This window comes from Streptomyces sp. NBC_00096 (assembly GCF_045041305.1).
GTDB lineage: Bacteria > Actinomycetota > Actinomycetes > Streptomycetales > Streptomycetaceae > Streptomyces.
The window spans coordinates 4515409-4973740 of sequence record NZ_CP108221.1 but is presented as its reverse complement, the minus strand read 5'-3'; the positions used below and the strand labels follow the sequence as shown (position 1 = coordinate 4973740).

Sequence of the window (458332 nt, the reverse complement as noted above, 5' to 3'; positions counted from 1 at the left end):
GCTGACCGCCACCGCCACCCCGCTCGACCTCGGCGGCGGGCTGTCCGTCCGCTCGTGGGCGTACGGGGACCGGCTCCCGGGCCGCGAGGTGCGGGCCACCGCGGGCGGCACCCTCGCCCTGACCCTGGCCAACAACCTCCCCGAGGCCACCTCCCTGCACTGGCACGGCCTGGCCCTGCGCAACGACATGGACGGGGTGCCGGGGCTGACCCAGCGGGACATCGCCCCGGGCGGCTCGTTCACGTACCGCTTCGCCGTCACGCACCCGGGGACGTACTGGTTCCACCCGCACTCCGGGGTCCAGCAGGACCGCGGGCTGTACGCGCCGCTGATCGTCGAGGACCCCAGGGAGCCCCTCTCCTACGACAAGGAGTGGGTGGTGGTCCTGGACGACTGGCTCGACGGGGTGGACGGCTCCACCCCCGATGCCGTGCTCACCGAACTCCGCAAGGGCATGGGCCCGGGCACGGGCGGCGGCGGCCATGCGGGGCACGGCTCCCCGGGCACCTCCGCGCCGGGCACCTCCGCCGCGGGTGCGGGCGGCGGCCCGTCCCGTGTCCTCATGGGCGGCGACAGCGAGCTGCTCGGCAAGGACGCGGGCGACGTCGCGTACCCGCACTACCTGGTCAACGGCCGCACCCCCGCGGACCCGTCGGTCTTCACCGCCCGCCCCGGCGACCGGATCCGGCTCCGGATCGTCAACGCGGGCGGGGACACCGCCTTCCGGATCGCCCTGGGCGGGCACGAACTGACGGTCACCCACACCGACGGCTTCCCGGTCGAGCACGCCCGGGCGCGCTCGCTGCTGCTGGGCATGGGCGAGCGCTACGACGTCCTGGTGACGGCGGGCGACGGGGTGTTCCCGCTGACCGCGCTCGCCGAGGGCAAGGGGGACACGGCCTCGGCCCTCGCGCTGCTGCGCACCGGCTCCGGGACCGCGCCGACCGCGGCGACCCGGCCCGCCGAGCTGTCCGGGCGGCCGCTGACGGCGGACGCGCTGAAGGCCGCCGAGCCGGCGGCACTGCCCGCGCGCGAGCCGGACCGCACGGTGCGGATCCGGCTGACGGGCGGGATGGCGAAGTACGACTGGGCCTTCGACGGCAAACCGTACGCACCGGACCGACGGCATCCGGTGCGGGCGGGGGAACGGGTCCGGCTGGAGTTCGACAACTCCACGGCGATGTGGCACCCGGTCCACCTGCACGGGCACACCTTCGCGCTGGGCGGCCGGGCGGGCGGGGCCCGCAAGGACACGGCGGTGATCCTGCCCGGCGCGAAGCTGACGGCTGACTTCGACGCCGACAACCCGGGGCTGTGGATGGTGCACTGCCACAACGTCTACCACGCGGAGGCCGGGATGATGACCGTACTGGGCTACCAGCGGTAGCCGTCGCCGCCGCGAACCGGCCCGGTGGCGCGCGGAGTTCGACGCGCCACCGGGCCGGGGGCCGGCGGGGACCTCGCGGGGGCCGTGCGGGGGCCGTGCGGGGGCCGCGCGAGGCCGCGCGAGGACGAAATGCGCGGCGGGGAGGCCGGAGTCCATGACAGGCTGGTGATCGTCACGCCCCAATTGCGACCTGAAGGACTGCCCGCCGGTATGAGCACCCCGCCGAACCCGCCCAGCACCCCGTCCGGCCCGCCGACGGAGCCCGCGGGCACCCCCGCGCCCCCGGCGGCCCCCATACCGGCGCCCGCCCGACCCCTGTCCCTCGAGAAGCCCCCGGCGGAAGCCCCGCCCGAGATACCGGCACCGGCCGAGGCATCGGCTGCGGCCCCGGCCGAGGCCCCGGCCCCCGCACCGGCCGAGGCACCGGCACCGGCACCGACCCTCGCCGAAGCCCCGGCCGCCGCCGAAGCCCCGGCCCCCGCCACCGCGCAGCCCGCCGCCCCGGCTCCGGAAGCGACGCCCGTACCGGCCGCGCCCCCGGGCTCCTTCGCCCCCGTCACCCCCGCCGCCGCTCCCCCGCCGCCGTACGGAGCCCCGTACGGCGCCCCGGGCGCCCACGGCGCGCAGGCCCCCGGCAACCCCTGGGCCACGCCCGCCGCCGGTTACCCCGCCCCGCACGCGGCCGGCTTCCCGCCGCCCCCGCCCGCCACCAACGGCCTGGCCGTCGCGGCCCTGCTGCTCGGCCTGTTCGGCATCTTCGTCGGTCTCATCCCGTTCTTCTTCTGGGCCGGCGCCCTCCTCGCCCTGACCGGCCTCGGTCTCGGCATCGCGGCCGTCGTCCGCTCCCGCCGCGGCGCCCCGCGCGCCACGCTGGCCGCGGTCGGCACCGCCATCAGCCTCCTCGCCATCGGCGCCTCGGTCGGCGGCTGGTTCATCACCACCTCCGTCATCGACAAGATCGACAAGAAGGTCGCCGAGGAGCGCCGCAACGGCGGGTACGACAGCGGCTACGAGGACTACGACGACGCCCCCACCCTCCCCGGCACCCCGGCCAGGCCGACCCCGAAGTCCGCTCCGTCCGAGGTCCCGGGCAAGACCTCCGCACTGCCCTGGGGCAACTCCTTCGTCTACCCGGACGGCGTCGAGCTCACGGTGGAGGGCGCGACCCCGTACACCCCGTCCTCGACCGCGTACCCGCCGGAGGCCCGCAACGGCAACGCCGTCAAGGTGAAGGCGAAGATCACCAACAAGTCGGCGGCCACGCTCGACGTCAGCCTGGCCCTGCCGCACGCCCGTGACGACAAGGGGTCCGAGGCCGCGATGGTCTTCGACGGCTCCGCGGCGAAGATGTTCAAGGGCTCGCTCCTGGCCGGCGAATCGATGACCGCCACCTTCGTGTTCAGCGTTCCCGAGGACACCAAGAGCCTGCACTTCGAGCTCTCCCCCGGCACCCAGTACGACGACGCGATCTGGAGCGGTCCGATCGGCTGAACCGGCGACTCCCAGGACATCGCGTCAGAAAGACGATTAGACTGGGCCCGTGCCTCAACTACGCCTCGCTCTGAATCAGATCGATTCGCACGTCGGCAACATCGCCGCCAACGCCGACTCGGTCGTCCACTGGACCCGGCACTCCGCCGAACAGGGCGCCCACCTGGTCGCGTTCCCGGAGATGGTGCTGACCGGGTACCCCGTCGAGGACCTGGCCCTGCGCGGTTCCTTCGTCGACGCCTCCCGCACGGCGCTGCGCGAACTCGCGCGGCGCCTCGCGGCCGAGGGCTTCGGGGACCTCCCGGTCGTCGTCGGCTACCTCGACCGCACGGAGCGGGCCGTGCCCCGGCTCGGCCGCCCCGCGGGCTCCCCGGAGAACGCGGCGGCCGTGCTGTTCGGCGGGGAGGTCGTCCTGCGCTTCGCCAAGCACCACCTCCCCAACTACGGCGTGTTCGACGAGTTCCGGTACTTCGTGCCGGGCGACACCCAGCCGGTGATCCGGGTGCGGGGCGTGGACGTGGCCCTGGCCATCTGCGAGGACCTCTGGCAGGAGGGCGGCCGCGTCCCGGCCACCCGCTCCGCCGGGGCCGGGCTGCTGATCTCGATCAACGCCTCCCCGTACGAGCGCAACAAGGACGACCTGCGCCTCGAACTGGTGCGGAAGCGCGCCCAGGAGGCCGGCTGCACCCTCGCCTACCTGGCGATGATCGGCGGCCAGGACGAGCTGGTCTTCGACGGGGACTCGATCGTGGTCGACGCGGGCGGCGAGGTCATCGCGCGCGCCCCGCAGTTCTCCGAGGGCTGCGTGCTGGTCGACCTCGACCTGCCGGCCGCCTCGGCCACGCCCGTCGAGGGCACCGTCGACGACGGCCTGCGCATCGACCGGGTGATCCTCTCCGAGGAGCCGGTGGAAGCGTACGAGCCGGTCGTGACGGGCGGGTACGCCGACCGCCTGGACGACGACGAGGAGATCTACGACGCGCTGGTCGTGGGACTGCGCGCGTACGTGAAGAAGAACGGGTTCCGCTCGGTCCTCATCGGCCTCTCCGGCGGCATCGACTCGGCGCTCGTGGCGGCCATCGCCTGCGACGCGATCGGCGCGCAGAACGTGTACGGCGTCTCGATGCCCTCCAAGTACTCCTCGGACCACTCCCGGGGCGACGCGGCCGATCTGGCCGAGCGGACCGGACTGAACTTCCGGACCGTGCCGATCGAGCCGATGTTCGACGCGTACATGGGCTCGCTGGGCCTGACCGGGCTCGCCGAGGAGAACCTCCAGTCCCGGCTGCGCGGCACCATGCTGATGGCCCTCTCCAACCAGGAGGGCCACATCGTGCTCGCCCCGGGCAACAAGTCGGAGCTGGCCGTCGGCTACTCCACCCTGTACGGCGACTCGGTCGGCGCGTACGGCCCGATCAAGGACGTCTACAAGACGGATGTGTTCCGCCTCGCCGAGTACCGCAACCGTGCGGCGGCCGAGCGCGGCGAGACCCCGCCGATCCCGGAGAACTCCATCGTGAAGCCGCCGAGCGCCGAGCTGCGCCCGGGGCAGGTGGACACGGACTCGTTGCCGGACTACCCCGTCCTCGACGGGATCCTGGCCCTGTACGTGGACCGCGACCAGGGACTGGAGGCGATCGTCGCGGCCGGCTACGACGCCGAGCTGGTCGCGAAGACCCTGCGGATGGTGGACACGGCCGAGTACAAGCGGCGGCAGTACCCGCCGGGCACGAAGATCTCCGCGAAGGGCTTCGGCAAGGACCGCCGGCTGCCCATCACGAACGGCTGGCGCGAGCGGGCGTGACCCCGCCGGCGGCCCCGCCCGCGGCCCGTACGCGTGCCGGTGCCCCGGCCGCTCCCCGAAGGGCGGCCGGGGCACCGGCACGAGCGGGTACGGCGAGGGGTGCTACGGCTTCACGGTGACCCGGGCCGCGATCGGGAGGTGGTCGCTGCCCGTGCGGGGCAGGGTCCAGGAGGCCTCGGGGGTGACTCCGCGGACCAGGATCTGGTCGATGCGGGCCATCGGGAACTGCGCGGGCCAGCTGAAGCCGAAGCCGTGGCCGGACGCGCCCTGGGTGGAGCGCAGCTGTGAGGTGACCTCGGACAGGGCCCGGTCGTTGACGGTGCCGTTGAGGTCGCCGAGCAGGATGACCTTCCCGAGCGGTTCCCCGGCGAGCGCGGCGCCCAGCGCCTCGGCGCTGTTGTCGCGCTGGTTGGCGGTGAAGCCGGCGTTGAGCTTGACCCGGACCGAGGGGAGGTGGGCCACGAAGGCGGCGACCTCGCCGTAGGGGGTCTGGACGGTGGCGCGCATCGCCCGGGTCCAGCCCATCTTGATGTCGACGGGCTGGCTGGAGATCAGCGGGTACTTGCTCCAGAGGCCGACGGTGCCTTCGACGGAGTGGTACTTGTACGTACCCGCGAGGGCCTTCTCGTAGACCGGGACGACGCTGCCCTTGAGCTCGGTCAGGGCCAGGACGTCGGCTCCGGACTTGGCGACCGAGGCCGCGGTGCCCTGCGGGTCGGTGTTGTCGGCGTCGACGTTGTGGGTGGCGACCGTGAGGTTGCCGCCGGTGCCGCCCTTGTCGGTGACCAGGCCGCCGAAGAGGTTCACCCAGACCACGGCGGTGAGCAGTATCGCGATCAGCGCGGTCGCCGATTTGCGGAAGAGGGCGCCGGCGAAGAGGAGCGGGACGGCCAGGCCCAGCCAGGGCAGGAAGGTCTCGGTGAGGCTGCCGAAGTTGCCGATGTCGTTGGGCAGCTCGGCGTGGAAGATCATGACGAGCGAGATCAGCGCGGCGAACGCGGCGAGCACGATACCTCGGCGCCAGATGCCCCGGTCGTGTCGCAGATCGGCCAGCCGGCGCCCGAGACCCGGGCGGGAAGGCTCGGGCTCCAAGTCGCCGCTCCCCGTCTCCGTCACATACGCCTGTGCCATGCCACTGCCCTCGCTGCCGTGCTCGCACTCCGTCCCCGCCTCTTGACCCTAGGCGATATACGGAGCGTTCCGTGCCGATTGTCTCGGCCGTACGTCCGGGAGGACGAACGTCCTGGCGGTATGGGTTCCGGTTGTCACGAAACGCGCACATTGGCCTGCCCGGGCCGAACAGGTCCTCGTGCCACTTCCCGCCCGGGCCACAGGGGTGCCACCATGGTGGATGAGTCCGGGGACGCCGTGAGGGCGCCTCGAGATGAACATCAAGGAGCAGTTGCAATGACGCATGCCGTTTCGCCTGCCCGCGAAGCCGCCTCCCCCACCCTGTACGGAGGCTCGGGCACCCGGCGCATCACCGTCCGCGACCTCACCCTCGCCAAGGAACGCGGCGAGAAGTGGCCCATGCTCACCGCCTACGACGCGATGACCGCCTCCGTATTCGACGAGTCCGGCATCCCGGTCATCCTCGTCGGCGACTCGATGGGCAACTGTCACCTCGGCTACGAGACCACCGTCCCGGTGACGATGGACGAGATGACCATGCTGTCGGCGGCCGTCGTACGCGGCACCAGCCGGGCCCTGATCGTCGGCGACCTGCCGTTCGGCTCGTACCAGGAGGGCGCCGTGCAGGCGCTGCGCAGCGCCACCCGGCTCGTGAAGGACGCCGGGGTCGGAGCGGTGAAGCTGGAGGGCGGCGAGCGCTCCCTGGCCCAGACCGAGCTGATCGTGCAGTCCGGCATCCCGGTCATGTCCCACCTGGGCCTGACCCCGCAGTCCGTGAACGCGATGGGCTACCGGGTGCAGGGCCGCGGCGACGAGGCCGCGCACCAGCTGCTGCGCGACGCGAAGGCGGCGCAGGACGCGGGTGCCTTCGCGGTGGTCCTGGAGCTGGTCCCGGCCGAGCTGGCCGCCGAGGTCACCCGGTCCCTGCACATTCCGACGGTCGGCATCGGCGCGGGCGCGGAGTGCGACGCGCAGGTGCTGGTGTGGACCGACATGATGGGGCTGACCAGCGGGAAGCTGCCGCGCTTCGTCAAGCAGTACGCGAACATCCGCCGGACGATGGTCGACGCGGCGAAGGCCTTCGCCGAGGACGTGGTCGGCGGAACGTTCCCGCAGGAGGAGCACGCCTTCCACTAGTCCCGCACCGGTCCCCGGCGGCCCGCCGGCGAGGTGCGGGCGGGCCGCCGGTGGGCCGTGGACGGGCTACCGGTTCGTTGCCGGTGCTTTGTCGGTGGGCTGTCGGTGCTTTGTCAGTGGCGGCTGGTCCCATGGTGGACATGACGCGAAACGACAAGAATCCCCTGAACGGCTCGAACGCCGTGGAGGTCCGGGGGCTGGTCAAGCACTACGGCGAGACCAAGGCCCTCGACGGTGTGGACCTCGATGTCCGCGAGGGCACCGTCCTCGGGGTGCTCGGCCCCAACGGCGCCGGCAAGACCACCCTGGTGCGCTGCCTGTCCACCCTGATCACCCCCGACGCCGGCACGGCCCGGGTGGCCGGCTTCGACGTGGTCCGCCAGCCCCGGCAGCTGCGCCGGACCATAGGCCTGACCGGCCAGTACGCCTCCGTCGACGAGAAGCTCTCCGGCTGGGAGAACCTCTACATGATCGGCCGGCTGCTGGACCTGTCCCGCAAGGGCGCCCGCAGCCGTGCCGACGAGCTGCTGGAGCGGTTCTCCCTCACCGAGGCCGCCAAGAAGGCAGTGATGAACTACTCCGGCGGCATGCGCCGCCGGCTCGACCTGGCCGCCTCGATGATCGGCAGCCCGGCCGTGCTGTACCTGGACGAGCCGACCACCGGTCTGGACCCCCGTACCCGCAACGAGGTGTGGGACGAGGTGCAGCGGATGGTCGCCGAGGGGGCCACCGTCCTGCTCACCACCCAGTACATGGAGGAGGCCGAGCAGCTCGCGAGCGAGCTGACGGTCATCGACCGCGGCAAGGTCATCGCCAACGGCAAGGTCGACGAGCTGAAGGCGCGCGTCGGCGGCCGGACCCTGCGGATCCGTCCCTCCGACCCGGCCGACCTCCCGGGCATGGCCCGCTCCCTGGCCGAGGCAGGCCTGGACGGCGTGGCCGGCTCCCAGGCCGTCCCCGACGAGGGGGCCCTGCTGGTCCCGATCCTGGCGGACGAGCAGCTGACCGCCGTGGTGGGCCTGCTGGCCGCCCGCGGGTACGGGATCGCCGACATCGGCACCTACCTGCCCAGCCTGGACGAGGTCTTCCTGTCCATCACCGGACAGAAGCCCACCGTCCTGGACACCGTCCCCACCGAGCAGACCGAGGAGGTCGCGGCATGAGCACCGTAACCACGACGAAGCCCAGCACCGCCGCGGCCGCCCCGGCCGGCGGGCCCGCCCTCGCCGACGAGGGCCGGATCGGCCTGCGGGGCAACCTCCGCCACATCGGCGCCCTGGCGCGGCGCAACGTCCTGCAGATCAAGCAGGACCCGGAGTCGATGTTCGACGTCCTGTTCATGCCGGTCATCTTCACGCTGCTGTTCGTCTTCGTCTTCGGCGGTGCGATCGCGGGCAAGGGCAACCAGAGCGAGTACGTCAACTACGTGGTCCCGGGCCTGATGGCGATGATGGGCATGAACATCGCCATGGGTGTCGGCACCGGGGTCAACGACGACTTCAAGAAGGGCGTGATGGACCGCTTCCGGTCCATGCCCATCGCCCGGTCCTCGGTGCTGATCGCCAAGATCGTGGTCGAGCTCGGCCGGATGATGGTCGCGATCGCGATCCTGCTCGGCATGGGCTTCCTGCTCGGCCTGTCCATCAAGTCCTCGGTGCTGGACCTGTTCCTGTCCATCGGACTGGCGGCGATCTTCGGATCCTCGCTGATGTGGATCTTCATCCTGCTGGGTCTGACCATGAAGACGGCGCAGGCCGTCCAGGGCATGGCGATGCTGGTCCTGATGCCGCTCCAGTTCGGCAGCTCGATCTTCGCCCCGCCCACGACGATGCCGGGCTGGCTGCAGAGCTTCACCGACTTCAACCCGCTGTCCAACCTGGCCGACGCGGCCCGCGGCCTGATCAACGGGACCCCGCTGGGCAACTCCGTGTGGATCACGCTGGCCTGGTCGGTCGGCATCACGCTGGTCACGATGCCGCTCGCGGTCCGCAAGTTCCGCCAGAAGACCTGATCCCGGACGTTCCGTTCGGATCGCGTCCCGGACGGAACGCGCACGGGGGAACGGGATCAGACGAGGGCGGTGGCCTCCTCCAGGGTGAGGCCACCGCCTTCGGCGTACGCGGCCTCGTACGCGGCCCCGCCCAGCGCGGCCCGGGCCAGGCGCTCGGCCAGCTCGGCGTCCGCGCGCTCCGTGGTCACCGGGAAGTGACCGGCCGGCAGGAGGGCCCGGTAGGCGCCCAGGAGGCACGCGGCCCGGTGCTCCCGGTCCGGGCCGCCGAGCCGGACCAGGGAGAGGGCTCCGGTCATCAGGTACACGGCCGGGAGCTGGGGGGCGATCATCATCGAGAGCGGCTCCCCGACGGCCTCGATGGCCCGGCGGATCAGGCCGAGGGCCTCCTCGTACTTGCCCTCCTGGTTGTCGAGCCAGGCCATCGTGCCGAGCAGGAACCCGTCGAAGACGGCGTACGCGCCGAAGGAGAACTCGTCCCGCAGGGACTGGAGCTGGGCGCGGGCCTCGGGGATGCGGCCGGTGCGGCCGTAGATGCCGGCGAGGAACATCCGGGCGGCGGGCACGGCCTCGTTGCCGACCTGCCGGAGGGTGGCGAGCAGGCCGGAGAGGAGCTCCTCGGCCTCCGCCAGGTGGCCGTCCTCGGCGAGGGTCCCCGCCATCCGCACCTGCAACACCGTGACCTGCGCCTTGGCCCCGAGCCGCCGCGCGTGCTCGATCGCCGCGCGGTAGTCCTCGGCGGCCCGGGCGTACTCGCCGAGCTTCTCCAGGGATTCGGCGCGGGCGGAGAGCGCCTCGGCGCAGCCCCAGTCGTCACCGAGGGACTCGTAGATCGCGAGGCTCTCCTCGGCGTCGCGGGAGGCGTTGCCGGCCCAGTCCGCGCGGTTGGCGAGGATGTTGGCGCGCAGCTGGAGGGCGGAGGCCAGCTCCCAGCGGTAGCCGAGCGCGCGGGCGGTCTCGACGGTCGACTCGCTGACGCGCTTGAGGAGTTCGGGATCCCCGGCGATCATCACGGCGTAGATCCACATCGCCGAGGGGGTCCGGCAGGTCTGCGGGAGCCCCGGCCGGTAGGCGGCGATCATGCCGTCGACCTGGGCGCGGACCTCGGGGGTGGACCAGGTGTCACTGGTCTGGTCGCGGGAGGCGAGGCACAGCATCTGGATGCCGCGCCAGGCCTCGGTGAGCAGTTCGCCCCCGTAGGGCGGGGGCGTGTCGACGATCCGCTCGTAGACGGGCGGGGCCGGGACCACGGGCGGGGCGAACGGGTCGGGGCCGAGGGCCGCGGCGGCGCCGGACCAGTGGCGGGTCTCGGCGCGCAGGTCGTGCATGTGCCAGTACCAGACGAGGGAGTGCACCAGGCACAGGACCTCGCCGACGTCCTTGTCGGCGACGGCCCGGCGCAGGGCGGTACGCAGGTTCTCGTACTCGGTGGCGAGCAGGTCGGCGGCCGCGCGCTGGCCGTGGCCGCGCAGCAGCGGCTCGGTGGTACGGGCGAGTTCCCGGTAGTGGGTGAGGTGGCGGCGCTCGGTGTCCGCCCGGTCCCGGCCGGCCTCCGCGAGCCGGTCGGTGGCGTATTCGGCGACGGTCTCCAGGAGGCGGTAGCGCATGCCGGCGGGGCCGTCGGGGGCCGCGACGACGAGGGACTTGTCGACGAGGGACCCGAGCAGGCCGGCGACTTCGAGGCGGTCGACCCCGGCGGGGGCGTCGGGTCGCGCTTCCGCTTCCGCTCGCGCGTCGGCGCAGACGGCCTCGGCGGCTTCGAGGTCGCAGCCGCCGGCGAAGACGGACAGGCGGCGCAGCACGGCCCGCTCGGGCTCGTCGAGGAGGTCCCAGGACCAGTCGACCACGGCGCGCAGGGTCTGCTGGCGGGGGAGGTGGGTGCGGGCGCCGCCGGTCAGGAGCCGGAAGCGGTCGTCGAGGCGGTCGGCGATCTGGCGCGGGCTGAGCAGCCTCAGCCGGGCGGCGGCCAGCTCGATGGCGAGCGGCATCCCGTCGAGCCGGCGGCAGATCTCGATGGCGGCGGCCGGGTCCTCGTCCACGCTGAACCCCGCCCGGGCGGCGGCCCCCCGGTCGTCGAGCAGCCGGAGCGCGACGGGGTCGGGCAGCGGGTCCACCGGGCGCAGGGTCTCGCCGGGCACGCCGAGGGGTTCGCGGCTGGTGGCCAGGATCTGCAGGCCGGGACAGCGCGCGAGCACCTCTTCGGCGAGCCTGGCGGCGGCGTCGACCACGTGTTCGCAGTTGTCGAGGATCAGCAGCATCCGGCGGCGGGCGCAGTGTTCCACGAGCCGGTCGAGGGCGCGGTCGCCACCCCGCTCGGTCAGCGCCCGCATCTCCTCGGCGGACGCGCCGCGCAGCTTCGTCTCCCGCGCACCGAGCGCGGCGAGCACCGCCTCGGCGACGTCCTGCGGATCGTCGACGGGAGCCAACTCCACGAACCACACCCCGTCGACCCACCCCACGGGCCCGGGTGCGGGGTGACCGGACGAGGGGTGGCCGGACGCGGGCCGGTCGGCCGACGCGTGGGCCTCGGCGGCCTCCTGCGACAGCCGGGTCTTCCCGGCGCCGCCGGGCCCCAGCAGGGTGACGAGGCGCGACCGGGCGAGATCGGTCCCGATCACCCGGATGTCTTCCTCCCGGCCGACGAAGGTCGTCAGCCGCACCCGCAGGTTGCCCTGGCCGGGCGGTACGGGAACGCCCCCGCCCGGCAGCTCCGGCCCGACGGCAGCGTCCGCGCCGGTGCGGCTCCCCGCGGAGAACGGCGGGGTCACGGTGCCCCACACCGGCGGGGCCGCAGCACCCGCCGCGGACGCGTTCTCATCGCCCGGCACCGACGGATCCACCGCACCCAGACGGGACGGGTTCCCTCCCCCTGGGAAGGACGGTGTCACGGTGCCCGCCAAAGGCGGGGTCTCGCCGCCTGCCCGGGTCGGGGCCTGGGTGCCGAGAGGTGGTGTCGCAGTGCCTGCCGCCACGGGCACGGTCTCACCGCCCGGCACAGGCGGAGCCGCAGCGCCCGGCACCGGCGGGTTCGCAGTGCCCGCCACGGGCGGGGTCGCAGCGTCCTGAACCGGCGGGGTCACGGTGCCGGGAGACTGCGGGGCCGGAACGCCCGGCCCCGAAGGGGTCACGGTCCCCCACGCCGACGGGGTCGCAGCACCCGGCAGGGGCGCCGCCGCATTGCCGGACACCGGCGGGGTCACCGCGCCCGACGGGGGCGGGACCGCAGCGCCCGGCAGGGGCGGGGTCTCGCCGCCCGGCAAGGGCGGGGTCGCAGTGCCCGGCAAGGGCGGGGTCGCAGTGCCCGGCAGGGGGTCGGGCTTCGGGGGTGGGGTGGGGTGGTCGGGTGGGGTCAGGAGGGCGGCGTGGAGGGTGCGCAGGGTGGGGCCCGGGGTGGTGCCCAGGCGGGTGGCCAGGTCCCGCCGGACCTCTTCGTAAGCGGCCAGCGCCTGCGCCGGGCGGCCCGCGTCTCGCAGGGCGCGGATCCGCAGGGCCTGCAGGGGTTCGTCCAGCGGCAGCCCCGCGCACAGTGCGGTCAGCTCCGGCAGCACCCGCTCCGCCTCGCCCAGCGCCAGCGCCGCGTCCAGGCGGCCCCGGCGCGCGTCCAGCCGTAGCGCCTGCCAGCGGGCGGCCTCCGCCCCGGAGCCGGGCAGGGAGCACAGCGGCTCCCCGCGCCACAGCGCGAGGGCCTCGTCGTACAGGTCGGCCGCCTCCGCCGGGGAGGCCTGGGCCGCCGCCCGGGCCAGCCGCTCGAAGCGGTACAGGTCGATGTCGTCCCGGGCGGCGAGGAGCACGTAGCCGCCCTCCCCCGAACCGACCGACTCCCGCCCCAGCGCCCGCCGCAGCCGGCCCACCAGCGCCTGGAGCGCCGCGAGGCCGTCGGCCGGCGGGTCCCCGTCCCACACCTCGTCGATGAGCGAAGCCGCCGGCACCGCCCTGCCGGGCCGCAGCGCGAGCGCGGTCAGGAGCGCGCGCAGCCGCGCCCCGCCGATGGGGACCGTGGTCCCGTCGGCGCGGACGGCCTGGGTGGTGCCGAGAATCGCGTAGCGCACCGGCCCATTGTCTCCGTACCCGGGGCTCCTCCGGGCCAGCACGCGGGATAGGTTCGCCGCATGGGTCCCCTGGGCAGTCAGAACCGTAGTCAGCACCGCGAAGAGCGGCGGATCAGTCCCGTCTTCCTCGGCATCTTCGCCGTGATGGCGGTGACGGGGTGGGCCGTGTGGACGGGGTACGCGACCAGCACCGGGCTGGCCGTCTTCCTCTTCGTCACGTCGGCGTGGATCGTCTCCCTGTGCCTGCACGAGTACGCGCACGCCCGCACCGCCCTGCACAGCGGCGACCTCAGCGTCGGCGCCAAGGGCTACCTGACGCTCAATCCCCTCAAGTACACGCACGCGCTGCTCAGCATCGTCCTGCCGGTGCTCTTCGTGATCATGGGTGGCCTGGGTCTCCCCGGTGGCGCGGTGTACATCGAGCGCGACCGGATCGAAGGCCGCTGGCGGCACAGCCTCATCTCGGCGGCCGGTCCGCTGACGAACGTCGCCTTCGCGGCCGTGTGCACCGCGCCGTTCTGGCTGAACGCCCTGGACGGGGTCCCGTTCGCGTTCCGCTTCGCGCTCGCCTTCCTGGCCCTGCTCCAGGTCTCGGCGGCGATCCTGAACTTCCTGCCGGTCCCGGGCCTGGACGGCTACGGCGTCATCGAGCCCTGGCTCTCCCACCGGGTCCGCCGCGAGGTGGCACCGCTGGCGCCGTTCGGCCTGCTGGCCGTCTTCGCGCTGCTGTGGATCCCCGAGGTCAACGGGTACTTCTTCGACCTGGTGTACGCCGTGCTGTCGGCGCTGGGCGTGAGCGACCTGGAGGCCGGCTGCGGCCACAACCTCTACCAGTTCTGGCAGGACACCAACGGCTTCTGCCAGATCGGCTAGGCCGCGCTGCGGGTGGCCTTCTCGATCTTCGCCTTGCGCACGTAGAACCACGCCATGTTCGACGTGATGCCGGCCATCAGCACCCACACGATCCCGAGCAGGTTGCCGTGGACGAAGGAGACGACGGCCGCGGCCACGGCGAGGGCGCAGAGGACGATGGCGAACACGGCAAGGCGGGGCATGGTGCGGGCTCCTCGGGGCACTGAAGCGGTTCGAGCCCCTCCAGTGTCCCCCATGCCCCCGCGTGCTCCCGTCCGGTCACTTTCGGCCATTCCATGATCTTTTCCTCCCCCGGGGTACGAAACCGGCCTCGCGGGACTGGCGACGGACTTCGGCATCCCGGTGCTGGAGGAGTCCGAGGAAGCGGCGGCGGAGCCCGCCGGGGATGCCGGGGAAGGTGCCCGGGCCGCGGGCGCGGGCGCCGCCGCGGAGACGGCCACTGAGACAGCCACGGAGACGGCCGCGGAGACGGCCCCCGCGCCCGAAGCCGTTCCCGAAGCCGCGCCCACGCCCGCCCCCGCGTCCGGGACCGCCGATCCGGCCCCCGCCCCTGCTGCCGGGACCCCCACCGCCGGAGCCCTCGCTGCCGTACCGGCCCAGACCCGCGGTCGTGGTCCCCGTACGACCAGGAAGAAGGTCACCCTGCCCAAGGCGGCCGGGAAGTCCCTCGCCGAGAACGAGACCTGGAGCCGGGCCCGGCTGTTCCCCGTCCCCTCGCTCAAGAGCGACAGGGAGCGGGAGGTCCGCGCCACCTCGGTGCTCCTGTCGGTCATGGCGCAGGTGCCGGAGTTCGGCCGCCGTCTCACGGCCGGGTTCGGCGCGCCCGCCGGCCGGATGCAGACCTTCACTGAGGTCTCGCTCGCCCACGGGGACACGCCCCGCCGGCCGGACGGGGTGATCCGGGTGGAGCGTGCGGGCAAGCTGTGGACGGCGCTCGTGGAGACCAAGACGAACGGCAACCCGCTCAAGGCGGAGCAGGTCCAGGCGTACATGGACATCGCCGCGCGCCGGGGCTACGAGGCCGTGATCACCCTCTCCAACGACGTGGCCCTGGAGGGCCGCGCCATGCTGGAGGTGAGGTGGACGGCCGGCGCAAGCACAAGGTCAGCCTCTGGCACCTGTCCTGGGCCGAGGTGGCCCACCAGGCGCAGATGCTGATCCGGCACGAGGGCGTGGGCAACGCCGCGCACGCCTGGCTCCTCCAGGAGCTCCTGGAGTACCTCCAGCACGAGCAGTCGGGCTGCCACGGCTTCCAGAACATGGGCGCCTCCTGGGTGCCCGTGCGCAACGGCATCGAGGACGAGACCCTCGGCCCCGGGGACGCCCGGGCGGTGGAGGTCGTGGAGAGCTGGGAGCGGCTGATCCGCCAGGTCTGTCTGCGGCTCGGCGGGGAGCTCGGGCAGAAGGCCCTGCCGGTGCAGCGCTCCCGGCGGGGCAGCGATCCGCAGGCCCGGCGGGTCGCGGCGGCGGAGCGGCTGTGCGGCGACGGGAAGCTCTCCGCGGAGCTCCGCGTCGACGGGACCAGCAGTGTCATCGCGGTCGGCGCCGATCTGCGGACGTCCAAGGTCCGCACGTCCGTGGAGGTGCCGGCGCCGGAGGGGGCGTACCCGCTGGTCGTGGTGAAGCGGCTGCTGAAGCTGCTCGCCGAGGCCCCGGCGGACCTGCACGTGGAGAGCCTGGTCGAGGCGGGGAACGGGCCGCGCGGGACTCTGGAGCGGCTGCGGCCCGAGCCGGGTGACCTGCTGCCCGTGGACGGCTCGGCGGTCGTGGGCTTCCGGCTGTCGCTGCTCAAGGGCATGGGCAGCACGCGCGGGAACGCGGAGTCCGGGTTCATCCGCAGTGTGGACGACGCCGTGGACCGCTTCTACCAGGGTGTGGTGGCCCACCTGGGGCCGGTCGAGGGGCGCGCCGGCCGCCGCGGCTGACCGGGCGCGGGGCCCGTCCGGCCGGCCCCGTTGAGGGGCGGCCGGACGGGTGCGCGGGGCGGCTCGGGGCGGGCGCGGCCGCCGCCGCGGCTCAGACGTCCGTGACGCGCAGGCCCGCGTGGGCCTTGTAGCGGCGGTTGGTGGAGATGAGGTTGGCCACCAGGGACTCGACCTGGTGGGCGTTGCGCAGGCGGCCCGCGAAGACTCCGCGCATGCCCGGGATGCGGCCGGCGAGGGCCTGGACGATGTCGGTGTCGGCGCGGACCTCGCCGAGGACCATCACGTCGGTGTCGATCTCCTCGATCGACTCGTCCTGGAGGAGGACCGCCGAGAGGTGGTGGAAGGCGGCCGTGACCCGGGAGTCCGGGAGCAGGGCGGCGGCCTGCTGGGCCGCGCTGCCCTCTTCGACCCGGAGGGCGTACGCGCCCTGCTTGTCGAAGCCGAGCGGGTTGACGCAGTCGATCACGAGCTTGCCCGCGAGGTCCTCGCGCAGCGATTCCAGGGTCTTGGCGTGGCCCTCCCACGGCACCGCGATGATCACGATGTCGCTGCGGCGCGCGCACTCGGCGTTGTCCGCGCCCTCCACCCCGAGCCCGAGCTCGTCGGCGGCGGTCTGCGCCCGGTCGGCGGCGCGGGAGCCGATGATCACCTTCTGGCCGGCCCGGGCGAGCCGGTAGGCCAGGCCCCGGCCCTGGTCGCCGGTACCGCCGAGGACGCCCACGACGAGGCCGGAGACGTCGGGAAGCTCCCACGGATCTTTGGCGGGAGCCTTGGCAGGAGCGGTGGCGGGAGCGGTGGTGGGGGGCGTGACGGGGGGCTGCGTGCTGTCTGTGGAGGTCATGGGGGCGAGAGTAACCGCGTGATCGTCAGAGTCGAACGCCCGGTGTGCGTGAGATGCGCTGCGGGCGCGGGACGCGTGGCGCGTGCGGGCCGTGCGCGGACCCGCCCTCCCCCCGTGCGTGCGGGCCGTGCGCGAACCGCCCTCCCACCGTGCGGGTGAGATGAGGGGAACGGCTCCCGTATGTCCCTTCCATGCGGCAGGATGCCGGTATGGACGCCGTGAGAGTCGCGCTGCTGCGCGAAGTGCTCGCCGGTACGGAGTGGCCCGGCGCCGCGCGCCGGTTTGCCGGAACGTTGCGGCGGTCGGTGGTGCCGGCCGGCGGGAACCTGCTGCTGGTCGGGACCGAGCAGTACGAGCCCTGGCACATGGCCGCGCACCTGGTCGACGAGGCCGCCTGGTCGGGGCTGCCGGAGCTGGCGCCCACGCTCGTACGCCACCACGTGCTGCCCGGTGACGCCCCGCACCTCTCGGTCGGCCTGAGTCGGCTGGAGGCGGCCCGGCGCGGTCACACCCTGCTGGTGGTGGCCCCGGAGCAGCCGGGCGAGGGGCTGCTGGAGCGGGTCCACGACGCCCGGCGCGCGGGGGCGACCGTACTGTCCCTGGACGGCGGGGACGCGGATCTCGGGACGCTCGCGCACGAGGTGCTGTCGGTGCCCGACGGAGCCGCCCAGGGGGCACCTCCCAGCGGTAGCCGGGGGATGGACCTGGACACCGTGCAGCACCTGGTCAGCGCGGCGGCCGGGGAGAACAGCCTGCCGGCGCAGCGCGGGCCGCGGCGGTTGCGGGACCGGCTGGCGCGGCTGGCCGATCAGCTGGCCGCGCCGCCGCCCAGCCGCTGGTAGGAGCGGGAGACGGGGAGTACCGCTAGGGAGTGTCCTCTTCGGCCTCGCGCGTCTTGTCGTTCCATTTGGGGTCGTTCTGCCATTCGAGGTTGCGTTCCTGCGCCGTCTCCATGGCGTGGGTCGCTTCCTCGGGCGTCTCGTAAGGGCCGAACCGGTCCTTCGCCGGGCATTCGGGGCCTTCCTCGACCTTCTTGTGGACCAGGCAGTAGTACCACTCGCCCGGCTTGCCCACCTGGCGCTTCTTGAACAGGGCCATCGTCAGGCTCCTCTCTCTGTCGCCATGCTGCCCCATACCCGCTCGATACACTCGCTTGTATGTCTGGCCAGTCGCTGCTCGTACCAGGCGAGCTCACCCCCGTCCGTTCCGTTCCCGGAAACATCCGCCGGCCCGAGTACGTGGGCAAGCCCGCGCCCACTCCGTACACCGGACCGGAGGTGCAGACGGCCGAGACCATCGAGGCCATGCGCATCGCCGGCCGGATCGCCGCCCAGGCGATGGAAGAGGCCGCCAAGCTGATCGCGCCGGGGGTGACCACCGACGAGCTGGACCGGGTCGCCCACGAATACATGTGCGATCACGGCGCCTATCCCTCGACGCTGGGCTACCGCGGCTTCCCCAAGTCGCTGTGTTCCTCGCTCAACGAGGTCATCTGCCACGGGATCCCCGACTCGACCGTCCTGCGGGACGGCGACATCGTCAACCTCGACGTGACCGCCTACATCGGCGGGGTGCACGGGGACAACAACGCCACCTACCTGTGCGGGGACGTGGACGAGGAGTCGCGGCTGCTCGTGGAGCGCACCCGCGAGTCCCTGAACCGGGCCATCAACGCCGTCAAGCCGGGCCGTCAGATCAACATCATCGGCCGGGTCATCGAGTCGTACGCGAAGCGCTTCGGCTACGGCGTGGTCCGGGACTTCACCGGCCACGGGATCAACTCGTCCTTCCACTCCGGCCTGATCGTTCCGCACTACGACAGCCCGCACGCCACCACCGTCATCGAACCCGGGATGACCTTCACCATCGAGCCGATGCTGACCCTGGGCACCCACGAGTACGACATGTGGGAGGACGGCTGGACGGTCGTCACGAAGGACCGCAAGCGCACCGCGCAGTTCGAGCACACGCTGGTGGTCACGGACACCGGGGCGGAGATCCTGACGCTCCCCTGAACCGGAGAAAATCGATTCCCACAGGTTTTTACCGACAAGGCGTCGGGAACACATTGACTTAGGTAAGCCTAAGTAGGAGGATCGGGTGTGGCGGCACGGCCGCCACGCCCCGCTCCCCCTTTTTCTTCCGATTCCTCGGAGGTCCGTCTTGGACGCCTTCTCCACCGTCATCCGTGTCGCCTCGCACGAGCAGCACACCGAGGCAGAGACCTCGTCCTTCATGAGCGACCTGCTCGGCGGCCGCCTCGGGGTGGACGCGTACACGCGATACACCGAGCAGCTCTGGTTCGTGTACCGCGCGCTGGAGGACGCCGCGGAGGCCCTCAAGGACGACGCGGTGGCCGGCCCGTTCATACAGCCCGAGCTGATGCGCGTGAGCGAGATCGAGCGGGACCTCGCCCACCTGCGCGGGCCCGAGTGGCGCGAGACGCTGGTCGCACTGCCCTCCACCGAGGCCTACGCGGCCCGCGTGGCCGAGTGCGCCGCCTCCTGGCCCGGCGGTTACGTCGCCCACCACTACACCCGCTATCTGGGTGACCTCTCCGGCGGCCAGATCATCCGCGACAAGGCGGAGCGGACCTGGGGCTTCGAGCGCAAGGGCGACGGCGTCCGCTTCTACGTCTTCTCGGACATCTCCAACCCGGCCGCCTTCAAGCGGACTTACCGCGAGCTGCTGGACGCGATCGCCGCGGACGACCTGGAGAAGAAGCGCATCATCGACGAGTGCAAGCGGGCCTTCGACTTCAACGGCGCGGTCTTCCGCGAGCTGGGCGAGCAGTTCCCGCTGAGCGCGTAGCGCCTGCGGCGGGCTGAACGGGGAAGGGGGGCGGGCCCGATGGGGCCCGCCCCCCTTCCGTTGGCGGCCTGCGGCCCGCCACGGCACGGCGGGAGGGACCGCCGGCCCGCGCCGGCGGCCACGGGTGATCCCGCCGTGCGGGGTGCGTCAGGTGGTGGCCGGGGCGAAGCTGACTCGGCCGCCGATCTCCACCGTGCCGTCCGGGCCGGGGGCGGTGAGGATCTGGGAGCCCGCGCCCTGGGTGATGTTCAGGGCGCGGTTCAGCTCGGCCGTCAGCAGGATCGCCGCCGAACCGGTGGCCTCGTCCTCGGCGATGACCCCGTCGGGGCGGCGCGGGAAACCGCGGGCCCGGATCCGGCCCGCGGTCTCGTCCTCCCACGCCCAGGCGTACAGCCAGCCCTCGCCCGGCGGCGGCGCGGGCAGCGCGTCCACCTCCGCGGGACTGGCGTACTGCTCGGTGCGCTTGCCCTCGACCCACTCGGGGCGGGCGGTGATCCAGGTGAACTCCCCGTCGTCCCGGGCCCATACGCTGCCCGCCGGAGGCTGGAGCTCCTCGATGTCGAGCAGCCACGCGACCCCGACCAGCGGGTGCCCCGCGAAGGACATCCGGGTGCCGGGAGTACGGATGTCGACGACCCCGCGTTCGGGGTCGTCGACGAACACCGTCTCGCTGTAGCCGAGTTCGGCGGCCAGTGCCTGCCGGGACGCGTCGTCGGGGCAGGCACGGCCGTCGCGTACGACGCCGAGCAGGTTGCCGTGGCTGCCATCACCCGCGCAGAAGACCTTCAGGACATCGAGATCGTTCACGCGGGCATTGAAGCACGGCTCAGTTCTGGGCCGTACGCCGCCTGCGCGCCATGTACACCGCGCCCGCTCCCGCGGCAACGATGGCGGCGGAGGAACCGAGCAGGGCGCCGGCCGGGATCTCGGAACCCGTGGTGGCGAGGTTGCCGCCGACGCTGCCGCCGGCGCCTCCGGTGGTGGCGGGGCCGGTGGGGGCCGCCGTGCTGGGGGTGCCGGTGGGCAGGACGGCGTCCTTGTCGACGGAGACGGTGAGGTTGACGTCGTCCACCCGGTCACCGGGCTTGTACATGGAGCCGGTGGTGTCGTTCGCGAAGGCCGCGGCGCCCTCCGCCGTGAGCGCGGTCCGTACGGCGTTCAGGGAGAGCAGGCCGTCCTTGGTCTTGTACTCGGCCTTGGACAGGTCGAGCGTGGCGAAGGGGATGTTCGCCTTGACCGCGGTGGCCGTCTTCACGTCCAGGACCAGGGTGCCCTTGTCGCCCTCCGTGTTGATGCGGACGTTGCCGAAGCTCATGTCGATGCCGTGGGCCGCGTACTGGAAGCGCAGGTTGCCCGCGAAGGAGGCGTTCAGCTTCTGCGTCTTGGTGTCGAGGGTGCCCTTGCCGCCGCCGAAGGCGAAGCTGTCGCCGCTCGCGACCGCGCCGTCCGTGGGGGTGACGGTGCCGCCCGCGCCCTGGACGTACTTGCGGAAGGACTCCTTGACGCCCCAGGCCAGCTTGCCGCTGAGGATCTGCTGCGGGCCGTCGGTGGCCGGGGAGCCGGCGGAGGGGGAGGCCGGCTTGGACGGGGAGGCCGACGCCGAGGCGGACGGGGAGGGGCTCTTGGAGGGGGAGGCGGAGGCGGAGGGGGACGGGCTCTTGGAGGGCGGCGGCGGGAACTCCAGTACGGCGGTCAGCGGGTCGCCCGCCTTGTCCTTGTAGCCGTCCGAGCCCAGGAGCGCGGCGGCCTCCGCGGTCAGGGTGGTGGCCAGGCCGGTCATCGACTGCCCGCCGAAGGCGACCTTGGCGAAGGGGACGTCCGCCGTGAGCTTGCCGTCCCGGGTGACGTCGGCGATCAGGAGCTTCTTGCCGGTGTCGATGCGCAGGTTCGCGAGCTTCACCTCGAAGTGGTGCAGGTCCGACTTGAAGGTGACGCTGCCCTTGAATGCGGCGGTCACGATGTGGCCGGCCGGGTCGTACTGGCCGGTGGCCGCGCCGAACGTGAAGCCCTTGTCGGTCTTCTTGGCACCGTCCGCGACGGTGATCTCGCCCTTGGCCATGCCCGTGACGTACGTGCGGTAGCTCTCCAGCAGACCCCAGTCGAGGGTGCCGCCGACGACCGGGATCGACGCGGGCGCCGCCGCCGGTGCGGCCGCGCCGGGCGCGCCGGCCGCGCTTCCCGCCGCGGTGGCGGGCAGCGCGAAGCCGGTGGCGCCTATCGCCGCGGCGGTGACGACGGCTGCCGCGATGGCGGCGGGGCGACGGGTGGATGACATGGCAGAGATCTCCTGAAAGGGGGGTGAAGGAGGGGAAGGGAAAGAGAGGGGGGAGCGGAAGGAAAGGGGGCGCCGGGTCCGAGCACGGGCACGGGCCCGGACCCTGATCGCGGGTCAGTCGCGCGGGGCGGCTTCGCCGGTGGCGTCGGCCGGCCCGGAAGCCGCTGCCGTCGCTGCGGGTTCACCGGCTGCCGCGGCCGCTGCCGCGTCCGTACGGCGCTTGCGGACCACCAGGAAGGCGGCCCCGCCGGCCAGGACCAGTACGGCCACCGCGAGGGCTGCGTACAGGCCGGTGTTCGAGGTCCCGGCGGTCTTCGCGGCGGTGGCCGGGGCGGGGGCGGCCGGGGCGGCGGGCGTGGCCGTGGAGCCGAGGTTCGGCAGGGCCGGGAGCTTGGCGGCGCCGTCGAGGGCCACGGCGAGCGAGACGGGGTCCATCTCGGTGCCCGGTTTGTACATGGAGTTGAAGGCCTGGGCCCCGCCCTCGGTGAGGGTGGCCGGGGCCTCGGCGAGGGTGGCGAGGCCGCCCTCGGTCTTGAGGCCCTTGGCGTCGAACTCGACGAGCGGGACGGCGTTCTTGGTGTCCGCGCCGGTGGTGACGTCGGCGGAGAGCAGGCCCTTGCCGTTCTCCACCTTGACCGTGACCTTGGCGAGCTTCAGGTCGAGGTGGGCGCCGGTGAAGTGCACGGAGCCTGCGAAGGCCGCGTCAAGAGTGCCCTTCGCGCCGTCGTACGCACCCTTGCCCTGCGGGAAGCGGAACAGTGCGCCGCCGTCCTGGGCGCCTTCGGCGAGCTCCCATTTGCCCTGGCCGATGGAGCCGGAGACGTACTCGCGGAAGGTGCGCCGCACGCCCCAGTCCACGGCGGCGTCGGTGAACGCGCCTCCGGCCTGCGGGGTCTGGGAGGCCTCGGGGGTTTCGGCCGGGGTGCTCGGCGCCTGCGAGGGCTGCCCGGCCGCGGGGGCGGCCTTGACGTCGACGGAGAGCGAGACCGGGTCGAGCTGCGCGCCGGCCGCGTAGTAGCCGGCGAAGGCCTTGGCGCCCTGGTCGGTGAGGGTGGCCGGGATGTTGGTGAGGGCGATCGGGCCACCGCCGCCCTTCATGTTCACCCCGCCCAGGCTCAGCCTGGCGAAGGGGACCTGGGAGGCGGTGGTGACCGCTCCGCCCTCCTTGGCCTTGCTGGAGACGTCCACGTAGAGGGTGCCGCTGCCGCCGCTGATCTTGACGCTTGGGCGGCTGATGCTGAGGTCCAGCTCGTATGTGCCGTCCGGCTTCTGGTGGCCCTGGAAGGTGACCCCGCCGCTGAAGGCGGCCTGCAGGGAGCCGCTGTCGGGATCGTAGGAGCCGGTCGCGGAGTGGAAGCGGAACAGGCTGCCGCCCGCGGTGGCCGCGCCGTTCCTCAGCTTGAACGCGCCTTTCGCCACCGGCCCCGTGACATAACTCTGGAAGGAGGATTTGATGCCCCAGTCAAGTCGGCCGCCCTCCACGGTGCGGCCCGCGGCCTGAGCGGCGGTAGCCGGGAGCAGGGCTCCCAGCAGGGCCGCGAGGGTCGCCAGCAGGGCGACGGCGGACGCACGGGCGGGTCTTGCGGACATGAATGTCCCCTCCAGGGTCTAGCGAGCGAGGTTAGGCAAACCTAAGCTACGTTCGGCCAGGTTGAAACCCCCTGGTCCCCGGAACCTCGGACCGGGCCCCAACTTCCCAGTCGGACGATCAGGACGGTGCCTTCGTGCCTACGCCCGCCGCGTCAACCCGCATGTCCCGCTTCGCAGTTGCCCTGACCTCCGTGGTCCTGGCATTCGGCGTGAGCGCCTGCGGAGGTACGGCAGCCCCCGCCCACTCCACCGGAGCGGGCGCCCCGGCCGTACCCGACCGGGTGGAGCCGCTCGCCCCGGCGCCGGTACCCGCGCTGCCCGCGACCGTGGCCTCGGCGGACGGCACCCAGGTCACCATCGCCTCCACGGACCGGGTGATCCCGCTGACGGGCAGCCTCAACGAGATCGTCCAGACCCTCGGTCTCGGCCCGAAGGTCGTCGCCCGGGACATCACCGCCACCTTCGAACAGGCGGCGGACCTCCCGGTGGTGACGCGGGGCCACGACGTGTCCGCGGAGAGCGTGCTGTCGCTGCACCCCACCCTGGTGCTGGCCGAGACCACATCCGGCCCCGCCGAGGCGATCCAGCAGATCCGCGACGCGGGCATACCGCTGCTGGTGGTGGCCCCGGCCAAGTCCCTGGACGACGTGGCCAAGCGCACCAGCACGGTCGCCGCCGCCCTGGGCGTCAAGGAGGCCGGGGCGCAGCTCAACCAGCGCACCGCCGAGCGCATCGCCGCCGCCCGCCGGTCCCTGCCGGCCTCGGGCAAGAAGCCCCGCGTGGCCTTCCTCTACCTGCGCGGCACCGCCTCCGTGTACCTGATGGGCGGTTCCGACTCGGGAGCCGGCTCCCTGCTGGAGGCGGCCGGCGCGGTGGACACCGGCCCGGAGTCGGGGCTCGGCAAGGACTTCACCCCGATCACCAGTGAGGCCCTGGCCGCCGCCGCGCCCGACGCCATCCTCGTGATGTCCAAGGGGCTGGAGTCCGTGGGCGGCGTGGACGGCCTGGTGAAGATCCCGGGCGTGGCCCAGACCCCGGCCGGCCTGGACCGGCGGGTGATCACCGTCGACGACGGGGTCCTGCTCAACTACGGCCCGCGCACCGACCAGGTGCTGACCTCTCTGATCACCCAGCTCTACGGCAAGGCCTCCTGACGTGTCCCTCTCCTACGACGAAGCCCCCGAGGCGCCGCCCGGCGCGGGCCCCGCTCCCGGACGGGCCCCCGCTCCCGCTCCCGCGCCCGCTCCCGGACCGGCATCGCCCGCGACCACTCCCGCGCCCGCGGCGGAGGCCGCCGCGCCGCGCGGGCGCCGCTGGGGCTCCGCCTGGCTCACCGGCGCGCTCCTCGCCGTCCTGGTCCTGCTCGCGCTGGTCTCCGCCGGGGTGGGGGCCTACGAGATCCCGCTCGGGGAGGTGCTGGGGTCGGTGCAGCACCGCCTCGGCCTCGGGGGCGCCGCCCTCGACCGGGTCGGGGAGAGCGTGCTGTGGAACGTACGGCTGCCCCGCGTGGTGCTCGCGCTGCTCGTCGGGGCCAGCCTCGGCTGCGCCGGAGCCCTGATGCAGGGGGTGTTCGGCAATCCCCTGGCCGAGCCCGGGGTCATCGGGATCTCGGCGGGCGCCGCCGTCGGCGCGGTCGCCGCGATCGGGCTGGGGCTGTCCTTCTTCGGCAGCTGGACCATCACCGCGTGCGCGTTCGTCGCGGGGCTGGTCACCGTCGGCGCCGTGTACCTGCTCTCCCGCAACGGCGGCAGGACCGAGGTCGTCACCCTCATTCTGACCGGCATCGCCGTCAACGCCTTCGCGGGCGCCCTGATCGGCCTGTTCGTCTTCTTCGCGGACAGCGGCCAGGTCAACCAGATCACCTTCTGGCAGCTCGGCTCCCTGGCCCAGGCCACCTGGCCCAAGGTCCTCGCCGTGCTGCCCTGCGCCCTGGCCGGACTGGCGCTCGCCCCCTTCTACGCCCGCAAGCTCGACCTGCTGTCCCTCGGCGAACGCCCCGCGCGCCACCTCGGGGTGGACGTGGAGCGGCTGCGGCTCGCGCTGATCCTGGTCGTCGCGCTGCTGACCGCGGCCGCGGTCGCCGTGGCGGGGATCATCACGTTCGTCGGACTGCTGGTGCCGCACCTGCTGCGCATGGCCAACGGCCCCGGACACCGCTTCCTGGTGCCCGGCAGCGCGCTGGCCGGAGCCGTGGTGCTGGTCGCCGGGGACCTGGCCGCGCGGACCCTCGCCCAGCCCGCCGAGCTGCCGCTCGGCGTCCTGACCGCCCTGCTCGGCAGCCCGTTCTTCTTCTGGCTGCTGCGCCGCACCCGCCGCAAGCAAGGAGGCTGGGCGTGAGCGTCCCGTTCCGATTCGGCTTCGCCGCACTGCGCGGCAGCAAGCGGGCCGTCCCGGCCCGCCCGGCCCCCGGCGCCCCGCTCGCCGAGGCCGTGGACCTCCACGTACGGCTCGGGCAGCGCGAGGTGCTCGCCGGGATCGGACTGACCGTCCGGGCCGGGGAGGTGCTGGCCCTGGTCGGGCCGAACGGTGCGGGCAAGTCCACCCTGCTGGCGGCGCTCTCCGCGGACCTGCCGGCCGCCTCCGGGGAGGTCCGGATCGACGGCCGCCCGGTGGGCGGGTGGTCGGCTCCCGATCTGGCCCTGCGCCGGGCGGTGCTCCCCCAATCGGCCGCGCTGTCCTTCCCTTTTCCGGTGGAGGACGTCGTGCGGATGGGCCGCGCCCCCTGGGCGGGGACCGCGCTCTGCGACTCCGACGACGAGGCGGTGGCCGCCGCCATGGCCGCCACCGAGGTGACGGGCTTCGCTGCCCGGCCCTTCTCGGCGCTCTCGGGCGGCGAGCGGGCCCGGGCCGCGCTGGCCCGCGTACTGGCCCAGCGGGCCCCGCTGCTGCTGCTCGACGAGCCGACGGCGGCACTGGACCTGCGCCACCAGGAGCTGGTGCTGCGGATCTGCCGGGAGCGGGCGGCGGCCGGGGACGGGGTCGTGGTGGTCCTGCACGACCTGGGTCTGGCCGCGGCGTACGCGGACCGGGTCGCGGTCCTGCACGACGGCCGGATCGCGGCGGACGGACCGCCGGCGGAGGTGTTCGAGGACGGGCTGCTGAGCCGGGTCTACCGCCAGCCGGTGGAGGTCCTCCCCCACCCGCGCACCGGGGCTCCGCTGGTGGTCCCGGTGCGGGAGGACCGTTCTGCCGGGGACCGCTGCGGAGGGAACCGTTCCGCCGTACGGAACGACTCCATGGGCTTGACCCCCGCTTGACCTTTCCGTGGAGCGGCCATGGGGCACCCGTGATGCCTCCGTGTCCGGTGGTGGCAGGTGTGGGCTGAATCACTGGACGTACGGGTATAGGTCAGGTAAGCCTCGGTTAAGTTAGGTCCGCCTCACCGGCTGCCCCCACCCGATCGGGGCGGCCGTCTGCCGAACGCCAGACTGCCAGGAGCCCCCTATGCGACCCGCCCGCCTCACCGTCCTCACCGCGGCCGCCGTCGTGGCCGCCCTCTCCGCGGTCACCGGCTGCTCCGAGAAGAGCGACGCGTCCGGCGACGGCACGATCAAGGTCGCGGCTTCCGACTCCGCCTGCGAGGTCTCCGCGAAGGAGTTCCCCGCGGGCAAGGTCGCCTTCGAGGTGGAGAACAAGGGCTCCAAGGTCACCGAGCTCTACGTCCTCTTCCCCGACGACCGCATCGTCGCCGAGCGCGAGAACATCGGCCCCGGCACCAAGGCCACCATCACCGCCGAGCTCAAGGCGGGCGACTACGAGATCGCCTGCAAGCCCGGCATGAAGGGCGACGGCATCCGCCAGTCCGTCAAGGCCACCGGCTCGGGCACCGCCGAGAAGCGCAGCCCCGAGGCCGACGCCGCCGTCGCCGCGTACCGCAAGTACGTGCAGGAGCAGGCCGACGAGACCATCCCCAAGGCGCAGGCCTTCGCGGACGCGATCAAGGCCGGCGACGTGGAAGCCGCGAAGAAGGCGTACTCGCTCTCCCGCGTCGGCTGGGAGCGCACCGAGCCGGTCGCCGAGTCCTTCGGTGACATCGACCCGAAGGTCGACGTCCGCGAGGACGGCCTGGAGCCGAACCAGGAGTGGACCGGCTGGCACAAGCTGGAGAAGTCCCTGTTCGCCGACAACAAGATCGACGACGCGGACAAGAAGCTCGCCGAGACCCTGATGACCGACCTGGCCGAATGGCAGAAGAAGGTCGGCCAGGCGGAGATCACCCCCACCTCGATGGCGAACGGCGCCAAGGAGCTCCTCGACGAGGTCGCCACCGGCAAGGTCACCGGCGAGGAGGACCGCTACAGCCACACCGACCTGGTCGACTTCAAGGCCAACGTCGAGGGTGCCGAGAAGGCGTACGAGCTGCTCAAGCCCATCGCCGCGAAGAACGACCCCACGCTCTCCACCGAGCTCGACAAGCAGTTCGCGGCGCTGAACAACCTGCTGGAGAAGTACCGCCCGAACAAGGCCGCGTACGAGTTCACCGCTTACGACAAGGTCGGCGAGGCCGAGCGCAAGGAGCTCTCCGACGGCGTCAACGCGCTGGCCGAGCCGCTCTCGAAGCTCGCCGCCGCGGTCGCGAAGTAACACCGGTATCAGCAGAGCAGGCGGGAGAGGCCCCATGAGCGAGTCAGTGTCCGAGCCGGGACCCGAGCAGGGTTCCGCGGGAGACGGCGCGCCCGACAACGCGCCGGAGCAGGCCAAGGGCGCGCCCTCGCGCCGCTCCGTCCTGGGCTGGGGCGGCGCGGGCCTCGCGCTCGGCGCCGCGGCGGCCGGCGGTACGGCCGCCGCACTGCACTCGGGCCCCGGCATGGTCTCGGCGGCCTCGGCCGGCGCGGCCGTGCCGTTCCACGGCGAGCACCAGGCCGGCATCGCCAGCGCCGTCCAGGACCGCCTGCACTTCGCCGCCTTCGACGTGAAGACGAAGGACCGCGCGGAGCTGATCAAGCTCCTGAAGGACTGGACCGAGGCGGCCCGGCTGATGACGGCCGGCCACCCGGTCGGCGAGGGCGGCTACGGCGGCCTCCCGCAGGCCCCGCCGGACGACACGGGCGAGGCGCTCGGGCTGAAGGCCTCCCGCCTCACCCTGACCATCGGTTTCGGGCCCGGCCTGTTCGCCAAGGGCCGCTTCGGCCTGGAGGGCAAGCGCCCCGACGCCCTGGTGGAACTGGAGGCCTTCCCCGGCGACAACCTCGACCCGGCCCGCTCGGGCGGCGACCTGTGCGTCCAGGCCTGCGCCGACGACCCGCAGGTCGCGGTGCACGCCATCCGCCAGCTCGCCCGCATCGGCTTCGGCAAGATCGCGGTGCGCTGGTCGCAGCTCGGCTTCGGCAAGACCTCCTCGACCACCCCGGACGCGCAGACCCCGCGCAACATGATGGGGTTCAAGGACGGCACCCGGAACGTCTCGGGCACCGACGCCGCGGCGCTGGACAAGCACGTGTGGGTCGGCGCGGGCGACGGCAGCGACTGGCTGACCGGCGGCTCGTACCTGGTCGCCCGGCGCATCCGGATGCACATCGAGACCTGGGACCGCACCTCGCTCGGTGAGCAGGAGGACATCATCGGCCGCGACAAGGGCGAGGGTGCCCCCGTGGGCAAGTCCAAGGAGCGCGACGAGCCGTTCCTGAAGGCGATGAAGCCGGACGCGCACGTCCGCCTCGCCCACCCGGACAGCAACAGCGGCGCGACGATCCTGCGCCGCGGGTACTCCTTCACCGACGGCACGGACGGGCTGGGCCGCCTCGACGCGGGCCTGTTCTTCCTGGCCTACCAGCGTGACGTCCGCAAGGGGTTCATCACGCTCCAGCGGAACCTGTCCAAGAACGACTCGCTCAACGAATACATCCAGCACGTGGGTTCGGCCGTCTTCGCCGTCCCGCCGGGCGTCCGTGACAAGGACGACTGGTGGGGCCGGGCGCTGTTCGCGTAAGGGACGGGGAGAACCGAAGTGTTCAGCAACTATCTGATCGGTCTGCGCGAGGGGCTGGAGGCCAGCCTCGTCGTCTGCATCCTCATCGCGTACCTGGTCAAGACCGGCAACCAGAACAAGCTGGTGCCGCTGTGGCTGGGCGTCGGCCTGGCCGCCGCCTTGTCGCTGGCCTTCGGCGCGGGTCTGGAATTCGGCACGCAGGAGCTGGACTTCAAGGCGCAGGAAGCCATCGGCGGCAGCCTGTCGATCATCTCGGTCGGGCTGGTCACCTGGATGGTCTTCTGGATGAAGCGCACCGCGCGGAACCTGAAGTCCGAGCTCCAGGGCAAGCTCGACGCCGCGCTCGCGATGGGCACCGGCGCCCTGGTGACCACGGCGTTCCTGGCCGTCGGCCGGGAGGGCCTGGAGACCTCGCTGTTCGTGTGGCGTTCGGTGCACGCGGCCGGGAACGGCGCGGGCCCGCTGATCGGCGTACTGCTCGGCATCGGATCGTCGATCCTGCTGGGCTGGCTGTTCTACCGGGGCGCGCTGAAGATCAACCTGTCGAAGTTCTTCACCTGGACCGGCGGCATGCTGGTCGTGGTCGCCGCGGGCGTGCTCGCGTACGGCGTGCACGACCTGCAGGAGGCCGACTTCCTGCCGGGGCTGGGCGACAAGGCCTTCGACATCAGCTCGGCGATCCCGCCGGACAGCTGGTACGGGACCCTGCTGAAGGGCACCTTCAACTTCCAGCCGGACCCGACCGTGTTCCAGCTGGTGGTGTGGGCGCTGTACCTGATCCCGGTGCTCACGCTGTTCCTGGCCCCGTCGCTGGTCAAGCGTGCCAAGCCGGAGACGGAGACGAAGCCGGAGCCCAGCCGCTCCTGACCCGGCCGGGCCGGTCGCCGCTCACCAGAGCCGGTCGAGCGTCCCCGGGTGGAGCGGGACACGAATGCCGGTGAAGGCCGCGCGGACCCGGTCCGCGCGGCCTTCGGCGTGTCCGTGGGTTTCGGCGTGTCCGTGGGTTTCAGCGGTTCCGTGGGTTTCAGCGTGTCCGTGGGTTTCAGCGGGTCCGGGGTTTTCGAAGAACGTCCCGAGGACGGTCTTGTCCATGCCCGGGGCGTCCGTCGCGAGGGGGTCCGCGGGGGTCCCGCCGACCAGGACCGTGCCGGGAAGGACCTCGAAGCCGGCCGCCTCGTAGAACGGGACCAGTTCCCGGTCGCAGCTGAACAGCACCAGGTCCACCGCCGGATCGGCGGCGAGCGCCGCACGGGCCGCCGCCACCAGCCGGGCCCCGTACCCGCGCCCGCGTACGTCGGGGCGCGTGACCACGGCGCTCAGCCCGGCCGCGCGGTACGTGCGCCCGTCCGCGAGCCCGACCGTCTTGTACAGCAGCGCCAGCGAGGCGGCGACCCGCCCCTGCCCGTCCAGCAGCAGCACCGCGAGCGGGTCGAGCGCCGGATCGTGTCCGGGGCTCGACCCCGGCCAGGCCTGCTGCTCCAGGACCGCCACCTGCGCGGCGAGCCCGGCGGGCAGGGTCTCGTGGAACTCGACGGACATCCCGGCCGGCACTACGGGATCCTCGTACCCGCGCCGCCGACCCGGACCCGGGGATCCCCGGAGCGCAGCTCGACGGTCAGCAGGCCGGGGCGGCCCATGTCCGCGCCCTGGTGGAGGGTGAGGACGGCGTCGGCCGGGACCAGGCCGAGCTCGCGCGCGTACGCCCCGAAGGCGGCCGCGGCGGCGCCGGTCGCCGGATCCTCGACCACGCCGCCGACCGGGAAGGGGTTCCGTACGTGGAACTCGGCCGGGCCCGCCCGGTGCGCGAGCTGCACGGTGGTCAGGTCGAGGCGCCGCATCAGGGCCTCCAGCCGGGCGAAGTCGTACGAGAGCTCCGCGAGCCGGGCCCGGGTGGCGGCGGCGAGCACCAGGTGGCGGGCCCCGGCGTAGGCGATCCGCGGCTCGAAGGCCGGGTCCAGGTCGGCGGCCGGCCAGTCGAGCGCGGCCAGCGCCTCGGCGAGATCGGCCGGGTCCAGGGCCTCGGTGTGCGGCTCGACGCTGGTCAGGGTGGCCCGCAGCCCCTCGCCCTCCCGGGTCACCGACACCGGCACCGTGCCCGCCCGGGTCGCGAAGACCAGCTCGCCGGGGCCGATCCGCTCGCCCAGCGCGACGGCGGTGGCCACGGTGGCGTGCCCGCAGAAGGGGACCTCGGCCTTGGGGCTGAAGTAGCGCACGGTGAAGGCCCGGCCCTCGGCGCCGCCCAGGTCCTCGGGCGGGGCGGTGAGGAAGGCCGTCTCGCTGTAGCCCAGCCCGGCGGCGATCTCCAGCATGGCGGCCCCGTCCAGACCGGCCGCGTCGAGCACGACCCCGGCGGGGTTGCCGCCGGCGGGGTCGTCGGAGAAGGCGGTGTAGCGCAGTACCTCAGTCGTCATGATCGGCTCAACCCGGGGCCCCCGGTGCCGCATTCCCGGATCCGGCCGGGATCCCGCGGGCCGGGACGGGGCCCGGCGTGCGGGCGGACCGGGGGGCGGGTGCGGAAGGGGTCAGCCGCGCCCGATGTACGGCATCGCGGTGGCCATCACCGTCGCGAACTGCACGTTCGCCCCCAGCGGCAGCTCGGCCATGTGGAGCACGGTGCGCGCCACGTCGGCGGCGTCCATCACGGGCTCCACCGCGTACTGCCCGTTGGCCTGCATGATCCCGCTCTGCATGCGCTCGGTCATCTCGGTGGCCGCGTTGCCGATGTCGATCTGCCCGCACGCGATCCGGTACGGGCGCCCGTCCAGCGACAGCGACTTCGTCAGGCCGGTCATGGCGTGCTTGGTCGCGGTGTAGGCGATGGAGTTCGGCCGGGGCACGTGCGCGGAGATGGAGCCGTTGTTGATGATGCGGCCGCCCTGCGGGTCCTGGGCCTTCATCACCCGGAAGGCCGCCTGCGCGCAGAGGAAGGCGCCGGTGAGGTTGACGTCGACCACCGAGCGCCAGTCCTCGTAGGAGATGTCCTCCAGCGCGACCCCGGCCGGGCCGAAGGTGCCCGCGTTGTTGAAGAGCAGGTCGAGCCGCCCGTAGCGCTCGCGGACGGCCGCGAACAGTGCGGCCACGTCGTGCGGATCGCTCACGTCGGCCCGTACGCACAGCACGTCGGCGCCCGTGTCCGCGGCCCTGGCGGCCGCGGCGGTCTCCTCCAGCGGCTCGGTGCGGCGGCCGGCCACGGCCACCGACCAGCCGGCGGCGGCGAGGGCGAGGGCCACGGAGCGGCCGATCCCCGAGCCGGCCCCGGTCACTACGGCGGTCTTCTTCACACGTGCGTTCATGGGGCCGCAGGTTACGTCACATGCGGGCGCGGGCCCGGGACGTTCCGATTGCTGAGAGCATGGGGCGGCAGGGGTGCTAAAAAATGATGACAAGACTGGAGTTCCGCATGCCGGAGAGAGGCCCCGCGACAGCGCCCTCGAAGGACCCGTCGCCCTCGAACCCCTCCCCCACCACCACCGCGTCCCTGACGACCGCCCGCCGGACCGGACTGCTGGTCACCTTCATCCTCGGCGGGCTGACGGCGCTGCCCCCGCTGTCCATGGACATGTACCTGCCGGCACTGCCGGCGGTGACCACCGCCCTGAACAGCCCGGCCTCGACCGTCCAGCTCACCCTCACGGCCTGCCTCGCCGGCATGGCGCTGGGCCAGCTGGTCATCGGCCCGATGAGCGACAAATGGGGCCGCCGCCGTCCGCTGCTGATCGGCATGGTCGTCTACGTCCTGGCCACCGCCACCTGTGCCTTCGCCCCGACCGCCGAGCTGCTGATCGGCTTCCGCCTACTCCAGGGCCTGGCCGGGGCGGCCGCGATCGTGATCGCGCGGGCCGTCGTGCGCGACCTGTACGACGGGGTCGAGATGGCCCGGTTCTTCTCCACCCTGATGCTCATATCCGGCGTGGCGCCGATCATCGCCCCGCTCATCGGCGGCCAGGTGCTGCGCTTCGCCGACTGGCGCGGGGTGTTCGCCGTCCTGACCGTCGTCGGGGCCGTGCTGACCCTCACCGTCTGGCGGGGACTGGACGAGACGCTGCCGCCCGAACGGCGTCAGACCGGCGGTGTCGGCGCCGCGCTGCTGACGATGCGGGGGCTCTTCGCCGACCGGGTCTTCACCGGCTACACGCTGGCCGGCGGGTTCTCCTTCGCGGTGCTCTTCTCCTACATCTCCGCCTCGCCCTTCGTCGTGCAGGAGATCTACGGGGCCTCGCCGCAGACCTTCAGCCTGCTGTTCGGCATCAACTCGGTCGGCCTGATCGCGGTGGGCCAGGTCAACGGCAAGCTGCTGGTGGGCCGGGTCAGCCTGGACAAGGTCCTGGGGTACGGCCTCGCGGTCATCACCGCCGCCTCGGTGGCGCTGCTGCTGATGTCGGCCGGGGTCTTCGGCGAGGTCGGGCTCTTCCCGGTGTGCGCCGGGCTGTTCGTGCTGATGTCCGCGATGGGCCTGGTGCTGCCGAACACCAACGCGCAGGCGCTGATGCGCGCCCCGCACGCGGCCGGCTCCGCCTCCGCCCTGCTCGGCACCTCCTCCTTCCTGGTCGGGGCGGTGGCCTCGCCGCTGGTCGGGATCGCCGGTGAGGACACGGCGGTGCCGATGGCGGTGGTGCAGCTGACCTGCTCCCTCCTGGCGGTGCTCTGCTTCACCGTCCTGTGCCGCCCCTGGCGCTCCGGCTCCACCGCAGCCTGAGCCCCGGCCCCCGGGGCTCCACCGCAGCCCGAGGCACGGGACCCGGGCGGAGCCCCGGCCGTCGGCCCACGGCCGGGCCCCGGCCGTGGGCCCGGCCGTGGGCCCGGCCCCGCCCGAGGCGCGGGGACTCGGGCGGGGCTCCCCGTGGGCCCCGGCGCCGCCTCAGGCGCGGGGGCCGGGGCGGAGCCCCGCATGTCGGCCCCGGCGCCGCCCGGGGTGTGGGGTCCGGGGCCCGGCCAGGGCAGCCGCGCCGTAAACTTCGCGGGTGAACCACTCCGCCCCCACCTCCTCCGACACCCTCCGCAGCGCGCTCGCGGGACTCCTCGACGGACTCCCGCCGAAGCAGGCCACGGCCGCAGTCGACCGGCTCATCGCCAACTACCGCGGCCAGACCCCGACCAACGCGCCCGTCCTGCGGGACCGCTCGGACGTGGCGGCGTACGCGGCGTACCGGATGCCCGCCACCTTCGAGGCCGTACGGTCCGCCCTGGACGCGCTCGCCGAAGCGGCGCCGGACTGGTCCCCGGCCTCGCACGTGGACGTCGGCGGCGGTACCGGCGCCGCGGCCTGGGCGGTGGACGCCACCTGGGACGGGCCGCGGGAGACCGCGGTGCTGGACTGGGCGGACCCGGCGCTGGTCCTCGGCAAGGAGCTGGCCGCGGCTTCCTCCTCCCCCGCGCTGCGGGGCGCCGAGTGGCGGCGGACGGTCATCGGGGCCGGGCTGACGCTGCCCGCGGCGGACCTGGTGACGGTGTCGTACGTGCTGGGCGAACTCACCCCGGAGGCCCGCCGCGAGGTCATCGCCGAGGCGGCGCGGGCCGGACAGGCCGTGGTGCTCGTGGAGCCGGGCACGCCCGAGGGCTACCTGCGCGTCCGCGAGGCCCGCGACCAGCTGATCGAGGCCGGGCTGCGGGTCGCGGCGCCGTGCCCGCACGACGGGACCTGCCCGATCGAGGTCGGAAAGGACTGGTGCCACTTCTCGGCCCGGGTCAGCCGGTCCTCCCTGCACCGCAAGGTCAAGGGCGGCTCCCTCCCGTACGAGGACGAGAAGTTCAGCTACGTGGCCGCGACCCGGTTCCCGGTGGAACCGGCCGCCTCCCGGATCACGCGCAGACCGCAGATCCGGAAGGGGCTGGTCCTGCTGGAGCTGTGCGGCCCGCAGGGCGAGGGCCTGACCCGGGTCAACGTGACCAAGCGCCACGGTGACCTGTACAAGTCGGCGCGGGACGCCGACTGGGGCCAGGAATGGCCGCCTCCGCAGGAGGCGTAGGCGGCCGGGCAGCCAGGGCCGCTAGGGCCGCAGCTCCTGCGTGCAGCACTTCACGCTGCCACCTCCCTTGAGCAGCTCCCCCAGGTCCATCGGGACCGGCTCGAACCCCCGCGCCCGCAGGGGTGCGAACAGTCCGGTGGCCTCCTGCGGGAGCAGTACGTGCCGGCCGTCCGAGACGGCGTTGAGCCCGAGGGCGGCCGCGTCCTCGGCTTCGGCGATCAGCGCGTCCGGGAAGAGCCGGCGCAGTACCGCCCGGCTGCCCTCGGAGAAGGCGCCCGGGTAGTACATGATCTCGTCGCCGTCGAGCACGGACAGCGCCGTGTCCAGGTGGTAGTAGCGCGGGTCGACCAGGTCGAGACCGATGACCGGGCGGCCGAAGAACTCCTGGGCCTCGTCGTGCGAGAGCGGGCTGGAGCGGAAGCCCCGGCCCGCCAGGATGTAGGTGGCGGTGACGGCGAAGTCGCCCTCGCCCTCGTTGACGTGGGACGGCTCGTGGACGTCCTGGAAGCCGTTGCTCCGGAACCAGTCGAGATGGATCTCCGCCTCGGCGGCCCGTTCCGGATAGGCGAACCGCGCGCCCAGTACGCGGCCGTCGACGACGAGCGCGCCGTTCGCCGCGAACACCATGTCGGGCAGCTCGCGGTCGGGGACGAGGGTCTCGACGGTGTGGCCGAGGGCCCGGTAGCGGTCGCGCAGGTCCTCCCACTGGGCCTGGGCGAGGGGCAGGTCCACCGGTTTCGTGGGATCCATCCACGGGTTGATGGAGTACGTGACCTTGAAGTGTGCGGGCGGGCACATCAGGTAGCGCCGGGGTGTGGCGTCTCTGCGCAACGAAGGCTCCTCACGGTGATGAGAAGAGAATCGTCTCTCCTCCGCGCTGGCGGCGCAGTGAACTGATTGGGTGGTTTTCTGAACGGCTGAAAGACGCGAGGTACCGGGTTGGCGGGTTGCCGAAATGAGCCACGGCCCCCGCGCGCGCCCTGACCGGGGCCGCTGACGTACCGGTGGCTGCTGCGCACGGCGCCGCTCACGCACGCGTATGCGGACGCGCTCGTGGACTCGGTTCTGGGCGGGGCGGGCGCGGCGCCCGGCCGGGGACCTGACCGGGCCCTGACCAGGGCCCTGACCAGGGGCGGGACCGCGGTGGGCCCGGGCGGGGCCGGTGTGGCGGCGGACGTGGGAAAGGTCATGACCCACCCATGGCCGAGAACATACGGCCGAATTCTGTGGTTATGTGGGAGCCCGGACCGGGGGGTGCGGTCACCCGTCACCCAGGATGGTGGGACCATGTGAGGGTCTGCCGGGGCAACGGTGTAGGTGAGGGGATAGATGGGGTCTGAGTCGGGCCGCGTCAAACGCGGCGAGCAGAGCAGGATTTCCCAGTGGCTGCGCCGCAAGCCGAAACCCGACGCCGAGGACCCCGGACGAGAACGCGAGGCCCTGCTGCTGGCCGCCGCCGCGGCGGGTCTGCCGCTCTCGCCGGCCGCACATCCGGCCGGCTACCGATGTTCGTGCGACCGGATCGGCTGTCCGACGCCCGCACGGCATCCCATCTCCTTCGCCTGGCAGACGCAGTCCACGACGGACCGTGCGCAGATCGAGCGCTGGGCGCACAATCAGCCCTCGGCCAACTTCATCACCGCGACGGGCATGGTCCACGACGTGCTGGACGTGCCGCTGGAGGCGGGCCGCAGCGCGCTGGAGCGACTGCTGGCCGCCGGCATCGAGGTGGGCCCCGTCGCCGAGTCGGGCGGTACGGGCGACCAGGCCCGGATGCTCTTCTTCACGGCCACCCGCGGAACGCCCGAGGACGAGGACGAGTGGTGGCCCTGCGAACTGGACTGCCACCCCGAGACGATGGACGAGCACCCCGGACTGCGCTGGCACTGCCGCGGCAGCTACGTACTGGTGCCGCCGGCCGCCCTCCCCGGTGACCTGTCGGTGGCCTGGCTGCGCGGCCTGGAGCACCCGCTCGTCGACCCGCTGACCCTGCTGGAGACGCTGACGGACGCGTGCGCCACGTACGCGGGCACCAGCGGCCACGCCCCGGCGGCGGTGGCCTGGCCCCTGGGCCGTTAGTCCGCCCCTTTCGGATCTTGTCGGTCGAGCCTGCGGCGCGATCCGAAAGGGCCGGCCGCTTCCCCCAGGGCCGGCCTCGTATCCCGGGGGCCGGCCGTGGCCCCGGGCCGGTCGGCGGCCCGGGGGACGGCGAGCCGCCGGATCAGTGGATCTGGGTCACGACCACGTCGAGCGACCAGGCCTTGCCCGCCTTCGCGGGGGCCTCGGCCTCCACCGTGAAGCCCAGGTCGCGCAGGGCCGTCACGAGCTCCGCCGGGGAGGCGGGCACCGCCCGCGCCGACAGCAGGTCGCGGACCAGGCGGCCCTTGGTGGCCTTGTTGAAGTGGCTCACCACCGACCGCTTCTCCACGCCGTCGACCAGCTGCGAGTGCAGCACCCGGACCGTGGCCGTCCGCCCCGCCACCTCGCCCTTCGGCTTCCACGCGGAGGCGTACGCGGAGGACCGCAGGTCCAGGACCAGGCCCTCCCCCGCCGCCTGCGGCATCACCGAGGCCATCGGTTCGCGCCAGAACGCGCCGAGCGCCCCCAGCCCCGGCAGCTTCACGCCCATCGAACAGCGGTAGGAGGGGATGCGGTCCGCGACGCCGACCGCTCCCCACAGGCCCGAGAAGACCAGCAGGGATTCGGAGGCCAGGGACGCCGCCGCGGGCGTCAGGGTCGACAGGCCCAGCGCGTCGTAGAGGACGCCCGTGTAGATCTCCCCCGCCGGGCGGGCCACCGCGGTCAGCAGCTCCGTGTTCTTGGCGACCTCACCGCGCAGGCCCTCGCTCAGACCCAGGACCTCACGGGCCTTGAGCTCGTCGCCCACGCACAGCTCGACCAGCTCCTCCAGCACCGCCGCCCGCGCCGCGGCCAGCCCCGGCAGCGACAGCGTTTCCGGCTTCAGCGGTGCGCCGGAGCCGCCGGCGGCCTTTCCTTCGGACGGCGGCAGCAGCACGAGCACGGTGGTTCTCCTTCGGACGGGCACGGCACAGCGGCGGGGGTGCGGCCCCGAACCAGGGTAGACGGCTCACCGTGCCGCCCGGGCCCACCGGCCATAGGCTCGGCTCATGCCACGCCGTCACATGATCATGACCGGCGCAGACGGGACTGCCCTGCGGGCCGCGCTGCGTGAACTGCGGACGAAGCTGGAGGTGCCGGAGGAGTTCCCGGCGCCGGTACTCGCCGAGGCGGAGCGGGCGGTGCGCAACCCGGTCCTGCCGGAGTTCGACGCCACCGATCTCCCCCTCTTCACCATCGATCCCCCGACCTCGCGCGATCTGGACCAGGCCATGCACCTGGCGAAGCGTTCCTCCGGTGGCTACCGCGTGCACTACGCCATCGCCGACGTCGCCGCCTACGTCACCCCCGGCGGCGCCCTCGACGCCGAGGCCCACCGCCGGGTCACCACCCTCTACTTCCCCGACGAGAAGGTACCGCTGCACCCGGCCGTCCTCTCGGAGGGCGCGGCCAGCCTGCTCCCCGACGAGACCTGCCCGGCCCTGCTGTGGCGGCTCGACCTGGACGCCGAGGGCCGGGTGGAGCACACCGACGTCCGCCGCGCACGGGTGCGCAGCCGGGCCAAGCTCGACTACGACGGCGTGCAGAAGGCCATCGACGCGGGCACCGCCGAGGAGCCGCTGGCCCTGCTGAAGGAGATCGGGCGGCTCCGCGAGGCGCTGGAGGCGGAGCGCGGGGGCATCTCGCTGAACGTCCCCGAGCAGGAGATCGTGGAGCACGGAGGCTCGTACACCCTGGCCTACCGGGCCCCGCTCCCGGCCGACGGCTGGAACGCGCAGATCTCCCTCATGACCGGCATGGCGGCCGCCGAGCTGATGCTCGCCGCCGGGTCCGGCATCCTGCGGACCCTGCCGTCCGCCCCCGACGGGGCGGTCGGACGGCTGCGCCGGGCCGCGAAGGCACTGCGGATCGAGTGGCCGCACCACGTCCCGTACGCGGAGCTCGTGCGCGGGCTCGATCCGCACGTGCCCGCCCACGCCGCCTTCCTCCAGGAGTGCACGGCCCTGCTGCGCGGCGCCGGCTACACCGTCTTCACCGGCGGCGAGACCCCGGACCCCGTCCTGCACGCGGCGGTCGCGGCCCCGTACGCCCACTGCACCGCGCCGCTGCGCCGGCTCGTCGACCGGTACTCGGGTGAGCTGTGCGTGGCCGCGGTCGCGGGAACCGAACCCCCCGGGTGGGCGCTGACCGCGCTGGCCACCCTGCCGAAGGAGATGGCGGACGGCACCCGGCTGGCGAACACCGCGGAGCGGGAGGCCGTGGACCTGGTGGAGGCGGCGCTGCTCAAGGACCACGTCGGGGAGACCTTCGAGGCGACGGTCATCGACGTCAAGGAGCGGGAGCCGCTGGTGGGCACGGTCCACCTGGAGGACCCGGCGGTGGTCGGCCGCATCGAGGCGACCGCCGGGACGCTGCCGCTGGGCGAACGGATCAGGGTCCGGCTGACGGAGGCGGACCCGGGGCGGGCGAAGGTGCTCTTCGCCCCGGCCTAAGCCGGGGCCCGCCGGGAACGCGGCGCGGCCGGTCCCCCGCTGGTGCGGGGCGACCGGCCGCGTGCCTGACCGCCTGCCCGTCGTGGGCCGGGTGCGCGGATCAGGAGTAGACGTTCCAGTTGAGGGTGCCGCTCCAGGTGAGCCTGGTCTCGCTGAGGTCGGCCGCGGCCGCCAGGCAGAAGACGGTGCCCGCCTTGAAGTTGGAGCCGATCAGGTGCCGGCGGCCGTCGTTCACCTCCACGTCCGCGCCGTGCACGGAGCGGTCGTCGCACTTGTACCACTTGACCTTCGTGCCCAGGCCGAGGCTGTTGATCTGGAGGTACACGTTGGAGCCGTTGGCGGTGATCGTGCGCCCGGTCCCGTAGTACGTGTAGCTCCCGCCGACCGTGCCGGAGACGTTCGTGGAGGACGCGTACGCCGGTCCGGCGGCGAGGGCGAGCGCGCCGGCCAGAGCGGCGCCGGTGACGAGGACCTTGCTCTTGGTGCCGTGGAGGATGCGCATGGTTGTGGGGGCTTCCTGTGTGAGGGGTGGTCAGGACTTCGGGGGTCAGCGGTCGGTGGCCGCCGCCGCGGCGGCGGCCGCGGCGGGGCCGGGCCGCATCAGTAGTCCCCGGTGCATTCGACCTGGTTGTCGTTGTCCCAGACCCCGCACGCCCAGGCCTTCACGTCCTTGTCGTTGATCATCACGCTGAAGTAGGTACCGCCGCCGGACGGGCCGTTGGTCGTGTACTTCTTGCCCTGGTTGTTCTTGATGTCGATGTGCGAACCCTTCGGCGCGTTGGGGAACCGTCCCCAAGCGGCCCGGCAGGAGGGGCTGTAGCGCAGTTCCACGCCCCGGAACGGGCCGGTCAGCACGGTGCGGGCGTCGTTCTGGCAGGTGGTGTTGGCCGGGTTGAGCCCGTTGCAGGTGGCGCCGAGACAGCTGGTGGCGGCGGAGGCGGCCGGGGCGCTCATCAGGCCCCCGGCGACCAGGGCGGCCGTGGTCAGCGCGACGGACAGCTTGTGCTTGGTGGTGGACTTCATCAGATCTCCTCGGACGTGCGGAATGGGACGTGGCGGGGCTCAGTGGGGCGGGGCGGGGCGGGAGGCGGGGCGGGGCGGGAGGCTGGGCGGGGCGGGAGGCTGGGCGGGGTGCCGGCCTGCGGCGGGGCCGCCGCGGATCAGGCGCTGGCCGCGTTGGTGCAGGCCGTGGCGCCGCCGCAGAAGGTGATGTCGAAGTGGTTGCTCTCGCGGGCGTAGACGTTGCCCGCCGAGGAGCGCCAGCGCTCCGCACCGTCGCTGCGGGTGGAGATCTTCGTGAAGCTGTTGTGGATGTAGTTCGTGATGCAGGTGTTCGGGTTGATGTCCGCCTTGTAGCCGTTGTAGTGGCTGTAGGTGCCCGCCGCGTGGCCCACCTCGGTGCCGCCGGTGACGTTGATGGCGCAGCCGCTGGCGCTCTTGAGGGTCTTGAGCCCGTCCACCGTGGCCTGGTTGATCTGGTCGTACGAGGTGCAGGTGCCGTTCGAGCGGGTGGTGCAGCCCCCGCTGGAGGAGTGCGTGACCCCGGCTCCGCCGAGGGCGGAGGCCGCCGCGGACTGGGACAGCTTGGAGACGGCGAAGGCGTTCCCGGGCAGGGCCAGGACGGCCGCGGCGGCGATGGAACCGGCCGTGAGGGTGGCGCGGCGCAGGTTGGTACGCATGGTCATGTCCTTTGCTAGACGGATGAACCGGGTGGGTGCGGGCACACGGGTGCCCGGAGGGATTTCGCTGAGGGGGTGCGGGGCGGTGCGGCCCAGTACCGGTGCGGCCCAGTACCGGTGCGGCTTAGTACCAGTGCGGCGAGCGGGCCTTCCAGGTGTCGTAGGCCTTGCACGGGGTCCCGTACCGCTCGTCGATGTACTTCAGGCCCCACTTGATCTGGGTGACCGGGTTGTTGGCCCAGTCCCCGCCGCTCGCGGCCATCTTGTTGCCGGGCAGCGACTGTGGGATTCCGTACGCCCCGCTGCTGGGGTTGGTGGCGTACACCTTCCAGTTGCTCTCGCCGATCCACAGGCTCTTCAGGCAGCCGAACTGCGCGGAGACGGTCCAGTCGTGCGCCCCGAACTGGCTCTGCGCGACCTGGTAGAGGGTGCGCGGGACGCCCATCTCCGACATCGTGGCCGGACCGGCGATCCCGTCGGCGCCCTCGCCGTGCGCGCCCTGCCAGCGTTTGACCGCCGCCTTGGTGCCGTCGCCGTAGAGTCCGTCCGCCGCGACGCCCGCCTTGCGCTGGAACGCCTCGACCTGGCGGTGCAGGGCGAGTTCGCTGCGGTCGCCGTAATCGCCGTCCTCGGCGAGGCCGTTGTCCTGCTGGAACTCCTTGAGCGCGGCCCGGGTGCCGGGGCCGTCGACCCCATCCACGGCGCCGGATGCGAGGTAGCCGAGGCCGGCCAGGTTGGTCTGCTCCCAGCGCACCGTGTCGACGGCGTGCGCCTGGGCGGCGCCGAGTACGGGGACGAGCAGGGCCGCGGTGAGCAGTGCGGCGGCCGTGGCGGGTATCCGGCGGCGGAACGCGGCGGGGGTGCTGCTGGCTCTCACTGGGTGGCCTTCCTTGACTGGTTCTCACTGGGGGGTCGGCGAATCGGGCGTGCCGAAGGGGGTGGTGGCGCCGGGGGCATCGGCGGTGCCGTGGATGTCGAGAGGGAGGTCCCGCGCCGCCCAGCCGGTCAGCAGCGGGGAGGTGGCGAGGGCTCGCCGTACGCAGTGCAGTGCCGCGGAGCGGGCCTGTTGCGCGGAATCGGCGAGGCAGTAGAGGACCAGGTCGGCCCGGCCGTGCGTGGTCAGTACGGTCACGTGTTCGGGACGGTCGGCCGGGTGGGCGCAGGCCCACAGCACGTCGGTGAGCAGGGCCGGGTCGAGGCGTTGGTTCGGTGCCCCGGGGCTCGCTGTCAGTTCGACCGCCGCCATCGTGAGGTGCATGCGGCGTCAGTCCCAGATGAGGCCGAAGAAGGCGAAGAGCATGGCGGGCCACTTCCTTTCGTATCCGTTGCCGGTGGCGCTTCTTTCCTTGCTTTCGGCCCGTGTTCTCCGGCCGCAGCAGAAGCATCGCCGCCGCCCGGTACCCCCCGGAAGGCGTTCGGGGTGAGAGCAAGTGGTCCTGAACGCTTGGTGTCACGGAGCCCGTCTGCCGGACCGCTATGGCCATTGCGCCCCGGGGGCTGCCATCATCGGCCGACCGCGCGGTACGACCGGCCGCACAACAGCGGAGGGAGGGCCCGGACATGGGTTCCGTCGATGTGATCGATGTGGTCGACCTGCGCGGAGCGCCGCCCGCTCCCGCATCGGGCAACCGCTCGGCCCGGCGCCGCCGGCCGGCCGTCCCCCTGCGCCCGCTCGTCATCAACTACACGGGATTCCAGACCGAGTTCACCGCCCCGAGGCGTCGGCTGGAACTCCCCACGGGCTGCGTGACGCTGGTCTTCAACTTCTCCGAGGGCCTGTGGGTGACGCGCACGGAGGACCTCGGCACGACCGGGCTCCGGCCCGCCCCCCGGGCCATGATCAGTGGCCCGCGCACGGTCCCGGCGATCGGGGTGCACGCGGGCGTGGTGTACGGGATGGAGGTGAACATGACGCCGCAGGGCTGCTACCGGCTGTTCGGCGTGCCGATGTGGCACTTCGAGGACGCGCACGTGGACCTGGAGGAGGTCCTCGGAGCGCAGGGCCGGTACCTGGCGGAACGGCTCCAGGCGCTCGGCTCATGGGCGGAACGCTTCGCCCTGCTCGACGAGGTGCTCTGCGCCCGCCTCGCGTACGCCCCCGCGCCCACCCCCGAGGTCTGCGGGGCGCTCTCCCGCCTCTGGACGGACAGCCGTTCCCTGACCCGGGTGAGCGCCGCGACGGGGTGGAGCGCCCGCACCGTGCGCGCCCGCTTCCGCGAACAGGTGGGCCTCTCCCCCAAGGCCATGGCCCGGGTGTTCCGGCTGCAGCACGCACTGCGGATGCTGGCGGCGGGAACGGCCGCCGCGCAGGTGGCCGCGGCGTGCGGCTACCACGACCAGGCGCACCTGAGCCGCGAGGTGAAGGCGATGACGGGGCTGCCGCCTTCGCAGTTCGTCCGCCTGCGCGGCGGCCTGGCACCGGGGTCGGTCCTGGACCGGATGCCGGGCCGGATCAGCAGCGTGCTGCTATCGGGCTGAGCCGCCCCGTCCGGGTGCTCGGTAGCGGGCCGCGGACGCCAGGGGCCCGTAGTGGCGGCCCCTGACGGGCCGGAGGGGGTTTCCGTGGAAGCCGTACTCCTCGTGGCGCCGGGTGTGTACGGCCGCGTCCTCCACGAGGGTGCGGACGTTGGGTGCCGGGGCGCCGTACGCTCCGCGCGAGGAGCGGGAGTTCACCCGCCGGGACCGCCGCCCGTCCCCGATCGGCCCGCTTCCGGTGGCGGGCGCGCCGATTTTGACAAGACAGGCGCGCGGCGGCTTGTCACGCTCGGCGCACGACTCCTCGTCCCCCACGGAGGATCACCTTGTTCGCGACGCTCGGGCTCGATCCCGCCACCGATGCCGTCTACCGACTGATGGCCACCCGCCCCGAGGGCTGGGGCGTCGAGCAGATCGCCGCGCACCTCGGGAGTCCGGAGACGGACGTGCGGGAGGCCCTGGACCGGCTCGCCGAGGCCTCGCTGCTGCGCCGCTCCCGGGCGGTACCCGGCACCTGGCGGGCGGTCAGCCCGGAGCTCGGCATGCAGCTGATGCTCCGCCGCCACCAGGAGGAACTGGACCGGCGGCAGCGGGAGATCGCCGAGAGCCACGAGACGGTGTCCCGGATGATCTCCGGCCTGCGCCGGGACCCCGGCCCGGAGGCGTCCGGGGAGGGTGCGGACGGCGGGGCGGAGCGGCTGATCGGCATCGACGCCGTGCAGGCCCGCCTCGAACTCATCGCGGACCGGGCCGAGTCGGAGATATGCACCTTCATGCCGGGCGGCGGCCAGTCCGCGGCCGCCATCGAGGCGGCCCGTGAGAACGACACGCAGCTGATGTCGCGCGGGGTCGGCGTCCGCACGGTCTGTCTCGACAGCGTCCGCGGCAACCCGCCGACCCTGGACTACGCCCGCTGGCTCACCGACAACGGCGGCGGCGTACGGACCGTGCCCACCCTCCCGCTGCGCATGATCCTGGTCGACCGGGCCCACGCCCTGGTGCCGCTGGACCCGGCCGACACCCGCGCGGGCGCCGTCGTACTGCGGCTGCCCGGCGCGGTCGCGGCACTGACGGCCCTCTTCGAGCAGGTCTGGGAGGCCTCGCTGCCGCTGGGCTGCGACCGGCCGCGCGACGAGTGCACCGGCCTGACCCCGCCCGAGCGGGAGCTGCTGCGGCTGCTGAGCCAGGGCATGACCGACGAGGCGGCCGGCCACCAGCTGGGGGTCTCGCTGAGCACGGTCCGCCGCTCCATGGCGGCCCTGATGGAACGGCTCGGCGCGCGCAGCCGCTTCGAGGCGGGCCTGCGCGCCTCGCAGCGCGGGTGGCTCTGACGGGGGCCGGGGGGACAGGCCGGGGGGGGACAGGCGGGGGGACAGGCCGGGGGGCATGGACAGCACTGCGGCAGCCCGTCACGGGGGTGTGGGCTGCCGCAGTGCGCCGACCAGCGTGTCGACCAGGGCACGGGGCTCGTCCGCGTGGAAGCGCAGCACGCGGGCCTCGGCGCGGACGCCGAGCGGGCGGCGGAAGGCCAGCGGGCGGGCCAGTTCCACCGTGACGGTGGTCTGGCTGCCGACGATCAGGTCGAGCACCCCGTCCTCGGAGAGGGTGACGAGCCGGCCCTCGGGGTAGCGCCGGTCCACCCGGACCGAGGCCACCGCGTCCGGCGGGACGGTCAGGTCGAAGAGGGCCCCGTAGCGGATGCGCAGGGTCCCGTCGGGACGCACGACGTGCGGGCGGGTGACGCAGGCGGCGTGCATCGCGAGCACCAGCACCACCCCGTACACGTCGAGGACGAGCACCACCCGGTGGACGGCCGGCCAGGGGATCAGGACGGCCAGCCCGACCGTCTCGATCAGGGAGACGAACAGCAGGCCGTACATCATGGCCGTCTGCGGCCCGGTGTACGCGGCCGCGTGGTCCGCGGGGCGCACCCCGTGCGGCGGCCTCCGCAGCGCCCACCGGCCCAGCGCGGCGCCCGCGCGCAGCTCGTGCAGCAGCAGGCGGCGTACGGGCCGGGGCACGACCGCCCGCAGCGCCGCGCGGCGGGCCGTGCGGGGATCGGCGCCGCGGGCGCGCGAGGCGGCGTACAGGGAGTACAGGACGCGGCCCTCCAGCAGGAGGACCGCGCACACCAGCGCCTCGGCGGCACCGAGGACCCAGCCGGGCGGCCGGACGCCCGCCACCAGGCACACCAGCAGAGCCAGCTCCCCGGGTAACACGGCGGCCACCGCCACCCGCGCCGCGCGTACCGCGCTCATCCCCGCCCCCTGATCCTGCCGGTCCTGCCGGTCCTGCCGGTTCCTCCGTCGGAACGGTCGTTCCTGACGATGTCCGTGCACTCCGCCATCACCCGGCGGACGACCTCCGCCTGCGCCGGGGCGTACTCCGCGAGCAGGGCCTCCATGAAGCCCGGCGCGTCCGTCCTGCCGTCGCCGGCCGGGATCGCCGCGAACGCCCCGGCGGGCACCGCTGCCACCAGCTCCGCGGCGAGCGGGCCGATCCGCGGATCGTCGACCGCCGCGTCGGCGAGCTCGTCGAGCCTCTCGTACAGCCCGAGCACGGCCGGATCGGCGGCGACCGTGCCGAGGGCGGCGTAGAGCTCCTCCCCCACGGCCCCGGACGCGTCCAGCAGGCTCAGGTGCTCGCGGTCGAGCGCGGCGGACGGCGAGGCCGTCGCGGGCGCCCTGGCGAGCAGCGCGGCGAGCGCGGGCGAGACGGGCTCGACCTCCCCCGGCGGGGCGGCGAGCAGCACGGCCAGGCGCCGCCTGCGCTCGGCCAGTTCGGCCTCCTGACGGGCGAGGTCGGCATCGAGCTCCTCCAGTACGTCGGCCAGCTCGCGCCCCGCGTCGTCCGCGAGCACGTCGCGCACCTCGTCGAGGCTCAGCCCGAGCTCGGTCAGCCGGCGTACTCGGGCCAGCCGGACGGCGTCGCGCACGCTGTAGGCGCGGTAGCCGTTGGGCCGCCGGTCCGGCTCCGGGAGCAGGCCGACGTGGTGGTAGTGCCGGATCGCCCGGGTGGTGACCCCGACGAGCGCGGCGATCTCTCCGATGCGCATACGGGCAAGTAGAAACCCTGCCGCTGCGTCAAGGTCAAGTCGCGATGACGCAGCCGGTAACATGGTCGGCACGACAGACGAGTCGGCTGGACGGCCGCGTCGGGATCCCCGGATCCCGCCGAGGAACGTCCGGGCTCCACAGGGCAGGGTGGTGGCTAACGGCCACCCGGGGTGACCCGCGGGACAGTGCCACAGAAAACAGACCGCCTGGGGCTTCGGCCCCCGGTAAGGGTGAAACGGTGGTGTAAGAGACCACCAGCGCCTGAGGTGACTCAGGCGGCTAGGTAAACCCCACCTGGAGCAAGGTCAAGAAGGGCCGTTTTCGGACGGCCCTGCGCGAACGTCCGAGGGCTGCCCGCCCGAGTTCGCGGGTAGACCGCACGAGGCCGGCGGCAACGCCGGTCCTAGATGGATGGCCGTCTCCCCGGTGACCGCGAGGTCTCCGGGCGACAGAACCCGGCGTACAGGCCGGCTCGTCTGTTGTCTTCGACGCGTACGACGACGAGGCCCCCGCCCGGTACCGGGTGGGGGCCTCGTCGTGTGTCCGGGCCTCGTCGGGTGTCCGGGCCCCGTCGGGTGTCCGGGCCCCGTGGGTCAGCGCAGGTGGGACGTGTCGTTCAGGAGGCGGACCGAGGCGTTGCCGTCCGCGTAGTAGGCCACCGCCGACAGGGAGGCCGCCGACAGTTCCATGCGGAACAGTGCCTCCGGCGGGGCGCCCAGGGCGAGCCGGACCAGGATCTTGACCGGCGTCACGTGCGAGACGAGCAGGACCGTGCGGCCCGCGTGCTCGGCGAGCAGCCGGTCCCGGGTCGCCGAGATGCGGCGGGTGGCGGTCTGGAAGCTCTCGCCGCCGCCCGTGGGGGCGGCCCGCGGGGAGTCCAGCCACGCCTGGAGGTCCTCCGGGAAGCGCTCGCGCGCCTCCGCGAAGGTCAGCCCCTCCCACGCGCCGAAGTCGACCTCGCGCAGCCCCTCTTCGACGGTGACCTCGAGCCCGAGCCGGTCGGCGACGGCCTGCGCGGTCTCCCGGCAGCGCCGCAGCGGGGAGCTGATCACCGTCTCGATGGTGCCGCGCGCGGCCAGTGACTCCGCGACCGCGGCGGCCTGGCGGCGGCCCGCTTCGGAGAGCTCCGGGTCGCTGCCGCCGCTGCCGGAGAAGCGCTTCTGCGGGGTGAGCGCGGTCTCTCCGTGGCGCAGCAGCACGAAGGTGGCCGGGGCACCCAAGTCCGGGCCCCAGCCGACGGTGGGCGCGGCCGCGCTCTGGTCGGCGGCCCGGCCGGGCCGCGGCGGCGTGGACGGTGCCGGTCCCGCCGGGCTGGAGCCGGGCTCCGCGAAGAGGGTGTCGGCCCCTGCGTCCACGAGCGCCGGCGCGGTGGCCGACGTACGGGACGGGGAGGAGGCGAGGGCGGCCCGGACGGCCGCGGCGCCCGCCGCGGCGTCGCCCGGGGGGCCCGCCGGAGGAGGGGTCGCCAGGGCGCGCGCCGCCGAGGCGTCCAGTGCGGCCGAGGAGTTCGCGGGCTCCCACTGCTTGCCGCGCTTGCCCGCGTCCATCGCCTCGTTGGCGAGCCGGTCCGCGTGCTTGTTCTGCTCGCGCGGGATCCACTCGTACGTCACCTGCGCGCGCGGCAGGACCTTCGCCGCCTCGGCCGCGAGCGGCTTCATGTCCGGGTGCTTGATCTTCCAGCGGCCCGACATCTGCTCGACGACGAGCTTGGAGTCCATCCGTACGAGGACCAGCGCGTCCGGGTCCAGCTCGCGGGCGGCCCGCAGCCCGGCGATGAGGCCCTTGTACTCGGCCACGTTGTTCGTCGCGACGCCGATGTACTCCGCGCGCTCGGCCAGCGTCTCGCCCGTCGCCGGGTCGAGGACGACGGAGCCGTAGCCGGCGGGCCCCGGGTTGCCCCGGGAGCCGCCGTCGGCTTCCACAACGAACTTCGGCATCAGATGCCCGCGTCGGCCATGCGGACCAGGATGCGGCCGCAGCTCTCGTGGCGGACGACCTCGTCGCGGGCGGCGGCCTTGATCTCGTTGACCTCGGCGAGGTCGAGCTCCAGGCGGCAGCCCTCGCAACGGCGCTGCGAGAGGCGGGCGGCGCCGACGCCGCCCTGCTTGGCGCGGATCTTCTCGTACAGGGCGATCAGCGCGGCCGGCATCGTGGAGACGATGACCTCGCGGTCCTTGGCGATGCCCGCGGCCTCGGCGTCGAGCTCGCCGGTGGCGGCGTCACGGCGCGCGGTGGCGTCGGCCAGCTTGGACTCCAGCGAGGCGACCCGGTCGGTCAGCTCGTTGACGCGCTCGGTGGCGCTCTCCATGCGCTCCATGACCTCGAGGACCACGTCCTCCAGGTCGCCCTGGCGCTTGGCGAGGGAGACGACCTCGCTCTGCAGGTTGGCCAGGTCGCGGGCCGAGATGCCGGCGCCCGAGTCCAGGCGGGCCTGGTCGCGGGCGGCGCGCTGGCGCACCTGGTCCACGTCCTGCTCGGCCTTGGTCTGCTCGCGGGCGGCGTCGCTCGCCTGCGTCTGGGCGGCGACGAGGAAGTCCCGCTGCTGGGTGAGGTCCGAGGCCAGCGAGTCGACCTCGGCGTGCTCGGGCAGCGTGTTGCGCTTGTGGGTGAGCTGAGACAGCCGGACGTCCAGGGCCTGGACGTCGAGAAGTCGGATCTGGTCGGCGGGCTCGGCGTTCAGTTGGGGGCTCCAGGGTTGTGAGAAGGGGGTGTCACGGACGGCGCGTGCGCCGTCCAGGGGTCGGTGACCGTGCGCGAGACGTGGGTGCGAAGGCCCCAGCCGTTGCGCTCGGAGATGGCGTCGAGCTGGGCCGCGGCCTGCTCGCACCAGGGCCATTCGGTGGCCCAGTGGGCGGCGTCGACGAGGGCGAGCGGGTTCTGCTCGCGGGCCTCGGACACCGGGTGGTGGCGCAGGTCGGCGGTGACGTAGGCGTCGACGCCCGCGGCGCGCACCTGCGCGAAGAGGCTGTCGCCGGAGCCGCCGCTGACGGCGACGGTGCGGATCAGCGCGTCGGGGTCGCCGGCCACGCGGATGCCCTGGGCGGTGGGTTGGAGCCAGGCGGCGGCGCGCGCGGTGAACTCGCGCAGCGTCTCGGGACGGTCCAGTTCGCAGATCCGGCCGAGGCCGCGGCGCCCGGCGGGGTCGGTCGGGTCGGGGACCAGCGGGCCGGTGACGCGCAGGTCGAGGGCGCCGGCGAGGGCGTCCGAGACGCCCGGGTCGGCGCTGTCGGCGTTGGTGTGGGCGACGTGCAGCGCGATGTCGTTCTTGATCAGCGTGTGCACGACGCGGCCCTTGAAGGTGCCGGCCGCGACGGTGGTGGTGCCCCGCAGGTAGAGGGGGTGGTGGGTGACCAGGAGGTCGGCACCCAGCTTCACCGCTTCGTCGACGATCTCCTGGACGGGGTCGACGGCGAACAGGACCCGGGAGACCTCGGCGTCGGGGTCGCCGCAGACGGTGCCGACGGAGTCCCACTCCTCGGCCCGCGAGGGGGGCCACAGAGCGTCCAGCGCGGCGATGACTTCAGAGAGACGGGGCACGGGCCAAGGCTACCGTCCGTGGCGACCGGCCCGGCTCTTCCCGTCCCATCCCCGGGCCGATGCGGATACTGTCTGCGGCGGCAGGGGAAACGGGGGGATCCATGCGTGCCGGAGAAGTGCTCGACGCCCGATATGAGCTGGTCCGACGCCTGGATGTGGGCGGCATGGGCGAGGTCTGGGAGGGCGTCGACCGGCGCATCCGCCGCAAGGTCGCGATCAAGCTGATCCGCGAGGAGGCCGATCCGGCGCTGGTCCCGGAGCTGGTGTCCCGGCTCGGCCGCGAGGCGACGGCCGCGGGACGGCTCGCGCACCCGCACATCGTCGCCGTGTACGACTACAACAGCGTGGCGCAGGACGACGTACCGCTCGTCTACATCGTGATGGAGCTCGTACGGGGCCGCTCGCTCGCGGAGTAGCTCGCGCAGCGGCTGCCCGCACTCCCCCAGGCGCTGGCCTGGGCCGAGCAGATCGCGCTGGCCCTGGAGTCGGCGCACGGCCCGGAGGCCGGGGTGGTCCACCGCGACCTGAAGCCCGGCAACGTGATGGTCACCTACGGCGGGCTGGTCAAGCTGCTGGACTTCGGGATCGCCCGCTTCCTGGAGGACAACGACACCCACCACACGAAGCTCACCGGTGCCCGGATGGTCGGCACCCCCGCCTACATGGCGCCCGAACAGTGCGAGGGCCGGCCGGTGGACGGGCGGACCGACCTGTACGCCCTGGGCTGCCTGCTCTACACGATGCTCACCGGGCGGCCTCCGTTCACCCTGGACCGGGGCCTGCTCCAGGTCATGTACCAGCAGGTGCACGAGGTTCCGCCGCCGCCGAGCGAGTACCGGCCGGTCCCGGCGCCCGTGGACCGGCTGGTCATGGACCTGCTGGCCAAGGATCCGGCGGACCGGCCGGCCGACGCCGCGCAGGTGGTGGACCGGCTGCGCGGGCTGAGCCGGGCGCTCGCGGCGGCCGCCGCGCCGGCGGCTCCCCCGGGGGCGGCGTTTCCCGGGGCGGGGGCCGCGGGTGCGTACGTGCCGACCGAGCCGGACCTGCCGCCGCCCCCGCCGCCCGCGGCGGCCGCAGGGGTGGAGGAGGACGGGGAGGACGGGGACTTCGACGAGGTGCTGGAGGGCGAGTACGCCGATCCCGACCCCGGCGAGGTCTTCAGCGCCCGGATGCGGGCCGCGCTGGTGGAGCGCGGCCGGGTGGCGCGCGCCGAGGACGACCCGGGCATCGCGCGGCTGGCCCTGGGCGATCTCCTCGCCGACACCATCCGGCTGTTCGGCCCCGAGGACCCGCTGACGTGGAGTTCGGCTTCGACCTGGCCTGCGCCTGCGCCCGCGACGGACTCTTCGGGGAGGCCTCCGCGCTGCTCGGCGAGATCGTGCCGCGCATGGCTTCCCTGTACGGGCCCGAGGACCGGCGCACCCTCTACGCCCGCTGCCTGCTGCCCTGGTACCTGGGCAGCGCGGGCGCCGGACGGGAGGCCGCCGGGCTCTACGGCGACATCGTGCGCGATCTGCGCCGGGTGCTCGGGGAGAGCGACAGCCTCACCCTGCACACCCGCTACCAGCACGTCGTCCAACTGGGCAGGGCCGGTGACGACGTCGGCGCGGTCCAGCTGTGGCTCTCCCTGATCCCGCGGCTGGACGCCGAGCAGCGGACGGTGGGGGCGCTGGGCACGGACGCGCGGCGCGAACTGTGCGACTGCGTCCTGCGGCTGCGGGGAAACACGGAGGCGGCCGGCCGGCTGCGGATGCTCGTACCGAATCTGGTGCACCTGCTGGAGGCCGGGCTGGGGCAGACGTACGCGGCCCGGATCGTGATGGTCGGGTGGATCGGGGACGTGGGCACCGCGCAGGAGACGCTGCCCGCCTGGCGGGTGCTGATCAGCGACTGCACCGCGGCGCTCGGGGAGGAGCATCCGCTGACCCTGCTGGCCCGGTTCCGGCTCGCCGAGCACACGGAGGCCGCGGGCCTGGCGGCGGAGGCGCGCGCGCTGCTCGTGGAGCTGCTGCCGGCGCTCACCGAACAGCAGGGCCCGGCCGGGGAGCTGGTGCTACGGGCCCGCTACCTGCTGGCGCTGACCGCGCGGGCACTCGATCCGGCGGCGGACCTCGCGCAGTGGGAGGCGCTGGCGCCGGACCTGGAGGCGCTGCTCGGGAGCGGGGACCGGCTGACGGTGGACGCCTGGTTCCGCCTGGCGCTGGCACTGGCCGCGCAGGACCGGCCGGCGGAGGCGCTGCCGCTGCTGGACTCCGTACTGGTGCGCAGGGGCGAGCTGTTCGGGGCCGACGAGCCGGTCACCCTGCGGGGGCGGTGCGCGCAGGTGGAGGCGGTGCACGGGGAGGGCGTGGCGCGTCCGCTGTGGCGGGAGCTGCTGGCGGAGCTGACGCGGGCGCTGGGCGGCCGGCACGACCTGACCCGCGAGGTGCGGCGGCGGCTGGGACTGGCGCCCGGGCCCGGGGAGGCGCTGCGGGCGGACGGGCTCGGGGTGCGGACGGTACGCGCCACGTGAGGGGCGGCGTGAGCGACCAGGCGACGGGCGGTGTGAGCGACCAGGCGACCGGCCGCGTGACTGACCACGTGACCAACCACGCGACCGGCCGCGTGACCGCTACTTGACCAGGAAGCTCCGCAGGTCGTCGAGGACCTTGTCGGCGGCGGTCACGCCGAGGCCCAGGTACCAGGTCTCGTCGGGGACGTCCTTCGCCCGGCCCTGCTTGACGGCCTCCAGGCCCTTCCACAGCGGGTTGTCCTCGGCGGAGTCGCGCTTGGTCTTGTCCTTGGCCCCGTAGACGCCGGTGAAGATCCAGTCGGCGGCGGCCTCGTCCATGCGCTCGGGGCTGATCTCCACCGCGAGGTCCTCGACCTGCTGGTTCTGCGGGCGCGGGATGCCGGAGTCCTTCAGGATCGTGCCGATGAAGGAGGCGCCGGCGTACAGGCGGGTCTTGCCCGGCATGTAGCGCAGCATCGTGACGGTCGGCTTCTTCTCGCCGAGGTCGTCCCCGAGCTTCTTCGCCTTGGCCTGGTAGGCGTCGAGCTTGGCCCTGGCCTCGGCGGTCTTGTCCAGGGCGGCCGCGTTGAGGAGGTAGTTCTCCTTCCACGGGAAGCCGGGGCGGATGGAGAAGACGGTGGGGGCGATCTTCGAGAGCGCCTCGTACTTGTCCGCGGAGCGCAGCCGGCTGCCGAGGATCAGGTCGGGCTTGAGGGCGTTGATCGCCTCGAGGTTGAGGTTGTTGATGGTGCCGACGGACTTGGGCTCGCCCGCGTCCTTCTTCAGGTAGGCGGGGATGCCCTCGTCGCCCTCGGTGGGCGCGTAGCCGACGGGCTGCACGCCGAGGGAGACCACGTTGTCCAGCTCGCCGACGTCGAGGACGACGACCCGCTTGGGTGCGGCCTTGAGCTCGGTGGAGCCCATGGCGTGGGTGAGGGTGCGCGGGAACTGCCCGGCCGCCGCGGTGGTCCCGAAGGCCGCCGTCTTCTTCGCCGCCTCCGAGAAGTCCTTGCCGCCCTGGGCGGCGGCCTTCTTCTCGGTGCCGCCTGCGGCCCGGGCGTCCTTGCCCGCCTTGTCGTCCTGGCCGCCGCAAGCGGTGAGGACGAGTGCGGCGGCTGCGGCGAGGGCGACGGCGGCTGATCCGCGGCGTCGGAGGGACATGGGACGTCTCCTGGGGATGGGGAGCGGGCAAAGTCTGGAAAAGGCGGTTAGGTATGCCTAATCGGCCTCCTCACCCTAAACGCCCCGATATCGCACAGCACAATCGCCGCCTTCCGCACAGTCGAATCACCACCCCTCCACCCATATGTGTGAAGCGAGGGTTGTCGCGTTGTCCAGCGGGAAGCGCGATCACTACGTTCCTCCCCGGAGGTGCCCGCAGATGACTGTCTGTGCCATCGAGAAGACCACCGCGGCCCCGTTCACCATCGCCGCGGACGGCTCCTACGCCGCCCGGCTGGCCGGGGACGGCGAGGCCCGTTTCCCGGAGCGGTGGACGCTGACCGGGCCCGAGCCGTACGCGGTGCCGCTGCCGCTCGCGCAGCCCGAGGAGGCGGACAGCGAGGTGCTGCCGCTGGCCGACGGGCGGGTGCTGATCCACCGCCGGGTGGCGGAGCGCCACGGCTTCGCACTGCTGTACCCGACGGGCGGGGGCACAGCGGGTGCGGGACCCCGGACCGGGGAGCTGGAGCTCGGCGCGATCGCCCCGCAGGACGACCCGGGGGCGGGTGACGGGACGGCGGACGGCGTACGGGTCACCCTGCTGCCGCCGTCCCCGGACGGGCGCGGGGCCTTCGCCCTGGCCGTGGGCGCCGCCGCGACCACGGTGTGGCAGGTGGCCGGGACCCCCTTCGGGCCGGAGCGCGTCGCCCGGATCCCGGGGCGCTGTTCGGGTGGGGTCTGGCTGGACCGGACGGGCCGGCTGCTGGCCCTGGACCGCGAACTGGACGGCCCGCGGGGGCCGATGACCAAGGCCGTGGTGGTGGACCTGGAGCGGGCCGGGGAGGTTTCGCCGCTGCTCCAGATCGCCGAGGGCAGCGATGACCGGCTGCTGCTGGCCGACCCGGACAGCGGGCTGCTGCTGATCCGCTCGGACGCGCCGGGCGAACCCCGGCTCGGGTGGGGGGTCCTGGGCAGCGCCCGCCCGGTGCGCTTCCCGGAGTGCCTGCGGGCCGTCGGGGCCGCGGCGACGCCGTTCGCGGTGCAGCCGGGGCAGGTGCTGATGCCGGAGCACTGCGGGGTGGCGCTGCGGGTGGACGAGGCCGGCGACGGCTACGGCGGTGACGTGGCCGGGCTCGCCCTGTGGCGCCCCGCCGACCGGCACGTCTTCCGGCTCGGCGCCCCGGCCGGCTGGCTCGGCGGGACGGGCCGGTGGAGCCCGCAGGGCCGCCTGCACCTCCCGTACGCGACCCCCGAAGTCCCCTGCGGGGTCCTCGGCATGAACATCCCGGTCTCCCCGCCCCCGCCCGTCCGCCTGGACCCGATCCCCCTGCCGCCGGCCCCCAAGCCCCTGGCCCGCCCGGTACCCCTCCAGCAGGCCCCGCTGGGCTGATCCCCGGCCGGGCCGGCTGACAGGTACGCACGACGCCCGTGGGGCGGCGGGTCCGCGGACCCGCCGCCCCACGGGCGTCGTGCGTACCTGTCAGCCGTCGTGCTTGAGGCCGAGGACCTCCGCCGCCGCGAAGGTTTCGTTCGCCGGGCGGGAGTCGTAGTGCGGGGTGAGGAGACCGTCGAGCTCCTCGTAGGAGAAGGACTCCTTGGTGGTGTCGAACTTCGCCGCCACCTTCGGGCGTTCCATCACGACCACGATGCCGCCGTGGACCACGAACAGCTGGCCGTTGGCCTTCGCCGAGGCCGGGGAGGCCAGGTAACCGACCAGTGGGGAGACGTGCTCGGGGGCGAGGGCGTCGAGCTTGCCCTCCTCCGGGACCTGGAAGCCGGCGAAGACGTCCTCGGTCATCCGGGTGCGGGCGCGCGGGCAGATGGCGTTGGCCGTGACCCCGTACTTGGCGAGCGCCAGGGCGGTGGAGGTGGTCAGGCCCACGATGCCGCCCTTGGCCGCCGCGTAGTTGGGCTGGCCGGCCGAGCCGCCGAGGAAGGCCTCGGAGGAGGTGTTGATGATCCGGCCGTAGACAGGGCCGCCCGCCGCCTTGGACCGCTCCCGCCAGTGCACGGAGGCGAAGTGGGTGGTGTTGAAGTGGCCCTTGAGGTGGACCCGGATGACCGAGTCCCACTCCGCCTCCGACATCGAGAAGACCATCCGGTCGCGCAGGATGCCCGCGTTGTTGACCAGGATGTCGAGCTTGCCGAAGCTGTTGACCGCCAGCTCGACCAGCTCGCGCGCCTGCTCGAAGTCGGCCACGTCACCGAGGTGCGCCACCGCCTGCCCGCCCGCCGCCCGGATCTCCGCGGCGACCTCTTCCGCCGGGGCGGCCGAGGCCTCCCCCGAGCCGTCGCGGCCGCTCTGGCCGAAGTCGTTGACGACCACGCTCGCGCCGAGGCGGGCGAGCTCGACCGCCTCGGACCGGCCGAGGCCGCGGCCGGCCCCGGTGACTATGGCGACGAGTCCCTCAAGTGGCAGTGACATCCGTACGGTTCCTCTCGAAACGGGTCAGAGTTCGATGCAGGTGCGCAGGGCGACGCCCGTGCGCATCTGGTCGAGCGCGTCGTTGATCTCGGCGAGCTGCACGCGGTGCGTGATCAGCCCCGCCAGGTCCACCCGGCCGGCCCGCCACAGGGCGATGGTGCGCTCGTAGGAGCGGAGCACGTCACCGCCGCCGTACATCGAGGGCAGGATCTTCTTCTCGTCGAAGAAGAGGGAGAACATGTTGATCGAGTAGTTGTCGTCGAGCGCGCCCGCGCCGACCACCACGACGGAGCCGCCGCGGCGGGTCATCTCGTACGCGGTCTGCGTGGTCTGGGACTTGCCGACGACCTCGAAGACGTAGTCGAAGCCCTCGCCCGCGGTGATCCGGTTCTTGGCGTCGGCGAAGGCCTCCGGGGAGACCGCCTCGGTGGCGCCGAAGCGCAGCGCGGCCTCGCGCCGGGAGGCGACCGGGTCGACGGCGATGATCTGGGCCGCGCCCTGGACCTTGGCGCCCTGGATGACGGAGATGCCCACGCCGCCGCAGCCGATGACGGCGACCGAGGAACCGGCCTCCACCTTGGCGGTGTTGATGGCCGCGCCGAGGCCGGTGGTGACTCCGCAGCCGATCAGGGCGGCGATGTCGAAGGGCACGTCCTCGGGAATGGGTACGGCGCAGCCCGCCGGGACCACCATCTCCTCGGCGAAGGTGCCGGTGCCGGCGAAGCCGAAGATGCTGCTGTCGCCCCGCTTGAAGTTGGGGGTGGCGACGTTGCCGAAGGCCTCCAGGCACAGGTGGCCCTGGCCGCGCTTGCAGGACGGACAGTGTCCGCACGGCGGGAGCCAGCAGACCAGTACCCGGTCGCCGATCTTGTGGCTGGTGACCCCGTCGCCCACGTCCGTGATCACGCCGGAGCCCTCGTGGCCCGGGATGAAGGGGGCGGGCTGCGGGAGGACGCCGCTCATGGCGGAGAGGTCGGAGTGGCACAGACCGGTGGCCTTGATGCGGATCTTGACCTTGCCCGGGCCGAAGCCCACGGCCTCCATGTCGTCGACGACTTCGAGCTTGTCCTGGCCTATCTCGCTCTGGAGTGCTGCGCGCACGGTGCGGCTCCTTCTGTGGGTCTGTGGTGTGGTGCGTGTCTGCTGGGCCGTCTAGCCGTGTTCGACGACGGTGTCGGCGAGGACCGGGGCGTCGTCGCGGTCGGCGGCCGTCACCGAGACGAGGACGCGGCCGGGCTCCTGCCACATCCGGATCCGCAGGGTCTCGCCGGGGAAGACGATCCCGGCGAAGCGCGTGCGGTAGGCGCGGACGCGGGACACGTCCCCGTCGAGGACGGTGTCCACCACGGCCTTCAGGGTCATCCCGTACGAGCACAGGCCGTGCAGGATCGGCTGGTCGAAGCCGGCCAGCTTGGCGAACTCGGGGTCCGCGTGCAGCGGGTTCCAGTCCCCGGAGAGGCGGTACAGCAGCGCCTGCTCCTCGCGGATCTTCCGCTCCTCCACCCGGTCGGGCGCCCGCTCGGGCTGCTCCGCCCGGACGGAGGGGCCGCGGTCGCCGCCGAAGCCGCCTTCACCGCGTACGAAGATCTGCGCGTCCGAGGTCCACAGCGGCCCGTCCGCGTCCGCGACCTCGGTGCGCAGGACGATCACGGCCGCCTTGCCCTTGTCGTAGATCGCGGCGACCTTGGCGGTGGAGGCGGCCTGCCCCTTGACCGGGATGGGCCGGTGCAGCTCGATGGACTGGCCGCCGTGCAGGACGGCGGCGAGGTTGACCTCGATGCCGGGGGCGGCGAGGCCGCCCATCATGGCCATGCCGGCGCCGGCGACGGTCGCGAAGCTGGGCAGCACGTGGAGCTTGGACTCCAGGGTGTAGCGCAGCTCGTCGGGGTCGGTGGCGGCCCCGGGGTTGTTCGGGGAGGTCCCCGCGCCGAGTCCGAGGTGGTAGAGCTGGATGTCCTTGTGGTCCCAGACGATGTTCCCCTGGCGGGGTTCTGCGGCGAGGGCCTTGGCGGCATCGATCGGCATGGGCGTGCTGCTCCCTGTCTTGGAGACACCGTCTTCGGAAACCGGGCCCCTGGGAAACGGGGCCCTGGGAAAGCTGGATCCTGGGAAAGCTGGGTCCTGGGAAAGCTGGGTCCTGGGAAAGCTGGCTCTTCTGGAAGACCTCGGCGCGGCCGTCCGCACCGTCGGCCGCACCGAGGTCGTATACGGGACCGGCTCTCTAGAACGCGTTCTAGGTTGCCGGTGAAGGAATGTATAACGCACGCCCCAGCAGTTGGGAAGACTCCTGACTCTCTGTCAGCTCCACTTCGTACGGGGCGCGTTGCCCGGGGATCGAATCCTCCGCCCCTACCCTGGCCGAGTGGACGAAATGCCGGTTTCCCAGCGCCCTGCCCGGTCCCTGCGGGTCCTCCTGGACCCTCCGAACCCGGCCCTGTCGGTCCTTCTCGGACTCCAGCCGGACATCGAGGTGGTGGCCTCGGCGATGTTCCGTCCGGCGGTGGCCCTGACCGAGTCCGTGGACCGGGTCCCCGAGCTCCTGGCGGAGGATCCGGAATGCCGGATCCTGGTCCTGGCGGGCTCCGCCCACCCGGGCCTGGCCGAGGCCGTCCTGGCCGCGGGCGCGGCGGGGCTGGTCCTGCGGGACGGCCCGGTCGAGGACCTCGCGGACTCCGTACGCCGCGCCTCGCGCGGGGAGTCGGTGGTCGATCCCGCGCTGGAGGCCCCGTAGGGCGGGCGCGGACGCACGTGCGCCCGCCCTGCCCGGTCCGGGGGGGATCGGGTGGGGCGGGCGCACGACCGGCCACGGACGGCGGGGGGGGGCCTCCGTGGGCGGGGCTTCAGGGGCCGGGACTTCAGGGTCCGGGGCCCGGGCGGATATCCGTATCGGTATCCGCCGTATCCGTATCGGTATCCGTCACCCTCAGGCGGGCTTGGTCCAGTCGTCGACCGTCCGCGACGGGTCCAGCGCGACCGGCAGCCGCTCCAGCCCGCGGAACGCGGGGAACGGCCCCTTGAGCCACTCCTCCCCACCCGCCGCCGGCGTCGCCAGGACCACGTCGGGGAATCGGTCGAGCAGGGCCGTCAGGGCGGTCTCCAACTCCATGCGGGCGAGCGGGGCGCCGAGGCAGTAGTGCGGCCCGTGGCCGAAGCCGAGGTGGGTGCTCTGCAGGCCCTTGCGCGTCACGTCCAGGGTGTCGGGCGCGGGGAACTTCTCCGGATCGCGGTTCGCGGAGGAGAGCGCGATCTGGACGAGGGCGCCCTTGGGGATGGCCACTCCCCCGATCTCCAGGTCCTCCAGGGCGTACCGGAAGGTCGAGGTCTCCACCGAACACTCGAAGCGGACGAGCTCCTCGATCGCCTGGGGCAGCAGCTCGCGGTCCTGCTGGACGGCCGCCAGCTGGTCGGGGTGGGAGAGCAGCGTGAAGACCGCGTTGCCGATCTGGTAGGTCGTGGTCTTGTGGCCGGCGAAGAGCAGGACCCACATCATCGACACGAGTTCGTCGTCGGTCAGGGCCCCCTCCTCGTGCTCCGTGTCGATCAGCACGCTGAGGAAGTCGTCCGAGGGGGTGGCGCGCGTGCGGGTGACGAGGCCGGAGAAGTAGTTCCGCAGCCAGTCCTCGGCCTCGGCCAGGTCGCCGGCCATGTCCTTGCTGAACCGGGAACGCGTCACGTTGCCGAACCACTTCAGGACGTCCGCGCGCTCGTCCCCGACGATCCCGAGCAGTTCACAGATGACCATGACCGGAAGCGGAAGGGCGAACGAGGCCATCAGATCGACGGGAGAGTCCGTCGGGCAGCGGTCCAGCAGCTCACCCGCGAGCTCCTCGATGCGCGGGCGCAGCCCCTTGATGTGGCGCGGCGTGAAGGCCTTGTTGGCGATGTGGCGCAGCCGGGTGTGGCGAGGGGGGTCGGCGAAGAGGAGGTTGTCGTCGAGTGCGTCGCAGGTGTTCCCGAAGACGGCGTGGTAGATGTCGAGGCCCTCGTGCATGTCCTTGCCGATGCGCGGATCGGAAAGGGCGAGGCGGGCGTCGTCGTACCGGGTGATCAGGTACGTCTCCACCCCGTGCCGGGTGGTCAGCCGAGCGACGGGGGCCTGCTCGCGCAGCGCCTGGTAGACCGGGTACGGGCACGTACGGTACTCCGGCGTGCCCATGGACGCCGCCATGACGGCCTCGTCGACGGGGAGGCCGTCACTCACTGCCACTGCGGGTTCGGTCGTCACGCGCTCAGACCTCTCATGGGACTCGTCATGGGACTCGGCATCGGGCTCGGAATTCCGGCCACACCCTCCTCCCGCGGGGCCCCGGACGGGAAACGCCGATTACCCCGTTCGGTCGCGAAAGTACGGCCTCCTGAGCGGATCCGGCGGGTCTGCGACCGCTCCGGCGAGCGGCCGCGCAACGCCTCCCTAAGGTGCTCCCATGCCGGAAATCGCACTGCCGGGGATCACGCTGCCGAAGATCTCAGATCTGCACCTCACAGCGGCGGACGACCACGACGACGGAAGCCGCACGCGGATCGACGTCCACCACCACTTCTGCCCCCCGCAGTGGCTGGAATGGGCCGGTCGCCAGGGGCTGGTGAACCCGAAGGCCCTGCCGCCGTGGGCGCGCTGGGACCCTTCGGCCGCCCTGGACGTGATGGAACGCGCGGGGATCGCCACCGCCGTCCTCAAGCCCATGCTCCCGGCGCGCTACGAGACGTCCGCGCAGCTGCGCGAGGCCATCACCGTCGTCCTGCGGGCCGCCACCGAGGTGGTGGAGGCGCATCCGGGGCGCTTCGCGTTCCACGCGCCGCTGTTCCTGGACGAACCCGAGGTCTCGACGTGGGCGCTGCGGCACGGTCTCGACGACCTGGGCGCGGTCGGGGTGAACGTGACGGCCAACTACGGCGGGGTCTACCTCGGTGACGCCGCCTACGATCCCGTGTTCGCCGAACTGAACGAGCGGGCCGCCGTGGTCGACACCCATCCGCACAACCTCCCGGGTGGCCCGCCGGGGGCGGTGCACGTCCCCGGGATCCCGAACTTCCTGTGCGACTTCCTGCTGGACACGACGCGGGCCGCCGTGAACATGATCCACAAGCGGACGCTCGACCGGTTCCCGAACCTGTCGGTGATCCTCCCGCACGCGGGCGGCTTCCTGCCGCACATCGCGACCCGGGTGCAGGCCTTCGCGGGGGCGTTCGCTCCGCCGGTCGAGCCGGCGATGGTCCGGGACCACATGAGCCGCTTCTACTACGACACGGCGGGCCCGATGTCGCCGGCCGCCACCCTGCTGGCCGCGGCGGGCCCCGACCGGATCCTCTTCGGGAGCGACTGGCCGGCCTGCCCCGCGGACATGATCACGGACATCGCCGTCCCCGCCCTGACGACCGACCCGGCGCTCACCCCGGCCCACCACCGCGCCATCAACCGCGACAACGCCCTCCGCCTGATGCCAACCCTCCGGACCGAACCCACCCGGTCCAACGCCTGAGGCACCCTCCAGCCCCACCGTCGTGCACATGTGGGCCGACGCCAGGCAAATCCAGCCCCTCCGGCATGCACGTGCCGGCCGACCCCAGCCAAAATCCAGCCCCGCCGGCGCTTGAGGCGACCCTTCCGCACCACCGGCATGCACATGCGGGCCGAGGCCGGGCAATTCCAGCCCCGCCGGCGCTTGAGGCGACCCTTCCGCACCACCGGCATGCACATGCGGGCCGAGGCCGGGCAATTCCAGCCCCGCCGGCGCTTGAGGCGACCCTTCCGCACCACCGGCATGCACATGCGGGCCGACGCCGGGCAATTCCAGCCCCTCCGGCGTTTGAGGAGCGGGGGTCCGGGGGCTGGCCCCCGGCAGCGGCGCCGCGCGGGGGGCTGTCCCCTACCCGCCCTTCCACCGTTCCCTGGGCTCCGCCCAGACCCGACTGAAGGCTCCGGGCCGCGCCCGGGGCCCCTGGGGCTCCGCCCCAGACCCCGGTCCTCAAACGCCGGACGGCTGAAAGGACTCCGGCGTCGGCCCGCACGTGCGGGCCGACGCCGGCCAAAAACCAGCCCCGCCGGCGCTTGAGGCGATCTTTCAAGCCCCGCCGGCGATTGAGGCGCCCGGCCCCCGCCTATTTCCGGAGCAGGGTCACCACCGCCGCGCCCCCCAGCCCGATGTTGTGGGCCAGGCCCACGCGGGCTCCGGCGACCTGTCGGGGACCGGCCTGTCCCCGGAGCTGCCAGACGAGTTCCGCCGCCTGCGCGAGCCCCGTCGCGCCCAGCGGGTGGCCCTTGGAGATCAGCCCCCCGGACGGGTTGACCACCCACCGCCCCCCGTACGTCGTCGCACCCGACTCCACCAGTTCCCCGGAGGCCCCGTCCGCGCACATGCCCAGCGCCTCGTACGTCAGCAGCTCGTTGATGGAGAAGCAGTCGTGCAGCTCGATGACGTCGACGTCGTCGATGCCGAGACCCGACGCCTCGAAGACCTGCCGCCCCGCCGCCGCCGTCATCGGCTTGCCGACCACGTCGATGCACGATCCGGAGGAGAAGGACGCCTCGGTGTCCGTGGTCATCGACTGCGCGACGATCTCCACCGCCCGGTCCCCGAGCCCGTGCTGCTCCACGAAGCGTTCCGAGACGACCACCGCGGCCGCCGCCCCGTCCGAGGTCGGCGAGCACTGGAGCTTGGTCAGCGGCTCGTGGATCGTCTTCGCCGCGAGGATCTCCTCGACCGTGTACACCTCCTGGAACTGCGCGTTCGGGTTGTTCGCCGAGTGCCGGTGGTTCTTCGCGCCGACCGCCGCGAGCTGCGCGGCCGTGGTCCCGTACCGTTCCATGTGCTCGCGCGCCGCGTTCCCGAAGATCTGCGCGGTCGGCGGGGACATCTCGAAGCCGTGCCCGGCCGCCATGATCCCGTAGTGCCGGGCGACCGGCGAGGTCTTGAAGTCGCCCCCGTCCGCGCCGCCGCCCAGCGCGCCCTTCTTCATCTTCTCGAAGCCGAGCGCGAGCACGCAGTCGTTGATGCCGCCCTCCACGAACTGCCGCGCCATCATCAGCGCCGTCGAGCCGGTGGCGCAGTTGTTGTTGACGTTGTAGACGGGGACCCCGCTCAGGCCCAGCTCGTACGCCGCCCGCTGGCCGGCGGTGGAGGCCTGGAAGCAGTAGCCCACCGGCACCTGTTCGACCAGGCCGTAGGCGACCCCCGCGTCCGCGAGCGCCGCCGATCCGGCCTCCTTCGCCATGTCCCAGTACTGCCAGTCCCGCGACTCCGGCTTCTCGAACTTCGTCATGCCGACGCCCACGATGTACGACTTGATGCGACTCACTGGAGTAACGCCCCTTCGGTCAATCCCTGGGAAGGCCGAGGATGCGCTCGGCCACGACGTTGAGCTGGACCTGTGTGGTGCCTCCGGCGATGGTCAGGCAGCGGGACATGAGCATCCCGTGCACCGCCCGCCTCCCCGCCCCCTCACTCACCGCGCCCGCCGGGCCCAGCAGTTCGAGCGCGAGCTCGGCGGTCCGCTGCTGGTGCGGGGTCTGTACGAGCTTGCGTACGGAAGCGCCCGCGCCCGGCTCCAGTCCGGAGACCTGCTGGAGCGTGGTGCGCAGTCCGATGCAGGCCAGGGCGTGTGCCTCGGCGGCCAGCGCCCCGATCCGCACCCGGTACCCGCCTTCGAGTTCGGCGGAGCGCGCGAGCAGCGCCTCCAGGCCGGTGTCGAAGGTCATCTGGTCGGCCATGTGGACGCGTTCGTTGCCGAGGGTGTTGCGGGCGACCTTCCAGCCCCCGTCGGCGGCGCCGACCAGGGAGTCCTCGGGCAGCCGCACGTCGTCGAAGTAGACCTCGTTGAAGAGGGCTTCGCCGGTGATCTCCTTGAGCGGCCGGATGTCGATGCCGGGGGTCTTCATGTCGACGATGAAGTAGCCGAGCCCCTTGTGCTTGGGGGCGTCGGGATCGGTCCGCGCGAGCAGGATCCCGTAGTCGGCGCTCTGCGCGGAACTCGTCCACACCTTCTGCCCGTTGACGATCCAGCCGCCCCCGGACCCGTCCCCGGCCGCCGTCCGCTCCGCCTTGGTCCGCAGCGAGGCCAGGTCGGAGCCGGCCCCCGGCTCGGAGAAGAGCTGGCACCAGGTGACGTCCCCGCGCAGCGTCGGGAGCAGGTGGCGCTCCTGCTGCTCGGGGGTTCCGTAGGCGAGCAGCGAGGGCACGACCCAGGTGGCGATCCCGAGGTCGGCGACCTTGACCCCGGCGGCCTTGAGTTCCTGCTGTACGACGAGCTGTTCCACGGGCCCGGCGCCGAGTCCGTACGGCGGCGGCAGGTACGGGGCCGCGTACCCGGTCGGCGCCAGCACCCGCCGTGCGGTGGCGGGGTCGAGGCCGGCGGCGTCCGCGATGGCGGTACGGGCCTTCGCGCGGTGGGCCTCGGCCTGCGCGGGCAGCTCCAGGCGCAGCTCGCGGCGGGCTCCGGCGGCGGCGAGCCGCACGGCCCGCACCCGGTGGCCGTCGCCGGAGCCGAGGAGCTGGCGTGCGACGAGCGCCCGCCGCAGGTAGATGTGGGCGTCGTGTTCCCAGGTGAAGCCGATGCCGCCGAGCACCTGGATGCAGTCCTTGGCGCAGGAGTACGCGGCGTCGAGCGCGGTCCCGGCGGCCAGCGCGGCCACCAGCGAGCGCACCTCGGCCGGCTCCTCGGTGGCCTGGGCGGCGTCCCAGACGAGCGCCCGGGCCTGCTCCACGCGCACCAGCATGTCGGCGCACAGGTGCTTGATCCCCTGGAACTGGCCGATGGGCCGCCCGAACTGTTCGCGGACCTTCGCGTACTCGGCGGCGGTCTGCAGTGCCCAGGCGGCGGTGCCGCAGGCGTCGGCGGCGAACAGCACGCAGGCGAGGTCCCGGACGAGCGCGGCGTCGAGTTCCAGCAGCCGGCCCGGACCGGCGGTGACCCCGCGGGCGCGCACCTCGGCGGTGGGCCGGGTGGGGTCGGCGCTTTCCTGGGTGCGGATGTCGAGCGCGTCGGCGTCGACGGCGAACCAGCGGGTCCCGTGCGCGGTCTCGGCGGCGAGCAGCACGAGCTCCGCCTCGCCCGCGCCCAGCACCGGCGGCGCGGTCCCGTCGAGGAGGTACCCGCCCTCCACGGCCACGGCGGTCAGGTCCCCGGGTCCGAGCGCGACGGCTCCGACCCGCCCGCCGAGGGGATCGGCCCCGGCCCGGTCCAGGAGTACGGAGGCCAGCGCGCTCGGCAGGTACGCCCCGGGCAGCGCCGCCCGGGCGGCCTCCTCCACCGCGACGGCGAGGTCGAGCAGGGTCCCGCCCTCCAGGTGCGGCTCCAGCAGCCCGGAGGCGAGGAGTCCGTCCCAGTAGGCGGGGCGGGAGCCCGTCTGCGGCGGGGTGTCGAGGAGTTTGCGCACCTCCTCGGGCGGCACGGCCCGCGCGACCCAGCCGCGTACGGCCCCGGCCAACTCCCGCTGTTCCTGTGTGATTCCGATGCCCATGCGCGGCAGAGTAGAACACGTTGCATTCTGACGGAAGGTCAGAACTGGAACGTGTTCTCACTTCGTGGACCCGTGCCGGGCCGTCCCGTGAGGGCCCGCCCTGAGACGATGAGGAAGCGGTGCGGCGGTGCGGACACGACCCGCGGCTTCCGTGATCACACGTTCTTGAGGATCGGGGCATGAGTGAGCGGCCATACCGAAGTCGTACGGGGCCCCGGAGGCGAGCCGCTCGCCCACTACGAGGAAGAGAGCCGCGACGGCATCCGCTGGGCGGACGATCTGCGCCTGGCGGACGGAGCTTCGCCCGCCGCCGCCGCGGAGCGGGTCGTGGTGGACCTGGCGGGGTGGGGAGTGACGACGCGGGCGCCGCTGGGCGCGGAACTGGCCGGGCGGGGCGCGCACGCCGAGCGCCGGTTCGACACCTACACCCACGCGCTGCGGGCCTCCCCGCGGCCGCCCGAACCGGTTCGGCTGCCGGAGGACCTGGCCCCGCTCCCGGCCGCGGCCGTGGACCCGGCGGCCCTGCGGGCCGCGTACCGGGCGGCCTACCCCGCCGACCACCCCGACCACGGCATGAGCACGCCCGGGGACCTGGAGGCGCTGATGGACGGCACCTTGATGGGACCGCTCCTGCCCACCAGCACCGTGCTGATCGACACCGCACGCAGGGCCGCGGTCGCCGCGGTGCTCGCCCACGACTGCCCGGGCGCCCCGCCCCTGGAAGGCCCCTGGATCTCCGAGGTCTTCCGCGACCCCGCACCCGCCTACCGCGGCGCCGGCTCCCTGCTGCTGCGCCACGTCCTGTGGCTGTCCGCCGAGGCCGGGCTGCCCGCCCTCGGCCTCTCGGTGACCGCGGGGAACCGCGCCGCCCGGACGTACGAGAGCGCCGGATTCATCCGTACCGCGCAGTGGGCCGACCTATGCATCCACTGAGGCGGGGTGCGTACGCCGGCGGACGGGCGAAGCGCTCCGGCGGCGGTGGTGGTAGGCCACCGTGACGACCGCGAGCAGCGGTCCCCAGGCCACCAGGGGCAGGTAGCAGGCCGTCATCACCCCGTACGCCAGGCCCGTCGGGGCCCCGGGGGCGCCCATGTTCCCCGGGGCGTTCCAGCCGATCGCCCCCATGACCCCGAGCAGGGTGAGCGCGGCGGCGCCCAGCCCGGCGGGGACCACGGCGGCGAGCGGCGGGACGCGCCTGCCGCCGATCAAGGGCAGCCAGTGCGGGGTGACTTCGCCCCACCGCTGCACGAGGCCCAGCGCGAGGAAGCCCAGCATTTCGGCGAACACGCTCAGGCCGATCATGTAGAGCGAGAACCCGCTGCCGAAGCTGATGTCCGCCATCGCGTCGTCCCCGGTGAAGCCGAGCGGCACTCCGCACGCTCCGGCGATCCGCCACAGCCCCGTGGGCAGCGGGGCGAGCGCCGCGAGGTGGGCGAGCCGCACCGCGAGGCGGCTCGGTTCGCGCTCCATGGCCGCTCTCATTCCTGGTCCCCCGGCTTCCCGGCGGTCTGCGGCTGCTCCGACCCCGAGTTCGGCTCCGAGTTCGACTCCGAGTTCCCCGACGGGTTCGGCGGGAGCACGTGCACGACCTTGAAGTCCCCGCTCTCGACGGTCTCGTACGGGGCGGCGCTCAGGCACTTCGGCACCTCCGGCCCGTCGAAGCCGGACACGGCCCAGCTGTAGCCGACCCGGTCCTTCTTCCCGTCGCCCTTCCCGTCGTAGACGGTGAAGCCGACGCGCTTGCCGATGGCGCCGGGGGGCAGGTCGGAGCTGGTGATGATGCCGGTGGCGGTCGCGACCGGACCCCCGGTCAGCAGGCAGTCGATACGGCCTTCGGCGTACGCGCCCTGCTTTCCGTCGGCCGTGTAGTGGCTGAACCGGAAGGTGCCGCGCGAGGTGCCGGCCGGGGCGTCCGGCTCATCGGGCTCGGCCGGGGCGAAGCCGTGTGCGTCGAAGGAGAAGCGGACCTGCTGGCCGTCCGCCCGGTACATCTTGGCGGAGCCGGTCAGGCTCGATTCCCTGGGCACTTTCCGCGCCGCGTCCGAGCCGGAAGCGGAGGCGGGGGCGGCGCCGGAAGCTGAGGCGGAGACGGCGAGGCCGCCGATGACCGCCAGCGCGGTGATGCCGACGATGGACGTACGGAGGGTGGTGGTGCGCGACATCCTGATCTCCTGTGTTCCGGCGGCCGGTCGAGCCGCTGTTCGGTGTGGCATCAGCCTCCGTCGGCAGGGCGGTCCGCGGCCATCGGCCGATGGGGAGATCCGCTCCGGGGCCGGGCCGGCCTGCTATGCCGTTCGGCAGAGGCCGCCGGGCGGGACAGCGCCTACGGTCTAAGGTCGGGGAGGTGAAGATCATGGACATGACGCACCGGGACCGTGCCGTCATCGGCCTGGTGGCCGCCGCGTGTTGCGCCGCCGCGCTCGTCCTGGGCGTACGGCCGCTGCCCGCGCTCGCTGCCGTCGCGGTCGCCCTCGGGACCTTCGGCTGCTGGCCGCGGTCGCGCGGGTGGACCGGGGTCGCCGCGGGCGGCGCCGGAGTCCTGCTCCTGGTGGCCACGTTCGCCTGGCCGGGCCGTGGAACGGCCGAGGGATCGGTGTGGCACCTGGTGGCCGTGGGGGCGGTACTGCTGCTCCTGACGGCGGCGGTGCGCTGGTCGCCCCGGCGCCGGCTCCTGGCGGGCGGCGGGCTCGGCGCCCTGGCCGTCGCCCTGTGGACCGTCCCGCTCGTACCGGACGCCTCCTTCTTCGAGTCCCTCGGCCTGATGGCCTTCTGGTCGGCGCCGGTCCTCGGCTCGGCCGTCGTCGGCGGCTATCCCCGCCTGATGGAGGACCGCCGCCGGCAGGCGGTGCTGGCCGCGCGCCGCGCCCAGCAGCTCGAACTCGCCCACGATCTGCACGATTTCGTCGCCCACGACGTGAGCGGCATCGTCGTGCAGGCCCAGGCGGCCCGGTTCGTGGCCCAGCAGGATCCGGCGGCCGCGGCCCGGGCGCTGGAACGGATCGAGCGGGCCGGACTCGCGGCACTGGCCTCGATCGACCGGACGGTCCGGATGCTGCACACGGCCGAGGAGAGCACCGGCCGGGACGCCGGCGGGAACGGCGGCGGGAGCGGCGGTCCGACCGGGGACGAGCCCGCGGGCGGCGCCCGTACCGTCCTGCCCGGCATCGGCCAACTCGCCGAGGTCGTGGACCGGTTCAGCGACACGGGGCCGGTCCGGGCCCGCCTCGTCCTGGCCCCGGGCGTCGCCGACGCGCTCTCCCGGGAGGGGGCCGCCACCGTCCACCGGGTCGTGGTGGAGGCCCTCACCAACGTCCGCAGGCACGCGCCGGGAGCGGCCGGGGTGCGGGTCGGGCTCAGCGCGGACCGTACGACCGTCGAGGTCAGCGTGACCAACGACGGCGGCCGCGGCCGCACTTCGCACCTGCCCGCGCTCCCCCGCCCCGACCGGGGCCTCAGGGCCGCCAGGGGCGGCGGCGGACTGCTCGCGCTGGCCGAACGCGTCCGCGCCTGCGGCGGCACCTTCACCTCGGGCCCGCACCAGGACGGCTGGCGCGTGACCGCGACCCTGCCCGCGGCCGCCCCTCCCGCCGCGACCCCTCCCACCGCGGCGCATCCATCCGCGGCGCATCCCGCCACGCCCCGTCCCGCCACCGGACCGCACACCACGGCATCATGATCACGTGACCACCCGCATCCTGATAGCCGACGACCAGGAAGACGTGCGCAACGGCTTCCGCCTCATCCTCGACTCGCAGCCCGACATGACCGTCGTCGGGGAGGCCGCCGACGGCGCGACGGCCGTCGAACTCGCCCGTACGCTGCGGCCCGACGTGGTACTGGCCGACATCCGGATGCCGCGCCTGGACGGGCTGGAGGTGACCCGGGTCCTGGCGGGCCCGAGCGTCGAACACCCCATCCGCGTGGTCGTCGTCACGACCTTCGACCTCGACGACTACGTGCACACCGCACTGCGCAACGGCGCGTGCGGCTTCCTGCTGAAGCGGTCGGGCCCCAACCTGCTGATCGAGGGCGTACGGGCGGCGATGGCCGGAGACACCCTCATCAGCCCGCAGCTCACGGTCCGCCTGCTGCGCAGCCTGTCCGCACCGCAGGCCGTTCCGCAGGCCACAACGCAGGCCGTTCCGCAGACCGCACCGCGACCCGCCGCTGAGCCCGCCGCCGAGGACCCCCTGACCGCGCGGGAGCGCGAGATCGCCCTGCTCGTCGCACGCGGACTGACCAACGCCGAGGTCGGGGCCGAACTGTTCATTTCGCCGGGCACCGCCAAGACCCATGTCGCCAACATCCAGGCGAAGCTGGCGGTCCGCAACCGGGTGGGCATCGCCGCGTGGGCCTGGGAGACCGGCCTGGCGAACGGCACCTGACACCGGCGGGGCGCGCGGCGGGACGTCAGTTCTGCCGGTGCGGCCCGAGGTCGCTCAGGACGGCCGCCAGTTCCTCCACGGTCGGACCCGGGCCGGGCAGGTCCGCCGTGGGCCGCGTTCCGGCCCGCAGGCCGTCGAGGAAGAGCGCCAGCTGCCGGCGCCAGGCGTGCGGGGGCGCGGCGGCCGCGAGGGAGGGGACGGTGCGCCCGAGCGTGGCCAGGGAGAGGAGCACGTCCTCGATGGTGACGTCGGCACGCATCGCGCCGTCCTGCTGGGACCGGCCCACCAGCAGGGTCATCGTCTCGTGGTTGTGCGCGTGGATGGCGTCGAGGGAGGTGACGCCTTCGATGGCCGTGGTCATCAGGTCGTTCGCCCCCCGGTCGGTGGCCAGCACCGTGAAGACCGCCTCCAGGTAGCCGGCCAGTGCGGCCCACGGGTCCGCGAGGGCCCGGGCTTCCTCTCCGGCGGCGATGGTGCTGTGGAGCGCGTTCTCGAACACCGCGTCGATCAGGGCGGCCCGGCCGGGGAAGTGCCGGTACAGGGTGGCGTTCCCGACGCCGGCCCGGCGGGCGATCTCGTCGAGGGGCACGTCCAGGCCCTGCGCGGCGAAGGCCTTGCGCGCGGCGGCCAGCAGCAGCTCGCGGTTGCGCCGCGCGTCGCGCCGTACCGGCTCCGGCCGTTCAGTGCCCGCGCTCATGTCCGCTCCTCGCTTCGCCGGCGATGTACCGGGGACGGTCCCCCGGTACGGCTGCCCACGGATGCTACCGGTCACGCGGGGAGCTGCCGCGTCCACCGTGCGGGCAGGGCGGCCACGCCCCGGAGCATGGCGTGGGGGCGGCGCACCAGGGAGCCGGGGTCGGCGTCCAGGGCGAGGTCCGGGAGTCGCCGCAGCAGCGTCGTCAGGGCGGTCCGCCCTTCGACGCGGGCCAGCGGCGCGCCCAGGCAGTGGTGGATGCCGTGGCCGAACGCGAGGTGCCCGCGGGCGGGGCGCCGGATGTCGAAGCGGTCGGGGTCGGGGAAGTGCCGGGGGTCGCGGGAGGCCGCCGCCAGCGAGAGCATCACGGTGTCGCCCGCCGGGATGTGGACCCCGTCGATCTCCAACGGTTCGGCGGCGTGCCGGAAGGCGGCGACGGTGACGGGCCCGTCGTGGCGGAGCATCTCCTCGACGGCGCCGTCGATCAGGCTCGGGTCGGCCCGCAGCGCGGCGAGCTGGTCCGGGTGCCGGAGCAGGTTGAGGAGGCCTCCGGAGATCAGGTTGACCGTGGTCTCGTGCCCGGCGACGAGCAGCAGGAAGGCCATGCCGAGCAGTTCTTCGGGGGACAGCCCGCCCTCCTCGGAGGAGGCCCGGACCAGGGCGCTCATCAGGTCCTGCCCCGGGTCGCCGGCCTTGGCGGCGATGAGCGAGGCGAAGTACGCGGCCATCTCGCCGCCGGCGGCCGCGGCCGCGGCGGGTGAGGTCGGTGCCACCAGCTCGGCCGACCAGTCGTGGAAGAGGCCCTGGTCAGTGGTGGGCACTCCGAGCAGTTCGCAGATCACGGTCAGCGGCAGCGGCAGGGCGTAGCCGGCGACCAGGTCGGCGGTTCCGGCCTCCGGGAGGGCGTCGAGGAGCTCGTCGGCGATCCGCTGGACGCGGGGCTGCAGCGCGTCGACCCGTCCGGCGGTGAACTCGCGGGCCACCAGGGAGCGCAGCCGGGTGTGCTGGGGGGCGTCGACCTGGAGCATGTTCAGCCCGATGGCGTGGCCGCCGTCGCTGTCCCACGTCGAGGAGTGCCGGATGTCGTTGCGCAGCCGGGGGTCGGTCAGACCGGCGCGCACCTCGTCGCGGCCGAGCACGAGCCAGACGTCGCCGCTGCCGGGCGCGTGGATGCGGTGCACGCTGCTCTTCTCGCGCAGCGCGGCGAAGGCGGGGTACGGGTCGGCGGTGACGTCGACGCCCTCGGGAGCGAGGTCCTGAAGTGTGGGTGCGGACATGGCAGTTCCCCCTTCGAGCAAAACGGGGTCGACTCCCCGTTTCATGGAGAGGACGCTACCACGAAATGGGGAGTACTCCCCGGATAGCTCTCGGAACTGTCGTACCGGACCGGCGCGCGCCGGATCAGGACCGTGCGTAGTAGTAGCCCTCGCCGTGCGCGGGGCCCACGTTGTGCTGGAGCCCGGCCGGCTCGCTCTTGGTGAAGAACGACGGGTCCAGCGGCCCGCAGAACTGGCCGTTGGACTTGCTCTTGTCCACGGCCGCGGTGCCGACGTTGATCCGGTTCCCGCCGGAGGCCACCGAGGTCACCTTGGCGATGTTCTCGCAGTGGCCCAGGTTGGAATCGGTGATCAGGCGGACGGCCCCGGACCGCGCGATGACGACCGTCACCGGCTGGTCGATGTTGAACTGCCCGCCGTAGGTCCAGGATCCGGCGAAGAACGCGGGCACCGCGTCACCGCCGGAGGAGCCGCCGCCGCTCGGCGAGCCGGAGCCGCCGGGCGTCGAGCCCGAGCCGCCACTGGGGTTGGAGCCGCCGGCGCCTCCGGCCGCGGGGCCCGAGCCGGTGCCCTTGGTCGGTCCGGTTCCCGCACCGCCCGCTCCGCCCGGGGTGCCCGCGCCGCCGCCGGGCGTCCCCGCACCCTGCGCGCCGCCCTGCGCCCCGCCCTGCGCGGCGGCCCCGCCCGGGCTCGCGGCGCCGCCGACCTGGCCGCCGACCTGCCCTCCGACCTGGCCGTCCGGTGCCGGGGCGGTGGGGTTCTGGGCGCTGGGCGCACCCGGAGCCGGCGAACCGGCCGCCCCGGACGGGGAGCCCGGGGAGCCGGGCGTCACGGGACCGCTCGCGGCCGGGGGCGAGGACTGCGCGCCGTCGCCGTCACCGCCGCCGAACGGCTGGATCAGGGCCACCGTGCCGCCGCCGACCGCGAACACGAGGACGGCCGGCACTGCGACGGTCCACCGCCGCCGGCGCCCGGACCGCTCACCGCCGGGGGAGCTTCCGGCGGCTCCACCGGCGGCTCCCCCACCCGTGGCACCTCCGGCGATGGCACCTCCGGCCACGGGCCCGGCAGCGGGTCCGGCAGCCGGACCGTCCGCGGGCCCGGCTGCCGGACCGACCGCAGGCCCGACCACCGGACCGACCGCGGACCCGACAGCCGGATCAGCCGTCGGCCCGGCAGCCGGATCGGCCACCGCACCCGCCACCGCACCCGCCGCCGGTCCGGCCGCGGGCCCCGCCACCGCCCCGCCCGAGCCGCCCTTCGGCCGCAGGTCGGCCGTCTCCCGGTCGGTGCCCCCGGGACCGCCCTGCGCCGACACCTCGCGCTCGGGCTCCGCCTCCGCGTCGAGCAGCCGCGCCGCCTGCTGGGCCAGCCGCGCCACCACCTTGGGCGGCAGCCACGCCCCGCCGACCTTCGCCGGGCGGACCCGCTCGGGATCCTCCAGCAGCTCGTCCACGCCGGGCCGTTCGTCGACGTCCTTGGTCAGGCAGCGGCCGATGAACACGCGCAGGGCCTCGTCCCCGACCTTCTCCAGGGCCGGCTCGCCCTCCACGATCTGGAACATCACCGCGTGCTGGTTGCTGGCCCCGTGCCCGAAGGGCAGCTCGCCCGTGGCCGCGTACATCAGGACGCAGCCGAGGGTGAACACATCGCTCTTCGCCCCCGCGCGCCGCCCGCGGACCTGCTCGGGCGACATGAACCCGGGCGAGCCGACGACCATGCCGGTGCTGGTGAGCAGCGATTCGACGGAGGTCTCCAGGGCCCGCGAGATCCCGAAGTCGATGACTCGGGTGCCCTCCACGGTCAGCATCACGTTCGACGGCTTGAGGTCCCGGTGCACGATCCCCGCCGAGTGGATGTCCTGCAGCGCGCGCAGCAGTCCGTCCGCGAGGGCGTGTACGGATTCCACGGGCAGGGGGCCGTGCCTGCGCACGATCTGCTCCAGCGAGAGCCCCGGGACGTACCCGGTGGCCACCCAGGGCCGGTCGGCGTCCGGGTCCGCGTCGAGGACGGGCGCGGTGTACCGCGCGCCCACCCGCCGGGCGGCGTCGATCTCGTGGCGGAAGCGGGCCCGGAACGACTCGTTCGAGACGTGCTCCTCGTGCACCACCTTCACCGCGACCGTACGCCCGCCCTCGGACCGGGCCAGGAACACCCGCCCCATGCCCCCGGCGCCGAGCCGCCCGAGCAGCAGGTACGGCCCGATCCGGCTCGGGTCCCCGGCCGCGAGCGGCTTTATGCCGCCGTCGACGTTGTCGTCGTCACTCAGTGCACTGCCCATGCTGCCCGTCCCCCGGTGATCCCCCTGCGGCCGGCCGAACCGGCCCGTCCAGTCGAACGGGCCTCAGCCTAGAGGCAGTTCGTTGCAGGATGAAGGCAAGGGTGGCTGACACAGGGGGTCCCGGGGGACGGCCCCGCTGCTCCGATCGCCTCGGGGCGCCCGGAGCAGCGCATGCCGGATGCGGTCAGAGCCCGCGCACGAACTCCGCGAAGGCGGCCGGGCTCACGGTGAAGGCGGGGCCGCCGGGGTCCTTGGAGTCCCGGACGGCGATGCGGCAGGGCTGGGGGGCGACCTCCACGCACTCGCCGCCGGTGTCACCGCTGAACGAGGACTTGTGCCAGGCGGCGGCGCCGAGGGGGGCGCACTCCACGCATTGGCCGCCCGTGTCGCCGCTGTACGAGGACTTACGCCACCGCGCGCCCGTCAGGTCCTGGATGCTGTCCATAGCGTTCCTCCATTACACGGGCGATCCGTGCCACCGAGTCCTCCACGGAGAGGGCGGCGGCCTGCAGGTGATCGTAACGGCTCGAACCCTCCCTGATGGCCTGCGGATTGGCCGTCATGTGCCCCTGGATGAAGTCCTCGGTATAGATGAGATCCGGGTCCTTCTCGAACCGCAGCAGATTGAACGAGCCCAGCAACCCCACATGGGCACCCACCTCAAAGGGCAAGATCTGTACCTTCACCCACTCCCGGTGCCGCAGCTCCAACAGATGGGCCAGCTGGTTCCGCATCACCTCTCGCCCGCCGACTTCCTGATGCAAAGCAGCCTCGCTCATTACCACCCACATCAGCGGCGGCTCGCTGCGCTCCAGGATGCGCTGCCGCTCCATCCGAGCAGCCACCTTCCCGTCGAGCCCCTCCTCGCCCCGGACACCCAGGAGTGCCCGCGCGTACACCTCCGTCTGCAGCAGACCGTCCACGATCTGCGCCTGGAACGACGAGATGTACGTCGCCCGTGCCTCCATCTCCGCATACGCCTGGAACCACACCGGCAGCTGGCTCCGCAGCACCAGCCCCACCAGCCGGGAGAACACCCCGCCCGTGTTCAGCGCCGCGTCAACCCGTTCCGAGAAGTCCCGGGTCGGCACCTTCCGCGCCGTCTCGATCTGGCCGATCAGCGAGGCCGCGCAGAAGATGATGTCGCCGAGCTGCGCCTGTTTCAGCCCGGCGGCCTCCCGCAGGCGGCGCAGTTCCGAGCCGTAGTAGTCCAGCGGAGAGGCGCTGGGGTCGAGACTGCGGATGTTGACCATGGAGCGGTCACCCCCAAGTTCACGCCGTGCAGCGTTCGTTTCGGTCCATAGCCGAGCGTAACCATCCCGCTCCAGCCTGGTGCCATGAATCTCACAACTTGGCACTCCGGGGACGAAGTTGACGCCAGTTATCGCATGGGTTTCACCGTCGGTGACCATTCCGCCCGCCACATGCGCCGCATCCTGCGGATGTTCCTGACCCGCTGGGAGCTCGACGGGCTCGCCGACGCCGCCGAGCTGGCGCTGACCGAGCTCGTCGCCAACGTCGTACGCCACGTGCCCGGCCGGAACTGCGCGGTGCTGATCCTGCGCCGCCCGGACGGGCTGCGCGTCGAGGTGTCGGACGGCTGCCCGGCGCCCGCGCTCGTGGCCCGGACCCCCGGCGAGTTGGACGAGGGCGGCCGCGGGCTGCTGCTGGTCGAGGCGGTGGCCGACCGGTGGGGCACGGACCCGAACTCCACGGGGAAGACGGTGTGGTTCGAGTGCGACGCCCGCCCTCCCCTCCCCGGCGGCTAGCGGAGCTGCGGCCGGCGGGCCCGTGCGTGCTCGACCGCCGCCGCCGCGAGGCCCGCGATCAGGGGGTGGGCGCGGGTGCCGTCGCCGTCCAGTTCGGGCTGGAAGAGGGTGGCCAGGAAGAAGGGGTGGGCGGCGAGTTCGGCGATGCGGATGTCGCCGGATGCGTCGGCTCCGGTGAAGGTCATGCCGTGCGCCCGCAGGAGGTCCAGGTGGAGCGGGTTCGGGCCGTAGTTGCAGTGGTAGCGCGCCCGGGTCCGGTCGGAGCCGAGCAGGCGGGCGGCCCGGGAGCCGGGGGTGAGCCGTACGGTGTCCTCGTGGCCGACGAGCGAGCAGGCCAGCGGGACGACCACAGCGTCCTCGTGCGCCGCCCCGGGGTCGTTCTCGGCGTGACCGGCCCGGTCCAGGCCGCAGACGGTACGGGCGAACTCCAGCAGGGCGTGCTGGAAGCCTGCGCACGTCCCCAGGAAGGGGATGCCGTTCTCGCGGGCGTCCTGGATCGCCGTCAGGACCCCGCCCTCACTGCGGTAGGGGCTGCCGGGCAGCACCCAGACGGCGTCGAAGCCGTCCATGCCCTCGCCGGCCTCCTCGGTGGGGATCCAGTAGGCGTCCAGGTCCAGCCCCTCGCGCAGTCGCAGCGCCTCCAGCAGGCCGGGGATCCGGGCGTGGGAGCGGACGGCTTCGGAGCGGTCGCCGACCAGGGCGATGCGCGCGGTGGGGTTCACGGCCGGGATCGCGGTGTCGTTCACGGCCGGGGTCGTGGTGTCGTTCGCGGTGCTGATGCTCATGGGAGCCATCCTGCGGACTGACCGGGCATCAGGTCCAACGATGATTCCTGGTCCGAGCATTAGCGATACTGATGCACATGGATCCGCATCTCCTCCGCACCTTCGTCGCGGTCCTCGACCACCGCTCCTTCTCCGGCGCCGCCTCGGCACTCGGCTACACCCAGTCCGCCGTCTCCCAGCACATCGCCGCCCTCGAAGCCGATCTGGGCACCCGGCTGGTCGAGCGCCGGCCCGTCGCGCCCACGCCGGCCGGCGCCCGGCTGATGGAGCACACCCCCGCGCTGCTCCTCCGCCTGGACGCCGCCCGCGCCGACGTCACCCGCCTGGACCGCGCACCCACCGACCGGCTGACCCTGGCCTGCTCCCCCGCCGCGCTGGGCGCCCCCGTGGCGCGGGCCCTCGCCCGGCTGCGTACGGCCGCTCGGGTGGACGTCGAAGTACGCGTGCTGGGGCGGGAGGCGGTGATCGAGGAGGTGCTCACGGCACGCGCCGACCTCGGACTCGTCGACGGCGTCGCCGCCCCCAGCGACCCCCTGCCCCTGCCGGACCTCGGCCCCACCGTGACCCTGGTGGCCGCCGAGGAGCCCCTGGCGGTGCTCTTCCCCGACGGCCACCCCCTGGCGGGGCGCGCCTCGGTGCGGCTGACCGACCTGTCCGAGGCGCAGTGGATCGACGCCCCGGACACGGCCGTCCCCCTCGACCGGCTGCGCGCCGTCTGCGGCGCCGGCGGATTCCTCCCCCGGATCCGCCACCTCGGCACCGACGTCCACGGCCTCGCCGCCCTCACCGCCGCCGGCCACGGGCTCGCCGTACTCCCCCGGTCCCTGGCCTCGGCGCTCCCCGGCGTCACGGCGGTCCCGGTCCGGACCCCCCGCCTGGTCCACCGCACCGAACTCCTGCACCCGGCCGACCCCACCGCCCCGGCCCACCGCCTGACGGACCTCCTGAGGGACCGCACGGAGCGCACGGCGCTCACGGACCGCACGGACGGCACCGGGAGCGGCGCGGCCTCGCGCTGAGCCGGTGCCACCGGCCGGAGCCCGGCCCGGGCGCGGATCGTCCGGGGCGGGCCGCCTGTCGTGGTTGCGCTAGGGGAGCTGCGTCACGCTGTGCGAGGCGATGTTGTCGCCCAGCAGTTCACCGGACCCGTTCCCCGTACCCCGGTCGTAGGTCCACTGGTTGAGGTCCCTGAGCCCGACCCCGTTGTAGACACCGCGGCGGGTCAGCTCAGCGAGGAACGGACGGGCCCGGCCGGAACCGAGTATTCGATCCGCAACCGCAACGGCGGCCTGTGCCTGTCCGTGGACGCGGCGCGCACCACCGACGGCGCCCCGTCACGGAGTACCTGTGCGGTGAGGGGGACGGCATCTTCCCCGACCAGTTCTGGACGGTCCGCCACAACGCCGCACACCAGGCCTGGCAGTTGGTCAACCGCAACAGCGGCAAGTGCGTCCTGGTGGAAGCGGGCCGCGGGGACGGGGAGCAGGCCGTGCAGGGTGAGTGCGGCGACGATGCCCGGATGCTCTGGCGGCCTTGACGCCACGGCGCCCCGACCCGGCCCGCCATGACCCGGCCCGCCCCGGCCCTCACCACTCCCGCGGGGCGATCAGCTCCTCCACGTCCGCGTCCGTGAATCCGTACGCGGAGGCCACGAACCAGAAGTCCTCGGCTATCTCCTCCCGCGCGACGGTCTCGATCTCGCTGCCCGCCGCCTCGAACTCCGCCTCCAGCAGGTTGAACTCCTCCGTCGCCGCCCCCGTCAGCACGTACAGCGCGGGCAGGCCGGAGGGCCGCTCCGCCTCGATCCGCTCGCAGAGCCGCAGCAGGATGTCCCGGCCCTTGTCGAGGACGGGGTCGGGGTAGTAGTCGTCGGCATAGAGCTGCCGGAGGAACGTGCGCCCTGCCACCTGCTGGTTCGTGATCGACACGGTGATCCCTCATCCCCTTCGAAGTTCCGGTGATCCGATCCTGCACCGTCCCACTGACAACGGACCCGGGCATGGCGTCCTACCAGCGGGTAAGGCAGCATGGGCGGCCGACGCACCCCACCCCCCGCAGGAGGAACACCATGGCCAGCCCCAAGCCGGAGACCCTCGCCGCCTTCGAGGCCGCCAAGGGATTCATGCCCGTGGGCGAAGGGCTCGCGCTCTACGAGGCCGCCGCCGGGGCCGCGCGGCTCGGGCTGCCGCTCCTGGAGGTCGGGACCTACTGCGGGCGCTCCACGATCCTGCTCGCCGACGCCGCCCGCGAGGCGGGGGTCAGCGTGCTGACCGTGGACCACCACCGGGGCAGCGAGGAGCAGCAGCCGGGCTGGGAGTACCACGACCCGAGCGTGGTCGACCCGGAGGTCGGGCTGATGGACACTCTGCCCACCTTCCGCCGGACCCTGCACAAGGCGGGCCTCGAGGACCACGTCATCGCGATCGTCGGCCGGTCCCCGCGGGTGGCGGCGGCCTGGGGCGGGAAGCTGGGCCTGGTCTTCATCGACGGCGGGCACACCGACGAGCACGCCACAGGCGACTACGAGGGCTGGGCGCCGCACGTCGCCGAGGGCGGCATGCTGGTGATCCACGACGTGTTCCCCGACCCGGCCGACGGGGGGCAGGCCCCGTACCGGATCTACCTCCGCGCCCTGGCCTCCGGCGCCTTCGAGGAGATCTCGGCCACCGACTCCCTCCGCGTCCTCCGCCGAACCGCCCCAGGCGTCTAACCCCGACCCCACCCGGCCCCGACCCCACCGGGCCCGGCCCCATCCCGGCCCCACCTGGCCCCGGCCCCACCTGGCCCCGGCCCCACGGGGACTCCGCTGCGCGGCGGGGAGCCTCCCGGCCCGCCACTCCCCGGGCCAGCCCGGACGAGCCCGGCCTGGAGCTCCGCCGGCGCCGCGGATGCCCGGCTACGCGACGCAGAGTCCGGGCCCTGCCGGGCCACCTGGCCCACGGGGTGCTCCGCTGCACGGCACGCAGCCTCCCCCGGGCCAGCCCGGACCCGCCCGGCCTGGGGCTCCGCCGGCGCCACGGGTGCCCGGCTACGCGACGCAGAGTCAGGGACCTGCCGGGGCCCTGCCCGGATCCGCCCGGACCTGGCCCATGGGTGCTCCGCTGCGCGGCACGGAGTCCCCTACCCGCCCTTCCACCGTTCCCCGGGCCGGCCCGGACCCGTCCTGGGGCTCCGCCCCAGACCCCGCTCCTCAAACGCCGGAGGGGCTGATTGTGGCCGCGTCGCCCCACACGTGACCGCCCACGGTCCGAAAGACCCAGCCCGCCGCCGGTCCGGAAAACCCAGCCCCGCCGGCGATTGAGGCGAACCTCACCCCCGCCCGGCAAGGAGACCAGGCAGCCCTTTGGCCGCGTCGGCCTGGACCCACCCGCCGGAGGACGGCAAACCCAGCCCCGCCGGCGATTGAGGCGGTCTTTCAAGCCCCGCCGGCGATTGAGGCGCGGGGGACGGGGGCTGGTCCCCGGGGGCGGCATGAGGGCCCGTCGGCATATAAGCGCACCGCGCCCCCGGATGGCCCAGGGTCCGGACCCCCGGCCGACGGCCGGTTTAGCATCGCCGGGTGCGCTACGACGAGAGCTCCCCGCCGCCCCCCGAGTCCGCCTCCTCGGTCAGTCCGGACCGGCCCTGGTACACCCGCCGGTCCACCCTGGTCGTCGCGGTGGCCGCGCTCGCGCCCGCCTGCCTGGCCGGGTGGGTGCTGACCGAGGTGCTGGGCGGCGGGACGACCGACGACTCGCGCCCGCCCCGGATCGTGATGCCCCTCGCCTCCACCTCGCCGGCCGCGGCAGCCGCGTCCGCATCGGGATCGGGATCGGCATCCGCCTCGCCCGGGACCGCGAGCGCAGCCCCGAGCGCCGCCACCGGCCCCGCCGCGGCCAAGCCCCTCGCCGGCCGCACCGTCGTCATCGACCCGGGGCACAACCCGGGCAACTTCAAGCACACCACCGAGATCGACCGCCAGGTCGACATCGGCACCAACCGCAAGGAGTGCGACACCACCGGTACGACCACCAACTCCGGCTACATGGAAGCCGAGTTCAGCATGGACGTCTCCCAGCGGCTGCGCGCCGTCCTGGAGGCCAAGGGCGTCAAGGTGGTCCTCACCCACGATGCCGCCAAGGAGCGCCCCTTCGGCCCCTGCATCGACGAGCGCGCCCGCATCGGCAACGAGGCGACCGCCGATGCCGTGGTCTCCGTTCACGCGGACGGCGTATCGGCCGGCAACCGCGGGTTCCACGTGATCCTCCCGGCCCGGGTCAGGGGCGGCAGCGCCGACACCGCGAAGATCGTCGAGCCGTCCCGGCGGCTGGGCGAGCGGATCGCCGGGAACTTCGCCCGCACCACCGGCTCCGCCCCCGCGAACTACCTCGGCAGCGGAACCGGCTTGGTCGTCCGCGACGATCTGGGCGGGCTGAACCTGTCGACCCGGCCCAAGGTGTTCATCGAATGCGGCAACATGCGTGATGCCAAGGACGCGGCGCAGCTGACGAGTCCGGAGTGGCGCCAGAAAGCGGCCCAGGGCATCGCGGACGGCATCGTCGGGTTCCTCGGCGGGTAGTCGCACCTGGACCGTCCCGCCGGACGGCCCGCAGCCCCGACCCTCTCGGCCGCGGTGGAACTCCGTACGATGGTGCCGCCCGCCCCCTCCGTCATGGCGTGCGACCACGGCACCACGAGACGACGAGACGACGAGACCGAGAAGGACACCTAAGACGTGAACATCCGCTCCCTCACTCGAGGCGACGGCGTGGTGATCGGAGCAGCGGCGCTGCTGTTCATCGCCTCGTTCCTCGATTTCTATTCCATGACCCGGATCGACCGTCCGAGCGCGTGGGACACCGACGCGAACGGCCTGGCGCTGCCGAGCATCTTCCTGCTCGCGTTCATCGCGGTCGGCCTGCTCGTCGCCGCCCGCCTGCAGCCCGCCGGGCGCCAGCTCCTGGGTCTGCCGTTCCAGGCCTGGGGAACCGTGCTCGCCGTCGCGGCCGCCTGGTCCGCGCTGTGGGCCCTGATCACCTGCCCGACCGGCCTCGACCTGGGCGCGGGCGCCGTCATCGCCTTCCTCGCCACCGCGGCGCTGGCCGGCGTGACCCTGTTCGGCGCGAAGATCCCCGCGCTGGCCGGCCAGCTGGTGCCGGACGCGAAGCCCGCCGCCGTCCCGCCGTACGGCGGCCAGCCCCAGCCGGGCGCCGGGTACGGGTACCCGGGCGGCCCGGAGCAGCAGCACCAGCAGCAGCAGCCGTACGGCAACGCCCAGCAGCCGGTCCCGCCCTACGGCGGCCAGGAGCCCGCCCCGGCCCCGCAGGACGCGACGCCGGCCCCGGCCCCGGCTGCGGACTTCACCCCGTTCTGGTTCGCCGTTCCGGTGGCCCGTCCGCTCCACGCCGAGGACGGCAATCCGATCGCGGACCTCGCGCCGGGCACCTGGTACCTGGCGGTGGAGCAGCGCGATTCGGCCACCCTGATCGCCCAGACCCAGGACGGCCGCCGCGGCGTCCTGCACGACACCTCGGGCATCCAGCGCGGCTGACCCCGCGCAGGCACGCCCCTCGACGGCCCCCCGCCCTTCCGGGCGGGGGGCCGTTGCCCTACAGTCACCTGACGCATCGTCAGATCCATGGAGATTCGCGGAGGGGACCGTCACATGCGCCTCGGACTCGCACTCGGCTACTGGGGCCGCGGCCCCAACCCGGACCACCTCGACCTCGCCGCCGAAGCCGAGAACCTCGGCTACGACTCCGTGTGGACCGCCGAGGCCTGGGGGTCGGACGCCTTCACCCCGCTCACCTGGATCGCCGCGCACACCTCGCGCATCCGCCTGGGAACCGCCATCGCGCAGATGGCCGCCCGCACCCCCACCGCCACCGCCATGCAGGCCCTGACCCTGGACCACCTCTCCGGCGGCCGGATGATGCTGGGCCTCGGCCTGTCCGGCCCGCAGGTGGTCGAGGGCTGGTACGGGCGGCCCTTCCCCTCCAGCCCTCTGACCGCGACCCGCGAGTACGTGGACGTCATCCGCCAGGTGCTGCGCCGCGAGGCCCCGGTCGCACTGGACGGCCGCTTCCACAGCCACCCCTACCGGGGCGCCGACGGCACCGGGATCGGCAAGCCGCTCAAGCCCATCACCCACCCGCTGCGCGCGGACCTGCCGCTCCTGCTCGGCGCGGAGGGCCCGAAGAACATCGCCCAGACCACCCGCATCGCGGACGGCTGGCTCCCCCTCTACTGGTCGCCGACCCGCACCGACGTCTACCAGGCCTCGCTGACCGACCTCCCCGAGGGGTTCATGATCGCCCCGATGGCACGGGCCAAGGTCTGCGACGACGTCTCCGAGGGGCTGCTCCCGGTGAAGGCGATGCTCGGCTTCTACATCGGCGGTATGGGGCACGCGGCGCGCAACTTCCACGCCGACCTCATGGGCCGGATGGGCTACGAGGAGGAGGCCCACCGGATCCAGGAGCTGTTCCTGGCCGGGCGCAAGGAGGAGGCGGTCATGGCCGTCCCGGACGCGTTCGCCGACGAGATCTCCCTGGTCGGACCCCGGGAGCGGATCGCGGAACGCCTCGAACTGTGGCGCAAGGGCCCGGTGACCGACCTGCTCCTGACGGCTCCCGACCCGCACACGCTGCGGGTGCTGGCGGAGCTGAACAGCTGAGCCACTGTGCCTCTGTGCCTCTGTGCCGCCGAACCGCTGAGCCGTTGAGCCGTTGAGCCGCGCCTAGGCAGGCTCCTCCGGGAGCGGCTCCAGCAGCGCTCCCGGGGTCGCTTCCGGTACGGCCGCGAGCAGTTCCCGCAGGTCCAGCGGCATCACGGCGATCTCGATACCGCCGGCGCCGCCCTCGTAGGCGCACGTCACGATCCGCGAGCCGGGGTTGATGGAGATGCCCTCCTTCACCGAGGGCACCCGTACGGCGGTGGCCCGGCCGCCGGTCAGGAGCACCGGCGCGCCCCGGCCGGGCACCCAGCGGGCCGCGCCCTGATCCCCGTACACCCGGCCGCTGCGCCAGCGGCCCCGGCCGGCGGGCTCGCGGGCCATGCAGGGGATCCCGGGGACGGGCCCGCCGGCCTGCCGCTCCCGGTGCTTGCGGCGCACGAGCCAGCCGATCGCGGCGGCACCGACGGCGAGGAACGCGAACTCGATCACCCACCCATTGAAACAGGCCGGACCGGAACAATCCGGTCCGGCCTGTGCCGGGGACAGGGGTGCGGAGCGCTCAGCGGGGGTTCAGCTCACCCGCGCTCGGGTCCTTGTCGGTCACCGTGGCGCCCACGCTCTTGCCGGCGTCCTTGACGCTGTTGATGACGTTCTCGAAGGCACCGATGTCCGCGTCGCCCGCGTCGCCATTGCGGAGCTTGGAGCCGAGCCCCTTGAGGGAGTCGATGCCCGCCATCAGCGGGCCCATGGCCTTCGACAGCAGCGGATCGCCCTTGGCGTTCTCGCTCGCCGCCCTCAGCCGGTTGTAGGCGAAGGCACCCGCGATGCCCGCCTTGATGAGCGCGAACCTGCGGCCCTTGACGCCCTTCTTGAACTTGCCTTCACGGTACGGCTTGACGATCCACTGGTAGGTGGAACCGGCCGCGAGCCCCGCGTTGGCGACGAAGCGGGCCTTGGCGAGCTTCTGCTTCTCCGCCGGGCTGGTCGGCGAGGGCGATGCGGAGGCGGCGGCCGCCGCCTCCGCGTCCTCGGCCGAGGCCGCGGCATCGGCCTCGGCGAACGCGGCCATGGCCACCGAGACCTCGTCGCTCTGACCGACGGCGGCGTCGTCGCCGCCGCCCGAGCCGCAGGCGGTGGCACCGCCGAGCAGCGCGCAGGACAGCATCACCGCCGTAAGGGCGCGACGGAAACGTACGGTTGTGGTGGGAAGGGACACGAGTTGCCTCCGGGGACTGAGGTGTCCCCCGCAGCCTCACCCCGGGTCCCCGGCTGCGCCACCTGGGGGACCCGTTCGGGTTTACCCGGCCCGGGCGCGGCAAGACGCGCACCATGCCCACACACACGCGAGTGCACACCCGAGGAAGCAGCCAGGCGGGCCGCGCCGTCGCGGTCGTGGCCGACGTCATGGCCTTCGTGATCGCCCTGTGGATCCTGCTGTACCTGCTGGACGCCAACCAGGGCAACGCGCTGGTCGACTTCATCCACGACGCGGCGAGCTGGCTGGCCGGCTGGTCCTACGACCTGTTCACCTTCAACCGCGCCTGGGTCCAGGTGGTGATCGGCTACGGCATCGCGGCCGTCGCCTACCTGGTCGTCGGCCACGCCGTGGCGGGCCGCCTGTACCGCCGCTGAACCCCGTTCGTCCCCCGGCCGACCGGGGGACGAACGGCGCTCAGGCGCAGCCCGGCCGCAGCCCGGCCGTACTTCAGTTGCAGCAGTCCGGCTCCAGGCCGGCCGGCAGGGTCAGCCCGCCGAAGACCACACCCGTGGCCTCGTCGCCGCCCAGCGCGGCCACCGCGAGGAGCAGCGAGCCCGCCGTCCAGGTGGTCTGCTCCACGGGCCAGACCGCCCGGTCGTCGAAGACGTACCCGGTCCAGTACATGCCGTTGTCGGCCCGCAGGTGCCCGATCGAGCGCAGGATCTCCAGCGCCCGGTCCGACTCCCCCGTGGCCCACAGCGCGAGCGCCAGTTCGCAGGACTCCCCGCCCGTCACCCAGGGGTTCGGCAGTACGCACCGCACACCGAGGTCGGGGACGACGAACTCCTCCCACCGCTCCTCTATCCGGGCCTTCGCCTCCGCGCCGGTCAGCGCCCCGCCCAGGACCGGGTAGTACCAGTCCATGGAGTAGTGGGACTTGTCCAGGAACCGCTCCGGGTGCCGGCGTATCGCGTGCCCGAGCGCGCCCGCGGCCAGCTCCCAGTCCGGCTGCGGATCGCCCCGGTACTCGGCGATGGCCAGCGCGCAGCGCAGCGCCTGGTGGATGGAGGAGGAGCCGGTCAGCAGCGCGTCGCGGACGTCCTCGCCGGAGGTCTCCCGCTTCCAGCCGATCTCGCCGCCCGGCTGCTGGAGGCGCAGGACGAACTCGACCGCCGCGTACACGGCGGGCCACATCCGGTCGAGGAAGGCCTCGTCCCCGGTGGACAGGTGGTGGTGCCAGACGCCGACGGCGAGGTACGCGACGAAGTTGGTCTCCCGGCTCGCATCCTGCGGCTCGCGGGTGTCGACCCCGTCCTCCCGGTCGGCGTAGGCCGCGTACCAGGAGCCGTCCTCGTTCTGGTGGCGGACCAGCCAGTCGTACGCCCGCTCCGCGGCCTCGTGCTCGCCGGCCGCGTCGAGCGCCATCGCGGCCTCGGTGTGGTCCCACGGGTCGAGGTGGTGCCCGCGGAACCACGGGATCGCCCCGTCCGCGCGCTGCGCGGCCAGGATCCCGGCGACGGTGGCGGCGGCCTGCTCGGCGGTCAGTACGCCGTCCAGGACCAGGTGCTCGGGTGCGGTGCGCCCGGGTGAGCTCACTGCGCGGCGCCCACGGGAAGGTGCGGCTTGGTCGCGTACGCGACGAAGCTCTTGCCGATGACCGGGTTCAGCGCCTGCTCCGCGAGCCGCGTGGCCAGCGGCTTCTTCATGATGTCCCAGACCAGGAGCTTGTGGTACGCCTTGACCGGCAGGGCCTTGTCGTTGTCGACGCCGAAGGCGCACTTGAGCCACCAGTACGGCGAGTGCAGGCCGTGCGCGTGGTGGGTGCCGTACGGCTTGAGACCCGCGGACTCCATCTTGCCGAGCAGCTCCTCACCCTTGTAGATGCGGATGTGGCCGCCCTCGACCTCGTGGTAGGCGTCGCTGAGCGCCCAGCAGATCTTCTCGGGGCCGTAGCGGGGCACGGTGATGGCGATGCGGCCGCCGGGCTTGAGGACGCGGACCATCTCGGCGAGCACGCCCTTGTCGTCGGGGATGTGCTCCATCACCTCGGAGATGATGATGACGTCGAAGGACTCGTCGGGGAACGGCAGCGCCAGGGCGTCGCCCTCCATGGCGGTGGCGGTGGCTCCGGCCGGGGCCTCGCCGGCCTCCTTCATCGCCGCGAACCACTTGGCGACCTCGCGGATCTCCTCACCGTTGCGGTCGAGGGCGACCACCTGGGCGCCTCTCCGGTAGCACTCGAAGGCGTGCCGGCCTGCGCCGCAGCCCAGATCGAGTACACGGTCGCCTGCGGCGAGCGGGAACCGGGAGAAATCGACGGTCAGCACGTGGTCCTGCCTTCGCGGTCGCGGGGGTGAGAGGGGAACTGCATCGGACGGAAGGTGGAGGTCACCGGGTCTTCGTGGCCTTCGTGCTCGTCATGACGGTCGCGGCTTGCGGGGCTGTCACGGCTTGCGCGGCTGACGTGCCCGCCGCGGCCTTCGTGCCCGCCGCGGCCCGCTCGATGGCGGCGCGGTAGTGGACGACGGTGCCTTCGGCGGCCCTGGCCCAGGTGAAGCGGGACAGCACCCGCTCGCGGCCGGCGGCGCCGAGCCGGGCGCGCAGCCCGGGATCGGCGAGCAGCCGGCCGAGGGCGACGGCCAGCGCGCCCGCGTCGCCGGGCGGCACCGCGAGGCAGGTCTCGCCGTCGGGGCCGGAGACCTCGGGAATCGCGCCGCCGGTGGTGGCGACCAGCGGGGTGCCCGTGGCCATGGCCTCGGCCGCCGGGAGCGAGAAGCCTTCGTAGAGCGAGGGCACGCAGGCGATCTGGGCGCTGCGGACCAGGTCGACGAGCTCGGTGTCGGTGATGCCCTTGACGAAGCGGACCGCGTCCTGGAGCCCGTACGTCTCGATCGCGCGGGCGACCGGGCCCTTCTCGGCGCGCTTGCCGACGACGACGAGGTGGGCGTCGGGCTGCTCGGTACGGAGCTTCGCGAGCGCCTCGACGAGGTGGACGAGCCCCTTGAGCGGGACGTCGGCGCTCGAGGTGGTCACGATCCGCCCGGGCACCTCGGCCACCGAGGCGTCGGGCGACCAGAGGTCGGTGTCGGCGCCGATGTGGACCACGTGGATGCGCTCGTCGCGGACGCCGAGGTGCTCGGCGATCTCCTTCTTGGAGGAGCCGGAGACGGTGAGCACGGAGGACAGCCGCCGGGCCACCCGGCCCTGCATGCGCGTGAACCCGTACCAGCGCCGCACGGAGGCCCGCTTGCGACGGTTCTTGGCGGCGTCCAGGTCCAGCTTGCGGTCGACGGTGATGGGGTGGTGGATGGTGGTGACCAGCGGGGCGCCCAGGCCGGCCAACAGGCCGTAGCCGAGGGTCTGGTTGTCGTGGATGACGTCGAACTCGCCCGCGCGGGCGGCCAGGTGGCGGCGGGCGCGGAGCGAGAAGGTCAGCGGCTCGGGGAATCCGCCGGTCCACATGGTGGCGACCTCGACGGCGTCGATCCAGTCCCGGTACTCCTCGCGCTTGGGAGTGCGGAACGGGTCGGGGCTGCGGTAGAGGTCCAGGCTGGGGAGTTCGGTGAGCGTGGCGCCGGCGCCGGTGAGGGCGTCGGTGTCGAGCACCGGGTAGGGCTGCGCGCCGATGACTTCGACGCTGTGGCCCAGCTTCACGAGCTCGCGCGCGAGGTGGCGGACGTACACGCCCTGGCCGCCGCAGAACGGGTTCCCCTTATAGGTGAGGAGTGCGATCCGCAACGGGCGGCTGTCGTCGGTGGCGGAACCCGTGGAAGGGCTCTCCACCATGGCCTCTGCGGTCACTCTCGGCCCCCTTCTCCCTGCACTTTCGCCGGAGCGTAACCGCTCGGATAATCTAGAACAAGTTTCAGACTTGATCCCTTGAAGACCATTGAATCTACCGGCCGGAAACCACACCGTAAGAGGGGTGGCGGGTGATTCGCGCCACGGCTCGGGCGCCTGCCATGCTGGGTGCGCACCAGCCCCCGCAACGACATGGAACGCCTTGGAACGGGACAGATGACAGCGGAAGCGAAGGCCGTGACCCCAGCCGTCACCACACCGGCGTCCCCGCCCCTGACCGAACGTCAGGAGGCACGCCGCAGGCGGATCCTGCACGCCAGCGCCCAGCTGGCGAGCCGGGGGGGCTTCGACGCGGTGCAGATGCGGGAAGTGGCGGAGTCCTCCAGCGTGGCCCTGGGCACCCTCTACCGCTACTTCCCCTCCAAGGTGCACCTGCTCGTCGCGACCATGCAGGACCAGCTCCAGCACATGCACGGAACGCTGCGCAAGCGCCCGCCGGCCGGGGAGGAGCCCGCGGCCCGGGTCGCGGAGACCCTGATGCGCGCCTTCCGCGCGCTCCAGCGCGAGCCGCACCTGGCCGACGCGATGGTGCGCGCGCTGACCTTCGCGGACCGCAGCGTGAGCCCCGAGGTGGACACGGTGTCCCGGCTGACGACGGCGATCATCCTGGACGCGATGGGCCTGGACGCCCCGCCGACGGCGGAGCAGCTGTCGGCGGTCCGGGTGATCGAACACACCTGGCACTCGGCGCTGATCACCTGGCTGTCGGGCCGGGCGTCGATCGCGCAGGTCAAGATCGACATCGAGACGGTCTGCCGCCTGATCGACCTGACGGCGCCGGACGCGAGCTCCGCGGCGGCACCCCCGGCCGGGCCGAAAAAGGCCTGATCCCGCTCTCGGGGTGTGCGCCCCCCGGGCGACAAACGCGCCCCCTCCCGGCAGCGCGCCCCCTGCGCTGCGGCAGCGATCCCCCTACGGCGCCGCTACGCGTCGGTCGCGTCGTCGGGGGCTGCGGGGGCGGGGGCGGGGGCTGCGGGTTGGTCGGTGACTTCGACAAGGTCCGGTGGGAGCCCGGCAGTCCAGTGTCCTTTCGGTGCGGGCCGGTCCATCAAGGGCGCTCCTCCTTCGTCGTCGCGTCGCTTCGCGATGGCCTTCGGCCACCCTTGACCGACCGACCCACCCCGAAACGCCACAAGACTCCCGGGATCCCCCCGGGGAACGGCCGGGAGGAAGAGTGTGGAGGAGCGGCCGGATCAGGGATGCCCACGCCCCCTCCGGCCGGTGCGACGATCCGCACCCGTCACCTATCAGCACCGCCCAGCCGGACGGTATGGACGCCCGGGACAGTCAGAGCATCCAGGCAGGGACGGTCGGACACCCTTCCCGAGACTTCGACACGGCCAACATGAGCGTAAGGACGACGAGAAGCACCGCGCGGTCGGTGGGCGCATCGGATCGCTACACAGTCCCACTCGGCTTAGCGACTAACGACCGTCCGTGGCCGAGGAATCGAAACGATCAGTTCCCGGAGCGTGAGGACGAGGGATCGGACACTGGGGACGAAGAGTCGAATGCTGAGGACGAAGGGTCGGATGCTGGGGACGAAGAGTCGAATGCTGAGAAGCACCAGTCGCACGCTGAGGACGAAGGGATCGTCCTGAGGGCTGACGGATCGTCGCCAGACAACCACAAGCCCATCCGGGCCGTGGGCGGCCTATGCCCAGCCACAGACGGTCGTTAGTCGCTAAGCCGAGTGGGACTGTGTAGCGATCTGATGCGCCCACCGACCCTGCGAAGGGGTGGTGGTCGTCCTTACGGTCCGGTTGGCCGTGCGAAGTCTCGGGAAGGGTGTCCGACCGCCCGGCCCTGGATGCTCTGACCGTCCCGGGCCTCTATTCCGTCCAACTGGCCGGTCCTGATAGGTGACGGGTGCGGATCGTCGCACCGGCCGGAGGGGGCATGGACATCCCTGATCCGGCCGCTCCTCCCCATCCGTCCCTCCCGGCCGTTCCCCGGGGGGAACCCGGAAGTCTTGTGGCGTTTCGGGGTGGGTCGGTCGGTCAAGGGTGGCCGAAGGCCATCGCGAAGCGACGCGACGACGAAGGAGGAGCGCCCTTGACGGACCGGCCCGCACCGAAAGGACACTGGACTGCCGGGCTCCCCCCGGCGCCCCTCAACGCCCCCGCCCAACCCCGCAGCCCAGCCACCCCCCGCAGCCCCCACCCACCCCACCCCCTCACTCCTCCGGAGGGAACACCGCCTCGCCGCTTCCCAGCAGGGTGATCGCGATCGCCTCGACCGGGCAGCCCTCGGCCGCCGCGAGCACCGGCTCGCTCGCGTCCGTCTCCGCCGCCCGGGGATGCGACTGCCGGGCCGAGTCGAGGGCGAAGCCCTCCGGGGCGTGGTTCACGCACATCCCCGAGCCGATGCAGACCCCCCGGTCCACTTCGACATGCCACCGGTCACCCATCACACACCGGCCGCGGGGGGCTCGTACCCGGCCGGCAGGTGGATCATCTTGTGCTCCAGGTACTCGCTCAGCCCCTCCGGGCCGAACTCCCGCCCGACGCCGCTGTTCTTGTATCCGCCGAACGGCCCGAGCATGTCCAGGCTGAAGGTGTTCACGTTGAAGGTGCCGGTCCGCACCTGCCGCGCGAAGTCGATCCCGCGCTCGACGTCCCCGGTCCAGACGCTGCCGCTGAGCCCGAACTCCGAGTCGTTGGCCACCCGTACCGCCTCCGCCTCGTCCCCGTACGGGATCAGGCAGACGACCGGGCCGAAGATCTCCTCGCGGGCGATCCGCATCGAGTTGTCGACGTCCCCGAAGAGGGTCGGCTCCACGTACCAGCCCTGGTCCATGCCGGCCGGACGCCCGCCGCCGGACAGGACCTTGGCACCTTCCTCCTGGCCGATCCGGATGAAGTCCAGCGAGCGCTGCTGCTGGCGCCGGGCCACCAGCGGGCCGAGCTGCGTCGCGGGGTCCATCGGGTCGCCGACGACCAGCGCGGAGGCCGCGGCGGCGAGTGCCTCGGCGATCTCCTCGTAGCGGCTGCGCGGGGCGAGGACGCGGGTCTGGGCCACGCACGCCTGGCCGTTGTTCATCCAGGCCGCGGGGACGATGCCGGCGATGGCGGTGTCCAGGTCGGCGTCCGGGAGGATGACGGCGGCGGACTTGCCGCCGAGTTCGAGGGTGACGCGGGTGAGGTTCTTGGAGGCGACCTCCATGACGCGCCGGCCGGCCGGGACGGAGCCGGTGAAGGCGACCTTGTCGACGCCGGGGTGACCGACCAGGTACTCGCTGACCTCGCGTTCGGCCGGCAGGATCGACAGCACGCCCTCGGGCAGTCCGGCCTCGCGGGCGATGTCGGCGAGGATGTACGAGTCGAGGACCGCCTCGGGGGACGGCTTGAGGATCACCGTGCAGCCGGTGAGCAGCGCGGGCGCCAGCTTGGCGGCGGCGACGAACTGCGGGACGTTCCACGGGATGACGGCGGCGACGACGCCGACCGCCTCGCGCCGCACGAGGATGGGGCCGAGCGCGCCCTGGCGGTACTCCTCGTACGGGTAGTTGCGGGCCACGGTGATCGCGGCGTCGTAGACCATCATCGGGCCGAGCGCCTGGGCGAGGATGCTCCAGGAGTACGGGGATCCGTTCTGGGAGGTGATCGAGGCGGCGATCTCCTCGTGGCGGACGGCTATCGCGTCCTTGATCCGGGTGACGACGGCGATGCGCTCCTCGAGCGTGGTGCGCGGCCACGGGCCTTCGTCGAAGGCCTTGCGGGCCACGGCCACGGCCCGGTCCACGTCCGCCTTCGAGGCGTGCGGGACGCTGCCGATGACCTGCTCGGTGTGGGGCGAGACGACCTTGATCGTGTCGGAGCCCAGCGGATCCGTCCACTCACCGCCGATGAACAGTTGTCCGTGTTCCACGAGCTCGGTCATGGCTGATGCCTCCTGCGGCTTGGCGTTCCAGAACTGATACCAGTTCTAGTTCTAGGAGTCCACGGCCCTGACCGAACCGCCTCGCCCGGCCCGTCTCCAGGTATGCCGCCCAGCAGGCCGTGCGACAACTCGAAGATCCAACGACTAGTCAGGAAGGCGCGGAAGTGGTCGACTTGGGCGACTATTGCAACACGTTCTCGTTAGACATCTCGTCAGACACCTCGTCAGACATCTGGTTGGACACGGCCTCGTTAGAGTGGAGCCCCCTCATGGCAGAGGACACCCCCGGCGTGACACCTCACGTCACCGACCACGGCGGAGGCGTGTGGGGCATCAAGGTGCCCATCCCCGACAACCCGCTCGGCCACACCCTCGTCCACGTCCTCGACACCGACCGCGGCCCGGTCCTCATCGACACCGGCTGGGACGACCCCGAGTCCTGGGACACCCTCGTCGCCGGCCTCGGCGCCCTCGGCATCGCCGTTGCCGACGTCCACGGCGTGGTCATCACCCACCACCACCCCGACCACCACGGCCTGTCGGGCCAGGTCCGCGAGGCCTCCGGCGCCTGGATCGCCATGCACGCCGCGGACACCGAGATCGTCGTACGGACCCGCGCCTCCGAACCCGGCGTCTGGTTCGACTACATGAGCGAGAAGCTCGCCTCCGCCGGAGCCCCCGAGGAGCACATCGCCCCGCTGCGCGCCGCCCGCGCGAGCGGCCGCATGCGGACCCTGCCCGGTCTGACGGCCGCCGTCCCCGACCGGGAGATCGTCCCCGCCGAGCTGCTGCCGCTGGCCGGCCGCCGGCTGCGGGCCGTCTGGACCCCCGGGCACACCCCCGGGCACGTCTGCCTGCACCTGGAGGAACGGCACCCGGGGAACCTGCCCGGCAACGGCCGCCTCTTCTCCGGGGACCACCTGCTGCCCGGGATCTCCCCGCACATCGGCCTCTACGAGGACCCCTCCTCCGACCGGATCACCGACCCCCTCGGCGACTACCTCGACTCCCTCGAACGCATCGGCCGCCTCCAGCCCGCCGAGGTGCTCCCGGCCCACCAGCACGCCTTCACCGACGCCCCGGCCCGCGTACGGGAACTCCTGGACCACCACGAGGAGCGGCTGGCCGGGCTGCGGGAGCTGCTCGCCGCCGAGCCGCTGACCCCGTGGGCGCTGGCGGAGCGGATGGAGTGGAACCGGCCCTGGGAGCAAATCCCGTACGGCTCCCGCAACATCGCCGTCTCGGAAGCGGAAGCCCATCTGCGGCGCCTCGTGAAACAGGGCCGCGCGGAAGCGGTGCCGGGCAGCGAGCCGGTGACGTACCGGGCCGTCTAGCACGCCCGGGGGCACCCGGTAAGGGGCTCCGGCGGGCCTCGCCACCGGGTGCGGGGGCTACGGGCCGGTAGAGTATGGGCGTCGTCCACACTTCCGTACGGGGGGAAGCCGGTGCAATTCCGGCGCTGACCCGCAACCGTGACCCTCCCCCGGCAGCGCCGGGGCGGGGAGCCGGAATGCCCCGTACCGGAGGTGCGCGGCTCGCGCCGCCGGGGCCTCCGGCGGCCGGCACCGTCGAGGTATACGGAGCCGGAGCCCGGTGCCAGCCCCCGCTGTGCTGCCTGCCTCCGGGTCCCCAGCACGAGAGGCACCCGCCCCGCCATGAACGTCCGCCGCAGCGCCGCCACGCTCGCCGCCTCCGCCGTGCTCTGCGTGGGCGCCGCCCCCGTGGCCCTCGCCGATGTCGCCCCGCCCTCGCCGCCGCCCCCGATCCCCTCCGGCCTCTTCGGCAAGAACGACCCGACGTACGACGGGGTGTGGCGGCAGTCGTTCGCGCTGCTCGCCCAGCACGCCGTCGGTCTCAAGCCCAACCAGCAGGCCATCGACTGGCTCGCCGGCCAGCAGTGCGCCGACGGCGGCTTCGCCTCGTTCCGCGCGGACACGGGCGCCGCGTGCGACGCGAAGACGCTCGACACGAACGCCACCGCGGTGGCCGTCCAGGCGCTGGAGGCGCTCGGCGGCCAGGACGCGGTGGTCAAGAAGGCTAAGGACTGGCTGAAGTCCGTACAGAACGACGACGGCGGCTGGGCCTACCTCCCCGGCTCCCCGAGCGAGGCCAGCTCCACCGCCGTGGTGATCAGCGCGCTCGCGGTGGCGGGCGAGAAGCCGGCCGATGTCACGTCGAAGCTGGGCAAGTCCGCGTACGACAGCCTGCTCACCTTCCAGCTGGGCTGCTCCGCCGAGCCGGCCGAGGACCGGGGTGCCTTCGCCTACCAGCGGACGGCCGACGGCAAGCTCCCCGCGAACGCCGACGCGACGGCCGCCGCGGTCCTGGCCGGCCTCGGCAAGGGCACGGCCGTCACCCCTCCCGCCACGGACACCCTCGCGGCCTCGCTGACCTGCCCGGCGACCGCCGGTGACGCGGCGGCGGCGGCGGCCCAGGGCGCGGCCGGATACCTGGCCAAGGCCCTGAACAAGGACGGCAATCACCTCACCGCCCTCACCCCGGGCGCCGACCAGCCGACCTCCGACATCGGCAACACCGCCGACGCGGTGATCTCCCTGGCCGCGGCCGGGCACAAGCAGTCGGCGGCGAGCGCGCTGGAGTGGCTGAAGGCCAACTCCGCCGAGTGGTCCAAGGGCAGCCCGGCCGGCCTGGGCACCCTGATCCTGGCCGCGCACGCGATGGGCACCGACCCGAAGGACTTCGGCGGCACCAACCTGGTGGCGGCGCTGAACGCCACGGGCCCGGCGCCGGCCTCGGCGTCCGAGCAGCCGGCGAAGAAGAAGGACGAGAAGAAGGACTCCGGCAACAAGAACGTCTGGTGGATGATCCTCGCGGGCGCCGCGGCCGGCATGGGCATCGGCATCGTGCTGAGCGGCCGCCGGAAGAAGAACCAGCTCTGATGCGCAGCCGCCGTCCGGCCCTGCCGGTCCTCGTCCTCGGCGTCATCCTGACGGTGCTGGCCGCCTCGCCCGCGCTGGCCTCGACGTACCGCTACTGGTCGTTCTGGGACGGAGCGGGCGGCCAGTGGAGGTACGCCACCCAGGGCCCCTCCTCGGCGCGCCCGGTGGACGGCTCCGTGCAGGGCTTCCACTTCGTGGTGAGCAAGGACGCGGCGGAGCAGGCCGCCCCGCCGCGCACGGCTCCGGATTTCGGGGCGGTCTGCTCTTCCACCGCACCGGTTCCCGACAAGAAGCGGATCGCGGTGGTCATCGACTTCGGCACCCCGGCCGAGGCCCCGAAGGGCGAGGCCCCGCCGCAGGAGGCTCCGCGGACGGCGTGCGCGCAGGTCGGCCCGGACGCCACGGCGGCCGAGGCACTGGCGGCGGTGGCGAAGCCGCTGCGCTACAACAGCGCGGCGCTGCTGTGCGCGGTCGCCGGCTACCCGCAGCAAGGCTGCGGAGAACCGGTCGCGGACGCCCCCGCCACGGCGGCCGAGGACACCGGCGGCGGCCCGTCGGCCGGCCTCCTCGCGGGCATCGCGGCGGTGGCCGCCCTGGCCGCGGCCGCCGTCTGGCAATCCCGCCGCCGCCGCACCCGGTGACCGGCAGCCCCGCCGAGGACCGGTCCGAGCCCGCACCGGCACCCACCACCCCGGCCGCTGAGGCCGGGAACGGCGGGGCGGACGCCGACGGTGGCCGGGTACGGGACGGGGCCACCCACACCCGACCGTCGACCCGCACGGGTGGTGCGGGTGGTGCGGGTGGGAACCCAGCCCGGCCGCAGGCCGGGCGCACCACCCACGGCGCGGCACGCTCCCCCGGCACCACCCACGGCGCGGCACACGACGTCCCCACCCCGGCCGGGCAGGACGCCGACCGGGCAACCGGCGCCCCGCGCGTGCCGACGTACACGAAAAGCAGATGGCGGGCCCCCGAGGCCACCCGTGGCAACGCCCTGCACGCGGGCGCCTGGTGGCTCTGGGCCCTCGGTCTCGCCACCGCCGCCTCCCGCACCACCAACCCGCTCCTCCTCGGCCTGATCATCGGCGTCGCCGGCTACGTGGTCGCGGCCCGCCGCACCGACGCCCCCTGGGCGCGTTCCTACGGAGCCTTCGTCAAGCTCGGCCTCTTCGTCATCGGCCTGCGCCTCGTCTTCTCCATGCTGCTCGGCTCCCCGATCCCCGGCGCGCACACGCTGTTCACCCTTCCCGAAGTGCCCCTCCCGGGCTGGGCGCAGGGCATCCGGTTCGGCGGCCGGGTCACCGCCGAGCAGCTGGTCTTCGCCTTCTATGACGGCGCGAAGCTCGCCACGCTCCTCATCTGCGTCGGCGCCGCCAACGCCCTCGCGAACCCGGCGCGGCTGCTGAAGTCCCTGCCCGCGGCCCTGTACGAGGTCGGCGTCGCCGTGGTCGTCGCGATGACCTTCGCGCCGAACATGGTCGCGGACGTGGTCCGGCTCCGCACCGCCCGCCGGCTGCGCGGCCGCCCCACCGGCGGGGTGAAGGCCATCCTCCAGATCGGCCTCCCGGTCCTGGAGGGCGCGCTCGAACGCTCGGTGGCCATCGCCGCCTCCATGGACGCCCGCGGCTACGGCCGCACCGCACAGGTCCCGGCCGCCGTCCGGCGCACCACCAACGTGCTCACCCTCGGCGGGCTGCTCGGCATCTGCGCGGGTACGTACGGGCTCCTCGCCGCGGAGGGCGGCGCGTTCGGCCTCCCCCTCCTCCTCGGCTCCCTCGTCCTGGCCCTGGCGGGGCTCCGCCTGGGCGGCCGCCGGTCGATCCGGACCCGGTACCGGCCGGACCGCTGGGGGGTACGGGCCTGGCTCGTCGCCGGTTCGGGCGCGGCGGTCGCGGCGCTGCTGATCCGGGCCGCGTCCCTGGATCCGGAAGCCCTGCGCCCGGGCGTCGTCCCCCTGGTCGCCCCGTCCCTCCCGCTCTGGCCGGCCGCGGCGATCCTGATCGGCCTGCTCCCGGCCTTCGTGGCACCGCTGCCGCCGCCACCCCCATCACCGAAGGAGGCATAGCCCAGTGCCCCCCACAACTCCCACGACTCCGATGATCCGTTTCGAAGACGTCTCGGTGACGTACGAGGGTGCGTCGGCCCCCTCCCTCTCCCACGCCGACTTCGCACTCCCCGAAGGGGAACTGACCCTCCTGGTCGGCCCCTCCGGCGTCGGCAAGTCCACCCTCCTGGGGGCCGTCTCGGGCCTGGTCCCGCACTTCACCGGGGGCAGGCTGTCGGGCCGGGTCACGGTCGCGGGCCGGGACACCCGTACGCACAAGCCGCGCGAACTGGCGGACGTGGTCGGCACGGTCGGCCAGGATCCGCTGGCGCACTTCGTGACGGACGTCGTCGAGGACGAGCTCGCCTACGGCATGGAGTCCCTCGGCCTGCCGCCCTCCGTGATGCGCCGCCGCGTGGAGGAGACCCTCGACCTCCTCGGCCTGAACGAGTTGCGCGACCGCCCCATCGCCACCCTCTCCGGAGGCCAGCAGCAGCGGGTCGCGATCGGCTCGGTCCTGACCCCGCACCCGCGCGTGCTCGTCCTGGACGAGCCGACGTCCGCGCTGGACCCGGCGGCGGCGGAGGAGGTCCTGGCCGTCCTGCAGCGCCTGGTCCACGACCTGGGCACGACCGTACTGATGGCGGAGCACCGGCTGGAGCGGGTGGTCCAGTACGCCGACCAGGTCCTCCTCCTGCCCTCCCCGGGCGCCGCACCGGTCCTGGGCTCCCCGTCCTCGATCATGGCCGTCTCCCCGGTCCACCCCCCGGTGGTGGCCCTGGGCCGCCTGGCCGGCTGGTCCCCCCTCCCCCTCTCCATCCGCGACGCCCGCCGCCGCTCCGCCCCCCTCATCTCCCGCCTCTCCACCCTCCCGACCCCCCACCCCGACACAAACCCCGGGGCACACCCCCAAGGGGGGCCCGGGGCGCAGCCCCAGGCCGACTCCGGGGCACAGCCCCAAGCGGGGCCCGGGGCACAGCCCCAAGCGGGGCCCGGGGCACAGCCCCAAGCGGGGCCCGGGGCACAGCCCCAAGCGGGGCCCGGGGCGCAGCCCCGAGAGGGGTCCGGGGCGCAGCCCCGGGGAACGGGGGAAGGGCGGGTAGGGGACGGCCGCCCGCAGGGCACCCGCAGCGGCACCGGCACCGGCACCGGCACCGGCCTGCTCGCCCGCCTGCTCCGCCGCGGCCTGACCAAGGCCCCGGCCCCGGCCCCCGCCCCGGAGCGCCCCTCGGAGGTACCCGCCACCGTCAAGGACCTCTCCCTCCGCCGCGGCCGCGCCGAGGTCCTCCACGGCATCAACCTCACCGTGGCGAAGGGCGAGACCATCGCGCTCATGGGCCGCAACGGCGCCGGCAAGTCCACCCTCCTCGCCACCCTCATCGGCACCCTGGAGCCCACCACCGGCCAGGTGACGGTCAGCGGCCGCACCCCCCACCGCACACCGCCCCCCGAGATGGTGACCCGCGTCGGCCTGGTCCCCCAGGAACCCCGCGACCTCCTCTACGCCGACACCGTCGCCGCCGAGTGCGCCGCCGCCGACCACGACGCCGGGGCGGCCCCCGGGACCTGCCGCGCCCTCGTCACCTCGCTCCTCCCCGACGTCCCCGACGACACCCACCCGCGCGACCTCTCCGAGGGCCAGCGCCTGGCCCTCGCCCTGGCCCTGGTCCTGACCGGCCGCCCGGCCCTGCTGCTGCTCGACGAGCCGACCCGCGGTCTGGACTACGCCGCCAAGGCCCGCCTCGTGGAGATCCTGCGCGGACTCGCCGCCGACGGCCACGCCATCGTCCTGGCCACGCACGACGTGGAGCTGGCCGCCGAGCTGGCCCACCGCGTGGTGATCCTGGCCGGCGGCGAGATCGTCGCGGACGGCCCGACCGCCGAGGTCGTCGTCTCCTCCCCCGCCTTCGCACCGCAGGTGGCCAAGATCCTGGCCCCGGCCCACTGGCTCACGGTCTCCCAGGTCGCCGCGGCCCTGAACGCCGGGGAGGGCACATGAGCGACCCCGCAACCCAGCCCGCCAAGCAGCCCGCCAAGCAGCCCTCCGAGCAGCCCTCCGAGCAGCCCACCGGGCCCCCCACCAAACAGCCCCGCCCCATCCGCATCGGCCCCCGCGCCGCCGCCGCCCTGGTCCTCGTCACCCTCATCGGTCTCGCCGCCTTCGGCTGGCCGCTCCTCGCCGACCGCCAGTCCGGTTTCGCCCACTCCCAGGACGCCCCCTGGCTCTTCGCCGCCCTGCTGCCCCTGCTCGTCGGCGTGGTCGTCGCGACCATCGCCGACGACGGCATGGACGCCAAGGCCGTCGCCATGCTCGGCGTACTGGCCGCGGTCGGGGCCGCGCTGCGCCCCCTCGGCGCGGGCACGGCCGGTCTGGAGCCCATGTTCTTCCTGATGGTGCTGAGCGGCCGCGTCCTCGGCCCGGGCTTCGGCTTCGTCCTCGGCGCGGTCACGATGTTCGCGTCGGCCCTGCTCACGGGCGGGGTGGGCCCGTGGATGCCGTTCCAGATGCTGGCCATGGGCTGGTTCTCGCTGGGCGCGGGCCTGCTGCCGGGGCCGGACCGGATCCGGGGGCGGGCCGAGCTGGCGATGCTCGCGCTGTACGGGTTCCTCGGCTCGTTCGCGTACGGCACGATCATGAACCTGCAGGGCTGGGTGATCCTGCAGGGCATGGGGCAGGGCGTCTCCTTCCACCCCGGGGACCCGCTGGCCGCGAACCTGACCCGCTTCCTCGCGTACTGCCTGGCGACCTCGCTGGGCTGGGACCTGGGCCGGGCCGCGCTGACCGTCGTACTGACCCTCGCGCTCGGCACGACCCTGCTGAAGGCGCTGCGGCGGGCCACACGGAAAGCGGCCTTCGATGTGCCCGTGGCCTTCGATCCGGGGTCCGGATCCGGGGCCTGACCTTCCCCTCGAAGGGGTACGGGCGACCACGGACGGTGAGATCCGGGCCGCCGGCCGGTGACCCGCCCCACAGGACCTAGGTCACATACGAGCCGGGATAGTAGTCCCTGAACGGCCCCCGCCCACCCCCGGGGACCGCCTCCCACCTGCACGGAAACCGGCCCGGCCGGTGGGGGGCCGTTGCGCCCCGGCTGCGAGGGCCACTAGTAAGAGGGGTCGTTGCCAGGGGCCGCGGACCCCCGTAGAACTGGATGAGTCGCAGGGCGGACGGAGATCCCCCGGGTTCGCCCCCGGTCTCCCGGTCCCGCCGCCGATCCCCTCTCCTCCGCGTGAGTGGCTCACGCACGTCTTCGGCGTGCCGCGACCGTCCTTGTCCCCTTCGGAAGGTTCCGTCCGTGTCCAACGCAGTCATCCGCCGCATCGCCGCTTCGAAGAAGACCCTCGCGGGCACCGTCCTCGCCCTGGGCGTCGCCGGTTCCATGCTTGCCGCCGTTCCGGCGCAGGCCGCCCCGATGAACGCCAAGGCGATCGCCCAGCAGATGATCAAGGACCCGGCGCAGTTCGCGGCGTTCAACAACATCGTGTCCCGCGAGAGCGGCTGGAACCACACCGCCACCAACAGCTCTTCCGGCGCGTACGGCCTGGTCCAGGCCCTGCCGGCCTCGAAGATGGCCTCGGCGGGCTCGGACTGGAAGACCAACCCGGCCACCCAGATCAAGTGGGGCCTGGAGTACATGAACTCCCGCTACGGCAGCCCGGTCGGCGCCTGGAATTTCTGGCAGACCAACCACTGGTACTAAGCCACCAGCGGCAGCGGACCAGCAGCACAGCCCGGCTCCGCCCGGCACCGCCCGCCCATCCGGCCTTCGGCCGGACTCGGCGCGCGCACGCGAAGGCCCCGGCGGCCGACCTCCCCAGGTCCGGCCACCGGGGCCTTCGCCATCCCATCCCACTGGGTCCGAAGGCGGCGCAGCCGGAGCTACAGCCGCTGGATGATGGTGCCCGTCGCCAGCGCGCCTCCCGCGCACATGGTGATCAGGGCGAATTCCTTGTCGCGCCGCTCCAGCTCGTGCAGCGCGGTGGTGATCAGCCGGGCGCCGGTGGCGCCGACGGGGTGGCCGAGCGCGATGCCGCCGCCGTTGACGTTGACCTTCTCCAGGTCCTGGTCGAAGACCTGGGCCCAGCTGAGGACCACGGAGGCGAAGGCCTCGTTGATCTCGACGAGGTCGATGTCCTTCAGGGACATGCCGGCCTTGCCGAGGACCGCCCGCGTCGCGTCGATCGGCCCGTCCAGGTGGAAGTGCGGGTCCGAGCCGACGAGCGTCTGGGCGACGATCCGGGCGCGCGGCCGCAGCTTGAGCGCGCGGGCCATCTTGCGCGAGGCCCACATCACGGCGGCGGCCCCGTCGGAGATCTGCGAGGAGTTCCCGGCGGTGTGCACGGCGGTCGGCATGACCGGCTTGAGCCGGGCGAGCGCCTCCATGGAGGTGTCGCGCAGGCCCTCGTCCCGGTCGACCAGGCGCCACATGCCCTGGCCGGCGGCCTGCTCCGCCTCGGTGGTCGGCACCTGCACGGCGAACGTCTCGCGCTTGAAGCGCTCCTCGGCCCACGCGGTGGCGGCCCGCTGCTGGGACAGCACGCCCAGCTTGTCCACGTCCTCGCGGGTCAGTCCGCGGTGGCGGGCGATGCGCTCGGCGGCCTCGAACTGGTTCGGGAGGTCGACGTTCCACTCGTCCGGGAAGGGCTTGCCCGGGCCGTGCTTGGAGCCGGAGCCCAGCGGGACGCGGCTCATGGCCTCGACCCCGCAGGCGATGCCGATGTCCATGACCCCGCCGGAGATCATGTTGGCGACCATGTGGTTGGCCTGCTGGGAGCTGCCGCACTGACAGTCCACGGTGGTCGCGGCGGTCTCGTACGGCAGGCCCATGGCCAGCCAGGCGTTGCGGGCGGGGTTCATCGACTGCTCGCCCGCGTGGGTGACGGTGCCGCCGACGATCTGCTCCACGCAGTCGGGCTGGATGCCGGTGCGGGCGAGGAGTTCGCGGTAGGTCTCACCGAGGAGGTAGGCGGGATGAAGATTGGCGAGTGCGCCCCCGCGCTTGCCGATCGGGGTGCGTACGGCTTCGACGATGACGGGTTCCGCGGCCATGAGCTCGTCCTCTCCTGCTTCCTGCTCCTGCGATGCGCACAGCGCGCCTCAGCTGGCGGGCGGGCCGTCCCGGCGCCCCACCCGAACTAGTACGCGTTCTAGTTCTCCCCGCAGTCTTATGACCAGAAGACCCGGTACGCAAGGGTCTTGCACGTGGCTTACACGGATTCCACACGCAACAGTTGGCGCGGGGACCCTTGTCACTTCTAGAACTCGTTACTACCTTCAAGCCAACTTCTGATGGGCCATCAGACTTTGGAGTCGCCCCGATGACCTGCCCCGTGCTGCCCGAAGGCTTCGACGCCACCGACCCGGACGTGCTCCAAGCCCGGGTCCCCTACCCCGAGTTCGCGCAGTTGCGGCAGACCGCGCCCGTCTGGTGGTGCCCTCAGGAGCGGGGCATCACCGGCTTCGACGACGAGGGGTACTGGGCCGTCACCCGGCACGCGGACGTCAAGTACATCTCGACGCACCCCGAGCTGTTCTCCTCCACTACGAACACGGCGATCATCCGCTTCAACGAGCACATCCAGCGCGAAGCCATAGATGCCCAGCGCCTGATCATGTTGAACATGGATCCGCCGGAGCACACGCGCGTACGCCAGATCGTGCAGCGGGGCTTCACCCCCCGGGCCATCCGCGGGCTGGAGGACGCCCTGCGCGACCGCGCCCGCAAGATCGTCGCCGAGGCGGTCGAGGCCTCGGCCGACGGCAGCTTCGACTTCGTCACCCAAGTCGCGTGCGAGCTCCCGCTGCAGGCCATCGCCGAGCTGATCGGCGTACCGCAGGAGGACCGGTCCCGGATCTTCGACTGGTCCAACAAGATGATCGCCTACGACGACCCGGAGTACGCGATCACCGCCGAGGTCGGCGGCAACGCCGCGGCGGAGCTCATCGGTTACGCGATGAACCTGTCCGCGGCCCGCAAGGAGTGCCCGGCCAAGGACATCGTCACGCAGCTGGTGGCGGCCGAGGGCCAGGGCAACCTGGGCTCAGACGAGTTCGGCTTCTTCGTCCTGCTGCTGGCCGTCGCCGGCAACGAGACCACCCGCAACGCCATCAGCCACGGCATGCACGCCTTCCTGACCCACCCCGAGCAGTGGGAGCTGTACAAGGCGACCCGGCCCTCGACGGCCGCCGAGGAGATCGTGCGCTGGGCCACCCCCGTGGTGTCCTTCCAGCGCACCGCCACCCAGGACACCGAGTTGGGCGGGCAGAAGATCAAGGCGGGCGACCGGGTGGGGATGTTCTACTCCTCCGCCAACCACGACCCCGAGGTCTTCGAGAACCCGGAGGCCTTCGACATCACCCGCGACCCCAACCCCCACCTGGGCTTCGGCGGCGGCGGCCCGCACTTCTGCCTCGGCAAATCGCTGGCCATCATGGAGATCGACCTGATGTTCAACGCCCTGGCCGACGCCCTGCCCGACCTGCACCTCGTCGGCGAGGGCCCGCGCCGGCTGCGGGCGGCCTGGCTGAACGGCATCAAGGAGCTGCGGGTCAGCCACGGCTGACCCGTGATCCAGGACGGCAGGGGCCCCACCTCCCACGCCCGGCCCCTGCCGTCCCTCGGTCGTCACCCCCGTTTGTTACCGCCGAGTCGTTACCGTCTCGCCGCCTTCGGGATCATTGCCTTGGCGGCGGCCCGGCCACCAGACTGCCCGGATGAACCTTGAGGACCCCAGCGCCAGACGCTGGCAGCGGTTGCCGACGACCTGGCGGCGAATGGCCGAGGAGAACGGGTCCGAGCCCATGAGCCAGGGCGTCCTGGCACTCATCGAGGCCGCCCGCGAGGAGCCGGAACTGCGCCGGCTGTACCCGTACACCAGCCACTTCACGCTCTGGTTCAGCGCCTCCGCCGGCCACCCCTTCGCCGTGACCGCACCGGCCGTGGAACCCCTGCCCAACGGCCGCTTCCGCGTACGCGGCCCCCGCCAGACGACGGTCCTCGGCGAAACGGAAACGGCCCAGGCGGCGATAGCCATGGTCGTGGCCCACCTACCGACCGACTAGCCGGGCCAAATCCAGCCCGGCCAAATCCAGCCCCGCCGGCGTTTGAGGCGCGGGTCCCGGGGGGCCGAGCCCCGACAACGACGCCGTACCCAAATCCAGCCCCGCCGGCGTTTGAGGCGCGGGTCCCGGGGGGGGCCGAGCCCCGACAACGACGCCGTACCCAAATCCAGCCCCGCCGGCGTTTGAGGCGCGGGGGTCCGGGGGCAGAGCCCCCCGGCAACGGCGCCGCACGGGAGGGGTCCGGGCGCAGCCCGGGGAACGGGCGAAGGGCGGGTAGGGGACGGCCCCGCAGGGCCCGCCGGCTCCGCCGCCCCCGCGCCCCCGCCCCGCCCCGAGTGGCGGAAACCGCGCCCCGGGCGGATCCTGAATCACGCGGCGATCCAGCGCGAAGGGGTGCCGGGACGGGCTGCTACACCGCCCCGGCACCCCTTCGTCGTCGCCCGGCCCGGCCCGACCCGGCCCCGGCCAGGCCCCGGCCAGGCCCCGGCCAGGCCCAGGTCAGGCCCTAGTCCGCTCCGCGGACCCCGCTCCGACCCGCTCAGGCTGCCGCGGCCTAGGCACGGCCACCCCGGCCTGCAGCGCAGCACCCCGCGGCCCCGAAAGCACGTAGACGAGCCCGAACCCCGCCCCGACGACGAGCGCGCCGCCGACCGCGTCGAGCACCCAGTGGTTGGCGGTGGCCACGATCGCGCAGACCGTGATGGTCGGGTGCAGCACCCCCAGCAGCTTCTGCCAGCGCTTCGGTGCCAGCGTCACGATCACGATCCCGCACCACAGCGACCAGCCGAAGTGCAGCGAGGGCATCGCCGCGTACTGGTTGGAGATCGCGGTCATGGCCCCGTAGCTCGGGTTCGCCAGGTCCTGCACCCCGTGGACGGTGTCGACGAAGCCCAGGTCCGGCATCAGGCGCGGCGGCGCCAGCGGGTACAGCCAGAAGCCTGTGAGCGCCAGCACGGTGGCCAGGCCCAGGGAGGCGCGGGCCCAGCGGTAGTCCTTGGGGCGGCGCCAGTACAGGACGGCCAGGATCGTCAGCGGGACCACGAAGTGGAAGGAGGTGTAGTAGAAGTTGAAGAACGCCTCCAGCCAGGGCGTCTTCACCACGGCGTGGTTCACGGCGAGCTCGATGTCGATGCCGAGCGCCTTCTCGATGCCGTGGATCTGGCTCCCGTTGCCCTCCGCGAGGCTGCGGCTGGTGGGCGCGGCGGCCCGGATGTGTGAGTAGAGCGAGTACCCGACCCGTATCAGCAGCAGTTCCAGCAGCAGGTTCGGGCGCGACAGCACGCGCCGCCAGAACGGCAGCAGCGGAACCCGCGCCCAGCGCGCCGGCGCGGGCCGCCCGTAGGCCGTGGGGACCGGCTCGCGCCAGTACGGGGAGGAGCGCGGCAGGAACGGTACCGCGCAGGCCGCCGCGAGGGCCGCGAGCAGCAGCACGTTGTCCCGTACGGGGGCCAGCGCGGCCAGGTTGGGCATCAGCACGTCGCTGGGCAGGGTCATGGCGAGGACCACCGCCACCGGCCACACCGGCCGGTCGGCGGCCCGCTTGCCGACCTTGCCGGCGACCGCGAGCAGCACCCACAGCAGCTGGTGGCGCCAGCCGGTCGGGGACACGGCGACGGCCACGCAGCCGGTGATGGCGACGGCGAGCAGCAGCTGGCCGTCCCGGGCGTAGCGGGCGGCGCGGCGCAGGCCGATCCAGACGATGGGGGCCGCGAGGGCGGCGTAGAGCAGGACCTCGCCGGGGCCGGAGAGGCCCAGGCGCAGCAGCGCGCCGTGCACGGACTGGTTGGCGAGGCCGTCGGGTGCGCCGCCGAGGCCGGTGCCGGCCAGGTGCTTGACCCAGTACGTCCACGAGTCGCTCGGCAGGGCCGCCCAGGACAGGGCGGAGGCGCCGGCGAAGGTCACGGCGGCGGAGCGCGCGCCGGCCCTGCGTCCGGTCAGCCACAGCAGCGGGGCGAAGAGCAGCAGCGCGGGCTGGAGCGCGGCGGCCAGGCCGATCAGGAAGCCGGACGGCCGGTCCCCGGGGACCCGGAACACCGCCAGCAGCACCAGCAGGACCGGCAGCACGGCGGTCTGCCCGGGCAGCGCGGCCTCGCGGACGGGCAGCGAGACCATCATCAGCCCGACCAGCACCGGCGCGGCCAGCAGCGCGGTGCGCCGGGGCACGGGATCGGGCAGGCCGCGCGCGGCGACGAGCCCGATGGCGGCGACGAAGAGCAGCGTCACGCAGGTCCAGGCCACCTCCAGGGAGGGCGCGGCGAGCCCGAGGAGCGGCTTGAGGACCAGCCCCGCGAAGGGGGTCCCGGTGAACTGGCCGTTCTCGTACAGCGAGCCCGGCAGACTGCCCGGGAGGTGGAAACCGCTGAGCCACTCCCCCGGTGGCACGCGCATCACGACCGCGGCCTGCCTGACGGCTAGCAGCCCGGCCAGCGCCCACAGCATGAGGCGCGCCGCCCCGAGCCTGCCGCCGGTACCGCCTATGACCCCGGCATGTCCGTTCGCACCACTGTGCTCCGCCGCGTTAGCCACGCCTCGCCGGCCTCCCGCCCTGTTGACTGCAACCCTGACTTCGCCTGGCTGCCGCGTTTCGTACCGCGTTTCATACCGCGTTTCATACCGCGTGCTTCATTTACCCGGACGACGATATCCCTCGCCGGATACCTAGGATGTCGGCATGAGCATCGTGAAGATCAATGCACTCACCGTCCCGGCCGAGCAGCGGGAAGTCCTGGAGCAGCGGTTCGCCTCCCGCGCGGGCTCCGTGGAGGGCTCGGACGGCTTCGAATGGTTCGAGCTGCTGCGGCCCGTCGAGGGCACTGACCAGTATCTCGTGTACACGCGGTGGCGTTCCGAGGAAGACTTCCAGGCATGGATGGAGGGCCCCATGAAGGCGGCCCACCAGGGGGGCGGCGCGGCGGGTGGCCGGCCGGGCGGAGCGGCGGGCGGCGAGGGCGGCGCGGAGCGGCCGAAGCCTGCGGCCACGGGCTCTTCGGTGTGGTCCTTCGAGGTCGTGCAGCAGGCGGCGCCGAAGCAGGGCTGAGCGGCGGAGGGGTCCGGAGCGGTGGCTCCGGACCCGTCTTTTTCTTTTCTCTTTCTTTCCTTCCGGGCGCTGTCCTGGACCGTCTGAGACGTCTGCGACGTCTGCGCCGGCCTCCGCCGCTTCAGCTCCAGAAGGCGTCGCTCTCGTCGATGTCCTCGATGCAGACGTCGAGGTCGCTGATCTTCCCGCCGACGATCGTGAAGAAGATGCCCTCGTGGATCTCGATGCCGCGGTCGCCGCGGTCCGCGCGCGTCGTGTGGAAACTCATGACGTGGCCGCGGCCGTCAGCGAGCAATTTGTCCAGCTGGATCCGAAGCGTCCCGTTGCTCTCCTCGCCCAGCCGGCGATAGAGGTCGAGGACCGCTTCCCGGCCCTTGTGGTGCCCGGAGATGGGGCTGCTGCCGGGCATGTGCTGGATGACGTCGGCCGTCATCATCGCGCCCAGCTTCTCCATGTCGCCCTGGACGAAGGCTTCGTAGCCGCGACGGACCAGGACACAGTCAGGATGCTCCGACATGACGCTTCACGCCCTTCGTGCGCACGGTTTGTCCTTTTTCCTATCATCGGCCCGTGCCTGTGGATATTCCACGCGGGGCGGCCGCGTCCGGCTCCACAATGACGCCATGACCAGCGACGAGACGATCACCACCACGGCCGCGGCGGCCATGCCAGCGGCGGCTTCCGCTGCCTCCTGGCTGGTATCCGCCGAGGCGTTCGCGACTCCGGACGCCACGCGCCTGCGCCGCGCGTACTACGCGGAGGTCGCGGGCCGATACTGGAAGCGGAGCGTCACGGAGGCCGAGATCGACCAGGGCCTCCTGGACTTCCCCGACGACGGGCTCACGGCTCCGACGGGCGCGTTCGTGGTCGGCAGACTCGACGGCCGGCCCCTGGCCTGCGGGGGCATACGCCTCCTGGACACCGTCACCGCCGAGCTCACCAGGGTGTACGTGGACCCGCGCGCCCGCGGTACGGGCGGCGGGGCGGCCCTGCTCCGGGCCCTGGAGGAGGCCGGCCGCGCGCTGGGCGCCGAGCGCGTCCGGCTGGACACCCGGTCCGACCTGGTGGAGGCCCGGGCGTTGTACGCGCGCCGGGGGTACGCGGAGATACCCGCGTACAACGACGGCCCCTACGCCGAGCACTGGTTCGAGAAGCGCCTGGTCTGACCCGGCCGGCGGGGCGCGGGCGGCGGAGTCCGGGCGGCGGGCGGGTCAGGTGGCGGAGTGGTCCCGGCGCGGCAAGGCCTCGTAGGGCTCCTCGGCGACGGATCCGCACAGCTCCGAGTTGATCTCGGCGACCAGGTCGGACAGGTCGGTCGGCCGGTCCGGGCCCCACCAGTCGCCGAGCAGTTCGGCGAGCGACTCCTCCCGCGCGGCGGACAGCTTCAGCGCGCTCTCGCGGCCCTTCTCCGTCAGGACCAGCGGCAGGCCGTCGCGGACGGCCAGTCCGCGCCCCTCGATCTGGCTGGCCGCCTCCGTGACGGCCTTCAGCGGCACCATGGTCCGCTCGGCGATGACCGCCGGATCCACGGAGCCGTACTTGTTGATCCGCAGCAGCATCCAGCTGGCGGCGGGCAGCAGGTCGTAGCCGGCCTTCGCGGTGATCTTCTCGTAGACGTGCTTGCGGCCCTGGAGGGTGCCGAGCGCGGTCAGCGCGCGGGCGACCTCCTCGCGGGACGAGCGCTGGACGGGGTTGGAGGCGAGGGTCTCCGAGACGTCGGGCGCCGTCACCGAGCCGCGCAGCTTGTCCTCCTTGAGGAACCAGGCCACGACGAAGGCCACCAGCACCACGGGCACGGCGTAGAGGAAGACGTCGGTGATGGAGGTGGAGTACGCGTCGAGCACGCGCGGGCGCAGCGCGGGGGGCAGGGCCCCGATGGCGCGCGGGTCGGCCTCCAGCCTGCTCGCGTCCACCCCGGGCGGGAGCGGGACCTTCGCCAATGCGGCGGCCAGTTTGTCGTCGAGCCGGTTGGTGAAGATCGTGCCGAAGATGGCGACGCCGAAGGAGGCGCCGATGGAACGGAAGAAGGTGGCACCGGAGGTGGCGACACCGAGGTCGGCGTAGCTGACCGAGTTCTGCACGACGAGCACGAGCACCTGCATGACCAGTCCGAGGCCGGCGCCGAAGACGAAGAAGTAGGCGCTCATCTCCCAGGTGGAGCTGGTGCGGTGCAGCTGGTGCAGGAGCAGCAGCCCGACGGCGGTCACGGCCGTGCCGACGATCGGGAAGACCTTCCAGCGCCCGGTACGGCTGACGATCTGGCCGGAGCCGGTGGAGGTGATCAGCATGCCCAGCACCATCGGCAGCATGTGGACGCCCGACATCGTCGGCGAGACGCCCTGGACCACCTGCAGGAAGGTCGGCAGGTAGACCATCGCGCCGAACATCGCGAAGCCCACGACGAAGCTGATCAGCGAGCAGAGGGTGAAGGTCCGGATCCGGAACAGCTTGAGCGGGAGCACGGGCTCCGCGGCCCGCCGCTCGATGAGGACGAAGGCGATCAGCAGCACGACGCCCAGGACCGCCAGCCCGATGATCACGGGGGAGCTCCAGCCCCAGGTGCCGCCGAGGGAGGCGACGAGCACCAGGCAGGTCGCCACGGAGGCGATGAGGAAGGTGCCGAGGTAGTCGATGGTGTGCTTCTCGGAACGCACCGGGATGTGCAGGCTCGCGGCGATGACGACGAGGGCGACGAGACCGATGGGGAGGTTGATGTAGAAGACCCAGCGCCACGACAGGTGGTCCACGAAGAGTCCGCCCAGCAGCGGGCCCAGCACGCTGGTCGCTCCGAACACGGCGCCGAAGAGACCCTGGTACTTGCCGCGTTCGCGCGGCGGGACGATGTCGCCGACGATCGCCATCGACAGCACCATCAGCCCGCCGCCGCCCAGCCCCTGCAGCGCGCGGAAGCCGATGAGCTGCGGCATGTCCTGTGCGAGGCCGCAGAGGGCGGACCCGATCAGGAAGAGCACGATGGCGTACTGGAAGAGCTTCTTGCGACCGTACTGGTCCCCGAGCTTGCCCCACAGCGGCGTGGCGGCCGTCGAAGCGAGCATGTAGGCGGTGACCACCCATGACAGGTGGGCCATCCCACCGAGATCGCTGACGATCGTCGGCAGGGCCGTCGACACGATCGTCTGGTCGAGCGCGGCGATGAGCAGCCCCAGCAGCAGCGCGCCGATGGAGACGAGCACCTCGCGGGAAGCGTGTTCGGCACTGGGGCCGGCTTTGCGCGGGTCGGGCTCCGTGGTCACGTCCTGAACCATCGGCTCCTCCTCAGGCCTGATCGACTACTCCATCCTGAGCGGTGTGTCCGGTTATGGCCTGTCGGGCGGGTTGGGCGGGTTACCGGGGGTCTGCATAATCGCTGGCAGTGGCCAGGGGAGGGATCCGAGTGAACGCCGAGCACTGTCCAGAATGTGGCGCCGCGGGCAACCGTTGCGGATGCGTACCGGGGTTCCAGCCCCTGCGCGTGCGCCCGTACGTCGCCCTGCCCGACCCCGGTCAGGACACCGCCCCGCCGCCACCCCTCCCGCCACCGCCGCCACACCCGGGCCGCGCGGCGCAGACCATCCCGCCGCAGGCACCGCCGCAAGCACCGCCGCAGGCACCGCCGGCCTCGGAGGCCCCCACTCCGCCGTACGGGACACCCGTGGTGCCCCCACCCGAAGAAACGATGCAGCTACGGCCGGTCCCGGCCTACGAGCCGCAGGGGGCGCCCGGGACACAGGGCACGCAGGGCACGCAGGGCACGCAGGGCACGTACGGCACACAGGCGGGCCATGCGCCGCACGAGGGGCAGCAGGCTCACGGCGGCCACGCGGCACACGACGGGGTCCAGGCCCACGGCGGGGACCCGTCCCACGGCGGGCACCAGGCCCACGGCGGGTACCAGGCCCACGACCACGACGAGGCCCACGACCACCACGACTACTACCACCACCACTACGAGGCCACGCCCCCGCGACGCCGCATACCGTTCCTGCCGATAGCCGCGGCCTCCGTCGCGGTCATCGGTGTGGCGGCCCTGGCGCTGATGGTCTTCTCGGGCTCCGACGAGCCCGGACCGGCCCTCCTGGACGCGAAGCCGTCCTCCCCCCTCATCAGCCTGACCCAGGTGGACCCGTCGCGGTCGGCCGTGAGCGCCAAGCCGACCCCCTCACCCTCCCGCTCCGCCAGCCCCTCCCGCTCCGCCTCCCCCACGCCCTCCCCCTCCCCCACCCCGAGCCGCTCGGTGACGCCCTCGGCCACCCCGTCCCCCACCCCGAGCCGGACCTCCGTCTCTCCCAAGCCCCCCGTCCAGGGGCCGACCCTGCGGTACGGGGACTCGGGCGCGGAGGTGGAGAAGCTGCAGCGCCTGCTGTCCGCCCAGGGCATCTACCGGGGGAAGTTCGACGGCCGGTACGGCAACCGCACGGAGTCGGCGGTATCGACGTTCCAGGCGTACAACGGCATCGACGAGGACCCGTGGGGCGTCTACGGTCCGGCGACCCGCCGCGCCTTGGAGGGATAGAACACACGGGATCCGGTGGCGCGCACCCCTCCGCGTTTTGTATGGTTCAGGAACAAAGTGGTTCCGTCCTCACTCCCTGACCGGTGGACGGAACCACTTGTTCTCTTTTCCCGCCCCGTCTGGAGCCCCTCCGATGCCCACCGGCAGCCCCACCACCACCGCCGTCCTGACCGCCAAGGCCCTGCTCCTGGACATGGACGGCACCATCGTCAACTCCGACGCGGTGGTCGAGCGCTGCTGGAACGACTGGGCCGTCGCCCACGGCCTGGACCCACGGGAAGCCCTCAAGGTGGTCCACGGCCGCCAGGGCTACGCCACGATGGCGATCCTCCTCCCGGACCGCCCGATGGAGGAGAACCTCGCCGAGAACGCGGTGATGCTCGCCCGCGAGACCGCCGACACCGACGGCGTGGTCCCGGTCGGCGGCGCCGCGGAGTTCATGGCCGCCATCGGCGACCTCCCGCACGCCCTGGTCACCTCCGCCGACGCGGCCCTGGCCACGGCCCGGATGGGGGCCGCCGCCCTGCCGATGCCCGAGGTCCGGGTCACCGCCGAGTCCGTGCGGGCCAGCAAGCCCCACCCCGAGGGCTTCCTCAAGGGCGCCGCCGCTCTCGGCATGGACCCGGCCGACTGCATCGTCTTCGAGGACTCGGCCGCCGGCATCGCCGCAGGCCTCGCGGCGGGCATGCGCGTCATCGGCATCGGCCCCCGCGCCGCCGCCCACGGCCCCACCGCCCACGTCCACGACCTGACGTCCGTCGCCGTCACCACCACCCCCGAGGGCGCCATCACCCTCACGCTCGACACCGCCTGACACCAGCCGACCGGCCCTCCGAACCACACCGCCCGCCCCTGCCCCCCCCCCGGCCCCGGACCCACTCCCGGCTCGGGGCCACTCCCCACCACCGGGCCCGGCCACGAACCCACCAACCGGCAGCACGGCCCCACCGATCCACCCCGGCACAGAGGCCCACCGGGCCTATACCGGCCGGACGCGGCACGGGCCCACCCGTCCGACCTGGACCAGGCCCCACCGGGCCCACCGGACCGGACCCGGCACGGACCCACCCGTCCGACCCGGCACAGGCCTACCGGTCCGACCTGACACAGGCCAACCAATCCGACCCGGCACGGACCCACCGATCCGACCTGGCGCAGGCCCACGGGTCCGACCCGGCACGGACCCGTCAGCCGGACCCGACGTGGGCCCACCCGCCGTACCCGGCACCGCCATGCCCCTCCCCTCTGACGGGCATGGCGGAACCAGGCCCCGGACCGGCTGTCGAGTGCGGCGCCGTGGCCAGATGCTCCGCCCCCGGACCCCCGCGCCTCAATCACATGCGGAGCAGGGCCACCGTTCGCGTACGAGCTGACACCGGCCAAAGCCAGACCCTCCGGCGTTTACCGCATCGGCCCGTAGGGCCGCCATCCGCGTACGAGCTGACGCCGACCAAATCCAGCCCCTCCGGCGTTTGAGGAGCGGGGTCTGGGGCGGAGCCCCAGAAGCCTCGGGCGCAGCCCGGGACAGCGGGCACCTCAGCGGTGGCTGGGGAGGGTCCGGGCGGAGCCCGGGGAACGGTGGAAGGGCGGGTAGGGGACTCCGCCCCGCAGGGCCAACCACCCGCACCCGCCCACCGGCCTCCGCGCGGGGACGCCAGGGGCAGTACCCCGCCAGGCCACCGCCGGACGTTGTCCGGCAAAGCGGCGCGAATCCCGGGAACCCCAGCCCAGCCCGACGGTCCCGACCCCACCGACCCCACCGGACCCACCGGACCCACCGGACCCACCGGTCCACCCGGACCGACCCGTCCACCCGGACCGACCGGGCCACCCGGACCACCCGGTCCGACCGGGCCAACCCACCCGGCAGATCCGACTGGTCCGACCGACCCGCCCGATCCACCCGGCCCAACCGGACCACCCGGACCACCCGGACCACCCGGACCAACCCGCCCGGCAGATCCGCCCGATCCGACGGGCCCGCCCGATCCACCCGGTCCACCCGCTCCGACTTGGTCCGACTGGCCCGCCCGGGCGCACGGGGCCGACCCAACCAGACACCGACCCACCCGTCCGACCGGGCACAGCGGACCGGCCCGGCCAGCCAAGGCCCCACCCGTCCGACCGGGGCCCACCCGCCGGGCAACCGGCTCGAGTACGGCCCACGGATCGGGCACGGCCCTACGACTCAGACCTGCGCCGACCAGCCGGGCGTCCGCCCGACGGACCGGCGGCCCAAGTGCCCGGCCAGCACTCGCAGCCAGCCCGCCCCGGCCCGACCGGCACGCTCATCCGCCGGCCTCACCAACCTCACCAACCTCACCGGCCCACCGGCCCACCGGCCCACCGGCCCCGCCTGGCTCCCCCGCTCACGCGCCAACGCGCCGACGCCCACGCACTCACGCAACACAAAACTCGTTCCCCTCGGGATCCTCCAGGACGACGCCGTAATGCGTCTCCAACTCGTCCAGCACCCGGACCACCCTCGCGCCCACCGCAACGAGCCGCTCCACCTTCTCGTCGACCCGCCGCGTCCGGAGCTCCATCGGAACCCCGCGCCCGCCGCTGACCTTCAGATCCAGGTGCACCCGGTTCTTGACGGTCTTCGGCTCCGGAACCTGCTGGAACCACACCCGCGGCCCCCGCCCCGCCGGATCGACGATCGATTCCGGGAGCTCCCCGACCCCCTCGGGCAGCTCCTCCTCGGGCACCCCCATGTCCGCCCAGTACGCGCGCCAGGTCACGTGCCCGTCCGGCGCCGGCTCGGGTACGTACCCGAGTGCTTCGGCCCAGAACACCACCATCGTCCGCGGATCGGCGCAGTCGATGGTCACTTGCATCGTCGTCTCCATACCGGGAGCCTCTCAGGCCGAGAGCCCGCCGCCTCCGAATCGGCGCTCACCGGTCCCACCCTTCACCCGGAACCGGCGGCACCACCCCACCGCGGTGGCCTCCCACCCAGCCTCGGCAGCCAGCCTCAGCCGACCCGCCGCCAGCCCGGGCCGGCCCCGCCCGCCGCAGACGATCCGCCCGCCACCTCGAGCAGCGGCTTCGCCAACACCGCCACCCCCGCAGCTGATCGCGCCGTCGACACCACCGCCACGGGACATTGCACCCGGTTCCCACCCAACCAGCCCGGAGCCTCAACTCCCTTTGCCCATAGGCGTGTCACCAACCTCGCCATGACATGCCCATGCCTCCAAACTGTCATCTCGCGCCCATCCCCGGGAAACCCGGCGCGGCCAGCATGGCCACACCCACAGCACACCCCACGGCACGCCCCACGGCACACCCCACGGCTCACCCCGAAGCACGCCCCACGGCACGCCGCACAACGCACCCCACCGACCACCCCGCCGCACGCCCATCCCCACCCCCACCCCCACCCCCACCCAGGAGCCCCTCATGCCCTCCACACTCCCCACTCCCACGCCCACGCCCACACCCTCCATCTACGCGCGTCGACTCGGCATGCTCGCCTCCGCCCTCGCAGCCGCCTCCCTCACCACCCTCCTCGCCGCCCCCGCCGCCTCGGCCGCCCCTCCCACCCCCATCAGCGCCGCGGCCGCCCGCTCCTACCTGGCCACCGTCACACCGAAGACCGAAGGCTCCACCAGCGGTTACAGCCGCGACCTCTTCCCCCACTGGATCACCGTCTCCGGAACCTGCAACACCCGCGAGACCGTCCTCAAGCGCGACGGCTCCGGGGTGGTCCAGGACTCCGCCTGCGCGGCCGTCAGCGGCAGTTGGTACTCCGAGTACGACGGCGCCACCTGGACCGCCGCCTCCGACCTGGACATAGACCACCTCGTCCCGCTCGCCGAGGCCTGGCGCTCCGGCGCGAACTCCTGGACCACCGCCAAGCGCCAGCAGTTCGCCAACGACCTCACCCGCCCCCAGCTCATCGCGGTCACCGACAACGTCAACCAGTCCAAGGGCGACCGCGACCCCGGCCAGTGGCTGCCGTCGCGCACGGCCTACCGCTGCACGTACGCGCGCATGTGGGTCGAGGTCAAGCAGTACTGGGCCCTGAGCATGGACTCGACGGAGAAGACCGCCCTGGTCAACATCCTCAACGCCTGCTGACACCCACACGCTCCGCCCCACCACGCCCACCACACCCCACCCACCGCACCCCACCGCCCACCACACCCCACCGCACACCCCACCCCACCCCACCCCTGGCCAAGGATCTTTCCCCCGCCAGGGGGAGGTGGAGCACCCTGTCCCCGTCGTACGGTGGCCGCAAGCCAACGCAGGACGAAGGAGGGGGAGTCGCATGGCCGCAATGCGCCTGGGACCGCTGCTGCGCCACGTCGACTGGGACACCGGAGACTCCGCCACGATATGGATCGAGGCGGACCGCCCGTGCACCGCCGAGGTGCGCTGCGCCGACGGCTCCGGCGGCAGCGTCCGCACCTTCCAGATCGCCGGCCACCACTACGCCCTGATCCCCGTCACCGGCCTCACCCCGGACTCCACCACGGCGTACGAGGTGTTCCTCGACGGCCTCCGCGTCTGGCCACTGCCGGGCAGTTCTTTCCCGCCGAGCAGCATCACCACCCCGCCCACGGGGAGGCCCGGCCCGGCGGGCGCCCCCGCCCTGCGCCTCACCTTCGGCTCCTGCCGCCAGGCCGCCCCGCCGGCCGGACGGCGCGGACCGCACGGTCCCGATGCGCTCGACACCCTCGCCGCCCAGCTGGCCGCCGACCCGGAGGCGGTGCGGCCCGACGTCCTGCTGCTCCTGGGCGACCAGGTGTACGCGGACCAGCTTTCCCGTTCCACCCGCCAGTGGCTGGCGGCCCGGCGGGACCTGCGCGAGGCCCCCGGCGCCCAGGTCGCGGACTTCGAGGAGTACACCCGGCTCTACTACGAGTCCTGGCTCGATCCGGAGATCCGCTGGCTGCTCTCCACCGTCCCGAGCCTGCACATATTCGACGACCACGACGTCATCGACGACTGGAACACCAGCGCCGCCTGGCTGGCACAGATGCGTGCCACGCCCTGGTGGCAGGAGCGGGTGCTCAGCGGGCTGATGTCGTACTGGGTGTACCAGCACCTGGGGAACCTCTCCCCCGCCGAGCTGGCGGCCGACGCGCTGTACGGGGCGGTCCGCGAAACCCCCGACGGCACCGACGCGCTACGGGCCTTCGCGGCCTCGGCGGACGCCGACCCGGCCACGGTGCGCTGGAGCTACCGCCGCGACTTCGGCCGGTCCCGGCTGCTGATGGTCGACACCCGGGCGGCCCGCGTGCTCGACGAGGCCGGGCGGGCCATGCTCGACCCGGCGGAACAGCAGTGGCTCCGCGACAACGCCCTCGCCGGGCACGGGAGTTACGACCACCTCCTCATCGGGTCCTCACTCCCCTGGCTGATGCCGCCGCTCGTCCACGACGCGGAGGTGTGGAATGCCGCGCTGTGCCGCGGGGAGCGGGGCCCGAGGTGGGCCAGGATCGGGGAGGACCTGCGGCGGCGCAGCGACCTGGAGCACTGGGCGGCGTTCCCGGCCTCGTTCGCGGCACTCAGCGACCTCGTGGAGGAGGTGGGGACGGGCCCGCGGGCTCCGGCGACGGTGTGCGTACTGTCGGGGGACGTGCACCACGCGTATGTGGCCGAGCCCCGAATACCCAGTACGGCCCGGGTGTTCCAGCTGACGTGCTCGCCCGTGCACAACTCCATCCACACCGCCGTGAAGTGGGGCTTCAGGCTGGGCTGGTCCCGGTTGGGGCGGTGGCTGGGCCGCGGCTTCTCGCGGCACGGCCGGACGGGCCGGCCCCCGCTCAGCTGGCGGCGTACGGGCGGCCCGTGGTTCGGCAACCAGCTCATGACGCTCGCACTGTCGGGCCGCTCCGCGCGGCTCCGCCTGGACCAGGCCCGCAAGGGTCCGCGTCTGGTGACGGTCCTGGACCGGGACCTCACGCCTCCGCTCCAGGGCGACGGGCGGCCCGGTTCCGGACGCGGGTGAAGAGCTGAAGCGGGTCCGGGGCCGCGGACCGGGAACACGCCCCGCGTCCGACCGCCCCCCGGGCGTCCGGTCCGTGGACACCCGGCGTACTCTGTTTGGCTGTCAGCCGCCCCTGCCGCTCCCCGCGACGTCGCGGCGCTTCACGCCGAGGCACGTCAACCGGACTGGGGAGTCCCGCTTTGCTTGAGACTCTGGGCTCGCTGACTTCGAGCCCATGGATCTACGCCCTCGTGGCGCTGTCCATCCTGCTCGACGTCTTCCTGCCGGTACTGCCGAGCGGGGTGCTGGTGATCACCGCGGCAGCGGCCGCGGCGGCCGCCGGAGCGGCGGGACCGGTGCCCGTGCAGGCGCAGGTGCCGGACATCCTGGCGCTGCTGGTGACGGCCGTCACCGCCTCGGTGCTGGGTGACATGGCCGCGTACCGGCTGGCCCGGCGCGGCGGTGCCCGTCTCGACCGGGCCATCGCCCGCTCGCGCCGGCTCACCCGCGCCCACGAACGCCTGGGTACCGCCCTCGCGCGCGGCGGCGGCGCCCTCGTGGTGGTCGCCCGCTTCGCCCCGGCCGGCCGCTCGGTGGTCTCCCTCGGCGCGGGCAAGACCCAGCGCGAGGTCAAGGAGTTCCTGCCCTGGTCGGTCCTGGCCGCCATCGCCTGGGCCGGGTACAGCATCGCCCTCGGCTACTTCGGCACCCAATGGCTCGGCGCCACCTGGCTCGGCACCGCCGTCTCGGTGATCGCCCTCTTCGCCGCCGGAGCCCTGGCAGCCTTCGTGGTCCGCCGCCCCACCCCAACCCCGGCCACCTAACCCCGCCCCAGCCCCCCTCGCCCCAACTCCGGGCCCCAACTCCGCGCCTCCTCCTCCGCGCCCCAACTCCGCGCCTCCTCCTCCGCGCCCGTCCTCCCGCGCCCTTCCCCCCGGCCCTTCCTCCCGGGCCTCTCCGGCGGCGCCCCACTTAGGACCTCGCCCGTTGGCCCCCTCCCCAGACCCCGGCCCCCTCCACCCGGAGCTCCGCAGCAGCACCCCACACCCGGCCCTTCCTGCCTGCTTCCCCTCGCAGCCTCCGCTCCACCTCCCGACTCCGGGCCCCCTCTTCCCGGACCTCTCGGGCGGCACCCCACTCACGACCCCACCCGGTGGCCCCCTCCCCAGACCCCGGCCCTTCATGCCGGCTTCCCCTCGCAGCCTCCGCTCCACCTCCCAAATCCGGGCCCCCTCCTCCCGGACCTCTCGGGCGGCACCCCACTCACGACCCCACCCGGTGGCCGCCTTCTCCAGACCCCGCCCCTCCACCCGGAGCTCCCGAGCAGCACCCCACGCGCTGCCCGTCCCACCTGCTCCCCCTCGCAGCCTCCTCCCCGCCCCGGACTCCCTCCCGGGCCCCTCCTCCCCGCTCCGCGTTTCCCCTCCCGACTCGCCCCCTCCCCGCTCCACGCTCCCCGCTCGCGCTTCCTCCCCGTCCCCCTCCGGTGCGGCGATCCGGGGTCGCGGCCCCCGCCAGCCCGCTCGTCCCCGGCGCGGCGCTCGCAGCGCGGCGCTCGGGCCTTCTCCTGGGCCCGGGCCTCCCCCGGGCGGAGCAGTGGCTCACCCGTTCACCCGGCAGCGATCGCCGGAGCCGCGCCGGGCTCCTAGCGTCCAGAGCACGGCGCGCACTCGAATCCGCGCCGCGCCGTTCCCGGAGCCCGAGGAGTCCTCTCCATGCCCGCCACCACGCACCGCCACCGCCGGTACCGCCCCCTCCACCGCGTCCTGGCCGTCGCCGGCACGGCCGTCGTCATCGCCGCCGCCGTTCCCGCGACCCTCGCCCACGCCGGTTCCTCCGGCAGCGTCACCCCGAACAGCGTCGCCCCCGGAGGCCGGGTCAACCTCAACGTCACCGGCTGCGTAACAGGGGCCGTCGAGGCCACCTCCGGCGCCTTCGGCAGCGTGTGGCTGGAGCGGAGCAACGCCCGGGCCACCAACTCCGCCGGTGGCGCGACCGTTGGGAACAACCCGGGCTCGTATTCCGTCACCTTCAAGTGCGCCAGCTCCGGCGAGCAGGTCACCGTCCCGCTGACCGTCACCACCGGCGCCGCCCGGGGCGGGCTCGGCGGCAGCGTCGGCTCGATGAGCCCGGGCCAGATCGCCATCGGCGGCGCCCTCGTCGCGAGCGCGCTCGGCGCCGGCGCGTGGTTCCTGCGCCGCCGCACGGGCCACGCCTCCTGACACCAACGGGCCTCCCCCCTCCGGGCGCCACGGGAGTGGCCGATGGTCCCGCCGCACTCGGGACTTTCCCCACTCCCGCCCGGAGCCCGCCCCCGCAAGGCTGAGTCCACGCACCGCTGCCCCCACAAGGAGCCCGCCATGGACGAGAGCCCGCGCCCCGTGATCGCCGCCGTCGACGGGTCCGCGAACGGCAACCGGGCCCTGGAATGGGCCATCTCCCAGGCCCTGATGGCCGGAGCCCCGTTGCGCATCGCGCACGCCCGCCTCTACATGAACTCCATCGGCTCGGCCCTGTCCGGCGCCTTCGAGGAACCGGGCCCGGACGACGACCCCGTACTCATCCGGGTCCGCGAGGCCCTCGACGGCCGGGCCGGGCTCCCGCCGATCGAGTACGCCTCCCACCCCGGCGCCCCCGACACAGTGCTGCCCGCCCTCGGTGAGGGGGCCCAGCTGATGGTCCTCGGCTCACGCGGCCGCGGCGGCTTCGCCAGCCTCCTCCTCGGCTCGAACGGCATCGCCTGCGCCGGCCGCGCCGCCTGCCCCGTGGTGGTCGTCCCGCGCGCCGACCCGCCCCTGCACGACCCGTACGGGAAGGTCGTACTCGGCCTGAACAGCGCGGCCCCCGACGACAGCACCACCTGGTTCGCCTTCCGCGAGGCGGCCCGGCGCGGGGCCCGTCTCGAGGTCGTCGTCGCGCACGCCTGGCCCGCCCGCACCTTCACCGTCGCGGGCGCGATCGGCACGGCCGCCCACGAGCAGACGGCCTCCGCCCACGAGGTCGCCGCCCTGGCGGCGGCGCACCTGCGCCCGTACGCCGAGCGGTTCCCGGAGGTGGCGGTGGAGCGGGTGTCGGCACCGGGCAACGCGGCCGGCCACCTGGTCGCGGCCTCCCAGGCCGCGGACCTGATCGTCATAGGCCGCCACCGCCAACGCCCGCTCTCCCCGCGCCTGGGCTCGGTCACCAACGCGGTACTGCTCCACACCGGCTGCCCCGTCGCGGTGGTCCCCCTGGAAGAAGACGCCGTCCCAGCAGCCGCCTGACCACCGGCCCCCCACCCACCAGCCCAACCAGCCACCTGCCCCAGCCGGCCAGTCGCCAGTCGGCCACCGGACCACACCGGCACACGACCAGTCGGCCCACCGAGCCGACCGGGCCACCCGGCCACCGGACCGCCGACCCACACGGCTAGTGCTGTGGCCGGGATGGTTCGCCGGCTCGCGGCGTCCGGTACGGTCCATCGCAAGGCGGAGGGCCACGGCTCGTACTGGACGTACCTCCGCGGTCCGACAACGCAGGGGGCCCCCAGCGATAGCTGGGAGAGAGGTGCCGTGCCGGGCGTCGCGACCCGGTGAACCTTCCCGGTCACAGCACTGGTCGGCTGGCTGACCACCGGACCGCTCAGGCCCACCGGGTCTCCAGGCCACCCTGCCAGTCGGCCACCGGACCGCTGAGCCACCCCGACGGCCGCCCACCCGGCTGCACGGCCACCGGCCACACGGCCAGCCGACCACTGGGCCATCGGGCCACCGGGCCACCAGGCCGCTGGGCGGCTATCCGGCCACTGGGCCGATCAGGCCCACCGGGCCGCCAAGCCAACCCGTCAGGCGGCCACCGGACCGCCGAGCCACCCGCCCACCCTGACGGCCACCCACCCCGCTACACGGCCACCGGGCCACACGGCCAGTCGACCACCGGGCCACTGGGCCGCTGCGCCACTAGTCGACCACCGGGCCTCTCAAGCCCACCGGGTCGCCGAGCCAACCCGTCAGTCGGCCTCCGGGCCCCTGCGCCCCTGCGCCAGTCTGCTGGTCGACCACCGGTCCAGTCGGGCTCACCGGGTCGCCACGCCCTACCGCCACCGGGCCGGTGAGACGCTGAGCCACCCGCCCAGCAACCCATCCGGGCGCCCGGCCAGGCAGCCACCGAGCCGCTGGGCCACACCGCCAGTCCGCCACCGACCCAGCGGGCCACTCAGCCACTCAGCCACCCGCCCACCAGCCCCTCCAGACACCCGCCCGCCCCGCCACCGAGCGCTGGGCCGCCCGCACACCCGCCCACCGAGCTGCTGGGCCGCACGGCCACCCGCCCACCAAGCCTCCGGGCCGCCCGACCACCCGCCCTCCGGGCCTCCGGGCCTCCGGGCCACGCCGTCCACCCGCCTAGCGGCTCCATCCGGCCGCCCGGCCACCAGATCACCAGGCCGACAGATCACCAGGCCGACAGGCCGACAGGCCGACAGGCCGACAGGCCGACAGGCCACCCCCTACCCCGCCACGGCCGCCCCCCTGACCTGGAGTCCCTCCAGGAGGTCCCGGGTCGCCTCCGCGACCGCGTCGACGGCGGCCGCGAAGACCTCCTGGTTGTGCGCGGCCGGCGCCCTGAACCCGGACACCTTCCGTACGTACTGCAAGGCGGCCGCCCGGATCTCCTCCTCGGTCGCCTTCTCCGGGATCGCGGGCGGACGCAACGTCTTAATGGATCGGCACATACCCCCACTATCCCGCTCCCCCGCCCCTTGTGACACAGGTCACATGGAATGAACGGGCGGTCCGCGGCCTCTTCCTACTCGAGACGCCGTCAAGGAGGAAGCAATGACAATCCCTTGGGCACGACCGGTCATCCGGACCAGCCAAGCCCCTCGGGCCACTCGGGCCACTCGGGCCACCCGGGCCACCCGGGCCACCCGGGCCCCTCGGGCCACCCGGGCCGCCCAGGGGATCCGGGCCACCCGGCTCACCCGGGCCACCCGCCCGGCCTGCGCGGTCGTGACCGGCCCCCTCCTCGCCGCGACGGCGCCCGCCACCGCGACCGCCGCCCCCGCCGGGCACCACAGCGGGACCGGAGCCGAGAACCACGGCGCCGGGACCCCGACCCCCGGCACGCCCCCCGCAACCGGCACCTACACACCCCTCCCCGGCGCCCACGGCCCCGGCCCCGGCCCGGCGACCCTGGACCACGTGCACGTGCCGAAGGCCGGTTCCGCCCGGGCCCGGCAGGTACTGGTCCTGACGCCGGGGCAGTTCGCGGCGGCGGGCAGTCTCGCCCGCGAGCCGGCCGCCGGGCTGCCCGACACCCAGGCGTGGGCCGTCGACCGCCGGGAGCAGAACCTCGCCGATCTCGACGGTTTCCGCCGCTCGCCGGACCGCGCCGCCGACCACTACCTCGGCGGGCACTACCGGAAGCAGACCGCACGGACCGTGCCGTACGTCGCCGACTGGGGCCCGGCCCTCGAACTGGCCGATCTGCGCGAGGTCGTACTCGCCGCGCGGGACGGCGGGCGCGGCCAGGTGGTCCTGGGAGGGCACTCCTGGGGCGCGACCACCGCACTCGCGTACGCGGGCCGGGACTTCGGCGGCCACCCCGGTCACCGCGACCTCTCCGGTCTGGTGCTGCTCGACGGCGGCGTGCACGACGCGTTCGCCGGGGAGAGCGCCACCTACCGGCTCACCGCCGACCAGGCGGACGCCTTGCGCGCCCGGATCGCGGGAGGCGAGGTCTTCGACCAGTCGGTCACCATGGGGCGTACGGAGAGCTTCGCGATCCTCCAGCAGCTCGCGGGCGCGTACGCGGCCACCGCCCCCGAGCAGCCCCCGACGCTCGCCGCACACCTCCCGGACCCGCTGCGCCCGCCCGCCGGGGTGCCCAACGCGGAACTCCTGGAACGGCTCCACGTGACCCACCCGCTGGTCCCCGACCTCAGCATCAACCCGGCCTGCACCCCGGACGCGAACCTGGCCCGCGCACTGGCCGGACCGGTCCCCTCCGTCACCCAGTGGTACTGGCCGAACCGGCTCACCCCGGACCTGGAGACGCTCACCCCCTTCCTCACCCGGCTCGGCCAACGGTGACGGCACCCCGAACCACACCCAATCCCACGCCCGCGACTCCCCGCTCCCCCTCACCCTCACCCGACCTGCCCGTACTCGTACGCGCCGCCCAGCGCGGTGACCGGATGGCGACCCAGGAGCTCCTGGACCTCCTCACCCCCTACATCGGGCGGCTGTGCGGCCCGATCGCGCTCCAGGACGGACCGGACGCGACACAGGAGGCGCTGATCGTGATCTTCCGCTCCATCGGCCGACTGCGGGAGCCCGCGGCACTGTTCGGCTGGGCGCGGGTGATCGCCGTACGGGAGGCGGTCCGGATCGCCCGCGCGGGGGCCCGGACCGTACCGGACCCGCTCGGCGAAGTCCCCGCGCGGGACGACCCGCAGCTCGCCACCGACGTGCGCGACGTACTGGAACGGCTCACCCCCGCGCACCGAGCCGTGCTGGTCCTGCGCGACCTGGAGGGGCTGGACGAGCATGCCGTCAGCGCGCTCCTCGGCGTACCCGAACCCACCGTGCGGACCCGGCTCTTCCGGGCCCGCCGCAACTTCCGGAAGGCGTGGGAACGTTGAACGAGTCCTGGCCGGTCGCCGAAATCGACTCCGTCCGCAGGCTGCGGGTGATCGCCCGCACCACTCCGGGGGCGGGCTTCGCGGAGCACCTGCTCGACGCACCTTTTGAGCAAGTCTGGAGCCTCGCCTCCGACTTGGAGAACCAGATGCCCCGGCTGATCACCGACATCAGCGCCTTCACGGTGACCTCGGCCGCCGGGGACCGGCTCGAAGCGCGGGCCCGCAGCCCCCTGGGCATGCGGGCACGCTTCGACATCGTGCTGCGGCCGGGCTGGTGCCTCATGCAGAGCCGGTTCGTACTCGGCGGCATGGCCGCCGTACCGGAGGGGGACGGTACCCGCTTCGCCTTCTTCGGCGCCCTGCGCATCCCCGGGCTCCGCCTGATCGACCGTGCCCTGCACCCGCTCATGGATCCGCTGGGCGCCAAGGCACTCAAGCGCCTCACCGACCAGCTGACCCCTGATAGGCCTTCCCGGCCACAGCACTAGCGAGCGGCTCGGGCCCGCGCGGCGGCGACGTAGCGGACGGTGAACACCATCGGGATGACGAACCCGGCGGCCTGGACGAGGGTGGCGGGCGTCGAGTGGCCGTTGCCTGCGTGGGCGAGGGCGGCGAGCACGCAGGCCGTGACCGCGAAGGCCGCGGTCCACACGGCGGTGATGACGAAGTTGATCCGGATGAACGGCTTCAGGCCCCACACCTCGCGGGGAGTGGTGCGCTTGGCGATGCCCAGCGTGAAGGGCTTGCGCACGAGCAGCGAGACCCCGGCGATGAGGGCCAGGGTGGCCGAGGAGAGGGCCGCCGAGTAGTCGTGCACGGGCGAGTCCGGGTCGGCGAAGGCGATGGCCGTCAGCACCGCGAAGAAGACCGCCGAGCCGATCTCGATGATCAGCGCGTCGAAGCCGGCCCCGGCCAGCCGCTGCTGGACGGTCACCGCCACCGCCACCAGGAGACCTGCGAGCGCGGCCCACTGCCACTGGCTGGACGGAAGCACCGCGAAGACGATCCACGGAAGGAAGGTGCGTACGTACGACATTCGAAGACTCCCCGATCGACCAACATTCCTACCCTGACATGTCAAAAGTAGAAGCTCCACTATCGACCTGTCAAGAGTGGAAGGTAAGATGTCGGCATGAGCCTTCGACACGCCCTCCTCGGTCTCCTCTCAGAGCGCCCGGCCAGCGGGTACGACCTGCTCAAGCGCTTCGAAACCTCACTGGCCACCGTCTGGCCCGCCACCCAGAGCCAGATGTACGGGGAGCTGTCCAAGCTCGCCGACGCCGGAATGATCAGCGTCTCGGCGGAAGGCCCGCGCGGCCGCAAGGAGTACACCCTCACCACCGAGGGCCTCGCCGAACTGCGCCACTGGCTGACCGCGACCAAGCCGCAGCGCAACACCCGCAGCGACATCCTGCTGCGAGTCTTCTTCCTCGGCGTACTCACCCCCGAGGAGGCGCGCGGCTACCTCACCGAGCTGGTGGAACTGTCCGAGCACGAGTACGAGAACCTGCGCCGGCTGAACGACTCCATCGACTGGGGCGACGACCCCCTCTCGGTCCACGGCAAGATCGCCCTGGAGTACGGCCTGCGCTTCAACGCCATGCGCCGCGAATGGGCCGAGTGGGCAGCCGGCCAGATCAAATGACAACCGCCTGACGGGAATCCGGGTACGGGGATGCGGAAGACCCCCGACCGCGAACGGTCCCCTCTGCACAACCAGCCGGAACTCGGGCCGCGCTCAGGAGGGTTGCGAGGTGTCTTCCTCGTAGGAGAGGGTCGATTCTCCCCGTACGTCCATGTAGAAGTCGGATACGAGGAGCCACGCTTCGTTCTCGCGACGGAACACCCGGAGTGCATACGTCTTGCGCAGGGGGAGCGGTGATCCCGCCAAGGTCTGCTGCCCCTCGCGCTCGGTGTAGGTCTTGACGATCACGACGTCATCGGTCACCCATCGGAGCTGTGACCGGGGGGATCCCACCGGCGTCCCGGCCAGGAACCGGGGATCCGCGAAGAGCCTGCGCAGGTGTCCGACGATGGCTTCGCGGCCTTGAAAGGTCTTCCCGACCACGTTGGTCAGCTCGGCGTCGTCGGCGTACACATCCACGAAGGCCTCCGCGCCGTGCTCCTCGAGCCCGGGGACGGGGGCGGAGGCGGGGGCGGGCGCGGCGACGGTGGCGGGGGCGGGGGCGGGGGTGATCTTGCGGATCTGGCTCCAGATCCGCTGTTCGTCCCTCTCACGCTGCCGCGTGGTGTCGCGTCCGTGCGGTGATCCGGACCCCGCGGACCGTGCCCCGCGATCCCAATGCACGACGTCCGCCCACTCGTTCCCGGGCCGGCGGCGCAAGGCCGGTGTCCGCCGGGCGGCGGGGTGGCCGAGGCAGATGATGAGCTCGGGCCGGACGGACCCGGGGAGGCCGAGCAGGGTGGCGGCCGCCGTCGCGCTGAACGAGGTGACCGGCCCGGCACCCAACCCCAGGGCGTGCGCCGCGAGGAGCATGGTCGCGGTGGCCGTTCCCACATCGACGTACGGACCGGGGTCCGCCTGGGTGAAGCCGAACGTCCCGGCCCGATCCCAGTCGACGCACACCACGACCGCGGCCGTGGGGACCTGGAGCATCCCGGGCGAGATCATCCGCAGCGCGCGGAGCATCTCGGGTCGGGTGACGACAACGTACCGGTGGATACGGCGGTTTCCGGCGCGTGGCGCGTAGCGGGCGCTGTCGACCACGGCCTCCAGGTCTCCCTGGTCGATGGGGGCCGTGGTCAGCGAGCGGACCACACGGCGGGTGCGGATCGCCCGGATGACGGGGTGGCCTTCGGCGCTCTCCCGCGTGTCGTTCATACCGTCTCGTTTTCGGCCAGCCCCAGACGGGTCACGAGATGCTCGGCCACCGTCCGGCACAGGTCATCCACCTGGGCGGCGTAGGCATCCGGGTCTCCGGCCTGGACGGCCGTGTCTCCGGCTTGCCGCTGAATCTCCGTGAGCAGGGGCAGTAGTTCGTCGGCCGCCTGGGGGGCGATCATTCCGGCGAGCCGGCCCGCCGCGGTGAGCAGACGCTTCGGCGCGTTCTCCGCGGCCTCGCCCATCTGGATCCTGGCTGCTGCGACGAGATAGGCCAGGAGTTCGACCGCATCGTCCTCGGAGAGCACGTGCGCGGCCGCGCGGGTCTCCGGACGCGGCGCGGATGGTGCAGGCCTGCAGGACATAGCCACCAGCATTTCACCGGGGCGCCGACCCGGCATCTCCGGCCGCTCAGCGCCCCTGCCGCCCGGCCGACGGGACGGATACTGCGGCGACGGGCCCCGAAGACGGGCCCCAAAGGGGCAACTGCCGTCGGGAACCGACGTCGAAGACCCCTCGGCAAGATCGCCGAGGGGCCTTCGTACTGGTGGGCGCGGACGGTTTCGAACCGCCGACATCTGCTTTGTAAGCTCGCCCAGCCCCCGGTCCCGCTTTGGCTTGTCCCCAGCCCCGCACCCGCGTGGGACCGTCCTGAGCTAGGGCTGTCCGCCCTCGTTGATGTCATCCACGGATGTCAGACACAGGGCCCATGCGCGGGTCTGTGCTCCTGTGCTCTCTTGCGCGCCAGGCCTCCTGCCCACACCTTGGGGAACGTGCAGCTCGGCGTTTTGACCACGCAGGGGGAGGGCGACACATAGTGACTTCAGCGACACCTTGGGCCACGCAGACGTTCGGGGCCGTAGCCAGCCAGCTGACCGAGACCGTCCCAGCCTGCCTCATGGAAGCCCACGACAGGGCCCGTCATGGTCACGAGGGGGTGCACACCCAGACCCTCGAAGCCTACGGTCATGGGCTCCACGCAGCGCAGTACGAGGCACTCGCAGCCGGCCTGACACCGATCGAAGGCGCAACTTCACGTCGGCTCCAGGGCCGCACCGTGATGCTCATCGGCAACCATGCGGTTTATCCGATCCGCTATGCGAAGAAGGACGTGCCGGTCACTGACGCACGGCTACGGAAGGCTGCTGGCTTCCGGGCCGACCTGATCCGCCGCCACGGCCCACAACCAATGCAGCAAGCATTCGACCTCGGTCTGGACGAGCTAGACGAAGGACATGTCCATCCGGATGTGGCTCTCCTGCCACCCGACCTCCGGCTGATCATCGTGGCCTACGCCTGTTCGATGGAGCGGGGCGTGATGCGGATCGAGTGGGGCTCCGCCGAGTTGCGGCGCGAGGACCGCTACCTCATCTGGCACCAGCATGAGCGCCTCCACCCGCCGGCCACACCTCGCGCGGCCTAGCAGCGACACTCAGATCAGCCGCGATTGACGTACACCTGCCCCAGCCTGCGGCCGAGCTGGTATCAGTTGCCGACTTGGCCACCATTCGAGCACCTAAGGCGAATTCCATTCGGCTTGCATTTACGCCAGTCACATTTACCACTCGGCCCGCTTTTTGATATCCCATCAGGAAACACCGACCAGGCAGGGAATCGAACACGCGACTCCCCGCCCCACCCGCGACCGAAATCCAGACTAGCGACCCTCATTAGCTGAAGGTGTTCAAATACACTGACCTTATGCGCCTGAGAATCATGAGAAGGCAAAGCGTGAAATGGGTGAACAGGATTAGGAGCACGCTCGTCACCCAACGATTTACTTTCTCGACATCCATTCCAGACGCCACACCTAGAATTGCTGCCGTCGTCAACGCGACCAGGAGCGAATAAGTCACGTTCGCTTGAACTTCTTTTGCGAGCTTGAAACGCTCATTTTGATCCGTCGCTCCCCCCACCCCCTGGGCCGCTTTTCCAGTGACATCAAAAAGGAGCACCAATAGGTTAAAAAGGAGGCCGGCAAGGATCGCAAATGCGGCCAGAATATTATCGACACCTCCGAGTTTCCAGCCCAATCCGGCCCCCACCACCCCTAGGGCGGTTGGGGCGGCGCAGAAGAAGCCCAGTTCACCCCAGAGGATTTTTCCGGTTGCATGGCTGCGGAAAGTATTGAAGTGATCCTTCATGATCGGAATGAGGTCAATCATTCTGATCAACGGGAGCCTCCAATCTGTAGTGATCCCACGATGCAGGCATCTGGAAGTCACGACGCATGCGATCGACGCCGAGTCCCATGTTCCGTCCCAGGTCCTCGGACAGCTCCTCAGCCTTCATGTACGCATAGACGTCTGTGAGCGTCGTGACTTGGTCCCGCTGCATCTCGGAATCAAGGTCGTAGAGCATTGCTGGAGTTGTACCAGACGCCACTGACAACGTCCTCATGGAGCCGGCAATCTTGACCGTCACCTTCATCTCTTTGAATGTGACGTCTCGCCATTCCAGGAGGCTTGATACATCAGTTTCTCCGCTGATTATGGACTGAATTTTCCGCTTGTGGAACGAGCCGGTTCGCGGAGGCCGGAGCATTATCTCCATCGTCCCAAAATCGCGCTCTCCGGCACCAATCTCCAAAGCGTCGGCAACATCGTGAGGAATTGCCTGACGCACGAGGCGGATTTTCTTTATCTCACCGTCAGCCAGATAGGCACCAAAAGCTGCCTCTGAGGTCATGCTGTTAATCTCAAGAGTGTAGCCGTTATGCTTGGCAGCAAAAGCCCGCTTGAACGCTTCGGATAGCGTTGCGATTACACCATTCCCTTGAAATCTCTCAGTAAAAAGCAGCCCGAACGTACAGTCAGCGGGAAGGATGATGTAGTTTCGCAAATCAGTAAGATCTACATGATCTTCTTCCTTCTGGAATACGACCTGCCCAGTGGATCTGTCACGTATGCGCGACTGAGCTCCGTAGTATCCCTGAGCGAGTTTAACTCTTAGCGATCGATTACTCTGGGAGATATCGCGCGCCTCCAGCGAGCGCTCTTTCTCCGCGATCTCGTACGGTCGCTCTGTCAAGCTCAGAAAGAACCCGTAAAATTCTTTGAGGAGGTCCGATCCACCTCCATCGAAGTTATCGACCTTGAGGTACTCCCCGCGGCCACGCCTTTTGATCCTGATCGCGTAACTCGCGAGCGTGTGCTTCGCCACCCGCCACCTCCCCAGTGAGAAGCCGATCATTCCATAGCGTAGAGAGCCGCTGGCGGTTTTGGCTGTTCAGTAAGTGGCCCCATGGGGATTGCCAGTCGCAGGTCCGCAGCATGATCGGTCCCGCTGTCATCCCGTCTGCCGTCGTCCCACACGTAGTGGTAGCAGGGCAGTCGTCAGGGGCCCAGGTGGAGCGCCCCGCTGGACGAACGACCTGGGCCCCTGGCGGCTGGTCTGCTACGGCTTGCCCTGGGACGACGGCAGACGGGATGACAGCCCCCACCCCGAACCACAACGGAGCCGCAGGCGCACGACTGGCCCCCGCATCCCAGAGTCAGAGCGCCCCCGCCGGAGGCATCTGTTCTGACGGACGGCTCACCGATCAGGCCGGGCTCGTCCAGCCCATCAAGTCCTGAGCCATTGGCGCGCGGCCGGCGCCCCGGGCTGGAGCGGGGCGCAGACAGGAGCGCAGGCCCGGGGCGACGGGCGCGCGACGCCGCCTTGGCGGCGGAAGCGCCCTTGATGAAGTAGGGAAACTCTTACCGCAGGGGCGCCCTTGTGGCCTGGCTGGTCCGCTGCTCCCATGACCCTGACATTGCTGTGGGGACTGGGGGGCTAGTGGACGAGTTGAAGGTGACCGCGTGGCAGCGGTACGGACATGATCGTCTCTATGTGAACCTGCCTGACGGGACGGTGGTCGCCTGGATGGACCGCAAGACTGGCGAGATCAGGGTCTTACGTACCGAGTACCAGGATGCTGCTCGCACTGTGTTGGGCCGACCTGCTCCTCCGGCTCCCTCTCCGGTTCCGACCGCGTTGCCCGGTGATGGCATCCGTCTTCGGTCGCCTCTACTCACGCCAGAGAACGACCTCGCGAAGAATCGGCCCGGTGAGGAGCTGCGGCACCGCCTCGCCACGTCAGGTCCTGGGCTGTGGGAGCGCGTGATTGCGTGGGCGCTTCGACGTCAGACGGATGAAGACTCCTGGCGTACGGGGCTGGTCGGCGAACGCCGGGTGGGGCAGGAACTTGAGCGACTGGAACGCCAGGGGTGGCGTGTGCTGCACTCGATTCCGTTGCCGCGCCAAGTGGACATCGATCACTTGCTGATTGGGCCCGGCGGGGTTTTCACGATCAACCCAAGCGGCACCCCCAGAAGCGGGTCTGGGTGGGGGACGACATGGCGAAGGTCGATGGCGGCAAGGCCCACCCTTATGCGGTGAAGAGTCGGGCGGAAGCCGAACGCGCGCGCAAGGGGCGAGCGACGCTCCCAGTCCGCTCCCATTGATGTCAGATCTGGATGCAAAAGACCCCCCGCCATGATCGGCGAGGGGTCTCTTAGCTGGTGGGCGCGGACGGTTTCGAACCGCCGACATCTGCTTTGTAAGAGCAGCGCTCTACCCCTGAGCTACGCACCCGTGGGCTCTTGGCCCCGGCCCCACAGTGAAGTGGACAGCCTACGTGACTGCGCCCCCGCGGCTCTCACCGTGGGGCTTCGGTACCGGTCTGCGACCTGTGCCCGGACATGCCCTGCCCGCTGCCCGAAGGCAGGACGACAGCCTACATGGAGCGCACACCCCCCACGCAAACCCGTTCCCGTGGGGGAGAATGGACCGGGGTAGGGGCAGGGGTATTTCGGGCGCGGTACGGGAGAGCAACTGTGACGACGGCACCCCGGCGGTGGTTCGGCGGCGGGCGGGACGAGAGTCGGAGGGCGGACGCGCAGGCGGCGAAGGATGCTGCCGCGGCGGCGTTCTACGAGCTGGACACCGCTCAGCGGGATCTGCGGATCTCCATCGAGACGATCGCGGCCGCGGACGGATCGCCGGAGGCCCGACGGGTCGGCGAGGGGTTCGTCGCGCTCGGGCAGCGCATCGACCAGGTCAGCCGCGTGTACATCGACGCCGTCGACGCGCACGATCTCGATCGGGTGGAGCTGGAGGCGTCCGCCGCGACGCGGGCGCGCGAGGAGCTGACCCGGGCCAAGGACGAGCTGACCCGGGTCAGGGGCGAGCTCGACCGTTTCGCGCAGGGGCTGCAGCCGCTGCTGGACAAGGCCGAGACGCAGCTGGCCCGGGTGGCGCCCGCGCGGGAGCGGGCCAGGGCCGCGCTGCTCGCGGCGAGCACGGCCCTGGACGAGGTGCGCGCCAAGGGGATCCGGGCCGACGAGCTGGCCGCCCGGCTCGCCGCGCTGGGGCCGGAGCTGACCAAGCTGAACCAGGGCGCCGCGCAGCACGGCGTGCAGGAGACGGTGCAGCGGGCCGACCGGATCCTGCGCGATGCAGAGGCCATACGGGCCGAGGCGGCGCGGCTCCCGGAGCGGGCCGCCGAGATCGACCGGCGGCTGGTGAGTCTGCGGACCAGGGCGCAGGCCCTGCGCAACCGGGCGGACCGGGTGGACCCCGTCCTCAGCGAGCTGCGCCGGCGGTTCAGCGCGGCTTGCTGGCAGGACCTCCAGCAGGTGCCGGAGCAGGCGGTACGGGACGTCGCGCGGGCGGAGGAGCGGCTCGCGGAGGCCGGCCGGGCCCGGGACGGGCAGCGCTGGGCCGACGTGGCGGCGCTGGTGGAGGCGGTACGGGCGGCGCTGGACGCGACCGACGAGGCGGTGTCGGCCGCGCAGGACCGGCTGACCCGGCTGGAGGCGGTGGCCCGGGATCCGCAGGCCGAGGTGCAGCGGACGAGGTTCGCGATCCGGGACGCGCAGCGGCTGGCGATGGAGGGCCGTACGGTCCCCGAGGCGCGGCACGCGCGCCCGCTGGACGAGGCGGTGGCCCGGGTGGACCGGGCGCTGGCCGCGCTGGAGGGCCGCCACCCCGACTACTGGGCCTTTCTCCAGGAGATGGAGGCCGTACGGTCGGTCGCGCACCGGGTGGTGTCGGACATCCGGACCGAGCGCGGCCACGGATAGCGGCCGCGGAAGGCGGTCGCGGAAGGCGGTCGCGGAAGGCGGTCGCGGGCAGGAGTTGTCCGGGGGCGGGCATCGGGCGGATGCTTGAGGGGCCAGGAACGGAGCAGAGGAGGGCGCCATGGCCGCCCACACTTCCCAGACGCCGCACGAGCCCAACACACCGCACGATCCCCACACTCCACACGGGCCCCACACCCCGCATGATCCCTACGCGCCCCACGCGCTCTACGGGTGCCACGAGCAGCACGAGAACTACGCACCGTACGTGGCCCATGAGCCCTACCCCTCCGCGTCCCACGCGGCACAGGACTCCCCCGGCCTGCTGCACCGCCTGATGCGTCCCGTCAACGCCCGGCTCGACGATCACCTGCCCTCCGACCACAAGCTCGGCCAGGTCTACCGGGTCGGTGCCGGGCTGACCGGGCTGCTGCTGGTCGTCTTCGGGATCCTGGGGCTCGTCCACCAGATCGGGTTCTTCGACACGGGCGGCGACACGGTGCTCGCCCTGAACACGAACGGTGCGCTGAGCGTCCTGTCGATCTGCATCGGGGCGCTGCTGATCACCGGGATGGTGATCGGGGGCAGCTTCGCCTCGACGCTCAACATCGTGCTGGGTGTGCTGTTCATCGCGAGCGGCTTCGTGAACCTCGCGCTGCTCGACACGAAGGCGAACTTCCTCGCGTTCCACATCCCCAACGTGCTGTTCAGCTTCGTGGTGGGCGTGATGCTGATGTGGTTCGGGATGTACGGGCGGGTGGGCAGCGCCCTGCCGCACGACAACCCGTACTGGCGTGCCCGCCACCCCGAGCAGGCGGCCCGGGAGCAGCGGATGCGCGCGGCCGGTACCGGGAGGCCCGTCGGACGCCCCGCCTAGGCCGCCGATCAGCACCAGTGGGAGGGCGAAGGAGTGGTCTGAGCCGCCGATCATGTAGCCGATGGCGATCGGGACGATGATGCCGGCGAGGCCCAGGCCGGTCACGATCGGCGTCTTGCGCGCGAAGGACGCCGACATGCCGCGCCCGACGAGCCGGTCGGACCAACTGCCCCCGCACACCACGCCCACGAGGGCGGCGGCGAACGGCAGCGCACCGGTCGGGCCGCCCTTGTCGAGGCTCAGGCCGCGCTCTTCGGTGAGGTAGGTCGGGAACCGGGTCAGGAAGAAGTGCAGCGTCGAGGCGATGGCGAACTGGCCGAGGAAGACACCCCAGATGCGGCGCTGCCGGAGGAGGAAGCCCAGGTCCCGGCGGAAGGCCCCCTCCTCCCGGGCCCGCACGGAGCCCTCGGCGGGCTCGTCAGCGGGCTCGTCGGCAGGCCCGTCGGGGAGCCCGCCGGTGAGCCTCCCGTCCCCGGCGATGTGGACGAGCTCGTGTTCACCGACCCCGGGATGCTGCTCCGGGCGGTCGCGGATCACCTTCATCCACACCAGCGCCCACGCGATGCCCACGCCCCCGGCCCCCGGCCCCGCGGCCGCCGCCGCTGCGGTCGGGTCGCGGCTGGGGGACATCGATGCCTCCGGGGGACGTGATGTGGAGGCAGAGGGTGGAGACAGCATTCGGAGCCACTGGTTCCGGTACCGCTCGCAATAATTGCTAATTAACCATTACTTGTGCAAGTCTTTACCTCGCCATGGGGCAAGCTAGACGAATGGGAAACGAAATGGGTGGAGGCGAAGCCGCGTACGCCGGCCGCGGGATCCACAAGAACGCCGTGGAGGAGCTGGCCCGCAGGATCTTCGACGGCGTCTACGACGAAGGCTCCACGCTCGACCCGCCCCGCCTCTTGGAGGAGCTCGAGGTCAGCCAGACCGTGCTCCGCGAGGCCATCAAGGTGCTCATGGCCAAGGGGCTGCTCGACGCCCGCCAGAAGCGCGGCACCTTCGTACGGCCGCGCGCCGACTGGAACCTCTTCGACGCCGACGTCCTGCGCTGGAAGCTCGCCGCCGGCGCGCCCGACTGCTTCTTCTCGGACCTGCTGGACCTGCGCCGCTCGATCGAGCCGGCCGCGGCCGCGCTGGCCGCCGTACGGGCCACCGGGCAGGACCTGGCCGCGCTGGACGCGGCGCTGGACGCGATGGCGGCGGGCGGCACCGACCCGGTGCTGCACGTACGGGCGGACGCCTCGTTCCACCTGGCGCTGCTGACCGCCTCGCACAACCTGTTCTTCACCCAGATGTACCGGGTGATCATCCCCGCCCTCGTGGAGCGCGACCGCGCGGTGCACAAGGGGGACTTCGAGCAGCCGCTCGCGATCCACCGGGACGTGGTCGACCAGATCCGGGCCGGGGACCCGGACGGGGCGTACATGGCCGTGCTCGACCTGCTCGACGTGGCGGAGCGCGACCACCCGTAGGGGCTCGTGGAACCCGCACCGCCCGCAGACCGCGCACCCGCCCGCACCACCACCGTCCTGCCGCCCCCCACAAGGAGAGGACACCGTCCGCCGTGCAGATCGCCCGCATCGAAACGTTCATGGCCCCGCCGCGCTGGATGTTCGTCCGCGTCGAGACCGACGAGGGCGTCGTCGGCTGGGGCGAGCCCGTGGTCGAGGGGCGCGCCGAGCCGGTGCGCGCCACCGTGGAGGTGCTGTCCGAGTACCTGCTCGGCCGCGACCCGATGCGGATCGAAGACCACTGGCAGGTCATGACCAAGGGCGGCTTCTACCGCGGCGGCCCCGTCCTGTCCTCCGCCGTCGCCGGGCTCGACCAGGCGCTGTGGGACATCAAGGGCAAGGCGTACGGGAAGCCCGTGCACCAGCTCCTCGGCGGCCCGGTCCGCGACCGGATCCGCGCCTACGCCTGGGTCGGCGGCGACGAGCCGCACGAGATCGAGGACGCGCTGCGCCGGCAGACCGAGGCGGGCTTCACGGCCGTCAAGATGAACGGCTGCGGCCGCATGAGCCCCCTCGCGACCCGCTCCGAGGTGCGTGACTGCCTCCGGCGAGCCGAGACCGCCCGCGAAGTCCTCGGCGACGACCGCGACTTCGGCCTCGACTTCCACGGCCGGGTCTCCCCCGCCAACGCCCGCCGGATCCTCCCCCTCCTGGCCGCCTACGACCCGATGTTCGTCGAGGAGCCCGTCCTCTCCGACCACATGCAGGCCGTCCCCGATCTGGTGAACGCCTCCAACATCCCCCTCGCCCTCGGCGAACGCCTCTTCACCCGCCGGGAGTTCCTCGCTCCGCTGCAGGCCGGCGTGGCGGTCCTGCAGCCCGACATCTCGCACGCCGGGGGCATCTCGGAACTGCGCCGCATCGCCGCCCTCGCCGAGGTCTACGGGGCCCAGATCGCGCCGCACTGCCCGCTCGGGCCCGTCGCCCTGGCGGCCAGCCTCCAAGTCGCCTTCACCACCCCGAACTTCCTCATCCAGGAACAGTCCATCGGCATCCACTACAACCAGGGCGCCGAGCTCCTCGACTACGTCACCGACCCCGAGCCGTTCCGCTTCGACGCGGGCTCCCTGGTCCGCACGGAGCGGCCGGGCCTCGGCGTCGAGGTCGACGAGGCGGCCGTCCGGGCCGCCGACAAGCAGGGGCACGCCTGGCGCAACCCCGTGTGGCGGCACGCCGACGGCTCCTTCGCCGAGTGGTGAGCCCCCACCACCACCCGGCACCCCCTCCCCCCACCCCCTCCCCCCACCCCCTCCCCCCATCCCCACCCCCCTCATCCCCCCACATCAGAAGGCAGGCATTCCCATGGAGTTCGGCGCAGCGCTGCGACGGGAGCGGCTCGTCGCCATCGTCCGGGGCAGGGACGCCGAGGCGTCCTTCCGCACCGTCATGGCCCTCGTCGAAGAGGGCGTACCGCTCGTCGAGGTCTCCCTCAGCGGGGCCGGGGCGCTCGACGTCATCGGCCGGGCCCGCAAGGAGCTCGGTGACGGGGCCTGGCTCGGGGCCGGTACGGTCCTCACCGCCGAGGACGCCCAGCGGGCCGCCGGGGCCGGAGCCAACCTGATGGTCACCCCGGGGCTCGGCGCCGGCGTGGACGAATCCGTCCGGCAGGGGCTGCCGGTACTGGCCGGGGTCATCACCCCGACCGAGGTCATCGCGGCCGACGAGGCAGGAGCCTCCGCGCTCAAGCTGTTCCCCGGCTCGGTCGGCGGACCGGCGTACCTGCGGGCGCTGCGCGCCCCCTTCCCCGACCTGCCCTTCGTACCGGTCGGCGGCGTCGACTCGGCCGCCGCGGCCGAGTACCTGTCCTCCGGCGCGGTCGCGGTCGGCGTCGGCACCCCGCTGATCGGGGACGCTGCCGACGGCGGCGACCTGGACGCGCTGCGGCGCCGGGCGGCGGAGTTCAAGGCGGCCTGCGGGTGGGCGGCGTGAGCAGGCCCGACGTCCTCACCTTCGGGGAGACCACGATCGCGCTGCGGGGCGGCGGTCCGCTGCGCCCGGGCGGGACCCTGGGGGTTTCCGTGGCCGGTGCCGAGTCGAACGTGGCGATCGGCCTCGCCCGGCTCGGGCACACGGTCCGCTGGGCGGGTGCGGTCGGCGCGGACGAGGCGGGCGAGCTGGTGCTACGGACGCTGCGCGCCGAGGGCGTCGACGTCAGCGGGGCCTCGGCCGACGAGGGCGGGGCCCCGACCGGGCTGACGCTCACCGAGCCGGAGCTGCCGGAGCCGCCGGGGCTGCCGGGGCTGCCGGAGCCGACGCGGGTGCCGGGCCTGCCGGAGCCGACGCGGGTGCACCACCACCGCGCGGGGACGGCCGGTTCGCGGCTCAGGGCCTGCTCGGTGGAGCGGGCCTTCACGGCGGCCCCGCCGAGGGTCCTGCACCTGACCGGGATCACCCCGGCGCTGTCCCGCTCCGCGCGGTCGGCGGCAGCCCTCGCTCTGCGCCTGGCGGCCGAGCACTCGGCGCTGGTCTGCCTGGACGTCAGCTTCCGGTCCCGGCTGTGGAGCGCGCAGGAGGCGTCCGCGGTGCTGCGGGAGTGGGCGCCGTCCGTGGACGTCCTGATCGCCTCGGTGGACGAACTCCCCCTCTGCCTGCCGCCGGACGGCCCGGACGATCCCGGCGTCCGGGCCAAGGAGCTCCTGTCCCTCGGGATCGGCGAGGTGGTCGTCACGCTCGGCGCTGCCGGGGCGACGGCCTACGCCGAGGACGGCTCCTCGCTCCACGCCCCCGCGCGGGCGGTCCGGGCGGTGGACCCGGCCGGCGCGGGCGATGCCTTCGCGGCGGGCTACCTCTCCGCCCTCCTCGACGGCTGCGACACGGCCGGCCGTCTGGAGCGCGCGGTCACGACGGGCGCCTTCGCGGTGGCCGCACGGGGCGACTGGGAGGGCGCCCCCACCCGCGCGGAGCTCGGCCTGCTGTCCGCGGCGGCCGGGACCGTACTCCACTGAGCCGCCGGCGGGTCCGGACCGACACGGGGGTGCGGCCTGGGCCCGCCGGCTCCCTCCCGGGCCGGTACCGCACCCCACCGGCGCCCAGCCTGGCCCCAGCAGGGCCAGGCTCGGCACTCCCGCGGGCAGGCACGATCCTCCAGCGCAGCCGCCGCTCCCGTCTGCGACCCGAGGACGTCTCGCTCCCGGACTTCGACGGACGGCGCCGGGTGGCCGGACTGCGCCGCGCGGAGACCGCCCAGCTCGCCGGCCCGTCCAGGACAAGACCACCGGCACCAAGGGCTTCCACCATCCCGTCGTCGGCGACCTGGAACTGGCCTACGAGACCCTGCGCACCGCCGAGGACGACCAGGCGCTGGTCACCTGCGCCGCCGAACCCGGCAGCGCCTCCCACGACGCCCTGCGCATGCTGCTCGACTGGACCGCGTCCGCGCCCCTGCCGGCCGGCGCCCGACCCCGGTGCGGCAGCGCTTCCCGGGCGGGGGCGCTGCGCATAGCCTGTACCGCATGCCCCGTTACGAATACCGCTGCCGGACCTGCGAAGACACCTTCGAGGTCAGCCGCCCCATGGCCGAGTCCTCCGCGCCCGCCGACTGCCCCGCAGGGCACGCCGACACCGTCAAACTGCTCTCCGCCGTCGCCGTCGGCGGGACCAGCAGCGCCCCCGCTGCCCCGATGGGCGGGGGCGGCGGAGGCTGCTGCGGCGGGGGCGGCTGCGGCTAGGCCGTCCCTTTCGGATCTTGCCGGGCCCGCGACGCCCGGCCGGTCAGCGCTTGCGCGACAGGGTCAGGCCGTCGGAGATGGCCAGCATCACCGATTCCATGCGGGCGTCCGCCGCCACGTGGTCGTTGTAGGCCCGGACGCCGGCGGCCGCGCCCGTCGCCGACTCGTCCAGCACCGTGCCGTGGTAGAGGGTGTTGTCCGTGACGACCAGGCCGCCCGGGCGCAGCCGCGGCACGAGCTCCTCCCAGTAGGCGATCTGGCTCTGCTTGTCCGCGTCCACGTACGCCATGTCGATGTGCGGCTCGGCCGGCATCGCGCGGAGCGTGTCCAGCGCGGGCCCGATCCGCAGTTCGACGCGGTCCGCGACGCCCGCCTTCGCCCAGGCCTCGCGCGCGTACGCCGTCCACTCCTCCGAGACGTCGCACGCGATGAGCCGCCCGTCCGACGGCAGCGCCTGCGCCATCGACAGGGAGGAGAAGCCGGTGAAGGTGCCGATCTCCACGATGTGCCGGGCGCCCGTCAGGCGGACCAGGAAGGCCAGGATCGGGCCCTGTTCCTCCGCCGACTGCATCCCCGCCGAGTTCGGGAACACCTCGTACGTCGTCGCCACCAGCCCCCGCTGGACCTCGTCCAGCGGGGGGTTGTGCGCGAGCATGTACCGGTAGAGCTCGTCTGTGATCTTGGTGCTGTTGCCCTTGGTCATGCGCCCAGTGTGCCCGCGATCACGATCCGGGTGCACCGAGTCGCGCCACCTCGCGGGTGAAGGCGCGCACGATCTCCTCACCGGCCAGCACCCCCGCCTGGGCCAGCGCCGTGACGTGCGGCGCCGTCCAGCCGGCGTCGGCCAGTTCGCCGTGGCCCGGCCGCCAGCCCGCGTCCGCCGCGAGCAGCAGGTCCGCGTCCAGCAGCGAGTCCCCGGCCGCCAGCGTGCTCGTGGCCCCCGTGCGCCGGGCCACCTCGCGCATGGCCGCGCTCTTGGTCAGCGGGACCGGGACGGCGTAGATCTTCCGGCCCTGGAGCGAGACCGTCCAGCCGCGTGCCCCGGCCCATTCCGTCAGCGCCTTGATCCACTCCGGCGGGACCAGGGCCCGCTCCACGACCAGGTAGGCGAACAGGTCCTCCGCCACCCGCGCCTTGCGCAGCCACGCCGGGTCCGCCGTGGCCAGCAGGTGCCCGTGGACCTCCTCCAGCGGGGCGCACTCCGCGGCGAGCCGTGCCGTGACCTGCCGCCGCCAGTCCCGGTCCGGGACCCCGTCCACCAGCAGCTGACCGCCGTTGGCGCAGATCGCGTACTTCGCCGGCCGCCCGGGGAAGCGGATGCGCTGGTACTGCTTGCGCGTCCGGGTGGTGGTGGGCACGAACACCGCGCCGGGGTCCGCCGACAGCTCCGCCAGCAGGCCCGCCGCCGTCTCCGTCATGTACGACAGCGGCTTGCTCTCGTGGACCTCGACGCACAGCAGCCGCGGGGCCACCGGATCGGGCATGGTCAGGCCGAGCGCGGCCGTCGAGTAGATGAGCGTACGGTCGAGGTCACTGGCTACGAGGACGGTCACTTGGCGGCCACAGCCTTTCCGTCGGCGCCGGTGGCGCCGCGCGTGAAGCGGGGATGAATGAGTCCTACGCAGGTGTACGGGAGCCCGTCGACCTCCTCCACCGGCACCCCGCGCTGCTCCGCGAGGAGTCGTACGTGGTCCAGGTCGGCCCCGGCGCCGCGCTGCGCGAGGATCTTCCACGGCACCCGGCGCAGCAGCACCCGCGTCGTCTCGCCGACACCCGGCTTGACCAGGTTCACGTCGTGGATTCCGTACTCCTCGCTGATCCGCTCCACCGCCTCCCAGCCCACCCAGGTCGGCGTGCGGTCGGCGGCGAGGAGCTCCTTGACCTCGGCGTCCACGGCCTCGGCCACCTCCTCGAAGTGCGCGGAGACGGTGTCGACGAACGCGACGGAGACATCGGCCCCGGCCAGCTCGCGGTAGAACTTCGCGCCGTGGAAATCGTCGGGTCCGACCAGGTCGGACCTCAGAACCGTACGTGAGACGAGTCCGGAAACGGTGGAATTGAGGCAGGCGGAGGGGATCAGGAAGTCCTCGCGCGTGCCGTACGTCTCCACGCACGAGCCGGGGTCCGCGAGGACCACGATCTCCGGGTTGAAGCCCTCGAACCCGCTCAGGGCCTCGCGCAGCTCGCGGGTGATCGCGCCTTTGCCGGTCCAGCCGTCGACGAAGACGATGTCGGCGGGGTCGTGGTGGGCGGCCAGCCAGCGCAGCGCGTTGGCGTCGATGCCGCGGCCGCGCACGATGGAGACGGCGTAGTGCGGCAGGTCCAGGCCGTGCCGGGTCTGTGCCCAGCGGCGCATCAGCACGCCCACGGGGGTGCCGGCGCGGGCCAGGGAGACCAGCACGGGCGCCGGGGAGCGCTCCGCGAGGACCGTCTCGGTGACGGTGCCGACGGCGCGGGCCATGCGGGCCGCGGAGAGGGTCAGCGCGCTCTGGTAGAGCTGCTGGTACTCGGGGGACGGCTGGTACTCCACCGGCAGCGACTCCGCGTAGTGCGCGCCGCCGGCCTGGATGGCCTCCTCCCGCTCCTCGGTCGGGGCTTCCAGCTCGACCTCGGAGAAGTCCTGGAGCAGCCAGCCGACGTCTTCGGCCGCGTACGAGGAGAAGGCGGGCCCGCGCAGTGGTTCGCGCCGGGGCTCGGTCATGATCGGCTCCTGCCGGTCGGGTATCCGGTCGGGTGCGTGGCCGGCCGCGTGCCGGGCCGCGTGCCCTGGTGTGTACGACGGGACGACGGCCAGCAGGACCCGGCCGGTGTGCGGGGCGAGGGCCGCGAGGAGGCCGGTGCGGAGCACGGGGGTGTCCGCGGCCGAGTCCACGACGGCGATGACGGCGTCGAAGCCGGCTCCGGCCACGTTGTAGGCGTACCGGTCCCCCGGGCCGTCGGCGGGGTCGTCGTGGGCGGGGAAGACCAGGCGGGTGCGGATCGCGTATCCGGGGTCGTCCACGGCGAGCACCGGGGAGCGGGTGGTCGTGGAGAAGCGGACCTCGGGCACGGCGCCGGACGCCTCCAGGGCCTGGGCGAGGCGCAGCGGGGCGTACATCAGCTCCTCGTTGCCGAGTACGAGGACCCGTGCGGGGGCCGCGCCGAGCGCGGCCTTGAGCCGGTCCGCCATTGCGGGGAGCGCGGCGTCGAGCCGGGCCCGGTGGGCGGGGGTGAAGCCGTGGCGTCCGCCGTCGGGTATCCCGGCGGGCCAGTCCAGCGCCACCGTGGTGACCTGCGGGCCGTCTGCCGGGGCGCTGCCCCGGACCCCGCTGCTCGAACGCCGCGGGGGCTGGATCTGCCCGCCCGCGGAGGCGTCAGCGGCCTCGTGCTCCTCCACCAGGGCCCGGCCCTTCGCCAGGACCCCCTCCGGGAGGGAGACCGTGCCCGAGGCCAGGGCGATGAGGTCGACGCGGGCGCCCAGGCCCTCCGCGAAGGCCGTCAGGCGGTCGCGGTCGGCCGGGGAGCGCACGTCCACGAGGGCGACGACCACGTAGTGGCCGCGCGGGTGGCGGGCGTGCAGGTCGGCGATGGTGTTCAGGACGGTGTTGCCGGTCGAGAACTCGTCGTCGACGAGGACCAGCGGGCCGGAGCCCGCCAGCAGCTTCGGGTCCTCGGGCAGCAGCAGGTGCGAGGTGGCGTGCGAGTGGGCCTCCTCGAAGCCGCCCGCGGGCTCCACCCCGGGCACGGGGCGGCGGGTGGAGTGCAGGTACGGGGCGCTGCCCAGGCCGTCGGCCACGCAGTGGCCGAGCCCGGTCGCGGTCTCGGCGTACCCGAGGACCACGGCCGAGGCCGCCGCCTCCTCGCCCAGCAGCTCCCGGACCCGCTGGCCGAGCCCGTGCCCGGCGGCGTACACGACCTCCGGGGACTGGGGGACGTGCTTGCCCAGCACCCGCGAGACGAGCAGGTGCGCCCGCTTGGGGTTGCGCCGCAGCGCCAGCCCGAGCAGCTCTTCGAGCCCCGGCCCGCCGGTCCCGGTACCCGCTCCCTCTTCCAGGCTCACGCCCAGCCGGTCCGCGACCCACGTTCCCGACCACACCGCTTCGATCTTCTTGCCCTTCTTCGCAGTCAACGGCCCGCTCACACCTGGAGCCCGGCCGTGAGGAGATCGACGAAGCCGACCTCCTCCTTCGCCACACCGAAGACCTCGGCGCGCAGCATGGTGCGCTCGGCCCAGGCCCGGTGGGGCTTCACCTCGTTCATCTTGTTCGTGTAGGCGGAACGCATTACTCCGCCACCTCCCCGCTCGGGACGCAGGATGTCCTGAGCATCGCTGAACTCTTCGTGGGAGACCACCGAGAGCGCGTGGACCGGGGTGACGTGGGCGGGGTGGATGCAGGTCTTGCCCAGCAGCCCGTTGGCCCGGTCGAGCTCGATCTCGCGCAGCAGTCCGTCCAGGTCGTGCTCGATCAGCGCGGTGCGCAGCTCCTCGACGCCCTCCTCCAGGAAGGGGCTGCGGCGCAGCTGGGGCTTGAAGAGGCGCTGCTGGCTGCGGAAGTACTCCCAGACCGGGCCGGTGACCGTGAAGCCGGTGCCGTCGGCGCGGCTGAGCACGTTGACCACGTCGGCGATCACGCCGGCGACGATCTGGACGTCGTAGGCGGTCATGTCGGGGGTGCGACGCAGCCCGTAGGCGGAGCAGAAGTCGGTCACGCCGAGCCGCAGGGCCAGGACCCGCTCGCGGTACTTGTTGACCGTGCGCGAGATCCCGGCGAGGGCCTCGACGCGGGTCTCCAGGTGGAGCAGCTCGGGGGTCTCCAGGACGGGCATGGCGTACAGCCGGGGCCGGCCGCTCGCGGCTTCCGCCTGGGCCACGGCGTCCAGGAAGGCGATGCCGCGGCTCTCGCTGAACTTGGGGAGTACGAATCCGGCCAGCCGGGCCGCCGAGCCGCCGAGCCGGTGCACGAGATCGGGTATCTGCTCCGGGGTGCGGACGCGGATGAAGAGCAGCGGGAGCTCCGCGGGGTCCTCGTGCAGGGCGGCGAACTGCCGCACGAGGTTCTCCTCACCGCCCACGACATCGGCGTCGCTGATGGAATCCTCCAGGCAGAGGACCATGGAGACGACTCCGAGGTCGGCCTGCTTGCGGATGTCGCGGGCGAGCTGGGGCCGGGTTGCCGGGCTGTAGAGCGTGGCCCCCAGCGCTGCGGCGAGCGTGGCGGCGGGAGAGGCGGCGGTGAACTCTGCAGGCTCCTGGTGGAAGAGATCCTTTCGGACGGTGGGCGATATGTGCCCGAAGTGACGCATGTGCTTCCCCCGTACTGCCTCGGCGGCCCATCTGGCGTGGCCGGTAATAGTACGTACGAATGAGATTCAAGAGTTCCCCAAGCACATGAAATCCAGGTAACCCTCTTGCACCATGCCCAGCTCTCGCGATCGGGACAAGGTCTACGGGGGGCCGCATTGTCCCGGTCGTGCCCGGGAGGGCAGGATGACCGGCATGACGCACGCGATGCAGAAGGGCTCGAACATCCCGGTGGCCGCCTCGGCGGTCCGGGCGGTGCTCCGGTGGACCGGTGGGCCCGACGTCCCGGACGTGGACGCCTCCGCGCTGCTCGTGGGCTCGGACGGGCGGGTCCGCTCGGACGAGGACTTCGTCTTCTACAACCAGCCCAGGCACCCCTCCGGGGCCGTCTGGCGGCTCGGCAAGAAGCAGCTCGGCGACGGGATCACCGACGCCGTGCAGGCGGACCTGCGGGCCGTCACCCCGGTCGTGGACCGGATCCTGGTCGTCGCCTCCGCCGAGGACGTCCCCTTCGAGCGGGTCCACGACCTGCGCATCCTGCTCTACGACGCCACCGCGACCGGCGGCTCCGAACCGCTGGCCTTCTTCGACGTGCGGCCCGAGACCGGCGCCGAGACGGCGCTGATCTGCGGCGAGCTGTACCGGCGGGGCGACGGGTGGAAGTTCCGCGCGCTCGGCGAGGGCTACTCCAACGGCCTCGTCGGGCTGGCCACCGACCACGGGATCTCCGTGGACGAGAACGCCCCCGAGGCCACCACCCCGGCTCCGGTGGCCGCTCCGGTGCCCGTCGGGCCGCCGCTCACCCAGGCTCCGCCGGTCGCGCAGCCCGCGTACGGGTACCCGCAGCCGGTATCACCGGCTCCGGTGCCCGCTCCGGGCGGGGACCCGTCCTTCCGGCTCCCGGCACAGGGGCCGCAGTTCATCCGCCGCTGAGCGGCCGGGCCGGCGCGGCTCAGGTCTTCGTCTTGTAGCCCCGGCCCCACTGGAGGCCCCACCCGTACAGGCGGTCCAGCTCGGCCTGGAACCCGTAGACGAAGGTGACCTCGCGCCGCACGATCAGCTCGCCCTTGACGTTCTCCAGGGAGACGACCGCGCAGGAGCGGGCCTGCGGGTGGCGCTCCTCCAGGGGGATCTCGATGCGCGGCCCGGTGATCGGGTAGAGGGTCACCAGGGCGTGCGTCCGGTCGAAGGCCGGGGTCTGGTCGTAGATGTAGACGAAGACCAGCAGCCGCTTGATCTCCTCGGCGTGGTCGAGATTGACGAAGATGGTCTCGCCGGAGGGCGCCCCGAAGCGGTCGTCGCCGCTGAGTTTGACGTAGGGCGGATTGTTGATGTCCCCGTGGAGGTTGCCCAGCGGCTGGACGACGCCCCGGGTGCCGTCGGTCAGCTCGTAGAGGCAGCCGATGTCGAGGTCGACGTTGACCATGCCCTGGGTGTGCGCCTGCACCATGTCGGGCTTGAACAGCTTGAACGGATGCCGGAACAGCTGCCCGCTCTGGCCGGCGGTGCGGCCGCCTATGTCCGAGGTGCGCATCCGCCAGGAGAGGTTGACGCGCAGATTGCCGTGCACCGCCCCCTGTTTGGTGAGCGAGACCGTCGGATGGCGTTTCGTCAGCTCGATGGCGTTCGACGAGGCGCTGCCCGACTGGAAGTGCACGCTGCGGCTGCCCCTGATGCCGTCGAAGAATCCCATCCCCCAACCCCCCTGTTCCCCTGTGCCCCTGGACCCCTTGGCTCCCGCCGCATGCGGGAGCGGGGCGGCCCGGTAGGTCCGTGGACCCCCGGACCGCCCCGCAATTGAGCGTTCCGCATTAACGCCGCGATCATGCCTCGGCGGTGGAACCCTCCAGTTCCAGGCGCTTGTTGCGGCGCACCGAGGACCAGAAGGACCAGGCGATCAGCACGACGCCGACGAGGCCGGTGATGACCTCGTTGATCTCGTGCTGGATGGTGACGAGCAGGATGACGGCGAGCGCGCCGATGGCGTAGTGCGCGCCGTGCTCCAGGTAGACGTAGTCGTCCAGGGTGCCCTGGCGGACCAGGTAGACCGTGAGCGAGCGGACGTACATGGCACCGATGCCGAGGCCGAGGGCCATGAGCACGATGTCGTTGGTGATGGCGAAGGCGCCGATGACCCCGTCGAAGGAGAAGGAGGCGTCGAGGACTTCGAGGTAGAGGAACATGAAGAACGCGGCCTTGCCGGCCATGGCGATGGCCGCCACGGGCTTGCCGGACTTCTTGGCCGCTTCCTCCGCCTCGTGCTCGGCCTCTTCCTCTTCCTCGAGCCTGTTCTCGAAGTAGCCGGAGAGACCGCCGACGATCATGTAGGTGATCAGGCCGAGGACGCCCGAGATCAGGACGGTCTGGGCCTTGTCCACGTGGGCGCCGCCGTGCTGGTGGGCCTGGGTGGCGAAGGTCATCGCGGTGATGACGAGGACGATGAGCGCGATGCACGCCGACAGCATGTCGATCTTGCCGAGCTTCGCGAGCGGACGCTCCAGCCAGGCGAGCCACTTGATGTCACGGTCCTCGAAGATGAAGTCGAGGAAGATCATCAGCAGGAACATGCCGCCGAAGGCGGCGATGGACGGGTGGGCGTCCGTGACCAGTTGCTTGTACTGGTCCTTGTCGGTGAGGGCAAGGTTGACGGCGTCGATGGGCCCGATCTTGGCGCTGATCGCGACGATGACGACGGGGAAGACCAGTCGCATGCCGAAGACCGCGATCAGAACGCCGACCGTCAGGAAGATCTTCTGCCAGAAGGCATTCATCTTCTTCAGGATTCCGGCGTTGACCACCGCATTGTCGAAGGACAGCGAGATCTCGAGGATGGTCAGGATCGCGACGATCCCGAGTGCCTCCCAGCTCCCGTAGAGCAGCGCCGCGACCAGTCCGAGCGCAGTGATTGCGAACGACCAGCCGAAGGTTTTCAGAACCACTGGCATCCCATCGTCTTGTACGGCTTTACGAAACGTTGACCCCGAAGTCTAGAGCGATGCCGCGGAGCCCCGACGCGTACCCCTGCCCCACCGCACGGAACTTCCATTCGCCGCCGTACCGGTAAACCTCGCCGAAGATCATCGCGGTCTCGCTGGAGGCGTCCTCGGTGAGGTCGTAGCGGGCCAGTTCCTGGCCGTCCGCCTCGTTCACCACGCGAATGAAGGCATTGCTGACCTGGCCGAAGCTCTGCCGGCGGGCCTCCGCCTCGTGGATCGAGACGGGGAAGACGATCTTGTCCACACCGGCCGGGACCTTGGTGAGATCGATGATGATCGACTCGTCGTCACCTTCACCCTCGCCGGTGAGGTTGTCCCCCGTGTGTTCGACGGAGCCCTCGGGGCTCTTCAGGTTGTTGTAGAAGACGAAGTACTCGTCCCCGAGCACGCGGCCGTTGCTGCACAGCAGCGCGCTGGCGTCGAGGTCGAAGTCGGCCCCCGTGGTCGAGCGCGCGTCCCATCCGAGGCCTACCAGGACCCGGGTGAGGTTCGGTGCGGCTTTGGAGAGGGAGACATTGCCCCCCTTGGCGAGTGTGACGCCCATGTTGTGGTCCTCCCCGGACAACGGTGTGACGGTCTGGCGGTGTGGCGGTGCGGCGGCCTGGCGGTGTGGCCGTAAAGCCGGTCCGGCGCCGTACACACAGTGCACGGCGCCGGACAGGTGAGGGTGCTGCTCTGGCGGACCAGGCAGGCTCAGACGTTGACGCCGAAGTCCTGCGCGATGCCGCGCAGGCCCGAGGCGTAGCCCTGGCCGATGGCACGGAACTTCCACTCCGCGCCGTTGCGGTAGAGCTCGCCGAAGACCATGGCGGTCTCCGTCGAGGCGTCCTCCGACAGGTCGTAGCGGGCGAGCTCGGTGTTGTCGGCCTGGTTCACCACGCGGATGTAGGCGTTGCGGACCTGGCCGAAGCTCTGCTGGCGGCTCTCGGCCTCGTAGATCGAGACCGGGAAGACGATCTTCTGGACGTCGCTGGGGACGCCGCTGAGGTTGACCTTGATGGCCTCGTCGTCGCCTTCGCCCTCACCGGTGGTGTTGTCACCGGTGTGCTCCACCGAGCCGTCGGGGCTCTTCAGGTTGTTGAAGAACACGAAGTTGGCGTCGCTGGCGACCTTGCCCTGGTCGTTGGTCAGGATCGCGCTGGCGTCGAGGTCGAAGTCGACACCGGTGGTGGTGCGAGCGTCCCAGCCCAGACCGACGATGACCGCCGTCAGGTTCGGCGCGGCCTTGGTCAGCGAGACGTTGCCGCCCTTGCTGAGGCTGACTCCCACGGGTCCTCCATAAGGTTTTTGTGTGGGGCGGTGCCCCGTCGTGCGGATTCTGACCGGATCAACGTTTCGATCCTAGTGACGGGTTCCCGTCCGTACGCGCTTATTCGAGGCGAACGTGCCCAGGAGCCTGCGACACGGACTCAGAGGCTGTCGAGGGCCTTGATGTACTCGTTCAGGTCACGCGCGTCGGGCAGCCCGTTGACGACGCTCCAGCGCACGATGCCGTCCTTGTCGATGACGAAGGTGCCGCGGACCGCGCAGCCCTTGTCCTCGTCGAAGACCCCGTAGGCGCGGGAGGTCTCCCCGTGCGGCCAGAAGTCCGAGAGCAGCGGGTACTCCAGCCCCTCCTGCTCGCCGAAGACGCGCAGGGTCGGCACGGAGTCGTTGGAGACCGCGAGGAGCTGCACGGCGTCGTTCTGGAAGCGCGGCAGCTGGTCGCGCAGCTCGCACAGCTCACCGGTGCACACGCCGGTGAAGGCGAACGGGTAGAAGAGCAGCACGACGGCCTTCTCCCCCCGGAAGTCGGAGAGCCGCACGGTCGCGCCGTGGTTGTCCTTGAGCTCGAAGTCCGGGGCCTTGCTGCCGACCTCGATCGCCATCTGTCGCATCCCTTCGGTCCCGCATCCCTGCGTTGGGCTGTTCGGGTGGTCACACCCTATGGGTCCACCGCGCGTCCCGCCCCTGTCCGCCGCCGAACGCACACACCCCGCCGACCGGGATGATTCCGGCGGGCGGGGTGCGTGTGTCCGCTTGGCTGCGGGGCGCGGCTCAGCGCTTGGACTTGGCCGTCTTCGGAGTCACCAGCTTGGTGGCGGTCCACTCCTTGCCGACGGGGGCCCCCTTGGCCAGCGAGAGGCCTGCCGTCTCGGCGGCCTCGCTGATGTCGCTGGCCTCGACAAAACCGTCCTTGCCGGTCTTGGGGGTCACCAGCAGGATCAGTGCGCCGTCCTCGACCAGTTCGGTCGCGTCGACCAGGGCGTCCGTCAGGTCGCCGTCGTCCTCCCGGAACCACAGCAGAACCGCGTCTGCGACATCGTCGTAGTCCTCATCGACGAGTTCGGTGACGTGATCCTCTACGGCATCACGGAATTCCTGATCGACGTCGTCGTCGTAGCCGATCTCCTGGACCACCTGTTCGGACTGGAAACCCAGCCTGGCGGCCAGGTTCTCCGCGTGGTCCGCGGTCGCGCTCACGGGGTGCCTCCTGCTCATGTTCGGTGAATGTTCTTCGGCGGCGCGCGTACGCGCAGCATTGGGCGTAGTCCACACGGGCGCGGCGGATCGCGCAAGTACCCGGCCGCCGAGACCGTCGAAACGGTGACGATTGCGGCCGTCTCGCCGCAACTTTCAGCCCCTCCGCATGTACCCCTGGTGATTCATCCCACACCATTCCACCTCATTCGGCACGGCCTCGGGACTTTCCTACCTGTTTGAGGGGCGAACGGCCTTGCGAAGGGGTTGATCGACATGGGCGTAACATTGCGGTTTGGCCGGTGTCGTCGCCACAGCCGGCACAATCCCGCCACCTCCAGGGATTACCCAACGGTAAAGATGACGATTTCTGCCGAGCGTAAGACCATGGGAGGCGGCGAGACTCAAGGCTCACGGCACGACTCCCCCGACAGTGAAGGAACAGCGTGGCTTCCGCATCCGATCGCAATCCGATCATCATTGGTGGCCTGCCGAGTCAGGTACCGGACTTCGATCCGGAAGAGACGCAGGAGTGGCTCGACTCCCTCGACGCCGCCGTCGACGAGCGGGGCCGCGAGCGCGCCCGCTACCTGATGCTGAGGCTGATCGAGCGAGCCCGCGAGAAGCGCGTGGCCGTGCCCGAGATGCGCTCCACGGACTACGTCAACACGATCGCCACCAAGGACGAGCCCTTCTTCCCCGGCAACGAGGAGATCGAGCGCAAGGTCCTCAACGCCACCCGGTGGAACGCGGCCGTCATGGTCTCGCGCGCCCAGCGCCCCGGCATCGGCGTCGGCGGTCACATCGCCACCTTCGCCTCCTCCGCTTCCCTCTACGACGTGGGCTTCAACCACTTCTTCCGGGGCAAGGACGAAGGCGACGGCGGCGACCAGATCTTCTTCCAGGGCCACGCCTCCCCCGGCATCTACGCCCGCGCCTACCTCCTGGACCGGCTCTCCGAGCAGCAGCTCGACGCGTTCCGCCAGGAGAAGTCGAAGGCCCCGTACGGCCTTTCCAGCTATCCGCACCCGCGGCTCATGCCGGGCTTCTGGGAGTTCCCGACCGTCTCGATGGGCCTCGGCCCGCTCGGGGCGATCTACCAGGCCCGGATGAACCGGTACATGCAGGCCCGCGGTATCGCGGACACTTCCAAGTCACACGTTTGGGCGTACCTCGGCGACGGCGAGATGGACGAGCCGGAGTCGCTCGGCCAGCTGTCCATCGCCGCCCGCGAGCACCTGGACAACCTGACCTTCGTCGTCAACTGCAACCTGCAGCGCCTCGACGGCCCGGTCCGCGGCAACGGCAAGATCATGCAGGAGCTGGAGTCGCAGTTCCGCGGCGCCGGCTGGAACGTCATCAAGCTGATCTGGGACCGCTCCTGGGACCCGCTGCTGGCCCAGGACCGCGACGGCATCCTGGTCAACAAGCTGAACACCACCCCGGACGGGCAGTTCCAGACGTACGCCACCGAGACGGGCGCGTACATCCGCGACCACTTCTTCGGCGGCGACCACCGGCTGCGCGCGATGGTCGAGAACATGACCGACCAGCAGATCCAGCACCTGGGCCGCGGCGGGCACGACCACAAGAAGGTCTACGCGGCGTACGCGGCGGCCAAGGCCCACAAGGGCCAGCCGACGGTGATCCTGGCGCAGACGGTCAAGGGCTGGACCCTCGGCCCGAACTTCGAGGGCCGCAACGCGACCCACCAGATGAAGAAGCTGACGGCCGACGACCTCAAGCGCTTCCGCGACCGGCTGCACATCCCGATCACGGACGCCCAGCTGGAGGACGGCGCCCCGCCGTACTACCACCCGGGCCGCAACTCCCCCGAGATCCAGTACATGCACGACCGCCGCAGCGCGCTCGGCGGCTACGTGCCGACCCGCGTGGTGCGCGCCAAGCCGCTGCAGCTGCCGGACGACAAGACGTACGCGGCCGCCAAGAAGGGCTCGGGCCAGCAGTCGATCGCCACCACCATGGCCTTCGTCCGCATCCTGAAGGACCTGATGCGGGACAAGGAGATCGGCCGGCGCTTCGTGCTGATCGCGCCCGACGAGTACCGCACCTTCGGCATGGACGCGTTCTTCCCGAGCGCCAAGATCTACAACCCGATGGGCCAGCAGTACGAGGCGGTCGACCGCGACCTGCTGCTCGCGTACAAGGAGTCCCCGACCGGCCAGATGCTGCACGACGGCATCTCGGAGGCGGGCTGCACGGCCTCGCTGATCGCCGCCGGTTCGGCGTACGCGACGCACGGCGAGCCGCTGATCCCGGTCTACGTCTTCTACTCGATGTTCGGTTTCCAGCGCACGGGTGACCAGTTCTGGCAGATGGCCGACCAGCTGGCCCGCGGTTTCGTCCTCGGCGCGACCGCCGGCCGGACCACCCTGACGGGTGAGGGCCTGCAGCACGCCGACGGTCACTCCCAGCTGCTGGCCTCGACCAACCCGGGCTGCGTGGCGTACGACCCGGCCTACGGCTACGAGATCGCGCACATCGTCAAGGACGGTCTGCGGCGGATGTACGGGCCCGACGCCGAGGACGTCTTCTACTACCTGACCGTCTACAACGAGCCGATCCAGCACCCGGCCGAGCCGGCGGACGTCGACGTGGACGGCATCCTGAACGGCATCCACCGGATCTCGGCCGGTACGGCCGGAGCCGTCGGGGCGCAGATCATGGCCTCGGGCGTGGCGGTGCCGTGGGCGCTGGAGGCGCAGCGGATCCTGGCGGCCGACTGGGACGTCAGGGCGGACGTCTGGTCGGCGACCTCCTGGAACGAGCTGCGCCGCGAGGCCGTCGCCGTGGAGGAGCACAACCTGCTCCACCCGGAGGAGGAGCAGCGCGTCCCGTACGTGACGCGCAAGCTGTCCGGTGCGGAGGGTCCGTTCGTGGCGGTCTCCGACTGGATGCGGGCGGTCCCGGACCAGATCTCGCGCTGGGTGCCCGGCACGTACACCTCGCTGGGAGCGGACGGCTTCGGCTTCGCCGACACGCGCGGTGCGGCCAGGCGCTTCTTCCACATCGACGCGCAGTCGGTGGTCCTGTCCGTGCTGACCGAGCTGGCCCGTGAGGGCAAGATCGACCGCTCGGCGCTGAAGCAGGCGATCGACCGGTACCAGCTGCTGGACGTCGCGGCGGCCCACCCCGGAGCCGCGGGCGGCGACGCGTAACGGTCACCCGTACGTGGGGGCGTTGGGACATGTGTCCCAACGCCCCTTACGCATTCTTTACGATGCCCTCATGAAACAACCCTCCCGCCAGTCGCGGTGGGAGCGCCGGACGCAGACGCCGCTGCTGGTGCTCGCCCTGGGATTCGCCGTCGCCTACGCCGTGCCCATCGTCGCGCCCGACGCGAGTCCGTGGGTGCACCACGCCTGCACGCACGCCGAGTGGGTGGTGTGGGCCGCCTTCGCCGCCGACTACCTGATGCGGCTGGGCCTGTCGGGGGCGAAGAAGGCCTTCGTGCGGACCCACTGGATGGACCTGGCGGCGGTGCTGCTGCCGATGATCCAGCCGCTGCGGCTGCTGCGCGTGGTCTCCACCCTGATGCTGGTGGGCCGGCGGGCCCGGATGGCGCCGCAGATCCGGCTGACCACGTACGTGGCGGGCGCGGTGGTCGGGCTGCTGATGTTCGGCTCGCTGGCCGTGCTGAGCGTGGAGCGGGACGCGCCCGGCGGGAACATCAAGAACCTCGGGGACGCCCTGTGGTGGTCGGTGACGACGATGACGACGGTCGGGTACGGGGACCACTCCCCCACCACCGGGCTCGGCCGGCTGCTGGCGGTGGGGCTGATGCTGTCCGGGATCGCGCTGCTGGGTGTGGTGACCGCCAACATCGCGGCCTGGTTCATCTCCCGCTTCGAACGCGACGACCTGGTGGAACGGGCCCAGACGGCGGCGATCTCCGAACTGGCTGCGGAGGTACGGGCGCTGCGCGGCGAGGTCGCCCGCCTCGGCGGGGCGGCGTCCGCCGGAGCCACCGGGACCGCCGGGGCCGCTGGAGCCGGCGCAGCCGCCGGGGCCGCCGCAGCCACTGGAGCCGCCGGGGAGAGCGGCCCGGCCGGGCCCGCCGAGGGCGCGGAGCTCCGCGTCCGGGGCGGACCGGACCGGGGGCAGGAGGCGGCCGCGGCGGCCAGCGCCGTCAGCGCTCCCACACCTTGAACGCCCTGACCTGGTAGGGCGACTGGGGCAGCCACACCCCGTCGCCCGGGTAGGTCTGGAACTCACCGGTCTCGGCGCACTCGGCCGACTGGTAGGTGGTGACCGGGCGCCCGGTCCGGTTGGTGAGGGACTGGGCGGTGGTCCCGGCGGGCAGCGCGGTGCAGCTGTTGATGTCGAGGGTGCTCAGCTCGTGGGTCCGGCGGGCCCCCTTGAACTCCGGCTTCGCCCACAGGCACAGCTGCCCGGTGGCGCAGGCCCCGAGCGTCGGCGGCCCCGCGGCACGGCCGCCGCCCTTCGCACCCCCCGTCCCGGCCACATGAGCGGTTCCGGCCGGCTGGCCCGCCGCATGGGCGGAGCCCGCGGTGCCCGGGATCAGCAGGGTGGCGGCGAGGACGGTGGCCGCGGTGAAAGTGGTGTTCCACGTACGCATGACGGGTCAACTCCTGGTGGACGTACGGGCCCCGGACCGATTCCGGAGCTCCGTCGACACCACGCTGACCTGCGCGGACGGCCGGGCAGAAGGGGCCGCGGGCGGGTCCACCCTGATAGGCGACAGCCCCGCCGAAGCCGCCCGGCGGGGCTGTCGTACGTACGGAGTTGACGCCTCCGCGACCCTGCCCGATCGGCGGCGGACGGGGCTGCGGAGGCGTCGGGGGCGCCGCCCGGGCAGCAGCGGGCAGCTCGGGCGGCGCCGGTCTGTGGGTGGTGCGGTGACCGGAGGGGTTCACCGCACCAGCAGTGCTGTGGCGGTGAACCATTCCGGTCGCAGCACTAGATGTGCGCCGCTCCCGCCCCCGCTTCGGCGTTCTCGCCGCGCTTGGTGAACCCGGCCACGATCGCGGCGAGTACCGCGACCACGCCGGCGACGGTGAAGGCGGTGCTCATCCCTGACACGAACGTGTCGTTGGCGACGCCCTTGATGAGCGCCGCGACCTGCTCGGGAGCGCCCTGCGGGATCGGGGCGATGCCGACCGTGACGCCCTTCTCCGCGAGGTCGAGCTGCTCGGGGGTGAGCGGAGGCAGGCCGGCCCCGGTCCAGTTGTCCCCGAGGACGCTGCTGACCTTGCTGGCCATGACCGCGCCGAGCACCGCGGTGCCCAGGCTGCCGCCGACCTGCATGGCGGCCTGCTGGAGCCCGCCGGCCACGCCGGAGAGCTCCAGCGGGGCGTTGCCGACGATGACCTCGGTGGCGCCGACCATGACGGGCGCGAGCCCGAGGCCCATCAGGGCGAACCAGAGCGACATGGTGAGGGTGGAGGTGCCCGGGGTCAGCTGGGACATCCCGAAGCAGGCGGCCGCGGTGGCGACCATGCCGGCGACGAGCGGGAGGCGCGGGCCGACCTTGGTGATGGCGATGCCGGCCAGCGGTGAACCGATGATCATCATGCCGGTCAGCGGCAGCAGGTGCAGGCCGCTGTCGACGGGGCTCATGCCGTGGATGTTCTGCAGGTAGAAGGTGACGAAGAACAGCCCGCCCATGAAGGCGAAGGCCATCAGGACCATCAGGACCGTGCCCGCGGACAGCGGCAGCGAGCGGAACATGCCGAGCGGGATCAGCGGCTCGGCGACGCGGGTCTCCCAGAGGCCGAAGGCCGCGAAGGCCAGCAGGGACCCACCGAGGAAGGCGAGGGTCCTGATGTCGCCCCAGCCCCATTCGGAGGCCTTGATCAGCGCCCAGATCAGCGAGAACATGCCGGCCGACAGCAGCACGATGCCGAGGACGTCGAAGGAGCGCGGGGCGTTCTCGGCCCGGTGGTCGACCAGGATGAACAGGCCGAAGGCGAGCGCGACGATGCCGACGGGCACGTTGATGAAGAAGACCGACTGCCAGCTCACGTTCTCCACGAGCAGGCCGCCGACGATCGGCCCGGCGGCGGTCGAGGCGCCGATGACCATGCCCCAGATGCCGATGGCCATGTTGAGCTTCTCGGCGGGGAAGGTCGCGCGCAGCAGCCCGAGCGCCGCGGGCATCAGGAGCGCCCCGAAGACGCCCTGCGCGACGCGGAAGCCGATGACGAGCTCGACGCCGCTGGAGAGGCCGATGATCGCCGAGGAGGCGGCGAAGCCGGCGATGCCGATGAGGAAGGTCTGGCGGTGGCCGAAGCGGTCGCCGAGCTTGCCCGCGGTGATGAGGGAGACCGCGAGGGCGAGGAGGTAGCCGTTGGTGATCCACTGGACGTCCGCGAGCGAGGCGCCGAGGTCCTTCTGGATGGCGGGGTTGGCGACGGCGACGATCGTGCCGTCGAGGGTGACCATCATGACGCCGATGGCAACGGCGAAGAGGGTCAGCCACGGGTGGCCGCGCAGGCCCGTACGGACCGGCCCCGGGCCCGGTTCCTTGGAGAGTTCCGCGCCCTGGCCGTCGACGGTGATCTGACTAGTCATGCGGACAGGCTAGTGACAGCGACTGACACTTCACAGACGGCTTAGTCAGACAGTCACTGTCACGTCCGTCACAGGTAGCCTGACCGCCCACTCCGCGTCAGAAAGGACCCCGCCCTCCGTGATGACCGACCAGCGGCCCGTACCCGCACCGGCGGCCGGACTGCGCGAGCGCAAGAAACGGCGTACCCGCGACGCGCTGCTGCGCGCCGCCCTCCTCCTCTTCATCGCCCAGGGGTACGAGGAGACCACCGTCGACGAGATCACCGACGCCGTGGACGTCTCCCAGCGCACCTTCTTCCGGTACTTCGCCAACAAGGAGGAGGTCGCCTTCGCCGTCCAGGACCTGGTCGAATCGCACTTCGTCGCGGCGCTGCGCGTCCGCCCGCCCGCCGAGGGGCCCTTCGAGGCGATGCGCGCGGCCGTGCTCGCCGCCTGGGACACCGTCGAGGAGGCCATCGCGGAGCTGGTCCCGGTCGACCTGTACATGCGCAGCTACCGGCTCATCGAGTCCACTCCGGCGCTGCTCGCGGTGCACCTGCGCCGCTCCACCGAGCTGGAGGAGCGGATCGCCCTGCTGGTCGCCGAGCGCGAGGGGCTGGACGTGGACGCCGATCCGCGTCCCCGGGTGGCCGTCGCCGCGTTCTCGGGCGTGATGCGCGTCACCGGCCGGCTCTGGGGGCAGGGCGAGGACACCAGCGTCGCCGCGATCCGGCGGATGACCGAGGTCTACCTCGACCAGATCGGCCCGGCGCTGGCCGCCGACTGGCGGCGCCCCCTCTGACCGGCGTGTTCCCGGTCACCCGAGCGGAGCCGGTGCGTCCGCGTACGGCCCGCCCGCGCGGGAATCCGTACGGGAACTCCCGCCGGTGGCGCACGGACCGGTGTCGCACGGTCGGCGGTGACTCCGGTCACCCGGCGCGCCACCACCCGCGGCGGTCTCCTAGGCTGAGCGCAGTGAACCTGCCCGGCCCCGCCCACACCGCCACCCCCGACGCCGTCCGGCGTCCCGCCGCCCTGCGCACCCTGCTCGCGCTGGCGGTGGTCTTCCTCATGCTCGCGACCACCGGCTGGACCTCCGTGTACCGGCCCGACAGCGTCGCCTCCCCGCGCCAGGCCGCGCTCGCCTCCTGGGCCCGGGCGCACTTCGAAGGCCGGGCACTGCCCGCCGCCGATGCCCCCGCGCCGACGGTGGCACGTTTCTTCGCGAGCCTGGACGGTGCCCAGCGCGCCCGGCTCACCGAGGGCCACCCCCTGGTGGTCGGCAATCTCGACGGCGTGCCGTCCAGCGTCCGCTACCGGGCCAACCAGATCTCCCTCCAGCAGGCCGCCCGGGCCGAGGAGGTCCGCGGACACGACATCACGCTGGCCCCCGCCGACCGCGCGACGGCGGCCAGGCGCGCCCACCGCTTCGAGTCCCTCGCCGAACCCGGCCGGCAGATCCTCACCTTCGACCCCACCGGCAGCGGCCTGGTGGCCGAGGTCTTCGGCGACCTCGACGCGGCCCGCCGGATCTCGGTCGTCGTGCCCGGCGTCGACACCGACGCGGTCACCTTCGAGCGCACCGAGCGCCGCCTGACCGCCCCCGTCGGCATGGCGCAGTCCCTGTACGAGGCCGAGCGCGCGGCCGCACCCGGCAGCCGGACGGCGGTCATCGCCTGGGCCGGCTACACCGCACCGACCGGGGTCGGCGTGGACGCGGCGACCGGGCGGATGGCCGTGGACGGCGCGGCCAGGCTGCGCGCGCTGACCTCCGCGCTGCCCGGACGGGCGAGCGTGGCGCTGTTCTGCCACAGCTACGGTTCGGTGGTGTGCGGGGTCGCCGCGCACGAGCTGCCCGGCCGGGTCACGGACATCGCGGTGGCGGGCAGTCCCGGTATGCGCGCCGAGAACGTCGCCGCCCTCGGCACCTCGGCACGCGTGTGGTCGATGCGGGACTCCGGCGACTGGATCGCCGACGTACCGCACCTGGAGCTCGGGGGCTGGGGCCACGGCGCGGATCCGGTCTCGGCGGGCTTCGGCGCGCGGGTCCTGTCGGCGGCCGGGGCCAGGAGCCACACCGGCTACTTCGAGCCAGGGACCGAATCCCTGGACAACTTCGCCAAAATCGGAACCGGTGCGTTCGGTTCCACTGTGTGCGCCACCGGCGACGACACGTGCAGGCGCGGAATTTCCCGGACGGACGGTTCCTGACCGCTCGCGGGACCCGAAAACGGACCTCTCAGCGGGGGGACGCGCAGGGGTGCCTCCCTTTACGATGTGCCGCATGGGTGACGTACTGGCCGGAAATCATGCCGTCTGGGAGTTCGACCGCACCACGAACTCGATGATCATCCGCTTCGCACGGGGGATGCGAACGCCCAGGCTCTGGCACGCCCTGGGGGAACGACTGATTCCGCTCGAGGCGTTGTCCGGAGTGGGCCTGACCGTGGGACGGCGGGACACCGTGGTGCTGCACGCCTCCGTGCGGGCGGGCGCCGATCCGCTGATGGACGCGGCGGCGGGGCAGCTGAAGGAAGCCTGCGATCCGTACCGGCTGGTGCTGCCGGGCGGCGCCGCCGGCCGGGCCGCCGACTTCGCCGGGGCCCTGCGCGAGCGGCTGGGCCCGCCCGGACCCGCCGAGCGCTTCCTGGTGCGCGTCCCGCAGCCGCCGGCCACCCTCAAGGCGTACGACGCCCGGCTGGCCTTCGACGGCAGCGCCGTGACCTTCCACTGGTCGCGCACCGGGGCCACGAGCGCCAAATGGAAGGCGGGCGACCAGCGGTATCCGCTGGCCGCCCTGACCGCGGTCGCCTGGCACTCCCCGGAGCGGCCGGGGGGCCACCTGCGGCTGTCGGTCCGCGACACCCCGGGGGACCCGAGCCCGGACCACGACCTCGCCTCGGCCGTCTTCGGCATCGGCTACGGGGCCGTGCACGAGTCGCTGCCGTTCGCGGCGGCGGTCCTGGCCGGGCTGCGCGGTGCCCGTACCCCGGTGGCCGCCGTGCCCGCGCCGCGGCTGGCCGACCGGCTCCAGCACCTGAGCGAGCTGCACGGTGTCGGCCTGCTCACCGACGCCGAGTACGCGGCCCTGCGCGACCGGCTCGCGGCCGAGGGCTGACCCTGCGGGGGCGTCCCCCCACCCGCCCTCCCGCCCTCCCGCCGTTCCCCCGGCCGGCCCGGGGCCTGCGCCCCAAAGGCCGGCGGGGCTGGACCTGGCCGGCCCCGGTTACTCGCGCGCCGCCGAAGTCGAGCCCATGTCCGGGTAGCGGTCGCCCGCGACACCGGCGGCGATCGGTTCCAGCAGGGCCAGCTCCGGGTCCGTCAGGGTGATCCGGGTCGCCGCCGTGTTCTCCGCGAGGCGGCCCGGCTTGCGGGTGCCCGGGATCGGGACGACCGTCAGGCCGTGCACCGCCGCCCGCTGCTGCACCCACGCCAGCGCGATCTGCCCCGGCGTTGCCCCGCGGGCCGCCGCGATCTCCCGTACCGGCGCCAGCAGCGCCGTGTTCGCCTTCGCGTTGTCACCGCTGAACCGGGGCTGGTACTGCCGGTAGTCACCGGGCGTCAGCTCCACCGAGGCGTCCGCGAACGCCCCCGTCAGGAAGCCGCGCCCGAGCGGGGAGTACGGCACGAAGGCCACGCCCAGCTCCGCCGCCGCGCCCACCGCGCTGCGCTCCACGTCCCGGCTGAACAGCGACCACTCCGACTGGAGCGCCGAGATCGGGTGCACCGCGTGCGCCTCGCGCAGCTCGGCGCCGGTCACTTCGCTGAGCCCGAGGTGGCGCACCTTGCCCTCCCGCACCAACTCCGCCATCGTGCCCACCGATTCGGCGAACGGCACGGCCGGGTCGCGCCGGTGCATGTAGTACAGGTCGATCACGTCGGTGCCAAGACGACGCAGGCTCTCCTCCACCGCCGTGCGGATGTACGCCCGGTCGTTGCGGATCCCCCGGTAATGCGGGTCGTCCGTACGCTCTATGGCGAACTTCGTGGCGAGGGTGATCTCTTCGCGGTGCGCGGCCACGAACGGCGCGAGGAACTCCTCGTTCGCGCCCCGCCCGTAGACGTCCGCGGTGTCGAAGAGGGTGACCCCGGCGGCCAGTGCCGCGTCGAGGGTCTGCCGGGCGACCGTCTCGTCCGTGTCCCCGTAGAACTCGCTCATGCCCATGCAGCCGAGGCCCTGGACGCCCACCAGCGGGCCGCCCTTGCCCAGTTCGACCTTCTCGATCTTCATGTCCGGTCCACCTTCATCGCATACGTATCGATCTTGTAGTCCAGTACGGCGAGCGCGTCCGTCAGCTCCGCGATCCGCGCCCGCACCTCGCGCCGCGTCCGTTCCAGCAGTTCGCGCCGCTGGTCGAAGGTGTGCGCGCCCTCGCGGACGAGTTCGGCGTACCGGACCATGTCCGCCACCGACATCCCGGTGGTGCGCAGCTTGCCCACGAAGGCCAGCCAGTCGAGGTCCTTGTCGTTGAAGCGCCGCTGACCCGAATGGGAGCGGTCCACGTGCGGCATGAGGCCGATCCGCTCGTACCAGCGCAGGGTGTGCTGGGTCAGACCGGTCCGTGCCTCGACCTCGCTGATCGTGTACCGCGTCTGCGGCTGCGTCAGGCTCATGCCTCCACGCTAAAACCTTTGAGTGCACTCCAAGCAAGTACGCTCGGCCGCATGGAGAGCTTGCAGAGTCTGCGCATCATCGAGAACTGGCCGGTCCCGACCGCCGCCGCGGGCGTCGTCCGCGCCGACGGGACGGTGCTCGCCGCCCACGGGCCGGTCGACCATCGCTTCCCGCTGGCCTCCGTCACCAAGCCGCTCGCCGCCTACGCCGCGCTCGTGGCCTACGAGGAGGGCGCGATCGAGCTGGACGAGCCGGCCGGGCCCGAGGGCTCCACCGTCCGCCACCTGCTCGCGCACACCAGCGGTCTGGCCTTCGACGAGCACCGCGTGACGGCCCCGCCCGGACAGCGCCGGCTGTACTCGAACGCCGGTTTCGAGGTGCTCGGCGACCACATCGCCAAGGCCACCGGGATCCCCTTCGCCGAGTACCTGCACGGGGCCGTCTTCGAGCCGCTGGGCATGACCTCGAGCAGCCTGGAGGGCTCCCCCGCCAAGGACGGCGTCTCCACCGTCACCGACCTGCTGCGCTTCGCCGCCGAGCTCCAGCAGCCCCGGCTGCTGGACGTCCGCACCGTCGCCGGGGCCACCACCGTGGTCCACCCCGGGCTCAAGGGGGTGCTGCCGGGCTACGGCCACCAGTCCCCCAACGACTGGGGGCTCGGCCTGGAGATCCGCGACGGGAAGTCCCCGCACTGGACGGGCGCCGGCTCCTCGCCGCGCACCTTCGGCCACTTCGGGCAGTCCGGGACCTTCCTGTGGGTGGACCCGGACGCCCGTGCCGCCTGCGTGGCGCTGACCGACCGTGCCTTCGGCCCGTGGGCCGTGGAGGCCTGGCCGCCGTTCACCGACGCGGTGCTCGCGGAGCTCAGGACCCGCTGAGGCCCCGGGGGAGCTCCCAGATCAGCAGCTCGGCCGGGGATCCGGCGACCAGCTCCAGCGCCGCCTCACCGGTGATCCGCGCGGAGTCCCCCGGACCGAGCTCGTCCCCGCCCGCCCCGTCCAGCCGCACGTCCCCCCGTACGACGTGCAGGTACACCCGCTCCGCGGCCGGTACGGCCACCCGCTCGCCCGCGCCCGGGCGGCGTACGTGCAGCACGGCCCCGGCCGCGGGCACGGCATAGGGCGTGCTGTCGGCGATGCCCCTGACCAGCGTGTACGAGGGCTCCCCGGCCGTGTCTAGGGGCTCGAGCCACATCTGGACGAAGCGCAGCGGCCCGGGGCCGTCGTTGCGTTCCACGTGCCGGGTCCCGGACGCGGCGCCGAGGTGCTGCACGTCGCCGGGCCGCACCAGGGTGGCCGCGCCCGTGCCGTCGCGGTGGGTGAGCTCGCCCTCGGCGACCCAGGTCACGATCTCGGTGTGGCTGTGGGGGTGCTCGTCAAAGCCGGCGCCGGGGGCGAGGGTCTCCTCGTTGCACGCCAGGACCGGACCGAAGCGCAGGTTGTCCGGGTCGTAGTGCGACCCGAAGGAGAAGGCGTGACCTGTGGTGATCCCGGAATCCGGGTCCCCTCCCCCGTACCGGTCGGCGCCTCGGCGTACGTCAATCATGAGGGCCACGGTAGCCCCGGGGTGATCCGCGGTGTGGGACCGGACTCCGCGCAGCCTCCCCGATAAGGCAGTCTTGTCACGTGCCCCAACCCGAACGTGAGCATTCACCCGCGACCCGTCCCGCGCATCCGGCTCCCGCCCATCCGCACTCCGCGACGCTGCGCCGACTGGAGAAGTCATCCGGCCGGCTCGCCGCGAACGCCATCGCGCGCATGGACGAGACCCTGCCGTGGTACCGGGCGATGCCACCGGAGAACCGGTCGTGGATCGGCCTGGTCGCCCAGGCCGGCATCGCCGCCTTCACCGAGTGGTTCCGGCACCCCGAGACCCCGCAGGCGATCTCCACCGATGTCTTCGGGACCGCTCCGCGCGAGCTGACCCGGGCGATCACCCTGCGCCAGACCGTCGAGATGGTGCGCACCACGATCGAGGTCATGGAGACCGCGATCGACGAGGTCGCGGCGCCCGGAGACGAGTCGATCCTGCGCGAGGCACTGCTGGTGTACGCCCGGGAGATCGCCTTCGCGACCGCCCAGGTGTACGCGCAGGCCGCCGAGGCGCGCGGTGCGTGGGACGCCCGGCTGGAGTCCCTGGTGGTCAACGCGGTGCTGTCCGGCGAGGCCGACGAGGGCGCGCTGTCGCGGGCCGCGGCGCTGGGCTGGAACTCCCCCGAGCACGTGTGCGTGGTGCTGGGCACCGCGCCGGAGGGCGACAGCGAGCTGACGGTAGAGGCGATCCGCCGGGCGGCCCGCCACCACAAGCTGCAGGTGCTCACCGGGGTGCTCGGCGACCGGCTCGTGGTCATCGCGGGCGGCAGCGACAATCCGCTCCAGGTGGCGAAGTCCCTGATCGGGCCGTTCGCGGCGGGTGCGGTGGTGGCCGGGCCGGTGGTCCCGGACCTACTGAACGCCACGAAGTCGGCGCAGGCCGCGGCGGCCGGGCTCAAGGCCTGCACCGCCTGGCAGGACGCTCCGCGGCCGGTGCTCGCGGACGATCTCCTGCCCGAACGCGCGATCGCCTCCGACCCTTCGGCCCGCGAGCAGCTGGTGGAGGAGATCTACAGACCGCTGGAAGAGGCCGGCTCGGCTCTGCTGGAGACGCTGAGCGTCTACCTGGAGCAGGCGAGCAGCCTGGAAGGCGCAGCTCGGATGCTGTTCGTGCACCCCAACACCGTGCGCTACCGGCTGCGACGTGTGACAGACGTCACCGGCTGGTCGCCCTCGGATGTCCGTTCCGCGTTCACGCTGCGGATCGCCCTGATCCTCGGGCGTCTGGCCGACGGCGATCCTCAGTCCTAGACTTTTGTCGGACATCAACAATTACCCCGAAGGTTCTTCGTCCCTGTCCCCACGGGCGGCGCGGACCGAACACAAGAGAGAGTGTGAGGGTGCTCGTACTCGTCGCTCCCGGCCAAGGCGCACAGACGCCCGGCTTCCTGACTCCCTGGCTCGACCTGCCCGGTGCCGCTGACCGCGTCGCCGGCTGGTCGGACGCCATCGGGCTCGACCTTGCCCACTACGGCACGAAGGCCGACGCGGACGAAATCCGCGACACGGCCGTTGCACAGCCCCTGCTGGTGGCCGCCGGTCTGCTCTCCGCGGCCGCGCTGACAGCTTCCCTCGAGGCCGGCCGTGCGGCGTTCGGTGCCGTGGCGGGCCACAGCGTCGGCGAGATCACCGCCGCCGCGTACGCCGGCGTGCTGTCCGACGAGGACGCGCTGGCCTTCGTACGGACCCGCGGGCTCGGCATGGCCGAGGCCGCCGCGGTCACCGCGACGGGCATGGCCGCGGTCCTCGGCGGGGACCGGGACGTCGTCGTCGCACACCTGGAGAAGCTGGGTCTGACCCCGGCGAACATCAACGGCGCGGGCCAGATCGTCGCGGCCGGCACGGTGGAGCAGATCGCCGCCCTGGAGGCCGAAAAGCCCGAGGGTTCCATGAAGGTCGTCGCCCTCAAGGTCGCGGGCGCCTTCCACACGCACCACATGGCTCCGGCCGTGGCCCGGCTGGAGGAGGCCGCCCTGGCCCTCGGCCCGGCCGACCCGGCGCTGACCTACGTATCGAACAAGGACGGTCAGGTCGTGACCACGGGCGCCGATGTCGTCGCCCGGCTGGTCGGCCAGGTGGCCAACCCGGTCCGCTGGGACCTGTGCATGGAGACGTTCGCCGAACTGGGTGTCACGGGGATCATCGAGCTGTCCCCCGGTGGCACCCTGACGGGTCTGGCCAAGCGCGCGCTGAAGGGCGTACCGAGCGTGGCCCTGAAGACCCCGGACGATCTCGAAAAGGCCGCGGCGCTCGTCGCCGAGCACGCGGTCTGAGAGAAGGAGCCCACTCAGCATGTCGAAGATCAAGCCTGCCAAGGGCTCCCCGTACGCCCGCATCCTCGGTGTCGGCGGCTACCGCCCGACCCGTGTGGTGCCCAACGAGGTCATCCTCGAGACCATCGACTCGTCGGACGAGTGGATCCGCTCCCGCTCCGGCATCGCGACGCGGCACTGGGCCTCGCCCGAGGAGACCGTCGCCGCGATGTCGGTGGAGGCCTCCGGCAAGGCGCTGGCCGATGCCGGGGTCGCCCCGGAGAAGATCGGCGCCGTGATCGTCTCGACGGTGTCTCACTTCAAGCAGACCCCGGCCGTCGCGACCGAGATCGCGCACCGCATCGGCGCGGGCAAGCCCGCCGCCTTCGACATCTCCGCCGGCTGCGCCGGGTTCGGCTACGGCCTGACCCTGGCCAAGGGCCTGGTGGTGGAAGGTTCCGCCGAGTACGTGCTGGTCATCGGCGTGGAGCGGCTCTCGGACCTCACCGACCTGGAGGACCGCGCGACGGCCTTCCTGTTCGGTGACGGCGCGGGCGCCGTGGTCGTCGGCCCCTCGGACGAGCCGGCGATCGGCCCCACCGTGTGGGGTTCCGAGGGCGACAAGTCGGAGACCATCAAGCAGACCGTGCCGTGGGACGAGTACCTCGGCAAGGGCGGCGGCGAGAAGTTTCCGGCCATCACGCAGGAGGGTCAGGCGGTCTTCCGCTGGGCCGTCTTCGAGATGGCCAAGGTGGCCCAGCAGGCGCTCGACGCAGCCGGGATCACCGCTGACGACCTGGACGTCTTCATTCCGCACCAGGCAAACATGCGGATCATCGACTCGATGGTGAAGACTCTGAAGCTGCCGGAGCACGTCACGGTCGCCCGTGACATCGAAACCACCGGCAACACCTCGGCCGCCTCGATCCCGCTCGCAATGGAGCGGCTCCTGGCGACCGGAGCGGCGAAGAGCGGCGACACCGCGCTCGTCATCGGCTTCGGGGCGGGACTCGTCTACGCCGCGACGGTCGTTACCCTCCCCTAGGGCCCGGGATCACTCCCGGACCCTGTTCCACCCCCAGTTAGCTATAGAAGGAGCGCCAACATGGCCGCCACCCAGGAAGAGATCCTCGAAGGTCTCGCGGAGATCGTCAACGAGATCGCCGGCATCCCGCAGGAGGACGTCCAGCTCGACAAGTCCTTCACCGACGACCTGGATGTCGACTCGCTGTCCATGGTCGAGGTCGTCGTCGCCGCCGAAGAGCGCTTCGAGGTGAAGATCCCGGACGAGGACGTCAAGGGTCTCAAGACGGTCGGCGACGCCGCGGACTACATCGCGAAGCACCAGGCCTGAGCCTGACGAGCGTTTGTCGCCACCTGGCGGTGGCGCCGTGACAATTCAGCACCCCCTGAGACGTGGAGAAAGAATTCCTGTGAGCCCGACCAATCGCACCGTGGTCGTCACCGGTATCGGCGCAACCACTCCGCTGGGTGGCGACAGCGCTTCGACCTGGGAAGGTCTGCTTGCCGGCCGTTCAGGCGTGAAGCCCCTCGAGGGTGAGCGTTTCGCCGAACTCCCGGTTCGTATCGCCGCAACCGCCGCCGTGGACCCCAGTGAGGTCCTTCCGCGGCCGCTGGCCCGCAAGCTGGACCGCTCGGCCCAGTTCGCCATCATCGCGGCCCGCGAGGCGTGGGCCGACGCCGGCTACACCGCCCCGGCGGGCGAGGACGCGAACATCGCGCCCGAGCGCCTGGGCACCGTCATCGCCTCCGGCATCGGCGGCGTGACCACCCTGCTCGACCAGTACGACGTACTGAAGGAAAAGGGTGTGCGACGGGTCTCCCCGCACACCGTTCCCATGCTGATGCCCAACGGCCCGTCGGCCAACGTCGGCCTGGAGGTCAACGCCCGCGCGGGCGTGCACACTCCGGTCAGCGCCTGCGCGTCGGGCGCCGAGGCCATCGGCTACGCCGTCGAGATGATCCGCACCGGCCGCGCCGACGTGGTCGTCGCGGGCGGCACGGAGGCGGCGATCCACCCGCTGCCGATCGCCGCGTTCGCCAACATGATGGCGATGTCCAAGAACAACGAGAACCCGACCACGGCCTCCCGCCCGTACGACAAGGCCCGTGACGGCTTCGTCCTCGGCGAGGGCGCGGGCGTCGTGATCCTGGAGTCCGCCGAGCACGCCGCGGCGCGCGGCGCCCGGGTCTACTGCGAGGTGCTGGGCCAGGGTCTGTCCGCGGACAGCCACCACATCGCGCAGCCCGAGCCGACCGGCCGCGGTGTCGCGGCCGCCGTGCAGAACCTGCTCGACAACACGGGCCTCGACCCGGCCGAGCTGGTGCACCTGAACGCGCACGCCACGTCCACCCCGCAGGGTGACACGGCCGAGCTGAAGGCCCTGCGCAAGGTCCTGGGCGACGACCTCGACCACATCGCGATCTCGGCCACGAAGTCGATGACCGGTCACCTCCTGGGTGGCGCGGGCGGCATCGAGACCGTGGCGACGGTGCTGGCGCTGTACCACCGCCTCGCCCCGCCGACGATCAACCTCGACGACATCGACGACGACATCGACGCGGACATCGTGCGCGGCGAGCCCCGCAAGCTGCCGGCCGACGGCCCGATCTCCGCGATCAACAACTCCTTCGGCTTCGGCGGCCACAACGTCACCCTGGCGTTCCGGTCCGTCTGATCGACGGCTGCGGCGTTCGTCGTCCGAACGCCGCCACGTGTGAGCGCAAAGGCCCACCCGGATCACCCGGGTGGGCCTTTCGCGTACGTCAGACCACCTGGTGGAGCCAGCGGACCGGGGCGCCCTCGCCCGCGTAGCGGAAGGGTTCGAGCTCGTCGTCCCAGGGTTTGCCGAGCAGTTTGGCGATCTCCGCCTCCAGGTCCGTCTCGCCGTGCGCGGACCGGGCGAGGGCGGCGCGCAGCCGGTCCTCGGGGATCAGGATGTCACCGTGCATGCCGGTGACGGCGTGGAAGATGCCCAGTTGCGGGGTGGAGCTGTAGCGCTCGCCCTCGGCGGTCGGGCAGGGTTCCGCGGTCACCTCGAAGCGCAGCAGGTGCCAGCCCCGCAGGGCGGAGGCGAGTTTCGAGGCGGTGCCGGCCTCGGCCTGCCAGGAGAATTCGGCTCTCCAGGTGCCGGGGGAGGCGGGCTGCCGGATCCAGTCGAGGTTCACCCGCACCCCGAGCACCCCCGCAACAGCCCATTCCACGTGCGGGCAGAGCGCGCGCGGTGCGGAGTGCACGTACAGGACTCCACGTGTCGTCACCGGGACCTCCAGTGTGGGACGAGGTCGGGAATAAACTCCAGAAAACGGACAGTATGTGACGTGATGTAATGTAACGGAAATTATTTGACATTGCGTTGCGGGACTTGCGGCCGAAACGCCACGGGAAAAAGCTACCGTGCGCCGGGGGTCATGGTGTGACGTACGGTCGCTCCAAGGCCCGTAAAACCAGAGCATTCACTCAGCAGGACGCCCCCGGACGACGCGGGGCGACGAGGAGGGACCCCACGCATGCGCACCACCGCCCCACGCCGCCGGGCGCGTCGGACGTCCGCGGGAGCGGGCGCGGCGGTGACCGCGCTGATCGTGGCGGCGGCCGGGGTCCTGACGGGGTGTTCGGCGGACGGGGCGAAGTCCGGGGGTGAGCGCGGGGCGCTGGCGGCTCCGCGCTGGAACACCGCGCCCGCCTCGGTCGCCGCCGTGGGCGACTCCATCACGCGCGGTTTCGACGCCTGTTCGGTGCTGGCCGACTGCCCGGAGGCCTCCTGGGCCACCGGCGACGACCCCGAGGTGCACTCGCTGGCGGCCCGGCTCCTCGGAGAGGCCGAGGCCCCCGCTCGCAGCTGGAACTACGCGGTGACCGGCTCCCGGATGGCGGACCTGCCGGGGCAGCTGGCCTCGGCCGCCGCGCACAAGCCGGGCCTGGTCACGGTCATGGTGGGCTCGAACGACGCCTGCCGGCCGACCGCTTCGTCGATGACCTCGGTGGCCGCCTTCCGCTCCGGCTTCGAGAAGGCGCTGGCCGGTCTGCGGGCCGCCTCGCCCGCCTCTCAGGTGTACGTCTCCAGCGTCCCGGACCTCCAGCGGCTGTGGGAGCAGGGCAAGGACGACCCGATGGTGCGTCAGGTCTGGAAGCTCGGGATCTGCCAGTCGATGCTCGCCGAGCCGACCTCCGCGGCTGCCGGGGCGACGGCCCGGCGCGAGCGGGTGCGGGCGCGCGTGGTCGAGTACAACGAGGTGCTGCGCGAGGTCTGCGCGAAGGACGAGCTGTGCCGCTACGACGGCGGCGCGGTCTTCCAGTACCCGTTTTCGGAGGAGCAGTTGAGCCGCTGGGACTGGTTCCACCCGGGCCGGGACGGGCAGGCGCGGCTCGCGGAACTGGCGCACCGACAGGTGACGTCCGCCGAGCCCCCGCGTTGACGCCGCGGGCCGCGCGGGCCCCGCGGACGGAGGTACAGGACCGGGGGCGGGTGTCAGGGCCCGCCCCCGGTCCAGCTCTTGAATCACCTCAGCACGGGTGATTTCCGGCCATTTACAGTTCGAGGGTCGCCGTCAGCCGCGCGTCGCCGTGCGAGCGGCTCGCGCGGACCTCGTAGCCGCCGCCGATCCGCTGCCAGGACCGGGAGGCCTGGTCCCAGATCTCGAAGGCGCGCTCCGGCAGGGCGATCTCGACCTCGACGCTCTCGCCGGGACCGGCCGTCACGCTCGCGAAGCCGGCCAGCCAGCTCGCCGGGCGTTCGACGGTGTCCGCCGTGGGGGCCAGGTAGACCTGGACGGTCTCGCGGCCCGGCCGGGTGCCGGTGTTGGTGACGCGGACCCGTGCGGACCCGGGGGTGACCTCCAGGGACTCGTACGCCCAGTCCGTGTAGCCGAGGCCGTGCCCGAAGGGGAAGGCGGGGGCGATCCCGTGCTTCTCGTACGCCCGGTAGCCGATGAAGAGCCCCTCGCCGTACTCCAGGCGCCCCTCGGTCGGGACCACCTCGGTGACCGGCGCGTCGGCGAACTCCGCGGGCCAGGTGGTGGGCAGCCGCCCGCCCGGCTCCGCGTCCCCGAGCAGTACGTCGGCCAGCGCGGCCCCGCCCTCCTGCCCGGGGAACCAGGTCAGGAGTACGGCGGCCACGTCCTCGCGCCACGGGAGTTCCACCGGGGAACCCGCGTTGACGACGACCACGGTGTTCGGGTTGACGGCGGCGACGGCCCGGACCAGGTCGTCCTGCCGGCCCGGCAGGGTGAGGTCCTTGCGGTCGAAGCCCTCGGACTCCACCCGCTCGGTGGTGGCCACGACCACCACGGCGGTGTCGGCGGCGCGGGCCGCTTCCACGGCCTCCGCGATGAGCTCGTCGGCGGAGCGCTGCGGGCCGAGGTGGAGGAAGGAGAACATGATCGCCTTGAGCGGCAGGGCGGTCATGTCGGGGACCTGGTAGGTCAGCGAGACCTCGACGGCCTCGCCCTCGGTGAGGGCGATCCGGGTGCGCTCGCTGGGGGCGCCGAAGAAGGCCTCGAACGGGTCGGCCGCGTTGCCCATCTGCTGGACGCCGTCCCAGCGGACCTCCCCGGCTACGGCGAGGGTGAAGGCGCCGAGTCCGCGGGTGCCGAAGGCGTGCTCGCCGCTCTCGCGGGGGACGAACGTGCCGACGACCTCGATGCTCGCCATCGTCTCGTACGCGGCGCCCTCGGGCAGGTCGTCCCCGATCCACTGGACCTGACCGGTCGGCAGCGTGCCCGTGCCGAGGACGGCCCCGGAGGCGTCCCGGCAGATCGCGCGGAGCTCGAAGCCCTTGTCGGCGGGGGACAGTTCGTCACTGGGGTCGGCGCCGACCGCGTAGGTCAGGGAGCCTGCGGGCAGAGCGGCGCTCAGACCGTCCAGCGGGGAGACGATCCGCTCGGGGAAGACGGTGGCGGAGCCACCGCCCAGGACGCGGGCGTCGCGGGCGGCGGCGCCGATGAGGGCCACGGTGCGGCCGGCGGTGGTGTCGAGCGGCAGCGCGCGCCGCTCCCCGGACCCGGCCGTGCCGGACCCGGGCGTGCCGGACGCGGCCGCGCCCGGGGCGGCCTCGTTGCGGACGAGGACGAAGCCGCGGGCGGCGAGCTCGCGGGCCAGGGCCTGACCGTCGATGGGCGCGGGGACCTCGCCGACCACGGCGGGGGCGCCCTCCAGGATGCCGACGCGGGCGGCGAGGCGCAGGACGTTGCGGACGGCCTCGTCGACGGCGGACTCGGGGACCTCGCCGGAGCGGACGGCGTCGGCGAGCGGCGTCCCGTAGACGGTGACGGGGCCGGGCATGGCCACGTCGAGGCCGCCGAGGATGTCGCCGGTGGTGGAGCGGGCGGCCATCCAGTCGGAGACGTTGTAGCCGTCGAAGCCCCATTCGGCGCGCAGGACCTCGTTGACCAGGTGGGTGTTCTCGGTCATCGTCACGCCGTTGACCTGGTTGTAGGCGGTCATGATGCCCCACGGGTGGGCATTGGCGACGATGGCCTCGAAGGGCGCCAGGTACAGCTCGCGCAGCGGGCGCGGGGCGATGACGCTGTCGACGGTGAACCGCTCGGTCTCGGCGTCGTTGCCCACGAAGTGCTTGACGGTGGTGCCCACGCCGCCGTCCTGGACGCCGTTCACGTAGCCGCTGCCGACGGCGCCGGTGAGGTACGGGTCCTCGGAGTAGCACTCGAAGTGCCGGCCGCCGAGCGGGGAGCGGTGCAGGTTGACGGTGGGCGCGAGGAGGACGTGGACGCCCTTGCGGCGGGCCTCCTGGGCGAGGAGGCGGCCGGCCCGGCGGGCGAGCGCGGGGTCCCAGGCGGCGGCGAGCGCGGTCGGGGAGGGCAGGGCGATGGACGGGTCGTCGGCGGTCCAGCGCACGCCGCGGACCCCGATGGGGCCGTCGGACATGACCAGGGACTTCAGCCCGATCTCGGGGACGGCGGGCAGGGACCACATGTCCTGGCCGGCCAGCAGCCGGGCCTTGGTGTCGAGATCCAGCTTGCCCAGCGCCGCCTCTACGACGTCGTTGCGGACCTGATCGGCATTGGTCACGGCCATGCCTCCTCGTTGAGTGCGGGTGCCTTGCGGCGCGGTGCGGCGCCTTGCGGTGCAGAGCGGTGCGGTGCGGCGACCCCATGGTGGACCCGTTCACCTGTAGAGCGGTAGGGTTCGTAACCTGTTTGTAATCCAACGATGCCGTAGTACGGTCCTGCTGGCAGCTGTGGAACGGAAGGGGCACCGGGGCGATGGCCAGGTCGAGGAGCGAGGAGCGGCGCGGGGACATCGTGCGCGCGGCCCTCGAGGTCATCGCGGAACGCGGCTACCGCGGCGCCTCGCTGGGCGCGGTGGCCGAACGGGTGGGCCTGACCCAGCAGGGACTGCTGCACTACTTCCCGACCAAGGAAGCGCTGCTCGTCGCCGTCCTGGAGGAGCGCGACCGCTGGGACACCGGCGGCGGCGCGCGCTCCTCGGCCGGGACCTGGCGCCTGGACCTGCTGGCCTCCCTGGTGGACTACAACGCCATGCGCCCCGGCATCGTGCAGACCTTCTCGGCGCTCCTCGGCGAGAGCGTCACCGACGGCCACCCCGCGCGGGAGTTCTTCACCGAGCGGTACGCGCAGGTGCGCGGGGAGATGACGGCGGTCCTGCGCGCCGAGTTCGGCGAGCGCCTCCCCTCGGGCCTCACCCCCGAGCAGGTGGCCCCGCTGCTGGCGGCGGTGATGGACGGGCTGCAGTACCAGTGGCTGCTCGCCCCGGAGTCGGTGGACATGCCCGGCGCCTTCCGCTCCTTCCTGACCCTGCTCCAGGGGCCCCCGCCGGCCTGACATCCTGGGATCCGTGAAGATCGCCGCCGCGCAGCTGAGCTGCGCCCCCGCCGACGTGTCCGCGAACGCCGCCCGGGCGGCCGCCCTCGCCGTCCGGGCCCGGGCGGAGGGCGCCGATCTGGTGCTCTTCCCCGAGCTCACGCTGACCGGCTACGAGCTGTCCGCGCTCGCCGCCGACCCCGGACTGTGGCTGACCGGCCCCGGGGACCCGCGGCTGGACCCCGTCCGCTCGGCCGGGATCGCCACCGCCGTCAACGTCGCGCTGCGGGTGGACGGCCCCCGGCCCGTCATCGCGACCCTGGTCCACGACGCGGACGGCGCGCACGTGACGACGTACGCCAAGCAGCACCTGTTCCGGCACGAGCAGGACCTCTTCGCGGCGGGCGGGGTCCCCGGCCGCTTCGAACTCGGCGGGATCCGCTTCTCCCTGGGGATCTGCTACGACAACCACTTCGCGGACGTGCCCGGCGCGGGCGCGGCGGCCGGCTGCCGGGTCCACCTGGCGAGCTCGCTCTACGGGACGGGCGACGGGATCGCCGAGCGGGCGGCCGTTCACCCCGGGATCGCCCGGGACCACGGGATGTACGTGGCCCTCGCCAACCACGTGGGACCCGCCGGGCCGTGGACGGGTTGCGGGGGTGCGGCCGTATGGGCGCCGGACGGGACACCGCTGGCCGAGGCCGACGGCCGCACGGCATCGCTCGCCGTGGCGGAGATCCCGGCGGGGATCCAGGCGGAGGTCCCGGCGGAGATCCCGGCGGAGATCCCGGCGGAGGTCCCGGCGGAGGTCCCGGCGGAGATCCCGGCGGAGGTCCCGGCGGAGGTCCCGGCTGCGGCCCCCGCCGGTGAACCGCGGGCGACGGCCGGGGCCTTGCCGGCGCGGCTCCGGAACTCGCCGTGAAACAAGGCCCGGCGCGCCCCTGAAAGGCCCCGCGGCGGGCCTGCGCGGGGGGCCTGGCCGCCTGCCGCCCGCGCCCGTGCGGGGCGGCGCCGACCGGCCCCCCACAGGCCTCCCCAGGGCCCGCCGGCCACCCCCAACGCCCAGCCTGACCTGGGCTTTTCCTGTCTCCGCCGATAAAATCGGGGACACGGGAAAGGGGTTCTGATGGACCGGAACATACGCAGTGTCGACGACGTACTCGCCCTCATGGACGGCCTCTTCGCACCGGAGGCCGACCGCTGGACGACCGGCGGCTCCTCCTGGTGGGACGGCTTCTACGCGGACCGCGACCGGCCGGTGCCGTTCTTCGCGGCGAAGCCCGACGAGAACCTGGTCTCCTGCCTGGACCGCGGCCTCGTCCCCGGGGGCGGCCGCGCCCTGGACCTGGGCTGCGGCCCCGGACGCAACGCCCTGCACCTCGCCTCGCGGGGCTTCGAGGTGGACGCCGTCGACCTCTCCCCGACCGCCCTGGCCTGGGCCGCGGAGCGGGCGGCCGCGGCGGGGCCCGCGGGGGCGCGGGTCCGCTTCCACCACGGGGACGCCTTCGGCGCGGCCGGCGCCGGGCTCGTGGGCCCGTACGACCTGATCTACGACTCGGGCTGCTTCCACCACCTGCCGCCGCACCGCCGGGTCAGCTACCTGGCCCTGCTGGAGCGGCTCCTGGGGCCCGGCGGCAGCTTCGCCCTCACCTGCTTCGCCTCGGGCGCGATGGGCTCCGAACTGCCCGACGCGGAGTTCTACGGCCGGGCCCGCCTCGAAGGCGGCCTCGCCTACACCCCGGAGGCGCTGCGGTGGGTCTTCGCCGGCCTCACCGAGGTCGAGCTGCGCCGGATGAACGACGAGCCCGCCGCCTCCGGCTCCTTCGGCGAGGCGTTCCTCTGGACGGCGCTGTTCCGCCGCCCGGAGTGACGCCCGTCGGGCCGTCGGACGGGGCCGCCGCCGAGCGGCACCCTACTGAGGCGCCGACTCCAGGCCCTGCTGAGGCGCTGACTCCAGACCTTGGCCCTGGCCCTGGCCCTGGCCCTGGCCCCGCTCCTGGCCCCGCTCCCGGTCGGCGTCCCGCTCGCCGTCCCCCTCCACCAGGTCGCGGGCCATCAGCGTGGCCCCGGCCACCGCGCCCGGCATCAGGAACACGGCGACGAGCGGTACGAGGAAGGCCAGCACCAGCGGCACGCCGAAGCCGAGCGCCAGCGCCCGGCGCGAGCGCAGCAGCGCCAGCTGCCCGGGGAGCTCCACCCGGCGGCGCATCAGGGCGACGGAGACCAGCTCCTGGGTCAGGAAGAAGCCGGAGACGCAGAACCCGAGGACCGGGACCACGGTCTGCCCGAGCACCGGGACGAAGCCGAGGCCGAAGAGCAGGATCCCGAAGAGCAGCACCCGGCCGAGGATCTTCAGGCTGTCCCGGGCGGAGATCCACAGCTCCTGCCAGAGCGTGAGCCCGGACTCCGGGACCTCACCGCCCTCGGTGCGGTCGACCTGCTCCGAGAGGGACTCGTAGAACGGCTGGCCCACGAGCAGGGTCACGGCGGTGAAGGTGATCACCGCGAGGAAGAGGCCCAGGCAGAAGACCAGGGCGGTCAGGAACCCGCGGAAGAGCCCGAGCCAGGGGGAGGACCAGCCGTCGGCGAAGGGGGTGGCCCAGGCGGTCAGGTCGTCGGCGCCGTAGCCGAGCCCGATGAGCGCGCCGGCGTACAGCACCAGCGAGACGAGTCCCGGCAGCAGGCCGAAGCCCAGCCACCGTCCGTGCCGCAGCACCCACCGCTGTCCGGCCAGCAGATAGCCGAATCCCCCCGCAAGATCACGCATGGGGCCAGTTTAGGCGGGCGCCGCACAGTCCGCGGACGGCGGGGACGGCCGAAACGGCCAGGACAGCGGGGACAGCGGGCACGGCCGGAACGACGAAGGCCGCACCCCGGTGCCTGGGTGCGGCCTTCGACGGAAGAACCGGAGCGGAGTCCGGGATCAGCAGGTCAGGAGATCAGACCGCGAGCTCGACCGTGATGTTGCCGCGGGTCGCCTTGGAGTACGGGCAGACCTGGTGGGCCTTCTCGATGAGGTCCTTGGCGGTGGCCGCGTCCACGTTCGGGATGGAGGCCGAGATCTTGACGATGATGCCGAAGCCGTCGTCGTTCTTGCCGATGCCGACCTCGGCGGTGACCGTGGAGCCGGTGATGTCGGCGTTCTCGTTGCGGGCGACGACGCCGAGCGCACCCTGGAAGCAGGCGCTGTAGCCGGCGGCGAACAGCTGCTCGGGGTTGGTGCCCTCGCCGCTGCCGCCGAGCTCCTTCGGCGGGTTCACGACGACGTCGAGCTTGCCGTCGTTGGTGGCGACGCGACCGTCACGGCCGTTCTCGGCGGTGGCAACAGCGGTGTACGCGACGTCGGACTGCTGGATGGACATGTAAGGAAATCCTCCTGGTGAATCGCCGCGACTCGCGCCCACGCGTCGCGGCGGTGTGGTGTGAGCCTAACCGGTGAAAGAAACGATCATCTTTCCGGTGTTCTCACCGCGGAGCATTCCGAGGAACGCGGCGGCCGCGTTCTCCACGCCCTCGAAGACCGTTTCGTCGGCGACGAGCTGCCCGGAGGCCAGCCAGCCGGCCACGTCCTGGACGAACTGCGGCTGGAGTCCCGCGTGGTCGCCGACGAGCACGCCCTGCAGGCGCAGCCGCTTGCCGATGACGAGCGCGAGGTTGCTCGGACCGGGCGTGGGCTCGGTGGCGTTGTACTGGGCGATGGCCCCGCACAGGGTGGCGCGGCCGTGCACGTTCAGGGAGGAGATGGCGGCCTCCAGGTGGTCCCCGCCGACGTTGTCGAAGTAGACGTCGATGCCCTCGGGCGCGGCCTCCTTCAGCTGTCCGGCGACGGGGCCGTTCTTGTAGTTGAAGGCGGCGTCGAAGCCGTACTTCTCCGTGAGGAGCGTCACCTTCTCGTCCGAACCGGCGGAGCCGATCACCCGGGAGGCGCCCTTGATCTTCGCGAACTGGCCGACGAGGCCGCCGACGGCCCCGGCCGCGCCGGAGACGAAGACGGAGTCGCCCTCCTTGAAGGAGGCGACCTCGAAGAGCCCGGCGTAGGCGGTCAGGCCCGGCATGCCGAGGACGCCGAGGTAGGCGGAGAGGGGGGCCAGCGAGGCGTCCACCTTGGTGGCGTGCTTGGCGTCCACGTCGGCGTACTCGCGCCAGCCCAGGCCGTGCAGCACGTGATCGCCGACCGCGAAGCGCTCGTCAGCGGAGGCCACGACCTCGCCGACCGCGCCGCCGTCCATGGGCTTGTCCAGCTGGAAGGGCGGGACGTAGGACTTCACGTCGTTCATCCGGCCGCGCATGTAGGGGTCCACGGACATGTGGAGGTTGCGCACCAGGATCCGGCCGGGGGCCGGGGCGGCCACCGGTACCTCGCGCAGGGCGAAGTCCTCGGCTACGGGCCAGCCCTGCGGGCGGCGGACGAGGTGCCACTCGCGGCTGACGGCGGGGATCTGGGACATGTGGCGCTCCTGGGATGAGGGGAGGAAATGCTTCACAACGTGAAACAACCATGCGCCTGGATATTTCATGTTGTCAAGTAAATGGGTACGCTGGATCCATGCCCAGTCGTCGCGCAGACCCCCTGACCCTCGAGGTCGTCGAGCTCATCGGCGACGTCGTGGCCCGCTACCACCAGGAGTACGAGCACGCGGCCTCCAGCCACCAGCTCACCGGCGCCCAGGCCCGCGTGCTGAACCTGCTCTCCCTGGAACCGATGCCGATGCGCAAGATCGCGCAGAAGCTGCGGTGCGAGCCGTCGAACATCACCGGCATCGTGGACCGCCTGGAGACCCGCGGTCTGGTCGAGCGCCGCCCCGACCCGGCCGACCGCCGGGTGAAGCTGGCCGCGCCCACCGAGGACGGCCTGCAGACCGCGGACCGGCTGCGCGAGTCCCTGGACTTCGCCCGGGAACCGCTGGCCGGGCTCTCCACGGCGGAGCGGGCGGTCCTGCGGGACCTGCTCAGGCGGATGCTGGGCTGAGCCCCCGGGCCGCCGGCCGGGCTCGCCCCCGCAACGTCCCCCGAAACCTCCCCCGGAGCCTGACCCGGACCCTCCCCCGGAGCCTCAGCAGAAGATGTTCCACCACGGGCAGTCCGGCGTCGGTGTGGGACTGGGCTTCGGGCTCGGCTTCGGCTTCGGCCCCTTCGAGGTCGGCGCCCCGGTGGGGGTCGCGCTGCCGGTGGGACCCGCCGTGGCCGGAGCCGACCGCGTGGGCTGTACGCCTCCACCCGCCCCGGCGGTGGTCCGCACCGGCCCCGGCGCCCCCGGTGCGGAGGCCGACGGCGGGACCCCGGCCGTACCGGTCGCCCCGGAGCTGCGGCCGGTCCCGCCCGTCTTCGCCGCCCCGGTGGCGGCCTTCGCCGAGCCGGAGGCCGAGCCCTTCCCCGACGGCAGTGCCGAGGGCGCGGCCGGAGCCCCCGTCAGGCCCGGCAGCGGAGCCGGCTCCTCGGGACCCTGATCGTCGGTCAGCGCCACCGTGGCCGCCCGGTCGGTGCGCTCCCCGTCGGCCGCGATCCGGGCCAGCCCGAGGGAGACCCCGGCGGCGAGCAGCAGCCCGAGCCCCGCGGTGAGCGCGGTCCGGCGGCGGCGCCGGTGTCCGGCGCGCCGGCGGCCGGCGGCGCGGCCCCGCCCGGGTTCCTGCCCGCCGGACAGCACGACGAGGGAGTCGGCGTACACGTCGGCGAGCGCGGCCGGATCACCCCCGGGGGCCGGAGCGGCGCCGGAGGCGGCGGCCGGGCGGGCGGGCGCGGCGGGCATCAGGTACTCGACCGGGGTCCCGCAGCCGGCGCACGCCAGCGCGCCGTTGAGGTACCTGCGGCAGGCTATGCAGTAGTCCATGGCGCCCCGCAGGCTACGCGTTCGCGCGCAACGTCCGGATACCGGGATCGTGAGGATCCTGTGTGGAATCGTGGAGTCCATGACAGGGACACCCCAGAGCCCGGACCCGGCCCCGGCGCCCTTCGGCCCGGCCGACTTCCAGCTGGTGCTGCTGCGCCGGATGGCGGACTTCCAGCCTGGGCTCGCGGAGGAGGCCCGCCACCGGCTCGGCGCCTCGCTCGCGCGGCAGCGGGAGGCGAACAAGCGCTGGCAGGCCATGGTCCGGTCCCCGCGCTCCCGGGGCGCCCTGGCCCGCTACCGCTCGGTGCTCGGCCCCCCGCGGGCCGTCGAAGCCCGCGCGATCGGCGATCTGGGCTGCGAGGCCCTGCTGTGGCCCGTACCGCTCTGGCCCGACCTGCTCTTCGAGGTGCTCGCCGCGCCGGACGGGGCCGTCTGGAACGAGTGGCTGGTCCGGGCCCCGGGCGCGCCCGGACCCGTACTGGAGTCGCCGCAGGACCTGCGGCCCTGGTCGGCGACGGTCGACGAGGTGGCCCGGGCCTTCGCCCCCGTCCGCCCGATGGAGGGCACCGCCCCGACGCGGTGGCGCCTGGGGTTCACCGCGTCGGGGCGGGGCTACCTGGCGGAGTTCACCTACGGCCTGCTCCAGGAGGTCTCCGTACGGCCGGACCGGGGCTGATCAGGAGCGCAGGAAGGCCCGTACGCCCGCCGAGGTGGGGTCGTCCCCGAGCAGGTCGTTGTGCTTGAGGCAGCCGACGGGGGTGTTCAGCGCCCCGGTGAGCGGGACGCTGTCGTCGGGGTTGATGACCTCGTCGCAGTTGGACCAGAAGGTCGCGTACTTCACCGCGCCGGGGGTCTCGTCGCCGGAGTTCAGGTTCTTCACGACGTAGGACCCGGGGGTCATGTCGCGGCAGGCCTGGTCCCACAGGGCGCAGGCCCAGGCGGTGGAGGTGCCGCGGTTGGGGCCGGCCAGGGAGACCCAGTGGTCGGTGTACGCGCCGCCGCCGCCGAACTTCACGTACCAGCGGGTGAGGAGCGAGCCGAAGGAGTGGGCGACGAGGTCCACGCGGGCGGCGCCGGTCTGCCGGCGCACCTCGTCCACGTAGGCGGCGAGCCGTCCGGCGAGCACCTCGTTGACCGACTGGTGGGTGTCGTAGCCGAAGGAGAAGAGCTCGGAGTCGGCGTAACCGTCGGCGCGCAGGTCCTCGCGCAGGGAGCCCCAGACGCCGGGGTCGGCGTTGTAGCCGTGCACGAAGACCACCGGATCGTGCGCGGCGGCCTGCCCGGCGGCGGGCGCGGCGGCGTGTCCAGTGGTCCGCCCGGCGGCCTGTCCGGCGGCCTGTCCGGCGGCCCGGGCCGGGAGGCCGGGCACCGCGAGGAGCGCCAGGCAGAGCGTCAGAAGCGCGAGCAGTCGCTGGCGGACCGTCAGCATCGAGACTCCTTTACCTTGTTACGCACGAGTAGCTGGATCGGTGCGGGCATGGTCGCGCCTCGCGTCGCAGAATTCCACCCCCGTGCAGCACTCACCGGCGCCCCTCGCACCCCTCCCGTACCCCAAGAGACCCCCCACCCGGAGTATCAAATCGGGTAATACGGGTAATTCACCCGAGAAGATACGAAGTGTGACCGGCGCCCGGCCGGTCTTCTTGCGTCAGCGCTCTCGGGAGGATCTGCCGTGACCGTCAGTCTTGAGCAGTTGCGCCGCTGCCACGTCGCCGTCGACCTCGGAGCGGCCAGGACCCGCGTCTACGTCAAGGGCGCCGGCCTGGTCGTGGACGAGCCCAGCGTCGCCGCCGTGAACACGCGGACCGGTGCACTCATCGCCGTCGGCACCTTCGCCGAGCGGATGACCGGCCGTACGCCCGACTACATCCGGGTCGTGCGCCCCGTCTCCGGCGGCACCGTCGTGGACATCGAGATGGCCCAGCGCATGCTGCGCCACCTCCTCGGCGAGAAGCTGCGGCGCGCCCTGCGCCGCAAGCCCCGGCTGCGGGCCGCCGCCTGCACCCCGCACGACGCCGACCCGCTCGCCCAGCGGGCGGCCGTGGAAACCCTCGTCGGGCTCGGCGCCCGGCGCGTCGAACTCGTCGACACCCTGATCGCGGCGGCCGTCGGCTGCGGACTGCCCGTGGAGCAGCCGACCGCGACGATGATCATGGTGTGCGGGGCCGCCGCCACCCAGGTCGCCGTCCTGTCCCTCGGCTCGATCGTCACTGCCCAGCGGATCCCCGTCGGCGGCGAGGCCATCGACCACGCGATCGTCCAGCACCTGCGCCACGCGCACGAGCTGATGCTCCCCAGCCAGGCCGTCCGCCCGCTCCAACTGGCCCTGCACGGCAACGGCATCACCGCCGAGGGCCCCGCCTCCACCCTCATCCACGGCCGCGACGTGGCCACCGGACTCGCCCGCTCCGTCCACGTGGACACCGCCGCCGTCCGCGACGCCATCCACACCCCGCTGACCGCCGTGCTCGACGGCATCGGCAAGGTGCTGCGCGACTGCCCGCCGGACCTGGTGGCGGACCTGACGGACCGGGGGATCATGATGGTGGGTGGCAGCGCCCTGCTGCCGGGCCTGGACCAGATGCTCCGCGACGCCACCGGGATGCCCGTGGCCATCGCGGAGCGCCCCGACATCTGCGCGGTGCTGGGCCTCGGCATGATGCTCGAAGGGAAGATCTCCCCCATGGTTCTGAACCCGCTGGCCGGATGACGCACACCGGACCGCCTCCCGGGGACGGGGAGGACATCGCCCGGCAGGTCGCCAGTCTGCCCGTCCTCCTGGAGGCGGTCCTCAACGTCGGTTCCGAACTCGAACTGCGGACCACCCTCCAGCACATCGTGGACTCGGCGACCGAGCTGTGCGGAGCCCGGTACGGAGCGCTCGGGGTCGTCGACCCCGAGCGCGTCCGGCTGACCGGACTGTTCTCCTCCGGCATGACCGAGGCCGAGGGCGCCGCGATCGGCCGGCTGCCGGACGGCCGCGCCGGCCTGCTCGGCGCCCTCATCGCCGACCCGCGCCCGCTGATGCTCGACGACCTCACCCAGGACCCCCGATCGGCCGGCTTCCCGCCCGGACACCCCCCGATGCGCGGATTCCTCGGCGTTCCCATCCGGGTCCACACGGAGGTCTTCGGCAACCTCTACCTCGCCGACAAACGGAGCGGCCGCGCCTTCACCGACGAGGACCTGGCGCTGCTGCGCGTACTGGCCTCGCAGGCGGGGATAGCGATCGGCAACGCCCGGCTGTACGAGACCGCGCGCCGCCGGGAGCGCTGGATCGAGGGCGCCGCCGCCGTGACCACGACCCTGCTGGCGGGCCGGCCGGCGGCCGACGCGCTGATGTGCGTGGCGGAACGGGCGCGGCTCCTGGCCGACGCGGCGGCCGGGGTCGTCCTCCAGCCGACCCCGGAGGGCGGCATGGAGATCGTGGCCGCCTCCACGCAGGGGGACCCCGGGGACCTGGTCGGCACGGCCATCGCGCCGGGCTCGGCGGTCCTGAAGCAGCTCCTGGGCGGCGAACCGGTCTTCATAGAGGACTCGGCGACGGACCCCCGGATGACCACGCACGTGCGCGAACGCTTCGGCCCCAGCATGATGCTGCCCCTGCAGAGCGGCGGCCAGCTGATCGGCACGCTCGCCCTGCCGCGCGCCCGCGGCGGCCCCGCGTACGACGCGGTGGACCGGCTGCTGGCCTCCCAGTTCGCCTCCCAGGCCGCGCTGGCCCTCGTACTGGCGGACGCCCAGCACGACCGCGAGCAGCTGGCCGTCTACGAGGACCGCGACCGCATCGCCCGCGACCTCCACGACCTCGTCGTCCAGCGGCTGTTCGCGACGGAGATGATGCTGGAGAGCACCCGGCGCCGCTCCTCGAACGCCCCGTCCGGCGACACGGTGGGCGAGGAGCTGAGCCGGGCGGTGGACGAGCTCGACTCGACCATCCAGGAGGTCCGCACGGCCATCTTCGCCCTCCAGCAACCGCCGACTGACGCCCCGACGACCTTCCGCGGCCGGGTCCTGCGGGAGACCGGCGGAGCGGCGGTCCTGCTGGGCTTCCAGCCGTCGGTGCACTTCGCGGGCACGGTGGACGCCCTCCTCTCGGAGCCGGTCGCGGCCGACCTCCTCGCCGCCCTGCGCGGCGCCCTGGCCGCGGCGCACCGCCGCTCGGAGGTCACCTCCATCGAGGTCGAGGTCGACGCGGTCCCCACCCGGGTCCGCCTCACCGTCTCCGACGACGGCCGCACCGACACGGGGACTCGGGGCACGACCCTCACGTGGGAATCGCCCCTGTAGCGGAAACGCGCGGGCACTTGGCCACCGGACCGTCCGCGTACACATGATCGACCCCGATTCCATCGGGGGCGCACACGTGTCAGTTGGATTCGGCCGGGAGTGGGACCAGCAGGTGAAGACCCTGATGGGCCGCCTCTCGGGACCCCGACGGCCAGGCCTCCATCAGCAGCGCGGTCAGCCAGTGGCAGGCGCACATCGACGACTGGGTGAAGGCCTTCGCCGTGCTCGACGAAGGCGTCAGGACCGCCCTCGCCTCCGCCGTCGTCGACAGGAACCGCGACCTCCTGGGCAAGGGCGACGAGACGCTCAACGGGTTCAACGCCCATCCCGAGACCGACCTACGGGCACGTGGGCGCCTACGGGCGGGCCGAGGGATTCGCCGGCGCCGAGGGCCAGCTCGGTGCCCGTGCGGGCAAGGACGGGGTCACCCTCAACGCGAAGGGGTTCACCGGGGCGGAGGGCTCCGGCCCCGGAGGCGCGGAGGTCTGCGGGATCGGCGTCGGCTCGACGGCGGAGGGCTGGTACGGTCCGGGTGCGGAGGCCGAACTGACCTTCGGCAAGGAAGACGACGGCAAATTCCACATCGGCGGCAAGGTGGGCCTCTCCCCCGGCGTCGGTGGCGCCGTGGGGCTCGCGTTCACCGTCGGTCCGGACAAGGCGGTGGATGCCGCCGGCGACGCGGCCGACGCGGTCGGCGACTTCGCCGGCTCCGTCACGGACACCGTCGGCGGCTGGTTCGACTGATGTACGACCCCCTGGCAGGAAGGCCCGAGGTGCCCACGACGCTGCCGGTCCCGATCGAGTTCAGCCTCCCGGAGGGCTGGCGCCCCGCGCCCCTGGACGAGACCGCCGCCGCCGGCGTGGCCTTCGTCGCCCTGCGCCCCGAACCGGACGCGGGATTCACCGCCAACATCACCGTCGCCGGGGACTTCCGGCCGGACGCGGCGACACTGGACGACATGGCCGACGAGTCGGTGGAGCGGCTTCGCGAGGCCGCCGGGTCCGTGGTGGTGGCCGGACGCCGCGAGATCGGCACCGCGGACGCACCCGGCCTGGCGCAGCGGCTGACCTTCTCGGCCGTCATCGACGGGACGCCCCGCGACCTCGTCCAGTCCCACGTCTACCTGGCGGTCCTGGACCTCGCCGACCGGCACCAGCGCGCGGTGATCCAGCTGGTCCTGACCGCCACCGCGGACCAGCACGACCGAGTCCTGGGCGACTTCCAGGACTTCCTGCGCACGGTCCGCCCGGACACCGCCGGGACGGCGTTGCGGTCCGTCACACCGCCGCGGAAGACAGGTTGACCCGATGGGCCTCTTCGACGAACTGACCGGCACCAAGCGCCCCGACAGCGGTGTCGCACCGCGTTCCGCACAAGAGGTCCGGGAGGCGCTGCTCGCGCTCAACGGGCCGGACGTGCCGTACCTGGTGCGCGCCGCCACCTCGGCGGAGGGCGCCGACCTGGTGGCCGAGTGGCGGATCCTGGAGCCGGCCTGGCTCACCTTCTTCGCCAGGACCCAGCTGGACCGGACGCTCAAGACCCGGATGCGCCTGGCCCCCGGGAACCACGAGGTGCGTACGGTCGACGAGCAGTGGGAGATCACCTGGGTCGGCGGCACCCCCAGTCTGGCGGCGTCGCGCGAGTACTCCCGCGGGCAGGTGACCGCGGTCTCGCGTCGCTGGGAGATCGGGCGGGGGGACGACGGCAAGCTGGAGAAGACGGAGACCTTCCGCTTCGATCCCGCGGACATGAAGGATCCCCTGCGGGACGCGGTCCTCGGTGCCGGATGGACCTGGCGCGGAGTGGCCTTCGGCAAGCTCTGACGGCGAGGCGCCGTGCCGGGCGGCGCCACCCCGGTGAACCTCGAGGGGCCTAGCACTAGGGTGACCGCGTGACGACCCGCCTCTCGGCCCGCGCGGCCATCGCCTCCGCCACCGACCCCGGCAGCTTCACCGAACTCCCCTCCCCGCCAGGGGACTCCGCCCCCGACGGCCCCCTCGGCTGGGCCGGCTACGACGACTCCCGCGCCCGCGCCGCGCAGCGGACCGCCGAGGACGAGTCCGTCGTCACCGGCACCGCCCGCATCGGCGGCCACCCCGCCACCGTGATCGCCTTCGAGTTCGGCTACCTCGGCGGGTCCCTGGGCCACCGCACCGGGGACCTCCTGGAGGCCGCCCACACCCACGCCCGCACCCACCGCCTCCCCCTGGTCTCCCTCATCGCCACCGGCGGCTCCCGCATGCAGGAGGGGATGCTCGCGCTGACCCAGCTCCAGCGCGTGGCCCGCCAGTGCGTCCTCACCCGCGCCACGGGCCTCCCGCAGATCGCCGTGCTGCGCGACCCCACCACCGGCGGCGGCTGGGCCACCCTCGGTGCGGGGGCCGACGTGATCCTCGCGCTGCCGGGGGCGCAGGTCGGCTTCGCCGGGTCCCGGGTGCGGCCGGCGGACGCGGACCCGGCGGCCTACACCGCCGAGGGGCAGTACGCCGCCGGGCACGTGGACGCCGTCGTCCCCGCCGCGGAGCTGCCCCCGACCCTGGCGGCCTGGCTACGCCTGTTCGCCGCGCCCCGCTCCCCCGGGCCGGTGGCACCTCCCGCCGCGCTGGCCGCAGTGGCGCCGCCGGCCACCGGCTGGGACGCCGTCCGCCTGGCCCGGGATCCCGCCCGGCCGCGCGCGGGGCGGTACCTGGACGCGTACTTCGAGCTCCGCCTGCCCCTGTCGGGCGACCGCGCGGGCGGCACGGACCCCGGGATGCTGTGCGGTTTCGGACTCCGGCAGGGCCGGGCCGTGGCGTACGCCGCCCAGTGCGGCACCGCCACCCGCCCGGCGGGGTACCGCACCGCGGCCAGGGTCGTCCGGCTCGCGGACCGGCTCGGCATCCCGGTGCTCACCCTGGTTGACACCCCCGGCGCGGCCAACGACGCCGCCGCCGAACACGCGGGCGCGGGCCCGGCCATCGCCGACGCCTTCGCGGCGCTCGCCACGGCCACGGTCCCCGTCACCACCCTCCTCATCGGCGAGGGCGGCTCGGGCGGCGCCCTCGCCCTGGCCGCGCCGGGCAACACCTGGGTCACCCCGGACAGCTACTTCTCGGTGATCGCCCCCGAACTGGCGGCGGCCATCCTCAAGCGCCCCCCGGAGTCCGCCCCGGCGACGGCGGACCAACTGCGCATCCGCCCCCAGGACCTGGTCGCCCTGGGCGTGGCCCGCGGCATCGTCTCCCCGAAGCCCACGGAGGGCTCAGAGGACCCGGAGACGGCCTAGCGCTCCCGGCTGCGCGCAGGCAGCTTCACGTCCACCCGGTAGAGCCGGGTGGTCTGCTGCGCCGGCCCGTTGTCGTCGCCGACCAGCGGCAGCACCGCCGGCGGTGACGAGCAGGCCGGATCGGGCGAACCGGCCCCCACCCCCGCATCCGCCCCCGCCCCGCCCCCGTCTCAGGCCTGCGGCGACCGCGCGTCGTAGCGGGCGAAGCCGCGCCAGCGGGCGGCCAGCAGCGCCAGCACCAGGACGCAGCCGAGCCCGCCTCCCGTGATCGCGACGGCCGGGGAGGTGAGATCGGCGGCGGTCCCGGCGAGGAAGTCCCCGAGCCGGGGCCCGCCGGCGACGACCACGATGAAGACGCCCTGGAGGCGGCCGCGCATGTCGTCGGGGGTCGCGGCCTGGAGCATGGTGGTGCGGAACACCATCGAGACGGTGTCGGCGCACCCGGCCAGGGCCAGGAAGAACAGCCCGAGCCAGAGGTTGCGGGTCAGCCCGAACACGGCGATGGCCAGCCCCCACGCGGCGACGGAGAGCAGGATCGCCACCCCGTGCCGGCGGATCCGCCCCTGCCAGCCGGAGAACAGCCCGCCGAGGAGCGACCCGACGGCGGGGGCGGCCACGAGCAGGCCGACCGTCCTGGCGTCGCCGCCGTACCAGAGCACGGCGATGGCCGGGAACAGCGCCCTCGGCTGGGCCAGCACCATGGCGGCCAGGTCGGAGAAGAAGGTCATCCGGATGTTGGGCCGGGTCCCGAGGAAGCGCAGGCCGTCGAGTACGGAGGCCCGCCCCTTGCGGCCCTCCTCCCGGTCCGGCCGCATCGACGGCAGCCGCCACATCGCGTAGAGGGCGGCGCCGAAGGTGACGACGTCGATCAGGTAGGCGGCCTGGTAGCCCCACCAGCCGACGATGACCCCGCCCAGCATCGGGCCGACGGTCATGCCGAAGGTCATCGTCACGGAGTTCAGCGCGTTGGCGGCGGGCAGCTGCTCGACGGGCAGCAGCCGGGGGATCATCGCGGAGCGGGCCGGCCCGTTGAGCGCCCCGCACAGGGACTGGAGCGCGACGACCGCGTACAGCAGCCAGACCCGGTGGTAGTCCAGGAGCGCGGCGCCGGCCAGGGCGATCGACAGGCCGGTCAGGCCGAGCGAGCTGAAGAGGCCGAGCTTGCGGCGGTCGATCGTGTCGGCGACGGCTCCGCCGTAGAGGCCGAAGGCGACGAGCGGGACCAGCGAGAAGAGTCCGACCAGTCCGACGGAGAAGCTGGAGCCGGTGATCTCGTAGACCTGGAGCGAGATCGCGAGGGCGGTCATCGCCTGGCCCAGCCAGGAGATGGTGCCGCCGACCCACAGCCGCCGGTAGTCGGGGGAGGTTTTCAGCGGGGTGAGGTCGGCGAATATGCGGTTCTTGGGGCGGGTGGACGGTGCTGGAGCGGTCGTACGAGTCACAACGGATGATAACCAGCCGCCGGTCCGGGCCCGGCGGATCCGGCCCCGGCTTCACGCACGCGCAACAGTCGCCCCACTCGGAACGGGGGCCCCGCGGCCGGATGTTCCTTGCCGCTAACCCGCCACCATCACCGGACATTTGACCGAATAGACGTGCGCTCCTCGCCTGGAGTTCAGCTCATGATGAAAAGACTCGTATGTCCAGGGAGGCGTAGTGATCGAACCTGGCACCAGCACCACGAGCACCGCTCAACCGGGCGTGACCGATCCGGTCCACCCGCTCACCGTGGGAGTCGAGGAGGAGTTCCTCCTGGTCGACGCCCGCACCCTGCGGGTGGTCCCGGCCGCCCCGCTCGTCCTCTCCACCGCCGCCGGGCTCCCCCAGGAACTGCACGCCGAGGGCACGCGTTACCAGGTGGAGATCTCCACCCCGGTCGCCGACTCGGCCGTCATCCTGCGCAGGGAGCTCGCCGCGCTGCGGCGCACCCTGGCGCGGGCGGCCCGCGCCCACGGCTGCCGGCTGCTGGCCGCGCCCTCGCCGGTGCTCGCCGTGGAGGGCCCGCTCCACCTGACCGACGACGAGCCGCGCCAGCGCGAGCAGCACCGGCGCTTCGGCGCGCTCACCGACACCCTCGTCAGCTGCGGCCGGCACATCCACATCGGCACCCTCGACGTGGACACGGCGGTCTCGGTGTCCAACCGGGTCAGACCCTGGCTGCCCACGCTGATCGCGCTGGCCGCCAACTCGCCGTTCTGGGGAGGCCGCGACACCGGCCACGCCAGCTGGCGGGCGATGGCCTGGGCGGGCTGGCCCTCGGCGGGCCCGCCCCCGCACTTCACCTCCACTGCCCACTTCCGGCGCTCGGTACAGACCCTGCTCGGCTCGGGGGCGGCCCTCGACACCAAGATGGTCTACTGGGACCTGCGCCCGTCGGGGAACTGGCCGACGCTCGAATTCCGGGCTCCAGACATGTCCCCCGACATCGACTCGGCCATCCTCCAGGCAGAACTGGCCCGTGCCCTGGTCGCGACGGCCCTGCGCGAGATCGCCGAGCAGCGTCCCGACCCGCCCGTACGGGACGACGTACTGCGCCTCGCGCGCTGGCGGGCGGCCCACGACGGCCTGGAGGGCTTCGGCCTGGACCCGTACACGGGCATCGAGCTCCCGGCTGCTGACCTGGCGGAGGCCCTGCTCGATCTGGTGGCCCCCGAACTGGCCGCCTCCGGGGACCTCGACCACGCGGCGAAGACCCTGGCGGGCCTGTTGCGCGACGGCTCGGGCGCCCACCGCCAGCGCACGGCCTTCGCCCGCCGCGGTGACCTGACGGACGTCCTGCGCCACCTGGCCGACGAGACGGAGGCCTGCTAGCCCGTCCGCCCCTTCCGGATCTTGCCGGGGCCGCACCGCCCGGATGCGCCGGAGCCTGGGCCGGGACCGCAGGTGCGCGCGTTCGCGTACGTGCGGCTCACGGCGCGGGGGCGCACGTCAGTGCGCCCCGCGCCGGTCGGCAACCAGCCAGAAAGGGCCTGCTTGTGCCTCTCCGCGGGCGCGGGTGCGGGGCTATGCTGCGGACAGAACGTCCCCGTTCCAGACCCTGACGGCGCGTTGTCTGCCACAGATCTCCGCGTCGCGGCACGGACTGCGGTCCATCCGCCCCGGCGCATCCGAGGGCATGACCCGTCCCCCGTCCTGGAATTCAGGCTGCCGGACCGGCCTCCGCCCACCGCGCGCGTACGTCCGTACCGGGACGTGCCTGGAGGGGCCGGGGAATTCGGCGCCGAGGGGTGCTGCCCGGCTGGTCCCGAACCGAGGCACCCCATCATGCGTGTCCCCGATCCGAACGCCCACCCGTACGATCCGAGCCGCCGGATGCTGATCGCTCCGGCCGGTGAACTCGACGTTTCCACCGTCCACTCGCTGCGCGAGTCGCTCGCGCGATGCCTGTCCGACGGCGTCCGTACCGTCGACATCGACCTGTCCGCCGTCACCTTCTGCGACTGCAGCTGCCTGGGCATCCTCCTCTCCTCGTGGTGGCGCATCACGGCGGCCGGAGGAACCCTGCGCCTGCACCACCCGCCTCCCGTACTGGTCCGGATGATCGACATCACCCGTTCCGGATTCCTGCTCGGTGACCGTCCCGCTCCCGCCGTCCCCGCCGCCCTGGGCGGTGTGCTGTGACGGACATCTCGCCCCTGGGGCGCGCGCAGGAAGGTCTCCGCGGGGGGCCCTTCGGCCCGGACGACATGACCGCGATCCGGCTGCGCCGGCTGAACCGGTGGCAGGCCGAGGGACTCAAGGAAGACGTGGCGGACCTGTACGTCGAGTCCTCCCACCCGGCGGCGGGTACGGCCAACAGCAGCCGGGAGGCCTTCCTGCACCGCCTCACGGGCGATGTCCGGCGGCCCGGATTCGCCATGCTGGTGGCGGAGCGGACCACCCTGCTGGGATGCGTCTTCGGCTTCCCGCTGAGGCGTGACGGCTCCTGGTGGAGGGGGCTGCTCGGGCCCCTTCCCCGGGACATCGAACAACTCACCGCCTCCGGGCACGTCTTCGCCATCACCGCAGTCGTGGTCGCCCCGCACGAACAGGGCCTGGTGCTCGGCCGGCGGCTGCAGGAGCGGCTGCTGGACGACCATCGCGCCTCGCTCGGCGCCACCCTGGTCCCCAGGTCGGACGTCAGGATCCTGGCGGCCTTCCGGTCCTGGGGATGGCAGGAGGTCGGCGAGGTCCACCGGCCGCCCGGCACGGCGCTGCTCCGGGCGCTGGTGCTGCCCCTCGGGAGGGCGCCGGCCACCATGCCCGGCCCGGGGTTCCCTGCCGGGACCCGGCGGCCGGAGCTGTGACGGGCGGCCGGGCGGCCCGGATCCGGGTACTGGTGGCCGAGCACGCGGCCCGGCGCGGCGCACGGATCGCCGTGGCGGACGTGTGCACGGCCGCGGTGGCCGCGCTCCCGATAGACGGCGCGGGAGTGTCGGCCATGTCCAAGGCCTCGCCCGGCCATCCGCTGTACTCCACCGGCCCGTTGAGCGAGCGGGTCGAGGAACTCCAGCTCACGCTGGGCGAAGGCCCCTGTCCGGACGCCTTCGCCCTGGGGTCTGCCGTCCTGGCACCCGACCTGCGGGCCGCCGGGGAACGGCTGCGCTGGCCCGTGTTCGCCCTGGAAGCCGTCACCGCCGGTGCGGTGGCGGTGTTCGCGTTCCCCCTGCGGATCGGTGCGATCAGTCCCGGAGTACTTGGCCTCTATTCCGGTGTGCCGGTCGAGCTGGACCCGGGGGAACTGGCCGATGCCATGGTGTTCGCCGACACCGCCACGCTCCTGCTCCTCGGCGCCCGGATCAACCGGGCCGACGGGTCGCCGGAGGACCTCGGCGGCTACCGGGCCGAGATCGACCAGGCCACCGGCATGCTCGCCGTGCAGCTCGGTGTGCGCATCGAGGAGGCGTTCGTCCGCCTGCGCGCCTACGCCTACTCCCACGAGCAGCGGCTCGCCGACGTGTCGGCCGACCTGGTGGCCCGCCGGCTGCGGTTCGGGCCGGATGAGGATGAGTACGCCGATGCCGGTTCCGATCTCGGTTCCGGTGCCGATGCGGGCGCGGGCGCAGACGAGGACGAGGACGAGGACGAGCAAGAGGACCGGAGCGCCCCCGACGATGCCTGACAACCGAAGGTGTACACGATGAATGAGCAGCTCCTGGCCAAGGCATTCGTCGAACTGGCGGACAACTTGGTCGCGGACTTCGACCTGATCGACTTCCTTCGCATGCTGACCGACAGATGCGTCGGCATTCTCGACGTGAGCGCCGCCGGCGTGCTCCTCGCGGACCGCAACGGCGAACTCCACGTGATGGCCGCCTCCGACGAACGGGTGCGCCTGCTCGAACTGTTCCAGCTCCAGAACGACGAAGGCCCGTGCCTGGAGTGCTTCCACACCGGCGCACCCGTCACCATCCCGGACCTGAGCACGGAATCCGCCCGCTGGCCGCGCTTCACCGCGCAGGCCCGCCACAGCGGGTACTCGGCGGTCCAGGCCCTGCCGATGCGCCTGCGGGACGAGGTCGTCGGAGCGCTGAACCTGTTCCGCACCCTCCCGGGGCCCTTCGATCCGGCCGCCACCCGCATCGCCCAGGCCCTGGCCGACGTGGCCACCATCAGCCTCCTGCAACAGCGCTCCTCCCAGGAGAGCATCGTGCTCAACGAGCAGTTGCAGACGGCGTTGAACAGCCGGGTGCTGATCGAGCAGGCCAAGGGCAAGCTCGCCGAACGCCAGGGCATCGGCATGGAGGAGGCCTTCAGCGCGCTGCGCAGCTACGCCCGCGCGCACAACCGGCGGCTGTCCGACCTGGCCGGCGCCTTCGTCGACGGAACCGAACCGCTCGCCGGGCTGGTCACCTGACCGTCAGCCCGTTTCCTCACGGCCTCCGGTCGCGGTCACCGCCCCGGTCGCGGTCGCGGTCCCGGCCGCGGTCCCGGCGGTCCTCACGGCTCCGGCGGCCGCGGTGCTGCCTGGCGTAGCGGCGGTCCCAGCGGTGCTGCTGGTCCCGGTGGTCGCGGTAGTCGCCGTAGTCCTCGTAGCCGTGATGGTCGTCGTAGCCGCGGTGATCGTCGTGGCGGTGATCGTCGTAGCCGCGGTGATCTCCGGGATGGTCGCCCTGACGACCCGCCCTGCCCCGACGTCCGCGGTGCACCAGGGCGAAGAGCAGGATCGCGGCGGCCACCCACAGCAGGTGGTTGAGGTAGCCGAAGAGGAACAGGGCCACCAGGAGCACGAGAAGCACGACGGACACGAGCGGTCCCTTCCACAGCGGAACAGGTCATCGCTGCCGGGGACCGGGGCCTCATCCAGCAGCGTAGCCCCGCCGGGGGCCCGGCGACAGCCGTCGGGCCCCATTGACAGCCGCCACCGCCCGGGCGTTGACTGACACGGACGGCGTTGGGCCGTAGCGCCCCGGACAGTTCCGGAGCCAGGCCTTCAACCCTCCGCTTCGCCCGGACCCCGCGGAACGCAGGTACCACCCCCCCTGTGTCCGCTGTGCAGGTCCCGGCCGAGCCCTTCCGGATTCTTCTCCTCCTGCCGGCACCAACACGCCATCGAACGAGGAGAGTCGACGGGTATGCAGCACAACGACTTACGAGCCGGGAACAGCTGGGGGCCTCCGTGTCCAGGTCCGTGATGATCATCGCGGCTCTCGTCGCCGCGGTCCTCGTCGCCGTGACGGCCGTCCTCCTGGCCACGCTCGGCCACCACCGGATCGGGCGCGGTCTCAAACGGCGCTTCGGCCCCGAGTACGAACGCCTCGTGATCCGCCACGAAGGCGACACCAAGGCCACGGACCGGGAACTCGGCGAACGCCTGAAACAGCACGGCTCCGTCAGGGCACGGCCGCTCTCGTCGGCTTCCCGGGAGCAGTACGCGGCCCAATGGGCCGGGATCCAGAAGCGGTTCGTCGACTCCCCGCGGGATGCGGTCGCCGAGGCCGACGCGCTGCTGGCGCGGTTGACCTCGGACCGGGGCTTCCCGGCCGACGGGCCGTTCGAGGAGCGGCTCGCCGCGCTCTCCGTCCACCACGCGCAGCACGTAGACGGTTACCGCGGCCTGCACGGAGCCGCCCACGGCCGGGGCAGCACCGAGGAGTTCCGCAGGGCCATGACCGGGGCGGGCGAGCTCTTCGACGCACTGGTCGCACCGCATCCGGCCGACTCGGGCCGGCACCGTCCGCAGCGTCACCACGCCGGGGGAGGCGGCACGCGATGACGTACGACCAGGAACGCGCACGGCAACTCCCGCCCCCCGTCCCGCTCCCCGGGCGGCACGATCCGCGCGGCGGCCCGGGCCCCCGCCCCCTGCCCCCCGAGCGACCGTCCGAGGCCCGCACGGAGATCCCGGCCTACGTGTCGCTGCTCGCGCAGAGCGACCGGGACCGGCTGACCCTGCGCCTCCAGCACGCCCTCGGCACCTTCGTCCGGAGCCCGCGCGAAGCCGTCGACGAAGCCGACACCGCCTTCGCCGACGCCACCACCCGCGTGACGGCCGCGCTCGTGGAGCGCCGTCGCGCCATCGACTCCGCCCACCGGAACCTCGGATCCGGAGCCGAGACCGAAGACCTGCGCCTCGCCCTGCGCCAGTACCGGGAGATCACCCTGAGGCTGCTGCGCATGTGAGCACCCCTGCTCCGATCGGCCCCTGACCGCCGGTGGGGACGGCCCATCCTCCCCGATGAGCCGCCCCGCCGGCATCTCGTCGTCGCCGCGCGGACGAAGCGCGCGGCCCGGAACCGTGGCCGCCGCCCCCTTGCCCTTCCACGGCCGGCCCGCCCCGAACCATCGAGCCGAGGAGACGCGTGCCCATGACGCACGTAGCCATGCCCAGCATCCGACGCACGTACCCTCACGACGACGCCCCGGACACCGCGGCCCTGTTCCGCCTCATCTCAGCGCTTCCGGACGGCCCGCAGAAGGCCGCGCTGCGCCAGGAGGTGGTGTGCGCCTGGATGCCGATGGCCACACGGCTCGCCCGGCGGTTCAGCAACGGCAAGGAACCCTTGGAGGACCTCCGGCAGGTCGCCCAACTGGGCCTGGTGAAGGCGGTGTCCCGCTTCGACCCGGATTTCGGCTCCGCCTTCGAGGCCTTCGCCATCCCGACGATCATCGGCGAGGTGAAACGGCACTTCCGCGACAACCTGTGGGCGGTGCACGTGCCGCGGCGGGTCCAGGAACTGCGCATCCAAGTGCGTGCGGCCGACCGGGAACTACGCCCCACGCTCGACCCCCATGGCCACGCGACGGCCGAGATCGCCGCGGCGACCGGCCTGACCGAGCAGGAGGTACGGACGGGCCAGGCGGCTCTGCACAGCTTCACCACCCTGTCCATCGAGGGCGCGCGCGGTCCCTACGAGGGCGAGGACCAGCTGGCCGAAACCCTCGGCTGCGCGGAGCCCGGCTTCGACCGGATCATCGACCGGGAGGCGCTCCGCCCCCTGCTGCGCGCACTGCCCGAACGCGACCGGCGGATCCTCTACCTGAGGTTCTTCCGCGATATGAACCAGAGCTGCATCGGCGAGGAGCTGGGCCTGTCCCAGATGCACGTCTCCCGCCTGATCCGCCGCATCTGCGAAACCCTCCGCGACCAGGTGATGTCGGACGCCGCCTGACTCGGGTGCGGGCGTCACGCGGGAGTGAACAGTTCCGCCGCCAGGGCCCGGGTGGGCACGGGGATGGCGTTCGCCGTGCACCAGGACAGAAGGAGCGACAGCGGCAGGCCGTCGGTTCGTACCAGGGCGGCCAGTTGGGCGGCCGTGGGCGGCCGGTCGGCTTCGAGCAGGTGGAGGTAGCGTCCGCGGGCGCGCGTCCTGGCGGTCTCGTAGCGGTCCAGTTCGGTGCGCCAGCCGGCCCCGAGCGCCGGCTCGACGGCTGGAAAGCCCCATTGGCCGCGGAAGAGTTCTCCGGCGTGCCGGACGGCCTCGGTGAGCAGTGCGGCGGGCAGCCGTGCCGCCTCCAGTCGGCCCAGGCCCTCGCGGACGAGACGGCGCAGTTGGTGGCCCGCGCCGCGGCGGGCCGGGAGCGACGCCCTGGCCGAGCAGGAGGGCGACGGCCCGGGCCCGGCCGGCCATCACGGCTGCGTCCCCCGCCGACCCGACCCGTGCGCACCCCCTCGCAGGAGATACCGCCGCCGTCGGGGGAGCTCCGGGTTCCGGTCGCCTCCCTGGTCGCCGCCGCGACGGCGACCGCCGGCGATCCGGGTGCCTGACGTAAGGCCGCCGCCGTACGCCGGCCGGCGGGGCGGACGGCCTCACGGTTGCCGGTGAAACCGGCGGTCCCGCTGCACCGTCCGTGTCCGCGGACCGGCCGTGGACCGGCCGCGCGCCGACGGCTGCGGCGGGCGTGGCGGCACGACCCGCGGCGGGGGCAAGCGTCGCCGGTGATGGCGCGACAGCACCCGGACATGCCAAAGCCGCAGATGAGAACGATTCTTCACCTGCGGCTCGCAGTGGGGCGGGTGGGACTCGAACCCACGGCCGACGGATTATGAGTCCGCTGCTCTAACCGGCTGAGCTACCGCCCCTTCACGGCGTGGCGCGTACATGTGTGCGCGCCGTCTGCCGCAGCATAGCCGCTCATACGATCTCCTGCCTCGGATGCCTCGCATGATCGGCTTCGCCTGCCCAGAGAGACCGCGCCGAGCCCTGCCCGGTTGCGAACAGAGGGCAAAAAAGAAAGAGGACCCACCCGGGGCCCTCGTTCCTTCTTGCTCCCCCGACTGGACTCGAACCAGTAACCTGCCGATTAACAGTCGGCTGCTCTGCCAATTGAGCTACAGGGGACCGCGCTCCCCCGACTGGACTCGAACCAGTAACCTGCCGATTAACAGTCGGCTGCTCTGCCAATTGAGCTACAGGGGATTGCTGCGTTGCACCGAACAGCCCACCTCCGGCCTTGGCCAGGGGGCGAGCGCCCGTTGCGAGTCATAGATTAGCGCAAGCAGGGGGGTGCTCCGCCAATCGGTATCGACAGCAGGCCGGGCACCACACGACGAAGGGTGGCAGGCATGCGGTACAAGGTCACGTTCGCGGTCGGACTGGCCCTCGGGTACGTGCTCGGGACCCGGGCCGGACGCGAGCGGTATGAACAGTTGAAGAAGTCCGCGCGCGAGCTCGCGCAGAACCCGGCGGTGCGCAACGCCGCCGAGAGCGCTGGTCAGAGCGGGCGGGAATTCGCCGGGAAGGCCTTCGCCGCGGTCAGCGGCAAGGTGGGCGACGCGGTGCCCGATTCCCTTGCGGGGCGGGTACGGGGCCTGCGCGCCCGGGTCGGCGGCGGTGGCGCGGGCGAGGACGACTGGGGCACCAGCAACACCTGAGCAGTATCCGGACCACACCTGACGGCAGCCGGGCCGGCGGGCCCGGCCGGGGTCCCGGCCGGGCTCCGCCGTCGCCCCGGGCGGGTCCCGCGGGGGTCGGCGCGGTCGCGTTCGCGCAGACGTGCGGCAGAATTCTCCGCATGGGGATAGTCGCCGGGCTGGACAGTTCTTCCGCCTTCACTCGCATCGTGGTCTGTGACACCGAGACGGGCGCCGTGCTGCGCCAGGGGTACGCCCCCCATCCGCAGCCCACCGGCGAGTCCCTGCCTCACGAGACCGACCCGCAGGCCTGGCTGCTCTCGCTCGGCGAGGCCGCCGGCGGCGGGCTCCTCGAAGGGGTGCAGGCCATCGGCGTCTCGGCCCAGCAGCACGGTCTGCTGCCGCTGGACGCGCAGGGCGGCCTCGTCCGCCCCGCCCTGATCGGCAACGACAAGCGCGGCCAGGTCGCCGCCGCCGACCTGATCGAGGCGCTGGGCGGCCGCCAGGCCTGGGCCGAGGCCGTCGGCTCCGTCCCCCATTCGGCGCAACCCGTCGCGAAGCTCGCCTGGCTGCGCCGGACCGAGCCGGAAGCGGCCCGGCGGGTCGCCGTGGTGATGGCCCCGCACGACTGGCTCGTGTGGCAGCTGCTGGGCCGCCCGGCCCGGCGCACCACCGACCGGGGCGGCGCCTCCGGCACCGGGTACTGGTCCGCGGCCACCGGCACCTACCGCCCCGACCTCGTCGAGCTCGCGCTCGGCCACCGGGCGCTGCTGCCCGAGGTGCTCGGCCCGGCCGAAGCCGCCGGGACCACGCCCGAGGGGCTCCTGATCTCCGCCGGAACCGGCGAGACCATGGCCGCCGCGCTCGGACTGGGCATGGGACCGGGCGACGCCGCGGTCTCGCTGGGCGCGTCCGGGTCGGTGATGGCGGTGCACCACGAGGCGCTGTCGGAGCCGGGCGGGCTGATCACCTCGCTCGCCGACGCCGCCGGGATGCACCTGCCGGTGGTGAACACGCTGAACGCCGTACGGGCCCTGCGCGGCACCGCCGAACTGCTGGGCACCGATCTGGAGGGGCTGAGCGAGCTCGCGCTGAAGTCGACCCCGGGCGCGCACGGACTCGTACTCCTGCCGTACCTGGAGGGTGAGCGGACCCCGAACCTGCCGCACACCGCCGGGACCCTGTCGGGGCTGAGGCGGGACTCCATGAAGCCGGAGCACCTGGCCCGGGCCGCCTTCGAGGGCATGCTGTGCGGGCTGGTGGACGCGCTCGACGTGCTGCGCAGCCGCGGGGTCGAGGTCCGCCGGGTGTTCCTGCTGGGCGCGGCGGCCGAGCTGCCCGCCGTGCAGGCCTTCGCACCGGGTCTGTTCGGTACGCAGATCGTCGTACCGGCTCCGGCCGACTACGCGGCGCTGGGCGCGGCCCGGCAGGCGGCATGGGCCCTCGGTGTGGCGCGCGGCACGCTGACCCCGGCCACCCCGCCCGTGTGGCCGGCGCCCACGGCCCAGCTCTTCGAGCCGGACGAGGAGTACCCGGCCTGGCGGGGCGTGCGCCAGCAGTACATCGCGACCCGGGACCAGATCCACCCCGGCGCGTTCCAGGCCGGGCCCGCCCGGCCCGGAGCGTAGGCCCCCGCCCCCGGACCCGCAGGTCACCGGCGTGCGGACCCCGAAACACCGGCCCCCGGGTTGTAGGCCCCGCGCCCCGGCCGACTACGCCTTTTGACCGGGCTTTGCGAAAACCGGTGGGGTTCGAGCCTCCGCTTGGCCGAAGATGGGGTGAACCCCCCTCGATCATGCCGACCGGAGCCTGCGCGTGCTCATACGACTCATGCGGACCCATCTGGGTCCGTACCGGAAACCGATCGCCCTGCTGGTGCTGCTGCAGCTGCTCCAGACCAGCGCGAGCCTCTACCTGCCCACGCTGAACGCCGACATCATCGACCACGGTGTCGTCAACGGTGACACCGGCTACATCCTGCGCTTCGGCGCGCTGATGCTCGGCGTCTCACTGGTGCAGCTCGTCTGCAACGCCGGTGCCGTCTACTACGGCGCCCGTACCGCCGCGGCCTTCGGCCGTGATGTCCGGGCCGCCGTCTTCGACCGCGTCCAGAGCTTCTCGGCGCGTGAGCTCGGCCACTTCGGCGCCCCATCGTTGATCACCCGTACGACGAACGACGTGCAGCAGATCCAGATGCTCGTACTGATGACCTTCACCCTGATGGTCTCGGCTCCGATCATGTGCGTCGGCGGCATCTTCATGGCGCTCTCGCTGGACGTGAAGCTGTCGGGCGTGCTGCTCGCCGTCGTTCCCGTCCTCGGCCTGTCGGTCGGCGCGATCGTGCTGCGGACGCGGCCGCTGTTCCGTGCGATGCAGACGCGGCTGGACACGGTCAACCGGGTCCTGCGCGAGCAGATCACCGGCAACCGGGTGATCCGCGCCTTCATCCGCGACGACTACGAGAAGGAGCGCTTCCGCGAGGCCAACGCCGACCTCACCGGTGTCTCGCTGGCGGCCGGAAAGCTGCTCGCCCTGATGTTCCCGACCGTCATAGTGGTCGTGAACATCTCCAGCGTCGCCGTCATCTGGTTCGGCGCGATGCGGATCGACAGCGGCGGCATGGAGATCGGCCAGCTGACGGCCTTCCTCGCCTACCTGATGCAGATCGTCATGTCCGTGATGATGGCCACCTTCATGTTCATGATGGTGCCGCGCGCCGAGGTCTGCGCCGAGCGCGTCCAGGAGGTCCTGGACACCGACTCAAGCGTGGTCCCGCCCGCCGATCCGGTCCGCAAGCTGCTCCGCCACGGCCGCCTGGAACTGCGCGGCGCCGACTTCCGCTACCCGGGCGCCGAGGCCCCCGTACTGCGCGGGGTCGACCTGGTGGCCCGCCCCGGCGAGACCACCGCGGTGATCGGCTCCACCGGCAGCGGCAAGTCCACGCTGCTCGGGCTGGTCCCCCGGCTGTTCGACGCGACCGGCGGCGACGTGCTCGTAGACGGCGAGGACGTCCGCCGCCTGGACCCGGACCTGCTCGCCAGGACCGTCGGCATGGTCCCGCAGAAGCCGTACCTGTTCTCCGGGACGGTCGCCACCAACCTGCGCTACGGGCGCCCCGACGCCACCGACGAAGAGCTGTGGCACGCGCTGGAGGTGGCGCAGGCCAAGGGCTTCGTCTCCGAGCTGGAGGGCGGGCTCGACGCCCCCATCGCCCAGGGCGGCACCAACGTCTCCGGCGGCCAGCGCCAGCGGCTCGCGATCGCGCGCACGCTCGTACAGCGCCCGGAGATCTACCTGTTCGACGACTCCTTCTCGGCCCTGGACTACGCGACGGACGCGGCGCTGCGCTCCGCGCTCGCCCGCGAGACCGAGGACGCGACCGTGGTCATCGTCGCCCAGCGGGTCTCCACGATCCGCGACGCGGACCGGATCATCGTCCTCGACGAGGGGCAGGTGGTGGGCGAGGGGCGCCACCACGAGCTGATGGCCGGCAACGAGACCTACCGGGAGATCGTGCTCTCCCAGCTGACGGAGGCGGAGGCGGCATGAGCGGTCCCGGAGGACGGATGATGATGGGACCGCCGACGACGCGGTCCATGGACTTCAAGGGCTCGGGCAAGCGGCTGCTGCGCGAGCTGGCGCGCGACCGGGCCAAGCTGTGGGGCATGGTCATCGCGGTCGTCGGCAGCGTCGCCGCGTCGGTGACCGGCCCGAAGATCCTCGGCAAGGCCACCGACCTCGTGTTCGCGGGGATCGTCGGCCGCCAGATGCCGGCGGGGATCACCAAGGAGCAGGCCCTGGAGGGGCTGCGCGCCAAGGGCCAGGGCGGGATGGCGGACATGCTGTCCGGGACCGCCTTCACCCCGGGCAAGGGCATCGACTTCGGTGCGGTCGGGGCGGTGGCGCTGTGGGCGCTGGGCGTGTTCACGCTCGCCGGTCTGCTGATGCTGGTCGCGACGAGGCTGTCGAACCACATCATGAACGGCACCGTGTACCGGATGCGCGAGGACCTGCAGGCCAAGCTCTCGCGGCTGCCGCTGTCGTACTTCGACCAGCAGAAGCGCGGCGAGGTGCTGAGCCGGGCCACGAACGACATCGACAACATCGGTCAGACGCTCCAGCAGACGATGGGCCAGCTGCTCAACTCCCTCCTGACGATCGTCGGCGTGCTGGCGATGATGTTCTGGATCTCTCCGCTGCTGGCTCTGGTCGCGCTGGTCACCATCCCGGTCTCGGGATTCGTGGCCACGAAGATCGGCAAGAAGTCGCAGCCGCAGTTCGTGGCGCAGTGGAAGTCCACGGGCGCCCTGAACGCGCACGTCGAGGAGATGTACTCGGGCCACACGCTGGTCAAGGTCTTCGGCCGGCAGAAGGAGTCCGCGGAGCTCTTCGCCGAGCAGAACGAGGCGCTGTACCGGGCTTCGTTCAAGGCGCAGCTGGTCAGCGGTGTCATGCAGCCGGTGATGCTGTTCATCTCGAACATCAACTACGTGCTCGTCGCGGTCGTCGGCGGTCTGCGGGTGGCCTCGGGCACCCTGTCGATCGGTGACGTCCAGGCCTTCATCCAGTACTCGCGCCAGTTCTCGATGCCGCTGACGCAGGTCGCCTCCATGGCGAACCTGGTGCAGTCCGGCGTCGCCTCCGCCGAGCGGGTCTACGAGCTGCTGGACGCGGCGGAGCAGGAGCCGGACGCCGAGGTCCCGGAGCGTCCGGAGGCGCTGCGCGGGCAGGTCACCTTCGACAAGGTCGCCTTCCGCTACGAGCCGGACAAGCCGCTGATCGAGAACCTCTCGCTGACGGTCCACCCCGGTCACACGGTCGCGATCGTCGGCCCGACCGGCGCGGGCAAGACCACGCTGGTCAATCTGCTGATGCGGTTCTACGAGGTCACGGGCGGGGAGATCGCCCTCGACGGCGTGGACATCGCGAAGATGACCCGCGAGGAACTGCGCGGCGGCATCGGCATGGTGCTCCAGGACACCTGGCTGTTCGGCGGCACCATCGCGGAGAACATCGCCTACGGTGCTTCGCGCGAGGTGACGCGCGCCGAGGTCGAGGAGGCCGCGCGGGCGGCGCACGCCGACCGGTTCATCCGCACCCTGCCCGAGGGCTACGACACGGTGCTCGACGACGAGGGTGCGGGCGTCAGCGCGGGTGAGAAGCAGCTGATCACCATCGCGCGGGCGTTCCTGTCCGATCCGGTGATCCTGGTCCTCGACGAGGCCACGAGCTCGGTGGACACCCGTACCGAGGTGCTGATCCAGAAGGCGATGGCCCGCCTCGCGCACGGCCGTACGTCCTTCGTGATCGCGCACCGGCTGTCCACGATCCGCGACGCCGACCTGATCCTGGTGATGGAGAGCGGTTCCATCGTGGAGCAGGGCACGCACGAGGAGCTGCTGCGCTCGGGCGGCGCCTACGCGCGGCTGTACGCGGCGCAGTTCGCGCAGGCGGTGGCCGAGGTCGACTAGCGCGGCCGGCGGGACCGTTCGGGGAGGGGCGCCTTTCGGGGCGCCCCTTTTCCCGTGCCCGGTCGAGGTCAGTCGAGGTAGCCGCGCAACTGGTCCGCGAAGGCGTGGTCGCGGAGTTTGTTGAGGGTCTTGGACTCGATCTGACGGATCCGCTCGCGGGTCACCCCGAAGATCCGGCCGATCTCCTCCAGGGTGCGCGGGCGCCCGTCGGCGAGCCCGTAGCGCAGCTGCACGACCTTGCGCTCCCGCTCCCCGAGGGTGGAGAGGACCGCTTCCAGGTGCTCGCGGAGCAGGAAGAACGCGGCCGATTCGACCGGCGAGGCGGCGTCCCCGTCCTCGATGAGGTCGCCGAGGGCCACATCGTCCTCCTCGCCCACGGGTGCGTGCAGCGAGACCGGCTCCTGCGCGAGGCGCAGCACCTCCAGGACCCGCTCGGGGGTCAGCTCCAGGTGGACGGCGACCTCTTCGGCGGTGGGCTCGTACCCGCGCTCCTGGAGCATGCGGCGCTGGACGCGGACCACGCGGTTGATCAGTTCCACGACGTGGACGGGGACGCGGATGGTCCGCGCCTGGTCGGCCAGGGCCCGGGACATCGCCTGCCGGATCCACCAGGTGGCGTAGGTGGAGAACTTGTAGCCGCGGGCGTAGTCGAACTTCTCGACGGCCCGGATCAGTCCGAGGTTCCCCTCCTGGACCAGGTCGAGCATGGTGAGCCCGCGGCCGACGTAGCGTTTGGCGACGGAGACGACGAGCCGCAGGTTCGATTCGATGAGGCGGCGTTTGGCCATGCGCCCCATGACGACGAGCTTGTCCAGATCGAGCGTGAGCTGCAGATCGAGCCCGACCCCGCTGCCGAGCTTCTCCTCGGCGAACAGTCCCGCTTCCACGCGCCGCGCGAGCTCGACCTCCTCGACGGCGGTGAGCAGCGGGATCCTGCCTATCTCGCGCAGGTACTGCCGGAAGAGGTCGGCGGAAGGACCCGCTCCGCCGGAGCCTTCCGCCGGGCGCTTGCGCGGCGGTGGCACCTTCTCCATCAGCTCCGGGCCCTCCAACTCCTCGGCCTCCTGCGGCTCCTGCTCGTCCACGGCGTCGGCCTCGGGCTCTTCGGCCGCGGCCGCTTCGGCGTCGCTTGCGGCCCCTCCGGGCTGACTGACGCTGACGGTCAAGCTCTGGGTCTGCACGGGGGCGACCTCCACAGGGCTCCGAGGACGGGGGCACCGGACCTCAGTGTGGCGTACGGCACATCGCTGCCACGAGGGGCGTGCGGGCACTTTCTGAGTCCGGTGCGTGACCCATGGTTACCCCCGGACCAGAACCCCGATGCGGATCGGACGGATGTCCGAGAAGATCGCCGTCATGTCTGTGTACGAGACCCATGTGACGGTGCGCTGCCCCGGCCCGGCGGAGCTGGCACGACTGGAAACCTGGGCGGGGGAACGGGAGTTGAAGATCACGCACATCGTGCTGGCCCGGGGCCGGATGGCCTCGCAGCCGATGCTGACGCTGCCCGACCGCGAGGGGCACGAGCGGCTGGTGCCCGCGCTGCGCGCGGCCGGCTTCGACCCGGTCCGGGTCAAGGTGGAGACCGTCCCGGCGGCGTGCGACGCGCTGGCCAGGGCCGGGTACGAAATCCGTTCGGAGGAGCGGGAGTTCGTGCTGTACGACAGCGACCTGTCGGTGGACGACGGGTGGATCGAGGAGGGGGCGTCGTCATGAGCGGCCAGGAGTGGAAGCCGTCGATTCCGGGCGGACCGGACGATCCCGCAGAGCCCGCGGAGGAGCGGATCCGGCGCAATTCCCAGCAGCCCCGGACCATGCGGACGGGCGACCGGGGCGAACCGGCCAGGGGGGTATTCGATCCCGCGCTCAAGCACTTCTCCGTGGCGTACCGGCCGCTGGATCCGGCGATCCCGGAGCCGGCGGCCCTCACGGCCTGGCGGACGGCCCGGCAGTCGGCGATGGACGTGGCGTTGCGTGCGGTCGGGGCCTCGGGCTTCGCGGACTCGCTGGTGCTGCGCGGCAGCAGGCTGCTGTCCCAGTGGTTCGGGGAGGCCGCGCGGGAGCCGCACGACCTGGACTTCGTCGTGGTCCCCGCGGACTGGATGATCGAGGAGGACCGTACCGGGCGGATGCTGGACGCGATCGCGGCCCGGGCCGAGCGGCTGGCGGGGGACGCGGACCTGGTGATGCCCGCGTCGGACGCGGCGTCGGAGTACATCTGGACGTACGAACGCGTCCCCGGACGCAGGCTGGTCCTCCCCTGGTCCGCACCCGGCATGCGGGGCGGTCAGGTCCAGCTGGACTTCGTCTTCAACGAGCCCCTGCCCCTCGCGCCGGAGCCCGTGGAGGTGGCGGGGGTCCCGCTGCTGGGCGCCACCCGTGAACTCTCCCTCGCCTGGAAGCTGATGTGGCTGGCCGGGGACCTGTACCCGCAGGGCAAGGACCTCTACGACGCGGTCCTGCTGGCGGAGGGCTGCGCGCTGCCGTACCCGCTGCTGGCGGAAGTCTTCCGGCTCTCCGGGGAATTCGATGCCGGCGGCGTGCAGCAGCCGCCCGCACCGGAGATCTCCGAGGGGGTCGCGCGGACGGACTGGGCCGCGTTCCACGAGGAGTACCCGGGGATCCCCGGCTCCGCCGAGTCCTACGCGGACCGGCTGCTGACGGCACTGGCTCCCACCTTCGCGGCGGGTCAGCACTCCTAGGCCGGTTCTTTCGGATCTTGCCGGGCCCGCGAGGGCTGGGCCGGTTCCACCCGGACCGCGCAGACCTTGAACTCCGGCATCCGGGACACCGGGTCGAGCGCCGGGTTGGTCAGGGTGTTGGCCCGGCCCTCGCCCGGCCAGTGGAAGGGCATGAAGACGGTGTCGGCGCGGATGGTGTCCGTGACGCGGGCCGGGGCCACCGCGCGGCCGCGGCGGGAGGTGACCGCCAGGAGGGTTCCGTCGGTCACGCCGATGCGGGCCGCGAGGCGGGGGTGGAGTTCCACGAAGGGGCCCGGGGCGGCCTCGTTGAGCTCCGCCACCCGGCGGGTCTGCGCGCCCGACTGGTACTGGGCGACCACCCGGCCGGTGGTGAGCAGCAGCGGGTACTCCGCGTCGGGCATCTCGGCGGCGTCGCGGTGCGAGACGGGCACGAACCGCGCCCGGCCGTCGTCGGTGGCGAAGCGGTCGAGGAAGAGGCGGGGAGTGCCGGGGTGGAGCTCCCCCGGCGCGGGCACCCCCGGCGCGGCTGCGGGGGCGGGCGCCCCCGGGTCCCCCTCCCCCGGCCGCGGAGCCGACGGGCAGGGCCAGAAGACGCCCTGCTCCGCTTCGATGCGGGCGTAGCTGATGCCCGAGTAGTCCGCCGGGCCGCCCGCCGAGGCACGGCGCAGCTCCTCGAAGACCTCCTCGGGGTCGGTCGGGAAGGCCTTCGGCATGCCCAGCCGGGCGGCCAGGCCGTGCAGGACCTCCAGGTCGGAGCGGACCCCCGGCGGCGGGGTCAGTGCCCGGCGGCGGAGCAGGACGCGGCCCTCCAGGTTGGTGGTGGTGCCGGTCTCCTCCGCCCACTGGGTGACCGGGAGGACCACGTCCGCCAGCGCCGCGGTCTCGGACAGGACCACGTCCGCGACCGCCAGGAAGTCCAGGGAGCGGATGCGCTCCTCGACGTGGGCGGCACGGGGGGCCGAGACCACCGGGTTGGAGCCCATCAGGAGGAGGGCCTTCACCTCGCCGCCCAGCGCGTCCAGGAGTTCGTAGGCGCTGCGGCCCGGGCCGGGGAGCGTGTCGGGGTCGATCCCCCAGACCCCGGCCACGTGGGCCCGCGCCGCCGGGTCGGTCAGCTTGCGGTAGCCGGGGAGCTGGTCGGCCTTCTGGCCGTGCTCGCGGCCGCCCTGGCCGTTGCCCTGGCCGGTGAGGCACCCGTAGCCGGAGAACGGGCGGCCGGCCCGGCCGGTGGCGAGGCAGAGGTTGATCCAGGCGCCGACGGTGTCGGTGCCCTTGGACTGCTGCTCGGGGCCGCGCGCGGTGAGCACCATGGCGGAGGACGGGGCGCAGAACATCGCCACCGCCTCGCGGAGCTTCGGCACCGGCACCCCGGTGATCCGCTCCACCTCCTCCGGCCAGTGCGCCATCGCGCCCGCGCGGGCCTCCTCCCAGCCCGTGGTGCGCCCGGCGATGAACTCCTCGTCCGTGTGCCCCCCGGCCACCACCAGGTGCAGCAGGCCGAGCGCCAGCGCCAGGTCCGTGCCGGGGCGCGGGGCCAGGTGCAGGTCGGCCTGCTCGGCGGTCCGGGTGCGGCGCGGGTCCACCACGATCAGCGTGCCGCCGTTCTCGCGCAGTTCCCGGAAGTAGCGCAGGGCCGGCGGCATGGTCTCGGCGGGGTTGGAACCGACGAGGACGACGCAGCCGGCCTTGGGGATGTCCTCCAGCGGGAAGGGCAGCCCCCGGTCGAGCCCGAACGCCCTCTGGTGCGCGGCGGCCGCCGAGGACATGCAGAACCGGCCGTTGTAGTCGATCTGCGAGGTCCCCAGGGCGGTGCGGGCGAACTTCCCGAGGGCGTACGCCTTCTCGTTGGTCAGCCCGCCGCCGCCGAACACCCCGACGGCGTCGGCCCCGTGGGACCGCCGGGTCCGGGCGAGGCCCCCGGCGACGGCGTCCAGGGCCTCCTCCCAGGTGGCCGGCTCCAGCCGCCCCGCGCGGGTGCGGACGAGCGGCTCGGTGAGGCGCACCCGGGAGGAGAGCGGGGCGGGTGCGGTGCGTCCCTTGCCGCACAGCGCGCCCCGGTTCACCGGGAAGTCCGCGCGCTCCTCCACCTCGACGCCCGCTCCGCCCGGTGCGGGACGGAGGTTCATGCCGCACTGCAGCGCGCAGTACGGGCAGTGCGTGGCAGTGACGGTGGAGGAGGGGGCGGTGTCTGCCGGTGCGGCTCCCGGAGTGTGCATGCGGTTCACCATGCGACGCGGGTGTTACGCGGACCGCCGCCCCCGGTTACGCCTCCCGTACGGGCACCTCAGCGCGGGCCCTACTGCCCGGTGAGGTACTTCACGGTCAGGCCGGCCGTCCAGCCGCCGTCCACCGCGAGCTCGGCGCCGGTCATGTAGCCCGCGGCGTCCGAGAGGAGGAAGGCGACGGCGGCGGCGATCTCCTCGGGGAGGCCGACGCGGCCGAGGGGGGTGCCCGGGTAGTTGCCCTCGCCGGCCCGGATGCCGACCGGGGCCGTCATCGGGGTGAGCGTCATGCCGGGGTGCACGGAGTTGACGCGGATCCGGGACTCGGCGAGTTCCACCGCGCCGATCTTCGACAGTCCGCGCACGCCCCACTTGGAGGCGCCGTAGCCGGCGGTCAGGGCGAGGCCCGTGAGGCCGGCCGCGGAGGAGATGTTGACGATGGAGCCGCCGCCGTTCGCGCGCATCAGCGGGATCGCGGCCTTGATGCCGATGAAGACGCCCACCAGGTTGATCTCGACGACCCGGCGGAAGTGCTCGACGCTCTCGTGCTCCAGGAACTGGCCGGTGGCGATGCCCGCGTTGTTGACCAGGCCGTCGATGCGGCCGAACTCGGCGAGGGCGAAGGCCAGGGCGGCATCCCAGTCGGATTCGCTGGTCACGTCGTGGCGCAGGAAGCGCGCGGCCCCGCCGAGCTTGGCGGCCGTCCCGGCTCCCTCCGCCTCCAGGACGTCGGTGATCAGCACCTTGCCGCCGCCGTCCACGACGGCCTGCGCGGCCGCCGCTCCGAGGCCGCGGGCCCCACCGGTGATGACGACGACCTTGTCGCTGAGATCCACAACAGCCACGGCTCCACACCCCTGACGACGAACACGACGGACACGACGGACGGACACGACTCATACGGCCGACACGGCCGACACGGCCGACTCAACCGATACGGCTGATTGGTATATGACTAATCGGCATACACCGACGGCGGCGTCAGTCTGCCAGAGAGGCCAGGGCCCGCGACACCCCCTCCTCCTTCGGTCCCAGGAAGCGCGGCTCCGGCTCGAACACCGCGTCCAGCGCCGCCTTGCCCGCCGCGAAGACCTCGCGGGTCCCGCCGTAGTACCAGGTCACGTCGTGCACGTCGTCCACCCCGACTCCGTACGAGTCCACCCCCGCGGCCTCGCACAGCGCCACCGCCCGCCGGATGTGGAAGCCCTGGCTGATCAGCACCGCCCGGTGCACCCCGAAGACCTCCCGGGCCCGGACGCAGGAGTCCCACGAGTCGAAGCCGGCGTAGTCGCTGACGATCCGGGCGTCCGGCACCCCGTGGCCCGTCAGGTACGTGCGCATCGCGTCGGGCTCGTCGTACTCGGTCCGGCTGTTGTCACCGGTGACCAGGACGACCTTGACCTTGCCCGCGCGGTAGAGCTCGGCGGCGGCGTCGAGGCGGCGCGCGAGGTACGGGGTGGGCCGGCCGTTCCACAGCCCGGCGCCGAAGACCAAGGCCACCTCGGCTGCGGGTGCCTCCGCGGTGGTGCGCAGCCTCGGTCCGGCCGCCACGTGCGTCCACGCCGAGGGCAGCAGCGCCAGCACGCAGCCGGCCATCACCACGCGCACCGCCCGCCGCCGGGCCCGTACGGTGCGCGGCACAGTGATCCGTACGGCCCGCGCCCGGTCGCGTACGGCCCGCGCCCTGTCGAGTACGGCTCCCAGCCGGTCCCGTACCGCCTTGGTCCAGCCTCTTGCCGCCGCGCGCGTCAATGCATGCCCCTCTGTTGGTTCCCGTCTGTCGACTACGGACGCGTGTACGACCCCCACGGTTTCGGCGGGCGCCCCGCGCTCGGCGCACCGGGGCGTACGCCCGCCGCCTCCCGTACGCGCACCAGGTGGACGGAGCCGGTCCGCACCCTCTCCGTCCACCCCCCTGTGAGCAGGTGGAAAACACCCGTCACCCCGGCGCAACGCACCGGCAACCTGCCGCGCGCAGGATCGGTTCATGACGGAGCCGGCGCACCCTCCCGAGTCCCTGCCCCTTCCCCTCCCGCTTCCCGTTCCCCTCCCGCCCCCGCCCCCACTTCTGCTTCCGCCCGGAACCACCGCGGAGCTGCTGACCCGGATCACCGCCCAGCTCGGCACGCAGCTCAGCGGGCTGCGCCCCCGACACCACGCAGGAGTCCCCGCATGCAGCCCACCCTCGTCGCCGTGGCCCACGGCAGCCGCGACCCGCGCGCCCTCCACACCGTCGAAGCCCTGCTCGAACGGGTCCGCGAGCTCCGTCCCCGCCTCGACGTCCGGCTCGGTCACATCGAGCTGAACCATCCGCTGCTGGACCGCACCCTCGACCGGACCCGCGGAGCCGCCGTCCTCGTGCCGCTGCTGCTCGGGCGCGGGACCCACGTCAAGCGGGACCTGCCGGCCGCCGCCCGCGCCGGGCACCTGCGGATCCGGATCGCCGCCCCGCTGGGTCCGCATCCGCTGCTCGTCGAGGCCCTGTACGAGCGGCTCGTGGAGGCCGGCTGGAGCGCCGGGTCCGGGGTGGTGCTGGCCGCCGCCGGATCCCGCGACCCCGACTCCGCCGCCGACACGCGGGCCACCGCCGACCTGCTGTCCGAACGGCTCGACGGGGTGCCCGTGGTGGCGGCCTACGCCTCGGCCGCCGCGCCGGGCGTGCCCGCCGCGATACGGGCGCTGGCCGCGCGGGGGATCCACCGGGTCGCGGTCGCCTCCTACTTCACCGCCCCGGGCCGCTTCGCCTCCGCGAGCGCCGCCGCCTCGCCGGGAGCGGCCGCCGCCCCGCTCGGCGACCATCCGGCGCTGGCCCGGCTGGTGCTCCAGCGCTACGAGGAGGCGCTCGCGGCCCCCGTACGGCAGGAGCCGCGGCTGGAACTGGCCACCGCTTAGGGGGCGTCCCGCCGATCGGGCGGCCCGGATCGCGGGGTCTGCCGGGACCGCTGGAACTGCCCGGCCCGCTCGTCCTGTCCCGTCCTGTCGGCGGCTCCGGTTACGGTTCTGGGCATGGAAGGCATGGAAGGCACCACCGCACCTGTCCGCCCCGACCTGCCCGGCGAGCCGTACGGTCCCGCCGATACCGAGCGCTGGGCCACCGAGCCCGACAAACGGCCCGGCCGGACCGCCTTCCAGCGCGACCGCGCCCGTGTGCTGCACTCCGCCGCCCTGCGCCGGCTCGCCGGGAAGACCCAGGTGGTCACCCCCGGCACGCGTTCGTACGACTGGGACGCGAGTCCCCGTACCCGGCTGACGCACTCGCTGGAATGCGCCCAGGTCGGCCGTGAGCTCGGGGCCGCGCTCGGCTGCGATCCCGATCTGGTCGAGGCCGCCTGCCTGTCGCACGACATGGGTCACCCGCCCTTCGGCCACAACGGCGAGGAGGCGCTCAACGAGTTCGCCAAGGACTGCGGCGGCTTCGAGGGCAACGCCCAGTCGCTGCGCCTGCTGACCCGGCTGGAGCCCAAACGGTTCGTCCCCGATCCGGCGACCGGCGAGCTGGTCAGTGTCGGGCTGAACCTCACCCGGGCCTGCCTGGACGCCGCCACCAAGTACCCCTGGGCCCGCGGGGACCATCCCACCGAGCCGGACTCGGTGAAGTTCGGCGCCTACGAGGACGACCTGCCGGTCTTCGACTGGCTGCGCCGCGGCGCGCCCGCGGACCGCAAGTGCTTCGAGGCGCAGGTCATGGACTGGGCCGACGACGTGGCGTACTCCGTCCACGATTTCGAGGACGGCCTGCACGCCGGCCACCTCGACCCGAACCTCCTCTTCGCCGAGCCCGAGCGCACGGCGATCTGGGGGGTCGCCATCGGCCGCTACGTGCCCTCCGACACCGACCCGGAGGAGCTGCGCGAGGCGCTGGACCGGCTGATGGGCCAGGAGTGGTGGCCGCACGGGTACGACGGCTCGGCCGTGGCCCAGGCCCGGCTCAAGGACGCCACCAGCCAGCTGATCGGCCGCTTCTGCCTGGCCGCCGAGGGGGCGACCCGGCAGGCGTACGGCACCGGCCGGCTGACCCGGTACGCGGCGGAGCTGGTGGTTCCGCGCGAGGCCCGCAACGAATGCGCCGTACTGAAGGCGGTCGCCGACCTGTACGTCATGCAGCGCGACGAGCAGGAGCGGATCCGCGCGGACCAGCGCATCGTGCTGGCCGAGCTGGCGGAGGCGGTCAGCGCCCGCGCGCCGGAGGGCCTGGACCCGCAGTTCCGTGCGATCTTCGACGCGGCCCCGGACGACAGGGCCCGCAAGCGCGCGGTCGTCGACCAGATCGCGGCCCTCACCGACGCCTCCGCGCGCTCCCTGCACGCCCGCCTCACCCGGCGCACTCGACGCGCCGAAGGGTGAGCCGATCGGGCCACTCCCCCTTCACGCGGCAGGCTCAGTGCGGGACGCTCGCATGTGGTCGCATGTGGCGGAGAGGTTATGAGGAGGCATCAGGTGGTCGACGCACACCGGACGTTCGTCATCGTGGGCGCGGGGCTGGCCGGGGCTAAGGCGGCCGAAACGCTGAGGTCGGAGGGGTTCACGGGGCGGGTGATCCTGATCGGCGACGAGCGCGACCATCCGTACGAAAGGCCCCCGCTGTCCAAGGGGTACCTGACGGGCAAGGAGGAGCGCGAGAGCGTCTTCGTCCACGAGCCGTCCTGGTACGCGGCCTCCGACATCGAGCTGCACCTCGGCCAGCCCGCGGTCCAGCTGGACCGGGAGGCCAAGAAGGTGGTCCTCGGCGACGGCACGGCGCTGCCCTACGACAAGCTCCTGCTCGCCACCGGCGCCGAGCCCCGCCGGCTCGACATCCCGGGCACCGAGCTGGTCGGCGTGCACCACCTGCGCCGGCTCTCGCACGCCGAGCGGCTGCGCAAGGCACTGGCGGGCCTGGGCCGGGACAACGGGCACCTGCTGATCGCGGGGGCCGGCTGGATCGGTCTGGAGGTCGCGGCGGCGGCCCGCGGGTACGGGGCCGAGGTCACCGTGATCGAGCCGGCGCCGACCCCGCTGCACGCGGTGCTCGGTCCGGAGATCGGCCGGCTGTTCGCGGACCTGCACACCGAGCACGGGGTCCGCTTCCACTTCGGGTCCCATCTGACGGAGATCGTCGGGCACGACGGCATGGTGCTGGCGGCCCGTACGGACGACGGGGAGGAGCACCCGGCGCACGCGGTCCTCGCGGCGATCGGGGCCGCGCCGCGGACCGCGCTCGCGGAGACATCGGGGCTGGCCCTGGTGGACCGGGAGCACGGGGGCGGTATCGCCGTGGACGCCTCGCTGCGCACCTCCGACCCGGACGTCTTCGCGGTCGGCGACGTGGCGGCCGCGCACCACCCGACGCTGGGGGCCCGGCTCCGGGTGGAGCACTGGGCGAACGCCCTCAACGGCGGGCCGGCCGCCGCCCGGGCGATGCTGGGGCAGGAGGTCTCGTACGACCGGGTGCCGTACTTCTTCTCCGACCAGTACGACGTGGGCCTGGAGTACTCGGGGTACGCCCCGGCGGGCGGCTACGACCAGGTGCTGATCCGCGGGGACGCGGGCAAGCGGGAGTTCATCGCCTTCTGGCTCTCGGACGGGCGGGTCCTGGCCGGGATGAACGTGAATGTGTGGGATGTCACCGAGCACATCCAGGCCCTGATCAGGTCGAAGGCGCCCGTAGACCGGGAGCGGCTCGCGGATCCATCGATTCCGCTTTCCGCCCTGCTCCCGGCGGAGGGGGCCTGACGGGATTGTCGTTCCCCGCCCGTAGACTTGCGCGTGTGGCAGGACGGATCAACGACGACGACGTGAAGGCGGTACGGGACGCGGTCCCGATCGACGCCGTGGTCTCCGACTACCTCCAATTGCGCAACGCGGGCGGCGGCAACCTCAAGGGCCTGTGCCCCTTCCACGACGAGAAGTCCCCGTCCTTCCAGGTCAGCCCCAGCAAGGGTCTCTACCACTGCTTCGGCTGCCAGGCGGGCGGGGACACCCTCGACTTCATCATGAAGATCGACCACCTCTCGTTCTCCGAGGCGGTCGAGCGGCTGGCCGGCCAGGCCGGCATCACCCTGCGGTACGAAGAGGGCGGCTACACCGCCGGCACCAGCGGCCGCGGCGAGCGCATCCGGCTGGTCGAGGCCCACAAGGCCGCGGCCGAGTTCTACGTGGACCAGCTGGGCGGCGCCGAAGCCGAGATCGGCCGCAAGTTCCTGGCCGAGCGCGGCTTCGACCAGGCCGCCGCCGCCCACTTCAGCGTCGGCTACAGCCCGGCCGGCTGGGACCACCTGACCCGCTTCCTGCGCGGCAAGGGCTTCACCGACAAGGAACTGATCACCTCGGGCCTGGCCCAGGACAGCCGCAGCGGGAAGCCCATCGACCGCTTCCGCGGCCGGCTCATGTGGCCCATCCGCGACATCAGCGGCGAGGTCGTCGGCTTCGGCGCGCGCAAGCTGCGCGAGGACGACAACGGCCCCAAGTACCTGAACACCCCCGAGACGGCGATCTACAAGAAGTCCCAGGTGCTGTACGGCATCGACCTGGCCAAGAAGGAGATCGCGAAGACCTCCCGGGCCGTCGTCGTCGAGGGCTACACCGACGTCATGGCCTGCCACGTGGCCGGGGTCACGACCGCGATCGCCACCTGCGGCACCGCCTTCGGCGGCGACCACATCAAGATCCTGCGCCGGCTGCTCATGGACAACGCGACCGCCGAGGTGATCTTCACCTTCGACGGGGACGCGGCCGGGCAGAAGGCCGCGCTGCGGGCCTTCGAGGACGACCAGAAGTTCGCCGCCGAAACCTCCATCACCATCGCCCCCGGCGGCATGGACCCGTGCGACCTGCGCCTCGCGCAGGGCGACGCCGCCGTGGCCGGACTGGTCGAGGCCCGCACCCCGCTCTTCGAGTTCGCGCTGCGGCACATCGTGGCCCGGCACAACCTGGAGAACCCGGCGGGCCGCGCGGCCGCGCTGGACGAGGCCGCGCCGGTCGTCGCCAACATCAAGAACATCGCGATCCAGCACGAGTCCGCGGTCCAGCTGGCCGGCATGCTCGGCATCCGCGACGAGCAGTTCGTGGTCAAGCGCGTCGCGCAGCTCGCCCGCTGGGCGCGCGACCGCGGCGGCCAGGGCGGACCCGGCAGACCCGGCGGCGGACCGCAGCAGGGCCGCGGCCGGTCCTCCTACGAGGCCGCGCCCGCGCCCGCCGCCGCCCCGGCGGGCGGTCCCGCGCTGAACCTGCGCAGCCCGGCCCACCGCACCGAGCGCGAGCTGCTCAAGCTGGCCCTGCAGCGGCCGGCCCTGGTCTCCCCCGCCTTCGACGCCTACGGGATCGACGAGTTCACCGCCCCGCCCTACCAGGCCGTCCGCCAGGCCGTCCAGGACGCCGGCGGTACCTCGCTGGGCACCGAGGACTACCTGACCCGGGTCCGCGAGGCCGCGCCGAACGACACCGTCCGCTCGCTGGTCACCGAGCTCGCGGTCGAGGCCATCCACGCGAAGACGGTCGACGAGATCTACGCCGGGGTCCAGCTGGTCCAGGTGCGGCTGCGCGCCGTCGACCGCCGGGTGCACGAGGTCCAGGGCACGATGGCCCGCCTCGGCCCGCAGACCCCGCCGGAACAGCTGGCGGCGGTCCAGGAGGAGCTGTGGGTCCTCCAGCAGTACGGCCAGCGGCTGCGCAACCGGGGTGCGGAAGGCCTGTAGGCCCGGGCCCGGCGAGCCGCCGGGCGATGGCGCCCCAGCCGTCCCCGTGACGGCTCAGCGCCGCCGCAGCCAGTCGCCGCCCGGGATCTCCGTACCGGAGCGGGCGAGGCGGCGGGCCAGGGGCGGGGCGGCCAGGTAGACCCAGGCGCGGACCGGGGTGCCGTCGGGGCGCAGGGCCTCGCGGGCGATGCGGTCGTAGACGTTGCCCGGGCTCCCGGGGCCCTCGTACTCCTCCAGCAGGTCGAGCGCGACGAGCAGTTCCCCGTAGGCCCCCGGGACGGGGGTGATCAGCTCCCCGGCGATCGCGGAGCCGGGGCGGTCCACGGCGTACGGGTACCCGGGGCCGTCGTACAGCGCCGCACCGGGCAGGCGGGCGGGCTCCTCGGCGGCCGTGCGGCCGCGCAGGAACAGGTCGTGGTTGACCTCGCCCGGGCGCAGGGTCCCGTACACGAAGAACGGCAGCTCTTCCGGCGGCGCTTGCGCCGACTCGTGTCCCGGCTCGTGCCCAGGCTCGTGCGCCGGCTCGTGCCCCGGCTCGTGCGCGTGCGGAATCGTACTTCCGCCGTGGCCTTCCGGCCGATCGGCCGATGTCATGCCGCCCTCCCTCGACTCACACTGAGCTGTCCGCCGGGCCATCGACCGGCCGGAGCCGGGCCGGAAGTCCCGGCCCCGGCGGCACGAGCCGCCGTACGCACCGCTGTTGCACGCCCGCCCGACGCCCGTGACCGACGCCTGTGACCGACGCCCGCGACCGACGCCGTCCATCGTCAGTCTGCCTCCTCCCCGGCCCCCTCTGACCGCCGCCCCCGCCCCCCACCCGACGGTTCCGCCCACCATGAATCGACCGATCCGCAGCCGCCTCGCCGCCGCCTCCCTGTTCTGCGCCGCCCTCGCCGGCTGCGCCGCGCCCGGGGGCCTCGGGCAGAGCGAGGCCGCGCCGCCCGTCTCCTCCCAGCCGCAGCCCAAACCGCTGTGGCCCCTGTGGAGCACCAGCTCGGCGACCTCCGGCGGCAGCCCCGTTGCCACCCGGATGCCACCGCCGAAGCCGCTGGAGGGGGCCCCCGCCGTGGGGCCCGGGGGGATCGAGAAGGTCGACGTGATGGCCGTGCTGCGCGCGGACAGGGCGATGAAGCAGTTCGGCAACGCGGGGAGGATCGAGGGCCCGGGCCGGGCCGGGGTCCGGCCGGCCCGGTTCGCGGACCTGACCGGCAACGGGGAGCCCGAGCTGATCGTCGCCGGCGACAGCCCGACCGGGCGTTCGCTGCTGAGCGTCTACACGGTGGCCGACGGGAAGATCGTCCCGATCCTGTTCACCAGCGGCCGCCGGATGAGCCCCCAGATCCTCGGCAACGACCTGCTGATCCGCACCGCCGACGACGACGGCTCCGCGCACGCCGTCCGCTACCACTGGGACGGCCGACGGATGACCGTCCTCAGCGACGAGCGGCAGTTCGGCAACTCCGTCTCGTCCGGGGGCCCCACCGGGTGCCCGGCCCCGAAGCCTTCCGGCTCCGAGTCCCCCACCAGGAAGGACTCCGGCACCCGGTGAAACGCGCCCTGCTCCGCTGCCGACGCCTCCTGCACGCCCTCGGGCTGCGCTGGAAGATCTCCGCACTGCTCGCCGTCGGCTGCTCGCTCGTCGCGCTCACCATCGGCGTCCTGATCCACGAGGCCCGCGTCCGCCAGGTCGCCGACGCGGCACGCGAGAGCGCCGTCCAGCAGCTGGTCCGCGTACGGCAGGTCTACGAGCTCACGGGCCAGCTGGACTTCGACAAGGTCGGCGAGGCCGATGCGCGCATCGACTGCCCCGGCCTCCCGGAGCCGCTGCGCCGGGCGGCCCTCTCCGGGCAGCGCACCACCTATCTCGACCTGGACGGCCCGCACCCGGCGGTGTGGGCCGCCCGGCCGGTCGGCGGGGACCAAGTGCTCTCCGTACGCCGGTCGCTGGTCGCCGAACAGGCGGAACTGGCGGATCTGGACCAGCAGTTGATGGCCTCCGGCGCCATCGTCGTCACCCTCGCGGCGATCGGCGGGGCGGCGCTCGCCAGCCGGCTGAGCAAGGACCTGCGGTCGGCCGCCGAGACGGCCCGGCGGATCAGCGCGGGCGAACTGGACGCGCGGATCGGCCCGTCGGGCGTGCCGGGGACCCGCAACGAGGTGGCCGAGCTGTCCTCGGCGGTCGACACGATGGCGGAGAGCCTGCAGCGGCGGCTGGTGGCGGAGCAGCGCTTCACGGCGGACGTGGCGCACGAGCTGCGGACCCCGCTCACCGGCCTGCACACCGCCGCCGAGCTGCTCCCCCCGGGCCGGCCGACGGAGCTGGTCCGCGACCGGGTCTCGGCGCTGCGCACCCTGACGGAGGACCTCCTGGAGGTGGCCCGGCTGGACGCGGACCGGGAGGAGGCACAGCTGGACACGCACGCGCTGGGCCCGCTGGCGGCATCCGTCACCCGGCGTTCGGGGGTCGAGGCGCGGGTGGCGGGGGCGGACGGCACGGACCGCGTCCGCACGGACGCGCGACGCTTCGAGCGGATCCTGACGAACCTGCTGGCCAATGCCCGCAGGCACGGCCGGGCACCGATCACCGTGACGGTGGCCGGGAACACCGTGACGGTCCGCGACCAGGGGCCGGGCTTCCCGGAGACCCTGCTGCGCGACGGACCGCAGCGGTTCCTGACGGGTGCGAAGGAACGCGGCCAGGGCACGGGCCTGGGCCTGACGATCGCCCTGGGCCAGGCCCAGGTCATCGGCGCCAGGGTCACCCTGACCAACACCACCCCCCGCGGCGCCTCCGCAACAATCACCCTCCCCCCGGCCAAATCCAGCCCCGCCGGCGTTTGAGGCGCGGGGTCCCGGGCGGAGCCCCGGGGAACGGGCGAAGGGCGGCTGGGGGACCATCCCGCGCTGCGGCGACCCCCCGCACCCACCCTCCGCACCCACCCCCCACCCCCCGCCGCCCGCCGCCCGCTGCCCGGCACCCGGCACCCGGCACCCGACCGTCACCCGGACGGGGTGGGTCTCCACGGATGGCTCCCCACACCACCCGACCTGCGAAAACGCCACGCCGCCCGCCACCCCGCAGCCAATCTGACACCACATCAGCAGGCGCTCCGCCGACCTCCCGGGTTACCTCGGAAACACGACCCCGTGTCCACAGGAGACCCCCCATGCGTCGACGCACCGCCCACGTGCTCACCGCCACCGCGCTGACCGCCGCCGCGTTCACCGGCCCGGTGGCCGGCGCGGTCGCCGCCGCGGACCTGGGCACGGCGAGCTTCGCCGCCGGCGACTTCGCCCCGCTGGAGGTCTGGCCCAAGTCGGCCACCCCCGGCACCACCGTCACGGTGAACACGAGCGCCTGCGGCTCCGGCAGTCACGCCGAGGGCGACGCGTCCACCGTCGGAGGCGGCCGCTTCAAGCTGACCCCGGGTACCCACAAGGAGGTGGTCGTGGGGCAGTTCCAGGTCTCCCGCACCGCCCACCCCGGGACCTACGGCATCGGCGCCACCTGCGCGAACGGCAAGTTCGCCACCGGCGACCTGGTCGTCACCGAGCACGACCGCGGCCCCCAGGGCCACGTGCGCACCGGGGTGGGCGGTGGCACGACCACCACCACCGACCCCGCCAAGATCGCGGTGGGAGTGGCAGTGCTGGCCGCTTCCGCCGTCGGCGGTACCTGGCTCCTGCGTCGCCGGGCGAGCGGCACGCAGAGCTGACGGACGCCCACCGCGGCTCCGGCCGCGGTCCGACCGGTACCGTCCCCCGTCGCCCGCCCCGCGAGGTCCCCCCCGTTCGCGGGGCCGGGCGACGGCTCAGCCACCGAACCGAGCCACACGGGGGCCCGCATGGACGCAAGCCGTGCCCGCCGCGGCGGGCTCGTCGCACTCGCCGCCTGCATCGGAGTCTGGCTCGTCGGCAGCGGTTCCAGTGAGCCGGTCCGCCCCCCGACCCCCTCCCCCGGCGAGGCGCTGAGCGCCCACACGCAGTACCCCGCGGCCATCGCCGCGCTCCCCGGTTCCCCGCCCACCCGCATCCGGATCCCGTCCATCCGGGTGGACGCCCCGCTCACCGGGCTCGGGCTCCGGGCCGACGGCGGGCTCGAAGTACCGCCGCCGGCCCGCCGGGACCTGGCGGGCTGGTACCGCGACGGGACCACCCCGGGCGCCACCGGTACCGCGGTCATCGCCGGGCACGTGGACGACGCCGCCGGTCCGGCGGTCTTCTACCACCTCGGCGCGCTGCGCCGCGGAGCCCTGCTGGAGATCGACCGCGCTGACGGGCGTACGGCCGTGTTCACCGTCCACGCGGTGGAGGTCTACGACGCCGACGCGTTCCCCGACTCCCGCGTGTACGGGCCCTCACCGCGCGCCGAGCTCCGCGTCATCACCTGCGGCGGGGGCTTCTCCCAGCGGACCGGCTACCGGGGCAACGTGGTCGTCTTCGCCCACCTCACGGGCACGTACTGACGGGCCGGTACGCACCACCGCCTGGTCTCCCCGGGGGCCGAACAGGTGCAGGATCTCCACCTCGTTCCCCTCGGCGGGCCCGAACCAGTGGGGTTCGCCGGTGTCGAACTCGGCGACCTCGCCGGGGCGGAGGGTGAAGGTGCGTTCGCCGATGATCAGGCGGAGCTCGCCGGCCAGCACGTAGAGCCATTCGTAGCCGGCGTGGGTCACGAGTTTCGGTTCGCGGTGCGCGAGCACCTGCTTGAAGACCTGCACCCGGCCCGGGTACTGCGTCAGGGGCACCAGGACGCTCCCCCGCTCCCTGCGGTGGGGCTTCAGGTGGACGCGCGGGTCCCCGGTGACCGGGGCCGCCACCAGCTGGTCCAGTGCGACGCGGTGCGTCCGCGCGAGCGGGATGAGCAGTTCGAGCGTCGGGCGCCGTTTGCCCGATTCCAGGCGCGACAGGGTGCTCACGGAGATCCCGGTGTCGCGCGCGAGCGTCTCGAGGGTGAGGCCGCGGTCGCGCCGCAGTGTTCGCAGCCGCGGTCCGATGCCGTCGAGCGTCTCCGCCAGTTCGGTGTCCAGGGGGCCCATGGGTCCATTTTGCGGTACCGGCAAATTTCCTGGGCCGCTACCGCCCCCCGCTCCCAGCATGGGCCCGTAGGCGATCCCCGATCCCGGACCGAAGGCGGACCCATGACCGGCACGAGCACGAAGATCCCGGCAGCGGGGCCGGTCCTGAGCACGCGGCGGCGGTGGACGGTCCTGGCCGTCTGCGCGCTGAGCATGTTCCTCATCGGCGTGGACACCACCATCGTCAACGTGGGCCTGCCCGTGATCGGACGGGGTCTGGGCGTGGGCACCCGCGGTCTGGAATGGGTCGTGGACGCCTACACCCTGGCCCTGGCCAGCCTCCTCATGGCCTCCGGCGCCCTCGCGGACCGCTTCGGGCGCCGTCGGGTGTTCCGGTGCGGGCTGATCGTCTTCGGGCTCTCCTCGCTGGCCTGCGCCCTCGCCCCCTCGCTCGGCGTTCTCGTCGCGGCCCGGGCCGTCCAGGGCGTCGGCGCCTCGATGCTGAGCCCCGTGGCGCTGGCCATCGTGGTGAACGCGATGCCCGACCCGCGGGAGCGGGCCCGGGCCATCGGCGTGTGGGCCTCGGTCTTCGGGCTCAGCATGGCGGCGGGTCCGGTCGTCGGCGGGGGCCTCATCGCGGCGTTCGGCTGGCGGTCGGTGTTCTGGATCAACGCGCCCGTGATCGTCGCCGCGCTCGTCCTGGTCGCGGTGTTCGTACCGGAGTCCCGCGCCCCGCGCTCCCGGCGGCCGGACCTGCCCGGCCAGTTGCTCCTGACGACCGCCCTGTGCGTCTCGGTCGGCGTCCTCATCGAAGGGCCCCGCATCGGCTGGACCTCGCCCGGCGCACTGGGCGGCTACGCCCTCGCCGTGGCGGCGGCGGCCGGGTTCGTCCGGGTGGAGCTCCGCCGGAGCGAGCCCCTGATGGACCTCGGGCTCTTCCGGCGGCCGCCCTTCGCCTCGGCGGTGCTGGGCGCCGTATCGCTGTTCGCCGCGCTGAACGTGGCCCTGCTGCTCAATACGCTCTACCTCCAGGAGACCCGCGGCTGGACCCCGCTCGCGGCCGGTGCGGCGACCCTGCCCATGGCGCTCGGGGCCACCCTGTGCGCACCGTGGTCCGGCAGCCTGACCGGGCGCACCGGACCGCGGCGTCCGCTCCTCCTGGCGGGCGGGTTCACCGCCGCGGGCGGCCTGTGCATGGTGAGCCTGGGCCGGGACACCGCCGTCCCGCTGCTGCTGCTCGCGTACCTGCTCATCGGCATCGGGTTCGGCTTCGCCAACGCGCCGATCACCAATACCGCGGTCAGCGGTCTGCCGCCGTCCCGCGCCGGGGTGGCCGGGGCCATCACCTCCACCGCCCGCCAGGTCGGCTCGGCGGTCGGCATCGCCGTGGCCGGCGGTCTGGCCGCGGGCGTCGCCCCGGCCGGCCTGGCCCACGCGTCCCGTCCGGGCTGGCTGCTCGTGACGGCCTGCGGACTGTTCCTCCTCGTCGTGGCACGCGCGTCCCGGTCACAGCACCAGGCCGTCTCTTTCGGATCGTGCCGGGCCCGCGACGCCTGGTACCGCGGGCTCGGCCGACGAGATCCGAAAGAGACGGCCTAGTACGGCGGCGCGTACCAGCGGCGGTGTACGAACGGCTCCACGCACAGGACCGCCGTGCCCGCCACTGCGCCGACCAGGAGCGAGGTCCAGCCGCCCCCGGCGACGAGCGCTCCGGCGCAGGCGACGGCCAGGAACAGGGGCCGCGCCAGGGTCAGCGGGCCGAGCCCGACGACCATGGCGAGGGTGCTGGCCCGGAAGGGCAGGGCGAAGTAGGCGAAGAGGGAGAGGGCGACGGCGGCCGCGTAGAGCCCGAGCGGGACGAGGAAGCCGACGCCGCCGTCGGCGAGGGTCCCGTAGGCCCGGTCCGGATCGTCGGCGGTCAGCAGTACGGCTCCGGCGGTGAGGGCGGGGGCGAGCAGCAGGACGGCGCCGACCGCCAGGCCGCGCAGCGCGGCGCGGACGACGGCCCGGTGCTTGCGGATCCGGGCGTCGCAGCCGGCGAAGGCACGGAACCCGCTGAACGCCGCGTCGAGCAGACCGAGGGCGAGGAGCGGCAGGACCGGGTTCACCGCGCGGCCCCGGCCCGGCCCAGCTGCTCCGCGCCCACGAGCCGGCGGGAGGCGCGCCCGAGCGCCAGGCGCAGCGGGTCCTCCAGGTACGGCCGGATGCCGAGGACCGGGCGCAGGGTGGTGCAGAAGGGGTTGGACAGGCCCCTGGGTTCGTAGAGCAGCGCCCGGATGCCGGGGACGGTCGCGGCGCTCAGCAGGGTCTCGTCGGTGTGGGCGCGCAGGGCGGAGACGACCCCGTCATGGCGGCCGAGCGGATGGCGCATCCGGGCGCGGTGGAACATCCAGGCGCCGACGGGTGCCAGCCGGGTGGCCGCGATGTCGAAGTGGCAGAAGGCGAGGGCCTGCGAGTCGGCCTGGGCCTCGAAGAACTCCGCGAGCGCGGGCCCGCGGAAGTGGTGCAGCACCCCGGTGGAGACGTAGACGGTGGCGACCTCCGGGAGGTCGAAGGCGTTGCCGTGGACGAACCGGCAGTCGAGCCCCTCGGCGCGGGCCAGCCGGTCTGCCTCGGCGACCAGCGCCGCGTCGAGGTCGACTCCGATCAGTTCGACGTTCGGCCCAAGGGCGCCGGTGGCCGCGAGCCAGCGGACGAGGTATCCGAGGCCGGAGCCGATGTCGACGAGCCGGAAGCGGCCGCGGCGGCCGGCGATCTCGCGGATGGCCTCGAAGAGCGGGCCGAGCACGTGCACCAGCCGTTCGCCGATCCGCAGTTCCTCGCTGAGCCGCTGCATCTCCGTGTGGACGCCGATCATCAGGCGGTCGACGGCGAACGGGTCGAGCACGTCGTCCGCGCCGGCCGGCAGCCCGGCGACGATGCGGGCCGCCCGCGGGTCCCCGGACTCCTGGAGCCGGCGGACCACGTCGCCCCGGCGCACCGGCAGCCGGGCCCCGCTGAGCGGGTCGGTGACGGTGATCAGGTCGGATATTTCGAGGTGGGGCACGACCAGAACTTTATCCCCAGGTCAGCCCCACTGTTCGATGCCCAGCTTGACCACCAGGGCGCCGACCACCGTCAGCAGGACTCCGCGCACGAACCCGCTGCCCTTCTTCAGGGCCATCCGGGCGCCGACCATGGCGCCGGCCAGGTTGAACACCGCCATCAGGCCGGCCAGCTGCCAGAGCACCATGCCCTGGTACGCGAACATGGCGAGCGCCCCGGCGTTCGTGCACACGTTGACGATCTTCGCCGTGGCGGAGGCCGTCACCAGATCGAGGTGGAGCAGGGCGGTCAGCGCCAGCACGAGGAAGGTGCCGGTACCGGGCCCGATGAGGCCGTCGTAGAAGCCGATGCCGAGCCCGGCCAGGCCGATGGTGAGCAGCACGCGGCGGCGGCCGGCGGGGGCCGCGCCCGGAGCGGCGCCGAAGGCGGGGCGGAAGAGGACGAAGGCGGCGACGACCACCAGGACCACCATGATCATCGGGCGCAGCGCGTCCTTGCTGATGCCGCCGGCCAGGGCGGCCCCGCCCATGGAGCCGGCCAGCGCGGCCAGGCCGATGCGGACGGCGAGCTTCACGTCCACCGGGGTCCGGCGCAGGTACGCCACGGCGGCGCCCGAGGTGCCGACGATGGCCACGGCCTTGTTGGTGCCGAGGACGGTGGCGGGGTGGGCGCCCGGCAGCCCGAGGAGCAGGGCGGGCAGGAGGAGCAGGCCGCCCCCGCCCACGACGGCGTCGATCCAGCCGGCCGTCGCGGCGGCCACGCACAGCACGATGATCATGGTTGTCGATATGTCAGGCACGCCCCGACCCTATGGAAGGGGTGGGTGCAGTGGCCATCAATCCCCGGAAACTTGCGCGAACGTTGAGCTTCGCCTGGCCGGCGCCCGGTCCGGGGCCACGGGCGCCGAGGGCTCCACCGCGACCGTCAGCACGCTCGCGGCGAGCACACTGGCCAGCCCGAGCCCGGCCGCGAGCCGCCGCGCGGGCGGTACGGAGACCAGCGCGGCCAGCGCCACCCGCACCGGGGAGGTACGGGGCCTGCGGTGCCGGGCGGCGACCGGTGGCGCGGGCGGCGCGGCGGCCCCGAACGGCGGGTACGACGGGGCCGCCGGGTAGGCCTGAGATGCCGGGTACGCCGGGTACGCCGGGTACGCCGGGGCTGCCAGGTACGCCGGGTACGCCTGGGACACGGACAGGGCGACGTGCAGCGGGTGACGCATGGTGCGGCGACCTCTCGGAGGCGGTAGGGGGCTCGGGGCGGGGTCGGGCGCAGGCCTGGCTCGGGGCCGGGCTCGGACCTGGCTCGGGGGCGGGCTCGGACCTGGCTCGGGGCCGGGTCGGGCGCAGGAGCTTCGGCCTCGGGCTCAGAAGCTGAAGCACTCGGAATGGATCCGCCCGGCCGGCACCCCGGCCCGCAGCAGGGCGGCCTGGGTGGCGTCCGCCATTCCGGGCGGCCCGCACAGGTACACGTCGTGCTCGGCCAGCTCCGGGACCAGCTCGGCCAGCGCCTGCGGAGCCAGCGGATCGAACGCGGCGCCCGAGGGCCCGAGCAGGTAGTGCAGCCCGGCCTGCCGTCCGGCGGCGATGGCCTCCAGCTCGGAGCGCAGGACGAGCTGCTCCTCGGCTCCGGCCCGGTAGAGCAGGGTGATCTCCCCCGGCCCGCCGGGCAGGGTCTCGAACAGCGCCCGCAGCGGGGTGATCCCGACCCCACCGGCGATCAGCAGCACCTTGGGCCGGGTCCGCCGGGCGGCGGTGAGCGCCCCGAACGGCCCGGTGGCGATGACCCGGGTGCCGGGGCGCAGCCGGCGGATCCTGCGGGAGTGGCCGCCGAGCCCCTTCACGGTGATCCGCAGGGTGTTCCCGCGGACCGGCGCCGACAGCGAGAACGGCAGCGCGGTGTGCCACAGCCGCCGCCGCAGGAACCGCCAGCGCAGGAACTGCCCCGGCTCCGCGCGCAGCTCCGCGAGGTGCTCCCCGTAGACGACGACGGAGACCACCCCGGGCCCCTCCACCCGGACCTCGGCGACCCGCAGCGCGTGCCGCAGGGCCTGGCGTACGGGCACCACGGCGCGGTACCAGAGCAGCAGGACGGCGACGACGGCGTGGGCGAGGGCCCAGAACCAGGCGACGGGCCCCAGGTCGGGTCCGGCGAGCTGGTGCCCGAAGGCGAGGGCGGCGGCGAGGTACACCAGGAGGTGGACCCCGCGCCAGGTTTCGTACGAGACCCGGCGGCGTACGGAGCGGGCCGATGTGGCGCCGACGGCGACCAGGAGGACGGTCCCGGCCACCGCCGCGGCCAGGGCGGGGTATCCGAGCAGTTCCCGGACCGCCGACAGCACGTCGACCCCCTCGTGCACGGCGTAGCCGCACAGCGCGAAGAGCCCGTGCCCGAAGCACAGCAGCAGCACGTGACGGCCGCCCAGCGCGTGCCAGCGGGCGAGCCGGGCGGCGCCCACCCCGTGCTCGACGGCGGGGACCCGGGCCATCAGGAACAGCAGCACCAGGACCCCGTACCCGGCGAGCAGGCCGGACAGGTGCGCGGCGGTCGCGAACAGCGCGTCGAGCCGGGCCGACGGCCGCACCTGGGCGGCCCACAGCAGGGCCACGGTCCCCGCCCCGCCGAGCATTCCGCCCTTGACCCGAACCGCCATGTCTCGCTGCATGCGGGCCACGCTAAGGCGGTCCGGCGGCTCCCCGGCCTCCCTGATTGATCCTTAAGGCCGCCTTGAGGACCGCCTCACGGACCCTTAACCCGGACGCTGAGGTCGGCGTTCCGTCCGGGAAACAGAGGCGATGCCGTGGGGAAACAGCGGCCGCGCACGCTCGTGTCATGACCTCGGAACAGCAACGCGTGGTGGTGATCGGCGGCGGCCTCGCGGGCCTGCGGCTCGCCGCCCGGCTGGGCGGGGACGTGCGCGTCCTCGGCGAGGAGCCGCACGTCCCGTACAACCGGGTCCTCCTCGCGGAGGTCCTGGCCGGCCGGTACGCGCCGGAAGTGACGGCCCTCCCGGCCGCCGGCCCGGCCCTGCGCCGGGGCGTGCGGGCGGTCCGGATCGACCGGGCGGAGCAGGTGGTGCACTGCGACGACGGAACGGTCGAGCCGTACGGCACCCTGGTCCTGGCCACGGGATCGAACCCGGTCCTCCCGGCCCTCCGCGGCCTGTTCGAACCGGAGGGCCGCGAACTCCCCTCCGGGGTGCACGCGTTCCGCACCATGGACGACTGCCTGGCCCTGTCCGCGGCCGTACGCCCCGGCGTGCGCGCGGTGGTGATCGGCGGCGGGCTCCTCGGCGTCTCGGCGGCCCGCGCCCTCGCCGAACGCGGCGCCCAGGTCGTCCTGGCCCAGCAGGGCGAGCGCCTGATGGAACGCCAGCTCGACGCGGACGCCTCGGCACTCCTGCGGACGCACCTGACCGACCTGGGTGTGGAGATCCACACGGAATGCCGGGTCCGCGGCCTGTCGACAGCCCCCGCGGCTCCGCTGGACGCGGGCCCGCCGCCAACCTCCGCAGTCCCGCTGCACGCAGGCCCGACACAGCCCCCCGCGGCTCCGCTGCCGGGGCTCCGCCCCGGACCCCGCGCCTCAATCGCCGGCGGGGCTGAAATCGCCCCACCGGCACTCCAGCCCGCCGACGCCAGCCCAAATCCAGCCCCGCCTGCGCTTGAGGCGCGCAGTGCCGGGCCGAACCAGGCAGCCCCACCGCCAACCCAGCCCAGCAGCCCGCACGTACAGGCCGACGCCAGCCGAAATCCAGCCCCGCCCGTGATTGAGGCGCAGAGTGCCGGGCCGAACCAGGCAGCCCAACCGCCAACCCAGCCCAGCAGCCCGCACGTACAGGCCGACGCCAGCCAAAATCCAGCCCCGCCGGCGATTGAGGCGCGGGGTACGGGGCGGAGCCCCGGGTTTTCGGCCCCGCCTGCGTTTGAGGCGCGGGGCCGGGCAGTGCCCGGAGCGGCCCGCAGGGTCACCGGGGTCGAGGTCGCCGACGGCTACCGGCTCGACGCCGACGTCGTCGTCCTCGCCTGCGGCGTCCGCCCCCGCACGGGCCTCGCCCTGGCCGCCGGCCTCGAGGTCCGCACCGGCATCGTCGTCGACGACGAGCTCCGCACCAGCGACCCCCGCATCCACGCCATCGGCGACTGCGCCGAACACGCGGGCCGGGTGTACGGCCTGGCGGGCCCCGCCCTGGAGCAGGCCGAGGCCCTCGCCAAGGTCCTCCTCGGCACCGGCCGGGGCATCACCACCGCCCCACCCCCGACCCCCGCTACCGGCACCGGCACCGGCACCCCCACTGGCCCCGACCCCGGCCCCGACCCCGACCAGGGACCCTGCACCCCGTCCACCTACACCGGCACCCGCGCCCTGACCCGCCTCACCCTCACCGCCGGAGGCGACCGCCCCCTGGATCTCGCCGCCTTCGGCGAGACCACCCCGCGCCCCGGCGACGACGTGGTCCGGCTCACCGACGCCACCCGCCGCACCTACCGCAAGGTCGTCGTCCGTGGCGACCGCCTCGTCGGCGGGGTGCTGCTCGGCGAACTCTCCAGCGTGGGCGCCCTCGCCCGCAGCTGGGAGGACGGCGCCCCCCTCACCGACGCGCACGGCCTGACCGACCTGTTCCACCTGCTCACCGACGACGGAGGCTCCTGATCATGGCCGCAGCCACGCCCACGCCCACCCCCGCCATCGTGCTCATCGGCCACGGCATGGTCGGCCAGCGCTACCTGGAGGCCCTCGCCGAGCGGGGTGCCACCGCCACGCACCGGATCACCGTGCTCTGCGAGGAGCCCCGGCCCGCCTACGACCGCGTGCACCTGACCTCGTACTTCTCCGGGAGCACCCCCGAGGACCTCTCCCTGACCCCGGCCTCCTTCATGGCGGACCACAACATCGCCCTGCACCTCGACGACCCCGCCGAGGCCATCGACCGGGAGGCCCGCACCGTCACCTCCCGCTCGGGGCGCGTGTTCCCGTACGACGTGCTCGTGCTCGCGACCGGCAGTTACCCCTTCGTGCCGCCCGTCCCCGGCAAGGACGCCCCGGGCTGTTTCGTGTACCGCACCATCGAGGACCTCCTCGCGATCGAGGAGTACGCCAAGACCCGGACCACCGGCGCCGTGGTCGGCGGCGGCCTGCTCGGCCTGGAGGCCGCCGGCGCGCTGAAGGGCCTCGGGCTCGCCACCCGCGTGGTGGAGTTCGCGCCCCGGCTGATGCCCGTCCAGATCGACGAGGGCGGCGGTGCGGCCCTGTTGCGCACCATCGAGAACATGGGGCTCACCGTCCACACGGGCGTCGGCACCCAGGAGGTCCTCACCGGCGAGGACGGCTCGGTCAGCGGCATGAAGCTGTCCGACGGCTCCACCGTCGACACCGACCTGGTCGTCTTCTCCGCCGGTGTCCGCCCCCGCGACCAGCTCGCCCGCGCGTCCGGCCTGAGCGTCGGCGAACGCGGCGGCATCGCCGTCGACGCCCACTGCCGCACCTCCGATCCGCACGTCTACGCCATCGGCGAGTGCGCGCTGGCCGCCGACGGCCGGGTCTACGGACTGGTCGCGCCGGGCTACGAGATGGCCGAGACGGCCGCCGAGGACCTGCTGGGCCGCGCGAAGGAGTTCACCGGCGCCGACCTCTCCACCAAGCTCAAGCTCCTCGGCGTGGACGTGGCCTCCTTCGGCGACGCGCACGGCGCCACGCCCGGCAGCCTGGACGTCGTCTACTCCGACTCCCGCTCCGGCGTCTACAAGAAGGTGGTCGTCTCCGCCGAAGGCGTCCTGCTCGGCGGCGTCCTGGTCGGCGACGCCGACTCCTACGGCCTACTGCGCCCGCTCACCGGCTCGGTACCGCCCGTCACCCCCGAGCAGCTGGTGCTGCCCGCCGGGGCCGGCGCCCCCGTGGCCCTCGGCCCGGCCTCGCTCCCGGACGACGCGGTGATCTGCTCCTGCCACAACGTCACCAAGAAGGCCATCACCGCCCACACGACCGTGCCCGAGGTCAAGAAGTGCACCAAGGCGGGCACCGGGTGCGGCAGCTGCCTCAAGGTGATCGGCCAGCTGATGCCGGCCGCCGCCGACAAGGGACTGTGCGGCTGCTTCCCCTTCACCCGGGCCGAGCTCTACGAGATCGTCCGCACCCTGCGCGTGACCTCGTACGAGCAGCTCCTCGACGGCCACGGCCGCCAGGAGGCGCGCGGCGGCGACGGCTGCGAGGTCTGCAAGCCCACCGTCGGCTCGATCATCGCCTCGCTCGCCCCCACCCTCGGCGCGAGCGGCTACGTCCTGGACGGGGAGCAGGCCGCCCTCCAGGACACCAACGACCACTTCCTCGCGAACATGCAGCGCAACGGCTCGTACTCGGTCGTCCCGCGCATCCCCGGCGGCGAGATCACCCCCGACAAGCTCATCGTCATCGGCGAGGTGGCCCGCGACTTCGGCCTCTACACGAAGATCACCGGCGGGCAGCGCATCGACCTCTTCGGCGCCGGAGTCGACCAGCTCCCCCGCATCTGGGCCCGGCTCGTGGAGGCCGGATTCGAGTCCGGGCACGCGTACGGCAAGGCCCTGCGAACCGTGAAGTCCTGCGTGGGCCAGACCTGGTGCCGCTACGGGGTCCAGGACTCGGTGCGCATGGCCATCGACCTGGAGCTGCGCTACCGGGGCCTGCGCGCCCCGCACAAGCTCAAGTCGGCGGTCTCCGGCTGCGCCCGCGAGTGCGCGGAGGCGCAGAGCAAGGACTTCGGGGTCATCGCCACGGCCGGTGGCTGGAACCTCTACGTCGGCGGCAACGGCGGGGCCACCCCGCGCCACGCCGATCTGCTGGCGCAGGACCTGTCCGACGCCGAACTGGTCCGGCTCATCGACCGGTTCCTGATGTTCTACATCCGCACCGCCGACCGGCTGGAGCGGACCTCCACCTGGCTGGAGCGGCTGGAGGGCGGCCTCGGCCACCTGCGGGACGTGGTCGTGCACGACTCGCTCGGGCTGTGCGCGGACCTGGAGGCCCTGATGGCCGACCACGTGGCGCACTACCGCGACGAATGGGCCGAGACCCTGGAGGACCCGGAGCGGCTGCGCCGGTTCGTGTCCTTCGTCAACGCTCCGGGCGCACCCGACCCGAGCGTGCGCTTCGTCCCCGAACGCGGCCAGGTCAAGCCCGACCTGACCGTCCTCACCCTGGAACCCCTGGGAGGCGCCCGATGACCGTGGAACTGCAGGTGGAGTCGGGCTGGCTCACCGTGTGCGAGCTGTCCGAGCTGGTCCCCGGGCGCGGGGTGGCGGCGCTGCTGCCCGACGGGAGCCAGGCCGCCGTGTTCGTCGACCGCGCGGGGCGCCCGTACGCCATCGGCAACCGCGACCCCTTCACCGGGGCCCAGGTGCTCTCGCGCGGGCTGGTCGGCTCGGCCTCCGGGCGGGCCTTCGTGGCCTCGCCGCTGCTGAAGCAGCGTTTCGACCTGGAGTCGGGGCACTGCCTGGACGACGAGGAGGTGGCGGTCCGGACCTACCCGGTGCGGACCGCCGCGACCTCCTGCTGACCGGCCCCGGACCGGCCCTCAGACCGGTCGCGGACCGGCCCCGGATGAGCCCTGGACCGGCCCTGGATCAGCCCTGGATCATCGCCGGGTCCATCCACATGATCTCCCAGGTGTGCCCGTCGAGGTCGTCGAAGGCGCGGCCGTACATGACGCCGTGGTCCTGGGCCGGGCGGTGCTCGGTGGCCCCGGCCGCCAGGGCCCCGTCGACGAGCTCGTCGACGGCGTGGCGGCTCTCGGCGCTCAGACACAGCAGCACCTCGGAGGTCTTGGTCGCGTCCGCGATGTCCTTGTGGGTGAAGTCCTTGTACCGGGCCTCGGTCAGGAACATGGCCACGATCGAGTCGGTGATGGGCATCGAGGCGCAGTTCTCGTCGGTGAACTGGGCGTTGTAGGTGTAGCCGAGCTTGCTCCAGAAGGTCTTGGTGGCCTCAAGGTCCTTGACCGGCAGGTTGACGAAGATCATGGTGGAGGACATCGGGGTCTCTCTTCTCTCGGCGCGTTCCGTTGCTTTCGAGAGGTAGACCGGGGGCTCCCGGGAAACTCATCGCTCCCCCGCGAAGTTTTTTGCGGAATCCGATCACCGCAGGTCAGGACGGCATCGAGCGCAGTTCCAGGGCCGCCAGGGGGATGAAGCCCAGCGCGGTCCCGCCGCGCAGCAGCTCCGCGTCCGCGCCGGCCAGCCGCTTGTGCAGGGTCAGCGCGATCCGCTCGCCCTGCGCCTTGGCCCGCTCCGCGTTGGGCCCCCGGTGCAGCCCGTCGATCGTGGCGTGCCACAGCTGCACCCAGCGGCCGAAGTCCTCCGCGGTCATCGCGCGGGCCGACTGGAGGGCCGCGTGCGGGGCGAAGGCGTTGCGCCGGTAGTCGGCGCTGCGGAAGAGGGCCCGCTCCCAGAAATCGGTGATCCGGGGCAGGTGCACGTCGAGGTCGGTACCGGCGATCTCGGTGAAGAACGGCCCGATCCGCGGGTCGGCGAAGGCCGCCGTGTAGAAGCGGCGCAGCACGACCTCGAGGTCGGCGCGGCCGGAGATGTCTGCATCGTCGGCGTGGTGGCTCATGGCACCACCATCCTCCCGCACCCGGAACCGCCCCAGGGTAGAAAGTCCCGCGATACGTCACCTTTGCGGGCGCGCGGCCCCGATTTCCTTCGAATCCCCCCGGGGGAATGCCGCACCCCGTGGAATTGCCGGGCGGTCGGGGTGCGGTCGCCTTTACGAGGCCACGGCGCCGCCCTTCAGCAGCGCGGCCCCCAGCGGTGTCACCGTGTGCAGGACGGCGTTTCCCCGGCGCAGGGTGGTGACCAGGCCGGCCTCCCGCATCACCCCGGCGTGCTGGCTCGCGGAGGCCAGCGAGACCCCGGCGCGGCGGGCCAGCTCGCTCGTGGTGGCCCCGTCCCCGATCGCCTCCAGCACCACCGAGCGGGTGTGCCCGACCAGCTTGCCCAGGGTGTGCTGGCGGTGCCGGCGCCGCTCCTCCGCGGGCCGGGTCGCCTCGCAGCCGGCCTGGGCTGAGGCCAGCTCGGCCGCGGCCGGGTAGACCAGCACCGGCGGCAGCTCCGGATCGTGCAGGGTCACGGCGGTGCGCCGGCAGAAGAAGGACGGCTGGAGCAGCAGCCCGCGCCCCCGTAGCCGTACGTCACGGTCCACCGGGTAGTCGCACTCCAGCACGGGGGCCCGCCAGCGCAGCATCGGCGGCAGCGAGGCCAGCAGCTCGTCCGCTCCGCCGTCGAGCAGCGCCCGGCCGCGCGCGGCCCGCTCGGCCTCGATCTGGGCCTGGATGTGGGTCCAGTACGGCTCCACGGCCGCCCGGTGGTAGCCCCGCAGTTCGCTGAGGAGCCGGGGCAGGTGCGTGGTGACCCCCTCCATGAGGTCCCGCAGCCGCCTGGGCACCAGGGCCTCGGAGCCGCCGCCGGCCGTCGGGGGCATCCCGAAGGCCGCGGCCATGCCGGAGCCGCCCGCCGCGCCCCGGCCGAGCAGCACGAGCTCGCGGCGCATCCGCTCGGGGTGTATCCCGCGCAGCGCGTCGAGGCCCAGGTCCCACCCGTACTGACCCTCGACGGGGGTCAGGAAATCGGGGAAATATCCGCGGCTCGGTATCAGCGCGCCGAGAAGTCGTGTTTCACCATTCAACCTGCTCCGGGTTTCCGTACGCCAATCACCGAAGAGCCTCGTATCACGCCGGTCTCTTAAACGGTGAAAACTCAGAATCGTTTCCCACAACGCATCGGGACGCACTGCCATCCTTACGCGTGCCAGGTCCACTCCAGTGAAATGGATACGCAGCACCGAACCCCCACCTGTGCAACCGCAATCCCCCCGCCCTATGAGTATGCACGCCGTCACACGTGGTCACCATGGCCTTTCAGCCACAGTTGAAACCCCTTTCGGCGGGGGCGTGACAACCGAAATCCTGTACTCCGCCGGGCACACTCCGGCGCGACCGAAACGCTCCGCGAAGGCCGTGGGGGGCTTTGCGGGGCCTGGCGGTCGGTCGCACCGGGAAGCGCCGACGTGTCCGGCGGATTGGCGGCAGGCGGTGGACGGGTGGGGATCCGTCCACCGCTTGTTGCCGTTAAGGCATCTGGAACAACATTGAACCAATATTGATCGGCCCGGAACGGACCGGAACGCACGGGAAGCACCGGGAAGGCCCGGGAACGGCCTGCGAACGGCCGGAACAGCCGGAACAGCCGGGAAAATAGGCGCGCCTGCCGCCGGATGTCAGGGAACCCGGGGGCAGGCGCGGTCAGTGGGGCCCTGGCATCAGGGCCGCGGAGGGGTCAGCGGCTGTCGCTGCCCTTCGCCTCGGCGGCGGCCCGGCCGGCCTCCAGGCGCGCGACCGGGATCCGGAACGGCGAGCAGGAGACGTAGTCGAGGCCGACCTCGTGGAAGAAGTGCACGGACTCGGGGTCGCCGCCGTGCTCTCCGCAGACGCCGAGCTTGAGGTCGGGGCGGGTGGCCCGGCCGGCCTCGACGGCGCTGCGGACCAGCGCTCCGACGCCCTCGCGGTCGATGGTCTCGAAGGGCGAGACCCCGAAGATGCCCTTCTCCAGGTAGGCGGTGAAGAAGCTGGCCTCGACGTCGTCGCGGGAGAAGCCCCACACCGTCTGGGTCAGGTCGTTCGTGCCGAAGGAGAAGAACTGCGCGGCCTCGGCGATCTGGCCGGCCGTGAGGGCGGCGCGGGGCAGCTCGATCATGGTGCCGATGCTCAGCTTGAGCGTGGTGCCGGTGGCGGCCTCGACCTCGGCGATGACCTGGTCGGCCTCCTCGCGGACGATCTCCAGCTCCTGGACGGTGCCCACGAGCGGGACCATGATCTCGGCGCGCGGGTCACCCTTGGCGTTCTTGCGCTCGGCCGCGGCCTCGGCGATCGCCCGGACCTGCATGGCGAACAGGCCGGGGATGACCAGGCCGAGGCGGACGCCGCGCAGACCCAGCATCGGGTTCTGCTCGTGCAGCTTGTGGACGGCCTGGAGCAGGCGCAGGTCGTTCTCGTTGGCGTCCTTGCGGGACTCGGCGAGGGCGACGCGCACCGACAGCTCGGTGATGTCGGGCAGGAACTCGTGCAGCGGCGGGTCGAGCAGGCGGACGGTGACGGGCAGTCCGTCCATCGCCTCGAACAGCTCGACGAAGTCCTTCTTCTGCAGCGGCAGGAGGGCACTGAGTGCCGCCTCGCGCTCCTTGTCGGTGTCCGCGAGGATCAGGTTCTCGACCAGCTCGCGGCGTTCGCCGAGGAACATGTGCTCGGTGCGGCACAGGCCGATGCCCTGGGCGCCGAAGCGGCGGGCGCGCAGCGCGTCCTCGGCGTTGTCGGCGTTGGCGCGCACGCGCAGCCGGCGCACGCGGTCGGCGTAGGCCATGATCCGGTGCACGGCGGCGACGAGCTCGTCGGCGTCGTCGGCGCCCGCGTGCATGCGGCCCTCGAAGTACTCGACGACCGGGGAGGGTACGACCGGTACCTCGCCGAGGTAGACCTTGCCGGTGGAGCCGTCGATGGAGACGACGTCGCCCTCTTCGATGACCGTCTCGCCGACCGTCATGCGGCGGCGCTTGGTGTCGACGTCGAGCTCCTCGGCGCCGCAGACACAGGTCTTGCCCATGCCGCGGGCGACGACGGCGGCGTGCGAGGTCTTGCCGCCGCGCGAGGTCAGGATGCCCTCGGAGGCGATCATGCCGTCCAGGTCGTCCGGGTTGGTCTCACGGCGGATCAGGATGACCTTCTCGCCGGAACGGGACCACTTGACGGCCGTGTAGGAGTCGAAGACGGCCTTGCCGACGGCCGCGCCCGGGGAGGCGGCGATGCCGCGGCCCAGCAGCTCGGTCTTCGCGTCCTCGTCGAAGCGCGGGAACATCAGCTGCGCGAGCTGGTGGCCGGTGACGCGCTGGAGCGCCTCGGCCTCGTCGATCAGGCCCTGGTCCACGAGCTGGGTGGCGATGCGGAACGCGGCGCCCGCGGTGCGCTTGCCGACACGGGTCTGGAGCATCCACAGCTGGCCGCGCTCGATGGTGAACTCGATGTCGCAGAGATCCTTGTAGTGGTTCTCCAGCGTCGTCATGATCGTCATGAGCTGGTCGTACGAGGCCTTGTCGATGGCCTCCAGGTCCGCGAGCGGCACGGTGTTGCGGATGCCCGCGACCACGTCCTCGCCCTGGGCGTTCTGGAGGTAGTCGCCGTAGACGCCCGCGTGACCGGTGGCGGGGTCGCGGGTGAAGGCCACGCCGGTGCCCGAGTCGGGGCCGAGGTTGCCGAAGACCATGGAACAGATGTTGACCGCGGTGCCCAGGTCGCTCGGGATGCGCTCCTGGCGGCGGTAGAGCTTGGCGCGGTCGGTGTTCCAGGAGTTGAAGACCGCCTCGACGGCGAGGTCCATCTGCTCGCGGGGGTCCTGCGGGAACTCGCGGCCGGCCTCCTTCGCGACGATCTTCTTGAAGCGCGTCACGAGCTTCTTGAGGTCGGCGGCGTCGAGGTCGGTGTCGACCGTGACCTTCTTGGCGGCCTTGGCCTCGTCGAGGGCGTCCTCGAAGAGCTCGCCCTCCACGCCGAGGACCGTCTTGCCGAACATCTGGATGAGACGGCGGTACGAGTCCCACGCGAAGCGCGCGTCACCGGCCTGCGTGGCGAGGCCGGTCACGGACGCGTCGGAGAGGCCGATGTTGAGGACCGTGTCCATCATGCCGGGCATCGAGAACTTGGCGCCGGAGCGCACTGAGACCAGCAGCGGGTCGTCCGACTGGCCGAGCTTCTTGCCCATCTTCGCCTCGAGGGCGTCGAGGTGCGCGCTGACCTCTTCGCGCAGCTCGGCCGGGGCCTCGCCGCTGTCGAGGTAGACCTTGCAGGCCTCGGTGGTGATGGTGAAGCCGGGAGGGACCGGCAGACCGAGGTTGGTCATCTCGGCGAGGTTCGCACCCTTGCCGCCGAGAAGGTCCTTGAGGTCGCGGTTGCCCTCGGTGAAGTCGTAGACGAACTTCTGATCTTTGTTTTCCGACACGGGTCTCGACTCCTCGAGGCTCGGGTGGCTGCCCTGACGGCCAGGAACATACCCAGATCGAAGGCTTATGGGTACGTCCACTTGGCGGTCATGTGGCCGTAACCACCCGCCTACCAGCAGATCGAATGTAACTGATGAGTAGCTAAAACCTACGAAGCGCCTTCACCTCCCGAAGGGAGAGAGGCCCACCGAGGCTTGTTCACGCTCGGATGAGCGATCATCGATACATTTGCGTTCAAGAGTTGAACGAACAAAGGGTGGCACCCAGTGCCACCCTTTGAAAGTCTTACCCGTGACCATTCCGCTCATCTGAGCGAAACCTCTCCCATGCGTGGCGTATGTCACGCCACCACTGGCACGTTTTGCCAGCCGCTTCTCAGCCCCCGGACGTGTCCAGTTCGGCTTCCTCGCTCACGCCCGCGCAGTCGTACGGATCCTTCAACCAGCCCTCGGGCAGGACAACCCGGTTGTTTCCGGACGTCCGGCCGCGCGGGCCGTCCGCGCTGTCCGGCCAGGGCTGGTCCAGGTCCAGCTCGCTCAGATGAGCGTCCAGCTCGGCCAGGGAGGAGGTGACGGCGAGCTTCTGCCGCATCTCCGAGCCCACCGAGAAGCCCTTGGTGTACCAGGCCACGTGCTTACGGAAGTCGATCACCCCGCGGGCCTCGTCGCCGATCCACTCCCCCAGCAGCTGGGCGTGCCGGAGCATGGTCTGCCCGACCTCCCTCAGCGTCGGCTTGTGGAAGTCCTCGGGACGCCCCTCGAAGGCCGCGACCAGGTCGTTGAACAGCCAGGGCCGCCCCAGGCAGCCGCGCCCGACGACCACGCCGTCGCAGCCGGTCTCCCGGACCATGCGCAGCGCGTCCTCGGCACACCAGATGTCGCCGTTGCCGAGCACCGGGATCTCCGGCACGTGCTCCTTGAGCCGTGCGATGGCCTCCCAGTCGGCGGTGCCGCCGTAGTGCTGGGCGGTGGTTCGGCCGTGCAGGGCGATCGCGGTGATGCCCTCCTCGACGGCGATCCGCCCGGCGTCAAGGTAGGTGAGGTGGTCGTCGTTGATGCCCTTGCGCATCTTCATCGTCACCGGCAGGTCGCCGGCGCCCGCGACCGCCTCGCGCAGGATCGCGCGCAGCAGGTTGCGCTTGTACGGGAGGGCCGAGCCGCCGCCCTTGCGGGTGACCTTGGGCACCGGGCAGCCGAAGTTGAGGTCGATGTGGTCGGCGCGGTCCTCTTCGACGATCATGCGGACCGCCTTGCCGACCGTCGCGGGGTCGACTCCGTACAGCTGGATCGAGCGGGGCTTCTCGGTCTCGTCGAAGTGGATCAGCTGCATGGTCTTCTCGTTGCGCTCGACCAGGGCCCGGGTCGTGATCATCTCGCTCACGAACAGCCCCTTGCCGCCCGAGAACTCGCGGCACAGGGTACGGAACGGGGCATTGGTGATGCCGGCCATCGGCGCGAGCACCACCGGGGGCTGCACGGTGTGCGGGCCGATCGCGAGAGGCGGGGGGAGCGTGGTCATCCCCCCATTGTGGCTCAGGCGCGCCGCGCCACGCATTTCTTTAGTTAGGCGTACTATCCGGATCATGCACGAGTTGAGCCACCGGCGGCGCATGCTCGTACTGGCGATCTGCTGCATGAGCCTGCTGCTCGTCAGTCTCGACAACACCGTCCTGAACGTCGCGCTGCCCGCAATGCGCCGGGAGCTGGACGCCTCCGTCGCCGGAATGCAGTGGACCATCGACGCGTACACGCTGGTCCTGGCCTCGCTCCTGATACTGGCGGGCTCCACGGCGGACCGGATCGGGCGGCGCAAGGTCTTCACGGCCGGCCTCGTGCTCTTCACCGCGGGCTCGCTGCTCTGCTCGCTCGCGCCGAGCCTCGAGTGGCTGGTCGTCTTCCGGATGATCCAGGCGGTGGGCGGCTCGATGCTGAACCCCGTCGCCATGTCGCTCATCACCAACACCTTCACGGACCCGCGCGAGCGCGCCCGCGCCATCGGCGTCTGGGGCGCGGTCGTGGGCGTCGCCATGGCCGCCGGTCCGCTGATCGGCGGGCTGCTGGTGGACACGGTGGGCTGGCGGTCGATCTTCTGGATCAACCTCCCCGTCGGCCTGCTCGCCCTCGCGCTGACCCTGCGCTACGTCCCCGAGTCGCGGGCCGACCACCCCCGCGCCCCGGATCCGGTGGGCCAGCTGCTGATCATGGCCATGCTCGGCTCGGTGACGTACGGGATCATCGAGGCCCCCGCCGAGGGCTGGACCTCCGGGGTGATCCTCGGCTGCGCCGCGGTCGCCGTCGCCTCCCTGATCGGGCTGCTGGTCTACGAGCCCCGGCGGGCCCAGCCGCTGATCGACCCGCGGTTCTTCCGCAGCGCCCCCTTCAGCGGGGCGACGGTGATCGCCGTGAGCGCCTTCGCCGCGCTGTCCGGGTTCCTCTTCCTGAACACCCTGTACCTCCAGGACGTACGGGGGCTGGACGCCCTGCACGCCGGGCTCTACATGCTCCCGATGGCCGCGCTGACCGGCCTGTGCGCACCGATCTCGGGGCGGCTGGTCGGCTCCCGGGGGCCGCGGCTGCCGCTGCTGGTCGCGGGGGTGGCCATGGCGGCGAGCGGGCTGCTGTTCGCCGTGTTCGAGGCGGAGAGCTCCACGCCCCTGCTGTTCGCCGGGTACGTGCTCTTCGGCCTCGGGTTCGGCATGGTCAACGCCCCGATCACCAACACGGCGGTCTCCGGGATGCCCCGTTCCCAGGCGGGGGTCGCCTCGGCGATCGCCTCCACCAGCCGGCAGACCGGCGGGATGCTGGGCGTCGCGGTGATCGGCGCGGTCCTGGCGGCCGGTACCGCGCACGGCGGCAGCTTCCAGGCGGCCACCCGGCCCGCCTGGTGGATCATCACCGCGTGCGGGCTGCTCGTCCTCGCCGTGGGCGCCGCCACCAGCGGGGCCTGGGCGCACGGGACCGCCCTGCGCACGGCCCGCGAACTGGAGTCGGAGCCCGCCCCCAGCCCTTCACCGGCCGGGGCTCCCCCGCGCGGCTGAGCCCGCTCGTGGCACGGGGCCGCGCCCGCGGTCCCCGTGGCGCTTCCTGCGCCCGTACTTCTGGGCGTGCCCCGGCCGCTGCCGGCCGGTCGGGACGCTCGGGGCGCTCGGGGCGGCGCTCGGAATGTTCGGGGCACTTGGGATGCTCAGGGAGCTCGGGCCACCTCGGCCGCTCAGGCCGCTCGGCCGCTCCGGCCACCTCGGCCACCTCGGCCACCTCGGCCACCTCGGCCACCTCGGCCACCTCGGCCGCTCAGGCTGCTCCGGCCGGTCCGGCTACTCCTGGCAGTCGAAGTCCTCGGCGTGCGAGTCGATCCGGTCCAGCAGACGGCGCAGCAGCTCCTGCTCCTCGCCGGTGAGGCCCGCGAACACGCCGAGCTCCACGGCGTCCAGGGCCGCGTTGGTCTTGGCGAGGGCCTCCTCGCCGGCCGCGGTGATGACGACGTTGTGGCGGCGGCGGTCGGCCGGGTCCCGGCGGCGCTCGACGAGGCCGCAGCCCTCCAGGTCGTTGAGGATCCCGACGAGCACGCTCGGGTCCACCTCGAGCCGCTCGGCCAGCGCCCGCTGCCCGATGGGGCCGCCGGCCAGGTGCGTCAGGGTCATCGCGTGGCGCGGGGTCAGCCCGGCGGCACTGAGCGCCTTCTTCATGCGGGTCTGGGTGACCGATCCGTGCCAGGCCAGCAGCAGGCCCAGCCGCTGCGGGGGGTGCGGGGAGTCCTGAGGCGCCGTCATCTCCACATCGTAACAACTCAGAAATGATTGCACCCTGCCGATCATTGATGGTATTCAATGGTTCGATACCATCGACTGTTGGAGACCATCATGTTCATCGCCTACGCCGTCGTCGCCGGACTGCTCGCCCTCGTCCTCGCCGCGTCAGCCACCTTCTCCCTCCAGCGCAACCCGGCGATCACCGCGAGCATGGCGAAGGTCGGGGTGCCCGACTCCTGGATGCCGCGCCTGGCCGCCCTCAAGGCGGCGGGGGCCATCGGCCTGATCGCGGGCCTGTGGCTGAGCCCGCTGGGCATCGCCGCCGCCATCGGCGTGACGCTCTACTTCATCGGCGCGGTCATCACCCACCTGCGCGCGAAGGACTACGAGCTCGCCCCGGCGGCCGTCCTCACCCTGGTCGCCGCGGCCGCCCTGGTCCTGCGCGTGACCTCGGCCTCGTAACCCCTCCCCGACTCCCGGCCTTCACGGTCCCCGGCCTTCACGGTCCCCGGCCTTCACGGCCCGACCTCCTGGACAGTTAGTCTTCGCAGAGATAGTCTGCGCATAGAGCATCTAACCAGGAGGCCCCCATGTGGGAGTACGAGCACAGCATCGAGACCACCGCCGCGCCCGAGGCGGTCTGGGCCCTGTGGGCCGACGTGGAGAACTGGGGCGCCTGGAACGCCGACATCGAGAAGATCGAGCTCCGGGGCGCCTTCGCGGCGGGCGCGGAGATCACCATGACCCCGGCCGGGCAGGACCCGGTGGAACTGCTCGTCGCCGAGGTCACCGAGGGCGAGATTTTCGTCGACGAGGCCCGCTTCGCCGGCCTGGTGCTGCGCACCACCCACCGGATCGACCGCCTCGGCGCGGATCTCAGCCGGGTGACCTACCGGATGGAGATCAGCGGCGACGGCGCGGGCGAGGTGGGCCCGCAGATCGGCCCGGCCATCACGGCGGACTGGCCCGACACCATGGCCGCGCTGGTCCGGACGGCCCAGGGCTGATGCCGCTGGCCCCCGGCGAGAGCCCCGGGTTCCTGCTCTGGCACGCCACCCTGCGCTGGCAGCGCGGGATCGCCGCGGCGCTGGGGCCCCTGGACCTCACCCACGTGCAGTTCGTGCTGCTCGCCTGCACCTGGTGGCTCAACGGCCAGGGCGAGCACCCCAACCAGCAGGCCCTGGCGCACCAGGCCGGCACCGACGTGAAGATGACCTCCCAGGTGGTGCGGACCCTGGAGCAGAAGGGGCTCCTCGCGCGCGAGGTCGACCCGGCGGACACCCGCGCCAAGCGGCTGCGCGTCACCGCGGCCGGGGCCGAGCTGGCGCCGCGGGCCATCGCCGCCGTCGAGCGGGTCGACGCGGAGTTCTTCCGGCCGGTGCCGCGCGGGGACGCGGTCGCCCTGCTGAGCCGCCTGGCCCGCCCCGAGCCCGAGCGGCCCGGACGGCCCGGGACCTGAGGCCAGGGCGCACCATCACACTGACGAGTGACAGATATTGAAATCTGTCACTCGTCATGCCATTCTCGTTCCATGACGACGAACCAGAGCACCTCAGCCCACACCACCGAACCGCACCGCACCCTCGGCCGCACCGGACCCGCCACCTTCCCGCTGGGGCTGGGCTGCATGGGGATGTCCGCGCTCTACGGCGAAGCCGACCGGGCGGAGTCCCTCGCCACCATCCACGCCGCCCTCGACGCCGGAGTCACCCTCCTCGACACCGGCGACTTCTACGGCATGGGGCACAACGAGCTCCTCATCAACGAAGCCCTGCGCACCGCACCCGCCGCGGCCCGCGAGAATGCGCTGACCAGCGTGAAGTTCGGCGCCCTGCGGACGGTCGAGGGCGGCTTCACCGGATATGACGGGCGCCCGGCGGCCGTCAAGAACTTCCTCGCCTATTCGCTCCAGCGGCTCGGCCGGGACCACATCGACATCTACCGCATCGCCCGCGTGGACCCGGACGTCCCGATCGAGGAGACCGTCGGCGCCATCGCCGAGGCCGTCGCGGCCGGACACGTCCGGCACATCGGGCTCTCCGAGGTCGGCGCGGACACCCTGCGCCGGGCCGCGGCCGTGGCTCCGATCTCCGACCTCCAGATCGAGTACTCCCTGATCTCGCGCGGGATCGAGGAGGAGATCCTGCCGACCGCCCGCGAGCTCGGCATCGGCATCACGGCGTACGGCGTGCTGTCCCGCGGCCTGATCAGCGGTCACTTCGCCCGCGACCGGGCGCTGGCGCCCGGCGACTTCCGGGGGATGAGCCCGCGCTTCCAGGGCGAGAACCTGGACCGGAACCTCGATCTGGTCGACGCCCTGCGCAAGGTCGCCGACGAGAAGGGCGTGACCGTCGCCCAGACCGCCATCGCCTGGGTGCTCTCGCGGGGCGAGGACATCGTGCCGCTGGTGGGCGCCCGCCGCCGTGACCGGCTCTCCGAGGCACTGGGTGCCCTTCAGGTCACCCTGACCCCCGCCGACCTCGCGGCCATCGAGGACGCGGTGCCGGCCGGAGCCGCGGCCGGCCAGCGGTATCCGGCGGCGCAGATGGCCCATCTGGACAGCGAGCACTGATCCGGCTGTACGGTCGTACCCATGCCACCCGCAGCCGCCGAGCCCCTCACCCCCGAGCGCATCCTCGAAACCACCGAGGAGGTGCTGCGCCGCTTCGGTCCGACCAAGGCGACCGTGGTGGACGTGGCGCGGGCCCTGGGCGTCAGCCACGGCAGCGTGTACCGGCACTTCCCGTCGAAGGCGGCGCTGCGCGAGGCCGTCACGGACCGCTGGCTCGCCAAGAGCGTGGCCGTGCTGGAGCGGATCGCCTCGGCACCCTCCGAGCCCGCCCCCTCCAAGCTGGAGTCCTGGCTGGAGGCGCTGTTCGAAGCCAAGCGGAAGAAGGCCGGCGCCGACCCGGAGCTGTTCGCGACGTACACCGTGCTGCTCGCCGAGAACAGCGGTGTGGTGGACCAGCACCTGGCCGAGCTGATCGAGCAGCTGTCCCGGATCATCGGCGAGGGGGTCGCCGCGGGATCGCTCAGCGCACCCGACGTCCCTGCCGCCGCGCGCGCGGTGTTCGACGCCACCGGCCGTTTCCACGATCCGCAGTACGCGGCGGACTGGCTTTCGCCGAACATCACCGCCGAGTTCGAGGCGGTGACGGCCCTGGTCGTCCGGGGCCTGCGCGCCTGAGGTCTGGAACCAGCCAGTCCGGACAGCTTGATCATCATTTTGGGCGCAGGGCCCTTGCCGGTCCCCCGCCGTGTTCCTACGTTCCCCTGTACCGCACATCATCAGGTCTGTTCCAGGGGGAACTTTGTCCGCTCAGGAAGTACCGGCAGCGCAGTCGGGCCCGCCGGCCCGGTCCGGAGCCGCCGCAGCCATCGGCTGGATCCTGACCATCGGATTCAACGTGGTCGCGCCCATCCTCACGTACAACATGCTCACCGACCGGGGCTGGAGCGAGTTCGCGGCGCTGCTGGTCAGCGGTGTCTGGCCGGTGGTCGACTCCGCCGTCCACCTCGCCTGGCGCCGCAAGGTCGACGAGTTCGCCGTGGTCACCCTGGTCTTCCTGGTGATCACCGCGCTCGTCACGCTGATCGGCACGCACTCGGCCCGCGCCCTGCTCATCAAGGACTCGGGGGTGACGGGGCTGTTCGGGGCGCTCTGCATCGCGACCCTCTTCGCTCCCCGGCCGCTGATGTTCTACTTCGGCCGGAAGTTCGGCACGGACGGGACGAAGGAGGGCGTGGCGTACTTCAACGGGCTCTGGCAGTACCCCGACTTCCGCAAGGCGATGCGGAAGATGACCACCGTCTGGGGCGTCGCCTACCTGGTGGAGGCCTCGCTGCGGGTCGTGCTGGCGTACCGGCTGAGCGTGGACGACATGGTCTGGATCAGCCCGGTCCTGATCTACGGCTTCCTGGTCTCGCTGATCTTCTGGACCATCCGGTTCTCGAAACGCACCCAGGCCGAGGGCGAAGCCCGGGCCGCGGCCCTGGCGGCCGCCTCGGCCGGCGATCCGGCGCCCGCGTAACCGGCCCGGAAGACGGCAGTGGCCCGGTGCGCGATGCGCACCGGGCCACTGCCGTCCGAGCGGTGGGACCTAGCAGCCGAGCAGACGGCTGCCGAGGTAGCTCTGGATCTGATCCAGGGAGACGCGCTCCTGCTTCATGGTGTCGCGCTCGCGCACGGTCACCGCGTTGTCGTCGAGGGTGTCGAAGTCGACGGTGACGCAGAACGGCGTACCGATCTCGTCCTGACGGCGGTAGCGGCGGCCGATGGCGCCCGCGTCGTCGAACTCGATGTTCCAGTTCTTGCGCAGGTCGGCGGCGAGGCCCTTGGCCTTCGGCGACAGCTGGGCGTTGCGGGACAGCGGCAGGACGGCGACCTTGACCGGAGCCAGGCGCGGGTCGAAGCGCATCACGGTGCGCTTCTCCATGGCGCCCTTGGCGTTGGGGGCCTCGTCCTCGTTGTACGCGTCGAGCATGAAGGCGAGCATGGCGCGGTTGACACCGGCCGCCGGCTCGATGACGTACGGGGTGTACTTCTCCTTCGACTCCTGGTCGAAGTACACGAGCTCCTGGCCGGAGGCGGCGGAGTGGGCCTTGAGGTCGAAGTCGGTGCGGTTGGCGACGCCCTCGAGCTCGGAGAACTCATTGCCACCGAAGTTGAAGCGGTACTCGATGTCGGCGGTGCGCTTCGAGTAGTGGGACAGCTTCTCCTTCGGGTGGTCGTACCAGCGGATGTTCTCCTCGCGGATGCCGAGGTCGCGGTACCAGTTCCACCGCTCCTGCATCCAGTACTCCTGCCACTGCTCGTCCTCGCCCGGCTTGACGAAGAACTCCATCTCCATCTGCTCGAACTCGCGGGTGCGGAAGATGAAGTTGCCGGGGGTGATCTCGTTGCGGAAGGACTTGCCCATCTGCGCGATGCCGAACGGGGGCTTCTTGCGCGAGGTGGTCATCACGTGGGCGAAGTTGGTGAAGATGCCCTGGGCGGTCTCGGGGCGCAGGTACGCCTTGGAGCCGGTGTCCTGGGTCGGGCCGAGGTGGGTCTCCAGCATGCCGGAGAACTGCTTGGGCTCGGTGAACTGGCCCTTCACGCCGCAGTTGGGGCAGTTGATGTCCGCGAGACCGTTGGCGGGCACGCGGCCGTGCTTGGCCTCGTACGCCTCTTCCAGGTGGTCGGCGCGGTGGCGCTTGTGACAGGAGGTGCACTCGGTCAGCGGGTCCGAGAAGGTGCCGACGTGACCGGAGGCCACCCAGACCTCGGGGGCCAGGATCACGGAGGAGTCGAGGCCGACGATGTCCTCACGTCCGGTGACCATCGCCTTCCACCACTGGCGCTTGATGTTCTCCTTGAGCTCGACACCGAGCGGACCGTAATCCCAGGCAGCCCGAGAGCCGCCGTAGATGTCACTGCACGGGAAAACGAAGCCACGGCGCTTGCTCAGGCTGACGATGGTTTCGATCTTGTCGGCGGCCACGGTGCTCTCTTCATTTACGAGGACGAACGGCGAAGCCTCAAGGTTACCGGCGCCCGCACCCCCCCTTTCAAATCGGGACCCCGTCCACGGGCCCTCCACACCCCTCCCACCAGGGTTTTTGACAATCGTTTCCATCTTTGATGAAAATGGATGTCATGAACGTACGACGACGCCTCATACCGACCGCCGCCCTCGCCGGAGCCGTTGCCCTCGCCGCCACGGCCCTCACCGCCTGTTCGGGCGCCGCCGGAGCCGCCGGATCCAAGGACGGCAAGCTCGGCGTGATGGCGTCGTTCTATCCGATGCAGTTCCTCGCCGAGCAGATCGGCAAGGACCACGTGAAGGTCGACACCCTCACCAAGCCGGGCGTCGAACCGCACGACCTGGAGATCACCCCCAAGCAGACCGCGCAGCTCGGCGAGGCCGATGTCGTCCTCTACCTCAAGACGCTGCAGCCCGCCGTCGACAAGGCCGTCGCCCAGTCCGGCGTGAAGAACATCGTCGACGCCGCCACCCTCACCAAGCTCGAGGTGCACGGCACCTCGGGCCACGACCACGCCGCCGAAGAGGGCGCCGCCGACGGCCACGACCACAGCCACGGCGAAGCCGGCGAGGACCCCCACGTCTGGCTCGACCCCGTCAAGTACGCGGAGATCGCCAAGGGCGTCGGCGCGGCCCTGGAGAAGTCCGACCCCGACCACGCGGCGGACTACAAGAAGAACACCGACGAGCTGGTCGCCAAACTGGGCGCGCTCGACACCGAGTTCAAGGACGGCCTGAAGAACACGGCCTCCAAGACCTTCATCACCACCCACTCCGCCTTCGGCTACCTCGCCGAGCGCTACGGCCTCGACCAGGAGGGCATCTCCGGCGTCGACCCCGAGTCCGAGCCCAGCCCGGCCCGGATGAAGGACCTGCAGGCCGTCGCGAAGCAGGACAATGTCTCCACCGTGTTCTTCGAGACCCTGGCCAGCGACAAGACCGCCAAGACCCTCGCGGCGGACACCGGTCTGAAGACCGACGTCCTGGACCCCCTCGAGGGAATCACGGACAAGTCCCAGGGCGCTGACTACTTCGAGGTCATGCGGGCCAACCTGAAGAACCTCCAGAAGGCACTCGGCAACAAGTAATGGCAGCAGTAGCAGCAACGGAGGCGCGAGCCATGGAGTCCCAGCCCCAACAGGCGTCGGACCAGCCCGTCATATCCCTGCGCGGGGCCACCGCCTCGCTCGGCTCGCGCCCCGTGCTGCGCGGGATCGACCTCACCGTCCGCCGCGGTGAGGTCGTCGCCCTGCTCGGCGCCAACGGCTCCGGCAAGTCCACGGCCGTGCGCGCCGTGGTCGGCCAGGTGCCGCTGAGCGGCGGCGAGCTCTCGCTCTTCGGCACCGGCTTCAAGCGCTTCCGCGACTGGTCGCGCATCGGGTACGTCCCGCAGCGCACCACCGCGGCCAGCGGGGTCCCGGCCACCGTCCGCGAGGTCGTCTCCGCCGGCCGGCTCGCGCGCACCCGCTTCGGGGTCCTGCGCAAGGCCGACAGGGCCGCCGTCGAGCGTGCGCTGGACCTGGTCGACATGGGCTCCTTCGCCGACGCCTCCGTCAACGCCCTCTCCGGCGGCCAGCACCAGCGGGTGCTCATAGCCCGCGCGCTCGCCGTGGAGCCGGAGCTGCTGATCATGGACGAGCCGATGGCCGGTGTGGACCTGGCCAACCAGGAGGTGCTCGCCAACGCCCTGCGCACCCAGGTCGCCGCCGGGGTCACCGTTCTGCTGGTCCTGCACGAGCTGGGCCCGCTGGAGCCGCTCATCGACCGCGCCGTCGTCCTGCGCGACGGCTGCGTCACGCACGACGGCCCGCCCCCGGAAGCCCTGGGCCAGCACGCCCTGCCCGGCCACGACCACGTACACCCCCACGCGGCGCACGACGCCGAGCCCCTGCGGACGGGACTGCTGAGCTGATGGACCTCCTCCACTACGCCTTCATGCAGCGCGCGCTCATCGCGGCCGCCCTGGTCGGCATCACGGCCCCCGCCATCGGCACGTACCTCGTGCAGCGCCGGCAGGCCGTGATGGGCGACGGCCTCGGCCATGTCGCGATGACCGGTGTCGCGCTCGGATTCGTGATGAACACCAGCCCCGTGTGGATGGCCACCCTGGTCGCCGTCCTGGGCGCCGTCGGCATGGAGCTGATCCGCTCGCGCGGCAAGACCAGCGGCGACGTGGCACTGGCCATGCTCTTCTACGGCGGCCTCGCCGGCGGCGTCATGATCATCAACATCGGCGGCGGCTCCACGTCCATGCTGCTCGGCTCGATGTTCGGCTCGATCACCACCGTCGGGTCCGCGGACATCGTGGCCATGGTGATCCTGGCCGTCTTCGTCCTCGCCGTCACGATCGGTCTGCGCCGCCAGCTGTTCGCCGTCTGCCAGGACGAGGAGTTCGCCCGAGTCACCGGCCTGCCGGTGCGCGTACTGAACCTGCTGATCGCGATCACCGCCGCGGTCACCGTCACCGTGGCCATGCGCATCGTCGGCCTGCTGCTGGTCAGCGCCATGATGGTGATCCCGGTCGCGGCCGCCCAGCGCATGACCGGCGGCTTCGCCGCCACCCTCGGCCTCGCCATGGCGATCAGCACCACCGTCGCCCTCAGCGGCACGGCGGTGACCTACTACATCGACGCCCCTTCGGGTGCCTCGATCGTGCTGCTGGCCATCGCGGTCTTCATGGTGCTGACGGCCCTGTCCACCCCCCTGGCCCGGCGCCGCGCCAGGGCCGCCCGCGCCGCCGAAGAGGTCTGCACGCGGGACGACGTAAAGGTCTGAAGGCCGCGGGCACCCGGCCGCCTGGCACAATGACCCCAGGCCGAAACGAGGAGGAACCGGTGGCGACTGCGCCTGGCGAGATGAATACCGCGCCAGTACGAGGACGATCCACCCGGCAGCGGGCTGCCGTAGCGGCGGCGCTGGACGAGGTGGACGAGTTCCGCAGCGCCCAGGAACTCCACGACATGCTCAAGCACCGCGGTGACTCCGTGGGCCTGACCACCGTCTACCGCACCCTGCAGTCCCTCGCGGACGCCGGTGAGGTCGACGTGCTGCGGACCAGCGACGGCGAGTCCGTGTACCGGCGTTGCTCCACCGGGGACCACCACCACCACCTGGTCTGCCGCAAGTGCGGCAAGGCCGTGGAGGTGGAGGGCCCGGCCGTGGAGAAGTGGGCGGAGGGCATCGCCGCCGAACACGGCTTCGTGAACGTGGCCCACACGGTGGAGATCTTCGGCACCTGTGCGGACTGCGCGGCCAACGCCGGCTAGATCGGGAAGAGACGGCCTAGATCCGCTGGAGGTTCTGGTCGAGCAGGGCCCGGAGGCGGTCGATGTCTGCCGGGTCCGCCGCCCCGCGCTTGGGCAGGATGGTCATCGCCGCCGCCCGCTTGGCGACGTTGAGCGTGACGAAGGCGTCGGCCGTCTCCGCGTACAGCGGCTGCGCGGCCCAGCCGATGCGCGTCTCGGTGTCCTTCGTGCTCACCCGCAGCCCGGCGGCCGTCACCAGCGCCGTGGTCTCCCCCGCCTTGGCCAGCAGGCCCGCGAAGGCCCGTGCCGTGAGCTGCGGGCCGAAGAGCGTGAGCCCGAGGAGCAGCACTCCGCCGATGAGGAAGCTCAGCGGTTTGCCGATCGGCCCGTCCCCCAGCAGCGCCAGTCCGCCGAAGCAGATCAGCACCGCCCCGAATCCGCACAGCAGCCACCGCCTCCGGCGCCCCGCGGGCAGCCGGGCATCGCGCACCCGGACCGCCTGCGCCACGTCCGCCACGGTGATCTGGTAGACGAGCCGTACTTCAACCTGCTCCCCCTGCATGTCCATGACAGCGGACCCTACAGCGGCGGCGCGTTCCTGGCGACGATCTTTCGTGCGCGGTCCAGGTCCTCGGAGGTGGCCCCGGCAAGATCAGCCGGTGGCGGTTTCCCCCTGGTTCGGCACGGCCCCGCCGAAGCGGCGGTCGCGCTGGGCGTACTCGTAGCAGGCCTGCCAGAGGTTGCGGCGGTCGAAGTCGGGCCACAGGACGTCCTGGAACACCATCTCGGCGTACGCGCTCTGCCAGAGCAGGTAGTTGGAGGTGCGCTGCTCGCCGCTGGGCCGCAGGAAGAGGTCCACGTCCGGCATGTCCGGGTAGTACATGTACTTCGCGAAGGTCTTCTCGTTGACCTTCGACGGGTCGAGCCGGCCGGCCGCCACGTCGCGCGCGATGGCCTGCGCGGCGTCCGCGATCTCCGCGCGGCCGCCGTAGTTGACGCAGAAGTAGAGGGTCATCGCGTCGTTGTCGACGGTCTGCTCCTGCGCGACCTGGAGCTCCTGGACGACCGACTTCCACATCTTCGGCATGCGGCCGACCCAGCGGATGCGGATGCCCAGCTCGTTCATCTCGTCGCGGCGGCGCCGGATGACGTCGCGGTTGAAGTTCATGAGGAAGCGCACCTCGTCGGGCGAGCGCTTCCAGTTCTCCGTCGAGAAGGCGTACAGGGAGAGGTTCTTGACGCCCATCTCCAGGCAGCCCTTGAGCACGTCGAGCACGACGCCCTCGCCCACCTTGTGGCCCTCGGTGCGCGGCAGGCCGCGCTCCTTGGCCCAGCGGCCGTTGCCGTCCATGACGACCGCGACGTGGTTGGGGACCAGCTCGCCGGGGATCTTCGGCGGACGCTCACCGGAGGGGTGCGGCTCGGGAACCTTGTACTCGCGGCGAGAGCGTCCCAGAATCCCGCGTCGTGCCATGTTGCCCAGCTCCTATTTCTCGACGTATCGCAGGGAGCGTAGCCCGCGCTCCAGATGCCAGTGCAAATAGGCGGAGACCAGCCCGCTGCCCTCCCGCACGTGACGTGCCTCGCACGCGTCGGCGTGCGCCCAGTCGCCCGTCAGCAGTGCGCTGAGCAGGGCGATGGCCTCAGACGAGGGTACGACGCTGCCGGGGACGCGGCAGTCACCGCATATGACCCCGCCCGCGGCGACCGAGAAGTGCCGGTTGGGGCCGTGGATCCCGCACTTCGCGCAGTCGTCGAAGCTGGGCGCGTAGCCGTTGACGGCGAGGGAGCGCAGCAGGAAGGCGTCGAGGATGAGGTGGGGTGCGTGCTCGGCGCGCGAGAGGGTGCGCAGGGCGCCGACGAGCAGCAGGTACTGCTGTACGGCGGGCTCGCCCTCGTGGTCGGTGAACCGCTCGGCGGTCTCCAGCATCGCGGTGCCGGCGGTGTAGCGGGCGTAGTCGGTGACGATGCCGTTGCCGTACGGGGCGATGATCTGGGTCTGCGTGCAGAGCGGGAGGCTGCGGCCGATCAGCTCGCCGCCGCGCGAGAAGAACTGCACGTCGGCGTGGGAGAAAGGTTCCAGCCCGGCACCGAACTTGGACTTCGTGCGGCGGACCCCGCGGGCGACGGCCCGGACCCGGCCGTGGCCCCGGGTCAGGAGCGTGATGATGCGGTCCGCCTCACCCAGCTTCTGGGTGCGCAGCACGATGCCGTCGTCGCGGAACAGGCTCATGGGCCCATTGTCCCGTACCCCACCGACAGCTCGCGGCCGAAGCCGGCCGCGCCCCGGAACGGCAGTGCCCCGGAACGGCAGCGTCCCGGAACGGCAGCGTCCCCCGCCGGGCACGGGCCCGGCGGGGGACACCCCTTGGGAGGATCAGGCGGTCGGCGCGGGGGCGGGCTCGCCCTCGCCCGACTGGGCCGGTACGGCTGCCGTGGCCGCGCCGTCCGCCGCCGGGGCGGCGGCCTGCGGGGCGGCGGTTTGCGGGGCGGCGGCCTGCGGGGCGTTGTGCGCGTTGCCCTTGGACAGACCGTTGAAGAGGAGGTTCATGACGATCGCCGCCGTGGCACCGAGCGTCACACCGCTGTTGAGGAGCGAGGAGAGGTCCGCGCTCATGTGCTTCTCGAAGAAGGCCGGGACGGTCGCCGGGAAGAGGGCGAAGGCGAGGGAGACGCCGACGATGAGGGCGTTCTTCTCCTCCTTCAGGTCCACCTTGCCGAGGGTCTGGATGCCGGCGAGGGCGACCATGCCGAACATCACGGTGGCGGCGCCGCCGAGCACGCCGGGCGGGATCGCGGCGACGATCGCGGCGGCCTTCGGCAGCAGGCCGAGGATGATCATGATGACGCCGGCGGCCACGACCACGAAGCGGCTCTTGACCTTGGTGACCCGGACCAGACCGACGTTCTCGGCGAAGGCCACGTACGGGAAGGAGTTCAGCAGGCCGCCGAGGGCGGTCGCGGCGCCGTCGGCGCGCAGGGCGCGGGCCACGGTCTCGCTGTCGATGTCCTTGCCGACGATCTCGCCGACGGCGTAGGTGTCACCGGTGGTCTCGACCATGGTGATCAGCATGACGATCAGCATCAGGAAGATCGGGAACCATTCGAACTTCGGGGCACCGAAGTGGAAGGGCGTGGTGACGCCGACCCAGTTGGAGGCGCTGACCGCGTCGAACTTCGCGTCGCCGAGGATGAAGGCGACGAGGGTGCCGCCGACCAGGCCGAGCAGGACCGCGATGCTGGCCAGGAACTTGCCGCCCAGGCGCATCACCAGCAGGACGAAGAGCATGGTTCCGGCGGCGTAGGCCAGCTGGCCCGGGTCGCCGCCGTCACCGACCAGCGGGGCGCCGCCGACGGTGTCCTTGAGCGCCACCGGCAGGAGCACGATGCCGAGGATGGTGATGACGGTGCCGGTGACCACCGGCGGGAAGAGCGACATCACCGCGCGGAAGGCCCTGGCGGGCAGCCAGGCGAAGGCGAAGGTGGCGATGCCGGCCGTGATGACGGCGCCGTAGATGACCAGGAGGGCGGCGGTGCCGCCGCCGGCGCCGAGACCGATGGCGATCATCGGGGAGACGGCCGTGAAGGTCACGCCCTGGATGATCGGCAGCCTGGCTCCGACCCTGCCGATGCCCCAGGCCTGCAGGATCGAGGCGATGCCGCAGGTGAAGAGGTCCGCGTTGATCAGGTAGACCAGCTGTTCAGGGCTCAGCTTGAGTGCACTGCCGACGATGATCGGAACGATCACCGCACCGGCGTAGAACGCGAGTACGTGCTGGAAGCCGTACAGCGCGAGCTTGGGGAGGGGGAGCACCTCGTCGACCGGGTGCGTGCTCTGCTCTCCGCTGGCGGAAAGCGGTGCGGCGACACGTGCCATCTCTGCCTTGCCCTTCAATGAGGTAGGTAACTGAGAGGAAGCTGGTTGTCCCTGGCGAAGTGGGTCGTTAGCCCGTTGATCCGTCAGGGTTGTCAGTACGTCCACGTGAATCGAAGCTCCGCGGTGTTACCGGCGGCGTCTCCTCGTGTGACCGGAATTGAACGCCTGTGGGGCCGCTCACACATATCGTCGACTTCTACAAAGTGTTGACGCTTGGGGATGGTCGATCTGGAGGTTTCTCCAGTGGCGGAGCTTCTCAGGCTCAGCTATGGCCAACGGTCGCGAAATGGCTGGTTTTCGCTGCGCGAACGCGAAGGTCCTACGGGATGACGTGCGGGTTAATGCTTCGCCGGCGTTCGGCCGCGCAAACAACAAGGCGTCCCTCCGGCCGTCCACCTGGTGAGAACACCACGCACGGATGGAACGGCTCCGCGGTTCGAACGGCGCGCGAGGGGCACGGATCCGGGGGCACGAGGCCTGATTGTTACCTCAGGACGTGCCGCTTTCGCCCATGCCGGAAGCCCCGACCGCATCCGAAGCGGTCGGGGCGGCCGAAACGGTCGGCGCGGCCGAAACGGGCTGACGGTGTCGCGTGGTCACGGACGGACGGACGAACAGGCGAACCGGCCGGGCCGCTACGCCCCCTACGGCGCCCGGACCGCCGACAGCAGCCGGGCGACCTCGTCCGCGTCGATCCGCAGCGCCGCGCCCACCGTCGCCAGCACCTCGCGCTCCGCGGGGATGTACGGGCCGTCCGCCAGGGCCACGCGGGCGCCCTGCAGCAGGATCGACTCGCGCCCCGGGGCGGCCAGGTGCGGCGCCAGCGGCTCCAGGACCTCGTGCAGCTCGATCGAGAGCGCCGCGCCGCAGCAGTCGGGGGCGTCGTAGAGCCCGAGCCGTCCCTCCTCGGTGGCCAGCGCGTCCACGAGGGACTCCAGCTGCTCCTCGGTGCAGTCCTGGAACCCGGCGGAGCGTACGGCGCCCGCGGCGGCCTCCAGCGCGCTGCGCGAGCCCGTACCGCCCGCGGCGAGCACGGCCAGGGTCACGGTGTGCACGGCGTCGCGCAGCAGCGCGGAGAAGCGGGTGGCGGTGAGGTGGTCCAGGACCTCGGTGCCGAACCGCTCGCGGCAGCCCTGGCACTCGACGACGGGACCCGACTGCCCGCGCGGCAGCAGCGGCACCCCGAGGACGGTGAACCGGCGGCGCCCGGTGCGCCGGCGGTAATTGCGGTCGCCACCGCAGTCGGGGCAGAAGAACTCCCCGTCCCCCACGGTGCTCCAGGTGGTGCGGATTCCCCAGACCATCAGCTTCCGGCCGTCCCCACCCCGAACTGGCAGCACGTCGCACCTCCGTAACCCTCCGGCAACATCGCCGGGTTGGCGTGATGTTAGCCACATCGGTGAGGATGCGTCAGCCGTGTGACAAGACAACATCCCGCGCCCGTCGTACTTGGCCGATCTGCGCCCCTCCGTGCGCCCCTCCCCGTACCGCCCCCACCTGCGCCGGAGCACGGGCCGGGCGGGCCGGAGCCCCCCGGGGGCGAACGGCGCGGCCCCGCCCCTCCGGAGCGGAGGGACGGGGCCGGGTCACGAACGGGGTCAGCGGCCCGCGCGGTTGACGGCGGAGATGACCGCCTTCAGGGAGGCGCGGGTGGTGTTGGCGTCGATGCCGATGCCCCACAGGACGCGGCCGTCGATCGCGCACTCGATGTACGAGGCGGCGACCGCGGAGGCGCCCTCGCTCATCGTGTGCTCGGTGTAGTCCAGCAGGCGGGCGTCGATGCCGATGCCGGCCAGCGCGTCGAAGAAGGCCGAGATCGGACCGTTGCCGGTGCCGTCCAGCACGGTCTCCACGCCGTCCACAACCGCCTCGACGGTCAGCGTGTCGGTGCCGTCCTTGTCGGTGGTGGTCTGGCCGGAACGCAGCTGGATGCGTCCCCACGGGTTCTCGGGGTTGGGCAGGTACTCGTCCTGGAAGACGTCCCAGATCGCCTTCGGGGTGACCTCGCCGCCCTCGGAGTCGGTCTTGGCCTGGATGATCCGCGAGAACTCGATCTGCATGCGGCGCGGCAGGTCCAGCTTGTGGTCGTTCTTCAGGACGTAGGCGATGCCGCCCTTGCCGGACTGCGAGTTGACCCGGATGACCGCCTCGTAGGAGCGGCCGACGTCCTTGGGGTCGATGGGCAGGTACGGGACCGCCCACTCGATGTCGTCGACGGTCTTGCCCTGGGCGGCCGCGTCGGCCTCCATGGCGTCGAAGCCCTTCTTGATGGCGTCCTGGTGGGAGCCGGAGAAGGCGGTGTAGACCAGGTCGCCCGCGTAGGGGTGGCGCGGGTGGACTTCCATCTGGTTGCAGTACTCGCTCGTGCGACGGATCTCGTCGATCTGCGAGAAGTCGATCTGCGGGTCGATGCCCTGCGAGAACAGGTTCATGCCCAGCGTGATCAGGTCGACGTTGCCGGTGCGCTCGCCCTGCCCGAACAGGCAGCCCTCGATGCGGTCGGCGCCGGCCATCAGGGCCAGCTCGGCGGCCGCCACGGCGGTGCCGCGGTCGTTGTGCGGGTGCACGGAGATGCAGATGTGCGGGCGGCGGGTCAGGTTGCGGGCCATCCACTCGAAGCGGTCCGCGTGGGTGGAGGGCGTGGAGCGCTCCACGGTGGCGGGCAGGTTCAGGATGATCTCGCGTCCCTCGCCCGGCTCCCAGACGTCGCAGACGGCCTCGCAGACCTCCAGGGCGAAGTCCAGCTCGGTGTCGGTGAAGATCTCCGGGCTGTACTGGTAGCCGAAGACGGTCTCGGGGCCCAGCAGCTTGTCGGCGTACTCCATGACCAGGCGGGTGCCGTCGACGGCGATCTGCTTGATCTGCTCCTTGGAGCCGCGGAAGACGACCCGGCGGAAGGTCGGGGCGGTCGCGTTGTACAGGTGCACGGTGGCGCGCTTGGCGCCCACCAGGGACTCCACGGTCCGCTCGATCAGGTCCTCGCGGGCCTGGGTCAGTACGGAGATGGTGACGTCGTCCGGGATCGCGCCCTCTTCGATGATGGAGCGCACGAAGTTGAAGTCGGTCTCACCGGAGGACGGGAACCCGACCTCGATCTCCTTGTAGCCCATGCGCACCAGCAGGTCGAACATCTCGCGCTTGCGGGCGGGGGTCATCGGGTCGATCAGCGACTGGTTGCCGTCGCGCAGGTCCGTGGACAGCCAGCGGGGCGCCTTGGTGACGCGGGCCTCGGGCCAGGTGCGGTCGGGGATGTCCACCTGCTCGTACGAGCCGTACTTGTGGATCGGCATCCCGGAGGGCTTCTGGGTGTGGGTCGCGTTGGTGATGGGCGTGGGGCGACCGACGAAAGTGTGCTGGCTCATGGCGTTGGGCTCCTCGCGTGTCCGCGTGTAGTTCGCTGGAACGGCCGACTACGGTCGCAAAACCGCAACACCAAACTCCGCGGGGAGGGGGTCGGCCTACGACTACAGGCCCTCGCCGCGGCAGCTAAGGAGAAGCAGCCCGAAACGCATGATGGGCCGAGCCTAACCGAGCCGCCCCGTAATGCGGGACCTGTTTCAGTATGCAAGACCCGCAGGTCCGTTTTGCCAGATTTGTGAGCTAAGCCTCTTTTCTTGCCCTCCGGGTATCGCGGACGCCCCTCGGAGCACGGCGCCGTCGAGAGGGTGGCCCGGGCCCCCGTCCTCCCGGTGCGGGCATGTGACACAACCGAATGAATCATGGTTGCACCTAGTGACAATTCCGTGACCCACTGCCACATTGCCGGGCATGGATGCCTTCCTCCCCCACCGTCGCCCCGCCTTCTGCACCGTGGTGCCGCCGCACCTCCTGGACAAGATCGCCCGGTCCGCCGACCCCGCCCGGGCGGCCGCCGCCCGGCGGACCCTCGAGCTGGACGCCTCCAACCGGGTCCGGCGCCTGATGGCGGTCCTGCCGCCCTCGGGGGACTCCCCGCCCGACACCCCGGGGCGGACCATCTACGACGCACAGCACCACACCCGGCTGCCCGGCAAGAAGGTCCGGGAGGAGGGGGCGGACGCCACCAAGGACGCGAGCGTCAACCGTGCCTACGCCGGGCTCGGCGCCACCTTCGAGCTGTACCTCAAGGCCTTCGGCCGCCACTCCATCGACGACGCCGGCCTGCCGCTGAACGCCAGCGTCCACTACGACCGGCTGTACAACAACGCCTTCTGGGACGGCAGCCAGATGGTCTTCGGCGACGGGGACGGCGACCTCTTCCTCGATTTCACCGTGTCCGTCGACGTCATCGGGCACGAGCTGACCCACGGGGTCACCCAGCACACCGCGAACCTGGAGTACTACGGCCAGTCCGGCGCGCTCAACGAGTCCATGTCCGACGTCTTCGGCTCCCTCATCAAGCAGTACTCGCTGGACCAGACCGCCGAGGAGGCCGACTGGCTGATCGGCGCCGGGCTGCTCGGGCCGTCCGTGGACAGCGGCTCCGCCCTGCGGTCGATGAAGGCGCCCGGGACGGCGTACGAGGACGACGAGCTCGGCAAGGACCCGCAGCCCGGGACGATGGACGGCTACGTCCGCACCTCCCGCGACAACGGCGGGGTGCACATCAACTCCGGCATCCCCAACCACGCCTTCTGGATCGTGGCCACCGAGCTCGGCGGCAAGGCCTGGGAGCGGGCCGGGCGGATCTGGTACGACACGCTGACCGGCGGGCAGCTCGGCCCGAAGGCGGACTTCGCGCGGTTCGCCGCCCTGACGGTCACCGCGGCCGTGGCCCGGTACGGGGAGGGCGGCCCGGAACACCAGGCGCTGCAGAAGGCGTGGTCGGCGGTCGGACTGGGGTGACGAAAGACGTTCCCCCCCGGGCGGTCGCGGTTGCGCCGCCCGGGGGGAACGGTCCGGGGGAATCACGGAATTACGGGTTCCGGTGGTCGGGGTTCGGGGTTCGGGGTTCGGGGTTCGGGGAATCCCGAACACCGGCGATCAGTCGAGCTGGCTGATCCCCGGCAGGTCGCCCATGGCCGCGGCGCTCGTCGCGGGCAGCGCCGTCGGGTAGATCCGGACGTCGCTCACCACTCCGTTCGCGTACTCGCCGTACACGCCCTGCCACACCTTGCGCCCGATCTGGACGCTGCCGTTGCCGACCCACGAGGCGCCCGTGTACTCCCGGCTCCCGGCGAGCTTGCCGTCGACGTACAGCAGCATCTGGCCGGCGGCCGCGTCGTACACGCCGACGAGGTGGGTCCACCGGCCGACCACGGCCTGGGGGCCGTACGCCGCCTGCCAGGTCGAGCTCGCCGGGTCACCGTGGCGCGTGCCGAAGGCCCAGCCCTTGGCGCCCGAGGAGTAGTACAGCTGGAACGCACTCGCGTTCCCCGCGGCGTCCTGCTGCGAGACGAAGGTGGAGTTGGCCGACAGCGAGCCGATCTTGACCCAGGCCGAGACGGTGAAGCTGCCGGTGGTGTCCACCGCCGGGCCCGCGGTGGCCGCGTACCCCGTGGTGGCGGAGAGCTGGAGCGCCTTGCCTCGAGTGGCGTCCGTGGCCCAGCTGTACGCGCCGCCCAGTGTGGCGGTGAGGTTGCCCGGGGAGTCGGCCGCGGAGGTGCCGGTGCCCTCGTTCAGTCGCCAGCCGTGAGTGGCGGTGTTGCCGACCGAGCCCAGCGAGGTGGGGGCGGCGAAGGTGGCGGCGGTTCCCTGGGCGGCCGTTCCCGGGTACTCCAGGAGTTGGCTGTTGGCGTCGACGGCGTACAGCTCGGGGTTGCCGTCGGGGCCGCCGGCCGGGCTGTTCAGGTCACCCGGGGACATGACCGCCGGGTAGTCGGCCGCGGTCAGGACCGGAGCCAGCGGGGTGGGCTGGTTGGTGGCCCAGCCGGCCGCGGCGCTGCCGGTCCAGCCCTGCGCGTTGGTCTGGTTGCAGGTGTAGATGACCAGCTGGGTGCCAGGGGTCTGGTTGGCGTTGGGGTCGTCCAGGCACTTGCCGGAGCTGGGGTTCATCAGACCGCCACCGGGGCTGAGGACCCACTGCTGGGCGGCGACGCCGGGGTGGCAGGACCACAGCTGCACGATGGTGCCGTTGGTCGAACCGTTGTTGTTGACGTCCAGACAGCCGCCCATGGCCCGGAGCGTGCCGTCTGCCATCAGGGTCCAGCTCTGGGCGTTGGTCTGGTTGCACCACCAGACCTGGACGCGGGTGCCGTTGGCCGCACTGGCGTGGTCCACGTCGAGGCAGAGCTTCTGGCCGTCGGTCGTGGTCACCGTGGCGGTGAGCGCCGAACGCACCGGGGCGTGCAGCAGCGAGGGCACCAGGGTGGTGGCATCGACGGAGATCGGGAAGGAGAGCACCGAGCCGCTGATGTCGTCGCGGGCCCAGATGACGGCGGAGCCGCCGGTGACGGTGCCCTTGCCGTCGGCGTCCTTGGTGAGGGTGCCGCCGACGGTGCCCGGGCCGAGGAGCGTGTAGCCCGACCAGTCGCCGTCACCGAGCAGCAGCGGGTGTTTGAAGTGGCCGCCGCCGTCGGTCTGGTAGATCCACAGCTTCTTGCCCTCGACGGTGATCACCGCGGGGTAGTCGGTGGTGTTGCCGTACAGGTTGCCCGGGGTGATCAGCTGCTCGATGTTCCAGTCGGAGGCGTTGTAGCCGGCGGTGCGGCAGCGGGTGTCGTCAGCCACGCGCGTCGCCTGCTCGCAGCCCTCCTTCAGGACCAGGGAGTAGCGCTTGCCGGTGAAGCCGCCGTACGTGGAGTACGGGACCCGCGGGAAGGCGGTGTCGACGTTCGGGTCGAGGTCGTTCTTGGCCACGTAGAGGTTGTGGCTCGCCTTGTTGAAGGCGATCAGGTCGTCCACGTCGCTGCCGTGCAGGTTGCCGCGGTGCGCGATGAGGTAGTTGTTCCAGCCCGTTCCGTCCGGGGACTGCGCGGCCGTGGCCACGGTCACGGGGCCGCCGGCCGGGGTGGTGGGCTCGGACACGGGGCCGCTCTGGACCGGGGCCACCGGCTGCGCGGCGTCGGTGTTGCCGGGAAGCAGGAGGAGGTCGCCGGTGCGGGTGGTGGCCAGCAGGTCGGGGATCCCGTCGCCGCCGATGTCACCGGGGGTGATCTTGGTGTCGGGGTTCCACGGGACGGTGTAGGTGTAGCCGACCGGGGTCTGGGACAGGTTCCCGGCCTTGTCCACGGCGGCGACGTACAGGGTGTGCACGCCCCAGGCCGTCACGGGGACCGTGAGCTTGGCACTCGCCACGCCGCCGGCGTCGGTGCCGGTGAGCCCGACCGTGGTGCCCACCTGGGCGGTGGGCTGGCTGTCGAGCCGCCACACGAAGTGGTCGACGCCGCTGGACAGGCAGGGGCCCGGGGTGCAGGTGGCCGCGGGGGCGCGGTCGGCCGCGCTGACGTTGAACTCGGTGGTGCGGCCGGGGGCGGCGTACACGACCGGATTGCCGGCTCCGCCGCCGACCGGCGGGAAGGAGGCGTTGGCGGTGACCTTCGGGGTCTCCGGCGCGGTGAAGTCGGTACGGAACCAGCAGTGGTCGCCGACCGACGAGGTCAGGTGGGCGGACGAGTTGGTCTTGGCGTACGCGTCCCAGCCGTACTCGTGGCCGTCCTTGAGGGCGATGCCGACCGGGACGGCGGCGTCGGTGCCGGAGCCCACGTACGAGCTGGCGGGGGTGGCGATGGTGGTGGGGTTGCCGTTGGTGAGCTGGGTGCGGTCCCAGAACTCGTAGACGGCCTGTGCCAGTTCACCGGAGACGTTGGTGGTGACCCGGGAGTGCAGCTGAAGGTTGCTGCCCGCGTCGCCGTACGAGGTCGCGCCGACCCAACCGAGGCCGTTGATCACACAGTTACCGGCGGCGCCGGCCGCGGACGGGGTGGTGTACAGGTTGTCCGGGGCGTTCGGCGGGATGTCGAAGCTCGTGGTCAGGTAGATCACGGTCGACACGCGCAGGTAGTTGTCGTTGCCGCTGGAGTTCGACTCGTCACCGAAGAGCCCGACCGTCCAGGTGGTGATGCCCGCGTCGGCGATCTTCTGCGCCTGGTTGGTCACCGTGAAACTGGCGGTGTGGTTGCTGCAACTGCTGCTGGAGTTGGCGCCGCTGGGGATCGTGGTGCGCACGGCGGGGTGGGTGCCGTCGTTGGTGCCCGGCTGGTTGTTCCAGGTGGTGCCGGAGTTGATGCTGCCGGTGGTGTGCAGGGTGATCGGCTGGTCCTTGGAGCAGTCCCAGCTGGCCGCGTAGGTGGAGTTCACCGTGATCAGGGCGTTCGAGATCACCATCTGCGAGGAGAGCCCGCTGGTGTCGATCCCGTAGAACGAGCGCTCCATGCCGCTGCCGCAGGCACCGCCCCAGCGCTGGTAGCCCACGCCCTCGCCGCCGGACTGCGGCTTGTCGTACTGCGGGCTGTTGGAGCACGAGGAGCTGGAGTAGACCTCGGTGTAGTGGCCGGACTTGCCGGAGACCGGGTTGGTGTACGGGTCGATGTAGACCGGGTACACGGTGTCCGGGTCGCTGAGCACGGAGGTGTCCGGGCGCAGGGTCAGCGCGGTCGGGGTCGTGGTCATGGGGACCTGGTCGACCTGGGCGCCGGGGCCGGGGCCCTCGACCGAGGAGGCGGGGGTCCCTTCGGCGGCGGGGCCGGCGAGCGCGCTCACGCGGACGGCGTGGGCGCCGGCGGCGACCGGGGTGCTGCCCGAGGGGGCGCTCGGAGCCGCGCCCGCGTCGGCGGCCGCGGTGGTGGCGGAGTCCCACATCACCGGGCGCGGGGAGACGTAGTCCAGGGTGCCGGCGGAGGTCTTCGCCTCCATGCCGCCGGAGGGCGTCGCGGTCAGCTTCAGGCCCTCGGTGGCGGTGGCGAGCTTCAGCTCCTTGATCCGCGGGTCGGCGGCCGCGGCCGCGTCGCGCACGATCAGGATGTCGCTGAAGCCGCCCTGCTCGGTGACCGACAGGGAGAGGTCGACCCCCGGAAGCACCGAGCGGTACAGGGCCGTGTCACCGGAGACGTCCGGCGCGGGCAGCGGGAACGGCATGGTCAGCGCGAGCTTGCTGCCGTCCTCGTGCGTGAGGCGGACCGCCGGGCCGGCGCCGCCGCCCGAGAGGGCCACCGCGTGCGGGGTGGCCCGGGGGGACCAGGTGCCGTCCGTGTTGCGGCCGAGAGTGGCGTCGACCGCGACCCACTTGCCGTCCTTGCGGACGCGTACGGGCATGAGGGCGGTGGAACTGGTGAAGGAGCCGTCGGCGTTGGCCTTCACGGTGGTGGTCTGCGTGGTCAGCGCGTCCACGGGCACGGTGCTGCCCTTGGAGACCGCTTCCTGCTGTGCGGTGAGCAGGGGGCTGCCGGTGGCCGGGTCTGCATCCTGCGCGATGGCGGGCAGAGCGGGTGCGGCCAGGGCCACGGAAAAAAGTGCCGTCAGAAGTTTCTGAGGCAGCGTCAAATGTCTGAACTGCCGTGGACTCCGGGCATATTGGTCATGCATTGGTCAAATTCCTTGCAAGATCGAGTGAAGTGGAATCTTCGATTCCCCCATGCACCAGCGGCAGCGCTGCGGCGGTGCGGCGCGACAGGGGCCGCCATTTGTCCGATTGGCTGGTTGTTCGTCCTGGGTAAAGGGGTGCACTTCGTACACAGGAATGGCCAGATTCATTCGAACTCGGTGACGAGTGAACCGTATTGATCAAACCCCAACCACATCAATAGCCTCCGCCGGTCACACACCTGTGACGCGGAACTATGGGGGACAGCACGTTGACAGCGCGACATCGATGGTTCGCGAGCAGGAGATTCCGGATATGGGGTGGCAAGACCCTTTTGGGCGTGGCATTTTTGGCCACCCCCTCCGTACTCCTGCCGGTGGTCTTCACGCAGGGCATGGACCTGCACCTGCTGGGCCTGGGCAAGGGCGACGACTGGGAGGGCCGCAACGGCCAGGCCGGTCACTACCGCTTCGACGGCAAGGTGTGGAAGCCGGAGAAGGTCTCCCAGATCGCCGGGGTCGGCGGCCATGACCTGAGCCCCGGGCCGGAGCAGGGGCACCCGGCCGGATACCAGCCGATCAAGCCCTACACACCCGGGCGCACCTCCTGGCCGCAGGCCGGATCCGCCACGGTGAACCTGGCCACCGGCAACCAGCACGCCAAGGGCTCGGAGGCACCCGTCAAGGCGGGCCCGCTGCCCGTGTGGGTGGCTCCGGTGACGCCGGCGGCAGACGCCAAGAGCGCCACGGGCGTTGCCGCCCCCGACGCGGTCCGTGTCGAGATCGCCACCCACGACCAGACCCTGCGGGCCGGCGCCAACGGCATGCTGGTCTCGGTCAAGCCCACGGGCGCGGGCGCGGCCGCGGCGTCCGGCAGGGTCCAGGTCGTCATCGACTACGGCTCCCTGGCCAAGGCGTACGGCGGCGGCTACGGCTCCCGCCTCCAGCTGGTCCAGATGCCCGAGTGCGCGCTGACCACCCCGCAGCTGGCCAAGTGCCGCACCCGTACCGAGATTCCCTTCACCAACCGGGCCACCGCCGACCAGCTGACCGCCACGGTCACCCTCGGCAGTACCGCCCCGACCACCGCCCCGACCACCGCCCCGGCGGCCCCCAAGGGCGCCGAGCCGGTCATGTTCACGATGGCGGCCGCGACGGCCTCGTCCGGCACCACCCTCGCCGTGACCTCCGGCAGCGGCGGCTCCCAGGGCGACTACGCGGCCACCTCCCTGAACCCCTCCGGTTCCTGGCAGGCCAGCGGCACGGGCTCGTTCACGTACTCGTACCCGGTCAACGTCCCGGCGGGCCTGGGCGGCAACGCGCCCTCCGTGGGCCTGTCGTACGACTCCCAGGCCGTGGACGGCGAGACCTCCGCCCGCAACTCCCAGTCCTCCTGGATCGGCGACGGCTGGAACTACGACCCCGGCTTCGTCGAGCGCACGTACCGCGGCTGCGGCAGCCTGCGCGACGGCAGTGGCGACAAGATCGTCAAGGGTTCCGGGGACGAGTGCTGGGGCGGAGCGAACGCGACGGTCTCCTTCGGCCCGCACTCCGGCGTCCTCGTCGCGGACGCCAAGGACGCGAGCGTCCCCGGCCTGCTGCGCCAGTGGAAGCTGAGCGGTGACGACGGCACCGTCGTCCAGGAGCTGTCCGGCGCGGCCAACGGCCTCCAGGACGGCACGTACTTCCGTGTCCTGACCACCGACGGCTCGGCCGCCTACTTCGGCTCGAACCACGCCCCCGCGGGCGTCGGTACCGCTGCGGTCCCGCAGTCCGGGACCCCCACCGACGACGCCACGGACTCCGCCTGGGGCGTGCCCGTCCTCCACCCCCAGTCCGGGGACCCCTGCTACGACTCGGCCAAGGGCAAGGCATCGCGCTGCGCCAAGCCCGAGGGCTGGCGCTGGAACCTGGACTTCGTCGTCTCACCCAACGGCCTGGTCCAGCGGTACGACTACTCCACCGAATCGAACTACTACAGCCTCGGCGGCGGCCAGGCACCCACCGGCGATTTCGGCGCCCTGACCCCGTACACCCGCGGCGGTCGGCTCGACTCCATCTCGTACGGCTACACGCTCACCGATGAGCTGGCCAAGCGCACCCCGTCGGCGCAGGTGGTCTTCGACTCCAAGCAGCGCTGCCAGACCGATGCGACGTTCACGGACTGCTCGGCCGACAACCTGAAGGACGCGACCTCCCCGCACTGGCCGGACACCCCGTGGGACCAGCACTGCGACTCCACGGACAAGACCGTCATCCCGGACGGCTCCACCACGGTCCCCGCGGACGTGTGCGTCATCGGGGGCCCGACCTTCTGGTCCACCACGCGCCTCGACTCCATCACCACCAAGGTGCACGTCAAGAACACGAACACCGATGCCCTGGTCGCGGTCGACTCGTACCAGCTCGGCCACGTCTTCTCCGACGCGGGCGGCTCCGTCGACCCGGTCACGGGCACCTCGGTCGATCCGGCGCACTCCGGTTTCCTCCAGGCCGTGATGTGGCTGCAGACCATCCAGCACACCGGCAAGGACACGTACAACAACAGCAACAGCGACATCACCTTGAACAAGGTGGCGTTCACGGGCACCGAGATCGACAACCGCGTCAACGACGTGATGCCCTCGGCCCCGCCGCTGTACCACCCGCGCATGTCGACCATCCAGACGGAGACCGGCGAATCCATCGCGGTCGACTACAACCTGGCTCCCTGCGCGGGCAAGACACTCTCCTTCGCCACCGCGGACTCGAACACCAACTCCTGCTACCCGGTGTACTGGAGCGTGCCGGGCGCCTCGAAGCCGATCGAGGACTGGTTCAACAAGATCACCGTCCACCAGGTCACCACCTCCGACCTGACGATCGCCTCGACGTACACCCCCGACGGGAAGGCGGCCCCGGCAGGCTCCTCGTCCCGGGTGGCCACGTACAGCTACGCGGGTGCCGCCTGGCACCGCGACGACTCGCCCTTCAACGACGACCAGTACCGCACCTGGGGCCAGTTCCGCGGCTTCCGCACGGTGACGGTACAGACCGGCCGCGCGCCCGAGCCCGTCACGCAGACGGTCTCCACCTACCTCCAGGGCATGGACGGCGACTACAAGGCCGACGGCAGCCGCCGCTCGGTCACCGTGGACGCCAAGGTCGGTGGCACGGTCGTGCAGACCGTCACGGACGCCGACCACCTGGCGGCCACCGAGTTCCAGAAGGACATCTACACGGCCGCCGGCGGCACGATCTCCGCGTCCACCGTCAACGGCCCCTTCACCACCACGACCACCGCGACGGTCCCGCAGACCGCGTGGAGCGACTGGGAGCAGACCGACCACCCGGGCGAAACCAAGCCCGCCCTGTCCACGCTGCCCCCGCTCGTCGCCCGCCGGATGAAGAGCACCCAGGGCCACGCCTACGCCAAACTCGCCGACGGCACCTGGCGGCACACGCGCACGGACACCACATACGACGCGCAGGGACGGCAGTCCACGGTCGACGCGTACGGCGACGTGAGCGACCACGGCCAGGAGAAGTGCACCACCACCCAGTACGCGAGTGCTCCGGCCACCAACCCGGCGATGACCGCGTACGCGGATCAGATCACCCAGGTGCACGGTGCCTGCGGCACGGCCGTGAGCGCCTCGACGCTGCTGTCCGACCGGAAGATCTACTACAAGGGGGACGGCACCCTCACCGGACTCGGCACCTTCGGCCAGGTCTCGGCGAACGCCGCGGCGACCGGCGCGCAGATGGCCGGCGGGTTCACCGGCACCACGGAGAACTGGCAGACCACGGCCGCCATGAAGTACGACGGCATCGGCCGCGTCACCGACGCGCTCGACGCGACCGGGCAGAACACCCACACCGATTTCACCCCGGCCTGGGACACGGCCGGGAACAACACCACCCCCACCACGGTCAAGACGACCAACAGCAAGAACTGGTTGGTCACCTCCACCCATTCCCCGCTGCGCGGGCTGGAGACCCAGCACGTCGACGCGAACGGCCGCAGGACCGACATCACCTACGACGCGCTCGGCCGCCGCACCGCGGTGTGGCTGCCAGGTCGCGACAAGGGAGCCGGCCAGAGCGCCGACCGCCTGTTCACGTACTCCGTGAACCCGGGCGCCGTCGCGGCCCCCGGTGACACGATCACCCACCCCGGCAGCCCGACCTCCGTCACCTCGAAGACGCTGCGCGAGGACGGCACCTACACGGTCAACGTGGCCATCTACGACGGCATGCTCCAGCCCCGCCAGTCGCAGGGCATGCCGCAGGGCGACAACGACACCGGCCGGATCGTGAGCGACACGTTCTACGACTCGCACGGGTGGCCCGTCACTTCGTACGCCCCGTACTACGAGCCGACCTCCGGGCCCTCCGGCACGCTCTTCGCGGCGAACGAGAACCAGATCCCCTCGGAGTCCACCGTCGCCTACGACGGCCAGGGCCGGTCCGTCACCTCGACCCTCTGGCACCAGGCCGTCGAGCAGTGGCACAGCTCCACCGCCTATCCGGGCGCCGACCAGACCGACAGCACGCCCCCGGCGGGCGGGCGCAAGACCTCGGCGTACTCCAACGCGCTCGGCCAGACCGTGCGCACGGTGGCCCAGAACACCGACGCCACCGTGATGGTGCGCGGCGGCGACGTGATTCCTTCCGGTACCTCGCTCGCCTCCAACAGCGTGCGCCTGACCATGCAGGCGGACGGCGATCTGGTGCTGAGCGCGGTGGCCACCGGCAAGACCATCTGGTCCAGCGGCACCGCCGGAAACCCGGGCGCCTTCGCCAAGTACGGCGCCGACGGCAACCTCGTGGTGTACACGACCTCGGGCGTCGTGAAGTGGACGACTGGCCTCGCGGCCTCGACGGGTTCCACCTTCCGGGTGCGCGCCGACTCGACCGCGGTCGTGGTGGCGGCCGACAACAGCACGGTGCTGTGGAAGAAGGGCACCGCAGGAGCCGTCCCGCCTGCCAACGCGACCACCAACTACACGTACACGCCGGCCGGGCAGGTCGAGTCCGTCAAGGACAACGCCGGCAACACCTGGTCGTACAGCTACAACTTCCTCGGCCAGCGGCTCTCGCAGTCCGATCCGAACGCCGGTACGGGCACCTTCGACAAGTACGACGTGGCGGGCAACCTGCTCCAGGCCACGGACGCCCGCGGCCAGGTGCTCTCCTTCACCTACGACTGGAACAACCGCCGCACCGCCGAGTACTCCGGCCCCTGGCAGGCCACGCCGGATCCGGCCAAGCTCCAGGCCGGCTGGGTCTTCGACACTCTTGCCAAGGGGTACCCGACCTCGTCCACCCGCTACATCGGGGGTTCGACCGGGAAGGCGTACACCAAGGCGGTCACCGGCTACGACACCGCCTACCAGTCGACGGGCAACAGCCTGACCATCCCCGCGTCCGAGGGCTTCGCGGCGGCCGGCCAGAGCGCCGCGCCCGCCACCGGCACCGTGACGTACACGATGTCGGCGGACCACACACCCACGGCCGGTCTACTGTCCACCACCCACTACCAGGCCGACGGCAACCTGCCGGCCGAGGACGTGGACTACGGGTACACGCAGCAGGGCAACCTGGACACCTTCGGCGGCTACATCAACGCGGCCAACACCCCGGCCTACCTGTCCGCCACGGTCCACGACGCCCTCGGGCGGGTCCAGCAGGCGAACTACGGCCCCAGCGGCAAGCAGGCCGCCGTCTTCGCCCAGTACGACACCACCACCGGGCGGGTGACGCAGACCAGCAGCATGGTGCAGACGTCGGCCACGGCCCTGGACGTGGTCAACTACCGCTACAACCAGGTCGGCGAAGTCACCGCGATCGACGACCTGCAGAACAACACCACGCACGACACCCAGTGCTTCACCTACAACTCCTTCCAGCGCCTGACCCAGGCCTGGACGGACACGGCGGGAATCACCTCTCCCACAGCGGCTCCGGTGGGTGCGGTCGGCGGCTGCAACAGCTCCCGTGTCCAGACCACCAGCACCGGGCAGATCAAGACCACCACGGTCGGCGGCCCGGCCGCGTACTGGCAGACGTACACCTTCGACCAGCTCGGTGACCGCACCGGCCTGGTGAATCACGACCCGGGTGGCAACGCGCTGGCGGACACGACCCAGTCCATCGCCTACACGGGCACGGACGGCACGGTCGCGGCCACCCTGCCCAACCAGGCGGGCACCACGGTCAGCAGCCATCCTGCGAACGGCTCGGCGACGTGGACGAACACGTACACCGACCCGGCGTACGGCAACAAGAACAGCGGCAACACCATCACCCGAAAGGTGAGCACCACCGGCCCGCTGACCACCGGCTTCGCCCTCTCCGGGGGCGGGAAGCTCTGCGTGGAGGACGCCGGCGGCGTCACCGCTCCGGGCACCAAGGTCCAGGTCGGCACCTGCTCGGGCACCAGCACCGCGCAGACGTGGACCATTGGCACGGACGGCACCGTCAAGGTGCTCGGCATGTGTCTGGACACGGTGGCCAACGCCACCACCGCGGGCGCGCTCGTGGTGATCGACACCTGCGGCGCGGACGCCACCCAGACGTGGAAGGCGACCACCACAGGCACCCTGGTCAACGCGGCCAACAGCGCCATGTGTCTGACCGACCCGGCCGCCAACGCCACCACGGGCACCCAGCTGACGCTGGCCGCCTGCGGCAGCGCCGGACAGGTGTGGACGACGGCCGGCACCGGCGCCGTCCCGGCCGGCCAGACCCAGACGCTCACTTATGACAGCGAGGGCCGCACGGCCGGCGTCACCACGGTGACCGGCACCACCAGCACCGCCGCCAAGTACCTGTACGACGCCGACGGCGGCCTACTCATCCAGACCGGCGCGGCGGGCGGCGCGGACAAGACCCGGGTGCTGTACCTGTTCGGCGGTGCCGAGCAGATCACCCTGAACGTCACGGCCAAGACCTGGACGGGCCTGCGCCACTACAGCGGACCGGACGGCACCACCATCACACGCACCAGTGCCGGTGCCGTCAGCTACCAGGTTCCCAACGCTCAGGGCACCTCCACCACGTCCATCGACGCGGGCAGCCTGCTCGCCACGCGCCGGTACTACGACCCGTACGGCAACGCACGCGGTCCGAAACCCACGTCCTGGGTCTCACCCGACGAGAACCGCGGCTTCCTCGGCCAACCGTTGGACACCTCCTCCGGCCTGAACCTGCTCGGCGCCCGCGACTACGACGCCGTGAGCGGCCGTTTCCTCGGCCCGGACCCGGTCTTCGAGGCCGGCGACCCCAACCAGATGGGCGGGTACACGTACGCGGCCGACAACCCGGCCAGCAGCAGCGACCCCAGCGGCGCCTGCCCCAAGGACCTCTGCGACGGCTACGGCCAGAACCCGGGCCACACCCCGGCGCCCCCGTCCCCGTCCCCGACCACCACCACGACCGTCACGACGACCACCACGGTCTCCTCCGGGGGCGGCGGCGACGACGATGACGACTGCGACGGATTCTGGGGCTGCGTCGGTCACTACATCGAGAAGGCCGCACCGGTCATCGTCGTGGTGCTCGTGACCGTCGTGATCCTGGCGGCCGCCTACGTCTGCGTCACGGGGACCGGTGGTGTGCTCTCCCCGGTCTGTGCCGAAGCCGCGGCCGGCGCGTTCGTCGCGACGTGCGGCGCGCTCCTGGGGGACTGCGGTCCCGGCCCCGGCGGGGAAGGGGTGTCGGAAGCCGCCCATGAGGACGCCGGCGCCGCGAGCAAGGAGGCCAGAGCCTCCGGCGAGGCGGGCCCGACGGGCCCCAAGGGCGCGGCTTCGGAAGGCGGCGCCGCCAAGGAGGCCGCGAAGGACTCGGCCGGCGGCAACGCGGGTGCCCCGGAGAGGGGCAGCACCCCGCAGGACGCGGCGGAGGGAGCAGCCAGCACTTCGGCGCGAGCGGACGAACCGAGCACCGGAACCCCCGGCACGACGTGCAGCTTCTCGCCCGAAACCCCGGTCCTCATGCACGGCGGGACGGCCAAGCCGATCGCCGAGATCACCGCGGGCGACAAGGTCGAGGCGGCCGACCCGGACAACGGGCAGGACGCGGGCGGCCGTACGGTCGTGGCCACCTGGGCACATGACGACAGCGACCTGATCGACCTCACCGTCGAGGTGTCCGCGGGCGATGTGGAGACGCTCCACACCACCTCGGAGCACCCCTTCTGGGACGCGACCACGGACACGTGGGTCCCGGCTGCGGGCCTGGTCTCCGGGCACGCGCTGACCACACCCGACGGCCGCGCGGTCCGCGTGGTCTCGGTCGAGGCGACCCCGGGCACCGCGACCCGCTACAACCTGACGGTCGGCGAGCTCCACACCTTCTACGTCCTGGCGGGCGCGACGCCGATCCTGGTCCACAACCACTGTGGCAAGGAGCCGTTGGGGCGCTCGCCGGGCGCCGGTGACACCTTGGTGCTCGGTCTCAAGGAGGTGGGCGACCCCGTGGCCGACAGCATTGTGGGCGGGATGACCCTGAACAACGACGATTACGGGTACTACCACGGCAACGCGTATCCGCAGTGGGCCGTGGAGGTGAACAACGCCCTCACGAACGACCGGGTCAACATCGCGGTGGACCTGGGTGGCGTGCTGCACGAGGATCAGGGGAAGTTCGGGACCGCCCCGGAGATCTTCGCCGAGGCCTACCGCCGAGGTGTCAAGAATGGTGGTCCCACAGACGGCCCCGGCACTCAATGGGAGATGTCCCGCGTCGGATACTACGCATACGTCGGGGATCAGGAATGGTCCGACATCTCCTGGTACCTGGACGGCGTACCGCTGACCAAGGAACAGATGCCCGAACCGGACTGGGCGGCATTGCGGGTGAGCGCCGGACAGCCGCCGCCGAGGAAGAACTAGGAGGGATCCATGACCGAGAGCCGTGATTCGCTCTACCCGGAACTCGCTGACGCCGGGAGTCTCGGCGCCGTGCTGAACGGGGTCTCCCCCTCGGCGGCGGGCCCGGGGTACGAGGACCTGGGCGGGCCGGACGGGCCCGCCCGGGCGAGGGCGGTGGAAGGCGACCGCAGTGTGGTCGTCGGACTCGCCGTACGGGAACGCCGGTTCCTGCTCACCTTCAGCGGGGCGGGGCAGGCCGCTGCCCGGGCCGAGACTCCCGACCTCGTCGGGGCCGCCCGGTCCGCACAGGACTGGCTCGACGGGGTCCCGCCCCGGGAGCTGGGCGCGCGGTGGCCGTTCGTGGTGGTGGACGAGCTACGGCTCGCCTACCAGGAGGGCAACGAGGTCGAGGTCGCCTGGCGCCTGGTGCGCCGGGAGGTTCAGGAGGACTGGCGCGGGGTCGTCGAAGCGGCGTATGCCCGCTCCGAGTTGGCCTCGATGTTCCCGGTGTTCAGCCACGGCGTGTTCCGGATGCTGCGCAGTTCGCGCTTCACCCGGTACGACACCCCCTTCGTCCGTCGCGCGGGCAGGGGCTTCGTCCTCCAGCACGAGGGCGGGGCGCTGGCCGAGGGCGGGGCGGAACAGATGATCGAGGGGTTCCTCGACTGGCTGGCGCACCACTGACGGTGAGCGGGTGAACGGAGGGGCGGTGACCGGAGCGATCCGGTCACCGCCCCTTCGGCGTGTTCGGGCGGCGGGATCCCGCCGGATTCCCCCGGATCTCGCCGGACGGGCCTTCTCGATCGGGTGGCGGCGCTCCCGCCGGAGCCGGAACAATGACGGCAATGCGGATTCAGGTGGTACGGACGGGCGGTTTCGCGGGGATCGAGCGGCGGGCCGAGGTGGACACCTCTGGCCTGCCCGACGAGGCCGAGTGGCAGGCGCTGGCCCAGCTGGCCCTGCGGCCCGGTCCGCCGGGGCATGCGGCGGACCGGATCCGCGACGGGTTCTCGTACCGGATCACGGTGGACGGGCGGACGGTGCTCTGCCAGGACCCGGACCTGTCGGACGCACAGCGCTCGCTGATCTCGCGCGTACTCAAAGAAGGTGCCTGACCGCCGCCCGCTTGCTTGGATGGCCGGATGATCACGAACCCTTCCGACCGTCTGCCCGAGCTGGAGCGCTACTACGACGCGGCACCCCGGGCCGGCGGGGCGCGGGCCGAGGACTTCGGCCCGCTGACCCTGTTCGTCCAGGAGTCCGACGGCTGGCCGTACTACGGGCGGCCCGCGCTCGGCGGCGGCGAGGTGTCGCCGGCCGACGTCGAGCGGGTGCTGGCCCGGCAGCGGGAGCTGAAGGTCCCCGAGTCCTTCGAGTGGGTGGCCGAAACCACCCCCTCCCTGCGGGCCGCCGCGGAGGCCGCCGGGCTGAGCGTCCACACGCATCCGCTGATGGTGCTCGACCCCTCGGCGGTACGGGTCCCCGCGCGTGCGGACGTACGCGTGCTCGGCGCGGCCGACCCGCTGCTGCGGTCGGCGGTGACGGTGCCGATGCTGGCCTTCGCCGCGCCCGGAACCGCCGTGGGCGAGGCGGGCCCGGCCGAGCTCGCGGTGGCCGAGCGGGAGCCGGCCTCGGAAGGCCGCCGGGTCCGGGTCTCCGGGATGATCGAGTCGGGCCGTACCGCCCTGGCGGCGGCCGTGCGCGACGGCGTGGTGCTCTGCTCCGGCCAGTACATCCCGGTCGGGGACGTCGCCGAGGTCGTCGGCGTCGGCACCCTGCCCTCGGCCCGCCGCCAGGGCCTGGCCCTCGCGGTGACGGCGGCCCTGGTCGCGGACGCCCTGGACCGCGGGGCCCGCACGGTCTTCCTCTCGGCCGGCGACGAGGACGTGGCCCGCCTCTACGCCCGACTCGGCTTCCGCCCCGTCGGCACGGCCCTGATCGCGGACCGGCCGCTGTGATCCGCCGGCGGTGAGCCGCCCGCCGCCCCGCCGCTGCCGCCGCCGGCCGTTTTGCGGAAACGGCAAGATCGCTTGGTCGGGGCGGGGGTTCGGACGGAGCATCGGAGGCACGGGCACCCGTACCCGTACCGACCGGAAAGAGGCCGCCATGGCGCACGAGCACGACCACCACTCCCCCGGGGCCTCCGCCGCCATCGTCGGCGAGGAGTACTGGGACACCCGCTACCGCGAGAGCGACAAGGTCTGGAGCGGCGAGGCCAACGACGTGCTGGCCCGGGAGGCCGCCGCGCTCGCTCCGGGGCGGGCCCTGGACCTCGGCTGCGGTGAGGGCGGCGACGCCGTGTGGCTCGCGCGCAGGGGGTGGCACGTCACCGGGACGGACATCTCCGGGGTGGCCCTGGAACGGGCGGCGGCCCACGCCGCCGACGCCGGGGTCTCGGACCGCACCGCGTGGGAGCGGCACGACCTCGCGGAGTCCTTCCCGGCCGGGGAGTACGACCTGGTCTCCGCGTGCTTCCTGCACACCTTCGGAGAGTTCCCGCGCGAGCGGATCCTGCGCCGGGCCGCCGCGGCCGTGGCCCCCGGCGGGATCCTGCTCGTGGTCGGGCACGCGGGGTGGCCGTCCTGGCAGGAGGACCGCCCGGAGGTGGACTTCCCGACCCCGGCCGAGGTCGTGGACCGGCTGGAGCTGGAAGCCGGCGCCTGGGAGGTGCTGCTGGCGGAGGAACACGTACGGGTCCAGAACCGGCCTGACGGCCGGCCCGGGACCCGTACGGACAACGCGGTGAAGGTGCGGCGGCTCTCTTCTTGACGCGCCCCTCGCACCGGTCGGCCCTGGCGGGCCTCCCGGGCTTCGGGGCGCTGCGCCGGACTCCGTCCGCCGAGGGCCTTGCCCGATCCGGACGGGACGGGCTAGAACCCCAGCTTGCGGAGCTGCTTGGGGTCGCGCTGCCAGTCCTTGGCGACCTTCACGTGCAGGTCGAGGAAGACCGGGGTGCCGAGCAGCGCCTCGATGTGCTTGCGCGACTTCATCCCGACCTCCTTCAGGCGGGCGCCCTTCGGGCCGATGATGATGCCCTTCTGGCTCGGCCGCTCGATGTAGAGGTTCGCGTGGATGTCCAGCAGGGGGCGGTCCGCCGGGCGGTTCTCCCGGGGGATCATCTCCTCGACGACGACCGCGATGGAGTGCGGGAGCTCGTCCCGTACGCCTTCGAGCGCGGCCTCGCGGATCAGCTCCGCGACCATCACCATCTCGGGCTCGTCGGTGAGGTCGCCCTCCGGGTACAGCGGCGGGCTCTTGGGCAGCATCGGCGCGATCAGGTCCGCCAGCAGCTGGACCTGGCTGTCGCCGACCGCGGAGACCGGGACGATCTCGGCCCACTCGAAGCCCAGCTCCTCGGCGAGCTGGTGCACCGCGATGAGCTGCTCGCCCACCACCTTGGACTCGACGAGGTCGGTCTTGGTGATGATGGCGATCTTGGGGGTCTTCTTGATCCCCGCGAGCTCCTTGACGATGAACTTGTCGCCGGGGCCGAGCTTCTGGTCCGCGGGCAGGCAGAAGCCGATCACGTCGACCTCGGACCAGGTCGCGCGCACCACGTCGTTGAGCCGCTCGCCGAGCAGCGTGCGCGGCTTGTGGAGGCCCGGCGTGTCGACCAGGACGAGCTGGGCGTCGGGGCGGTGCACGATGCCGCGGACGGTGTGGCGGGTGGTCTGCGGCCGGTTGGAGGTGATCGCGACCTTGGTACCCACGAGCGCGTTGGTCAGGGTCGACTTCCCCGCGTTGGGTCGGCCGACGAAGCATGCGAAGCCCGCACGGTGCGGGCTGGTGGTCTCGGGGGAACGATCGCTCATACGGGCCATTCTCCCCGATGCGGCTCCCAGCGCCGACCAGGCTGCCGCCACGAGGGCCAGAGCGGCCGCGACCAGGGCGTTCAGGGCGGGGTGCGCGGCGTGTCCGGTGCCGGCCCCGGCGGTGGCCCCGTCGGCCCGCGCCACCACCGTGACCTGGGCCCATTCCAGTGCGGGCGGGTCCGCCCAGCGGGTGGTGAGCCGGACCTGCTGGCCGGGCAGCAGCTCGGCGGGCAGGCCGGTGAGGGGGCGGGAAAAGAGGGTGCGGCCCAGCGCCCCGGAGGCGGTCAGGGTGGCCCGGGGGCGGAGCGTGACGTTGCCGAGGTTGTGGAGCGTGTACGAGACCTCCGCGCCGGCGGCGCCCCGCCGGGTGGTGCGCAGGTCCTCGACGGCCAGGGCGGGGGCGGTCGGGCCGGTGACCCGGAGGTAGACGCGGGCGGCGACGGCCTGCTGCACCCCGATTCCCTGCCCGGCGATCCCCTGCACGGCGGTGCCGGCCGGCCGGTCCTCCAGCGCGACGATGGCTCCGGGGTGGTCCCCCGGTTCGGCCCGGTCGGGGACGGTGAGGGTGAACCCGACGCTGAGCGCCGTCTTGGCCGGGACGGTGATCCGCTCCCGTGCCAGCTCCGTCCACGCGGCGGTTGCGGTGCGCGGCTCGTCGGGGCCGCGCAGGGCGAAGCCGCCGTCGCGGGCGGTGTTGTAGGCGTCGGCGGCGTAGAGGCGGAAGGTGCGGGGCCGGTCGGTGCGGTTGGCGATGGTGACGGAGTCGGTGACGGCCTGGCCGGGGGCGGCGGCGAGGTAGAAGTAGGGGCGCTGCCCGATGGCGTTGGCGGCGGGCAGCACGGACCACTGGCCGTTGTCGGCGGCCGCGGCGGGTCCGGCGGGCAGCAGGAGCAGGAGCAGCAGGACGACGGCCCCGCCCAGCGCGGCGGCTGCGGCGGCCCGGTGCCGGGTCACGACAACGTCAGCGTCAGCACCGCCGTGTAGGCGCCCGGCGGGGTGTACGGCGGGACCTGGAGGGTGACGGGCGCGTCGACGGTGAAGGTGCCGCCGACCAGCGCGGCGTCCGCGGTGGAGGCCAGTACCGCCCCGTCGGGTCCGACCGTGCCCGCGCTGCCCGGCGTACAGACGCTGGGGCTGCCCGGGGCTGCCGCGCACGACGGGGTCCAGCTCAGGGAGGCGCCCGGGATGCGGACTCCGCCGGCGCCCGTGAAATCGGTGACCTTCCCGATCAGCGACCACCCGGCGGGTCCGCCCCGGGCGTCCTGGACGGTGACGGTGCCGATCCGGCCGGCCGCCGCGCCGCCGTCCCCGTACGGCACCGCGCCCAGGGTCACGGCCTCGCCCTCCTGGGTCATGCCGAGCGCGCCCGGCTCCACGACCGCCGTCACCGCCTGCGTGCCCGTCTGCGTACCTGTCTGCGTGCCCGTCTGCGTGCCCGTCTGCACCGGGGTAGCGCCGATCACCGTGTACGCCGCCGGGCCCGAGCCCCGGGAGGGGGTCCAGGCCGCGCCCTCGTACGCCACGACCGCCGTGGTCGCCCGGTCCGTGACCGGCAGCTCCGCGAGGACCACGCCCAGCTCGTCGGCCTTCGCCGTGACCCGGTCGGCGGTCTCGGCCGCGCCCGCCCGGCCGGCCACGGTGACGGCCGCGCCGGGGAGGAAGCCGGCTCCGGTGACCCTGACCTTGGCGCCCGGTCCGCCCGCGGCCGTCCCGAGTCCGATCTCGCGCAGGTTCGCCGTCGGCAGCGGGGTCGCGGTGATCCGCTGCGCGACCGGGGGCCCGGACGGTGCAGGTGAGGCCGGTGAGGTGGACGGGGACGGATCCGAGGACGGGCCTCCGGACGGATCCGGACTCGGTACGGGATCCGGTACCGGAGCCGGAACCGGGGCCGGAACCGGGGCCGGAACCGGGCTCTCCGCGGCGGCGCAGACGGTGTCGAGTACGAGCAGGTGGCTGGTGTGCAGGGTGTAGCCGCCCGGGGCCAGGGTGATCTCGCCGGGCGCGGTGACGGTGAAGGTGCCGGTCATGGTGACGGCGGGCAGCGCCCCGCCCACCGCGACGGGGTCGTTGTGCCTGGCTCCGACGACCGTGACCTCGCCGCCCTGCGCGCCCCCGAGCACGATCCGCCCGGTCGGGGTGAGGACGTCGGCGGGGAGCCCGGCGGCGAGGGGGTTCACGGCGGGGGTGCGGGTCACCTGGTAGGTCACGGTGACGGTGTCGCCCACCCGCGGCGCCGGATCGTCGACGGTGATCCGGGCGGTGGTGGTCCCGTCGGCGGGCGGCAGCCCGGCCTCCTGGGGCGGCAGGCAGTGCGTCGGGAACTCGACCTGCCCGGGGGGCCCAGCGGCCGGCCCGGCACCCTCCGCCGCGGCGGGCCCGCTCAGCGCTCCCCCGCCCGCTGCCGCCAGCACCGCCATGCCGACGGCCGCCGACCACCCTCTGTGCCGCGCCGATGTCCGCACTGCCCGCCCCCTGGGATCCCGTACCCCGACAGGGGGCCATTCACGAGCGGGCGGCGGGATAAGTCAATGCACGGATCCGGCAGCGACTGATGTCCCATCAGGAGATGGCAGGATGCCACCCGCCCCGGTCTCCCGGAACGTCCGCCGGTAGGCCGTCGGGCTCACCCCGAGCGCCGCCCCCACGTGCTTGCGCAGCGACTGCGCGGTCCCGAACCCGGCTTCCCGCGCCACGTGTTCCATCGGCAGGTCGGTCTGCTCCAGCAGCGCGCGGGCCCGCTCCACGCGCTGGCCGACGATCCACTCGCCGGGGCTGAGCCCCGACTCCTCGCGGAACCTGCGCGTGAAGGTCCGTACCGACATCGCCTCCTGCCGGGCCAGGTCGGTCAGCCGCAGCGGTTCGTGCAGCCGGTCCAGCACCCACGCGCGGGCCGCGGTGGTGGCCGACCGCTGCGGCTGCGGCACCGGGCGTTCGACGAACTGCGCCTGCCCGCCCTCGCGGTGCGGCGGTACGACCGTGCGCCGGGCCACGTCGTTGGCGACGGCCGCGCCGTGGTCGCGGCGCACGATGTGCAGGCACAGGTCGATGCCGGCGGCGACCCCGGCGGAGGTGAGCACGTCCCCGTCGTCGGTGTAGAGCACGCCCGGGTCCACCCGGACGTCCGGGAAGGTCCGCTGGAAGTGTTCCGCGGAGGCCCAGTGGGTGGTCGCCGGGCGGCCGTCCAGGTACCCGGCGGCGGCCAGCACGTAACCGCCCGTGCAGATGGAGACGAGCCGGGTGCCGGGCCTGATGTGCGCGAGGGCGGCGGCGAGTTCGGGGGTGAGCCTGCCCTCCGCGTGGACCGGCCCCAGCTCGTACGAGGCGGGGACCACCACCGTGTCGGCCGTGGCCAGCAGTTCCGGACCGTGCCCGACGTGGATGTCGAAGTCGGCGTCCGTGGGCACCGGGCCGGGGGCGAGCCCGCAGGTGAGGATCTCGTAGAGCGGCCGCCCGGCCGGGTCCTTGGCGCGGCCGAAGATCCGGTGCGGGATCCCGAGCTCGAAGGGCAGCAGCCCGGCGAGGGCGAGGACGACGACACGGTGCGCGCGGGTCTCCATGGCCCGATCATATCGAACAGTGTCAGTCAGGCCACTGTCGTACGGGGTCCGGCCGCCCGGACACTGTCGTCGTGACGAAGACAGCCCCCGGCCCCGGCCCCTCCTCCGATTCCGTACCCGCACCCGCACCCGTGCCCGTGCCCGTGCCCGCCACCGTGCCCGCTTCCGGCGCCGCCCCCGGCCCCGGCGCACCGCGGCGGACGCACCGCGTCCACCGCGCCTGGGCCGTCGCGGCCGTCGCCTTCGTGACGATCATCGGTGCCGCCGGCTTCGCCTCCCTCCCCGGGCTGCTCATCGAGCCGCTGCACGAGGAGTTCGACTGGTCCCGCGGCACGATCGGCCTCGCCGTCTCCGTGAACCTCGCGCTGTACGGGCTCACCGCGCCGTTCGCGGCCGCGCTGATGGACCGGTTCGGCATCCGCCGGGTCGTCGCCCTCGCGCTGACCGTCATAGCCACCGGGTCCCTGGCCACCGTGTGGATGACCGCCTCCTGGCAGCTCATCCTCTACTGGGGCGTCCTGGTCGGCCTGGGCAGCGGCTCGATGGCCCTGGCCTTCGCGGCCACGGTGACCAACCGCTGGTTCGTCGCCCGGCGCGGCCTGGTCACCGGCATCCTGACCGCCGCCGGAGCCTCCGGTCAGCTGATCTTCCTGCCGCTGCTGGCCTGGCTGGTGGAGCACCACGGCTGGCGCCCGGCGGCGGTCACCGTCTCGCTGGCGGCCCTGGCCGTGGTGCCCTTCGTCTGGCTCCTGCTGCGCGACCACCCGGCGGACATCGGGGCCGCCCCGTACGGGGGTGCGTACGCGGCCAAGCCCGCGCCCGTCCCCGGCGCCGCCCGCCGGGCGGTGGGCGTGCTGCTCAAGGCGGCCCGGACCGGGCCCTTCTGGCTGCTGGCCGGCACCTTCGCGATCTGCGGAGCCTCGACCAACGGACTGGTCAAGACCCACTTCGTGCCCTCGGCCCACGACCACGGCATGCCGGTGACGGCGGCGGCCGGACTGCTGGCGGTGATCGGCGTGTTCGACGTGATCGGCACCGTGTTCTCCGGCTGGCTGACGACCGCTTCGAGTCCCGCCGCCTCCTCGCGGTGTACTACGCCCTGCGCGGGGTCTCGCTGCTCTTCCTCCCGATGCTGCTGGCCCCGTCCGTGCACCCGCCGATGGTGTTCTTCATCGTCTTCTACGGCCTGGACTGGGTCGCGACCGTCCCGCCGACGATCGCGCTGTGCCGCGAGCACTACGGCGAGGACGGCGCCATCGTCTTCGGCTGGGTCCTGGCCTCGCACCAGATCGGCGCGGCGCTCGTGGCCTTCCTGGGCGGCCTGGCCCGCGACGCCTTCGGCTCCTACGACCCCGTCTGGTACGCCTCGGGCGCGCTGTGCGCGATGGCCGCCCTCATGGCGATGGTCATCCGCCGCCGCTCCCCCGCCGGGGCCGTCACGGCCTGACGGGGCCGGCCGGGGGGGGTGAAACCGGGTGTCCGCGCGGCCTCGCCAGGACCGGCCTCGGCGGGCAGCCGGCCGCTGTAGGACCCCGCCGGCCGCGAAGGCCGCGACCTGCCGGGTCCCGCACAACGGAAAGGTCAGGGTCCGGCCTGCGTGGTGGACTTCAGGATGCCGTCCGGGCCCACCAGCAGGACCGGGGTGTCCGGGCCGCCGAGGTCGCGTACCGCCGCGCGGTCGGCGTCGGAGGGGGCGTCGGCCGCGCTGACGACCGCGGCCGCCTCCAGGGACTGCGCCCCGCTGGCCACCGCCATCGCCACGGCCGTCTGGAGCGCGCTCAGCTTCAGGGAGTCCAGCGTCACCGTTCCGGCGACGTACGTACGGCCGGTCTCGTCCCGGACCGCCGCCCCCTCGGACACACTGTTGCGGGCCCGGGCGCTGCGCGCCAACGTGATGATCTTGTTGTCTTCGGGGTCGATCCCGGTGCTGTCGGTCATGGGCCGAAGCATATGGAGCGCGTCGGCGGGGCCGCACGACGACCCCGCCGACGCGCTCTCCCCTCCACCCCCGGTGTCCCCCCGGGATCCTGGTGGCGCGGATCTTGGTGCGCTGGGACAAAGCTAAACGCTGCGTAAGCGGATCCCGGGCCCCGAAGGTCCTGTGATCGGTGACCTTGGACCCGGCCCCCGTTCCGCGGGCGGGAACGCTACGCCCGGTCGAGCTTCAGCCGCTCCGCCCTCGGCAGACCGGCCACCACCAGGTCGTACGAGTCCTCCACCAGCTCCCGGACCAGCGCGTCGGGCAGCGCCCCGGGCCCGCCCGCCGTCACCGTGTTCCAGTGCCGCTTGTTCATGTGCCAGCCCGGCACGATCGCCTCGTGCTCCGCCCGCAGCCGCACCGCCAGCTCCGGCTCGCACTTGAGGTTGACCTTCAGCGGCTCCCCGTCCAGCGCGGTCAGCGCGAACACCTTCCCCAGCACCTTGAACACCGAGGTCTGCGGGGTGAAGGGGAACTCCTCCACCGCCGCGTTGAACCCCAGACAGAACGCGCGCAGCTGCGCCGGCGTCATGATGCCCCGCCCTCCGGATCCGCCGCCGCAGCCACCGGCTCCACCAGCACCGTCACGATCTTGTTCCGCCGTCCCGCCGGGGACTCCGCGGTCAGCCGCAGCGGCCGACCGTCCGGCAGGTCCACCACCGCCGAGGCACCGGCGATCGGCACCCGGCCCAGCGCCTTGGCGAGCAGTCCGCCGACCGTCTCCACGTCCTCGTCGTCGAAGGAGTCGACCTTGAACAGTTCACCGAGGTCGGTGATGTCCAGGCGCGCGGTGACCCGGTAGCGGTCCCCGCCCAGCTCCTCGACCGGCGGGAGTTCCCTGTCGTACTCGTCGGTGATCTCGCCGACGATCTCCTCCAGGATGTCCTCGATGGTGACGATGCCGGCGGTACCGCCGTACTCGTCGATGACGACCGCCACGTGGTTGCGCACCGACTGCATCTCGCGCAGCAGATCGCCCGCGTTCTTCGTGTCCGGCACGAAGACCGCCGGGCGCATCGCCGTCGAGACCAGGTCGGCCTCCGCGTCCCTGCTGATGTGCGTCTTGCGGACCAGGTCCTTCAGGTACACGACGCCGACGATGTCGTCCTCGTTCTCCCCGGTCACCGGGATGCGCGAGAAACCGGACCGCAGTGCCAGCGTGGTCGCCTGACGGATCGTCTTGTACCGCTCGATGCAGACCAGGTCGGTGCGCGGCACCATCACCTCGCGCACGAGCGTGTCGCCCAGCTCGAAGACCTGATGCACCATGCGGCGCTCGTCGTCCTCGATCAGCGATTCCTTCTCCGCCAGGTCGACCATCGCGCGCAGCTCCGCCTCGGAGGCGAAGGGCCCCTTGCGGAAACCCTTCCCGGGCGTGAGCGCGTTGCCGATGAGGATCAGCAGCTGCGGGATGGGACCCATGACGCGGGCGAGCGGTACGAGGACGTACGCGGCCGCCGTCGCCGTGTTCAGCGGGTGCTGCCGGCCGATGGTGCGCGGGGACACCCCGACGGCCACGAACGACACGAGCACCATCACCGCGATGGCCACGAGCAGCGCGGTCCAGTTCTCCCCGAACTCGTCGAGGCAGACGTACGTGACGAGCACGCCCGAGGCCATCTCGCAGGTCACCCGGACCAGCAGCGCGACATTGAGGTAGCGGGTGGGGTCGCCGGCGACCTGCGCGAGCTTCGCGCTGCCGCGCCGGCCGTCGCGTACGGCCTGTTCGGCACGGAAGGCGGAGATCCGGGCGATCCCGGACTCCGCGCACGCGGCGAACCAGGCCACCACGACCAGCAGTACGGCCCCGGTGATGAGCTGCGGATCGCCGGTCACGAGACGGTGGGGGCCGGGGACGGGCCGGTCACGCCGCGTTCGCCGCGCCAGCCGTCGACGATGGCCGCCTGGAGGCCGAACATCTCGGCCTTCTCGTCCGGCTCCTCGTGGTCGTAGCCGAGCAGGTGCAGCACTCCGTGGACCGTCAGGAGCTGGAGCTCCTCGTCCATGGAGTGCCGCGTCGGCGCGTCCTCGCCCTGCTTCTTGGCCACTTCGGGGCAGAGCACGATGTCACCGAGGAGCCCCTGCGGGGGCTCCTCCTCGTCCTTCGACGGCGGACGCAGCTCGTCCATCGGGAAGGACATGACGTCGGTGGGTCCGGGCAGGTCCATCCACTGGATGTGGAGCTGCTCCATCGCCTCCTCGTCGACGACGATGACGGAGAGCTCCGAGAGCGGGTGGATCCGCATCCGGGCGAGCGCGTAGCGGGCGATGTCGAGGATCGCCTGCTCGTCGACCTCGGTTCCGGACTCGTTGTTGACGTCGATCGACATGGTGCGCTGGGTTCTACTTCCGCTGGTAGCCGTTCCGGGACGGCTTCCCGTCCTGGCTGTCGTCGTACTTCTCGTACGCGTCGACGATACGGCCGACCAGCTTGTGCCGGACGACATCCTCGGACGTGAGCCGCGAGAAGGCGATGTCCGGTACGCCTTCCAGGATGTCCTGGACCTGCCGCAGACCGCTCTTGGCACCACCCGGCAGGTCGACCTGGGTCACGTCACCGGTGACGACGATCTTCGAGTCGAACCCGAGCCGGGTCAGGAACATCTTCATCTGCTCGGGGGTGGTGTTCTGCGCCTCGTCGAGGACGACGAACGCCTCATTCAGAGTGCGACCCCTCATGTACGCCAGGGGCGCCACCTCGATGGTGCCCGCCGCCATCAGGCGCGGGATCGAGTCCGGGTCGATCATGTCGTGCAGGGCGTCGTAGAGCGGGCGCAGGTACGGGTCGATCTTGTCGAAGAGGGTGCCGGGGAGGAAGCCCAGGCGTTCGCCCGCCTCGACCGCCGGGCGGGTCAGGATGATCCGGCTGACCTGCTTGGACTGCAGGGCCTGGACCGCCTTGGCCATGGCGAGGTAGGTCTTGCCGGTACCGGCGGGGCCGATGCCGAAGACGATCGTGTGCTTGTCGATCGCGTCGACGTACCGCTTCTGGTTGAGGGTCTTGGGGCGGATGGTGCGCCCGCGGCTGGAGAGGATGTTCTGGGTGAGCACCTCGGCGGGCGTCTCGTCCGGGCCCTCGCCGTTGCCGCTCGACTTGAGCATGGCGATCGAGCGTTCCACTGCGTCCTCCGTCATCGGCTGCCCGGTGCGGAGCACCAGCATCATCTCGTCGAACAGGCGCTGGATCAGGGCGACTTCCGCCGCGGAGCCGATCGCGCTGACCTGATTGCCCCGAACATGGATGTCGACCTTCGGGAAGGCCTTCTCGATCACGCGCAACAGGGCGTCGCCCGATCCGAGGACGGACACCATCGGGTGGGTGGCCGGGACGGTGAAGTGGGCTCGCGCCTGCCCCGGCACGGGGCTCTTGGCTGTCGGTGTCTGAGTCATGGGCCGGCACTGTGGCCTGCGCATACCTCCCACTGAGGGGCCGCGCCGATCGACGGCCACCGGACTTCCAAGCCTACGTCGCCGCCGGGTCATCCCCGAGGGGTTTTACGCGGTCCCCTGCCGGGCCCGACGCGGGCGCGGGGGCGTGGCCCGGCGCGGGCGCGGGGGCACGGCCCGGCGCGGGCGCGGGGGCACGGCCCGGCGCGGGCGCGGGGGCACGGCCCGGCGCGGGCGCGGGGGCACGGCCCGGCGCGGGCGCGGGGGCACGGCCCGGCGCGGGCGCGGGGGCACGGCCCGGCCGGTCGCGGCTCCCGGCCGGGCGCGGGCCCGGCGCCGCGGCCGGGCCGGGTCGGCCCGTCCCCGGTGCTACGCGGGCTGCCGGAAGCCGATCGTCGGGACCGCCCTGCGCCGGCTGGCCGGGGCGGGGGTCCGCGGAACCAGGTCGTCCAGGAACCCGTACCGCCCGCGCAGGGCCTCCGGGGCGGTGCGCCACCAGGCGGCCACCTCCGGCCAGCCCGGGGCGGACAGGGAGCCGCCGAACTCCTGCACCGACAGGGCCGCCGTCAGGCCCGCGAAGGCGAGCCGGTCCGCCAGCGGCCATCCGGCGAGGGTGCCGGTGAGGAAGCCCGCCACGTACACGTCGCCCGCGCCGGTCGGATCCAGGGCGTCGACCGCGATCCCCGGGACCTCGGCCGTCTCCCCGGTCCGCCCGTCCACCGCGTACGAGCCCTCGGAGCCCATCGTCACCACCGCGATCGGGACCTTCTCGGCCAGCGCCCGGGCCGCCGCGCGCGGGCAGTCGGTGCGGGTGTAGGCCATCGCCTCCCCCGCGTTGGGCAGGAAGGCCTCGCAGTGTTCCAGGTCGGCCAGCGCCCCCAGGTCCCAGCGTCCCGTGTCGTCCCACCCGACGTCGGCGAAGACCCGGGCCCCGCGCCGGGCCGCCTCGGCGACCCAGGCCTCGCCGCGGCCCGGGCCGAGCGAGGCCACGGCCGCGCGGGTGCGGGGCGGGCAGTGCGGGAACGGCCCGGGGCCGGCCGGGGGCGGGGCCTCGTGGCCGTGGGAGACCATCGTGCGCTCGCCCTCGTACGCCATCGAGACGGTGACGGGGCTGTGCCAGCCGGGCACCGTCCGTGACATCGACAGGTCGATGCCCTCGCCCTGCTCGAGCGCGTCCCAGCAGTACTCCCCGTAGTGGTCGTCCCCGAAGGCCGCGGCCAGGGAGGTGCGCAGGTGGAGCCGGGCCAGGGCGGTGGCCATGTTGGCGACGCCGCCGGGGCTGGAGCCCATGCCCCGCGCCCAGGACTCCGTACCGCGCACGGGGGCCGAGTCCAGTCCCGTGAAGATGATGTCGAGGAAGACCGTGCCGGTCAGGAAGACGTCACAGCCCGGCTCCTGACGGTCCCGCAGCGGACCGAGCGGGTCCACTGCGGAGGCGAGGCTGTCCCGGCTGCTGCGACTGGTCACGATGTTCTCCCCGTTCGGTGCGCGTGTCGCTGGAATCCTGCTGGGTCGTTTCTGCACGGGCCCGGCCCACTGGCCCGACCCACCGGCTTGACCTGTTTGGTTTGCCCTACCGGTTTGCCCTACCGGTTTGGCCTACCGGTTTGACCTACTGGCTTAACTCACGTCCGCCGTCCAGCCCTCCCTCCCGGGGAGACCCGACTTACAGTGTGACGCAGATCACCGTCCGAACGCCCTTCTCTGAAGATCCGGGCACTTGATAGATATGAGCACCGCCTTGTTGCGGAATCTCATGCTCCGCCTGTGTCACCTGGAACACCCGTGTCCGACCGCACCCCCGCGCCGCCCGCCGCCTGGCCGCTCGTCGCGCTCTTCACCTCCGGTTACGTCGCCCCGTACCTGCTGCCGACAGTCGTCGGCCGGCTCGACGCGTACCTGCCGCTGAGCCCCGCGCAGGCCGGACTGATCGGCTCGGTCCTGCTGCTCGGCTCCGCCGCCGCCGGATTCACCCTCGCCTCCCGCATCGCCCGGCACGGACCACGTCCGCTGGCCCGGCTCGGGCTGCTGCTCGCCGTCCTCGGCTACGGCACGGCGGCGGCCACCCCGCTGCTCCCGCTCGTCGTCGCGGGCGCCGTGGTCGGGGGCTTCGGCTCGGGCACCGCCACCGCCGTGGCCGCCTCCGGGATCGCCGCGCAGCGCGACCCGCACCGCACCTCCGCGCTGGGGCTGCTGTCGGTGTCGGCGACCGCCGGGGCCCTGTACCTGACCCTGCCCCGGCTCGGTGGCGGCCACTGGCTGCCGTTCGCGGCGATCGCCGCGGTCGCGGCGGCGTGCTGGCCGGCGACGGGCCGTCTGGGCGGGGCCGAGGACGCCGAAGGGCCGGGACGGGCCGTACGGGTCCGCGGCCGGCTGCCGTACCCCCGCGCCGGGGTGGTGCTGGCCGGTGCCCTGATGCTGTGGTCGCTGGCCCAGAACGCCCTGTGGGGCGTCAGCGGCCGCATCGGCGCGCAGCAGGCGGGCCTGTCCGAGGTCACCCTCGGGATCGTCTTCGCGGCCGCGCTCGGCGCCGGGCTGCTCGGGGTCACCGCCGCCTCCGCGCTGGGGGCCCGGCTCGGGCGGGCGGTCCCGGTGGGCGTGGGCACGGCGGTCATCGCCTGCTGCGTGGTGCTGGCCTCGCACGCGCGGGACCTCGGCGCCTTCGCCGCCGGGGAGATCCTGTGGAACGCGGTCTACCCCGTCGTGCTCTCCTACGCCATCGGGCTGGCCGCCGCCCTGGACCCGCGCGGCCGCTGGGCAGTCCTGGTCGGCTCCGCGTCCTCGCTCGGCGTGGCCTGCGGCCCCGTCACCGGGAGCCTGCTCGCCGAAGGGGCCGGGTTCCCCGGCATGGGCCTGGTGCTGGGCGGCCTGCTGCTGGCCGTGGCCGGGCCGATGGCCGCCGTCGCCCTGCACGTCGGCGGACGCCCGCTGACCCCCGGCTCGGTGCGGCGGCGCGGCGGGGCCCCGGCGGCCGTGCTCGCCGCCGGAGCCGGGACCCCGTCCGGCGCGGTGCCGCGGGTGGGTGCGCCGGAGCTCGAGGTCGTGGAGCTCGCGCCGATCCCCGCGCGCCCCGCCCGGTCCGCCCGCCCGCTGCGCCTGCCCCCGCTCCGCGTGCTGCTGCTCTCCCCGGCAGCGGCCCGCCGGAGCCGGGAGCAGGCCCGGCGGCGGGTCCGGACCGAGGTCTAGGTGTATTGCCCTGTGAGGTTGGGGACGCGGCTGGCGGGTGGTTTGCCTGCGAGTGCGGTGTGTCCGCGGTGGTGATTGTAGGTGTGCAGCCACTTCGGGAACGCGTCGCGGCGTTCCTGTTCTGACTGGTAGGGGCGGGCGTAGGCCCATTCCTCGGCGAGGGTGCGGTTGAGGCGTTCGACCTTGCCGTTGGTTTGTGGCCGGTAGGGCCGGGTTCGCTTGTGGGTGATCCCCGCTGCCGCCAGTGCGTCCCGCCAGAGGTGGGATTTGTAGCAGGAGCCGTTGTCGGTCAGGACCCGCTCGACGGTGATCCCGACGCTCGTGAAGTAGGCGTGCGCCCGCTGCCAGAAGGCGGTGGCGGTTTCTTTCTTCTCGTCGGTGAGGATCTCGCTGTAGGCGAGGCGGGAGTGGTCGTCGACGGCGGTGTGGATGTAGCTGTAGCCCAGGCGGGGCCGCTTCCTGCGGCCGGCCTGGCGGCCGAGGGTCTTGTGGCCGCCGCCGTCGGGGATGTTGCCGAGCTTCTTGATGTCCACGTGGACGAGTTCGCCGGGCTTGTCGCGTTCGTAGCGTCGTATGACACGGCCGGTGGCCCGGTCCAGATGGCTCAGGCGGGCCAGCTTGTAGCGGGTCAGGACGCGGTGCACGGTTGAGGGCACCAAACCCAGCAGGTGGGCGATGCGGGCCGGTCCCCACCGGCGCAGGACGCGGACTTTGATGATCCGGCGTTCGGTGCGGGTCGGGCCTTCCCCCAAGAAGGTGGGCACGCGGTTATTGATCACGCGGCGAGGGTGAGTCTAGCGGCGTGGTGTCGGCGTTCGTATTCGTCGGGACTGAGGTGGCCGTTGGCGGAGTGCCGGCGGCGGGTGTTGTAGCGGGTCAGCCAGGCGAAGACGGTTCGGCGGCAGGTGTCGGCATCGCCGTAGTCGGGGTCTCCTTGGAGGGTCTCGCGTTTCAGGGAGGCGTGGAAGCTTTCGCAGGCCGCGTTGTCGGCGCTGGTGCCGACCGCGCCCATGGAACGGGTCACCCCGAGCTGGTCGCAGAGGCTGGCGTAGGCCCGGGAACCGTACTGGGCGCCGTGGTCCGAGTGGAACACGGCGCCGTCCAGGCTGCCGCGGGTCGAGCCGGCCATCCGCAGTGCGTCGGCGACCAGGCCGGTGCGCATGTGGTCGGCGATGGACCAGCCCACGACCTTGCGGCTGAAGCAGTCCAGCACGGTCGCGAGGTAGAGGAACTTCCCTCCCGCGAGCAGGAGATAGGTGATGTCGCCCATGTATTTCCGCCCGGGCTCAGGGGCGGTGAAGTCTCGCTGGAACAGGTCTGCGACCGGTGTGGTCGACGGGTCGGGGACGGTGGTGCGGACGCGTCTGCGCAGCCGGATGCCGGTGACGGAGTGCGTCCTCATGACCCGGGCGACCCGCTTCTCGTTGACCACATGCCCCTTCTCGCGGAGCTCGGCGGTCACGCGTGGTGAGCCGTAAGCGCCACCGGACTCGCTGTGGACCTTGCGGATCTCCCCGGCCAGGACCTGGTCATCGCGCTGCCGGGCGGCCCGGGCCTGGGCGCCGGCGAGCCATTTGTAGTAGCTGGACCGGTTGACGTCCAGGACCTGGCAGAGCCGCTTCACCTCATAGGTGGCCCGGTGGTCGTCAACGAACTGGAAGCGGCTGGTCACCAGTTCGTCTCTCCGGCGAAATACTTGGCCGCCTTGCGGAGTATGTCCCGCTCGGTGGCGAGCTTGCGCTCACTGGCCTCGAGCTCGGCCACCCTGGCCTCCAGCCGCCGGACCCGCTCGTCCGGATCACTGGGCGACACCGCCGCCCCGTGGCCGGCGGCCTGCATCACAGCAGCGGCGGTGCCGCCACGGCGTTCGCGGTCCCGCAGTACCCACTCCCGCAGGGTCGCCCGGTTGACGCCCAGGTCAGCGGCAATGCCCTTGTACGTCGCACCGGGCGTGGACTCGTACAGGGCCACTGCATCTGCCTTGAACTCGTCCGAATAGTCCTTCAGAGCCATCGGTGGTCTTCTCGCTTCCTCCGGATCAATCAAGATCCAGTATCAGCGTGTCCACCACTCAGGGGGAGGCCCCGTCGGGGTCCGGCGCGGGCTGTGACGCGGGCGCGAGGAGTGGTCACTCATGCCCGCTTCGCCGTGATCTCGGTAGCGGTCGGCCCACCGCTGGGCCGTCGTCGGCGAGACCTGGAAGCGCTCGCCTGCACGGCGGTAGGTCCAGCCGTCTACGACCACGCAGCGGGCAAGGCGCAGGCGTCCGGTCTCGGTCAGGGGTGCATTACGGTGGGGCATGAGGGCCTTCTGTCGTTCGGTGTAGACGTCGCAATCCACACCGAACCCGGAAGGCCCTCACCCGTTCAAGACGCCTCAGCCGAGACCTCCATCACCCGTCCACAACCTCCCGAGGCAATACATCTAGGCCGTCCCTTCCGGATCTCGCCGGGCCGGCCGACAAGGTCCGGAAGAGACGGCCCAGGGGGTGTCCTGCCCGGTCGGCCCGACACCCCCTGGGCCGTACCCCCTCCGTACGTCGGCGCCGTCAGGCCCCTGCGCCCGCCCCTGCTCCCCCGCCCGGTGCCGGGGCCGCTCCTGGGCCGTCCGCAGCGCCTCCGGCACCTCCCGCACCTCCGCCATCGAGCCGCTCCCGCGCGTCGGAGCGGCCGCCCGGAGCGGCGTCGAAGGCGGGGTCGGCAGAGGCCTCGGAAGCCCCGTCCACGGAGCCCCCGCCCCCGGAGGCCCCGTCCCGGGAACGCCCGTCCCCGGAACCCCCGTCATCGAATGCCCCGTCCGCAGAAGCCCCGCCTTCGAAGGCGGGCGTCTCGTCCCCGGCCTCCGCGGGCGCGGCATCCGCGTCCGCGTCCGCGTCCGCCTCCGTCCCGGCATCTGCGCGTTCCGGCGCCCGATCCAGCCTCTCGGCCCCCTTGAAGCCGGCTTCGCTCATCCGGCTCCCGAACGACGAGGACCCCAGGGACGCCGCCCGAGCCGCCTCGGCCGACCTCTGTCCCGCAGGTCCCGCCCCGGATGTTCCGGTCATGTCTCCCCCCGGTCCGCTATCCGGCCCGCTTCGGCACGGGAACCCGTACGAGGTCGGCGGCGATCGTCAGCCCGCCCTCGAAACCGGCCGCGCGGGCCTGGCGTTCGAACTCCGACGGATCGCCGTAGCGCTGCGAGAAGTGCGTGAGGACCAGGTGCCGCACGCCCGCGTCCCGCGCCACCCGGGCGGCCTGTCCGGCGGTGAGGTGCCCGTGGTCGGTGGCCAGTTGGACGTCCTCGTCGAGGAAGGTCGACTCGATGACCAGCATGTCGCAGCCCTCCGCGAGCGCCTCGACGCCCTCGCAGAGCCGGGTGTCCATCACGAAGGCGAACCGCTGCCCGGGGCGCGGCTCGCTGACCTCGTCGAGGGTGACCCCGCCGAGGCTGCCCTCGCGCTGGAGCCGGCCCACGTCCGGCCCCTTGATCCCGTGCGGCGCGAGCAGTTCGGGCCGTATCCGGCGGCCGTCGGGCTCGGTGACCCGGTAGCCGAAGGACTCCACCGGGTGCGAGAGCCGCACGGCGTCCAGGGTGTACGCGTCCCCGCTCGCCAGGATCCCGTCCCCGGCCACGGGTTCCTCGGCCAGCCGGACGGTCTCGCGGTAGGCCGTGGCGTACCGCAGCCGGTCGAAGAACTTCTGCCCGGAGGCCGGGTAGTGGGCGGTGACGGGGTGCGGGACCCGGTCGAGGTTGATCCGCTGGATCACCCCGGCGAGGCCGAGGCTGTGGTCACCGTGGAAGTGGGTGACGCAGATCCGGTTGATGTCGTGCGCGGCGACCCCGGCGCGCAGCATCTGGCGCTGGGTGCCCTCGCCGGGGTCGAAGAGGATGCCCTCGCCGTCCCAGCGCAGCAGGTAGCCGTTGTGGTTGCGCTGGCGGGTGGGGACCTGGCTGGCGGTGCCCAGGATCACGAATTCTCGTACGGACATGGGCTATCCGGGCGGCCACTGGAGGCCGCGGCCGCCGATGACGTGGGCGTGGGCGTGGAAGACGACCTGTCCGGCGCCGGCGCCGGTGTTGAAGACGAGCCGGTGGCCGCGCTCGGTGAGCCCCTCGTCGGCGGCGACCAGGGCCGCCTCGGTCAGTACCGCGGCGGCCACCAGCGGCTCGGCGGCGGCGAGGGAGGCGGCGTCGGGGTAGTGCGCCTTCGGGATGACGAGGACGTGGGTGGGCGCCTGCGGGTTGATGTCGCGGAAGGCGACGGTCGTCTCGGTCTCCCGGACGACGGTCGCGGGGATGGTTCCCGCGACGATCTTGCAGAACAGGCAGTCGGCCTGCGGTTCCCCGGCCATGTGCTGAGCCCTTCGTGACATGTGATCGGTTCCGGCATCGTATCCACCGCCGCCGACCACACCCGTCAGGGCAATCGCCGGTCAGCCCAACCCCCGTCAGGGCGACCGCCCGTCACGCCCCGTGGCCCGTCAGGACCAGCGGCCCGTCCTGGCCAGCAGCACCGCCGCCGCCGCCGTGCCCGCCGTGGAGGTGCGCAGTACCGAGGGGCCCAGCCGGTACGGGTGCGCGCCGGCCTCCGCGAAGGCGGCGAGCTCGTCCGGGGAGACCCCGCCCTCGGGTCCGACCACCAGGACGACGGAGCCCGCGGCGGGCAGTTCCGCGGTGGCCAGGGCGCCCGAGGGCGCGTCACGGTCCTCGTGCAGCACCACCGCGAGGTCGGCCCCGGCGAGCAGGGTCGCGACCTGCTTGGTCGACAGTGCCTCCGCGACCTCGGGGAAGCGCACCCGGCGGGACTGCTTGCCGGACTCGCGTGCGGTTGCCCGCCACTTCGCGAGGGATTTGGCGCCCCGGTCGCCGCGCCACTGGGTGATGCAGCGCGAGGCCTGCCAGGGCACGATCGCGTCGACGCCGGTCTCCGTCATGGTCTCGACGGCGACCTCGCCCCGGTCGCCCTTGGGCAGGGCCTGGACGACGGTGATCCGGACGGCCGGCTCGGGCTCCCGGAAGACCCCGGACACGGAGACGACGAGGCGGTCCTTGCCCTCGGCCGCCTTCACGACGGCCTCGGCCCAGCCGCCCCGCCCGTCGGTCAGCACCACGGCCTCGCCGGGGGCCAGCCGCTTGACGGAGACCGCGTGGCGACCCTCGGGGCCGGCCAGGACGAACTCCGGCCCCGCGGGAACCTCTTCGACCACGAACACCGGGGCGGTCATGACGCACTCCTCATCTGCATTGCCTTCAACGCGTTCTGGGCCGCGCCGAGTTCCGCCGCGAGCACCTCCACCAGTTCGCCGGCCGGCAGCGCCCGCGCCAGCCGGTGCCCCTGGCCCGCCCACAGGGCCATGCCCTGCGGGTCCCCGGCCGCCGCCGCGGCCTTGCGCAGCGGTGCGGTCAGGTGGTGGACCTGCGGGTAGGCGGCCGGGGCGTAGGGGCCGTGCTCGCGCATGAACCGGTTGACCAGTCCGCGGGCCGGCCGTCCCGAGAAGGCCCGGGTCATCTCCGTCCGCACGAACAGCGGGTCGGTCAGCGCCCTCTTGTGCAGCGGGTCCGCTCCGGACTCCGGACAGACCAGGAAGGCCGTGCCGAGCTGCGCGGCCTCGGCGCCCGCGGCGAGCAGCGCGGCGATCTGCGAGCCGCGCATCAGACCGCCCGCCGCGATGATCGGGAGGGCCACGCTCTCGCGTACCTGCGCCACGAGCGCGAGCAGGCCGAGGCCGGCCGTGCCGTCGGCCTGCGGGTCGTCGCGGTGGGTGGACTGGTGGCCGCCGGCCTCCATGCCCTGGACGCAGACGGCGTCGGCGCCGGCCGCCTGTGCGGCGCGGGCCTCCTCGACGGAGGTCACGGTGGCGATCGTGTACGTACCGACCTTGCGCAGGCGGGTGAAGGCGGCGGGCGAGGGCAGGCCGAAGGTGAACGAGACCACGGGTACCGGGTCTTCGATGAGAATGGCCAGTTTGGCGTCGTAGCCGTCGTCGCAGGTGCCGATGATGTCCTCTTCGGCGAGGGAGATCTGGTACCAGCCGGCCTCGCTCGCGAGCTGCCCGCGGTAGGCCTCCACGAGGGCCGGGTCCACGTAACCGGTCTGCGGCATGAAGAGGTTGACGCCGAAGGGGCGGCGGGTGAGCGCGCGCAGCCGCTTGATCTCCTGGTACATGCCGTCGGCGGTCTTGTAGCCGCCGGCGAGGAAGCCCAGCCCGCCCGCTTCGCACACGGCGGCGGCGAGGGGCGGGCAGGACGCGCCGCCCGCCATGGGCGCCTGCACGATCGGGTACGCGAAGAGACCGTTCGGTGCGGAGGACATGAGCTGCATCGTGCCATGTCCCGCTCACGGGACCGAATCACGGCATTCGCCTGGCATAGTCCCCTTCAGCCGGGTGCCCGAATCCGGCCGTCGCGCATGCCGCGAGCCCGGTCCGGGGCGTCCCCGGACCGGGCTCGGCAGGTGTTCCCGTACGCTGCTGCGCGCGCGGCTCAGCGACCGTTGAAGGCGTCCTTCAGGCGGCTGAACAGGCCCTGCTGGCCCGGCGCGAACTGGCCCAGCGGCCGCTCCTCGCCGCGCAGCTTCGCCAGCTGGCGCAGCAGGTCCTCCTGCGCGGGGTCCAGCTTGGCGGGGGTGGTGACCTCGACGTGCACGATCAGGTCGCCGCGTCCTCCGCCGCGCAGGTGGGTGACGCCGCGCCCGTGCAGCGGGATCGCCTGGCCGGACTGGGTGCCGGGCCGGATGTCGATCTCCTCCAGGCCGTCCAGCGTCTCCAGCGGGCACTTGGTGCCCAGGGCCGCCGCGGTCATCGGGATGGTGACCGTGCAGTGCAGGTCGTCCCCGCGCCGCTGGAAGGTCGGGTGCGGCAGCTCGTGGATCTCCACGTACAGGTCGCCGGCGGGGCCGCCGCCGGGGCCGACCTCGCCCTCGCCCGCGAGCTGGATCCGGGTGCCGTTCTCGACACCGGCCGGGATCTTGACCGTGAGGCTGCGGCGGGAGCGGACCCGGCCGTCGCCCGCGCACTCGGGGCACGGGGTGGGGACCACGGTGCCGAAGCCCTGGCACTGCGGGCAGGGGCGCGAGGTCATGACCTGGCCCAGGAAGGACCGGGTGACCTGCGAGACCTCGCCGCGGCCGCGGCACATGTCACACGTCTGCGCCGAGGTGCCGGGGGCGGCGCCTTCGCCGGAGCAGGTGGTGCAGACGACGGCCGTGTCGACCTGGATGTCCTTGGTCGTGCCGAAGGCGGCCTCGTCCAGCTCCAGGTCGAGGCGGATCATGGCGTCCTGGCCGCGGCGGGTCCTCGAGCGCGGTCCGCGCTGCGAGGACTGGCCGAAGAAGGCGTCCATGATGTCGGAGAAGTTGCCGAAGCCACCCGCTCCGAAGCCGCCCGCGCCGCCACCGCCGCCCGAGGAGGACAGCGGGTCGCCGCCGAGGTCGAAGACCTGCTTCTTCTGCGGATCCGAGAGGACCTCGTAGGCGGCGTTGATCTCCTTGAAACGCTCTTGCGTCTTGGGATCAGGGTTCACATCCGGGTGCAGCTCGCGCGCGAGCCGCCGGAATGCCTTCTTGATCTCGTCCTGCGATGCGTCGCGGCGCACGCCGAGAACGGCGTAGTAGTCCGTGGCCACTTACGACTCCGCCAGGATCTGTCCGACGTAACGTGCCACTGCGCGTACCGCTCCCATCGTTCCGGGGTAGTCCATGCGGGTCGGTCCGACCACGCCGAGTTTGGCGACTGCTTCGCCGCCCGAACCGTAGCCGACCGAGACGACGGACGTGGAGTTCAGTCCCTCGTAGGCATTCTCATGCCCGATCTTTACGGCCATTCCCGACTCATTGGCCTCGCCCAGCAGCTTGAGGAGCACGACCTGCTCCTCCAGCGCTTCGAGCACCGGCCTGATCGTCAGGGGAAAATCGTGTCCGAAGCGGGTGAGGTTGGCGGTGCCGCCGATCATCAGCCGCTCCTCCGCCTCCTCGACCAGCGTTTCGAGAAGGGTGTCGAGGACGGAGCGCACCGTCACCCGGTCCTCGTTCTCGAAGGACTCCGGAAGGTCCTTCACCAGCGGCGGCACGTCGGTGAACCGGCGGCCGACGACACGGCTGTTGAGCCGGGCCCGCAGATCGGCGAGCGAGGCCTCCCCGAAGGGGGCCTGGCAGTCGACGAGCCGCTGCTCGACCCGGCCGGTGTCGGTGATGAGGACGAGCATCAGGCGGGCCGGGGCCAGCGAGAGCAGCTCCACGTGCCGCACGGTGGACCGGGTCAGGCTCGGGTACTGGACGACGGCGACCTGCCGGGTCAGCTGCGCGAGCAGCCGTACGGTGCGGCCGACGACGTCGTCGAGGTCCACGGCGCCGTCGAGGAAGTTCTGGATGGCCCGGCGCTCGGGCGTCGACAGCGGTTTGACGCCCGCCAGTCTGTCGACGAAGAGGCGGTAGCCCTTGTCGGTGGGGATCCGGCCGGCGCTGGTGTGGGGCTGTGCGATGTAGCCCTCGTCCTCCAGCACGGCCATGTCGTTGCGCACGGTGGCGGGCGAGACGCCGAGGCGGTGCCGCTCGGTGAGCGCCTTGGAGCCGACCGGCTCCTCCGTCCCGACGTAGTCCTGGACGATGGCGCGCAGCACTTCGAGTCTGCGTTCGCTGAGCATCGCGCACACCTCCATCGTTTCCGTCGTCGCGGCCTGGTCCGGCTCGGCTGGCTGGCACTCCGGGCGTTCGAGTGCCAGAGATCCCCCGGTCAGTGTACGGCGGTGTGGTACGCCCCTAGCAAGGGCGGCCCGCCAAGGTAGCGTCGCGGCATGGACGTGCGTTGGGAAGAGGCGGGCTGGGAACGGCTCACCGAACGGACCGGCCGGCGGCGGCTGCCGGTGTGGGACTGCACCGTGGGACTGGTGGTGGGCGAGGATTCCGCCCTCCTGATCGACCCCGGGTCCTCCCTCCGGGAAGGTGCGCTGGTGCGGGCCGAGGCGGAGCGGCTGGCGGGCCGGCGCGTGACTCATATCGCATTCACACACGGACATTTCGACCACGTACTGGGTGGTGCGGCGTTCTCGGGGGTGGAGGTCTACGGCCCGGTCGGGCTGGACGCCCTGCTGTCCGTCAGCCGGGAGGACCTGCGGGCCGACGCGGTGCGCCACGGCCTGGCGGCGTCCGAGGCCGCCGAGGCGGCCGAGCTGCTGGTGGTCCCCCGGCACCTGGTGTCGGGCGAGTGGACCCTCGATCTGGGCGGCGTGCAGGTGCTGCTGGCGAACGTGGGGCCCGGGCACACCCGGCACGATCTGGCGGCGTTCGTGCCCGGGACGCGCGAGGTGGTCTTCTGCGGAGACCTCGTCGAGGAGTCGGGCGAGCCGCAGGCGGGTCCGGACGCGGTGCCCCGGCAGTGGCCGGCGGCGCTGGACCGGCTCCTCTCCCTGGGCGGGGACGACGCTCTGTACGTGCCGGGTCACGGAGCGGTGGTCGACGCGGCCTTCGTCCGTGCCCAACGCCACACACTGGCAGCCCGTTTCGGCGTGTCGGACGCCTGAGGCCGCCCGCTCTCCTACCCTCGGCCGGATGCGTGAGTACTCCCCCGACCTGACCCCGCAGTGGAAGCGCGCCAAGCCCGCCCCCGAGGTGCCGGCCGATCCCGACCTGGTGGTCGAGGTGGCCGGTTCGGACTTCTGCGGCGCGGTGGTGGCCTGCGAGGCGGGCACGGTCACCCTGGAGGACCGCTTCGGCAAGCGCCGGGTGTTCCCGCTGGAACCCCGCGGTTTCCTCCTGGACGGCGCGGTGGTGACCCTGACCCGCCCGGTCCGCGCCCCTTCGGCCCCCCTGCGCACCGCCTCCGGCTCGCTGGCCGTCCCCGGTGCGCGGGCGCGGGTGGCCCGGGCGGGGCGGATCTACGTGGAGGGCCGGCACGACGCCGAGCTGGTGGAGCGGGTCTGGGGCGACGACCTGCGGATCGAGGGCGTGGTGGTGGAGTACCTGGAGGGCATCGACGACCTCCCGGCGGTGGTCGCGGACTTCGCCCCCGCCGCCGACGCCCGGCTGGGCATCCTGGTGGACCACCTGGTCCCGGGCTCCAAGGAGTCCCGCATCGCCGCCTCCGTGACCTCCCCGCACGTCCTGATCGTGGGCCACCCCTACGTCGACGTCTGGCAGGCGGTGAAACCGTCCGCGCTGTCCATCCCCGCCTGGCCGGTGATCCCCCCGGGCCAGGACTGGAAGACGGGCGTCTGCCGCGCGCTGGGCTGGCCGGAGAACACGGGCGCCGCCTGGCAGCACATCCTCTCGCGCGTGACCTCGTACAAGTCCTTGGAGCCGACCCTGCTGGGTGCGGTGGAGCACCTGATCGACCACGTCACGGCGTAGCGAATCCAGTCCCGCCGGCGTTTGAGGCGCGGGGGTCCGGGGGCGGGCCCCCGGAGGGGGTCAGTCGACCAGGTCCCGGACCACCGCGTCGGCCAGGAGCCGACCGCGCAGGGTCAGCACGGCCCGCCCGGCCTCGTACGGAGCCGCTTCGAGAAGGCCGTCGGCCAGGGCGCGGCCGGACGCCGCCAGGCCTGCCGGGGCCAGCAGGGACAGCGGGACGCCGTCGACCAGCCGGAGCTCCAGCAGGATCCGCTCCACCCGGCGGTCCTCCTCCGACAGCAGCTCCCGCCCGGCCCCGGGCGAGCGCCCCTCCGCCAGGGCCGCCGCGTACGCCCCGGGGTGCTTGACGTTCCACCACCGCACCCCGCCCACGTGCGAGTGGGCTCCGGGGCCCGCGCCCCACCAGTCGGCCCCGCGCCAGTACAGCTCGTTGTGCAGGCACCGTCCGGCCTCGGACGTGGCCCAGTTGGAGACCTCGTACCAGGAGTACCCCGCCTCGGCCATCACCGCGTCGAGGATCAGGTACCGGTCCGCGTGGACGTCGTCGTCCGTCATCGGGACCTCGCCGCGCCGGATCCGCCGCGCGAGCTGGGTGCCCTCCTCCACGATCAGCGCGTAGGCGCTGATGTGGTCGGGCCCGGCCCCCAGCGCCGCCGACAGCGACGCCCGCCAGTCCTCGTCCGACTCCCCCGGGGTCCCGTAGATCAGGTCCAGGTTCACGTGCTCGAAGCCCGCCGCGCGCGCCTCGGCGACGCAGGCTTCCGGGCGGCCGGGGGTGTGCGTGCGGTCCAGGACCTTCAGGACGTGCTGCTTCGCGCTCTGCATGCCGAAGGAGATCCGGTTGAAGCCGCCGGCCCGCAGCTCCGCCAGGTACTCCGGGTTCACCGACTCCGGGTTGGCCTCGGTGGTGACCTCGGCGTCCTCGGCCAGCCCGAATTCGTCGCGGATCGCCGCGAGCATCCGTACGAGGTCCCCGGCGGGCAGCAGCGTGGGCGTGCCACCGCCCACGAACACCGTCCGCACGGCCCTCGGGTCGTCGCCGAGGACCTTGCGGGCCAGCCTGACCTCGTCGATCAGGGTGTCGGCGTAGTTCTCCCGGGAGGCGAGCACGCCTCCGGTGCCCCGCAGCTCGGTGGCCGTGTAGGTGTTGAAGTCGCAGTACCCGCAGCGCGTGGCGCAGTACGGGACGTGCAGGTAGAACCCGAGCGGCCGCTCCCCGGCTCCCGCCAGGGCGTGGAGCGGCAGCGAGCCGTCTTCGGGCATGGGTTCACCGTCGGGCAGTGCGGAAGGCATGGGCCCATTGTCCCGCACTGCCCCAAGGTCGTTTACGGGCTCGCGCCCCGGGATGCGCCCGGGGCCGTCCCGCCCCGCGCCGGGCCCCGCGCTACGCCTCGCGCGAGCCTTCGTACATCTCGTCGATGAGGTGCTTGAACTCGCGCTCGACGACCGGGCGCTTCAGCTTGAGGCTGGGGGTGAGGTCGCCGTGCTCCACGTCGAGGTCGCGCGGCAGCAGGCGGAACTTCTTGACCGTCTGCCAGCGCTGCAGGCCCTCGTTGAGGGTCTGGACGTAGGTCTCGATGAGCCGGTTGGTCTCGGGAGCGGCCAGGACCTGGGAGTACGTCTTGCCCTCCAGGCCGTTGTCGGCGGCCCAGACCAGGATGGAGGGCTCGTCGAGGGCGATGAGCGCGGAGCAGAAGTTCCGGTCGGCTCCGTGGACGACGATGCTGGAGACGTACGGGCAGATCGCCTTGAACTGGCCCTCGATCTCGGCCGGGGCCACGTACTTGCCGCCCGAGGTCTTGATCAGGTCCTTCTTGCGGTCGGTGATGCGCAGGTAGCCGTCCGCCGACAGTTCGCCGATGTCCCCCGTGTGCAGCCAGCCGTCGGCCTCCAGGACCTCGGAGGTCTTCTCGGGCTGCCGGTGGTAGCCCTGCATGATGCCGGGGCCGCGCAGGAGGACCTCGCCGTCGTCGGCGATGCGGACCTCGGTGCCGGGGAGCGGCTTGCCGACGGTGCCGGTGCGGTAGGCCTCTCCGGGGTTGACGAAGGAGGCGGCGCTGGACTCGGTGAGTCCGTAGCCCTCCAGGATGTGGATGCCGGCGCCGGAGAAGAAGTAGCCGATCTCGGGGGCCAGCGCGGAGGCGCCGGAGACGGCGGCGCGCAGGTTGCCGCCGAAGGCCTCGCGGAGCTTGGAGAAGACGAGCACGTCGGCGATCTTGTGCTTGGTGGCGAGGGCGAAGGGCGCGGTGGCCTGGCCGGTGCGGCGGAAGTTGTCCTGGGTGACCTTGGCGTACTCGCGGGCGACGCCGACGGACCACTGGAAGATCTTGTACTTGGCGCCGCCGCCGGCCCGGGCCTTGGCCGCGACCCCGTTGTACACCTTCTCGAAGATGCGCGGGACGGCCGCCATGTAGGTCGGCTGGACGATCGGCAGGTTCTCGATGATCTTGTCGATCCGGCCGTCGACGGCAGTGACGTGGCCGACCTCGATCTGGCCGGAGGTGAGCACCTTGCCGAAGACGTGCGCGAGCGGCAGCCAGAGGTACTGGACGTCGTCCTTGGTGATCAGGCCGGTGGCCACGGTGGCCTTGGCCATGTACGACCAGTTGTCGTGCGGCAGCCGGACGCCCTTGGGGCGCCCGGTGGTGCCGGAGGTGTAGATGAGGGTGGCGAGCTGGTCGGCGGTGATGGCCGCGATCCGCTCCTTGACCGCCTCGGGGTGCTTGGCCAGGTACTCGCGGCCGCGCGCCTCCAGGTCGGCGAGGGAGAGCACCCAGCCCTCGGGGTCGCCGTCGGCCGCGAGCGCGTCGGCGGCCTCCAGGACCACCACGTGGGCGAGCTCGGGCAGGTCGGCGCGCCGCTCGCGGGCCTTGGCCAGCTGCGAGGCGTCCTCGGCGATCAGGATCCGGCTCTCGGAGTCGGACAGGATGAACGCCGACTCCTCCGCGTTGGTGCTCGGGTAGATGGTGGTGACGGCGCCGCCGGCACACATCACGCCGAGGTCCGCGAGGATCCACTCCACCCGGGTGTTGGAGGCGAGCGCCACGCGCTGCTCCGGCTGGATCCCGAGCTCGATGATTCCGGCCGCGATGGCGAAGACCTGCTCGGCGGCCTGGCCCCAGCTCAGGGACTTCCAGTCGTCCGGTCCGCCCTTGCCGTCCGCGGCGGGGACCGGGTAGCGGTAGGCCTCGGCGTTCGGCGTGGCGGCGACACGCTCCAGGAAGAGGGTCGCCACGGTGGGCGGGCGGTTCTCGATCAAGGTCTGCGTGTCGCTCACGGACATCCTCCGGACCGGCTTTTGTAACTGGCGAGTAACCAACGAGCAGTGATCAGACTAGGGGCCCTCCGCCTGGCGCGTAAGAGCCCCTGGGACGCCGATTCATAACGAAGCGGGCGCCCGTGCCCCGCATTCCGGTCCGGTGCGGGGCCGGCTACGGAGCGGGCCCCCGCGCCGGAGCGCGGGGGCCCGCTTCGTATCCGATGTGCGGCGCGGCGGCTACTTCTTCTTGCCGCCGGACTCGTCGCTGGAGAGGACGGCGATGAAGGCCTCCTGGGGAACCTCCACGGAGCCGACCATCTTCATGCGCTTCTTGCCTTCCTTCTGCTTCTCCAGCAGCTTCCGCTTACGGGAGATGTCACCGCCGTAGCACTTGGCGAGGACGTCCTTGCGGATGGCGCGGATGGTCTCGCGGGCGATGACGCGGGAGCCGACGGCGGCCTGGATCGGGATCTCGAAGGCCTGCCGCGGGATGAGCTCGCGCAGCTTGGCGACGAGGCGCACGCCGTAGGCGTAGGCGGCGTCCTTGTGCGTGACGGCGGAGAAGGCGTCGACCTTGTCGCCGTGCAGCAGGATGTCGACCTTGACCAGTCCGGAGGCCTGCTCGCCGGTGGGCTCGTAGTCGAGGGAGGCGTAACCGCGCGTCTTGGACTTCAGCTGGTCGAAGAAGTCGAAGACGATCTCCGCGAGCGGGAGCGTGTAGCGGATCTCGACCCGGTCCTCGGAGAGGTAGTCCATCCCGAGGAGGGTGCCGCGGCGCTGCTGGCAGAGCTCCATGATCGCGCCGATGAACTCGGAGGGCGCCAGCAGGGTGGCCCGGACGACCGGCTCGAACACGTCCGAGATCTTGCCCTCGGGGAACTCGCTCGGGTTGGTGACGGTGACCTCCTTGCCGTCCTCCATGACGACGCGGTAGACCACGTTCGGCGCGGTGGCGATCAGGTCGAGGCCGAACTCGCGCTCCAGGCGCTCGCGCACCACGTCCAGGTGGAGCAGGCCGAGGAAGCCGACGCGGAAGCCGAAGCCGAGCGCCGCCGAGGTCTCCGGCTCGTAGACCAGCGCGGCGTCGTTGAGCTGGAGCTTGTCCAGGGCCTCGCGCAGGTCCGGGTACTCCGAGCCGTCGAGCGGGTACAGGCCCGAGAAGACCATCGGCTTCGGGTCCTTGTAGCCGCCGAGGGCTTCGGTCGCGCCGTTGTGCAGGCTGGTGATCGTGTCACCGACCTTGGACTGACGGACGTCCTTCACGCCGGTGATGATGTAGCCCACCTCGCCGACGCCGATGCCGTCGGACGGGGTCATCTCCGGGGAGGAGACGCCGATCTCCAGCAGCTCGTGGGTGGCGCCGGTCGACATCATCCGGATGCGCTCGCGCTTGTTGAGCTGGCCGTCGACGACACGGACGTAGGTCACGACGCCGCGGTACGAGTCGTACACCGAGTCGAAGATCATCGCGCGGGCCGGGGCGTCCTTGGGGCCGACCGGGGCCGGGACCGTGGCCACGATCTTGTCGAGCAGCGCGTCCACGCCGAGACCGGTCTTGGCGGAGACCCGCAGGACGTCCTCGGGCTGGCAGCCGACCAGGTTCGCGAGCTCCTCGGCGAACTTCTCCGGCTGGGCGGCCGGCAGGTCGATCTTGTTCAGGACCGGGACGATCGCGAGGTCCTTCTCCATCGCCAGGTACAGGTTGGCGAGGGTCTGCGCCTCGATGCCCTGGGCGGCGTCCACCAGGAGGACCGTGCCCTCGCAGGCGGCGAGGGAGCGCGAGACCTCGTACGTGAAGTCGACGTGCCCGGGGGTGTCGATCATGTTGAGGATGTGGGTGTTGCCCTTGCCCTCGCCCTCGGTGGGCGCCCACGGCAGTCGGACCGCCTGGGACTTGATCGTGATGCCGCGCTCACGCTCGATGTCCATGCGGTCGAGGTACTGGGCGCGCATCTGCCGCGAGTCCACCACACCGGTGAGCTGGAGCATCCGGTCGGCAAGGGTCGACTTGCCGTGGTCGATGTGCGCGATGATGCAGAAATTGCGGATCAGCGCCGGGTCGGTACGGCTCGGCTCGGGCACGTGGCTGGGGATCGCGGGCACGCAGTGTCCTGATTCTCGGGTCGCAGTCGGAACGAAGTGTGGGCGTCGGTCTGCGCGAAGTCGGATCTGTACGCAGGCTTCCATCGTCCCATGGAAGCGGGAGTGCGCTCGGTTTGGGCCGGTCGGAGCGCGCCTGGTAGCCTGAGCAGCTGTGTCTCGTGTGCCCTCTAGCTTTCGGGACACAAATCCGAAGATCAAACTCTGAACCTGCAAAGGCTCTTTCGTGGCGAACATCAAGTCCCAGGTCAAGCGCAACAAGACGAACGAGAAGGCGCGCCTGCGCAACAAGGCCGTCAAGTCCTCGCTCAAGACCGCGATCCGCAAGGCCCGTGAGGCTGTCCTCGCCGGTGACGTCGAGAAGGCCACCGTGGCTTCCCGCGCTGCTTCCCGTGCGCTCGACAAGGCTGTCTCGAAGGGTGTCATCCACAAGAACGCCGCCGCCAACAAGAAGTCGGCGCTGGCGACCAAGGTTGCCTCCCTTCAGGCCTGAGCCCCTGATGTGATCGCCGGACAGGGATCCAGCGGGCCCTCTCTCCCGCTCCCGACCGGCACTCCGCGCCGCACACGAAGCGTTCGCCACGCGGGTGCGGTGCAACCAAAGAAGTAACCGAAGGCCCCGGCCGTCTCCCTTCCCCAGGGAGACGCGTCCGGGGCCTTCGCGTTGCACTGCCGGCCCCGCCGGAGCCCACAGCCAAACCGGCGCCTGAGGGCTGGCCCGGGCAGCGCCCACCCCAGCCCCGCCGGCGTCTGAGGCGCAGGCCCGGGCAGCGCCCTGGGGAACGGTGGAAGGGTGGGTAGGGGACAGCCCGGCAGGGAGGACCGTCTGAGCCACCGGCGGCCGAGGCCGATGCCGAGGGCGGGGGCGGCCCGGCCCGCGGAGCCGGGAACTAACCCCGCTGCGGCCGCGCGGCCCGCGCAACCGCGACGACCGCCTTCTCCAGCGCGTACTCGGGATCGTCGCCCCCGCCCTTGACCCCCGCGTCAGCCGCGGCCACCGCACGCAACGCGTCCGCGACCCCGTCCGCCGACCATCCCCGCATCTGCTGCCGGACCCGGTCGATCTTCCACGGCGGCATGCCGAGGTCCCGCGCCAGGTCCCCGGGACGCGCCCCCCGCGGGGCGGAGGCCAGCTTCCCGATCGCCCGCACCGCCTGGGCCAGCGCGCTGGTGATCAGGACCGGCGCCACCCCGGTGGACAGGGACCAGCGCAGGGCTTCCAGCGCCTCCGCGGCCCGGCCCTCGACCGCCCGGTCGGCGACCGTGAAGCTCGACGCCTCCGCCCGGCCCGTGTAGTAGCGGCCGACCACGGCCTCGTCGATCGTGCCCTCGACGTCCGCGCACAGCTGCGCCGCCGCGCTCGCCAGCTCCCGCAGATCGCTGCCGATCGCGTCGACCAGCGTCTGGCAGGCCTCCGGCGTGGCGGAACGCCCCAGCGTGCGGAACTCCCCCCGCACGAACGCCAGCCGGTCCGCCGGCTTCGTCATCTTCGGGCAGGCGATCTCGCGGGCACCCGCCTTGCGCGCGGCGTCCAGCAGCCCCTTGCCCTTGACGCCGCCCGCGTGCAGCAGGACGAGGCTGATCTCCTCGTACGGCGCGGCGAGGTACGCCTTGACCTCCTTGACCGTGTCCGCCGACAGGTCCTGCGCGTTGCGCACGACCAGCACCTTGCGCTCCGAGAAGAGCGAAGGGCTGGTCAGCTCGGCCAGCGTGCCGGGCTGGAGCTGTTCGGACGCGAGGTCTCGCAGGTCCGTGTCGGCGTCGGCGGCCCGGGCCGCGGTCACCACTTCCCGCACGGCGCGGTCGAGCAGCAGGTCCTCCTGCCCCACCGCGAGGGTGATCGGGGCGAGCGGATCGTCGGTGGAATTCTTCCTGGTGGCCATCGCGTCCAGCATCCCACGCCGCACCGACAGCCCCCCTCTCCGCGCCCCCTTCCCCGTACCCGAGAATGTCCGGGTGAACGTGCGACATGTACTGGTCCTGCCCGACCGCGACGCCGCCGAGGAGGTGGCGCGCGAGATGGTCGACCGCTTCGGCCTCCCGGAAGAACCGCAGCTGGTCCGCGACGCCCTCGCCGGCGAGGACGACGCCGAGGACGCCCAGTGGCTGGTGGTCGTCGAGGATCCGCGCGAGCGGCTCGACACCGCCGCACTGGACGAGCTCGTCTCCGAGTACGACGGCTGGCTCGAAGCCCCGTAGCGGGTCCCGGGCGCCGCCGGGTCAGGCCTTGTGCACGACCTGCATGTCCAGCTCCACGTCCACGCTGGAACCGATCGCCGCGACCCCGTGCGCCAGGATCGACTGCCAGTTCAGCGTGAAGTCCTCGCGGTTCAGTGCGGCCGTCGACCGGCAGGCCGCCCGCGGTTCGCCCTCCAGGCCCGTGCCCAGGCCCAGGTACTGGGTGTCCAGGGTGACGGACCGGCTGACCCCGTGGAGGGTGAGCGCGCCCGCCACGGACCACCGGCTGCCGCTGCGGTGGATGAACCGCTCGCTGTAGAACTCCACCGTCGGGTGGCGGGCCGCGTCCAGGAAGTCCGCGGAGCGCAGGTGGTCGTCCCGCATCCGCAGCCCCGTGTCGATGCTCGCCGCGTCGATGATCACGCGCATGGAGGAGTCCTCCATGCGGTCGGCTATCCGGACCGCGCCGGCGAAGGTGTTGAACCGTCCGTTGATCCGGGCGAAGCCGATGTGGCGGGCCGAGAACCCGATCGAGGAGTGCGCCGGGTCGAGCTCCCAGTGGCCCGGCTGCGGCAGCAGCGGCGGCTCCACCGCGTCGAGGACGATCTCCCTGGTGCCCGGCTGCGCCGGGTCCCCCACCAGGGTCGCCCCGTGGAAGGGCGCGTAGCCCTCGGCCGTGACGGTCAGCCGGTACTCGCCCGCCGGCACCGCCGCCGTGAACCCGCCGTACGGATCCGTCTGCCCGCCGACGATGCGGCGGCCGATCGGGTCGGTCACCTCGAACTCGGCCTGCCTGAGCGGCTGGTGGACCGTGTCGAGGACCCGGCAGGTGAGCAGACACGCCGTATGAGGAAGCGTCAGTGTCGCGGAAGTCTGGGAACCGGCGCTTCCCGCCGTCTCCATCCCCCGTCTGCGACCGAACATGGTTTATGCACCCCCGTGCTGTCTGTGCTTGAACCACTCTGGCGAAAACGCATTCGATCATGCTGTCGGGTTCGGGGCAAACAGAGTGGTCACGCCTGGTATGCCCGTGCCGGACCCGTCGCCGAATGGCCGGGAATGCCCGCAACCGCGAACCGCTGCCCGTCACGGCGACGGAACCGTCCCGATCGGTGCGCAGCACCACCGCGCCCGACGCCCGCAACCGCGCGAGCGTACCCGCCGCGGGATGCCCGTACCTGTTCCCCGCGCCCACCGGGACGATCGCCAGGCGCGGCCGGATCCGCTGGTACAGCCCGGGATCCTGGTGTGCGCTGCCGTGGTGGGCGACCTTCAGCACGTCGACCGGTCCCAGTTCCGGATGGTTCCTCAGCAAGGCCTGCTGGGAGGCCGGCTCGAGGTCACCCAGCATGAGCAGGGTCAGGCCCGCCGTGCGCACCAGGAGGGCCACGCTCGCGTCGTTGGGGCCCTCCGGAGGCGGGCCCCCGGCCGGCGGCCACAGCACCTGCCACTCCAGCGGTCCGGCCCGGCGCCGCTCCCCGTCCAGCGCGGGGACGACGGGAACCCCGGCGGCGGCCGCCGTCCGCCGTACGAACCGCGCCTGCCCCGGGGGCTCTTCCAGTCCGGTGACTTGCACCACACCCACCGTCCGGCCCCTCAGCACGCCCGTCAGCCCGCCCACGTGGTCGGCGTGAAAGTGCGTCAGGAGCAGGAGCGGCACCCGCCTCACGCCCAGCGCCCTCAGGCACGCGTCCACCGGCCCGGGCTCGGGGCCCGCGTCCACCACCACGGCCGTTCCCGGAGCCACGGCGAGTACGGCGGCGTCCCCTTGGCCGACCGCGCACTGCGCGTAGCTCCAGCCGGCCGGCGGCCAGCCTTTGACCGTACGAGTGACCAGTGGCGGCCTCAGCACGGCGAGGAGCAGCACCACGGCCAGTGCGGAGGCGAACCATCGCCGGCGGCCGAAGCGCGCGGCGATCCCCACCACCGCCAAGGTGGCGGCGGCGAGCAGCAGCCCTCCACCCACCCCGCCGGGCCAGCCCAGCTCCGCTCCCGGCAGCCGCGCCCCACCCCGCGCCACGGCCGCGATCCACCCGGCGGGCACCCCCGCGCACCGGGCCAGCAGCTCGGCCACCGGCCTGCACAGCGGGGCCGCCGCGAGCGCGGCGAACCCGAGGACCGTCGCGGGTCCCGCGGCCAGCTCGGCCAGCAGATTGCACGGCACCGCCACCAGGCTCACCCGGGCCGCCAGGACCGCGACGACCGGCGCGCACACCGCCTGGGCCGCCGCCGCGGCGGCCAGCGCCTCGGCCGGGCGCTGCCGCATCCCGCGCCGCCGCAGGGTCTCGCTCCACCGGGGAGCGAGCGTCAGCAGGGCCCCGGTGGCCAGGACGGAGAGGAGGAATCCATGGCTTCGGGCCAGCCAGGGGTCGTAGAGCACCAGCAGCAGTACGGCCGCGGCCAGGGCCGGGATCAGGGACCTGCGCCGCCCGGTGGCGATGGCCAGCAAGGTGACCGAGCCGCAGGCGGCCGCCCGCAGCACGCTCGGCTCCGGCCGGCAGACCACCACGAACGCCAGGGTCAGCGCCGTGCCGCACAGGGCCGTCGCCCGCAGCGAGAGCCCCAGCCGCGGCGCCAGACCGCCCCGCTCGGCCTGCTGCGCGCGGGCCGGCGCCCCGATGAGCAGGAAGAGCACCACGGTCAGGTTCGACCCGGAGACGGCCAGCAGGTGCAGCAGATCGGTGGCCCGGAACGCCTCGTGCAGATCGGGCTCCACCCGGGAGGTGTCCCCGACCACCAGCCCGGGCAGCAGGGCCCTGGCGTCGGGCGCCAGCCCCTCGGTGACCTCGCGCAGCCCGGCCCGCAGCCGTCCGGCGATCCGCTGCGCGGCGTCCGGGCCGCCGGTCACCCGCGGTGGCGCGTCCCCGGGCGGCCGGAGCAGGGCCACGGCCCGCTCCGTGCCCCGCTCCGGGGCCAGCCGGGCGACCACCTCGACCCGGGTCGAGGGCAGCAGCCCGGCCCACCCCGGATGCCCGGCCAGTACCCGTACCGGGGTCGACACCCGGGTCCGGGCACCGTTCGGCCCGGTCACCCGGGTCAGCACCGCGTCGAGCACCACCACGGGCGGCCCGTTCCCGCCCCGGGTGATCCGGGGATCGGAAGCGACGGTGAGGTCCGCGAGCACCCGGGTGTGCTCCCGGGCCAGCCCCGGCACCGGCCCGGCCCGTGCCTCGGCCCGCTGGAGCCCCGCGACCCCCGCCCCGGCGGCCGCGCACAGCAGCGCCGCCGCCACGGCCGTCCCGGCCTTCCAGAACGGCTCCGGGCGCCGGCGGCCGACCAGCATCAGCAGCCCGGCCGCGCCCACCCCCAGCCCCGCCGCCAGGGCACTCGGGCCGCCGGGTACGCCCAGTGCGACGGCAGCCCCCGCCCAGGCCGCCAGGGCGGGCCCCACCAGCCGCAGATCCACCCCCCGCACACCCCCGGCCCCCCACTCCCCCACCCCGCTCCGCACACCCGACTCCGACGCCGGCTCCGACGCCGGCTCCGACGCCGGCTCCGATCGTGGTCCCGGCCCCGAGACCGGTCCCGGCCCCGACCGCAGTCCCGGCCCTGGCCCTGGCCCTGGCCCTGGCCCTGGCCCTGGCCCTGGCCCTGGCCCCGGACTGGGCACGGGCCCCGGCACGGGCGCCGGTCCTCCCGCCGGCGGGGACTCCGGGTCTGGGGCCGGCTCGCGGTGGCGGCTCACGGCCGCACCAGCTTCCGCAGGTCGGCGAAGCGTCGCTCGCCGAGACGTACATGCCTATCTAGCAAAAGAGCAAAGGGCGGCCCCCGACGGTGTTGGAGCACCGGCAGGGGCCTTGGCCCGAAACGCCCTTCCATATAAAGGGGAGACAGGCCCATGTCAGAACGTACACGCCTGCCCGACGCAGACACCCGCGCCCTGCTCCAGCAGATCGCCGCACGGCTCACCGCCGAGCGCCCCCAGCACCCCATGCGCGAGAGCATCCGCACCGCCCTCGCCCTCACCTTCGCCGCCCGCAGGCACGGCTACGGCACTTCACGCGCCGAGCACGCAGAGGAGCTCCTCCTCACCTTCGCGCCGGCCGTCGAGACGGGCATGACCCGTAGCCGGTACGCCGCCGAGCTCCGCCTGGCCGCGGGCGGTGACCAGTGAGCGCCGACGTGAGGCACGAGCCGCTGCGCGACCCGGAGCGCGACGCCGAGAGGTGGACGCCGCCGCTGGACTTCGCCGTCGAGCGGGCCCGCGACACCCTCGCCCAGCAGCAGGCCGCGAACATCTACGACAACCGGGCCATGCTCGGCGCCGCGGTGCACCTGGAGATCGCCCTCCACGACCTGCTTGCCGCGCTCGACAACAAGGCCGACCAGTGACCGGGGCTCGCACGGTGACCGTGCACACCCTCGACCACGGGCCGGTCACCCTCCCCGAACCGTCCTGGTGCGCCGGCCACCCCGACGGCCCGGCCGAGCACCGCGTCGACCTCCACCACGCGGCACCGCTCCCCGTACCGCCCGGCCTGGTCGACATGGAGGCCGAGCTCGTCGAGTTCCCGTACGGCACCAAGACCATCCCGGTGAGCGTCCACGTCGGGATCGTCGTACCCGGCGCGACGCTGGACCCTGACGGCCTGCGGGAGTTCGCCGCGGGCATGGCCGCGCGGGCGGCGCTGCTCGTCGAGTTCGCCGACCGGCTGGCCACGCTCCGCGCCGGGGGTGCCTGGTGACCACTCCGCCGAAGGCCGGCAAGTGCCTGTCGGTCCGCGTGGACGAGACCCTGTCCGACGACCTCGCGATCGTCATGCGGACCGGTATGACGGCGTCCGACGCGGTCCGTTACGCGGTGGCGTTCCTGGCGCACGGGTACGCGTGGGTGTGGGAGTCCGGGCTCTACCCGGACGGCGTCGCACCTGCGCGTATGGCGGTCCGGGTGCCCGCATATGACGGCGTTCCGACGGCCCCGGCCGCGCGTATGACGGACAGCCCCGGAGCGGCGTAGCCGTGCTCCTCGTCGTGTTCTTCGCCGCGGCGACGGCGGTCGGGTTCGCGGGGCTCACCCTCGCGGCCCCGGCCTGCGCCCGCGGCCTCTACGCGCTGCCCGCTCTCGGGACAGCCGCGTTCATCCTGCTTCTCGCCGCGTTCGGCGCGGCCTTCCTCCACTGAGGACCCCATGAACATCGTCACCATCGGCGGCGTCACCGTCGGCCTCGGCATCCTCGTCCACTACGTGACCGGGTGGTGGCCCGGTACGAAGCCTCTGCGCAAGGACCCGGTGAAGCACGCCGCCGCGCTCCTGCCGTTCCTCGTCTCGTGGGCCTACGGCGTCCTGACCATCCTCGGTGTCGGCGGCCTGATCGGCTGGATCGCCGACACCACCCTGTGGATCTCCAACTGGCTCGGCGACGTCGCCCTCGTCTGGGGCGTCGGCGGCCAGGCCGGGCAGAACGTCGCTCGCGTCACGTACCTGCCGCTCACGCAGACGGGCGGCGCCCTGGTGCTCATCTTCACGGTCGGCCTGGTGGCTGCGGTCAAGAAGTCGAGGCACGGGGCGGACATCAAGCGCGGTGCCTGGTGCGGGATCTGCCTCGGCACCTCGGCCGGCGTCGCCGGGTTCGCCGCGGTCCCGCTCGCACAGGCCGTGAACTGGCTGGGCGGCACGGTCTACGGGGCACTCGCGTGAGCGCCCCCGACGAGGAGGCCCCGGAGCCGAGCCGCACGGCTGGCGGGTGCGTGCTCACCGTCGCGGCCGGGGTGCCGCTGGCGGCCGTGTTTGCGGTGTCCCGTGACGCTGGAGTGCTCACCGTGTGGGGCCTGGTGGTCGCCGGGTGCGGCTGGCAGTACTGGCGAGGGCTGTCCGATTCGTCCGCCACTCCCCCACCGCTTCCGGATCCCCCTTCCCGAGACGAGTACGCAGGTCAGATCGCGCGCGTCGATCGGGTGGAGAGGGGCCCAGAAGGGGTTATGTGCACGGTCCACGTGGTTCGGGAGGAGGTGAACCACTCATGATCCGAGCCCTGTTGAGTCTCCTCGGCGCCGAGTACTGCGTGCCCTGCGGCTGGTGGTCCAAGCCCTACTGCGGGCACTGACCCGCCGTTCTGCAACTAGGTGCACAAAAGGGCCCCCGACGCGTGCGGATCGCGTCGGGGGCCCGCTCACGGGGCGGCCCTACACCGGTGGGCGGCCGGGGGTCGGGGTGGGCGGCGGCGACGGGAGCGGCGGGCCGGGGTTCGGCGGCATCGAGGGCCCGCCGGGGGCGCCGTGCCTGCCCATCTTCAGGCGCCGTCCCGAGAGGCGGTAGATGCCCAGCGGCGGGAACAGGTCCACGCGGGCGGGGTAGCCGGCCTCAGCGCAGGGGATGCACAACAGGTCACGGCCGTGGGCGTGCCGGGCGGCGCGGGCCGTCTCGACGGGCTCCCTCCAGCAGGCCTCGCAGGTGGTGACGTCCGTTGGAGTCGTACGGAACTCGGTCGTGATCATGCCCACAGCTCCTTGTCGACGGTGAAGCCGGCCCGCTCGATCGCGGCGGCCGTCCGCTCCTCCCAGCCCGGGGCGGGCTGCACGCCGCCCACCACGGCCGGATAGTGGTGAACGAACCCACCGAGGCGCCGGTTGAGGTGCTGGTAGACCTCGGTGTTCTCGATCAACGCGTGCCATCCCGCGTCGACGAGGGGGGACGGCACAAGCGCCTCGCCGCATCGAGCAGCCGCGGCAACGAACTTCAGAGCCTCGTTGATGACCTGCTCGGCCATCACCCAGCCCATGTTCGGGTGCAGTCGTGCGAGGGTCGCCGTGACGGTCATGAGCTCCTCAGCGCCGAGGAGTTCGCGGGCGTCCCCGGACGGTGCCGCGGTAAGCAGGCTGCCCGGGGCGGATGCCGGGGTGGGGCTCTCCCCCTTGCCTGCGCTGCACGGCGGAGGGGTGGGGTACGGGCTGGACATGGCTGTCTCCTTCGTATCGGAGTGCAGGGTCAGCAGGCCTTCGAGCAGCCCTGGTTGTGGACAAGGGCGCCGCCCTCAGCTCCACCGATCGGCAGCGGTTTGGCTCCGCACTCGGGACAGCGAGAGGGAGCGGTCCACCGGCCTGCGGGGTACGTAGGCGGGTTCGTCGCCTTGGATTCCATTCGGGCACTCCCTGCCGTCGTCAGCGGGTGGTGCTGCGAGCGTGGCGGAGCGGCATGGGACGGAGCCAGCGATGTGCAGATCTGTGCATCACCCCTACTCGCCAGCGTGGTTGGCTACATCCGGACCTTGACCGGCTACGGCTCGGCCACAACGCTGGTGCACAGAAGTGCACAGGCCGATACAGGAGGCTGGCATGCCGCTACTGTTCGTAGGAATCGACCCCAGCACCGGAGACAAGCAAAGCCCAACCGTCTGGGCGGACCTGGAGCATGCAGAGCTCGTGCTCCAGGGATGGAAGCCCGGGCCGGAGCTTGAGGCCGAGTGCGCGGCCACTGAAGTACCGGGCCACGCCGTAGGAATCCCTGAAGGAGAAGCCGTGATCCGCATCCCGGCCCGCATGCTGCACATCATCAGGGAGGCGTGCGATGCCCTCGACGCCCACCTTCGATGAGCTGATGGCCGGCTGCACCACGGCCTTCCACCTGGAGATGCGCGACGCCTACGCCGTGGACTACGAGACCGGCCCGTTCGCGGCCTGGCGTACGGGCTACCGGCACGATCCGGCCAACCGAGCAGCCTGGTGGCGCCCGTGGCTGGACCTGGTGGTGGACGCGGTGGACCGCGGGGTTGAGATCCGCCGGGCCCGCATCGTCTCGGAGCCGGTCAGCGAGTACACCCGGTTCCTGTACGACTCGACGTTCACGAACGTCGCCGCTGGCGAGGACGTGCGGTGGCTACCGCGCAGGCAGGCCAGTGCCATCGCGCTGCCCGGGAATGACTTCTGGCTGTTCGACGGCGAGTGGGTGCACTGGAACCACTTCGCAGGTGACGGATCGTCGCTCGGCGAGGAGATCACCAGTGATCCGGTCTCGGCGAAGCTGTGCACGGAAGCCTTTGAGGCGGTCTGGGCGCGGGCCACGCCGCACGCCGAGTACAAGATCTGACAGGACGGTCCGACGCTCGATGCCCGCCTCCCCATCGTCCTCTGCGCAGGCCGCCCGCGAAGCCGTAGCCGCACGGCTGCGCGACCTCCGCAGGGGCGCGGGGCTGACCGTCTCCGAGCTGGCCGGCCTCTGCGGCTGGCACCACTCCAAGACGTCCCGCATCGAGAACGGGCGCACGGCTCCGTCAGCAGGGGACATACGCCGCTGGTGCGGGGCGTGCGGTCATCCGGATGAGGCTCCGGACCTCGTTGTCCGGTCCATGAGCGCCGAGTCCATGTACAGCGAGTGGCGCCACCAGGTGCAGGAGCTGGAGAAGCTCCAGAACTCGTGGCCGCGGATCTTCGCAGAGACGCGACTGTTCCGGATCTACTCCTCCACCCTCGTGCCCGGCCTACTCCAGACGGAGGGCTACGCGGGCGGCCTGCTCGGAACGATCGCGCGGTTCCGGGGGTACCCGGAGGAGGGCGACGAGGCGGCACGTGCCCGGGTGGACCGGTCTCGGATCATCCACGATTCGGGCCGCCGCGCGGTGCTGGTGGTCGAGGAGACAGCCTTGTACTACCGGATGGGCGACCCGGACGCGATGGCTGCCCAGCTCGGCTACCTGCTGACGGCCGGCGCTCTGCCTGCGGTGTCCCTGGGGGTGATCCCCCGCTCGGTGGAGCCACGTACGGTGTGGCCGCTGGAGACGTTCCACGTCTACGACGACGCGTTCGTGTCCGTGGAGCTCCTCTCGGCGGAGGTGAACATCACCCAGCCCTCCGAAGTCGGGCTCTACCTGAAGGCGTTCGAGGAACTGCGCCGCATGGCGGTGTACGGGGCGGATGCTCGCGCGCTGGTCATGGATGCCCTTGCCTCGCTGCGGTAGCGGGGCAAGGGCCTGATCAGGCCAGGCGGCCGGGGGCGGGGAAGCGGGCGTGCGCGCTCGCGTGCGCGGCTACGGATGCCGCCATGCGCATGCCCTCGGTCTCGGCGGCGTCGCGGATGCTCAGCAGCCGGGGCAGGTCGACTACCTCGGCCGGCGGGCGAACCGCGGTGCACTCGCGGACGGCGAAGCGGGCGTTCGTGTCCGTCGAGGTGCCGGCCAGCGCGCCACGCAGGCCAACGACTTCCTCGACGTACCCGGCGGTGGTCAGGTGCTGCTGCGCCCACGCCCGGACGGTGTGCCAGTCGGAGTCTTCGAGAATCGCCGTGAGGGCGCCGCGGCGGGCCGCGTCGTCGTCCCACCGCTCGGCGTCCTGGAGCATCTTCACGCGGCCCTCCCGGCCGGTCTCCTGCGCCCGCTCCAGGGCGGCGCGGAACGCGGCCATGAGGACGGCGCGGTCTGCTGGTGTCGAGTCCGTAGGGATGCCGGGGCCGACCGGGACGAGGGTCTCCAGGTACTCCAGGCGGGCCCGGCGGCGGCTCGTGAGGCTGTCCCATGCCCCTTGCAGCGCGGTGCGGTACGCGGTGTACGCGGCGTCGATCGCTTCGGCCTTCGCGAGGTCGGAGGCGCGGTAGTCGGACCGGGCTGCCTGCACGGCGGTGAGGTAGTCGGCCTGCGTCTGGCGGGCCGCGTTGATGTCGGGGTCCTGGTCGTGCGTGGGCATCGGCGTGGGGATGGCCATGGTCATGCGTCCTTCCGGATCAGGTCGTGCAGGTCGACGGTGCCGTTGGAGTCGATGAGGTCGCACCGGTCGGCCAGCTCGGTGGTGCCCGTGTAGTAGCGGAAGTGGCGCGGGTAGTCGGCCAGCGCCCGGTGGAGGAGGGCGCCGAGGAGGACGCCGGCCTGCATCGGCCGGTAGACCTTCGTGCCCACGGTCACGCAGTCCTCCGAGTACCCAAAGCCCTCGGGGCCGGCACCCTCCCCGTGGGTGGCTGCAATGCCCGCGTTGCCCATCTCGGTGGCCCAGTGGGACAGCCGGGCGTTGTGCGCGGCCAGGGCGGTGCACAGGGCGGCCACGGCGCCCTCGCAGCCGTCCAGGGCGGCGATGATGCTGTCGGCCTGGCCGAGGTCGCGGGCGGCCCCATTCTGGACGCGGGCCAGGGCGGCCGCCTGCTCCGCACGGCGGCGGGCGTTCTGCTCGTCTGCCAGCTGGCGTTCAGCGGCGGTGACGCGCATGCCGGCGTACTCCGCGTTCAGCCGGAGCTGTGCCAGCGCCTCGGGGGTGGCCGGGGTGCCGGGTGCCTCACCGCGGATGACGGCCTCGGCCTCGGCGACCGCGAGGGCGGCGTCGGCGGCCTGCTCCTGGGCGGCGGGCACGATGGCGCTCATCTCGGCGTGGGTCATGGTCGGCTGGCTCTGCTTCGGCATCAGGCGGCCTTTCTGCGTGCGCGGGCGAGGTGCTCGGCGTCGTCGGGGTGCCACAGTCCGCGGGCTGCGGGCTGGATGCCCTCGGCGGCGGCAAGGCGGCGGGTGTGTCGCCCGGTCACTCCGAGACGGCCGGACAGCTCCTCGGTGGTGACCAGGCCACGTGTTGAGGATGCTTCGATGTCCGCTGATGTCCGTTCCGCATGTCCGTTGCCGGTCGGGCGGGTGAGGTGGGCCAGGCCGGCGGCACGGAGGGCGACCAGCGCGGCTGCGATCTCGGGCCGCACCTGCCCACCCTCCGCGCGCCGTGCGGCAATGTGGCCGCCCAGGACCAGCCACAAGGGGTGGCACACCTCTGCGGGCAGGAACACGCCGCCGGCCGCAATGACCGCGGGTTCAGGCCGCGTCGTCACCGTGCTCGTCCTGCTCACGTCGGGCCTGCCGCGCGTCGAGCTTCGCGAGCGTGCGGGCCGCGGCCTCGCTGCCCCTGCGGGCGCCCTGTCGGAGGTTGCGCCGGAGCCGCTCCTCGGCCGTCTTCAGCACTGCCCTGTTCCGGGTGCTCCCGCTCTCAGCGGCCGTGGCCTCACCTGCCAGACGGGTCAGGTGTTCGGCGGCCTCGATGACGATCGCAGTGAGCTTCGGAGTCAGCTCGGGGTCGTGCCGGATGGCTTCCTTGTTCAGGCGGGCGCACGCGCGACGGAACTGGGCCTGCGCCAAGTTGAGCTGGTCCCGCCCGGGGTACGCGGGGGTCTTGTCGGGGGTGGGGGTGACGGGCATGAGCAGGGTGTCCTCTCGTGACGTGTCCCGCGCGCGTTCTGCGCGAGAACTGGGGAACCGAGTCCGGGGGCGGGTCAGGGGTCTTCGGTGTTCTGCTGCTCGGCTGCGGCCTGGCGGCGGAGTTTGGCGGCGTGTCGGGCGGCGATGCCGTGGCGTCGGGCTTCGGCGAGTTCTGCGCGTCGTCGGGTGGCGGCTTGGATGCGGTAGCGGGCGGCGGCGATCTTCGCGGCGACGATGTCGTCGACGTTCACGAGGTGCTCCCGGTGGCGCGGAGGGTGTCGGGGAGGCTGCTGAGGGTGCCTGCGAGGACGGGGCATCCGTCGTCGTGGTGGATGACGAGGTGGGGGTTGCCGTGCTGGTCGGTGCGGGCTTCGGTCTCGCTCGCACAGTGGCCGCAGCGGTAGTTCGCGACGACGAGGGCGACGAGGCCAGCCGGGCCGGCGATGAGGTTGGTGAAGTTCGGCACGGGGTTCTCCTTCAGCACATGACGTGGCGGTCGTGGCCCTGCCGGGCCCATTCGGTGTCGAGTTCGCCGTCGCAGACGACGCAGACCGGCGGTTCCCCCGCCGCCGGTTCCCTCTCTAGAAAGAGAGAGGGAACCACCGGCGCGCGTGAGGGCGGTTCCTGTGTGTTCCCAACCGGTGCGGAACCGGCGTGACCTGCGGTTCCTTCGGTTCTGGTTCCCGGGGCGGGCGCCACCGTGCCGGAATCGGTCGGGAACCGGGCTGGGAACCGCTTCTGACGGAGGTTCGCCGCCTCCTGGAGCTTTCCGTCGCGCACCTGGATTCCGAGTCGCTGACACTCGGTGCGGAGTCGGCGCCGACCCCAGTCATCGGGAACGCTCGCGGCGTCAAGGCGGGCGACGATCCACTCCACGGATCCATCGAGCGGCTCCCGGTCAGGGACCGCGTCGAGGGAGACCAGCACTAGGGAGGTGACCGGCCGGCCGTCGGGCTTGAACTCTCCGTCGATGGAGATCTTTTGGAGGCCGAAGAGGTGGCCGTCGCCTTCCTCGTCGTCCTTCTGCTTGCCGCTCTTGATGCTGAGCACGTAGTTGCTGAGGCGGTCACCCTTGCGGCTGATCATCAGCTCGGATTGGAGTGCGCCCTTGACCGCCGAGGCGCCGCGCCCGTGCTCGCCGACGTGGCCGGTGTGGTGGACGAGGGTGACGCAGGCGCCGGTTACTGCGCGGAGGCGGTCGAGGCGGGCGACTACGCGGCCCATCTCGGTGTTGGAGTTCTCCTCGATGCCGACCGTGATCCGGGCCTGAGTGTCGACCACGATCATGGCGGGTTCCATGCGGCGCATGACCTCGGTGAGGACTTCCCATTCCGGGTCCATGGCTTGCACGGGCCGGGGCAGGAACCGCACGTTGTCCATGCGGATGCCGCGGTGCTGCTCCCACGCGCGGACGCGCTTGCGGATGCCCTCCGCGCCCTCGGCGACGAGGTAGACCACGGTCCCTTGGCGGACGTACTGGCCGTGCCAGGCGAGGCCGGTTCCGATGTGCCCGCACATGTCGATCATCACGAACGACTTGAACGTCCCCGACGGGCCGATGACGCGCGCAAGGGTGTTGAGGTGGAGGAGGTCCCCGACGAGGGGTCGGAGCGGGGTGATTTTGTCGAGGCCGTCGGTGTCGAGGAGTTCGCCTGCCATGGCGGCTACGCGCTGCTCGAAGTGCTCGTCGGACGTGAGGCCGCCCCGGGGCTCCGGCACCCACAGCTTGCCGGCCTGCGGCTGGACGGCGGTGTCGTCAGGGAGCCAGAGCGGGGGCCCGTCGGGGGCCCGCGTAGGAACGCCCAGCAGGCCCGCCGCGCGGATGGAGTCCGGCGGCAGGCCTGCGGGGTCGTGCATGGTGGTCACGCGGTGGTCTCCTGACCATGAACGAGGTAGCGGCCGGGCTGGCCCGGGATCGCGATCGGGGGCCACCCGGGGGTGGCCTTGAGCTGGCGGGCGGGGCGGGGCTTGGCCCGTTCTTCGTGGATCTCCCGCATGCGGCGGATCCGGTTGGTCGCTGCGGCGAGCTGGGAGGCGACGCGGCGGGCGTCGCCGAACACGGCGGCGTACCACTCGGCATCCGACAGGTCGGGGTCGGCGTCCATCCGGCGCCACAGCTCGGCGGCCTCCAACGTGGCCGCGTAGCAACGCGGGTCGGTCGGTTCGAGGCTGAGCCACGCTGCGGTGCCATAGGCCGGCCACGCGCCAACACCGAGCGCGGCAATCTGCGCTTCGGCGCGGAGCCCGGTCACCTGGCCGGGTGTGGCCTGAGGGGGTACGGAGTGGAGGGGGCGCCCCCGCCCGGCCGTGATGGCCAGGCGGGGGCGGTCCTCGGCGCTGCTGGTCACCGACCGGCCTTCGCGGCGTCGATGGCGGCGATACGGGCGTCCTCCGCGGCTCGGAACGCGACCTGCGCGTCCTGGTCCCCGGGGAAGTCGTCGCGCGACACGAGGGCCAGCTGATCGCGGAGCCCCCGCAGCTTCAGGAGGAAGGCCTCCGTGGTGGCGATGAATCGGTCGGTGCCCGCGACGTCGAGTTCGAGGGTGTCGCGGCCGTAGTCGAGCCAGATCTTCGACTCGATGCCCCACACGGCGGCCTCGGCCCGCGTCTGGGTGACGCGGGCTTCGAAGAGGGTGTCGGGCTCATCGCTGGGGAGGGCGTTCACGTTGGGGGCGGGGGCGATGGCCTGGAGGATGGATCCCTGGTGCCATCCGGGCTGGCCGTCGGCGCCGGCGTGGTCGAGGGTGCACCACGGGGTGCAGTCGTAGAGGGCGATCCAGTCGCTGCCACGTTCAGCGGCGGTGAGCGGGCTGGGGGCGGGCGCCAGGGTCGCCGGGAGGTCGGCGAGTAGCGGGTGCTCCTTCCCGGTCGGATCGGTGGCGGAGGCGAGCGCAGCGGCGGAGGTGCGTGTCATAGTGGTGCCATCCGTTCTGTCGAAGCCTCGGGGTCGCCTGCCAGCGATGAGCCCCGGGGCTTTGGCGTGTCAGCTAGCTGCTTGATGCGGAGCGGATTCGGCGGGAGGGTTCGGGACTGCAATCCCGGCCCTCCCCCTCGTCGTTGTGGCCTGGCCTGCGAGGCCGAGTAGGGCGACGATCCGGCGGGCCTGCTGCTCGGTGAGAGGCCGTTCGGCGTAGATGTCGGACAGGGTGCGTGCGCTCATGCCGCGTCCCGAAGGGCGGCGATGGCCTCGGCGTACCGGTCGAAGCGCTCACCTCGGGGGCGCCGGAGTCCGGCTTCCCAGTAGCTGACCGCCTGGATGGTTACACCCACGGCATCCGCAACGTCCTTCTGCGTCAGCCCCGCGGCCTCTCGGGCTGCACGACATACGTGCGGTGCCGGGAGGCTGCGACGAATTCGCAGGCGGGCTCGGATGAGCTCGGAGACTGTTGAACTCATGAGGAATACGGTAGGCCCACCCCACACCTTTGTCCAGCGGGTAGGCCGACCACATGGGTTCAATCTCGCGGTGAGCCCAATCCGGCCTTTTTCGCCGTGGTCCGTTGACCCGCCGTTGTGGTGGGTGCGACATTCAGAGGGTGAGTAACCCCCATGAGGCAGAGACCCCGCTCGATGAGCTCTTCGCCAAGGTGACCAGCTTCAAGGAGCCGACCGAGGCGGAAGCCGCACGTGGCGTGGTCCGGAAGTTCGCGAGAGGCGGCGCCGACTGGCGAGCAAATGGGGACGTCTCGCGCGGGCCTCAGGGGTTGGTCATCACGCGCCTGGAAGTGCGGCCCCACGGCGATGCCGGCGCGAGCGTCACCTCACGCCTGCTCCGGGACGTGCCCGTTGGCGCGATCCTCGACGACGTCCGCTACCACCTCGCGGTGGAGGAGCTGAAGGGCACGCCGACCGTAGGCCCGATCACCAGCACGGTGTTCACCGGCCAGGCTCCAACCCAGACAGCCGACGAGATCATCGCCGCCAGCACTCCGGCGAAGGCGGCGCCCGGCCGGGCAGCACTGCCTGACCAACTCATGCAGGCAGTAGCCGAGGGGTACATCGCCGAGTCGTCTCCTGGGAAGCCCAGAGGCGCGGTGAAGCGACTGGCAGCGGCGCTTGGGCGGCCAGAAGCCACGGTGTCGAGCTGGGTCGTGAAGGCCCGGAAGGATGGGTGGCTCGGCCCCGGGGCCGCAGGCCGCGAAGGTGCCGAACCAGGCCCTCGCCTCCTCCAGGCCAACGCCGAGCAGACACGGGAACGGTTCGGAGACGGAATCTAGCCGAGGGGCACGAGTCGGCCGGGGTTGAACTTGTTCCCGTAGCTGCGGTCGTGCGGGAGCACGTCGTAGCCGGGCACCAGGGCAAGAACGACGTCACGCCGCTCCGCCGGGGTGAGCCGCCCCCAACCGTCCGTCACGTCGCCCTCCAGCAGCGCCCGAAGGACCCGCGGGGCCCGGGAGTGGATGAGCGCCCGCGACTCCTTCACGCGGGCCTCCACGATCCGGCGAGCCTCGGTGTACTCGGCAAACGTGATCTCGCGCCGGGCCCACATGCCGGCCATCTGCTTGAGCTGCGCCTCGTCCTCGACAAGCTCGGCGCGAGCGTCCGCGCTCGTCTCGGTGTCCGCGACGTGCCGTAGCTGCTCCAGGACGGCGGGCTTGCTCAGCAGCTCCAGAACCTGACGCTCAACTTCGTTCTCGACGAACGCGGCGTTCACCGCGATCTTTCCGCAACCACCCTGGGGGGTGGCGCACCAGTACCGGACGCCGCCAGTGCCCTGCCAGCCCATGAGCATGCGGCCGCAGAGCGAGCAGCGGAGTACGCCGGTCAGCCACCGCTGGAGGGTGAGGTCGACGTTCCTCGCCCGGCCAGCCAGGCGAGCACAGATCCGCTCCCACGTCTCCACGGGGATGATGGGCGGCCACACGGCCTTGCCGACTACCTCGCCCTTATACGCCCGCAGGCCGGCCACTGACGGCTTGGTGACGACCGAACGGATGGACCGGGAACCCCAAGGCTTTCCGGTCACCGTGGGGACCCTCCGGCGCACCAAGTCCGCGGCGATGGAGTTCAAGCTCTCGCCGACCTCGGGCACGATCTTGGCGCGCTGCTCCTCGGTCCACCCGTCCCACTCTCCGAGGACTCGGGCGCCGATCTCGCGCACGATGGCGGCCTCGGCCTCAACCGGCTCGTGTCCGTCGGCGGTGTACCCGTAGCCGCGGAACCCTCCGCCACCGGGCTTGCCCTCTGCAGCGAGCTCCTCGTGCTTGCGGGTGACGCGGCGGGCGGTGTCTCGGCTGCTCTTGTTAGCCACGGCGACCATGACCCGGGCCATGGTGATGTTGGCGTCGTTGTCGAGCCTCAGAGAGCCCGTCACGGACTCCACCGGGATCCGGGGCCGGCGGGACTCGACGACGTCGATGAGGTCTTCGAGGTCGCGCGGGTCGCGGGCGACGCGGTCGAGGTCGTCGGCCATCAGCCCGTCAGCCTCTCCCGAGGCGAGGAGCTCCAGGGCCCGGCGGAACCCTGGCCGTACGGTGCGGAGTGCGCTGGTCCCGTCGGGGAGCTTGATCTTGCGTCGCTTGAAGGCCGAGGTGTCGTCTTCGGGGATCACCTCGGCGATCTGCCAGCCGAGCCGCTCGGCGAGCGCACGTCCGTCGTCCTCCTGGCGGCCGATGCCCTTGGAGAACTCGGCGCGGCGCCGCTTCCCCTCGCCCTCGACGCCGGTCTCCTCGACGTCATCCTCGGGCTTGCGGTAGCTGATTCGAACAAGCAGGACTGCTCTCGTCGGCTTCATAGCCACAGGTTAGCGTCTACATGTAGGATCGCCGATCCCGTTGACCTGGCGGAGCTCCTCCACCGAGCGGAAGCCCCCGCGCTCCGTGCGGAAGTCCACGATGTGCTGCGCGAGGACCGGGCCGACCCCCGGCAGGCCGTCCAGCTGCTCGGCCGTGGCCGTGCCCAGGCTCAGTGGCCCGGGGGCACCGCCGCCTCCGGCTCCCGGTGGCGGCGCGGGGGCGCCCACCAGCACCTGTTCCCCGTCCATCAGTACCCGGGCCCGGTTGAGCCCGGTGGTGTCCGTCCCGGGGCGTACTCCCCCGGCAGCGGCCAAGGCGTCCTCCACCCGTGAGCCGGGAGGCAGCCTTCGCACCCCCGGGTCCCGGACCTTGCCGCTGACGTCCACCAGGATCGGGCCGGTGCCCGGCGCGGGGGTGGCCGGCGGCGCGACGGCCGGTGCGGGAGCCAGCACGGCGGGTGCGGTCACCGGCTGCGGCCGGGCCGACCAGTACTGCTGCGCGGCGAACCCGACCACCACGACCAGCACCACCGACACGGCCGCCACCGTGCGCGGCTCCACCGCGCAGCGGGCCTGCAGCCACACGGGCAACCGCTCCCGCACCGCGGGCCACCGGGCAGCTCCGCCGGGCACCCCGGCGGCGTCGGGACCCGCAGCGGTACCGGGCCGCGGCACGCCCAGCACGGTCAACGCCTCGGCCCGGGTCGGGGGTGGGGCGGTGGGTTCCGGTGGTGGGGCGGGGTGTGGGAGGGGTGGGCCGAGCAGGGCCTCGGCCCGGTGGCGCAGTGCGGCGTAATCGGGGTGGCGGGCTCGCCGATGGCGCAGACGGCCGTCCGAGAGACGGGAGCGACCTGGGGCGCTGCCGGCGCCGACGGGATGCGAGGTACGTGTGCGAAGAGTCATGACGCGACAGTAGGGCCGAATCTCGGACGCCGTTCGGAGGGCTCAATTCCGGTGGATTCCAGGCATGTTGTGGATATCCCCTTCACCCGATCCGGTGATCGGCGACCAGCCGTCAGCCGTCAGCCGTCAGCCGTCAGCCGTCAGCGCGGGGATACGACCGCAGCCAGCAGACCCGGCCCGGTGTGTGCGCCGATCACTGCGCCGACCTCGCTGACGTGCAGCTCGACCAGCCCGGGGATCCGCTCCCGGAGCCGCTGCGCGAGCTTCTCCGCGCGTTCGGGGGCCGCCAGGTGGTGCACGGCCACGTCGACGGCTCCGGACCCCGCGCGCTCGACGGCCAGCTCTTCCAGGCGGGCGATGGCCTTGGAGGCCGTACGCACCTTCTCCAGCATCTCGATCCGCCCGCCGTCCAGCGTCAGCAGCGGTTTGACCGCGAGCGCCGAACCCAGCAGGGCCTGCGCGGCGCCGATCCGGCCACCACGACGGAGGTAGTCGAGGGTGTCCACGTAGAAGTACGCCGACATCCCGGCAGCCCGCTTCTCCGCGGCCGCGACGGCCTCGTCGACGGAACCGCCGGCCTCGGCCGCCTCCGCGGCGGCCAGGGCGCAGAAGCCGAGGGCCATGGCGACCATGCCGGTGTCCACGACACGGACGGGCACCGGGGCCGTCTTCGCGGCGAGCACGGCGGCGTCGTAGGTGCCGGAGAACTCGGCGGACAGGTGCAGGCTGACGATGCCGGTCGCGCCCGCGCCCGCGGCCGCCTGGTAGGCCCGGACGAAGTCCTCGGGGCTGGGGCGGGAGGTGGTGACCGGGCGGCGCTTCTGCAAGGCCAGGGCGAGGCTCCGGGCCGAGATCTCGGTGCCCTCTTCGAGGGCTTCGTCGCCGAGGACCACGGTCAGCGGGACGGAGGTGATTCCGTGCCGCGCCATGGCCGGTTGGGGCAGGTAGGCCGTGGAATCCGTGACGATCGCGACATGGCGGGACATGAGGCGGAGGTTACCGGCAGTGGGGGTGTTCCGGCAGCTCGGGTCTCTCGCCTCCGCCGGTGGGGGTGGTGGCGGGGGGGGCGGCGGGGCCGGGTTCGGCGTCGGAGCGGGCTCCGGGACCGATCGGGGCGGGGCCCCCGGTCCGCTGGTCCGCTGGTGCGGGTGCGTCGGCCGGCCGGTCCTGCGGGAGCTGTCCCCTACCCGCCCTTCCACCGTTCCCTGGGCTCCGCCCAGACCCGCGCCTCAAACGCCGGCGGGGCTTGAAGGTCGCCTCAAACGCCGGCGGGGCTGGGGGCCGCCTCAAACGCCGGCGGGGCTGGGGGCCGCCTCAAGCGTCGGCGGGGCTGGGGTTCGGGCTGGGCTGCGCCCGGACCCGTGCTCTCGCATGCGGCGGGGCTGGGTGGGCGCCGGACCGGCTCGAGGTGCCGGCCCCCGGACTCACGTCGTTGTTTCCGGGCGGGGGGTTTTCTGCCAGGGGTACTGGGGGGCCGGGGTGGGCCGGGAGAGGGCCGGCCGTGGGGACTGGGGAGGGTGTGAGGTGTGCGGGGGCTGGGGGCGGGGGTGGGGCTGGGGCTGGGGGGTGTTCCACGTGGGGGGCGGGTGGGGGAGGTCGTCGATCGATTCCCGGGACCCCCAGTCCCGCAGGGCGCCCGACTCCACCTCGATCTGCGCCGACAGCGACGTCAGGTCGTCCTCCGCGAAACGGCGCGCGCGGTCCCGTGCCGCCCAGCGCAGCGAGTCCGCCGCCTCCGTGATCTTCGCCGTGCGCTCCCGCAGGCCCGGCAGGGCCTCCGCGGTCCGCCCGCGGTCCGGCTCGGCCTCCAGCCGCCTCAGCTCGTCGTCCAGCTCGTGCCCGTGCGCGCTCAGCCGCTCGAACAGGCCGATCGACTCCTTCAGCGAGGCGTCCGTCCGGACCCCGTCGAACAGTGCCTGCTGCGTGGCCCGCATCGACGTCCGCAGGTCCAGCCGCAGCTGTGCCAGCGCGCCCGCGACACCGACCTGACCGAAGCTGCGCGCCCTCAGCGTGGTGTCTTCCACGGTGCGGCGGGCCTGGGTGATGGTGCGGTCCACGCCGCGCGCCGCGGCCTTGACCACCTTCGCCGTCACATAGACACCGAGCCCCAGGAAGGCGAACAGCAGCACCAGGGCCACGATGATGAGAGCCGCCTCCATGAGGTTTCCCTTCCCCAGCCGGTTAGTCCCTTCCACCGTAAACGCCGCGGGCAGGCCGCGGGTTCCAAATGGAACCCCCAACCTGCCCGTACGGGAATACCCCTAGACCGGCGCCGAGGCCTCAGACGACGATGTTCACCAGCTTCGGGGCGCGCACGATCACCTTGCGGATCTCGGCCCCGCCCAGCGCCGCCACGACCGCGTCGTCGCCCAGCGCCAGCTGCTCCAGGTCGGCGTCGGAGATCGTCGGGGGGACCTCCAGGCGGGCCTTGACCTTGCCCTTGACCTGGACGACGCACGTCACGGTCTCGTCCACGACGTACGCCGGGTCAGCGACCGGGAAGTCCTGGTGGACGACCGACTCGCTGTGGCCCAGGCGGTGCCACAGCTCCTCCGCGATGTGCGGGGCCAGCGGGGCGACCAGCAGCACCAGCCGCTCCGCGACCGAACGCTCCAGCGGGCGGCCCGCCTTCGTCAGCGCGTTGTTCAGCTCGGTGATCTTCGCGATGGCGGTGTTGAAGCGCAACCCCGCCATGTCGGAGCCGGCCCCGTCGATCGCCTTGTGCAGCGCGCGCAGCGTGTCCTCGCCGGGCTCCGCGTCGACGACCGTGACGGTGCCCGTCTCCTCGTCCACGACGTTGCGCCACAGCCGCTGCAGCAGCCGGTACTGGCCGACCACGGCGCGCGTGTCCCAGGGACGCGAGACGTCCAGCGGGCCCATCGCCATCTCGTACAGGCGCAGGGTGTCCGCGCCGTACTCCTCGCAGATCTCGTCCGGCGTGACGGCGTTCTTCAGGGACTTGCCCATCTTGCCGTGCTCGCGCTTGACCGGCTCGCCCTGGTGGAAGTAGCCGCCGTCCCGCTCCTCGACCTCGGCCGCGGGCACGTACACACCGCGCGAGTCGGTGTACGCGTACGCCTGGATCATGCCCTGGTTGAACAGCTTGTGGAACGGCTCCACCGAGGAGACGTGTCCCAGGTCGAACAGCACCTTGGACCAGAAGCGCGCGTACAGCAGGTGCAGCACCGCGTGCTCGGCCCCGCCCACGTACAGGTCGACGCCGCCGTGCGGCGCGCCCTCGCGCGGACCCATCCAGTACTGCTCGATCTCCGGGTCGACCAGGGCCGATCCGTTGTTCGGGTCCAGGTAGCGCAGCTCGTACCAGCAGGAGCCGGCCCAGTTCGGCATGGTGTTGGTCTCGCGCCGGAAGGCCCGCACCCCGCGCCCGTCGCCCAGGTCCAGCTCGACGTTGACCCACGCCTCGTTGCGCGACAGCGGGGTCTCCGGCTTGGAGGCCGCGTCGTCCGGCTCGAAGGTGCGCGGCGAGTAGTCCTCGACCTCCGGCAGCTCCAGCGGCAGCATCGACTCGGGCAGCGGGTGGGCCACGCCGTCTTCGTCGTAGACGATCGGGAAGGGCTCGCCCCAGTAGCGCTGACGGCTGAACAGCCAGTCGCGCAGCCGGAAGTTGATGGTCCCCTCGCCGATGCCGCGCCCGGCCAGCCAGTCGGTGATCGCGGCCTTGGCCTCGACCACGCCCAGGCCGTCCAGGGAGACGCCCTCGCCCGTCGAGTTGACGATGGTGCCGTCGTACGAGGAGAACGCGTCCTCCCACTCCAGCGGGTCCGCGTCGCGGTCGTCCGTGGGCTGGACGACGCAGCGCATCGGCAGCTCGAAGGCGCGCGCGAACTCGAAGTCGCGGCTGTCGTGAGCCGGGACGGCCATGATCGCGCCGGTGCCGTAGCCCATCAGCACGTAGTCGGCGATGAAGACGGGCACCTGGTCGCCGCTGACCGGGTTGGTCGCGTAGGCGCCGGTGAAGACACCGGTCTTGTCCTTGGCCTCGGCCTGCCGCTCGACGTCCGACTTCGAGGCGGCCTGCTTGCGGTACGCGTCCACGGCCTCGCCGGGGGTCGCGTTGCCGCCGGTCCACAGCTGGTGCGTGCCCTCGGGCCACTCGGCCGGGACGATCTTCCCGACCAGGTCGTGCTCGGGCGCCAGCACCATGTAGGTGGCGCCGAACAGCGTGTCGGGGCGGGTGGTGAAGACGGTGATGGCCTCGCCCGCGCCGACCGCGAAGTCGACGCGCGCGCCCTCGCTGCGGCCGATCCAGTTGCGCTGCTGCAGCTTGATGGCCTCGGGCCAGTCCAGCGCGTCCAGGTCGTCGATCAGGCGGTCGGCATAGGCCGTGATCCGCATGTTCCACTGGCTCAGCTTGGACTTGAAGACCGGGAAGTTGCCGCGCTCGGAGCGGTTGTCGGCGGTGACTTCCTCGTTGGCCAGTACGGTGCCCAGCCCGGGGCACCAGTTGACGGGCGCGTCCGAGGCGTAGGCCAGCCGGTGCTCGTTCAGCACGTCGGCCCGCTCGGCCGCGCTCAGCGCGGCCCAGGAGGCGCCACCGGGCAGCTCACGGGAGCCGTCCTCGAAGGCGGCGACCAGCTCGGCGATCGGGCGGGCCTTCTTCGCCTCGGCGTCGTACCAGGAGTTGTAGATCTGCAGGAAGATCCACTGGGTCCACTTGTAGTAGTCCGGGTCGATCGTCGCGAACGACCGGCGCTTGTCGTGGCCCAGGCCCAGGCGGCGCAGCTGGACCTTCATGTTCTCGATGTTCGCCTCGGTCGACACGCGGGGGTGCGTGCCGGTCTGCACGGCGTACTGCTCGGCCGGCAGGCCGAAGGCGTCGAAACCCAGGGTGTGCAGGACGTTGTGGCCGGTCATCCGCTGGTGACGGGCGAAGACGTCGGTGGCGATGTAGCCGAGCGGGTGCCCGACGTGCAGGCCCGCACCCGAGGGGTACGGGAACATGTCCATGATGAACTTCTTGGGCCGTGCGACCACCGCGGGGTCGCCGGCCAGGTCACCGGTCGGGTTGGGGGCCTCGTACGTGCCCTGCGCGTCCCATACGTCCTGCCAGCGTGCCTCGATGTCGGCGGCCATGGCAGCCGTGTAGCGGTGCGCCTCGGCCGCCTCGGGGGCCGGGGTGTTCGTCTCGCTCATGATTTCTGAAGCTCCATCGATCGTCTCTGCCGGCTCTGCTGCCCAAACGAAAAAACCCCTCGCACAGGAGGGGGCGCCGCGCCGGGGCCGACCGTCTCGTGGGTCGGAACTGTTCAGCGCGGCTCGGTAAGCAGAAGGCGTACGGCACGCATGGCGTCAGGGTACCGCAGGGGCCCCCGGAGGCGCTCGGCCCTTCCACCCGGCGGGCGCACGACGAGAAGCGGGCCACCCGTTCCGGGTGGCCCGCTTCTTCACTGTGGAGCTATGGAGAATTGAACTCCAGACCTCCTGCATGCCATGCAGGCGCTCTACCAACTGAGCTATAGCCCCTTGTCTTGCCTGCCGCTTCCTGGCCCGTTTCCGTTCCCCTTGGCGACGTCCCAAACATTACACGGTCATGGCCCCGGTCCAAAAATCGGTTTCCACCGACCGTGAGCCATGCCCGTTTTGAACCGAATCATCAGACACTCGTCATGCACGCGCGAACTGGTAGAACCGCTTCAGCGTGCAGTGTTCGTCGAGCAGACGGCCGTAGATCGGCTCGCCCTCCAGCTCCCGGTACGTCTCGATCGGGTCGCCTTTTATGATCAGCGCCCGCGCGCATTCCTCGCACCAGTACTGGTAGTCGGGGTTGACCGGCTCCATGTCCCGCACGATCGGCGTGCCGTTGTTGCACCAGTCGCACCGCCGCCGGTGTGCACCCATCCGTCAGCGACTCCCTCCCGCGTCGGGCCGTCGTCGTCCCCCTCCGGCCGTCCGATTCTGCCATGCCGGTGCTCACTCGGGCAGCTGTGGACAAAAGCAAAGATCCCGCCCCCTGTTGGGGACGGGATCTTGATTGTGGAGCTATGGAGAATTGAACTCCAGACCTCCTGCATGCCATGCAGGCGCTCTACCAACTGAGCTATAGCCCCGCTCTCCGCGACGCTCCCCCCGTTTCCGGTGTTCTGCGCTGCGAACAAGAAGAACTCTAGCCTGTGACCAGCCGGAAAGTGAAATCCGGGTGGGAGCCGCCCCGAGGTGGGCTCAGTCGTCGTCGCCGAGGACCGGTTCGGGCAGCGTGCCGGCGTTGTGTTCCATCAGCCGCCAGCCGCGCGCGCCCTCGCCCAGGACCGACCAGCAGCAGTTGGAGAGCCCGCCGAGGCCCTCCCAGTTGTACGAGTCCAGGCCCAGCAGACGGCCGATCGTCGTACGGATGGTGCCGCCGTGGCTGACCACGACGAGCGTGCCGCCCGGGGGCAGCCGGTCGGCGTGTTCCAGCACCACCGGAGCCGCCCGGTCGGCGACCTCGGTCTCCAGCTCACCGCCGCCGCGGCGGACCGCCTCGCCGCGCTTCCACGCCGCGTACTGGTCGCCGTACTTCTCGAGGATCTCGTCGTGCGTGAGGCCCTGCCACTCGCCGGCGTACGTCTCGCGCAGCGCCTCGTCGTGCGCCACGGTCAGGCCCGTGATGGCTGCCAGCTCGGCGGCCGTGGCCGAGGCCCGGCGCAGGTCCGAGGCGACGATGGCGTCCGGCTTGAGCGAGGCGAGCAGCCGGGCGGCACGGCGCGCCTGCGCCACACCGGCCTCGGTCAGCTCGATGTCCGTGGAGCCCTGGAAGCGTCGCTCCAGGTTCCACGAGGTCTGGCCGTGGCGCCAGAGGACGATCTTCCGGCCGGTCTTGCCCGGCTTGGCCGCGCTGTCGGGAGTGGTGCTCAGAACAGATCACCGTCCAGTTCGTCGTCGCCCTGTGCGGCGCGCAGGGCGGCGTGCTCCTCGGCCTTGCCCTTGGTGAGCTTGGCGTCCTCGGGGAGGTCGATCTCGGGGCAGTCCTTCCACAGGCGCTCCAGCGCGTAGAAGACCCGCTCCTCGCTGTGCTGCACGTGGACGACGATGTCGATGTAGTCGAGCAGGATCCAGCGGGCGTCGCGGTCGCCCTCGCGGCGCACCGGCTTGGCGCCCAGCTCCTTCTGGAGCTTCTCCTCGATCTCGTCCACGATCGACTTGACCTGGCGGTCATTGGGGGCCGAGGCGAGCAGGAAGGCGTCGGTGATCGACAGCACGTCGCTGACGTCGTACGCGATGATGTCGTGCGCGAGCCGGTCGGCCGCGGCCTGGGCGGCGGCGGTGATGAGCTCGATGGAGCGGTCCGTGGCGGTCACTGGCCATGCTTTCGGGTTGGCGGGCAGATCCTTACAAGGGTCTCATGTACCGCCGACACCGCCCGCGCGCAGCGTGCCGCGCGGGCGGATCCGCGTCCCGGGGGCGCGGCAGCAGAAGGCCTCGGACGGGTCAGGACGGCTTGTAATCCTTGCCGAGCGTCACCACGACTTCGGCGTTCACCGCGTTCTCGGCCTTCTTCACGGCCGTCTCGGGCAGGCCCAGGGTCTTGGCGACCTCGATGGCCTTGTCCCGCTGGGCGTCGTCCTGGTACGTGATCTGCGACGCGGGCGCGGTCTTGTCGGCCTTGCCGCCGTCCACCAGCGTGTAGCCGGCGTTCAGCAGGGCCGCCTTCCCCGCCGTGGATGCCTTGTCGTCCCCGGTGGCGTCCTTCATGCCCACCCTCGGCACGGCGCCGGGCTGGGCCGCCGTGGCGGAGCCGCCGAGGACCTCCTTGACGACCTTCTTGTTGGCTTCGTCCGTGAGGCCGCCGTCCGGCTTCACCGTGAGCACGTCGGTGCGGTACGCGCCCACCTTGGCGTGTTCGCCGAGCTTGGACAGCATCGCGCCCAGCGTCTGCGCGTTCAGCGCGGGGTCCAGGATCTGACCGGTGGTCTCGACGGTCATCGCCGCCGACTTCGGGTCGCCGGGCACCTTGCGCAACAGGCCCACCAGGACCTTGCCGAACCGGTCCAGCTGCTTGGCCTCCGGCTCGCCCTGGGCCCGGTACGTGGCGTACGCGACGGCCATCGCCCCGCTGAGGCTCTGCTTCTGCCCCTGGCCCACGGCCGGGACCTTCGCCGCGTCGTCCGCCGGGACGGCCACGTCGGTGTCGACCTCGATGCCGCCGACCAGCTCGACGAAGTTCTCCAGGAAGGGGGTGTCCAGGCGCCAGGTGCCGCCGATGCGGGTGCCGAGCACCGAGTCGAGGGCTTCCCGTACGCCCAGGCCACCGTCCCCGACGGCCTTGCCGAGCGGCGCGCCGGTGCCGTCGTCCTTGGTGACGTTCAGCGTGTTCGGCACCAGGACGGTGGCGCCCTGCTTGGTGGTGACGTTGTCGACGAGCAGCGCCGTGGAGGTGCCGCCCTTCTTCGTGTTGTGCAGGTGGACGACGATCATGTCGCGCTTCTGCGGGCCCGCGGCGGCTGCGCCCGCCGTCTTCCCGGGGCCTTCCAGGAACGGCAGCTTGCCCGCGTACCAGAGGTACCCGGCGCCCGCGACGACGAAGACGGCCAGGACGACGATCAGCGCCACGACCCGGTTGCGGCCGCGCCGGCGGGCCTCCTCGCGGCGTTCGGTGCGGCTCTCGGTGAAGGCGAGCCAGTCGATGACGTCCTCGGAGTCCTCGTCCGGCTGGTCGATGAACGCGAACTGCTCGGTGCGGTACGAGGGGTCCTGAGCCCCCTGCCCGGCCTGGGTCGCCGCTCCGTCGGCCCGGCGGGGCTCGGGGACCTGCGGCGCGGCGGCCGGCCGGAACGCGGGCTCGGGCGCCGGCGGCTGCACGGGCGCGGCGGGCGCGGCCTGCTGCGGGATCCACTGCTGGGTGGCCTGGGTGTCGTACCCGTAGGACTGGGCGGGCTGCGCGGCCTGGGGGTGTTCCTGCTGCTGCGGGTAGTACTGCTGGGGCTGCTGCGGCTGCCCGTACCCCTGGTAGTCGTAGCCGTACTGCTGCTGCTCGTACTGCTGCTGATCGTACTGCTGCTGCTCGTAGGGGGGAGCGGGGGCCGGGGCGGGCTGCGGGGGCACCTGGCCGTACACCGGCCGCCCGTACACGTCGTAGCCGACGAGCTGCTGCTCCTGCGCCGCGTAGGCGTCGAACCGGTCGTACGGATCCTGTCGGTCGTTCACCGCGGGGCCCCTCTCTCCGGAAGCTCAGGCTCCCCGGTACAGCTCACGCTTGTCGATGTAGCGGACCACGCCGTCGGGCACCAGGTACCAGACAGGATCCCCCTTGGCCACGCGCGCACGACAGTCCGTGGACGAAATGGCCAGCGCGGGCACTTCGACGAGGGAGACGCCTCCCTCGGGCAGCCCGTCGTCGGTGAGGACGTGGCCCGGCCGGGTGACGCCGATGAAGTGCGCGAGGGCGAAGAGCTCCTCGGCGTTGCGCCAGGTCAGGATCTGCGCGAGGGCGTCGGCGCCGGTGATGAAGAAGAGGTCGGCGTCGTCGTTGAGGGCGCTCAGGTCCCGCAGGGTGTCGATCGTGTAGGTCGGGCCGCCGCGGTCGATGTCGATCCGGCTCACCGAGAACTGCGGGTTCGACGCGGTCGCGATGACCGTCATCAGGTACCGGTCCTCGGCGGCCGACACGGCGCGCTGCGACTTCTGCCACGGCTCGCCCGTCGGTACGAACATCACCTCGTCGAGGTGGAACAGTGCGGCCACCTCACTGGCGGCCACCAGGTGTCCGTGGTGGATCGGGTCGAATGTCCCGCCCATCACCCCGAGCCGGCGCTTGACCGGGCCGGTAGGCATTTCCTGCTCTCCCATGAGCGCAGAGCCTACTGGCCCGGTGACGCGACGGGGACCCGGCTGCGGGCGCGTGCCCGGTGTGCGGGGTTTCAGCGGTCCCGGTTCAGGCGCGTGGTGACCCACAGCAGCAGCAGGAGGATGCCGAAGGCGGCGCCGCCGGTCAGGAACGGGTTCAGGCTGTTGTGGTTGCCGCCGTGCTGCTCGGCTCCCTCCGAGGCGAGGACGACCAGGTTGTGGGCGGTGGAGGCGAGGCTCATCAGGCAGGTACCTATCGAGTCGGGGAGCGGGCGGAGATTTCGCTCACATCGTATGCGGGGGCCCGGGGCACGCTCGCGCCGACTCAGGCGTTGGAGAGGATAGACGGACGGCCCGACGGGCACATCAACGGGGAGGGCGCTATGACGGGGACGGGATTCGAGAAGGCACCGGCGCGGGACCGCAGGAGGTTCCCCGGTATTTCCTCACGGGCGTACGAGCACCCTGCGGACCGCTCCGCGCTCGTGGCCCTGCGCAAGCTGACCGGCTTCGACACGGTCTTCAAGGCGCTCAGCGGGCTGCTGCCGGAGCGCAGTCTGCGACTGCTCTTCCTGTCGGACTCCGTCCGGGTGGGCGAGACGCAGTTCCCGCACCTGCACGCGATGCTCCTCGACGCCTGTTACATCCTGGACCTGGAGCGGGTCCCGCAGATGTACGTGCAGCAGGACCCCAAGCCCAATGCCATGTGCATCGGCCTGGACGAGCCGATCATCGTGGTCACCACCGGCCTCGTCGAGCTGCTCGACGAGGAGGAGATGCGGGCGGTGGTGGGTCACGAGGTGGGCCACGCCCTGTCGGGGCACGCGGTGTACCGCACGATCCTGCTCTTCCTGACGACCCTGGCGCTCAAGATCGCGTGGATCCCGCTGGGCAATGTGGCGATCATGGCGATCGTGACCGCGCTGCGCGAGTGGTTCCGCAAGTCGGAGCTGTCGGCGGACCGGGCGGGCCTGCTGGTGGGGCAGGACGTGCACGCCTCGATGCGCGGGCTGATGAAGCTCGCGGGTGGCAACCACCTGCATGAGATGAATGTCGACGCCTTCCTCGCCCAGGCCGAGGAGTACGAGGCGAGCGGCGATCTGCGCGACTCCGTGCTGAAGATCCTCAATGTGCTGCCCCGGACGCACCCCTTCACCACGGTGCGGGCGGCCGAGCTGAAGAAGTGGTCGCAGCAGCGGGACTACCAGCGGATCATGGACGGCCACTACCCGCGGCGCGAGGAGGACAAGGACGCCTCGGTGACCGACTCCTTCCGGCAGTCGGCGGCGCACTACGCCGATTCGGTGCGCACGAGCAAGGACCCCCTGATGAAGCTGGTCGGCGACATCGCCGGCGGTACGGCGGACCTGGGCGGCAAGCTCCGGGACAGGTTCGCGGGCGGTGGTGGTTCGAGCGGCGGTGCTTCGGGCGGCGGTGCCTCCGATGGCGGCGGCACCCCGGGCGGCGGCGGGGCTACGGAGAAGGACTGACGCCCCGCTCCGGTGGGTCCGCGGTCTGCGCGGCCGCGGTGGGCGCGGCCGCGGTGGGCGCGGCCGCGGTCGGCGGCGCGAGGACCCCGCAGAGCCCGCCCGTGCGGCGCGGACGGCCGCTGGCGTACGGATCGCTCGCGGCCGGGCCCACGGTGGTCGGCCCGGCTCCGGCCGTCAGCGGGCGGAAACCCCCGGCCGGGTCGGCCGAGCAGTCCTGCGGACCCGCCATCACGTAGGCCGAGGCCAGTTCCGCCCGCTGCGCCGCGAGGTCGTCGCGGTCGAAGCGCAGGCGCAGCTCCCGGCGGACGGTGAACAGCGAGGCGCCGTCCGCCGCGGCCGGCTGGCCGGTGGCGGGACGTACCGCGTACACGAAGGTGTGGTCGGAGGTCACCTCCAGCACGGTCGGGGAGACCTCCGCGACGGCCAGGGTGCCGCTCACCCGGACCCTGGTGTCGGCCATCACGGCGGTGGCGGGGTCGAAGCGGACCAGCCAGCCGGTGAGGGCGTGCCGGCCGTCACCGGCCGGCGCGAGCATGCTCTGGTCGAACTGCGTCAGCTGGTCGGGGTCGAGCAGGACGCGGACGGGCCGGGTGGCCGTACCGGACAGGACGTCGGGGTCGAGCGAGGACTGTACGAGGTAGTCCTTGGCGATGGTCAGCGCGGTCTGCACCTGGCTCTCGGTGAAGTGGTGGGTGCGGCGCATGGCGGGCATGGTGATCCCGGCCGCCCCGATCCGGTACTTCGCCGCCGGGCTGTTCGCGTACAGGTCGGCCGGCCGGCCGCCGGGCACGGGCTCGGCGGGCGCGAGCGGGACGACGGTGCTGCTCATCGCCTCTGCCGGGCCCGCGGCGGGCGGCACGTAGGGGTTGCGCACCCCCATGTACACGGCGGCGGCCAGCGACAGCGCGATGCAGAACACGATGATCCGGCCCTGCCGGACCGCCCCGCCGGCGCCCCGGGATCCCGCGTGGCCTCCGGACCAGATCGACCGGCTCCGTACGGCACGGGCGTGCTCGCCCATGCGCTCCTGCGCGGAGAACTCCTGGAGCCGGGCAGCCCGGACGAAGTCCTCGTCGAACACCACCGACCGGTACTCGTCCGACCGGTACTCGTCGTCGCCCCCTTCGGTACCACCAGGGGTGCCGTTGGGCGGGTTTCCTGACACGGCCATCGCTTCTCCCCGCTGTCCCCGCTCCAGAGAAGCCCCCGGCTCCGGCGATGGGGAGCGGGGTCTACCTTCAGGGTTGGCGGCCGACGCGGTCCATAAACGCCCCGGCACCGGTGACTTCGCCCATCGGGGTGCTGGCGGGGGCCGGAGCGGGTTCCGCGTCGCTCGCCGCGCTGCGGTAGACGGCGCTGAAGGCGAGCGCGACCATGCCGAGGCCCATCACGAAGGCGAGGACCCAGGCGACCGGGCGCAGCCACGGCGAGCGGCCGCGGTAGGGGCGCAGGGTGCCGCCGTAGGCCCCGTACGGGCCTTCCGCGTAGCCGTAGCCGTGTCCCTGCTCCCAGCCGGAGTCCTCGTGGTGGTACCCGTCGGGGTTGCCGTAGGCGTACGCGTCGTAGTCCTCGTCGCCCGTCCAGCCGCCGGCGAAGGCCGCGCGGGCGGCCTCGGCGGCCTCGGCGCGCGCCCGGTCGCCGGCCCGCTGGCGCTCCGCGGCGCTCGGTTCACGGATCTCGGCGTTCCGGACGAAGTCCTCGTCGAACACCACGGAGGCGAAGTCCTTGTCCGCGCCTCCGCGGTCGTCGTCGGGCTCCCCGTCGTCCGGGAACGGTTTGCCCCCCACGTCGTCCGGCACGAGACCAGCGTAGACCTGAGGGACACCTTTGGGCAGGGCGTACGCCGAAATCCGGCCACACCACGTTCAGGCGGTGACTACCGTACGTGACCGTCGCCGGTGACGATGTACTTGGTCGAGGTGAGCTCCGGAAGCCCCATCGGGCCCCGGGCGTGCAGCTTCTGCGTGGAGATGCCGATCTCCGCGCCGAACCCGAACTGACCACCGTCCGTGAACCGGGTGGAGGCGTTCACGGCAACCGTGGTCGAGTCGACCAGCTGGGTGAAGAGGCGCGCGGCGGCCTGCGAGGTGGTGACGATCGCCTCGGTGTGGCCGGAGGTCCAGCGGCGGATGTGGGTGACGGCCTCGTCCAGGGAGTCGACGACGCCGGCGGCGATGTCGTACGAGAGGTACTCGGCGGCCCAGTCCTCGTCGGTGGCGGGGAGGGCCGTGACCTTGGAGTCGCGCGCGTACGCGAGGACCCGCTCGTCGCCGTGGACGGTCACGCCGGCGTCGGCGAGCGCGTCGAGGGCGAGCGGCAGGAAGGCGTCGGCGATGTCCCGGTGGACCAGCAGGGTCTCCGCGGAGTTGCAGACGGAGGGCCGCTGGGCCTTGGAGTTGACGAGGATGTCCACGGCCATGGCGAGGTCGGCCTGGGCGTCCACGTAGACGTGGCAGTTGCCGGTACCGGTCTCGATGACCGGGACGATGGACTCCTCGACGACTGTCTTGATGAGGGAGGCGCCGCCGCGCGGGATGAGCACGTCGACGAGGCCGCGGGCGCGCATCAGCTCGCGGACGGAGTCGCGGGACTCGCCGGGTACGAGCTGGATCGCGTCGGCGGGGAGGCCGGCCGACACGATCGCGTCGCGCAGGATGCCGACGAGGGCGGTGTTGGAGGCGTAGGCCGAGGAGGAGCCGCGCAGCAGGACAGCGTTGCCGGACTTCAGGCAGAGGGCGGCGGCGTCGACGGTGACGTTGGGGCGGGCCTCGTAGATGATGCCGACGACGCCGAGGGGGACGCGGATCTGGCGGAGGTCGATGCCGTTGGGGAGGGTGGAGCCGCGGACGACCTCGCCGACGGGGTCGGGCAGGGCCGCGACGTCACGGACGTCGGAGGCGATGGCCGCGACGCGGTCGGGGGTGAGGGTGAGGCGGTCGATGACCGTCTCGCTGGTCCCGGCCTCGCGGGCCTTGGCGGTGTCGACGGCGTTGGCCTCGACGATCTCGGCCGTACGGGCCTCCAGCGCGTCCGCGATGGCCAGCAGGGCCTTGTCCTTGGCGGACCGCGGGAGGGGGGCGATGGTGGCGGCGGCGGCACGGGCCGCCTGCGCGGTGGCGATCACGGGTGAGGTCGTGGCATCCAGCGAGGTCATGCGGCCAGGGTAATCCCCGGCCGCGCCGGGCTCGATGGAGTCCCATCCCCCGAGACGGCTGCGCGTGCCGGCGGCCGGTGGCCGCGGGCTGATTCCCCTACCTGCCCTTGCACCGTTTCCCGGACTCCGCCCGGACCCCTCCTGGGGGCTCCGCCCCAGACCCCGCTCCTCAAACGCCGGAGGGGCTGAGGGATCGCCTCAGACGCCGGCGGCCGTGACCCCGTCCCGCGTCAGTAGGGGTGCACGCCCACCGGGTGGGCCGGGGGTGGGCCGTAGCCTTCGGCCACGCGCTGGTGGTAGGTGGCGCGGTCGATGACTTCCAGGCCGACGATCTCCCACGGCGGGAGCTTCGCCGAGGAGCGGTGTTCGCCCCAGAGGCGCAGGGCGACGGCCGCCGCGTCGTGGAGGTCGCGGGCCTCTTCCCAGTAGCGGATCTCCGCGTGGTCGTCGGCGTAGCGGCTGGTCAGCAGGAAGGGGTGGTCGAAGGCGAGCTGTTCCAGCCCGCGGCGGACCTCGCACAGCGGCGCGGGCTTCCCGGAGACGCTCAGGGTGATGTGCCAGAGGCGGGAAGCGTCCCGGTCCTCCCCGCTCCCACCGACGTCACCGTCCCCGCTGCCGACGCTGGTCAGCGCTCGTCTCACCAGCCGCCTCCTTGTCTGCGCCACGCGTGTCCGCCCCTCACAGTTGACCAGTCCTTGGCTCACCGCGCGGCGGTTTTACCGAACCTCAGCCCTGCAGCAGGACCAGATCGTCGCGGTGGACGACCTCCCGCTCGTACTCCGGTCCGAGTTCCCGCGCGAGCTCGCGCGTGGAACGGCCGAGGAGTTGCGGAAGCTCCTTGGCGTCGAAGTTGACCAGGCCGCGCGCGACCGCCCGGCCGTCGGCCGAGCGCAGTTCCACCGGGTCCCCGGCGACGAAGTCGCCCTCGACCGCGGCGATGCCGGCGGGCAGCAGCGAGCTGCCCCGCTCGGTCACCGCGCGGACGGCGCCCTCGTCCAGTACGAGGTGCCCCTGCGGGGTGGAAGCGTGCTGGAGCCAGAGCAGCCGGTCCGCCGAACGGCGCCCGGTGGAGTGGAAGAGGGTGCCGGTCGCCCGCCCGGCCAGGGCGTCCGCGGCCTGGCTGGACGAGGTCAGGACGACGGGGATGCCCGCCGCCGCGGCGATGCGCGCCGCCTCGACCTTGGTGGCCATGCCGCCGGTTCCGACGCCCGCCTTGCCGACGCTGCCGATGGTGACGTGGGCGATGTCCTCGGGGCCGCGCACCTCGTCGATGCGGCTGGTGCCCGGCTGGGCCGGGTCCCCGTCGTAGAGGCCGTCCACGTCGGAGAGGAGTACGAGGAGGTCGGCGCGGACCAGGTGGGCGACGAGCGCGGCGAGGCGGTCGTTGTCGCCGAAGCGGATCTCGTCCGTGGCGACGGTGTCGTTCTCGTTGACCACGGGCAGGGCGCCCATGGCCAGGAGCTGGTCCAGGGTCCGGTAGGCGTTGCGGTAGTGCGCGCGCCGGCTCGTGTCGTCGGTGGTGAGCAGCACCTGGCCGACGCGTACGCCGTACCGCGCGAAGGAGGCGGTGTAGCGGGCGACGAGCAGGCCCTGCCCGACGCTGGCGGCGGCCTGCTGGCGGGCCAGGTCCGTGGGGCGGCGGCGCAGGCCGAGCGGGGAGAGTCCGGCGGCGATGGCTCCGCTGGAGACCAGGACGATCTCCTTCTCACCGCCGCTGCGGGCCTTGGCCAGTACGTCGACCAGCGCGTCCACCCGGTCGGCGTCGAGTCCGCCGGCCGCCGTCGTCAGGGAGGAGGAGCCGACCTTGACCACGATCCTGCGCGCGTCGAGCACGTCCTGCCTAGCCGCTGACACGTCTGTCCCCTTGACCCTTGCCGAAAATGATCCTGCCCGCTCAATCTACGGGGTGGCCCGGCGTGCCCGCCCTGGGGTTTCAGACCGTGGACGCGCTGCGGGTCTGCTCCGTGTCCCCGGGCCCGGCGGAGGTCCCCGGGATGAGGATCTTGCGGGAGAGGACGTAGGTGAACGGGATGGCCACGACGGCCGCGACCAGCGGGGCGATCTTGGTGTTCAGGCCCGCCCAGGTCACCAGGGCGTACAGGCCGGCGGACTGGATCACGTAGTTCGTGATGTTGGTCAGCGGGAAGAGCAGGAACTTCTTCCACGTCGGCCGGGTCCGGTAGGTGAAGTAGGTGTTCATGAAGAACGAACCGACCATCGCCAGGACGAAGGCGAGGGAGTAGGCCGCGAAGTACGGCATCCACGGGTGCAGGAGCAGGTAGAGGACGAAGAAGGTGGCGGTGTTGACGCCGCCCACCATGGCGAACCGGATGATCTGGCCGAGCTGGGCCTTCCGGTCCGGCTTGTTCGTCGTTTCCGTCATCGGTTCTTCCGTCATCGGTGCCTGCGTGGTCGGTGCCTGCGCGGTCGGTGCCTGCGTGGTCGGTGCCTGCGTGGTCGGTGCCTGCGTGGTCGGTGCCTGCGTGGTCGGTGCCTGCGTGGTCGGTGCCTGCGTCATCAGCTGCTGCGCTCCGCGCCCACGGCCTGGGCCTCGGGCAGCAGCGCGTTGCGGATGTCGGTGGAATTCCGCGGCCCGCCGTGCGACTCCTTCACCAGGAAGTGCGGCCGTCGCTTGGTCTCGTAGTAGATGCGGCCGATGTACTCGCCGATCAGGCCCAACATGATCATCTGGACCCCGCCCAGGCCGACGATGATCGCGACGAGGGTGACGTAGCCCGGGGAGGTCACGCCGTTGGTCATCGCCATGACGGCGATCCACACGGCGTACACCGCCGTCAGGGCCACCAGCGAGACGCCGGCCCAGATGCCGATGCGCAGCGGGCGGTTGTTGAAGGAGATCAGCCCGTCCATGCCGTAGTTCAGCAGGGACCCGAACTTCCACTTCGTCTCGCCGGCCTCGCGCTGCGCGTTGCGGTAGTCGAAGTGGACGGTGTCGAAGCCGATCCAGGAGAAGAGGCCCTTGGAGAAGCGGTTGTACTCGGGCAGCGAGAGCAGGGCGTCCACGGCCGGTCGCGACAGCAGCCGGAAGTCGCCGACGCCGTCGGTGAGCTCCACGTCGACCCACCGGTTGATGCCCCGGTAGTAGAGCCGGCTCAGCGCCGTGCGGAGCTTCTTGTCCCCCTCGCGGGTGCGGCGGGCGATGATCTGGTCGTGGCCCTGCCGGTAGTAGTCGAGCATGGTGGCGATGAGCTCCGGCGGGTGCTGGAGATCCGCGTCCATGATGACCACGGCGTCGCCGGTGGCCTCGCGCAGGCCCGCGAGCATGCCGGCCTCCTTGCCGAAGTTCCGGCTGAAGGAGACGAAGCGGGTCTCTTCGGCGTACTGCGCCGCGATCTTGCGGAGCTTGCCCAGGGTCCCGTCCCGGCTGCCGTCATCGACGTAGCAGACCTCGTACTCGACCGGGAGGGCGTCCAGAACCTTGCGGATCTCCGTGTCGAAGCTGTCGATGACGGCTTCTTCGTTGTAGCAAGGAACTACGACAGACAGCTTCATGAACACTTCCTGCGGTCCGAACGGGTGATTGTCGGCGACCGGACCTGCCACTCACCTCTTCCTTAGAAGTATGCACGGCGGTGGTGGGCCCGCCGGGGGCGAGTGCGGCACGCGGTAGCTTTGACTGGTTAAGCGGAATGAATAAGAGGGATCGAGGTGCACGTGCCTGACGTCTCCGTGGTCGTCATCGTCTACAACGACGCAGAGCGTCTCACGACAGCCGTCCAGTCGGTTTTGGACCAGACTCTGCACGGGGTCGAAGTCGTGATCGTCGACGACTGCAGCAAGGACCGGTCCTACGCGGTCGCCCAGGCGCTCGAAACCGCGCATCCGGGGAGGGTGCGCGCCTTCCGGCTGCCGGAGAACAGCGGGGGCTGCGGCGCCCCGCGCAATCACGGGATCCAGCAGGCCACCGGCACGTACGTGATGTTCCTGGACAGCGACGACGTGCTGGAACGCAACGCCTGCCGCAACATGCTGGACGCCGCCGAGCGGACCGGGTCCGACCTGGTCTCGGGCATGTGCGTCCGGGTCCACCTCGACAACCGTTGGGGCAAGACCACCGAGTGGTACCCGTGGATCTACTCGCGCACCCGCACGCTGGAGTCCATCACCGAGTACCCGGACCTGCTGGTCTACGACACCCTCTCCACGAACAAGTGCTACCGGCGCGCGTTCCTGCTGGAGCAGGGCCTGGAGTTCCCGGTCGGCATCCACTACGAGGACCTGCTCTTCTCCGCGCAGGCCTACGTCGCCGCCCGCCGCATCACGCTCATCCCGAACCACGTGTACTTCTGGAACGTGATCGAGAAGGCCGCGGCGAAGTCGATCAGCAACCGGCGCCACGAGATCGAGAACTTCGTCCACCGGATGGAGATCCACCGCCGCGTCGACGAGCTGCTGGCCGCCAAGGGGCACTCGGAGATCAAGTCCGCGAAGGACGCCAAGTTCCTCAAGCACGACCTGGTGCTGCACCTGCGGGACCTGCAGCTGCTCGGTGACGCCTACCGCCAGGAGTTCGCCCGGCTCGCCAACGGCTACCTGGCCGGCATCGACCCGGCCGCGTACGGACACGTCACCAACCTGCAGGCGATCTGCGCCTACCTGCTCGGCAAGGAGGACTGGGACAACCTCCTCCCGGCCGCCGACGCGATGACCAACAAGGGCCGGCTCACCTCCCCGCTCGCCGAGCGCGACGGGCGCGTCTACTGGTGCGCCGAGCACCTCGACGACGCCGAGGGCCGCCGGATACTGGACGTCACCGACCAGGGCTTCCCGAGCACGCCGCTCACCTCCCTGGCCCTGGGCAACCGCCTCACCTCCTACGAGGACGACGGGCGCGGCACCGTCACCCTGTCCGGCTCCGTCGTGAACCCGCTGGGCCGCATCAGCCCGGAAGCGGAACTGAAGGCCTCGCTCGAATTCCGGGCCCGCCGGCAGATCGGTGTCCGCTCCTTCGTCTTCCCCGTGGCAACCGTGCGCCACGCCGGTGACTCGATCGAGTGGAAGGCCACGGCCGACATCGGCAGCACCGTCCGCCCCCTCGGCATCATCGACGCCGTCTGGGACGTACGCCTGAAGTTGACGGCCGGCGGCTCCCGCCTCACCACCCGCGTCTCCGTCGGCGGGGTGGACCTGGAGAAGGCGGCCCGGCTGCGCGTGCGCCCCCGGCTGACCCGGCTGGTCTCCGACCGCTTCGAGCCGGAGGTCACCAAGAAGGGGAACCTCTCCTACGTCCTGACCGCCCAGGGCGCCGCCGCCGTGCGCACCCAGACGCTGATCAACAGCGCGATGCACGGCAAGGCCGCCGGCGTGGTCAAACGGGGCCTGCGCAAGGCCCTGCGGGCCCGCCGCAACATCAGCTCGGGCGAGCAGAAGGTGAAGGTCTACCACGAGGTCTTCTCGAAGCTGCCGGTCAAGAAGGGCACGGTCGTCTTCGAGAGCCACATGGGCAAGCAGTACAGCGACAGCCCGAAGGCGATCTACGAGGAGATGGTGCGCCAGGGCATCGACTTCGAGCCGATCTGGTCGTACGCGGGCGGCAAGCCCACCGGCTTCCCCAAGGAGGCCACCCTGGTGCGGCGCTGGAGCTGGCCGTACCTGCGCGCGCTGGCGCAGGCCGAGTACTGGATCGACAACCAGGGCTTCCCGCTGGTGCTGGGCAAGCGCCCGGGGACCACGTACATCCAGACCTGGCACGGCTCGGCGCTCAAGCGGATGGGCTTCCACGAGCCCCGCACCAAGGCACAGGACAAGCCCGGACAGCGCCGCTTCCAGGCGGCCGTCGACCGCTTCGACCACTTCCTCATCCGGTCCGAGCACGACGCCCGCACCCTCGCCAAGGGCTTCCGGCTGCGCGACGAGGTACTGCTGCGCACCGGATACCCGCGCAACGACGCCCTGGTCGCGGCCCACCGCGCCGAGGCGGACAGCGGGGAGCGGGTCCGCGGTCCCCTGGCCGGCGAGTTCGGGATCGACCCGGAGAAGGAGGTGCTGCTGTACGCGCCGACCTTCCGGGCGAACGCGGACGGCGCGGTGGAGGGCTTCGAGTTCCCCTTCGACGTGGAGGAGTTCGCCGACCGGCTCGGCGACCGCTTCACGCTGCTGGTGCGCACCCACTACCTCAACAGCGTCAAGCTGCCGCCGTCGGTCGCGGGCCGCGTCATCGACGTGTCCAGGCACCACGACATCACCCCGCTGCTGGCGCTCGCCGACGGGCTGATCACGGACTACTCGTCGGTGATGTTCGACTACGCGGTCCTGGACCGGCCGATGCTGTTCTTCGCGTACGACTACGAGAAGTACGCGACCGACATCCGCGGCACGTACTTCGACCTGAAGGAGAAGGCCCCGGGCCCGGTCGTGGCCACCGCGGACGAACTGCTCCAGGCCGTCGCCGCCTTTGACGAGGCGGACGCCAAGTACGCCGAGGCGCGCCAGCGCTTCCTCGCCGAGTTCGGCGAATACGACCGCGGGGACGCGTCCCGCCGGATCGTCGAGAAGTTCTTCCCCAGGAGCGGCAAGTGAGCCAGCAGACTTCCACCGCACCGGAAGAGGCCGCCGGCGGCCGTGACGTCTTCCTCGTCTCCAACAGCGTGGACGAGCTCGGCGGCGTCACGACCTGGTCGCACCAGATGGCCCGGCTGTTCACCGACCGCGGCCACCGCGTCCACGTCATCGGCATCGCCCCCGTCGCCGAGGAGATCCGCCAGCAGCTGCCGGAGGAACTCCCCTACGCGACGACGACGCTGTACGACGCCCACCCGCCCGCGGCGCGCCGCCTGCACGGCATCAAGGGCCGGCTCAACGCGCCCGAACGGCGCCGCCAGGCGGCCCGCCGGGCGAAGATGCGGGTCAAGGCGGAGGTGCTGAGCGGGCTGCTGCGCGCGGCCCGCCCCGGCGCCGTGGTGATCGTCACGCAGGTCTGGGCGATGGAGTGGGTGGCCCTCGCCGACACCAAGGGGTGCACGGTCATCGGCATGAGCCACGAGTCCTTCGAGGCCAGCCAGAAGTCCACGCGCGGCAACCGCGTCCGCCGCTACTACACGGAGGTCGACCGCATGCTCGTGCTGACCCCCGAGGACGCGGACCTGTGGATCCGCTCGGGCATGGAGAACGTCTCCAGCATGCCGAACCCGCTGCCGTTCATGCCCGGCTCCCCCGCCCCGCGCACCGAGAAGGTCGTGGCGAGCGTCGGCCGCCTCGCCTTCGAGAAGGGCGTGGACCTGCTGCTCGACGCGTGGGCGGACGCCTGCCCGCAGCACCCCGACTGGGTCCTGCGGATCTACGGGGCGGGCGTGGAGGAGGCGACGCTGCGGGCGCACGCCGCCGAGCTCGGCGTGGAGGACTCCGTCCAGTGGATGGGCAGCACCAGCGACGTACTGGGCGCCCTGGGCGGGGCCTCCGTCTTCGCGCAGGCCTCGCGCGCCGAGGGGTTCCCGATCACTCTGCTGGAAGCGATGGCGGCTGGTCTGCCGGTGGCCGCCTTCGACTGCGCGCCGGGCGTCCGCGAGATCGTGCGGCACGGTGAGGACGGGCTGCTGGCCCGGCTCGGCAACACGATGGAGCTGGCCGGGCAGCTGGACCGGCTGATGGCGAACCGCGAACTGCGCGAGCGGCTCGGCGACAGCGCCTTCCGCCACGTGCAGCGGTACTCCAGCGCCGACATCACCGACCGGTGGGAGGAGCTCTTCTCCTTCCTGGAGCGCTGAGCCCAGCGGGCCGAGCCCGGTGAAACGCGTACGAAGCCGCCCGCCCCGGTCGTGTCCGGGGCGGGCGGCTTCGTACGGTCTCAGGTCGGTCCGGGTCCTGACGGGCCGGGTCAGGCCTTGCGGTGGGACTCCCAGCCCGCCCAGGCCGAGGTGATCATCTCGCGCACGTCGTGGCCGGCCTTCCAGCCCAGCTCGGCCGCGATGCGGTCGGCGGAGGCGACGACCTTCGCCGGGTCGCCAGCGCGGCGCGGGGAGACCTCGGGCGCGTAGGCGGCGCCGGTGTGCCCGGTGACCTCGTTGACCAGCTCGACCATCTCGCGGACGGAAACGCCCTCGCCGCGGCCGATGTTGACGGTGAGGTCCTTGTACTCGCCGCTCTCGCCCCACTCCGCGAGCTTGCGGGCCGCCACCACGTGGGCCTCCGCGAGGTCGGCGACGTGGATGTAGTCGCGGACGCAGGTGCCGTCCGGGGTCGGGTAGTCGTCGCCGAAGATGCGGGCGCCCTCACCCTTGTCGAAGCGCTCGAAGATCATCGGCACCAGGTTGAAGACCCCGGTGTCGGCGAGCCCGGCGGTCGCCGCGCCCGCCACGTTGAAGTAGCGCAGGCACGCGGTGGAGATGCCACTGGCCTTGCCCGCGGCGCGCACCAGCCACTCGCCGGCCAGCTTCGTCTCGCCGTACGGGCTCAGCGGCAGGCACGGGGTGTCCTCGGTGACCAGGTCCACGTCCGGCATCCCGTACACGGAGGCCGAGGAGGAGAAGAGGAAGTTGCGGACGCCCGCGGCGGCCACGGCCTGCAGCAGGACCGTGAGGCCGCCCACGTTCTCCTCGTAGTAGTGCAGCGGCTTCTCGACGGACTCGCCGACCTGCTTCTTGCCCGCCAGGTGGACGACGCCGCTGATCCGGTGCCGGGCGAAGGTCTCGTCCAGGAGCCGGCGGTCGAGCACGGACCCGACCACCAGCGGTACGCCCTGCGGGACGCGGTCGGCGTTGCCCGTGGAGAGGTCGTCCAGAACCACGACCTCCTCCCCCGCGAGCAGCATCGCGCGGACGACGTGCGCCCCGATGTAACCGGCACCACCAGTGATCAGAAATGTCATGCGTGTCTCCCGAGTTCTCTCTCTTGCTTCCCGTCCGGCGGCAGCCGGTCCCCCTCTAACGGCGGGTCGAGCGGGCCCGGTGGAGGCGGTTGCGAGCCAGGCTCAGGACCCCCGCGGCACCGGGTGCGATCCGCAGCGCCAGCGATCCGCCGCTCGTGCGGTAGGGCTGCGCCAACAGCACACCGTACCGGCTGCTGGGCAACACCCGCCGGTGAAGCAGGCTGTCGAGGGGGCGCGGGGAGGTGAGCAGGGAGCTCCCGTCGGCGCACTCCACGCTCAGTTTCACGTCCCACGCCTGCATGCCGCGCCGGCCGTCACCGCGCCCGATGCCCGCCAGCGAGGTGAGCCGGAAGGGCAGTTGGGCCGTCCAGTGGCCGCCGCCCGCCGGAGTCAGTTCCACCGGCTCGGTGACCAGCGGCTTCCCCAGGTTGCCCCGGGGCTGGAAGCGCAGCTGGACGGTGCGCGGGCCGGCCTCGGCGAGGCGCCCGTACAGATCGTGCACCTGGATCCGCAGCCCGGAGCAGCCGCTCGGTTCGGCGTCGATGGTCACGGGCAGCTCGGCCGTCACCAGCTCCGCCAGCCCGTCCAGCTCCACCGGCAGCGCGTCGCTCCACACCGGCGCTCCGGTGGGGCCGGTCGCGTACGGGGGCAGCAGGCGCGGCGGGTCGGCTGCGAAGCGGGTCAGCCGCTGGAGGTCGGCGGGGGCGGGCGGCACCGCGGTGGCACGCAGCACCCGTACGATCCAGCGGGCGTGCGCCCCGGCGGCCTCGATGTCGGCGTCGTCGAAGCCGGCGACGTAGTCGCGGGTCAGCGTCCACCAGGCGGCCTGGTACCCGGGGTCCTGGCCGAGCTCGCGCAGGTACATGCGCAGGTCGTACTCGAGGAACTTGACCTGGCAGGCCCGGCCCAGCTCGGGCGAGGACCCGGTGATGATCCGGGAGGCCGCGCGGTGCGCCTCCACGCGCGCGCTCCAGTTGCCGACGTCCTTGCGGTCCAGGGAAATGGACACCTGGGCGGCGTCGCGGCGCACGTGCCACACGTAGACGAGGTCACCGATCACCGCGATGCGGGGGGAGGCGGCCAGCACGCGGGCGGTGAACACGAAGTCCTCGTAGATGAACCGGCCGTCGGGGAAGCGGATCCCGTGCCCGTCCAGGAAGGCCCGCTCGTACAGCTTGTTGACGCAGAGGGTGTCCCGGACCAGCTCCGGCCGGTCCTCCGGCTTGTCGATCACCTCGCCCGGCACGTACAGGCCGGGCACCCAGGGCACGTCGCGGCTCTCGGGCAGCTCACGGCGGACGCAGGAGCCGACCGTGACCGGAGCCCGGTTGTCGACGGCCGCGCGCAGCAGGGCGCCGACCGCGCCGGGGGGCAGGACGTCGTCGCTGTCCAGGAACATGACGTACGGGGCGGTCGCGGCCGCGATGCCGTCGTTGCGGGGGGTGCCGCAGCCCCCGCTGTTCTGCGTGCGGTGCACGACCTTCAGGCGGGGGTGGCGGGCTGCCAGCTCGTCCAGCACCAGTGCGGTGCGGTCGGCGGACGCATCGTTGACCGCGATGACTTCGGCGACAACCGGACCCTGGGCGAGGGCCGAGGAGATGGCCTCGCCCACGAGTTCGGCATCGTTGTACGCGATCACCACAACGGAAACTGTGGGGGTATGGGTGCTCGTCACCCGTGGATCCTAGGCCACAAGAGTAAACGTGGCCTTAAGACCGGCCACCCTTACGGGGCTAAACGGAATCCGCCAGGTGGCCGGGGGGCCGCCGGATGTCCGGCCGGCGCCCCCGTCAGCAGCTCCGTCAGTGGTTCCGTCAGAACGGACGGAACTCGTCGTACTCCTTCTGGACGGAGTCCCGCTCGGCTTCCTTCTCCTTGCGGCGCGTGGTGGCCGGACGCGGCGCCTCCAGACGGTGGTCCTCACCGCGGCGGCCCAGCATCTCGGCACCGGCCATCATGGTCGGCTCCCAGTCGAAGACGACCGCGTTGTCGTCGGAGCCGATGGCGACGCCGTCACCCGCACGGGCACCGGCCTTCTTCAGCGCCGCCTCGACGCCGAGGCGGTTGAGGCGGTCGGCGAGGTAGCCGACGGCCTCGTCGATGTTGAAGTCGGTCTGGCGGACCCAGCGCTCCGGCTTCTCGCCGCGCACGCGGTACACGTCCTCGGCCTCGTCGTAGGTGATGGTGAAGCCCGAGTCGTCCACGGCCTTCGGACGGATGACGATGCGGGTCGCCTCCTCCTTCGGCTTGCGGGCGCGGAACTTCGCGATGACCTCGGCGAGGAAGTAGGACAGCTCCTTCAGGCCGGTGCGGTCGACCGCGGAGACCTCGAAGACCTTGTACCCGCGGGCCTCCAGGTCCGGGCGGACCATCTCGGCGAGGTCCTTGCCGTCGGGGATGTCGACCTTGTTGAGGACGACGAGGCGCGGGCGCTTCTCCAGGCCGCCGCCGTAGAGCTTGAGCTCCTCTTCGATGGCGTCGAGGTCGGCGAGCGGGTCACGGTCGGACTCCAGGGTGGCGGTGTCCAGGACGTGCACGAGGATCGAGCAGCGCTCGACGTGGCGCAGGAACTCCAGGCCGAGGCCCTTGCCCTGGCTGGCGCCCGGGATCAGGCCCGGGACGTCGGCGATCGTGTAGACCGTCGAGCCGGCGGTGACGACGCCCAGGTTCGGGACGAGGGTGGTGAAGGGGTAGTCGGCGATCTTCGGCTTGGCCGCGGAGAGCACCGAGATCAGCGAGGACTTGCCGGCGCTCGGGAAGCCGACCAGCGCCACGTCGGCGACGGTCTTGAGCTCCAGGACGACGTCGCCGCCGGTACCGGGGACGCCGAGGAGCGCGAAGCCGGGTGCCTTGCGGCGCGCGGAGGACAGCGCGGCGTTGCCGAGGCCGCCGCGGCCGCCTTCGGCAGCCACGTAGGTGGTGCCCTGGCCGACGAGGTCGGCGAGGACGTTGCCCTCCTTGTCGAGGACGACGGTGCCGTCCGGCACGGGCAGGATGATGTCCTGGCCGTCCTTGCCGGAGCGGTTGTCGCCCGCGCCGGGCTGGCCGTTGGTGGCCTTGCGGTGGGGGCTGTGGTGGTACTCCAGCAGGGTGGTGACCGCCTGCTCCACCACGAGGATGACGTCGCCGCCACGGCCGCCGTTGCCGCCGTCGGGGCCGCCGAGCGGCTTGAACTTCTCCCGGTGAACGGAGGCGCAGCCGTGGCCCCCGTTACCCGCGGCGACATGCAATTCGACGCGGTCCACGAAGGTGGTCATGGGTGTTCCTCCAGATACATACGGGAATGTCCCGGGCAGGCCTTGCTGCCCATTAAACGTGTCTATGTGACAACGCGCCGAGGGCGGACCTCTCTTCCCGGCTTTCGCCGGGAAGAGCTGAGATCCGCCCTCGGGATGTTTCGGACTACTGATTCAGCAGAAGCTGAGATCAGGCAGCCGGAACGATGTTGACGACCTTGCGGCCACGGTGCGTGCCGAACTGGACCGAACCGGCCTGCAGCGCGAACAGCGTGTCGTCGCCACCACGACCGACACCCGAACCCGGGTGGAAGTGGGTGCCGCGCTGGCGAACGAGGATCTCACCAGCGGAAACGACCTGACCGCCGAAGCGCTTCACGCCGAGCCGCTGAGCATTGGAATCGCGCCCGTTCCGGGTGGACGATGCGCCCTTCTTGTGTGCCATGTCTCAGTCCCTCTTACTTCGCAGCCGCGGGGATACCGGTGACCTTGATCGCCGTGTACTGCTGGCGGTGACCCTGGCGACGGCGGTAGCCGGTCTTGTTCTTGTAACGCAGGATGTCGATCTTGACGCCCTTGTGGTGGTCCACGATCTCAGCCGTGACCTTGACGCCGGCCAGGACCCACGGGTCGCTGGTCACGGCTTCGCCGTCGACAACGAGCAGGGTCGAGAGCTCGACCGTGTCGCCAACCTTGGCGGTGGGAATCTTGTCAACCTCAACGATGTCGCCGACAGCAACCTTGTGCTGGCGACCACCGCTGCGCACGATGGCGTACACGCGGATCTCTCTCTCACTCGGGGCGGATACTCCTGAAGCCAGCCGCTCAGGCAGGAACCACCGCGAGGCGGGACCACACCGATCCGGATTGGACGAGCGGCCTCTCCCGCACGTGGTGCTCAGCGGGAGGAAGGTGCTCAGGAGTGCGGCACGCTTTAAACGTAATCGTCTAAGACATGCCGACGGTCTAGGTTACGGGGCCGGTTCCAGAGGGTCAAACCGGGCCCGGGGGGCTGTGGGCCCCGCCACACGGCGGGGCCCACAGCCTGCGAGCGGATCAGGCTTCGGTCGGAGCCGAGACGGAGGGCAGCGTCTGCTGCTCGGCCGCCGCGGTCTTCTTCGTCGCCCGCTTCGCCACGGTCTTCTTCGCGGCCGTCTTGGCCGTCGCCGCCTTCTTCGCGACGGTCTTCTTGGCGGCCGTCGCCTTCTTGGCCGGGGCCTTCTTCGCCGCGGTCGTCGTCGCCTTCTTGGCGGCCGTCTTGCGGACCGCCTTCTTGGCCGGAGCCGCCGGGGCGGCCTCCTCCACGACGGCCTCGGCCGGGGTCTCCACCGGGGCCTCGACGACCAGCACGGCCGCCTCGGCGCCCGCCGGGGAACCGGCCGGTGCGGTGGCCTTACGGGTGGCACGGCGGCGCGGACGGGCCGGCGCGGCCTCGGCCACGGGCTCGGCCTGGACCTCGGCCGGGGCCTCCACGACGACCGGCGCCGGCTCGGCCTCGGGCTCCGCCTCGGCCACGGGGGCCGTCACGACCGGCTCCGCAGCCGGGGCCACCTCGGCCGGGGCGCCCGCCGGAGCGGTCGCCTTCCGGGTGGCACGCCGGCGGGTGCGGCCCTTGGGGGCCTCCTCCGCCACCGGCTCCGCGACGACGACGGCCTCGGGTGCCTCGACGACCTCGGCGACGACCGCCACCTCGGGCTCGACGGCCTCGACGACCTCGGCCACCGGCTCGGCCACGGGGGCCGCGGCCGCCGGGGTCCGGTCCACCGCACCGCGCGGGGCGCCCGCCGGAGCGGTCGCCTTGCGGGTGGCGCGGCGGCGGTTGCGGCGGCCGTTCACTCCGGCAGCGGCCTCGGCCTCGGCCGGGCTGCTGTAGAGCTCCTCGTCGGCGACGAAGGAGGGCTCGGGCAGCGCGACGGGGGCGGCGGCCTCGGCAGCCACCTCCTCCTCGGACTCGACCTCGTAGACATCGCCCTCGGCGGTCTCCACGGCCTCGATCTCGTGGTCGTGCTCGTGCCCGCCGTCGCGACCGCCGCGACGCTTGGAGCGCTTGCCGTTGCCACCGCCGCCGACCACGGTCGGGGTCTCCATGTGCACGATCACACCGCGCCCGTTGCAGTGGACGCAGGTCTCGGAGAAGGACTCCAGCAGACCCTGGCCCACCCGCTTGCGGGTCATCTGGACCAGACCCAGCGAGGTGACCTCGGCCACCTGGTGCTTGGTGCGGTCACGGCCCAGGCACTCCAGCATGCGCCGCAGGACCAGGTCGCGGTTGGACTCCAGGACCATGTCGATGAAGTCGATGACCACGATGCCGCCGAGGTCGCGCAGCCGCAGCTGGCGCACGATCTCCTCGGCCGCCTCCAGGTTGTTCCTGGTGACGGTCTCCTCGAGGTTGCCGCCCTGACCGGTGAACTTGCCGGTGTTGACGTCGATGACGATCATCGCCTCGGTCTTGTCGATCACAAGCGAACCGCCCGAGGGCAGCCACACCTTGCGGTCGAGCGCCTTGGCGAGCTGCTCGTCGATCCGGTACGTCGCGAAGACGTCCACCTCGGAGGTCCAGCGCGACAGCCGGTCGGCCAGGTCCGGGGCCACGTGGTTCACGTAGCCGTGGATGGTCTCCCAGGCGGTGTCGCCGCTGACGATGACCTTCGTGAAGTCCTCGTTGAAGATGTCGCGCACGACGCGGACGGTCATGTCCGGCTCGCCGTACAGCAGGCTCGGCGAAGAGGTCGAGATCTGCTTCGCCTTCTTCTGGATGTCCTCCCACTGGGCCTGCAGACGCTCGACGTCACGGCGCAGCTCGTCCTCGCTCGCGCCCTCGGCGGCGGTGCGCACGATGACGCCCGCGTCCTCGGGGACGATCTTCTTGAGGATGGTCTTCAGACGCGCGCGCTCGGTGTCGGGCAGCTTGCGGCTGATGCCGGTCATCGAGCCCTCGGGCACGTAGACCAGGTAGCGGCCGGGCAGCGAGACCTGGCTGGTCAGGCGGGCGCCCTTGTGGCCGATCGGGTCCTTGGTGACCTGCACCAGGACCGACTGGCCGGACTTGAGGGCGGACTCGATGCGGCGCGGCCCGTTGGCCATGCCGAGCGCCTCGAAGTTGACCTCACCGGCGTACAGGACCGCGTTGCGGCCCTTGCCGATGTCGATGAAGGCGGCCTCCATCGACGGCAGCACGTTCTGGACCTTGCCCAGGTAGACGTTGCCGACGTACGAGGTGGCTTCTTCCTTGTTGACGTAGTGCTCGACGAGCACGTCGTCCTCGAGGACACCGATCTGGGTGCGCTCGCCGGACTGGCGGACGACCATCACGCGCTCGACGGCCTCGCGGCGCGCCAGGAACTCGGCCTCGGTGATGATCGGGACGCGGCGGCGGCCCTGCTCACGGCCCTCGCGGCGGCGCTGCTTCTTCGCCTCCAGACGGGTCGAGCCCTTGATGGACTGGACCTCGTCGGAGGAGGTGGACAGGGCCTCGGAGCGCTCGCGCGCCGGACGCGGCTCGCGGACCTTGACGACGGTGCGCACACCGTCGTCCTCGCCCGCATCGGCGTCGGTACCACCGTCACCGCTGCGACGGCGACGGCGACGGCGACGACGGCTGGAGCTGGAGCCGAGGGCCCCGTTCTCCTCGTCCTCATCGGCCTCTTCCTCGTCGGCCTCCTCGGCGGACTCGGTCTCGGCCTCCTCCTCGGCGGACTCGTCGAGGTCGGCGGCCTCACCACGACGGCGACGGCGGCCACCGCGGCGGCGACGGCGCGACGGGCGGTCGCCCGACTCGTCGAAGTCCTCCTCGGACCCCTCGAGCTCGGTGCTCTCGGCCTCTTCCTCGACCAGCTCCACGTCGGCCAGCGAGACCGGGCCGGACGGCGCGGCGGCGGCCGGAGCCGGGGCGGCGGGCGCGGCGGTCTCGGCGGCGCCACGACCGCGGCGGCGGCGACGGCCGGCCGGCTGCGCGGCGGGGGCCTGGGTGACCTCGGCCTCGACCTCGGCCTCGACGAGCTCGATCTCCTCTTCCTCGGCCTCCTCGGCCGGGGCTGCCGCAGCGGCGGCCGCGGCCATCATGGCCGCGGTCTCCGGGGTCTGGAACATCGGCTCGGCGAAGACCGGAGCCTGGAACACGGCGACGGCGGGACGCGCGGCCCGGCGGCCACCCCTGGACGGGGCCGGCGCGGCGGGCGCCTCGGCCTCGGCGGCGGGGGCCACGGGCTGCGCGGCGGCGGCCGGAGCGGTGGTGGAACGGGTGGCGCGGCGGCGGCCGCCGCGCTTCGGGGAGTCCACGGCGTCGGCGACGGTGACGGTGGCCTTGGCGGCGGCGACCGGAGCCGCGGCGGGAGCCTCCTCCACGACGGCCTCGGCAGCGGGCGCCTCGGGGGCGGTCACGGCGCGGGTGGCACGGCGGCGGGCACGGGGGGCCGGAGCGGCGGACTCCTCCGCGGCCGGAGCGGCCACGGGGGCGGCGGCCGCGACGGCCGGAGCCTCGGCGACCGCGACGGGCGCGGCCTCGGCGACGGGCACCTCAGGAGCCGTCACGGCGCGGGTCGCACGACGGCGGGTACGGGCCGGGGCGGCGGCGGGAGCGGGCTCCTCCTCCACCACGGCAGCGACGGCGACGGGCGCGGCCTCGGCGGCAGGCGCCTCGGGAGCGGTCACGGCGCGGGTCGCACGACGACGGGTACGGGCCGGGGCGGCGGCCGGAGCAGCCGGCTCCTCCTCCACCACGGCAGCGGACGCGACGGGCGCGGCCTCGGCGGCGGGCACCTCGGGATTGGTCACGGCGCGGGTCGCACGACGACGGGCACGGGGCGCCGGGGCGGCGGACTCCTCCGCGGCCGGAGCGGCCACGGGGGCGGCGGCCGCGACGGCCGGAGCCTCGGCGACCGCGACGGGCGCGGCCTCGGCGACGGGCACCTCAGGAGCCGTCACGGCGCGGGTCGCACGGCGACGGGTACGGGCCGGGGCGGCGGCCGGAGCGGCCTCCTCGGCGGGTGCCGCTGCCACGGGAGCGGGAGCGGCCTCGGCGGCGGCCACCGCACCACCGGGGGGACCGGCGGGCCGGGACGCGGCACGCCGGCGCCTGCGCGGAGGCAGGTTGTCGCTCGGGCTGCCACTGTCGGCGGCGGTGTTGTTGCTGTCGTTTTCGTTGTTGAGCATGCGGGGTTTCTCCCGTCACGCTCCCGGGCGCCGCGGCTGACTTCCGGTCCGGCACGGCTCCGCACAATGAGAGCGGGGCCGGCCTCCGGGGCGCGTTCGCCACACGGGAGCTCAGTTCAATGGCCGCCGGTTCCGTACGTGGTAGTTCGTACGGCCTGGCGGAAGTCTTCAGGTCTGTGCGCGGCCCGACCCAGGTGGCTCCCGAGTCCCAGGGCTGCGCGACGACGACGATCCCTACGCGGCGGGACCTTCCGGCGCCTTCGCGTCGGCGGCTACGGCCACCGTGGGTGGGGCGGCCGTGACAGCCTCGCGGTCGGGCGCGAGCGGGTCGGTCACCGTGCCGGACTCCTCATCGAAGAGCCCCTGCGCCAGCCTGGTCACCGCAGCGGGGACCGGCGGCGTTAGGTCGGCCACGGTTCGGAGACCGGACAGGACGTCGTCGGGTCGCACGGCAGGTGTCAGATGCCGAACAACCAGCCGCAGTATCGCACAAGCATTGTCCAGGGGCCTATCAGCCGGGGCGGTGGCCGATGCGGGAACCACTTCCAGACTGACCACGGCGCCGCGCGTGTCGAAGGTCCGCATGCCGTTCTTGGTGCGGCGCTGGACCTCCACGGCCTCCGCCGCGAGGAAGGCCTCCACGGCCCGTACGGCGTCCGCGGGGTCCACGCCGTCCAGGCGCAGCTCCCACACGGAGGCCGTCAGCCGCTCGGCGAGACCGGAGGTGTGGGCCTCCACGGCGTCGATGATGTCGAGGCCGACGGGCATCGACTCGTCGAGCAGCTCGCGCAGCTTCGCGGGGTCGCGGGGCTCGGCGAGGGCGATCTCGAGGTACTCGGCCTCGCTGCCGGTCCCGGTCGGGGCGGCGTTCGCGTACGAGACGCGGGGGTGCGGGGTGAAGCCGGCCGAGTACGCCATGGGGACCTCGGAGCGGCGCAGGGCCCGCTCGAAGGCGCGCTGGAAGTCACGGTGGCTGGTGAACCGGAGGCGGCCGCGCTTGGTGTAGCGCAGGCGGATGCGCTGCACTACAGGTGCGGGAGGCGGGCCTTCGGGCTGTCGCTTGCCCAGTGGTTCATCTCCTTGTGCGGGGCTCCGCGGCTCGCGCGTCACCCTGATGTCTGTGGGGCCTGCCGGCCACGCCGTGCCCTCCGGCTCACCCCTGCTCGCGCAGGGAGATCTCGGGGGCGGGCGTGTCGCCTGCGGCTGTGTTACTACCCAGAGTACGCGCCCGTGACCTCGGCGGTTCCCCGGCCGGCTCCCCGAACAGCGCCCGCCGTACGTCGGCCCGCGCCTCGCGCACCGCGAGGCGGGAGGTCCGCCACACCTCGCGGACGACCTGGCCGGCCGGGGCGAGGACGTGCCGGTGGGCGGCGCGGGCCGCCCGGCCGGTGGCGGCCCGCGCCGCACGGACGGCGTTCGCGGCCGGGGTGAGCACGTGCCGGCGCAGCCAGCCCGCGGGCCTGACCACGAGCCAGCGCCACAGCCACACGAGTCCGCGCCCCAGCGCCCGGCTCACGCGCCCCGCGAGGTGCCAGGCACTGACGAGCAGCCGCCCGAGCGGTGCGAGCACGTACGCGTACAGCGCCCGCCCGGCGGGCGCGAGGAGGTACCGGTACGCGCCGACCGCCCCGGGCCGTACGGCGTACCGCCACAGCGCGACCCACGGCCACACGAACAGGGCCCGCCCCAGCCACGCGGCCACGGCCCCGCCGCCGCGCGCCAGCCGGGCCACCGCCTGCGCGGCGGGCACGAGCACGTACCGCCACAGCCCCACCCACGGCCAGACGAACACGGCCATGAGTGCGCGCGGCACGAACCAGGCGACCGCGCTCCCGACGGGGGCGAGCACGTGGACGTACAACCCAACGGCCGCAGGACGCACCACGACCCGGTACGCACCGACGAGCAGCCAGGCGGTCCCCGCCGCGACGGGCTTGAGCAGGTACCGCAGCAGCCCGCTCCCGCCGGGCACGAGGACGTGGCGCCAGAGCCCGACCCAGGGCCACACGAACACCACCATCACCAGGGCCCACACGACCCACGCGACGCCCTTGGCCAGGGGAAGGAGCAGATACCGGCCCAGCCCGCGCAGCGTCCATGCGAGCGCGTCACCCAACGGCCGCAGCAGGTACGTCCCCACGGCCCGGCCCAGCCACACGACCGCGTGCCCGACGGGACGGAACACGTACGCGTCCACGGCCCCGGCGATCCACAGGATCCCCCTCCCGGCGGGGAGGAGGAGGTACGAGCGCACGGCCCGCCCCAGCCACGCCAGCCCCTGCCCGGCGGGCACGAACGCGTACCGCCACAGCCCCACCCACGGCCACACGAACACCAGCTTCAGCAGGACGGCCAGCGCCCGCCCCAGCCCCCGCAACACCGGCCGCACGGCCCGCTCGTGGAACCAGTGCAGCCCCCGCCCGGCCGGCCCGAGCACCCGCCGGTTGAGCATCCGCCCGAAGGCGACGAGGAGGTCCCACACCACCCGCACGGGCAGCACGACCAGCACCGCCACGACCTTCACGGGTACCCGGACGACCCCCACCAGACAGCCGTCACCCTGCGGCACCGACTGCGACTTCTCCAGTTCCATGCCGCTAAGGACACACCACACCCCCAAGCCGTTGCGCCGGGGGCGCCTTTCAGTCGATGGATCCGGGATCGGCCAGCCATTGCGCGCTGAGTTCGGTGACACCGGCGATCGTGTCGAAGTCACGGTCGTAGTGCAGCACCGTGAGTCCGTGCGCCCGTGCTGTGACCGCGACCAACAGATCGGTGCCGCTCGCGGAGCGATGGGTACCCCGCTGCGCCAACGCCTCCTGCAGATCGAGGATCTGCTGCCAGCCGTCCCCGGGTACCGGGCGCCAGCCGAACAGGTCACGCAGCTGAGCCTTGGTCCGCTGGTAGTCCTGCGCCGATCGCGCCGAGAAGAGCATCTCGAACTCGGTCGGCTCGCAGAGCGAGATACGTCCGGCTTTCAGGGTCTCGACCCAACTTTCGCGAACGCCGGGGCGAAGGATCCGCCCCGCAGCGGACTTGTCGATCAAGAACTGCTGTCCGGTCATTCAGCGCCACGCCTCGTCTTCGAAGCCCGGCTCGGTGAGTGCGTCGAACGCGCCCTCGTCAGCCAGAGCGATGAGCTTCTCCAGTGCACGCTCACGACGCAGCCGTGCTCCTATTTCCTCGAGCGCCGCGTTGACCGTGTCCTTCTTCGTGGTGGTACCCAGAGCCTCCATCGCCAGCGCGAGGGCTTCCTCGTCGATGTCGATCACCGTCTTGGCCATGCCGGCCACCTCCTGGCAGCAGATGTGGAGTATTCCTCCACGCACTCCCCCAGGATATCCGCTCACGTCAATCGCAGGAACGATAATCCAGCGGTCGAATGAATATGCCCCCTACCGATCCCGGTGGGGGGCATAGACGGGGCGGGCTCAGCCCGAGGTCACTTCACGACCGTGAGAGGCAGCAGCTTCTTGCCCGTGGGACCGATCTGGATACTCGTGTCCAGCTGAGGGCACACCCCGCAGTCGAAGCACGGGGTCCAGCGGCAGTCCTCGACCTCGGTTTCGTCGAGGGCGTCCTGCCAGTCCTCCCAGAGCCATTCCTTGTCCAGGCCGGAGTCGAGGTGGTCCCAGGGGAGCACTTCCTCGTAGGTGCGCTCGCGGGTCGTGTACCAGGCCACGTCCACCCCGTGCGCGGGCAGCGTCTTTTCGGCCGCCTCCATCCAGCGGTCGTAGCTGAAGTGCTCGCGCCAGCCGTCGAAGCGGCCGCCGGACTCGTACACGGCGCGGATGACGTCGCCGACGCGGCGGTCGCCGCGGGACAGCAGGCCCTCGACGACGCCGGGCTTGCCGTCGTGGTAGCGGAAGCCGATGGAGCGGCCGTACTTCTTGTCCCCGCGGAGCTTGTCGCGGAGCTTGCCGAGGCGGGCGTCCGTCTCCTCCGCCGACAGCTGCGGCGCCCACTGGAAGGGGGTGTGCGGCTTCGGCACGAATCCGCCGATCGACACCGTGCAGCGGATGTCGTTCTGGCCGGAGACCTCGCGGCCCTTGGCGATGACGTTGACCGCCATGTCGCCGATCTGGAGGACGTCCTCGTCGGTCTCGGTCGGCAGGCCGACCATGAAGTACAGCTTCACCTGGCGCCAGCCGTTGCCGTACGCCGTGGAGACCGTCCGGATCAGGTCCTCTTCCGAGACCATCTTGTTGATGACCTTGCGCATCCGCTCGGAGCCGCCCTCGGGGGCGAAGGTCAGACCGGAGCGGCGGCCGTTGCGGGTCAGCTCGTTGGCCAGGTCCACGTTGAAGGCGTCCACGCGGGTCGACGGGAGGGACAGGCCCACCTTGTCGTCCGTGTAGCGGTCGGCCAGGCCCTTGGCGATGTCCGCGATCTCGGTGTGGTCCGCGGAGGAGAGGGAGAGGAGGCCGACCTCCTCGAAGCCCGTCGCCTTGAGGCCCTTCTCCACCATCTCGCCGATGCCGGTGATGCTTCGCTCCCGCACGGGGCGCGTGATCATGCCGGCCTGGCAGAAACGGCAGCCGCGGGTGCAGCCGCGGAAGATCTCCACGGACATGCGCTCGTGGACGGTCTCGGCGAGCGGGACCAGGGGCTGCTTGGGATAGGGCCACTCGTCGAGGTCCATGACCGTGTGCTTGGACACGCGGTACGGGACGCCCGACTTGTTCGGGGCGACGCGGGCGATGCGGCCGTCGGGCAGGTAGTCGACGTCGTAGAAGCCCGGCACGTAGACCTGGCCGGTCTTCGCGAGACGGAAGAGGACCTCTTCGCGTCCGCCCGGGCGGCCCTCGGCCTTCCACGTGCGGATGATCTCGGTCATGTCGAGGACGGCCTGCTCGCCGTCGCCGATGATCGCGCAGTCGATGAACTCGGCGATCGGCTCGGGGTTGAAGGCCGCGTGGCCGCCCGCGAGCACGATGGGGTGGTCGACCGTACGGTTGCGGGCCTCCAGCGGGATGCCCGCGAGGTCGAGCGCCGTCAGCATGTTGGTGTAGCCGAGCTCGGTGGAGAAGGAGAGCCCGAACACGTCGAAGGCCCCGACCGGACGGTGGGAGTCGACGGTGAACTGCGGCACCTTGTGCTCGCGCATCAGCTCTTCGAGGTCCGGCCAGACGCTGTAGGTGCGCTCCGCGAGCACGCCCTCGCGCTCGTTCAGCACTTCGTAGAGGATCATGACGCCCTGGTTGGGGAGTCCGACCTCGTACGCGTCCGGGTACATCAGCGCCCAGCGGACGTCGGTGCTCTCCCAGGGCTTGACCGTGGAATTGAGCTCACCGCCGACGTACTGGATCGGCTTCTGGACGTACGGAAGCAGGGCTTCGAGCTGAGGGAAGACCGACTCGGTCATCACGCGACTTTCGTGAAGCGGGCAGGGGGCGACTCTCAAGCGTACCCCGGGCCCCGGCCGCCCCCCGCCCGCAAGATCAGCCGCGCAGGGCCAGCGCGGGCGCCGCTGCCGCCGCCCACACCTGGGGCAGCTCCCGCTCGCGGCGCTCGGCCAGCGCCTCCTCGCGGGCGTAGAGCAGGCCCCAGGTGAAGGCGGACTCCCCCGCGCCCGCCGCCTGGACGGCGAGGGCGCGCAGGGCGTCGCGGGCGACCACGCTGTCCTGGTGGTCGCCGAGCAGGGTCTGGACCGACTTCACCGCCCTGGCCAGGCGCCGTGCGGGTTTGCCGAGGGCCGGGGCCGCGGCCTCCGCCGCGTAGCGGGCGCGCTTGGCCGCCTTGCGGGCCTCGTGCAGGGCCAGGTCGAGCTCCTGGCCGGGGTCCAGGGCGAGCGCGCCTTCGACCCGGACGGCGAGGCGTTCCCAGTCGCCGAGGACCGCCGCGGGCAGGGAGGTTTCGGCGGGCCGGGCGGCGGCCTTGAGCAGCGGCGGGTCGGCCAGCAGGGCGTCGAGGGCGTTCAGCAGGGCCAGGTGGCGCCGGCTGTCGAGGGCGGCCAGGGCCGCGCGGCGCGAGCCGGTGCGGCGGGCCGTGTTCCAGACCTTGAGGCGGCCGCGGACCGGGCCCAGCAGCAGGGTCCGCGGGAGTTCGTCGAGCCGGGTCTGGATCCGTTCCAGCAGTACTTCCCGGTCGCGGTCGACGCCGAGCTCGGCGGCGAGCCAGCGCAGTTCCTCGCCGATGGGGCCGGTCTCGGCGGGGTCCAGGATCCGGCGGTAGGTCTTGAAGGCGCTGCGCAGCCGCCTGGTGGCGACCCGCATCTGGTGGACGGAGTCGGGCAGGCCGCGGCGTACGGCGGGGTCCTGGCTGATCAGGGTGGTGCGCTGTTCGCGCAGGTACGCGAGGACGTACGCGCCCGCGGTGCCCTCCGGGCCGCCGCCCAGGACGGGTGGCGCGGGTTCGGCGGAGGTCTCGGCGAGCGCCCGGGCGAGCTTCGAGGGGGCGGCGGAGACGTGGAGGCCGGCTTTGCGGAACGTCTTCTCCACGGCATCGAGGAGTGCCGGGTCGGCCCCGTCGGCGAGTTCCACCTCGACCTCGGTCCAGGCGGCGGTGACGTCCTCGCGCTCGGCCAGGACCGCGTCGGTGGACAGCTCCGCGAGGAGGAGGCCCTGGGCGTCGAGGAGGTGGCTGACCTTGCGCGAGGACACCAGCCTGACCTGTGGTTCCAGGGCGGTGTCCCGGACCCTGGAGCGCAGCAGTTCGGTGAGGGCGGCCGGGACGGTGTCGCTGAGGGCGGCGGTGATCTCGTCGCGCACGCCCGGGGAGACGGGCAGTTTGAGGTGCCAGCCCGCGTCCTTGCCGCCGGTGCGGCGGCGCAGGGTGAGTCCGTCGGCAGCGAGGCGCTGGTCGGGGGTGTCGTAGTAGACGGCGTCGAGGTCGACCGTGCCCTGGTCGGTGACGGCCGCGATGGCGGCCGTGCCCGTCAGGTCCGGCACCCCGCGCCGTCCGGCCTTGTTGCTCCTGAACTCGAATTTGCGCTCGATCTCGCGCTTCGTGTCCGCCATGGATCGAACGTAGTCCTGTACGGATCACGGCGGGAAGGGAAACGGGAGGTGCGGCGGAAAACCGGTTCCGGAACCGATGGATCAGGCCGACATCGGCCGCTGCACCCTGATCGACTGGAGCAGTCCGATGGCCACCCACACGGCGAACATCGACGATCCTCCGTAGGACACGAACGGCAGCGGGAGCCCGGCCACGGGCATGATCCCGAGGGTCATGCCGATGTTCTCGAAGGCCTGGAAGGCGAACCAGGCGATGATCCCGGCGCACACGATGGTCCCGTACAGCTCGGTGGTCTCGCGGGCGATGACGCAGGCCCGCCAGAGGATGACGCCGAGCAGGACCAGGATCAGCCCGGCGCCGACGAAGCCCAGTTCCTCGCCGGCCACCGTGAAGACGAAGTCGGTCTGCTGCTCGGGCACGAACTGGCCGGTGGTCTGGGAGCCGTGGAAGAGCCCGGAGCCGGTCAGGCCGCCGGAGCCGATGGCGATGCGCGCCTGGTTGGTGTTGTAGCCGACGCCGGCCGGGTCGAGTTCGGGGTTGGCGAAGGCCGCGAAGCGGTTGATCTGGTACTCGTCGAGGATGCCGAGCTGCCAGATCAGGATGGCGCCGGCCGCGCCCGAGCCCAGCAGGCCCAGCACCCAGCGGTTGGAGGAGCCGGAGGCCAGCAGGGCGCCGAGCACGATGACGACCATGACCATGACGGAGCCGAGGTCGGGCATCAGCATGATGATGCCCATCGGGGCGGCCGCCAGGCACAGCGCCTTGACCACGGTGCGGTGGTCGGGGTGGGTGAGGTCGCCCGCGTCGACCCGGGCGGCGAGCAGCATGGCCATGCCCAGGATGATCGTGATCTTCACGAACTCGGAGGGCTGGAGCGAGAAGCCGCCGCCGATGACGATCCAGGCGTGGGCGCCGTTGATGGTGGCGCCGAGCGGGGTGAGCACGGCGAGGATCAGCAGGACGGAGAGCCCGTACAGGATCGGTACGGCGCCGCGCAGGGTGCGGTGGCCGAGCCAGACGGTGGCGATCATCAGCACGAGGCCGATGCCGGTGTTCATGGCGTGCCGGAAGAGGAAGTAGTACGGGTCCCCGTTGTTCAGCGAGGTCCGGTTGCGGGTCGCCGACCACACCAGCAGGGCGCCGATGAGGGAGAGGGCCAGCGCGGAGAGGAGTATCGGCCAGTCGAGCCGGCGCACCACGGAGTCGCGGGCGGTGAGCTTGGCCATCGCTCCCCGCTCCGGCGCGTACCGGGATACGGAGAACTTGTTCGCGGTCTGCATCAGGGTTCAGTCCTGCCGTGCTGCGGGCGGGGCGGGCGGCCCGGCGAGCGGGGGCGGCGCCAGGTCTTCCGGGGACGGGGGCACGTACGGCTTGATCGCGGGCGAGTCGATGGAGCCGTCGGCCTGGATGGTGGGGAGCTTGGCTTCGGGGCGCAGCAGCAGGGCGGCCTTCGGGTCCTGTTTGCCTGCCATGTCGAGACCGTAGATGGCGTTGTAGACGTTGCGGACGGCGGGGCCGGAGGCTCCGGAGCCGGTGCCGCCCTGGGAGATCGTCATGACGATGGTGTAGTCGTCGGTGAAGGTGGCGAACCAGGAGGTGGTCTGCTTGCCGTAGACCTCGGCGGTACCGGTCTTCGCGTGCATCGGGATCTGCTTCTGCGGCCAGCCGCCGAAGCGCCAGGCGGCGGTGCCCCGGGTGGCGACGCCTTCCAGGGCGGCGACCATCTTCTGCCGGGTGACCTCGGTCATCGGGAGCCTGCCGTGGGCCTGCGGCTTGATCTCCTCGATGTGCTTTCCGTCGGCGCTGACGATGGCCTTGCCGATGGTGGGGTTCCACATGGTGCCGCCGTTGGAGATGGCCGCGTAGATGGTGGCCATCTGGATCGGGGTGACGAGGGTGTCGCCCTGGCCGATGGAGTAGTTGACGGCGTCACCGGCGCGCATGAGGTTGCCTTCGAGGCAGTTCTCGTAGGAGAGCAGCTCGACGTAGGTGCCGCCCTTCTTGCCGGTTTTGCACCAGCCGTCCTTGTTGGCCTCCCAGAACCGCTGCTTCCACTCGCGGTCGGGGACCCGGCCCTTCTCCTCGCCCGGCAGGTCGATGTGGGTCTCGGCGCCGAGGCCGAACTGGTGGGCGGTCTTGTAGAAGATCTGCGCCGGGTTCTTCTTCGGCTTGAGCCCGCCGTCCTTGAGCCATTCCTTGTGGCCCAGTGCGTAGAACACGGTGTCGCAGGAGACTTCGAGGGCCCGGCCGAGGGTGATCGAGCCGTGTCCCTGGGACTCGAAGTTCTTGAACACCTGGCCGCCGATGGAGTACGAGCTCGGGCAGGGGTAGTTGCCGTCGAACTCGTATCCGGCGTTGACCGCGGCCGCGGTCGGGATGACCTTGAAGATGGAGCCGGGGGCGGCCTGGCCCTGGATGGCCCGGTTCATGAGGGGGACGTTGGAGTCCTTGGCGGTGAGCTTGGCGTAGTCCTTGCCGGAGATGCCGCCGACCCACACGTTGGGGTCGTAGGTGGGGTTGGAGGCCATGGCCACGACCCGGCCGGTCCGGGACTCCAGGACGACGATGGCGCCGGCGTCGGCCTTGTAGGGGACTCCGGTGTTGCGGTCGATCTGCTTGCGCGCCTCCAGCATGGCCGCGTTGAGCTCGTACTCGGCCACGCCCTGGACGCGGGCGTCGATGCTGGTGACGAGGTTGGCGCCGGGGACCGCGGGGTCGTTCCTGGCCATGCCGATGACCCGGCCGAGGTTGTCCACCTCGTAGCGGGTGACGCCGGACTTCCCGCGCAGCTCCTTGTCGTACGTGCGCTCGATGCCGAAGCGGCCGACCTGGTCGGAGCGCAGGAACGGGGAGTTGGTGGTCTTCGCCCTGATGATCTCGTTGTCGGTGACCGGGCCGAGGTAGCCCAGGACCTGGCCGGTGTTGGCGCCGCCGGGTGCCGGGTAGCGGCGTACGGCGGTGGGCTCGGCGGTGATCCCGGGGAAGTCCTCGGGGCGCTCGCGGATCTGGAGGGCCTGCTGGGTGGTGGCCTTGTTGGTGACCGGGATGGGCTGGTAGGGGGAGCCGTTCCAGCAGGGCTGCGGGGTCTGGTTGTCGCAGAGCCGGACCTTGTCGGTGACGTCCTGCGGCTTCATGTCCAGGACCCCGGCGAGGCGGGAGAGCACGTCCTTGCCGCGGTCCTTCATCTTCATCAGCTCGGTGCGGCTGGCGGAGACGACGAGGCGGGTCTCGTTGTCGGCGAGGGCGACCCCGCGGGCGTCGAGGACCGAGCCGCGCACGGCGGGCTGGACCACCTGCTGGACGTGGTTGTTCTTGGCTTCGTCGGAGTACTCGTCGCCGTTGCGGATCTGGAGGTACCAGAGGCGCCCGCCGAGGGTGAGGAGCAGGGAGAAGACGAGGACCTGGATGATCACGAGCCGGATCCGCACCCGGGAGGTACGGCCGGTCTCCGGAATGTTGGTCACGTGGACTCCTCCCTCACAGCTTCTTGACGCTCTTCACACCCTTGATTCCCTTGACGCCCTTTATCCGGCCGGCCCGGTTGGCGCGGCTGCGGGCGGTCTTCATCCGCAGTCCGCCCCGCTGGCTGCCGATCCGCAGCCCGGTGCCGCCGGCCAGCCAGCCGGAGGCGATGTCCTTGCCCGCGGGCGGGCCGCCGTTGGCGTCGACGGCCATGGGGTCGTTCTCCGCGCGGCGGGCGAGGGCCATGATGAAGGGCACGGTGAACGGCGCGAGCAGCAGGTCGTAGAGGACCGCGGTGAAGAGCAGTCCGCTCAGCCCCACGTGGCGGGCGGCGGTGTCGCCGACCAGGGCGCCGACCCCGGCGTAGAGCAGGGTGGAGGCGAAGGCGGCGCCGACGACGGTGAGCATCGGGCCCCAGGCGGAGCGGAACCGTCCGGTGTCGGGGCGGACCAGGCCGGCGACGTAGCCGATGACGCACAGGACGAGCGCGTAGCGCCCGGCGGCGTGGTCGGCGGGTGGGGCGAGGTCGGTGAGGAGGCCGGCGGAGAAGCCGATGAGGGCGCCGCCGACGGACCCGTACACGAGGGCGAGGGCGACCACGGTGAGCAGGACCAGGTCGGGTACGGCTCCGGGGAGTTGGAGCCGGCCCAGGACGGAGACCTGGATGACGAGGGCGACCACGACGAGCGTGGCCGAGAGCAGGACCCGGTTGAAACGCATGATGTTCGGCTCCTACTCGTCGGCCGGCTTGCCGGACGCGGACGCGCCGGGCGACGGCGTGACGGTGACGGTGACCGTCGGGGTGGGCTTGGGCGCCTCGGGCTTGGGCGGCAGGACCGCGTCGCGCGGGTCCTCGCGCGGGGGCATCACCACGACGCCGACGATGTCCAGGCGCGAGAAGCCGACGAAGGGGCGCACCCAGATGGTGCGGGTCAGGTCGCCGCGCGAGGGGTCGACCTTGACCACCTCGCCGATCGGGACACCGGGGACGAAGGGCTTGTTGCCGCGCGAGCCGAAGGTGACGAGGCGGTCGCCGGTGTTGATCTTGGCCTTGCCGTTGAGCATCTGCACGGAGAGGGAGCGGTCGCCCTGGCCGGTGGCGAAGCCGAGTTCGCCGGTCTTCTCCAGACGGGTGCCCACGGTGAAGTCGGGGTCGTTGGCGAGGACCACGGTGGCGGTGTCGGGGCCGACGGTGGCCACGCGCCCGACGAGTCCGTCGCCGTTGAGGACGGTCATGTCGCGCTCGATGCCGTCCTTGCTGCCGGCGTCGATGGTGACGGTCCAGGAGAAGCCCTGGGCCGCTCCTATGGCGATGACCTCGGCGCCCTTGATGCCGTACTGTCCGGCGCCCGCCCGCTTGAGCATCTCGTCGAGCTCGCGGATCCGGCTGCGGGTCTGGTCGTCGCTGCCCAGCTTGGCCTTGAGTGCCGCGTTCTCGCGCTCCAGCGTCGCGATGCGGCTGTGCCGCTCGCCGGAGTCCCGTACCGCCCCTATGGCGTTGGCGACCGGGTCGACCCCTTTCGCCACGCCCTTCTCGACCGGCCCGAAGACCGCGGCGGCGGCCTGCCGGGCACCGTCGACCGGCGACTCCTCACCCGTCCTGATGTCCACCGTGATCAACGCGAACGCGATGGCGATCAGAAGCACCAGGAGCAGCCGGCTTTCTCGTGTGTCCCTCACGTGCGGCGGCCGTGCCTTCCTCATAGATACCCGTGCGGCGAAACCGCTCCGGTGGAGCCGCGGCCGCACCGGACCTTGCCTGTATATCAACGATCCGCCGTACGGGCCCGGTAGCACCCGTACGGCGGATCATTTGTGTTCCGCTCGTGTTCCGCCCGTGCTCCACCGCTCCGGGGCGGGCCGGTCAGCGCCGGGGCTGGGCGTCCAGGACCTGCTGGAGCGCCTCGAACTCCTCCACGCACTTGCCCGATCCGAGCGCGACGGAGTCGAGCGGGTCCTCGGCGATGTGGATGGGCATGCCCGTCTCGCGGCGCAGCCGCTCGTCGAGGCCGCGCAGCAGGGCGCCGCCGCCGGTGAGGACGATGCCGCGGTCCATGATGTCGCCGGAGAGCTCCGGCGGGCACTTGTCGAGGGTGGTCTTGACGGCGTCGACGATGGCGTTGACCGGCTCCTCGATCGCCTTGCGGACCTCGGCGGCCGAGATCACGACGGTCTTGGGCAGGCCGGAGACCAGGTCGCGGCCGCGGATCTCGGTGTGCTCGTCCTTGTCGAGGTCGTACGCCGAACCGATGGTGATCTTGATCTGCTCGGCGGTGCGCTCACCGAGGAGGAGCGAGTACTCCTTCTTGATGTGCTGGATGATCGCGTTGTCCAGCTCGTCGCCGGCCACCCGGATGGACTGTGCCGTGACGATTCCGCCGAGCGAGATGACGGCCACCTCGGTGGTGCCGCCGCCGATGTCCACGACCATGTTGCCGGTGGCCTCGTGGACGGGCAGGCCCGCGCCGATGGCGGCGGCCATCGGCTCCTCGATGATGTGCACCTGGCGGGCACCGGCCTGCGTGGACGCCTCGATGACGGCGCGGCGCTCCACCCCGGTGATGCCGGAGGGTACGCAGACCACGACGCGCGGGCGGGCCAGGTAGCGGCGCTTGTGGATCTTGAGGATGAAGTACCGGAGCATCCGCTCGGTGATCTCGAAGTCGGCGATCACGCCGTCCTTGAGGGGCCGTACGGCGACGATGTTCCCGGGCGTGCGCCCGATCATCTTCTTGGCTTCGGAGCCGACCGCCAGGATGCCACCGGTGTTCGTGTTGATGGCGACCACGGACGGCTCGTTCAGGACGATTCCCCGGCCCCTCACGTACACCAGCGTGTTGGCGGTCCCGAGGTCGATCGCCATGTCACGGCCGATGAACGACATGTTGTTCCCCTTGTTCCCCATGAGGAGCGTCTGGCCTTCCAGTTGATAGCGGCTGCTGTCAGGTCGGCGAGGTGGGTGTGTGGGTGGAGGCCCCATCGTAGTGCCGCAAGTACGGACATCGCGCGACGGGACTCCGGCAAACCCGCCGGATCGGATACCCGCCCCCTTAGTGGTGACGTCGTGTCCTGTCGATGCGTTCCCGAATATGCCCGGTAATACCAAAGGGCGACCGAAATTACTTCGGTCGCCCCAGGTCATGAGCGCTATTTGGCTGATGTTGCGTCAGAAAAGAGTGATCACAGCGCCGGGAAGAACAGCTTTAGCTCGCGCTCCGCGGACTCCTCGGAGTCCGAGGCGTGGATCAGGTTCTCCCGGGTGACGGTACCGAAATCACCCCGGATGGAGCCGGGTGCCGCGGCGATCGGGTCAGTGGGTCCGGCCAGCTGGCGGACACCCTCGATCACGCGTTCCCCTTCGACGACCAGGGCGACGACCGGGCCGCTCGCCATGAATCCCATGAGGGGCTCGTAGAACACCTTGCCCTTGTGCTCGCCGTAGTGCGCTTCCAGGGTCGCCTGGTCCAGCGTGCGCAGCTCCAGCGCGGGAATGGTCCAGCCGGCCTTCCGCTCGATGCGGCCGACGATCTCGCCGATCAGGCCGCGACGGACGGCGTCGGGCTTGAGGAGGACGAGCGTGCGCTGGGTCATGTGGGTAACTCCTTGCGGCATACGGGTGCGGTCCGACGAGGCTACAGGGGCCGGGGACCCCGCCGTACGGGACCTTCCCGGGCTACGCCCCGGCGGGAGCGGCGGGCTGCGCCCGGCGGAGGCGGTGGGCTGGGCGTCGGCGGAGGCGGTGGGCTAGGCCCCGGCGGAGGCGGTGGGCTGGGCGTCGGCCTCGGCCTGCGCCGCCCAGCGGGCCTTGATCTCGTCGATGCGGCGGCCGTAGTGGATCGAGCACCACCACAGGCCCGCGAACACCGCGCCCAGGAAGAACATCATCGGCACGACGAACCCGCTCAGGACCAGCCCGATCTGCAGGGCCCAGCCGATCTGCACGGCCCCGGGGCGCGAGAGCATCCCGCACAGCAGCACCGACAGCAGCATCCCGATCCCGCAGACCGTCCAGACCGTGGCCTGCCCCAGGTCCCCCTTCATCGCGACCAGCCCCGCGAAGCCGATCACGAAGAACTCGCCGATCAGCGTCGAAGCACACAGCGTGCGCATCCCTCAGCCCCTCTTCAGCAGCAGGCGGGCCTCGCCCACCGTGATCACGGACCCGGTCACCAGCACGCCGGCCCCTCCGTACTCCGCCTCTTCCTCCGCCAGGGTGATCGCCGCCTCCAGGGCGTCGTCCAGCCGCGGCTCCACCTGCACCCGGTCCGAGCCGAAGACCTCGACCGCGACGGCCGCCAGATCGTCGGCGGACATCGCCCGGTGGCTGGTGTTCTCCGTGATCACGACCTCCGCGAAGATCGGCTCGAAGGCCTCGAAGAGCCCGCGCGCGTCCTTGCCCTCGCTGGCTCCGACCACGCCGATCAGCCGGCTGAAGCCGAAGGCCTCGGTCACCGCGTCCGCCGTGACCCGCGCCCCGGCCGGGTTGTGCGCCGCGTCCAGGACCACCGTCGGGCTGCGCCGCACGACCTCCATGCGGCCGGGCGAGGTCACCGAGGCGAAGGCCTTGCGCACGGTGTCCACGTCCAGCACCCGCGCGTGGTCCGCGCCGATCCCGAAGAAGGCCTCGACCGCAGCCAGCGCCACCGCCGCGTTGTACGCCATGTGGGCGCCGTACAGCGGCAGGAAGATCCCGTCGTACTCGCCGCCCAGCCCGCGCAGCGTCAGCTGCTGGCCGCCCACGGCGACCTCGCGGGTGACGACGCCGAACTCCATGCCCTCGCGGGCCACCGTGGCGTCGACCTCCACGGCCTTCTTCAGCAGCACCTGCGCCGCGTCCACCGGCTGCTGCGCCAGGATCACGGTGGCGCCCTGCTTGATGACCCCGCCCTTCTCCTTCGCGATCTCGCCGGTGGTGGAGCCGAGCCGGTCCGTGTGGTCCAGGCTGATCGGGGTGATCACGGCGACCGCGCCGTCGATCACGTTGGTCGCGTCCCAGGTGCCGCCCATGCCGACCTCGACCACGGCCGCGTCCACGGGGGCGTCCGCGAACGCCGCGTAGGCCATGCCGGTGAGGACCTCGAAGAACGACAGCCGGAACTCCTCGGCCGCGTCCACCATCTCCACGTAGGGCTTGATGTCGTGGTACGTCTCGACGAACCGCTCGGCGGTGATCGGCGCCCCGTCCAGGCTGATCCGCTCGGTGACCGACTGCACGTGCGGGCTGGTGTAGCGGCCGGTGCGCAGCTCGAAGGCGTTCAGCAGGGCCTCGATCATGCGGGCCGTGCTCGTCTTGCCGTTGGTGCCGGTGACGTGGATGGAGGGGTACGCGCGCTGCGGCTCGCCCAGGACGTCCATCAGGGCGGCGATCCGCGTGACGGACGGCTCCAGCTTGGTCTCGCCCCAGCGGCCGGCCAGCTCCTGCTCCACCTCCCGCAGCGCCTTGGCCGTCTCGGGGTCGGCGGGCACGTCGGGCACCGGCTCGCCCTGAGGCGGACCGGCCTGCGCGCGCAGGGTGCGGCTGCCCGCAGCGATCACCGCCAGGTCGGGATCGCGGTCGGACTCTTCCGCCACGATCTGGTCGAACTCGTCGAAGCTGTCATCGTGGCTCTCGGGCTGCTGCGTACTCACGGGACCCAGTCTACGGACGAAGGCCCGGAGGACTTCCGGCCCGGTCGCTTCGGGACTTTCGGCGGCGAAGGCGACCCAATCGTTATGCAAGCCTTGCGGACAGGAGATTGGGGAACAAATGCCGCAGGCGCACAGTGAAACGACGGGGCCCAGCAAAACGGCTTCCAGCCGCGACATAGGGATCGACCTGGGAACCGCCAACACCCTGGTCTACGCACGGGGGCACGGCATCGTCCTCAATGAGCCGTCCGTGGTCGCCGTCAAGGCGGGCACGACCACCGCACTGGCCGTGGGCACCGAGGCCAAGGAGACCATCGGCCGCACCCCCGGGTCCATCACCGCGATCCGCCCCCTCAAGGACGGCGTGATCTGCGACTACGAGGCCGCCGAGGAGATGATCCGGCACTTCGTCCGCAAGGCCGTGCCCGGGCGCCGGACGCGTACCCGCATGGTGGTCTGCGTACCGTCCGGGGTCACCCCGGTGGAGCGGCGGGCCATCATCCACGCCTCCACCCGGGCCGGGGCCAGGACCGTTCACCTGATCGAGGAACCGATGGCCGCGGCGATCGGCGCCGGGCTGCCGGTGTCCGAACCGCGCGGCTCGATGGTCGTCGACATCGGCGGCGGCACCTCGGAGGTCGCCGTCATCTCGCTGGGCGGCATCGTCACCTCCCGGTCGCTGCGGGTCGGCGGCGACCGGCTGGACGCCGCGATCATCGACTGGGTCCGCAAGGAGCACTCCCTGCTCATCGGCGAGCGCACCGCCGAGGACGTCAAGATCGCCATCGGCTCGGCGTGGCCCGTGCCGGACCGGCCGGAGCTGGAGACCCGCGGCTTCACCGTCCGCGGCCGCGAGAAGGTCGGCGGCATGCCCAAGACCCTGCAGCTCGGCGCGGCCGACGTACGGGCCGCCCTCGACGAGCCGGTCGAGGCGATCATCGCCGCGGTGCGCACCACCCTGGAGGAGTGCCCGCCCGAACTGTCCGGCGACGTCATGGAGCACGGCATCGTCCTGACCGGCGGCGGCGCGCTGCTGCCCGGCCTGGACCTGCGGATGGCCTCCGCGACCGGGATCCCGGTCTTCGTCGCCGACGACCCGCTGGACTGCGTGGCGCTGGGCTCGGGCCGCTGCGTGGAGGACATGGACACGCTCAGCAGCCTGCTGGCACCGGCCCGGGCGTAGCGCCGGGCCGGCGCTACGCCCGGGCCGGGCCGGGCCGCGCCGGGCCTGCTAACCCCTCGGGAGGGTCGCGACCACCTCGTACGAGTCCTCCGTGCGCCTCGCCGTCAGGGTCCCGCCCAGGCTGCGCACGCGCTCGGACATGCTCGCCGTGCCCGAGCCCGCCGAGACGGGGGCCCGGGTCGGGTTGCGCTCCGCCAGCCCGTTGCTGACGGCGATCCGCAGCTGCGGGCCGTCCGCCGCGATGGACACCTCGATGGTCTCGCCCCGGGCGTGCTTGGCCGCGTTGGTCAGGCATTCCTGCACCACCCGGTAGACCGCCGCCTGCCGCAGCGGCGACAGCCCGTGCACGTCCGGATCCAGCGCGAGCCGTACGGGGGAACCGGCGCGTCCGCTCTCCTCCGCGAGCGCCGCCAGCCCGTCCACGCCCGGGGTCGCCGCCCGCTCCCCGCGCTGCACGATGATCTCGTTGAGCACCAGGTGGGCCCGGCGGGCCGTATCGGCGAGCTCTTCGAAGTCCTTGGCGTACGCCGTCTCGCGCGAGCGCATCGACAGCACCTCGGAGCGCACCGTGAGCAGGGTCAGCTCGCGCCCCACGAAGTCGTGGACGTCGCGGGCCACCGAGGTCCGCTCCTCCTGGACGGCCCGCTGCACGGCGGACTCGGCGCGCCGGGTGTCGAGCTCGCGCACCAGGTCGTGGCGGTAGGCGGCGATGCCCACGGCCGAGGCGAGGACGCCGATGGGCACGACGAGGCTGAGGAAGGAGCTGAGCGTCTCGACCCGCGGCTCGGGCCAGCCGGGCAGGGCGAACACCGCCAGCGCGAAGGCCACGTAGCCGAGCGTGGCGAGGATTCCGGTGCGGCGGCCGCGGTAGCGCCCGACCGAGTAGAGCGCGAACTGGATCAGGGTGAGCTCGTGCAGCCAGCCGATGAAGACCAGCGCGGTGAGGTACGCGACCCAGGGGGCGCGCCTGCGCACCAGGAGGCTGAGGCAGCCGGCGGCGAGCACGACGGCGGCGAGCGGGCCGCTCAGGGAGTTGTCGTCGGCCGCCAGGCCCGGCAGGTCCAGCGCCATCAGGGCGAAACAGCCACCTGCCGTGAGCATGTCCATCGCCCGCGGAGACCCGCTCCACCTCTCGGTGAACCGGCGGCCGGAGGCCACGGCCCGGTGGAACGCGCGGACGGCGGGCTTGACGTGCATGCCCCCCATCATCCGGGGTCCGCACCGGGGATCCGCGTCGCCGACGCCCGCCATGAGGTGACATACCGCACTTCGGACAGATCAGGACATGGCCGGATGGCCCTGCCGCGGGCGCACCCCCCTTTCGTAGCGTCGGAGGAATGAGCCCCCGAACGACGCGCGAAACGACCGGACCCGCCCGCCCCGCCCGGGGCCTCCCCCTACTCCTGCTCATCGGCGGCCTCATCGGCACCCTGGCCTCCGGCATCCTCACCTACGACCGCATCCGCACCCTGGAGGACCCGCTCTTCACCCCGGGCTGCAACGTCAACGCGGTGCTGAGCTGCGGAGACGTGATGACCACCTGGCAGGGCAACCTGCTGGGCTTCCCCAACATGCTGCTCGGCATCGCCGGCTTCGCGGCCCTGGCCGGGCTGGGCGCGGCCCTGGTCGCCGGGGCAATGCTCCCCCGGTGGCTGTGGCGCGGGCTGTGGGCCGGGATCGCGGCCGGGTTCGCCTTCACGCTGTGGCTGATCAGCCAGTGCCTGTACGTGATCGGGGCGCTGTGCCCGTGGTGCATGGTCGTCTGGGCGGTGATGATCCCGCTGTTCTGGTACGTCACCCGGCACCTGGCCCCGGCCGGCTCCCGGCTGCGGGCGGTCCCCCACTGGCTGGTGCCGCTGGCCGCGTACGGGGTGGTCGCGGCGCTCATCCTGACGGAGTTCGGCAGCCGGCTCCTGTGACGCCCGGCCCCCCGCGGGGAAGGGATACGGCGAAGGCCCCCGCGTCGACCGACGGCGTGGGGGCCTTCGCATGCGCTCTACGGCGCCACCGGACCGCTAGACGGCCTAGGCGGCCGGCAGCGTGTCCAGCTGGACCTTCAGCCGGGCGATGTCCGCCTCGGCCTTGGCCAGCCGGCCCTTGATCTTGTCCACGACGTTGTCGGGGGCCTTGGCGATGAACGCCTCGTTCCCGAGCTTCGCCTCGGCCTGCTGCTTCTCCTTCTCGGCGGCGGCCAGGTCCTTGCTCAGCCGCTTGCGCTCCGCCTCCACGTCGATGGTGCCCGACAGGTCGAGCGCGACGGTGGCGCCGCCGACCGGGAGGGTCGCCGTGGCACTGAAGTCGTCACCCTCGGGCTGGAGCCGCAGCACCTGGCGGATGGCGGCCTCGTGGGCGGCCAGCGCGGTCGCGGACAGGTCCAGGCGGGCCGGGACCTTCTGCTTGTCGTCCAGGCCCTGCTCCTTGCGGAACCGGCGGACCTCCCGGACCAGGCTCTGGACGCCCTCGATCTCGGCCTCGGCGGCCTCGTCGCGGAAGCCGCCCGGGGCGTCGGCCCCAGGGACGAACACGGCCTTGGGCCAGTCGGCGATCACCAGGGACTCGCCGCCCGTCAGCGTGGTCCACAGCGTTTCGGTGACGAAGGGGACCACCGGGTGCAGCAGCCGCAGCATGACGTCGAGGACCTCGCCGAGGACCCGGGCGGAGGCCTTGGCCGGCTCGCCGCCCGCGAAGAAGGTCGTCTTGGACAGCTCGACGTACCAGTCGAAGACCTCGTCCCACGCGAAGTGGTAGAGGGCCTCGCTGAGCTTCGAGAACTGATAGTCCTCGTAGTAGGCGTCGACCTGCGCGACCGTCTCGTTCAGCCGGGACAGGATCCAGCGGTCGGTCGCCGACAGCTCCTCGGCCGGCGGCAGCTCGCCCTCGATCGTGGCGCCGTTCATGAGCGCGAAGCGGGTGGCGTTCCAGATCTTGTTGGCGAACTTGCTGGAGGCCTGGACCCAGTCCTCGCCGATCGGGACGTCAGCACCCGGGTTGGCGCCCTTGGCCAGGGTGAAGCGGACGGCGTCCGAGCCGTACTTGTCCATCCAGTCCAGGGGGTCGACCGCGTTCGGGTTCGACTTCGACATCTTCTTGCCGAACTCGTCGCGGACGAGGCCGGTCAGCGCGATGGTGTGGAACGGCGCCTGGCCGTCCATCGCGTACAGGCCGAACATCATCATCCGGGCGACCCAGAAGAAGATGATGTCGTGACCGGTGAGCAGGACGTCGGTCGCGTAGAACTTCTCCAGGTCCGGGGTCTTCTCCGGCCAGCCGAGGGTCGAGAACGGCCACAGGCCGGAGGAGAACCAGGTGTCCAGGACGTCGGAGTCCTGCGTCCAGCCCTCGCCCGAGGGCGCCTCCTCGTCCGGTCCGACGCAGACGACCTGACCCTCGGGGCCGTACCAGATCGGGATCCGGTGGCCCCACCACAGCTGGCGCGAGATGCACCAGTCGTGCATGTTGTCGACCCAGTCGAAGTAGCGCTTCGACATGTCCTCGGGGTGGATCTTGACCCGGCCGTCACGGACGGCGTCACCGGCGGCCTGCGCCAGCGGGCCGACCTTGACCCACCACTGCAGGGACAGGCGCGGCTCGACCGTGGTCTTGCAGCGGGAGCAGTGCCCGACGGAGTGCATGTACGGACGCTTCTCGGCGACGATGCGGCCCTGCTCGCGCAGGGCTCCGACGATCGCGGACCGGGCCTCGAAGCGGTCCAGCCCGAGGAAGGGGCCGTGGACGGTGATGACACCGCGCTCGTCCATGACCGTCAGGTTGGGCAGCCCGTGGCGCTGGCCGATGGCGAAGTCGTTCGGGTCGTGCGCCGGGGTCACCTTGACGCAGCCGGTGCCGAACTCGGGGTCGACGTGGGTGTCCGCGACGACCGGGATCGAACGGTCGGTCAGCGGCAGCTTGATGAGCGTGCCGACCAGGTGCTTGTAGCGCTCGTCGTCCGGGTGGACGGCGATGGCGGTGTCACCGAGCATCGTCTCGGCGCGGGTGGTGGCGACGACGAGGGTGTTCTCGCCCTCCCCGTACTTGATGGAGACCAGCTCGCCCGCGTCCTCCTGGTACTCCACCTCGATGTCGGAGATGGCCGTCAGGCAGCGGGGGCACCAGTTGATGATGCGCTCGGCGCGGTAGATCAGCTCGTCGTCGTAGAGCTTCTTGAAGATCGTCTGGACGGCCTTGGAGAGGCCCTCGTCCATCGTGAAGCGCTCGCGGGACCAGTCGACGCCGTCGCCGAGCCGGCGCATCTGGCCGAGGATCTTGCCGCCGTACTCTTCCTTCCACTGCCAGACCCGCTCCACGAACTCCTCGCGGCCCAGGTCGTGGCGGGACTTGCCCTCCTCGGCGAGCTGCTGCTCGACCTTGTTCTGGGTGGCGATGCCCGCGTGGTCCATGCCGGGCAGCCACAGCGACTCGTAGCCCTGCATGCGCTTGCGGCGGGTCAGGGCGTCCATGAGCGTGTGCTGGAAGGCGTGGCCCAGGTGCAGGGAGCCGGTGACGTTCGGCGGCGGGATGACGATGGTGTACGCGGGCTTCTCGCTCGCGGAGTCCGCCGTGAAGTACCCACGCTCCACCCAGCGCTCGTAGAGCTTCCCCTCGTCGGCCGGTGCGTACGACGTCGGCAGTTCGGAGTAGGGGCTGCTGGGTGTCTGCGTGTTCTCGGTCACGAGCCACAGTTTAGGGCCGTAACGGTCCGGTCATGAAACCGGCTTAAGCGGGGCCCGGGGCCGTGCGCCCCTCCGGCTTCCGCCAGGATGTCCGGGACGGATAAACAACCTCATGGGGGGACGCGGGATGAGCTACAACCAGCCGGGGCCGTACGGAGGCCAGCAGCCGCAGCAGCCGGGGCCCTACGGGCAGCAGCCGCAGCAGCCCGGGCCCTACGGACAGCCCGGCCCCTACGGGCAGCAGCCGGCCCCGCAGCCCGGTTACGGGTACCCGCAGCAGGCCCCGCAGGGAATCCCGCAGCAGGGCTACCCCCAGCAGCAGCCCGGCTACCCGCCGCAGCAGCCCCCGTACGGCGGCTACCAGCAGCAGGCCCCGTACGGCGGCGGGATGCCCCCGCAGCAGCCCCCGAAGAAGTCCAAGGCCGGCGTGGTCATCGCCGTGGTCGTGGTGGTCGCCGTGATAGCGGGCGGCGGCTGGTACTTCACGAAGGGCGGCGGCGCCTCGGCCTCGATCTCCGCGGACACCAAGGGCTACAAGTTGACCTACCCGCAGGCCATCGACGGGTACGCACAGCAGCCATCGGCAAAGCCTGCGTCGGAGGCCCCCCTGGAAGGAGAGCAGAGGGCGAAGGCCGAGGCTCTCGGCGTGAAGAACCCACACAACGCGGCCGCTTCGTACTCGAACAGTCCGAGCGGCAAGGGTAAGACCCTGAGCTCCACTGGGCTATGGGGCGAGATTGCCGACCCGGAGAAGACCGTCGACGGCTACTACGCCAACATCGGCGTGAACAACAAAGAGGCGGAGAAGCTCGGATTCAAGTACGAACTGGTCGGCACCCCGACGGCGTTCACGCCGAGTGGATTCAAGGGCGCCGTGATGAAGTGCGCCGAAATCAAGATGACCGCCACCAAAGAGGTCAAGCCTGGAATGGTGCGCGAGGTGAAGATCCCCAGCTGTGCCTGGGCTGACTATTCCACCATGTCCGGTGCCAGCCTCATCGACCAAGTCGCAGGCCTGACCGGAGGCAGCAGCGGTTCACTCGAGGACGTGTCCAAGCTGGCCGCCAAGCTGTACAGCACGTCCCGCACCAAGATTTGACGGATCGGCCGACACCCCGCCTGTTGGCAGGTTCCAAGCAGAGCGCACAAGATGGCCGATCAACCAGAAAGCTTGAAGGCGAGCCCTCGGCTGAGGCCCCCTATCGCACATCTGGAGAAGCTCGAACCCTGAGGCATTGGGCCGACCTGGAAGGCGCTGCCACGGCGCCGCATCAGCGCCTTCCACCGCGCACCGACGAGATTAGGCTCGTCGCGAGGCCTGGTAACACGCTTCGCTACGGTGACCCGAGTTCGACACTCCCGCTTGCGCCAAGTAGGCCTGACAAGTGCTCTGACCTATGGAGCCCATCAGTCCCTGCTTCGCCCCCCAATCACACGCAGATATCACCTTGGGGCCTACGAGGTACCCCAGGTTATGCATGTAGTTGGTGCAGTCCCCCGATGTGGCATGGGCAGGTGACGCCAGGAGAACGGGCAACGCGCCCGCCATCGCTGTTGCCGCCATAATCCCGATCATCCGCCGCACTTTGATCATTAACCACTCCAACTAGTGAATGACTGCCAGACAGCAGTTGATCGCTAGTTGATCATTTGAACTCCACGAAGTCCAAAAAAAATCGAATATATGGCCGAATATTTTTCACGTGGCTGATCTTGGGCATGAGGAAGGGGCGCCCGCCGATGGCGGGCGCCCCTTCCTCATGCCTGCTGGCAGCTACGCCGACTTCTCGTGCGGGCCCTGGTCCTTCGGGACGATCCGCGGGACCAGCGTCGGGTTGACGTTGGAGCGGACCACGTCCGAGGTGATGACCACGCGGGCCACGTCCTTGCGGGACGGGACCTCGTACATCACCGACATCAGGACCTCTTCCATGATGGCGCGCAAGCCCCGCGCGCCCGTCTGGCGGAGGATCGCCTGGTCGGCGATGGCCTCCAGCGCCTCGCGCTCGAAGTCCAGCTCGACGCCGTCGAGTTCGAACAGCCGCTGGTACTGCTTGACCAGGGCGTTGCGCGGCTCGATCAGGATCTGGAGCAGGGCCTCGCGGTCCAGGTTGTGCACGGAGGTGATGACGGGCAGACGGCCGATGAACTCGGGGATCATCCCGAACTTCACCAGGTCCTCCGGCATGACCTCCTGGAACTGGTTGCTCGCCTCGATCTCGCGCTTCGAGCGGATCGTCGCCCCGAAGCCGATGCCCTTGGCGCCGGCGCGGGACTCGATGATCCGCTCCAGGCCGGAGAAGGCGCCGCCCACGATGAACAGCACGTTCGTCGTGTCGATCTGGATGAACTCCTGGTGCGGGTGCTTGCGGCCGCCCTGCGGCGGCACGGAAGCGGTGGTGCCTTCCAGGATCTTCAGGAGGGCCTGCTGCACGCCCTCGCCGCTCACGTCGCGCGTGATCGACGGGTTCTCGCTCTTGCGGGCGACCTTGTCGATCTCGTCGATGTAGATGATCCCGGTCTCGGCCTTCTTGACGTCGTAGTCGGCCGCCTGGATCAGCTTGAGCAGGATGTTCTCGACGTCCTCGCCGACGTACCCGGCCTCCGTCAGCGCCGTCGCGTCGGCGATGGCGAACGGGACGTTGAGCATGCGGGCGAGCGTCTGGGCCAGCAGGGTCTTGCCCGAGCCCGTGGGGCCCAGCAGCAGGATGTTGGACTTCGCGAGCTCGATCGCGTCGTCCCGGCCCGTCCCGCCGCCGTTCTCGCCGGCCTGGACGCGCTTGTAATGGTTGTACACAGCGACGGAGAGCACCTTCTTCGCCGGCTCCTGGCCGACGACGTAGCTCTCCAGGAACTCGTAGATCTCACGGGGCTTGGGAAGTTCTTCCCAGCGGACCTCGGAGGTCTCCGCGAGCTCCTCTTCGATGATCTCGTTGCAGAGGTCGATGCACTCGTCGCAGATGTACACACCGGGTCCCGCGATGAGCTTCTTCACCTGCTTCTGGCTCTTTCCGCAGAACGAGCACTTGAGCAGGTCGCCGCCGTCACCGATGCGTGCCACGAGGTGCTTCCCCTTCGCCTGGGAGACGCCTGGTTCAGCGCTCCTGGTGCCTCATATCCGACGGTACCTTGCCGGGGGCCCCGTGCGGGGCCCCCTTGACGTGGTTCACATCGCGTAATCCCGCGACGTGCCCACGCCAACTGGTGGCAAGGATCAGTTCGAAGTCTTGCGGGTGGCGACGACCTGGTCGATCAGGCCGTACGCCAGCGCGTCCTGGGCCGTGAGGATCTTGTCGCGCTCGATGTCGTCGCGGATCTTCTCGATCGGCGTCGAGGAGTGCAGGGCCAGCATGTTCTCCAGCTGGTCGCGCATCCGCAGGATCTCGTTGGCCGCGATCTCCAGGTCGGAGAGCTGCTCGCGGCCGGTGCCACCGGAGGGCTGGTGGATCAGCACGCGGGCGTTCGGCAGCGCCATGCGCTTGCCGGGGGCGCCGGCGGCGAGCAGGACCGCGGCGGCGGAGGCCGCCTGGCCCATGCAGACCGTCGAGATGTCCGGCTTCACGAACTGCATCGTGTCGTAGATGGCCGTCAGCGCGGTGAAGGAGCCACCGGGGCTGTTGATGTACAGGTAGATGTCGCGGTCCGGGTCCATCGACTCCAGGCACAGCAGCTGCGCCATGACGTCGTTGGCCGAGGCGTCGTCGATCTGCACGCCGAGGAAGATGATGCGCTCCTCGAACAGCTTGGCGTACGGGTCGTACTCGCGGACGCCCTGCGAGGTGCGCTCCACGAAGCGCGGCACGACGTAACGGTTGTCCACCGGCGCGCCGGTGTAGAGGCCGCTCGCGGGAGAAAGGTTGTTCATGTGCATCTGGGTGTTCACCATCCTGGTGGCGTTCTGCGGGCTGAGACTTGCCTGGTGCGGGCGGGCGTACGAGCCCCCGTACGGGTTCTCGCGCGCCGGGGCCGGGATCAGGCCCCGGTGCCGCCGCCGCCGGGGGCCAGGGACGCGGCGGAGATGATCTCGTCGATGAGGCCGTAAGCCTTGGCCTCTTCCGCCGTGTACCAGCGGTCGCGGTCGCCGTCGCGGATGATCGTCTCCACGGTCTGGCCGGAGTGGTGGGCGGTGATCTCAGCCATGCGCTGCTTCGTGCGCAGCAGGTACTGGGCCTGGATCTTGATGTCCGAGGCGGTGCCACCGATGCCGGCGGAGCCCTGGTGCATCAGGATGTCGGTGTTCGGGAGCGCGAAGCGCTTGCCCGCGGTGCCGCCGGTGAGCAGGAACTGGCCCATGGAGGCCGCCATGCCCATACCGATGGTGACGACGTCGTTCGGGATGAACTGCATGGTGTCGTAGACCGCCATGCCGGCCGTCACCGAGCCGCCGGGGCTGTTGATGTACAGGTAGATGTCCTTGTCCGGCTCGGCGGCCAGGAGAAGGAGCTGCGCCGTGATCTTGTTCGCGATGTCGTCGTCGACCTGCTGGCCGAGGAAGATGATGCGCTCGCCGAGCAGCCGGTTGTAGACATGGTCGCCGAGGCCGCCACCGATGGACGGCTCACCCGCGGCGTAAGGCTTCAGATTCGTCACGTATCCACCTGCTCGTCTCCGACGGCCATGTGCCGTCTCAGCGTCTCGTTCTGGGGCGCGGACCAACCGTGCGGACGATGTCCGCCGGCGTCGGGTACTCCCGTGCCCTCGTATTCATGGACCCTAACGCGCAGGTGGGACAACGCCATCCCGCTTCCCGAACTGTTCGCTCGGAGCGCAAGGTAAGGGACCCGTCACCGGAGCCTTTCCACCGGCAAACCGAAGGGCCCGGACGCGATGGCGTACGGGCCCCTCGGACCTTGCTAAAGCACTGCTCAGCGGGGGTGACCCCGGGTGTTACTTGGCTTCGTCGGCCGCGATCTCGCCGTCGGCCTCGACCACGTTCTCGACGGTCTCGGCGGCCTGCTCGACGGCGTTCTCGTCGTCCTCGTCGTCGGAGAGGTCGACGACCTCACCGTTGGTGTCGGTGACCTTGGCGGCCTCGACGACGGCCGCGAGGGCCTTGCCGCGGGCGACCTCGCCGACGAGCGTCGGAACCTGGCCACCCTCGACGACCGCCTGGGCGAACTGGTCGGGGGACATGCCGGAGGAAGCGGCGCGGCGCATGAGGTGCTCGGTGAGCTCCTCCTGGTTGACGTTCAGCTTCTCCTTGTTGACCAGCTCGTCGAGGACGAACTGGGTCTTGATGCCCTTGATCGCCTGCTCGGCGGTCTCGGCGTCGAACTCCTCGACCGTCTTGCCCTGGATCTCGAGGTACTTCTCGATGGACAGACCCATCTGACCGAGCTGGTGGTGCTCCAGGTTGTGCTTGCGGGTCTGGACCTCGTCCGCGAGGAGCTTCTCGGGGATCGGGACCTCGACGAGCTCCAGCAGCTTCTCCAGGACGCGCTCCTGGGCCTGCGTGGCCTGGTCGTACTGCTTCATGTTCTCGAGGCGCTTGCGGCTGTCGGCCTTCAGCTCCTCGAGGGTGTCGAACTCGCTGGCCAGGCCGGCGAACTCGTCGTCCAGCTCCGGCAGCTCACGGGCGGAGACCTTGGTGACCTTGACGGTGACCTCGGCGTCCTTGCCCTCGGCGGAGCCGCCCTTCAGCTGGGAGGCGAAGGTGGCCTCGCCACCGGCCTCCAGGCCCTTGACGGCCTCGTCGATGCCCTCGAGGAGCTCGCCCGAGCCGATGGTGTAGGAGACGTCCTGGGCGACACCGTCCTCCAGCACCTCGCCGTCGACCTTGGCCTCGAGGTCGATCGTGACGACGTCGCCGTCCTGGGCGGCGCGCTCGACGTCCTTGGTGGACGCGAAACGGCCGCGCAGCTGCTCGACCGACTTCTCGACGTCCTCGTCCGAGACCTCGATGGCGTCCACGGTGACCTCGATGCCGGAGTAGTCCGGGATCTCGATCGCGGGGCGGATGTCGACCTCGGCGGTGAAGGACAGCAGCTCGCCGTCCTTCAGCTCCGTGATGTCCACCTCGGGCTGGCCCAGCGGGTTCAGGTCGGCCTCGTTGACCGCCTCGGTGTAGAACTTCGGGAGGGCGTCGTTGACGGCCTCCTCCAGCACCGCACCGCGGCCGAAGCGCTGGTCGATGACGCGGGCCGGGATCTTGCCCTTGCGGAAGCCCTTCACCGTGACCTGCTGGTTGATCTTCTTGTAGGCCGCGTCGAGGCTGTCCTTGAGCTCCTCGAAGGGCACCTCAACAGTGAGCCGAACCCGAGTCGGATTCAGGGTCTCCACGGCGCTCTTCACGGTTCGGTCTCCTTGTGGCTGACTGCTGGGGGTCTCTGCTGTCGCCGCGCTCTCGCGGTTCTCAGCGGATCGGGCCCGGTACATCAGACACACGGGCACGCAGCTTGCATAGTAGCCGCAAGCGGCAATCAGCCCACAACGCGATCTTCGACGCGATCTCCTGGAGGGGTCGCGGGGCGCGTGCGGAGGACGCACGTAGGACGTACGGCGAACGTACGGAGGACGTATCGCCAGGCGCCGAGTGGGGACCGTTCTCCCACTGAGCGCCACTCCTGCTGGTCGGGGTGGCCGGATTCGAACCGACGACCTTCCGCTCCCAAAGCGGACGCGCTACCAAGCTGCGCCACACCCCGTCGGTGCGACACGTAGGGTACATGCCCGAAGACCCTCCGCCGTGCGGAGTTTCGGCGAAAGCGCCGACGCGCCCGCACGCGGGCCCCGAATGTGGTGTGCGATCCCCCGCCGGGACCCGCTAGGATGCTGTTCGTGCCGAGGTCCCCGGACCTGCGGCGCACGCGTTGCGGGTGTAGCTCAATGGTAGAGCACTAGTCTTCCAAACTAGCTACGCGGGTTCGATTCCCGTCACCCGCTCAGAAGTACTGAAGGGCCAGGTCAGAGGACGTTTCCTCGACCTGGCCCTTCGTCGTTCCCGGGGCGCGGCAGTGGCCGGGATGCGGTCACCGGTGGGTGACCGCGGCCCCGGCGGCGCTCAGAGCTTGATGCCCGCGATGGTGTCCGCGAGGGAGTTCAGGAACCGGTTGACGTCCGGCGCGATGGAGCTCGACGCGAGGAAGAAGCCGAAGAGGACCGCGACGACCGCGGGGCCGGCCTTGAGGTGGCCGCCGCGGACGAGCACCACGAGGATGATCGCCAACAGAACGACTACTGACAGCGAAATGGCCACTTCTGATCACACCTTCGGTCGTCCCCTGGTCGGCCCGGGGCGCGGCCAGGCGCACCCCCATATGGTCCATCCTCCCACCAACAGGGCCCGGCTATCCGTCCCGTGACGAAGAGACAGTGGCGCATTTGCTTCAGGGTGCGGTCAGACCCAGCAGCGAACGGACATAGGCGTACTTGCCGGACAATCGGTCCCGGGTGGCGGGGTCGAGGACCGCGAGGCGGGCCGGGTCCGCGTTGTGAGCCAGGTCGGCCTCCTTGACCAGGAGGGCGCCGGGGGTGGCGAGGATGCGGGCCGTGTACTCCTCGAGCGGTTCGCCGGGGCGTTTGGTGAGGGACAGGACCATGTCCTTGACGGGCTGCGGGAGTCCGGCCGATTCCAGCCAGGCCGGGGTGAGGGCGTCGTCCTCGATCGCGTCGTGGAGCCAGGCCGCCGCCTGCTGTTCGGCGGTGCCCCCGCGGACCCGGACGCCCTCGGCCACGGCCGCGAGGTGCTCCGCGTACGGCCGGCCGGCCTTGTCGGTCTGGCCCTCGTGCGCGGCGCGGGCCAGGGCCTCGACCTCGATCAGCGTCAGCGGTCCGTCCGTCATCCGAGCTCCTTCGCCGCCGTGTGGAGGGCCTGCGCGACCCGGCGCACATCCGCCTGCGTGGTGCGCCAGTTGGAGAACGCGGCGCGCAGGGCGGGGGTTCCCGCGTACGTCGTGGGCGTGACGAAGACCTCCGGTCCGACGGCTTCGCGCAGGGCCGTGAGGCGGGCGGCGGTGGGCCGCGCGGTGAGGGTGAAGCAGACGACGTTCAGCCGGACGGGTGCCAGGACGGTGAAGGAGGGGCCCTGGTCGAGGGCCTCGCCGAGGGAGCGGGCGCAGGCGATGTCGCGTTCGACGATCTCCCGGTGGCCCTGGCGGCCGTAGGCGCGCAGGGTGAACCAGGCGGCCAGAGCGCGCAGTCGGTGGGAGTTCTCCGGGGTGAGGTGGACCAGGTCGGGGTTGTCGCCGAGAGGGCCGAGGTAGGCGGCGGCGTTCTGGAAGACGCGGGCCTGGAGGTCCTGGCGGCGGGTGAACTGCACGGCGCTGTCGTAGGGGACGTTGAGCCACTTGTGCAGGTCGACGCAGACGGAGTCGGAGGCGTCGAGGCCGGCGGTGAGGTGGGCGTGTTCCGGGGACAGGGCGGCGAACGCGCCGAACGCGGCGTCCGTGTGCAGCCAGAAGTCGTGGCGCCCGCGCAGTGCGGCGATGGCGTGGAGGTCGTCGAAGTCCACGGTGTTGACGGTGCCGGCGTTGGCGACGACCACGGCGGGGCGGCCGGGCGTATCGGCGAGCGCGCGTTCCAGGGCGGCGGGGTCGACGGCCTCGCGGCCGGGCAGGGTCGGTACGGGGACCAGGGCGCTGCGGCCGAGTCCGAGGACGGAGAGGGCCTTGGCGATGGAGGAGTGCGGGGCGCCGGACAGGACGCGGACGGGGCCGAGCGCGGCCGCGCCGTCCTCGGCCGGGGAGACGCCGAGGCGTTCGCCGAGCCATTCGCGGGCGATGGCCAGGCCGGTGGTGTTGGACATGGTGGCGCCGCTGACGAACGTGCCGGTGTGGGCGTCGGAGAGGTGGAAGAGGTCGCGGAGCCAGGCGACGGTCTCGCGTTCGAGGTCCTGGCCGGCGCCGTCCAGGGCGGAGTTGGAGTTCTGGTCGTGCGCGGCGGTGAGCCAGTCGCCCGCGAGGGCGGCGGGGGTGGCGCCGCCGGTGACGAAGCCGAGGTAGCGGGGGCCGGCGGAGGCCGACAGCCGCGGGGCCCAGCGGCCGGCGAAGTCGGCGAGGGCCGCTCCGGTGCCCGATCCGTGCTCGGGCAGGGCTCCGGGCGCGTGCGGCCCGTGCGGGTGCTGCGGCCCGTGCGGGTGCTGCGGGTGCTGCGGCCCGTCCGGGCGGGGCGGCGCTACGACGGGACGCGCGTCCAGGGCCGCCAGGGCCTCGGCGGCGGCGTCGCGGGTGGCGTCGAGGAGGGCGGGGAGGTTGGCGAGGTCTTCGGCGAGCGTGCGGTCCATGGGGGCACGGTAGGGGTGCGGGGGCCCGGTGGACCGGGCCAATCGGGCACGGGTGGCCTCCGGTGGCCGACGGGCCGGTCGGGGCTGCCCGCCTGGGTGGCCTGCCCGGCCCGTGGCCTGCCGGACTCGGCGCGGGTGGCCTCCTGGCCGGTGGACTGCCGGTTCGGGTGGCCCGTCGGGCCGTGGGCTGCCGGACTCGGCGCGGGTGGCCTCCTGGCCGGTGGACTGCCGGTTCGGGTGGCCCGTCGGGCCGTGGGCTGCCGGACTCGGCGCGGGTGGCCTCCTGGCCGGTGGACTGCCGGTTCGGGTGGCCCGTCGGGCCGTGGGCTGCCGGACTCGGCGCGGGTGGCCTCCTGGCCGGTGGACTGCCGGTTCGGGTGGCCCGTCGGGCCGTGGGCTGCCGGACTCGGCGCGGGTGGCCTCCTGGCCGGTGGACTGCCGGTTCGGGTGGCCCGTCGGGCCGTGGGCTGCCGGACTCGGCGCGGGTGGCCTCCTGGCCGGTGGACTGCCGGTTCGGGTGGCCCGTCGGGCCGTGGGCTGCCGGACTCGGCGCGGGTGGCCTCCTGGCCGGTGGACTGCCGGTTCGGGTGGCCCGTCGGGCCGTGGGCTGCCGGACTCGGGGCGGGTGGGCCGGGGTGCCCGGAGGCACGTGTGGGTTTCGGCCCGGGGAGCGGGGCCGGGCGCGGGGATGCCCGTCGGGCGCTGCGTGGGGGTGTCCCCTGCCCTCCCCCAGACTCCGTCCGGGGGGACCCCCGCTTACACCGTTCCCCGGGCTCCGCCCGGACCCCTGCCTCGTGCGGCGGCGTTGCCGGGGGACAGCCCGACGACCCCCGCGCCTCAAACGCCGGCGGGGCTGGATGGGGCAGCCCGTCCGGTACTGGATGTGTCAGCCCGTCCGGCGTTTGAGGAGCGGGGGCTGGGGGCCTCAGGTGCGGGGGTGGCGGAGGGCGCGGCGGGCCGGGAGGGTGGTGGCTGTCAGGGCCAGGGCGATCGCGGCCGCCGCGAAGGAGGCGTAGAGCACGGGCGGGACGTACGGGGCGGTGCCCGTCACGGCCCGGGTCAGCGGGATCAGCGTGGCCAGGGCGATCGCCGAGCCCAGCGTGATGCCCGCGCCGCTGACCAGGAGGGCCTCCCAGCGGAGCATCCGCAGCACCTGGCGGCGGGTGGAGCCGACCAGACGGAGCATGCCCAGTTCGCGGCGCCGGTCGAGGACGGTCATGACCAGGGTGTTGGCGGCGGCGACGGCCGCGAAGCCGCCGAGGACGGCCGCCATGGTCGTATTGGCCCAGGCGTTGACCTCGCGTTCCAGGCTCTGGGCGGTGGTCCAGGCGGAAGCGGACTGCGCCGGGCCGAGGTCCGCCGGGAGCGGGCCGCGGACCAGGAGTTCCGTGGGGCGGCCGGCGGTGGTGTGGCCGGCCAGGTCGGCGGCCGGGAGGGTGATCTCGCCGAGGCCGAGGCCGCGGGAGTAGACGGCCACGATCTCGGGGGTGGTGCGGGTGCCGTCCGGTAGGCGCAGCTCGATGCTGTCGCCGACGACGGCCTGGTCGGCGTCGGCCAGGGTCCGGTCGACTGCGACCTTGCCGGGGGCCAGCCGGGCGAGGTCCCCCGAGCGCACGCCCAGGTCCTCGACGGTGGTGATGTCCCCGGTGACGCCCTGGGCGGAGGCGCTCTGGATCAGGCGCTCCGCTCCGGAGCCGACGACGGCGAGGACGGAGGTACGGGTGAGCGCGACCGCCCCGGCCGCGACCGCCCGGTCCGGGTCGTCGGGGTCGGTGACGACGTGGTCGGCGAGCAGCCCGGCCTCCTGCTGCTGGCGCACGGCCCGGTCCTGGCTGGTGTGGAGGAAGACCAGGGTGGAGGAGAAGGCCATGGCGAGCACGATCGGGGTGATCGCGGAGGCGAGGCGGCGGGAGTTGGTACGGGAGTTGGCCGCGGCCAGGGAGCCGGCGGCGCCGGCGGCGCGCAGGGGCAGTCCGAACAGGGCGGCGCAGGCACGGGCGATCAGCGGGCCGAGCAGGGCGACGGCGAGCATGAAGAGCATGACGACGCCGAGCGCGGCGTTGGCGGCGTCGGGTCCGCTGCTGGTGGCGGCCAGGCTCGCGCAGGCGGCGCCGCCGGCGAGGGCGGCGAGGCCCAGCGGGGTACGGATCCACCCGGGCCGCAGGCGTTCCACGGCGGCCGCGGCGAGGGCCTGGCCGGGGCGGATGCGGGCGGGGCGGCGGGCGGCGGCCCAGCCGGCGAGCAGGGCGGTGACGAGTGCGATGCCGAGGGCCCCGGCCAGGGGGATCCAGCCGACGGTCAGGTCCACGTCGGCCGGGATCGCGCCCTTGGCCTTGAGCTGGCCGAACCACCAGGAGGCCAGGGCGATGCCGGGTACGCAGCCCAGTACGCCCGCGACCGGCGCGACGAGCAGGGCTTCGGTGGCGACCGTACGGCGGATCTGGCGCGGGGTGGCTCCGACGGCGCGCAGCAGGGCGAACTCGCGGGAGCGCTGGCCGACTGAGAGCGCGACGGTGCCGGCGGCGGTGAAGACGGCGACGAGGGTGGCGATGCCGCCGAAGGAGCCGCCGAGGCCGGCCAGCACTTCCTTGGCGCCCGCGAGCTGCGGGTCCATGGCACGGTCGGCGCCGGTCAGGACCTGGGCGCGGCCGTCGACGGCGGCCCGGACCCGTTCGGCGTCGGCTCCGTAGACCGCGATGGCGTCCACGGTCGCGGGGTGTCCGGAGAGGGCGCGTGCTTCGGTGTCGGAGAACCAGGCGCCCGGGCGGTCGGTGCGTCCGACGACCCGGAACTCCCGCTTCCCGGCGGGGGTGTCAAGCGTGACCCGGCCGGGTCCGTCGCCGCCGCCGAGGACGACTTCGCCCGCCCCGGCCGGGGCGCGGCCCGCGCGCAGCTCCACGGGGCTGAAGGTGGTGGAGCCCCACCCGTACGCGTCGAAGGCCCGTCCGGGGCCGACGGCGCCGGCGGCACCAACAGCGCCGTTCGGGTCCGCGGCTCCCGCGGCGCGGGTCAGGCCGGCGGCTCCGGCAGCACCGGCGGCACGGACAGCACCGGTCGGGTCGGCGGGTCCGGAGGGTCCGGCGGGTGCGGAGGGTGCGGAGGGTCCGGAGGGTCCGGAGGGTCCGGAGGCATTGGATGCTCCGGCCGCACCGGCGGGTCCGGAAGCATTGGATGCTCCGGCGGTACCGGAGGCTCCGGCAGCGCTGGCGGTACCGGCAGTACCAACGGCGCCCGTCGGACCGGAAGCACCGGTCGGGACGGCAGCCCCCGGGCCGGTCGTGGCCCGGACGGGGAACGTCAGGTCGGGGACAGCGCGCCCCAGTGGGGCCAGCCGGTCCAGGAGGGCGGCGTCCACGCGGGCGTGTTCCGGGACCTGCGCGGAGACGTCGTAGGCCCCCTCGCCGCTGCCCACCCGCAGGGTGACCTGCTGGTCGGCGGCGACGACGACGGGGACCTCGGCGTACCTGGTCGGCGGGACGCCCGCCCGGAGCCCGGTCTCCAGCAGGACTCCGCAGGCGGAGACGATGGCGACGGTCATGAGCAGGGCGACGAAGGTCCCGGCGAAGGCGGCGGGGCGGAAGCGGAGCGCGGCGCGGGCCAGGCCGTTGGGACGCGGGCCTGGAAGGAGGCGGCGCCGGGTGCGGGACGGCATCAGGCGGCCGCCCCTGCGTAGCGGGCGGCGGGGGTGGTCAGTGCGGTCATCCGCGCGGTGATCGTGGCGGCGGAGCTGCGCGGGAGCCGGTCGGTGATCAGGCCGTCGGCCAGGAAGAGCACCTGGTCGGCGTGGGCGGCGGCGGCCGGGTCGTGGGTGACCATGACGACGGTGGCTCCGAGGGTGTCCACGGCGGTCCGCAGCAGGCCGAGGACCTCCGCGGCGGTGGTGGTGTCGAGGGCGCCGGTGGGCTCGTCGGCGAAGACCACGTCGGGGCGGGTGACCAGGGCGCGGGCGATGGCCACGCGCTGCTGCTGGCCGCCGGAGAGTTCGGCGGGGCGGCGCCGGCCCTTGCCCTCCAGGCCGACGCGGGCGAGCAGCTCGGCGGCGCGGTCCTGGCCCTGCGCGGCGGCGCGGCCGCCGGCCAGGCGCATGGGGAGCAGGACGTTCTGCTCGACGGTGAGGGAGGGCAGCAGGTTGAAGGCCTGGAAGACGAAGCCGAGGCGGCTGCGGCGCAGTTCGGTGAGCTGGTTCTCGTTCATGCCGGTGATCTCGGCGCCGCCTAGGCGGACGGAGCCCCCGGTGGGGAGGTCGAGCCCGGCGGCGCACTGGAGGAAGGTGGACTTGCCGGAGCCGGAGGGGCCCATCACGGCGGTGAAGCTGCCGCGCGGGAGGGTGAGGTCGATGCCGCGCAGGGCGTGGACGGTGGTGGCGCCGTGGCCGTACCGGCGCTGGACTCCGCGCAGCTCCACGGCGGCGGTGGGGTCATGGGACTCCCCGGCCTGACCGGCCTGACCGGCCCCACCGGCCTGACCGGCCCATCCGGCCGGTGCCGGCCGCTGCTCGGTCCGTCGTTTGCTCCGCCGGAGCCCCATGGTGTGCCGCCTTCCGTGCCCGTCGACCACCCGGTGGTGATCGTGTCTTCGACGCTACGGAGGTCGGACGGTCCGTGACCATGACGGAGGCAGGCGGACCGGGGGTGGGGTAAACCCGACCCTCCTGCGGCCCGGACCGGCGAGGCTTTGTCCCCTACCCGCCCTTCGCCCGTTCCCCGGGCTGCGCCCGGACCCCTTCTGGGGCTCCGCCCCAGACCCCGCTCCTCAAACGCCGGAGGGGCTGGAATTTGGCCGGCGTCAGCCCGCGCGAACAACGCCCCGCAGGACCGCACGGGGCCGGGTCCGGGCGGAACCCCGGGAACGGGCCAAGGCCACGGAACCAGAAAGGTCTGAGGCCCTGGCGAAGGCCGGGGAACGAGCGAAGTGCACGGAACGAGCGAAGCCCCGGGACGAGCGAAGCCCCGGGACGAGCGAAGCTCGGGGACGAGCGAAGGCCAAGGACAGGCGAAGCCCGGGGACAGGCGAAGGCCAAGGACAGGCGAAGCCCGGGGACAGGCGAAGGCCAAGGACCGAGCCAAGGACAAGGACAGGCGAAGGCCAAGGACCGAGCCGAGGCCAAGGACCAGGCCAAGGACAAGGACAAGGGCCAGGCGAGGCCAAGGACCGGCCAAGGCCAAGGACCGGGCGGCCAGGGACCGGGCGCGGCCAAGTAGGGGGCAAGCCCTGCAGGCCCGCCCGCCCGCACCCACCCGCTCACCCACCGGACCCCACCCCGGGACGGCGGTGGCGGCGCCCCCGCCCAGGCCTCCGCCGGACGGAGTCCGGCGCAGCGGGCCGAAGCCCGGGAGGCCCGCCAGGGCCGAGCGGTGCGAGGGGCGCGTCAGAGAGGAGAGCGGCGGATCAGGAGGAGGGCCCGGTCGTCGTTGACGTCCTTGGCCACCTTTTCGATGAGGTGCCAGGCCGCGCCCTCCCACCCGGCGGAGACGTAGCGGTCGGCCTCGCCGGTGAGGCGGTCCATGCCCTCGCTGATCTCGCGCTCGGCGGTTTCGACGAGGCCGTCGGTGAAGAGCATCAGGACGTCGCCGGGCCGCAGGTTCCCCCGGGCCGGTTCGAACTCGGCGCCGTCGTAGACGCCCAGCAGCGGCCCTTCGCCGGAGACCTCCTGCCAGCGGCCGGTGCCGGCGCAGAGCTGGAGGGCGGGCAGGTGACCGGCGGAGAGGAGCTCGTAGTCGCCGGTCTCCAGGTCGAGGACGAGGTGGATGGAGGTGGCGAAACCCTCGTCCCAGTCCTGGCGGAGCAGGTAGCCGTTGGCGGCCGGCAGGAAGCCGTGCGGCGGGAGGGCTCCCAGCAGGCCGCCGAAGGCGCCGGACAGGAGGAGCGCGCGGGAGCCCGCTTCCATCCCCTTGCCGGAGACGTCGGTGAGGACGATCTCCAGGGTGCGGCCGCCGTTGGTGCGGGCGGCGACGACGAAGTCTCCGGAGAAGGACTGCCCGCCGGCCGGGCGCAGGGCCATCTCGCGGTGCCAGCCGCGCGGCAGGGCGGGGAGCTTGCTCTGGACCCGGATGCGTTCGCGCAGGTCGAAGAGCATGGTGCCGCCGCGTCGCCAGGGCACGCCGACGCGGCTGCGGAACTGTGCGATGACCAGTCCGAAGAATCCGCAGGCGGCGACGACGAGCACGGTGCCGGGGGTGACCCGGGCGGGGCCCTGGGTGTAGGGCCCGAGGACGAGGGCCTCGACGATGAGCGCGGCCGCGGAGGCCGCGTACAGCGCGAGCAGGCTGGCGGGGCGCAGGAGCAGGCCGCCCGCCACGATCGGCAGGACGAGTGCGGCCGGCGAGAACCACACCGGCAGCATCAGGGTGCCGCAGGCGATGGCCGGGATGGTGATCAGCAGGCCGCCGAAGGCGAGCCAGTCGGAGGCGTCGCCGCGGAAGTAATCGACGGCGGATTTGCGCAGGGCGGTGCGGGCCCGGTGCCACATCATGCGTGTCCGGGCCAGGAGGGTCTCCACGTGCTCTCCGGCCATTGCTTCGGGACCCTATCCATCCCGGCTGTGCGCGCGCAGGGGTACCCCCTGAGATGGGGTCCATCGGCGTCCGAAAACAGATCGACCAGGACGGATTGCCCTGATAAGGATGGCCGTATGGCTCTTGAGACGCGCGTATTGCAAGCTGATGAGTGGGATGTCTGGTACGACCACCTGGAACTGGCGTTCGGTGGAGTGCCCGAATCCCCCGAGGAGCGGGAACTGTACAAGTCGCTGACCGAGACGGAGCGCTCCCTCGGTGTGTGGGACGGCGGGGCCTGCGTCGGCTCGGCCGGGGCCTTCTCCTTCCGCCTCTCCGTGCCGGGCGGGGCGCTCGTGCCCGCCGCGGGGGTCACGATGGTGGGCGTCTCCCCCACCCACCGCAGACAGGGGGTGCTGACTTCGCTGATGCGGCGCCAGTTGGACGACGTCCGGGCGGGTGGTGAACCGCTCGCCGTGCTGACGGCCTCCGATCCGGCGATCTACGGGCGCTTCGGCTACGGCACCGCCGTCTACGCGATGGCGCTCGACATCGACACCACCCGCGTACGGCTCTCCGTGCCGCCGGGGACCGACGAGGTGCGGCTGCGGCTGGTCGATGCGCACAAGGCCCTGGCCGACTGCGAGCGGGTCTACGCGGCGCTGGTCGCGGCCCGGCCCGGCATCCCGGCCCGGCAGCCCGGCTGGGAGCTGCTGTCGCTGCTGGACACGGAGTCGACGCGGGCGGGCGCCTCGCCGCTGAAGTGCGTTGTCGCCGAGCGGGCGGACGGCGAGGTCGTCGGGTACGCCCGCTACCGGGTGAAGGCCGACTGGGAACTGAGCGGCGCGGACGGGCGGGTGGACGTCGTCGATCTCGACGCGCTGGACCCGGCGGCGTACGCGGCGCTGTGGCGGTACGTGTTCTCGATCGACCTGACCTGGCGGGTGCGGGCCACCCGGCGGCCGGCGGACGACGCGGTGCTGCACCTGGTCACCGATGTCCGGCGGTCGGTGGCGCGGCTGCGCGACTCGATGCACGTACGGCTGGTGGACCTGCCGGCGGCGCTGACGGCGCGGACCTACGGGGCCCCGCTGGACGTGGTGCTGGAGGTCGAGGACGCGTTCTGCCCGTGGAACGCGGGGCGCTGGCGGCTGTCCGCCGGTCCGGACGGGTCCGCCACCTGTACCCGGACGGATGACCCGGCCGACCTGGAACTGTCGGTACGGGAGCTCGGCGGGGCCTACCTGGGCGGGATCACGCTGAACTCGCTGGCCGCGGCCGGCCTGGTCCGGGAGCTCCGCGCGGGAGCGCTGACGGCGGCCTCCCGGGCCTTCGCCGGTGACGTGGCCCCCTGGCTGCCGCACGGCTTCTAAGCCGTCCCTCCCGGATCTTGCCGGGCCCGGGAATGCGACGGACCGGTGCTGTTCAGCGGCCCTGGCACCCCGGGCACCAGAAGAGGTTGCGGGCGGCGAGATCGGCGGTGCGGATCTCGCCCCCGCAGATGTGGCAGGGCATGTTCGCCCTCCGGTAGACGTACACCTCGCCGCCGTGGTCGTCCACCCTCGGCGGGCGGCCCATGGCCTCGGGCAGGTGTTCGTCGCGGACGGTGTCGATCCGGTTGTTCCGCACGCCCTCGCGCATGAGGAGCACCAGATCGGCCCAGATCGCGTCCCACTCGCTCCGCCCGAGGTCCTTTCCCAGGCGGTACGGGTCGATGCCGTGCCGGAAGAGCACCTCGGCGCGGTAGACGTTGCCGACGCCCGAGACGACCTTCTGGTCCATCAGCAGGGCGGCGACGGTGGTGCGGGAGCGGGAGATGCGGGCCCAGGCGGTGTCCGGGTCGTCGCCGCCGCGCAGGGGGTCCGGGCCGAGCCGGTCGCTTATCGCCCGCTTCTCCTCGTCCGTGATCCACGCGCAGGTGGTCGGGCCGCGCAGGTCGGAGAAGTAGGCGTCGTTGGCGAGGCGCAGCCTGACGGTGTCGGTGGCCGGCGGGGCGGGCGCCGGGCCGAGGGCGTACTTGCCGAAGAGCCCGAGGTGGATGTGGATCCAGCCGCTCTCCCGGAAGCCGAGGAAGAGGTGCTTCCCGTGGGCGTCGACGCCGTCCAGGAGCCGCCCGTCGAGCAGGGCCGCGCTCTCGGCGAACCGGCCCTGGGGACTGCTGACGGCGACCTCCCGTCCGGCGAACCGGTGGAGGTGGTCCTCGGCGAGGCGGTGGATCGTATGCCCCTCGGGCACGGCGGTACTCCTCGGAAACGAAAATCCGGCCGCGCCGCCCCGCAGGGCGCCGCGGCCGGAAGCGGAATCAGCCCTGCGGGTGGTGCGCCGGGATCGGGGGGAGCTCGCCGGTCTGCTCGTAGGCCGAGAGCATGTCGATGCGGCGGGTGTGGCGCTCCTCGTCGGAGTACGGGGTCTTCAGGAACGCGTCGATGAAGCTGACGACCTCGTCCTGGGTGTGCATGCGGCCGCCGACGGAGATGACGTTGGCGTTGTTGTGCTCGCGGCCGAGCTCGGCGGTCTGGACGCTCCACGCGAGGATGGCGCGGATGCCCTTGACCTTGTTCGCGGCGATCTGCTCGCCGTTGCCGGAGCCGCCGATCACGATGCCGAGGGAGCCGGCGTCCCCGGCCGTCTTCTCCGCGGCCCGCAGGCAGAACGGCGGGTAGTCGTCCACCGCGTCGTAGATGTGGGGCCCGCAGTCGACGGGCTCGTGGCCGTTGTTCTTGAGCCAGTCCACCAGGTGGTTCTTGAGCTCAAAGCCGGCATGGTCGGATCCGAGGTACACGCGCATGGGTCGAGTGTGGCACGGGCGCCCCCGACGGGCCGCAGCGGGTGTCGCGTAAGTCACTTCTAAAGCTCAAGTAAACCCAAAGGACGCAGATGGGACACGGTGGGGCCAAGGTCCTGGACCTTCGTCCCATCGCAACGATCCGGATTGAGGTCTTCCGCCCTGCGTCATCTCAGGTTTGAATGCCCGGGCTCGCAACCCGAGAACCTAAGGATCCGTCCATGAGTTCCACGACGACCCTTCAGAAGGCAGGCGACCCGACCGGTGAACCCGGTTCCGCCCAGTCCTCCGACGGTCTGAAGGCCGGTCTCAAGAACCGCCACCTGTCCATGATCGCCATCGGCGGCGTCATCGGCGCCGGCCTCTTCGTCGGCTCCGGCGGCGGCATCGCCAAGACCGGTCCCGCCATCCTGCTCTCCTACGCGCTGGTCGGCGCGATGGTCGTCTTCGTCATGCGGATGCTGGGCGAGATGGCCGCGGCCAGCCCGAACTCCGGTTCCTTCTCCGCGTACGCGGACCGGGCGCTCGGCCGCTGGGCCGGATTCTCCATCGGCTGGCTGTACTGGTTCTTCTGGGTCGTCGTGCTGGCCGTCGAGGCCACCGCCGGAGCCGTGATCCTGCACGGCTGGGTGCCGGCCGTCCCGCAGTGGGGCTGGGCGCTGATCGTGATGGCGGTGCTGACGGTCACCAACCTCGGCTCGGTCGCCTCGTACGGCGAGTTCGAGTTCTGGTTCGCCGGCATCAAGGTCGTCGCCATCGGCGGCTTCGTGATCATCGGCATGCTGGCCGTCTTCGGCGTGCTGCCGGGCTCGGACAACCCTGGCGCGGGCTTCGCCCACCTCACCGACACGGGCGGCTTCATGCCGAACGGCTGGGGATCGGTCCTCACCGGCGTGCTGATGGTCGTCTTCTCCTTCATGGGCAGCGAGATCGTCACGCTGGCCGCCGGCGAGTCCGAGGACCCGCGGCGCGCGGTCACCAAGGCCACCAACTCGGTGATCTGGCGGATCGGCGTCTTCTACCTGGGCTCGATCTTCATCGTCCTCACCCTGCTGCCGTGGAACGACAAGTCGATCACCGAGAAGGGCTCGTACGTCGCCGCCCTGGACTCGATCGGCATCGCGCACGCCGGACAGATCATGAACGTGATCGTGCTGACGGCCGTGCTGTCCTGCCTGAACTCCGGGCTGTACACCGCCTCCCGCATGGCGTTCTCGCTGGGCGAGCGCGGCGATGCCCCGAAGGCCTTCGCCAAGGTGAGCAAGCGCGGCGTGCCGACGGCCGCGATCCTGGGCTCCGTGGTCTTCGGCTTCGTCGCCGTCTACTTCAACTACGCCTTCAAGGACACGGTCTTCAGCTTCCTGCTGAACGCCTCGGGCGCGATCGCGCTGTTCGTGTGGCTGGTGATCTGCCTGACCCAGCTGCGGATGCGCGGGATCCTGATGAGCGAGGCGCCGGAGAAGGTGACGGTGAAGATGTGGTTCTTCCCGTACCTGACCTGGGCCACCGCCGCGATGATCACCTTCGTCCTGGGCTACATGGTCTACGACAAGGACAACCGCGAGACCGTCCTGCTGTCGCTGCTGGTGGCGGCCGTGGTGATCGTCATCGGCGTGGTCCGCGACGTACGCCGCAAGGCGGCCGCGCGCCTCTCCGCGTGATCGCGGGGACATAGGAACGACGGAAGCGGCCCCGGACCGCGCCAACGGTCCGGGGCCGCCGCCGTCTCCTTCCGGTGCGACGGGCCGCGTACCCTCGGGCCGGTGCCCCGCAATGCGAAGAAGCCCCGCCGACTGGTCGTCGACGGGCGCGTGTACATGTGGACGATGAGCCACCGTCACCGCAGGGACGGGGACGGCCGGGCCGTGGACTGCAGCCAGACCCTCACTCTGTCCCCGCAGCCGTCCGGCAGCGGCGGCCCGCTGCGCATCGTCTTCGCCGACGGCCCCGGCCGGTACGTCCCGGGCGGGGCCCCCTTCGGCTCCGGGGACGTGGGCTTCACCCGGGGCGCCGACCTCAACCTGCACGAGCCGGGCGCCGTACGTGCCCTGCTGGACGAGGCCCTGGCCCGCGGCTGGCGGCCCGACGACCGCCGGCCGGTGGAGGTCGACGGCTGGACCCTGATCGAGGCGGTGGCCGTCCGGGCCGGGGGCACCGGCCCCGCGGCTCCGTAGGACGATCCGCGTGCGGCGTCAGCCGCGGCGGCCCACCAGCTGCCACGCGGCGGGCAGCAGGCCCATCGCCAGCGCGGCCTTGAGCGCGTCGCCGATCAGGAAGGGCGTCAGCCCGGCCGCTACGGCCGCGCCGTAGGACATCCCGGTGGACAGCGCCAGGTAGGGCACGCCGACGGCGTAGATGACCGCGGAGCCCAGCACCATCGTGCCCGCCGTGCGCAGGACCGAGCGGTCGGCGCCGCGCCGCGCGAGGGCGCCCACCAGGGTGGCGGCGAGCAGCATTCCGAGCACGTAGCCGAAGGAGGCGCCGCCCGCTCCGGAGGTGCCGCCCGCGAACCACGGCACGCCGGCCATGCCGACGAGGGCGTAGAGGGCGAGCGAGAGGAAGCCGCGGCGGGCGCCGAAGGCGGTCCCGACCAGGAGGGCGGCGAAGGTCTGTCCGGTGACGGGGACCGGGGAGCCGGGGACGGGCACGGCGATCTGCGCGGCCAGGCCGGTGAGCGCGGCTCCGCCGGCGACGAGCGCGATGTCGCGGACGCGGCTCGCGGAAGCGGGCAGCAGGTCGGCGAGGACGGCGCCGGGCCGGAAGGAGACGGAAGCAGTGCTCATCGGGGACTCCGCGGGAGGGTGCTGGCGACAGGAACGATCACCGACGTTAGTCCCGGGCACGGGGCCGCATCAGGGTCGCCCGGAACAAAGCCGCCCTCACCGGTTTGGTGGGGAGTGAACAAAGAGCCTGCTTGACACCCGAGTTGAAGTGATCCGCATCACGAGCCAGATCCGACAGCACGTCCGTTTTGCACGGATGGGCGCTCTCCAGTGAGACTGTAGGGTCCCTCCAACTGTCGCGGCGCCCCGGCGGCCGCGCCCACCGCCGCCAGGCCACAGAGAGTACGAGCACCCCTCATGCGCGACCTCCCGTCCGCCCCGTCCGCCCCCGTGGACGGGCTCCCACCGGAGCCCCTGAGCCACAGCCTCAAGCAGCGACACCTGACCATGCTGGGCCTCGGCGGCGTGATCGGCGCCGGGCTGTTCGTCGGCTCCGGCGCCGGCATCACCATCGCCGGTCCCGCGATCATCTGCTCGTACCTGCTCGCCGGCGTCCTCGCGATGCTGGTCATGCGGGCGCTCGGCGAGATGTCGGCGGCGATGCCGGCCTCCGGCTCCTTCTCCGTCTACGCCGAGAAGGCGCTCGGCCGCTGGGCCGGTTTCTCGGCGGGCTGGCTGTACTGGTTCCTGCTGGTCGTGGTGCTGGCCGTGGAGGCGACCGCCGCCGCGAAGATCGCGAACGGCTGGCTGCCCTCGGTGGACCAGTGGGTCTGGGTGCTCGTCTTCATGGTGGTCTTCACCGTGAGCAACCTGGCCGCCGTGCGGAACTTCGGCGAGTTCGAGTTCTGGTTCGCGGCCCTGAAGGTCGGCGCGATCGTGCTGTTCCTGATCCTGGGCACGCTGGCCGTGTTCGGCTTCCTCCCCGACACCGACGCGATCGGCATGGCCAACCTGACCGGCCAGGGCGGCTTCTTCCCGAACGGCGCGAGCGGTGTGGTCGCCGGCATGCTGGCCGTCGTCTTCGCCTTCGGCGGCCTGGAGGTCGTCACCATCGCGGCCGCCGAGTCGGACGACCCGGCCAGGTCCGTGGCCCGCGCGGTGCGCAGCGCCGTATGGCGCATCCTCTTCTTCTACGTCGGCTCGATGCTGGTCATCGTGACCCTGCTGCCGTGGGACTCGTTGGAGCCGGGCCAGAGCCCGTACGTGGCGGTCCTCGACTCGATCGGCATCCCGCACGCCGGCCAGATCATGGACGTCGTGATCTTCGTGGCGCTGCTGTCGGCGCTCAATGCCAACCTGTACGGGTCCTCGCGCATGGTGTTCTCGCTGGCGGAGCGGGGCGAGGCCCCGAAGGCCCTGCTGAAGGTGTCGGGCGGCGGGGTGCCGCGCCGGGCGGTGTTCGCGTCGGTGGCCTTCGGGTTCGTCTCGGTCGTGCTGAACCTGCTGTGGCCGGACACGATCTTCCTCTACATGCTCAACGCGGTGGGCGCGGTGCTGCTCTTCGTGTGGGCGCTGATCGCGGTCTCGCAGCTGAAGCTGCGCCGGAAGATCGAGCGGGACATGCCCGAGCGGCTGACGCTGCCGATGTGGCTGTTCCCGTACGCGACGTGGGCGGCGCTGCTCGGGATGGGCACGGTGCTGGTCCTGATGCTGTTCGACGATTCGGCTCGGCCGCAGCTGCTGTGGTCCTCGGGCGCGGCGGCCGCGGTGCTGGCGGTGGCGTGGTTCCGCGAGCTCCGGGACAAGCGCGACAGCGCACGCGGGTGATCACCTCACGTAAGACTCCTGTCCGGATATTGGACACTAAGGATCCGATAAACGGACAGTGGGCAGACTGGGGCACCTCACCCCGTCCACCCGCACACCGGACAGGCACCACTCCATGAGCCAGAGCACCCTGACCCCGCACGGGCAGAAGCCCGCGGACCCCGCGGACCCCGCGATCGCCGACGGGTCCTCGCCCCTCGGCAACGGACTCAAGCAGCGCCACCTCTCGATGATCGCCCTCGGCGGTGTCATCGGCGCCGGGCTCTTCGTCGGCTCCGGAGCGGGCATCGCGGCGGCCGGTCCCTCGATCGTGCTCGCGTACGCCGCCTCCGGCCTGCTCGTGATGTTCGTGATGCGGATGCTCGGCGAGATGTCCGCCGCCAACCCCTCCTCCGGCTCCTTCTCGGTGCACGCGGAGCGGGCCATCGGCCCGTGGGCGGGCTTCACCGCCGGCTGGATGTTCTGGACCCTGCTGTGCGTGGGCGTCGCCATCGAGGCCATCGGCGCGGCGCACATCATGACGGGCTGGTTCCCGGGCACCCCCTCGTGGATGTGGGTGCTGGCCTTCATGGCGCTGTTCTGCGGCTCCAACCTGGCGGCCGTCTCCAACTTCGGCGAGTTCGAGTTCTGGTTCGCCGCCCTGAAGATCGGCGCCATCGCGCTCTTCCTCGGCCTGGGCGTCCTGGCCGTCATGGGCGTGCTGCCCGGCACCGACTCCCCCGGCTCCGCCAATCTGCTCCACGACGGCGGCTTCCTGCCCAACGGCGTGGACGGACTGCTGGTCGGCCTGCTCGCCTCCGTCGTCGCGTACGGCGGTCTGGAGACGGTGACCATCGCGGCCGCCGAGTCCGACAACCCGGTCCGGGGCGTCGCCAGGGCCGTGAAGACCACCATGTGGCGGATCGCGATCGTCTACGTCGGCTCGATGCTGGTCATCGTCACGCTGCTGCCGTGGAACGACCCGGCGGTCACCACCGAGGGCCCGTACGCGGCCACCCTGGACCACCTGGGCATCGCGCACGCGGGGCAGGTCATGAACGTGGTCATCCTGATCGCCCTGCTGTCCGCGATGAACGCGAACATCTACGGCTCCTCCCGCATGGCCTACTCCCTCGTCTCCCGCGGCCAGGGCCCCAAGGCGCTGGGCAAGGTCTCCGGCCGGGTGCCGCGCCGCGCGGTGCTCGCCTCCTCCGGCTTCGGCTTCGTCACCGTGCTGCTGTCGTACTGGTACCCGGACACCCTCTTCGCCTGGCTGCTGAACATGGTCGGCGGCGTCATCCTCGTCGTCTGGGGCTTCATCGCCGTCTCGCAGTTCGTGCTGCGCCGCCGGACGGAGCGCGAGGCCCCCGAGAAGCTGGTCGTGAAGATGTGGGGCTTCCCGTACCTGACCTGGGTCGCGCTGGCCGGACTGGCCGGGGTCCTGGTCCTGATGGCCATGGGTGAGGACACCCGCGTCCAGCTCGTCTTCACCGGCGGCCTGACCCTGGCGCTGGCCGCCACCGGGTACGTCATCCAGCGGCGGGCCGCCGCCGGAAGCTGACCCGAGCCGCCCCGTACGACGAAGGCGCGTCCCGTGCAATGGCACGGGACGCGCCTTCGTCGTGGGCCGCACCTCGCACGCCACACGTCGCACGCCGTACTGAGGTGACCCTTATGCGACCTCTGGAATAGATACTGCTAGCGTGCAGTTGCGCATTGATTGCAATAAGCAGTTGGCACGCCGAGGGGACCGGATAACACGCATGGCCATCTACACACTTCCTGAGCTTCCTTACGACTACGCGGCTCTCGAGCCGGTGATCAACCCGCAGATCATCGAGCTGCACCACGACAAGCACCACGCGGCCTACGTCGCGGGCGCCAACAACACGCTGGAGCAGCTGGCGGAGGCGCGCGACAAGGAGAACTGGGGCGCGCTGAACGGCCTGGAGAAAAACCTCGCGTTCCACCTCTCCGGCCACATCCTGCACAGCATCTACTGGCACAACATGGCCAGCCCGAAGACCGGCGAGGGCGGCGGCGAGCCCACCGCGGCCGACGGCCTGGGCGACCTGGCCGACGCGATCACCGAGTCCTTCGGCTCCTTCGCGAAGTTCAGGAAGCAGCTGACCTTCGCGTCCTCCGCGACCCAGGGCTCCGGCTGGGGCGTGCTCGCGTACGAGCCGGTCAGCGGGCGCCTGATCGTCGAGCAGGTCTACGACCACCAGGGCAACATCGGCGTCGCCAGCACCCCGGTCCTGGTCTTCGACGCCTGGGAGCACGCCTTCTACCTGCAGTACAAGAACCAGAAGGTGGACTTCATCGAGGCGATGTGGAACGTCGTCAACTGGCAGGACGTGGCCAAGCGCTACTCCGACGCCAAGGCGAACACCCCGCTGCTGATCCCCGTCAAGGGCTGATCCGCGCCACCGAATCCCGTCCGCCTCGTGATCGTCTTCTCAACCTTCACTTGCGGGCGTGTCCACCAGAATGCCCCCGCGAGGACGTGACTCGCGGGGGTCTTCTGTGTCCCCCGCGGCGTCCGCGTCCGCGCTGTCGACGAGACCGTCCACTTCGCCGACCGCCGTGAACTCGCGCGCCAGCCCGGTCTCGTGCAGCCGCGCGAACGGGGTGAAGGGGATGCCGAACTCCGACTCCCCGCGGTCGAAGTTCCAGCTCTTGTGCACCTGGAAGCGGTAGTCGCTCACCACGGACCCGTCCTCGTGCACCCGTACCGTGCCGCTGATCCGGTACTGGGCCCCGCGCAGCGCCAGCCACCAGTCCGCGCTCCCCCGCCGGGTGAGCAGCACCCCGCGCCAGCCGCTGTCCGCCGCGTACGCGCCCGGCTCGCCGAGCGAGCGCGCGGCCTCCCGCCACTCGGCCAGGCGCCGGTCCACCTCTTCCCGTACGGCGGGCACCGCGAGCAGCGCCCGCGCGTCGACCCGGTACGGGCGGCCCGTGCCCCGGAGGTAGTGGCGCAGGGTGCCGGCGGCGTGGCGGACCCCGAGGGCCGTCCACAGCGGGGGCACCGCGACGCAAGCTGCCCGCAGCACCCGGTCTCGGGGGCGTGCGGGCAGGCTGGCGTGCGCGGCGTTGTCGTTCGGTATCGCGGGCTCCGCCCGGCCGCCGGAGCGGCCGAGCGGTTCCTCGCGCGTACCCTCGTGCGTCGAGCTGATCCCCATACGGGGACGTTAAGGGAGGAAGGGGATGCCCGCCTCCCGGGAGGAGCCCCCGGGTTGCCCGACCAGTCCCCGACTAGTCGAAGATCGGGCCCTGGGTGCGGGTGCGCTTGATCTCGTAGAAGCCGGGGGTGGAGGCGACCAGCAGGGTCCCGTCCCAGAGGCGGGCCGCGGCTTCGCCGCGCGGGGCCGGGGTGACGACCGGGCCGAAGAAGGCCACTTCCCCGCCGTCGGCGCCGGGCACCGAGATGACCGGGGTGCCGACCTCCTGGCCGACGCGGTTGATGCCGTCGTTGTGGGAGTCGCGCAGGACCTCGTCGTACTCGTCGGAGTCGGCGTAGTGGATCAGCTCGGCGGGCAGGCCCACCTCGTCCAGGGCCTCGGCGATCGCCTCGCGGGTCGGGCCCGTGCCGCCGTTGTGGAAGCGGGTGCCGAGCGCGGTGTAGAGCTTGCCGGTGACCTCGTCGCCGAACTTCTGCTGGGCGGCGACGACCACGCGCACGGGGGCCCAGCCCTTGGGGCCGAGCAGGTCGCGGTAGACCTCGGGCAGTTCGTCGAGCTTGTTCTCGTTCAGGACGGCGAGGCTCATCACGTGCCAGCGGACCTCGACGTCACGGACCTTCTCGACCTCCAGCATCCAGCGGGACGTCATCCAGGCCCAGGGGCACAGCGGGTCGAACCAGAAGTCGACAGGGGTCTTCTCGCGCACCTGGGTGTCAGCCATGTCTCTCCTCGCATAGGAACGTTCCTCCCTGCCCAACCGCTCCGACCGCACACGCATTCCCCCGTGGGAGGATTCGGTCAGGTATCGCGATCACGCACGAAGGAGTGCACGTGCCCGGAGAGAATCTGTCCCGTGACGAGGCCCGCCAGCGGGCCGAGCTGCTGTCCGTCGACGGGTACGAAGTGGTCCTCGACCTGAGGTCCGCGGTGGACGAGGCCGAACCGGCCGACGGCCCCAGGACCTTCCGCTCGGTGACCACCGTCCGCTTCCGGGCCGCCGCTCCGGGGGCCGCCAGCTTCGCAGACCTCATCGCGCCCGCGGTGAACTCCGTGACCCTCAACGGGCGCGAGCTGGACCCGGCCGAGGTCTTCGACGGCGCGCGGATCTCCCTGGACGGGCTGGCCTCCGAGAACGTCCTGGTGGTGGACGCCGACTGCGCCTACAGCCGGACCGGCGAGGGCATGCACCGCTTCGTGGACCCGGAGGACGGCGAGGTCTACCTCTACACCCAGTACGAGCCGGCCGACGCCCGGCGGGTGTACGCGAACTTCGAGCAGCCCGACCTCAAGGCCCCGTACCGCTTCGAGGTGACGGCGCCCGAGGGCTGGCAGGTCTGGAGCAACGGCGCCGAGGAGTCCCGCGAGGGGCAGACCCGCCGCTTCGCCGAGACCGCGCCCATCTCCACGTACATCACCTGCGTGGTGGCGGGGCCGTACCACTACGTCACGGACACCTACACGCGCGGGGACCTGACGATCCCGCTCGGCGCGATCTGCCGCAAGGGGCTGGCCAAGCACTTCGACGCGGACGAGGTGTTCCTCGTCACGAAGCAGGGGTTCGACCTCTTCCACGAGATCTTCGACTACCCGTACCCCTTCGGGAAGTACGACCAGGCCTTCGTGCCGGAGTACAACCTGGGCGCCATGGAGAACCCGGGGATGGTGACCTTCCGGGAGGAGTACATCTTCCGCGGGAAGGTCACGCAGGCCTCCTACGAGCGGCGCGCGAACACGATCCTGCACGAGATGGCGCACATGTGGTTCGGCGACCTGGTCACCATGAAGTGGTGGGACGACCTGTGGCTGAAGGAGTCCTTCGCGGACTTCATGGGCTCCTTCGCACTGGTCGAGGCCACCCGTTTCGACCAGGCGTGGGTCACCTTCGCCAACAGCCGCAAGGCGTGGGCCTACCGGGCCGACCAGCTGCCGTCCACGCACCCGATCACGGCCGACATCCGTGACCTGGAGGACGCGAAGCTGAACTTCGACGGCATCACGTACGCCAAGGGCGCCGCGGTGCTCAAGCAGCTCGTGGCGTACGTGGGGCGCGACGCGTTCCTGGACGGCGCGCGGCGCTACTTCAAGGCGAACGCGTACGGGAACACCACGCTGGACGACCTGCTGTCGGTGCTCGCCGAGGTCTCCGGGCGGGACATGGCCGAGTGGTCGCGGGCGTGGCTGCAGACGGCCGGCGTCAACGCGCTGACCCCGGTGGTGACGTGTGACGCGGGCGGCCGGGTGACCGAACTGGCGGTGGTCCAGGACGGCGACGAGCTGCGTCCGCACCGGGTGGCGGTCGGCCTGTACCGGCTGTCCGGCGAGGGCTCCCTGGTCCGGTACGCGCGCGCCGAGACGGACGTGGCCGGGGCCCGGACCGTGGTGGCCGAACTGGCCGGGCAGGAACGGCCCGACCTGGTGCTCGTCAACGACGACGACCTCACGTACTGCAAGATCCGCTTCGACGAGGCCTCGCTGGCCACGCTGCGCTCCCACCTGGGCTCGGTGGCGGACCCGCTGAGCCGCGCGCTGTGCTGGTCGGCACTGTGGAACCTGACGCGTGACGGGCTGATGCCGGCCCGGGACTTCGTCTCGCTCGTCGTGGCCCACGCGGGCCGCGAGACGGACGTCGGCGTGCTCCAGATGCTGCACTCGCAGGCGCTGTCCGCCGTCTCGCACTACGCGGCGCCCGGCTGGCGGGAGCAGGGCGGCCGGGTGCTGGCGGCGTGCGCGCTGCAGGAACTGCGGTTCGCGGAGCCGGGCTCGGAGCACCAGCTGACGTGGGCCCGCTTCTTCGCGGCGGGCGCGGCGACCGAGGGCGACTTCCAGCTGCTGCTGGGGCTGCTGGAGGGAACGGCGCGGGTCGACGGGCTGGACGTGGACCAGGAGCTGCGCTGGGACTTCCTGCTGCCGCTGGCCGCGCACGGGGCGATCGGCGAGGACGCCATCGCCGCCGAACTGGCGCGGGACGACACGGCGTCGGGCAAGCGGCACCAGGTGCGCTGCCTGGCGGCGCGGCCGTCGGCGGCGGTCAAGGACCAGGCGTGGGTGGCGGTGGTGGAGTCGGACGCGCTGTCGAACGCGCTGGTCGAGGCCACGATCGCGGGGATGCAGCAGCCTTCGCAGCGGGCCCTGCTCGCGCCGTACACGGAGCGCTACTTCGCCGCCATCGAGGGGCTCTGGGCCGACCGGTCGATCCAGATCGGCATGGACGTGGTGCGGGGGCTGTACCCCTCGCTGCAGAGCTCCCAGGCGACGGTGGACGCGACTGACGCCTGGCTGACGGCGCACGAGTCGGCTCCGCCTGCATTGCGGCGGCTGGTCCTTGAGTCCCGGGACGACCTGGCGCGGGCGCTGCGCGGCCAGGCGTGCGACGTGGCGGCGGCGGGCTGACCCCGCGGGGCCTTCCGGGCGCTGCCCGGACCCGCGCCCCGAACGCCGGCGGGGCCGGATTTCGCCGGCCTCGGCCTGCACGCACGTCGGCGGGGCTGGAAGATCCAGCCCCGCCGATGTTTGAGCTCCAGGAACGGGGCTTCGGCGGCGCACTCCATCGGCAGTCGAACGCCCGTACTTTAGCCCCGTCTTGTCCCGATTTGCCGACGGATGTGTAACAGGGGTTAGCGAGGCCATGGCCTGAGGGAATCACCGCGTCATGAACCACAACGCGCCCCTCCCCCTCGCCCACCTCACCGACACCCGCCCCCGCGTGCTGTCGCTGGCCCAGCTCCGCGAGCACGGCGTCACCGCCGCCGACGCCGCCGAACGCCCCTGGCAGCAGATCCTGCCGGGGGTGTTCCTGCTCCACTCCGGGCCGGCCACCAGTGAGGAGCGGCTGCACGCGGCGCTGCTCTACGCCGGGCGCCGCGGCGACGAGGTCATGATCACCGGGCTCGCCGCCCTCGCGCTGTACCGGTTCTCCTCCGCCCCCGCCCTGCTCGGCCTCCCCCACATCGACGTCCTCGTCCCCAACACCCGCCGGCTGCGCTCCGCCGGACAGGTCCGCATCGTCCGCGCGCACACCCCGCCCCGGCCGATGGAGGTCACCGGCCTCCCCGTCGCGCCCGTGGCCCGCGCCGTCGCCGACGCCGTCGCCCACCTCTCCGACGCCGGTACGGTCCGCCGCCTGCTCAGCGAAGCCGTCCGCGGCGGGCACTGCGAACCGGCCGCCGTGGTGCGGGAGCTGACGGTGGCCCGGCTGCTGAACCGCCCGCACGTCGTGGACGCGGTCGAATCGCTGCTCGCGGAGGGCCGGGCCATCGCCGAGGACCGGCTGTACCAGCTCGTACGGGGCTACGAGCTCCCCGAGCCGGTCTGGAACGTGGACCTGCGACTGCCCGGCGGCCCGCACCTGGGCGGGGTCGACGCGTACTGGCCCGAGCAGGCGGTGGCCGTGGAGATCGACACGCGGGCCCCGCGCCAGGGCGAGGACGAGCAGTGGACCGAGGCGGTCCGCAAGCGGGAGACCCTGGAACGGTGCGGGGTGACCGTCCTGCACATCACCCCGCGCAAGCTCCGCGACTGGCCCGAGCAGCAGGCCGCGGTCGTCCGCACCGCCCTGACGGCGGCCGGCGACCGCGAGCCCGCCGCCTACCTCGTCGTACTGCCCAGGTGAGGTTCCCGCGCCCGGAGCCCCTGGGGCGAGGGCGGGACCGGATTGGCCGGCGAGTACTCCGGGGCGCTCCACAGCAGCCGCCCCGGGTGCACGCTCTCCACCACCGCGTCGAGCCGGAACCGGATCCGCCGCTCCCCGCCCGCGCCGAACTCGGGCTCGGCCCGCCCGCTGAGCTGGAGCAGTCCCCCGCCCTCCCAGTCCGGGAACAGCAGCCCGGCCCGCGGGTCCGCCGTCAGGTTCCCCAGCGTCAGGAACATCGCGTTGCCCGGATAGTCCGGCCAGGCCAGTTCGGTCGGGGACAGCACCTCGACGAAGCCCGGCATCCCGCCCCGGTGGCTCGCGTCGGCCCCGTCCGCCTCGGCGGTGGTGGCGACGAAGAAGGTGTCGGCGGCACGGACGGCCCGCTCCTGGTCGGGGGTGAGCGCGTGCCCGCGCCGCACGACACCGGCTCCTTCGGCGGCGAGCTGGACAGGCTGCCGCTTCTGGAGGTACTTGGGGCAGTTCGCGAACACCTGCTCGGCCGCCACCGCGAACCCGCCCGGGGTCACTTCCAGGGTTCCGTTGAGCCGCATCCGCCGCCGGGTGCGCGGATCGAGGGAGATGGTCCCGACCCGGGTGCCGGCGGTGGCCAGCGCCTCGGCGAGCGGATCGCCGCCGGGCAGGCCCCCGGTGACCGCGATCCGGTCCGGCCCGGTGGCCCGTACGAAGCCCGGGGCGCCGGTGAGCAGCGAGGCCCAGAGCCGGCCGCCCGGGTCGGCGGCGCCGACGACCAGGTGCGGCTGCTGCGCCAGGAACTGCGCGGCGACGTCCTTGATGTGCGGGGTGACCGAGCGGCCGACGTGGACGGCGTGCTCCCGGACACCGACCCGGTCCTGCACCGCCAGCGAACCCCAGTGGTACCCGGACATTAGAAGAACCCGCAGGTCGGGGCCCCTGTGATGGGAGCCTCAACGCCTTCGGCACCGACCGGAACGAAGATCTCCAGCCGGGTCCCGTCGGGGTCGTGGAAGAAGATCCCTCCGGAGTGCGCGCCCTCGCCGTGGGCGACGACCCCCTCGTAGGCGAATTCGACGCCCAGGCCGCGCAGCCGCTCCTCGTACGCCCGGACCTCCTCGACGGCCTCCGCGGAGAGCGCGAGGTGGTGGAGTCCGGCCGAGGCGGGTGCGTAGGCGCCCTCGGCCTGCTGCCACAGGGTGAGGACCAGCTCGCCGTCCTGGCCGAGGAAGGCGAAGCGACGGCCCTCCTCCTTGCCCTCGCCGAGCAGCTCGAAGCCCAGGGCCCCCTGGTAGAAGGCGAGCGAGCGGGCGAGGTCGGTGACGTTCAGCCCCACGTGGCCGGTGCGGAGCTTGCTGATGACGGCCGTCATGGCTGGTTCCTTCCCTCGGAACTCGAAGACAACTACGAAAATATCTAACCTTCTAACTTGAGGTTAAAGGTTAGAGGTCGAGGCGTCAAACCACTCACGTACTCTTGAGGGGTTAGTGACGCGAGGAGGCGGACATGACGACGGCGGACCCACGCCCCCTGACCGGGGAACCGGTGGCCCTGGACCTGCTGAACACCCGCTGGGTCCAGGAGGGCGAGCCCCTCGACCTGTTCGCCGGGGCCTTCGGCCTCACCCGCGTACAGGGACTCGCGCTCTGGCTGGAGAGCGCCGGACTTTCCGGCCGCTTCCGCGCCGACGCCGCCACCCTGGTCCACCTGCTCACCGCCCGCGAAGCACTGGCCCGAGCGGTCGCGGACCCGGCCGACGAGAGCGCCCGCGCCCTGATCGACGCCGTCCTGGAGCACGGGCGGATCCGGGCCACCCTGACGTCCGGCGGGCCCGGGGAGCGGACCGAGTTCGCGGACCCGGCCTGGGGTCCGGCCTGGACGGCCGCCTACGACTACCTGGAGCTACTGGGATCCGGCCCCGGCCGGATCCGCAAGTGCGCCTCCGAGACGTGCGTCCTGCACTTCCACGACACCTCGCGCAACGGCACCCGACGCTGGTGCTCGATGGCGGCCTGCGGAAACCGGGCGAAAGCATCACGACACTACGCGCGCACGCGCGAGCGCTGAACGCTGCGAAGTTGTCACACCCGATCCGAGACGGAGCTTCACCCCATCCCTGACAGAAGGTCGGGAAGTCTACAAATCGATGTTTTAACCCGAAGGTTCGTACCGGTTCTCCCCGGTACGGACCTTCTGGCGTATCCCTGGCATTGGCGGGAGTCCGCCACGGCAGGTCTCGGTCGATGACAACTCTCCCCAAAGAGCTGTCACTTAAGCGAGGCTGACCGGTCATCCGGCACCGAAATCCGGACCGTATCTTTCACTTAGCCAGGGATGCTGATGACCCTCGACTCCCCCAGCTCCATATCCGTGACCCGACGCGCAGCGCGCGTCGCGGCCGCGGCCGGCCTGGTGGCCGCCCTCGCGGCCACCGGCGCCATGCCCGTCTTCGCGGCGACCGGCACCGACGGCCCCACGGCCAAGCCCACCGCCAACCCCGCGGTGAAGTCGGCCGACCAGAAGCTCGGTTCGGCTGACGTCGAACTGCTGCAGGAGGCCAAGACCAAGGGCGAGAAGACCGTCACCGTCATGGTCGCGACCGCTCCCGGCGAGACCCAGCAGGTGGCGAAGCAGCTCGACGGCGTCCAGGGCGCCTCGGTGGGCCAGACGTACGACAAGCTCGGCTACGTCCGCGCCACCCTGCCGACCGACAAGGCCGAGGCCGCACTGAAGGCGGCCGCCAAGCTGTCCTCCGTGCACGGCATCGACCTGCGTCAGGAGATCCAGCTTCCGGACCCCCGTCCGGACGCGGGCCGCGAGACCGGCACGGTCAAGAAGACCGCCGCCGAGACGTACCCGGGGCCGGACAAGAACACCCCCGCGAAGAACCCGTACAACCCCTCCTTCGAGACGGGTTCGCTGGACTTCCTCAAGAAGAACCCGACGGCCGACGGCCGCGGCGTGACCATCGGCATCCTGGACTCGGGCGTCGACCTCGGTCACCCCGCGCTCCAGAAGACCACCACCGGCGAGCGCAAGATCGTCGACTGGGTCACCGCGACCGACCCGATCGCCGACGGCGACGCCACCTGGCGGGCCCAGATCACCCCGGTCACCGGTGGCACGTTCACCGCGGGCGGCGCGAGCTGGAAGGCTCCGGCGGGCTCGTACCAGTGGAGCCGCTTCACCGAGTCGATCACCGCGACCGGTGACATGAAGGGCGACGTCAACCGGGACGGGGACACCACCGACCGGTTCGGCCTGCTCTACGACCCGGTCGCCGGGACCGTCCGCGTCGACACCGACCAGGACAACGACTTCACGAACAACGAGCCGATGAAGCCGTACAAGGACGGCTACCAGATCGGCTACTTCGGCACGGACAACCCGGCGACCGAGGTCGCCGAGCGCATCCCGTTCGTGATCGAGATCCGCAAGGACGTCCCGATGGACCCGCTGGGCGGTGACTGGATCGGCAAGAAGGCCGACTTCGTCAACGTCGGCATCATCGAGTCCGAGCACGGCACGCACGTCGCGGGCATCACCTCCGCCAACGGGCTGTTCGGCGGCGCGATGAACGGCGAGGCGCCCGGCGCCAAGATCGTCTCCTCGCGCGCCTGCTCCTGGTCCGGCGGCTGCACCAACATCGCGCTGACCGAGGGCATGATCGACCTCGTCGTCAACCGCGGCGTGGACATCGTCAACATGTCGATCGGCGGCCTGCCGGCGCTGAACGACGGCAACAACGCGCGCTCCGAGCTCTACAAGAACCTCATCGACACCTACGGTGTCCAGCTCGTCATCTCGGCGGGCAACGAGGGCCCCGGCATCAACACCATCGGTGACCCCGGTCTCGCGGACAAGGTCGTCTCCGTGGGCGCCGCGGTCTCCAAGGAGACCTGGGCGGCCAACTACGGCTCCGGCGTGACCAAGAAGTACAACATGTTCCCCTTCTCCTCGCGCGGTCCGCGTGAGGACGGCGGCTTCACGCCGACCATCACCGCCCCGGGCGCGTCGATCAACACCACCCAGACGTGGCTGCCCGGCTCCCCGGTGAAGGAGGCCGGCTACAACCTGCCGGCCGGTTACTCGATGCTCCAGGGCACCTCGATGTCCTCGCCGCAGGCGACGGGCGCCACCGCCCTGCTGATCTCGGCCGCGAAGCAGCAGCACATCGCCCTCACCCCGGCGACCCTGCGCGTCGCGCTCACCAGCAGCGCCAAGAAGATCGACGACGTCCCGGCGCACGCCCAGGGCGCGGGCCTGATCAACATCCCCGGCGCGTGGGAGTCCATCCAGCGCGGCGCGAAGGCCAACGAGTTCACCGTCTCGGCGCCGGTCGACACCGCGATCGACCAGTTCCTGAAGACCCCGGGCTTCGGCACCGGCGTCTACGACCGTGAGGGCGGCCTGAAGGTCGGCCAGAAGAAGGTCTACAACGTCGTCGTGACGCGCACCACCGGCGTCAAGTACGGCACCCCGCACCAGCTCAGCTGGCGCAACAACGACGGTACGTTCAAGGTCCTCAGCGACTACGACTACGTCACCCTGCCCCTGAACAAGCCGGTCACCATCAAGGTCGAGGCCAAGCCCAAGACCGCCGGTGTCCACAGCGGCATCCTGCAGCTCGACGACCCGACCACCGAGGGCATCGACAAGCAGATCCTCTCCACCGTCGTCGTCTCGACGCCGCTGGCGAAGCCTTCGTTCTCCTACTCGGACACCTCGTCCGTGCAGCGCAACAGCCACAAGTCGTACTTCGTGACCGTCCCCGCGGGCGCCAAGACCCTCGAGGTCGCCCTCGGCGGTCTGAAGCCGACCAGCCAGACGCGCTTCATCTCGATCCACCCGTACGGCGTGGGCGTCGAGGACAGCGCGACGACCCAGTGCTACCCGAACTACGACAACCCGGCGAACCTGTGCCGCCCCGACCTGCGTTCGTACCCGAACCCGCAGCCGGGCGTCTGGGAGATCGAGGTCGAGTCGCGCCGTACGTCGCCGCTGCTCGACAACCCGTTCAAGCTGGACGTCTCCGTGCTCGGCGCGGGCTTCGACCCCGCGGTCAAGGTCCTGCCCGAGGTCAAGCTGGGTACCCCGGCGCCGGTCCAGTGGACCGTCAAGAACGAGGGCGCGGCCATCTCCGGCGGCACGCTCCAGGGCGGCCCGCTCGGCTCCGCGAAGGTCGCCAAGCCGACCATCACCACCGGTGAGACCCAGACCTCCGAGGTCACCATCGGCGAGGGCGTCTCCCGCCTCGACATCGCGATCGGCAACGTCTCCGACACCGCCGCCGACCTCGACCTCGAGGTCTACAAGGACGGCGTCAAGGTCGGCACCTCCGCCGACGGCGACTCCGAGGAGGCCGTGAGCCTGCTCAACCCGGCCGCCGGCACCTACACGGTCAACGTGATCGGCTACGCGATCCCGACCGGCACCACCACCTACGACTACCGCGACGTCTACTACTCGGCCGCCCTGGGCACCGTCCAGGTCGACGAGGCCGCGAAGGTCAACCTCGCCAACGGCGCCTCGGCCGCCGTCTCCGCGAACGTGCTGGTCAACAGCGCGGCTCCGGAAGGCCGCCAGTTCTTCGGCGAGGTCAAGCTGCTCAACGCCCGCGGCACCGCCGCCGGCACCGGCAGCGTGCAGATCGAGAAGGTCCTCCCGTAACGGCTCCGGCCGCTGAACGGATGACCGCATGACCGCATGACGGAGGGGCGGGTACCCGATCGGGTACCCGCCCCTTCCGCTTGCCCCCCTCGGGCCCTGCCTCACTTCCCGAGCGAGCTCAGGTCCTGCGCGTACGTACCGACCGCGTGGGCGATGACGTCCAGGTTGGTGTCGAAGGCCTTGAGGTCCAGGTTCTTCAGGGTGTCGCCCGCCCCGTGGTAGTTCGGGTCGTACGGGGCCCCGGCCGTGCCGCCGTGGCGCCTGGCCTGCTCGGGCGTCTTGATGCCCTCGGCCCCGGTGAAGGTGCCGCCGGCCGGGATGCCGTTCTCGATGAACGGGCCGTAGTCGGAGCGGCCGTCGAAGTCACTGCCCTCGTGCGGCTTGTGCTTCTTGTCGAGGAAGCCGTTGATCAGCGCCTCGATCTGCGCCGATCCGGCCGGGCCCGCGCCCTCGCCGGTCCTGTCCGAGTCGTCGCCGTCGTAGACGAACTGCACCGGGTTCGGCGAGGCGATCATGTCGAAGTTCAGGTAGAGCGCGATGTCCTTCTTCTGCTTCTCCGGCAGCTGCGCCACGTAGTGCTCGGAGCCCAGCAGGCCGAGCTCCTCCGCCGACCACCAGGCGAAGCGGACCTTGTTGGCGGCCGGGTTGCCCTTGCCCTTCTTGTTGGCGCCCTCCTGCGCCAGCTTGAGGGCCACCTCCAGCAGGCCGGCCGAGCCGGAACCGTTGTCGTTGATGCCCGGGCCCCCGGGGACCGAGTCCAGGTGGGAGCCGACCGTGACCACCCGGTCGGCGCGGCCGCCCCTGGTCTCGGCGATCACGTTGCGGGTGGTCTTCTTCACGTGCTCCTGGTCCAGGTCCAGGCGTACGGTCACCTCTCCCCCGGCGGCGGCCGCGGTCAGCGCCTCCCCGTCGGCGAGGGTGATCCCGGCGCTCGGGATGATCCCCTCGGCGGGCGAGGAGAAGCTGCCCCGCACCGGGGTGGTGCCGCTGTGGTTGTAGACGATCACGCCGAGCGCGCCCGCCGCGGCGGCGGCCCGCTGCTTCTCCACGAAGGTGCAGGACCCCCGCTTTACCAGGGCGATCTTCCCGGTGAAGGCGCCGGCCGGGTAGTCGGCGGCGTCGCAGCCCGGGGTCTCGTCGACCCGGGCGAGGGCGATCGGGGCGGTCAGGCCGCCGGCCGGGGTCGACTTGGTGAAGGTGAAGGCCGCGGTGGCCAGCTCCCGCGGGTCCGCGCCGCCGATGACGGTGGTCCTCTCCGTCTTCGTGTGCGCGTCGTAGATGTCGAAGTCCTGGTACGAGACCTGGTACCCGGCCTTGGCGAGGGTGTCGTGGACGTACGCGGCGGACGCGGCGTGGCCGGGGGTGCCGGCGGCGCGGTTGCCGCCGTTGGCGTCGGCGATCTGCTGGAACTTCGCCAGGTGCCGGTAGGCCCCGCGGGCGGTGACCTCCTCCACCAGCTCCTTGGCCAGCCGGCCCTCGCGCGGGTGGGCGGCCGCCGGGGTGGCGGCGAGCAGGACGGGCGCGGCGACGGCGGCCGCGAGGGCGGCGAGCGCCGGTATGGACCGGCGCCGGTGGCGGATGGCACGCATGGTGGTTCTCCCGAGTTCGAAGTACGGAACGATCGTCCGGATTGCGGACGCGACAGATCGGACCGTAACCGGCTGCGAGCTGGCAAAAGGGGCGGTCGGCGAGGGTGCAACACGGCCGCCACGGAGTTGTCACGGGGGTTCACACGCAGAACACCGTCCGCTCCTCGGACAATGGATTGGACAAGCCTCGTGGGGTCGAACGCATGATGGCTCCACGCGCGCCCGCGTCGTACGTACCAAGAGGAGTCACCGTGAGGGTCGGAATCGTCGGAGCCACCGGACAGGTCGGCGGAGTCATGCGCGGCATCCTCGCCGAGCGGAAGTTCCCGGTGGACGAGCTGCGGCTGTTCGCCTCGGCCCGGTCGGCCGGCACCACCCTCGAATGGGAGGGCCGCGAGATCACCATCGAGGACGCCTCCACGGCCGACTACTCCGGCCTGGACATCGTGCTCTTCTCCGCGGGCGGCGCCACCTCCAGGGCCCTCGCCGAGAAGGTCGCCGCACAGGGCGCCGTCGTGATCGACAACTCCTCCGCCTGGCGCGGCCACCCCGAGGTCCCCCTCGTGGTCTCCGAGGTCAACCCGCACGCGATCGCGAACCGCCCCAAGGGCATCATCGCGAACCCGAACTGCACCACGATGGCCGCGATGCCGGTGCTGCGCCCGCTGCACGACGAGGCCGGACTGACCGCGCTGATCGCCACCACCTACCAGGCCGTTTCCGGCTCGGGCCTGGCGGGCGTCGCCGAGCTCAAGGGCCAGGCCTGCGCGGTGGCCGAGGCCGCCGACCAGCTGACCTTCGACGGCGGCGCGGTGGAGTTCCCCGAGCCGCAGGTCTACAAGCGGCCGATCGCCTACAACGTGGTCCCGCTCGCGGGCTCGATCGTGGACGACGGCTCCTTCGAGACCGACGAGGAGCAGAAGCTCCGCAACGAGTCCCGCAAGATCCTGGAGATCCCGGAGCTCAAGGTCTCGGGCACCTGCGTGCGCGTGCCGGTCTTCTCCGGCCACTCCCTCCAGGTCAACGCCCGCTTCGCCCGCCCCCTGAGCGTCGAGCGCGCCTACGAGCTGCTCGGGTCCGCCCCGGGCGTCGAGCTCTCGGAGATCCCGACCCCGCTGCAGGCCGCCGGCAAGGACGCCTCGTACGTGGGCCGCATCCGCGTCGACGAGACCGCCGAGAACGGCCTCGCGCTGTTCCTCTCCAACGACAACCTCCGCAAGGGCGCCGCGCTGAACGCGGTCCAGATCGCGGAGCTGGTCGCGCAGGAGCTGCGCGGCTGATCCCGCACGCACGAAGAGACAGGGGCGGCGCCGTCACGGCGCCGCCCCTGTGTCGTTCGTGTACCCCAGCGCGGGGGCTAGGCCCGGCGGACCTCGAAGAGGTAGCAGCCGAATTCGGCCGCGCGGACGTGGACCAGGGCGGTGTCCGGGTCCGCGAAGGCTTCGGTCAGGGCCTGGTCGATCACCGCGTCCGGGTCCCCGGCGAGGGTGAGCACCCGGCCGCCGAGGATGCGGCCGGCCGCGTCGTAGCGGCGGGCCGTGCGCTGCGCACCCGGGTGGGCGAAGGGGTGCCCGGCGCTCCCGGCCGGTCCGCCGCAGTCGGCCGCGTGGATGAACACCGGGCCCTGCTCGTCGTAGGCGCCGGGGTCGGCTCCGGTCCCGGCGGCCCAGCGGCGCAGCGGGGCGTACGCGACCAGGGCGATCCGCTCGCCCGGGGCGCTGCGGCGCAGGCAGCAGCGGAGCGGGGCGCCGCCTTCGGGGTCCTCGTACGGCAGGCAGGGCCGCCCGGCGTCGTCGAGGGAGCGCAGGCCGGCGAGGGCGGACGGGGCGATGGGGAGCGCGGTGTGAGCGGTCATGGGATCCAGGGTGCGCGGCCGGACCGGCCGAAGCTGGCGGAAATCGGACGTCGCGTTCGCCCGTGGATTACTCCGGCGCGATGACCCGGCCCGCGTGGAAGGATGGACAGCACCGTCACCATCGAAGGAGATGACCGCGTGCCTGGCACGAACCTGACCCGTGAAGAGGCTCAGCAGCGCGCACAGCTGCTCACCGTGGACTCCTACGAGATCGAGCTCGATCTCGGCGGAGCACAGGAGGGCGGCACGTACCCCTCCGTCACCACGGTGCGCTTCCAGTCCGCCGAGGCCGGCGCCGAGACCTTCATCGACCTGGTCGCCCCGGCCGTGCACGAGGTCGTCCTCAACGGCAAGGCCCTGGACGTGGCCGCCGTCTTCCGGGATTCCCGGATCACGCTCCCCCACCTCCTCGCCGGCGCCAACGAGCTCCGCGTCGTCGCCGACTGCGCGTACACCAACACCGGTGAGGGTCTGCACCGCTTCGTCGACCCGGTCGACGAGCAGGCGTACCTGTACACCCAGTTCGAGGTCCCGGACGCGCGCCGCGTCTTCGCCAGCTTCGAGCAGCCCGACCTGAAGGCGACGTTCCGGTTCACCGTGACGGCCCCCGAGGGCTGGACGGTCATCTCGAACTCCCCGACGCCCCGGGCCCCGGCCGACAACGTCTGGCGCTTCGAGCCCACCCCGCGCATCTCCACGTACATCACGGCCCTGATCGTCGGCCCGTACCACGCGGTGCACAGCTCCTACGAGGGCGCGGACGGGCAGTCCGTCCCGCTCGGCATCTACTGCCGGCCCTCGCTCGCCGAGTTCCTCGACGCCGACGCGATCTTCGACGTGACCCGGCAGGGCTTCACCTGGTTCCAGGAGAAGTTCGCCTACGACTACCCCTTCGCCAAGTACGACCAGCTCTTCGTGCCGGAGTTCAACGCGGGCGCGATGGAGAACGCGGGTGCGGTGACCATCCGCGACCAGTACGTCTTCCGCTCGAAGGTGACGGACGCGTCGTACGAGACGCGCGCCGAGACGATCCTTCACGAGCTCGCGCACATGTGGTTCGGTGACCTGGTCACCATGGAGTGGTGGAACGACCTGTGGCTGAACGAGTCGTTCGCCACCTACACCTCGATCGCCTGCCAGGCGTACGCCGAGGGATCGAAGTGGCCGCACGCGTGGACCACCTTCGCCAACTCCATGAAGACCTGGGCGTACCGGCAGGACCAGCTGCCGTCCACGCACCCGATCATGGCCGACATCCGTGACCTGGACGACGTCCTCGTCAACTTCGACGGCATCACGTACGCCAAGGGCGCCTCGGTGCTCAAGCAGCTCGTGGCCTACGTCGGCCAGGACGCCTTCTTCAAGGGCGTGCAGGCGTACTTCAAGGCGCACGCGTTCGGCAACACGCGCCTGTCGGACCTGCTGGGCGCCCTGGAGGAGACCTCCGGCCGCGACCTGACCGCCTGGTCGAAGGCGTGGCTGGAGACGGCCGGCATCAACATCCTGCGCCCGGAGATCGAGACGGACGCCTCCGGCGCCATCACGGCCTTCGCGGTCCGCCAGGAGGCCCCCGCGCTGCCGGCCGGCGCCAAGGGCGAGCCGGTCCTGCGCCCGCACCGCATCGCGGTCGGCCTGTACGACCTGACCGACGGCAAGCTGGTCCGCACCGACCGGATCGAGCTGGACATCGACGGCGGCCTCACCGCCGTACCGGAGCTGACCGGCCTTGCCCGCCCGGCCGTCGTCCTGCTCAACGACGACGACCTGTCGTACGCCAAGGTCCGCCTCGACGAGGTGTCCCTCGCCAACGTCACCGCGCACCTGGGCGACTTCACCGAGTCGCTGCCGCGCGCACTGTGCTGGGCCTCGGCCTGGGACATGACCCGCGACGGCGAACTGGCCACCCGCGACTACCTCGCCCTGGTGCTCTCGGGCATCGGCAAGGAGTCGGACATCGGCGTCGTCCAGTCGCTGCACCGCCAGGTGAAGCTGGCCGTCGAACTGTACGCCGACCCGGCGTGGCGGGAGGAGGGCCTGGCCACCTGGACGGAGGCCACGCTGGAGCACCTGCGCGCGGCCGATCCGGGCAGCGACCACCAGCTGGCGTGGGCCCGCGCGTTCGCGGCGACGGCCCGCACCGAGGAGCAGCTGACCTACCTGTCGGCGCTGCTGGACGGCTCGGCGGAGGTCAAGGGCCTGGCAGTCGACACCGAGCTGCGGTGGGCGTTCCTGGAGCGCCTGGTCGCCACGGGTGTCGCCGACGAGGCGGCCGTCGCGGCCGAGCTGGAGCGGGACAAGACGGCGGCGGGCGAGCGGCACGCGGCGACCGCCCGGGCGGCGCGTCCGACGGCGCAGGCCAAGGCCGAGGCGTGGGCCTCGGTCGTCGAGGGCGACTCGCTCCCGAACGCGGTGCAGGAGGCGGTGATCGGCGGCTTCGTCCAGACCGACCAGCGCGAGCTCCTGGCCCCGTACACGGAGAAGTACTTCGCGGCGGTCAAGGAGGTCTGGGAGACCCGTAGCCACGAGATCGCCCAGCAGATCGCGGTGGGGCTCTACCCGTCCCTCCAGGTCTCCGCGGAGACCCTCGCGGCGACGGACGCCTGGCTGGCCTCGGCCGAGCCGAACGCGGCCCTGCGCCGTCTGGTCTCGGAGTCCCGCGCGGGCGTCGAGCGCGCGCTGAGGGCCCAGGCGGCGGACGCCGCCGCCGGGGCCTGACCGGCCCGGATGGAGGAACGGGGGCGCCCCCGGTGCGTGCTGCACCGGGGGCGCCCCCTTGTCGTACCGCGCGTGCCGCGCGCACCGCGCCGGGCGGTCAGCGGACCGACCGGGTCCCGCGCCAGCCTCCGTCCGCGACGGGCACGCCCGCGGTGAAGCCGGTGCCGGCCGCGTTGCCCTGGAGGTAGTTCAGTCCGCCGGTGCCGGTGCCGGTGCCGGTGCCCTGCGGCCCGGTGGTGAGGGTGGTGAGCAGCAGGTCGGCGCGGCCGTCCCGGTTCGCGTCGCCGATGGTGCCGGCGAGCGGGTACGAGGCCACGGGGGCGGTCCCGATCACCGTGGGCCGGGGAAGCGGCGCGGCCCCGGCGGACAGGAACTGGCTGATCCGCCCGTCGGCGGAGCGGGCCCAGAGGTCGGCGCGGCCGTCGCCGTTCACATCGCCGGGCGTGAGGATCTCGTCGTCCTGCCACTCCGCACCGGCCAGGGGCTCCGCCTTGTGGGGCAGGCCCGGGTCGGTGCCGGTGGCTCCGACGTGCAGGAACAGGCCGCCGACGCCGCGGGCGACGAGGTCGGGCTGCCCGTCGCCGTTCACGTCACCGGCGGCGAGCACGGTGATGCCCGTCCACTTGTCGGGGCGTCCGCCCATCGGTATCCGGTCGCCGAGGCGGCCGTCACCGCTGTTGGGGTAGATCCACAGCTCGTCGCCGATGCGGGCGATGACGTCCTCCCGGCCGTCGCCGTTCCAGTCCCCGCGGTGGCTGACGTCGGCGCCCGCGAAGCCGCCCGTGCCGATGACCCGGTAGGGCGCGAAGCGGCCGTCGCCGAGCCCCGGGTACAGCCGCAGCGAGCCGTCGTCCTGCACGGCGAGCAGGTCGGGCGAGCCGTCGCCGGTGAGGTCCCCCTCGGCGTGCGGGCGCTCGGTGAAGACGGCGGTGGAACGCACCAGCTTGTGGTCGTGGTGGGTCAGCCCGATGTCCTCGGCCGTGCTGCCAAGGTCGCGGAAGTCCTGCCCGCTGAAGAAGGTGAGGTCGATCCTGGGACCCCACTCGCCCGACTCCCCCTTCGTCTTGTCCCAGGCGGTGGGTTTCGGATCGGCGGCCGCCGCGTCGGCCAGGGACAGGAAACCGGGCAACCCGTCGAGGACGGGCTTGAGGACCTCGCTGCCGGGTACCGCGTTGAAGTCCCCGGCCAGGATGACCGGCAGACCGGCGGCCCAGTCCCCGATGCTGCGCATCAGCACCGGGGTGCCGCTCTGCGTGGCGGGGTCCTGCGCCAGGTGCGCGCCGCAGGCCAGGACGGTGCGCCCGCCGACGGGAGCCTTCGCGCAGACCAGGGAGCGGGCCGCCGTCATCCGGACCGGGTCGGCCGGGGTGACCACGGCGGACATCCCGGTGACCGAGCTCTGGTGCCCCTTGATCAGGAGCGCCTGGCCGAAGCTCGTGTCTCCGCCCGCCCCGGGCCACTTGGCGCAGCCGGTGGCCTTCTGGGTGCTGGTCCACACGCCCGCGTAGCCGGGCAGGACCCGGCGCAGCTCGTCGTACTGGCCCCGGCACATCTCCTGGAGCGCCACCACGTCGGCCTTCCCCGCCGGGGAGTCGATCTCCCGCACGAGGCCGCCGGCCCATTCGTGCAGCTGCTTCGGGCTCTGGCAGGCGGCCGCGCCGCAGACGTTGTACGTGAGGGTCCGTACGGTCGCGGCGTCCCCGGCGGCCTTCGCGGCCTCCGCGGCCTTCGCGGGCCCGGCCGGTGCCGTCGACCCCGTCAGTCCCGTCAGTCCCGCCAGTCCCGTCAGCCCGGTCAGTCCCGTCAGTGCGGCGACGAACAGGCCCGCCACCAGGACGAGTCCGGCGGCCACCCACCCCCCGAGCGCCGTTTTCCCTCTCATGTTCCCCACCCTCGGAAAGATCAGGCAAAGGGGAAAGCGTAGGTCACCCGCCCGCGGCCGTCCGCAGCGCGGCCAGTACGTGGGCCACGGCCGGGGCGGATTCCGAGCCGCGGCGCAGGGCGGCGACGACGTGGCGGGTGGGGCGGTCGTGGGACAGGACGCGGACGGCCACTCCCGAGGCCCGGCTGGCCACCATGCGGGGGACCAGGGCCACGCCCATGCCCGCTTCGACCATGGCCAGGATCGCGGTCCACCCCGAAGCCGAGTGGGCCTGTTCGGGTACGAACCCCGCGGCCTCGCAGGCGCTGCGGGTGATCTCCGACCAGGGGCCGCTGCCCCCGTAGATCCACGGGTCCTGCGAGAGGTCCGCGAGCCGCAGCTCCGTGGCTCCGGCCAGCGGGTGGTCCGGGGGCAGGGCCACGTCGAGGGGGTCCTCCAGCAGCGTCCGGCGGGTGAATCGGGGGTCCCGGGCGGTCGGGGCGTGCGCCGCGAGGGACAGGGCCAGGTCCACGACCCCGGCGGACAGCAGCTCGTAGGACTCGGCCGCCTCGGTCTCCCGTACGCGGACCTCCACGCCGGGGTGCGAGAGCCGCAGGGCGGCGACCGCCGGGACCACCAGCACCGGCACGGCGGTGGAGAAGGCGCCGATCCGCACCTCCCCGGCCTCCCCGGCGAGGTATCCGGCCAGTTCGGCGTCGGCCCGCTCCAGCTGCGCGAACACCGCCTCCGCGTGCCGCAGTACGAGGTGCGCGGAGGCGGTGAGGCGGACCCGGCGGCCCTGGGCCTCGAGCAGCGGGACGCCCAGCAGCCTGGCCAGGTTGGTCAGCTGCTGCGAAACGGCCGAGGGCGTCATGTGCAGCGCCTCGGCCGTCGCGGTCACGGTTCCCTGCTCGGCGAGGGTCCGCAGGATCCGCAGCTTCTTGATGTCCCACTCGGTCATGGGACCGAACCTACCGCCGGGCACCCAGACCCACGCCGCCCAGGATCAGCGCCATGCAGAGCAGCTGCGCCGGGCCGGTGGTCTCGCCGAGGAGCAGCAGCCCGAGGCCCGCGACGCAGACCGGCTGGAGGTAGTAGACGACTCCGGCGCGGGCGGCGCCGATGAGCGAGACGGCCTTGTTCCAGGCGAAGAAGGCGACGGCGGAGGAGAAGACGCCGACGTAGAGGAGCATTCCGGCGGCGGAGGGGGTGACCCGGAAGCCTCCCTGGACACTGACGGACACGGCGTACGCGGGGGCCAGCATCAGCGCGCCGAGGACGAAGGTGGTGATCAGGAAGGCGAGGCCGCCCAGTTCGGCGGGCTTGCGCTTGAGGAGCGCGCTGTACGTGGCGAAGGACAGGGCGGCGCCGAACATCCACAGGTCGCCGGCGGCGAAGTCGAAGCGGATCGAGCCCTTGCCGACCAGGAGCAGCACGCCGAAGGCCGCGAGGGTCAGGCCGAAGGTGCGCCGGGCGCCGAGCCGTTCGCCGCCCAGTCGGGCGTACAGGGCCATGATGACCGGCGAGGCGGCCATGATCATGCCCATGTTGGAGGCGGAGGTGGTCAGTCCGGCCTGGTGCACGAGGGTGTTGTAGAGGGTGACGCCGAAGAGGGTGGCCAGGGCGATGTAGCCGAAGTGCTTGCGGATCAGGGCCCGCTGCTGCCAGGCCTGGCGGGCGGCGAAGGGGGCGACGGCGACGGTGGCGATCGTCCAGCGCCAGAAGACGGCCTGGACGGGCGGGATGCTGTCGGCCATGCCGCGGGTGGCCACGAAGCTTCCGGACCAGACGACCGTCGCGAGCAGGGCGAGGAGCACACCGAGTCCGGCGGCCCCCTTCTTGGCCCCGGCGCCCTCGGCGGCGGGCTGCTCTGTCTGCGAAACGGTACGGGCACGGTCCATGACGGCCACTGTGCGTCTCCTCCTCGGAGTTCGGTGTGTCGGTTCGTCGCACTACCGTCGCATCGAGTCACCCGTCAGGTCCATCGAAACATTTCGATCGGTTTCTTCAGCAGAACTGAACGGTTCGGACTTCGGTCGCACCGTGCCCGCCGCGAGCTGCCCCGCGACGGTGGCGCCGAAGGCGATCACCATCCCCAGCACCTGTACCGGCGACAGCGACTGCCCCAGGGCGGCCCAGCCGATGACGGCGGCGGTCAGCGGGGAGAGCGGGCCCAGGAGGGTGACCGAGGTGGCACTGAGCTGCCCGATGCCGCGGAACCAGAGCCAGTAGGCGATGCCGGTGTTGATCAGCATCATGTAGCCGTAGCCGAGGAGGGCCCTGCCGTCGAGCGCCGGCGGCGCCCCTTCGACCAGCACGGCGATCGGGATGATGATCAGGCCGCCCGCGGTGAGCTGCCAGCCGGTCATGGCCAGCGGGCCGACGCCCTCCGGCCGGCCCCACCGCTTGGTCATGACGGTGCCCGCGCCCATCGAGGCGGAGGAGACGATGCCGGCCGCCACCCCGACCAGGTCGAGCTCCGCCTGCGCGGTCAGCACCACCATGCTGACGCCGAAGGCCGCGACGACGGCGGCGAGCACGGTCCGCAGCCGGGCCCGCTCGCCCAGGAGGAGGGCGGCCAGCCCCACGACGAACAGCGGCCCGGCGGAGCCCAGCACGGCCGCGACCCCGCCGGGCAGGCGGTAGGCGGAGAGGAACAGCAGCGGGAAGAAGGCGCCGATGTTGAGCCCGCCCAGGACGGCGGCCTTCCACCACCACCGCCCCTTCGGCAGGGTGCGGGACAGGGCCGTCAGCAGCAGTCCGGCGGGCAGGGCGCGCATCACCCCGGTGAACAGGGGCCGGTCGGGCGGCAGCAGCTCGGAGGCCACGGCGTAGGTGGAGCCCCAGGAGACGGGGGCCAGGGCGGTCAGGGCGATGGTGGTGACGCGCTTCATGACGGACGCTCCTCCGGCAGGGACGAGTAGCTCACTTGGAAGTAGCTTAGCGCTAAGCTACTTTTCCGCAAGCAACTTTCTTGCGGAGAAACAAGTGGAAGCCGGATACTTCGCCCATGACCGAGCCCACGCCCGCAGCCGGGCCCGCCAAGGACCCCGTCGACGCGATCACCGATCAGTGGTTCGCGGTGCGACCCGACCTGGAGACCACGCCCATGGCCGTCTTCGGCCGGATCTTCCGGATCTCCAAAGCCATGGGCGACGCGATGGAGCGGGCCTACGCGCGCTACGGGATCGCCCGCGGCGAGTTCGACGTCGTCGCCACGCTGCGCCGCAGCGGAACCCCGTACACCCTCTCGCCCCGCGAGCTGTCGGCCACGCTGATGCTCACCACGGGCGGGATGACGGGACGGCTGGACAAACTGGAGAAGGCCGGACTGCTCTGCCGCAATCCCGACCCGGACGACCGGCGCGGGCTCCGGGTGACGATCACCGACCGCGGCCTCGCGCTCATCGACGAGGCCGTCGCAGCGGGTCTGGCGGTCCAGCGCGACGCGCTCACCGGGCTCGACGAGGAGGAGGTCGCGGCGCTCACCGTCCTGCTGCGCAAGGTGCTGGCCGGGGTCCCGTAGACGGTCCGGGTCCGGGCCCTGCGGGCGCTCCACGAAGGTGCGCGGGCACGACGGCGCGCCGGGGGTCCGTGCGGACCCCCGGCGCCCCGGAAGTTTCTGATCGAGCGAGGGGACCCCGGGAAGGGGTCAGCTCTCGTTCTGCTGCTTGCGCGACTTGTCGCCGACCATCACCAGACCGGCGATGACCAGGAACAGCACGATCGGCGTGGCCACGTAGAGGCCGAGCGTCTCGGCGACGCTCAGGCCCGGACCCGGGTCGTCACCGTCGTCGCGGGTGAGCGCGAGAGCGGGAGACGTCATCAGCAGCATCATCAGCGTCGTTCCGGCAGTGACGGCGCCGGCGCGCAGAGCGTTCTTCTTGTCCACGGTGCAAACGTAGCGAACACCTAAACTCCCCGCGCGCCCGGGGGTGCCGTACGGGGTTCACCCCGCCCCCGCACCGCCCCCAGCAGGGCGTTCGCGCGCGGGGAGGCGGCCAGTGCCGCCAGGGTCAGCGGCCGGCCCTCCGCGTCGGCGAGCGGAAGCCGCCAATTGGGGTACTGGTCCCAGGTCCCGGGCAGGTTCTGCGGCCGCCGGTCCCCCACCGCGTCGGGCAGCCAGACCCCGACCAGCCGGGCCGGGGTGCGCAGCAGGAACCCGTACAGGGCCCGTACGGCGGCCTCCTCACCCTTGGTGTCGAGCCCGAGGTCCTCCAGCACGTCCAGCCAGCGCGCGGTGTCCGCCGCGTCCTCGGCGCGCTCCCGCTCCAGCGGACGGGTCAGCAGGCCGAGCCGGTCGCGCAGTTCCACGTGGGCGCCGGCCAGTTTGGCGGCCGTGGGCGGCAGGTCGTGGGTGGTCACGGTGGCCAGGCAGTCGGACCGCCAGCGCTCCGGCTCCAGCGGCTGCCCGTCGCCTCCCCAGTCCCGCTCGAACCACAGCACCGAGGTGCCCAGCACCCCGCGCCGGGCCAGCGCCTGACGGACCCCCGGCTGCACGGTGCCCAGGTCCTCCCCGATGACCAGGGCCCCGGCCCGGTGGGCCTCCAGGACCAGCAGGGCGAGCATCGCCTCCCCGTCGTACGAGACGTACGCGCCTTCGGCGGGCGGCGTCCCCTCCGGGATCCACCAGAGCCGGAAGAGTCCCATGACGTGGTCGATGCGCAGGGCGCCGGCGTACCGGAACACCCCGCGCAGCAGGGCCCGGAAGGGTTCGTACCCGGTCGCGGCCAGCCGGTCGGGCCGCCACGGCGGCAGCCCCCAGTCCTGACCGCGCGCGTTGAAGGCGTCCGGCGGGGCTCCGACGGAGACGGCCCGGGCGTAGTGGGGGGCTCCGGAGGCGTCCGAGCCCTCCGGATGCACCCCGACGGCCAGGTCGTGCACGATGCCGACCGCCATCCCGGCCTCCTTGGCGGCCCGCTGGGCGGCGGTGAGCTGGGCGTCCGTCAGCCAGACCAGCCAGCGGTGGAAGTCGGCCCCCGCGACGGGGTCCTCCCCGGCCCGTGCGGCGCACCACGCGGCGTGCCGGTCGAGCTCGGCGCCCTGCCCGGCGCGGAAGGTCCCGTAGGCCTCCTCCCGTTCGGGGGTGCGCGGGACGGCGTACAGCAGCTCCAGGGCGGCCCGCTTGAGGGCCCACACGGCGTCCCGGTCGATCAGCGCCCCCTTCTCCAGCACCTCGCGGCGCAGCTCCCCGCCCCGGGCGGCGAGTTCGGCGAGGGCCTCGCGGTCCGGGCAGGCGGCGTACTCCGGGACGTCCTCGATCCGCAGGTGCACCGGGTCGGGGAACCGGCGCGAGGACGGCCGGTACGGGGAGGGGTCGGTCGGGGTCCCGGGCACCGCCGCGTGCAGCGGGTTGACCTGGACGAAGCCGGCTCCGTGGACCCGGCCCGCCCAACTCGCCAGCTCCGCCAGGTCACCCAGGTCCCCCATGCCCCAGGAGCGCTCGGAGAGCAGCGAGTACAGCTGGACGAGGATCCCGTGGGTGCGCTCCGGCGCCGCCGGGGCCCGGTCGGGGGCCACGATCAGGGTGGCGGTGGCGGTACGGCCGTCGGGGGCCTCGGCATGGACCCAGTGCACGCCGAGGGGCGGCTGCACCGTCCCGGCACCGGCGCCCCAGGGCCCGGCCGCGGCGCCTGCCCGGTCGCCCGCGGGGGCGCCCCGGCGCCCGCCTTCCCCGGACCCGTCTCCGGCCTCTTCCCCGGCTCCTTCCCCGGCCCCCTCTCCGGCGCCTTTCCCCGCTCCTGCCCCCGCCCCCGGCCCCGCGCCCTCCTCCGGCTCCAGCCGGGTCCGCGTCCCCGGCGGCAGTGTGCCCAGCTCCACGGGCGGCCTCGACCCGGCCCACCACACCAGCACGCGCGGCAGCAGCCGGTGCGCCGCGTCGTGTTCGGCCGCGGCCAGTTCCGCCCGTACGGACTCCGGGGTGTCGGTGTTCACCCCCAACTGCCGCAGCACCGCGGCCACGGTGGCCTCCGGCACCCGGAGGGTGACGTCCTCGGCGGGCTGGTAGGTGGTGGCGACTCCGTACAGGGCCGCGAGCCGGGCGAGGTCGTCCATCAGGTTCCTTGTCTAGTCACCCGCGGCGGCCGCCGCGGCATGGGTGGTCGGCTCGCTGGTCAGCGGGGCCTCACAGGCGAGCGGGGGCTCACTGGTCAACGGCGAGTGCGCGGCGTCGGCGAGCGACGGCTCACTGGTGAGGGGCCGTTCGTCGGGCCCGGCCTGCGCGGGCAGATGGGCGAGCGGCGGGCGCTGTTTCGGTGCGGGTATGGGGGTGGTGGCGCTCTCGGGCTTCACGGCACGGCTGTTCACGCCTCGGCTGTTCACGGCATCGGTGTTCACGGCAGGCACTCCTTTGTGCGTGAGAATCGGTCAGGACCATGGAACACCGCCGGAGAACACCGCAGCCATACCCAGTCGGACGCATCGCATTCCTGCGCGATCCCGGCCAGATCACCCGCGGACGTTGACACCCCGGCCGTACGGATGGTGGGGTCGGGCCCATTCGTACGAGCGGGGGACGACTCGGGACGAGGTGGCTCAGTGCAGCTCAGGGGCAGCAAGCGGGCCACGGCCGCGGCCGTCGCCGTCATCGGGACGCTGCTGGGCGGCTCGGTGGTCGTGGGACCGCCCACCGCTTTCGCCTCGCCGACCTCACCTTTCGCCCCCGGCACTCCCGGCACTCCTGACGCTCCTGGCACGCCCGCAACGCCGCGCACCCCCGGAACGCCCGGGAACCCCGTCACGCCCCGCACACCCGCTGCGCCCGGCACTCCCGCCGCGCCCGCTCCGGTGCTCGACCCCGCGCCCACCGGCACGACGGCATCCGTCCCGCTGCTCGACCCCGGCTCCGATCCGGCGCGCGAAGCCGCCGCGGGGCCCGCGGTGTGGCCGCGCCCGCAGTCCATGGCCGCCGATCCGGCGCGCGAAGTGGCGCTGGGCGCCGAGGCCGTGCTGGTGCTGCCCGCCGGCGTGGACCCGTACGCCGTCCAGGTGGTCCGCGAGGCCCTGGGCGGGGCGGGCGTACGGACCCTGCACGAGCGGGCCGAAGGGGAGCCGCTGCCCGGGCGGATCCCGGTCGTACGGCTCCAGGGACCGCAAGCGGAGCGGGCGCTGCGGGCCCTGGGCGCGGACGGGGCGGGCGACCTGCCGGACGGCGGCTACCGGCTCGCGGTGGGCCGCGACGGCGGGCGGGACACGGTCGCGCTGGCCGGCACGGGCGAGGACGGGCTGTTCCACGCGGCGCAGACGCTGCGCCAGCTGCTGGCCCCGGGCGGCGGCAAGGTGCCCGGAGTCCTGGTGCGGGACTGGCCCTCCGCACCCGTGCGCGGGATCACCGAGGGGTTCTACGGGGCTCCGTGGACGGCCGCCCAGCGGCTCGGACAGGTGGACTTCATGGGCCGCACGAAGCTGAACCGGCTGCTGCTCGCGCCCGGCGACGACCCGTACCGGACCACGCAATGGCGCCGGGACTACCCCGCGCCGAGGGCGGCGGAGCTGCGGGCACTGGCCGAACGGGCCCGCGCCAACAAGGTGGTGCTCGCCTGGGCGGTGGCGCCGGGGCAGTCGATGTGCCTGGCCTCCGCCGCCGACCGGGCCGCGCTCGCGCGGAAGCTGGACGCGATGTGGGACCTCGGATTCCGGGCCTTCCAGGTGCAGTTCCAGGACGTCAGCTACACGGAGTGGGGCTGCCGGGCCGACCGGGAGCGCTACGGGAAGGGCCCCGCCGCGGCCGCGAAGGCGCACGCGGAGGTCGCGGGCGAGCTGGCCGCGCACCTGGCCCGCCGCTATCCGGGGGCGCCCGCGCTGTCGCTGCTGCCGACGGAGTACTACCAGGAGGGTGCGACGGCCTACCGGACCGCGCTGGCCGGGGCGCTGGACGGCCGGGTGGAGGTGGCGTGGACGGGCGTCGGCGTACTGCCGCGCACGATCACCGGACGCGAGGTGGCCGGGGCGCGCTCGTCGCTCGGCCATCCGCTGGTCACCATGGACAACTACCCGGTCAACGACTGGGACCCGGGCCGGATCTTCCTCGGCCCGGTCGTCGGCCGGGACCCGGTGGTGGCGAGCGGTTCGGCGGCCGTCCTGGCCAACGCGATGCCCCAGGGCACGCTGTCGCGCGTCCCGCTGTTCACGGCGGCGGACTTCACCTGGAACCCGCGCGGCTACCGGGCCGCCGACTCCTGGGCGGCGGCCGTCGCCTCGCTCGCCGGACCCGACCCCCGGGCCCGGGCGGCGCTGGCCGCACTGGCCGGGAACAACGCCTCCTCCGGCCTGGCCCAGCCCGAATCGGCCTACCTGGCCCCGCTGGCGGAAGAGTTCTGGCGGGCTCGGGGCGCCGGCGACCCGGCGGCGGGCGACCGGCTGCGGGCCGCCTTCCGCGTCCTGCGCGAGGCCCCCGACCGGCTGCCCGGCCTCGCGGAGGAGGCGGGACCCTGGCTGTCGCGGCTCGCGCACTACGGGGCGGCCGGGGAGCTGGCCCTCGACGTCCTCCAGGCGCAGGCGCGGGGGGACGGGGCGGCGGCCTGGCAGGCCTCGCAGGCCCTGACCGCCGCCCGCGCGGAGCTGTCCGGCCCGGACACCGCCCGCGTGGACACGGCGGTGCTGGACCCCTTCCTCGACCGTGCCGCGGCCGAGGCCGACACCTGGACCGGCGCGGCCAGCGAGCCCGGCACGGTGAGCCGGCAGCCCGACGCGTGGACGGTCCGGCTGTCCGGCGCCCGCCCGGTTTCGGTGGTGACGGTGATGACCGATCCGCTGCCGCCCGGGAGCCGGGGCGCGGCGGTCGAGGCGCACGTGCCGGGCGAGGGCTGGCGCAAGGTCGCGGAAGCGGCGGCGTCGGGCTGGACCCAGGCCGAGGTGGGCGGCCTGCGGGCCGACGCGGTCCGGCTCAGCTGGTCGGGCCCGGCTCCGGCCGTGCACGGCGTGGTCCCGTGGCCGGCGGACGGCCCAGAGGCCCGCTTCGAACTGGCGGACGCGGTGGACGCGGAGATCGGCGGGGCTCCGCAGGGGGTGGCGGCGGAACTGTCCGCGCTGCGCCCCGGCGAGGTGCGCGGGCCCCTGTCGGCGACGCCGCCGCCGGGCATCGAGGTCCGCCTGCCGGGGACGGCCGTGGCCCCGCGCGGCACCCGGGTGTCGGTCCCGGTCGAGGTCGTGGTGGCCGCGGGCACGGCGCCGGGCACCTACGAGGTCCCGGTCGCCTTCGGCTCCGAGACCCGCACCCTGAAGGTCCGTGCGCATCCCCGTACGGGCGGCCCGAACCTGCTGCGCTCGGCGGTGGCCTCCTCCTCGGCCGACGAGACCCCGCAGTTCCCGGCTTCGGCGGCGCTGGACGACTCCGTGCTCACCCGGTGGTCCTCGCCCGCGGTCGACGGGGCGTGGTGGCAGGCGCGGCTGGCCGCGCCGGCCCGGATCGGGCTGCTGCGGCTGCGGTGGCAGGAGGCGTACCCGTCCCGCTTCCGGGTCGAGACCTCCGCGGACGGGGTCAGCTGGTACCCGTCGGCGACGGTCGCCTCCCGGGGCGGGGTGGACTCGGTCCGTCTGGACCCGGCGGCTCCCCCGGCCCGCTACGTCCGGGTCACCTGCGAGGCCCGCGCCACCCGCTACGGCTGCAGCCTCCTCGGGGCGGAGGCCTTCGCACTGACCCCGTAGCCGGGGCCCGGAACCCTGCGGGGCCGTCCCCCACCGGCCCTTCCACCGTTCCCCGGAGCTCCCGCCCCGCCGGCGTTTGAGGCAGGGGGCACCCCCAGCGGTAGCTGGGGGAGGGTCTGGGCGGAGCCCGGGGAACGGGCGAAGGGCGGGTAGGGGACCTCCGCCCCGCAGGGCACACCACCCGCACCCGCCCACCGGAGCTCACGCCAGGACGGCAGTGGCCGCACCCCCGCTCGGCCCCCGCCGGACGGAGTCCGGCGCGGCGACCCGAAGCCCGGGAAGCGCGCCGGCGCTGAGCGGTGCGAGGGACGCGTCAAAAATCACGAGGCCACGGCCGTGGCGGTCGCGGGGACGCCGATGCGGTCCAGCGCGTCGTCCGCGCCGTACGGCTGGAGGTACGGCATCCAGCACGGATCCCGGTGCCCCGTGCCGATGATCCGCCAGGCCAGCCCCGACGGCGGAGCCGGCTGGTGGCGCAGGCGCCAGCCGAGGTCGACGAGGTGCCGGTCCGCCTTGACGTGGTTGCAGCGGCGGCACGCGGCGACGACGTTGTCCCAGGCGTGCTGCCCTCCCCGGCTGCGCGGGATGACGTGGTCGACGCTGGTGGCGACGGCCCCGCAGTACATGCAGCGGCCGCCGTCCCGGGCGAACAGCGCGCGGCGGGTGAGTGGAACGGGCCCCCGGTAGGGGACCCGCACGAAGCGCTTGAGCCGAACCACGCTGGGAGCGGGGACGGCCCTTGTCGCGCTGTGCAGAAAGGCGCCGGATTCTTCCAGGGAGATCGCTTTGTTCTCCAGGACGAGGACGAGCGCGCGACGGAGCGGTACGACGCCGAGGGGCTCGTACGACGCGTTGAGGACCAGGACGTGCGGCACGGACTGCCTCCTTGTACGCCGGCGGCGCGTGGCTCGCGCCGGGACGATCTGCTTTCCAGTCTCCCCTTACGGCTGGTCGAAGCGCCACCACGCGCCCGTAACGGGTCCGGGGTGTTTTCGACCACACCCGCTTCATCCCCGCGTGAGTCTGGTCTCTCCCTCGAACACGGCAACAAGCTAGGGCGAGTGCCCCGTTAGGGTGGTTGGTCTGCCCGCACCTCTGCTCCGCGGGCAGGACGCCACATCTGGAGGTTCCTGCCGTGCCCTGGCCTGCCGCCCTGTTCCCGCTCGCAGCCGAGACCCCCGACGCGGCCGAAACGATCAGAGAGACGCACGAGAACGTCACGAACGCGGCCAGTTTCATCGAGGAGAACTGGGCCGGATGGCTTTACCTGGGCCTGCGGATCCTCCTCATCCTGGTCATCGCCTTCGCCCTGCGCTCGGTGGTCCGCAAATCGCTGACCAAGCTGATAACCCGGATGAACCGCGGCGCCGAGGCCGTCGAGGGCACGGCCCTGGGCGGGCTGCTGGTCAACGCCGAGCGGCGGCGCCAGCGCTCCGAGGCGATCGGTTCGGTGCTGCGTTCGGTGGCTTCGTTCCTGATCCTCGGTACGGCCGGGCTGATGGTGCTCGGCGCGCTCGACATCAACCTGGGCCCGCTGCTGGCGAGCGCCGGTGTGGCCGGTGTGGCGATCGGTTTCGGCGCCCGGAACCTGGTCACGGACTTCCTCTCCGGCGTCTTCATGATCCTCGAGGACCAGTACGGGGTCGGCGACAAGATCGACGCGGGGGTGGCCTCGGGCGAGGTCGTCGAGGTGGGCCTGCGCGTGACCAAGCTGCGCGGCGACAGCGGTGAGATCTGGTACGTCCGCAACGGTGAGATCAAGCGGATCGGCAACCTCAGCCAGGGCTGGGCCACGGCGGGCGTGGCCGTGCAGGTCAAGCCGGGCGAGAGCCTCTCCCACATCCGTGAGGTCATCCAGGAGATCGCCGACACCATGGCCAAGGAGTCCCCGTGGGACGAGCGGCTGTGGGGTCCCGTGGAGGTGCTGGGCCTGGACGAGGTGCTGCTCGCCTCGATGACGGTGAAGGTGGCGGCCAAGACGATGCCGGGCCAGCAGTTCGCCGTGGAGCGCGAACTGCGCTGGCGGATCAAGGACGCCTTCGCCGCCGCGGGCATCGGGATCGTCGGGGGGCCGGCTTCCGGTGAGGACGAGGCCCCGGCCGATCCGTCGGCCGCCGTCGCCGCGCCGTCGGCGCTGGCGAACCCGGCCTCGCCGCAGTCCCTGGCCACCGCGCCCATCCCGCAGTCGGCTCTGGGCGGCCCGGGCTCCGGTCCGCGCATCAGCAAGTAGCCCCGCGAACGACTCCGGCACCACCCCGCACACGAGTGCACCGCTGCCCCCGCAGGTTCGACCTGCGGGGGCAGCGGCATGTTCAGTACGGGGAGCACGGTCTCGGCACCGCCATTGACACGGCTCACACGCTGATAGGAAACTTACCTAACAGTTCACTTCGGTGAGGGAGAAAACACCCCATGCCCGCCACCCCCGGTACGCCCAGCCTGTTGCGCGCCCTGAACGACCGGGCCGCCCTCGAGCTCCTGCTGACGCACGGTCCGCTGTCCCGGACCCGGATCGGGCACCTCACCGGGCTCTCGAAGCCCACCGCCTCCCAGCTGCTCGCCCGGCTGGAGGCCGCCGGACTCGTCGTCGCCACCGGCACCGCCACCGGCCGCCCCGGACCCAACGCACAGCTCTACGCCGTCAACGCGACGGCCGCGCACGTCGCCGGACTCGACGTCACCCCGGGCCGGATCCTCGCCTCCGTCGCCGACCTCACCGGCGAGGTGATCGGCAGCCACGAGCTCCCGTACGCCGAGGGCACCGGGCCGGTCGCCCAGGTCAACCGCGCGCTCGGCGAGGCCGTGAAGGACGCCGGGCTGACCCTCGGCGACATCCACCGGCTGGTCATCGCCACCCCCGGCTCCTTCGACCCGCGCACCGGTGTGCTGCGCTACGCCGACCACCTGCCGGGCTGGCAGTCCCCCACGCTCCTGGAGGAGCTCGCCGCCGCCCTGCCCATGCCGGTCGAGTACGAGAACGACGTCAACCTCGCCGCCGTGGCCGAGCAGAGCCTCGGCGCGGCCCGCGGCCACGAGGACTTCGTCCTGCTGTGGAACGAGGAGGGCCTCGGCGCCGCCCTCGTCCTCGGCGGCCGGCTGCACCGCGGCTGGACCGGGGGCGCCGGCGAGGTCGGCTTCCTGCCGGTCGCCGGCCACCCGCTGGTCCGCCAGGTCACCCGGGTCAACTCCGGCGGCTACCAGGAACTGGCCGGCGTGCAGGTGCTGCCCTCGATGGCGGCCCGCCTCGGCATCGAGGCCCCGCCCGCCACGGCGGCCGGAGCCGGATCGGTGCTCGGGTCGGTGCACGGGGCGGAGTCCGGGGCGATGGTCGAAGCGGCGGCCGCGCTGCTGGCCCAGGCCGCCGCCGCGCCGGAGGGGGCCAACCTGGAGCTCCTGCGGGAGTACGCCACCGCGCTCGCCACCGGTCTCGCCTCGCTGGTCGCCGTCCTGGACCCGGAGGTCGTGGTCCTCTCCGGCGCCCTGACCATCGCCGGCGGGGAACCGCTGCGCGGACTCCTCGAAGCCGAGCTCGCCGACCTCGCCCCGTCCCTGCCGGTGCTCGTCACCGGAGAGGTACGGGAACGGCCCGTGCTGCGCGGGGCACTGGAGCGGGCCCTCGCGGCCACCCGGGACGAGGTCTTCGACACCTCCCGCCGCTGAACCGCGCCCAACCGCCGGACCCCGGGACTGCCGGGCCCCCGGCCCCGGGCCCCCGGACCCCCGGACTGCCGGACCCCCGGCCCCCGGACTGCCTGACCCCGGGACTGCCGAACCGGCGACCCCACCACCACCCCGCACCGCACCACCCGCACCTCTCGCCCCACCGGCACCTACCACCCCGTGCGCAGCCACCTGCACACGCAGCCCCGTACACCCACCCGCACCACCCCTCCAGGAAGTCCCCCCGCGCAGAGAGTGACTCCGTCATGCCCAGAACCCGCCGCCTGACCGCCGCAGCCGTCGCCGTCGCCGCGCTGTCCGTACTCGCCACCGCGTGTACGGGCTCCGCCTCCAACACGGCCTCGGACGACCCGAACAAGGACGTCACCCTCAACTTCTGGCACGGCTGGTCCGCTCCCAGCGAGATCAAGGCCATCGAGGACAACATCGCCCGGTTCCAGAAGGCGCACCCGAACATCAAGGTCAACGTCACGGGCAACATGACGGACGACAAGATCAACCAGGCGCTGCGCGCGGGCGGCGACAAGGCTCCCGACGTGGTCGCCTCCTTCACCACCGACAGCGTCGGCAAGTTCTGCAACACCGGGGCCTTCACCGACCTGAACCCCTTCCTGAAGAAGTCCGGGATCGACAAGACCACGGTCTTCCCCAAGCCCCTGATGGAGTACACCCAGTTCAACGGCAACCAGTGCACGCTGCCGCTGCTGAACGACGCCTACGGCCTCGTCTACAACAAGACCGCCTTCGACGCCGCCGGGATCACCGAAGCCCCCAAGACCTGGAGCCAGTTCGAGGCCGCCGCGCAGAAGCTGACGATAGCCAAGGGCGATTCGTACGAGCAGCTCGGCATCATGCCCACCTACCACGGCTACGAGACCGCCCCCCAGCGCCTGGCCGCCCAGTGGAACCCGGCCTATTTCGGCGCCGACGGCAAGTCCAACCTGGCCAAGGACCCCGCCTTCGCGAAGATGCTCACGGCGCAGAAGGACCTGGTGGCCAAGCTCGGCGGCTACGAGAAGCTGGAGAAGTTCCGCAACACCTTCGGCGACGAGTGGAGCGCGGAGCACCCCTTCCACCAGGGCCTGGTGGCCATGCAGATCGACGGCGAGTGGCGGGCGGCCATGGCGAAGGAGGCGGGGGTCAAGTTCGAGATCGCCACCGCGCCGATGCCCGTCCCGGACGACCAGCTCGCCGACTACGGCAAGGGCTACCTCGCCGGCACCATCATGGGGATCTCCTCGAAGAGCACCAAGCAGAACGCCGCCTGGGAACTGACGAAGTACATGACCACCGACACCGACGCGGTCGTGGACTTCGCCAACGCCATCCACAACATCCCCTCCACGCTGACCGCCCTGGAGTCCGCCAAGCTCCAGGTGACCCCGGAGTTCAAGACGTTCATCGAGATCGCCAAGCACCCGAAGTCGAACACCACTCCGGCGCAGGCCGACGGCGGCACCTACCAGCTGACCTTCACCGACTTCGCCTACTCGGTCGAGAAGGGCGACGTCACGGACATCGCGGCCGGGCTCGCCAAGACCGATCAGCAGATCGACACGGACATCGCGAAGGCGAAGTAGCCACTGATGACCGCGACCGCGCTCCCTCCCTCCCCCGAGCTGCGCGCCAGGCGCCGCAGGTCGGCGCTGCGCACGGCGGCCTTCATGTCGCCCTGGCTGATCGGGTTCTGCGCCTTCTTCGCCTACCCGCTCCTGTCCACCGTCTACTTCTCCTTCACCAAGTACGACGGCTTCCGCCCGCCCGTCTTCAACGGGCTGGACAACTGGACCTACGTCTTCACCGACTATCCGATGTTCTGGCCGGCCATGCGCAACACCCTGTGGCTGGTCGTGGTGATGGTCGCCTGCCGGGTCGCCTTCGGTCTGGGCATCGGCCTGCTCATCACCAAGATCAAGCTGGGTACGGGCGTCTTCCGCACCCTGTTCTACCTGCCCTACCTGGCCCCTCCGGTGGCGGCGACCCTGGCCTTCGTGTTCCTGCTCAACCCCGGCACCGGCCCGGTGAACACCCTGCTGGACTCGGTCGGGCTGGCCACGCCCGGCTGGTTCACGGACCCCGCCTGGTCCAAGCCGGCGCTGACCGCGCTCGCGGTGTGGGGGGTCGGCGACCTGATGGTCATCTTCATGGCCGCGCTGCTCGACGTACCGCGCGAGCAGTACGAGGCCGCCGAGCTGGACGGGGCCGGGGCCCTGCAGCGGTTCCGCCACATCACCCTGCCGAACATCTCGCCGATCATCCTGTTCGCGGTGGTCACCGGGGTCATCCAGGCGATGCAGTTCTACACGCAGCCCCTGGTGGCGGGGAAGGTGGCCTCCGGCGTGATGGGCGGCTCGGGCCAGCAGTTCGAGCCCGGGTACCCCGAGAAGTCCACCCTGACCCTGCCCCAGGTCATCTACAACGTCGGCTTCCAGCGCTTCGACTACGGCACCGCCTGCGTGGTCGCCCTGGTGCTGTTCGCCCTCTCCATGGCCTTCACCGCGCTGCTGATGCGGCGGCGCGGCGGGCTGATCGAGGCAGGTGACTGAGGATCATGAGCCAGACCATCACCCGCGGCGCGGAGCGCGCACCGCGTCCCACGACTCCCCGTACGCCGGATTCCGCGCGGGCCGGGCGCACCGCGCGCCGCCGGGCCGCCCTGCACTGGGTCGCCGTGCACTCCCTCGGCGTCGCGGCGGCGCTCTTCTTCACCCTTCCCTTCGTCTTCCTCTTCCTGACCTCGGTCATGAGCGACCAGCAGGCGCTGACCCGCGACCTGTGGCCGCACAGCTGGGAGTGGGGCAACTACGCGAAGGTGTGGGACACCCCCGGCTTCCTGACCTGGTGGCGCAACACCCTGCTGTACGCGGGCCTCGGCACCCTGCTGACCGTGGTCTCCTCGGTGCCCGTCGCCTACGCGCTGGCCAAGTTCCGCTTCCGCGGCCGGCGGCTGTCGCTGCTGCTGGTGATCGCCATGATGATGCTGCCGCCGCAGGTGGTCGTCATCCCGATGTACCTGTTCTGGGCCAAGCAGCTGGACCTGTCCGGCACCCTGTGGCCGCTGATCATCCCGATGGCCTTCGGCGACGCCTTCTCCATCTTCCTGCTGCGCCAGTTCCTGCTGACCATCCCCGACGAGTACCTGGACGCGGCGAAGGTCGACGGCTGCGGCGAGCTGCGCACCCTGCTGCGGGTGGTCCTGCCGATGGCCAAGCCCGGGATCGCGGCCGTCGCCCTCTTCCAGTTCTTCTGCGCCTGGAACGACTACTTCGGCCCGCAGATCTACGCGTCCGACAACCCGGCGGCCTGGACGCTCAGTTACGGACTGGAGTCCTTCAAGGGCGCCCACCACACCAACTGGAACCTCACCATGGCCGCCACCGTGCTGGTCATGGCCCCGGTGATCGTCCTCTTCTTCTTCGCCCAGAAGGCGTTCGTCGAAGGCGTCACCCTGACCGGAGTGAAAGGCTAGTCACGATGAAACTCGCAGTGGTGGGCGGCGGTTCCACCTACACCCCCGAGCTGATCGACGGCTTCGCGCGGCTGCGCGACACCCTTCCCGTCAGCGAGCTCGTACTGATCGACCCGGCCACCGAGCGGCTGGAGCTGATCGGCGGCCTGGCCCGGCGGATCTTCGCCAAGCAGGGCCACCCGGGCCTGATCACCACCACCTCCGACCTCGACGCGGGCGTGGCCGGGGCCGACGCGGTCCTGCTCCAGCTGCGCATCGGCGGCCAGGCGGCCCGGCTCCAGGACGAGACCTGGCCGCTGGAGTGCGGCTGCGTCGGCCAGGAGACCACCGGCGCCGGTGGTCTGGCCAAGGCGCTGCGCACCGTGCCGGTGGTCCTCGACATCGCCGAGCGGGTCCGGCGCTCCAACCCCGACGCGTGGATCATCGACTTCACCAACCCGGTCGGGATCGTCACCCGCGCCCTGCTCCGGGCCGGGCACAGGGCGGTCGGTCTGTGCAACGTGGCCATCGGCTTCCAGCGCAGGTTCGCCGCGATGCTGGACCTGACGCCGGCCGACATCCACCTCGACCACGTGGGCCTCAACCACCTCACCTGGGAGCTGGGGGTGCGCAAGGGCGGCCCGGAGGGCGAGAACCTGCTGCCGCAGCTGATCGCCGCCCACGGCGAGGCCATCGCCGCGGACCTGCGCCTGCCGCGCGCGGTGCTGGACCGGCTCGGCGCCGTGCCCTCGTACTACCTGCGCTACTTCTACGCGCACGACGAGGTGGTCCGGGAGCTCGGGACCAAGCCCTCGCGGGCCGCCGAGGTCGCCGCCATGGAGAAGGAACTCCTCGGCCTGTACGGGGATCCCGCGCTGGACGAGAAGCCGGAGCTGCTCTCCAAGCGCGGCGGCGCCTTCTACTCGGAGGCCGCCGTGGACCTGGCCGCGGCCCTGCTGGGCGACGGCGGCAGCGCCGTGCAGGTGGTCAACACGCTGAACAACGGGACCCTGCCGTTCCTCCCGGACGACGCGGTCATCGAGGTGCAGGCACGGGTCGACGGCTCCGGACCGGCGCCGCTGGCCGTGCCGCGGCTGGACCCCCTGTACTCGGGACTGATCTCCCACGTGACGGCGTACGAGGACCTCGCGCTCGACGCGGCGCTGCGCGGCGGCCGCGAGCGGGTCTTCAAGGCGCTGCTGGCACACCCGCTGGTCGGTCAGTTCGACCTCGCCGAGGGGCTGACCGACCGGCTCCTGGCGCACAACAAGGAGCACCTGGCATGGGCGTGAGCCGGCCCGTCACCCCGCCCCCGCCGGCGGCCGCGGCGGTCCTCGCCGTCGACGCGGGCAACAGCAAGACGGACGTGGCGCTGATCGCCGCGGACGGCCGCGTCCTCGGCGCCGGGCGCGCGGGCGGCTTCCAGCCCCCGCGCGTCGGGGTCGAGGCGGCGGTGGACGTCCTCGGGCAGGCCGTCGCCGAGGCGGCCGCGGCCGCCGGGCTGCCGCGGCCCGCGCCCGGAGCCGCGTACGCGCTTCCGTACGCCGTGCAGGTCTCGGCCTGTCTGGCCAACGCGGACCTCCCGGTGGAGGAGGAGCTGCTCGCGCGGGCCATCGGCGCGCGCGGCTGGGGCGCGGCCACCGAGGTCCGCAACGACACCTTCGCGATCCTGCGGGCCGGGCTCGGCGAGGCCGCCGGGGGGCCGCGCGGGGTCGCGGTGGTGTGCGGGGCCGGCATCAACTGCGTGGGCATGCTGCCCGACGGGCGCACGGCCCGGTTCCCGGCGCTCGGGCAGATCTCCGGCGACTGGGGCGGCGGCGGCGGACTGGCCGCCGAGGCCATGTGGTGGGCGGCGCGCGCCGAGGACGGGCGCGGCGGGCCCACCGAGCTCGCGGCGGCCCTGCCGGGGCACTTCGGGCTGGGTTCCATGTACGAGCTGATCGAGGCGGTGCACCTGGGGAGCGTCGGGCCCGGCCGGGTCCACGAGCTGGTGCCGGTGCTGTTCGCGGTGGCCGCTGCCGGCGATCCGGTCGCCGCGGCCCTCATCGAGCGGCAGGCCGAGGAGGTGGTGGCGCTGGCCTCGGTGGCGCTGGAGCGGCTCGGTCTGCTGGGCGAGGAGGCGCCCGTCCTGCTGGGCGGAAGCGTGCTCGCCGCCCGGCACCCGGGGCTGAACGGGCGGGTGGAGGCGCTGCTGGCCGAGCGGGCACCGCACGCCCGGGTCTCGGTGGTGACGGCCCCCCCGGTGCTGGGCGCCGGCCTGCTGGGCCTGGACGCCCTGGGCTCGCGGCCGGAGGCCTACGGGAAGCTGCGTGCCCATTTCGGATGAACGGGGCCCGGCGCGGAACCATGGCGGCCGGCTGGGCGTATTGACGGTGAAGGGGTGGCGGCGAAGAGCGGCCGGGCGGACCGGGGGAGGGACCGGCGAAGGGCCGGCGGGAAGCACCAGGGGGAAGGACCGGGGGCGGGGGCCGGACCGGGGGACGCGGCGGGGGACGCGGCCGGGCCGGGGACGGACCGGGGCGGATCGTGTCTGATCGTGTCTGATCCAGCACCGGGTGCTGTGGTCCACCGCCACTAAGGCCATACTGCTGCGAAGCACGAAGGACCGAGGGGGAGGTCACGGTGGCCATCACATCACGCGCGCCCGCGCCCGGCGGCGGCGCCCTGGCGCCCTCCGGGCCGCCCGCGCCACCACCCGACGGGCTGCCCCGGCGGGGCACCGCCTGGGCCGAGGGCGTGGACCAGCTGCGCGCCGCGGCCACCACCGAGCCGGGCCGGCTGCGGATCCTCGGCGCGGTGCTGGCCGCCCTGGTCCTGCTGTTCGGTGCGGTCGCCGTCTGGGAGATCTCCGGCCGGGTCACCGCGGCCGACGACGTGGTGGGCCGCAGCCAGCCGCTGAGCGCCGACGCGGCCAACATCTACCGCTCGCTGGCGGACGCCGACACGGCCTCCTCCAGCGGATTCCTCGCGGGCGGCGAGGAGCCGCGCGAGGTCCGGCAGCGGTACGAGAAGGACATAGCCAACGCGTCCCGGCTGCTGGTGAACGCGGCCTCCAGCACCACCGCCGGTGAGGACTCCCGCAAGCAGATCACCCTGCTGAGCGAGCAGCTGCCCCGCTACACCGGTCTCATCGAGCAGGCACGGGCCACCAACAAGCAGGGCCTGCCGCTCGGCGGCGCCTACCTCCGGTACGCGAACGAGCAGATGAGCACCCAGCTGCTGCCCGCCGCGCAGCGGCTCTACGAGGCGGAGACCGGCCGGCTCTACACGGACTACGACGACGCCCGCGCGCTGCCGCTGGCCTCGCTCGCGGCGGGCCTGCTCGCGCTGGCCGCCCTGGCCTGGGCGCAGCGGCGCAACTACCTCCGCACGAACCGCGTAATGAACCACGGGCTCGTCGCCGCGACCGCCGCCTCCCTGGTGGTCCTGCTGTGGCTGGCCGCGGGGCACACCGTCGCCCGGGCGGAGCTGAGCGAGGCCCGCAAGGACGGTCAGGAGTCCCTCAAGGTGCTGGGTGACGCGCGGATCGCCTCGCTCCAGGCGCGGGCCAGTGAGAACCTCACGCTGATCGCGCGCGGCGCCGTACTGGCCGAGGACAAGAAGTCCGACAAGTACGACGTGGACTTCTCGAACGACATGAAGGCCCTGGAGACGGGTCTCGCCACGGCGGCGGCGCTGGCCGACGACGAGGCGGGCCGTGCGCCCGTGACCCGTGCCACGGACGGCGTGAAGCGGTGGAAGGAACTGCACGCGGCGGCCCGGCAGACGGACCTGAAGGGCAACTACCAGGACGCCGTCGGGCAGGTCATCGGGGACAAGGACCACAAGGAGTACAGCGGCGCGGCCTTCGACACGGTGGACGCCTCGCTGGAACAGGCCGTGGTCCACGAGCAGCAGGAGTTCACCCGGGCCGCGCGGGACGGGCTCGGGGCGCTCGACGGTTTGACGACAGGCACCGCGGCCCTGGCGGTCGTCGGCGCGGCGGCGGCACTGCTCGGCATCGGGCGCAGGCTTTCGGAGTACAGGTGAGAGCGATGCCGGGACGTGTGAGGGGCGAGGACGAGGGCTTCGGGGGCGCCGTGGGCACCGGAAGCACCGGGGCCCGTGTGGCGGCCGGGGGCCACGAGGGCCCCGGCGGCGACGAGGCGGTCCACGAGGTCCGCGGCGTGCGGCGGCTGACGGCCCGGCTGCGCGGCTGGGGCGGGGTCGGCGCGATGGCCGTGGCCTGCGCGCTGACGGCCGCGGCCGTGCTGCTGCCGCTGGCCCAGGCGGCCCCGGGCAGTGCGGCGCACCCGCCGCTGGTGCGCGAGCCGGCCAGGATGGCCGTCGCTCCGCTGGCTCCGGGTGACGACACCTGCCAGGACCCGGCGGCGAGCCTGCGGCCCAACGGGGTGGACGGCGCGGCCATCCAGCGGATCCGCAGCGCGGGCCACCTCGTGGCGGGCGTGGACCAGAACAGCTTCAAATGGGGCTACCGCAATCCGGCGGGCGAGCTCGACGGCTTCGACATCGCCCTGGTCAAGGCCATCGCCAAGGACATCCTGGGCGACCCCGACAAGGTCATCTACCGGGCGATCCCCACCAGCCAGCGCATCCCCGCGCTCAAGGACGGGACCGTCGACATCGTCGTGCGGACCATGACGATCAACTGCAAGCGGCTGGAGGACGTCGCCTTCTCGACGGCGTACTTCGAGGCCGGGCAGCAGGTGCTGGCCCCCAAGGGCTCCGCCATCACCGGCTACGACGCCTCGCTGAAGGGCCGCCGGATCTGCACGGCGGCCGGTTCCACGGCGGAGGCCCAGCTGGCGGCACAGTCGTACGGCTCCGTCCCGGTCAGCGTTCCCAACCAGCTGGACTGTCTGGTCCGGCTGCAGCTGGGCGAGGTGGACGGCATCGTCACGGACAACGCCCTCGCCGCCGGCCAGGCCGCGCAGGACCCGTCGGTGCGGCTGGTCGGCTCCCCGTTCACCACGGAGTTCTACGGGGTGGCCATGAACAAGGACGCGGGGGACCTGGTCCGCCGGGTCAACAAGGTCCTGGAGGACTACCGTACGGGCGGTGACTCCAGCCCGTGGATGGCCGCCTACCGCACCCACCTGCAGCCCGTGCTGCCCGGTGTGAGCGGCCCGCCCGTGCCGAAGTACCGGGACTGAGGCCGGTGGCGGATTCGGAGCCCTATGTCACGAGACCGGAGGCGGGGTCGGTGGAGGCACATCCTGTGGGGTCGCAGCCGGCAGTGCTGGACCGGGACGGCGTGGACCGCGCGCTGGCCCGGCTGGGCGCGGAGCACGAGGCCGTCGAGACCTCGCTGCTCGCGCTCCAGGACCACGCCGGGCGGCGGCTGCTGGAAGGCGCCGGGCTGACCGGGGTCACCAAGGAGCGGTGGGCCGCGGCCGACGCGGCCATCACCCGGCTGTGGCGGTACTTCGACGCGTACAGCGGGGCGCTGGGCGCCGCCCGGGCGATCCGCGAACGGCGCCGCTGGCCCAGCCGCGAGGACCTGGTGGAGCTGACCGACCGGCTGCGCGGGCCCGGCGTGCTCATCTCCGGAGCGGGGGTGGAGGGGGTCCCGCTGGCCGAGCGGTTCTCCCTCGCCGAGCTGGTGGCCAGGATGAACGAGCTGTACGCGAGCTCCCTGGACGTGGTGGTCGCCGCCGACTCGGTGTGGTCGGCGCTGCCTGCCCGCATCGACCTGCTCTCCGCCGAACTGCACCGCACCCGCGGCCTCGCCCACTCGGTGGGGGTCCGGCCCGGGGAACACCCCTCGGGGGACGACCTGGAGGCCATCACGGCCGAGCTGGCGGACCTGCGGGCCCGGGTGATCGAGGACCCGCTGGCGTTCTGGCGCGCCGTGGCGGGGAGTTCCGCGCCGGGCGGCGGGCGGCCCGACACCGCGCGCTACGACCGGGCCGCGCTCGCGCTGGAGGACGTGCGCCGGGAGGTCGAGGCGGTGCTGACCGTCCGGCAGGACTCCGAGCAGCGGCTGATCGGCCTGCGGGACGTGCTCTCGCGGGCCGACCGGACCCTGGCGGAGGCCCGGGTGGCGCGCGGCGAGGTACTGGCGAAGATCGCGGCGTCCGAGGTGCCCGCGGTGAGCGGCCCGCCCACGGCGCTCCAGGAGCAGCTGTCGGCGGCGGCCGAGTACCGGCGCCGGGCCCAGTGGCACCGGCTGTCGCCGCTGCTGGAGTCGCTGGAGGAGCGGGCCGAGGAGGAACTGCGCCGGGCCCGCGAATCGCTGACCGCGGTGACGGCGCCGCTGGCGGTGCGGGCGGAGCTGCGCGGGCGGCTCGACGCCTACCGGGCGAAGGTGGCCCGGCTCGGCATGGCGGAGGACCTGCTGCTGATGGAGCGGTACGACACCGCCCGGCGGATGCTGTGGAGCGCGCCCTGCGATCTGCGGGCCGCCGAGCAGGCCGTGCTGCGCTACCAGTGGGCGGCGGCGGAGGCGCTGGCACCGCCGCAACAGCAGGAGCAGCAACAGGGGCAACAAGAGCAGCGGGGGCCGCAGGACCAGCAGTGGCCCGGGCTGCGGCAACGGGATCGAGAGTGGCCCGACGGGCCGAGGGAGGGGGACGCGTGAGTCTGATCGGAACGGCGTGCATGCGCCCCGGCTGCCCGGGGGCGTACGAGGACATGGGCGGCGGCGAGGTCTACTGCGACACCTGCGGGCTCGCGCCCACCGGCGCCGTCGCGGCGGGGGCCGGGGAGCTGCTGTCGGTGCCCACGGCCATGACGAGCGCGGCGCGCCACGGCGACTCGCAGGGGTCCCAGGGCTCGCACGGGTCGGGCCGGTCGGCCTCCTCGTCCTCCTCCTCGCGGGCCTCCCGGTCCTCCCGGTCCTCGCGGTCCTCCTCCTCGCGGCGCTCGGTGTCGGGGCGGCTCTCGCGCTCCCTCTCGGGGGCCGCGTCCACCCGGTCGGTGTCGGTGCGCAGTTCGGGTTCGGCCGCCTCGGTGTCGGGCCGCAGCAGGCTCGGGGCCGGGCTGGTCAACGTACCGGAGGTGCCTCGTCCGGATCCCTCCGAGGCGGTCCTGGAGAACCCGGAGGTGCCGGAGCGCAAGCGGTTCTGCTCCCGCTCGGACTGCGGCGCTCCGGTGGGCCGGGCCCGCGGTGACCGGCCGGGGCGGACGGAAGGATTCTGCACCAAGTGCGGGCATCCGTACTCCTTCGTCCCCAAACTGCACGCGGGCGACCTCGTGCACGGCCAGTACGAGGTCGCGGGCTGCCTCGCGCACGGCGGCCTCGGCTGGGTCTACCTCGCGGTGGACCGGGCCGTGTCGGACCGCTGGGTGGTCCTCAAGGGCCTCCTGGACACCGGGGACCAGGACGCGATGGCGGCCGCGATCTCGGAGCGGCGCTTCCTCGCGGAGATCGAGCACTCCAACATCGTGCGGATCTACAACTTCGTGGAGCACCTGGACCAGCGGACGGGTTCGCTGGACGGGTACATCGTCATGGAGTACGTCGGCGGCAAATCGCTCAAGGAGATCGCCAACGACCGGCGCCGGCCGGACGGGCGGCGCGACCCGCTGCCCGTGGAGCAGGCCTGCGCCTACGGCATCGAGGCCCTGGAGGCGCTCGGCCACCTGCACACCAGGAACCTCCTGTACTGCGACTTCAAGGTCGACAACGCCATCCAGCAGGCCGATCAGCTGAAGCTGATCGACATGGGCGCGGTGCGGCGGATGGACGACGAGGAGTCGGCCATCTACGGCACCGTCGGCTACCAGGCGCCGGAGGTCGCGGAGGTCGGTCCTTCGGTCGCCTCCGACCTGTACACGGTGGCCCGCACGCTGGCCGTGCTGACCTTCGACTTCCAGGGGTACACGAACGTCTTCGTGGACTCCCTGCCGGACCCGCAGCACATCGAGGTGTTCGGGCGGTACGAGTCCTTCTACCGGCTGCTGGTACGGGCCACCGACCCGGATCCGGGACGGCGGTTCGCGTCCGCGCAGGAGATGGCGGACCAGCTGACGGGCGTGCTGCGGGAGGTCGTCGCGCTCCAGACGGGCCGTCCGCGGCCGCAGATCTCGACCCTCTTCGGGCCCGAGCTGCGGGTTCCGGACGACCGGCTGTTCACCGACGAGTCGGGTGCGCGGGTGTCCCGGCTGGGCGAGCGGCCCGTGAAGCGGTGGCCGGCGGGCCGGGGCCGGGGCCGGGGTTCGGTCGCGGGTTCGGTCGCAGGTGGGGCGTCCGTGGCGGGTGGGGCGTCCGTCGCGGGTGGGGCGTCTGGTCTCGCTCCGGGCCCCGGCGAAGGGGCGGGAGCTCCGGCTGCCGCCGTCACCCCGCCCGCCGGTCCGGCGGCTTCGCCGATCACGGGGTACGGCACGAGCGGGCTCGTGACCACGGCGACGCACCGGGCCGCCGGTCCGGCCGTGCCGGCCCCGCGCCGGGCTCCGGCGGCGGCGCTGCCGCCGGTCGCGATCACCTCCCCGCGGCGGCCCGGGCCGTCGACGCTGGACACCCGCGAGGCCGCGCTGGCACTGCCCGTGCCGCTGGTCGACGCCGGTGACCCCAACGCCGGATTCCTGGCGGGCCTGCTGGCCTCGGCGCCGGCCGACCTGCTGGCCGCGCTCGGGTCGGCGCCGGCCGAATCCGCCGAGCTGCGGCTGCGGGAGCTGCGGGCCCGGCTCGAACTGGGCCGCACCGACGCGCACCTCGTGGCCGAGGCGCTGACCCGGCTGGAAGCACGGCATCCGGACGACTGGCGCGTGGTGTGGGCCCGGGGCATCGCCTCGCTGGCCGTCGGGGAGGACGAGACGGCCGCCCTGTCCTTCGACGCCGTCTACGACGCCTTCCCGGGCGAACCGGCGCCGAAGCTGGCGCTGGGGCTGTGCGCGGAGGTGCTGGGGCAGTTGGACAACGCCGCCGAGTACTACCGCCTGGTGTGGGCCACGGACCCGGGGTTCGTCGGCGCGGCGTTCGGGCTGGCCCGGGTGCAGCTGGCCGCCGGGGACCGGGGCGGGGCCGTACGGACGCTGGAATCCGTGCCGGAGGCGTCCATCCACCACACCGCCGCCCGGGTGGCGGCGGTACGGGCACGCCTGCGCGACCGGTCCCCGCAGGAGGCACTGCTGCCCGATCTGACGGCGGCCGCGGCGCAGGTGGAGGCGCTGGGGAGGTTCGGCCTGGACTCGGTGCGCCACGAGCGGCTCAGAGCGGAAGTTCTGGGCTCGGCGCTGGACTGGGTACTGTCGGGTAGCCGGGGTTCCGACCCCGGCAGTGCCTCGCTGCTCGGCTGCCAACTGGATGAGCGGGGACTGCGCTTCGGCCTGGAGCGCTCGTTCCGCGTGCTGGCACGGCTGGCGCAGCGGGGCGAGGAGAGGATCGAACTGGTGGAGCGGGCAAACCGTTTCCGTCCCCGGACGTGGGTGTGATTGATGTCGATGCATCGGCTGTCGGGCTGCCCCAGCTGCGCGGAACCCCTGGAGGAGGGCGACCGCTTCTGCGGCCTCTGCGGGTACGCCCTCACCACCCAGCCCCCCCGGGCCACATCCGCCCCTGGGTCCCTGGCCGACCCGACGCCGGCCGAAGCGTCGGCCGCGGTCGCGGCTGACCCGGCGGTGGCCTCGGTCGCGGCGACCGCCCCGGCGGCGGCTCCGGTCGCCGCGGCCGGTGTGCCCACCGCACACGGCAGCGCGTCGCCGGGCGAGGGCCCCGCGACCCGCGCTCCCGGCGGCTACGGCGAGCCGGCCGCCACGGTGTACGCGGGCGGATCCGCACCCGGCTGGGGCAGTGTCTCCACCGCCGCCCCCACCCTGGCCACCGGCCCCACCGGCTGGTCCGACCCAACGCCCCCGACCGCCCCCCAGGGCACACCTCCGGGCCCCGGGACCCGGTACTCCGCGCCACCGTCGGGCGCAGCCCCCCGCGGCAGCACCGCCGCGGGTGCGGGCTCATACGGGAACAGCGGCTCGCAGGGCCCCGGTTCCGCGGGCGAAGCCCCGTACGGCGGGCAGCTGCCGCAGGGCGCGGCCGACGGGTACGGGATCCCCGGCTCCGGGGACCAGGCCCGGTACGACCACCCGTCCCCGCAGGGGCGCCACCCCGGGGACGAAGCGCCCTACGGGGGCGCAGCCACCGGACAGGGGTCCGCCCGGGGCAACACCGGCCAGGACGGGACCGGTTCGGGGCACCAGGCCCCGTACGGCGGCCCCGCCCCGCAGGGCTCCACGGCCGGGGACCCGTACGGCAACCCCGCCCCGCAAGGCCACTACCCCGACGGCGAGGCCCCGTACGGCAGCCCCGCGCAGCACGGGCACGGTCCCGAAGGGGAAGAGGGCGAGCAGGGGGATCCGTACGGCGGCGGCGAGTCTCCGGGGGACGGTGGCGGCAAGGTCTGTGTCGCCTGCCGGGCCGGGCGGGTGGACACCGACGGGTACTGCGAGCACTGCGGGCACGCGCAGCCGCGGGAGCGGGACCACATCGAGGAGGAGCTCGGGAGCGTCGCCGCGGTCACCGACCGCGGGCTGCGCCACCACCGCAACGAGGACTCCTTCGCCGTGGCGGCCACCGCGCTGCCCGACGGCTCCGCCGCCACCGTGGCCATCGTCTGCGACGGCGTGTCCTCCGCCAGCCGCCCCGACGAGGCCTCGGCCGCGGCCGCGGGCGCCGCCAACGAGGCGCTCCTCGACGCGCTCCCCCGCGGCGCCCACCCCCAGGAGGCCATGCACGAGGCGATCCTGGCCGCGGCGGCCGCCGTCAACGCGCTGGCCCCCGAGGTGCCCGGCGCCCAGAACGCCCCCGCCTGCACCCTGGTCGGCGCCGTCGTCAGCAGCGGCCTGCTGACCATCGGCTGGGTCGGCGACAGCCGCGCCTACTGGGTTCCCGACGACCGCGCCGCGCTCCCCCGCCGGCTCACCGAGGACGACTCCTGGGCCGCCCAGATGGTCGCGGCGGGCCTGATGGGCGAGGCCGAGGCCTACGCCGACGTCCGCGCGCACGCCATCACCGGCTGGCTCGGGGCCGACGCGTACGACCTCGAACCGCACACCGCCACCTTCAAGCCCGACCACGACGGCGTGGTCGTGGTCTGTACGGACGGGCTGTGGAACTACGCCGAGTCCGCCCGGGACCTGGCCCAGGTGCTCCCCTCCGACGCCGCCGTAAGACCCCTGCACAGCGCACAGGTCCTGGTGGGGCACGCCCTCGACGGCGGCGGGCACGACAACGTCACCGTGGCCGTCGTCCCCTTCGCCGCGACCCCGCCCACGCACCCCACGGCACCCGCCCCGCCGATGCCGCCGGCCCCGCCGATCCCGCAGACCCCGCCCGCGAGCCCCGCCGCCCCGCAGGCCCAGGCCTGATCCCCGTCCCCGAGGAGTACCGACCGATGGCGAACTTCGCCAAGCCGAGCGCCCCGCGCTTCAGCGTGGAGGTGTACCAGAACGAGTACCTCCCCGAGGGCGGCCGCGACGTCCACTCCATCGTCACGGTCACCTCCAGCGGCGGGGCCACGGCCACCCGTACGGCCGTCGCCCCGGGCGGCGCCGCCGTCGTGATCATGGTCGACTGCTCCGGCTCGATGGAGTACCCGCCCGACAAGATGCGCGGCGCCCGCGAGGCCACCGCCGCCGCCGTCGACACGCTCCGCGACGGGACCGCCTTCGCCGTGATCGCCGGTACCCACGTGGCCAAGGAGGTCTACCCCGGCCAGGGCCGCCTGGCCGTCGCCGACGCGGCCACCCGGGCCCAGGCCAAGCAGGCCCTGCGCGGCCTCTCCTCCGGCGGCGGCACCGCCATCGGCACCTGGCTGCGCCTGGCCGACGGCCTGCTGCGCCGGTCCACCGCCGCGATCCGGCACGGGATCCTGCTCACCGACGGCCGCAACGAGCACGAGGAGCCGGCCGTGCTCCGCGCCACGCTCGACGCCTGCGCGGGCCGTTTCACCTGTGACGCCCGCGGCGTGGGAACCGACTGGGAGGTCAAGGAGGTCACCGGCATCGCGAACGCGCTGCTCGGCTCGGCCGACATCGTGGCCGACCCGGCCCACCTCACCGAGGACTTCACGCGCATGATGGAGAACGTCATGGGCAAGGAGGTGGCGGACGTCTCGCTGCGCCTGTGGACCCCGGTGGGCGTGGAGATCCAGTACGTCAAACAGGTCGCGCCCACCGTCCAGGACCTCACCGACCGCCGCACGGAGGCGGGTCCGCGCGCCGGGGACTATCCGACGGGCTCCTGGGGCGACGAGTCCCGTGAGTACCACGTGTGCGTACGGGTCCCGGGCGCGGCCGTGGGGCAGGAGATGCTCGCCGCCCGCGCCAGCCTCGTGATGCCGGGGGCGCCGGGCGAGGCACCGGCCGTTCTGGCCCAGGGCCTGGTCCGCGCCGTCTGGACGGACGACCTCTCCGCATCCACCGCCATCAACCCGCAGGTGGCCCACTACACCGGGCAGGCGGAGCTCGCGCAGGCTATCCAACAGGGCCTGGAGGCACGCAAACTGGGAGATGTCGGGGGTGCCACGGCCAAGCTCGGCCGGGCGGTGCAACTGGCCAGCGCCTCGGGCAACTCCGACACCGCGAAGCTGCTGGCGAAGGTGGTGGATGTCGTCGATGCGGCGGCGGGTACTGTGCGGCTGAAGGCAAAGGTCGCGGACGCGGACGAGATGACACTTGAGACGCGTTCGACTCAAACCGTTCGAGTGCGAAAAGCTTGACGCTCTAATCTGATCAGACGCACGCCGAAGAAGACACACGAGAAGAAGCCCTGCCGCGATGACGCAGGAAGAAGGGGGAAGCGCCGCGATGCCGACCTGCCCGAACGGGCACCAGTCCGCCTCCGACGACTGGTGCGAGGTCTGCGGCCACCGCATGGCTGCCCCTACGGGCGCGCCCGCGGCGCCGTCCTACGGCTACGGCTACCCTCCGACCGGCGAGCCGACCGCCCAGGCCGAGCTCTGCCCGCAGTGCCGGACCCCGCGCGAGGCCATGGCCCCGTTCTGCGAGGAGTGCCGGTACAACTTCCTGACCCGTACGGCGACCTCGTACGCGCCGCTCGCCCCGGACCTGGGACCGGGCTCCGGCACGGGCACCGGCGCACAGGGCGGTCCGGGATCCCCGATCGCCACCGGGACGATGGGCGTGCCCGGCATGCCGCCGCCCCCGCCGCAGGCCCAGGCGCAGTCCCCGGGCGCACCGGCGGCCCCGCCGGCGTACTCCCAGGACCACTTCGACTACCAGGGCTCGCGGCCCTCCCGGGTCAACCGCCCGGCCGAGCCGCTGCAGCGCGAGGACGACTGGATGCTGCCGCCTCCGGCGGCCCAGGAGTACCAGCAGCCCCAGTACCAGCAGCAGCCTCCGCCGCAACAGCAGCAGGCGCAGGCGCAGGCGCAGCAGCAGTACCAGCAGCCTTCACGGACCGGGCAGTACCAGCCGCCGCCCCCGCCCCCGCAGCAGCACCATCAGCAGCAGCAGCAGCAGCCCCACCAGCCGTTCCCGCCCCAGCAGCACCAGCCGCCCCAGCAGGGCGGCTCCTGGACCGCGACGATCGGCCCGGACCGCTCGTACTTCATGGCGATGATGCACCGCAGCGGCCCCGAGGCCGCCGCACTCAACCTGCCCGCGTACTCCCCCGAGCAGCACCTGCCGCTCGCCGGCGGCCAGATCACCATCGGCCGCCGTCGCGCCTCGACCGGCGAGTCCCCCGACATCGACCTGTCGGTGCCCCCGGAGGACCCGGGCGTCTCGCACCAGCACGCGGTGCTCGTCCAGCAGCCCGACGGCAGCTGGGCCGTGGTGGACCAGAACTCCACCAACGGCACCACGATCAACGGCGGCGAGGAATCGATCCAGCCCTACGTGCCGGTCCCCCTCGGCGACGGCGACCGCGTCCACGTCGGCGCGTGGACCACGATCACCGTCCGGCGCGGCTGAGCCCGAGGCCGAGAGGCTGAGGACGAGAGGCTGAGGCCGGGCTCCTAGACGGTTTCCGGCTCCCCCAGGGGCCATACGTAGGGCCCCTGGGGATCGTCGAGCCACGACCACTGCCCCTCGGCGCCGACCGTCACCCCGAAGCGCTCGCGCGTCGGCCGGCCCTCGCGCCGCCACAGGTCCAGCGCCTCCCTCGGGTGCAGCACGCCCGAGGTCAGCACCAGCATGAACTGGAAGCGCTCGTTCTCCACCAGCTCGTACGGGAGCCCCTGCGGCATCCCGTACGTGCCCGGCGGCGCCGCCCTGGCTCCGCGCAGGGGCACGAAGTACGCCGGGGTGTGCAGGAAGCGGCCTTCCCCGAAGGCGGCGTCCCGCACCGTCAGCGCGATCAGCCCGGTCGACAGCGGGGCCAGGATCCGGGCTCCCGGCCGGCACTGGCCCAGCCAGGCGTACGGGATCAGCGGGAGCGTGCAGGTCACCAGGATCCGGTCGAAGGGGGCGCGGGAGGGGCAGCCGCGCGCCCCGTCCCCGGTGACGACGGCGGGCCGGTAGCCGAGCCGGGCCAGGTGTCCGCGCGCCGACTCGGTGATCTCCTCGTCCAGGTCCACGGTGGTGACCAGGTCCTCGCCGAGCCGGTGGCAGAGCAGGGCCGCGTTGTAGCCGGTGCCCGCCCCGATCTCCAGGACGTTGTCCCCGTCGCGCACGTCCAGGGCCTCCAGCATCCTCGCCATCAGCGAGGGCTGGCTGCTGGAGGAGACGAGCTCGCCGTCGCGCAGCCGGGTGGCGAGCGGGCCGTCGGTGTAGACCCCGCGCAGCCAGCGGGCCCGCCGCTCGGGGTCGGGGTCCTCGGCCCAGAGCCGTTCGTGGCCGGCGCCGCGGCCGGTCCAGTAGTACGGGACGAACACGTGGCGGGGCACGGCGGCGAAGGCCGCCCGCCAGGCCGGGTCCTCCAGCGCCCCGGCGGCGGTCAGCTCCCGTACCTGGGCGGCGTGCGCGGTCTCCAGCACGTCGCGTACCTCGGCGTGTGCGCCCATGTCTCCACTGTCCTGCGGACACCGCCCTGGTGCGACCGCGATGGAGCGTGGGGCCCTGGGACCCGGGTCCTCCGTCCGGGCGTCTGAGACGATGGTCGGGTGAATGAGATTCCGCGGGGCACGGTCCAGGAGCAGACCTTTTACGAGCAGGTGGGCGGCGAGGACACCTTCCGCCGTCTGGTCCACCGCTTCTACCAGGGAGTCGCCGGGGACCCGCTGCTGCGTCCGATGTACCCGGAGGAGGACCTCGGGCCCGCCGAGGAGCGGTTCGCGCTGTTCCTGATGCAGTACTGGGGCGGCCCGAACACCTACAGCGAGAACCGCGGCCACCCGCGTCTGCGCATGCGGCACGCGCCGTTCCAGGTGGACGCGGCCGCGCACGACGCGTGGCTGAAGCACATGCGGGTGGCGGTGGACGAGCTCGCGCTCGCGCCGGAGCTCGAGGCGCAGCTGTGGCGGTACCTGACGTACGCCGCCGCGTCGATGATCAACACGGCGGGCTAGCGCGTACGGGCTCCGGTGCGGGATCCCGCCCGGGATCCCGCACCGGCTCCGCTAGACCGGCCGTACGAGCAGGGCGCCGAGTCCGCCGGGGCGGCGCGTGGCGACGGAGCCGTACGGGGTGCGCAGCCGCAGCCAGCCCCCGGCGGCGAGCAGGGCCACCGGTTCGGGGGCGCCGGGCGGGGCGGGCAGGGCGGGCAGGGCGGGCACGGTGGACCGTACCGGCCGCAGGAAGCCAAGGGACTGCGCGGCGTGCACGGCGCGCAGCGGAAGTTCGGTGTCCCCCAGCGTGCGGGACCAGATCTCGCGGCCGATGCGGTCGCGCTCGGAGCGGGTCCGGTGCTGCGGGGGCAGGGCCTCGTCGCGGGTGCGGAACTCGGCGACGGCGGCCATGAGGGCTCCGCGCATCGCCTCGGGACCCGGTAGCCCGGCCACCGGTGTCCAGCCGCCGCGGGGCGGGAGCAGTCCGGCCCAGGGCGGTCCGGTGACGGCCGCGGGGACCACGGCGCCGGCCCGCTCGCCCTCGTCGACGCACTCCAGCAGCTCCCCGGCCGAGACGGTCAGGTCGAGCGGGGCGGAGACGGGCGCGGCGAGCCGCACCGTACGGACGGCCAGCACGTCGAAGGAGGGCGGCCGCCCGAAGACGGCGAGCGCGCCGCCGCCGGTCCGCGCTTGCAGGCGGACGGCGGCGGCGCGGTCGTAGTGCACGAGCCGGCCCAGGAAGGCGGCGAGGTCCGCCGCCTCCCCGGAGTCGGCGAAGTGCAGCTGCTCGTTCATGCCGCGAGGTCCCGGGAACCGGTCCGCGGCCGCTCCTCCAGGTACTCCTGGAGGAAGAGCTTCTCCTCGGCGGAGATGCGGCGGGGCCGCCCCTCGGCGAGGTTGTAGGGCACGACCACGGTCTCGGCGCGCACGTAGACCGTCTCGGGCGCGTCCTCGGTCGCCTCGTCCTTGACCTCGTAGCGGATGGTCAGGGACGCGGCGCCTATCCGGGTCACCCAGGACTCGATGAGGACCGGCTCGTGACGGTGCACGAGGGGCAGCTTGTAGTCGATCTCGTGGCGGGCCACGACGGAACCGCCCGTGAACGACTCACTGCCCTCCCCCGGTGCGAGGCGGAACATGAAGTCGATCCGCGCCTCCTCCAGATAGCGGAGGAAGACGACGTTGTTGACGTGCCCGAAGGCATCCATGTCCGCCCAGCGAAGGGGGCACCGGTAGTGATGTCTGGCCATGGCCTTGACCTCAGCCCTCAGCCTCGGGTGAGCTTCTTGTAGGTGGCGCGGTGCGGACGGGTCGCGTCCGCGCCGAGCCGCTCGACCTTGTTCTTCTCGTACGACTCGAAGTTGCCCTCGAACCAGTACCACTTGGACTCACCCTCGTACGCGAGGATGTGCGTCGCGACCCGGTCCAGGAACCAGCGGTCGTGGGAGATGACCACGGCCGCACCCGGGAACTCCAGGAGCGCGTTCTCGAGCGAGGACAGGGTCTCGACGTCGAGGTCGTTGGTGGGCTCGTCGAGGAGCAGCAGGTTGCCGCCCTCCTTGAGGGTCAGCGCCAGGTTCAGGCGGTTGCGCTCACCACCGGACAGGATGCCGGCTGCCTTCTGCTGGTCCGGGCCCTTGAAGCCGAAGGCGCTGACGTACGCGCGCGACGGCATCTCGACCTGGCCGACGTTGATGTAGTCCAGCTCGTCCGACACGACGGCCCAGAGGGACTTCTTGGGGTCGATGTTGGCGCGGCTCTGGTCGACGTACGAGATCTTGACGGTCTCGCCGACCTTGACGGAGCCGGAGTCCGGCGCCTCCAGGCCCAGGAGCATCTTGAAGAGCGTGGTCTTGCCGGCGCCGTTCGGGCCGATGATGCCGACGATGCCGTTGCGCGGCAGCGTGAAGGACAGGTCGTCGACCAGGACCTTGTCACCGAACGCCTTGGAGAGGTTGTTGACCTCGACCACGATCGAGCCCAGACGCGGGCCCGGCGGGATCTGGATCTCCTCGAAGTCCAGCTTCCGCATCTTGTCCGCTTCGGCCGCCATCTCCTCGTAGCGGGCGAGACGGGCCTTGGACTTGGTCTGGCGGCCCTTGGCGTTGGAGCGGACCCACTCCAGCTCTTCCTTGAGGCGCTTCTGGCGCTTCTCGTCCTTGCGGCCCTCGACCTTGAGACGCGTGGCCTTCTTCTCCAGGTAGGTGGAGTAGTTGCCCTCGTACGGGTGGGCACGGCCGCGGTCGAGCTCGAGGATCCACTCGGCGACGTTGTTCAGGAAGTAACGGTCGTGGGTGACGGCCACGACGGCACCCTTGTACTGCGAAAGGTGCTGCTCCAGCCAGTTCACCGACTCGGCGTCGAGGTGGTTGGTGGGCTCGTCGAGGAGGAGCAGGTCCGGGGCCTCGATCAGCAGCTTGCAGAGCGCGACGCGGCGCTTCTCGCCACCGGAGAGGTTGGTGACGGGCCAGTCGCCGGGCGGGCAGCCCAGGGCGTCCATGGCCTGCTCCAGCTGGGCGTCGAGGTCCCAGGCGTTGGCGTGGTCCAGGACCTCCTGGAGCTTGCCCATCTCGTCCAGCAGCGCGTCGGTGTAGTCGGTCGCCATTTCCTCGGCGACCTCGTTGAAGCGCTTCAGCTTGGCCATGATGTCGGCCGCGCCGTCCTGGACGTTCTCCAGGACCGTCTTGGCCTCGTCGAGCTTGGGCTCCTGCATGAGGATGCCGACGGTGAAGCCGGGAGACAGGTACGCCTCGCCGTTGGACGGCTGCTCCAGGCCCGCCATGATCTTGAGGACGGTGGACTTACCGGCGCCGTTGGGGCCGACCACACCGATCTTCGCGCCGGGCAGGAAGTTCAGGGTGACGTCATCAAGAATCACCTTGTCGCCGTGCGCCTTGCGCGTCTTGCGCATGGTGTAGATGAACTCAGCCAAGAGAAACCGTCCGGCAGATCGATGGGTGGGCAGATACACCCCATCTTGCCTGACGTCCATCCCTCGGGGGAAACCCGTATGGCCCCGGGGCCCTGACCTGCACACCGCCCGAAGGCGCCCGCCACCGCCTCCGTGGGGGTCGGGGAAAGGGGCCCCCGGCCCCGTGCCGCACGGCAGGATGGCGTTGACGGGCGGCGGCCGGGGGGCCGCGGCGGGGGGCGGGGGAAGTGTGGACAACGGGCTGATCGCGCTGGGCGCCGCCGTCGTGGGGGTGGCCGGGACGCTGCTGGCGACCGTGCTGTCGCAGCGGATGATGGCCCGGGTGCAGGCGGCGCAGTTCGACCGTGAGCAGCGGGTGGCGCACGCGCGGTGGCTGCGGGAGCAGGAGCTGGCGGAGCTGGCCCGCAGGCGGGTCTGCTACGCGGCGTCGAACGCGGCGTACCGGCGGTATCGGATCGCCCTCATGTACTTCCTGTGGCTCGTGCACAAGGCGCAGGTCACTCCGCAGGAGCGGGCGGCCGTGGAGGAGGCCCGCAACGCGCACCACGCCGCTTTCGCCGAGGCCCAGATGATCGCTTCCGCGGCGGTGCTCGCGGAGCTGGACCTGATGACGGTGGCGCTGTCGGAGGCATACCGGCGGACGATGCGGCTGGAGGAGGGCGATCCGGCACCGGGCGGATCCTTCGAGGAGATCCACGCCGAGCTCCTGCGGCTCACGGAGGGCTGGACGGGCATGCGGGGCGTGATGCGGGCCGACCTGGGCGTGGACGCTGTGCCGCCGGCGGCTCCCGCCGTGGACGCGGCGCTGCCGGCGGCGCGCACCCCGGCCCCAGGGCCGGGGCCGGGGTCGGGGTCGGTGCCGGGGTCGGGGTCGGTGCCGGGGTCGGGGTCGGGGCCGGTGCCGGGGTCGGGGTCGGGGCCGGTGCCGGGGTCGGGGTCGGGGTCGGGGTCGTAGCGGAGCGGCTACTCCTGGTTCGGGCCCTGGCTGGGGGTGGGGGTGTCCTCCAGGGGGCGTTTGCGCAGGAGGAGGACGACCAGGCCGCCCAGGACGACCAGGCCCACCGCCAGGGAGGCGATCACGGGGGTGGCCGCCGAGCTGCCGCTGGAGGCCAGCCGCTCCTCCGGGGCGTCCGGGCCCGCCGCGGGGGCGGCCGGCGCCGACAGTGCGCCCAGCGCCTTCATCGCCGTGCCCTGGCCCGCGGCGTCGACCCGCTGGGCGGAGGGGACCCGCGGCCACGTGCCCGTGGCCGTGGCCACCGTGGCGGATTCGCTGGAGCCGGCCACGATCTGGACCTGCGCCGGGACCCCGCTGGTGAAGACCCGCCCCACCGGTACCCGGGTGGACCCGCGCAGGGTGATCTCGGCGCTGCCGTCCGGCGTCCCCGCCGGCACCTCGAAGAACAGCTCGGCGCCGTTGGCGGCGACCGTGACCGGTCGCCCCTCGGCGTCCACCACCCGCACCCCCATGGCCGCGGCCGCCGCGTCCGGGGTCACGCTCACGCTGTGCGCTCCCGTCCGTACGGTGACCGGCCCGATCCGGGTGCCCAGCGGCCCCGACACCTCGCCGGGATCCACCGCCAGGGAGGCCGGCGGCTCCGGCAGCCGGCCCGCCGCCCGCTGGAGGTAGTCGGCCAGCTTCTCCGCCTGCGGGTCGACGGCCTCCACCCGCACGCCCTCGGCCAGCCGCCAGATCGCCACCTGGGTCCCGGCCGCCGCGCTCTCCGCGGTGAGCCCGGCGGCTCCGGCCGCCTTGGCGAGCCCGGCCAGGTCGTTCAGCTGGGGATAGGAGTGTTCCAGGACCCAGCGGATCCGGCCCGCCTCGGCGTTCCCGCCGAGCGTCGTGCCGCTCCACCCGCTCTCGCTGTACCGGGCCTGGGGCTGTGCGTTGCCCGTGATGCCGACTCCGTACGTCTGGAGCATGCCGCCGCCGTCGACCCGCATCTCGTACAGCCCGGCCGGGATCTGCCGCACGGAGCCGTCCGTGCCGCGCAGGACGGCCTGCCCGTACGTCTTCAGCCCGTCCAGCACGGCGCTCGCGCCCTCCGGTGCCCGGGTCGCGGCCGGACCGGTTCCGGTGGCGGCGGCAGCCACCGTGCCCGGCGCCGCGGCCAGCGCGGCGGCGAGCAGCGCCCCCGCGATCGGCCGCCGTGCGCAGCCCCGTACGGCCGCGGGTTGGACGGCGGGAGCAGGAGCGGAGGGTGCGGGAACGGCAATCGACACAGTCTTCCCCTTAGGGCCGGAGGCCCAAGTGCCCGTGAGTACCGTGGAATCCTAGCTTCCTCGAACACTCAGACCACCGCCGCCTTCTGAGTGCCCATCAGCGGAGTGTCCGTCCTGACGACCCGCCTGAAGGCCGCCGTGCCACGGTTCAGGTCGTGCCCGATGGCGGTCGCGTCGATGTCCGCCGAGAACCAGCGGTTCCCCTCCCCGTCGGGCGGATCCTCGCGCACCCGCAGCCGTCCGTGGACCACCAGCGGTTCGCCGACGGAAACGGAGCCGGCGAGGTTCACGGCGAGGCCGCGCCGGGCCCACACCGTGTAGAAGCTGGTGGCCGCGTCCGCCCAGGCTTCCTTCTTCCGGTCGTAGTACCTCGGGGTGACCGCGAAGCGGAAGCGGGCCGCCGGGCCGCTCGGCGTGTCCTTGTAGTCGATCTGGGTGGCCACGTAACCCACCAGCGTCACCTGGGTGTCGTTCATCCCGGCCGTCCTCCCGGGGCCCTGCCGCGCGCCGGACGGCGCATGGCGGGGTCCGCGTTCCGTACCCGTCCGGACCATCCGGACGGGGTAC

Annotated in this window: 398 protein-coding genes, 8 tRNA genes, 1 other RNA gene, 12 pseudogenes and 1 riboswitch (1 of these 420 cut by a window edge); of the genes and pseudogenes, 194 read left to right on the top strand and 225 right to left on the bottom strand. The window is 72.4% G+C overall.

Going from position 1 to position 458332, the window contains the following annotated elements:
- The 3 genes from OG904_RS21945 to OG904_RS21935 all read left to right on the top strand — a co-directional run.
- Positions 1–1387, top strand: partial view of a multicopper oxidase family protein gene (locus tag OG904_RS21945; protein WP_405493498.1) — the 3' portion only. The gene continues 299 nt to the left of window position 1, outside the view; the window shows 1387 of its 1686 coding nt (coding positions 300–1686); its start codon lies off the left edge, out of view; its stop codon occupies positions 1385–1387.
- 210 nt (positions 1388–1597) lie between these two features.
- Positions 1598–2878, top strand: coding sequence for a DUF4352 domain-containing protein (locus tag OG904_RS21940; protein WP_405493496.1), 1281 nt, complete (start codon positions 1598–1600; stop codon positions 2876–2878).
- A gap of 49 nt (positions 2879–2927) precedes the next feature.
- A complete protein-coding gene (locus tag OG904_RS21935) occupies positions 2928–4682 on the top strand; it encodes an NAD+ synthase (RefSeq protein ID WP_405493494.1) in 1755 nt (584 codons plus the stop codon).
- Positions 4683–4784: 102 nt separating this feature from the next.
- On the opposite strand, the gene OG904_RS21930 is transcribed toward OG904_RS21935, so the two are convergent.
- Complete coding sequence (locus OG904_RS21930; RefSeq protein WP_405493492.1) at positions 4785–5813, bottom strand: endonuclease/exonuclease/phosphatase family protein; 1029 nt, start codon at positions 5811–5813, stop codon at positions 4785–4787.
- A 276-nt stretch (positions 5814–6089) separates the two neighbouring features.
- Between OG904_RS21930 and panB the strand changes: the two genes are divergently transcribed.
- From panB to OG904_RS21915, 3 genes are all read left to right on the top strand, one after another.
- Positions 6090–6950 (top strand): 3-methyl-2-oxobutanoate hydroxymethyltransferase, encoded by an 861-nt coding sequence (gene panB, locus OG904_RS21925; RefSeq protein ID WP_405493490.1) that lies wholly within the window; start codon positions 6090–6092, stop codon positions 6948–6950.
- Positions 6951–7081: 131 nt separating this feature from the next.
- Positions 7082–8113, top strand: coding sequence for an ATP-binding cassette domain-containing protein (locus OG904_RS21920; RefSeq protein WP_405493488.1), 1032 nt, complete (start codon positions 7082–7084; stop codon positions 8111–8113).
- Positions 8110–8961 (top strand): ABC transporter permease, encoded by an 852-nt coding sequence (locus tag OG904_RS21915; protein ID WP_405493486.1) that lies wholly within the window; start codon positions 8110–8112, stop codon positions 8959–8961. The genes OG904_RS21920 and OG904_RS21915 overlap by 4 nt, the downstream gene beginning before the upstream one ends.
- A gap of 56 nt (positions 8962–9017) precedes the next feature.
- Here OG904_RS21915 and OG904_RS21910 read toward each other — a convergent pair whose 3' ends face one another.
- Positions 9018–13007 carry a BTAD domain-containing putative transcriptional regulator gene (locus OG904_RS21910; protein WP_405493484.1) on the bottom strand — a complete coding sequence of 1330 codons (3990 nt, stop codon included), beginning with the start codon at positions 13005–13007 and terminating at the stop codon, positions 9018–9020.
- Positions 13008–13067: 60 nt separating this feature from the next.
- On the opposite strand from OG904_RS21910, the gene OG904_RS21905 reads away from it, so the two are divergent.
- Positions 13068–13880: a site-2 protease family protein gene (locus OG904_RS21905; RefSeq protein ID WP_405493482.1), complete on the top strand. Its 813-nt coding sequence runs from the start codon at positions 13068–13070 to the stop codon at positions 13878–13880.
- Here the strand turns inward: OG904_RS21905 and OG904_RS21900 are convergent.
- The gene (locus OG904_RS21900) at positions 13877–14062 is read right to left on the bottom strand and encodes a hypothetical protein (RefSeq protein ID WP_405493480.1); all 186 of its coding nucleotides are present in this window, start codon (positions 14060–14062) and stop codon (positions 13877–13879) included. The two genes, OG904_RS21905 and OG904_RS21900, sit on opposite strands and share 4 nt — an antisense overlap.
- Positions 14063–14174: 112 nt before the next feature.
- On the opposite strand from OG904_RS21900, the pseudogene OG904_RS21895 reads away from it, so the two are divergent.
- A pseudogene (locus OG904_RS21895) lies at positions 14175–15805 on the top strand (TerD family protein); the annotation flags it as partial.
- A gap of 91 nt (positions 15806–15896) precedes the next feature.
- Here OG904_RS21895 and npdG read toward each other — a convergent pair.
- The gene (gene npdG / locus OG904_RS21890; RefSeq protein ID WP_405493478.1) at positions 15897–16646 is read right to left on the bottom strand and encodes an NADPH-dependent F420 reductase; all 750 of its coding nucleotides are present in this window, start codon (positions 16644–16646) and stop codon (positions 15897–15899) included.
- Positions 16647–16855: 209 nt separating this feature from the next.
- On the opposite strand from npdG, the gene OG904_RS21885 reads away from it, so the two are divergent.
- Entirely contained in the window at positions 16856–17488 is a 633-nt protein-coding gene (locus OG904_RS21885; protein WP_405493476.1) for a hypothetical protein, read from the top strand.
- A gap of 22 nt (positions 17489–17510) precedes the next feature.
- Here OG904_RS21885 and OG904_RS21880 read toward each other — a convergent pair whose 3' ends face one another.
- Positions 17511–17744 carry a hypothetical protein gene (locus tag OG904_RS21880; RefSeq protein WP_405493474.1) on the bottom strand — a complete coding sequence of 78 codons (234 nt, stop codon included), beginning with the start codon at positions 17742–17744 and terminating at the stop codon, positions 17511–17513.
- A gap of 59 nt (positions 17745–17803) precedes the next feature.
- On the opposite strand from OG904_RS21880, the gene map reads away from it, so the two are divergent.
- Both map and OG904_RS21870 read left to right on the top strand, forming a co-directional pair.
- On the top strand, positions 17804–18661 hold the full coding sequence (gene map / locus OG904_RS21875) for a type I methionyl aminopeptidase (protein ID WP_405493472.1): 858 nt from the start codon (positions 17804–17806) through the stop codon (positions 18659–18661).
- Positions 18662–18809: 148 nt separating this feature from the next.
- Positions 18810–19457, top strand: a complete 648-nt coding sequence (locus OG904_RS21870; RefSeq protein ID WP_405493470.1) for a heme oxygenase (biliverdin-producing) — start codon at positions 18810–18812, stop codon at positions 19455–19457.
- Between the two features lie 147 nt (positions 19458–19604).
- Here the strand turns inward: OG904_RS21870 and OG904_RS21865 are convergent, their stop codons facing one another.
- The 3 genes from OG904_RS21865 to OG904_RS21855 all read right to left on the bottom strand — a co-directional run bounded on the left by OG904_RS21865 (position 19605) and on the right by OG904_RS21855 (position 23322).
- Positions 19605–20264, bottom strand: coding sequence for a PhzF family phenazine biosynthesis protein (locus OG904_RS21865; protein WP_405493468.1), 660 nt, complete (start codon positions 20262–20264; stop codon positions 19605–19607).
- Between the two features lie 19 nt (positions 20265–20283).
- Positions 20284–21732 carry an HtaA domain-containing protein gene (locus OG904_RS21860; protein WP_405493466.1) on the bottom strand — a complete coding sequence of 483 codons (1449 nt, stop codon included), beginning with the start codon at positions 21730–21732 and terminating at the stop codon, positions 20284–20286.
- Between the two features lie 114 nt (positions 21733–21846).
- A complete protein-coding gene (locus OG904_RS21855; protein ID WP_405493464.1) occupies positions 21847–23322 on the bottom strand; it encodes an HtaA domain-containing protein in 1476 nt (491 codons plus the stop codon).
- Positions 23323–23483: 161 nt separating this feature from the next.
- Between OG904_RS21855 and OG904_RS21850 the strand changes: the two genes are divergently transcribed.
- The 6 genes from OG904_RS21850 (at position 23484) to efeU (ending at position 30118) form a co-directional block, all read left to right on the top strand.
- Positions 23484–24476 (top strand): hemin ABC transporter substrate-binding protein, encoded by a 993-nt coding sequence (locus OG904_RS21850; protein ID WP_405493462.1) that lies wholly within the window; start codon positions 23484–23486, stop codon positions 24474–24476.
- A gap of 1 nt (position 24477) precedes the next feature.
- Positions 24478–25659, top strand: a complete 1182-nt coding sequence (locus OG904_RS21845; protein WP_405493460.1) for a FecCD family ABC transporter permease — start codon at positions 24478–24480, stop codon at positions 25657–25659.
- A 29-nt stretch (positions 25660–25688) separates the two neighbouring features.
- Positions 25689–26579: a heme ABC transporter ATP-binding protein gene (locus OG904_RS21840; protein WP_405498181.1), complete on the top strand. Its 891-nt coding sequence runs from the start codon at positions 25689–25691 to the stop codon at positions 26577–26579.
- Positions 26580–26766: 187 nt separating this feature from the next.
- Complete coding sequence (gene efeO, locus OG904_RS21835; RefSeq protein WP_405493458.1) at positions 26767–27906, top strand: iron uptake system protein EfeO; 1140 nt, start codon at positions 26767–26769, stop codon at positions 27904–27906.
- A gap of 34 nt (positions 27907–27940) precedes the next feature.
- Entirely contained in the window at positions 27941–29251 is a 1311-nt protein-coding gene (efeB, locus tag OG904_RS21830; RefSeq protein WP_405493456.1) for an iron uptake transporter deferrochelatase/peroxidase subunit, read from the top strand.
- 18 nt (positions 29252–29269) lie between these two features.
- On the top strand, positions 29270–30118 hold the full coding sequence (gene efeU / locus OG904_RS21825; RefSeq protein ID WP_405493454.1) for an iron uptake transporter permease EfeU: 849 nt from the start codon (positions 29270–29272) through the stop codon (positions 30116–30118).
- 21 nt (positions 30119–30139) lie between these two features.
- On the opposite strand, the gene OG904_RS21820 is transcribed toward efeU, so the two are convergent.
- The 3 genes from OG904_RS21820 to OG904_RS21810 form a co-directional block, all read right to left on the bottom strand.
- Entirely contained in the window at positions 30140–30802 is a 663-nt protein-coding gene (locus OG904_RS21820) for a GNAT family N-acetyltransferase (RefSeq protein WP_405493452.1), read from the bottom strand.
- Complete coding sequence (locus tag OG904_RS21815) at positions 30802–31662, bottom strand: PhzF family phenazine biosynthesis protein (RefSeq protein ID WP_405493450.1); 861 nt, start codon at positions 31660–31662, stop codon at positions 30802–30804. The genes OG904_RS21820 and OG904_RS21815 overlap by 1 nt, the downstream gene beginning before the upstream one ends.
- Before the next feature lie 111 nt (positions 31663–31773).
- Entirely contained in the window at positions 31774–32544 is a 771-nt protein-coding gene (locus OG904_RS21810) for an SDR family oxidoreductase (RefSeq protein WP_405493448.1), read from the bottom strand.
- Positions 32545–32651: 107 nt separating this feature from the next.
- Here OG904_RS21810 and OG904_RS21805 point away from each other — a divergent pair, with 107 nt between their 5' ends.
- Complete coding sequence (locus tag OG904_RS21805; RefSeq protein ID WP_405493446.1) at positions 32652–33947, top strand: Bcr/CflA family multidrug efflux MFS transporter; 1296 nt, start codon at positions 32652–32654, stop codon at positions 33945–33947.
- Positions 33948–34212: 265 nt separating this feature from the next.
- The gene (locus OG904_RS21800) at positions 34213–35217 is read left to right on the top strand and encodes a small ribosomal subunit Rsm22 family protein (protein ID WP_405493444.1); all 1005 of its coding nucleotides are present in this window, start codon (positions 34213–34215) and stop codon (positions 35215–35217) included.
- Positions 35218–35238: 21 nt separating this feature from the next.
- On the opposite strand, the pseudogene ddaH reads toward OG904_RS21800, so the two are convergent.
- A pseudogene (gene ddaH / locus OG904_RS21795) lies at positions 35239–36075 on the bottom strand (dimethylargininase); the annotation flags it as partial.
- Between the two features lie 129 nt (positions 36076–36204).
- Between ddaH and OG904_RS21790 the strand changes: the two are divergent.
- Positions 36205–36306, top strand: a pseudogene (locus OG904_RS21790) (TetR family transcriptional regulator); the annotation flags it as partial.
- A 240-nt stretch (positions 36307–36546) separates the two neighbouring features.
- A complete protein-coding gene (locus OG904_RS21785; protein WP_405493442.1) occupies positions 36547–37296 on the top strand; it encodes a bifunctional DNA primase/polymerase in 750 nt (249 codons plus the stop codon).
- A 142-nt stretch (positions 37297–37438) separates the two neighbouring features.
- On the opposite strand, the gene yaaA is transcribed toward OG904_RS21785, so the two are convergent.
- Positions 37439–38239, bottom strand: coding sequence for a peroxide stress protein YaaA (gene yaaA / locus OG904_RS21780; RefSeq protein ID WP_405493440.1), 801 nt, complete (start codon positions 38237–38239; stop codon positions 37439–37441).
- A 106-nt stretch (positions 38240–38345) separates the two neighbouring features.
- Here yaaA and OG904_RS21775 point away from each other — a divergent pair, with 106 nt between their 5' ends.
- Entirely contained in the window at positions 38346–39788 is a 1443-nt protein-coding gene (locus tag OG904_RS21775; RefSeq protein WP_405493438.1) for an RNB domain-containing ribonuclease, read from the top strand.
- Between the two features lie 100 nt (positions 39789–39888).
- On the opposite strand, the gene OG904_RS21770 is transcribed toward OG904_RS21775, so the two are convergent.
- The 5 genes from OG904_RS21770 to OG904_RS21750 all read right to left on the bottom strand — a co-directional run bounded on the left by OG904_RS21770 (position 39889) and on the right by OG904_RS21750 (position 42725).
- Positions 39889–40290, bottom strand: coding sequence for a hypothetical protein (locus OG904_RS21770; RefSeq protein ID WP_405493436.1), 402 nt, complete (start codon positions 40288–40290; stop codon positions 39889–39891).
- A 98-nt stretch (positions 40291–40388) separates the two neighbouring features.
- Complete coding sequence (locus tag OG904_RS21765; protein WP_405493434.1) at positions 40389–40811, bottom strand: DUF2690 domain-containing protein; 423 nt, start codon at positions 40809–40811, stop codon at positions 40389–40391.
- A gap of 137 nt (positions 40812–40948) precedes the next feature.
- A complete protein-coding gene (locus OG904_RS21760; RefSeq protein ID WP_405493432.1) occupies positions 40949–41473 on the bottom strand; it encodes a hypothetical protein in 525 nt (174 codons plus the stop codon).
- Between the two features lie 118 nt (positions 41474–41591).
- Positions 41592–42344: a peptidoglycan-binding protein gene (locus OG904_RS21755; RefSeq protein WP_405493430.1), complete on the bottom strand. Its 753-nt coding sequence runs from the start codon at positions 42342–42344 to the stop codon at positions 41592–41594.
- A 24-nt stretch (positions 42345–42368) separates the two neighbouring features.
- The gene (locus tag OG904_RS21750; protein WP_405493428.1) at positions 42369–42725 is read right to left on the bottom strand and encodes a hypothetical protein; all 357 of its coding nucleotides are present in this window, start codon (positions 42723–42725) and stop codon (positions 42369–42371) included.
- 302 nt (positions 42726–43027) lie between these two features.
- Between OG904_RS21750 and OG904_RS21745 the strand changes: the two genes are divergently transcribed.
- Positions 43028–43945: a helix-turn-helix domain-containing protein gene (locus tag OG904_RS21745; protein WP_405493426.1), complete on the top strand. Its 918-nt coding sequence runs from the start codon at positions 43028–43030 to the stop codon at positions 43943–43945.
- A gap of 323 nt (positions 43946–44268) precedes the next feature.
- Positions 44269–45273 carry a LuxR C-terminal-related transcriptional regulator gene (locus tag OG904_RS21740; RefSeq protein ID WP_405493423.1) on the top strand — a complete coding sequence of 335 codons (1005 nt, stop codon included), beginning with the start codon at positions 44269–44271 and terminating at the stop codon, positions 45271–45273.
- Positions 45274–45351: 78 nt separating this feature from the next.
- On the opposite strand, the gene OG904_RS21735 is transcribed toward OG904_RS21740, so the two are convergent.
- A complete protein-coding gene (locus OG904_RS21735) occupies positions 45352–46200 on the bottom strand; it encodes a hypothetical protein (RefSeq protein WP_405493421.1) in 849 nt (282 codons plus the stop codon).
- The gene (locus OG904_RS21730) at positions 46197–46997 is read right to left on the bottom strand and encodes a MerR family transcriptional regulator (RefSeq protein ID WP_405493419.1); all 801 of its coding nucleotides are present in this window, start codon (positions 46995–46997) and stop codon (positions 46197–46199) included. Before OG904_RS21730 ends, OG904_RS21735 begins: the two co-directional genes overlap by 4 nt.
- 78 nt (positions 46998–47075) lie before the next feature.
- On the opposite strand from OG904_RS21730, the gene rnpB reads away from it, so the two are divergent.
- An RNA gene (gene rnpB, locus OG904_RS21725) (RNase P RNA component class A) lies at positions 47076–47477 on the top strand.
- Between the two features lie 114 nt (positions 47478–47591).
- On the opposite strand, the gene OG904_RS21720 is transcribed toward rnpB, so the two are convergent.
- Genes OG904_RS21720 through OG904_RS21710 form a run of 3 tightly spaced genes read right to left on the bottom strand, consistent with a single transcriptional unit; the run spans position 47592 to position 50535 of the window.
- On the bottom strand, positions 47592–48935 hold the full coding sequence (locus tag OG904_RS21720) for a bifunctional RNase H/acid phosphatase (protein ID WP_405493417.1): 1344 nt from the start codon (positions 48933–48935) through the stop codon (positions 47592–47594).
- Positions 48935–49678, bottom strand: a complete 744-nt coding sequence (locus OG904_RS21715; protein WP_405498179.1) for a zinc ribbon domain-containing protein — start codon at positions 49676–49678, stop codon at positions 48935–48937. The genes OG904_RS21720 and OG904_RS21715 overlap by 1 nt, the downstream gene beginning before the upstream one ends.
- The gene (locus OG904_RS21710; protein ID WP_405493415.1) at positions 49675–50535 is read right to left on the bottom strand and encodes a Nif3-like dinuclear metal center hexameric protein; all 861 of its coding nucleotides are present in this window, start codon (positions 50533–50535) and stop codon (positions 49675–49677) included. The genes OG904_RS21715 and OG904_RS21710 overlap by 4 nt, the downstream gene beginning before the upstream one ends.
- A gap of 59 nt (positions 50536–50594) precedes the next feature.
- Between OG904_RS21710 and OG904_RS21705 the strand changes: the two are divergent.
- Together OG904_RS21705 and OG904_RS21700 are read left to right on the top strand one after the other, a co-directional pair.
- Positions 50595–51446, top strand: a pseudogene (locus tag OG904_RS21705) (serine/threonine-protein kinase); the annotation flags it as partial.
- A 476-nt stretch (positions 51447–51922) separates the two neighbouring features.
- A complete protein-coding gene (locus OG904_RS21700) occupies positions 51923–53047 on the top strand; it encodes a hypothetical protein (RefSeq protein WP_405498415.1) in 1125 nt (374 codons plus the stop codon).
- Positions 53048–53146: 99 nt separating this feature from the next.
- Here OG904_RS21700 and OG904_RS21695 read toward each other — a convergent pair whose 3' ends face one another.
- Complete coding sequence (locus OG904_RS21695) at positions 53147–54187, bottom strand: ABC transporter substrate-binding protein (protein ID WP_405493413.1); 1041 nt, start codon at positions 54185–54187, stop codon at positions 53147–53149.
- 220 nt (positions 54188–54407) lie between these two features.
- On the opposite strand from OG904_RS21695, the gene OG904_RS21690 reads away from it, so the two are divergent.
- Positions 54408–55577, top strand: coding sequence for a hypothetical protein (locus tag OG904_RS21690; protein WP_405493411.1), 1170 nt, complete (start codon positions 54408–54410; stop codon positions 55575–55577).
- A 90-nt stretch (positions 55578–55667) separates the two neighbouring features.
- On the opposite strand, the gene OG904_RS21685 is transcribed toward OG904_RS21690, so the two are convergent.
- From OG904_RS21685 to OG904_RS21675, 3 genes are read right to left on the bottom strand one after another with little or no spacing between them, the layout of a single operon-like run.
- The gene (locus OG904_RS21685; RefSeq protein ID WP_405493409.1) at positions 55668–56612 is read right to left on the bottom strand and encodes a 3-oxoacyl-ACP reductase; all 945 of its coding nucleotides are present in this window, start codon (positions 56610–56612) and stop codon (positions 55668–55670) included.
- A 24-nt stretch (positions 56613–56636) separates the two neighbouring features.
- Positions 56637–57713, bottom strand: a complete 1077-nt coding sequence (locus OG904_RS21680) for a Zn-dependent alcohol dehydrogenase (protein WP_405493407.1) — start codon at positions 57711–57713, stop codon at positions 56637–56639.
- 51 nt (positions 57714–57764) lie between these two features.
- Positions 57765–58637, bottom strand: coding sequence for a MaoC/PaaZ C-terminal domain-containing protein (locus OG904_RS21675; protein ID WP_405493405.1), 873 nt, complete (start codon positions 58635–58637; stop codon positions 57765–57767).
- A 346-nt stretch (positions 58638–58983) separates the two neighbouring features.
- Between OG904_RS21675 and OG904_RS21670 the strand changes: the two genes are divergently transcribed.
- Positions 58984–59343, top strand: coding sequence for a DNA-binding response regulator (locus OG904_RS21670; protein ID WP_405498177.1), 360 nt, complete (start codon positions 58984–58986; stop codon positions 59341–59343).
- Between the two features lie 192 nt (positions 59344–59535).
- On the opposite strand, the gene OG904_RS21665 is transcribed toward OG904_RS21670, so the two are convergent.
- Positions 59536–60837, bottom strand: coding sequence for a cytochrome P450 (locus OG904_RS21665; RefSeq protein WP_405493403.1), 1302 nt, complete (start codon positions 60835–60837; stop codon positions 59536–59538).
- Positions 60838–61036: 199 nt separating this feature from the next.
- Here OG904_RS21665 and OG904_RS21660 point away from each other — a divergent pair, with 199 nt between their 5' ends.
- On the top strand, positions 61037–62092 hold the full coding sequence (locus tag OG904_RS21660) for an amidohydrolase family protein (RefSeq protein WP_405493401.1): 1056 nt from the start codon (positions 61037–61039) through the stop codon (positions 62090–62092).
- A 619-nt stretch (positions 62093–62711) separates the two neighbouring features.
- Here the strand turns inward: OG904_RS21660 and OG904_RS21655 are convergent.
- Both OG904_RS21655 and OG904_RS21650 read right to left on the bottom strand, forming a co-directional pair.
- Positions 62712–63899: a lipid-transfer protein gene (locus OG904_RS21655; RefSeq protein ID WP_405498175.1), complete on the bottom strand. Its 1188-nt coding sequence runs from the start codon at positions 63897–63899 to the stop codon at positions 62712–62714.
- Between the two features lie 28 nt (positions 63900–63927).
- On the bottom strand, positions 63928–66069 hold the full coding sequence (locus tag OG904_RS21650) for an acyl-CoA dehydrogenase (protein WP_405493399.1): 2142 nt from the start codon (positions 66067–66069) through the stop codon (positions 63928–63930).
- Between the two features lie 183 nt (positions 66070–66252).
- Between OG904_RS21650 and OG904_RS21645 the strand changes: the two genes are divergently transcribed.
- A complete protein-coding gene (locus OG904_RS21645; protein ID WP_405493397.1) occupies positions 66253–67002 on the top strand; it encodes a GNAT family N-acetyltransferase in 750 nt (249 codons plus the stop codon).
- On the opposite strand, the gene OG904_RS21640 is transcribed toward OG904_RS21645, so the two are convergent.
- Together OG904_RS21640 and OG904_RS21635 are read right to left on the bottom strand one after the other, a co-directional pair.
- Positions 66988–67539: a hypothetical protein gene (locus OG904_RS21640; RefSeq protein WP_405493395.1), complete on the bottom strand. Its 552-nt coding sequence runs from the start codon at positions 67537–67539 to the stop codon at positions 66988–66990. The genes OG904_RS21645 and OG904_RS21640 overlap by 15 nt on opposite strands.
- Before the next feature lie 8 nt (positions 67540–67547).
- Positions 67548–68231 (bottom strand): hypothetical protein, encoded by a 684-nt coding sequence (locus OG904_RS21635; protein WP_405493393.1) that lies wholly within the window; start codon positions 68229–68231, stop codon positions 67548–67550.
- Between the two features lie 191 nt (positions 68232–68422).
- Here OG904_RS21635 and OG904_RS21630 point away from each other — a divergent pair, with 191 nt between their 5' ends.
- Together OG904_RS21630 and OG904_RS21625 are read left to right on the top strand one after the other, a co-directional pair.
- Positions 68423–69745 carry a sensor histidine kinase gene (locus OG904_RS21630; RefSeq protein WP_405498173.1) on the top strand — a complete coding sequence of 441 codons (1323 nt, stop codon included), beginning with the start codon at positions 68423–68425 and terminating at the stop codon, positions 69743–69745.
- Positions 69746–69749: 4 nt separating this feature from the next.
- Entirely contained in the window at positions 69750–70454 is a 705-nt protein-coding gene (locus OG904_RS21625) for a response regulator (protein WP_405493391.1), read from the top strand.
- Positions 70455–70479: 25 nt separating this feature from the next.
- On the opposite strand, the gene OG904_RS21620 is transcribed toward OG904_RS21625, so the two are convergent.
- The 5 genes from OG904_RS21620 to OG904_RS21600 form a co-directional block, all read right to left on the bottom strand.
- The gene (locus tag OG904_RS21620; RefSeq protein ID WP_405493389.1) at positions 70480–71151 is read right to left on the bottom strand and encodes a TetR/AcrR family transcriptional regulator; all 672 of its coding nucleotides are present in this window, start codon (positions 71149–71151) and stop codon (positions 70480–70482) included.
- Positions 71152–71222: 71 nt separating this feature from the next.
- Positions 71223–72425 (bottom strand): cytochrome P450, encoded by a 1203-nt coding sequence (locus OG904_RS21615; protein ID WP_405493387.1) that lies wholly within the window; start codon positions 72423–72425, stop codon positions 71223–71225.
- Positions 72426–72549: 124 nt separating this feature from the next.
- Positions 72550–74706, bottom strand: coding sequence for a serine/threonine protein kinase (locus tag OG904_RS21610; protein ID WP_405493385.1), 2157 nt, complete (start codon positions 74704–74706; stop codon positions 72550–72552).
- Between the two features lie 184 nt (positions 74707–74890).
- Complete coding sequence (locus tag OG904_RS21605; protein WP_405493383.1) at positions 74891–75151, bottom strand: DUF397 domain-containing protein; 261 nt, start codon at positions 75149–75151, stop codon at positions 74891–74893.
- Positions 75111–75959, bottom strand: a complete 849-nt coding sequence (locus OG904_RS21600; RefSeq protein WP_405493381.1) for a Scr1 family TA system antitoxin-like transcriptional regulator — start codon at positions 75957–75959, stop codon at positions 75111–75113. Before OG904_RS21600 ends, OG904_RS21605 begins: the two co-directional genes overlap by 41 nt.
- An 84-nt stretch (positions 75960–76043) precedes the next feature.
- Between OG904_RS21600 and OG904_RS21595 the strand changes: the two genes are divergently transcribed.
- The gene (locus OG904_RS21595) at positions 76044–76475 is read left to right on the top strand and encodes an ATP-binding protein (RefSeq protein ID WP_405493379.1); all 432 of its coding nucleotides are present in this window, start codon (positions 76044–76046) and stop codon (positions 76473–76475) included.
- Here OG904_RS21595 and OG904_RS21590 read toward each other — a convergent pair.
- A complete protein-coding gene (locus OG904_RS21590) occupies positions 76472–77260 on the bottom strand; it encodes a glutamine amidotransferase-related protein (RefSeq protein WP_405493377.1) in 789 nt (262 codons plus the stop codon). The two genes, OG904_RS21595 and OG904_RS21590, sit on opposite strands and share 4 nt — an antisense overlap.
- A 77-nt stretch (positions 77261–77337) precedes the next feature.
- On the opposite strand from OG904_RS21590, the gene OG904_RS21585 reads away from it, so the two are divergent.
- Entirely contained in the window at positions 77338–78279 is a 942-nt protein-coding gene (locus OG904_RS21585) for a LysR family transcriptional regulator (protein WP_405493375.1), read from the top strand.
- 272 nt (positions 78280–78551) lie between these two features.
- Positions 78552–78797, top strand: a complete 246-nt coding sequence (locus OG904_RS21580; protein ID WP_405493373.1) for an RICIN domain-containing protein — start codon at positions 78552–78554, stop codon at positions 78795–78797.
- A gap of 49 nt (positions 78798–78846) precedes the next feature.
- Here the strand turns inward: OG904_RS21580 and OG904_RS21575 are convergent, their stop codons facing one another.
- Positions 78847–79188 (bottom strand): DUF5713 family protein, encoded by a 342-nt coding sequence (locus OG904_RS21575; protein ID WP_405493371.1) that lies wholly within the window; start codon positions 79186–79188, stop codon positions 78847–78849.
- Positions 79189–79328: 140 nt separating this feature from the next.
- On the opposite strand from OG904_RS21575, the gene OG904_RS21570 reads away from it, so the two are divergent.
- From OG904_RS21570 to OG904_RS21555, 4 genes are all read left to right on the top strand, one after another.
- Positions 79329–79970 (top strand): class I SAM-dependent methyltransferase, encoded by a 642-nt coding sequence (locus OG904_RS21570; RefSeq protein ID WP_405493369.1) that lies wholly within the window; start codon positions 79329–79331, stop codon positions 79968–79970.
- A gap of 849 nt (positions 79971–80819) precedes the next feature.
- A complete protein-coding gene (locus OG904_RS21565) occupies positions 80820–81818 on the top strand; it encodes an N-acetylmuramoyl-L-alanine amidase (RefSeq protein ID WP_405493367.1) in 999 nt (332 codons plus the stop codon).
- 156 nt (positions 81819–81974) lie between these two features.
- Positions 81975–82790, top strand: coding sequence for a hypothetical protein (locus OG904_RS21560; RefSeq protein ID WP_405493365.1), 816 nt, complete (start codon positions 81975–81977; stop codon positions 82788–82790).
- Between the two features lie 114 nt (positions 82791–82904).
- Positions 82905–83915, top strand: coding sequence for an LLM class F420-dependent oxidoreductase (locus tag OG904_RS21555; protein ID WP_405498171.1), 1011 nt, complete (start codon positions 82905–82907; stop codon positions 83913–83915).
- A 63-nt stretch (positions 83916–83978) separates the two neighbouring features.
- On the opposite strand, the gene OG904_RS21550 is transcribed toward OG904_RS21555, so the two are convergent.
- Both OG904_RS21550 and OG904_RS21545 read right to left on the bottom strand, forming a co-directional pair.
- Positions 83979–84404, bottom strand: coding sequence for a hypothetical protein (locus OG904_RS21550; RefSeq protein WP_405493363.1), 426 nt, complete (start codon positions 84402–84404; stop codon positions 83979–83981).
- Between the two features lie 70 nt (positions 84405–84474).
- Positions 84475–84984, bottom strand: coding sequence for a hypothetical protein (locus OG904_RS21545; RefSeq protein WP_405498169.1), 510 nt, complete (start codon positions 84982–84984; stop codon positions 84475–84477).
- Between the two features lie 260 nt (positions 84985–85244).
- Here OG904_RS21545 and OG904_RS21540 point away from each other — a divergent pair, with 260 nt between their 5' ends.
- Positions 85245–85547 (top strand): hypothetical protein, encoded by a 303-nt coding sequence (locus tag OG904_RS21540; protein ID WP_405493361.1) that lies wholly within the window; start codon positions 85245–85247, stop codon positions 85545–85547.
- A 73-nt stretch (positions 85548–85620) separates the two neighbouring features.
- On the opposite strand, the gene OG904_RS21535 is transcribed toward OG904_RS21540, so the two are convergent.
- The 3 genes from OG904_RS21535 to OG904_RS21525 all read right to left on the bottom strand — a co-directional run bounded on the left by OG904_RS21535 (position 85621) and on the right by OG904_RS21525 (position 88914).
- On the bottom strand, positions 85621–86709 hold the full coding sequence (locus OG904_RS21535) for a prenyltransferase (RefSeq protein WP_405493359.1): 1089 nt from the start codon (positions 86707–86709) through the stop codon (positions 85621–85623).
- Complete coding sequence (locus tag OG904_RS21530; RefSeq protein ID WP_328298404.1) at positions 86706–87440, bottom strand: class I SAM-dependent methyltransferase; 735 nt, start codon at positions 87438–87440, stop codon at positions 86706–86708. Before OG904_RS21530 ends, OG904_RS21535 begins: the two co-directional genes overlap by 4 nt.
- 61 nt (positions 87441–87501) lie before the next feature.
- Positions 87502–88914 (bottom strand): glycosyltransferase family 4 protein, encoded by a 1413-nt coding sequence (locus OG904_RS21525; RefSeq protein WP_405493357.1) that lies wholly within the window; start codon positions 88912–88914, stop codon positions 87502–87504.
- A gap of 216 nt (positions 88915–89130) precedes the next feature.
- Between OG904_RS21525 and OG904_RS21520 the strand changes: the two genes are divergently transcribed.
- Entirely contained in the window at positions 89131–89802 is a 672-nt protein-coding gene (locus OG904_RS21520) for a TetR family transcriptional regulator (protein ID WP_405493355.1), read from the top strand.
- 1348 nt (positions 89803–91150) lie between these two features.
- On the opposite strand, the gene OG904_RS21515 is transcribed toward OG904_RS21520, so the two are convergent.
- On the bottom strand, positions 91151–91384 hold the full coding sequence (locus OG904_RS21515) for a ferredoxin (RefSeq protein ID WP_266877329.1): 234 nt from the start codon (positions 91382–91384) through the stop codon (positions 91151–91153).
- Positions 91384–92856, bottom strand: coding sequence for an aldehyde dehydrogenase (locus OG904_RS21510; protein ID WP_405493352.1), 1473 nt, complete (start codon positions 92854–92856; stop codon positions 91384–91386). Before OG904_RS21510 ends, OG904_RS21515 begins: the two co-directional genes overlap by 1 nt.
- A gap of 269 nt (positions 92857–93125) precedes the next feature.
- On the opposite strand from OG904_RS21510, the gene OG904_RS21505 reads away from it, so the two are divergent.
- From OG904_RS21505 to OG904_RS21475, 7 genes are all read left to right on the top strand, one after another.
- Positions 93126–94190 (top strand): MBL fold metallo-hydrolase, encoded by a 1065-nt coding sequence (locus OG904_RS21505; RefSeq protein ID WP_405493350.1) that lies wholly within the window; start codon positions 93126–93128, stop codon positions 94188–94190.
- Between the two features lie 101 nt (positions 94191–94291).
- Positions 94292–94372: riboswitch (cobalamin riboswitch) on the top strand.
- Positions 94373–94511: 139 nt separating this feature from the next.
- Positions 94512–95756: a prenyltransferase/squalene oxidase repeat-containing protein gene (locus OG904_RS21500; RefSeq protein ID WP_405493348.1), complete on the top strand. Its 1245-nt coding sequence runs from the start codon at positions 94512–94514 to the stop codon at positions 95754–95756.
- Positions 95756–96397: an SCO2322 family protein gene (locus tag OG904_RS21495; RefSeq protein ID WP_405493346.1), complete on the top strand. Its 642-nt coding sequence runs from the start codon at positions 95756–95758 to the stop codon at positions 96395–96397. The genes OG904_RS21500 and OG904_RS21495 overlap by 1 nt, the downstream gene beginning before the upstream one ends.
- Before the next feature lie 296 nt (positions 96398–96693).
- Entirely contained in the window at positions 96694–97821 is a 1128-nt protein-coding gene (locus OG904_RS21490) for an energy-coupling factor transporter transmembrane component T (protein WP_405498167.1), read from the top strand.
- Between the two features lie 31 nt (positions 97822–97852).
- A complete protein-coding gene (locus OG904_RS21485; RefSeq protein WP_405493344.1) occupies positions 97853–99799 on the top strand; it encodes an ATP-binding cassette domain-containing protein in 1947 nt (648 codons plus the stop codon).
- Entirely contained in the window at positions 99796–100701 is a 906-nt protein-coding gene (locus OG904_RS21480; RefSeq protein WP_405493342.1) for an ECF transporter S component, read from the top strand. The genes OG904_RS21485 and OG904_RS21480 overlap by 4 nt, the downstream gene beginning before the upstream one ends.
- Before the next feature lie 395 nt (positions 100702–101096).
- Positions 101097–101501 (top strand): transglycosylase SLT domain-containing protein, encoded by a 405-nt coding sequence (locus tag OG904_RS21475; RefSeq protein WP_405493340.1) that lies wholly within the window; start codon positions 101097–101099, stop codon positions 101499–101501.
- A 179-nt stretch (positions 101502–101680) separates the two neighbouring features.
- Here OG904_RS21475 and OG904_RS21470 read toward each other — a convergent pair whose 3' ends face one another.
- Entirely contained in the window at positions 101681–102850 is a 1170-nt protein-coding gene (locus OG904_RS21470) for a steroid 3-ketoacyl-CoA thiolase (RefSeq protein WP_388500891.1), read from the bottom strand.
- A 269-nt stretch (positions 102851–103119) separates the two neighbouring features.
- On the opposite strand from OG904_RS21470, the gene OG904_RS21465 reads away from it, so the two are divergent.
- Together OG904_RS21465 and OG904_RS21460 are read left to right on the top strand one after the other, a co-directional pair.
- Positions 103120–104364, top strand: a complete 1245-nt coding sequence (locus tag OG904_RS21465; protein WP_405493337.1) for a cytochrome P450 — start codon at positions 103120–103122, stop codon at positions 104362–104364.
- Positions 104365–104515: 151 nt separating this feature from the next.
- Entirely contained in the window at positions 104516–104863 is a 348-nt protein-coding gene (locus OG904_RS21460) for a DUF6193 family natural product biosynthesis protein (RefSeq protein ID WP_405493335.1), read from the top strand.
- 498 nt (positions 104864–105361) lie between these two features.
- Here OG904_RS21460 and OG904_RS21455 read toward each other — a convergent pair whose 3' ends face one another.
- Positions 105362–107389 carry a bifunctional glycosyltransferase 87/phosphatase PAP2 family protein gene (locus OG904_RS21455; protein WP_405493333.1) on the bottom strand — a complete coding sequence of 676 codons (2028 nt, stop codon included), beginning with the start codon at positions 107387–107389 and terminating at the stop codon, positions 105362–105364.
- A 145-nt stretch (positions 107390–107534) separates the two neighbouring features.
- Here OG904_RS21455 and OG904_RS21450 point away from each other — a divergent pair, with 145 nt between their 5' ends.
- Positions 107535–107900, top strand: coding sequence for an antibiotic biosynthesis monooxygenase family protein (locus OG904_RS21450; protein WP_405493331.1), 366 nt, complete (start codon positions 107535–107537; stop codon positions 107898–107900).
- Between the two features lie 121 nt (positions 107901–108021).
- Here OG904_RS21450 and OG904_RS21445 read toward each other — a convergent pair whose 3' ends face one another.
- Entirely contained in the window at positions 108022–108417 is a 396-nt protein-coding gene (locus OG904_RS21445; RefSeq protein ID WP_405493329.1) for a nuclear transport factor 2 family protein, read from the bottom strand.
- 148 nt (positions 108418–108565) lie between these two features.
- Between OG904_RS21445 and OG904_RS21440 the strand changes: the two genes are divergently transcribed.
- Positions 108566–109066 (top strand): GNAT family N-acetyltransferase, encoded by a 501-nt coding sequence (locus OG904_RS21440; RefSeq protein WP_405498165.1) that lies wholly within the window; start codon positions 108566–108568, stop codon positions 109064–109066.
- A 45-nt stretch (positions 109067–109111) separates the two neighbouring features.
- Here OG904_RS21440 and OG904_RS21435 read toward each other — a convergent pair whose 3' ends face one another.
- Entirely contained in the window at positions 109112–111166 is a 2055-nt protein-coding gene (locus OG904_RS21435; RefSeq protein WP_405493327.1) for a DHA2 family efflux MFS transporter permease subunit, read from the bottom strand.
- 410 nt (positions 111167–111576) lie between these two features.
- Here OG904_RS21435 and OG904_RS21430 point away from each other — a divergent pair, with 410 nt between their 5' ends.
- Positions 111577–112413, top strand: coding sequence for a peptidoglycan-binding protein (locus tag OG904_RS21430; RefSeq protein WP_405493325.1), 837 nt, complete (start codon positions 111577–111579; stop codon positions 112411–112413).
- Positions 112414–112546: 133 nt separating this feature from the next.
- Positions 112547–113227 (top strand): HAD-IA family hydrolase, encoded by a 681-nt coding sequence (locus OG904_RS21425; RefSeq protein ID WP_405493323.1) that lies wholly within the window; start codon positions 112547–112549, stop codon positions 113225–113227.
- A gap of 1585 nt (positions 113228–114812) precedes the next feature.
- On the opposite strand, the gene OG904_RS21420 is transcribed toward OG904_RS21425, so the two are convergent.
- The gene (locus OG904_RS21420) at positions 114813–115265 is read right to left on the bottom strand and encodes a VOC family protein (RefSeq protein WP_405493321.1); all 453 of its coding nucleotides are present in this window, start codon (positions 115263–115265) and stop codon (positions 114813–114815) included.
- A gap of 553 nt (positions 115266–115818) precedes the next feature.
- On the opposite strand from OG904_RS21420, the gene OG904_RS21415 reads away from it, so the two are divergent.
- The 5 genes from OG904_RS21415 (at position 115819) to OG904_RS21395 (ending at position 121620) form a co-directional block, all read left to right on the top strand.
- Positions 115819–116499: an HNH endonuclease family protein gene (locus OG904_RS21415; protein WP_405493319.1), complete on the top strand. Its 681-nt coding sequence runs from the start codon at positions 115819–115821 to the stop codon at positions 116497–116499.
- A gap of 193 nt (positions 116500–116692) precedes the next feature.
- Positions 116693–118378: an alkaline phosphatase D family protein gene (locus OG904_RS21410; RefSeq protein WP_405493317.1), complete on the top strand. Its 1686-nt coding sequence runs from the start codon at positions 116693–116695 to the stop codon at positions 118376–118378.
- 179 nt (positions 118379–118557) lie between these two features.
- On the top strand, positions 118558–119181 hold the full coding sequence (locus tag OG904_RS21405; protein ID WP_405493315.1) for a DedA family protein: 624 nt from the start codon (positions 118558–118560) through the stop codon (positions 119179–119181).
- An 891-nt stretch (positions 119182–120072) separates the two neighbouring features.
- A complete protein-coding gene (locus tag OG904_RS21400) occupies positions 120073–120579 on the top strand; it encodes a hypothetical protein (protein ID WP_405493313.1) in 507 nt (168 codons plus the stop codon).
- A gap of 138 nt (positions 120580–120717) precedes the next feature.
- Positions 120718–121620 (top strand): universal stress protein, encoded by a 903-nt coding sequence (locus OG904_RS21395; protein ID WP_405493311.1) that lies wholly within the window; start codon positions 120718–120720, stop codon positions 121618–121620.
- Positions 121621–122843: 1223 nt separating this feature from the next.
- Here the strand turns inward: OG904_RS21395 and OG904_RS21390 are convergent.
- Positions 122844–123068, bottom strand: coding sequence for a DUF2277 domain-containing protein (locus OG904_RS21390; protein ID WP_405493309.1), 225 nt, complete (start codon positions 123066–123068; stop codon positions 122844–122846).
- Positions 123069–123345: 277 nt separating this feature from the next.
- Here OG904_RS21390 and OG904_RS21385 point away from each other — a divergent pair, with 277 nt between their 5' ends.
- The 3 genes from OG904_RS21385 (at position 123346) to OG904_RS21375 (ending at position 125467) form a co-directional block, all read left to right on the top strand.
- A complete protein-coding gene (locus OG904_RS21385) occupies positions 123346–124428 on the top strand; it encodes an alpha/beta fold hydrolase (protein ID WP_405493307.1) in 1083 nt (360 codons plus the stop codon).
- A 104-nt stretch (positions 124429–124532) separates the two neighbouring features.
- On the top strand, positions 124533–124979 hold the full coding sequence (locus OG904_RS21380) for an RNA polymerase sigma factor (RefSeq protein ID WP_405493305.1): 447 nt from the start codon (positions 124533–124535) through the stop codon (positions 124977–124979).
- Complete coding sequence (locus OG904_RS21375; RefSeq protein WP_405493303.1) at positions 124976–125467, top strand: hypothetical protein; 492 nt, start codon at positions 124976–124978, stop codon at positions 125465–125467. The genes OG904_RS21380 and OG904_RS21375 overlap by 4 nt, the downstream gene beginning before the upstream one ends.
- On the opposite strand, the gene OG904_RS21370 is transcribed toward OG904_RS21375, so the two are convergent.
- Positions 125464–126015 (bottom strand): hypothetical protein, encoded by a 552-nt coding sequence (locus OG904_RS21370; protein ID WP_405493301.1) that lies wholly within the window; start codon positions 126013–126015, stop codon positions 125464–125466. The genes OG904_RS21375 and OG904_RS21370 overlap by 4 nt on opposite strands.
- 96 nt (positions 126016–126111) lie before the next feature.
- On the opposite strand from OG904_RS21370, the gene OG904_RS21365 reads away from it, so the two are divergent.
- On the top strand, positions 126112–126624 hold the full coding sequence (locus OG904_RS21365) for a PadR family transcriptional regulator (protein WP_405493299.1): 513 nt from the start codon (positions 126112–126114) through the stop codon (positions 126622–126624).
- A gap of 93 nt (positions 126625–126717) precedes the next feature.
- On the opposite strand, the gene OG904_RS21360 is transcribed toward OG904_RS21365, so the two are convergent.
- Positions 126718–127821 (bottom strand): SgcJ/EcaC family oxidoreductase, encoded by a 1104-nt coding sequence (locus tag OG904_RS21360; protein WP_405493297.1) that lies wholly within the window; start codon positions 127819–127821, stop codon positions 126718–126720.
- A complete protein-coding gene (locus OG904_RS21355; protein WP_405493295.1) occupies positions 127818–128129 on the bottom strand; it encodes a DUF6092 family protein in 312 nt (103 codons plus the stop codon). Before OG904_RS21355 ends, OG904_RS21360 begins: the two co-directional genes overlap by 4 nt.
- Before the next feature lie 590 nt (positions 128130–128719).
- On the opposite strand from OG904_RS21355, the gene OG904_RS21350 reads away from it, so the two are divergent.
- Positions 128720–129244, top strand: coding sequence for a hypothetical protein (locus OG904_RS21350; protein WP_405493293.1), 525 nt, complete (start codon positions 128720–128722; stop codon positions 129242–129244).
- Between the two features lie 247 nt (positions 129245–129491).
- Here the strand turns inward: OG904_RS21350 and OG904_RS21345 are convergent, their stop codons facing one another.
- On the bottom strand, positions 129492–129995 hold the full coding sequence (locus OG904_RS21345) for a hypothetical protein (protein ID WP_405493291.1): 504 nt from the start codon (positions 129993–129995) through the stop codon (positions 129492–129494).
- A complete protein-coding gene (locus OG904_RS21340) occupies positions 129979–130983 on the bottom strand; it encodes a hypothetical protein (RefSeq protein WP_405493289.1) in 1005 nt (334 codons plus the stop codon). Before OG904_RS21340 ends, OG904_RS21345 begins: the two co-directional genes overlap by 17 nt.
- Before the next feature lie 702 nt (positions 130984–131685).
- On the opposite strand from OG904_RS21340, the gene OG904_RS21335 reads away from it, so the two are divergent.
- Entirely contained in the window at positions 131686–132201 is a 516-nt protein-coding gene (locus tag OG904_RS21335; RefSeq protein ID WP_405498163.1) for a nuclease-related domain-containing protein, read from the top strand.
- A 120-nt stretch (positions 132202–132321) separates the two neighbouring features.
- On the opposite strand, the gene OG904_RS21330 is transcribed toward OG904_RS21335, so the two are convergent.
- Positions 132322–132396, bottom strand: a tRNA-Val gene (locus OG904_RS21330).
- Between the two features lie 242 nt (positions 132397–132638).
- Between OG904_RS21330 and OG904_RS21325 the strand changes: the two genes are divergently transcribed.
- The gene (locus tag OG904_RS21325; protein WP_405493287.1) at positions 132639–133886 is read left to right on the top strand and encodes a hypothetical protein; all 1248 of its coding nucleotides are present in this window, start codon (positions 132639–132641) and stop codon (positions 133884–133886) included.
- 334 nt (positions 133887–134220) lie between these two features.
- Positions 134221–134760, top strand: coding sequence for a DUF4383 domain-containing protein (locus OG904_RS21320; protein ID WP_405498161.1), 540 nt, complete (start codon positions 134221–134223; stop codon positions 134758–134760).
- Positions 134761–134808: 48 nt separating this feature from the next.
- Here OG904_RS21320 and OG904_RS21315 read toward each other — a convergent pair.
- Positions 134809–135303, bottom strand: a pseudogene (locus tag OG904_RS21315) (MFS transporter); the annotation flags it as partial.
- A gap of 227 nt (positions 135304–135530) precedes the next feature.
- On the opposite strand from OG904_RS21315, the gene OG904_RS21310 reads away from it, so the two are divergent.
- The 6 genes and pseudogenes from OG904_RS21310 to OG904_RS21285 all read left to right on the top strand — a co-directional run bounded on the left by OG904_RS21310 (position 135531) and on the right by OG904_RS21285 (position 139942).
- Positions 135531–136235, top strand: a complete 705-nt coding sequence (locus OG904_RS21310) for a FadR/GntR family transcriptional regulator (RefSeq protein WP_405493285.1) — start codon at positions 135531–135533, stop codon at positions 136233–136235.
- Positions 136236–136327: 92 nt separating this feature from the next.
- Complete coding sequence (dgoD, locus tag OG904_RS21305; RefSeq protein ID WP_405493283.1) at positions 136328–137473, top strand: galactonate dehydratase; 1146 nt, start codon at positions 136328–136330, stop codon at positions 137471–137473.
- Between the two features lie 103 nt (positions 137474–137576).
- Positions 137577–138203 (top strand): bifunctional 4-hydroxy-2-oxoglutarate aldolase/2-dehydro-3-deoxy-phosphogluconate aldolase, encoded by a 627-nt coding sequence (locus tag OG904_RS21300; RefSeq protein ID WP_405493281.1) that lies wholly within the window; start codon positions 137577–137579, stop codon positions 138201–138203.
- Positions 138200–139219: a sugar kinase gene (locus OG904_RS21295; protein WP_405493279.1), complete on the top strand. Its 1020-nt coding sequence runs from the start codon at positions 138200–138202 to the stop codon at positions 139217–139219. The genes OG904_RS21300 and OG904_RS21295 overlap by 4 nt, the downstream gene beginning before the upstream one ends.
- Before the next feature lie 295 nt (positions 139220–139514).
- A pseudogene (locus OG904_RS21290) lies at positions 139515–139571 on the top strand (hypothetical protein); the annotation flags it as partial.
- Between the two features lie 155 nt (positions 139572–139726).
- Positions 139727–139942, top strand: coding sequence for a zinc ribbon domain-containing protein (locus OG904_RS21285; protein ID WP_365927131.1), 216 nt, complete (start codon positions 139727–139729; stop codon positions 139940–139942).
- A 43-nt stretch (positions 139943–139985) separates the two neighbouring features.
- Here the strand turns inward: OG904_RS21285 and OG904_RS21280 are convergent, their stop codons facing one another.
- The 4 genes from OG904_RS21280 to OG904_RS21265 are packed head-to-tail and all read right to left on the bottom strand — an operon-like array spanning position 139986 to position 145225.
- Entirely contained in the window at positions 139986–140645 is a 660-nt protein-coding gene (locus tag OG904_RS21280) for an O-methyltransferase (RefSeq protein WP_405493277.1), read from the bottom strand.
- Positions 140646–140664: 19 nt separating this feature from the next.
- Complete coding sequence (locus tag OG904_RS21275) at positions 140665–141495, bottom strand: HAD family hydrolase (RefSeq protein WP_405493275.1); 831 nt, start codon at positions 141493–141495, stop codon at positions 140665–140667.
- A complete protein-coding gene (locus tag OG904_RS21270) occupies positions 141492–144050 on the bottom strand; it encodes a phosphoribosyltransferase (protein WP_405493273.1) in 2559 nt (852 codons plus the stop codon). Before OG904_RS21270 ends, OG904_RS21275 begins: the two co-directional genes overlap by 4 nt.
- Before the next feature lie 8 nt (positions 144051–144058).
- The gene (locus OG904_RS21265) at positions 144059–145225 is read right to left on the bottom strand and encodes an HpcH/HpaI aldolase/citrate lyase family protein (protein WP_405493271.1); all 1167 of its coding nucleotides are present in this window, start codon (positions 145223–145225) and stop codon (positions 144059–144061) included.
- Between the two features lie 193 nt (positions 145226–145418).
- Here OG904_RS21265 and OG904_RS21260 point away from each other — a divergent pair, with 193 nt between their 5' ends.
- Complete coding sequence (locus OG904_RS21260) at positions 145419–146156, top strand: TerD family protein (protein ID WP_405498159.1); 738 nt, start codon at positions 145419–145421, stop codon at positions 146154–146156.
- A 19-nt stretch (positions 146157–146175) separates the two neighbouring features.
- On the opposite strand, the gene OG904_RS21255 is transcribed toward OG904_RS21260, so the two are convergent.
- The 6 genes from OG904_RS21255 to OG904_RS21230 all read right to left on the bottom strand — a co-directional run bounded on the left by OG904_RS21255 (position 146176) and on the right by OG904_RS21230 (position 150682).
- The gene (locus tag OG904_RS21255) at positions 146176–146916 is read right to left on the bottom strand and encodes a Tellurium resistance (RefSeq protein ID WP_405493269.1); all 741 of its coding nucleotides are present in this window, start codon (positions 146914–146916) and stop codon (positions 146176–146178) included.
- Between the two features lie 130 nt (positions 146917–147046).
- Positions 147047–148162, bottom strand: coding sequence for a DUF475 domain-containing protein (locus OG904_RS21250; protein WP_405498157.1), 1116 nt, complete (start codon positions 148160–148162; stop codon positions 147047–147049).
- Positions 148163–148187: 25 nt separating this feature from the next.
- Positions 148188–148763, bottom strand: a complete 576-nt coding sequence (locus tag OG904_RS21245) for a TerD family protein (RefSeq protein ID WP_328298461.1) — start codon at positions 148761–148763, stop codon at positions 148188–148190.
- 149 nt (positions 148764–148912) lie between these two features.
- A complete protein-coding gene (locus OG904_RS21240) occupies positions 148913–149488 on the bottom strand; it encodes a TerD family protein (protein WP_405493266.1) in 576 nt (191 codons plus the stop codon).
- A gap of 140 nt (positions 149489–149628) precedes the next feature.
- Positions 149629–150087 (bottom strand): peroxiredoxin, encoded by a 459-nt coding sequence (locus OG904_RS21235; protein ID WP_405493264.1) that lies wholly within the window; start codon positions 150085–150087, stop codon positions 149629–149631.
- Between the two features lie 169 nt (positions 150088–150256).
- Entirely contained in the window at positions 150257–150682 is a 426-nt protein-coding gene (locus tag OG904_RS21230; RefSeq protein ID WP_405493262.1) for a DUF3052 domain-containing protein, read from the bottom strand.
- A 443-nt stretch (positions 150683–151125) separates the two neighbouring features.
- Here OG904_RS21230 and aceE point away from each other — a divergent pair, with 443 nt between their 5' ends.
- Positions 151126–153858, top strand: a complete 2733-nt coding sequence (aceE, locus tag OG904_RS21225) for a pyruvate dehydrogenase (acetyl-transferring), homodimeric type (protein ID WP_405493260.1) — start codon at positions 151126–151128, stop codon at positions 153856–153858.
- A gap of 70 nt (positions 153859–153928) precedes the next feature.
- Positions 153929–154849 carry a potassium channel family protein gene (locus OG904_RS21220; RefSeq protein WP_405493258.1) on the top strand — a complete coding sequence of 307 codons (921 nt, stop codon included), beginning with the start codon at positions 153929–153931 and terminating at the stop codon, positions 154847–154849.
- On the opposite strand, the gene OG904_RS21215 is transcribed toward OG904_RS21220, so the two are convergent.
- Together OG904_RS21215 and OG904_RS21210 are read right to left on the bottom strand one after the other, a co-directional pair.
- A complete protein-coding gene (locus OG904_RS21215) occupies positions 154830–155279 on the bottom strand; it encodes a peptidase inhibitor family I36 protein (RefSeq protein WP_405493256.1) in 450 nt (149 codons plus the stop codon). The two genes, OG904_RS21220 and OG904_RS21215, sit on opposite strands and share 20 nt — an antisense overlap.
- 341 nt (positions 155280–155620) lie before the next feature.
- Positions 155621–157234 (bottom strand): MFS transporter, encoded by a 1614-nt coding sequence (locus OG904_RS21210; RefSeq protein WP_405493254.1) that lies wholly within the window; start codon positions 157232–157234, stop codon positions 155621–155623.
- Between the two features lie 121 nt (positions 157235–157355).
- On the opposite strand from OG904_RS21210, the gene OG904_RS21205 reads away from it, so the two are divergent.
- The 3 genes from OG904_RS21205 to OG904_RS21195 all read left to right on the top strand — a co-directional run bounded on the left by OG904_RS21205 (position 157356) and on the right by OG904_RS21195 (position 160331).
- Positions 157356–158015 (top strand): TetR family transcriptional regulator, encoded by a 660-nt coding sequence (locus OG904_RS21205; protein WP_405493252.1) that lies wholly within the window; start codon positions 157356–157358, stop codon positions 158013–158015.
- 269 nt (positions 158016–158284) lie between these two features.
- Positions 158285–159424: an alpha/beta hydrolase gene (locus OG904_RS21200; protein ID WP_405498155.1), complete on the top strand. Its 1140-nt coding sequence runs from the start codon at positions 158285–158287 to the stop codon at positions 159422–159424.
- Between the two features lie 64 nt (positions 159425–159488).
- Complete coding sequence (locus OG904_RS21195) at positions 159489–160331, top strand: DUF4429 domain-containing protein (RefSeq protein ID WP_405493250.1); 843 nt, start codon at positions 159489–159491, stop codon at positions 160329–160331.
- 108 nt (positions 160332–160439) lie between these two features.
- Here OG904_RS21195 and OG904_RS21190 read toward each other — a convergent pair whose 3' ends face one another.
- Both OG904_RS21190 and OG904_RS21185 read right to left on the bottom strand, forming a co-directional pair.
- The gene (locus tag OG904_RS21190; protein ID WP_405493248.1) at positions 160440–161444 is read right to left on the bottom strand and encodes an aldo/keto reductase; all 1005 of its coding nucleotides are present in this window, start codon (positions 161442–161444) and stop codon (positions 160440–160442) included.
- Positions 161441–161827 carry a MerR family transcriptional regulator gene (locus OG904_RS21185; protein ID WP_405493246.1) on the bottom strand — a complete coding sequence of 129 codons (387 nt, stop codon included), beginning with the start codon at positions 161825–161827 and terminating at the stop codon, positions 161441–161443. Before OG904_RS21185 ends, OG904_RS21190 begins: the two co-directional genes overlap by 4 nt.
- Before the next feature lie 51 nt (positions 161828–161878).
- On the opposite strand from OG904_RS21185, the gene OG904_RS21180 reads away from it, so the two are divergent.
- Positions 161879–162706: a serine hydrolase domain-containing protein gene (locus tag OG904_RS21180; protein ID WP_405493244.1), complete on the top strand. Its 828-nt coding sequence runs from the start codon at positions 161879–161881 to the stop codon at positions 162704–162706.
- Here OG904_RS21180 and OG904_RS21175 read toward each other — a convergent pair.
- Positions 162693–163373, bottom strand: coding sequence for a pirin family protein (locus OG904_RS21175; protein ID WP_405493242.1), 681 nt, complete (start codon positions 163371–163373; stop codon positions 162693–162695). The two genes, OG904_RS21180 and OG904_RS21175, sit on opposite strands and share 14 nt — an antisense overlap.
- Before the next feature lie 80 nt (positions 163374–163453).
- Between OG904_RS21175 and OG904_RS21170 the strand changes: the two genes are divergently transcribed.
- From OG904_RS21170 to fabF, 5 genes are all read left to right on the top strand, one after another.
- The gene (locus OG904_RS21170; protein WP_405493240.1) at positions 163454–164671 is read left to right on the top strand and encodes a PucR family transcriptional regulator; all 1218 of its coding nucleotides are present in this window, start codon (positions 163454–163456) and stop codon (positions 164669–164671) included.
- Between the two features lie 89 nt (positions 164672–164760).
- Positions 164761–165693, top strand: a complete 933-nt coding sequence (locus tag OG904_RS21165) for an ACP S-malonyltransferase (protein ID WP_405493238.1) — start codon at positions 164761–164763, stop codon at positions 165691–165693.
- A 19-nt stretch (positions 165694–165712) separates the two neighbouring features.
- Entirely contained in the window at positions 165713–166717 is a 1005-nt protein-coding gene (locus tag OG904_RS21160) for a ketoacyl-ACP synthase III (RefSeq protein ID WP_405493236.1), read from the top strand.
- Positions 166718–166777: 60 nt separating this feature from the next.
- Positions 166778–167026, top strand: a complete 249-nt coding sequence (locus tag OG904_RS21155; RefSeq protein ID WP_405493234.1) for an acyl carrier protein — start codon at positions 166778–166780, stop codon at positions 167024–167026.
- A 79-nt stretch (positions 167027–167105) separates the two neighbouring features.
- On the top strand, positions 167106–168371 hold the full coding sequence (gene fabF, locus OG904_RS21150) for a beta-ketoacyl-ACP synthase II (protein WP_405493232.1): 1266 nt from the start codon (positions 167106–167108) through the stop codon (positions 168369–168371).
- A gap of 88 nt (positions 168372–168459) precedes the next feature.
- Here fabF and OG904_RS21145 read toward each other — a convergent pair whose 3' ends face one another.
- Positions 168460–168954 (bottom strand): DUF3145 domain-containing protein, encoded by a 495-nt coding sequence (locus tag OG904_RS21145; RefSeq protein WP_267754836.1) that lies wholly within the window; start codon positions 168952–168954, stop codon positions 168460–168462.
- 249 nt (positions 168955–169203) lie between these two features.
- Between OG904_RS21145 and OG904_RS21140 the strand changes: the two genes are divergently transcribed.
- Positions 169204–170112, top strand: coding sequence for a GDSL-type esterase/lipase family protein (locus tag OG904_RS21140; protein ID WP_405493230.1), 909 nt, complete (start codon positions 169204–169206; stop codon positions 170110–170112).
- A 112-nt stretch (positions 170113–170224) separates the two neighbouring features.
- On the opposite strand, the gene OG904_RS21135 is transcribed toward OG904_RS21140, so the two are convergent.
- Positions 170225–172729 (bottom strand): beta-glucosidase, encoded by a 2505-nt coding sequence (locus OG904_RS21135; RefSeq protein ID WP_405493228.1) that lies wholly within the window; start codon positions 172727–172729, stop codon positions 170225–170227.
- A gap of 188 nt (positions 172730–172917) precedes the next feature.
- Here OG904_RS21135 and OG904_RS21130 point away from each other — a divergent pair, with 188 nt between their 5' ends.
- From OG904_RS21130 to OG904_RS21120, 3 genes are all read left to right on the top strand, one after another.
- Entirely contained in the window at positions 172918–173496 is a 579-nt protein-coding gene (locus OG904_RS21130; RefSeq protein ID WP_405493226.1) for a TetR/AcrR family transcriptional regulator, read from the top strand.
- 13 nt (positions 173497–173509) lie between these two features.
- A complete protein-coding gene (locus tag OG904_RS21125) occupies positions 173510–174397 on the top strand; it encodes a carbon-nitrogen hydrolase family protein (RefSeq protein WP_405493224.1) in 888 nt (295 codons plus the stop codon).
- A gap of 204 nt (positions 174398–174601) precedes the next feature.
- Complete coding sequence (locus OG904_RS21120) at positions 174602–175345, top strand: class I SAM-dependent methyltransferase (protein ID WP_405493222.1); 744 nt, start codon at positions 174602–174604, stop codon at positions 175343–175345.
- 42 nt (positions 175346–175387) lie between these two features.
- On the opposite strand, the gene OG904_RS21115 is transcribed toward OG904_RS21120, so the two are convergent.
- The 3 genes from OG904_RS21115 to OG904_RS21105 all read right to left on the bottom strand — a co-directional run bounded on the left by OG904_RS21115 (position 175388) and on the right by OG904_RS21105 (position 177923).
- Entirely contained in the window at positions 175388–176242 is an 855-nt protein-coding gene (locus OG904_RS21115) for an EI24 domain-containing protein (RefSeq protein ID WP_405493220.1), read from the bottom strand.
- Between the two features lie 172 nt (positions 176243–176414).
- Positions 176415–176837 (bottom strand): organic hydroperoxide resistance protein, encoded by a 423-nt coding sequence (locus OG904_RS21110; RefSeq protein WP_405493218.1) that lies wholly within the window; start codon positions 176835–176837, stop codon positions 176415–176417.
- A 66-nt stretch (positions 176838–176903) separates the two neighbouring features.
- Entirely contained in the window at positions 176904–177923 is a 1020-nt protein-coding gene (locus tag OG904_RS21105) for an NADP-dependent oxidoreductase (protein WP_405493216.1), read from the bottom strand.
- Positions 177924–178021: 98 nt separating this feature from the next.
- On the opposite strand from OG904_RS21105, the gene OG904_RS21100 reads away from it, so the two are divergent.
- Positions 178022–178444: a MarR family winged helix-turn-helix transcriptional regulator gene (locus tag OG904_RS21100; RefSeq protein WP_405493214.1), complete on the top strand. Its 423-nt coding sequence runs from the start codon at positions 178022–178024 to the stop codon at positions 178442–178444.
- Between the two features lie 84 nt (positions 178445–178528).
- On the opposite strand, the gene OG904_RS21095 is transcribed toward OG904_RS21100, so the two are convergent.
- A complete protein-coding gene (locus OG904_RS21095; RefSeq protein ID WP_405493212.1) occupies positions 178529–179302 on the bottom strand; it encodes a hypothetical protein in 774 nt (257 codons plus the stop codon).
- A gap of 79 nt (positions 179303–179381) precedes the next feature.
- Here OG904_RS21095 and OG904_RS21090 point away from each other — a divergent pair, with 79 nt between their 5' ends.
- Complete coding sequence (locus OG904_RS21090; protein WP_405493210.1) at positions 179382–179978, top strand: hypothetical protein; 597 nt, start codon at positions 179382–179384, stop codon at positions 179976–179978.
- On the opposite strand, the gene OG904_RS21085 is transcribed toward OG904_RS21090, so the two are convergent.
- Complete coding sequence (locus OG904_RS21085) at positions 179979–180731, bottom strand: esterase/lipase family protein (RefSeq protein WP_405493208.1); 753 nt, start codon at positions 180729–180731, stop codon at positions 179979–179981.
- Positions 180732–180974: 243 nt separating this feature from the next.
- On the opposite strand from OG904_RS21085, the gene OG904_RS21080 reads away from it, so the two are divergent.
- The 6 genes from OG904_RS21080 to OG904_RS21055 all read left to right on the top strand — a co-directional run bounded on the left by OG904_RS21080 (position 180975) and on the right by OG904_RS21055 (position 186858).
- Positions 180975–182012 carry a rod shape-determining protein gene (locus OG904_RS21080; RefSeq protein ID WP_328298489.1) on the top strand — a complete coding sequence of 346 codons (1038 nt, stop codon included), beginning with the start codon at positions 180975–180977 and terminating at the stop codon, positions 182010–182012.
- Entirely contained in the window at positions 182009–183592 is a 1584-nt protein-coding gene (locus OG904_RS21075) for a GAF domain-containing protein (RefSeq protein WP_405493206.1), read from the top strand. Before OG904_RS21080 ends, OG904_RS21075 begins: the two co-directional genes overlap by 4 nt.
- A gap of 348 nt (positions 183593–183940) precedes the next feature.
- Entirely contained in the window at positions 183941–184336 is a 396-nt protein-coding gene (locus OG904_RS21070) for a hypothetical protein (RefSeq protein WP_405493204.1), read from the top strand.
- A 29-nt stretch (positions 184337–184365) separates the two neighbouring features.
- A complete protein-coding gene (locus OG904_RS21065; protein ID WP_405493202.1) occupies positions 184366–184896 on the top strand; it encodes a hypothetical protein in 531 nt (176 codons plus the stop codon).
- 4 nt (positions 184897–184900) lie between these two features.
- Positions 184901–185416: a hypothetical protein gene (locus tag OG904_RS21060; protein WP_405493200.1), complete on the top strand. Its 516-nt coding sequence runs from the start codon at positions 184901–184903 to the stop codon at positions 185414–185416.
- Positions 185417–185484: 68 nt separating this feature from the next.
- Positions 185485–186858: a carboxyl transferase domain-containing protein gene (locus OG904_RS21055; protein WP_405493198.1), complete on the top strand. Its 1374-nt coding sequence runs from the start codon at positions 185485–185487 to the stop codon at positions 186856–186858.
- Here the strand turns inward: OG904_RS21055 and OG904_RS21050 are convergent.
- Both OG904_RS21050 and OG904_RS21045 read right to left on the bottom strand, forming a co-directional pair.
- Positions 186855–186998 carry a hypothetical protein gene (locus OG904_RS21050; protein WP_405493196.1) on the bottom strand — a complete coding sequence of 48 codons (144 nt, stop codon included), beginning with the start codon at positions 186996–186998 and terminating at the stop codon, positions 186855–186857. The genes OG904_RS21055 and OG904_RS21050 overlap by 4 nt on opposite strands.
- A gap of 30 nt (positions 186999–187028) precedes the next feature.
- Positions 187029–188300 (bottom strand): MFS transporter, encoded by a 1272-nt coding sequence (locus OG904_RS21045; RefSeq protein ID WP_405493194.1) that lies wholly within the window; start codon positions 188298–188300, stop codon positions 187029–187031.
- 214 nt (positions 188301–188514) lie between these two features.
- Here OG904_RS21045 and OG904_RS21040 point away from each other — a divergent pair, with 214 nt between their 5' ends.
- The 5 genes from OG904_RS21040 to OG904_RS21020 all read left to right on the top strand — a co-directional run bounded on the left by OG904_RS21040 (position 188515) and on the right by OG904_RS21020 (position 192694).
- Positions 188515–189669 carry a glutamate--cysteine ligase gene (locus OG904_RS21040; protein ID WP_405493192.1) on the top strand — a complete coding sequence of 385 codons (1155 nt, stop codon included), beginning with the start codon at positions 188515–188517 and terminating at the stop codon, positions 189667–189669.
- Positions 189670–190122: 453 nt separating this feature from the next.
- Positions 190123–190479, top strand: a complete 357-nt coding sequence (locus OG904_RS21035) for an STAS domain-containing protein (RefSeq protein ID WP_405493190.1) — start codon at positions 190123–190125, stop codon at positions 190477–190479.
- The gene (locus tag OG904_RS21030) at positions 190476–191144 is read left to right on the top strand and encodes a hypothetical protein (RefSeq protein ID WP_405493188.1); all 669 of its coding nucleotides are present in this window, start codon (positions 190476–190478) and stop codon (positions 191142–191144) included. Before OG904_RS21035 ends, OG904_RS21030 begins: the two co-directional genes overlap by 4 nt.
- Positions 191141–191959 carry a GAF and ANTAR domain-containing protein gene (locus tag OG904_RS21025; RefSeq protein ID WP_405493186.1) on the top strand — a complete coding sequence of 273 codons (819 nt, stop codon included), beginning with the start codon at positions 191141–191143 and terminating at the stop codon, positions 191957–191959. Before OG904_RS21030 ends, OG904_RS21025 begins: the two co-directional genes overlap by 4 nt.
- Positions 191960–191977: 18 nt before the next feature.
- Positions 191978–192694: a GAF and ANTAR domain-containing protein gene (locus OG904_RS21020; RefSeq protein WP_405493184.1), complete on the top strand. Its 717-nt coding sequence runs from the start codon at positions 191978–191980 to the stop codon at positions 192692–192694.
- 16 nt (positions 192695–192710) lie between these two features.
- Here OG904_RS21020 and OG904_RS21015 read toward each other — a convergent pair whose 3' ends face one another.
- Positions 192711–193085 carry a hypothetical protein gene (locus tag OG904_RS21015; protein ID WP_405493182.1) on the bottom strand — a complete coding sequence of 125 codons (375 nt, stop codon included), beginning with the start codon at positions 193083–193085 and terminating at the stop codon, positions 192711–192713.
- A 371-nt stretch (positions 193086–193456) separates the two neighbouring features.
- On the opposite strand from OG904_RS21015, the gene OG904_RS21010 reads away from it, so the two are divergent.
- From OG904_RS21010 to OG904_RS21000, 3 genes are all read left to right on the top strand, one after another.
- Entirely contained in the window at positions 193457–194053 is a 597-nt protein-coding gene (locus tag OG904_RS21010) for a hypothetical protein (RefSeq protein ID WP_405493180.1), read from the top strand.
- A complete protein-coding gene (locus tag OG904_RS21005) occupies positions 194050–194460 on the top strand; it encodes a hypothetical protein (protein ID WP_405493178.1) in 411 nt (136 codons plus the stop codon). The genes OG904_RS21010 and OG904_RS21005 overlap by 4 nt, the downstream gene beginning before the upstream one ends.
- A 185-nt stretch (positions 194461–194645) precedes the next feature.
- Positions 194646–195449: a SigB/SigF/SigG family RNA polymerase sigma factor gene (locus OG904_RS21000; protein ID WP_405493176.1), complete on the top strand. Its 804-nt coding sequence runs from the start codon at positions 194646–194648 to the stop codon at positions 195447–195449.
- Between the two features lie 837 nt (positions 195450–196286).
- Here the strand turns inward: OG904_RS21000 and OG904_RS20995 are convergent.
- From OG904_RS20995 to OG904_RS20985, 3 genes are all read right to left on the bottom strand, one after another.
- Positions 196287–196360 (bottom strand) — tRNA-Ile (locus OG904_RS20995).
- Between the two features lie 186 nt (positions 196361–196546).
- Positions 196547–196619 (bottom strand) — tRNA-Asn (locus OG904_RS20990).
- Between the two features lie 5 nt (positions 196620–196624).
- Positions 196625–196697: transfer RNA gene (locus OG904_RS20985), tRNA-Asn, on the bottom strand.
- 146 nt (positions 196698–196843) lie between these two features.
- On the opposite strand from OG904_RS20985, the gene OG904_RS20980 reads away from it, so the two are divergent.
- From OG904_RS20980 to OG904_RS20965, 4 genes are all read left to right on the top strand, one after another.
- Positions 196844–197152, top strand: a complete 309-nt coding sequence (locus OG904_RS20980; protein WP_405493174.1) for a YtxH domain-containing protein — start codon at positions 196844–196846, stop codon at positions 197150–197152.
- Between the two features lie 140 nt (positions 197153–197292).
- Positions 197293–198759 (top strand): FGGY family carbohydrate kinase, encoded by a 1467-nt coding sequence (locus OG904_RS20975; RefSeq protein ID WP_405493172.1) that lies wholly within the window; start codon positions 197293–197295, stop codon positions 198757–198759.
- Between the two features lie 187 nt (positions 198760–198946).
- Positions 198947–200680: an ABC transporter ATP-binding protein gene (locus OG904_RS20970; protein ID WP_405493169.1), complete on the top strand. Its 1734-nt coding sequence runs from the start codon at positions 198947–198949 to the stop codon at positions 200678–200680.
- Positions 200677–202602: an ABC transporter ATP-binding protein gene (locus OG904_RS20965; protein ID WP_405493166.1), complete on the top strand. Its 1926-nt coding sequence runs from the start codon at positions 200677–200679 to the stop codon at positions 202600–202602. Before OG904_RS20970 ends, OG904_RS20965 begins: the two co-directional genes overlap by 4 nt.
- A 68-nt stretch (positions 202603–202670) precedes the next feature.
- Here OG904_RS20965 and OG904_RS20960 read toward each other — a convergent pair whose 3' ends face one another.
- Positions 202671–203873 carry an RNA polymerase sigma factor gene (locus OG904_RS20960; RefSeq protein ID WP_405493163.1) on the bottom strand — a complete coding sequence of 401 codons (1203 nt, stop codon included), beginning with the start codon at positions 203871–203873 and terminating at the stop codon, positions 202671–202673.
- Positions 203874–203958: 85 nt separating this feature from the next.
- Here OG904_RS20960 and OG904_RS20955 point away from each other — a divergent pair, with 85 nt between their 5' ends.
- Positions 203959–204318: a hypothetical protein gene (locus tag OG904_RS20955; protein WP_405493161.1), complete on the top strand. Its 360-nt coding sequence runs from the start codon at positions 203959–203961 to the stop codon at positions 204316–204318.
- Entirely contained in the window at positions 204315–205304 is a 990-nt protein-coding gene (locus OG904_RS20950) for a nucleotidyl transferase AbiEii/AbiGii toxin family protein (RefSeq protein WP_405493159.1), read from the top strand. The genes OG904_RS20955 and OG904_RS20950 overlap by 4 nt, the downstream gene beginning before the upstream one ends.
- Here OG904_RS20950 and OG904_RS20945 read toward each other — a convergent pair.
- The 3 genes from OG904_RS20945 to OG904_RS20935 form a co-directional block, all read right to left on the bottom strand.
- Entirely contained in the window at positions 205301–207520 is a 2220-nt protein-coding gene (locus tag OG904_RS20945; protein ID WP_405493157.1) for a molybdopterin oxidoreductase family protein, read from the bottom strand. The genes OG904_RS20950 and OG904_RS20945 overlap by 4 nt on opposite strands.
- Before the next feature lie 80 nt (positions 207521–207600).
- On the bottom strand, positions 207601–208371 hold the full coding sequence (locus tag OG904_RS20940) for a glucose 1-dehydrogenase (RefSeq protein WP_405493155.1): 771 nt from the start codon (positions 208369–208371) through the stop codon (positions 207601–207603).
- Positions 208372–208507: 136 nt separating this feature from the next.
- Complete coding sequence (locus OG904_RS20935; protein WP_405498153.1) at positions 208508–209122, bottom strand: vancomycin high temperature exclusion protein; 615 nt, start codon at positions 209120–209122, stop codon at positions 208508–208510.
- 391 nt (positions 209123–209513) lie between these two features.
- On the opposite strand from OG904_RS20935, the pseudogene OG904_RS20930 reads away from it, so the two are divergent.
- From OG904_RS20930 to dnaG, 4 genes and pseudogenes are all read left to right on the top strand, one after another.
- Positions 209514–210418: pseudogene (locus tag OG904_RS20930) on the top strand (sirohydrochlorin chelatase).
- Between the two features lie 114 nt (positions 210419–210532).
- Entirely contained in the window at positions 210533–211870 is a 1338-nt protein-coding gene (locus OG904_RS20925) for a deoxyguanosinetriphosphate triphosphohydrolase (RefSeq protein ID WP_405493153.1), read from the top strand.
- A gap of 93 nt (positions 211871–211963) precedes the next feature.
- Positions 211964–213238 (top strand): NAD(P)/FAD-dependent oxidoreductase, encoded by a 1275-nt coding sequence (locus OG904_RS20920; protein WP_405493151.1) that lies wholly within the window; start codon positions 211964–211966, stop codon positions 213236–213238.
- A 35-nt stretch (positions 213239–213273) separates the two neighbouring features.
- Positions 213274–215199 (top strand): DNA primase, encoded by a 1926-nt coding sequence (gene dnaG / locus OG904_RS20915; protein WP_405493149.1) that lies wholly within the window; start codon positions 213274–213276, stop codon positions 215197–215199.
- A gap of 54 nt (positions 215200–215253) precedes the next feature.
- Here dnaG and OG904_RS20910 read toward each other — a convergent pair whose 3' ends face one another.
- Positions 215254–215661 carry a gamma-glutamylcyclotransferase family protein gene (locus tag OG904_RS20910; protein ID WP_405498151.1) on the bottom strand — a complete coding sequence of 136 codons (408 nt, stop codon included), beginning with the start codon at positions 215659–215661 and terminating at the stop codon, positions 215254–215256.
- Between the two features lie 373 nt (positions 215662–216034).
- On the opposite strand from OG904_RS20910, the gene OG904_RS20905 reads away from it, so the two are divergent.
- The 4 genes from OG904_RS20905 (at position 216035) to OG904_RS20890 (ending at position 219665) form a co-directional block, all read left to right on the top strand.
- Positions 216035–216748 carry a hypothetical protein gene (locus OG904_RS20905; RefSeq protein WP_405493147.1) on the top strand — a complete coding sequence of 238 codons (714 nt, stop codon included), beginning with the start codon at positions 216035–216037 and terminating at the stop codon, positions 216746–216748.
- Complete coding sequence (locus OG904_RS20900; protein ID WP_405493145.1) at positions 216745–218040, top strand: ATP-binding protein; 1296 nt, start codon at positions 216745–216747, stop codon at positions 218038–218040. Before OG904_RS20905 ends, OG904_RS20900 begins: the two co-directional genes overlap by 4 nt.
- A 326-nt stretch (positions 218041–218366) precedes the next feature.
- A complete protein-coding gene (locus tag OG904_RS20895) occupies positions 218367–218915 on the top strand; it encodes a hypothetical protein (RefSeq protein ID WP_405493143.1) in 549 nt (182 codons plus the stop codon).
- Positions 218916–219044: 129 nt separating this feature from the next.
- Positions 219045–219665, top strand: a complete 621-nt coding sequence (locus OG904_RS20890; RefSeq protein WP_405493141.1) for a class F sortase — start codon at positions 219045–219047, stop codon at positions 219663–219665.
- Here the strand turns inward: OG904_RS20890 and OG904_RS20885 are convergent.
- Positions 219558–220238, bottom strand: coding sequence for a helix-turn-helix domain-containing protein (locus OG904_RS20885; protein WP_405493139.1), 681 nt, complete (start codon positions 220236–220238; stop codon positions 219558–219560). The genes OG904_RS20890 and OG904_RS20885 overlap by 108 nt on opposite strands.
- A 102-nt stretch (positions 220239–220340) precedes the next feature.
- Between OG904_RS20885 and OG904_RS20880 the strand changes: the two genes are divergently transcribed.
- Entirely contained in the window at positions 220341–221816 is a 1476-nt protein-coding gene (locus tag OG904_RS20880; RefSeq protein WP_405493137.1) for an MFS transporter, read from the top strand.
- Here the strand turns inward: OG904_RS20880 and OG904_RS20875 are convergent.
- The 5 genes from OG904_RS20875 to OG904_RS20855 form a co-directional block, all read right to left on the bottom strand.
- On the bottom strand, positions 221813–222325 hold the full coding sequence (locus OG904_RS20875) for a hypothetical protein (protein WP_405493135.1): 513 nt from the start codon (positions 222323–222325) through the stop codon (positions 221813–221815). The two genes, OG904_RS20880 and OG904_RS20875, sit on opposite strands and share 4 nt — an antisense overlap.
- Complete coding sequence (locus tag OG904_RS20870) at positions 222322–223263, bottom strand: class I SAM-dependent methyltransferase (protein ID WP_405493133.1); 942 nt, start codon at positions 223261–223263, stop codon at positions 222322–222324. Before OG904_RS20870 ends, OG904_RS20875 begins: the two co-directional genes overlap by 4 nt.
- A 21-nt stretch (positions 223264–223284) precedes the next feature.
- Entirely contained in the window at positions 223285–224061 is a 777-nt protein-coding gene (locus tag OG904_RS20865) for a sulfite exporter TauE/SafE family protein (protein WP_405493131.1), read from the bottom strand.
- A 36-nt stretch (positions 224062–224097) separates the two neighbouring features.
- Complete coding sequence (locus OG904_RS20860) at positions 224098–224481, bottom strand: hypothetical protein (RefSeq protein ID WP_405493129.1); 384 nt, start codon at positions 224479–224481, stop codon at positions 224098–224100.
- A 144-nt stretch (positions 224482–224625) separates the two neighbouring features.
- A complete protein-coding gene (locus tag OG904_RS20855) occupies positions 224626–225924 on the bottom strand; it encodes a ferric reductase-like transmembrane domain-containing protein (RefSeq protein WP_405493127.1) in 1299 nt (432 codons plus the stop codon).
- Between the two features lie 167 nt (positions 225925–226091).
- Between OG904_RS20855 and OG904_RS20850 the strand changes: the two genes are divergently transcribed.
- Genes OG904_RS20850 through nirD form a run of 3 tightly spaced genes read left to right on the top strand, consistent with a single transcriptional unit; the run spans position 226092 to position 230790 of the window.
- Complete coding sequence (locus OG904_RS20850) at positions 226092–227912, top strand: FAD-dependent oxidoreductase (RefSeq protein ID WP_405493125.1); 1821 nt, start codon at positions 226092–226094, stop codon at positions 227910–227912.
- A 2-nt stretch (positions 227913–227914) separates the two neighbouring features.
- Positions 227915–230458, top strand: coding sequence for a nitrite reductase large subunit NirB (gene nirB / locus OG904_RS20845; protein WP_405493123.1), 2544 nt, complete (start codon positions 227915–227917; stop codon positions 230456–230458).
- A complete protein-coding gene (gene nirD, locus OG904_RS20840; protein ID WP_405493121.1) occupies positions 230455–230790 on the top strand; it encodes a nitrite reductase small subunit NirD in 336 nt (111 codons plus the stop codon). The genes nirB and nirD overlap by 4 nt, the downstream gene beginning before the upstream one ends.
- Positions 230791–230857: 67 nt before the next feature.
- Here nirD and OG904_RS20835 read toward each other — a convergent pair whose 3' ends face one another.
- The 5 genes from OG904_RS20835 to dusB form a co-directional block, all read right to left on the bottom strand.
- Positions 230858–231265 (bottom strand): VOC family protein, encoded by a 408-nt coding sequence (locus OG904_RS20835; RefSeq protein WP_405493119.1) that lies wholly within the window; start codon positions 231263–231265, stop codon positions 230858–230860.
- A gap of 112 nt (positions 231266–231377) precedes the next feature.
- Positions 231378–231845, bottom strand: a complete 468-nt coding sequence (locus OG904_RS20830; RefSeq protein ID WP_405493117.1) for a group III truncated hemoglobin — start codon at positions 231843–231845, stop codon at positions 231378–231380.
- Between the two features lie 153 nt (positions 231846–231998).
- Positions 231999–233072: an ArsR/SmtB family transcription factor gene (locus tag OG904_RS20825; RefSeq protein ID WP_405493115.1), complete on the bottom strand. Its 1074-nt coding sequence runs from the start codon at positions 233070–233072 to the stop codon at positions 231999–232001.
- Between the two features lie 494 nt (positions 233073–233566).
- On the bottom strand, positions 233567–236275 hold the full coding sequence (ppdK, locus tag OG904_RS20820) for a pyruvate, phosphate dikinase (protein ID WP_405493113.1): 2709 nt from the start codon (positions 236273–236275) through the stop codon (positions 233567–233569).
- A 376-nt stretch (positions 236276–236651) separates the two neighbouring features.
- On the bottom strand, positions 236652–237794 hold the full coding sequence (gene dusB, locus OG904_RS20815) for a tRNA dihydrouridine synthase DusB (protein WP_266909012.1): 1143 nt from the start codon (positions 237792–237794) through the stop codon (positions 236652–236654).
- A 64-nt stretch (positions 237795–237858) separates the two neighbouring features.
- On the opposite strand from dusB, the gene OG904_RS20810 reads away from it, so the two are divergent.
- Positions 237859–239313, top strand: coding sequence for an MFS transporter (locus tag OG904_RS20810; protein WP_405493111.1), 1455 nt, complete (start codon positions 237859–237861; stop codon positions 239311–239313).
- A gap of 276 nt (positions 239314–239589) precedes the next feature.
- On the opposite strand, the gene OG904_RS20805 is transcribed toward OG904_RS20810, so the two are convergent.
- Positions 239590–240045 (bottom strand): MarR family winged helix-turn-helix transcriptional regulator, encoded by a 456-nt coding sequence (locus OG904_RS20805; protein ID WP_405493109.1) that lies wholly within the window; start codon positions 240043–240045, stop codon positions 239590–239592.
- Between the two features lie 78 nt (positions 240046–240123).
- Between OG904_RS20805 and OG904_RS20800 the strand changes: the two genes are divergently transcribed.
- From OG904_RS20800 to OG904_RS20775, 6 genes are all read left to right on the top strand, one after another.
- On the top strand, positions 240124–240486 hold the full coding sequence (locus OG904_RS20800) for a DoxX family protein (RefSeq protein WP_405493107.1): 363 nt from the start codon (positions 240124–240126) through the stop codon (positions 240484–240486).
- Between the two features lie 128 nt (positions 240487–240614).
- Entirely contained in the window at positions 240615–241031 is a 417-nt protein-coding gene (locus OG904_RS20795; protein WP_405493105.1) for an SRPBCC family protein, read from the top strand.
- The gene (locus OG904_RS20790) at positions 241031–241483 is read left to right on the top strand and encodes a MarR family winged helix-turn-helix transcriptional regulator (RefSeq protein WP_405493103.1); all 453 of its coding nucleotides are present in this window, start codon (positions 241031–241033) and stop codon (positions 241481–241483) included. The genes OG904_RS20795 and OG904_RS20790 overlap by 1 nt, the downstream gene beginning before the upstream one ends.
- 72 nt (positions 241484–241555) lie before the next feature.
- The gene (locus OG904_RS20785) at positions 241556–242596 is read left to right on the top strand and encodes an aldo/keto reductase (RefSeq protein WP_405493101.1); all 1041 of its coding nucleotides are present in this window, start codon (positions 241556–241558) and stop codon (positions 242594–242596) included.
- Positions 242597–242617: 21 nt separating this feature from the next.
- Positions 242618–243211 carry a TetR family transcriptional regulator gene (locus tag OG904_RS20780; RefSeq protein WP_405493099.1) on the top strand — a complete coding sequence of 198 codons (594 nt, stop codon included), beginning with the start codon at positions 242618–242620 and terminating at the stop codon, positions 243209–243211.
- Positions 243212–243335: 124 nt separating this feature from the next.
- Positions 243336–244055, top strand: coding sequence for a VC0807 family protein (locus OG904_RS20775; protein WP_405493097.1), 720 nt, complete (start codon positions 243336–243338; stop codon positions 244053–244055).
- Between the two features lie 69 nt (positions 244056–244124).
- Here the strand turns inward: OG904_RS20775 and OG904_RS20770 are convergent, their stop codons facing one another.
- Positions 244125–245507 carry a glycine--tRNA ligase gene (locus OG904_RS20770; RefSeq protein ID WP_405493095.1) on the bottom strand — a complete coding sequence of 461 codons (1383 nt, stop codon included), beginning with the start codon at positions 245505–245507 and terminating at the stop codon, positions 244125–244127.
- 155 nt (positions 245508–245662) lie between these two features.
- Here OG904_RS20770 and OG904_RS20765 point away from each other — a divergent pair, with 155 nt between their 5' ends.
- From OG904_RS20765 to OG904_RS20750, 4 genes are read left to right on the top strand one after another with little or no spacing between them, the layout of a single operon-like run.
- Complete coding sequence (locus tag OG904_RS20765) at positions 245663–246637, top strand: metal ABC transporter substrate-binding protein (RefSeq protein ID WP_405493093.1); 975 nt, start codon at positions 245663–245665, stop codon at positions 246635–246637.
- A gap of 32 nt (positions 246638–246669) precedes the next feature.
- The gene (locus OG904_RS20760; RefSeq protein ID WP_405493091.1) at positions 246670–247461 is read left to right on the top strand and encodes a metal ABC transporter ATP-binding protein; all 792 of its coding nucleotides are present in this window, start codon (positions 246670–246672) and stop codon (positions 247459–247461) included.
- Positions 247461–248324, top strand: coding sequence for a metal ABC transporter permease (locus tag OG904_RS20755; protein WP_405493089.1), 864 nt, complete (start codon positions 247461–247463; stop codon positions 248322–248324). The genes OG904_RS20760 and OG904_RS20755 overlap by 1 nt, the downstream gene beginning before the upstream one ends.
- 59 nt (positions 248325–248383) lie before the next feature.
- Positions 248384–248815 (top strand): Fur family transcriptional regulator, encoded by a 432-nt coding sequence (locus OG904_RS20750; protein WP_405493087.1) that lies wholly within the window; start codon positions 248384–248386, stop codon positions 248813–248815.
- Positions 248816–248831: 16 nt separating this feature from the next.
- Here OG904_RS20750 and OG904_RS20745 read toward each other — a convergent pair whose 3' ends face one another.
- The 6 genes from OG904_RS20745 to leuA all read right to left on the bottom strand — a co-directional run bounded on the left by OG904_RS20745 (position 248832) and on the right by leuA (position 256033).
- Positions 248832–249362, bottom strand: coding sequence for a hypothetical protein (locus tag OG904_RS20745; protein ID WP_405493085.1), 531 nt, complete (start codon positions 249360–249362; stop codon positions 248832–248834).
- 84 nt (positions 249363–249446) lie between these two features.
- Positions 249447–250268: an isoprenyl transferase gene (locus OG904_RS20740; protein WP_405493083.1), complete on the bottom strand. Its 822-nt coding sequence runs from the start codon at positions 250266–250268 to the stop codon at positions 249447–249449.
- Positions 250269–250280: 12 nt separating this feature from the next.
- Positions 250281–251027, bottom strand: coding sequence for a DNA repair protein RecO (gene recO, locus OG904_RS20735; RefSeq protein ID WP_405493081.1), 747 nt, complete (start codon positions 251025–251027; stop codon positions 250281–250283).
- A 144-nt stretch (positions 251028–251171) separates the two neighbouring features.
- Positions 251172–252671 (bottom strand): nucleobase:cation symporter-2 family protein, encoded by a 1500-nt coding sequence (locus OG904_RS20730; protein WP_405493079.1) that lies wholly within the window; start codon positions 252669–252671, stop codon positions 251172–251174.
- 644 nt (positions 252672–253315) lie between these two features.
- On the bottom strand, positions 253316–254011 hold the full coding sequence (locus tag OG904_RS20725; RefSeq protein WP_405493077.1) for a TerB family tellurite resistance protein: 696 nt from the start codon (positions 254009–254011) through the stop codon (positions 253316–253318).
- A 258-nt stretch (positions 254012–254269) separates the two neighbouring features.
- Complete coding sequence (leuA, locus tag OG904_RS20720; RefSeq protein WP_405493075.1) at positions 254270–256033, bottom strand: 2-isopropylmalate synthase; 1764 nt, start codon at positions 256031–256033, stop codon at positions 254270–254272.
- Positions 256034–256439: 406 nt separating this feature from the next.
- Here leuA and OG904_RS20715 point away from each other — a divergent pair, with 406 nt between their 5' ends.
- Complete coding sequence (locus OG904_RS20715; protein WP_405493073.1) at positions 256440–257495, top strand: M4 family metallopeptidase; 1056 nt, start codon at positions 256440–256442, stop codon at positions 257493–257495.
- A gap of 138 nt (positions 257496–257633) precedes the next feature.
- On the opposite strand, the gene OG904_RS20710 is transcribed toward OG904_RS20715, so the two are convergent.
- A complete protein-coding gene (locus OG904_RS20710) occupies positions 257634–262031 on the bottom strand; it encodes a LamG-like jellyroll fold domain-containing protein (protein ID WP_405493071.1) in 4398 nt (1465 codons plus the stop codon).
- Positions 262032–262450: 419 nt separating this feature from the next.
- Between OG904_RS20710 and OG904_RS20705 the strand changes: the two genes are divergently transcribed.
- The 5 genes from OG904_RS20705 (at position 262451) to OG904_RS20685 (ending at position 273733) form a co-directional block, all read left to right on the top strand.
- Entirely contained in the window at positions 262451–270985 is an 8535-nt protein-coding gene (locus tag OG904_RS20705) for a ricin-type beta-trefoil lectin domain protein (protein WP_405493069.1), read from the top strand.
- 9 nt (positions 270986–270994) lie between these two features.
- Complete coding sequence (locus OG904_RS20700) at positions 270995–271648, top strand: DUF6193 family natural product biosynthesis protein (protein ID WP_405493067.1); 654 nt, start codon at positions 270995–270997, stop codon at positions 271646–271648.
- 161 nt (positions 271649–271809) lie between these two features.
- Positions 271810–272079 carry a protealysin inhibitor emfourin gene (locus tag OG904_RS20695; RefSeq protein WP_405493065.1) on the top strand — a complete coding sequence of 90 codons (270 nt, stop codon included), beginning with the start codon at positions 271810–271812 and terminating at the stop codon, positions 272077–272079.
- Between the two features lie 27 nt (positions 272080–272106).
- Positions 272107–272922: a GNAT family N-acetyltransferase gene (locus tag OG904_RS20690; protein WP_405493063.1), complete on the top strand. Its 816-nt coding sequence runs from the start codon at positions 272107–272109 to the stop codon at positions 272920–272922.
- 148 nt (positions 272923–273070) lie between these two features.
- Positions 273071–273733 carry a class I SAM-dependent methyltransferase gene (locus tag OG904_RS20685; protein ID WP_405493061.1) on the top strand — a complete coding sequence of 221 codons (663 nt, stop codon included), beginning with the start codon at positions 273071–273073 and terminating at the stop codon, positions 273731–273733.
- A 101-nt stretch (positions 273734–273834) separates the two neighbouring features.
- Here the strand turns inward: OG904_RS20685 and era are convergent, their stop codons facing one another.
- From era to OG904_RS20665, 4 genes and pseudogenes are all read right to left on the bottom strand, one after another.
- The gene (gene era / locus OG904_RS20680; RefSeq protein WP_405498149.1) at positions 273835–274785 is read right to left on the bottom strand and encodes a GTPase Era; all 951 of its coding nucleotides are present in this window, start codon (positions 274783–274785) and stop codon (positions 273835–273837) included.
- 519 nt (positions 274786–275304) lie between these two features.
- A pseudogene (locus OG904_RS20675) lies at positions 275305–275616 on the bottom strand (WxL protein peptidoglycan domain-containing protein); the annotation flags it as partial.
- Positions 275617–275726: 110 nt separating this feature from the next.
- A complete protein-coding gene (locus OG904_RS20670; protein WP_405493059.1) occupies positions 275727–277238 on the bottom strand; it encodes a beta-xylosidase in 1512 nt (503 codons plus the stop codon).
- A 63-nt stretch (positions 277239–277301) separates the two neighbouring features.
- Positions 277302–278333 carry a GlxA family transcriptional regulator gene (locus OG904_RS20665; RefSeq protein WP_405493057.1) on the bottom strand — a complete coding sequence of 344 codons (1032 nt, stop codon included), beginning with the start codon at positions 278331–278333 and terminating at the stop codon, positions 277302–277304.
- 155 nt (positions 278334–278488) lie between these two features.
- Between OG904_RS20665 and OG904_RS20660 the strand changes: the two are divergent.
- A pseudogene (locus OG904_RS20660) lies at positions 278489–279780 on the top strand (MFS transporter).
- Between the two features lie 134 nt (positions 279781–279914).
- Here OG904_RS20660 and OG904_RS20655 read toward each other — a convergent pair.
- From OG904_RS20655 to OG904_RS20630, 6 genes are all read right to left on the bottom strand, one after another.
- Positions 279915–280271 carry a cytidine deaminase gene (locus OG904_RS20655; RefSeq protein ID WP_405493055.1) on the bottom strand — a complete coding sequence of 119 codons (357 nt, stop codon included), beginning with the start codon at positions 280269–280271 and terminating at the stop codon, positions 279915–279917.
- 209 nt (positions 280272–280480) lie between these two features.
- The gene (locus OG904_RS20650; protein ID WP_405493053.1) at positions 280481–280843 is read right to left on the bottom strand and encodes an MmcQ/YjbR family DNA-binding protein; all 363 of its coding nucleotides are present in this window, start codon (positions 280841–280843) and stop codon (positions 280481–280483) included.
- A complete protein-coding gene (locus tag OG904_RS20645) occupies positions 280840–282147 on the bottom strand; it encodes a hemolysin family protein (RefSeq protein WP_405493051.1) in 1308 nt (435 codons plus the stop codon). The genes OG904_RS20650 and OG904_RS20645 overlap by 4 nt, the downstream gene beginning before the upstream one ends.
- A complete protein-coding gene (gene ybeY / locus OG904_RS20640) occupies positions 282144–282641 on the bottom strand; it encodes an rRNA maturation RNase YbeY (protein ID WP_328298565.1) in 498 nt (165 codons plus the stop codon). Before ybeY ends, OG904_RS20645 begins: the two co-directional genes overlap by 4 nt.
- 13 nt (positions 282642–282654) lie before the next feature.
- Positions 282655–283701, bottom strand: a complete 1047-nt coding sequence (locus OG904_RS20635) for a PhoH family protein (RefSeq protein ID WP_405493048.1) — start codon at positions 283699–283701, stop codon at positions 282655–282657.
- A 366-nt stretch (positions 283702–284067) separates the two neighbouring features.
- Positions 284068–285165 carry a carbohydrate kinase family protein gene (locus tag OG904_RS20630; RefSeq protein ID WP_405493046.1) on the bottom strand — a complete coding sequence of 366 codons (1098 nt, stop codon included), beginning with the start codon at positions 285163–285165 and terminating at the stop codon, positions 284068–284070.
- A gap of 318 nt (positions 285166–285483) precedes the next feature.
- Here OG904_RS20630 and OG904_RS20625 point away from each other — a divergent pair, with 318 nt between their 5' ends.
- Complete coding sequence (locus tag OG904_RS20625) at positions 285484–286884, top strand: MFS transporter (protein WP_405493044.1); 1401 nt, start codon at positions 285484–285486, stop codon at positions 286882–286884.
- Here OG904_RS20625 and OG904_RS20620 read toward each other — a convergent pair.
- The 9 genes and pseudogenes from OG904_RS20620 to hrcA all read right to left on the bottom strand — a co-directional run.
- Positions 286881–287624 (bottom strand): annotated as a pseudogene (locus OG904_RS20620) (IS481 family transposase); the annotation flags it as partial. The gene OG904_RS20625 and the pseudogene OG904_RS20620 sit on opposite strands and share 4 nt — an antisense overlap.
- A gap of 35 nt (positions 287625–287659) precedes the next feature.
- Positions 287660–288897, bottom strand: a protein-coding gene (locus OG904_RS20615; protein WP_405493042.1) for an IS3 family transposase whose coding sequence is annotated in 2 segments (ribosomal slippage) — positions 287660–288567 and positions 288567–288897 — 1239 coding nt in all. Because the reading frame shifts where the segments join, the coding sequence is not laid out codon by codon here.
- A 72-nt stretch (positions 288898–288969) separates the two neighbouring features.
- A pseudogene (locus OG904_RS20610) lies at positions 288970–289185 on the bottom strand (helix-turn-helix domain-containing protein); the annotation flags it as partial.
- Positions 289186–289943: 758 nt separating this feature from the next.
- Positions 289944–290852 carry a ribonuclease Z gene (locus tag OG904_RS20605; RefSeq protein WP_405493040.1) on the bottom strand — a complete coding sequence of 303 codons (909 nt, stop codon included), beginning with the start codon at positions 290850–290852 and terminating at the stop codon, positions 289944–289946.
- 3 nt (positions 290853–290855) lie between these two features.
- The gene (locus OG904_RS20600; protein WP_405498147.1) at positions 290856–291215 is read right to left on the bottom strand and encodes a histidine triad nucleotide-binding protein; all 360 of its coding nucleotides are present in this window, start codon (positions 291213–291215) and stop codon (positions 290856–290858) included.
- Positions 291216–291344: 129 nt separating this feature from the next.
- On the bottom strand, positions 291345–292088 hold the full coding sequence (locus OG904_RS20595; protein ID WP_405493038.1) for a 16S rRNA (uracil(1498)-N(3))-methyltransferase: 744 nt from the start codon (positions 292086–292088) through the stop codon (positions 291345–291347).
- Entirely contained in the window at positions 292085–293176 is a 1092-nt protein-coding gene (locus tag OG904_RS20590) for a nitronate monooxygenase (protein WP_405493036.1), read from the bottom strand. Before OG904_RS20590 ends, OG904_RS20595 begins: the two co-directional genes overlap by 4 nt.
- 170 nt (positions 293177–293346) lie before the next feature.
- Entirely contained in the window at positions 293347–294486 is a 1140-nt protein-coding gene (dnaJ, locus tag OG904_RS20585; protein WP_405493034.1) for a molecular chaperone DnaJ, read from the bottom strand.
- Positions 294487–295503 (bottom strand): heat-inducible transcriptional repressor HrcA, encoded by a 1017-nt coding sequence (gene hrcA, locus OG904_RS20580; RefSeq protein WP_405493032.1) that lies wholly within the window; start codon positions 295501–295503, stop codon positions 294487–294489.
- 150 nt (positions 295504–295653) lie between these two features.
- On the opposite strand from hrcA, the gene OG904_RS20575 reads away from it, so the two are divergent.
- On the top strand, positions 295654–296379 hold the full coding sequence (locus OG904_RS20575) for an MBL fold metallo-hydrolase (protein WP_405493030.1): 726 nt from the start codon (positions 295654–295656) through the stop codon (positions 296377–296379).
- Positions 296380–296407: 28 nt separating this feature from the next.
- On the top strand, positions 296408–297205 hold the full coding sequence (locus OG904_RS20570; RefSeq protein WP_405493028.1) for a DUF3097 domain-containing protein: 798 nt from the start codon (positions 296408–296410) through the stop codon (positions 297203–297205).
- A gap of 60 nt (positions 297206–297265) precedes the next feature.
- Here OG904_RS20570 and hemW read toward each other — a convergent pair whose 3' ends face one another.
- The 3 genes from hemW to lepA form a co-directional block, all read right to left on the bottom strand.
- Entirely contained in the window at positions 297266–298498 is a 1233-nt protein-coding gene (gene hemW, locus OG904_RS20565; protein ID WP_405493026.1) for a radical SAM family heme chaperone HemW, read from the bottom strand.
- 91 nt (positions 298499–298589) lie between these two features.
- Positions 298590–300482 (bottom strand): AMP-dependent synthetase/ligase, encoded by a 1893-nt coding sequence (locus OG904_RS20560; protein WP_405493024.1) that lies wholly within the window; start codon positions 300480–300482, stop codon positions 298590–298592.
- 219 nt (positions 300483–300701) lie between these two features.
- Entirely contained in the window at positions 300702–302567 is a 1866-nt protein-coding gene (gene lepA, locus OG904_RS20555; RefSeq protein WP_405493022.1) for a translation elongation factor 4, read from the bottom strand.
- 223 nt (positions 302568–302790) lie between these two features.
- On the opposite strand from lepA, the gene rpsT reads away from it, so the two are divergent.
- Positions 302791–303057: a 30S ribosomal protein S20 gene (rpsT, locus tag OG904_RS20550; RefSeq protein ID WP_405493020.1), complete on the top strand. Its 267-nt coding sequence runs from the start codon at positions 302791–302793 to the stop codon at positions 303055–303057.
- A 397-nt stretch (positions 303058–303454) separates the two neighbouring features.
- Here rpsT and holA read toward each other — a convergent pair whose 3' ends face one another.
- A complete protein-coding gene (gene holA, locus OG904_RS20545) occupies positions 303455–304447 on the bottom strand; it encodes a DNA polymerase III subunit delta (protein ID WP_405493018.1) in 993 nt (330 codons plus the stop codon).
- Between the two features lie 136 nt (positions 304448–304583).
- Between holA and OG904_RS20540 the strand changes: the two genes are divergently transcribed.
- The gene (locus OG904_RS20540) at positions 304584–304763 is read left to right on the top strand and encodes a hypothetical protein (RefSeq protein WP_405498145.1); all 180 of its coding nucleotides are present in this window, start codon (positions 304584–304586) and stop codon (positions 304761–304763) included.
- Between the two features lie 21 nt (positions 304764–304784).
- On the opposite strand, the gene OG904_RS20535 is transcribed toward OG904_RS20540, so the two are convergent.
- Entirely contained in the window at positions 304785–305666 is an 882-nt protein-coding gene (locus OG904_RS20535) for a YceI family protein (protein ID WP_405493016.1), read from the bottom strand.
- Between the two features lie 136 nt (positions 305667–305802).
- Positions 305803–308025, bottom strand: a pseudogene (locus OG904_RS20530) (ComEC/Rec2 family competence protein); the annotation flags it as partial.
- 555 nt (positions 308026–308580) lie between these two features.
- Between OG904_RS20530 and OG904_RS20525 the strand changes: the two are divergent.
- The 6 genes from OG904_RS20525 to OG904_RS20500 are packed head-to-tail and all read left to right on the top strand — an operon-like array spanning position 308581 to position 310380.
- Positions 308581–308856 carry a hypothetical protein gene (locus OG904_RS20525; protein WP_405493014.1) on the top strand — a complete coding sequence of 92 codons (276 nt, stop codon included), beginning with the start codon at positions 308581–308583 and terminating at the stop codon, positions 308854–308856.
- Entirely contained in the window at positions 308853–309074 is a 222-nt protein-coding gene (locus OG904_RS20520) for a hypothetical protein (RefSeq protein ID WP_405493012.1), read from the top strand. Before OG904_RS20525 ends, OG904_RS20520 begins: the two co-directional genes overlap by 4 nt.
- Before the next feature lie 14 nt (positions 309075–309088).
- Positions 309089–309427: a DUF6907 domain-containing protein gene (locus tag OG904_RS20515; protein WP_405493010.1), complete on the top strand. Its 339-nt coding sequence runs from the start codon at positions 309089–309091 to the stop codon at positions 309425–309427.
- Entirely contained in the window at positions 309424–309699 is a 276-nt protein-coding gene (locus OG904_RS20510; RefSeq protein WP_405493008.1) for a hypothetical protein, read from the top strand. Before OG904_RS20515 ends, OG904_RS20510 begins: the two co-directional genes overlap by 4 nt.
- 2 nt (positions 309700–309701) lie before the next feature.
- Positions 309702–309863, top strand: coding sequence for a hypothetical protein (locus tag OG904_RS20505; protein ID WP_405493006.1), 162 nt, complete (start codon positions 309702–309704; stop codon positions 309861–309863).
- Positions 309864–309870: 7 nt separating this feature from the next.
- Positions 309871–310380, top strand: a complete 510-nt coding sequence (locus OG904_RS20500; protein ID WP_405493004.1) for a hypothetical protein — start codon at positions 309871–309873, stop codon at positions 310378–310380.
- A 485-nt stretch (positions 310381–310865) separates the two neighbouring features.
- Here the strand turns inward: OG904_RS20500 and OG904_RS20495 are convergent, their stop codons facing one another.
- A complete protein-coding gene (locus OG904_RS20495; RefSeq protein WP_405493002.1) occupies positions 310866–311177 on the bottom strand; it encodes a hypothetical protein in 312 nt (103 codons plus the stop codon).
- A complete protein-coding gene (locus tag OG904_RS20490; RefSeq protein WP_405493000.1) occupies positions 311174–311638 on the bottom strand; it encodes a hypothetical protein in 465 nt (154 codons plus the stop codon). The genes OG904_RS20495 and OG904_RS20490 overlap by 4 nt, the downstream gene beginning before the upstream one ends.
- A 376-nt stretch (positions 311639–312014) precedes the next feature.
- On the opposite strand from OG904_RS20490, the gene OG904_RS20485 reads away from it, so the two are divergent.
- The 3 genes from OG904_RS20485 to OG904_RS20475 are packed head-to-tail and all read left to right on the top strand — an operon-like array spanning position 312015 to position 313633.
- Positions 312015–312272: a hypothetical protein gene (locus OG904_RS20485; RefSeq protein ID WP_405492998.1), complete on the top strand. Its 258-nt coding sequence runs from the start codon at positions 312015–312017 to the stop codon at positions 312270–312272.
- Complete coding sequence (locus OG904_RS20480; protein WP_405492996.1) at positions 312247–312765, top strand: DUF6879 family protein; 519 nt, start codon at positions 312247–312249, stop codon at positions 312763–312765. The genes OG904_RS20485 and OG904_RS20480 overlap by 26 nt, the downstream gene beginning before the upstream one ends.
- Before the next feature lie 19 nt (positions 312766–312784).
- Positions 312785–313633 (top strand): helix-turn-helix domain-containing protein, encoded by an 849-nt coding sequence (locus OG904_RS20475; RefSeq protein ID WP_405492994.1) that lies wholly within the window; start codon positions 312785–312787, stop codon positions 313631–313633.
- 16 nt (positions 313634–313649) lie between these two features.
- On the opposite strand, the gene OG904_RS20470 is transcribed toward OG904_RS20475, so the two are convergent.
- The 10 genes from OG904_RS20470 to OG904_RS20425 all read right to left on the bottom strand — a co-directional run bounded on the left by OG904_RS20470 (position 313650) and on the right by OG904_RS20425 (position 319228).
- Positions 313650–314372: a hypothetical protein gene (locus OG904_RS20470; RefSeq protein WP_405492992.1), complete on the bottom strand. Its 723-nt coding sequence runs from the start codon at positions 314370–314372 to the stop codon at positions 313650–313652.
- A gap of 2 nt (positions 314373–314374) precedes the next feature.
- On the bottom strand, positions 314375–315058 hold the full coding sequence (locus OG904_RS20465) for a hypothetical protein (RefSeq protein WP_405492990.1): 684 nt from the start codon (positions 315056–315058) through the stop codon (positions 314375–314377).
- Entirely contained in the window at positions 315058–315468 is a 411-nt protein-coding gene (locus tag OG904_RS20460) for a hypothetical protein (RefSeq protein ID WP_405492988.1), read from the bottom strand. Before OG904_RS20460 ends, OG904_RS20465 begins: the two co-directional genes overlap by 1 nt.
- Positions 315452–315832, bottom strand: a complete 381-nt coding sequence (locus OG904_RS20455; RefSeq protein ID WP_405492986.1) for a hypothetical protein — start codon at positions 315830–315832, stop codon at positions 315452–315454. The genes OG904_RS20460 and OG904_RS20455 overlap by 17 nt, the downstream gene beginning before the upstream one ends.
- Before the next feature lie 74 nt (positions 315833–315906).
- Positions 315907–316083 carry a hypothetical protein gene (locus tag OG904_RS20450; protein ID WP_405492984.1) on the bottom strand — a complete coding sequence of 59 codons (177 nt, stop codon included), beginning with the start codon at positions 316081–316083 and terminating at the stop codon, positions 315907–315909.
- Positions 316080–316298, bottom strand: a complete 219-nt coding sequence (locus OG904_RS20445) for a hypothetical protein (RefSeq protein WP_405492982.1) — start codon at positions 316296–316298, stop codon at positions 316080–316082. Before OG904_RS20445 ends, OG904_RS20450 begins: the two co-directional genes overlap by 4 nt.
- Positions 316299–316309: 11 nt before the next feature.
- Entirely contained in the window at positions 316310–317689 is a 1380-nt protein-coding gene (locus tag OG904_RS20440) for an AAA family ATPase (protein WP_405498143.1), read from the bottom strand.
- 5 nt (positions 317690–317694) lie between these two features.
- A complete protein-coding gene (locus OG904_RS20435) occupies positions 317695–318180 on the bottom strand; it encodes a hypothetical protein (protein WP_405492980.1) in 486 nt (161 codons plus the stop codon).
- A complete protein-coding gene (locus OG904_RS20430) occupies positions 318177–318746 on the bottom strand; it encodes a DUF6907 domain-containing protein (protein ID WP_405492978.1) in 570 nt (189 codons plus the stop codon). The genes OG904_RS20435 and OG904_RS20430 overlap by 4 nt, the downstream gene beginning before the upstream one ends.
- 242 nt (positions 318747–318988) lie before the next feature.
- Positions 318989–319228: a helix-turn-helix domain-containing protein gene (locus OG904_RS20425; RefSeq protein ID WP_405492976.1), complete on the bottom strand. Its 240-nt coding sequence runs from the start codon at positions 319226–319228 to the stop codon at positions 318989–318991.
- A 140-nt stretch (positions 319229–319368) separates the two neighbouring features.
- Between OG904_RS20425 and OG904_RS20420 the strand changes: the two genes are divergently transcribed.
- A complete protein-coding gene (locus OG904_RS20420; protein ID WP_405492974.1) occupies positions 319369–320049 on the top strand; it encodes a hypothetical protein in 681 nt (226 codons plus the stop codon).
- On the opposite strand, the gene OG904_RS20415 is transcribed toward OG904_RS20420, so the two are convergent.
- From OG904_RS20415 to OG904_RS20355, 13 genes are all read right to left on the bottom strand, one after another.
- Entirely contained in the window at positions 320046–321566 is a 1521-nt protein-coding gene (locus tag OG904_RS20415; protein ID WP_405492972.1) for a recombinase family protein, read from the bottom strand. The two genes, OG904_RS20420 and OG904_RS20415, sit on opposite strands and share 4 nt — an antisense overlap.
- Before the next feature lie 9 nt (positions 321567–321575).
- Positions 321576–322469: a helix-hairpin-helix domain-containing protein gene (locus OG904_RS20410; RefSeq protein ID WP_405492970.1), complete on the bottom strand. Its 894-nt coding sequence runs from the start codon at positions 322467–322469 to the stop codon at positions 321576–321578.
- Positions 322470–322609: 140 nt separating this feature from the next.
- On the bottom strand, positions 322610–323455 hold the full coding sequence (locus OG904_RS20405; RefSeq protein WP_405492968.1) for a DegV family protein: 846 nt from the start codon (positions 323453–323455) through the stop codon (positions 322610–322612).
- 438 nt (positions 323456–323893) lie between these two features.
- Entirely contained in the window at positions 323894–324628 is a 735-nt protein-coding gene (locus OG904_RS20400; RefSeq protein WP_405492966.1) for a hypothetical protein, read from the bottom strand.
- 121 nt (positions 324629–324749) lie between these two features.
- Positions 324750–327623 (bottom strand): leucine--tRNA ligase, encoded by a 2874-nt coding sequence (leuS, locus tag OG904_RS20395; protein ID WP_405492964.1) that lies wholly within the window; start codon positions 327621–327623, stop codon positions 324750–324752.
- Positions 327624–327880: 257 nt separating this feature from the next.
- A tRNA-Ala gene (locus OG904_RS20390) sits at positions 327881–327953 on the bottom strand.
- Between the two features lie 141 nt (positions 327954–328094).
- Entirely contained in the window at positions 328095–328328 is a 234-nt protein-coding gene (locus OG904_RS20385; RefSeq protein WP_007264019.1) for a hypothetical protein, read from the bottom strand.
- 136 nt (positions 328329–328464) lie between these two features.
- Positions 328465–328537, bottom strand: a tRNA-Ala gene (locus tag OG904_RS20380).
- A 112-nt stretch (positions 328538–328649) separates the two neighbouring features.
- Positions 328650–329321 (bottom strand): histidine phosphatase family protein, encoded by a 672-nt coding sequence (locus OG904_RS20375; protein ID WP_405498141.1) that lies wholly within the window; start codon positions 329319–329321, stop codon positions 328650–328652.
- Positions 329318–329764: a ribosome silencing factor gene (gene rsfS / locus OG904_RS20370; RefSeq protein ID WP_384657615.1), complete on the bottom strand. Its 447-nt coding sequence runs from the start codon at positions 329762–329764 to the stop codon at positions 329318–329320. Before rsfS ends, OG904_RS20375 begins: the two co-directional genes overlap by 4 nt.
- A 130-nt stretch (positions 329765–329894) precedes the next feature.
- On the bottom strand, positions 329895–331610 hold the full coding sequence (locus OG904_RS20365; protein WP_405492961.1) for an LCP family protein: 1716 nt from the start codon (positions 331608–331610) through the stop codon (positions 329895–329897).
- A gap of 24 nt (positions 331611–331634) precedes the next feature.
- On the bottom strand, positions 331635–332252 hold the full coding sequence (gene nadD, locus OG904_RS20360; protein ID WP_328298587.1) for a nicotinate-nucleotide adenylyltransferase: 618 nt from the start codon (positions 332250–332252) through the stop codon (positions 331635–331637).
- A 71-nt stretch (positions 332253–332323) separates the two neighbouring features.
- Positions 332324–332491 carry a hypothetical protein gene (locus OG904_RS20355; protein WP_405492958.1) on the bottom strand — a complete coding sequence of 56 codons (168 nt, stop codon included), beginning with the start codon at positions 332489–332491 and terminating at the stop codon, positions 332324–332326.
- Positions 332492–332632: 141 nt separating this feature from the next.
- Here OG904_RS20355 and OG904_RS20350 point away from each other — a divergent pair, with 141 nt between their 5' ends.
- On the top strand, positions 332633–333739 hold the full coding sequence (locus OG904_RS20350) for a M48 family metallopeptidase (RefSeq protein ID WP_405492956.1): 1107 nt from the start codon (positions 332633–332635) through the stop codon (positions 333737–333739).
- Here OG904_RS20350 and OG904_RS20345 read toward each other — a convergent pair.
- The 7 genes from OG904_RS20345 to OG904_RS20315 form a co-directional block, all read right to left on the bottom strand.
- On the bottom strand, positions 333723–334910 hold the full coding sequence (locus OG904_RS20345; RefSeq protein ID WP_405492954.1) for a hypothetical protein: 1188 nt from the start codon (positions 334908–334910) through the stop codon (positions 333723–333725). The two genes, OG904_RS20350 and OG904_RS20345, sit on opposite strands and share 17 nt — an antisense overlap.
- 67 nt (positions 334911–334977) lie before the next feature.
- Positions 334978–335538: a hypothetical protein gene (locus OG904_RS20340; protein WP_405492952.1), complete on the bottom strand. Its 561-nt coding sequence runs from the start codon at positions 335536–335538 to the stop codon at positions 334978–334980.
- Between the two features lie 77 nt (positions 335539–335615).
- Complete coding sequence (locus OG904_RS20335; RefSeq protein WP_405492950.1) at positions 335616–336893, bottom strand: glutamate-5-semialdehyde dehydrogenase; 1278 nt, start codon at positions 336891–336893, stop codon at positions 335616–335618.
- A 230-nt stretch (positions 336894–337123) separates the two neighbouring features.
- Positions 337124–337522, bottom strand: coding sequence for a hypothetical protein (locus OG904_RS20330; RefSeq protein WP_405498139.1), 399 nt, complete (start codon positions 337520–337522; stop codon positions 337124–337126).
- A 97-nt stretch (positions 337523–337619) separates the two neighbouring features.
- Complete coding sequence (proB, locus tag OG904_RS20325; protein ID WP_405492948.1) at positions 337620–338747, bottom strand: glutamate 5-kinase; 1128 nt, start codon at positions 338745–338747, stop codon at positions 337620–337622.
- 79 nt (positions 338748–338826) lie between these two features.
- Complete coding sequence (locus tag OG904_RS20320) at positions 338827–339276, bottom strand: GtrA family protein (protein ID WP_405498137.1); 450 nt, start codon at positions 339274–339276, stop codon at positions 338827–338829.
- Positions 339277–339410: 134 nt separating this feature from the next.
- Positions 339411–340406 carry a glycosyltransferase family 2 protein gene (locus tag OG904_RS20315; protein ID WP_405492946.1) on the bottom strand — a complete coding sequence of 332 codons (996 nt, stop codon included), beginning with the start codon at positions 340404–340406 and terminating at the stop codon, positions 339411–339413.
- 156 nt (positions 340407–340562) lie between these two features.
- Here OG904_RS20315 and OG904_RS20310 point away from each other — a divergent pair, with 156 nt between their 5' ends.
- Together OG904_RS20310 and OG904_RS20305 are read left to right on the top strand one after the other, a co-directional pair.
- Entirely contained in the window at positions 340563–343433 is a 2871-nt protein-coding gene (locus OG904_RS20310; RefSeq protein ID WP_405492944.1) for a CDP-glycerol glycerophosphotransferase family protein, read from the top strand.
- Positions 343430–344617 carry a glycosyltransferase gene (locus OG904_RS20305; protein ID WP_405492942.1) on the top strand — a complete coding sequence of 396 codons (1188 nt, stop codon included), beginning with the start codon at positions 343430–343432 and terminating at the stop codon, positions 344615–344617. The genes OG904_RS20310 and OG904_RS20305 overlap by 4 nt, the downstream gene beginning before the upstream one ends.
- A gap of 110 nt (positions 344618–344727) precedes the next feature.
- Here OG904_RS20305 and galE read toward each other — a convergent pair whose 3' ends face one another.
- From galE to OG904_RS20205, 20 genes are all read right to left on the bottom strand, one after another.
- Positions 344728–345717 (bottom strand): UDP-glucose 4-epimerase GalE, encoded by a 990-nt coding sequence (gene galE, locus OG904_RS20300; RefSeq protein ID WP_405492940.1) that lies wholly within the window; start codon positions 345715–345717, stop codon positions 344728–344730.
- Between the two features lie 55 nt (positions 345718–345772).
- Positions 345773–347392 carry a glycosyltransferase family 2 protein gene (locus OG904_RS20295; RefSeq protein WP_405492938.1) on the bottom strand — a complete coding sequence of 540 codons (1620 nt, stop codon included), beginning with the start codon at positions 347390–347392 and terminating at the stop codon, positions 345773–345775.
- A gap of 139 nt (positions 347393–347531) precedes the next feature.
- Entirely contained in the window at positions 347532–348974 is a 1443-nt protein-coding gene (obgE, locus tag OG904_RS20290) for a GTPase ObgE (protein WP_405492936.1), read from the bottom strand.
- Between the two features lie 169 nt (positions 348975–349143).
- On the bottom strand, positions 349144–349398 hold the full coding sequence (gene rpmA / locus OG904_RS20285) for a 50S ribosomal protein L27 (protein WP_030840805.1): 255 nt from the start codon (positions 349396–349398) through the stop codon (positions 349144–349146).
- A 13-nt stretch (positions 349399–349411) separates the two neighbouring features.
- A complete protein-coding gene (gene rplU, locus OG904_RS20280) occupies positions 349412–349732 on the bottom strand; it encodes a 50S ribosomal protein L21 (RefSeq protein WP_112446572.1) in 321 nt (106 codons plus the stop codon).
- A 277-nt stretch (positions 349733–350009) separates the two neighbouring features.
- The gene (locus OG904_RS20275; protein ID WP_405492933.1) at positions 350010–354107 is read right to left on the bottom strand and encodes a ribonuclease E/G; all 4098 of its coding nucleotides are present in this window, start codon (positions 354105–354107) and stop codon (positions 350010–350012) included.
- Positions 354108–354341: 234 nt separating this feature from the next.
- Positions 354342–355133: a TIGR03936 family radical SAM-associated protein gene (locus OG904_RS20270; protein ID WP_405492931.1), complete on the bottom strand. Its 792-nt coding sequence runs from the start codon at positions 355131–355133 to the stop codon at positions 354342–354344.
- Positions 355134–355260: 127 nt separating this feature from the next.
- Complete coding sequence (locus tag OG904_RS20265) at positions 355261–356700, bottom strand: hypothetical protein (RefSeq protein ID WP_405492929.1); 1440 nt, start codon at positions 356698–356700, stop codon at positions 355261–355263.
- 49 nt (positions 356701–356749) lie between these two features.
- Entirely contained in the window at positions 356750–357172 is a 423-nt protein-coding gene (locus tag OG904_RS20260; RefSeq protein WP_405492927.1) for a PIN domain nuclease, read from the bottom strand.
- Complete coding sequence (locus OG904_RS20255; protein WP_405492925.1) at positions 357173–357436, bottom strand: type II toxin-antitoxin system VapB family antitoxin; 264 nt, start codon at positions 357434–357436, stop codon at positions 357173–357175.
- 113 nt (positions 357437–357549) lie between these two features.
- On the bottom strand, positions 357550–359475 hold the full coding sequence (locus tag OG904_RS20250; RefSeq protein ID WP_405492923.1) for a TIGR03960 family B12-binding radical SAM protein: 1926 nt from the start codon (positions 359473–359475) through the stop codon (positions 357550–357552).
- A gap of 73 nt (positions 359476–359548) precedes the next feature.
- Positions 359549–361066 carry a CHAD domain-containing protein gene (locus tag OG904_RS20245; RefSeq protein ID WP_405492921.1) on the bottom strand — a complete coding sequence of 506 codons (1518 nt, stop codon included), beginning with the start codon at positions 361064–361066 and terminating at the stop codon, positions 359549–359551.
- Positions 361067–361147: 81 nt separating this feature from the next.
- Entirely contained in the window at positions 361148–362347 is a 1200-nt protein-coding gene (gene rodA / locus OG904_RS20240; protein ID WP_405492919.1) for a rod shape-determining protein RodA, read from the bottom strand.
- Between the two features lie 6 nt (positions 362348–362353).
- Positions 362354–364531, bottom strand: coding sequence for a penicillin-binding protein 2 (gene mrdA / locus OG904_RS20235; protein ID WP_405492917.1), 2178 nt, complete (start codon positions 364529–364531; stop codon positions 362354–362356).
- A gap of 13 nt (positions 364532–364544) precedes the next feature.
- Complete coding sequence (gene mreD, locus OG904_RS20230) at positions 364545–365249, bottom strand: rod shape-determining protein MreD (RefSeq protein ID WP_405492915.1); 705 nt, start codon at positions 365247–365249, stop codon at positions 364545–364547.
- A 12-nt stretch (positions 365250–365261) separates the two neighbouring features.
- Positions 365262–366209 carry a rod shape-determining protein MreC gene (mreC, locus tag OG904_RS20225; protein WP_405492913.1) on the bottom strand — a complete coding sequence of 316 codons (948 nt, stop codon included), beginning with the start codon at positions 366207–366209 and terminating at the stop codon, positions 365262–365264.
- 184 nt (positions 366210–366393) lie between these two features.
- A complete protein-coding gene (locus OG904_RS20220; RefSeq protein ID WP_069923827.1) occupies positions 366394–367413 on the bottom strand; it encodes a rod shape-determining protein in 1020 nt (339 codons plus the stop codon).
- Between the two features lie 296 nt (positions 367414–367709).
- Positions 367710–368120: a nucleoside-diphosphate kinase gene (gene ndk, locus OG904_RS20215; RefSeq protein WP_405492911.1), complete on the bottom strand. Its 411-nt coding sequence runs from the start codon at positions 368118–368120 to the stop codon at positions 367710–367712.
- Positions 368121–368273: 153 nt separating this feature from the next.
- A complete protein-coding gene (locus tag OG904_RS20210) occupies positions 368274–368639 on the bottom strand; it encodes a DUF4233 domain-containing protein (protein ID WP_405492909.1) in 366 nt (121 codons plus the stop codon).
- Positions 368640–368642: 3 nt separating this feature from the next.
- Complete coding sequence (locus OG904_RS20205; protein WP_405492907.1) at positions 368643–370157, bottom strand: bifunctional folylpolyglutamate synthase/dihydrofolate synthase; 1515 nt, start codon at positions 370155–370157, stop codon at positions 368643–368645.
- Positions 370158–370275: 118 nt separating this feature from the next.
- On the opposite strand from OG904_RS20205, the gene OG904_RS20200 reads away from it, so the two are divergent.
- A complete protein-coding gene (locus tag OG904_RS20200; RefSeq protein ID WP_405492905.1) occupies positions 370276–371340 on the top strand; it encodes a rod shape-determining protein in 1065 nt (354 codons plus the stop codon).
- Between the two features lie 48 nt (positions 371341–371388).
- Here the strand turns inward: OG904_RS20200 and OG904_RS20195 are convergent, their stop codons facing one another.
- Positions 371389–372537: a histidine kinase gene (locus OG904_RS20195; protein ID WP_405492903.1), complete on the bottom strand. Its 1149-nt coding sequence runs from the start codon at positions 372535–372537 to the stop codon at positions 371389–371391.
- Between the two features lie 140 nt (positions 372538–372677).
- Here OG904_RS20195 and OG904_RS20190 point away from each other — a divergent pair, with 140 nt between their 5' ends.
- Positions 372678–373259, top strand: a complete 582-nt coding sequence (locus tag OG904_RS20190; protein ID WP_405492901.1) for a vitamin K epoxide reductase family protein — start codon at positions 372678–372680, stop codon at positions 373257–373259.
- A 105-nt stretch (positions 373260–373364) separates the two neighbouring features.
- Here the strand turns inward: OG904_RS20190 and OG904_RS20185 are convergent, their stop codons facing one another.
- Positions 373365–376010 (bottom strand): valine--tRNA ligase, encoded by a 2646-nt coding sequence (locus OG904_RS20185; protein ID WP_405492899.1) that lies wholly within the window; start codon positions 376008–376010, stop codon positions 373365–373367.
- 127 nt (positions 376011–376137) lie between these two features.
- Here OG904_RS20185 and OG904_RS20180 point away from each other — a divergent pair, with 127 nt between their 5' ends.
- Complete coding sequence (locus tag OG904_RS20180) at positions 376138–377109, top strand: hypothetical protein (protein ID WP_405492897.1); 972 nt, start codon at positions 376138–376140, stop codon at positions 377107–377109.
- Positions 377110–377784: 675 nt separating this feature from the next.
- Here the strand turns inward: OG904_RS20180 and clpX are convergent.
- From clpX to OG904_RS20155, 5 genes are all read right to left on the bottom strand, one after another.
- The gene (gene clpX, locus OG904_RS20175) at positions 377785–379071 is read right to left on the bottom strand and encodes an ATP-dependent Clp protease ATP-binding subunit ClpX (protein WP_405492895.1); all 1287 of its coding nucleotides are present in this window, start codon (positions 379069–379071) and stop codon (positions 377785–377787) included.
- A gap of 153 nt (positions 379072–379224) precedes the next feature.
- Entirely contained in the window at positions 379225–379896 is a 672-nt protein-coding gene (locus OG904_RS20170; RefSeq protein ID WP_328298620.1) for an ATP-dependent Clp protease proteolytic subunit, read from the bottom strand.
- Between the two features lie 86 nt (positions 379897–379982).
- Positions 379983–380600, bottom strand: coding sequence for an ATP-dependent Clp protease proteolytic subunit (locus tag OG904_RS20165; protein WP_405492893.1), 618 nt, complete (start codon positions 380598–380600; stop codon positions 379983–379985).
- Positions 380601–380897: 297 nt separating this feature from the next.
- On the bottom strand, positions 380898–382301 hold the full coding sequence (tig, locus tag OG904_RS20160; protein ID WP_405492891.1) for a trigger factor: 1404 nt from the start codon (positions 382299–382301) through the stop codon (positions 380898–380900).
- Positions 382302–382577: 276 nt separating this feature from the next.
- A tRNA-Pro gene (locus tag OG904_RS20155) sits at positions 382578–382654 on the bottom strand.
- Positions 382655–382821: 167 nt separating this feature from the next.
- Here OG904_RS20155 and OG904_RS20150 point away from each other — a divergent pair.
- Positions 382822–382892 (top strand) — tRNA-Gly (locus OG904_RS20150).
- A 118-nt stretch (positions 382893–383010) separates the two neighbouring features.
- On the opposite strand, the gene OG904_RS20145 is transcribed toward OG904_RS20150, so the two are convergent.
- The 6 genes from OG904_RS20145 to OG904_RS20120 all read right to left on the bottom strand — a co-directional run bounded on the left by OG904_RS20145 (position 383011) and on the right by OG904_RS20120 (position 391744).
- On the bottom strand, positions 383011–383205 hold the full coding sequence (locus OG904_RS20145) for a hypothetical protein (protein ID WP_405492889.1): 195 nt from the start codon (positions 383203–383205) through the stop codon (positions 383011–383013).
- 130 nt (positions 383206–383335) lie between these two features.
- A complete protein-coding gene (locus OG904_RS20140) occupies positions 383336–383791 on the bottom strand; it encodes an HD domain-containing protein (RefSeq protein WP_405492887.1) in 456 nt (151 codons plus the stop codon).
- Positions 383788–385230 (bottom strand): pyridoxal phosphate-dependent decarboxylase family protein, encoded by a 1443-nt coding sequence (locus OG904_RS20135; protein WP_405492885.1) that lies wholly within the window; start codon positions 385228–385230, stop codon positions 383788–383790. The genes OG904_RS20140 and OG904_RS20135 overlap by 4 nt, the downstream gene beginning before the upstream one ends.
- A 925-nt stretch (positions 385231–386155) precedes the next feature.
- Positions 386156–388882, bottom strand: a complete 2727-nt coding sequence (locus OG904_RS20130; RefSeq protein WP_405492883.1) for an ABC transporter permease — start codon at positions 388880–388882, stop codon at positions 386156–386158.
- The gene (locus OG904_RS20125) at positions 388882–389757 is read right to left on the bottom strand and encodes an ABC transporter ATP-binding protein (RefSeq protein ID WP_405492881.1); all 876 of its coding nucleotides are present in this window, start codon (positions 389755–389757) and stop codon (positions 388882–388884) included. The genes OG904_RS20130 and OG904_RS20125 overlap by 1 nt, the downstream gene beginning before the upstream one ends.
- Positions 389758–390598: 841 nt before the next feature.
- Positions 390599–391744: a PP2C family protein-serine/threonine phosphatase gene (locus OG904_RS20120; RefSeq protein WP_405492879.1), complete on the bottom strand. Its 1146-nt coding sequence runs from the start codon at positions 391742–391744 to the stop codon at positions 390599–390601.
- A gap of 117 nt (positions 391745–391861) precedes the next feature.
- On the opposite strand from OG904_RS20120, the gene OG904_RS20115 reads away from it, so the two are divergent.
- Positions 391862–393097 carry a GNAT family N-acetyltransferase gene (locus OG904_RS20115; protein WP_405492877.1) on the top strand — a complete coding sequence of 412 codons (1236 nt, stop codon included), beginning with the start codon at positions 391862–391864 and terminating at the stop codon, positions 393095–393097.
- A 52-nt stretch (positions 393098–393149) separates the two neighbouring features.
- Here the strand turns inward: OG904_RS20115 and OG904_RS20110 are convergent, their stop codons facing one another.
- Both OG904_RS20110 and OG904_RS20105 read right to left on the bottom strand, forming a co-directional pair.
- Complete coding sequence (locus tag OG904_RS20110) at positions 393150–393959, bottom strand: Fpg/Nei family DNA glycosylase (protein WP_405492875.1); 810 nt, start codon at positions 393957–393959, stop codon at positions 393150–393152.
- Positions 393960–394026: 67 nt separating this feature from the next.
- Positions 394027–394512 carry a ribose-5-phosphate isomerase gene (locus tag OG904_RS20105; protein ID WP_405492873.1) on the bottom strand — a complete coding sequence of 162 codons (486 nt, stop codon included), beginning with the start codon at positions 394510–394512 and terminating at the stop codon, positions 394027–394029.
- A 218-nt stretch (positions 394513–394730) separates the two neighbouring features.
- On the opposite strand from OG904_RS20105, the gene OG904_RS20100 reads away from it, so the two are divergent.
- Together OG904_RS20100 and OG904_RS20095 are read left to right on the top strand one after the other, a co-directional pair.
- Positions 394731–396170: an amino acid permease gene (locus OG904_RS20100; protein ID WP_405492871.1), complete on the top strand. Its 1440-nt coding sequence runs from the start codon at positions 394731–394733 to the stop codon at positions 396168–396170.
- A gap of 102 nt (positions 396171–396272) precedes the next feature.
- Complete coding sequence (locus tag OG904_RS20095; protein WP_405492869.1) at positions 396273–396683, top strand: hypothetical protein; 411 nt, start codon at positions 396273–396275, stop codon at positions 396681–396683.
- An 18-nt stretch (positions 396684–396701) separates the two neighbouring features.
- Here the strand turns inward: OG904_RS20095 and OG904_RS20090 are convergent, their stop codons facing one another.
- Positions 396702–397292, bottom strand: coding sequence for a biotin transporter BioY (locus OG904_RS20090; RefSeq protein WP_405492867.1), 591 nt, complete (start codon positions 397290–397292; stop codon positions 396702–396704).
- A 297-nt stretch (positions 397293–397589) separates the two neighbouring features.
- Here OG904_RS20090 and OG904_RS20085 point away from each other — a divergent pair, with 297 nt between their 5' ends.
- The 3 genes from OG904_RS20085 to OG904_RS20075 all read left to right on the top strand — a co-directional run bounded on the left by OG904_RS20085 (position 397590) and on the right by OG904_RS20075 (position 401398).
- On the top strand, positions 397590–398999 hold the full coding sequence (locus OG904_RS20085; protein WP_405492865.1) for an amino acid permease: 1410 nt from the start codon (positions 397590–397592) through the stop codon (positions 398997–398999).
- A gap of 115 nt (positions 399000–399114) precedes the next feature.
- The gene (locus OG904_RS20080) at positions 399115–400539 is read left to right on the top strand and encodes an amino acid permease (RefSeq protein WP_405492863.1); all 1425 of its coding nucleotides are present in this window, start codon (positions 399115–399117) and stop codon (positions 400537–400539) included.
- Positions 400540–400741: 202 nt separating this feature from the next.
- Positions 400742–401398, top strand: coding sequence for a superoxide dismutase (locus OG904_RS20075; protein ID WP_405492861.1), 657 nt, complete (start codon positions 400742–400744; stop codon positions 401396–401398).
- A 39-nt stretch (positions 401399–401437) separates the two neighbouring features.
- Here OG904_RS20075 and OG904_RS20070 read toward each other — a convergent pair whose 3' ends face one another.
- The gene (locus OG904_RS20070; RefSeq protein WP_405492859.1) at positions 401438–402160 is read right to left on the bottom strand and encodes a hypothetical protein; all 723 of its coding nucleotides are present in this window, start codon (positions 402158–402160) and stop codon (positions 401438–401440) included.
- A 73-nt stretch (positions 402161–402233) separates the two neighbouring features.
- A complete protein-coding gene (locus OG904_RS20065; RefSeq protein ID WP_405492857.1) occupies positions 402234–402881 on the bottom strand; it encodes a DsbA family protein in 648 nt (215 codons plus the stop codon).
- 110 nt (positions 402882–402991) lie between these two features.
- Between OG904_RS20065 and pepN (OG904_RS20060) the strand changes: the two genes are divergently transcribed.
- Together pepN (OG904_RS20060) and OG904_RS20055 are read left to right on the top strand one after the other, a co-directional pair.
- On the top strand, positions 402992–405550 hold the full coding sequence (gene pepN / locus OG904_RS20060) for an aminopeptidase N (RefSeq protein WP_405492855.1): 2559 nt from the start codon (positions 402992–402994) through the stop codon (positions 405548–405550).
- A 259-nt stretch (positions 405551–405809) separates the two neighbouring features.
- Complete coding sequence (locus OG904_RS20055; protein ID WP_405492853.1) at positions 405810–406769, top strand: hypothetical protein; 960 nt, start codon at positions 405810–405812, stop codon at positions 406767–406769.
- On the opposite strand, the gene OG904_RS20050 is transcribed toward OG904_RS20055, so the two are convergent.
- A complete protein-coding gene (locus OG904_RS20050; protein ID WP_405492851.1) occupies positions 406745–407677 on the bottom strand; it encodes a pyridoxamine 5'-phosphate oxidase family protein in 933 nt (310 codons plus the stop codon). The two genes, OG904_RS20055 and OG904_RS20050, sit on opposite strands and share 25 nt — an antisense overlap.
- A complete protein-coding gene (locus OG904_RS20045) occupies positions 407677–408135 on the bottom strand; it encodes a VOC family protein (RefSeq protein ID WP_405492849.1) in 459 nt (152 codons plus the stop codon). Before OG904_RS20045 ends, OG904_RS20050 begins: the two co-directional genes overlap by 1 nt.
- Before the next feature lie 134 nt (positions 408136–408269).
- Here OG904_RS20045 and OG904_RS20040 point away from each other — a divergent pair, with 134 nt between their 5' ends.
- Entirely contained in the window at positions 408270–408830 is a 561-nt protein-coding gene (locus OG904_RS20040) for a CGNR zinc finger domain-containing protein (protein ID WP_405492847.1), read from the top strand.
- Positions 408831–409103: 273 nt separating this feature from the next.
- On the top strand, positions 409104–412433 hold the full coding sequence (locus OG904_RS20035) for a S8 family serine peptidase (protein WP_405492845.1): 3330 nt from the start codon (positions 409104–409106) through the stop codon (positions 412431–412433).
- Positions 412434–412534: 101 nt separating this feature from the next.
- Here the strand turns inward: OG904_RS20035 and OG904_RS20030 are convergent, their stop codons facing one another.
- Positions 412535–414022 carry a M28 family metallopeptidase gene (locus OG904_RS20030; RefSeq protein WP_405492843.1) on the bottom strand — a complete coding sequence of 496 codons (1488 nt, stop codon included), beginning with the start codon at positions 414020–414022 and terminating at the stop codon, positions 412535–412537.
- A gap of 251 nt (positions 414023–414273) precedes the next feature.
- Between OG904_RS20030 and OG904_RS20025 the strand changes: the two genes are divergently transcribed.
- Positions 414274–415302 carry an aspartate-semialdehyde dehydrogenase gene (locus OG904_RS20025; protein WP_405492841.1) on the top strand — a complete coding sequence of 343 codons (1029 nt, stop codon included), beginning with the start codon at positions 414274–414276 and terminating at the stop codon, positions 415300–415302.
- Between the two features lie 77 nt (positions 415303–415379).
- Here OG904_RS20025 and OG904_RS20020 read toward each other — a convergent pair whose 3' ends face one another.
- On the bottom strand, positions 415380–415877 hold the full coding sequence (locus OG904_RS20020) for a DUF1203 domain-containing protein (RefSeq protein ID WP_405492839.1): 498 nt from the start codon (positions 415875–415877) through the stop codon (positions 415380–415382).
- A 138-nt stretch (positions 415878–416015) separates the two neighbouring features.
- Here OG904_RS20020 and pepN (OG904_RS20015) point away from each other — a divergent pair, with 138 nt between their 5' ends.
- Positions 416016–418592 carry an aminopeptidase N gene (gene pepN, locus OG904_RS20015; protein ID WP_405492837.1) on the top strand — a complete coding sequence of 859 codons (2577 nt, stop codon included), beginning with the start codon at positions 416016–416018 and terminating at the stop codon, positions 418590–418592.
- A gap of 97 nt (positions 418593–418689) precedes the next feature.
- On the opposite strand, the gene OG904_RS20010 is transcribed toward pepN (OG904_RS20015), so the two are convergent.
- Genes OG904_RS20010 through OG904_RS19995 form a run of 4 tightly spaced genes read right to left on the bottom strand, consistent with a single transcriptional unit; the run spans position 418690 to position 423347 of the window.
- Positions 418690–420474: an FG-GAP-like repeat-containing protein gene (locus tag OG904_RS20010; RefSeq protein ID WP_405492835.1), complete on the bottom strand. Its 1785-nt coding sequence runs from the start codon at positions 420472–420474 to the stop codon at positions 418690–418692.
- Between the two features lie 43 nt (positions 420475–420517).
- A complete protein-coding gene (locus OG904_RS20005) occupies positions 420518–421414 on the bottom strand; it encodes a LysR family transcriptional regulator (protein WP_405492833.1) in 897 nt (298 codons plus the stop codon).
- 10 nt (positions 421415–421424) lie between these two features.
- On the bottom strand, positions 421425–422354 hold the full coding sequence (locus tag OG904_RS20000; protein ID WP_405492831.1) for a DMT family transporter: 930 nt from the start codon (positions 422352–422354) through the stop codon (positions 421425–421427).
- 51 nt (positions 422355–422405) lie between these two features.
- On the bottom strand, positions 422406–423347 hold the full coding sequence (locus tag OG904_RS19995) for an EamA family transporter (RefSeq protein ID WP_405492829.1): 942 nt from the start codon (positions 423345–423347) through the stop codon (positions 422406–422408).
- Positions 423348–423463: 116 nt separating this feature from the next.
- Here OG904_RS19995 and OG904_RS19990 point away from each other — a divergent pair, with 116 nt between their 5' ends.
- The gene (locus OG904_RS19990; RefSeq protein ID WP_405492827.1) at positions 423464–423979 is read left to right on the top strand and encodes a MarR family winged helix-turn-helix transcriptional regulator; all 516 of its coding nucleotides are present in this window, start codon (positions 423464–423466) and stop codon (positions 423977–423979) included.
- 126 nt (positions 423980–424105) lie between these two features.
- Here OG904_RS19990 and OG904_RS19985 read toward each other — a convergent pair whose 3' ends face one another.
- From OG904_RS19985 to OG904_RS19975, 3 genes are read right to left on the bottom strand one after another with little or no spacing between them, the layout of a single operon-like run.
- On the bottom strand, positions 424106–424345 hold the full coding sequence (locus OG904_RS19985; RefSeq protein ID WP_405492825.1) for a hypothetical protein: 240 nt from the start codon (positions 424343–424345) through the stop codon (positions 424106–424108).
- Positions 424346–424365: 20 nt separating this feature from the next.
- Entirely contained in the window at positions 424366–426507 is a 2142-nt protein-coding gene (locus OG904_RS19980) for a 4-alpha-glucanotransferase (RefSeq protein WP_405492823.1), read from the bottom strand.
- A gap of 12 nt (positions 426508–426519) precedes the next feature.
- The gene (locus OG904_RS19975) at positions 426520–426744 is read right to left on the bottom strand and encodes a hypothetical protein (protein WP_405498135.1); all 225 of its coding nucleotides are present in this window, start codon (positions 426742–426744) and stop codon (positions 426520–426522) included.
- A gap of 246 nt (positions 426745–426990) precedes the next feature.
- Here OG904_RS19975 and OG904_RS19970 point away from each other — a divergent pair, with 246 nt between their 5' ends.
- Positions 426991–430098 (top strand): beta-N-acetylglucosaminidase domain-containing protein, encoded by a 3108-nt coding sequence (locus tag OG904_RS19970; RefSeq protein ID WP_405492821.1) that lies wholly within the window; start codon positions 426991–426993, stop codon positions 430096–430098.
- 320 nt (positions 430099–430418) lie between these two features.
- Here OG904_RS19970 and OG904_RS19965 read toward each other — a convergent pair whose 3' ends face one another.
- A complete protein-coding gene (locus OG904_RS19965; protein ID WP_405492819.1) occupies positions 430419–430973 on the bottom strand; it encodes an HNH endonuclease in 555 nt (184 codons plus the stop codon).
- A 260-nt stretch (positions 430974–431233) separates the two neighbouring features.
- On the opposite strand from OG904_RS19965, the gene OG904_RS19960 reads away from it, so the two are divergent.
- The 14 genes from OG904_RS19960 (at position 431234) to OG904_RS19895 (ending at position 451099) form a co-directional block, all read left to right on the top strand.
- Positions 431234–432328, top strand: coding sequence for a mechanosensitive ion channel family protein (locus OG904_RS19960; RefSeq protein WP_405492817.1), 1095 nt, complete (start codon positions 431234–431236; stop codon positions 432326–432328).
- A gap of 182 nt (positions 432329–432510) precedes the next feature.
- The gene (locus OG904_RS19955) at positions 432511–433758 is read left to right on the top strand and encodes an ROK family transcriptional regulator (RefSeq protein WP_405492815.1); all 1248 of its coding nucleotides are present in this window, start codon (positions 432511–432513) and stop codon (positions 433756–433758) included.
- Positions 433759–434024: 266 nt separating this feature from the next.
- Entirely contained in the window at positions 434025–435359 is a 1335-nt protein-coding gene (locus OG904_RS19950) for an extracellular solute-binding protein (RefSeq protein WP_405492813.1), read from the top strand.
- A gap of 6 nt (positions 435360–435365) precedes the next feature.
- Positions 435366–436325, top strand: a complete 960-nt coding sequence (locus OG904_RS19945; RefSeq protein ID WP_405492811.1) for a carbohydrate ABC transporter permease — start codon at positions 435366–435368, stop codon at positions 436323–436325.
- A gap of 5 nt (positions 436326–436330) precedes the next feature.
- A complete protein-coding gene (locus tag OG904_RS19940) occupies positions 436331–437248 on the top strand; it encodes a carbohydrate ABC transporter permease (RefSeq protein ID WP_405492809.1) in 918 nt (305 codons plus the stop codon).
- A gap of 5 nt (positions 437249–437253) precedes the next feature.
- Positions 437254–438519: a 6-phospho-beta-glucosidase gene (locus tag OG904_RS19935; RefSeq protein WP_405492807.1), complete on the top strand. Its 1266-nt coding sequence runs from the start codon at positions 437254–437256 to the stop codon at positions 438517–438519.
- Complete coding sequence (locus OG904_RS19930) at positions 438510–439553, top strand: N-acetylglucosamine kinase (RefSeq protein ID WP_405492805.1); 1044 nt, start codon at positions 438510–438512, stop codon at positions 439551–439553. Before OG904_RS19935 ends, OG904_RS19930 begins: the two co-directional genes overlap by 10 nt.
- 296 nt (positions 439554–439849) lie before the next feature.
- A complete protein-coding gene (locus tag OG904_RS19925; protein WP_405492803.1) occupies positions 439850–441256 on the top strand; it encodes a hypothetical protein in 1407 nt (468 codons plus the stop codon).
- Between the two features lie 5 nt (positions 441257–441261).
- Positions 441262–442380, top strand: a complete 1119-nt coding sequence (locus OG904_RS19920; RefSeq protein ID WP_405492801.1) for a glutamate ABC transporter substrate-binding protein — start codon at positions 441262–441264, stop codon at positions 442378–442380.
- Positions 442381–442445: 65 nt separating this feature from the next.
- Entirely contained in the window at positions 442446–443807 is a 1362-nt protein-coding gene (locus OG904_RS19915; protein WP_405492799.1) for a hypothetical protein, read from the top strand.
- Positions 443808–443812: 5 nt separating this feature from the next.
- Positions 443813–446602, top strand: coding sequence for a tetratricopeptide repeat protein (locus tag OG904_RS19910; protein ID WP_405498133.1), 2790 nt, complete (start codon positions 443813–443815; stop codon positions 446600–446602).
- 3 nt (positions 446603–446605) lie between these two features.
- Positions 446606–448531, top strand: a complete 1926-nt coding sequence (locus tag OG904_RS19905) for a protein phosphatase 2C domain-containing protein (protein WP_405492797.1) — start codon at positions 446606–446608, stop codon at positions 448529–448531.
- 26 nt (positions 448532–448557) lie between these two features.
- Positions 448558–449883: a vWA domain-containing protein gene (locus OG904_RS19900; protein WP_405492795.1), complete on the top strand. Its 1326-nt coding sequence runs from the start codon at positions 448558–448560 to the stop codon at positions 449881–449883.
- Between the two features lie 58 nt (positions 449884–449941).
- The gene (locus OG904_RS19895; RefSeq protein ID WP_405492793.1) at positions 449942–451099 is read left to right on the top strand and encodes an FHA domain-containing protein; all 1158 of its coding nucleotides are present in this window, start codon (positions 449942–449944) and stop codon (positions 451097–451099) included.
- Positions 451100–451143: 44 nt separating this feature from the next.
- Here the strand turns inward: OG904_RS19895 and OG904_RS19890 are convergent, their stop codons facing one another.
- On the bottom strand, positions 451144–452130 hold the full coding sequence (locus OG904_RS19890; protein ID WP_405492791.1) for a methyltransferase domain-containing protein: 987 nt from the start codon (positions 452128–452130) through the stop codon (positions 451144–451146).
- 99 nt (positions 452131–452229) lie between these two features.
- Between OG904_RS19890 and OG904_RS19885 the strand changes: the two genes are divergently transcribed.
- A complete protein-coding gene (locus OG904_RS19885) occupies positions 452230–452634 on the top strand; it encodes a globin (protein WP_328298685.1) in 405 nt (134 codons plus the stop codon).
- 51 nt (positions 452635–452685) lie between these two features.
- Here OG904_RS19885 and OG904_RS19880 read toward each other — a convergent pair whose 3' ends face one another.
- The 3 genes from OG904_RS19880 to ettA are packed head-to-tail and all read right to left on the bottom strand — an operon-like array spanning position 452686 to position 455545.
- Positions 452686–453408 carry a hypothetical protein gene (locus tag OG904_RS19880; protein ID WP_405492789.1) on the bottom strand — a complete coding sequence of 241 codons (723 nt, stop codon included), beginning with the start codon at positions 453406–453408 and terminating at the stop codon, positions 452686–452688.
- Complete coding sequence (locus tag OG904_RS19875; protein ID WP_328298687.1) at positions 453405–453863, bottom strand: thioesterase family protein; 459 nt, start codon at positions 453861–453863, stop codon at positions 453405–453407. Before OG904_RS19875 ends, OG904_RS19880 begins: the two co-directional genes overlap by 4 nt.
- A gap of 17 nt (positions 453864–453880) precedes the next feature.
- The gene (gene ettA, locus OG904_RS19870) at positions 453881–455545 is read right to left on the bottom strand and encodes an energy-dependent translational throttle protein EttA (RefSeq protein WP_405492787.1); all 1665 of its coding nucleotides are present in this window, start codon (positions 455543–455545) and stop codon (positions 453881–453883) included.
- A gap of 229 nt (positions 455546–455774) precedes the next feature.
- On the opposite strand from ettA, the gene OG904_RS19865 reads away from it, so the two are divergent.
- The gene (locus OG904_RS19865; protein ID WP_405492785.1) at positions 455775–456500 is read left to right on the top strand and encodes a hypothetical protein; all 726 of its coding nucleotides are present in this window, start codon (positions 455775–455777) and stop codon (positions 456498–456500) included.
- 8 nt (positions 456501–456508) lie between these two features.
- On the opposite strand, the gene OG904_RS19860 is transcribed toward OG904_RS19865, so the two are convergent.
- Both OG904_RS19860 and OG904_RS19855 read right to left on the bottom strand, forming a co-directional pair.
- A complete protein-coding gene (locus OG904_RS19860) occupies positions 456509–457759 on the bottom strand; it encodes a thioester domain-containing protein (RefSeq protein WP_405498131.1) in 1251 nt (416 codons plus the stop codon).
- Positions 457760–457833: 74 nt separating this feature from the next.
- On the bottom strand, positions 457834–458241 hold the full coding sequence (locus tag OG904_RS19855) for a single-stranded DNA-binding protein (RefSeq protein ID WP_405492783.1): 408 nt from the start codon (positions 458239–458241) through the stop codon (positions 457834–457836).
- Positions 458242–458332: the final 91 nt, after the last annotated feature.

Bases quoted from the DNA above. Each gene is read 5' to 3' on its own strand.
- OG904_RS20075 (WP_405492861.1), top strand. From the start codon at position 400,742: ATGGCCATCTACACACTTCCTGAGCTTCCTTACGACTACGCGGCTCTC.
- OG904_RS20575 (WP_405493030.1), top strand. From the start codon at position 295,654: ATGGACGTGCGTTGGGAAGAGGCGGGCTGGGAACGGCTCACCGAACGG.
- OG904_RS21260 (WP_405498159.1), top strand. From the start codon at position 145,419: ATGACGCACGCGATGCAGAAGGGCTCGAACATCCCGGTGGCCGCCTCG.
- OG904_RS21915 (WP_405493486.1), top strand. From the start codon at position 8,110: ATGAGCACCGTAACCACGACGAAGCCCAGCACCGCCGCGGCCGCCCCG.
- OG904_RS21540 (WP_405493361.1), top strand. From the start codon at position 85,245: ATGCCCACACACACGCGAGTGCACACCCGAGGAAGCAGCCAGGCGGGC.
- OG904_RS20260 (WP_405492927.1), bottom strand. From the start codon at position 357,172: ATGACCGGACAGCAGTTCTTGATCGACAAGTCCGCTGCGGGGCGGATC.
- OG904_RS20470 (WP_405492992.1), bottom strand. From the start codon at position 314,372: ATGGCCATCCCCACGCCGATGCCCACGCACGACCAGGACCCCGACATC.
- OG904_RS21930 (WP_405493492.1), bottom strand. From the start codon at position 5,813: ATGGCACAGGCGTATGTGACGGAGACGGGGAGCGGCGACTTGGAGCCC.
- OG904_RS20315 (WP_405492946.1), bottom strand. From the start codon at position 340,406: ATGAAGCTGTCTGTCGTAGTTCCTTGCTACAACGAAGAAGCCGTCATC.
- OG904_RS21390 (WP_405493309.1), bottom strand. From the start codon at position 123,068: ATGTGCCGATCCATTAAGACGTTGCGTCCGCCCGCGATCCCGGAGAAG.
- OG904_RS19940 (WP_405492809.1), top strand. From the start codon at position 436,331: ATGAGCCAGACCATCACCCGCGGCGCGGAGCGCGCACCGCGTCCCACG.
- OG904_RS20200 (WP_405492905.1), top strand. From the start codon at position 370,276: ATGCCGCAGGCGCACAGTGAAACGACGGGGCCCAGCAAAACGGCTTCC.
- OG904_RS21695 (WP_405493413.1), bottom strand. From the start codon at position 54,187: ATGTCCCTCCGACGCCGCGGATCAGCCGCCGTCGCCCTCGCCGCAGCC.
- OG904_RS21495 (WP_405493346.1), top strand. From the start codon at position 95,756: ATGCGCAGCCGCCGTCCGGCCCTGCCGGTCCTCGTCCTCGGCGTCATC.
- OG904_RS20135 (WP_405492885.1), bottom strand. From the start codon at position 385,230: ATGGACCGCACGCTCGCCGAAGACCTCGCCAACCTCCCCGCCCTCCTC.
- OG904_RS19955 (WP_405492815.1), top strand. From the start codon at position 432,511: ATGCCCGCCACCCCCGGTACGCCCAGCCTGTTGCGCGCCCTGAACGAC.
- OG904_RS19995 (WP_405492829.1), bottom strand. From the start codon at position 423,347: ATGAAGCGCGTCACCACCATCGCCCTGACCGCCCTGGCCCCCGTCTCC.
- OG904_RS21485 (WP_405493344.1), top strand. From the start codon at position 97,853: ATGATCCGTTTCGAAGACGTCTCGGTGACGTACGAGGGTGCGTCGGCC.
- OG904_RS21940 (WP_405493496.1), top strand. From the start codon at position 1,598: ATGAGCACCCCGCCGAACCCGCCCAGCACCCCGTCCGGCCCGCCGACG.
- OG904_RS21620 (WP_405493389.1), bottom strand. From the start codon at position 71,151: ATGAGCGCGGGCACTGAACGGCCGGAGCCGGTACGGCGCGACGCGCGG.
- OG904_RS20695 (WP_405493065.1), top strand. From the start codon at position 271,810: ATGCGGATTCAGGTGGTACGGACGGGCGGTTTCGCGGGGATCGAGCGG.
- OG904_RS20245 (WP_405492921.1), bottom strand. From the start codon at position 361,066: ATGGCGGACACGAAGCGCGAGATCGAGCGCAAATTCGAGTTCAGGAGC.
- OG904_RS20730 (WP_405493079.1), bottom strand. From the start codon at position 252,671: ATGGCACGTGTCGCCGCACCGCTTTCCGCCAGCGGAGAGCAGAGCACG.
- obgE (WP_405492936.1), bottom strand. From the start codon at position 348,974: ATGACCACCTTCGTGGACCGCGTCGAATTGCATGTCGCCGCGGGTAAC.
- OG904_RS21860 (WP_405493466.1), bottom strand. From the start codon at position 21,732: ATGTCATCCACCCGTCGCCCCGCCGCCATCGCGGCAGCCGTCGTCACC.
- OG904_RS21520 (WP_405493355.1), top strand. From the start codon at position 89,131: ATGACAGCGGAAGCGAAGGCCGTGACCCCAGCCGTCACCACACCGGCG.
- OG904_RS20600 (WP_405498147.1), bottom strand. From the start codon at position 291,215: ATGGCCGGGGAACCGCAGGCCGACTGCCTGTTCTGCAAGATCGTCGCG.
- OG904_RS20035 (WP_405492845.1), top strand. From the start codon at position 409,104: ATGACCCTCGACTCCCCCAGCTCCATATCCGTGACCCGACGCGCAGCG.
- OG904_RS21690 (WP_405493411.1), top strand. From the start codon at position 54,408: ATGACTGTCTGTGCCATCGAGAAGACCACCGCGGCCCCGTTCACCATC.
- OG904_RS21630 (WP_405498173.1), top strand. From the start codon at position 68,423: ATGGACATGACGCACCGGGACCGTGCCGTCATCGGCCTGGTGGCCGCC.
- OG904_RS21220 (WP_405493258.1), top strand. From the start codon at position 153,929: ATGAAACAACCCTCCCGCCAGTCGCGGTGGGAGCGCCGGACGCAGACG.
- OG904_RS21460 (WP_405493335.1), top strand. From the start codon at position 104,516: ATGAACCTTGAGGACCCCAGCGCCAGACGCTGGCAGCGGTTGCCGACG.
- OG904_RS21310 (WP_405493285.1), top strand. From the start codon at position 135,531: ATGGGAAACGAAATGGGTGGAGGCGAAGCCGCGTACGCCGGCCGCGGG.
- OG904_RS19900 (WP_405492795.1), top strand. From the start codon at position 448,558: ATGGCGAACTTCGCCAAGCCGAGCGCCCCGCGCTTCAGCGTGGAGGTG.
- OG904_RS21400 (WP_405493313.1), top strand. From the start codon at position 120,073: ATGCCCGCCACCACGCACCGCCACCGCCGGTACCGCCCCCTCCACCGC.
- OG904_RS20195 (WP_405492903.1), bottom strand. From the start codon at position 372,537: ATGCACGTCAAGCCCGCCGTCCGCGCGTTCCACCGGGCCGTGGCCTCC.
- OG904_RS21095 (WP_405493212.1), bottom strand. From the start codon at position 179,302: ATGGACTACTGCATAGCCTGCCGCAGGTACCTCAACGGCGCGCTGGCG.
- OG904_RS20890 (WP_405493141.1), top strand. From the start codon at position 219,045: ATGGACGCAAGCCGTGCCCGCCGCGGCGGGCTCGTCGCACTCGCCGCC.
- OG904_RS20595 (WP_405493038.1), bottom strand. From the start codon at position 292,088: ATGACCGCCCCGGTGTTCGTGGTCGAAGAGGTTCCCGCGGGGCCGGAG.
- OG904_RS20690 (WP_405493063.1), top strand. From the start codon at position 272,107: ATGATCACGAACCCTTCCGACCGTCTGCCCGAGCTGGAGCGCTACTAC.
- OG904_RS20855 (WP_405493127.1), bottom strand. From the start codon at position 225,924: ATGCAGCGAGACATGGCGGTTCGGGTCAAGGGCGGAATGCTCGGCGGG.
- OG904_RS20410 (WP_405492970.1), bottom strand. From the start codon at position 322,469: ATGACTCTTCGCACACGTACCTCGCATCCCGTCGGCGCCGGCAGCGCC.
- OG904_RS20905 (WP_405493147.1), top strand. From the start codon at position 216,035: ATGAATCGACCGATCCGCAGCCGCCTCGCCGCCGCCTCCCTGTTCTGC.
- OG904_RS21880 (WP_405493474.1), bottom strand. From the start codon at position 17,744: ATGGCCCTGTTCAAGAAGCGCCAGGTGGGCAAGCCGGGCGAGTGGTAC.
- OG904_RS20415 (WP_405492972.1), bottom strand. From the start codon at position 321,566: ATGAAGCCGACGAGAGCAGTCCTGCTTGTTCGAATCAGCTACCGCAAG.
- OG904_RS21570 (WP_405493369.1), top strand. From the start codon at position 79,329: ATGGCCAGCCCCAAGCCGGAGACCCTCGCCGCCTTCGAGGCCGCCAAG.
- OG904_RS20925 (WP_405493153.1), top strand. From the start codon at position 210,533: ATGGAAGGCATGGAAGGCACCACCGCACCTGTCCGCCCCGACCTGCCC.
- OG904_RS21000 (WP_405493176.1), top strand. From the start codon at position 194,646: ATGACGCACGTAGCCATGCCCAGCATCCGACGCACGTACCCTCACGAC.
- OG904_RS21120 (WP_405493222.1), top strand. From the start codon at position 174,602: ATGGACCGGAACATACGCAGTGTCGACGACGTACTCGCCCTCATGGAC.
- OG904_RS21195 (WP_405493250.1), top strand. From the start codon at position 159,489: ATGTGCCGCATGGGTGACGTACTGGCCGGAAATCATGCCGTCTGGGAG.
- OG904_RS21020 (WP_405493184.1), top strand. From the start codon at position 191,978: ATGAATGAGCAGCTCCTGGCCAAGGCATTCGTCGAACTGGCGGACAAC.
- OG904_RS21650 (WP_405493399.1), bottom strand. From the start codon at position 66,069: ATGGGCATCGGAATCACACAGGAACAGCGGGAGTTGGCCGGGGCCGTA.
- OG904_RS20455 (WP_405492986.1), bottom strand. From the start codon at position 315,832: ATGCCCGTCACCCCCACCCCCGACAAGACCCCCGCGTACCCCGGGCGG.
- galE (WP_405492940.1), bottom strand. From the start codon at position 345,717: ATGACATTTCTGATCACTGGTGGTGCCGGTTACATCGGGGCGCACGTC.
- OG904_RS21480 (WP_405493342.1), top strand. From the start codon at position 99,796: ATGAGCGACCCCGCAACCCAGCCCGCCAAGCAGCCCGCCAAGCAGCCC.
- OG904_RS21360 (WP_405493297.1), bottom strand. From the start codon at position 127,821: ATGAACGACACGCGGGAGAGCGCCGAAGGCCACCCCGTCATCCGGGCG.
- OG904_RS20830 (WP_405493117.1), bottom strand. From the start codon at position 231,845: ATGAGCCACCACGCCGACGATGCAGACATCTCCGGCCGCGCCGACCTC.
- OG904_RS20795 (WP_405493105.1), top strand. From the start codon at position 240,615: ATGTGGGAGTACGAGCACAGCATCGAGACCACCGCCGCGCCCGAGGCG.
- OG904_RS21640 (WP_405493395.1), bottom strand. From the start codon at position 67,539: ATGGAGCGCGAACCGAGCCGCCTCGCGGTGCGGCTCGCCCACCTCGCG.
- OG904_RS20400 (WP_405492966.1), bottom strand. From the start codon at position 324,628: ATGGAGGCGGCTCTCATCATCGTGGCCCTGGTGCTGCTGTTCGCCTTC.
- OG904_RS20740 (WP_405493083.1), bottom strand. From the start codon at position 250,268: ATGGCACGACGCGGGATTCTGGGACGCTCTCGCCGCGAGTACAAGGTT.
- OG904_RS21155 (WP_405493234.1), top strand. From the start codon at position 166,778: ATGGCCGCCACCCAGGAAGAGATCCTCGAAGGTCTCGCGGAGATCGTC.
- OG904_RS21700 (WP_405498415.1), top strand. From the start codon at position 51,923: ATGGCTTCCCTGTACGGGCCCGAGGACCGGCGCACCCTCTACGCCCGC.
- OG904_RS20655 (WP_405493055.1), bottom strand. From the start codon at position 280,271: ATGACCGACAGCACCGGGATCGACCCCGAAGACAACAAGATCATCACG.
- OG904_RS21130 (WP_405493226.1), top strand. From the start codon at position 172,918: ATGGCCAGGTCGAGGAGCGAGGAGCGGCGCGGGGACATCGTGCGCGCG.
- OG904_RS21280 (WP_405493277.1), bottom strand. From the start codon at position 140,645: ATGACCAAGGGCAACAGCACCAAGATCACAGACGAGCTCTACCGGTAC.
- OG904_RS21440 (WP_405498165.1), top strand. From the start codon at position 108,566: ATGCCAGCGGCGGCTTCCGCTGCCTCCTGGCTGGTATCCGCCGAGGCG.
- OG904_RS21235 (WP_405493264.1), bottom strand. From the start codon at position 150,087: ATGGCGATCGAGGTCGGCAGCAAGGCCCCGGACTTCGAGCTCAAGGAC.
- OG904_RS21335 (WP_405498163.1), top strand. From the start codon at position 131,686: ATGGACCGCAAGACTGGCGAGATCAGGGTCTTACGTACCGAGTACCAG.
- OG904_RS20490 (WP_405493000.1), bottom strand. From the start codon at position 311,638: ATGTCCAGCCCGTACCCCACCCCTCCGCCGTGCAGCGCAGGCAAGGGG.
- OG904_RS20665 (WP_405493057.1), bottom strand. From the start codon at position 278,333: ATGGAGACCCGCGCGCACCGTGTCGTCGTCCTCGCCCTCGCCGGGCTG.
- OG904_RS20535 (WP_405493016.1), bottom strand. From the start codon at position 305,666: ATGTTCGGTCGCAGACGGGGGATGGAGACGGCGGGAAGCGCCGGTTCC.
- OG904_RS20835 (WP_405493119.1), bottom strand. From the start codon at position 231,265: ATGTCCTCCACCATGATCTTCGTCAACCTGCCGGTCAAGGACCTTGAG.
- OG904_RS20355 (WP_405492958.1), bottom strand. From the start codon at position 332,491: ATGAGCCTCGCCTCCACCGCCCACAACCTGGTCGTCCTCGCCTCGGAG.
- OG904_RS21735 (WP_405493421.1), bottom strand. From the start codon at position 46,200: ATGAGCGCGGTACGCGCGGCGCGGGTGGCGGTGGCCGCCGTGTTACCC.
- OG904_RS20440 (WP_405498143.1), bottom strand. From the start codon at position 317,689: ATGCACGACCCCGCAGGCCTGCCGCCGGACTCCATCCGCGCGGCGGGC.
- OG904_RS19935 (WP_405492807.1), top strand. From the start codon at position 437,254: ATGAAACTCGCAGTGGTGGGCGGCGGTTCCACCTACACCCCCGAGCTG.
- OG904_RS19930 (WP_405492805.1), top strand. From the start codon at position 438,510: ATGGGCGTGAGCCGGCCCGTCACCCCGCCCCCGCCGGCGGCCGCGGCG.
- OG904_RS20810 (WP_405493111.1), top strand. From the start codon at position 237,859: ATGCACGAGTTGAGCCACCGGCGGCGCATGCTCGTACTGGCGATCTGC.
- OG904_RS21450 (WP_405493331.1), top strand. From the start codon at position 107,535: ATGAGCATCGTGAAGATCAATGCACTCACCGTCCCGGCCGAGCAGCGG.
- OG904_RS21900 (WP_405493480.1), bottom strand. From the start codon at position 14,062: ATGCCCCGCCTTGCCGTGTTCGCCATCGTCCTCTGCGCCCTCGCCGTG.
- rodA (WP_405492919.1), bottom strand. From the start codon at position 362,347: ATGCAGACCGCGAACAAGTTCTCCGTATCCCGGTACGCGCCGGAGCGG.
- OG904_RS21415 (WP_405493319.1), top strand. From the start codon at position 115,819: ATGCCCTCCACACTCCCCACTCCCACGCCCACGCCCACACCCTCCATC.
- OG904_RS21515 (WP_266877329.1), bottom strand. From the start codon at position 91,384: ATGGGTGACCGGTGGCATGTCGAAGTGGACCGGGGGGTCTGCATCGGC.
- OG904_RS20850 (WP_405493125.1), top strand. From the start codon at position 226,092: ATGACCTCGGAACAGCAACGCGTGGTGGTGATCGGCGGCGGCCTCGCG.
- OG904_RS20000 (WP_405492831.1), bottom strand. From the start codon at position 422,354: ATGGACCGTGCCCGTACCGTTTCGCAGACAGAGCAGCCCGCCGCCGAG.
- OG904_RS21320 (WP_405498161.1), top strand. From the start codon at position 134,221: ATGCGTCCCGTCAACGCCCGGCTCGACGATCACCTGCCCTCCGACCAC.
- OG904_RS21470 (WP_388500891.1), bottom strand. From the start codon at position 102,850: ATGGCCGCGGAACCCGTCATCGTCGAAGCCGTACGCACCCCGATCGGC.
- map (WP_405493472.1), top strand. From the start codon at position 17,804: ATGTCTGGCCAGTCGCTGCTCGTACCAGGCGAGCTCACCCCCGTCCGT.
- OG904_RS20885 (WP_405493139.1), bottom strand. From the start codon at position 220,238: ATGGGCCCCCTGGACACCGAACTGGCGGAGACGCTCGACGGCATCGGA.
- OG904_RS19895 (WP_405492793.1), top strand. From the start codon at position 449,942: ATGACGCAGGAAGAAGGGGGAAGCGCCGCGATGCCGACCTGCCCGAAC.
- OG904_RS21190 (WP_405493248.1), bottom strand. From the start codon at position 161,444: ATGAAGATCGAGAAGGTCGAACTGGGCAAGGGCGGCCCGCTGGTGGGC.
- OG904_RS20945 (WP_405493157.1), bottom strand. From the start codon at position 207,520: ATGCACACTCCGGGAGCCGCACCGGCAGACACCGCCCCCTCCTCCACC.
- leuA (WP_405493075.1), bottom strand. From the start codon at position 256,033: ATGAGCCAGCACACTTTCGTCGGTCGCCCCACGCCCATCACCAACGCG.
- hrcA (WP_405493032.1), bottom strand. From the start codon at position 295,503: ATGCTCAGCGAACGCAGACTCGAAGTGCTGCGCGCCATCGTCCAGGAC.
- OG904_RS21720 (WP_405493417.1), bottom strand. From the start codon at position 48,935: ATGCCGAAGTTCGTTGTGGAAGCCGACGGCGGCTCCCGGGGCAACCCG.
- OG904_RS20335 (WP_405492950.1), bottom strand. From the start codon at position 336,893: ATGACCTCGCTGGATGCCACGACCTCACCCGTGATCGCCACCGCGCAG.
- npdG (WP_405493478.1), bottom strand. From the start codon at position 16,646: ATGACCTCCACAGACAGCACGCAGCCCCCCGTCACGCCCCCCACCACC.
- OG904_RS20525 (WP_405493014.1), top strand. From the start codon at position 308,581: ATGTCAGAACGTACACGCCTGCCCGACGCAGACACCCGCGCCCTGCTC.
- dusB (WP_266909012.1), bottom strand. From the start codon at position 237,794: ATGACCACGCTCCCCCCGCCTCTCGCGATCGGCCCGCACACCGTGCAG.
- OG904_RS21585 (WP_405493375.1), top strand. From the start codon at position 77,338: ATGGATCCGCATCTCCTCCGCACCTTCGTCGCGGTCCTCGACCACCGC.
- leuS (WP_405492964.1), bottom strand. From the start codon at position 327,623: ATGAGCGAGACGAACACCCCGGCCCCCGAGGCGGCCGAGGCGCACCGC.
- OG904_RS20120 (WP_405492879.1), bottom strand. From the start codon at position 391,744: ATGGCCGGAGAGCACGTGGAGACCCTCCTGGCCCGGACACGCATGATG.
- OG904_RS20495 (WP_405493002.1), bottom strand. From the start codon at position 311,177: ATGATCACGACCGAGTTCCGTACGACTCCAACGGACGTCACCACCTGC.
- OG904_RS20265 (WP_405492929.1), bottom strand. From the start codon at position 356,700: ATGGAACTGGAGAAGTCGCAGTCGGTGCCGCAGGGTGACGGCTGTCTG.
- OG904_RS21905 (WP_405493482.1), top strand. From the start codon at position 13,068: ATGGGTCCCCTGGGCAGTCAGAACCGTAGTCAGCACCGCGAAGAGCGG.
- holA (WP_405493018.1), bottom strand. From the start codon at position 304,447: ATGGCCACCAGGAAGAATTCCACCGACGATCCGCTCGCCCCGATCACC.
- OG904_RS19890 (WP_405492791.1), bottom strand. From the start codon at position 452,130: ATGGGCGCACACGCCGAGGTACGCGACGTGCTGGAGACCGCGCACGCC.
- OG904_RS21105 (WP_405493216.1), bottom strand. From the start codon at position 177,923: ATGTCCCAGATCCCCGCCGTCAGCCGCGAGTGGCACCTCGTCCGCCGC.
- efeO (WP_405493458.1), top strand. From the start codon at position 26,767: ATGCGACCCGCCCGCCTCACCGTCCTCACCGCGGCCGCCGTCGTGGCC.
- OG904_RS19855 (WP_405492783.1), bottom strand. From the start codon at position 458,241: ATGAACGACACCCAGGTGACGCTGGTGGGTTACGTGGCCACCCAGATC.
- OG904_RS20180 (WP_405492897.1), top strand. From the start codon at position 376,138: ATGAGCTACAACCAGCCGGGGCCGTACGGAGGCCAGCAGCCGCAGCAG.
- OG904_RS20170 (WP_328298620.1), bottom strand. From the start codon at position 379,896: ATGGTGAACACCCAGATGCACATGAACAACCTTTCTCCCGCGAGCGGC.
- OG904_RS21350 (WP_405493293.1), top strand. From the start codon at position 128,720: ATGGAAGCCCACGACAGGGCCCGTCATGGTCACGAGGGGGTGCACACC.
- mreD (WP_405492915.1), bottom strand. From the start codon at position 365,249: ATGCGTTTCAACCGGGTCCTGCTCTCGGCCACGCTCGTCGTGGTCGCC.
- OG904_RS20055 (WP_405492853.1), top strand. From the start codon at position 405,810: ATGAACCACAACGCGCCCCTCCCCCTCGCCCACCTCACCGACACCCGC.
- OG904_RS20715 (WP_405493073.1), top strand. From the start codon at position 256,440: ATGGATGCCTTCCTCCCCCACCGTCGCCCCGCCTTCTGCACCGTGGTG.
- OG904_RS21175 (WP_405493242.1), bottom strand. From the start codon at position 163,373: ATGATTGACGTACGCCGAGGCGCCGACCGGTACGGGGGAGGGGACCCG.
- OG904_RS20100 (WP_405492871.1), top strand. From the start codon at position 394,731: ATGAGTTCCACGACGACCCTTCAGAAGGCAGGCGACCCGACCGGTGAA.
- nadD (WP_328298587.1), bottom strand. From the start codon at position 332,252: ATGGGAGAGCAGGAAATGCCTACCGGCCCGGTCAAGCGCCGGCTCGGG.
- OG904_RS20105 (WP_405492873.1), bottom strand. From the start codon at position 394,512: ATGCGCGTGTACCTCGGATCCGACCATGCCGGCTTTGAGCTCAAGAAC.
- OG904_RS20140 (WP_405492887.1), bottom strand. From the start codon at position 383,791: ATGACGGACGGACCGCTGACGCTGATCGAGGTCGAGGCCCTGGCCCGC.
- OG904_RS20590 (WP_405493036.1), bottom strand. From the start codon at position 293,176: ATGTCCTCCGCACCGAACGGTCTCTTCGCGTACCCGATCGTGCAGGCG.
- OG904_RS21100 (WP_405493214.1), top strand. From the start codon at position 178,022: ATGCCCAGTCGTCGCGCAGACCCCCTGACCCTCGAGGTCGTCGAGCTC.
- OG904_RS20765 (WP_405493093.1), top strand. From the start codon at position 245,663: ATGAACGTACGACGACGCCTCATACCGACCGCCGCCCTCGCCGGAGCC.
- OG904_RS21855 (WP_405493464.1), bottom strand. From the start codon at position 23,322: ATGTCCGCAAGACCCGCCCGTGCGTCCGCCGTCGCCCTGCTGGCGACC.
- OG904_RS21005 (WP_405493178.1), top strand. From the start codon at position 194,050: ATGACGTACGACCAGGAACGCGCACGGCAACTCCCGCCCCCCGTCCCG.
- OG904_RS20345 (WP_405492954.1), bottom strand. From the start codon at position 334,910: ATGGCCGTGTCAGGAAACCCGCCCAACGGCACCCCTGGTGGTACCGAA.
- OG904_RS20085 (WP_405492865.1), top strand. From the start codon at position 397,590: ATGCGCGACCTCCCGTCCGCCCCGTCCGCCCCCGTGGACGGGCTCCCA.
- OG904_RS20385 (WP_007264019.1), bottom strand. From the start codon at position 328,328: ATGGGTGCACACCGGCGGCGGTGCGACTGGTGCAACAACGGCACGCCG.
- OG904_RS21545 (WP_405498169.1), bottom strand. From the start codon at position 84,984: ATGGCCGCGTTCGCCGAGGCCGATGCCGCGGCCTCGGCCGAGGACGCG.
- OG904_RS20700 (WP_405493067.1), top strand. From the start codon at position 270,995: ATGACCGAGAGCCGTGATTCGCTCTACCCGGAACTCGCTGACGCCGGG.
- OG904_RS21410 (WP_405493317.1), top strand. From the start codon at position 116,693: ATGGCCGCAATGCGCCTGGGACCGCTGCTGCGCCACGTCGACTGGGAC.
- OG904_RS21635 (WP_405493393.1), bottom strand. From the start codon at position 68,231: ATGTCGCGCACCACCACCCTCCGTACGTCCATCGTCGGCATCACCGCG.
- OG904_RS21805 (WP_405493446.1), top strand. From the start codon at position 32,652: ATGCCGGAGAGAGGCCCCGCGACAGCGCCCTCGAAGGACCCGTCGCCC.
- OG904_RS20880 (WP_405493137.1), top strand. From the start codon at position 220,341: ATGACCGGCACGAGCACGAAGATCCCGGCAGCGGGGCCGGTCCTGAGC.
- OG904_RS21185 (WP_405493246.1), bottom strand. From the start codon at position 161,827: ATGAGCCTGACGCAGCCGCAGACGCGGTACACGATCAGCGAGGTCGAG.
- OG904_RS21760 (WP_405493432.1), bottom strand. From the start codon at position 41,473: ATGACCATGCGTACCAACCTGCGCCGCGCCACCCTCACGGCCGGTTCC.
- OG904_RS20485 (WP_405492998.1), top strand. From the start codon at position 312,015: ATGCCGCTACTGTTCGTAGGAATCGACCCCAGCACCGGAGACAAGCAA.
- OG904_RS20745 (WP_405493085.1), bottom strand. From the start codon at position 249,362: ATGGACATGCAGGGGGAGCAGGTTGAAGTACGGCTCGTCTACCAGATC.
- OG904_RS21090 (WP_405493210.1), top strand. From the start codon at position 179,382: ATGACAGGGACACCCCAGAGCCCGGACCCGGCCCCGGCGCCCTTCGGC.
- OG904_RS21160 (WP_405493236.1), top strand. From the start codon at position 165,713: ATGTCGAAGATCAAGCCTGCCAAGGGCTCCCCGTACGCCCGCATCCTC.
- OG904_RS20080 (WP_405492863.1), top strand. From the start codon at position 399,115: ATGAGCCAGAGCACCCTGACCCCGCACGGGCAGAAGCCCGCGGACCCC.
- OG904_RS21060 (WP_405493200.1), top strand. From the start codon at position 184,901: ATGGGCCTCTTCGACGAACTGACCGGCACCAAGCGCCCCGACAGCGGT.
- OG904_RS21085 (WP_405493208.1), bottom strand. From the start codon at position 180,731: ATGCTGACGGTCCGCCAGCGACTGCTCGCGCTTCTGACGCTCTGCCTG.
- OG904_RS20090 (WP_405492867.1), bottom strand. From the start codon at position 397,292: ATGAGCACTGCTTCCGTCTCCTTCCGGCCCGGCGCCGTCCTCGCCGAC.
- OG904_RS20320 (WP_405498137.1), bottom strand. From the start codon at position 339,276: ATGACGGAAACGACGAACAAGCCGGACCGGAAGGCCCAGCTCGGCCAG.
- OG904_RS21685 (WP_405493409.1), bottom strand. From the start codon at position 56,612: ATGTCACTGCCACTTGAGGGACTCGTCGCCATAGTCACCGGGGCCGGC.
- OG904_RS20975 (WP_405493172.1), top strand. From the start codon at position 197,293: ATGGGGATAGTCGCCGGGCTGGACAGTTCTTCCGCCTTCACTCGCATC.
- OG904_RS21670 (WP_405498177.1), top strand. From the start codon at position 58,984: ATGCCGGTTTCCCAGCGCCCTGCCCGGTCCCTGCGGGTCCTCCTGGAC.
- OG904_RS21510 (WP_405493352.1), bottom strand. From the start codon at position 92,856: ATGACCGAGCTCGTGGAACACGGACAACTGTTCATCGGCGGTGAGTGG.
- OG904_RS20050 (WP_405492851.1), bottom strand. From the start codon at position 407,677: ATGTCCGGGTACCACTGGGGTTCGCTGGCGGTGCAGGACCGGGTCGGT.
- OG904_RS20065 (WP_405492857.1), bottom strand. From the start codon at position 402,881: ATGGCTGACACCCAGGTGCGCGAGAAGACCCCTGTCGACTTCTGGTTC.
- OG904_RS20070 (WP_405492859.1), bottom strand. From the start codon at position 402,160: ATGGGGATCAGCTCGACGCACGAGGGTACGCGCGAGGAACCGCTCGGC.
- OG904_RS21395 (WP_405493311.1), top strand. From the start codon at position 120,718: ATGGACGAGAGCCCGCGCCCCGTGATCGCCGCCGTCGACGGGTCCGCG.
- era (WP_405498149.1), bottom strand. From the start codon at position 274,785: ATGGCCCGTATGAGCGATCGTTCCCCCGAGACCACCAGCCCGCACCGT.
- OG904_RS20425 (WP_405492976.1), bottom strand. From the start codon at position 319,228: ATGAGTTCAACAGTCTCCGAGCTCATCCGAGCCCGCCTGCGAATTCGT.
- OG904_RS20020 (WP_405492839.1), bottom strand. From the start codon at position 415,877: ATGACCGCTCACACCGCGCTCCCCATCGCCCCGTCCGCCCTCGCCGGC.
- OG904_RS21205 (WP_405493252.1), top strand. From the start codon at position 157,356: ATGACCGACCAGCGGCCCGTACCCGCACCGGCGGCCGGACTGCGCGAG.
- OG904_RS20500 (WP_405493004.1), top strand. From the start codon at position 309,871: ATGAACATCGTCACCATCGGCGGCGTCACCGTCGGCCTCGGCATCCTC.
- OG904_RS20210 (WP_405492909.1), bottom strand. From the start codon at position 368,639: ATGCGCACGCTGTGTGCTTCGACGCTGATCGGCGAGTTCTTCGTGATC.
- OG904_RS20935 (WP_405498153.1), bottom strand. From the start codon at position 209,122: ATGGCCGGCTGCGTGCTGGCGCTGCTGCCCTCGGCGTGGACGCACGTG.
- OG904_RS20220 (WP_069923827.1), bottom strand. From the start codon at position 367,413: ATGTCGTTCATCGGCCGTGACATGGCGATCGACCTCGGGACCGCCAAC.
- OG904_RS20650 (WP_405493053.1), bottom strand. From the start codon at position 280,843: ATGACGCCGGCGCAGCTGCGCGCGTTCTGTCTGGGGTTCAACGCGGCG.
- OG904_RS20570 (WP_405493028.1), top strand. From the start codon at position 296,408: ATGCGTGAGTACTCCCCCGACCTGACCCCGCAGTGGAAGCGCGCCAAG.
- OG904_RS20760 (WP_405493091.1), top strand. From the start codon at position 246,670: ATGGAGTCCCAGCCCCAACAGGCGTCGGACCAGCCCGTCATATCCCTG.
- OG904_RS20955 (WP_405493161.1), top strand. From the start codon at position 203,959: ATGTCTGTGTACGAGACCCATGTGACGGTGCGCTGCCCCGGCCCGGCG.
- OG904_RS20030 (WP_405492843.1), bottom strand. From the start codon at position 414,022: ATGCGTGCCATCCGCCACCGGCGCCGGTCCATACCGGCGCTCGCCGCC.
- OG904_RS19905 (WP_405492797.1), top strand. From the start codon at position 446,606: ATGTCGATGCATCGGCTGTCGGGCTGCCCCAGCTGCGCGGAACCCCTG.
- OG904_RS20430 (WP_405492978.1), bottom strand. From the start codon at position 318,746: ATGACACGCACCTCCGCCGCTGCGCTCGCCTCCGCCACCGATCCGACC.
- OG904_RS21215 (WP_405493256.1), bottom strand. From the start codon at position 155,279: ATGCGTACGTGGAACACCACTTTCACCGCGGCCACCGTCCTCGCCGCC.
- OG904_RS20805 (WP_405493109.1), bottom strand. From the start codon at position 240,045: ATGACGGCGCCTCAGGACTCCCCGCACCCCCCGCAGCGGCTGGGCCTG.
- OG904_RS21775 (WP_405493438.1), top strand. From the start codon at position 38,346: ATGCCACGCCGTCACATGATCATGACCGGCGCAGACGGGACTGCCCTG.
- OG904_RS20125 (WP_405492881.1), bottom strand. From the start codon at position 389,757: ATGGGGCTCCGGCGGAGCAAACGACGGACCGAGCAGCGGCCGGCACCG.
- OG904_RS21605 (WP_405493383.1), bottom strand. From the start codon at position 75,151: ATGGACAGCATCCAGGACCTGACGGGCGCGCGGTGGCGTAAGTCCTCG.
- OG904_RS21200 (WP_405498155.1), top strand. From the start codon at position 158,285: ATGCTCGCGACCACCGGCTGGACCTCCGTGTACCGGCCCGACAGCGTC.
- OG904_RS21590 (WP_405493377.1), bottom strand. From the start codon at position 77,260: ATGAGCATCAGCACCGCGAACGACACCACGACCCCGGCCGTGAACGAC.
- OG904_RS21370 (WP_405493301.1), bottom strand. From the start codon at position 126,015: ATGTCGTACGTACGCACCTTCCTTCCGTGGATCGTCTTCGCGGTGCTT.
- panB (WP_405493490.1), top strand. From the start codon at position 6,090: ATGACGCATGCCGTTTCGCCTGCCCGCGAAGCCGCCTCCCCCACCCTG.
- OG904_RS21815 (WP_405493450.1), bottom strand. From the start codon at position 31,662: ATGACGACTGAGGTACTGCGCTACACCGCCTTCTCCGACGACCCCGCC.
- OG904_RS20130 (WP_405492883.1), bottom strand. From the start codon at position 388,882: ATGCCGTCCCGCACCCGGCGCCGCCTCCTTCCAGGCCCGCGTCCCAAC.
- OG904_RS20475 (WP_405492994.1), top strand. From the start codon at position 312,785: ATGCCCGCCTCCCCATCGTCCTCTGCGCAGGCCGCCCGCGAAGCCGTA.
- OG904_RS19880 (WP_405492789.1), bottom strand. From the start codon at position 453,408: ATGAACGAGCAGCTGCACTTCGCCGACTCCGGGGAGGCGGCGGACCTC.
- efeB (WP_405493456.1), top strand. From the start codon at position 27,941: ATGAGCGAGTCAGTGTCCGAGCCGGGACCCGAGCAGGGTTCCGCGGGA.
- OG904_RS21430 (WP_405493325.1), top strand. From the start codon at position 111,577: ATGCAGCTACGGCCGGTCCCGGCCTACGAGCCGCAGGGGGCGCCCGGG.
- OG904_RS19875 (WP_328298687.1), bottom strand. From the start codon at position 453,863: ATGGCCAGACATCACTACCGGTGCCCCCTTCGCTGGGCGGACATGGAT.
- OG904_RS21110 (WP_405493218.1), bottom strand. From the start codon at position 176,837: ATGTCCATCCAGCAGTCCGACGTCGCGTACACCGCTGTTGCCACCGCC.
- OG904_RS20950 (WP_405493159.1), top strand. From the start codon at position 204,315: ATGAGCGGCCAGGAGTGGAAGCCGTCGATTCCGGGCGGACCGGACGAT.
- OG904_RS20965 (WP_405493166.1), top strand. From the start codon at position 200,677: ATGAGCGGTCCCGGAGGACGGATGATGATGGGACCGCCGACGACGCGG.
- OG904_RS21850 (WP_405493462.1), top strand. From the start codon at position 23,484: ATGTCCCGCTTCGCAGTTGCCCTGACCTCCGTGGTCCTGGCATTCGGC.
- recO (WP_405493081.1), bottom strand. From the start codon at position 251,027: ATGAGCCTGTTCCGCGACGACGGCATCGTGCTGCGCACCCAGAAGCTG.
- OG904_RS21365 (WP_405493299.1), top strand. From the start codon at position 126,112: ATGAGCCTTCGACACGCCCTCCTCGGTCTCCTCTCAGAGCGCCCGGCC.
- OG904_RS20465 (WP_405492990.1), bottom strand. From the start codon at position 315,058: ATGCCGAAGCAGAGCCAGCCGACCATGACCCACGCCGAGATGAGCGCC.
- OG904_RS21500 (WP_405493348.1), top strand. From the start codon at position 94,512: ATGAACGTCCGCCGCAGCGCCGCCACGCTCGCCGCCTCCGCCGTGCTC.
- OG904_RS20005 (WP_405492833.1), bottom strand. From the start codon at position 421,414: ATGACCGAGTGGGACATCAAGAAGCTGCGGATCCTGCGGACCCTCGCC.
- OG904_RS20895 (WP_405493143.1), top strand. From the start codon at position 218,367: ATGCGTCGACGCACCGCCCACGTGCTCACCGCCACCGCGCTGACCGCC.
- OG904_RS20190 (WP_405492901.1), top strand. From the start codon at position 372,678: ATGAGCCCCCGAACGACGCGCGAAACGACCGGACCCGCCCGCCCCGCC.
- OG904_RS20980 (WP_405493174.1), top strand. From the start codon at position 196,844: ATGCGGTACAAGGTCACGTTCGCGGTCGGACTGGCCCTCGGGTACGTG.
- OG904_RS21505 (WP_405493350.1), top strand. From the start codon at position 93,126: ATGGCAGAGGACACCCCCGGCGTGACACCTCACGTCACCGACCACGGC.
- OG904_RS21615 (WP_405493387.1), bottom strand. From the start codon at position 72,425: ATGTCCGCACCCACACTTCAGGACCTCGCTCCCGAGGGCGTCGACGTC.
- OG904_RS21770 (WP_405493436.1), bottom strand. From the start codon at position 40,290: ATGCGCATCCTCCACGGCACCAAGAGCAAGGTCCTCGTCACCGGCGCC.
- OG904_RS21420 (WP_405493321.1), bottom strand. From the start codon at position 115,265: ATGGAGACGACGATGCAAGTGACCATCGACTGCGCCGATCCGCGGACG.
- OG904_RS21245 (WP_328298461.1), bottom strand. From the start codon at position 148,763: ATGGGCGTCACACTCGCCAAGGGGGGCAATGTCTCCCTCTCCAAAGCC.
- rpmA (WP_030840805.1), bottom strand. From the start codon at position 349,398: ATGGCACACAAGAAGGGCGCATCGTCCACCCGGAACGGGCGCGATTCC.
- OG904_RS21115 (WP_405493220.1), bottom strand. From the start codon at position 176,242: ATGCGTGATCTTGCGGGGGGATTCGGCTATCTGCTGGCCGGACAGCGG.
- OG904_RS20350 (WP_405492956.1), top strand. From the start codon at position 332,633: ATGACGGGGACGGGATTCGAGAAGGCACCGGCGCGGGACCGCAGGAGG.
- OG904_RS20115 (WP_405492877.1), top strand. From the start codon at position 391,862: ATGGCTCTTGAGACGCGCGTATTGCAAGCTGATGAGTGGGATGTCTGG.
- OG904_RS21425 (WP_405493323.1), top strand. From the start codon at position 112,547: ATGCCCACCGGCAGCCCCACCACCACCGCCGTCCTGACCGCCAAGGCC.
- OG904_RS21730 (WP_405493419.1), bottom strand. From the start codon at position 46,997: ATGCGCATCGGAGAGATCGCCGCGCTCGTCGGGGTCACCACCCGGGCG.
- OG904_RS21285 (WP_365927131.1), top strand. From the start codon at position 139,727: ATGCCCCGTTACGAATACCGCTGCCGGACCTGCGAAGACACCTTCGAG.
- OG904_RS20480 (WP_405492996.1), top strand. From the start codon at position 312,247: ATGCCCTCGACGCCCACCTTCGATGAGCTGATGGCCGGCTGCACCACG.
- hemW (WP_405493026.1), bottom strand. From the start codon at position 298,498: ATGCCTTCCGCACTGCCCGACGGTGAACCCATGCCCGAAGACGGCTCG.
- OG904_RS20755 (WP_405493089.1), top strand. From the start codon at position 247,461: ATGGACCTCCTCCACTACGCCTTCATGCAGCGCGCGCTCATCGCGGCC.
- OG904_RS21140 (WP_405493230.1), top strand. From the start codon at position 169,204: ATGCGCACCACCGCCCCACGCCGCCGGGCGCGTCGGACGTCCGCGGGA.
- OG904_RS21300 (WP_405493281.1), top strand. From the start codon at position 137,577: ATGGAGTTCGGCGCAGCGCTGCGACGGGAGCGGCTCGTCGCCATCGTC.
- OG904_RS20275 (WP_405492933.1), bottom strand. From the start codon at position 354,107: ATGCTCAACAACGAAAACGACAGCAACAACACCGCCGCCGACAGTGGC.
- OG904_RS21745 (WP_405493426.1), top strand. From the start codon at position 43,028: ATGGGTTCCGTCGATGTGATCGATGTGGTCGACCTGCGCGGAGCGCCG.
- OG904_RS21810 (WP_405493448.1), bottom strand. From the start codon at position 32,544: ATGAACGCACGTGTGAAGAAGACCGCCGTAGTGACCGGGGCCGGCTCG.
- OG904_RS21255 (WP_405493269.1), bottom strand. From the start codon at position 146,916: ATGGGATTCTTCGACGGCATCAGGGGCAGCCGCAGCGTGCACTTCCAG.
- OG904_RS20040 (WP_405492847.1), top strand. From the start codon at position 408,270: ATGACGACGGCGGACCCACGCCCCCTGACCGGGGAACCGGTGGCCCTG.
- OG904_RS21595 (WP_405493379.1), top strand. From the start codon at position 76,044: ATGAATCTCACAACTTGGCACTCCGGGGACGAAGTTGACGCCAGTTAT.
- OG904_RS20405 (WP_405492968.1), bottom strand. From the start codon at position 323,455: ATGTCCCGCCATGTCGCGATCGTCACGGATTCCACGGCCTACCTGCCC.
- OG904_RS20685 (WP_405493061.1), top strand. From the start codon at position 273,071: ATGGCGCACGAGCACGACCACCACTCCCCCGGGGCCTCCGCCGCCATC.
- OG904_RS19980 (WP_405492823.1), bottom strand. From the start codon at position 426,507: ATGGACGACCTCGCCCGGCTCGCGGCCCTGTACGGAGTCGCCACCACC.
- OG904_RS21180 (WP_405493244.1), top strand. From the start codon at position 161,879: ATGGAGAGCTTGCAGAGTCTGCGCATCATCGAGAACTGGCCGGTCCCG.
- ybeY (WP_328298565.1), bottom strand. From the start codon at position 282,641: ATGTCGATCGACGTCAACAACGAGTCCGGAACCGAGGTCGACGAGCAG.
- OG904_RS20045 (WP_405492849.1), bottom strand. From the start codon at position 408,135: ATGACGGCCGTCATCAGCAAGCTCCGCACCGGCCACGTGGGGCTGAAC.
- OG904_RS19950 (WP_405492813.1), top strand. From the start codon at position 434,025: ATGCCCAGAACCCGCCGCCTGACCGCCGCAGCCGTCGCCGTCGCCGCG.
- OG904_RS21445 (WP_405493329.1), bottom strand. From the start codon at position 108,417: ATGTCGGAGCATCCTGACTGTGTCCTGGTCCGTCGCGGCTACGAAGCC.
- OG904_RS21600 (WP_405493381.1), bottom strand. From the start codon at position 75,959: ATGGTCAACATCCGCAGTCTCGACCCCAGCGCCTCTCCGCTGGACTAC.
- OG904_RS21885 (WP_405493476.1), top strand. From the start codon at position 16,856: ATGGACGCCGTGAGAGTCGCGCTGCTGCGCGAAGTGCTCGCCGGTACG.
- OG904_RS21465 (WP_405493337.1), top strand. From the start codon at position 103,120: ATGACCTGCCCCGTGCTGCCCGAAGGCTTCGACGCCACCGACCCGGAC.
- OG904_RS20790 (WP_405493103.1), top strand. From the start codon at position 241,031: ATGCCGCTGGCCCCCGGCGAGAGCCCCGGGTTCCTGCTCTGGCACGCC.
- OG904_RS21435 (WP_405493327.1), bottom strand. From the start codon at position 111,166: ATGGTTCAGGACGTGACCACGGAGCCCGACCCGCGCAAAGCCGGCCCC.
- OG904_RS21765 (WP_405493434.1), bottom strand. From the start codon at position 40,811: ATGAAGTCCACCACCAAGCACAAGCTGTCCGTCGCGCTGACCACGGCC.
- OG904_RS21660 (WP_405493401.1), top strand. From the start codon at position 61,037: ATGCCGGAAATCGCACTGCCGGGGATCACGCTGCCGAAGATCTCAGAT.
- OG904_RS20010 (WP_405492835.1), bottom strand. From the start codon at position 420,474: ATGAGAGGGAAAACGGCGCTCGGGGGGTGGGTGGCCGCCGGACTCGTC.
- OG904_RS21135 (WP_405493228.1), bottom strand. From the start codon at position 172,729: ATGGCCGTGACCAATGCCGATCAGGTCCGCAACGACGTCGTAGAGGCG.
- OG904_RS21380 (WP_405493305.1), top strand. From the start codon at position 124,533: ATGGCGACCCAGGAGCTCCTGGACCTCCTCACCCCCTACATCGGGCGG.
- OG904_RS19990 (WP_405492827.1), top strand. From the start codon at position 423,464: ATGACCGAGCCCACGCCCGCAGCCGGGCCCGCCAAGGACCCCGTCGAC.
- OG904_RS21555 (WP_405498171.1), top strand. From the start codon at position 82,905: ATGCGCCTCGGACTCGCACTCGGCTACTGGGGCCGCGGCCCCAACCCG.
- OG904_RS21265 (WP_405493271.1), bottom strand. From the start codon at position 145,225: ATGCGTCACTTCGGGCACATATCGCCCACCGTCCGAAAGGATCTCTTC.
- OG904_RS21785 (WP_405493442.1), top strand. From the start codon at position 36,547: ATGGGGTCTGAGTCGGGCCGCGTCAAACGCGGCGAGCAGAGCAGGATT.
- OG904_RS21750 (WP_405493428.1), bottom strand. From the start codon at position 42,725: ATGCACCTCACGATGGCGGCGGTCGAACTGACAGCGAGCCCCGGGGCA.
- OG904_RS20785 (WP_405493101.1), top strand. From the start codon at position 241,556: ATGACGACGAACCAGAGCACCTCAGCCCACACCACCGAACCGCACCGC.
- OG904_RS19945 (WP_405492811.1), top strand. From the start codon at position 435,366: ATGACCGCGACCGCGCTCCCTCCCTCCCCCGAGCTGCGCGCCAGGCGC.
- OG904_RS21920 (WP_405493488.1), top strand. From the start codon at position 7,082: ATGGTGGACATGACGCGAAACGACAAGAATCCCCTGAACGGCTCGAAC.
- OG904_RS21075 (WP_405493206.1), top strand. From the start codon at position 182,009: ATGACGCACACCGGACCGCCTCCCGGGGACGGGGAGGACATCGCCCGG.
- OG904_RS21675 (WP_405493405.1), bottom strand. From the start codon at position 58,637: ATGCCGATCGATGCCGCCAAGGCCCTCGCCGCAGAACCCCGCCAGGGG.
- OG904_RS20860 (WP_405493129.1), bottom strand. From the start codon at position 224,481: ATGCGTCACCCGCTGCACGTCGCCCTGTCCGTGTCCCAGGCGTACCCG.
- ndk (WP_405492911.1), bottom strand. From the start codon at position 368,120: ATGACCCAGCGCACGCTCGTCCTCCTCAAGCCCGACGCCGTCCGTCGC.
- OG904_RS20605 (WP_405493040.1), bottom strand. From the start codon at position 290,852: ATGTCCGTACGAGAATTCGTGATCCTGGGCACCGCCAGCCAGGTCCCC.
- nirD (WP_405493121.1), top strand. From the start codon at position 230,455: ATGACCGTGGAACTGCAGGTGGAGTCGGGCTGGCTCACCGTGTGCGAG.
- OG904_RS20540 (WP_405498145.1), top strand. From the start codon at position 304,584: ATGGTCGACCGCTTCGGCCTCCCGGAAGAACCGCAGCTGGTCCGCGAC.
- OG904_RS21210 (WP_405493254.1), bottom strand. From the start codon at position 157,234: ATGACTAGTCAGATCACCGTCGACGGCCAGGGCGCGGAACTCTCCAAG.
- OG904_RS21035 (WP_405493190.1), top strand. From the start codon at position 190,123: ATGCGTGTCCCCGATCCGAACGCCCACCCGTACGATCCGAGCCGCCGG.
- OG904_RS20780 (WP_405493099.1), top strand. From the start codon at position 242,618: ATGCCACCCGCAGCCGCCGAGCCCCTCACCCCCGAGCGCATCCTCGAA.
- OG904_RS19920 (WP_405492801.1), top strand. From the start codon at position 441,262: ATGCCGGGACGTGTGAGGGGCGAGGACGAGGGCTTCGGGGGCGCCGTG.
- nirB (WP_405493123.1), top strand. From the start codon at position 227,915: ATGGCCGCAGCCACGCCCACGCCCACCCCCGCCATCGTGCTCATCGGC.
- OG904_RS20635 (WP_405493048.1), bottom strand. From the start codon at position 283,701: ATGACTCAGACACCGACAGCCAAGAGCCCCGTGCCGGGGCAGGCGCGA.
- OG904_RS21610 (WP_405493385.1), bottom strand. From the start codon at position 74,706: ATGGGCAGTGCACTGAGTGACGACGACAACGTCGACGGCGGCATAAAG.